Origin of the sequence: Streptomyces sp. GB4-14 (assembly GCF_022696125.1) — a bacterium.
Lineage (GTDB): Bacteria > Actinomycetota > Actinomycetes > Streptomycetales > Streptomycetaceae > Streptomyces > Streptomyces werraensis.
In genome coordinates this window covers 6,217,505-6,666,348 of record NZ_RZHO01000002.1, presented here as the reverse complement: position 1 = coordinate 6,666,348, position 448,844 = coordinate 6,217,505, and the positions used below count along the sequence as shown (strand labels likewise).

Here is a 448,844-nt window from a genome sequence, read left to right as displayed (position 1 = left end):
GGTGAAACCGGGACTGATGACCGTGACGCGGATGTCGCGGCTCTCCTGGCGCAGCCCTTCCGAGAGGGCCCGCACCGCGTACTTGGTGGCGCAGTACACCGCCGCGGTCGGGTCCACACGGTGACCGGCCACCGAGGCGATGTTGACGATGTGCCCGCCGCCCTGTTCACGCATCCTCGGCAGTACCGCGGCGATGCCGTACAGCGTGCCGCGCACATTGACGTCGATCATCCGGTCCCACTCATCGACGCGGAGATCCGCCATCGGTGCCAGCGGCATCACGCCGGCGTTGTTCACCAGCACGTCGATCCGGCCGTACCGGTCGAGTGCCGCGTCGACGAACGACTCGACACTGTCGCGCCGCGTGACATCGAGCGCACAGTGGTCCAGTGCGCCGTTCGCCCCGCGCACCTCCCGGGCCAGCTCCGCCAGCCGGTCCGTGCGACGTGCCCCGGCCATGACCTGATGGCCCGCGGCGGCCAGGTGACGGGCCGTGGCCTCGCCGATGCCGCTGCTGGCCCCGGTGATCAGGACGACCTTCTTCTCCAAGGGGGTGGACGCAAGCATGAGGGTGATCTCCTTCGTGTACACGAGGTGGCCCGCGATGACGGCCACCGGCACCAGTCCACCCGCCGGGCACGTGCTCAGGAAGGCCGCGGCAGCCTGGGTGCGAGGCACCCAGGCTGCCGCGTCCGCCGCGCAGTACGGTGGGCCTCATGCACCGTGCGTCCGTCCAGTCACTCGGAGACTTCCTCCGCGCGAGCCGCGCCCGCCTGGAGCCGTCCGACGTCGGGCTCCCCGCCGGCAGCGGCACGCGCAGGGTCAAGGGCCTGCGCAGGGAAGAGGTCGCCGTACTGGCCGGGGTGAGCGCCGACTACTACGTGCGGCTGGAACAGGGTCGGGAGACCAACCCCTCGCCGCAGGTCGTCGGCGCGCTGGGCAGGGCACTGCGGCTGGACGCCGACGCGCGCACCCACTTGCACCGGCTCGCAGGGTTGAGTCCCCGGGCCGAGCTCGGCAGCCCGCGCGACCAGGTGCACCCTGACCTGCTGCGTCTGATCGACGCCTTCCCCGACGCCGCGGCCTACGTTCTGGGACCCGCGTTCGACATCCTGGCCACCAACGTGATCGCCGACGCTCTCCTCGAGCCCTTCGACGGGGAGACCAACATGCCGCGGATCCTCTTCACCCACCCGCGGGCCCGCGACGTCTTCCCGGACCGGCGGCTGGTCACCAGCGCGACCGTGTACGCGCTACGCCTGAACGCGGCCCGCTTCAGCGGCGTCCCGGAGATCGACGAACTGGTCCAGGAACTGCTGGAGGCGTCGGCGGAGTTCCGCGCCCTGTGGGAGGACCAGAAAGCCGGTGGTCTCACCCGGGCGTTCAAGGTGTTCGTCCATCCCGAGGCCGGACGCATCGAGCTGACCTACGAGAGCTTCGACGTGCGGGCCGCGCCCGGCCAGGAACTGCTGGTGGGGTCGGCAGCGCCGGGCAGCCGCAGCGCGCAGGCCCTCACCTACCTCGCGTCCATGGCCGCGCCCCGCCGCTGACACGACCTGGCCGCTGCGTGCGGGACCGGCGCCCACCGCTCGCGTCGTGAAGCGACCGCAGAGCGGACGTGCGGGGCGATGCACGACGAGGTCACGGCTCGATGTCGACCACGACCTTTCCGTTGGCCGTGCCGTTCTCCACGGAGCGGTGGGCGTCCGCCACGTCGGCGAGGGTGTAGCGCGTCCCGTCCAGCAGGGGACGCAGCTTGCCGTCGTCCACCAGTGCCGCAGCTTCGCGCAGGATGTCGCCGTGGTGCTCGCGGCCCTGGCCCGTCAGCATCGGCAGCAGAGTGAAGACGCCCGAGTAGGTGGCTCCCCGGAACGACAGGGGTGCCAGCGCATGGGTGCCCCAGCCCAGCGCGCTCACGACATGGCCGGTGTAGGTGCGCACCGCCTCGAAGGAGGCGTCCAGGACCGGGCCGCCCACGGTGTCGTAGACGATGTCGAATCCGACACCGCCGGTGTGCTCCGCGACGTACCTCTCCACGGGAACCGAGGTGTAGTCGATCGGCACCGCCCCCAGCCGGCGGACCACCCGCATCCTGGCCGCGGACACGGTCGCGAACACCTCTGCGCCCTTGGCCGCCGCCACCTGGACCGCGACGCTCCCCACGCCACCGGCGCCGCCGTGCACCAGTACCTTGTGGCCGGCCCGTACGCCGGCCCGGTCCACCAGACCTTCCCACGCCGTGATCACGGCCAGAGGCAGTGCGGCTGCCTCGCGCATGGACAGCGTGGTCGGCTTGTGGGCCAGCAGGCGGGCGTCGACCGCCGCGAACTGTGCCAGCGAACCCTGCAGGTCGCCGACGCCTCCGGTCAGGCCGTACACCTCGTCCCCGGCAGCGAAACCGTTCACCCCGGCTCCCGTTTCCACCACCTGGCCGGCCAGGTCCATGCCCAGTACGGCCGGTGGCTGCACGCGGGCGTGGGCCGCCCGGCCTGCGCTGATCTTCGTGTCCAACGGGTTCACCCCGCTGGCGTGGATCCGTACCAGCACCTGTCCTTCTCCGGGCGTCGGCGGGTCGATCTCCCGCATCTCGAGCGGACCGGTGAACTCCTCCAACACCACCGCGCGCATCAGAGCACCCCTCTCTCATGACTCCCATGTCGGATGGACCGACTAATCGAACAGACTAGTCCGTCTTGTTAAGGGCGGCAAAGGGCCACTGGTGAGTAGCAGGGGACGGACTAGTCTGTCTTGCATGGCGACGCGCGTACGCAAGACGAACACCGAGCAGAAGATCCTCGATGCGGCGGCAGCTCTCTTCCACCGCTACGGACTGAGGGGAGTGGGGGTGGATCAGGTCATCGCGGATTCCGGAGTGGCGAAGTCCACCCTGTACGCACACTTCCGCACCAAGGACGATCTCGTCGCCGCCTACCTGCGGCGCACGGACGAGTCGTGGATGGGACGGTTGCAGGAGGCTGCCGACGCCGCGGGGCCCGACCCGGCCCAGCAGCTGGTGGGCCTCTTCGATGCGCTTCTGGCCTCCTTCGACCGCCACGGCTTCTTCGGCTGCCCCTTCGTCAGCGCCGCCGTCGAGGCCGAGCTCGATTCCAAGGCCCACGCGGCCACGGTCGCCCACACCCGGCGCCGCCAGGAGTGGCTGACCGGCCTTGCCGGAGCCGCAGGCGCCGCACAGCCGGCCCAATTGGCTGCACATCTCGGGCTGCTCATCGACGGAGCCCTGGCCTCCGGACGCCTGCTGCAGGACCGGGCGGTCGTCGACGCCGCCAAGGTGTCCGCCCGGGCAGCCATCCTCGCTCACACCACCCGCACGACGACCGCATGAGCATTCCGGGCAGGGGATGCCGGTCACCCGCTGACTTGGGCCGCACACACGGGCGGGCACCCTTCCGGCCTTTGTCAGCGTTGCGGCACCGTGATCCGTGCTCGCCCGTGCCCTGGCTGAGGCGTGTTCCCTGATCCCGCGCATGGGTGTGTTCTCCTGAGCGGACCCGCGACGGTCCTCGGTGGCCCCGTGAGGCCTGTCTATCCCCGCTTCCCCGCAACCGCACCTTCGGACGTCGTGGAGGTCCGCATCCGCCCCACGTGAAGGTGACCACGGTTCGGGCAGCAGGCAGGACGCGCCGGCACGGCAATCCCCACCTGTGACGTGGCCCGGCTGCGCGGGTCCTCCCCGCCGACACGGGGATGTTCCGTTCCAACGCGACAGTTCCGCGTCGCGTTGGACGTCCTTCCCGTCGACGCGGGGTGTCCGCACTCCCCTCCCGGCCACCCTCCAGGTCCTGGACGACGGCCTGCCTGCCTCCCCGATGACCCGCCCGCTGGCGACCTGACATCCTGATCCTGCCGGGCTACGCCTCTCGCTCGGCGACGAAGATGCAGAACGGGTGGCCTTGGGGGTCCCGGTAGACACGGAAGCGCTCCTCGTCGTCGGGATCCGGCTGGTCCCGGTTGCTGAGGAGACGGCCGCCGAGGGCGAGCACGCGCTCGTGCTGGTTCAGCAACTCCTCCAGCGAGGCGACGCTCAGGTCGAGGTGCATCTGCTGAGGCACCGGGCCGTCGGGCCAGTCCGGCTCCCGCAGGTGCTCCACCTGCTGGAAGGCGAGCTGCCGTCCGCCGCCGGGATCGCGCAGGACGAGCCAGTCCCTGCCGTGCTCGTCCGGTACGCCGGGCGGAGGCGGCTCGTCTCCTTCCGCGTATTCGAGACCCAGCAGGGACCGATAGAACTCGGCGAGTGTGCGGGCGTCGGTGCTGTCGAGCACGGTCTGCACCAGCCGGATACGGCTTGTGTCGTCGGTCATGGGCCCCGTCTGCCCGGTCCGGCCTCGCTCGAACGACCCGGCCGGGGACGCCTGCCGGGCCCCTCCAGCATCGGCAGCTGCACGCGAGTCCTTGCGGATGGACCTCCTTCAACACGTCAACCCGTCGACAGGGGGCCGAGCCTTGACCCCGGGGATCCGCCGACCAGTCGTCGGTGCATCCTGTGCGGGTCACTCAACATACTGACCGTCACATGCCGGGCGTCGGATCCATGTCCGGTTGCAGCCGCCCTGTGTCTGACCGCCGCCGTCCAGACCGTGCGCCGCCGGTGCCGACCCACGCCGGACGCCGCGCACGCGAGGAGATCAGGGCAGCGGGACGCCCGAGCGCCTTCACACGGTCGGCGGCGGGCCGTCTCCCGTCCGAACGACACCCCTAGCTCAGCTCCCAGCAGCGGCCTGACCCGGCCTTCGCGAGTCCTGCCGAACAGGCTCTCGCGGAATGCCCACCAGCAGACCGGCGGTGTCGGCCGTCAACCGGTGATCAGCCGAGGCTGCGGGCCCGTCCGAGCACGCACCGCGCCGGTCCACTGGACCGGACGGACTGCCACGGCCCGGCTCATGCTCAATCCCGCGGCCGGGTCCGGTTCTGCGTCTCGGTGAGCAGCACCGGCTGCACGGGGATCCGGCGTTGCTCCGCTTCTCTGATCAGAACCCGGCAGAAATGCCAGAACCGGGTCTCGTCCCCGACGGGTTCCCGGTCCGCGCGGATGTACAAGCGGCCCTGGTCAGCAGCGCAGAGGATCCAGCACCCCCTGACCGCGACGCCGCGCCTGTCCGCCTCGACGGCCCGGACGTCCTCCCACCGCGCGCTGGTGACGCGGCCGTTGACCGACTGGACGACTCCACCCGTGAACAGATGCGTACGCACCAACGATTTCGGCATGAACACAAGGATCATCCCGGCCAGGTAAGGACCGGCCAGGAACAGCACGCCGAAGATCAGCAGAAGGGATCCCGCTACTTCTTCGAGGCCTTCACCATCACCCACCAGCCAGGTCAGCCCGCCCATGAGGCCGACAACGGCGGCCACGACCAACGGGGCCATGACCAGCCAGAACAGCGGATTGCTCCCATGCAGTCCGTACAGGTGATCGCCGAAACCGAGCTCGGCTGCCGCTGCCCGTACACGAGGGGTCGGCCGCGGCAGCCGCTTCCGTTTCTGCCGGAGCCATCCGAACGGCGCGAACCCGACGACCGCGCCCGCGGCCCCCGCACCGAGCAGAAGGAAAGCCGTGCCCCATCCGCTCACCAGGAAGGCCACTAGACCGGCCAGCATCCCCGCGGCCCCCAAGACCCCCAGCAGCAGCGTGAGCGCCGAGACGACCACCCAGACCGACGGCTGGTCCGGGGCATCAGCCGGTACCGGCCGGCCGGGGGCACCCGCGTCCCGTGCCCGGCTCCCGGCGATCTCGACCACCTTGTCCCGAGCCAGGTTGACGAGGACGGCCGGCGCCACCACACCCACGAGCACAAGGCACCCTGTCTGCCAGCCGCGCAGGAAGAACGCGAGGACGGAGCAGACCACGGCCACCAGCGCGAACAGGGCGGAGAAGCCCAACAGGAAAAGCAGCCCCTGCCACGGGCTTTCATACCCCAGCGCGGCACCCGGCCGACGCACCGGATCCTCAGCCATCTTTCTCTCCCCCTCATCTCTCGACGCTGCCTGCCCGCTCACCGCCGCCGTCAGGCAACGGCACACTCCCTGCCGCAGCAGGAGTTGCTCGGAGTCGATCACGTCAGGGAACCGGTGCGACCAGGCACGCCTGCTTCTTCCCCCCGTCCCACAGCAGCGAAGTCATCCCCATCTTCGAGCGGGCTCCCCGGCGGGAGAAGAGTTTTCCTATACGTTGCCGGGCCGTATCGATAACCACCGGTGCATCGTCGCTCCCGGACTCCCTCGTCGGCGCCCGCCCGCCCCACGGCAGCCGTTCGACCGCCGAACCGACTGCGTCCGACAGCTCAAGCGGCGCGGTCGGCGGCGCAGCCGGTGCGGCCGGCGCGGCCCCTTCGAGTCATCCCCGACCGCTTCGCGCACCGGACCTCATGCGAGGAAGCACCGTTCTCCCACCCCGCCCCTCGCCCGATCGATAGCCTCGGATGTATGGAGCAGGTTCCGTCCGAAGAGCGACCCACCCCAGGGGCAACCGGCCGTCCGGAGACATCCGGCGATGACCACGACCCCACCACCCACCAGCTCAGACTCTTCCTCACGCTGGCGCGGGAACTGCACTTCGGACGGGCCGCGCAACGGCTGTACATGACCCAGCCCTCCCTGAGTCGGCAGATCCGCCTCCTGGAGAACCGGCTCGGGGTCACCCTGGTCGACCGCACGAGCAGATCCGTACGCCTGACCGAAGCGGGCCGGACCCTGCTGCCCGAGGCGGAGAACGTCCTCACCGCGATGTCCCGGCTGCGCAGCCGTGCCGCCGAGCAGTCCCGGCGCGTGCGGGGCCGCCTCGTATTGGGATTCGTCGCAGGTGAATCGGCCATGCCCTACACACACGCCATCCTCGACGAACTGACGCGCCGCCACCCGGCCGTCTCCGTCGAACTGCGCCTGCTGACGTTCGGCGACCAGTTCGAACGCCTCGCCGACGACGACGTCGACGCCGCCTTCCTCCGCCCCCCGCTCCCCCCGCCACTGCGCACGATGACCCTCGCCGTCGAACCCCGAGTCGCCTGCCTGCCGTCGTCGGACCCACTGGCAGACCCCGCCGTCGGCCGTCCACTCACCCTCACCGACCTCGCAGAACACCGCATGGTCGACATGCCCGCCAGCGTGTCCCGCACCTGGTGGGACGACTGGACCGTCAACCCCCGCCCCGACGGCACCCCCGTGCAGTACGGCCCCGTCGTCACAGACATCGAAGGCCTCCTGACCGAAGTCGCCCGCGGACGCGCCATCAGCTTCCTGCCCGAAGCCGCCCGCCGCCTGTACCCACGCCCCGGCATCCACTACGTCCACGTCACCGACGCACCCATGTCCAGTGCGGCGCTGGCCTGGCTGCCCGGCCGCCACGAACGACCCACCGTCGCAGCCCTCCTCGACGCAGCACGCGCGGTCGCTCCCACGTTCGCCGACGCCATGTCTTCGGGAAGGTCGAGGACCGTTTCGTACAGCGCCGAATCGTCTTCCGCCTACTCGAAGAACTTCAGGCTGTAGCCCGCATCGGTCGTGCTCCCGGGAACGTTGGCACGCCGGTAGGTGGTGTTGCTCCACCAGACCGCCGTACCGGAGTACCAGTAGCGGTTGGACCACGAGTACGGGGTGCCTTTGGCGACCGCGTGGTACAGGATGGGGAAGCGGTTTCCGGAGGGCGGAGCGGCGTTGACGTCGCCCCGGGGCAGGATGAACGAGTGGTGGCCGGGTCCGTTGACGTTCACGGTCGGAGTCCAGCCGGACATCATGGACGGCGTGTGCGAGCCGAAGAGGCAGCCGTTGCTCTTGTACCAGTCCCAGACGTACGTGGGGTCGCCGCCCGCCCGCAGCCGCAAGTCGGCGATGCAGTACTTGTCACTCCAACTGCCGTTCGCGGAGTAGACGACGTGCAGCCGCCCGGAGGGGTCGACGACAGGCTGGGGGGCCTCGTTGATGTACGGGTTGCCTACGACCCGCTCCCAGGGCTCGCGCGGCTGCGAGATCACGTACCGGTCGCCGGTGGCCGCGGTGGGGCTGCTCATCCGGGCGAGGTAGAGGTTCTGTTCGACGTTGGTGTCGCCGGACCACCCCGACCACACGAACCAGCGCTGCCCGTTGTAGGTGAAGGGCACCCCGTCGATGGCCCACTTGTCGCCGGGCAGGGACACCTTGACGGCCGCGGAGTAGCCGGACGTCGGGTTGGCTGACCCTATGTGGTACATCCGGTGGGCCGCGCCCCGGCCGGCGGCGAAGTAGATCCGGTACTGGCCGTCGTGGTGCACGATCTCCGGCGCCCACACCTCGCCCAGACCGGCGGTGTCCCGCCACACCTGGTGCTTGGGCGCTGTGGCCACGGCCTCCGGGGTGGCGGCCGTGCGCACCGCGATCCCGCCGTCCACGGCTTTGGCCGAGACATACAGGTCGCCCACCTTGATCAGGGTCGGGTCCGCCCCGCCCACCAAGGAGCGCCCCAGCGTCGAGGGCTGATCCGACACGGTCACTGCCCGCTTCGTCGCGTCTCTGTGCGTCTCCTGGGCGCGCCGGTCGGCAGGCCGCTCGTCCGGCTGGGCAGCGGTCGCGGCCTGCCCGAACACGAGGAGGCCGACGAGCCCCAGCGGAAGGGCGCCGGCGAGCCAACGCGAAGAGCGCATCACTTCTCCTCGTGTACATGACGTGAGTGAGAGCGCTCTCAACGGTTGCGTCGGCGGGTAGCCCTGTCAAGAGGGAAGGGCGAGGCTGATGCGCATCAACAGGTGCGGTGCCAATCACGTCCACTGCCGCGGACAGGCCGCCGCTCGGGCAGTCCCCGGCTCCTTCCACATACCACCGTGTCCCTGGCAAGCAGACCCCGGCAGGCGAAATGCCGGCTCCGACGGCGAAGGGGCGCCCAACTCAAGGGTCTGGGGTGACGATCGGCCGGCGGACCCACCCGCACGAGGGCCCTCCCGGCCGACAGCAGGGGTGTCGGCCGGGAGGGAGGGCTGCACGGCGTCGTGGGTGAACCATCGGCCTGGAGCGGGCCTGGTGTCACTGCAGGGACAGGTGGATCAGGCGGCCACCGCCCTCGTGTCCCGCGTCGGTCGCCAGGGCCACGTAGCGGGCGGTGATGTCCGTGCTGAGGTGCCGGTCGCGGCCACGGCCCGTGAGCTGACCGGCCTCGGTGTAGGTGAGGCCGTCACTGCTGAACTCGACGCGAAGTCCCGGTACATGGCCGTTCGTCCATTCCGTGCGGATGTCGCGGACACGGAGCAGGGCGCCGAGGTCGACGACCAGGCGGCCGTTCGGGCCGGGCGTCCACGCCGTCGCCGGATCGCCGTCGACAGCGGCGGACGGGTCCGACATGCCCGGAGGCAACGGGCTGGTCGGGAACACCGTGCAACCCAGTGCCAGATTACGCAGAGGATAGGCTGTGGCCCGCTTCACGGTGACCGTCGTGGTGCGGCCCGCCTTGACCACCGCCACCTCACTGCGTCCTTGGGCGGTCACCTGCACGCGGCAGGCCGGCCCCGTGAGTTCGACCGTCGTTCCGTCGACCACGCGCGCCCGCAGACCCGCCGGCAGAGGACGGCCGTTGAGCGGGCGTACGGTCAGCCGTGGCGGCAGCAGCCGGGCTTCCGCCGCGTCGAGTTCGGCGTCGTAGGCGGTGCCGCCGTCGGTCAGGGTCTGGAGCCCCTCGAACAGCAGCCTCGCGGGCCCGGTCTGCGGGACGTCGACGCGCGTCGTGACGGGCTCGTCCGACAGGTTGAACAGGCTGAGGTGATCGTCGGTGAGGGCGGCGCGGACGGCTTCGGCGTCCGTTCGTGGCGCGGGTGCCGCGGCCCGCTCGCGCAGGCCACGGGGCGAGGCGCCGGGGAATCCCTCGACCAGGAGGGGTGCGGCCGGGCCGTCGGCCAGGATGATCTCGTCCTGGTGGACCGTCAGGCCGGAGGCGGCGCCCCGCACCACCAGGCCCGCGCGTCCGTCGACGTCCAGCCATCCGCCCCTGCTGATGACGTCGGGCACCGGCCAGGAGGCGAGGTCCTCCCACTGGAGTCCGTCCGCCGACCCCTGCACCGTGTAGGCGCGCCCCGCGGCGGCCTCCCAGCGCAGGGTGACCCGGTCCACCGCGTGCGGAGCCCCGAGGTCGACGGCCAGCCAGCTGTCCGCCCGGGGGCGGTCGCCCCGTGATACCGCCCACCGGGTGGTCGTGCTGCCGTCCACCGCCAGCGCCGGCTCCTTGCCGCTGTCGTAGGAGGAGGCGGTGGCCGTACCGGTCCGGGCCAGATCCGCGCCGTCCGCGCCGTCGCGCGCTACGAACGCGAAGAGCGAGTATCCGTAGGTCGGGTCGGGCCGCACACCGAGCATGCGCAGATGCCGCACCTCGGTGCGCGCGAACGTCACCTCGTCGACGCGCGCGGCCGACGTGGGCGGCCGGGAGTCGGCCGAGGCCACCGTGGCGCTTCCCTCGGCGAAGCGGTAGGTCCGCGCGCCGGTCAGGCCGGGCATGCCCGGCATCGTCAGGTTGTGGATCTCCAGGTGCCCCTCCCCCGCGGCGACGCCCGACGTCGCGTACACGACGGCGCCGGTGGGAAGCGTGGTGAATCCGGCGTACCCGGAGCCCACCTGGAGCATCGTGGCGCTGCCGTCGAATCCGTCCCGGATCCTGCGGTACGTCCGCACCCGGCGCTGCGTCGCCTTGAGCGATGTCGTCGGCAGGAACATCGGCGTGGACCCGCTGAGCTTGAAGAGCCAGTCGTCGTGGCCGGGTTGCCAGGCGAACTTCACGAAGCCGGGCTTGGTCACGGCACCCGCCCATGCCCCGGGCGTCTGGTGCGACACCAGGCCGGGTCCGGGGCCGAAGTCGGTGACACCCGCGGCGTGTTCGAACATCTCGTCCGTGGAGAGGGGGCTGACCGTACGGCCCTGTTCGTTCGCCCACAGGTGCAGGAGGTAGCTGATGGCGACTTCCGCGCGGGCCTCCGGCTCGTACTTCGGTTCGCCCGAGAACTTTGCGATCCGGAATTCCGGCGGGTAACTCTGGTACGCCTCCAGTCGCTCCGCCAGGGCGACTTCCGCCCGGGCCGCAGCCCCGTCCCCCACCACCTGGGCGAGGAACGCGAGCGGGATGACGTCGCGGCCGTAGAGGTGCTCCCGGTCGTCGACCATCGGCATCAGCGGCTCACCGGCGTCACTCATCACACCGAGGAGGGTGCTCCACAGCTGATCGGCGTTCGGCTGGTTGGTGAGCACCTGGGGCAGCGGCCGGCCCGCGGCGATGAAGTGGGCGGCATTACGACCCGATGTGCGCCACAGTTCCTCCTGGTAGTGAGGGCCGAACGAGCCGTGGTTCTCGACGATGAAGGTGTCGTACAGGTTGCGGGCGGTGTTGTCCGAGACGGGAACCCCGTCCACGCGCGCCGGGTTCGCCAGGTCCGCCTGGGGCAGTCCGGCCTCGTTGCGCGACCACGCACCGAAGGCCGTGACCCAGTCACCGTGCCGTGGGTCGTCCACGGCCCAGGCCAGCCCCGGGGCCAGGGACTGCGCGTAGACACCCATCTCCTCGAGCTTGGTGTCTCCTTCGTGGCCGCCGAGCAGTCCCCGAGGGGTCCAGCTGCCCGAGGCCGGGTCGTTGCCCGTGCCCAACGCGGTGGTGTAGGCGGCCTGTTCACGGGCGATGGTGTCGACATGGACGCGAGTGGTCTCGTCGAGGTCGTCCCACAGCAGCCGCGCGGCGAGAACGAAGTACAGCTGGAACGTGGTGTCGAAAAACAGTCTCCGGCCCCATTGGGTGCCGCCCGTCAGTCTGTTGGACGCGGCGAAGTGCTTGATGGTCGCTATCGTCCGAGCCTTGAGGACCTGCTCCTCCGTCCCCGCTCGGACCTCGTCGTAGCTGCCGCGGGTGAGCAGGACCGCATGGCCGAGCACGACGGCGAAGCTGAAATCCTTGTCCGTGTAGTAGCCGCGGGCCGCGTCCCACTGGGTTTCCGTCCACCGGGTATGGTTCAGCAGGACGCGGTGGTAGATGTCCGCCACCGGGTCGGACGCCGTGTGGCTCCGCTGTTGTCCGTGGGCCTGAGCCGTGCCGCTGCCAAGGGCGAGAGGCAGGGAGGCCAGCGCACTCGTGGCGCCGAGAAGCTGGATGAAGCGGCGACGGTCCAAGGGGGATCTCGGCAGCACGTGCGGCACCTCTCAGTCAGACAACGTTGTCAGGCAATGGCGTGAATTCTTCGGTCCGCCAGTCGATACGTCAATAGCTCGGGTGCGCGGAAGCGAGAGACTGGGCGAACGGGGACCGGTCAGCAGTTGCCCCGCACACGGTGAGCGGGTTGCGCAGCACGCTCCTCCAGCGTCCGGAGGGTTGACAGGCGGCACTCGGCGGACCCAGCCTTTGGCAACGTTGTCATCCGGTCCCGCCGCACGGTGCGGAACCGGTCATCGCGCCCTGCGCTCCTGAGGGGACGTCACACACATGACCGATCGATCGGGTCCGTCGCGCCTGCCGTCGCGACGGGCCGTAGTCACCACGGGCCCCGTCCTGCTGGCCGGGTTCGGCCTCGGTGCCGCGCTGCCCGGGTCACCCGCCGCTGCCGCCCCCGCCGGCGCACGGGCCGCCGGCGGTGAGCTGGCCCGGTACCGTCCCGTCACGGCGTCCTCCACCGCCTACGCCGCCACGCCCGGGTCGTTCGTCGTCGACCGCCTCACGTCCCCGGGCGTCAAGGGCAGCGGATGGCGCGCCGAGGGCGGCGATCCGCAGTGGATCGCCGTCGACCTCCAGGCGATCGGCGAGGTCACGCGCATCCGTCTCACCTTCGAAGCCGACGCCTCCGACCCGGTCTACACGCCCCCCGTCGAAGGCAATGTGCACAGCGGCACCACCGGCGACGAGATCCAGTCGAGCTACTCCCTGGTGTTCGAGGTGGAGACCTCCCTCGACAACGAGTCCTGGACAGCCGTGTACCGCACCGCTCAGGGCACCGGCGGCGTGGTCGACATCCAGCTCCCGCGCCCCGCCCGCGCCCGCTGGGTGCGCCTGATGTCCCGGAAACGTTCCAGTCCCCTGCCCCTGGGTCTCAACGGTTTCGAGGTGTACGGCACCGTCGAGGGCCGTCGCCCCGCGGTGAGCGGCTGGACCGACTGGGGGACCCGTCCGGGCAAGCCGCCGAAGCTGACCGTCGCCGACGACGGGACCGTCCCCGTGGAGTCGGGCTGGCGGCTCACCCTGGACGACTGGGCCGGGGCGGACGGCGCCGCCTTGTCGACGACCTCCGTGGACACCGCCGGCTGGCTGCCCGCCACCGTCCCCGGCACCGTGCTCGGCTCCCTCGTGGAGCAGGGCCGGCTGCCCGACCCCGTGGTGGGCCTGAACAACCTGCGCGTCCCCGAGGCCCTGTCGCGCCACGCCTGGTGGTACAAACGGGATTTCGCGCTGCCGCGGGGTCTGCGCACAGGAGCCGGCCGACACGTCTGGCTGGAGTTCGACGGCATCAACCACAAGGCCGACGTCTGGCTCAACGGCAAGCAGGTCGGCCAGCTGACCCATCCGTTCGCCCGTGCCGCCCTGGACGTCGCCGAGCACCTCGCCGAGCACGGCGACAACGCGCTCGCCGTACGGATCTCGCCCATGCCGGTCCCCGGCAGCCCTGGTGACAAGGGCCCCGCGGGCGAGGCGTGGGTCGACGCCGGCGCACAGCAGATGAACCTCAACTCCCCGACGTACCTCGCCTCCTCCGGCTGGGACTGGATGCCCGCCGTACGTGACCGGGCTGCCGGCATCTGGAACCACGTCCGGTTGCGGTCGACCGGGCACGCCGTCATCGGCGACCCGCGCGTGGACACCACCCTGCCGAAGCTGCCGGACCTGTCGGTCGCGGAGGTGACCGTGGTCGTCCCGGTCCGTAACGCCGGCACCGACGACCTCCGCACCACGGTCACCGCGTCCTTCGACGGAGTACGCGTCTCCAGGACCGTCACCGTGAAGCCCGGCCGGAGCGTCGACGTCGTTTTCACCCCCGACACGTTCGCCCAGTTGAAGCTGCGCGACCCCGAACTCTGGTGGCCCAACGGGCTGGGCGAGCCACACCTGCACGACCTCACCCTGACGGCGTCCGTCGACGGCCGGGAGAGCGACCGTCGCACCGCGAAGTTCGGCATCCGCCAGTTCGGCTACGAGTACGACGTACCGCTGCCGTTCACCGCGTCCGGCGACGCCTGCACGCAGACCGTGACGTTCGAACGGCAGCAGGCCCGCTACGTCCGCATCAGATGCCTCACCCGGGCCACCTCCTGGGGAAGCTCCCTGTGGTCCCTCTCCGTCGGCGACAGCGCCCGACCCGGCATCGACCTCGCACTGCACGCGGCCGCTGAGGCCTCCAGCTCCGACCAGGACGACCACGGCCCCGCCAACGCCACCGACGGCGACGACACCACCCGCTGGTCCTCCAAGTTCGAGGACGACCAGTGGATACGCGTGGACCTGGGCTCGCTCCAGTCGTTCGACCGGGTCGACCTCACCTGGGAGCAGGCGTACGCCAAGACCTTCGTGGTCCAGGTGTCGGCGGACGACTCGGACTGGACCGATGTGAAATCCGTCGACAACGGGGCCGTACCGCTCCCCTTCGCCAACGGCAACGCCAGTCTCCAGGTCGAGGACTTCGAGCGGACCACCGCACGCTATGTCCGCCTGCAGTGCGGTCTGCGCAACACCAGCTGGGGCAACTCCCTGTGGAGCCTGAGCGTCGTCGACACCGACGACCCCGGCACCGACCTCGCACTGCGCCGGACGGCCACCGCCTCCACCGAGGAGCCCGACAAGCCGGCCTCCCACGCCACCGACGGCGATCCGAACACCCGTTGGTCGTCCGCGTACGAGGACCACCAGTGGATCCAGGTCGACCTCGGATCCCCGCGCTCCTTCGACCGCATCGCCGTCCTCTGGGAAACCGCCTACCCGAAGACCTACGTCGTCCAGGTGTCCGACGACGGTGACGACTGGACCGATGTCACCTCCGTGTCCAACACCCCCGACCCGCTGAAGATCAGCGTCAACGGGGTGCGGGTACTGGCCCGCGGCGGCAACTGGGGCTGGGACGAACTGCTGCGCCGCATGCCGGCGGAGCGCATGGACGCGGCCGTGCGCATGCACCGCGACATGAACTTCACCATGATCCGCAACTGGGTCGGCAGCAGCGACCGCGAGGAGTTCTTCGCCGCCTGCGACCGCCACGGCATCCTGGTGTGGAACGACTTCCCGAACGCGTGGGGGATGGACCCGCCGGACCGTGACGCCTTCATCTCGCTCGCCCGTGACACCGTGCTGCGCTACCGGATCCACCCCTGCGTGGCCGTCTGGTGCGGCGCCAACGAAGGCAACCCTCCCGCCGCCGTCGACAAGGGCATGCGGGAGGCGGTCACGGACCAGGCACCCGGCCTGCTCTACCAGAACAACTCGGCCGGAGGGATCGTCACCGGCGGTGGACCCTACGGCTGGGTGGAGCCGGAGAAGTACTTCGACCCGATGACGTACGGCAGCAAGGACTTCGGCTTCCACACCGAGATCGGCATGCCCGTCGTCTCCACCGCCGAGAGCATCCGCAACATGACCGGCGACGAACCGGAGTGGCCGATCGGCGGCGCCTGGTACCACCACGACTGGAGCGAGCGCGGGAACCAGGCACCGCAGCACTACAAGGCGGCCGTCGAAGCACGCCTCGGCGAGGCCGGAGACCTGGACGACTTCACCCGCAAGGCCCAGTTCGTCAACTACGAGAACACCCGCGCCATGTTCGAGGCGTGGAACGCCAACCTGTGGGACAACGCCTCCGGCCTGATGCTGTGGATGTCCCACCCCGCCTGGCACAGCACGGTCTGGCAGACCTACGACTACGACTTCGACGTCAACGGCACCTACTACGGGGCCCGCACCGCGTGCGAACCCCTGCACGTCCAGGCCGACCCGGTGAAGTGGCAGGTCGTCGCCGTGAACCACACCGCGGCCGATCTGCGCGGCGCCAGCGTCACCGCCGAGCTTTTCGATCTGGCCGGCCGGCGACTCGGCGCGACGCGGCGGACCCGGCTGGACATCGCCCGGTCGGCCACCGCCGAGGCCTTCACCTCGGCATGGACGGAGGACCTTCCCGACCTCCATCTCCTCCGGCTGACGCTGAAGGACGCCCGGGGCACGGAGGTGTCGCGGAACACGTACTGGCGCTACCGCGACCCCGCGTCCCTGCGCGATCTGAACAGGACCAGGCAGGTCAAGCTGACCGGAGGGATCACCGCGGTCTCGCGTTCGGGGGCCCGCCACTCACTGACGGCGACGGTCCACAACGGAGGGGCGGCGGTGGCCGCCATGGTCAGGCTGTCCCTGCTGGAGGACGCCGGGGGCCGCCGGGTGCTGCCGACGCTGTACAGCGACAACTACCTGTGGCTGCTGCCCGGCGAGTCCCGCACCGTCCGCCTGTCCTGGCCGGCAGGGGCGTGCGCGTCGAGGACCCCGGTCCTGACCGCGCAGGCCTACAACAGCCCGGTGGCGACACTCCGCGGCTGAGCGGCCGGCCCGTGCCGGTCCCGGCGGCCCCGCGCCGGGACCGGCACCTTCTCCGGTACGAGGATTCCCGCCGTACGCGCGGCGCGCGGCCGGAGGCCAGGACGGCAGCCGCGCGGGGCCGCTGTCACCGGGGCATGAGCCGAACCCTGGTCGGCGCGGGCCACCGAGACCTGCCCCTCACGGACGGAGGCCCGCCGGGAGCCCTGTGAACTCGCCGCACCCTTGCTCTCAGCATCAGTGGGCCCCGACGGTGCACCGCCTGCAGACTTGGGCGCTCACTCCGGTACGACGTAGCGAAGCCGAAGGACGCGGGGGTGCCGATCACGTAGGGCAGGACGTCGGGGAGAAGTTGTCCGGCGACGGTTCGTCCGTAGCCCGTCGGGGCGGCCGAGGTGCCGGTGGCCGCGACCACCTTGGCCACCTGGTCGGCGATCGTCCTGCCGAAGGCGGCGACGTCCGTTCTGCCGCCGCGGCCCTGCCACCCCTCCTGCGTGCGCTACTGCATCAGGTGGGTCATGGAACGGGCCCGTTCCCACATGCCGGGGATCTGCTCCACCGGGCGTTGCTGTTCGCCGTGCAGGGCGTTGAGCACGACCAGGCATCCGGTCAGGGCCGGCACCGCCCACTGGACGGCGGTCAGCTGCCGCCGTGCCTTGTCGAGGTCGATCGGGTGCTTCTCGGCCTGTTCGACGTCAGCGGGGTCGGTGGAGGAGGCCAGCTCGACCTTCTTGCCCAGGACACGCGCGTAGGCGGTCGCGGCCAGGGCCGCGGCGGTGACGACGGTCTTGGCCGCGGTGGAGGCGCCCACGCCCTGCTGGGTGGCTACACGGTGCGCGTTCACGGCGAGCAGCCCGCCGCCGCCGAACAGGTGGGCTCCGATCGCGGCGGCGTTGACCGGCGTCCACCTGGCCCAGCCCGAGGAGGAGATCCGGTCTCGGCTCGTCTCCGTGCTTCCTTCGTCCTGAGCCGCGCCGTTGAGGCCCACCGCTCCCATCAGCGAGCCCCCGAACCAGGCGGCCAGACCGACATCGTGCAGGCTGCGGATGACGGTGTTGCGTTCAGACATGGAAAAGCTCCCTCGGGATCGGCCGGAAGGGCTCGGCCTACGTGAACGGCGAAGCCCAGACCCACCGTCGCCGGACCGTGCAGCCACCGCCATCACGGCAGGCCAACCGGGTGAACGCCGCACAGGCTGTGTCACATCCGACCTGGCACCGGCACAGGGGGCAGGAACCGTCCCTACGGCGGGCAGCGCACAATGGGTCAGCAGTTGCCGGATCCTGACGTCGGCTGCCTCCCTCTGCGCCGAAGCGTCACGTCATATGAGCCGATCAACGGGATCGATCGGAACACCCTGGCTTTCACAGGCACGGCATCGAACGTGTCACACCCGCTCATTCAGCAGTTCCCCCGGCACCAAAAGCGAAGATCGGGATCCCGCGGCTCCTTCCGGCGGTTCCATGGGGGCACGGATGCAGGCCCGAACTCGTCGGGTCGCGGAAGACAGGTGACGCACATGCGAGATGAGGCCGCCAAGCGGGTCGAGCTGGTCTTCTCCCTCTTCGACGCCAACGGCAACGGAGTCCTCGACTCCGGCGACTTCGACCTGATGACGGGCCGCGTTCTGGAAGCGGCGGCCGCTTCGGACGACGGTGCCAAGGACGCCATCAGAGCCGCGTTCCGCCGCTACTGGACGACGCTGGCCACGGAACTGGACGCCAACGGCGACGGTGTCATCTCCGTGGACGAGTTCCGTCCCTTCGTGCTGGACCCCGAGCGTTTCGGCCCTGCGGTGGCCGAGTTCGCCGAGGCCCTCTCCGCACTCGGCGACCCCGACGGGGACGGCCTGATCGAGCGCCCCCTGTTCGTGTCGCTGATGAGGGCGATCGGCTTCGAGGAGGCGAACATCCACGCCCTCTTCGACGCCTTCGGTCCGGACGCCGACGACCGCATCACCGTGGCCACGTGGGCCGCCGGCATCGAGGACTACTACGCGCCGGACAAGGCGGGGATCCCCGGCGACCGGCTGGTGACGGCCCGCGCCGTCTGACCCGGCTCGCCAGGGGCCGTACCGCCGGCCGGCCGGTGCGGCCCCTGGCCGGACGTCCGCGTCGTCGGACCCGGGCGTCAGGGGGCGAGCTTGCGCGCGAACACCCAGCGGTTCCCCTCCAGCGCGTCGTTGGGTTCGGGGAGGGGGCCACGCCCGTGCCTCCTCGTGAACTCGAAAGGTGTGTGCATCGAGGTGGACCAGCCCCTGGCCGTCAGGGCGCTCGCCGAGTCGGGGCGTGGTCCCTTGTCGAAGAGGTCGAGCAGGTCGATGCCGATCAGCCGGCGCGTCGCCGTGTAGATCGAGCTGTCACGGTACGCCAGGAGATCCTTCTCCAGCTTGGCCTCGAAGGCCAGCGCACTGCCTGCGGCGGCCAGCCGGTCCACCGTGTCGACGAGATACGTCTCCGCGGGACCCGGCAGGTAGAAGAGGAGTCCCTCGGCCAGCCAGACGCTGGGTGCGGCGGGGTCGAAACCCACGGTGCCGAGCGCGCCGGCCCAGTCCTCACGCAGGTCGACCGGCACGGGAACGCGCTTCACCTCAGGAGCGGCCGACAGGCCCGTGAGCACCTGTTCCTTGAACGCCAGCACGCCCGCCCTGTCGATCTCGAAGACGACGCAGTCGGTCGGCAGGTCCAGGCGGAAGGCGCGCGTGTCCAACCCCGCCCCCAGGAGCACCACTTGGCGGGCACCCGCACCGGCCGACCGGAGGACGAAGTCGTCGAGCACCCTCGTCCGCAGGCCGAAGTAGCGGGCGAACCTCCCCCACAGCGGGTTGTCGTCCCCGTCCGGAACCTCCTCGATGCGCACCGGCCAGTGCGTGCAGGCGGGGGCCGCGCGCACGAAGTGCTCGGCGTAGGCGTCCTGGGCGAGACTGTCGTGGCGGTGGGTTTCGATGGCCCGTGACGCGGCGACCAGGAGGGCGGTCAGGCCCACTCCTCCGTCCACGCCTTCCGCGTCCGTGTGCCGGGGTGTCGTGCCTGCCATGCTGCCTCCGTCGGCGGGAGTAGGAACTGCGAGATGTCATGGGTCGGGCTGGATGGGCGCCCGGTGCCGCGGGCTCGGTCATTTGCTCGCCCTGTCCGGGAGCAGGACGGGTTTGACCGCACGGCCCGCGTCGCAGTCACGTTCGGCCTCGTTGATGTCGGACAGGGGGTAGGTGCGGATCAACTGCTCGAAAGGAAAGCGTCCCGCCCGCCACAGTCCGATCAGCCGGGGGATCAACAGCGCGGGCACGGCGTCCCCTTCGCAGATGTGGCGCACGCTGCGGCCTCGGTCGAGAGTGCCCGGTTCGAGGGTGAGCGGACCGTGGAGGCGCGCCACCAGTCCGAGGGTGCCGGTGGGACGCAGCGCGTGGAGCGCCTGGTTGATGAGCAGGGGTGAGGCGGTGGTGTCCAGCGCGTAGCGGGCGCCGCCGTCGGTCAGCCGCCGGATCCGCCCGGGCAGGTCGGGTGAGGCGGCGGGCAGTGGGATCGCGCCGAACCGCTCGGCCGCGGCGAGCCTCTCGGGATGCCGGTCGACTGCCACGGCAGGCGCGCCCGCGGCAGTCGCCGCCATGACCGCGGTCAGTCCGACGGCACCCGCGCCGAGGACGACGAGCGGGTCACCGGGACCGGCGCCGAAGGTGTTCAGCACGGCTCCGGCACCGGTGAGGGAGCCGCAGCCGAGGGGTCCGAGCAGTTCGAGCGGCAGTGCGGGATCGACCCGTACGGCGTTGCGAGCGGAGACGAGGGCGTATTCGGCGAACGAGGACTGCCCGAACCAGCGGGGTGCCAGCGCCTCGCCGGACGCGTCGGTGAGCCGGGCCGGCTCCTCCTCGCGTCCTCCGAAGAGGTTGAGGGAGGCGAAGGAGTCGCAGTAGGCGGGGGCCGCGCCGCGGCAGGTCGGGCAGTGCCCGCAGGAGTCGAAGCTGAGCACGACGTGGTCACCGACGCCGATCCCGTTGTCCGTGCCGCCTCCTGTGCGCACCACGACCCCGGCGCCCTCGTGGCCGAGGACGGCGGGCACCGGGCTCCGGCCGGCCGATCGCCGGACCGCGAGATCGGTCCGGCACATTCCGGTGCCCGCGATCTCGACCAGGATCTCGCCGACGGCCGGCTCGGTCCGCAGAACCACCTCCTCCATGGTGAACGGGGCGTCGTACGAGCGCAGTACGGCTGCCTGGAATCTCATGCGTCACGCCTCCCGCGGGCGGTGGACGACGAACGGCTGGAGGTTGCCGTACAACCCCCACGGCCCGCCCGCGACACCGACGCCGCTGTCCTTGACGCCCGCGAAGGGCTGGGCCAGGGACAGTTCCGCGTGGTGGTTGACCCAGGCGGTGCCGCAGTCGAGCCGCTCGGCCACCGCCTCGGCGCGGTCGAGATCGGTGCCCCACACGGAGCCGCCCAGACCGAAGCCGGTGCCGTTGGCGGCCTCGACGGCTTCGTCGAGACTCCGGTACGGAAGCACCGGCAGCACCGGTCCGAACTGTTCCCCGGTCACCACCGGGCTGTCGGGCGGCACGTCGACGAGGACGGTGGGTGCGAAGAAGTAGCCCGGCCCGTCCAGCCGGTGGCCGCCCGCCGCGGCCCGCGCGCCGTCCGCCAGTGCCTGCCGTGTGAACCCCTCGACGCGGGCCAACTGCGGGGCGTTGTTGACCGGGCCCAGCTCGGTCGCGGGGTCCAGGCCGGGCCCGACGGCGACGGTCTTCGCCCGCTGGGCGAGGGCTTCCACGACGTCGGCGTACAGCCGGGCGGGGACGTAGAGGCGTTTGACCGCCATGCAGACCTGTCCGCAGTTGCGGAACGCCGCCCAGAACAGCCGGTCGGCGATCCGTTCCACGTCGACGTCGTCGAGCAGGACGGCCGCGTCGTTGCCGCCCAGCTCCAGCGTCACCCGGGCGAGCGAGGCCGCCGCCGCCCGGGCGACCGCCCGCCCGGTGGACACCGATCCGGTGAAGGTGACATGGCGGAAGCCCGGATGGGACACGAGACGGGCACCCAAGGGTTCGCGGCCGGTGACGACGGTCAGGACGTCCTCGGGCAGGACTGCGGCGAGGACGGACCCCAGCATCCGGGTGGCCAGCGGGGTGAACGGAGAGGGTTTGAGGACGACGGTGTTGCCGGCGGCCAGGGCGGGCGCGAACTTCGACGCCGCGAGCTGCAGAGGAAAGTTCCACGGCACGATCGCGGCGACGGGTCCGAGCGACCGCCACCGGACCTCGCTGCGCACCGGCCGGCCGTCGTCGATCGGCCGGGTCCGGGGAGCGATGTCCGCGAAGTAACGCAGACGGGCCGCCGTACGGGCGACCTCCGCGTGCGACTCGGCCAGGGGCTTGCCCTGTTCCCGGGTGAGCGACCGGGCGAGGTCCTCGCCGGCCGCCTCCACCGCGTCGGCCGCCGCACGCAACGCGGTGGTGCGCGCGGCGGGGTCGGCCCGCCAGCCGCTCCAGGCCCGCTGCGCGCGGTCGATCACGGTGTCCAGTTCGCCCGGCTGCTGGTCGGGTGCCTCGTCGAACGCTTCGCCGGTGGCCGGGTCGACGACGGGGAAGCCGGCCGCCCCGGGGTCGGGCACGCGCTCGGGCTCGGTGGTCGGCATGGCCGCGGTCAGCGCGCTGCGGGAAGGCCGGCGGTGCGCTCCCGGTCGTACCGGTCCATCTCCGCCCGGAAGGCGGCCACCAGATGCGGCTGGATCCTGCCGGCGTTGCGGTCGCCGCCCTCGCAGACCGCCCCCCGTACGCCGACGATGTCCGTACCGATGCGGGTGAGTTCGCCGAGGTCGTCGTGCCGGACACTGCCCGCGAGGGCCGCGAGCCGGCTGGAACCGTGGGTCAGCCGGACGAACTCGGCGCAGACGTCGGGCGGAACATGGTCGAACAACCGCGTCCCGTCCTTCACTGCGGTGTCCAGCATGGCCGCGTCGGCGCCGGAGCGGGCCGCGATGTCGGGCACCGCGAGCGGGTTGACGCAGCCGATCCGGTGGGCGTCGGCATAGCCCGAGGCGACGACGAGTGCGTCCGGGTTGTGCTCCTTCACCGCCCGGACGACGGCGCGCATGACGTCGATGCCCTGGTCAGGGGTTGTGCATCCGTAGAGACCGACCTTGATGTACGTGGCTCCGGAGACGACCGCGCCGAGAGCGGCCTGAGCCACCGTGCCGGGCTTGTAGGGGACATCTCCCACGGTCGCGGACACCGGCTTGTCCGCCGGGACCGCTTCGCGTATCTCCCTGATGACCCAGGGGAAGTTCGCGCCGAGAGAGCCCTCGTCGGGCTTCTTGACGTCGACGATGTCGAGGTGTTGCGCCGCCTTGGCGCAGTCGAGCGCTTCCTCGACACCGTCCGGGGAGATGAGAAGCAACACCTGGCCTCCTTCGCCACGACCCGCCCGGTCGCTGACCGAGGGCCGTGGATCGCCTGGTTCCTGTGTGGTGCGCTCATCATTTCCGTCGCTCTTCGCACCAGAAAGGGCGCACAGAGTATTGATGGAGTGCTCAGGGGCGTGCCCTGCGCGCCGTGCGCACCGGAGTGAACGGGTCTGCGGCGGGGCCCGGTCATGCGGGCCGCCTCCATCTCGCCGACCGGATCGTCACTCGTCGGGACCGTCCTCGGTGCCCCGCGCGCGCACGCCGTGTCGTCAGGACCGTCCTCTTCCCCCGGAAGGGGCGCCTGCCGACTCCCTGTCGCCCGCGCCGGGCACCCATGGGCGATGCCGCCCGACTGCTCCGCCCGGAGCCGTGCCATGGCCGACGGCGAGCGCGACAGCGCACCCGGGCCCGCACCGGGTGGCGACGGCCCGGGCGAAGACGCGGAGGAGCCGGACGCCGTGCCGGTGACGCCGCACCACCGGTGAGGCCGCCCGACGCAAGCCGCACCGATGAGTTTCCGCTGCGGGGTCGGTCTGAAAGGGCATGAAGACGCACACTCTTGAGACAGTCGGCGCGGACCTCGTCTACGACGTGCGAGGGCCGCTGCCGGTCAGTGACGGACGTCCGCCCTTGATGATGATCGGGCAGCCCATGGACGCTTCCGGCTTCGTCACGCTCGCCTCGCGCTTCCCCGAGCGGACCGTCGTCACCTATGACCCGCGCGGCCTCGGCCGCAGTGTCCGCAAGGACGGACGAACCGACCACACACCGCGGACCCAGGCCGACGACGTGCACGCCGTCATCGAGGCGCTCGGGGCCGGGCCCGTCGAGATGTTCGCCAGCAGCGGCGGAGCGGTCACCGCGCTCGCGGTGGTCGAGAAGTACCCCTCGGACGTGACCACGCTGGTGGCGCACGAGCCGCCGCTCATCACCCTGACACCGGACGGCCCCGCAGCCGTGCGGGCGCGGGCCAGGGTTCGGGAAGCGTACGAGAAGCGGGGGTGGGGGGCCGGGATGGCGGCGTTCGTGGCCATGACCTCGTGGGCGGGCGAGTTCACCGACGCGTACTTCGCACAGCCCCCGGCCGACCCCGCCGCGTTCGGGATGCCCACCGAGGACGACGGCTCGCGCGACGATCCCCTGCTGTCGGACCGGTCGTGGGCGGTCAGCGGCTATCGGCCGGACGCCGACGCGATCACCGCCGCGCCGACCCGCGTGGTGATCGCGGTGGGTGAGGAGTCCGAGAACCTGCTGACGGCACGCACCTCCGCCGCGGCAGCTGAACTCCTCGGGCTGAAGGTGGTCGTGTTCCCGAGCCATCATGGCGGCTTCTGCGGTGGGGAGTTCGGATACCCGGGGAAGCCGGACGAGTTCGCGCTCCGTCTGCGCCAAGTCCTGGACGGTGACGCGTAAGACACCCCTTAGCGTTCGGCCCGCCCAGGTGGACCGGGCGCGCCGAACGCTCGAGGGTGCCCGTCGGCGACGTCGTTGTGCATACCTGGCGGCGTCCACCTCGGAATGCACCTGCGCCGGGGTCGTCCTCGACGAGCCCGGCGCTCACGGTGAGAACGGTCTCCCGGCCAGGCCTTCGTCGGCAGCGCCGCGCCCGCACCGACTACTGCCGACCCGCCAACCGGAAGACGGTCTCAGAGCAGCGCCCGCGAGCGGGCATGAATGGCTCCACTGATGATGCGCACTGCGTGGTCGACACTTCGCGCCGTGGCCTCGGAGGAAGGCTGCTCGGACTCGTAGACGAACGCCGTGGCACCACGCCGGCTGCCGCAGTAGTCGACGATTCCGTGCTCGATCTGCGTTCGCAGCGCTTCCTCGTACCCGTGGCGCTCATATGCGCCGGAGTCGCCGCCGGCGATGGGCAGAAGGTGGGTGGTGAGCCCCTGAAGCTTCGGTCGCAGACCCGAAGCCGGGGAGTGCTCGAAGGCCCAGCCGTTGACGAAGACGCGGTCTATCCAACCCTTCAGCAGCGCGGGCATCGACCACCAGTACACAGGGAAGATCAACACGAGATCGGTGGCCCGTTCGAGACGGCGGTGCTCTCTCACGATGTCGGCCGGATAGGTGCCGCTCCCCTGGTAGGCCCGTCGGTCCGCCAGGGTGAACGCGGGATCGAACCGCTCCCTGGCCAGGTCGGCGGCCTCGACGGACACGGGATGGAGTGCCGCCTCGAGCTTTTCCCTCACATGATGCGTGAGAGACGAAGGGTCGGGGTTCGCGACGACCAGCAGGGTGTGCATCGACAGCTTCTCTCCCTCGGAGACAACCTACTACTAGTAGCTTACTGGTAGTAGGTTACTCGTGGGTGAGAGAATGCCGGGCATGGCCGAGCGACGACTTTCCAGTGCCGAGCGGCGGGCGCAGCTCGTCGGCATTGCCCGCGACGTGATCGCCACCGAAGGTACGGACGCGCTCACGCTCGCGTACCTGGCGAGCAGAGCAGGGATCTCCAAGCCCGTCGTCTACGATCACTTCTCCTCGCGCTCGGCGCTTCTCCTCTCGCTGTACCAGGACTTCGACCAGCGGCACCTCGCCGACCTGCATGCTGCGCTGGCACACACGCCGCCGGATCTGCGGCAGCGGGTCGAAGCGATCGCGACGGCCCACGTCGCGTGCATCGTCTCCCAGGGCGTCGAGCTCAGCGGAGTGGCGGCCGCACTCGCCGGCACACCAGCCCTCGGCGAAGCCAAGCGGGAATCCGAACGCCGCTACGTGGACATCTGTCGGCACGCCATACGAAGCGCCGACGGCGGTGCGGACCTCAGCGAGGAAGCAGCCATCGCCTTCGTAGGCGCAGCGGACGCGCTCGGCTATGCGGCCGCCCGTGAAACGATCAGCCCGGAACTGGCTCGATCGACCATCACCACCGTGTTGCTCAGCCTCGTCGAAGCCTCTGGCTGAAGGACTCGGAGCCGTACAGCCGCTCCCGTGCCACCAACCTCGGGCGGTTGCGGCAGCTGACCGAGCGGCCGCTGGTCGTGCACTCACCGACCACTGCGGCCGTGGCCGGGACGCCCCCGGTCAGCCCGAGGTTGTCCCGCATGCGAGCCTTGTCGACCCGCCGCAGGCTCCCGAGAGCGTGCGTGGCCTGCTTCAGGCGGGTTCACGGTTGCCGCTGGGCGGCGACGACCTCGCCCGGCGAGCGCCCCACCCTCTGCTGGAGTCGAGGGGCCGGTCCGCGTGGAAACCGCTCAGTCCGAAGACGGCGGCGGGTCCTCGGTGTGGGGCCGGGCGAGGGTTTCGGTGGCGGCCTGTACGAAGTCGTGGACGAGGCGGGAGCGGCGGGCCGCCACCCAGGCGAGGGCCACCTGGTTGGGGCCGATGTCCTCCACGCGCAGCGGGATCACGTCCGGCCGCGTGTAGAAATTGGCGGTCGACAGCGGGAGCACGCAGACTCCCGCTCCGGCCGCCACCATTTCCAGCTTCTCCTCCACCTGGAGGATCACCGGGACCTCGGGGCGCCGCCCGCCCTGCGGTTCCTGTGCCACGTCGCGCCACTCGGGCACGGCGTCGGGATTCTGCAGCAGGTGCTCGGCGGCGAGGTCCTTGATACTCACCGAGGTCCTGCCGGCCAAGGGGTGCGCGGCCGGCACCATGACGACGCGGGGCTCCCGGAAGAGCGGACGCATCTGCAGACCTTTGCGGTCGACGGGCAAGCGCACGATGCTGACGTCGGCCCGGCCGTCCAGCAGCACCTCCACCTGGTCGTCCCACGTGGTGCGCAGCAGGCGCACGCTGACGTCCGGATGGTGCGCGGTGAAGGCGACCATGGCCGGGGTGACCGTGATGCCGGGCATGAAGCCGATGGTCAGCGCCTGGGTGCCCTGGGCCGCCGATCTGACGCGCCTCGTCAGTGCCTGGGCCGAGGCGAGCAAGGGAAGGGCGTCCTCCAGCAGTTGCTCTCCGGCCGGGGTGAGCAGCGTTCCGCGGCGGCCACGGTCGAACACCTCCGCTCCGAGGTCGTCCTCAAGGCTGCGGATCTGCCGGGACAGTACCGGTTGGGCGATGTGCAGCCGCTCCGCGGCCCGTCCGAAATGGAGTTCCTGCGCCACGGCCACGAAATAGCGCAGCTTCCGCAGATCAAGATCCATCCGGAATCACCGCCTGCTCTGTCGGAACGGCTCACCCGATCGGTCGGCCGCTGTGGACCCTGGCCGCCCTGGACGTCCTCCGGCACGGCCAGGGCAGTCGATCACCAATCTACCGGGCGGGCGCGCATCGCCGCCGAGACTGTCGAGGCAGCGATGCGCAGGTGTGCTCAGCCACGGGCGAGAACGGCCAACGGGTCGGTGTGCGCGGGAGTCCAGCCCAGTTCCTCCCTGGCCCGGGCCGGAGTGAACTGCTGGTCGAGCGCGAAGGCGTCGGCGATCGGGCCCATCTGTTCACGGGCCTGTTCTAAGCTGATCGAGGCGACCTTGCCCTCGATGCCCGCCGCCCGGCTGAGCGCCAGGGCGCACTCCTTTGCGGTGGGGTTGACACCACCGACACCGACGTACACCGAACCCGGCTCAGCCTTGAGCGCGGCGACGTACAGCTCGGCGATGTCGTCGACGTGCACCAGCGCCCAGCGGTTGGTCCCATCGCCGATGTAGGGGACGGCGCCGGCCTCCTTGCCCGGTGTGGTGAAGAAGATGTCGATCAGACGACTCTCGCCGCCGTACAGCAGTCCGGGCTGTACCACGACGGGGCGGCCACCGCGCTGAGCGCGTGCGAGGACGGCGTCCTCCACGGGCTTGCGCCAGGCGACCAGCGACGGCGGGTTCCACGGGGCGCTCTCGTCCGCCACGCCCTGGGTGTCGCCGTACACCCAGGTGCCGCCTGTGTGCACGTAGGGGCCGCTGCCGATGCCGTCCTGCATGGCGGCGGCGGCCTCCAGATCCTCGGCACCGGTTGCGGCCTGCGCCAGGTGGACGACGGCCTCCGCACGAGCAGCCGCGGCGTTCAGCTCGCCAAGGTCCTTGAGCCCGCCGCGTACCGGTGTCGCGCCGAGGGCACGGACGGTTTCGGCGGCGCGGTCGCTGCGGGCCAGGGCCTCCACGGTGTGTCCGTGCCGGATCAGTGCGCTGATGGCCGCCCTGCCGATGTATCCGGATCCGCCGGTGAGAAACACCCTCATGGTCTTGGCTCCTGTCAATGGCTCGATGTCCTTGCCCTCACAGCCTCCGTCCGGCAACGGCACCCCGTCCAAGACCTCTTTCGACTCCTCTGATACCCGTCAGGCATAACGCGGGCCAGTGGCCGAACGCACCCAAGCCGTTCGGCGTTGTCCGTGCCGCGCCTCAGGGTGCGGGGCATGGCCCGATCCTGGACTTGTCGTCGAGTTGAACATCGCTCCAGCGCCCGGCGGGCCGGCAGTCGACGGAGACAACCTGACCCTGTCAGCGGTTCCTGGGCGGACGGTTCCGGGACGGCCCGCAGCGTCTGCGCACCCTGGCACCTGGTGCCACACTTCCTGCCGATCCGTGCGTGCGAGGGCGGTGATACCCCCTGCTCCGAAGGGCCGGCAGACGATGCTGCACTCGGGAGACCCGCTGGGGCCCGACACCTGTGCTGCGGAGAGGAGGCACGGCTCTGGGCGTGGTGGACGGCGCCGCCCTCGGTCGCCCTGTGGAGAACGGCTCGTCCGGCGTCGTGTTGCGGGGTGTCTCCGCTTCTCAGTGGTGTCCGCTGCCGTCCGGCGTGTCGCCTGTACGAGGCTTCGCCTCGGAATGATCGTCCGTGTTCACCACAACCGCTGTCTCCAGAACATGTCGTTCCTCGATACGCGCGACGACACGCTCACGAGCCAGTTTACGGGCGGCACGTAGTTTGCCCTCTGCCGCGAACAGCGGAATCCACAACAGCCAGCCCCAGGCGCTGAAAGTGACCACTCCGGTGGTGACGAGCAGGCGGTTCACGCCGAGGGCAGCGGCACACGTGATCACATAGGCGGCAGTGCGGTGAGTCACCAAGTACCGCAGGGGTGCGTTCGCCCGGCCCTGCAACAGCTCGAGTGCTGCGGCCAGTTCCGCTTCCCGCATGTCTTCTCCCGCGGTCGCCGGAGAGGCCGCGTCAACGGTGCCGGCACGGAGCGCACCAGCCACCCGCTCGCTCAGTTCCGCCGACTCCGCCTGCTGCAGCTCGCCGCGGCCTGCGGCTGCGATCAGGTCGTCCCAATATCCGCGGCCCGCCCAGCTCAGGGCGTCGTCAACCCGCTGGCTCTCCGGCGATCCGGCAGGTGCCAGCTCATCGATGCGCGCCCGCAGCGTAGCCACCCGCCCCGCCCTGACCGGATAGTCGAAAGCGTCCGCGCGCAGACACAGCTCCAAGTAGCACACGAGCAGCCCCAGGTCGTCGGGAGCCAATGCCAGACCACTCCGGTAGGCGCGCTCCGCCTCGGCATCGTGATCATCCTCGTCCTCTGCGGCGTGCGCCTGGCCCAGCCATCGGTACAGCACCGCCGTCGGCCCCACCTGGTCAAGCCCTGCCTGTGCTGTCCGCCGCACGGCGGCAAATCCACCAGCCGCGTACAGCTCCGAGCACTGCTGCGCTACGTCCATGTCCCACCCCGGTCGTTCAGACCAGTACCTTCAACTACGGCAAGATCCACGTCAAGATCTGTATGACCGGTCTGCCACAGAAACTCGGTCAGAACCCACGGCCACCTGCCGCGCATCCCGTCGGCGCCCAAAGGGCATAGCCCCGCGGCGAGGGCGAACTCGGACGGCATCGCCCCGCCATTCGATGCCGTTGTCGAGGAGGTAGCGCGTCGATCATCTGCCGGTGGCAGTGGCCTTCGGACGGCCATCCCGGCCCGCCGGCCAACCCGGAACCGGCACCGGATCCCGCGCCCGACGCCCACTCGCATCATTGCCGCGTCAACCTTCGTGTTTTTGATCAGCCATGAAGCCGCGGATCACCGGGAAGCTGTGTGGTGGTGATCCTGGCGTTGATGTCGGCGTGGGACCACCTCATGCCACTGATCGGTGCGGAGGCAGTGATGCGCCGCCCCGTACCACCCGCCTTCCCCGTCGGCGACGGCCACCGTCGCGGAACTCTGCGCCGAGACGAACATCGGCCACCTCTCCCCCGGCGCCCGCCGGGCCAGATCCAGCAACGCAACGTGCGTGAATCCCGATCAGGCGGCCCCCGCCCGCCACCGTTGCCCGGGGCCTCCACCCGCCGAGTCCAGTGACAGCCCGTCCCCAGCTCCGCCGTCCGGGGTGACGGCCGTGCCGAAGGCGATGACCGGGCGGATCAGCCCGTCCTCGTCCACCGCGAACATCAGGTTCCGGCCGTTGCGGCCCTCCACCGAGTCGCACTCCCAGATCCCGACGCCCCGGTGCGTCGCTCCCCGGCTGTCGAGGCAGAAGTCGGGGTCGGCGGCCGACTGGAGCAACCCGCGGTCGTCGTCGACGCGCCATCGCTGGGTACGTGACGACGAACAGGAGGCCGTGATCACATCGGTTCCGTTGGTGAAGGCGCCGCTCACGTCGAGACACAGGCCCGACGCGACGTTCACCACCTGCGCGAACGAGCCGGAGAGCGGGCGCGTGGAGGAGGGCGGCGGCTTCGGGCTTGCCGTCTTCGTCGGTGAGGGACTCCTTGTCGGGGAGGGCGACTTCGAGGTCCGCGACGGCGAGGGTGACGGCGAGGCCGAGACCGACGGCGGCGTCCTGGACACCGTAGCCGTCACCGTCACCGCCACCGGTGGTGTACTCACCTGGGTGTTCGCCGAGCCCACCGGGTCGGGGGACGGCGATCCGCCCTGCGCCGCCAGGAACACCGCCACCGGCAGCAGGGCCGCCCCCAGCACCGCCGACACCAGCACGGTGCGCCGGCGATCCGGTGCCCGTTCCCGGTCCTCCGGCTCCCGCCCGGATCCGGCAGGGCCGGACCCGCTCCGCCACACGCCGGTGCCACCGGCCGCCCGCTCGCCCGGGTCACCCGCCGCGTACGCCGTGCCGCCCCACGGCAGCAGCCCCTCCGCCAGCGCTGTGCGCGGTGCGTCCCGCAAGGCCGCCAGCTCCTCGTAGGCCGTCGTGCAGTGCGGGCAATGCGTCATGTGGGCCTGCAGATCGGCGCTGTCACGAGGGCTGTCCGGCCGGATGGACTCCTCGATGAGGCGGCCGAAGTCGGGGCAGTCCGGGTCCTCGGAGGCGGTGAGACGGGCGCGCAGGCAGGCACGGGCCAGCTGCTGCAGCGCCGCGGCCGTACCGTAAGTGACGTCCTCCCGGGTCAGGCCGAGGAGGACGGCCGTCTTTTCCGTGGGTTCCCGTTCGACGATCCCGTACCAGATCAGGCCTTGAGTACGGGAGGACAAGGACTGGAACGCCGCGAGCATGGGGGGCACGGGACCGGAGGGGCCGACCGAGTTCAGGACGAGCAACAGCCCCGCGTCCAGGCCGGCCGCCCGGCCGTCCCCCGCCCAGGACCCGGCCGACCGGGCGACCAGCAGGAGGAGTTGATGGCGCCAGGGCAGTCCCGAGTCGATTCCGCGGGCGGTCCGACGGGCCGCCAGCGTGAACGCCTGGGCCGCCAGCTGCCGTGCCATGGACTCGTTGGGGGTGCACAGCCTGGCGTAGGCGAGGACGTGCGGATGATGGCGGGCGCGCAGTTCCTGGAGCGCCGGATACGCCGTGACCGTATCCGCGCGCAGCAGCTCGGCAAGCCGCGCGTCGGACGCGCCCTCGTGGATCCCGTGACCGGGCTCCGCACCGCCACGATCCCTGTCGCCGTCGGCCCGAGCCATCCCGCCGCCTCCCCTTGCAACCGTGCGACCCCGCGACCAGACCTGACGTACCGGCGGGTATGACGGCTCATGGTGGCGCAGGGCAAGTCGTGGGGAAAGGGTTTCCGTGGGTAACTCATGAGCTGCCGGCGAGAAGGCCTCGATGACGCAGTGGCCCTCCCTTGCGCGACGTCTGTCTGCGGCTGCCGGGGTGGTGGGCGCTCCGAGCCCGCTGCTGTCGGGAGAGAGCGAGAGCACCACGAGCAGCTCGTCGGGCGGCAACCGGGATCCGTCTTCGCACGAATCTTGCCGGGAGCAGCCCGCCGGCAGGACGTGGACTCTCTCGGAGCGGAGCGGTGGGAGAATCGCAAGAGTGATGGCAAGAACCAATGACATCGAGAAGGCGGCCGAGGTGCTGCGCGCCGGCGGCCTGGTGGCCCTCCCGACCGAGACCGTCTACGGTCTGGGAGCCAACGCCGAGGATCCCGCCGCTGTCTCACGCATCTTCCAGGTCAAGGGGCGTCCGCCCTCCCACCCCCTGATCGTCCACATCGGCGACGCGAATCACCTGGACGACTGGGTCGAGGACGTGCCCCCGGCGGCGCGCCTGCTGGCCGAACGCTTCTGGCCGGGACCGCTCACGCTGGTCCTGCGGCGCGGTCACCGCGTGCCCCTCGAAGCGACAGGTGGCCTGGAGACAGTGGCCGTTCGGGTACCCGACCATCCCGTCGCCCTCGCGCTGCTGTCGGCCTTCGGCGGCGGTGTCACGGCGCCGTCAGCCAACCGCTTCGGCTCGGTCAGCCCCACCACGGCGGACCATGTCCGTGCCGAGCTGGGTGATGCCGTTGACTTCGTGCTGGACGGCGGCCCTTGCGAGGTCGGCGTCGAGTCGACCATCGTCGACGCCACCGGCGAGACCCCGAGCATCCTGCGCCCCGGCGGCGTGACGCGCGAGGACCTCGAAGCGACGTTGGGGCGTCCGCTCGCGGTCCCCGCGACCAGTCACATCCGGGTGCCCGGTCAGCATCCCTCCCACTACGCACCGCGCGCCCGGGTCGTCCTCGTCGAGCCGGAGAAGGTCGTCGCCGAAGCCGAGCTCGCGCAGGAGTCGGGGCACCACGTCGGCGTCCTTCTTCCGCCCTCCCTCGCCGACGTCCCGGTGAAGGCGCACGCCATGGTGGCGGTCCCCGCCTCGATGGCCGCCTACGCGCGCGGGCTGTACGGGTTCCTGCGCGAACTCGACCAGCAGGGATGTGATCTCATCGTCGCCTCCCTGCCGGTGGAGGAGGGGCTGGGACTGGCGATCGCCAACCGGCTCCGCCGCGCCGCGGGGCCCCGGTCCATGGTGTGAGCAGCATGAACGCCATGCGAGAGACGTGGGCGGCTGTCACCTGAGGCTCGACGCAGGGGGGACGGCACGGGACAGGGGTTCCAGGTCGTCGTGCAGGGCAGCATGGAGTGCGGCGGCGAGTTCGCGGGCTCGTTCTTCGTCCCGCACGCCGTGCATCATGAAATAGACGGGTCCCGTGTAGGCGCCGAAATCGACCTCGCGGGCGTCAACCAGCCGGAGGATCGCAGTCCGGATGGCGTCGTTGACGGCATCGGTGACCCCGCGGCCGGGGCCGGCGGTGAGGGTGTCCGCCTTCACGGTCCAGTGCTGACCCTCGGCTTCGACGGCGACGAACACAGCGTTGTGCGCCATGGCGGTACGGTAGGCGTCGTGGAAGGCATTCGTACCGGTGGCGTCCGGGATGAGGTGAGCGGGGCAGGGGACCGGCAGTGGCTGCACCTGTGCATTCTTGCGCAGGGGTGCCGTCAGCGCGCCCCGCGACGCGACGGCACGTCCCGTTGAGCGGTCAGGACGCGGCGGTCTCCGCCGCTTCGAGCCCGTGGGAGGCGACGAGCTCCGCGGTGCCGTCGGCCAGGCGGTAGCGCAGGCCCACCACGGCGGTCCGGCCGGCGGCGACCTTGTCAGCCAGGACCCGGGAGCGGTCCAGCAACAGGTCGGCGGTGTGCCTTACGTGCTCGGCGAGGACCTCTTCCGGCTCGACCCGTCCGGCGGCCCGGGCGGCCAGCACGCTGGGGGTCACCCGCTCGACGACGTCCCGGACGTACCCGGCCGGCGTCATGCCGTCCTCCAGCGCAGCGCACGCCGCGCCGACCGCGCCGCACGAGTCGTGCCCGAGGATCACGACCAGCGGGCAGCCGAGCACCTCCACGCCGAACTCGATACTGCCCAGCACCTCAGGACCCATGACGTGGCCGGCGGTGCGCACCACGAACAGGTCGCCCAGCCCTCGGTCGAAGATGATCTCGGCGGCCAGCCGCGAGTCGGAACATCCGAACAGCACGGCGAAGGGCTGCTGGGACGGTGCGGTCTCGGCGCGGCGGGCGGCGTCCTGGTTCGGGTGCTCGGAGGTGCCGGCGACGAAGCGCTGGTTACCGGCCAGCAGCAGCTCGAAGGCGTCGCGGGGCGTCGGGGTCTGGATCTCACTCATGACGGCAGCTTACGAGTCGGCGCCAACCGTGACCGCACAGGCCCTCAGGTCATCGCCGGATCGGCTGAAACCGACCGCTCGGGCATCATCCCCAGGCTCCGGGCCTGGGCAGCCATGCCGCTTGAGCCCTGCGGCAACCCCCTGCACGATGCGGCTCTTTGCGCATACCTCATGCAGTCGTCATACCGCGGCGGCCCGTCGGCCCCTCCGGCACCACGCTTCGAAGCTCAGCGGGCAGGCAACTGACAGGAACTGCCCCGGTAGCGACCCGGCGTATCAGTCGGCGACGGCGGGCTCGGCCGGGGCGGCGGGGACGTCACGGACACCCAGGCGAAGGTGCTCGACGTGGTACAGGGCCTGGTCGAGGAGTTCGGCGACGTGGTTGTCGTGCAGGGCGTAGACGATCGAGCGTCCGTGACGCTCGCCGGTGACCAGTCCGAGGTTGCGCAGCAGGCGGAGCTGGTGGGAGCAGGCGGAGGCTTCCATTCCGACGGCCTCCGCGAGGTCGCTCACCGAGCAGGCGCCTTCCTGCAGACGGGCCAGGATGTAGAGCCGCGAGGGTGTGGCGAGGGCCTGGAGGGTGGCGGCGACGTCGGCGGCGCCGACGGCGTCGAGGCGCTCTCGGGTGGTGGCGCTGCTGGTGTCGGTTCCGTGGCCCATGCGGACATCATACCCATCACACCTGAAGACCTGTTCATACATTCCTGTATGGTGGACGTGTTGTCCCGTCCACCCGCGAAGGGTTGCTTTGTCATGCCTTCTGTCCTGGACCAGCGGCCCGCGCCGGCGGCGGCCGGGCCGCGCCCGGCTCCGCCCCCGCGGCGCACCCGGGTGCTGACACTGCCGGAGGTCCGGTGGGCGCTGGCCTCGCTGGTCCTGTTCCTGACCGCCCTCCCGCTCAACCTGCTCGGCGCCCCGGCCTGGTTGTGGGGCCCGCTGTTCGCCGCCACCTACGTCACAGGCGGCTGGGAGCCGGGTTGGGAAGGGCTGAAGGCTCTGAAGGACAGGACCTTGGACGTGGATCTGCTGATGGTGGTGGCCGCTCTCGGCGCCGCGGCCATCGGGCAGGTCCTGGACGGGGCGCTGCTGATCGTCATCTTCGCGACCTCCGGCGCCCTGGAGGCGGTGGCGACCGCCCGCACGGCGGACTCCGTGCGGGGGCTGCTCGACCTCGCGCCGACGACGGCGACCCGGCTGGTGCCCGGCGGCGAGGAAACCGTCGCCGCCGAGGACCTGGAGGTCGGCGACGTCATCCTGGTGCGGCCCGGCGAGCGGGTCGGCGCCGACGGTCAGATCCTGGACGGCGCGAGCGACGTCGACCAGGCCACCATCACCGGCGAGCCCCTGCCCGTCGCCAAGCAGGCCGGGGACGAGGTGTTCGCCGGCACCGTCAACGGCACCGGCGCCCTGCGCGTGCGCGTCGATCGGGATCCGGCGGACTCGGTCATCGCCCGGATCGTGAAGATGGTCGAGGAAGCCTCCGAGACCAAGGCCCCCACCCAGCTGTTCATCGAGAAGATCGAGCAGCGGTACTCGATCGGCATGGTCATCGCGACCCTCGCCGTGTTCGCGGTCCCGCTCGCCTTCGGCTCCGCCCTCCAGCCTGCCCTGCTCCGCGCGATGACGTTCATGATCGTGGCCTCGCCCTGCGCCGTCGTGCTCTCCACCATGCCGCCGCTGCTGTCCGCCATCGCCAACGCCGGCCGCCACGGCGTGCTGGCCAAGTCCGCCGTCGTGATGGAGCGCCTGGGACAGGTCGACGTGGTCGCCCTGGACAAGACCGGCACCTTGACCGAGGGCACACCCCGCGTCACCGACATCCGCCCCCTCCCCGGCTCCGGGCTGGACGAAGACGGTCTGCTCGCGCTGGCGGCCGCGGCCGAGCACCCCAGCGAGCACCCGCTCGCCCGCGCCGTGGTCGACGCCGCCCGCGAACGCTGCCTGCCGCTGCCCGAGGCGCTCGACTTCAGCTCCGCTCCCGGGCAGGGCGTGAGCGCCACCGTCGCGGGACGCACCGTCCAGGTCGGATCGCCCGCCCGTCTTCCGGACGCCACCGGGCCCGCGTCTGCGGCGGTGGCGGAGCTGGAGGAGACCGGGCGGACCGCGGTCCTCGTCCTGCGCGACGACAGCCCGGTCGGGGTGATCGGCATCGCCGACCGGCTGCGGCAGGACGCCGCCGCCACCGTCACCGCGCTCACCGAGCTGACCGGCCGAACCCCGGTCCTGCTGACCGGTGACAACGAACGCGCCGCCCGCCACCTCGCCGCACAGGTCGGCATCACGGACGTCCGCGCCGGACTCCTCCCGCAGGACAAGGCCGCCGCCGTACAGAAGTGGGAAGGCGAAGGCCGCAAGGTGCTGGTGGTCGGTGACGGCGTCAACGACGCGCCCGCCCTGGCCGCCGCGCACACCGGCATCGCCATGGGCAGGGCCGGCTCCGACCTCGCTCTGGAGACCGCCGACGCCGTCGTCGTCCGCGACGAACTCGCCGCCATCCCCACTGTCGTCGCCCTCTCGCGAACCGCCCGCCGCCTGGTCGTCCAGAACCTCGTCATCGCCGGCGTGTTCATCACCGCGCTGGTGATCTGGGACCTCATCGCCACCCTGCCGCTGCCGCTCGGCGTCGCCGGGCACGAGGGCTCCACCGTCGTCGTCGGTCTCAACGGCCTGCGTCTGCTGCGCGAAGCCGCCTGGACCAACCCGGCCCGACGAGGTGCCGAGTGAGCAAGCGCTCCCCCCGTCGCGTCCCCGCCCCCGGAGCCGGGGCGGGAGCAGAACGGCCCACGGTCGCGGTATGCCGCGGCTGCTGCTGCGGAACACCGAAGATCCCCGGACTCGTTCACGCCGCCCAACTGCGTGACCTGCGGCAGGCCGTGGGCGGGGCGGCAAGGGTGCGGGTGACCGACTGCCTCGACGCCTGCGAGCGGGCCAACGTCATCGTCATCCAGCCCTCCGCCACCGGCCGCAGGGCCGGCGGTCGGCCCGTCTGGCTCGGCCTGGTCAACGACCGGGACGCCACCGCCGACATCGCCGCCTGGGTCGCGAGCGGCGGCCCGGGCGTCACCGATCCGCCCGGCATTCTCGACCTCTACACCTTCAGCCCCTCGCGCCGAGTACGCGCCGAACTCGACGAGTAGGGCGCTTCGGGCCCTCGCGCCCGAGGATCCGCCGGCAGGGACAGGGCCATGAGCACATCGTAACGACATCCATTTTCATGTACTCTCCGTCTCGTTCACCGATCGCGTCCCGGAGGTCCTCATGGCCGTGCCCAAACGCAAGATGTCCCGCAGCAACACCCGGCACCGTCGCGCGCAGTGGAAGGCGGTGACGCCCCAGTTGGTCACCGTCACCGTGGACGGGGTGCCGTACCGCGTCCCCCAGCGGCTGGCCAAGGCGTACGAACGTGGCCTGCTGCGGCCCGAGGGCTGACACATCATGTCGCACACCCCCTCCGCGCGCCTGCCCGTCACCGTCCTCTCGGGATTCCTCGGTGCGGGCAAGACCACCCTGCTCAACCACATCCTCGGGAACAGGGAGGACCTCCGCGTCGCCGTCATCGTCAACGACATGAGCGAGGTCAACATCGACGCCGCCCTCGTGCGCGGCGGTGAGGCCGCACTGTCGCGCACCGAGGAACGCCTGGTCGAGATGACCAACGGGTGCATCTGCTGCACCCTGCGCGACGACCTGCTGGAGGAAGTGGACAGGCTGGCGCGCGAGGGGCGTTTCGACTACCTCCTCATCGAGTCCTCCGGTATCTCCGAGCCCATGCCGGTGGCCGCCACCTTCGCCTTCGCCCGCGACGACGGCGCCACCCTCGGCGACCTGGCCCGGCTGGACACGATGGTCACCGTCGTGGACGCCGCCAACTTCCTGCCGGAGCTGGCCGGCGGCGACGAACTGACCGAACGCGGCCTGGACCAGTACGAGGACGACGAACGCACGGTCAGCGACCTGCTGATGGACCAGATCGAGTTCGCCGACGTCATCGTCCTCAACAAGCTCGATCTCGTCGACGCCGCGTCCGCGGACCGGCTGCGGGCCACCCTCGCCCGCCTCAACCCCGCCGCCCGCGTGACGACGGCCGTGCGGGGCCGCGTACCGTTGGGCGAGGTCCTGGGCACCGGCCGCTTCGACCTGGAGCGGGCACAACAGGCACCGGGCTGGGTCAGGGAACTCAACGGCGACCATGTTCCCGAGACGGAGGAGTACGGCATCTCGTCGGCCGTCTTCCGCTCCTCAACGCCCTTCCACCCGGGGCGGCTTTGGACGTTCGTCACGGAGACACTGGACAGCGGCGCCTACGGGCAGGTCCTCCGGTCCAAGGGCTTCTTCACCCTCGCCAGCCGACCCCGTGTGACGGGACTGTGGTCTCAGGCCGGTTCGGTGGCCCGCTTCGAGCCCTCCTCCGCACGTGACGCCGACAGCCACTTCGCCCAGGAGCTCGTCTTCATCGGAACCCATCTGGACACTGAGTCGCTGCGGGCTGCTCTGACCGGCTGCCTTGTGCAGCAAGGCGAAGCCCTGCCCGCTTCGGACCCCTTCCCGGCCTGGGACACATACGGCTTCGACGAGAGCTGCGCGCACGAGCACGACCCCCTCACCACCATGACGGAGCGCTGAGACTCCGGGTCGGGCGGTGGTCGCGGCCACGGCACCGTCCGGCCCGGTACCACGCACGAAGTGAAGAAAGCAGCGCCTCTATCGACCGCGGCTTCGGACACTTCGACGGCCTCCCGAGTCTCACCGGTGCGTTGGCGCGCACCCTTCTCTTCGCCCGGCATGATCGACCTGCGTCGGCAGTTCTTCGCGGATGTCCCGCGACGGGCGGTGATCGCGGCCTCGGTGACGGACCGGGCGGAGCCGCGAAGGCGGTCTCTCACGCCGCCGGGCCGCACCTGATCGTCGCAGCGACCGCACTGCCCTCCCTGCACTAACCCGACGCGCGCGGGGTCCTCGGCCTCCCCGCCGACCACTCCCCGGACGCCCTGCCCGGAACCCGTGGTGGCTCAGTCTCCGCTCCTCCACCGGCAGTTGGCGTCCGCCGTCGCCGCGCAGCGGCTCCCCCACGCCGAGGGGTACCGGCTCAGCCCCTTGCACCTGCCTTGACATCCGCAGGCACGCTCGGCGACGGGCCCGGCCACGACTCCACCGAGTCACGGCCGGACCCGTCGCCCGTCGCACGGACGGAGCGATTACCAGGAGGACTTGGTGACCCCGGGCAGGAAGCCGGCGTGGGCCTGTTCCCGCACGCGGATGCGCGACAGGCCGAACTTCCGGAGGTGGCCGCGCGGCCGCCCGTCCACGCTGTCCCGGTTGCGCACCCGGGTCGCGCTCGCGTTGCGGGGCTGGCGCCGCAGTTCTTCCACCGCGGCCCGGCGTTCGGCGTCGGTGGAGGACGGCCTGCGGATGATCTCCTTCAGCTCCGCCCGGCGGGCCGCGTACCGCTCGACGGTCGCCTTGCGCTTCTCGTTCTGCGCGATCTTGCTCTTCTTGGCCATCAGACCTTCTCCCCCCGGGCGCGGATGCGGGCCACGGCGGCCTCGATGCCGATGCTGTCGACGGTCTTGATCGCCTTCGCGCTGAGCGTCAGCCGGACGTACCGCCCCTCGCTGGGCAGCCAGTAACGCTTGCGCTGGACGTTGGGGTCGAAGCGGCGCGAAGTGCGCCGATGCGAGTGGGAGATGGTGTTGCCGAAGCCCGGTCGGGCGCCGGTCAGTTGGCAGTGGGCGGACATGGTCGTACCTACCTCTCGTCGGGGACGGCTAGTTTTTGTTAATGAAAACCATTCCCATATAGTACCGCTCATGGCACGCAACGAGGTACGCCCGATCATCAAGCTCCGCTCCACCGCGGGAACCGGCTACACGTACGTCACCCGCAAGAACCGCCGCAACGACCCCGACCGCCTGGTACTGCGCAAGTACGACCCGATCGCCCGGCGTCACGTCGACTTCCGCGAGGAACGCTGACCTCCCGCCACACAGCCACCGGCCCCAGAACTCAAGGACGCCCCATGAAGCCCGGAATCCACCCTGCTTACGGTCCCGTCGTCTTCCGCGACCGTGCCGCGAACTACGCGTTCCTCACCCGCTCCACCATGACCAGCGACAAGACGATCGAGTGGGAGGACGGCAACACCTACCCGGTGGTCGACGTCGAGATCTCGCACGTCAGCCACCCCTTCTACACGGGGACCGCCCGGGTCCTGGACACCGCCGGGCGAGTCGAGCGCTTCGAGCGCCGGTACGGTCGACGCGGAGCCAACTGATGCGCGGCGGTACCGGACTCCCTGTCGTCATCGTCGCCGGGCTCCACTCCGAGGCGCGCCGCAAGGTCGTGGAGCGCCTCTTGCACCTGGTGCCCCACAGCGTCGCCCTCCATCACGACCTGTCCAGTGCGGCCGACGGCACCGTCCTGCGTCAGGTGCGCGATGCGTCGGGTGAGCTGTCCCGAGAGGAGGCCCCGCTGGTCAACGACTGCGCGTGCTGCGCGCTGCGCGAGGACCTGGTCCCCGAGTTGGAACGGCTCGCCGATGCCGGCATCACCCGGCTCGCCGTCGTCGAGCTGTGGGACTCCGTCGAACCCAGGGGAATGGCCGAGGTCGTCGTCCAGCACGGTGCCGACGCTGTCCGACTCACCAACGTGATCACGGCGGTCGATCCCGCTCTCGTCCTGCCCTGCCTCGCCAACGGCGACGACCTGGCCGAGGCGGGCCTCGCGGCCGCGGCCGGCGACCAGCGCACGGTCGGCGACACCTGGGCCAGGCAACTGGAGTACGCCCCCGTCCTCGCCGTCGTGGAGAGCGAGGACGCCGACGACGAGGACCGGGCGCTCCTCACCCAACTCCACCCCACCGCCCGTCGGGTGAGCACCGACTCCGAAGAGCTCGCCCGGCTGGCCTTCGCCGGTTTCGACGTGGAAGCGGCCGCCGCCGCCCAGCATCCGGCCTGTGCGCTGCTCCCCCAGGAGGCCGACGAGGCAGGCGTCACCACCTTCGTCTGGCGTCGGCACCGCCCGTTCCATCCCGAACGCCTCTACCAGGCGCTGGAAGACCTCTGCTGCGCCGCGGTCCGCAGCCGCGGAAGGTTCTGGCTCGCCGACCACCCGGACACCCTGCTCGCCTGGGACGCCGCCGGCGGAGCGCTGTGCGTGGAGAGCGCCGGTCCGTGGCTCGCCTCCCTGCCGGACGCCGCCTGGGAGATGGTCCCGCCCGTACGCCGAGCGGCCGCCGCACTGGACTGGCACCCCGAGCACGGCGACCGCTGCCAGCACCTCGTCTTCACCTCCCCCGGCCTGGACCGCGACGGACTCGCGCGGGTACTGGAGTCCTGCCTGCTCACCGACGCCGAGTACAGGGCGGGCCCCGAAGCCTGGAAGCAACTCCCGGCCGCATTCGACTCTCTCCTCGACCCCGTCACGTAGAACCGGCCCCAACCGCCCCGACACAGAAGGAGCACCATGGCCCCCCGCCAAGGCCCCCGCAAGCCGCTCAAGTCCCGCCCCAACCCGCTGGACGCGGCCGGGATCACCTACATCGACTACAAGAACACCGACCTGCTGCGAAAGTTCATCTCCGACCGCGGCAAGATCCGCAGCCGCCGCGTCACCCACGTCACGGCCCAGCAGCAACGACAGATCGCCACGGCGGTCAAGAACGCCCGGGAGATGGCGCTCCTTCCGTACTCGAGCCGGTGAGAAGCGACCGCCAACCCCCTGCGCAAGCGTTTCTGCACTAGATGCGGAAGCACCCGGAATGCACCCCTAGGAGCAGGGGTGCATTCTGCATACCGGTCCACACGAGGAGTTTTGTCAGGGGCTGCTCGGTCTGGTGCGTGCGGTGCTGACCGCGCGAGCGGCACGGTACGGGTCGGTTCGTACAGCGCGGCCCGCGAGGCTGCGCGGCAGACGCCACGACGACCAACGTGGAGATTCAAGGGCTTGACGCCCTGGAGAGCGACACATGGGTGACGGTGACGGGCACGTGGCGTCCTCGTGGCGAACTGGGTTTTCCCTCGGCCTAGCCCCCCGGTGCTGCGGGCCACGACCGTCGTACGGATCGCGGAGCCGTCGGACCCGTACGAAGAGCGCTGACAGGGCCGGCGGAGGGCGCACCCGGCGTCGCTCGTCCAGGTGCACCCGTGCCTCAGCGTCACTGGTCCGGTTGCCGGGGCGAACTGCCGCGCTCGGAAAGGGTGGTGGCGCTGAGGATGCGGTTGAGCGCGCTGTCGGGGCTGCTTGTGAGGTCCTCCCAGGTTCCCTCTTCCGTGATGAGGCCGTCCTCCAGGACTGCGATGCGGTCGGCGCGGCGGATGGTGGCCGGGCGGTGGGCGATGAAGATCGTCGTGCGGCTCTCCTGCCGCAGCGCGGTGGCGAGTTCGGCGTCGCCGGTGTTGTCCAGGTGGGCGGTGGTCTCGTCGAGCACGAGGACGCGCGGTCCGGCCAGCAACGCGCGGGCCAGGGCGATGCGGGCCCGCTGACCGCCGGAGAGCGTGGCGCCCCGCTCGCCGACGAGGGTGTCCAGGGGGGCGATCCGGTCGACGCCGCACAGCCGTGCCGCCTCGGCCAGCGCCCGGTCGTCGGCCTCGGGCGCGGCGAGCCGCAGGTTCTCGGCGAGGGTGCCGTGGAAGAGGGGGGTGTCCTGTCCCACGAGGACCACCGCCCGCCGCAGTTCTGCGTCGTTCACCTCCCTCACATCCACGGGATCGCCGTCGGCGGGCAGCAACTGGACCTCACCGGCGGAGGGGTCCCAGAAGCGGGCCAGCAGGTGGGCGCAGGTGGACTTGCCGGCTCCGGAGGCGCCGACGAGGGCGAGTGTCCGGCCGGGATGGACGGTGAGGTCGACGCCGTCCAGCACGGGGATGCCGCCGTAGTCGAACCTCACTCGGTTCAACCGGACGCCCAGTGGTCCGGGAGGCAGGGGGCGAGGTACGGCGGGTGGTGGTGCCAGGGCGGGGGCCTTGACGGCCGCGTCGACGCGGGCGGCGGCGGCGCGCAGGGCCACGGCCTGGCTCAGGGCGCGGGCGGACTCCGCGACCGGGCCGAGGACGGACAGGGCCAGCGCCATCGCGGCCGGGACCCAGGCACCGTGCAGCCGTCCGGAGGTCACGGACTGTGCCGCCGCAGCGACCACGCCGAGGACCGCGACCACGATGAGGAGGTCGCGGACGGCGGCGGCGACGGCCTCCCAGGTGGCCTCGGCGCGCTGGGCGTCGCCGACCTGCCGCCCCCGCTCCGCCAACTTACGGCGGCGTTCGTCCAGAGCGCCGAAGGCAAGCAGCTCGCGCAGCCCGTCGACGGTCTCCACCGTGTCGGCCGACAGAGCGGCCACCGCTGTGCGGGTGCGGCCGCCGCGCACCGTGCGCGCGCCTGCGTCGGCGAAGGGGGCCACGGCAAGCAGGGCAGCGACCGGCAGCACGGCCACCAGCATCCACGGCTCCACCAGGGTCAGAAGTACCGAACCGCCGGTGAAGACCGTTCCTGCCGCGAGCAGTTGGGCGGTGGTGTGCGCGTAGAAGAACTCCAGCGCTTCCACGTCGGCCATGGCGGTGGCGGCGAGGTCGCCGCTGCGGCGGCCTGCGACCCGGGCGGGCGCGCTGCGGGCCAGTCCGTCGAAGACGCGGACTCGCAGTGCGGCCAGCACCCGGTAGGCGAGGTCGTGGGAGAGGTCCATCTCCCGCCAGGTCATCAAGGCGCGTACGAGAACGAGGGCGACGAGCGCGGTGACGGTGATGGCCGTGGGAAAACGCCCTTCGATGACGGCGATGCCCACGGTGTGCGCGGCCAGGGTCACCAGCGTGACGAGAGAACCCTGTTCGAGGAGCGCGGCGGCACAGGTGCGAGCCGTCATGGCACGGTGTGCCGCGAGGGCCGGCAGCAGCGCGCGCAGCGCACCCCGCACGGGAAGGTCGGACCCGGTGGCGGTGGGACCGATGACGGTGCTCATGCGGCGAGTTCCCCTCGGTGGGCGCGGCCGGCCTCGACGAGCCGGGTGTAGACGCCGCCGGCCTCGACCAGACCGGTGTGGTCGCCGACGGCGTCCACACGTCCCGCGTCGAGGACGACGATCCGGTCGGCGGACCGGACGGCCGCGAGCCGGTGGGCGACCACCAGGACGGTCCGCCCACCGACCGCCTTCAGCAGCTCCCGGACGATGTCCGCCTCGCGTCGTTCGTCGACCGAGCTGGTCGCCTCGTCTAGAACGAGGACCGGGGCATCGGACAGCAGGGCCCGCGCGAGGGCGAGCCTCTGTCGCTGCCCCCCGGAGAGCGTGGCGCCCCGTTCTCCGAGGAGGGTGGCGTAGCCGTCCGGGAGGGCGGTGATCTCGTCGTGGATCCCGGCGGCGCGCGCCGCCCGGGTGAGCTCGTCGTCGGTGGCATCCGGCCGGGCCAGGCGCAGGTTGTCGGCGATGCTGGCGTGGAACAGGTACGTCTCCTGGGAGACGACGGCGATGCCCTGCCGCAGCGAGTCGAGCGCGTACTCGGTCGTCGGGCGGCCGTCGAGGGTGATCCGCCCTTCCTGCGGGTCGTGGTGGCGCAGGAGCAAGGCCAGGAGGGTCGACTTGCCGGCGCCGGACGGCCCGACGATCGCGGTGGTCCGTCCCGCCCGCGCGGTGAAGGAGACCCCGTCCAGTGCGGGTGCGGGAGCACCGTCGTAGGTGAACCGGACATGGTGAAAACCGAGTTCGGGCGGCGTGTGCCGGTGCGCGGACGCCGTCGCGGTGTCGGGGACCGCCGGCACGGACGTGCGCAAGGCTTCCAGCCCGTCGGCGGCCGACACCCCCAGGTATCCGGCGTGCCACTCCCGGGCATGGTCGCGGATCGGGCGGAAGCACTCGGAGGCCAGCAGCAGCACCAGATAGGTGCCGGCCGCAGTGGTGGATCCGGTGATGGCCGACCAGCATGCCAGGAGCGCTGCGGCGGCGGTGCCGCCCTGGATGGCGAGGTCGGTGATGCCGGTGTCGGCCAGGGACACCCGCAACTTGGCGACGGTCGCCCGGTGCAGGGCCGCGGACCTCTCCTCCAGGCGCGCCCGGGTGCGGCCGACCGCGCCCGCGGCGCGCAGGGCGGGCATGCCCTGGAGAGCCTCCAGGTAGTCGGCGCCCAGTCCTTCGTAGGTGTCCCAGTGTTCCTTACCGCGGGCGGCGAGGAGCCGGTCCCAGGCGCGCGGCCCCAGCAGGGCCAGGAGCAGGGCGGGGACGAGTCCGACAAGGGCCCGGGGTTCGACCACGGCGAGGACGGCGAGGACCAGGGGTGGTACCGAGAGGGTGACCAGGAGCTGGGGCAGGTAGCGGGAGACATAGGCGTCGACGCCCTCCACCCCGTCGACCAGGGTGGTGCGGACGGCCCCCGCCCGCGCTGTGGTCAGGTACGCGGGCCCCAGCCGGCCCAGATGGGCCAGGAGTTCGTCGCGCAGTGCCACCCTGACCCGGGCTCCGGCGCGCGTGGCGGTGCGCCGCTGCCACAGGGCGAGCGCGGCGCGGGCGGCGACGACGGCGAGCACGGCGGCCAGCAGCCATGGGAGCTGGCCGGTGCCACCGCGGGCCAGGCCGGCGAGCGCGAGGGCCAGCAGCACGGCCTGTGCCAGGTGCGTGAGGGTGACGGCTCCCTGCAAGAAGGTGGCCGCGAGCAGGGGACGCCGTGCGTGCCGTGCGGCGCGGCGCAGCTCGGGGTGGACGATCATGTCGGATTCTCCTCGTCGGCGTTGCGGGTGCCGAGGGCCAGGGCGTGTACGACCCAGTCACGGCCCGGCGCGGCTCCGAGGGCGGCGCCGAGATCCGCCTGCTGCCAGGAGCCGACGGGCCGGGCCGCCAGCCCGTGGCGCAGGGCTGTGACATGGGCCAGGTGGACGGCGAAGCCGGCTCGCAGGTGGGCACGGCGGATGTGCGCGGCGTCGGCGTCCGCGGGGCAGCCGTGGGCGAGCAGTATGGCGCCGGCGTCCGCAAGCCACGCCTGGCCCGCCGCCCAGGCCGCGAGCGTCGGACGGGCCTCGCCGAACGCGTAGGGCCGCAGGGTGGCGCCCTCGGGAGCCAGTTCCATGAGGCCGGGCCGAGGTGGGCCGACCGCGGCGCACCAGCGCAACAAGCGGCCGTCCCCGGCCCGTTCGGCGGTGGCCAGGATTGCCTGCAATGCCTCGCCGGGTGGGCTGCCCCGCAACGGTGGCGGGGTACTGCGGCGCGCCAGCAGGTCGGCCGGCGTCGGCCGGTCCTCGGGGTCCGCGAGGCGCTTCGGCCCCTGCCCGTCGGGCGGTGGGATGCGCACGACGGCCAGGGGGTTCTCGGTGCGCCCGTCCATCCGCACATCGCATCCTTCAACGCCCAGGACGCGGGCCGCGAGGAGCAGCGCCGCGGCGGCGTGCCCGGTGTCCAGCAGCAGGAGGGGCCAGGCCCGGTGGCTGTAGTGGGACACCGTGCGCTGCACGGTGACGGAGAGGGCGGCGGTCGCGCCGGGCGGCGTGCCCCCGACGGGAGGGCCGAGGTGGTGGACGCGATGGCGCAGGGGGTCGTAGCCGTAGCGGCCGGGCGGCAGGGAGCAGCCGGTGCCGACGACCAGTTCGGTGTCCACCGGGTGCAGCGCACCGGCGGAGGGGGTGGGCCTGAGGCGTCCGGAGGCGTCCGAGGCCGCCAGGGACAGACGCAGCAGGGTCCGCAGGTCGAGGTTCGCGGGGCCGGCCTCCGGGATCGGGCGCGGTGGCCCTGGCCAGTGGCGGACGGCTGTCCCGGCGGGGGTGTCGGGGCCGGGGCTCTCCGGGGAGCGGGCCCGGGCGAGGGCGGCGACCGGGTCCGTCGGCAGGTTCTCGCGGTGGTTCTCCACAGTGGCCCTCACATGTGCGGCGGAGGTGCCAGCGTGAAGTCCCGCGGCGCGCTCGGCGCGGTGGTGCGCCATCCGCGCGCCACGGCGGCCTCGGCCAGGCGCGGGCAGCCGAAGTACCCGAACGCGGCGGGCGCGTTGGGCAGCAGTCCTGATACGAGGACCCGGGCGACGCGCAGCGCGGTCTCCGCCACGTCCTCGGTGGTGAGATCAAAGGTCATGACGCGGTGGCCGCCGCCGCGCAGCGTTCTCCTCAGCCGCTCCCGGCTGCCTGGCTCGACCTCCGCAACCGACACCGTCCCGAGCGCAGGCTCGGTGAACCTCCGGGCCTCGACCGCCATCCGTTCGTCCAGCCACACCTGCACGTGTGCTCCCAGGTCTCGCACGTGCTCGAACTGCTCGCCGCACACGTCGAGGTAGCGGCCGTCGGCCCGGTGGTCCAGATAGAGCCCGCGGGCCAGCAGCCCGGCCTCGACGGCCTGGAACACCCAGCCGTCGGGACCGGTCAGGCCTTGGGTGAAGACCCAGGTGTGGACGGCTTCGAGGACGGCCTTGCGGGCTGCTTCGGCCGGATCGTACTTGCAGGCGAACCCGGCGGCGTACAGGCCGAGGCGCGGGTCGTGGACGAGCGCGGCCATGCAGGGGGCGAACTCCGAGTGCATCTCGACGATGTGAACCTCCAGCGCGGAACCGTCGAGGTCGTCGGTGAGGCCGGGCACGCTCGCCGGGTCGATGCCCCGGGCCGGGCCGTCCAGATGCCACCACAGTTCCAGGGCGTCGCGTTCGACGATTTCCAGCAGGCCGCGCTCGATCGCGTCGTCGAGGTTTTGTCCCGTGGCGATCCCGGCGTAGTTGAGGTGGTGGGTGCGGGGCAGCTCGCGCAAGTCGCCCTGGCGCCAGTTGAGGTGGGTGAGCGAGACGGGTGCCCAGACCTCGGCGGCGGTCCCGTCGGGCAGTCGTTCGGATCCTCGTGTCCACAGCGCGGGGGTGTCGGCGGTGAGCGGGCGGTAGGGGAACTTCTCACGGGCGTACTGCCAGGGTGCGTAGGCGGGCAGATCGGCCGGGCCGTACAGGCGCAGGCCCTTGTCCGCCAGTTCGGCGGCGGTGGCGCGCAGGGGTGCGTCCGGGTGGCCGGGCGGCGGCACACGGTTGCCGCAGTAGCGCTCAATCCCCTCGGCTATCGCGGCGACACGGGCCTGCTCCGGATCGCCGAAGGTGGTGCCGAGGGAGACCCGGTCGGCGGGCCACAGCCCGAGTCTGCGAGCGTCGGACACCTCGGCCGTGAGCGCGGTGTAGCGGGGCGGGGCGCCCGCGGGGTGCGCGACGGGCTTGACCTTGCGGATGATGCCGCAGAGGGGGTCGACGAGGGCTTCCAGCGGCAGAGTTGTCATCGCAAGATCTCCTCGGCAGGGTCGGTGGGGGCGGGAGGGGACGGGAGCACGGGCAGGTACAGCACCACGCTGTCCGGGTCGATCTGCCGCCGCGAGGCGAGCAGGTGTTCGGCCGTCATCGGGTCGTCACCGGTGTGGGGGTTACGTGCGTGGGCCGGGAAGTGGTGTCCGGCGATCTCCAGCCGCAGCCGGGTACCGGCCCGGAGCCGACGGGCGAGTCGGCCGAGCTCGACGGTGAACGTGCTTTCTCGGCCTGTTGGTTCGACACGCCGCACGATGCCGACGGCGAGCGGCTCGGCGGTCCCGTCGGGTGAGAGTGCGACGAGCCGGGCCACCCAGTCGGCGGACGGTGTGTGGGCGGTGGCCCGCAGTCGCACACTGGACGGTCCGACGAGGTCGAGCGGTCGCGGCGACGGCGGTGTGACCAGCAGGCAGCGGTCGGGCGGGCCATCCGCGGGCACGGTCAGGTCGTCGGAGCGAACGGGCCGTGCGGGGTCGGCGGTGAAGACGGAGCCGTGCAGCAGGCGCGTGCGGTGGGCGCGCGGTTGCCCCTCGGCGTTGGCCGGCAGCCATAGGCCGGCGGCACCGAGCGCCAGTGCGCCGTGGCGGCCGGGGGCGAGGTCGCCGGTCAGGGCGCGGCGGGCCCAGCGCACGTACAGTTTACCGAGCTCGAGCCGGTGGGCGGGTCCCGCGTCCGGCCACGGAGCAGCGGTCAGGGAGTGTCCCCAGGGGCCGAGCAGCAAACGCGCCGGAGCTCCTCCCCAGGCGCGCCACAGAGCGACGGTCTCCTCGGTGAAGTGGTCGTGGTGTCCGCCCACCGCGAGCAGGGGTTGCCCGGCGTGCGCCGCCCGCGCCACGAGCCGCCCGCGGTCGTGATGGCGCCACAAGCCCGCCCACGAGGGCAGGGCGCGTCCCATGCGCTCGGGCAGTGCGGTCAACGGCAGGTGGGCGAGCAGGCCGGGATCCTCGGCGAGGGCCTTGTTCAGCGCACTGTCGTCGGAGTCACGCCGGTCGCCGTGGGCGGCCCACCATCCGGCGCGGGAGAGCAGCCGTTCCACGCCGGACGCCTCGCGGGCGGTCTCAGCCAGGCCAAGGGCGGGCACGGCCGCGATGACGGCATCCGGCCGGGCATCCCCTGGGACGTCGAGGGCGAGGACGAGGGCGCAGTGGGCCGCGTAGGAGGCGCCGACGGCCACCAGCCGCCCGTCGTTCCACGGTTGCTGCCGGATCCAGCGGACGGCTGCTGTTCCGTCGGCGGCCTCGTGCGCGTACGGGTGCCACTCCCCTGGCGACGCGTAGCGGCCCCGGACGTCTTGTACCACGGCTGCGAACCCGCGGCGGGCCCAGCCGCGCGCCTCGGCCCGGTGGCGTGTCCGGTCGTAGGGGGTGCGGATCAGGACGGTCGGGAAGGGGCCGTCGCCGGCCGGGAGGCAGGTGTCGGTGGCGAGTTCGCCCACGGCGACCGTCCGGACCGCCGTCATTCACCCTTCCTCGGCGTCGGTGCGACGTCGGGTACCGGGAGGACGGCGTGCTCGGTGACGGTCAGCGTGCGCAGGTCCACATGCCGGAGCCGACGGCGTGCCGGGAGGCCGACCGGGTCGGGGGCGCCGGTGGCCCACCGGCTGAGATCGTCCGCGAGCAGCGCGGCGAGCAGCGTGGCGGCGGGCACAGTGAGCCGGACGGGCGTGCCCGAGGTCCGGGGGCCACTCCAGTACGCGGCCAGTTCCCGGTGGGCGGGTGTGGCGGCGAGCCGGCGGGACCGGACGTGCGCCGACGTGACGTCCCCGGGAGTGACGGCCACCGGCTCGATGTACGCCTGCCAGCCTTCGCGGTGGCAGCGCAGCCACGCAACACCGTGCTCCGGCAGGCGGTCGGCGGCGTCCCACAAGCCGTCCGGCACGGGCCCGTCCAGGCACCACACGACCGCGGAGGGGCTTCCGTCGAGCAGGTCCTCCATCCCCACCGGCGAGCTGCCGGAGGAGGTCCCCGCCGAAGTCGTACGGGGCCGCGCGCCCAAGGCGGTCAGTTGCACGGCGAGCGGTTCGGTCAGGACCGGGTCGCCGAGGATCCTGACGTCTTGGAGAGCGGCGGGCCACTCCTCCGGACCCAACGGGCCTTCCGCCAGATATCCGGCTTCCGCGAACGCCCGGATCACGCGATCCATCCCCTCGTCCACCGGGGCTGCGGTCCCCCCGGCAAGCAGGGAGAGCAAGGCGTCCTCGTCAGTGTCCCCTGTTCTGACGCTGAAGAACTCCCCCTCGGGGGTGCGGACGGCCAGCCCTCGCCCGGGCACGGCGACGACCTCGACACCGGGGACGAGTCGGCTACGGGACACGGTGTTCCTCCTGTCGACGGGAGCGGGGACGGGCGTGGGCCCGCCCGGAAGGCATCGGGCGGGCCCACGGTCGAGGGTGGCCAGGCCCTCGCTTACTCCTCGGTGTCCTCGAAGGGGTTCTCGACGAGCGCGTTGGAGTGAGAGGCCGAGTCGTGAGCCAGCTGACCCGGGTCGGCGATCGGGGCGAAGACCTGCTCGTTCTCCATGAACTCTCCTTCATCAGCAGGGAGATACAGCGTTCGGTTGAGCGCCGCGGCTTCACTCTAATGAATCTGATTTTCATATTCTAGATCTGCGATGGGGTGATCTGGGTAACACACGGGCCACCCACCTTCCGGATCCTCACCGACCCGGCCTGCCACCTGCAGCACCTCCGCCAGCAACCCCGGCGTGACGACCTGCTTCGGTGCTCCGTCGGCCACCACGCGGCCCTCCCGCAGGGCGACGATCCGCTCGGCGAACCGGGCTGCGTGGGCCAGGTCGTGCAGCACCATCACCACCGTGAGCCCGCGTTCCTCCCGCAGACGCACCACGGTCTGCAGTACGTCGAGCTGGTGGTGCAGATCCAGGTACGTCGTCGGTTCGTCGAGCAGCAGGACCCGGGTGTCCTGAGCGAGCGCCATCGCGAGCCTGACGCGTTGCCGCTCGCCGCCGGACAACGCGTCGACGTCACGTTCGGCCCACTCCTCCACCCCGACATCGCGCAGCGCCCGACGCACGACGGGGTCGTCGCCCTCGCGCAGCATGCCCAGCGGGCCGCGCGCCGCGTACCGCCCCTGCCGGACCAGGTGACGGACCGTCATTCCCGGGACCGCCGGAGCCGACTGGTGCAGCAAGGCCACCTTCCGGGCCGTGGCGCGTCTTGAAAGCCGCGTGACATCGTCCTCGCCGAGCAGCACGCGCCCTTCGCCGGGTTTCAGCAGCCCGGCGGCCACCCGCAGCAGGGTCGACTTGCCACAGCCGTTCAGGCCGATCAGGGCGGTCAGCTCGCCCGGCCGGACGGTCAGGTCCACGCCCTGCAGCACAGGCCGTCCGGGGTAGCCGAAGTGGACCCCCTCGAGGTGGATCCCCACGGACTCGATCATGCTCAGTCCTCAATTCGACGTCAGAACGTACGGCTCGGCGTGCGGCGCACGACGAGCAGCAGCAACGCGGCACCGAGACAGGCGGTGAGTGCCCCGACCGGCAACGTGAGCCGTCCGGAGTCCAGCGCCGTCGCCAGCAGCCGCGAGGACAGCTGCGCCGCCGCGTCCGCCCCGCACACCACAACAGCGCCTGTCAGGGCGGCGCCGGGAAGGCTCCGGCGCAGGTCCGCACCGAAGACGGCCACGGCCAGATGCGGGACGAGCAACCCGACGAAACCCAGCGCGCCGACGGCAGCCACGGCGCCAGCGGTCAGGGCCACCGCGCACAGCAGGGCCAGGGACCGGGCCCGGCGGACGGAGAGGCCGGCTGCGAGGGCGATGTCGTCCCCGCAGCGCAGCAGGGTCAACGGCCCCGCCAGCAGCCAGGCGGCGGCCAACCAGAGGAGCGCCCATGGCCACAGCAGGTGCCAGTGCTCCCACACCCGGCCCTCTGTGGTGCCCACCAGCCACTGCACGACGCTGCCGAGCTCGCCCGGCTCCACGAGCAGCACCATGGCGGTGAACCCGCCGAGCACCGCCGACACCAGCACCCCGTGAACGGCGGTCTGCGCGGGATCACCATGGCGGCGGCCGGCGAGCAACCACAGCAGTGCCGCTCCGGCGCACCCACCCGCGCACGCGGCGAGGACCACGGCCAGGGGCGAATCCCACCCGGCGAGCCCCAAGGCGGTCGCGGTGACGGCGCCGAGGACCGCCCCTGGGGTCACGCCCGTCACCTCCGGCCCGGCCAGGGGATTTCGCAGTGCGGACTGCAGGACCAGGCCTGCCACGGCCAGACAGGCGCCCGCGCCGAGGGCGACGAGCAGCCTCGGCAGACGCAGTTGGAACACGATGTGGCGCTCCGTCGCGTCACCGCCACCGTTGAGGACGTCCCAGACGTCCACCGGAGACATGCCGCGCCCGGCCACCACCTCCACCGCCGCGCACACGACGGCCAGTGCCGCAAGGGCCGTGAAACGCCGTGTCACCGTACGTCCTCCGTTCCGGCCGCCCCCGCAGGCGGCAAGGTCGGACTGCCGTGCCCGGGTTCGGTCCGGTGAGCGTGCGATGCTGCTCCGGTGGGAGGTACGTCGTCCGCCCCAGCCGGAGCCGTCTTCCGCAGCCCGGACAGCTGCTCGCGCGTACCGGCCGAAGCGGCCTGTCCGTGCCGGGCCGTCCGGCGGCGGCCGCTCGACCGCATCAGCGCGACGCCGGCCGGCACTCCCAGCAGGGCCGTCCACGCGCCGGCGGGGGTCTCCACGGGAGCCAGCGCCAGCCTGGCCGGGACATCGGCGACCGCCACGACGACCGCGCCCCAGGCCGCGGACCAGGGGAGCCAGCGCACCGCTCCGGCCGCGGGATTGAACCAACGGCTCAGGTGCGGGGCGAGAAACCCCACCCAGGCGACGGGCCCGCACACGGCCGTCACCGGGGCGATCAGCACCACGGCGATGGCCAGCGCTGCCAGCCGGGCGCGTTGAGCTCGCACACCGAGCGCCTGGGCGTCCTCGTCGCCCAGCCGCAGGACGGACAGCACCGGCGCGCACAGCACGAGCGCCGGCACCGCGACGAGCAGCCACGGCCACATGCCCGTCACGTCGTCCCACGTCCGGGCGGACAGGGAACCGAGCAGGTAGCGGTAGATCAGCTGGAGGTCCAACTGGTCGGCCATGACCATCAGCACGAGCAGCGCAGCCTGCAACGCGGCCGCCACCGCCGCACCGGTCAGCAGCACGGCGGAGGGGCTGCGGCCCATCCCGGCCACCAGCAACGTGAGCCCGCCACCGAGGGCGGCCCCGCCGATGGCCAGCAGAGGCTGAACCGCGGCGGGCAGGGAGAAGGCCAGCACCAGCGGAGCGGCCACCCCCAGCGCCGCCCCGGACGACACACCCAGCATCTCCGGAACCGCCAGAGGATTGCGCAACGCCTCCTGGAGCACCAGTCCGGCCGCCCCCAGACAGGCTCCGGCGACCAACGCCAGCAGCAGCCGGGGCACGCGGAGTTCACTCACGACGACCCCGGCGAGGGTGGTCTCCCCCTCCATCACAGCGGCGCCCAGCCGGTGCGGAGGGACGTAGGGGGTACCGAGGCTCAGCGCGCCGACCGAGGAGACTGCCAGCAACACGACCACAAGGAGCGGTTGCCTCCTCCGCGCACCGCGCGACGGCCGCTCCTCGCCCGCCGCGGCGCGATCGGCCACGGCGGGCACTGAAAGAAACGTCCTCACCGCAGCGCGGCCGTGGCTTCGTCGAGCACGATGCCCAGCGAACGGGTGCCGCGCCCCTTGGCCCACACCTCTGAGTTCACCTCGTGGACGTCACCGTTCTTCACTGCCGGGATCTTGCTCCAGAGCGGGTTCCCGGCGAGCTTCTCGGACAGCTTGCCCTCTGCGTCGCCGAAGCTCATCGTCTCGACGAACAGCACGTCGACGTCCTTGGCGAGGATCTCTTCGAGACTGTAACTGCCCTCCACGCCTCGGGACTTCCACGGGTAGTCGGCGATCCTGGGGAACAGGCTGGCGGCCACGTCACCTTCGGGCGTCGCCACGCCGAAGTTCTCGTCACTGCCGTAGATGATGAGCGCCGTCTTGTCGCTCGGGGTCTTCTCGGCGGCGGCGAGCTTCGTCCGGAACGTCCTCTCCGCCCTCTCCCCCTGGGCGGTGCGGCCGGTGAGGGCGGCGGTGTCGCGCAAGTAGCCCACGCTGTCCTGCCACGTCTCGGGCTGCATGGCCCAGAATGTGGTCGCTCCCTTCAGCGCTGGGGCGAGCTTGCCGTGCGTGTCCCCGAGGCCGATCACGAGGTCGGGCTTGTGGGAGAGGATCGCCTCCACCTCCGGGGCGATGAAGCCGCCGGGGATGGTGTCCACTTCCTTGGCCTTCTCCTCCCCCAGGAAGTCCGGGTGGGAGAGCACCGCGCTGTTGGTGGCCGTCGGCACGATGCCCAGTTCGGTCAGGATGTCGTCGCACAGGGCGAACAGGCAGACGATCCGTTCGGGCTTCTTCTTCAAGGAGATCTTGACGCCATTGGTGTCGGTCAACTCCGTCGTCGCCTTGATGGGTTCGACGGTCACCTCCGTCTTCGCCGCGGGCTCGGCCTTGCCGTTCGCGGGCTCTTCGGAGGACGAGCCGCAGCCGACCAGGAGCGAACCCACCGCCGCTGCGGTGAGCCAACTGCGGACGAATCTCGACGGTGAGCGCAGCATCGATGCCCTCGTTTCTTCTCAGGTACCGGGAACGCACTGAAGATACATGATAATCGTTTTCACAAAGCCGGTTCACTGGAGGACTCATGCCTGCTGCCGCTCCCGTCCTGCTCGTCTCCGATCACGTGGCCGGAGCCGTTCACCTGCTGACCGTGCCCGACGGTGCCGTAGCAGGAAGCCTGACCGGCCGTCACCTTTCGGAGCACGCCGGCTTTCTGGCGCTGCCGGGCGGTCGGGTGGCCTGCGTCGACGACCGCCGCGGGGAGCTGCTCGTGCTCGACCCCTACGCCGAGAAACTCGTGGAGCGCGCGGTTCCGGTCGCCGTGCCGGCCGAGCACCTCGCCTGCGACCCCTCCGGCCGCCGACTGGCCCTCACCACCGGCCTCGGCAAGAACAGCGAACCATGGTCGGACCTGCTGACGGTCCTCGACCTGGGCACCGGGGAGGCGGCACGGGTGCGAACGCGCATCGGCGAACCGGGCGTCACCGTGCTGGGCGAGACCGACCCTCTGGTCGTACTGCGGCACCGGGAGCCTGGTGCGCTTGCCGTCCACCGGTTCGCGGACCTCCTCGCGGCTCCGCCTGGCTGCCCCGTGGTCACCCCTCACGCGCTCCTGCCGCTGCCGGACGACGGACACGGGGACGCGCAGGCACCCGACTCGGAGCAGGTGTTCGCGGCCACGAGCCAGGGAGTACACCGGGCCCGCAGAAGGGGCGACATCCTCGTTGCCGAGGCGGTCATTCCGTGGGCGTCGCCGGCCCGAGGCTGGTACCTCCGGCTCGACACCCGGCGTCAGGGACTGTGGACCACACTGCGCGGCGGCGACCCGGACCCGCTGCGCTGGCCGGAGTGGACCAACCAGGCATGGCACCACGAGCTGGGAACCGGCCGCACGCTGCTCACGGACCTCGGTCCCGGGCTTGTGTTCCGGCTGGCCCTCGCCCGGTGCCACACCGCCTTCACCCGTGTCCATCCCGACGGCGACGAGCTGATCCTGCTCGACGCCGACGGCGCCGCCCGCCGCTTCGCCCTGCCCGGCATGGACGGGGCTCCACGCCGCGGCGGCACACCCTGGGAGGGCGTCCAACGCCGCGCGGTGGCCGCCTCACCGGGATGCGACTGGATCGCCGTCACCCGGGGCGGCCACGGCGAGGTGCACATCGTCGACGCGGAGACCGGCCACGAGGCGGCGCGTCCGCGGCTGAGCACACCGCTGCATCACGGCGGCCACCTGACACTGCGCGTCCGGAACGACGGTGCTGACGGTGATCCCGTGGGTCGGTGACGGGCCGAGGGCCGACGCGAGCTCTGCCGCGACGAACCCCTCGGCGAACGCGTACGCGTCGACGGCGAGGCAATCACCGCCCGTCGACGCGGCCTGGCGCGCTCGACCAACACGTGATCCATACCGGGACGGCAGCGTCGCCGCGAAGGGTGGCGGCTGCGGCGGGCGCGGCTCGACGTTTCGGGGCTCACCTGGCGAGTGGGCCTGCGCGTGGGCGACTGGAGCAGGCGCCGACGGACGCGAGGCGTCGGCACAGACCCGTATGCCCCGGTGCGGTCGCCGCGGGGTTGCTTGGGCGAGGCGGCCGGTGGGTGGGTCGGCCCGGCCCTGGGACGGGATCCGAGTTGCCCGAGCGGGTCCTGAGCGGGTGGTCAGGCTCTCGTTCCGGTGAGGAACGCGGTGAGTATGCGGCGCAGGCGCGGTTCCACCTCGACGACGGCGTGTCCGAGCCGGGGGTCGGTGGTGTAGAGCTCGCGGAGGCGGGGGCCCGGGGTGGCCATCTGCCACAGGGCGCCGGCCATGCCGGTGGCGGTGGACACCAGGTCGAGGGTCTGTTGTTCGTCGAGGCCCAGGAGGCGGTCCAGCTCGGCGCCGATGAGTGCGACCTCGTGGAGGGTGACGAGCTTGAAGTCGCGTACGGCTTCCAGCGAGACGTTGCGTTCGAGGTTGAGGGGGGCCTGGGCGAGGAGGTCGCAGAAGACAGGGCGTGCGGCGAGGGTGGTCGCAAAGGCGTCCGCGACGTCGGCGGGGTCGGCCGTGGGCCTGCTCCGCAGGCGGGTGCGGAGTGCGGTGGACCATTCGCGCCAGCCCTCGGCGGTGAGCTCGAGGAAGATCTGCTCCCTGGTCTCGAAGTAGCGCAACAGGGCGGATTTGTGCATGCCCACTTCGGCGGCGATGTCGGTGAGGGTGACGTCGCGGATGCCGCGTTCGCGGCCGAGACTTCGGGCTGCTTCCAGGATCGCTGTCTCGCGTGCCTGTTTGGCTTCCCGGCTGCGGGCCCGCTGGAAGGAGGCTGGCTGCGTCATGGAGTCATCATAGGAACACCTAACGCAACCCTGTTGCATTATTTGGAGAACAGTGTTTCGCTAACTCTATGAGTGAAAGTACAGACAACGCGCGCGGCGCGCAGCAGCGAGTTTGGTTCGTCACCGGCTCCTCCCGCGGGCTCGGGCGCGCCCTGATCACCGCCGTTCTCGAGGCGGGTGACCTCGTCGTCGCCACGGCCCGCCGCCCCGAGGCACTCGCCGCGGAGCTTGAGGATCACGGCGACCGAGTTCTCGCACTGCCGCTGGACGTCACCAGCGCGGATGCGGCCCGCGCGGCGATCGATGCCGCGCTCGAGCGCTTCGGCCGCCTCGACGTCGTGGTGAACAACGCCGGCTATGCGAACGTGGCACCGGTCGAGACCGCGGACGACGAGGACTTCCGCGCCCAGTTCGAGACCAACTTCTGGGGTGTCTACCACGTGACCAGGGCAGCGCTGCCCGTTCTGCGGCAGCAGGGGTCCGGGACCGTGGTGCAGATCTCGTCCGTCGGCGGCCGGGTCGGCGGCTCCCCAGGCATCGCCTCGTACCAGGCGGCGAAGTTCGCCGTCGACGGGTTCACCCGCTCGGTGGCGGCGGAGACCGCTCCGTTCGGGATTCAGTTCATGGTCGTCGAGCCGAGCGGCTTCGCCACCGACTGGGCCGGCTCCTCCATGACCGTCCACCCCGTCCCCGACGCATACGACGCCACCGTGGGCGCCATGAACCGCCGGGTGCGCCAGGGCACCGCCGGCAGCGCGGGCGACCCGGCGCGCGCCGCGGAGATCATCGTCCGCACCGTGCGGCGCGGCGAGGTCCCGACCCACCTGCTGCTCGGAGTGAACGCGGTGACCCTCGCGCTCGACTACTCCCGCCGCCAGCTGGACGAGGCGGGCGCGTGGGAGGCGGTGAGCCGCTCGGCGGACTTCGCCGAGCCCTACCCCGTCGAGCTGCCGCCGCTGACGAAGCGCTGACCGCTTCCTGCGGCCCGTCGGCCGGCTCCGGAAACCTCGCAGGGCCTTTCCCTGGTGTCTTGCCGCTTTGCCACCAGTCCTCGGCCGTACGGTCTGCTGCCCGGTGAGCGTCCAGGGCCGCAGCGCCTCCGCAGCTCGACCGGCGGTGTGCCACGCGGTCACCGCACGATCCAGTTCGCCGGCGGGACGGCTTCGGCCGACGCGCAGGCTTTACCGCAGACGGACCGGGGTGGTGGCCGCCAGACGCACCGTGTCCTGCGGGTGCCTTGGTTCCAGGCCCCGGCGGCGTCCGTCCGAGCCCCAGCCACCCTCAGCGGAGGCCCGGCGGCGCAGCACCGAACCGGTGCGAGCGGGCGAGGAGGTCACGAGCGCACAGGCACGCCTCGGTGACGGGCCGGTCCAGCGGGCCGGATGCGGTGCCGGTGAGCGGTTCATCGGGTGCGACGGGTGGCTCGGGCAGTGGGGGCGCGGCGGGCAGTGCGATGCGAGGGGCGTGGACGGCCCTCGCACCGCCACCGCCTGGACTGCGCTCCGGAGGCCGATCAGCGGCGGCAGGGGGCATCGCCGAGGAGCCAGACCCGCGAGCAACTCACTCCTCTCACGCCACCGGTCTCTCACCGCCCACCCCCGCCCCACCGTCGGCCACCTCGCCGCCTACGCCGGGCCCGCCCCCAGACCCGCAACACCAGCCGCGGCGCACGGCCGTCCGGACCGACCTGGTCCTCGGTCCTCGGTCCTCGGGGAGATCGCCGGATCGTTCGCCTAGCTGGCCAGGCGCCGCCGTGGTGCGATGGAAGGGGGCGGGAAGGAGAAGGTGATGATCCCACCAGCAGCCGAGCGCAGAAGTGGAGTGGCTCCGGTATCAGTCCGTCCGCTGGATGAGTCAGACCTGGATCGGGCCGATGAGATTTGCAGGATGGCCTTTGGGACGTTCCTCGGGGTCCGTGATCCTTTCGAAACCGTCGACTACGTGCACACCCGCTGGGCGGCAGATCCGCGGTCGGCGTTCGCGGCGACAGTCGGGGACGAGCTCGTCGGGTCGAACTTCGCCACCAACTGGGGCAGCATCGGTTATTTCGGCCCGTTGACCGTGCATCCGGACCTGTGGGACCAGGGTATCGGCCGGCGTTTGATGGAGCCGGTCATGGACTGCTTCGACGCGTGGGGGAACTCCCACCTCGGTCTGTTCACCTTCTCCCACAGCGCCAAGCATCTCGAGCTCTACCGCCGGTACGGTTTCTGGCCTCGATTCCTCACAGCCATCATGAAGAAGCAGGTCACGGCCGAAGCCCCAGTGCCCGGCAGAGCCCTCTACGGCGAACTGCCCGCCGCTGAGCGACCCGCCGCGCTGAACCTCTGCCGCTCACTGACAGGAGCCGTGCACAAGGGCCTGAACCTGGAACGCGAAATCGTGACCGCGCTCGCTCAGGGAGTCGGTGACACCATTCTGCTCCGTGGCGCCGGCTCCGAGTTGGACGGCCTGGCCGTCTGCCATTGCGGAGCCGGGTCAGAGGCCGGCGCGAACGTGTGCTACGTCAAGTTCGGCGCCGTACGTCCCGGTCCGGAGGCCGCCAACCGATTCGGCCAACTGCTCGACGCGTGCGAGCAGTTGGCCGCCGAGCGCGGACTGGGCGAGTTGGACGCCGGCACGAACCTGGGCCGCCCGGACGCATATCGGCGCATGATCGACCGCGGTTTCCGCACGTGGCTGCAGGGCGTGACCATGCACAGGCCCAACGAACCCGGATACAGCCACCCCGACGCGTATGTGATCGATGACTGGCGCTGAGCCACCGCCGCCACGCTCGGCCGGCTCGGGCATCAGCCGCTGGCCGGTCAGTCGGCGCGGCGCCGGCTCCCCAGTAGCGGTACAGCCGGGAGACGGCTCAACGACTGATGCTTTTGAAGGGCCCGTCCAATGCGGCCCATTGCAGGAGCATGATCGTCTTTGCGTCGGCGATCTCTCCCGAGCGGATCATGGCCAGGGCCGTAAGAAAGGGAAGTTCGAGGACCTCGATGTCCTCGCCCTCGTCGGCGAGTCCTCGCGTTTCGCCCGCCTGAGCGGTGGTGCTTTCATAAGGGGCGGCGAAGAAGTGCAGGCGCTCGGTGACCGAGCCGGGACTCATGTACACGTCGAAAACGTGCTCGACCTCGCCGACCCTCCTACCCGTTTCCTCCGCCGCCTCCCTGCGGATCGCCTCCTCGGCCGTGTCACCCTCCAGCAGGCCTGCCGCTGCCTCGATCAGCATCCCGTCGGGATGGCCGTTGACATAGGCAGGCAGCCGGAACTGACGGGTCAGCAGAACGGTGGAGCAGGGGACGTTGTGAAGCAGGAGAGTGGCTCCGTCTCCGCGATCGTAGGTCTCGCGCTGCTCGCGGCTCCAGTGCCCGTCACCGTGCCGGTAGTCGAAAGTCGTCTTGCGCAGGACGGACCAGTCGCACGACAGGACCTGCACGTCGACGATGCGCACCCGCGGGTTGCCGGTCAGCTCGCGGCCGTGCCGGTCGAGTCCGGTACGGCCGCGTCCGTCGGGTACGTCGATCCCCGCCGTCACCGGGCAGCCGGGATGTCGTCCAGGCTCGTGTAGACGTCCTTGCCCCAGGCTCGTGCTCGCGCAACCATCAGGTCCGCGCCCTCGGAGGGGCCACCGATGCGCAGGACCGCGTCGCAGCGGAAGAGGAGCTGCTCGGCGAGGGGGTGGAATATCTCCTCGTAGGCGGCGTCGCCGGGGCCGGTACTGCCAGCGGTCTCCAGCAGCGGGAGGGCGAGCGCCTCGCCGGTGACTCCGAGGTGGCCGGCACGGAAGAGCGCCAGGGCGGCCTCGTTCATGGCGCGGACGTTCGCCTCCATCTTGCGCGGGTCGTCACCGGTTCCCGACCGGTACGGTCCGGCGACGAGGATCATCAACGAATGCGGTTGGTGGTTCACAGGATGTCTCCTCCACGAGATCTGAAGCGGAAGCGGACTTTGACGGGGGAACTCGTCCCCGTAGCAGTCCGAGCCGACCGAAAGGGGTCAGGTTCCGTCGGGCGGCGTTGCCTCACACCGTTCTAACATGGAGACGTTCATTTGACCACTTCGATGTTTGATCACTGAGCCTTGCAGAATGACGTCCGCAGGGGCGGCGGTACAGGAAATCGCACGCCGACGCGACAGCGCGATCCACGCGGTCCAGCCATCTCCATGTTCATACGAACACGCCATGTGCGATTTGATGTTAGTGTGGCCGCGTTGACCGACAGTGCGCCCGTCGCGCCGCATCACGGGAGTGAAGGGTGCAGCCTCGCACCTTCCCTGCCGTCGCCGGCTTCGGCGTCGTTCGGTCACCCCGGCCGGCGCCGGCAGTACTTCTCGTTCACGTCCGCTCACCGCCTCCGGATGGCTGACGGGGACCCGGTATGGGACCGGTCGCGCGGCGAGGCGGAAGATGTGGGACACCCGGAGAGATTGAAGACGGTAGTTGATCATGAAGCAGTACGCAGGTGCCGGTGAAGCGGACATCCTCGTGCGCATGGAAGCCAACCTGGCAGAGCACGCGGCCCACCTGCACCGGAAGGTCGTCGGTGCGTCCGTGACCGAAACGGACGACCTGCTGATCGCCGACAGCGGGATCGACGACGACACGTTCAACATCGTGGCGGCGGCACGCTTCGCTCCCGGGCAGGCCGCGGCTCGCATCGAAGCGACGGTCCACACGCTGAAAGCCGCGGGACGCCCCTTCTCCTGGTGGGTCGGACCCACTTCCACGCCCTCGGACCTCTCCCGCCGCCTCGAGGCAGCCGGCCTCGAAGCCTCCGAGAGCGAGACGGCGATGTGGGCACCCCTCGACGCGCTCCCCTCCCGCCCACGCATCGCGGAGTTGGACATCCGTCAGGTGAGGAGCCCCGGACAGCTCGCCGACTATGCCGCTGTGCTGTCCGCGAACTGGGACCCGCCGGCCGCCACGGTGCGGGCCTTCTACCGCGACGCGGCCCGCTGGGCCCTCCGGCCCGACTGCCCCGCCCAGTACCTCATCGGGTACTACCGCGACCAGCCGGTCTGCTCGGCGGAAGTCTTCCACCACGCCGATGTGGCCGGCATCTACAACATCAGCACCCTCACCGGCCACCGCCGACGCGGCTACGGCGGCGCCATCACCGTGGCCGCGCTCCACGCCGCACGCGAACACGGCCGGTCCCGCGCGGTGCTCCAGGCGACATCGGACGGTGAACTGGTCTACCGACGCCTGGGGTTCACGGCGTGCGGCAGCTTCACGGAGCACGCTTTCCACCCGCAGGACGTCGCGTGACCCCGAAGTTCGTCTGCGGCAGCGTCCGGGGACGTGAGACGACGTGCGAGCCGCCCCGCCGGTCCCGCGCACGGCGCCGGCGGCCGTTACGCCAGGTGGACCTCGACCCCGGACTTCCTCAGGGCATGGAGGGTCTGGGGGCCGTTCGGATGGGTCTGCGCGTCCTCAGCCGCGGCATCAGTGACGAAGGCACCCGCCGCGCCCAGCGGAGCAACCCGGCTGAACGCCCGCACCCCGAGTTTGGTGGCGTCGGCGACCACGACGGTCCGTGCCGCCTGCGCAAGACCGACCTGCTTGACCGCCGCGTCGTCGAGGGAGAACTCCGTCCAGCCGCGCTCGGCGTGGACCCCGCCGATCGACATGACGAAGCAGTCGAAGCTCAGGGACTCCAGGGTGCGTAGCGCCAGGGGGCCCACCAGCGAGCGTTCACCCGGACGCGATCGCCCTCCCACCACAAGAAGTTCGATGCCCTGCTTGTCCGCCAGGACTTCGGCTGCCTGCAGGCTCAGTACGGCCACCGTGAGCGGAGCGCGCTCCACCAGGTGTTCCGCGACGTGAACCGTGGTGGTGCCCGCGTCCAGCAGCACCCTTGACCCAGGCTCGATCATCGCGGCGACCGCCGCCCCCAGCCGGTCCTTGGTAGTGGCCTGCCACTCGCGCCGGGCGAGGAAGCCTCCCCCCTCTTCCCGCGTACGCACGGGAACGGCGCCGCCGTGCACCCGGCGCAGCAGGCCCTGGCTCTCCAGCGCGTTCAGGTCCCGGCGAACGGTCATCTCCGAGACGCCGAGGCGTTCGGCCAGTTCCGACACGGACAGCTTGCCCGCGTTCTGGACGAGCCTCAGGGTCAGGTCAAGACGGTCTCCGGCACTCATGGCACTACTTCTAACACCGATCTGTTCGTTCGCACAAACGAGGCCCTGTCGCCGGCCACGCGCGCCGCAGCACAAGCGTGGTCGGTATGACACCCCTCGGCCGCCTCGGGCAGCCGTCCGACGTGGCCGACGCATCGCGTTCCCCGCAGTGCCGGGACGGCCGGTGGATCACGGCCGTCCCGGCACCGGAGAACCAACGGTTGGTCAGATGAGGGGGAGAACGCGGGGTATCCGGAAGGCGATGACGCTGTCCCGACTTCGTTTTCGAGGAGGTCTGCGCTGTGCTCTCGCTCAAGCGCTTACTCGACCGCAGTCTGACCGCACAGGCGGTCCTGGTGTTCCTCCTGGGACTGGGCATCACGGCCCTGTTCCGCAGAGACGAGCACCCAGCTGCCTGGGTGTTCCATAGCGCTCTGTACACCGGCATCGCCGTCGCGGTCCTGGCCGTGCAGCGCCGCCGGGCCGCCCGAGCCGTGGGCACCGACGCGGGCGGACTCGCGGATCTCAACCGGAAGATCCGTCACCACGAGGTGCCGCAGGAGCCCGAGGAACAGGCGGCCGTGCGACGGCTGGTGACCGAGCAGCTCGGCCAGATGGAAAGGGCCCGCAAGTGGCTGCCGTACTGGCTCGGCGCCATGGGCATCCTCACCATCGGCTTGGTCGTACTCGGTGCCGTCAGCGGGTCCCTCGTCCTCCCCCTTGTGTTCGCCGCAGGCATGGTCGCGCTGTGCTTCTGGGTTCTGTGGATGCGCCGCCGTTCCCTGGAGCGACTTCACTGGATGCGCCAGGCCTTGCAGCAGAAGTGAGCAGCCGGAAGGGGCGGGGACGGTGGGCGGGCCGGGAACCGGCGGCCTCGTCGGCCTGGGCCGCCGACGCGCATGCGAGGGACCACGTCGCCCGAGGCATGGCGACCGCCGTCCCTTGGGCGCATCCGCAGCGAACGTGGCGGTCCTCGCCGCACCGGCCCTCTTCCGCCGTCCCGCTGGGCTGACCAGCCGAACTGTGCTGCGGCCACGTTGGTGTCGAGAGCACCGGCGGACGCCGGCCGGACTTCGTGAGAAGGCCGGCGGCCCTTCTCTGCGACGCGTATCGCCGCCACCGGGCGTGGTGACGGCGAGGCGCACATCGTGAAGGTGGAGAGCGGCCACAGCGGCCCGCGGCGGGCCGCTGTGGCGAGGGCATGTCGCGCCGTCAGTGTCCGGCGACGACGCCCGACAGTTCGTTGGTGCTCTTCGGCAGGGTGACCGAGGTGATCTTCTTCCCCGTCTCCACGTCGACGGCGTGCAGCGCCTTCTTGCCGGGCTCGGAGACGTACGCGACGTGCCCGCGGACGAACAGGGTGGGCCGGGCCTGCTGCCAGTCCAGCGGCTCCTGCCACTCGCCCACGACCGGGATCTTCTTCTCGATCCTGCCGCTGTCCGGGTCGATGACGCGCAGGGCACCGTCGGTGCCCAGGACCAGGGCTTCCCCGTGCGGACCGCGGCCCAGTGAGCGGAAGGAGTAGCTCACGCCCAGGTCGACGAGGCGCAGCCGCTTCTTCTCGGTGTCGATGAGGGAGACACGGGTGGGCCGCTCCAGCTCGGCCTCCGGGTCGGTCTTGTAGTCGCCCAGCAGGACCGGCGAGGCGTCGCTGCCGGCCTGGTTGCCGATGCGGCCGTAGTCGTCGGGGGCGTCGATCTTGGTGAACCTGCCGTCCTTGTAGATCAGGATGCCGTCCTCGCAGCCGAGTCCGACGGCCTCGTTCCTGGCTGCCGCCTCGCCATGGACGCCGGGACAGTTCTCGTTGCGCGCGATCTCCTTGTTGTTCCCGTCCAGCACCAGCGCGCCGGTGCGCTTCTCCTCGGTGCCCAGGGTGGTGAGGAGTTCGCCGTTGGCCAGTTCGATGGCGACACCGTGGTGTGCTTCGGCGGAGGTGTAGGTGCGGCCTTCCGGCTTCTTGCCACTGCTCAGATCGGCGGGGTCGAAGACGTTGACCTCTCCGGTGCCGTCGGTGAAGAGCACGGTCTTTCCGGCGTGGCGTACCACGTGGCCGGGCTTGGGGCCCTGGTACTCGATATCGGTGAGGGCCTGGTCGGTGGCGTTCAGGACGCGGAACCCGCTGTCGGTGGACACGACGACGTGGTCCTGGTCGCCCGCGGGGTTGACCCGGTTGAAGCCGGGCAGGTCGATGGTCTTGGCGAGCTTGAGGCTCTTTCCGTCGAGGATGTACAGACCTCCGTCGAAGGTGGCGACCAGCGGATCCCTGACCGTCACCGCGGGCGTGGCGCTCGGGGTCCCGTCGGACGTGGTACGGGAGGCGGAGGAGCTCCCCCCGCCGCAGGCGGTCAGGACGGTGGTGACCGCCAGGGCCAGCGCCGTGCCCGTGAGCGCTCTGACGCGTATCGACTTGTTCATCGGTGTGTTCCTTTCTGCACCGCGCGACGGCGGCATGGAGGGGTGATGTGCCGGCGCCCATGGCCGGTGTGCCGGCTCGGAGGGGTCAGTGGCCGGTCAGGCCGGTGACCATGGCGGTGGTGTTGGCGCGCATCATCCGCAGGTAGGTGTCGGCGCCCCCGCCCTTGGCGGTCAAGGACTCCGAGTACAGCTGGACGACGCGAACCCCGCCGCCCAGCTCCGTCCGCAGTACCTCGGCGAGGCGCTGGGGCTGGGAGGAGTCGGCGAAGACCGTGCGTACGCCTGCCTTGTCCATCGCCTCGGTGAGGGAGCGCAGGTCGGAGGAGCTGGGTGAGGCCAGCGTGGTGCCGCTCGGGATGACCGCGCCGATCACGCGGAGGCCGAAGCGGTCGGCGAGGTAGCCGAAGACGTGGTGGTTGGTGACGAGGGCCCTCCGGTCCCCGGGGACGCGGTCGAACGACCTCTCCATCCAGGCGGTGAGCTCGGTGAGTTGCTTCGCATAGCGGTCGGCGTTGGCGCGCACGGTGTCGGCGTCGACGCCGTCGACGTGTTCGACGACCTGGTCGGCGAGCAGGGCGGTGACCTTGCGCATCCGGTCGGGGTCGGTCCAGAAGTGCGGGTCGGGCTGTCCTGCTTCGCCCTCGGGACCGCCGTCGCCGGCGGTGTGGAAGGTGAGCGGGCCGGCCGCCTCGCCGGCGGCGAAGGTGGCGACGCCGGACTCGCGTGCGGCGTCCACATGCCGCAGTACGTTCTCCTCGAGCCCCAGACCGTTGTGGACGATCAGGTCGGCGTGTTCCAGCTCGGCGGCCTGCACCGCCGACAGACCGAAGGAGTGCGGGTCGGCGTTGGGCTTCATCAGGACGGTGACGTCGGCTTCGCCACCGACGATCTCCCGGGTGACGTCGCCGAGGATGTTGGTGGTGACGACGATGTCGGGCCGGTCGTCGCCGGTGGTGCAGGCGGTGGCGGTAGCGGCTGTCACGAGGGCGAGAAGTCCCGCGATCAGGCGGCGCAGGCGGGCGATGCCCACCCGTACGTGCTGCTTCGCGCCGGTGCGGCTCATCGTCCGGTCTCCGCCATGAGGACGGGCCTGATGTCCAGGTCGAAGGAGCGCGCGATGCGCAGGCCGTCGTTGTAGTCGATCTCGAACACCTTCTTGCTTTCCGGGTCGTTGACGTAGGCGCGGCTGCGGTCGACTTCGATGACGGGGGCGCTGCCGTCGGTACGGGCCCATGTCCCTTCCGTCAGCAGCGACTTGGTTCGCGCCGTCCGTTCTCCGGTTGCGATGTCGTAGCCGTGCAGCGAGCCGTCGGTCTCCAGGACGAGCAACGGGGACCCCTCTCCGGCGGTGTTGACCGCGACGACCGGTCCGGTGTCCACCCGCGTCCAGGTCCGTTCGGCGACGTCGAGGACCCAGACGGCGTCGTCTCCGGCCGCGGCGGTGAGCGTGTCGCCGCCGGGCCGATGACGGAACACGGTGGCCCGTTCCGTCGCGGGGACATGTGTGCCGTAAGGGATCGCCTCGGCGGTGAAGGCACCGTTGTGTGCGCGGACGAGCAGGGCGCCGTCGGCGCAGCCGAAAATCACGCCGCGCCTGGTCACGGCGTCCCCTCGGGGCTCCGCGCACGTCACGCCCGGCGAGGCGACACGGTTTCCCCTGCGGTCGAGGACGACGAGTTCGGCGGTGCCGCTCCTGTTCCTGAAGGCGAGCAGGTGCTCCTCGTACGGGACGACGGCGCCGGTGTGGGTGCCCGGCAGCGTCACGGGAGATGTGATCTTCCCCTGCTCCAGTTCGCTGCGGTCGTACAGGAGGGTGCGCCCGCCCTCGTCGGTCACCGCGGTCACGGCGGCGTCGCTGCGTACCTGGGCGCGGCTTCCTGCGGGAAGCTCGCCCACGTCCCGTGTCGCCGCGCTGTAGTAGTGGACGTGGTCCCCGTGGTCCACCATCCAGACACCGCTGTCGAGGACGTGCGTGCCTCCGGGTGTGTGGAGGTAGCCGAACCTGCCGTCGGTCCCCAGCCGAACGGCGTCTTTCACCTGTGCCGTCGTGTGCACCTGGCCGGTGACGAGGTCGAGGATTCTGGTGTCGCCGTCGGCGGGGTCGTTGAGGAGGAGCCGGGACTGCTGCTCGGCGGCCTCCCGGGCTCCCTCGACGTGTCCGTGCGGGACGGCGGACGGGGAACTCGCTCCAGGTGATGCGGTGTTGCTGCCCGCGCCTCCACAACTCGTGGTGAGCAGCGCGGTGAGCACCAGTGCGGTCGATGCCCACAAGGTGACGTTTCTGCGTACGGTCATGGCGATCGCCTCTGACTTCTTTCAGTCGACTTCGAGTACGGGGGCCGGGGCGGGGGTGTGGCGCGCACGGCGGTCACGCAGGCCGGACACCATGTGGGAGAGGAAGAACAGGCTCACCGCGAGCGCCGCGACGGTCGCGCCGGCGGCGGTGCTCAAGTGCCAGGACAGAAGCAGCCCGCCGAACGTGGCGGTGGCGCCGAGCAGGGCGGCGAGCGCCATGACCCCGCGCACGCTGCGGGCCCAGGGCAGAGCGGCCGCCGGCGGTGCGATGAGCAGTCCGAGGACGAGCAGTGTTCCCACGATGTGGAACGAGGCCACGATCGCCAGACCGAGAAGGCCGAGCAGCACGGCGTGGGCCAGGCGCGGCCGCAGACCCAGGGTGTGAGCCTTGCGCTCGTCGAACGCCAGGGCCAGGAAGGCGCGGTGGCCGAGGACCGACACCACCAGCGCCGCGAGCAACGCCGCGGCGAGCACGAGGAGGTCCTGCTGCCGGACGGCGAGCACGTCACCGAAGAGGAAGCCGGTCAGGTCGACCGCGAAGGACTGCGAGCGCGAGACGATGATCACGCCGAGCGACAGCATGCCCACGAACAGCAGCCCGATGCCGGTGTCCTGGGACAGCCTCGGTGTACGGCCGAGCGCGGTGACGCCGGCCGTCATGACGAGGGCGCTGACCACCGCCCCCACCATCAGATTCCCGCCGAGCAGCGCGGCCAGCGCGACACCCGGCAGCAGCCCGTGGGACATGGCGTCACCGAGGAAGGCCATCCCCCTCAGCACCACCCAGGTGCCCGCCGACGCGCAGATCGCGGACACCAATATCCCGCCCCACAGGGCTCGTTGCACGAAGGTCACTTCGAAAGGGGCCGTCAGCCATTCCATGCGAGGGACACTACAATGAAAATCATGTTCACTAAAGCGCGCCCCTCCCCCTCCTCGCCCTCCGGGCGGACCGCCCATCTCTCCTTCTCCGGGTTGTGCGCCGGTTACCCAGGTCGCCCGGTGCTTCGTGAAATCAGCGCGGAGATACCGAAGTTGGCCACAACAGTGCTCGTGGGACCGAACGGCAGCGGCAAGTCGACCCTGCTCGGCGTGCTTGCCGGTGTGATCCATCCGACATCCGGTGATCTCCACCGCACCGGAGACCGGCCGCCCGCGTACGTACCGCAACGCGGAGCCGTCGGCGACACCCTGCCGCTCACCGTCCGGCAGACCGTGGAGATGGGGCGCTGGGGTGACCGGGGGCCGTGGCGCCGGCTGACCCGCCAGGACCACGCGGCCGTGGACGCGGCGCTCGACCGGCTCGAGATCCGGGACCTCGCCTCACGTCAGCTGGGCGAGCTGTCGGGTGGGCAGCGTCAACGCGCGCTCCTCGCGCAAGGATTGGCACAGGAGTCGGACCTTCTGCTCCTCGACGAGCCGACCACAGGTCTGGATCCTGAGGCGAGGGAGCGGATCGGGGCACTGGTGACGGCACTCGTCGCCGACGGGGTGACGGTCGTCCAGGCCACGCACGACCTGACGGTCGCACGCACGGCGGACGCCTGCCTCCTGCTCCAGGACGGCCGCCTCGCCGGACAGGGGCATCCTGACCAGGTTCTCACCACATCGGCACTGGCCCGCCTCTGGCAAACACTCTGAGGACCGGCAGCGCAGCCAAACCCTGCCGCCCCGCCGAGATCGCCGGCCGGGGGGGGAGGGCGGGCACTCGCCTGGTGCACGTCACGGGAACACTGAACGCACCGCCGACCCGGCTGCCGCTGTCCGTCTTCGAACGGGACTTTCCCGGAGCAGCCCCGGCCACCCGGCGGAAGGTGTCCGGACCGTTACGTGCGGCCGGCCATCTGCTGGAGGCGGAGGCGGCCCAGCTCGTCGCGAGCGACGCCGGAAGGGGCTCTGCGCCGGCGGTGGCGGGCACGTGACTGGGCGACCGATCAGGTCCTCTTCACCGAGGTGTGCGTCCGGGGCGGTGCCGGGCGGAGTCCAGCTCCCTCAGCCTGGTCACCAGCAGTCGGGCTTCCTCAGGGGCGGTGCGGATCCCGAAGACGTCGTCGATCAGCTCGGGCACCTCGTGCGGCCCGACGGCCCGCGTCACCCGGTCCCGGCCCGGGCGTTCCGTCGTCCAGACCAGGGCGTCGAGCGTGTCGTACCGGTCGATGCCCCGCCGCTGGATGAACGGGCGGGTGACGAACGGGGAGCGGTCATGGGTGGCGACGAAGTGGTTGCCGACCTCGTAGTCGACGGGGTACTGCGGGGTCTCGGTGAAAACCTGCCGCACCACCCAGCCGTCCGGTCCCTCCCTTCCGCCCCCGCGCTGGTGCACCGCCCAGCCTGGCGAGCCGTGAGTGATGTCCTGCCGGCGCAGCAGGAGCGGCCACGGGTCCGCTTCGCTGCGGCCGCCGTCGACCAGCTCGATGGGCTCCAGAGGGCCGTGGCCGAAGCCGACGTCGCTCAGCCACCGTGTGCCGTCCAGGTCCACGATCAACATCGCGTGCGTAGCCGGGCGGGGATCGGAGGAGTCCGCGCCGAGCTGTACCCGGCCGGAGACGGCGGTGAAGCGGAACCCGAGCTTCTCCAGCGCGGCGGCGAAGAGCACAACGTGCTCGTAGCAGTAGCCGCCCCGGCCCCGGCGCACCAGCTTGTCCTGGACCGAGGGCACGTCGAGCCGCACCTCGCGGTACAGGAAGCTGTCGAGGGTGTCCCAGCGCACGGTCAGCACATGCGCTCGCTGCAGGGCGCGCAGCGTCTCAAGAGTGGGCGTCCGGTCGCCCTCGTACCCGAGGAGGGTCAGGTAGGCGTCGAGACCGAGGTGTTCGCTGCTCCACATGTCCGGATCCGCCAGGAGAGCCACGCCCGTGACGCTCTGCGACGACTTCGGCATGGCTGGCCCCCTCTCGTCGGCTGCCCTGCGACCGTACGTGTCCACAGCATGCCCCCGGAGCGTCGCCGTCGCCACGTGACACGTCGGACCGGGCGGTGGGCGCTGTCGACGGCCTCCGCCGTTCACTGACATGCCGCCACCGCCCCGTCCGGCCTCGCGGGCAGCGCCTCGGGGAAGCACCCCCTTACGCGGGCGCTCCGCGACGCGGCGCTCACCGTCCACCCGGCTCCCCGGCAGCCGCCCTCCTGGGTCTGCCAGGGCATCGAGGTGATGCGCCGGCATCTCCGAGAACGCTGTGATCCTGGTGCCGGCACACGCGAGTGCGCGACGGCGGATCATGGGCATAGAATCAAATATATGTTCGATGACCTGCCGCCCGACCTCGACCGCCTGCACACTCTGCGGGTCTGGCACACCATGTGGCTGCAGCGCATCGACGCGAAGATCGCCGCGCTCACCAGACGGCGAACCGAAGAAGAACGCGGCCGCCGCAACCGGCCCGCGCCACCGGAGTGGATCGTCGAACTCGGCATCGGCGAGCGACGCCCGCCCCTGCGGGTCCACGCCGGCGACTGTCACATGGCCGGCAAGCGACACCGCCCCGTCGACCGGGACGAAGCCCGTCGCCTCCTCGCCACGGGACTCACCGCGTGCGGCCACTGCCGGCCCGACAGCCTGCTCGGCATCACGGACTTATCCCCGGCCCGCGTTCTGCGACCCGGTGGCCCGCCGACCGCTCTGCCGGCCGGTGTCAGCATGCCGACGGGACACGGAACGGCGATCGCTTCTCGCCGAGCGGTCCACCTCCCGCGACCTTTGTTCTGCCTCACGCCGATGCCACATACCGGGCCGCACCGGCAACGGCCTTGATCAGCGGCTCGGTACGGTTGCTCCTCAGCCAGGCGAGGCCGGCCGTGGAGGGAGGCAGGTCCGTGACCTCGACATAGCTGACGCCCGGGCGCGGGAAGAGGTCGCGGGCCGCAGCCGGCAGGAAACACATACCCTCGCCCCGCGCGACGAGATGAAGCAGCCCCTCCACGTCCGAGGCCACCGGTCCGTAGCGGACCGGTGTGTCGTCGGGCCGGGGGTCCACCGCCCAGAAGTCCCACCACACCCGCGGCACCTGGGGCGGTACGTCGATCACCGGACGGTCCGCCAGCTGCGCGAGGGTGATCCGTGCCCGCTCCGCGAGCGGATCGCTCGCCGGCAAACAGGCCAACCGGTCCTCCGTGGCCAGGTGTTGCACCTCTATGCCGTCGGGTACCGGTGGCCGCAGGAAGACAACATCGATGTCATGGCGGAACAAGGCGTCGAAGTGGTCTGCGAGGTGGAGGCTGCGCACGTCGATCTGGACCTGCGGGTGCCGCCTGTGCAGCAGGCTCAGGACGGCGCGGGTGTAGGGCATGGCCGCTTCGGCCCCGACGGTGCCCACCACGAGTCGGCCCGAGAGCCGGCGCGCCTGCGTCGAGGCGCTGTGGCTCAGCCGGTCCATGGCCGTCACCACGCCCCGCGCGTCCGCCAACAGCACCCTCCCCTGCGGCGTGAGAGTGACGGTCCGGCTGGAACGGTCGAACAGCTGCACACCGAGGCGCCGTTCGAGGTCCTTGATCTGCTGGCTCAGGGCCGACTGCGTGATGAAGAGGCGGGCGGCGGCACGGGAGAAGTGGAGTTCTTCCGCCAGGGCGACGAACAGCCGCAGCTGGTGGGCGCTCGGTGTCCGTGGATCGGGACCCATCGGTGCTCCCGCCCGGGAGACCGTTCCGCCGGCAACCATCATGAATCCCTCATGGATCAGTTCTCATCTCGCATGGACATGAGCAATGACATGCATCGAGTGGGAGTGGAAGGCTCGATCCGAAGCGACGCCCCGTGCAGCCCACCGGTTCCACGGGGTCTTCCGACCATCGCTGCGACCATCACTTTCTCGACAACCGGGGGCCCGCACATGTCCGTGAGAAGAGCGGTGGCGATACTCGCCGCCCTCCTGGCCGTACTCTTCAGCGCGGGCGCCGTTCAGGCGTCGACGCCGCAGGCCGACCGCACCATCCGTGCGACGCCGAGCGCGTCCCGCGGGGCCGATGCCGCGCCTCCCGCGCCCCAGGCATCGTGCACCGCCCGCAACGTCAGCCACTACGACGCCTGGACCGGGCGCACCTGGTCCCGGGACTGGGTGTGCGGCAACCGGGCCGGAGCTCCGCTGTACGGCTGCGCCAGCTTCATCGCGGCCTGCCCGGTGATCGGCTGGATCGACACCTCGTCGAGCTGGTTCGTGTGCTGGGGCCGGGGCGCCTGGCACAACGGCGGCAACAATGTCTGGTACTACACCATGGGGGACCGCGTCGCTCCCGGTCAGGACGTGCACCATGCCTGGGGATTCATCCCCGCCGTGGACGTGTGGACGTCGACCGATCCCTGGCCCGGCATGACGGAATGCAACATCCCGTAGGCCACACGGCAGCAGCCGCCAGGGCGCACCGTCCGGGGCCGCACGCGTCCGGCACGAAGGCTCCTCGACGGGGTGTCGCCGTGCCGGACAGCACGATGCCCGCCTCGGACGCTCCCCTCCCTCATCGCGTTTCCCGCATACACACCGAGGACCGTCACGACATGTTCCGTCTTGCACTCCGCTCCCCCACGCCCTCACACCGCACCCCGCCGCGCATGCTCGCCGCGGCCGCGGCTCTGCTCTCCCTCGCGTTCACCTGCGCGGCACTCCCGCACTCCGGTGCGGCAGCGGCGGAACCGAGGACTGCGGACGACACGCGGTCGGCCGCACCGCGAACCCCTCAGGTGCCCGCCGGTGTCACAGCCGGCGTAGCCGTGTTCGACCGGCAGACCGGCACCTTCACCGAGCAGCTCAACGCGTCGGCCACGTTCCGTTCCGCCTCTGTCGTCAAACTCCTGCTGGCTCTCGACTTCCTGTGGAACCGCAGCCCCGCCGACATCCCGGACGCCGACCGCGCCCGGCTGGACGCCATGCTCCGCAGCAGCCAGGACAGCGCGGCCAACCACTACTGGTCGACCTACGGCGGGCCCGCGATCGCCGACCGAATGATCACGCGTCTCGGTCTCGTCGACACCGCGCGGCCTCCGGCCGGATACGAGGGCTACTGGGGCTACACGGCCATCTCCGCCCGCGACACGGTGAAGATCTACCGCCACATCCTGGAAACGGCCCCGGCCGATGTGCGCGACTTCATCATGCAGCGTCTGCGCCAGTCGACCCGGTGCGCCTCCGACTCCTTCGACCAGCACTTCGGCATCGCCGCCGCCTTCAACCGGCCGTGGGCCGTCAAGCAGGGCTGGTCGGCCTTCTCCGCGAAAGGCACCTGCGGCACGGGCAGCAGCACCTCGGCCCGTGCGCAGGGCGGCTCCGCCGCTCCCGCCACGGGAGCCGCGGGCGTCGACCTGAGCCGGCCGGCGCTGCACACGACCGGCACCGTGGGGACCGGCGACCGCTCGATCGTCGCCGTCCTCACCCTGCACCCGGACGGCACCTCCTACGGCAAGGCCTACACCGACCTCGGCCGGCTGACCCGTTCCTTGAACGTTCCCGGCGGCACGGCGCCGACAGGCACGTGGTACGGAACGTGGGGGTCGGATGTGGCGGTCCGCAAGGACCCGGCGCTCGGAGACAACCTGCTGACCCGGCTCCCGGCCGGCGTGGAAGTGCTGGTGGGCTGCCAGAAGAAGGGCCAGGCGGTCTCCGTCCCGCCCTACACCAACGACTGGTGGGCGTACCTGCCGCAGTACGGGGGCTACGTCACCAACATCTACATCAGCCATCCGGACAACCAACTGCCCGACGTTCCGCTGTGCACAGAACAGCACTGATTCCGGGCGTCCCCGGAAAAGGAGTGACGATGTCGCGTACCGGTCGTTCCACCCTCGCAGTGGTCGGTGCCTTCCTGTGGGTACTGGCGTCCGCCTTCGCGTCGGCTCCGGCCCACGCAGCCCCGGACACGCCCCGCGAGAACGACAGCCACATCATGATCATGCCCCCGGCGCCCCAGGAGACCACCGCCTCCTCACGCGCCGTGGCAGCCGTCTCCCCCACGGTGTCCCCGGCGGCCGACTACGTCCACACGACGTCGGGCAACCCCGTCGAGTGCACCTCCGGCAACCTGTGCGCGGGCGTATGGGATCCCGCCGTGGGCAAGTACAAAGTCTTCTTCCTCTACCGGTGCGCCCAGTACTCCCTGTCGTACTGGAACGGCGTCGGCCAGGCCGTGAACAACCAAGTCGGGGCCGCCGCCTTCTTCTACGGCCAGAACGGACAGGTCCTGGACGTCGCCCTGCCGGAGAACAGGCCCTTCACGTACGACTGGACGCCGGTGTGGTCCATCCGCAACTGCTGAGGGACGCACGCCGGCCAGGACGGCGAACTTCGGCACCGGGTGCGTGGGATGCGGCGCGACCGTACTGAAGCACCCGGAGGGCCGGGCGCCCGCGCGGTCCGTCCCCGTCGCCATCCTCAGGGACGCGGCCATCCCCGCTCAGCTCGACGCACGGCCCCTGCCCCCGTCACGGGGCAGGGGCCGCTCTCCGGCGCCCGCTCGGCGACGTCACGTGGGAAGCCGTGGGAATCGCACAAAGGAGCCAAGGGTGGTGGCCACCCGCTTGGCCCGTCAGGTCTCTGTCGCCCTGTCAGACTCCAGGAGGGGACGCCCGGTGGGGCGTGGACGAGGCGCCTGGTGAGACGGGGTGGGTGTGACCGAGCGCAGTACGGCCGAGCGCGCCGTTCCGGAGGGGACGGGGCCGGCGACGGGAGGCAACGGCATCCCGTGCGCACGCGCGGCGACGGGGGACGGGCCGGGTGGGCGACAGTACGGAGACGGCCCCGGCGGACAGCGGCAAGGCGACCGGGCGGCGCGTGCGGTGCCACGGCACGTGGCCTGCGTGATGGACGGCAACGGCCGCTGGGCGCAGCGGCGTTCGCTTCCCCGCACGGCGGGGCACCAGGCCGCCGAGACCACTGTCATCGACATCATCGAGGCGGCCCGTGCAGCCGGCGTGGAGTGGCTCAGTCTGTATGCCTTCTCCACCGAGAACTGGAACCGCCCCGGGGCGGAGGTCGACTTCCTGATGGGTCTGGTCCGCCGGGTCGTGCGCAAGCACGCGCCTTTGCTGCTGGCCCGGGGCATCCGCTGTCGCTTCCTGGGGGTCGCCGACTCGCGTATCCCCCGTGAGCTGGCCGGGGATTTCGAGGACCTGGCGACGCTGACCGCCGACAACCGGGGGATGACGCTGACCGTGGCGTTCGACCACGGCGGGCGCCGGGACATCGTGGAGGCCGCCAGGTCGCTGATCCGCAGTGGGACACCCGCGGACGAGGTCACCGAGCGGCTCTTCGCAGACCACCTGCCGTTCCCCGACACTCCCGACGTCGACCTGGTCATCCGCACCTCCGGCGAGCAGCGCATCTCCAACTTCATGCTCTGGCAGGTCGCCTACGCCGAGTGGGTCTTCCCCGAGGTGCTCTGGCCGGACTTCCGGGCCCCCGACTTTCTTGCCTGCCTTCGTACCTACCGGCGCCGCGACCGCCGTTTCGGCGGTGTGCCGCCCCGCACGACGGGAGACCCTTCATGACCACCACGGGAACGGCCGACGAGAGGCCCTTGTTCGGCCCGGAATCACGCTTCAGCGGCTTCTTCGACGACCCGCGCTGGGCGCTGGCGATAATCCGTGCCACCGTGCTGGAGGCCGCGCACCCGCAGATCGGTGCAGCCCTCGTCGACAACTCCACGTTCGTCGCCCATCCGTGGCGCCGGCTGCGCAACACCTTCCTGAGCATGCGGCGCATGTTCGGTGCCGACCAGGCGGTTCGGGAGCGGGAGGCCGCACGGCTCAACAGGCTGCACGCCCGCATGAGCGGCTCCGATTCCCGCGGCCGTGCCTATGACGCGATGGACCGGGCGACCCGGGCCTGGGTGGTCGCCACTCTCTTCGAGAGCGCCGTCACCATGTGCCGGCTCAGCGGTCAGCCGCTCGACCAGGACACCATGGAGCGGATGTACGCCGAGTACCGGTCGTTCCTCGCCGCCCTCGACGGCGACGCCTCGGAACTCCCCGAGGACCTGGACGACTTCTGGCGGTACTTCGACCGGGTCGTCGAGGACGAACTGGAGAACACCGAGGCGGCCCGCGTCATCCTCTTCCGGCTCTTCGACCATCTGCCTGCCCCGGCGCTGCTGGACGGGGCGCCGACGCTGTGGGCGGCCGGCCGGGCTGTCGTCGGTCCGCTGCTGGGCGCGATCACCGTCGCCTCGCTTCCCGAGTCGTACCGGCGCCGGGCGGGTCTGCCCGAGATGCCCGGTGCCTCCACGCTCATGCAGGGCGCCTACTGCGCCGCCGGACTCGCCCGTTTCCTGCCCGAGGGCTGGGTCAATGCGGAAAGCATCATCGAGGCCCTCTCCCTGTCGCCCGACAGTGACGATCCTCGGGCACGGACCGTGGCCGCCCTGACCGCCCGCATGAAGCGGGCCTCGGCTCTGCTGCGTCTCCTCACACCGCTGAGCGGCGTCCCCCGGCCGGATCCGGCGCCCTCGGCGGGCACGGGAGAGAGCCGGCGTTCGGCGGAGGAGTTCTTCCGCACGGTGCTGGACCAGACCGGCGACGGCCATGTCGACTGGCCCGACCTCGCCGCCATGGCCCGTGAACTCTGCACCCGCCTCGACCTGGACGAACCCGAGGAGACCCGGCTCTACGACGCCTTCGCCGCCTGGTGGCGCGAGCTGCAGGCGGCCCTCGACACGGACGGCGACGGCCGCGTCAGCGCCGAGGAGTACGCCGCCGCCGTCCCCTCCCTCGCCGGACCCGCGCTCATCCGCGTCGCGGAGGTCCTCTTCGACGCCACCGACAAGGACGGCAACGGAAGCATCGACGCCGACGAGTACCGGACCCTTTTCCGCACCGCCTTCCACCGCGACCTGACCACCACCGACGGCGTCTACAGCCAGAGCGCCTTCGTGAGCGACTTCCTCTCCTTCATGTCGGGCCGCCGTACGAACACCGCGTACGACCCCCTTCTCGCCGACGCCTAGAGCAGGTCCCTCCTCGTCGGCGGCGTCAGAATGCGGCGCCGTCGACAGGGGGGCGAGCGCCGGATGCGCCCGTTCGCGGAGCGTAACCAGGCGCTGGCCACCGCCGGCGGCACGATCGTCACACCGACGACGCGTGCGCAGGTGGATGCCCGTAACGCGCTGCTCCGCGACCCGGAGGCGATGGCGAAGGAGCTGGCCACGGCGGAGGCCGAGGCACGACGGACGACGCACTCCTCCCTGACGCTGCCGGAGTACACGCCGGCGCCCTGAGCCGCCCTCTGACACAGAAGCCGGGCCCGAGCGCCGCCGGGCCGGGCTGCGTAGCCTCCTCGTAAAAGGAGCGAAGGGGATTCCGCATGACTCCGAAACAGCCCAGGACCGAGCTCGACGCTCGCTACAGTTCCGCGCTCAACCCGCGCCCGGGCGCGAAGGACGTCACCGCGACCGACTGGGCCGAGGCCGAACGCGAGCTGCGGACTGCCGAGGTCTTCTGGATCACCACGGTGCGACCGGACGGCCGGCTGCACGTCACGCCGCTGATCGCCGCCTGGCACGAGGGCGCGCTGCACTTCAGTACCGGGCCGGGAGAGCAGAAGGCGAAGAACCTGGCCGGCAATCCCCACTGCGCACTCACCACAGGGCACAACTCACTCTCCGAGGGCCTCGACATCGTGATCGAGGGAACGGCCGAGCGGGTGACGGATCCTGCGCGGCAGGACGAGGTCATCGCCGCGTTCGAGGCGCAGTACGGGGACCACGTCACCTCCCCGGAGGGACTCTTCTACGGCTTCGGCGACAGTATCCGTAAGGGCATCGACCTCCTGTTCGCGGTGGCACCCGGCACGGCGTACGGCTTCGGGCACGACGGCCAGGTTTTCAGCCACACCCGCTACACCTTCTAGCGGGCCTGGGTGCGACGAAGCCCGTATCCGACAGCTAGCCACACCGACCTGCCATGGGTGGCCCGCGGCTTCTGCTGTCCACGTCCTGGTCGCGCCTGGGGCCGGGCGGCCCGCCCTGCCCCCGTATGCCGTACTGGACGGGTGTCGGTTCACCGCTTGCGAAGCGACTCCCGCTGGATGAGCCTGGAGTCACGGGCAGCCGATGTGGTGGTTGCCCCTTGTCCACCCTTCGCAGGATGTCGAGGTGGCGGGCCCGTTCGGCGTACAGCCGCGCGCGACCGATGTCCTCGTCAGGGGATGGTCCGCATGGCCGCGCGGGGACGCCGACCGGGCCGGCTGGGTCCGCATGCTTGCGTGACCTTCGGGCGCGACCGGCCCTCGGATTCGCCGGCGGGCGAGCTGGGGCCCCGACGGCCGACCGCGGAAGGGGAGCACGAGGTGATGACACAACTCGGGCGGGCTCCCGGCCTACCGCGAGTCCAGCGGGGGCACGGCGCGACGAGGGGCCGCTGATGGGTTCGGTGAGGGCTCTCGACGTGAGGCTCTTCGACGAGACGGTGGCGGCGATCGCGTTGTTCGCGGGCTCTGAGCACCGGTTGGTCTACCAGAACGATGCGTGTGCCAGGCTGCTCGGAGCCCGGCCCGTCGGACTGCCCGCGAGGGAGGCGTTCCCCGAACCGGACGCGGAGGAGTTCCTGACGGTGTTGGACGAGGTGGTGACCACCGGACGGCCCCGCCGGCTCCCCGAAACGCGCGAGCCCGACCCCGGCGCCCCTGAGCAGGCGCGGTACTTCGTGTACTCCTGCACGCCGGTCACCACGGCGGAAGGCCGCGGCGCGATGGTCGTCGCGCTGGACACCACGGCCGAGACCGTCGCACTCGAGCGGTACGAGGCGGTCGTCTCGGCCGTCTCGCAGATGGTGTGGGTCCTGCGTGCGGACGGATCGGCGGAAGAGCTCGTTCCCGGCTGGCAGCAGCTGACCGGAAGTCCGGGGCACGGCCGGGTGGACGAACGGTGGGGTGCGTACATCCATCCGCGTGACAGGGCCAGGCTTCGGCTGGAGTGGGATGTCGCACTCGCTCAGGAGCCCCCGGGCGTGTTCGAGACGACCTTCCGGGTGCGGGCCGCTGACGGCTCGTACCGTCATGTGTCGACCCGGTGCGTGCCCATCCTGCGGAACGGCCGTGCGGACGAATGGATCGCTGCGAGCGACGACGTCGAAGACACGTGGAGCGCGACACTGCGGGAACGTCTCATCGCTCAGATCGCACAAGTGTCTGGAGGAGGGCTGGACGAGGCCTTCGCCGCGGTGGTGAAGGCGATCGTGCCGGAGCTCGCCGACGCGTGCGTGATCATGCTGCTGGACCAGGAGGAGTGGCCCCTGCCCGAGCACGCGCCCGTCACGGCCAGACGGGCCGCCTCTTCCACCCGCCACGGCCTGCCGGCACGACCTCCGCTGCGGCATCAGACGGTCGTCATCAGCGACACGGTCCGGGACATGCTGGAGAGACAGGCCCCCTGCACCTTCCACCTGCCCGTGGGAAAGGGAGTGCCGCCAGGCATCGTCCCGACGGTCACCGAGCACTGGCTCATGAGCTCGGAGGCCACCAGCGTGACCCTGTACCCGCTGGTGGCCGAGGACATCGTCCTCGGTTACGCCGTCACCAGCGCCAACGGTGACGCCCCAGCTCCCGACCCCGCCGACATCGAGCTGCTGCAGAGGATCTTCCGTTTCGCCGAACCGCCCATCCGTAAGGCTCTTGACCTGCAGCAAGCACGCCGCACTGCTCTGCGTCTCCAGCACGCTCATCTCACCAGCCCACCGGCCGTGCCCGGCGCGAGCCTGGCCGCCTGCTACGAGCCGGCCAGCTCCGCCAATGAGATCGGGGGCGACTGGTACGACGCCGTCGTCTACGCCGACGGCACCCTCGTTCTCGACATCGGAGACGTCGCCGGGCACGACCTCACCGCGGCCACGGTCATGGGACAGCTCCGCAGCATGCTCCGCGGCCTTGCCTGGAACAAGGGTCCGGAATGCATGCCCTCCACCGTCCTGACCATGCTCGAGAACGCCGCCGAAGGCCTCGACACCGCCTCCTTCACCACCGCCATCCACGCCCGCCTGCAACGTCACGTCGACGGCGCCTGGCACATGACCTGGTCGAACGCCGGACATCCGCCGCCCCTGCTCATGCCCGCCCAGGCTGAGCCGTACTTCCTCACAGGCACCGACGAGGACCCCCCGCTGTGCGTCGACCCCACCCTTCCCCGCACCAGTCACAGCCACATCCTCGCCCCCGGAGACACCCTCCTGCTCTACACCGACGGCCTCATCGAGACCCCCGCAGCATCCCTCGGCGAAGGCCAGCACAGACTTCTGACCGCGGCCGCGCACCAACGCGGCATGCCCCTGTCTGAACTCCTCGGTTCCCTGCAGGACAACCTTTCCGACAACCGAGACGACACTGCCCTGATCGCCTTCCGTGCCGATCCGCCTGACTGAGAAGCCGAAGACCCCGCGGACAGGTTCACCTCCTTCTCCAACCTCGGGTGCCGCCCTTCGCCGGCGCCGCGGTAGCCGCCGTCGGCGATCACGGTGGCGGTACCGGCGGCGTCCTTCGCTCGGGACAACTCCCGCCTTTCCACCCTGACATCTGTCAGGTACCCGCCCGGCAATGCCCCCTGGTAGGCATAGGACATGTCAAACAGAGCCAGGAAGGGAACCACCATGAGGAACAAGCTCCGCAACCTGCTGGCCATGGCCGCCGTCGCCGCTGCGACCGGCGCCACCGTGCTCACGGGCGCGACCGGCGCCTCCGCCGCCGCTCAGGACTGGGCCGGCTGCCCGGACGGCAACGTCTGCATCTACGCCGAGGGCCGCTACAGCAACATCGGCGCCGGAGACATCACCAACAAGTACTTCCGCTACGGCACCTACAACCTGTCGAACCAGGTCAACCAGCACTGGGTCCTGAACAACCAGAACGGCCCGTTCGAGGACGCCTACGTGAAGCTGTGCACCGGTTACAACGGCACCGGCGACTGCAGCAAAGTTCTGGGTCCGGGTTACGGGGAGTACCTGAACCTGACCCCGATCAACTCGATCGTCCTGTACCGGTAGTTCCCAGCGGTCCCGCGCTCTCCTCCGCCATCACCCGGCCCGCCTCGAACTCCAGCGTCTCGTCCTCCATGGCCTGGTCGGTGTCGAGGCGCTTGCCGATTTACTTCTGCGCGGCGGCAGTTGAGTGTGAGCCGGGCGGCTCGCGCAAGCCGCCCGGCTGATTCCACCAGCAACTGCACGCGGTGGAGACTTCGGCAGCTTCCACCCCCGCCGGTGGCCTCGTCGAAGGTCAGTTGCCCACGGGGTACCGGCTGGTGATCGCGACCCGGTTGAAGGCGTTCATCACGGTTGCCAGCCAGGCGACTGCCGAGATCTGGTCCGCGGTGAGTATGGCCGCGGCGGCCTTGAAGTCCTCGTCGCTCACGTGTCCGTCCGGCACGAGTGTGATCGCCTCGGTGAGGCGGAGGGCGGCGCGGTCGGTGTCGGAGAAGTAGCCGGTCTCCGCCCATGCGGGCAGCACCGCGATCCGGTCGGGATTCTCGCCCTTCTTGAGGGCGTCGTGGGTGTGCATGCGCAGGCAGAACGCGCAGCCGTTGATCTGGGAGGTGCGGATCCTCAGCAGTTCGACCAGAAGCGGGTCGAGGCCCGCTGCGGCGGCGGCCTTCGCCACCTCCGACGACAGGGCGATGAGGGTCTTGTAGGCGGCCGGGTGCTGCTCGCCGAGGTTGACGCGCTGGGGGTCGGTCATGGTTCCTCTACTTTCTTCGTGGGATCGCGCCGCGCTTGTCGGGCACGTCTTGGTGGTGGACGGGGCGCGCTCCCGCAGGGACGGAGCCGGCGACAGGTGTCGCCGCCCCGCTGCACGCCCCATGGCTGCGACCGGCTTGGTCCGGCCGGTGGTCTCGGTGAGGACGCGGTGGGCGTCTCGCGGGAGTACGCCTGTCAGGGGCGGACGCGATGGACGCGTTCACGCTCCGTCTTCGACGCCTGCGGCGTCCACTGCCTCGCTCGGGCCACCCGCCGTCGTGCCCGCCAGACGAGTCGCCGAGGACCCGGCCCGGAGACATCCAGCACCTCGGCGATCCGGCCGAATGCGGGACCGATGACATCGCGCAGGGCGAAGGCCATCCGCTCCGGCGGGCTGTCACGTTGCCTTTCATGGCGTTCTGATCAGCTCGGCCAGGGAGCGCCCAGCACGCGCTCGACCGTGGTGGTGCGGCGGAAGCCGGGAACGAAGTGCTCCAGCACATCGGAGTTCACCGTCCCGTTCGTGGTCTCGGGTCGGTGCTTCAGCCCGTCGACGTAGGCCCTCAGGAATTCCTTCTTGAAGTCGCCCCGGGGGTGGGCCGCGGTGATCTCGTCCACCTGGCTGCCGTCCAGCTCGTCCAGACCCAGACCGAGCACGTCGGTCAGAACACCGAGGTTCGTCATGGCGATCTCCGGGCCCATCCGGTCGGGAATCCCCGGGGTCGTGTGCAGCGCGATCGCCGTCCACACCACAGCGGCCGCCGTGGCCGGGAAACCGCGGTCGAGCATGAATTTCTGCGCGTGGTCCGCTCCGTCGACCTCGAAGCGCTGCTCCACGTCGGAAAACGGCGTCATGAGACCGGTGTCGTGGAACATCGCGGACAGGTAGAGAAGCTCCGGGTCGGGCTCCAGGCCCAGTCTGTGAGCATGAATGGCGCCGAAGACGAAAACGCGTCGGGAGTGGTGGTAAATGAGAGGGCTGGTCGTCTCCTGCACGCGGCGGGTGGCCTCCACGACCGCCGCCGTCTCAGGGATCTCCACCCCCGCGATGATCTCGCTCATGACCTGTGCTCCTTCGGATTTCGGTGTGTTACGAATGGACGGTGCGTCCGTTTTCCACAGTGCCAACCACCCGGCCACCGGCGCTCCCTCGGTCCGGCCACGAGTCACCCGAATCCGGACAGGCGGGCAGCGGGATCGTGGGCTCCGCCACGCATCAGGTCGCGATCCTCGTCTACGACGGGGTCAAACTCCTGGACGTCGTCGGCCCCGCGGAGGTGTTCGGAGAAGCGAACCGGCTCGGCGCCGACTACACGATCGTGCTGGTGTCACCGACCGGCGCCGATGTCACCTCCTCCATCGGGATCCGGATCGCGGTCGACGGCGCCGCCACGGAGCCCGCTCCTGACACGTTCCTGGTGGCCGGCGCGGACCTCTACCCGCGCACACCTGTGCCCCGTGATCTGATCGACGCCACGCGCACGCTGGCGGCCCGCGCCGGCCGTGTCGCGTCCATCTGCACCGGAGCCTTCGTCCTCGGCGCCGCCGGCCTCCTGGACGGCAAGCGGGCGACCACGCACTGGCAGGTCGCGCACGAGCTCGCCGCCCGCTGCCGGTCCAGTCACGTCGAACCCGACGCGATCTACGTCCGTGACGGCACCACTTACACCTCGGCCGGCGTGAGCGCCGGCATCGACCTGGCCCTGGCACTCGTCGAGGAGGATCACGGCCCTGATCTGACCCGCGACGTCGCCCGCGCCCTGGTGGTCTATGTGCAGCGTTCGGGCGGCCAGTCCCAGTTCTCCGCCCCACTGCAGGGACCGCCGCCCCGATCTCCGGCCCTCCGCAGGGTCACCGACGTGGTCACGGCGAACCCCGGGGGGAAACACTCACTCGGCGAACTCGCCAAGCACCTCAATGTGAGCCCCCGGCATCTCACGCGGCTCTTCCGCGAAGAGCTGTCCACCACGCCGGCCCGGTACGTGGAGATGATCCGGTTCGACATGGCGAAAGCCCTGCTCGACCAGGGGCATACCGCGACGCAGACGGCATCCCTCGCCGGATTCCCGAGCTACGAAAGCATGCGGAGAGTTTTCGTGAGGGAATTGTCGCTCAGCCCTGCCGCCTATCAGCGCCGCTTCAGGACAACGCGGTGACGGAACCGTGACGGGCGTGAGTCGACACGCGCCGGGCCGGTTCGTCTCAGGTTCCGTGGTGCGGGTGGTCAGCTTTCACTCTCCGGTGGCGGGCGCTCCCGTGGGCAGCGCGGGAGGGGGCGGGCAGGTGTCGGTGGGCGGCGCGGCTGCCGCCGGCCGCGTCGCCCCCTGGCCGGCTCGCGGGTCGCGTTGGAGGGCGGGCAGGGTGAGCTGCCACCAGTCGGAGAGGCGGACGGTGAGCGCATGGGACCCTTCCAGCGCCTCCGTGAGGGTGCAGAACCCGTAGAAGGCGCGGACCAGGGTGCGGGCAGTGGCAGCCGGGCGGACACCGGCGGCCAGGCATCCCCCGGCCCGGGCCTCGGCGAGCAGGCGTGTGACCGCGGTCGTCCAGAGGACGAAGGGGTCGGGGAGCTCCACGTTGATGGTGTGGCGCTCGGCCCACAGGCGGGCACCCGCGCGTGTCACGGAGTCCTCCGCGAGAGCGCGGGCGATGTCGTAGCTCAACGCGACGAGGCGTTCCAGGGGTGGCACGCTCGGGTCGTCGTACCGGGGGACGAGGCTCGGCCAGGTCGCGAAGCCTTCCCGGACGACCGCCTGGGCGATGCCTTCCTTGCTGGCGTAGTGGAAGTAGACGGATCCGCTGGTTCGTCCCGACCGGGCGCTTATGTCGTTGACGCTGGTGCCGGCGTAACCCTGCTGGGCGAAGAGACAGGCGGCTGCCTCCAGGAGTGATCTGCGGGTTGCTCTGGCCCGTTCCTGCAAGATCTTGCGCACCTCGTTCGGCTCCGTAGTGAACGGCCCACAATGTAGTGCGCCCGCGTACGCCCGGTGCAATGAACCGTCAGCCACACGGCGGGATTGCGGCATTTCTTTCGAATCTGAACACCTACGAGTGGAAATTGGCTTCAGGGTGCCGCTCCTGGTTCGCCGAATTCCCCTTTCATCGCACGCGGGGGCGTGACTCCTCGCCGCGAACAGATCCCGCAACTCGCCTTGCTCACAGCGGGGATGACGCCGCCCCGGGGGACCGGCAGACGGCGGGCCGGGCAACCGCTTACACCCTGATCACCTGCGAGGCGAGTACTCGAAACGGTGATTGCGCCGTATTTCGGAGGCTAAATATCGTAGCCGTTGCAATGTTTTCCCTTTGCGGCTGATGCCCCGAAAAGCGAGTCGTCCTTGCCGGTGGGTTCCCGAAGGGCACCGGCCGGCCGCGCTCCCTCGTCACGGGGCCCGCCGCCTCACCCCGCAGTCCCCGCGACTCGTGGTCCCGTTCCCGCCCTCTCCCCCAGGAGGCCTCATGACGCCGCCACTCCGAACCCTGTCGAACTGGTCGCCCGAGGCTGTCGTCTTCGACTGCGACGGCACGCTGATGGACACAGAACGTCACTGGCAGGACGCGCGGAACCGCGCCTTCCGTGAGTTCGGTCTGCGGCCTCCTCCGGGCTTCGCCGACCGCGCCAAAGGTGTGCATTACGTCGACTGCGGCCGCCTGATGGCGGAGGAGACGAACAAGCCCGAGCTGGCCGCGGACCTGACCACGGCGCTCCTCGCACACTTCATGTCCCTGGTGGCGGAGGACCCGCTGACCATGCCGGGTGCCGGTGAGATGGTGCGCCTGCTGTCCGGGCGGCTGCCGCTGGCCGTGGCCAGCAACTGCCCGCTGGAGGTGGTGGAGGAGAGCCTCGGCCGCGCAGGGCTGCGCCGTCACTTCCGCCACGTCGTCGTGCCCACGGGGCCGCCGGACGGTCGCGGGACCGCGCTCGGGATGGACGGCGAACGCGTGCAGGCGGTGCGCCCCAAGCCATGGCCGGATGTGTACACCACGGCGGCACGTCTGTGCGGAGTCCGCCCAGAAGCCGCGCTTGCCGTCGAGGACTCCCTCACGGGCGTCGAGTCGGCGTGGCGTGCCGGACTGCGGGTCCTCGGCGTGGGCCCGCTGCCTGACGAGGCGGACACCGGGCATGCCGACGCCTGGGTGGCGGCCCTGGACGATCCGGAAGTGCTGCGCTGGGTGCGTAACTGGCCGGAGGGCGACGGATCTCAGCCGTGAGAGTCCTCTCGACGGCCGGCAGGTGACCTCGTCAGCGCCGCGCGACGATGCCGGCCGTCGACGAGCCGGATGAGTGAGGTCGAGCGTCGGTACCTGACGAGGGGGTACTGGGGGAATCGCTGCCTACGTTCACTTCCCGGGCAGGGGCAGGTGGAGGCCCGCATGAGGCTGGAGATGTTCGATCCCGCTCCGATCGGTGTGGTGTTCACCCGAGGGCCGGAGCACCGGCTCGCGTACACCAACGCCGTCTACCGGAAGATCTTCGGTGACCGTCCGCTGGGCCGGCCCCTCCGACGCGTCTTTCCCGACCTCGCGCAGTCCGGCTATTTCGACATCTTCGACCGGGTTCTCGCCACCGGTGAGGCCGAGGTGCTCACGGCCGTTCCCATCGACCTCGACTTCGCGGACTCGCCGCAGGAGGAGACACGCTACTTCACGTTCAGCGTCTCCCGGGCCACGGTGAGTGACGGGAGCCGTGGCGTGCTGGGCGTGATCGTGGAAACGACTGAGCAGGTGACTGCCGCACGGCGGATCCGCGTCCTGTCCGAGGAGCGACGCCGCGCACTCCTGCGCTACCGGAGCCTGGTGCGCGCCGGGTCCGAGATGGTGTGGGTGACGGGCCCGGAAGGCGGTGTGACCGAGCCGAGCCCGGGCTGGCAGCGGGTCACCGGGCAGAGCTGGCAGGAGTTCCGCGACGACGGATGGATCGACGCGGTCCATCCCGACGACCGCGCCTCCGTCGTCGAGCGGTGGAGCCGCGCCCTGCGGGAGGTGCAGCCGCGTTTCACCCACACCTACCGGTTGCGGCTGGCCACGGGCGGCTACCGGCACTTCGCGGTCGACGCCGCGCCGGTCCGCGACGGTGACACGGTGATCGAGTGGATAGGCACGTGCCGGGACGTCGAACAGGAGTGGCAGGATGCCCGCCGGGAGAGGCTGCTGGCCCGGGCGACCGCCGTGACGGCGGACACCGCCCGGCCGGACGAGATGCTCGCCGCCCTCACCGCGGTGATCGTGCCCGAGCTGGCCGACAGCTGCACCTCCTACCTGCTTCCCCAGGCCCTGCACCGCACGCCGGGGACCGCCCTGACCGCCGAACGCGTCGCCGCCGTGACCCGCCAGGGCCCTGCCGTCCCGCCCCCGCACCACGCCGAGCATCTGGGCCCGGACAGCCCCCTCGTCCGCGCCGCCGACCTGCGCCGCCCGGTCCACGCCGTCTTCCCGCCCGGCTCCCCGCCGCCCGATATCGCCCCGACGGGCACCGCACCCTGGCTGGCGCCCGACGCCAACAGCGTCGTCCTGCTTCCGGTCGTCGTCGACGGCACCACCGCCGCCCTGGTCGTCGCCTGCGTCAACGGCGACCGCCCGTCCCTCGGTCAACCGGAGATCAGTCTGCTGCAGACGCTCCTGGAACGGGCCCACACCCCGTTGAGCAACGCCCTGGAGTACCAGCGAACCCGGCAGGTGGCGCTCGCCCTCCAGCACAGCCTGCTCACCGAGCCGCCGGACGTCCCCGGCCTCGACATCGCCGTCCGCTACCGGCCCAGCAGCTCGGCCGCCGAAGTCGGCGGCGACTGGTACGACTCTTTCGTGCTGCGCGACGGCGCCACCGTCCTCACCGTCGGTGACGTCGCAGGTCACGACCTGCCCGCCGCGGTCACCATGGGCCAGTTGCGCAACATGCTGCGCGGACTCACCCTCGACCGTGAGGAACCCACCGGCGACATCCTGCGGCGCCTGGACACATCCATGCAGACCCTGTACCTCGAGTGCACCGCCACCTGTGTCCTGGCCCGGATCGAACGCCCGGCGCCGGGCGGCTTGCAGCTCCACTACTCCGTAGCAGGACACCCCCCGCCCCTGCTCGTCGAGGCGGACGGCACCGCACACTTCCTGAACGAGGGCCGCTCCCCCATGCTCGGGCTGCTCCCGGATCCCCGCCACGGCACTGCCGTCCATCCTCTGCCCCCCGGTTCCACGCTGCTGCTGTACACCGACGGGCTGGTCGAACGCCGGAACGAAGATCTCACCGACGGACTGGACCGGCTGCGCCGCCACGCGTCGACCGCTGCCCGGCGCCCACTGGAATCCTTCTGTGACGAGTTGCTCGCCGGGATGCTGACCGCCGACAACGACGACGACACGGCGCTGGTGGCGCTGCGCCTGTCCGTGCCGTAGCACCCAGCCCGCCCCTCTCCGCCACGAGCAACAGGGGCGGGGAGAGCCCTGGGAAGCGGGTGATGCCGAGGCGGCCGACTGACGGCGACCTCGTCGCCGCCGCGGCCGCGTTGCTCATGGGACGTTCGGCGGCATATGTTGGCCGGATGAGTGAGCGTCCGTTGCAGGAGCCGAGTCTGTTGATCCTCACGGCCCTGGCCGACCGGCCCCGGCACGGGTACGCCGTCACGCAGGAGGTCAAGGCGTTGTCCGGAGGGCGCGTCGTGCTGCGGACCGGCACGCTCTACGGGGCCCTGGACCGTCTCCTCAAGGACGGGCTCATCGAGGTGCACCGTGAGGAGGTCGTCGACGGGCGCGCCCGCAAGGTGTACGCCCTCGCTCCGGCCGGGCGGGAGACCCTGTCCGCGGCGGCCGAGCGGATGGCGGCGACCGCCCGCGAGGCCACCCGCCGGCTCGGGCTCTCCGGCCGTCCCGCGACGCAGACGTGATCGGGCCGCTCCTGCGGCTGTATCCGCGGCGGTACCGGATCGAGGCCGGGGAGGAGATCCTCGCCGTCTATCGGGAGTCGGTGGACGGCGCCCGCGCCGTGGACCGGCTGCGGGAGGCCGCCGACATCGCCGGGCATGCCCTGAGGATGCGACTCGGGGTGACTTCCTCGAGTACGGCCGGACGGCTGCTCGCGGAGGCCGCGCCGCAGGTCGCCGGGGTCGCCGCCGCCTACTGCGGGGTGCACCTGAGCCGCTGGTACGTCGCGGGGGCCCTGTCCCCCGCCTTCCCGCCCCTCGACCCGGACAGCTGGACCGTACGGCTGTTCTCCTCCGCGCTGGTGGTGGTCGGTGCCGTCACCGCGCTCACCGGCCGGTGGCGTGCCGGGGTGTGGGCGGCCGTCGTCGGGCTGGTGGCCCTCGCGGTCGCCACCGTCGTCAGCGGCCCGGCCTTCGGTGATCCCGTCGTCACGCCCGTCATGGCGCTGCTCGCGGCCCTGACCCTGGCAGCCGCTCCGCCCGATCAGCCGCCGGGAGCGCGCGACCGTGTCGCCACCGGAGTGACGGCCGCGGCGGTGTGGGCGCCCGTCACCGCCTTGTACGCCGGCGTGCTGCCCGTTAGTACGGACCACGGCCTGTGGCCGCTGCTGGTGCTGGCGGCCTGCGGGGTCGCGCGTGCACTGCGGCAGCGGTCCCTCGCCGTCCTCCGGACGGCTGCGACGGTCGTGGCCTGTCCGTTGTATCTCGCCTTCGCCCATACCGTCGGACCCTGACGCGTCCGGCAGGAGTGCCGGGGCCTGACCGGGAGCCATAGTCAGTTCAACGACATATACTCTCGCTCGTCCTATCTTCGTCCGAGACACCCAGGTGGCCCCTCGATGCCGTTCACGCTCTCCCACCCGGCCGCCGTACTGCCGTTGCTGCGCCACCCGTTCACGCCGACCGCCCTGGTCTGCGGGGCCGTCGCGCCCGACATGCCGTACTTTCTCGGCGCGGCCGGCATACCCGTGAGCGCACAGTCCTGGTACGAGCCGTTTCTCAACGCCACCACGTCCCATCAGGCGTCCGGAATCGCCGTCCCGGCCGTGTTCGGGGCACTGTTGATGGCGGCGTACGCCGTGGTGCGGCGGCCTGTGGTCGCTCTCCTGCCGACCGGGCCCGCCCTCACCGACAGGCAGGGGCGGCGCCGCAGTCCCTTGCGGCGGGCGGCCTGGGTGCTGCTGTCCCTCGCCGTCGGCATCCTCACCCACCTCGTGTGGGACTCGTTCACGCACGCCGACGGGTATCTGGTGACGCGTCTCGGTGTTCTGCGGGCCCATGTGGCCGGGGGCCTCACCGTCGCCCGGGCCGTGCAGCACCTCAGTACGGCCGTGGGGCTCGTGGCCATCGGCGTCTTCCTGTGGCGCAGGCCGCGCAGCAGTACTCCTGTGGCGCCGGGCACCCTGAACGAGTTCCCGTCCAGGATCACCCGCCGGGTCGTCGTCGGCGCCCTCGCCGTCGCCGTCGTGGCCGGTGCCGTCGCCAACACCGCGCCGCTCACCGACTATCGGGGAGTCGGCGCGCGGGACGTCACGGAGGCGGTTCTGTCGGACTGGGTCACCGGTGGCGGCGCCGCTCTCGCCTGCGCCGTTCTGGCGTACGCCGGGGCGTGGTGGGCGCACGAGGCCGTCAGGTCGCGTCGCGCGTGAAGCTCGCCGTGGCGGCCCGGGTTCTGGTCGGCCTGCCGCTCGCTCACACGGCTGACGTCGCCCGACGTGCGGGTCTCACTTCCGCGCGTAGGTGAGGCAGTCCACTTGCTCGTGCTCGTAGCCCACGCTGATGGCGGGGGCGTGGCACTCGAGTCCGCTGTTGTGACGGCAGTCGGCCATCTTGCACGCACCGACCCTGCCGGTGGTCGACGGTTCACCGCCTTCGAGGTCGGCGCCCATGAACGTGTCGCAGACGGGACCGTCGAGGTCCCCCACGGTGATCGCCGCGGCGTGGCACGTGTGGTCGTGGTTGTAGGCGCAGCCCTCGGCCTCGCATTCGCTGATGACGGGCAGCTGCATGACGGGTGTGGCTGCCATGGCGGATCGCCCTTCTCGTGAGCTCGTGCGGCGCGTTCGGAGCTGTCGGTGCTTTCGGTGCTGTCGGAGCTTTCGGCGCGGCATCCGTCCGGGCCGGCCGCTCGCGGAACGCTCCTTCCTTCTCTTCCACTGTCCGCGACGGCGTCGGGCTGCGCATGTCCGCAGGGGGGACGGCGACCGGGAGCCCGCGGGCTACTTGCCGTGCAGGTGCGTGCTCAGGCGTGACAGCAGGGGCAGCGCCGCCTCGAGCGTCCTGCGTTCGTCGGCGTCCAGGACGTCGTTGATCGCGGCGCCGAGCCAGTCGGAGCGCCGACGGCGCTCCTCGGCCAGACGGTCACGTCCCGTCTGCGTGAGGTGGAGCAGAAGTTTGCGTCCGTCCCCGGGGTGAGCCTCGGCGCGCACGAAGTTCTGGGCCAGGAGGTCTTTGACCGTCTTGGCGGCCGACTGGTGAGTCACTCCGCGTCGGGCAGCGATCTCGGCGGTGGTCAGCGGGCCGCCGCGGTCCAGGTAGCCCAGGACGGCGGCTTCGCCGGGCGGCATCGTGTCGGCGGTGCGCACCGTCCGTACGAGTCGGCCGATGGTCAGGCGGAGCTCCTCGGCCAGTTGTTTGTCGTCCATGACCGTCACTTTACCTGTTTACGTCAATCGAGTTGTACAGTTTGGTTGTAGATATTTCCACAGCCTGGAAGGCCCCACCGTGCAGCTCACCAAGCACGCCCATGCATGCGTCACGCTCGAGAAGGACGGCACCCGGCTGGTCGTCGACCCCGGCACGTTCACCCCGGACGCGGCCGAAGCCGTCGCCCGGGCTCACGCCGTGCTGATCACCCACGAGCACTTCGACCACTTCGACGAACAGCTCGTCGCCGCCGCGCTCGAAACGCGGCCAGACCTGCACGTCTACGGCACCGCCGCCGTCGCGTCCGCCCTCGGCAGCCACGGCGGGCGCGTGCACACCGTCGCCGCGGGTGACACCTTCGGCGTGGGGTCGATCCCCGTCAGCGTCCACGGCGACCGGCATGCGCGGATCCACCCCGACATCCCGTGCCCCGACAACGTCGGCTACCTCCTCGACGACGGCGCCGTCCACCATCCGGGCGACGCCTACTGCGTGCCCGACGCCCCCGTGCGCACCCTGTTGCTGCCGACCAGCGGACCCTGGACGAAGCTCGGTGAAGCCGCCGACTACGTCCGCGCCGTCAAGCCCGAGCGTGTCATCGAGATCCACGAACTCATGCTCAGCGACCTCGGCCGGCAGTCCACGGCCAACCTGCTCGGCGAGAAGGGGCTGACCGGCATTCCGATCGAGCGCCTCGAGCCCGGTGCCGGCGTTGGGGTGTGAGACTCCCCGGCGCCTTCCGTCAGCACAGCCCGGCCGCGTGCCGGTCGCGCGACTCCGGCTTCGGGCGGTTGCCCCCGGGGACGGCCGCGCTGTGGCGGACGCCTCGCGCAGGGTGCCCCATCGGGCAGTTCACTCTGTCCTCGTGGCTGGTGCCGTGTCGATCACGGAGTGCGTAGCGTCTGCGGAGGAACCGGCGTATCCCGCCGTGTTCGCAGACAGGGAAGGCACCTCGGACCGCGTACGGCGAGGGCTGCCGCCGAGAGTGGGAGCATGCAGAACGTGCCCAAGGGTGACGACGCGGCACAGTCCGCATCGCCGACTTCCACCACCGTCACCGCCACTGCCGCCGCGCCGCGCCGCCGCCGGGGCCCGGGCGCCTGCTTGCTCGTGGTGCTGCCGGGCGTGGTGACGCTTGGCGCCGTCTTCGCGTTCGTCTCCTTGGTCGGCGACCAGACAGCCGTGCCGCAGGACCGGACGCCGGGTCAGGCGGAGTCGGCCGTCAGCAATGTGGATGGCTCCTACGTCCCTTGGCTGCGCAGGGCGACCGCTGACTGCGCGGGGGTCACGCCCGCGCTGCTCGCCGCCCACATCGACCAGCTGTCCGGCTGGCAGAGTGACGGCGCGAGCCTGTCCGAACAGGGCATCGCCCGTTTCTCCGGCGCCAGTTGGAAGAAGTGGGGCCGGGACGACGACGGCAACGGCACGTCCACGCCCCTCGACACGGTGGACGCGATCATGGCGCTGGGGCGGCAGGACTGCTCGTTGTCGAAGCAGATGACCGCGCTGCGCACCGAGGGCACCGTGAACGGAGATCTCGCCGACCTCACGCTCGCCGCGTACGCGGTGGGGTCGGACGAGGTGGCGGAGTCCGGCAAAGTCCCGTCCTCGGCGCTCCTGTTCGTGACCGAGGTGAAGCAGCGGCTGCCGCGGTACAGCGCTCTGGTCCGGCGCAACCCTGAGCAGGAGGGCGGCGTTCAGACCGCCGGCGCGCGACTGCAGCACCCCGTCGTCACCCTCTCCGTCACCTCGCCTTTCGGCTCGCGCAAGCACCCGCTGACGGGAGTGACCAAGCTGCACACGGGCGTCGACTTCCACGCGCCGCAGGGGGCGCAGGTGTCGGCGGCCTGGGGCGGGGTGGTGGAGTTCGCGGGCATGACGCCTGCGTACGGCTACCGGGTGGTGATCGATCACGGCACGATCGAGGGGAAGCGGCTGCAGACCACGTACAGCCACCTGTCGGCGCTTCAGGTGAGCGCGGGTCAGAGCCTCGCGGCGGGGCAGGCCGTGGGACTGGTGGGTTCGACGGGGCTGTCCACCGGCCCCCACCTCCACTTCGAGGTGCTCCTCGACGGCCAGTACACGGACCCGATGGCCTGGCTCACGGAAGGTGGTTGAGGGCGAGCGGTCAGGCGTCGGGGTCGACGTGCGGGTGAGTGAAGCGCACGGGCTTGTCCAGCGAGCGGGCGTAGGCGATCTCGGCGCGGGTGCTGTCTCCGATGTAGTCGCCGACCACGAGCACCTCGTCGGCGAGTCGGATCTTCGCCCGGTGCAGCGCGTCGAGCCGCGCCTTCAGTGCCTCGGCCTCCACGGGGTCGGCCCAGAGCGCGTGCGGCGACTTCAGGTCGCAACCCGGCTTGACGACGATCTTGCCGTCCTTGGTCTCCCGCAGGTCGGCCTCGGCCATCTCGGTCATGAAACGGGTCGAGCCGCAGATGGCGACGACGGGTGGAAGGCCCAGCCAGTCCTTGGCTGCGGCGAGGTGTTCCTCCGGGGTGAGCGGTTGCGACACTGCTTCTCCTGGTGGTGTGGTTCCGTCAGGCCTTCGAGGCACGAACGAGGACGTCACGGATCATGATGCACACGCGGAGGGAACCGTGGTGAAGGATGCGACGTTGAAGGACGCGACCGCCGTCGTCACTGGCGGGTCGAGGGGGATCGGACGGGCCATCGTCGAGCGGTTGTGCCGGGACGGGGCGGCCGTGGTGTTCAACTACGCCAGGGACGACGAGGCGGCGAAGGATGTCGTCCGTGCCGTCGAGGCTGACGGCGGCCACGTCAAGGCGGTGCGTCTCGACCTCGGCGAGGAGGACGGGCCCGAGCGGCTGATGGAAGCCGCCGAGGCTCAACTCGGCAGTCTCCGCATCCTCGTGAACAACGCCGCGATGTCCTTCACCCCGACCCCGCTCGCCTCGACCGACGTCGGCCTCTTCGACGAGGTCATGGCGGTGAACACGAGGTCCGTCTTCCTCACCATGCGTTACGCGGCCCGGAACATGCCCGACGGCGGACGGATCGTGAACATCTCCACCCTCAACACCGTACGGCCCGCCCCGGGTATCGCCCCCTATGCCGCCAGCAAGGGCGCGGTCGAGCAGCTGACCGCCGTCGCGGCGCGTGAGCTCGGCTCCCGCGGTATCACCGTCAACACGGTCTCCCCCGGCGCGACCGACACCGAGTTGCTGCGTACGACCAACCCGGCGGAAGCACTCGAAGCCGTCGCCGGCATGACTCCGCTCGGGCGTCTGGGGCAGCCGTCCGACGTGGCCGACGTCGTCGCGTTCCTCGTGGGACCGGACGGCCGGTGGATCACCGGCCAGAATCTGCGGGCGACCGGAGGGCTGGGCTGAGCACCGGACGAGTCGGCGTCACGCAGGCTTGCTTCGGTCCCGACCAGCAATGATCTGCCCCTGGGGGATGACGTGAGCGGTCGGCCGCCGATGTCTCGGGTGCCGGGTTCGAGGCCGACCGGCGACGCCTCAGTCCTCGGCGTCCTCCGCGTCGAGGGACTTCAGCCCTTCCTCCCAGCGGTGTCGGCGTTCCTCCTCCGACTGTTCCCACCACGGGGCGCCCCGTTCACCGAGTGCGATCTTGGCCCGGTTCACCCGGGACCGCGCCGCCCGCTCCGCCTGCTCGTCGTCCGCGGCCGTCGCGGAGCGCACTGCCCGGCGTGCCGACATGAGGTGGCGTCGTAGGCGGGCGGCCGCCTCCTCCGGCACGGAGGGGTCGGTCGCCCGCCATTTCCTGCCCCGGATGACGACGTGGTGTCCGTCGGGGGTTCGCTCCGGCGGCTGGTCCGCATGCACACCGACGAGGTGCCCCGTGCGGCTCCGGCCGAACCTGGAACGCCCCGCGTGTCAGTCCGTCGCGGTCAGGACCAGCTTGCCGCGCGTGTGGCCGGCCTCGCCGTGGACGTGGGCCGTGGCGGCCTCCGCGAGGGGGAAGGTCTTCGCCACCTCGACGCTCACCTCACCCGCGTCGATCAGGTCCGCGATCCGGGTCAGCGCCGGTCCGTCCGGCTCGACCAGGAAGCCGGTGGTCCGTACGCCCGCCGCGTCGGCGGCCGCCGCCAGGTCCGGGGAGACACCGCCGGGGACGGCGACCAGCAGGCCGCCCGGCGACAGGGTCTTCAGGGCCCGGGTGCTGGACCGGTCGGGCGCGTCGCCGACCAGATCGACGACCACGTCGACGTCGGCCGCGGCCTCCTCGAAGGGGGTGGTGGTGTAGTCGATCGTCTCGTCGGCGCCGAGGTCCTTCAGCCAGGGGTGTCGTGCGGCACTGGCCGTGGCGATCACGTGCGCGCCCAGGTGGCGGGCGAACTGGACGGCGAAGTGGCCCACGCCTCCGGCGGCGGCGGTGATCAGGACCCGCTGCCCCGGCTGCACATGCGCGGTGTCCACGAGGATCTGCCAGGCGGTCAGTGCCGCCAGCGGCACGGCGGCCGCGTGGACGTGGTCCACGGTGGACGGCTTACGGGCCCACTGGCGGGCCGGTGCGGTGACGTACTCGGCATAGGCGCCGCCGGCGCGCGGGAACCACGGCATGCCGTACACCTCGTCGCCCGGCTTGAGCGTGGTGACGCCGAAACCGACCTGTTCGACGACGCCGGAGACGTCCCAGCCGAGGATCAGCGGGAAGGTCTGCAGGCCCGCCATGCCCTGGCCCGCCCGGGTCTTCCAGTCCACCGGGTTGACGCCGGCCGCGTGGACGCGCACCAGCACCTCGGTCGGCAGGGGTTCGGGGCGGGCCACGTCCTCGGGGGTCAGGACCTCCGGGCCGCCGAACTCCTTGATCGTGACGGCGCGCATGGTGGGGCCGCTCATCGTGTCTCACTCCTGTTCGTCATGGGGTGGTGCGCCGGGGCGTACCCGGCAGAACCACCCTGCCGTGCCGGGGCGCGCGGGCGTGAGTGGCCCGAGGGACACCTGTCGTACTATTCCGGCCATGACGCACCGGGTTGCCGTTCTCGCCCTCGACGGGGTCCTGCCACTGGATCTGGGCATTCCCGCCCGCATCTTCAACGAGGCGCGGGCCAGGGACGGGAGTCGTCTGTACTCGGTGGGGACCTGCTCGATCGGGGGACGGCCGGTCCGTACGCACGAGGACTACCGGATCGTCGTGGAGCACGACGAGTCGCTGCTGTGGACCGCGGACACGGTGGTGATCGCCACCCAGGAGCCGACTCCTCAGCTGCTGGCGACGGGGACGCTGCCCGAGGACGTCACGGCGGTGCTGAAAGCGATCCGGCCGGAGACGCGCATCGTGAGTCTGTGCACCTCGGCCTTCCTGCTCGCGGCGGCGGGGCTGCTGGACGGGCTGCGGGCCACCACGCACTGGACGCTCTGCGAGGCCTTCGCGGAACTGTTCCCGGGGATCGAGGTCGATCCGAACGTCCTGTTCGTCGACAACGGCCGCATCCTCACGTCCGCCGGCGGCGCCGCGGGCATCGACCTGTGCCTGCACCTCGTACGGCGGGACCACGGGGCGAGTGTCGCCGCGGCCGCCGCCCGGCGGTGTGTCGCGGCGCCGTGGCGTGAGGGCGGGCAGGCGCAGTTCATCGAGCACGTGGTGCCTCAGGACGCCGGCCGTTCCACGTCGGCGACCCGGCAGTGGGCGCTGGAGCGGCTGGCCGAGCCGCTCACCCTGGAGGACATGGCGCGGCACGCGCACATGAGCGTGCGCACGTTCACGCGCCGTTTCCGGCAGGAGACCGGGCTCAGCCCGCTGAAGTGGCTGGCCCAGCGCCGGCTCGCGCACGCACGCCATCTTCTGGAGTCCACGACCCTGCCCGTCGCCCGCATCGCGAACGCCTGCGGTTTCAGCGACCCGGTCGCGCTGCGCCGGCAGTTCCACACGTACGTGGGCCTGTCACCGGCGGCGTACCGCCGCACACACGGCGCGCCGGAGGCGACGGCAGGGTGGTGATCCGTCGGCCCAGGGCCCTCAGCTGCCGACGGCGTTCGACCAGTTCTCCTCGAGGACGGCCTGTTCCCGGTCGGGTTCCGCGTCGGACATGCGATGCGTCAGAGTGCCGGGGACGGCAACCGTCATGCCCGCGAGGAGCATGGCCGCGCGATGGCCGGTCCCCGACGGTGCCGCTTCGGGTCGGCGACGGTGAAGTCGATGCAGACGTCGGGCATGTGCGCGAAGCTGTCGAGCACAGGCCGCCGCCGGCTCGGAGGCGGCCACGGTGGGGTGTGACGCGACGGGAGGCATGGTGGCCAAGGTCAGCATCAGTCTGGACGCCGAGCTGGTGGTGGAAGTGATGGTTCTGGCGGGCATCGGTTCGCCGCAGGACGCGGTCGAGGCGATCGTGCGGGACTACGTCGCCCGCGGGCACCGCACGGAGGCGCGTACCGGGCTCAAGGAGCAGGGGTTGCGCGAGGTCGACGTCAAGCCGCGGGAGCCGGAGGGCTGAGTCGCCTCTCCCGTGGCGCGACAGCGGTACGTCGTAGCGCGCATCCCCGCCCCCGCAGCGGGCACCCGGGCCGGGAACTCACTGGTCAGGGGCTGGAAGGGCGTACGGGATGGATGAGCGGGAGCGGGAGGCCGCGTTGCGTCGCGTGGCGCGCGAGCGGTTCGGGTGGACCGATCTGGGCGCTGAGCAGGCCGAGGCGATGCAGGGACTGCTGGACGGCCGTGACGTGCTGGTCGTCATGCCCACCGGTTCCGGGAAGTCGGCGATCTACCAGGTGCCGACCGTGCTGCTGGGCGGTCCCGCCGTGGTCGTGTCACCGTTGATCGCCCTGCAGCGTGACCAGGTCACGGGGCTGCGGGACAGCGAGGCTCCGGATGCCGTGGCCGTGAACTCCGCCCAGTCTCAGTCGGTGACCGACGAGGGCTGGCAGGCGGTGGAGGAAGGTGACGCCGAGTACCTGTTCCTCTCTCCCGAGCAGCTGGCAAGGAAGGACGTCCTGGAGCGGCTGCGTGAGCTGCGGCCGTCGCTGTTCGTCGTCGACGAGGCCCACTGTGTGTCCGTCTGGGGGCACGACTTCCGGCCGGACTACCTCACCCTCGGTGAGGCCGCCGAGCGGCTGGGCCGCCCGCCCGTGCTGGCGCTCACCGCGACCGCTGCGGCCCCCGTGCGGGAGGACATCGTCGAGCACCTGCACATGCGCGACCCCCAGCTCGTGACGACCGGCACGGACCGGCCCGCCATCCGGCTGACCGTGCACACGTACACCGACGACCCCTCCAAGCGCGAGGCCGTCTCCCGCTGGACGGCCTCGGCGCCCGCACCGGGCATCCTCTACACCGCCACCCGCAAGGACGCCGAGGCCTATGCGGAGCGTCTCCGTGAGGACGGGGTCGACGCCGAGGCGTATCACGCCGGGCTCAAGGCGGCCGAGCGGCGGCGGATCCAGGACGGGTTCATGGAGGGCTCTCCCGCCGTGGTCGTGGCCACCTCGGCGTTCGGGATGGGCATCGACAAGCCCGACGTACGGTTCGTCGCGCACGCCTCCGTGCCCGGGTCGCTCGACTCCTACTACCAGGAGATCGGGCGGGCCGGCCGGGACGGGGAGGCGGCCGAAGCCGTGCTGTTCTACCGGCCCGAGGATCTGGGGCTGCAGAAGTTCCTCACGTCCAGGTCGCTGGACACCGAGGCTCTGCGGCGGATCATGAGCACGCTGCTCGAGCAGGACGCGGCGCAGAGCCGCAGTCGTACGGCGGAGCTGTGCGGGCTGTCGCGCCGGAAGGCCGGCGATCTGTTGAACCTGTTGGAGGAGGCGGGCGCCGTGGTGGTCGAGGGGCGGCGCCGTGCGGTGCGTGCCGTGTCCGGACGGTCGGTGGAGGAAGCCGCGGAAGCGGCGGAGGAGGTGTTCGAGCGGGGGCGCCGTATCGACCGTTCGCGCATCGAGATGATGCGCGGCTACGCGGAGACGCCGAGCTGTCGCCGCCAGTACCTGCTCGGCTACTTCGGCGAGCAGCTCGAGGCTCCTTGCGGGCATTGCGACGTGTGCGAGCGTCTGGCCGACGAGCCCGGGCCGGTGGATGCCGGGCGGGCGGACGCCTCTCCCCCGGCCGGGGAGGCCGGGCCGTACGAGCCGAACGAGCGTGTGCGACACGCCGACTGGGGTGCGGGCACCGTGATGCACATGGAGGAGGACCGGGTCGTCGTGCTGTTCGAGCAGGTCGGCTACAAGACGCTGTCGTTGTCCGCCGTGGAGGAGGGTGACCTGTTGACCGGCGCCTGAGGCACGGCGCTCACCTCATGGACGCGGGCGGACGCGCACCCAGCGTGGGCGTGCGTCGCCGCCTCGGCGTCCGGCCACCGACGCGCAACGCGGGCACACCCGCTGCACCTTGTCGGCCGCGCCGCCCGACTCGGGGAACGTGTCGGGCCAGCTGACGTGCGAGAAGCGGGCGAGGCGCGAACGGCTGAGGGACAGGCCGCAGACGGTCTCGTTGCGGCCCGGCTCCCAGGCATGGACCTCCCCGGCGGGCAGCCTGCGGCGGCCGTCCTCCTCGTCGGTCCACTGACCGGAGGCGGCGACGGCGTACCGCTTGCCGCGCTTCATGGCCTGCGGCCGGGCTCGGCGGGACTGCTGCTGGTCACGAGGGCACCGTCCTCACCCTGGGCGGCTGTTCGTACACGGTCGCGGTGCCCCCGTAGCGGCGGGCGCCGCCCGCACCGGACGAGTGCCACGCGGGGCGCCGCCCATGCCCCCTCGGTCAGCCCCACTCGCAGCCGACGCCGTCACCGTCGCGGTCGAGGTGGCTGCCGTAGCCGGGGTCGCCGCGGTGTACCGGCGTCGCGCCATCCGCCCGGGCAGCGGCGCAGTTCTGGTAGTAGACGCTGCCGCCGCCGCCTCCGCTGTAGTCCTCCTCGACGGGCTCCGCGGTCACGGTCTCGGTGACCTTCACCTTCACCCTGGCCGTCTCCGTTTCCGTCACCGTCACGGTCGGGGCGGGTTCCGCTTCGACGGAGGGTGTGGCGGTCACCGTCGCGGTGACGGTCGCCGACGGCCGGGCCTCGGCCGCCAGAGGCTTCGCGTCGCCCTTGGCGCTGCTGTCCTCGCCGCCCGCTCCGACGCCTATGAGGAAGGCGAGGCCGAGCGCCGGCAGCACGTACCGCTTGCGCGCCCACTTCGGCGCGGTGCGGCCACCGGCCGCATACGGATTGGTCATCATGCCCCCCGGGCGCTAGTTGAAGAACAAACTGTAGCGGTTGTGTGAAGAAAATATGGACTCCGGGGGCGGAGTGCTGTCGTTTGCTCACCGTGGCCTCTGGCGCCCCGTCAGCGACCAGAGGCGGGAAGGCAGTCGAGGCCGGTGTCGCGCATGATGAGGTCGACGGTTTCGTGCAGCGCGCTCTCGGCGGTGACGACCGTTTCGAGGCCGCCGGGCAGGAGGTCGCGCGGCCGGTACCACTCGTGCAGGCAGCTTTCGTCGACGGTGTCGGCGATCGGCTTGGTGGCGTGGCGGGCGAGCGTCTCGTCGAGGGGGACGTCCAGGTAGTACGCGTGGCTGCGGCCACGGTGGTCGGCATGCAGCCGGGTGAGCATGGCGCCGTAGCGGTCGGCGTAGAGGATGCCTTCGACGACGACATGGAAGCCGGCGTCCAGGGCGTAGCGCGCGGTGAGGTCGATCAGGCCGATGTTGGCCGCGCCGGGGCGGTCGTGCTCCCGCAGGACGACACGGCGGAGGTTGTCCTGGGCGACCAGGGCGAGTCCACGGCCGAACCGCGTGCGCAGTTCCGCCGCGACGGACGACTTCCCCGAAGCGCTGTTGCCGCGCAGGATGACCAGCCTGGTGTGCTCGGTGCCCGTCCTCATGGCCTTCACGGTACGGGCGGAAAGCGGGGCCGCGAAGGCGGTCGGCGCACTGCGTCGCAGGCGATGCGGGTCGCCGCCGTCGTGAGGCGCACGCTCCGCCGCGTGGGCGTGTGAGGCACCCGGCCGCTGAAGAGGGGGGTGCCTCACACGCCCAGCACGGCGGGGGCGAGGCGCGGGGTCAGCACATCGGTCAGCGCCCCGGCCCGGACGACGGCCTCGGCAGCGGCGGACGGTCGCCGGTCGCAGTCATCGGTCACCTGCGCGGGGTCACCTGTAGAGCGCGACCGCGCCTCCCCAGAGGGCGCCGGGGTTCAGGCGGTCGGGGAAGCGTTCCAGCATGGCGTGGAAGAAGCCGAGCGGGTCGTCGTGCCGGGCGAGGAGGTCGTCGGCGGCGTCGAGGTAGGCGCGGGTCTCTGCGATCGCGCGGGTGGCGTCGTCGTCCAGCTCCTTGTTCTTGTGGCCGGTGACGATGTGGCGCGGGCGGAGGTTCTCCACGACGGTGATGGCCGCGCGCCAGGCGTCACGGCCGCCGTCGCCGGATTCGGCGAGGTACTGGTGGACGCCGTTGTAGATGACGTCCCCGGCCACGACGAGGTCGAGGTCCGGCACGTGCAGGACGCTGGTCTCGTCCGTGTCGCTGTGTCCGACCTCCACGATGCGCAGCTCGTGGCCCTCGAGGGTGAGGCGGTTGCCGGGCACGGGAACGGCGGTGACGGGGGCGTCAGGGATCTGCCCCGGGAAGAGCTTGTCCCAGAACTGCGGACGGATGGCCGCGTTGCGGTGCATCTCCTTGATCGTGCCCTCGGAGGCGACGACGGTCGCTCCGAAACGGTCCGCCAGGAGGCCGGCGGTGAACCAGTGGTCGCCGTGGCCGTGGGTCGCGACGATATGGGTCAGGTTCTTGCCGGAGGCCGCCACCCAGTCCTCCACCGCCTCCGCCTGGGCGGTGGTCAGCGGTGGATCGACCAGGACCGCGTCCCGCTCGCCGTGGACGAGGGTGACGGACAGGGGTGAGAACATCCGACGGTCGCCGTTGGGGACGGGTTCCGTGACGTTCTGCGGGATGGGGTCGGCCGTGAAGACGTCGTAGGCGAGGGTGCCGCTTGTGGGCATGGTGAGTTCCTAACTGGGTGGGTCCGCGCCGAGGTCACCGTCGGGCGACCGGCCGGCAGCGGCGAGGGCGGCGTGGTACACCGGGCCTCGGCTGATCGTGACGGCGTCCCGGTCGACCGGCTCGCCGTCCGGGTCACGGAATTCGAGGTGCACGGGGCGCTCCCCGTCGGCCGTGCAGACGACTCCCCGACCCGTCTCCTGCGGGCGGTGCCGGTCCCCCCACTCGCTGAGTGCGGCGAGGATCGGCAGGACGTCGCGGCCGGCGTCCGTGAGGACGTACTCCTCACGGCTGCGCTCGCCCTCCTCCCGATACGTCACGCGCTCCAGGAGGCCCGCGCCAACGAGGTCGTTCAGGCGCTGGCCCAGGGTCGCGTTGGGGATGCCGATGCGCTGGAACTCCGCGAAACGGGTGCGGCCGAGGAAGGCCTCGCGGAGCAGCAGGAGGTTCCACTTCTGCCCCAGCACCTCAAGGGTCCGAGCTATGGGGCAGTGGCGGTTGGCCGGCAGCGACATGGCGTCCATGAGCCCCATGGAAGCAGACTTCGAAAAATGAATCCAGGGCTTGGCGACAGAAAATGAAGTCAGGGGGTGTGACGCTCGGCACCGGTCAGAGTGGAACGCGTTCAACTGCTCCGCCAAGGCGCCGGCGACGAGGGCGATTCCGGCGGCGACGGCGAAGGCCACGAGGTAGCCGTGCAGGGTGGGCAGCAGGGAGTCCGTCGACAAGGCTGGTGTGGTGTACGAGGACACGAAAATGTGATGCGCCCAGGTCGGTTTTGGCGACACACTCGCGCCTATGACCGGTCAGATCACGCGCGTCAATCCGCCTCAGCTCCACGCGACCCCGGGTTACCACCACATCACCGTCGTCGAGGCGGGGCGGACCGCCCATCTGGCGGGACAGTGCCCACTCGACGCGGCCGGGGAGCTCGTGGGGCCCGGTGATCTCGACGCCCAGATCGACCAGGTGGCGGCCAACGCCCTCACCGCACTGACCACCGTGGGCGCCGGGCCGGAACACGTCGTCCGCTCCGTCATCTACGTGGTCAGCGACGACGGACCGGTTCTGGGCGCCGCCTGGCGACGCCTGACCTCATCGGTCATCGGACCGGCGTTCACCACCGCGAGCACACTGCTCGGCGTCGCCCAACTCGGTTTCTCCGGGCAACTCGTCGAGGTCGACCTGACTGCCGCCCTCCCCCGGTAAAACACAGCTCGGGCATGTACCGAAAGCGGATCACGGGTCGCCATGTAATGGTCACTGGGCGGGTTCGCTCATATACTGCGGCAGATGCAGTCCATAACGATCAGGCGCGCCGTTGCTCAGGACGCGGAGCACCTCACTGCGTTGATCCAGGCGTCCGGCGCGTATCGGGGCGAGTACGCCTCGATCATCTCCGGCTACCAGGTCACCGCCGGCTACGTCGCCCGGCACCGGGTCTTCGTCGCCATTGACGCGGCGGATCACCTGTTGGGCTTCTACGCCTTGGTGTTGGACCCTCCTGAACTGGACCTGGCGTTCGTGTCGGATGACGTCCAGGGAGTGGGTGTCGGCCGTCTGCTCATCGAGCACATGATCCGTCAGGCCGGGGAGGCCGGCCTGACGGAGGTGCGGGTCGTCGCCCATCCTCCGGCCGAGAGGTTCTATCTGCGCCTGGGTGCTGAGCGCGTGGGAACTGTTGCCCCCTCGCCGCCGAAGATCTCGTGGGAGCGTCCTGAGCTGCGCTTCACCATCGCCGGTCGGGGTGCCGCCGAACACCCGGAGGTCACAGCCACTCGTTGAGGGCCGCGACGAGGACTGGCGTGCTTGGTGGGCCCGACGTCAGCGCCCTGGCCGGTCAGGGCGCCACACGTATCGGACGTCCGGCTCCCGCTCCTCGTTGCCCAGACCGTCGGTCGACTCCTCCGGCACGAAACCGTGTCGCTCGTAGAAGCGACGCGCCACCTCGTTGACCTGGAACGTCCACAAGGTCAGCCCCGACGGACTGCGCTCCTTCGCCACGTCCACGAGGCGTCCGCCGATCCCCCTGCCCTGCCACGCCGGGTCGATGTAGAGCTGGTCCAGGTCGTTTCCTTCCCGCACCATCATCGCGACGACCGAGTCGTCCACCGTCGCCACCCACGTCTCCCGGCCGGGCACGACCACCTCACGGATCCAGGCCCGCACCTCGTCGTCCGTGTGCGCCCGGCGCACGCCAGGGAGCGCCGCCGTGAAGGAACGCAGCCACACCTCGGCCACCGCCGCCGCGTCGGAACCCGCCGCACGGCGAATGACGATGTCGTTGATCTCCACGGCCCGCATGCTCCCAGACCGGCAGCGCCGGCCGCACCCGAGTTCTCTCCCCCACTCCCCCGGCGCCCCTACGCGTACATCGACTCGATCACCGCCCGGGCAGGCGGTCGACCATGGACCTCGATGTGCCCGGCGCGCTGCCGACGATGGTGGGCCGGCCGCCGACCGTCAACGGCCGGCCCGGCACGGTGAGCGACCTCGACGGTGCGGGCCATGCCGGGAGTCACCGATGCCGCTCCGGTCCGCGTCCGCGGATCCGCGAGGCGGTCGGGTCGGCGGCCGGGAGGGTGTGGAGGGCAGCACGCTGACGCGGGCGGCTCCAGGGGACTCCGCTCATGAGGTCCTGGGGGCCCGGGGAGTCAGCACGTCCTGGAGAAGGGTGCCGTACCGCGACACCAGCTCCGTGCGGTCCATGCGGAGCAGTCCCTGGTCCCCGGCCACCCACAGGGCGTAGAGGAGACCTCCCGCCACGGCGGCCGCCATGCGCGCACGGACGTCGGCGTCGGGACCGGTGAGCCGGCGGCGCAGGGGCTCGACGAAGAGATGCTCGTGCGTATCCCTGAGCCGGTCGTGGATGTGCGGTTCGTTGCTGCCGTGAACCAGCGCGAGGAAGACGCCGCGTGCGGAGCCGCCGAGGTCGAGGAGGAGTTCGGCGAGGCGCTCGCCCAGGCGCTCCAGGGGCACGTCGAGCAGCGGTTCGTCGTCGAGCGTCAGGTGCATCGTCTCCAGGAACAGCAGTTCCTTGCTCTTGAAGTGACGGATCACCAGGGCGGGATCCGTGCCGGCCTCGGCGGCGATCTGGCGGACGGTGGTCCGTGAGTAGCCCCTGCTCCGGAAGAGCCGGGCGGCGGCCGAGTGGATGGACTCGCGGGTCGACACGCTGGAGCCGGTCTGCAGCATGCCGGTCAGGATAGGCGGCCATTGGCTTCGCGACTGCGCGTTCACACGTTCGGAGGAGCCGGACACAGATTGCGTGCGTGTTTCGAGAAGTTCGGTCAACAATGTTGACTCCGGCCCGGCGCGGCTGCACATTACTTCACGGTAGAACCAGTCGGTAACCGCTCGGCCAGGCACTCTTCCCCACCCTTGACCGCCCCGTCCTCTCCGTCGGCACGTCCTGCCGTCCGCCGCACCCGCAGCCCCGCCCTCCCCTCCGGAAAGGGATCACATGCAGAAGCATGTCTCGCGTCGAAATGTCATGGCCACATCATGTGCGCTCGCCGGTGCGCTCACTCTGAGCCTCACGGCCGGCGGCACGGCCCAGGCGTCCGACCCGCTGCAGTACGTCGCCCTCGGCGACAGCTACAGCGCGGGCTCCGGCGTCCTGCCCGTGGACACGAGTAACCTGCTGTGCCTGCGGTCCACCGCGAACTACCCCCACGTGATCGCGGACCGGACAGGCGCCCGCCTCAAGGACGTCACCTGTGGCGCGGCCCAGACGAAGGACTTCACCTCGTCGCAGTACCTGGGCGTCCCGCCTCAGGTGAACGCTCTCGGCGCCGACACGGATCTGGTCACGCTGACGATCGGCGGCAACGACAACGGCACCTTCATCAACGCCATCACGTCCTGTGGCAGCGCGGGTCTGCTGACCGGGGGCAAGGGCAGCCCGTGCAAGGACAAGTACGGTTCGGCCTTCGCCGACGAGATCAGGAACAGCACCTACCCGGCCCTGAAGAACGCCCTGGAGGCAGTGCGCGCCAAGGCGCCCAACGCCCGGGTGGCGGTGCTGGGTTACCCCTGGATCACCCCGGAGGAGGCCGACCCGTCCTGCTACCTGAAGCTGCCGATCGCCTCGGGTGACGTGCCGTACCTGCGCGACGTGCAGACCCACCTGAACGCGGCGGTCGAGCGCGCCAGCAGGGAGACGGGCGCGACCTTCGTCGACTTCGCCGAGGTCTCCGACGGCCACGACGCGTGCACGCCGCTCGGCACCCGCTGGATCGAACCGCTGCTGTTCGGCACGAGCCTCGTGCCCGTCCACCCGAACGCCCTGGGGGAACGACGGATGGCCGAGCACACGATGAAGGTTCTCGGGCTGAAGTGACGCCCATGCGCGACGCAGGGCTCCCATCGCCGCCTTCTGGGTGATCAGCGGTGTGAGCCAGGTGATGGGCAGGCGGAACGCGGCGGACGAGTTGCGCAGGAGCTCGGTGCCGGACACGCCGGGCGGACGGAGTTCGGTCCGTCCGCCGCCGCGGTCCTTCAGGGCGCTCGCTACGCGACCGCCGTGCCTTCGAGTTCCACCATCTGGCCGGGGACGGCGAGGCGGGTCACGCCGAGCATCGTGGTGGTCGGCGTGACGCCGGCCGCGCCGAGACGGCCCGCCAGCACGCCGTAGTGCTGGAACAGCAGGTCGACGTCGGTCGTGTAGACGTTCAGCCGGACGAGGTTCGCCAGCGACATGCCCGCCTCTGCGAGCACCGCCTCCATGTTGTCGACGCTGAGCGCCAGTTGGGCCGCCATGTCGCCGTCGTGTTCGGGCTTGCCGTCCTTGCTCATCGCGGTCTGGCCGGAGATGAAGAGGGTGCGGGAGTGCCCGGAGACGACCTCTCCCTGGTTGAAGCCCATCTCCACCGACCATGACACCGGGTTGACCGCGTTGCGTTCCATCACCGCATCTGCTCCATCCGTCAGCGTCTGGGCTGTCGTTGGTTCCTGATCCGTACGTCGGTGACCGACCGGGCCGGTCCGACCTGCTCCGACGTCGTGCGGTGAACCCTCGCAGGAAAACGTGACATCTCCGGTCACGTATTTCGTTAGGGTCTTTCCATGCGCGCCGACCGTCTGGTGTCCCTCGTGCTCCTGCTGCGTCAACGAGGCCGGATGACCGCGGAGGCACTCGCCCGCGAGCTGGAGGTGTCCACCCGGACCGTGCTGCGGGACATGGAGGCGCTGTCCGCGGCGGGCGTCCCGGTCTACGCCGAGCGCGGCCGGCACGGCGGGTTCGCGCTGCTGCCCGACTTCCGGACGGCGCTCACCGGACTGACGCACGACGAGGCGCTCGCCCTTCTCGTCGCCGGATCGCGGCGCGGGGCGCAGTTGTTCGGGCTTGGATCGGCGCTCGCCTCGGCGGTGCTGAAGGTGGTCGACGCGTTGCCCGAAGGGCTGCGGGAGACCGCCGCGGGCGCGGCGCAGCGACTGCTGGTGGACCCGGAGACGGATCTGCTGGCTCGTCCGGTGGCCCCGGAGGAAGTGCCCGACGCGGTGACGGCACAGGTGCGGCGGGCTGTGTTCGGCGGGCACCGGCTGCGCATCCACTACGCGGCGGTGAACCAGCCCCCGAAGTGGCGCACCGTGGACCCGATCGGCCTGGTCACCGTCAAGGACCAGGGCTATCTGCTGGCCCGGCGGGGGTCGGAGGACCGTACGTACCGGCTGTCCCGGCTGCTGGCGGCCGAGCAACTCGACGAACCGGCACGGCGATCCGACTCCGTCGACCTGGGCCGCGCCTGGCGGGAGCGCGAGGTGCGGTTCCGTACGGGCGGTGACACCACGGAAGTGCTGGTGCGGGTGGATCCGGGGCGTCGGGTGCGACTGGCCGCCACGGCCCTGGCGGTGAGGGACGAGGGGGCGGACGCGGATGGCCGGCTGCGGATGACGGTCGTCTTCCAGGACGCACGGCATGCGGAGTGGGCGCTGTGGGAGCACGCGCCCGGTGCGGAGGTGCTGGAGCCGGAGTGGTTGCGGGAGAGGCTGGGTGAGCGGGCGAGGCGGGTGGCGGTGTTGTACGGACAGCCGGGAAAGAGCGGGTAGTTGGACAGGGACCGTCCAGACCGCTCGGGTCACCGGGGTGCGTCGGCCTGACGCTGAGAACTCGCTGTCGTTTCGGCACGGCGCCGTGCCAAGATCGCCGCATGACTGTGCGCTATCCGGCTCCCCTGCGTCCCGGTGACCGTGTCGGTGTGACCTCGCCGTCGAGCGGAGTCCCGGAGGCGCTACGCGCGCGCCTGGAGGTGGCCGTCCGTGACATCCGCGCACGCGGGTACGAGGTCGTCGTCGGGAAGTGCATGGACGGGTCCGGACACGTCAGCGCCCCGGCCGCCGACCGTGCGAGCGAACTCATGGCGATGCTGACCGACCCCACTGTCAAGGCGGTCGTGCCGCCGTGGGGCGGGGAGACCGCGATCGACCTGATCCCGCTGCTCGACTGGGACCGGCTGCGTGAGGCGGAGCCGACCTGGGTCGTCGGGTACTCCGACATGTCGACCCTCATGACCCCGCTCACGCTGCTCACCGGCACGGCGACACTCCACGGCAACAACCTCATGGATACGCCGTACCGCGTGTCCGAGGGGCTGCTGTCGTGGTTCGACATCGTGGCCGCGCCGCCGGGCCGGTCCTTCACGCAGACGCCGCCCGGACGCCACCGGACCGTCGGCTTCGACGACTTCGCCGCGTACCCCGACGTACGGGAGTACACGCTGGACGCGGAGGGCGGCTGGACACGGCTGGACGGCGTGGGGGACGTGGAGGCCGAGGGGAGACTGATCGGCGGCTGCGTCGAGGTGCTGTGCAATGTCGCGGGGACGCCCTATCTCGACATGCCGGCATTCGCCCGCGACATGGCGCCCGACGGGCTGCTCGTGTACGTGGAGGTGTGCGACAGCGACGCCTTCACCGTCTGCCGCAATCTGCACGGCATGAGGCTCGCCGGGTTCTTCGAGGGTGCGAACGCGATCCTCGTCGGCCGGACCCTCGCTCCGGACAGCCCGTCCCTCACCCAGCACGAGGCGGTCCTCGACGCCCTCGGCTCCCTGAACGTGCCGATCATCGCCGACGTCGAATGCGGGCACGTGCCGCCGTACATGCCGATCGTCAACGGCGCGTACGGGCGTGTGGTGCACGCGGCGGGACGGAGTGAGCTGACCCAGACGCTGCGGTGACGGGGCGCCCGGCAGCGCGCCTCGGCCGCTCGGGGGGACGGTACCGTGGTGCACCGTTTCGCTCTCCATGATCGGGAGGCATGCGTGGAGTACGGTGGCCTGTCCCGCGGTACCCGCCTGGCCGCCCACGGTGCGGTTTCCACCTCGCTGGCCCTGTGCAGTAACCGCAGGTTGCGCGAACTCGTGGACGCCGGACGGCCGTTGGGGTCCGGCATCGGCGGAGAGCGGAGGCTGCTGGACATCGACGGGACGCCGGTCTTCGTCAAGCAGGTACGCCTGACCGATCTGGAGCGGCGGCCCGAGAATCTGCACTCCACGCGGAACCTTTTCGAGCTGCCGCTCTTCTGTCACTACGGGGTCGGCGCGATCGGCGGCCCGGGCTTCGGTGCATGGCGGGAGTTGGCTGTACACCACATGACGACGAACTGGGTGATCTCGGGGCAGTACGAGGGCTTCCCGATGTTGCACCACTGGCGGGTGCTGCCGGACATCGGCCGGCCGCTCCCCGAGGAACTGGCCGATGTGGCACGGGCCGTCGCGTACTGGGGCGGCGGGTCTGAAGTGCGGCACCGCATCGAGGCGCTGCAGCGGTCCTCGGAGAGTCTGCTCCTGTTCATGGAATACATCCCCCAAAACCTGCACGACTGGCTCGGTGAGCGGATGGGCGCCGACGGGCGGGCCGCCGAGCGGGCCTGCGTCATGGTGGACGACGAGCTGAGAGCGGGCATCGCGTTCATGAACGCCAACGGCGTTCTGCATTTCGACGCGCACTTCGAGAACATCCTCACCGACGGCCGCCGGCTCTTCTTCACCGACTTCGGGCTGGCATTCTCGTCCCGCTTCGACCTGGCCGAGGATGAAGTCGGCTTCTTCGAGCGCCACCGCATGTACGACCGGTGCTACGCCGTCACGCATCTCGTGAACTGGCTGACCGTGGCGCTGCTCGGACACGAGCCGGAGGAACGCAGAGCGTTCGTGCGGGCGTGGGCGGCAGGGGTCCGGCCAGGGCAGATGCCGGCTGTGATCGCCGATGTCGTCGCGCGGTACGCGCCGGTCGCGGATGTGATGGGGGATTTCGGTCAACGGTTCCGGACGGAGAGCCGGACAGTGCCTTTCCCGTTCGCTGCGGTCCGGCGGGCACTTGAGGAGTGTGATCAGTGAGGAGCCAAGGGGATTCCGTGGATTCGACCGTGCACGCGCCCGTCGAGGATCCACTGTTCGGCGCGGTGGAGGTCGAACTCGACCATGAGGGCGGCACGCTGCGCGTGAGCGGTGGCGGACTGCCGACGGTCGAGATCCGCCGCAGCCCGGACACCGAGGTGGAGACGCATGTGCCGATCGGCACGCGCGATCCCGACCGGCTCACCCTGCTCGTCGACGGCGTCGAGGAAACGCTCCGGCCCGCGAAGGGGTTCCTGTCCCGCAGGTCGTATCGGGTTGAGGTCGTCTCGGCGACCCGGGAATGTCGATATGTGCTGGTGCCGAACTCCGACGACACCAGCCGCCTGCTACGGGACAAGCGGCGGCTCGGCGTCTGCACCTCGACCGGCGACGGGAAGGTGTCGGTCGAGTGGGAGAGCGGTGAGGGCCGTGCTGCTTCTTCTGCGGAGCCGTATGACGCGGCCGTGGGCTACGCACTCGCCGCCGCCTTCGGGACCGGCGCGGATCCGATGTGGCACATGGCCTTGGACGCCGTACTCGACCTGTGGCCTTGAGGAGCAGTCGGCAATCGCGTGCCGGGGAGGACGCGTGAGCAGGTGGAACGGGCGATGAAGGCGAAGCCGTCGTCGTCCTCGGACGGAATCCATGGTGCCGTGGTGAAGCGGTACGTGAATCGCGGGACGCTCACGCGGTACCTGCGTTGCACACGAACCCTGTTCAGCCACACCCCCGGTGCTTCCCAGTCCCGTCCGCCCGCCGCGAAGACGTCCCCGCTTCCACCAGCGTGAGCTGCTGAGCGGTCGGTGCAGCGCCTGCGGGCGTTCTGCGTCGGCGGCTGCGGGTTCGGGGCGACGGCTGCCGGGCTGATCGCCCTCTGGTGGGTCCCGGCAGCCGTCCCTCCACGCGGGCTACGCGCGCGTACCGTCCGTCGGCGGGTGCTCCGCGCGGTTCGGAATCGTCTCGCCCGGGATGACCCGCGGAGGCGAATCCGTCGCCCGCTGTTCCTCCGCTTCCTTCATGGCGCGCGCCTCGGCCTTGAGGATGCGGGCGGACTTGCCCGCGTTGCGCGCCAGTTCCGGGCCCTTCCTGGCCAGCACGATCGCGATGACGACGATGAGGATGATGGCCAGTTCGCTCAGTCCGAACATGGTCTTCCGCTCTCCCTCTGTCTCTCCGGGTCAGACGTTCACGCCGAAATCGGCCGCGATCCCGGCCAAGCCGGAAGCGTAACCCTGTCCGACGGCGCGGAACTTCCATTCGGCGCCGTGACGGTACAGCTCGCCGAAGACCATCGCGGTCTCGGTGGACGCGTCCTCGGAAAGGTCGTAGCGGGCGATCTCCGCGCCGCCGTTCTGGTTGACGATCCGGATGAAGGCGTTGCGGACCTGCCCGAAGCTCTGGCCCCGGTTCTCCGCGTCGTGGATCGAGACGGGGAACACGATCCGGTCGACCTCGGCGGGCACGGCCGCGAGGTTCACCTTCACGCTCTCGTCGTCGCCCTCGCCCTCACCGGTGAGGTTGTCGCCGGTGTGCTCCACCGAACCGCCGGGGCTGCGCAGGTTGTTGTAGAAGACGAAGTGCTGGTCCGACAACACCTTGCCGGAGGCGTCGAGGAGCAGGGCGGACGCGTCGAGGTCGTAGTCGGTGCCGGTGGTCGTACGGACGTCCCAGCCGAGGCCGACCAGGACGGCGGTCAGACCCGGCGCCTCCTTGCTGAGCGAGACGTTGCCGCCCTTGGACAGGGAAACTCCCACGGTGTGCTCCTTCTCGGCGGGTGCGGTCGGGCCCGCGGCTCGGGTCCGGAGCTACGAATCTACATCACTGTAGAGATCATGCGGCAGGGCATGGGACCGTACGTTCCGGACCACGGCGCCGGCGCGCTCGCGCGGGGCGCACGGCCGGTCGGACCGCGGGCGTCTATACGATGTCCGCGCGGCGAACGCACGGCGGCTGGAGGGAGACAGGACGTGGGCGAGCAGCGGCAGCGTCCCCGGCGGCGGGGGCAGGGTGAGCTGGAGGCTCTGGTCCTGTCGGCGCTGCGGGAGGCCGACGGCCCGGCGACCGCCGGCTGGGTGCAGGAGCGCCTGGGCGGCGACCTCGCGTACACGACCGTGATCACCATCCTGACCCGGCTGCTGGCCAAGGGCGCCGTCACGCGGGAGCGGGCCGGGCGGTCGTTCGCCTGGACGTGCGCGCTGGACCAGGCGGGGCTGGCCGCCCGGCGGATGCGCAAGGTGCTGGACTCCGAGAGCGACCGTGAGGCCGTGCTGGCCAGCTTCGTGACCGGCCTCGGGCCGGACGACGAGCGGCTGCTGCGGGAGCTGCTGCGTCCCGCGCGGCACGACGGGGAAGACTGAAGCCTCATGGGCGTCTTCGTCTTCCTGCCGCTGGTGCTGCCGCTGACGGCGTGGCCGATCGCGCGCCTGGCCGAGCAGCATCTGCATCCGCGCACCGCGACGCGGCTGCTGACCGGGGTGGCCGCGGTGATGGCGGCGTGCAGCACGCTCTGCCTCGCCCTGGTGATGGTGGTGGGCACGGCCCAGCTGCCCGGCAATCCGCTGCCCGACGGCTGGTCGGACCCGGAGGTGCGGGCGGCGGTGCCGTACGACGAGGTGGCGGGCAAGGCGGCGATCCCGGCGCTGTTCGCCGTGCTGGTGGTGTGCGGCCGGACGTGGTGGCGGCATGTGCGGGTGCGCCGGCGGGCCCATCGGGCGCTGGCGGGGCTGCGGGACACGGAGGTGGCCGTCCTGCCGGACGGAGCGCCGTACGCGTACGCGCTGCCGGGCGGCGGCCGGCGGGACCGTGTGGTGGTCACGACGGGGCTGCTGGAGTGTCTGGAACCGGCCGAACGGCGTGCGCTGTTCGCCCATGAACGGGCACACCTGTCCGCCCGTCACCACCGCTTCCTGCTCGCGGTCCGGCTGGCCGCACAGGCCAATCCGTTCCTGCGTCCGCTGCGTACGGCGGTGTCGTACACGACGGAGCGGTGGGCGGACGAGGACGCGGCTCAGACGGTCGGCAGCCGCCGTACGGTGGCGCGTGCGATCGGCAAGGCGGCGCTGGTGTCGCGAGCCCCGGCCGCCACGCCGGCCGGTCTGGCGGGTCTGGCCGCGGCGGGCCCGGTGCCGCGCCGGGTGGCCGCGCTGCTCGGGCCCGCGCCGGCGGTGCGTACGTGGCCGTCGCTGTTCACGTCGGTGGGTGTCGCGGCGTGGGGTGCGGCCACGGGGGCCGTCGTGTCGGCCATGTCGTCCGCGAACTCCGCGGTGACGATGGTGCTCATCCTGCACGCGGCGACGCCGTTGTGACGGTGCGCGTGTGACATACGCGGAGGGCCGGCACCGTGACGGTGCCGGCCCTCCGCGCGTCACGGTCGGTCAGAGGTCGAACTCGTGGGGCGGCAGGTCCAGCGCGTAGCACGCCTCGCGGACCACGGCCTGCTCGTCCTTGTCGAAGTCGCCGTCGGCGCCACCGATGACGATGCCGATCTGGATCACGGCCCGCGCCTCCGCGGGCCTCTTCTTCGCCTTGGCGATCTCCTGGATGACGCTCACCTTGCCGAAGGCGAAGTCGGTGGTGAGCTTGTTCAGGTTGTCCTCGAAGCGGCGGCGCAGGTCGTCGGCGGGGAAGTTCTGCAGCACGTCGTTGGTGGCGATGAGCTGGGCGACCCGCCGGCGCTCCGACGGGTCGACGGTGCCGTCGGCGGCGGCGACGAGCGCGCACATCGCCATGCTCGCGTCCCGGAAGGCGCCGCTCTTCAGGTCGTTCTTCTTCGCCATGAGCTGGGTCTGCATCGACGATGCGGACTCCTTGAGGCGGTCCCACAGGGCCATGGAAGCTCCGTACGTGTCGGGCGGGAGCCCGGACGGAAGGGGGTCGTCCGGGCTCCCGATATTTCTACACTACTGTAGAAGTTATCAGCAGGGGGCGGATCACTCGATCCCGTGGGCCTCGATCAGGCCCCGATCAGCCCTCGTCCTCCTCGTCCCCTTCGAAGAAGTCGCCGACCTCGTCGACGACTTCGGCCGCGATCAGGCCGCCGGCGACACCGACGGCAAGGCCCGCGGCACCCGCCGCGACGGCGGTACCCATACCGGGGCCGCTCCGGTGGTGGCCGCCGTGGTCGTGGTGACCGTGGTGGTCGTGCACGGCGTACGGGCCGCCGTGACCGTGAGCACCACCGTGCCGTTCGGTCAACTGGCGGACCCACGCGTCCACTTCGGCGTTCCAGTCAGGGGAGTCGTCGTGGCCGACGGTGAAGCGGGTCAGCGCGTCGTGGCCGACGGAGAAGAGGCCGCCGTGCTTGTCGGCCTCCAGGACCACCTCGACGCCGCCCGGGTTCGCCAGGAAGGTCACCTCGATCTCGTTGACCTGGTGGGCGTAGCGGGGTGCCGGGGTGAGCTCGATCTCCTGGTAGAAGGGCAGTCGCTGGCCGGTGCCGGCGATGTGGCCGTATTCGAGGTCCGCCGACCTGAAGCCGAAGCCGAGTTGCCCGAACGCCTCGAGGATCGCCTCCTGGACGGGAAGCGGGGCGACGCTCAACTGGTCCAGGTCGCCCTTGTCCCGGGCGCCGGCCACCGCGAGTTCGGTGCGCACACCGAGGACGATGCCGAGGTGCTGGCCGTGCAGTTCGGTGACCGGCGTCTCCCACGGCAGCGTCACCGTGAAGGGGACGCTCTGCCGCTGCCCCGCGGCGAGGCGGAAACCGCCGCCGACGGTGAACCGTTCGAAGGTGACGACACCCTCGCTCTCCCCCTCGGCGTGCTCGGCCTCGACCCGGGCCACCAGCTCCAGAGTGATGTGCTCGATGTCGAAGTCGGCCTGCCCGCCCTCGAGATGGACCTGGCCGGTCAGAGCGCCACCGGGCCGGGCGGCACCCGGGTCGAGGACCGTGTCGACCGTGGGGCCGCCCACGCCGAGGGATCCGAGCAGTCGTTTGAACACCATGACGGCGTCCACTCCTTTGTGCGTACGTGCGTGCGTCAGGCCCGTCGCCCGACGACATGTTCTACAGACGCGTAGAAGCATAGGGCGCGGTCGGCCCGTGAACGGAGTGATCGGGGGTGGGCTCGCCGGAAACGGCCGAAAACGGGTTCTCCGCAGCGCGGGCGGCGGCGCGGCCGCGGGGCACCGGGCCGACGACGCGTCTCAGAGGTCGAGGATGACGTCCCCGTCGGGCCGCGAGCAGCAGATGAGGGCCGAGCTCGGCGGGGGCTGCTCCACCGGCTCCGTGGTGTAGTCGACCGCGCCGGACATCAGCGCCGTCTCGCAGGTGCGGCACACCCCCGTGCGGCAGGACCACCTGGTCGGCACGTCGCAGGCCTCGGCCAGCTCGAGGAGGCTGTCGTGGTCGCCGTTCCACGTCGCGCTCACCTGACTGCGCGCGAACTCGACCCGGGGGCCCGGGCCCGAGAACGGCAGGGAATGCGGACGGGGGCGCGCCCTGGCCGCGATGCCCGGTGTGGAGCCGGGGGTGGCCCCGAAAATCTCCGTGTGGATGTGGAGGGGGTCGATGCCGTGGTGCTGCAGGGCTTCGGTGACGCTCCGCATGAAGTGGTCCGGTCCGCACACGTACGCCTGAACGTCACGGGGAAGACCGAGTTCCGCCACGGCGTCGGCGGTCAGCCGGCCGGATGTGGTCCCGGCGTGGCGGGGGTCCCCGGGCCCGGGCCTGCTGTAGAACACGCGGAGCCGGGCGTCGGGGAGCCGGGACAGCAGCCCGCGGACCTCGCTGTCGAAGGCGTGGGTACGCGCGTTCCGCGTCGCGTGCAGCCACCAGACCCGACGCCGCGGGACGTCGGCGTCGTCGGCGAGGGCGTACAGCATGGCGAGGAGCGGGGTGACGCCGACCCCGGCGGAGACGAGCACCACCGGACGGGTGTCCTCCCGCAGGTCCTGCAGGACGAACGCACCCCGGGGAGCCGCCGCCTGGAGGTCGTCGCCGGCCCGCACGCCGGTGTGCAGCCACGTGCTGGCCCGCCCGTGCTCCTCCCGTTTCACGCTGATCCGGTAGCCGGGGGCGCCGGGCGGACCGGACAGGGAGTAGGACCGCACCGTCCCCGGTGTGTCGTCCGGCTGCCGGGTCCGCACGGTGAGGTACTGGCCCGGGCGCGCGGCGGGCAGCGGTGTCCCGTCGGGAGCGGTGAGCCAGAGGGAACGGACGTCCGGCGTCTCGTCGACGACGCGTTCGACACGCAGGGGCCGGAAGCCGTCCCACGCCGGACGGGTGACCGACACCGGGCTGAGTCCCGCATTGCCGGCGGCCCCGCCGCCGCGCGCCTGGTCGAGCAGGGCGCGGAACGACGCCTGCCAGCCCGGGCTGAGGGCGTCCACCCGCAGCGCCCGTTCGAGACGGTCGGCGGGGTGGGGCGGACGGTAGAGCAGGGCGTCGATCTCCGCGACGGTCATGCGTTCCGGCCCGTCGGCGACCTTGACGATCTCCTGGCCCGCTTCCACCTCGCCCTCGTCGACCACCCGCAGATAGAAGCCGGGACGGCCGTGCGAGACCAGCAGGGCGGGCAGGCGGGGCTCGCCCAGGCGCATGCCCACGCGGTAGCAGGTCACCCGCGGCTGGGTGACCTCGAAGACCGCCGTGCCGATCCGGTAGCGGTCCCCCACGCACACCTCGTCGTCGGCGAGCCCGTCGACGGTGAAGTTCTCGCCGAAGTTGCCGTGGACGAGGTCGTCCCGTCCGAGGTGTGCGGCCCAGTGGCGGTAGGAGTCGGCCTGGTAGACCAGCACGGCCCGCATCTCACCGCCATGACCGCGCAGGTCCCCCTGCCCGTCGCCCTCGATGTTGAGGCGCCGGACGCGGCGCGGGCCGGACACCGGGCTCTTGAAGACCCCGGTGTGCACCGTCTCGCCCCGCCAGGGCACATCCCGGGGCAGGCCGACGTTCACCGACAACAGCCGCGCCATCACCGCACCTCTCCGCAGCGGTCGCTACGGAAAAGGCTAGGCCCTCATGCCGGGATCAACGAGGCGGGCGCGGTCCGCCCGCTATCGGGCCGGCGGTACGGGCGTACGCCGTGTGGCGGCATACTCGTACGCCCGTCGACGAGAAGGAGCCCATCGCCGTGACGAGCGACAGCCGGGTCGGACCGCCCCTGTTCGGCAGCGAGCGCGAAATGCTGCGCGCCTGCCTCGACTACCACCGCGCGACGCTGGCCATGAAGTGCGAGGGGCTGAGCGACGAGGAGCTGCGGCAGCGGTCGATGCCGCCGTCCACGCTGTCGCTGCTCGGGCTCGTGCGGCACATGGCCGAGGTGGAACGCGCCTGGTTCCGCCGGGTGTTCCAGGACAACGAGGCGCCCATGGTCTGGTCGGACACGGTCGACTTCCAGGCCGCGTACGACGCCGACGCCTCGAGCAGGCGGGAGGCCTTCACGGCGTGGGAGGCGGAGGTGGAGAACTCGCGCCGGATCGAGCGGGAGGCGTCCTCCCTCGACCGGGCCGGGCACCAGCCGAGGTGGGGCGAGGACGTGTCGCTGCGGATGGTCATGCTGCACGTCCTGCTGGAGTACGCCCGCCACAACGGCCACGCCGACTTCCTGCGCGAGGGCGTCGACGGGACCGTGGGCGCCTGAAGGCCGGGCGCGTCCCGGGGCCCTGGTCAGCCGGGCTGTGACGCGTCCACGCCCGCGCGCTTCCCCGTACCCTCGTCCGTCCTTCGCGAGCGCCGCGCCGCGCCGATCGCGGCCAGCACCGCGCCGACCGCCACGATCGCCAGGCCGCGCAGCCACACCGCGGCCTCGATCTGCGTGGCGAGCAGGACGCACGACGCGATGCCCAGCACCGGCAGGACGACCGGAGTGCGGAAGTGGTCGGTCTCCCCCGGGTCGCGGCGCAGCACCAGGACCGCGGTGTTGACCATGAGGAAGACGATGAGGAGCAGCAGGACCAGGGTGGACGCCAGGGTGGCGACGCTGCCGGTGAGGGCGAGGAGCATCGCCAGCCCGGTGGTGACCGCGATGGCGGCCCACGGGGTGCGGCGGCCGGGCAGCACCTTCGTCAGTGTGCCGGGCAGGAGCCCGTCCTTCGCCATGCCGTAGGCGAGGCGGGAGGACATGATGCCGGTGAGCAGGGCGCCGTTCGCCACGGCGACGAGCGCGATGGCGCTGAACAGCTCGGGCGGCACACCGCCCGCCTCCTTCACCACCTCCAGCAGCGGCCCGCTGGATCCGGCCAGCTGCGCGGTCGGCACGGCGGCGGACGCGGCCAGGCCGACCAGCACGTACACGGCGCCGGCGGTGGCGAGCGCCCCGAACAGGGCGCGCGGGTAGGAGCGGCGCGGGTTCCGGGTCTCCTCGGCGACGTTCACCGAGGTCTCGAACCCGACGAAGGAGTAGTACGCCAGGACGGAGCCGCTGAGCACGGCGGCCGCCGCGCCCTTCTCCGGCGTGCCGAGATCGGTCAGGCGTCCGGGGTCGCCGTCTCCGCGCAGCAGCAGCCACGCGCCGAGCACGACGACGACGGCCAGGCCGCCCACCTCGACGACGGTGGCGACGACGTTGGCGCGGGTGGACTCCTTGATGCCGCGCGCGTTGACCAGCGCCAGCAGGCCCAGGAACACCACGGCGACGAGCCCCACCGGCAGGGTCACGAAGGCCGACAGGTAGTCGCCGCCGAAGCCGCGGGCGAGGGCCGCCACGGAGACGATGCCGGCGGCGAGCATGCAGAAGCCCGCGACGAAGCCGGCGAACGGCCCGAAGGCGCGCGTCGCGTAGTGGGAGGCGCCGCCGGCCCGCGGGTACTTCGTCGCCAGCTCGGCGTACGAGGCGGCGGTCAGCAGCGCCAGCAGCAGCGCGACGACGAGCGGTACCCACACCGCTCCCCCGGCGTCGGCGGCGACCTGTCCGACCAGGACGTACACACCGGCGCCGAGCACGTCGCCCAGGATGAAGAAGTACAGCAGCGGCGTCGTCAGCGCGCGCTTGAGGGCCGTCGGCTCCTGTGCCGTGCCCCGCGCCCGCGTCCCTGCCTCGTGACCCACTCGTCTTGCCATACCGCACCGTGTCCCCCGTCCCGGCGAAAACACGCTCGCCCCTGTGGCGGGGCGGGGATGGGCCGCGTCACACCAGCCGCGGGACGCGGCTCCGCGCCAGGGTGCCGGGGCCACCGGACGCCCCACCGGCCGGTAGGGTCACGCTCAGGCCGAGCGGGGAGGGCGCCGTGCATCTGAGGGATGTCGTGCCGGACGACGTGGACGCGTACGTTCGTATGCGGTGCGACCCGGTGATGATGGCCGACCTGGGCGGGCCGCTGCCGCGGGAGGGCATGGCGGACAAGGTGCGCCGGGACGCCCGGGACGCGGCCGCCGACGTCGCGTGGATCAAGATGATCGTGCCCGACCCGGCCGCCCCCGACGTGGTCGCCGGCACGGTGACCCTCTGGCCCCATGACTCCGGGGAGGGGCCTGTCTCGGAGATCGGCTGGATGGTCCTGCCGGAGTTCCAGGGTCGTGGCCTGGGCAAGCGCGCGACACGAGCCCTGCTCGAACGGGCCCGTGACGAGGACCGCTGGGGCGTCGTGCACGCGTTCCCCGCCACGGGCAACGGCGCCTCCAACGGCATCTGCCGCTCCCTCGGCTTCCGCTTCGTCGCCGAGCGTGAGGTGACGTTCGCGGGCCGGGTCCTGCGCGGCAACCACTGGGCGATCGATCCGCGCACCGACCTCACGCCGGCCTGACCGGCCGCCGGACGGCCCAGGTCGGACGGCCGGGACGCCGGTGGCCGGTTCCCCGGGCGACGGCGGCGCGGTCGTCCGGGGGGTCCGGCAGCCGCCCGCAGACGTCCGCGACGTCACCGGTACGTCCACCCGTGGACGGCCGGTGGGCCCGGAAGGGTGCTACGGGAAATCAGGAGTACTCAGACCGGCGGGACGGGGCATTCGGTAGGCGCCCAGTCCGCTCAACGTAAGGAGTGCAGTCCCATGCCCGAGACATCCGACGTCGTCGAGCTCATCCTCCAGGACCACCGGCGCATGGAGGATCTGTTCCGCCGGATGCGCAGTGTCGAGGACGACCGGGGCGCCGCGCTGCGCGAGTTCTCGGACCTGCTGATCGCGCACGCCCTGGCCGAGGAGTCCGAGGTCTACCCGGCGCTGAAGCGGTACAAGAACATCGAGGACGACGAGGTCGAGCACGGCGAGGAGGAGCACGACGAGGGCAACCAGGCCCTGCTGGCGCTGCTGGAGGTCGAGGAGATCGGCGGCGACGAGTGGGACGAGAAGCTGGAGGAGCTCGTCGAGGCCGTCACGCACCACGCCGACGAGGAGGAGCGCACGATCCTCAACGGCGCCCGGGAGAACGTCGCCATGGACCGGCGTGAGGAGCTGGGCAAGGCGTTCTGGGAGGAGCGGGAGCGGCAGCTGAAGTCCGGCTGCGGTTCGGTGGAGAACGTCCGCAGGATCGTCGAGTCCTGACGCACGTCCGGCACGCGTCCGGCCGTGGGCCACCCGAAAGGCCGGCCCTCCCGCGTCCGCGGGGAGGGCCGGCCTTCGTGCGTCCCGGGTCCCGTGTCAGTGGCCGGCGGCCGGGTCCTCCGGCCGGATACGGCCGTGCCAGCCGCCCCCGCTGCCGCCGTTCTCGACGTACTCCTTGAAGCGGTGCAGGTCCCCCTTGACCCGGCGGTCGATGACGCCGAGGGCGTCCGCGCCCTTCTCGGCCATGCCGGTCGGCTCGACGTCCATGGTGAGTTCCACGCGGGTGTGCGTGTCGTCCAGCGGCTCGAACCGCACCGACCCGCGCTGCTGCGTCTCGCCCCCGACGGTCCGCCAGGTGACCCGGTCGTCGACGAGCTGGTCCACGATCTCGGTGTCGAACTCGCGCTTCACACCCGCGATTTTGGTGGTCCAGTGGTTGTGCCGGTCGTCGAGCTGCGTCACCTCCTCGACGCCCTCCATGAAGCGCGGGAACTCCTCGAACTGCGTCCACTGGTCGTAGGCCCGGCGGACGGGGACGTTCACGTCGACCGTTTCCTTGACCGTGCTCATGCATCCTCCTTGGTTCTCTGCGCGAAGGGCCGGCGTACCGGGCACGTCGGCCTCCTGTACGGGTCGTCTCAGCGGCGGGTACCCGGCAGACCGCACCTGAAAGATCCGAGTTGCCGTCGGACTCAATCCGCGGGAAGCGCGTCGATCACGTCGGCGGTCAGCCGGTCGGCGTCGTCGAGCGCGGCCGTGAGACGGTCCGGGGACGCGTCGAGCGTGCCGAACAGGGACTGGGCGCGGGCGGTGAAGCCGGCGGGGGCGGCGGGCAGGACGCCTGCGGAGCGGACCGCGTCCTTCTCGTTGAGCACCCAGGTGCCGGCGTCGGCGTGCAGGGCGTGCACGAGAAGGCCGACCGCGCGACAGAGACAGCCGGCGACATGGAACGCGTCGCCCCGCGCAACGCCCTTGCGGGCGACGGACAGTGTGAACGGCGCCTCCCAACGTGCCTGTCCCACCAGGGCGTCGCGCAGTGGGCGGGGATACCCGGAGCGGATCTCGTCCCGCAAGGCGGTCAGTTCGCCGGTGGGGTCGGTGAGTACGCGGGCGAGGGCCACCTCACCGGCGTACGTGTGGGAGGAGAAGCCGTAGGGGTGGCCGGGCTGGAGGCCGGCCTCGACGTGTCCGTCCCTGCACTGCTGCCAGACGCGGCGGACACGGTCCAGGTCACGGTAGATCCAGTCGACGGGGGTTTTGCCGACGGTCAGCCAGGCGCCGCCGTTCACCCAGGGGCCCCAGCCGCCCGGTTCGGTCACCTCCGCCGTGGGTCCGGACAGCTCGGCGGCCAGACGCCGCAGGGCCGCGGTGTCGAGCGGCCCCCGGTAGTACAGGCCCAGATCGACGTCCGAGTCGGGGCGGTGCGTGCCACGGGCGCGGCTGCCGCCGAGGGCGACCGCGACGACTCCGTCGACCTGGTGCAGGAGGTGCGCGATGCGGGTGATCTCGTCCATCGGGTCGAGTGTGCCGAACGGGACGCGGGGCTGCTACGGCGTTTCCGTTCCGACACGGCCGTCGGTGGCGGCGCGGGTGTCAGCGGCCCCAGGCGTCGGCCACCTCGGCGACGGCCCGGAGGGCCTGCTCGTACCCCGCCCGTGCCGCGGCCGGTCCCCGTGCCGCGTCGGCCATGTTGCGTCCCATCGCGCGGCGGGCGTCCTCGTCCGGGCACAGCAGGACGACGCGAGCGCCGTCCTCCGTGAGCCGCGCGGCCTGGCCGGCGGCGCTCGGATGCGGCCCCACCGCCCGCGGGATCGGCACGATGGCCAGCACCCGTCGGCTGCCGTGCGCGAGCTGGAGGTTGGCGGTGGAGCGGCTGCCTCCGTCCATCCAGCGCCGGCCCGCGACGGTGACCGGGGGCCAGACGACGGGGACGGCGCAACTGGCCGCGGCCGCTTCGAGCAGCTTCACCCCGGAGCGCGCGTCGAACGACGCCACTTCCCCGGTCCGGGCGTCGACGGCCGTGATGCGCAGCTCACGATCCGGCCAGTCGCGCACCTCGCCGAGGAGCCGGCCGACCGTGTCGAACACGTCCGACTCGGGCCCGGTCCGGGCGCGCAGAGCCGTCCGCCCCAGCCGTGCGATCGAACGCTCGGGGTCACGGGAGCCGAGGGCCGCCCAGAGGAAGCGTGCCGTCCGGCGTGCCGTCACCGGCAGACGGACGGCGTCGGCGCCGGACAGCTGGCGCTCGTACAGCACCGACGCCGGGGTGCCGCAGCGCAGGCGTGCGCCGAAGACGGCGCCGGCGGAGGTGGCGATCAGGACGTCGGCGGCGTCGGGATCGACGCCCGCCTCGGTGAGACCGGCGAGCATCCCCGTCAGCCAGGCTCCGCCCACCGGCCCGCCGCCGCCCAGCACAAGGGCCTTGTCCGGCACGGCTCCTCCTCTCCCCTGCCCATGACAGACGTCAAACGGGGACCACTCCCCGATTCGCATGGGAGCGTACCAGCGAACCGGGGGGCACTCCCCATGAGCCCGCCCGGGGAGAGTCGTCACTCGCAGAACGCCGTGTCGACGGCGTCCATCACGGCCAGCGCCGCCTTCTCCTCGTCGCCGCCGAACGTCCCCGGCAGCGCGGTCACCGCCAGACCGACGGAGCGGCCGTCGTCCGTGGCGCCGCCGCGGGTCTCGTAGCCGTCGATGTCACCGCCGTGCCCCCAGTACACCCCGCCGCAGCTCAGCGGGACGCTGACGACGCCCAGTCCGTACCGCCATCCCGGCAGCACGGGGGCGGCGACCGTCCTCCGCATCTCCGCCAGTTGCTCGGGCGGCAGGAGCTCGCCGTCGAGCAGGGCGCGGGTGAAGCGGGCGAGGTCGCTCGGGGTGGAGATCAGCTGTCCGGCCGCACCTCCCCAGGAGGGGTCCATCTCGGTCGCGTCGACCACGCGGTCGTCGTCGAGACGCGCGAGGGCGTAGCCGTGCGGATGCGGTCCGCGGATGCCCTGGTCGCCGGGTCGGGGCCAGTAGGTGTGGCGCAGACGCGCTGTGCTGATGACGCGTTCGGTGATCTCCTCCTGCACGGGGCGTCCCGTCACCCGCTCGACGACCAGTCCCGCGAGCAGGTAATTGGTGTTGCTGTAATCCCACTTGGCGCCGGGGGCGGACTTCGCCGGGTGGGCCAGGGCCGCGGCGAGCAGATCGTGCGGGTGGAAGAACCGGTGCTGGACGTTCTCGAAGTGCTCCAGCCCTATGTGCTCGGTGTAGTTGGGCAGCCCGCTGGTGTGCTGGAGCAGGTGCCGGAGGGTGATCTTCCGTGCGTCGATGCCCTTGCCGCGCACGAGCCCGGGGAGGTACCGCTCGACGGGCGCGTCCAGGTGGACCTTGCCCTCGGCGACCAGTTGCAGCACCACGACGGCGGTGAAGGTCTTGGTGTTGCTGCCCGCGCGGACCTGGCCGTCGCGTGGGACAGGCGTCTTGCGGCCGAGCCGCGAGGAGCCCGCGACGAGTGAGGTGGTGCGGCCGTCCTTGCTGGTCCAGGCGAGCGCGGCCGGGAACTTCTCCGCTGTCACCAGCCGGTCGAGGCTCTGCTGGAGGGGCGAGCGCGAGGGCGGATCCGCCTTCGCGGCTCCCGTGACCGTGGTACTGAGCAGGCCCGCGGCCGCGACGACGAGCAGACTTCCGCGCAGGATGGACTTCTTGTTCCGTGGCACCGGTACTCCTTCTCCGTGGGTCGGCACCGGAAACGATGCCGGTGCCGGCCCCGGGGAGTCAGTCCCGCCAGCCCCCGGATCGCGGTACCCCCAGCGCTACCGACGAGGCCGCACGGAGGCCGGCTCAGCGCTCCAACGGCCCGCGGTCCTGTGCGAGTTGGGTACGGGAGGAGATGCGGGGCTTCCGGAGGACACGTCCGCGAGGAGACCGTCGACGGTCCGGCACTCGCGTTCGCGCCCGGCCAGGGCGGTATGGGCACGCCGCTGCATCGTGGGACTTCTGTGACAAGGGCCCGGCCGGGGGCCGTCAGGGACGCCCGGGATGCTGCTCCTGGCGGCCTGTCCCGGCGGGCGGACCCGTGAGGGTCCAGCCGGCCAGCAGGTCCAGGGCCCGCTGCGACGGTGAGCCCGCCTCGCAGGTGTAGACGAAGAGGGTGGTGTCCGGGTCGCCCGGCAGGGTGAGGGTCTCGTACTCGACGGTCAGGTCGCCGACGACCGGGTGGCGCAGGCGCTTGGAGCCGTGGGTGCGCTGGTGGACGCGGTGCTGTTCCCACCAGCGGTCGAAGTCGGGGCTGCGCTCGCGCAGTTCGGCGATCAGCTCGGTGGTGGCGCGGTCGTGGGGGTCGCGGCCCGCTTCGAGGCGCAGGCTCTCCACGGCGGTGCGGGCCTGGTCCTCCCAGTCGGTGAAGAGGTCGCGGGCCGCCTCGTCGAGGAACATCCAGCGCGCGTAGTTGCGCTCCGGGCGCGGCTTGCGCTCGAAGTCGGCGAAGAGGGCGCGCGCCATGCGGTTGGCGGCGAGGATGTCGGTGCGCCGGCCCAGGACCAGGGCCGGTTCGCCGTCGAGCGCGTCGATCAGCTGGTGCAGTCCGGGACGCAGCCGCTGCACGGCGGGCGGGCGGCGAGGGCCGCGCGCGGAGGCGGCGGTGAGGCCGAAGAGGTCCTGGAGGTGGGCCCGGCCGGCCTCGTCGAGGTCGAGGGCGCGTCCGAGGGCCTCGACCACGGCGGGTGACGGGGTGATACGGCGGCCCTGCTCGAGCCGGGTGTAGTAGTCGGTGGACACCCCGGCGAGCAGGGCGACCTCCTCACGGCGCAGGCCCGGCACACGGCGGACCCGGCTGTCCGGGGGGAGGCCGGCCCGCGAGGGGTCGACCTGAGCCCGCGCCCTGCGCAGGAAGTCGGCGAGTTCACGGTTCGTCTCGGCCACGTCCTCCAGTGTGGCTCATCCGGCTCCACGTCACCTGGCCCTCCGAGTCCTAGGCTGCCGCGTCCGGGTCCCCGCGGGGCCCGACAGGGCGGCCCACGGGGCGCTTGCGCGGCCCACTGTGGAGTCACCGGCCGCGAACAGCGGATCCGGATCCGCTCCCGACACAAGGACTGAGCATCATGGCCTACCCCACCGACCGGCCCGCCACCTGGTTCGTCACCGGCACCTCCCGCGGTCTGGGACTGGACCTGGTCAGGCAACTGCTGGAACGCGGCGACGCGGTCACCGCGACCACCCGGTCCACCGAGCGGCTGCTGGCGGCCCTCGGCGACGACGTCGACACCTCCCGGCTGCTGCCCCTCACCGTCGACCTGCGCGACGAGGAGCAGGTGTCGGCCGCCGTACGGAAGACCACCGAGCGCTTCGGCGGCCTGGACGTCGTCGTGAACAACGCCGGCTACGGCTACCTCGCCGCCGTCGAGGAGACCGGCGACCGGGACGTGCGCGACATGCTCGACGTGCAGGTCGTCGGCGTCTGGAACGTGCTGCGCGCCGCCCTGCCGGTGCTCCGCGCGCAGCGGTCCGGCCACATCGTGAACGTGTCGTCCGTCCTCGGCCTGACGGCCGTGCCCGGCTGGGCGCTGTACTGCGCGGGCAAGTTCGCCCTGGAGGGCCTCAGCGAGGCCCTCGCCGCGGAGGTCGCCGGCTTCGGCGTCGACGTCACGATCGTCGAACCGGGCTACTTCCGCACGGACTTCCTCACCCGTGACTCCCTGGCCCTGCCGCAGACCACGACCGAGCACTACCCGGCGATCCGCGACATGATCGCCCAGCACCTGGAGCTGCAGGGCAAGCAGCTCGGCGACCCGGTGAAGGGCGCCGCCGCCGTGATCGAGCGTGTCGTCTCCGGCGAGGGCCCGCTGCGCCAGCTGCTGGGCAGCGACTCGCACGCCTACGCCACCGCCAAGGTGCGGGCCCTGCAGGACAACCTGGACGCCATGGCCGCGACGGCACCGGCGACGGACCACCCCGCCGCCGCGTGACCCCCGGGACGGGGCGGGTCGCCGGCTGCGGCGGCCCGCCCCGTCCGTACGCCCTCGAACGCGCAGTCGCCGAGGGCGACCTGCCGCCCGGTGCCGACCCGGCACTGCTCGCCCGCTACGTCACGACCCTGGCCTTCGGCATCGCCGTCCAGGCGGCGAGCGGGATCGGCCGCGGCGAGCTCCAGGCCATGGCGGACGCGGCGCTGCGCACCTGGCCGCTCATCTGACGGGCCCACGGTGTCCGGTCAGTCGGATGCCGGCTCCCAAGGCTCCCGCACACCCGTCTCCAGGCGGTAGTGGACCGTGACGTCGCGGTAGTCCTCGTCCGGCTCGACCGTGCGGGGGAGGTTCGTGCGGTCGCTCCGGCTGAGCGATGTGCGCTCGCCCGAGCCCGGGAAGCGGACGGCGGTGCGGGGCGGGGCGGTGAAGCGGAGGCGGTCCGCGTGGACCGTGGAGTGGAAGGTGATGTCCTGCGGTTCGCCGTCCTGGACGTCACTCGTTCACGGCGGTTCCTCGGGTTCCTCCGCGGGCGCGCGCCGACGGGCCGGCCTCGGAGGCAGCTTCCCGTCCTCGCCGCGCGCCCGGCGTCCACGGGTGGCGCCCTCGGCGGCCGTGCGTTTCTTCGCGGCCGACCGGGTCGCCTTGCGGGCGGGCGCCGCTCGTCCCGCCGTGCCCGCGACCTGTCCCGCAGCCCCGGTGGCGGTCTCCCCCGCCCCCTCGACGACCTGACCGGCCTGCGCGCCGACACCCTCGACGGTACGTTTCACTCCCCCGCCGGCCTCTTCGACGGCCGCCCCGGCACCGCGTCCGACGTCCTCCGCGACACCGCCGACACCCTGCACGGCCTGCCCGGCCCCCGCGCCGACGCCCTGCACGGCCTCCCCTGCCCCCGCGCCGACCTCCTGCACGGCTTCGCCGGCACCGGCGCCGACATCCCGCACCGCGCCCCCGGCTCCCGCGCCCACGTCCCGCACCGCGCCTCCGGCGCCCCGGCCGACCTCCTCGACGGCTCCGCCCGCGCCGCGGCCCACGTCGCGGACCGCGCCGCCCGCGCCGGCGCCGACGTCCTGGACCGCCCGTCCGGCGCCCTGGCCCACCGCGCCGACGGCCTCGCGCGCTCCGCCGCCGACGTCCTGCACGGCGGCGCCCACGCCACGGGCCAGTTCGGTGAGGATCTCCGGGTTGCGGTCCACCGTGGTGAGCACCCGGTTGACGATCACGGCCACGTTGTCGAGGCGCACCCTGAGCTGCGCCCGGGCCTCCACCCCCGAGATGCCCAGGTGCACCCGGCCGAGGGAGACGTCCGCGCCGACGCTCAGTTTCAACAGGTCGAGCACCTCGGCCTGGAGCGACACATGCGCGCGGAGATCCTCGACGTCCAGGTCGATCTCGTCGACCTTGAGAAGCGGGACGTCGAGGAACACGTCCGTGTCCGTCGGGGTGGCCGGAGGCCGGGGCACGGTCTCCTCGTCAGGCGCCTCGTAGGCTCCCTCGACCTCGACCGCGCCTTTGCCGTTGCCGTCGGCCTCGACGTCGCCGTATTCCGAGTAGTCGTACGCGGAGTCGTCGTACTCGGAGTCGTCGTACGCGGTGTCGTCGCGCTCGATGTCGTCCGCGTTGTCGCCCATCACCGCACCTTCCGGGTCGCCGGCCCCCTTGTTCCCATCCTGCGGCGGCCCGCGCGCCGCCGCACGGTCAGCCGGGGACGGAGACCGGGGCCGGCCGGGGCGCGGGCTCCAGGCGGACGATCACGCTCTTCGAGGCGGGCTGGTTGCTGCCGTCGGCGACGCTGTCCAGGGGCACCAGGACATTGGTCTCCGGGTAGTAGGCAGCCGCCGTTCCGGTCTTCGTCGGGTACGCGACGACGGTGAAGCCGTCGGCGCGCCGCTCCACGCCGTCCTTCCACACTCCCACCAGGTCGACGCGGTCCCCGTCGGCGAGTCCCAGCTCGGTGAGGTCGTCGGGGTTGACGAGGACGACGCGCCTGCTGCCGTGGATGCCCCGGTAGCGGTCGTTGTCCGTGTAGGGCACGGTGTTCCACTGGTCGTGGGAGCGCAGCGTCTGCAGCAGCAGGTGGCCGTCCGGGACGCTGGGCGCCTCGTGCTCGTTGCGGGTGAACCGCGCCTTGCCGGCCTCGGTGTGGAACACGCCCTCGTTGACGGCGTTCGGCAGCCGGATGCCGCCGGGGCGCACCACGCGCCGGTTGAAGTCGTGCAGCCCCGGCACGACGTTGGCGATGCGGTCGCGGATCTCGCCGTAGTCCGATTCGAACACGCCCCAGGGGATGTCGGGGCCGCGCCCGGCGAGGGTGCGGTGGGCGAGGCGGCAGAGGATGGCGACCTCGCTGAGCAGCAGGGGGGAAGCCGGCTGGAGGCGTCCGCGCGAGGTGTGGACCTCGCTCATCGAGTTCTCCACGGTGACGAACTGCTCGCCGCCGGACTGCACGTCCCGTTCGGTCCGGCCGAGGGTCGGCAGGATCAGCGCGGTGCGGCCGCAGACGGTGTGCGTACGGTTGAGCTTGGTGGAGATGTGGGCGGTCAGCCGGCAGGCGCGCATGGCCTCCTCGGTGACCATGCTGTCGGGTGCGGCGCGGACGAAGTTGCCGGCGAGGGAGAGGAAGAACTTGACGCGGCCCTCGAGCATCGCGCGGATCGCGTTGACCGAGTCGTAGCCGTGGTGGCGCGGCGGGTCGAAGCCGAACTCCTTCTGCAGGTCGTCCAGGAAGGCGTCCGGCATCTTCTCCCAGATGCCCATGGTCCGGTCGCCCTGCACGTTGCTGTGGCCGCGCACGGGGCACGCTCCGGCGCCCGCGCGGCCCAGATTGCCGCGCAGCATGAGGAAGTTGACGAACTCGCGGATGGTGGGCACCGCGTGCTTGTGCTGGGTGATGCCCATCGCCCAGCAGACGATGACGCGTTCGGAGCGCAGCACCTCGTCGCGGACCTGCTCGATCTCCTGGCGGGTGAGACCGGTCGCCGCGACGACGTCGTCCCAGTCGACGGAGCGGATGTGCCGGGCGAACGCCTCGAACCCCTCGGTGTTGTTCCGGATGTAGTCGTGGTCGAGCACGGTGCCGGGGCGGGCGTCCTCGGCCTCCAGGAGCAGCCGGTTGAGACCCTGGAACAGGGCGAGGTCGCCGCCGACGCGGATCTGCAGGAAACGGTCGGCGATGGGAGTGCCGCGGCCGATGATGCCGCGCGGCTTCTGCGGGTTCTTGAAGCGCAGCAGCCCGGCCTCGGGCAGCGGGTTCACCGCGATGATGCGGGCGCCGTTGCGCTTGGCCTCCTCCAGGGCGGAGAGCTGGCGGGGGTGGTTGGAGCCGGGGTTCTGCCCCACGACGAAGATCAGGTCGGCGTGGTGCATGTCCTCCAGGCTGACCGTGCCCTTGCCGGTGCCGAGGGTCTCGTGGAGGGCGTAACCGCTGGACTCGTGACACAGGTTGCTGCAGTCGGGCAGGTTGTTGGTGCCGAAGGCGCGGGCGAACAGCTGGAGCACGAAGGCGGCTTCGTTGCTGGCGCGGCCCGAGGTGTAGAAGACGGCCTCGTCGGGCGAGTCCAGGGAGGTGAGTTCCCGGGCGAGCAGTCCGAAGGCGTCGTGCCAGCTGATCGGTTCGTAGTGGTCCGAGTCGGGCCGCTTGACCATGGGTTCGGTGAGCCGGCCCTGGTCGTTGAGCCACTTGTCGGAGCGGCGGGCGAGCTCGGACACCGGGTGCTCGCGGAAGAAGTCGCGGCTGATCCGACGGGTGGTCGCCTCGTCGTTGATGTGCTTGGCGCCGTTCTCGCAGTACTCGTTGCGGTGCCGTTGCCCCGGAGCCGGGTCGGCCCACGCGCAGCCGGGGCAGTCGATGCCGTCGACCTGGTTCATGGTCAGCAGCGTCTGCCCGGTGCGCACCGGGCTGGTCTGCTCGAGGGAGTACTGCAGCGCGTGCATCACCGCGGGCGCTCCCGTGGCCCATTGCTTGGGCGGTGTCACGGTGAGCCGCTCCTGGGAACCGTCGTCGGGCCGCTCGGGCATGGACTCTCCTTCACCGGACACGCGGACACCCTCCAGTCTCACGCTCCCGCCGGGGGGCGGCCACACGATCTTCCGCCGATGGGGTGGCCCCGGCCCTCGGGGGCGGCCGGGGGAAGCGCGGGGCTCGGGTTCCCCTTCGGCGGCCCAGGGAACATCACGATCTCCGCCCGTGTTGTCGGGCGTATGACAAAGAGCGCGTCGCGGCCCGAGGTGCTGCGTTACACCGCCTTCTCCAGCGACCCCGCGGGCGGCAACCCCGCCGGGGTGGTGCTGGACGCCAGTGCACTGGACGACGGGGAGATGCTGGCCGTCGCCGCCGAGCTCGGGTACTCGGAGTCCGCCTTCCTGACCGCCCCGCCGGAGGGGCTGGACGGCCCGGAGGGACGGACGTACCGGATCCGCTACTTCAGTCCCAGGGCCGAGGTGCCGTTCTGCGGGCACGCGACCGTGGCGGCCGCCGTCGCGCTCGCCGAGCGGCAGGGTCCGGGGCCGCTGCTGTTCGCGACGCAGGCCGGACCGGTGCCCGTCGATGTCACGGCGGCGGAGGACGGCACGCTGCGGGCCACGCTCACCAGCGTCGAGCCGCACATCGAGGAGGTCGCCGACGCCGACCTGACGGAGGCGCTCGCCGCGCTGGACTGGCCCTCCTCCGGCCTCGACCCGGCGTTCCCTCCGCGTATCGCGTACGCCGGCGCACGCCATCTGGTGCTGGCGGCGGCCACCCGCGCCCGTCTGGCCGATCTGGACTACGACTTCGCGCGTCTCGAAACGCTGATGCACCGTCTGGACCTGACCACCGTGCAGCTGGTGTGGCGGGAGTCGCCGACACTGTTCCACGTACGGGACCCGTTCCCCGTGGGCGGTGTCGTCGAGGACCCGGCGACGGGGGCGGCGGCCGCCGCGTTCGGCGGGTACGTCCGTGAGCTGGGTCTGGTGCCCGAGGACGCCGTCCTCCTGCTGCGTCAGGGCGAGGACCTGGGCCGTCCCGGTGAGCTCAGGGTGACGTTGCGCGCGGGCGACCCCCGGGTGCGGGTCAGCGGGGCGGGCGTGCGGATCGGCTGACGGCGGACGCGGCGGGCGGCCGCGCGGACACGCGTAGTAGCGGTGCGGCATGCGGGGCACACTGAGGAAGAAACCCGAACGACAGGTGGGGCCATGCCTGCAGCAGCCGCGCAGTCCGTCGAAGAGGCGATCGAGGTCGCCGTTCCCGTGCACACCGCCTACAACCAGTGGACCCAGTTCAAGACCTTCCCCCGCTTCATGCGCTGGGTGAGGGGCGTCGAACAGCTCCGCCCGAACCTCACCCGGTGGGAGATCGGCACCGGGTGGGTGTCCCGGACGTACATGGCGGAGGTCGTCGAACAGCATCCCGACGAGCTGATCGCGTGGCAGGGCCTCGGCCGCTGGGCCGGGCACCGGGGCGAGGTCGCGTTCCGCGCTCTCGCACCGAACCGCACGGAGATCGTGGTGCGCCTGCGGTCCCTGGCCCGGCCGACGCGACGGCACCTGCTGCACCGGACGCCGATGACGCCACGGCTGGTCCGGTCCGAGCTGGGCCGCTTCAAGCAGTTCATCGAAGGGGTGGGCCAGGAGTCCGGCGCCTGGCGCGGCGTCATCCGCAAGGGGCAGGTGCGGCCCCAGGAGGAGAAGCCGGCACGGAGCCGGGTCGCGGGCTGGCCGGTCGGCTGAACCTCCGCCCCGAGCAGCGGGAAATCCCGGGGAAAAACTCGGATTCGCCCTGCGCGGTCCCGCGCGTCCGGGGAACCCGGCACGCGGAACCGACCCGAGGAGCCCCCCATGAGCACCCCTGACGACAAGGACCTCACCCACCCGCTGGAGCAGGAGACGGGCGAGAAGGACGTCCACCCCGAGGAGGACGAGACCCGCGACCAGGAGACGCCCGGCGACGGGGACGGCCAGGACTCCGGCGGCGCGTCCGGAGGACAGCCGTGACCGCGCCCGCCGTGTCGATCTCCGAGCAGGACACCGATGCGCTCGGTGGTGACGACAGCATCCTGATGCGGCAGCGCCGGGACCACGCACGGCTCGACGCGATGATGAACCGTTACCAGGCCGAGGATCTCCCGCCCGGCGAACTCGACGGGCTCTGGCTGGACATCGTCCAGCTGGTGTTCAGTCACGCCTTCGCGGAGGAGACCGTGCTGTGGCCGCTGCTGCGGCGCGTCTCACCCGACGGGGAAACGCTCACCCGCCAGGTGGAGGAGGAGCACCAGGCGATCAACGAACTGATCGCCCGGATCGAGCACTCCCCCGACGATCCCCGGCGCGCGGAGTGGATCCAGCAGGCGTTCGCGCTGATCCGGGAGGACATCCGCGACGAGGAGGACGAGCTGCTGCCGCGGCTGCGGACGGCGTTCGACGACCGCAAGCTGCGGCGTATCGGGGCCGCCTGGGAAGCCGTACGGGCGACCGCCCCCACACGGCCGCACCCCGGCGTTCCCCGGCGTCCGCCGGGGAACGCGCTGCGCGGTGTCCCGCTCAGCGTCTTCGACCGGCTGCGGGACCTGGCGCCGGGCAGCGGCCCGGCCGTCCGCCGCGCCTCCCTGGCGGTGGCGGGTGCGCTCGCCGCGGGAGGCGCGGCGGTGCTGGCGGTGCGTGCCGCCCGCCGGCACCGCTGAGACAGCAACGGATCACGCGGCGCCGCGTCCGCGGCGGGAGCCGGCGTACGCGGCGTCGCGCAGCCGGTTCAGGCGCCCGGCCGGGCGCAGACCGGGGAGGCTGTGCGTGACGGGGTCGTACGACACCGTGGTCTGTGCGGGGGCCGGGTGCACCGCTTCGAGGGTGAGGGATGCGAACGGCCGCCAAGGCTCGTCGCTCGCGGCCGCGCACAGCCGGAACATGAGGGGGCGGCAGGCGAGTTCCTGCCACAGGGTCGGTCGCGGCGTGTGCGGCGGATCGAGCATCGGGAAGGCCGCGAGCACCCGCTCGCACTCCCCCGTCCGGTACGCCAGCAGCGTGGAGTACGGCCCGGTGAGGGCGTCGGGGCGGAGCAGCGGCACATGGCGGCCGAGGCGGCCCGCGCCGCTGGACGTGAACAGCAGGTCGAGCGGCCGGTCCGGTCCTCCCGCGTCCTCGACGCGGACGGCCAGGCCGAGCGCGTCCGGCAGCCGTCCGGGCGTGCCCAGGGCGTGGGACCAGCGCACGATCGCCGGATAGGAGGCGTGCCGGTCCAGCCAGGGCTCGCCCCACGGGCGGTCGCCGCGGCCTGCCACATGCAAGGTGCCGGAGCACAGCACCCCGGTGGGGTGGACGGCGGGCGCGTCCCGCCACCGGGCCACCCGTTCGGCGGCCCGGAGGGCGGTGTCGCGCACGCCTGCCACGGACGTCCCTCAGAGCCCGGGGCGGATGACCGCGCGGACGCAGCCGTCGGTCTTGTGCTTGAACATGTCGTACGCGGTGGGGGCGTCGTCGAGGGACACCGAGTGGGTGGCCAGGTGGGCGGTGGAGATCTCCCCTGCGGCGAGCCGGTCGAGGAGCATCGGGATGTAGCGCTGGCCGTGCATCTGCGCCCCGCGTACGGTGAGCCCCTTGTTGATCACCGCGCCGAGCGGGAACTTGTCGACGGCGCCCGCGAAGACCCCCAGGACGAACACGGTGCCGCCCTTGCGGCAGGCGTGGATGGCGTGGCGTACGGCGGTGGGGCGGTCCGTCTGGAGGCGGAGCTGCTGCTTCGCCTGGTCGTACAGGTGCATGGGGCCGTCACTGTGGGCCTCCATGCCGACCGCCTCGATGCACACGTCGGGGCCGCGCCCGCCGGTGCGTTCGCGCAGTTCCGCGGCCACATCGGTGGTGGTGTAGTCGATGGTCTCCGCACCGACGTACCGCTCGGTCATCTCCAGGCGTTCGGGGATGCGGTCGATGGAGATGACGCGTTCCGCACCCAGCAGGATCGCCGCCCGCGCCGCCATCTGCCCGACGGCTCCGCAGCCCCAGACGGCCACCACGTCGCCGGGCTTCACGCCGCCGAGGTCCGCCCCCATCCATCCGGTGGGCAGGGAGTCCGAGACGAACAAAGCGCTGGTGTCGTCGACGCCCTCGGGAACGGTGAAGGCGCCGTGGTCGGCGAACGGGACGCGCACGTACTCGGCGTGGCTGCCGCGCAGGCCGCCCATGGCGTGCGAGTAGCCGAAGATGCCGGCCGTCTCGTAGCCGAACAGCGCCTGCCCGACGCCGGGATTGGTGTTGGTGTTGTCGCACAGCGACCACAGGTCGTTGGCGCAGTACCAGCAGCGGCCGCAGCCGACGAACGAGGAGACGACGACCCGGTCGCCCACCTCGTGGCGGCGTACCGCGGACCCGGTCTCGACGACCTCGCCGACGAACTCGTGGCCGATGACGTCGCCGGCCCGCATGGCCGGGATGTACCCGCCGATGAGGTGCAGGTCGGAGCCGCAGGTGGTGCCCGCGACGAGCCGCACGACGATGTCCTGGTCGTTGCGCAGTTCCGGGTCGGGAACCTGCTCGACCGACAGCTTGTTGACGCCTTCCCAGCACAGGGCCTTCACAGCACTCCCTCCCCGCCGGAGCGGCGGCTGAACAGTCCGACGAGCCGGCCGCCCGGTGTGGGCCGGGTCGTCGGCGGCGTGTCGGGGAGCATGACCTCCCCGGTCTCCAGCAGGGCCTTCGCCTCGCGCAGCGCGCGCCGCACCTCCTGCCGCGGGTCCTGCCCGGCGAGACGTGCGGGCACGGAGGCCGAGGCGGGCGGGGTCGGCTCCTTGAGCCGGGCGGCCAGTTCCGTGCCGCGGTCACCCGGCGCGGGCCGCGTCCGTACGTCGACGCGGTCGGCGAGCCGTTCCAGTGGCCCGGGCAGCTTGCCGTCCTGGCGGACGTCCTCCTCGGGGAGGTTGACCGTCACCGTGAGCCATCGGTCGCCCTCCCGGTCGTCGCCCCCTGATGCCGCCGTCCCGGCCTTCCGGGCCGCCGCGACGCCGACGGCGGCGACCGGAACCATCCACAACGCCCTCTTCATGTACTGCCTCCTGCTCGAACAGGCCACATCGTGCGCGCCGGGCTTCCGCCGCGGGTGCGGTGAAACGGCGACGGGCCGACGTCGGCGACGGACCCGGACCGGGCCGGAGACCCTGGGCACGCACGGCCGTGGTCAGTCACCGGTCGTCCTGTCCACCAAGGCGCCGTACGTCAGTTGCAGCGCGTCCGCGCCCGCCAGTGCGGTCAGGGCCCCCATGGCGGTGCGGGTGGCGCGCGGCCACAGGAGCTGTCCCGCCGTGAGGCTGGAGGCGACCCAGACGCTCACGCAGAAGGGACAGGTCACCAGCTCGCCGACCGTGGCCCTGCGGTCGTCGGACCGCGCCTCCTCGTGCAGTTCCGCGGGCCCTTGCGGACCGACGAAGGTCGTGAAGGGGGCCCTCAGCGGGCTCGTCACCGACGCTTTGCTCAGCAGCCGGCTCAGCCGGAACGTGGCGACAGCGGTCAGTGCCACGTCCCACGGCACCGGCCGGTCCGGCAGCGGACGGCCACGCCGACGCACCAGCAGGGCCCAGCTCGTGGTGTAGGCGGCGAACGCCGACATGGCGACGAGATAACCGCGGATCGGACGCTCGCCGTCCTGCGCGTACGTGTGCTCGACGCGGCGCAGCATCCCCTTCACCCGGGACACGGCACCGCCCTCGGCCGTCCTGGTCACGACGTCCGTCCTCCGTCCGTCCCCGGCGTCGCCCCGGCCGTCGCCCGGCCGTCCACGGTGTCCGGTACGCCGTCGCCCGGCAGCCGCACCTCGACGTGCCCGTCGACCACCCGCGTGTCGAAGGCGGGCTGGGGCGCGGTGGCGGGGCCCTCCACGTTCCAGCCGTCGGAGAGCCGGAAGACGCTGCCGTGCCAGGGGCAGCGTACGCATCCGTCGGCGACCGTTCCCTCGGACAGCGGCCCCGCCAGGTGGCTGCAGCGTTCGGCGAGCGCGTGCACCTCTCCGCCGGTCTCCCGCACCACCAGCACGGGCACGTCGTCCACGACGCACCGCACGGGTTCCCCCGCCGGGAAGTCGTCGACGCCGCCGACGCGGTGCCAGCCGTCGCGCACGACGTGCGGCACCTCCTCGGCGTGGTTGACGCCCGCCGCCTGCCGGTACGCCAGATGGCCGCCGAGCAGGCCGCCGGCGCCGACCGCGGTCAGCCCGAGGTACCCGAGGACGCGTCCCTTGCCGCCCCGGCCGGTGAGGCGCAGCACGAGGGAGGCGCCGTAGAGGCCCACGGCGGCCGTGTTGGCCGCGGCGTGCACGAGGCCCACGCGCTGCTGCTCGCGGCGGAGTTCCGCCCAGTCGACGAGGCCCGACACGGCGGCGGGGACGGCCCCGGTCAGGCCGAGGGCCACCAGGAGGTCCGCCTGCCGGGACCGGCCGGGCTTGAGGTCCAGCACGGCGGCCGACATCCAGCTGCCGATGGGCAGGTGGATGGCCATGGGGTGTACGGGGTGGCCGAGCCACGTGCCGTGGAGCACGTCCCGGACGCGGCCGAGCGGCAGCGCGCGGACGCGTGCGCCGAGCGCGTCGATCAGCTGGTCGCGGCCGGGGTCGCGCTCCAGCGCGTCCAGCAGCCACAGCATACGGTTCTGTCCGAGGAGGCGACGTCCAGGCTTCTTGCTCATGGGCGCTGAGTTTCCCGGCGCGCGGCGGGCAAACAGCGGTCAGCGGACGTGCAGCCGCACGCGGGGCCAGGAGTTGGTGACGTACCCCTTGGGATTCCACACCGAGGCCGGGGACTCGGGCATGCCCGCGCCGGTGGAGTCCCACGCGCGGGCCAGGACGTGCACGTCACCGGCCGGCAGGCCGAGGGTGGTGCGCCACCGCTGCCACGCCCCCGGCCCCGCGGGTTCCTCGAGGGCCACGCGGGACCAGGCGCGTCCGCCGTCCAGGGACACCTCGACCCGGGCGACGGTGCGTCCTTCGCCCGCGAGCGCGTATCCGGTGACCTCGGCCGGACCGGACGGCAGCACGGCGCCGTCGGCGGGGGTCAGGACGGCGCAGTTCAGCGGAAGGGGGCCGAGGGCGACGCCCTCGGGGTCGCCGCCGGCCGGGGGGAGGCGGTAGGCGGTGGCCTGGAAGTAGCCGTCGGAGGGGGTGGTGCGCGCGGTGACACGGGTGAGCCACTTGACGCTGCGGGCGCCGATCCAGCCCGGCACGACCACCCGCAGGGGCGCGCCGTGAACAGGAGGCAGCGGGGCGCCGTTCATCGCCCAGGCGAGCAGCACGTCCGGCGCCAGCGCGCGGTCGCGCGGGACCGACACCTCGTACGGCTGGGGCGGGTCGGCGGACGCGGAGACGTCGGGGGCGTGGAAGGCGACGTGGGCAGCGTCCGGGGCGATGCCGGCGCGGTCGAGCACGTCGGCGAGGCGCGCCCCGCGGAACCTGGCGGTGGAGAGGGCGCCCGGCCCCCACGGGGTCTCCCCTGGGATGGCGCGCACGGAGGTCAGGTCGGTGCGCCGGTTGCCCGCGCACTGGAGGGTGACGGTCGCCTCAGTCGCGTCGAAGCGGGAGCGCAGGGCGTCCAGGGTCAGCCGCAGCGGGCGCGCCACCAGGCCGTCGACGGTGAGCCGCCAGCCGGCCGGGTCGAGTCGGGGCACCGGGCCGTGGTTGCGGCTGTAGAAGGCGTCGACGGGCGTGACCGCCTCGCCGGCCAGGGCCGCCGCGGGCGGCTCCGCGTTGAACGGCTCCCGGCCGTGGACCACCATGTCGTCCCGCTTGCCCCACATGCCCATGCCGCGATTGTCCGCCTGTGGCCGGGGACGCGCCCGGTCACGCGCGTCCCCGGCCCGCAACTCAGGCGTCCCCCATGACCAGCCCTTCGATCGTGTGCTTCTGCGTGATCGGCCGCAGCACGTCCACCACCTCGCAGTCCAGGTGGCGCCGCACCCGCTCCGGAAGGCTCTCCCAGTAGCCGCGGGTGACCGCCGCGTCGTGCCGCTCGCCGTTGGTCGCCTCGGGTCCGTCGACGCCCAGCACCAGCACGGGGCGGGACTTCGCGGAGTGGTTGCGGGTGCCGCGGTGGACGGTCAGGGCGGAGCGCGCCGAGATGTCGCCGCGCCGCGGGTACTTGCGCACCGCCCGTTCCTCGTAGCGCGGGTAGTGCGAGCGGGGCGGGAACATGCCGTGTCCGAACTCCGGGCTGTCGTCCCACTGGGTGCCGGGCGCGATCTCGAAGGGGCCCATGTCCTCCTCTGTGTCGACCGCGGTGACGTTGAACGCCAGCGAGGTCAGCCGCCGCTCGGCGCGGGTCTCCTCGGGCATCGGGAAGTCTCGGTGCCACGGCTGGTTGACGGCGCCCTCGAGCGGCACGTCGAAGCCGACCTCGACGATGCGGTAGTCGGGGCCGAGGACCGCCGTGCAGAGGGAGCGCACCCAGGGGTGGTCGGCGAGGTCGACGAAGCCGCGCAGCTGCTCGGGGTGGATCTCCACGTAGTAGCGGTGGGGGCCGCGGCCGACCGCGCCGCCCGGACGGCTCCGCGCCTCCTCGAAAGCGGCCTCGATGTCCTCGCGGAGCCGGTCGGCCCACTCGGGGGTGAACGCGCCCTTGCGTGCGGTGATGCCGTCCTCGTAGAGGGCCTCGACGTCGGCCGTGACGTCGAGGTCGAGCGCGTCCGGGGTGACGGCGGGGTGGGTGTGCGGGCTCATGGATGCCTCCTTGCAGTAACCGCTCGGCGGGCATGTGCCGGATGCCCGCCGAGGGCATCGTTGCATCGTTGATTTCAACGTGGCAATACCTCGGGGCGGATTGCGTCCGCGACCGGTCGTGGGTGCCTGGTCCCCTGGTGGGCGGCGCATGCCACGATGTGCGGGTGAGCAGCAGCCTGAAGGACGTGGCGGCGCGCGCGGGGGTGTCGGCGCGCACGGTGTCGAACGTGGTGAACGGGTCGGCCCGGGTGGCGCCGGAGACCCGCCGCCGGGTGCAGGAGGCGATCGACGAGCTGGGCTACCGCCCCAACCTGGCGGCGCGCAGCCTCAGGGCCGGCCGTACCGGCATCATCGGCCTGGCGATCCCGGAGCTGCACTCGCCCTACTTCGCCGAGCTGGCCGGGCTGCTGGTGGACGAGGCGCGCCGCCGGTCGTGGACGGTGGTCATCGACCAGACGCGGGGCGACGCCGAGGCCGAGCGGCGACTGCTGACCGGTGACGGCGGCCGGGTGATGGACGGTCTGATCATCAGCCCCTGGGCGCTGCCCGCCGAGGACATCACGGCGGCCGCCCGCCCGCTGCCCGTGGTGCTGCTCGGGGAGCGCAGTCCGCAGGGACTGGCGGACCGGGTCGCCGTGGACAACGTGGCCGCGGCCGAGGAGGCCACCGCGCATCTGCTGTCGCTGGGCCGCCGCCGTGTCGCCGCGATCGGTCTCCAGCCCCATCTGCGCAACGGCACGGCGGAGCTGCGCGCCGAGGGTTACCGCAGGGCGCTGCGGCGTGCCGGTGTCTCCCCGCGTCCCGAGTGGGAGCGCCCGGTGCCGGCGCTGCACCGGGCCGACGGCGCCCGGGCGATGGCCGAGCTGCTCGACGCCGGCGCCGAGCCGGACGCGGTGTTCGCCTTCAGCGACGAGCTGGCGCTGGGCGCCCTGCACACGGCGCACGTCCGGGGGCTGCGGGTGCCGGAGGACGTCGCCGTCGTGGGGTTCGACGACATCGAGGACGGGCGGTTCGGCCGGCCGACGCTCACCACCGTGTCCCCCGACAAGGGGCAGATCGCGGCGCGGGCCCTGCAGTGCCTGGCCGACCGCATCTACAGCCCGCGCAACGACGTGCAGGCCGCCGACCTCACGGTCCCGCACCGCCTGGTGGTGCGGGGAAGCACCGGAGGCTGATCGCGCGCCCGGAAGTGCGGGCACACCGATGGCCTTTTGCGGAATGCCGGGTGTGCGCCGGGCCCGGCCGGGGAACATGTTCGCCCTGTTCGGGCCGTGCGCCTCGTGGGAGGTGCGCCCTGTCGGGCCGTGCGAGAGGACTGCATGTGACAGCGTCGGCGTCAGGGTCGGGTGACCGGCAGCCCGGTGCCCAGGGGGACGCGTACGAGCCGGATCCGCGCCGGTGGCGGGCGCTGTGGGTGACGCTGGTCGCCGGGTTCATGAGCCTGCTGGACGTCACGATCGTGGCGGTCGCGCTGCCCACCGTGCAGAACGACCTGGGCGCCTCCCCCGCCGAGGTGCAGTGGGTGGTGTCCGGGTACGCGCTCACCTTCGCCCTCGCCCTCGTCACGGCGGGACGGCTCGGGGACGCGCTGGACCGGCGGAAGATCTTCCTGATCGCCCTGTGCGGCTTCGTGCTGTGCAGCGCGGCGTGCGGCGCCGCCCCCGGCATCACCCTGCTGGTCGTGGCGCGTCTCGCGCAGGGTCTGGCGGCGGGTTTCATGGCGCCGCAGAACTCGGCGCTGATCCAGCAGATGTTCCGCGGCGCCGAACGCGGCCGGGCGTTCGGCTACTTCGGCGCGACCGTCGGCATCTCCTCCGCCTCCGGACCGATCGTGGGCGGAGCGATTCTCGCCCTGGCCGACGGGATGCAGGGCTGGCGCTGGATCTTCTACGTCAACGTGCCCATCGGCGTCCTCGCCGTGCTGCTGGGCCGCCGCCTGCTGCCGCGGACCCGGAAGTCGGGGCGGGGCCATGTGGACGTGCCGGGTGTGCTGCTGCTCGGTCTGGGCGTGCTGGCGTTCATGTATCCGCTGGTGCAGGCGGAGTCGGGCGGTCTGAGCCGGCTGTGGTGGCTGTTCCCCGTCGGCGCGGCGGTGCTCGCCGTGTTCGTGCGGCGGCAGCGGAGGCTGCTGGCCCGGGGGACGACCCCGCTGCTCGACCCGCGTCTGTTCTCCACCGTGCGCGGGTACGCCATCGGCGCGGGCGTCGGCACCCTGTACTTCGTCGGCTTCAGCGGCGTCTGGCTCGTGTTCGCGCTGTTCTACCAGCACGGCCTGCACTACTCCCCGCTGGGGTCGGGCCTCGCCGTGACGCCGTTCGCCATCGGTTCGGCGGGGGCTGCCGTCGTCTCGGGGCGGCTCGTCGACCGGTTCGGGCGACTGCTGACCGTGTGGGGTCTCACCGGCGTGATCGCGGGTCTCGGCGCGGCTGCCCTGCTGCTGCGTTTCGCACCGCTGGACCACGCGCCCTGGCTCGCCGCGCCGGCGCTGTTCGTCGGCGGCATCGGCGGCGGGTTCGTCGTCTCGCCGAACATCACCATGACGCTGCGGGACGTGCCGGTGCGGATGGCGGGAGCGGCGGGCGGCGCCCTGCAGACGGGGCAGCGGCTCGGCGCGGCGGTGGGCACGGCGGCCCTGCCGGGCCTCTTCTACATGGTGCTCGGCCGCAGCGACGACTTCCAGGTGGCCCTGTTCGTGGCGCTGTGCGCGGCCCTGGCGACGATGTCGACGTCGCTGGCGCTGGCAGCGTACGACTGGTTGCGCGACCGGCGCAGGCGCGCGGCGCACGGGAAGTGCCCGGAGGAGGTCGCGAACAGCCCCGTGCACTCCCGGTCCCTCTGACTCCCCGGCCGGTCAGCGCGTCGCCGGTGTCCCCGGGTGCAGGACGATCTTGCCGATGTGCTTCCTGCGGGCGAGTTCCTCCTGTGCCTGCGCCGCCTGCTCCAGCGGGTACGCGGCGGCGACGACCGGTTCGACGGCGGCCCGCCGGGCCATGTCCATGAGCAGGCCGAAGTGGGCGGGCGTGTGCATCGCGGAGCCGATCACCTGGGCGTTGTGCAGATAGAGGCGGCGTACGTCCAGGGTCACCCGGTAGCCGCCGAGCGCCCCGGCGACCACCCAGCGTCCGCCCTCGCGCAGAAGTGGCACCGCCTCGCTCACCAGGTCCCCGGCGACGACGTCCAGCGCGACGTCGACGCCCTCGGGAGCGGCGGTGCGGATCCCCGCGACGACGTCCCCCGCCCGGTCGACGACGGCGTGCGCGCCCGCCCCGCGTACGGCGTCGGTCTTCGGGCCGCTGCTGACGGCGACCACGCGGGCGCCCCGGGCGCGTGCGATCTGCACCGCCGCGAGCCCGACGCCGCCGGACGCGCCCGTCACCAGGACGGTCTCCCCCTCGCGCACCCGGCCGCGTTCGATCATGCCGAGCGCCGTGCCGTAGGCCGTGGGCAGGGAGGCGAGCTGGTCGTCGGTGAGAGGGGAGCCGGTGACGTCGTGCAGGCGCTCCAGCGGGGCCACGACGAAATCCGCGTAGCCGCCGTCGCGTTCGCTGCCCATCAGGCCCACCGGGTGGGCGTCGGGGCCGTCGCCGTCGTAGAGCGCCGGGTCGACCACCACGCGGCGGCCGACGAGAGACGCGTCGCCGCCGGGGCCCACGGCCTCGACCCGGCCGGCCACGTCGGCGCCCTGGATACGGGGGAAGGCGACGGGGCCGCGCCAGCCCGAGCGGGCCTCCGGGTCGCCGGGCCGGCCGTAGGCGCCCTCACGGGTCCACAGGTCGGTGTTGTTGAGGGCCACCGCCGCGACCCGCACCAGCGCCTCGCCGGCTCCCGGGACGGGCACCGGCACCTCGGTCACCTCCAGCACCTCCGGTCCCCCGTGCCGTGTGATCCGTACCGCGCGCATGTGCTCGGACAAGGTCCTCACCTCCTCACGGGTATACTGATCTGTATACCTCTCGTCCCACCGTACACCGATCAGTGAAGGGCCGTGCGTATGGACAGCGGCAGTGACGCGCCTCCCCTGACGCCGGCCGGGCGTCGCGTCGTCGACGCGGCCGAGGAGCTGTTCTACGAGCGCGGCATCACGGCGGTCGGCGTGGACCTGATCGCCGAGCACTCCGGCGTGACGAAGCGGACGCTCTACAAACGCTTCGGCTCGAAGGACGGCCTCGTGGCGGCCTACCTCGCCGAGCGCGACCGGCGCTGGCGGTCGGAGGTCCGCGCCGCCGTGGACGCCGGCGGCAGTGCCGAGGAGGCGGTCACCGCGCCGTTCGAGGCGTTGCGGAGCTGGACGTCGAGGTACACCCGGGGCTGCGCTTTCCTCAACGCCCTGGCCGAGCTGCCCGACCCGCGGCACCCCGGGCACCGTGTCGCCGCGGAGCAGAAGCGGTGGCTGCTGAGCCTGTTCGAGGAGCTGGCCACTGCGGCAGGCTGCTGCGAACCCCCCACGCTCGCGACCCGGCTGTTCGTGCTGCACGAGGGCGCGGTGGCCACCGGACCCCTGGCCCCCGGGACGGTCGCGGCGGCCGCGGATCTGGCGCGGGAGCTGGTGCGGGCGGCCGTGCGCGGGTGATCCGGGGCGCTCAGACGTCCTCGCCGACGCCGGTGACGGTGTCCTCGCGGACCACGACGACCGGGCAGGCCGCGTGCTGCACGCAGTGCTGGGCGACCGAGCCGAGGAGCAGACCGGCGAAGCCGCCGAGGCCGCGGCTGCCGACCACCAGCAGGGACGCGTCACGGGCCGCGCGCAGCAGCACGCTCGCCGGCGTGCCGTACCGCACCTCCGTGCGGACCTCCACCGACCCGTGCGCGCCCAGCGTCTCCCCGACGCACCGGGTCAGGTCCTCGCGCGCCCTGGCCTCCAGGGCCTCCTCGTCACCGCTCGACGGCGGCAGCCAGCCGAGGGCGCCGTGGTACTGCGGATAGTCCCAGGAGGTCAGCGCCAGCACCGTCCCTCCGGTGAGCGCGGCCTGGCGGGCCGCCCAGCGCAGCGCCTCCCGCGACGACGGCGAACCGTCCACCCCGACCACGATGTGGTCCTGATCGTCCACGGTCCCTCCTCACACCCGACGGCCAGGGGCGGCCGACGCGCGCCCCGCCCGGTCCCAGCCTCCGGCAGGAAGCTCCGGATGCCGAGCCCGGAGGGTCCGGACGGGGCAGCGGGGCCTCACGGCGGACGGATCCGCCACGAGGCCCCGAGGGGTCAGAGTTCCTGCACGAAGTACGGCTCGAGGGTCATCCAGCCGTTGCCTCGCGCCCCGTACCGGGTGCCGCTGTCGGTGCGGGCGAGGGTGTACCAGGAGTCGACGTAGTCCGGGTCGTCCGTCCACCAGTCGTCCGGGATCGCGTCGAGCAGCGCGTTCACCAGCGGCGTGTAGGCGCCCTGGTCGGTCACGGTGAGCAGGACGGCGGCGATGGCCTTGGCGAGGTCGCGGTAGTTGGTGGAGCCGTCCTCCTCCATCATCACGGCGTCGGCCAGGTCGTACTTGTACGACGACCAGTTGACCAGGATCTGCTGGGGCCGGTAGACAGTGCCGTCGTTGTCGAGATACGGCATGTCGACCGGGTCGACCCGCACCTTGCCGTCGTGCCCGAAGCCAGTGACGAGGGTGTAGATCTCGGCGTCGCCCTTGATCCAGGGTTCCTGGTCGTCGGAGAGGGAGACCGCGGTGATGCGCGTGGTCCACAAGCCCGCGGCGGCGGCCCGGGAGCGTGCCTGCTCCGGCTCGGACGCCGGGCCGGCGGACCGCACGCCGCGGCGGGCGAGTTCCTCGTGGAGGACGTCCAGGCCGGCGGCCAGGGCCCGGGAGCCGTCGATGTCGACGACGTACACGGGACGCGCGGGGGCCTTGCGGGCGTCGAGCGTGTGGGTCCGGCCCTTGCCGTCGTACGCGGTGACGGGGCCGTCGTCCGAGGTGGCGGGGGCCACCCAGGGTTCCGTCCCCGCGGTGAGCGCGGCGCGCATCGACGGGTCGCCGAGCCGCAGCCGCAGCAGCGGTCCGACGTCGGGGGCGAGGCCCTTGGCGGCGGCGATCCGGCGGTCGGCCGCGGCGAGGGCCGTCCGCAGGGCGCCGTCGGCGAGGGCCGTGACGGCGACCTCGTCGGAGGCCAGGGCCGCCTTGCGGACACGGGCGCGCCAGCCCGGGTCGGCGAGCGCGCCGGCGATCGCCCGCGCGGCCGCGTCCTGGGCCGTGTGGACCTCGGACGCGGTCGAGGCGCGGACTTCCCGGCCGAGCGCAGGAACGGGGGCCGCGGCGGCCTGCGGGGCGGCGAGGGTCTGGCCGGCGCACAGGACGGCAAGAGTCGTCGCCGCGGCGGCGAGGGCGCCGCGGCGGCGGAGGTGACGGGGTCTCACGTGGATCGAGCCTCCTGGGACGAGTGGTCGACAGGGCACTGCGTGTGGAGCTCGTGAGCGTGACCGTGCGGGTGTCTATGCGGGTAGATACCCGCGAGTAGCGATGATGACGGTGCCATGACAGACGCGCAAGAGGGCCCGCGCACCCGACCCGGGCGCCGTCCGCCGCGGTCGGCCGGCCGGGCGGTCCCGCCGCGGACGCCGGTGCGGCCCGCGAGCGGCGTCGCACGGGGCCCGGCAGGATGGTGCGCCATGTGGCACCGGGGACACCCTGAGGGGCACGCGCGTTCCTGGCGGGCTCTGCTGCCGGCGCCGTCGTCACGGGCCGAGTCCGTGGGCGCGGCCCGGCGCGCGGTCCGCGTCACGGTCGCCGCCGTCGCCGGGTTCTACCCCGCGGTCCACCTGCTGGACCGGCCGGTGTTCGCCCTGTACACGCTGTTCGTCCCCGTCGCGTTCGGGCTGCTCTCGCCGCTCCCCGGCGCGGGGCGCCGCCGCGCCGGCACCGTGCTGCGTGCCGTGCCGGCCGCCGCCGCGCTGATCACGCTCGGCACGTATCTGGCGGCGACGACCTGGTCGGCGACGCTCGGCATGCTGCTCGTGGGCTTCGTGCTGGTGACGGGCGCCTCGATCGGGCCCCGGGCGACGGGTGTCGTGCCCGCGCTCCAGCTCTGTTACATCCTGGCCTGCTTCCCTCCGTACGCGCCCGGGACGCTGCCGGACCGGCTGGCCGGACTCGCCGTCGGCGCGACGCTGACGATCCTCTGCGAACGGCTGCTGCTGCCGGAGCCCCGGCGGCCGTCGTACCGCAGCCGGGTCGCCGAGGGCCTGGAGCTCGCCGCGCACGCGGTGCACGGCCTGCTACGGGACGGCGCCGACGGCCGGGAGACGGCCGAACGGCTGCGGGCGGCGGGCCGGGACCTGCGCTTCTCCCGGACGGCCGCAGGCTGCCGGCCCACCGGCGCGGGAGCGAGGGACCGCGCGCTGGCCCAGGCCGGCTACGCGACCCGCAGATTCCTCGACCTGCTCGCCGTCCTCGCCCCGATGCTGCGCGCGCCGCTCGACCTGCCGTCGGCCATGCTGCTGCGCGGTCTCGCCACCGCCTGCGCCGACGAGGCCGCCGCGCTGCGCGGCACCCGCCCGGCGCCGGGCCCTGAAGGGTTCGAGGAGATGATCGCGCGGTACGCGGCCGTGCGGGGCGTGCCTCCCGACCTGCGCGAGGACCCGCACCCGCTGCTGCGGCGGCAGTCGACTCTGCTGGCCGCCGCGGTGTCCGCCGTGACGGCGAGCGCGGCGGTCGCCCTGGCGACGGGACGGCGCCGGTCGATGCCCGGGCTGCCGCCGGAGCAGTTCTGGTACGCGGACGCGTCCACGCCCCGGCTGTGGTGGGTGCGGATCGCCGACCACCTCACTCCGCGCTCCGTCGTGTTCCAGAACGCGGTCCGTACGGCCTCCGGGCTGGCGCTGGCGCGGCTGGTGGCGGGGTCGCTGGACCTGTCGCACGGCTTCTGGGTGCTGCTGGGCATGCTGACGCTGGGCCGCACCACGGCGGGCGCCACCTGGTCGGCGGTGCGGTCGGCGGCGGTGGGGACGCTGGTCGGTTCGCTGGCGGCCGGAGCCCTGCTGATCTCGGCCGGGGACATGACCGAGGTCTACGCCGCGCTGCTGGTGCCGACGATGCTGGTGGCGTTCTCGGCGGGGCCCGTCGGCGGGCCCGCCTGGGGGCAGGGGCTGTTCACCCTGGTGGTGTCCACGGCGTTCGCGCAGATCGCTCCCGTGACGTGGGAGCTGGCGGAGGACCGGATCGTCGACGTGCTGACGGGCAGTGCGATCGGGCTGGTGTGCGGGGTGCTGGCCTGGCCCGCCGGCGCCCGGGGCGAGATGCGGCGCAGCGCGGGCGCCCTGCTCCGCGCCACCGCGCCGCTGGTCCGGGTCACCGTCGAGCGGGCGGTGACCGGGCGCTCCGCGCCCGTCACCCGCGCCGACGCGGCCGCGGAGCTGCGGCGGGCGCTGTGGTACTGGCGCATCGCCCACGCCTCGTACACGCAGTTGCGCACCGAGCCGCCGGCCCGGCGCGCGGCGGACGGCGGGGCCGACTGGCTGGCCGCGCTCAACTTCGGCTCCCACGTGCTGACCGGCGCCTACTGGCTGCCCTGGTCGCAGGGGACGGCGTGGCCGTCCGACGCGGCGTCCTGGGCGCGGGAGGCGACGGACGAGGTGGTGTCGGCGACGCTGCGGGCGGCACACTTCCCGGCCGACGGCGTGACGGCACGGCCGACGCCGCTGCCACCGGGGATCCTGGCGCGGCTTCCGGCACCGTCCGTGTCGCATCTGGTCGACGTGGAGGTGTGGCTGCACTCCCTCGCCTCCGACCTGACGGCGGCCGTCGGGCCGGGCAGCGCGGTGGAAGACGGCCCCCGGTGACGGCGGCGCGTCCGGTCACCCGTACGGCCTCACGCCGCCACCTCTCCTGCCTGCCGACTCCGGCCCTCGCGGCCCCGACAGCGCGCGGCGGCGGCCGTGTCCGGTGAGGATCGACCCAGGTGTCGCGTCGAGGCGTGCGGAGGGATGACCGTGGACGGGCAGGGGCAAGGGCGCGGGGCGGGACTGCACTGCCTGGTCACCGGGGCGTCGGGCTACATCGGCGGACGGCTGGTCCCGGACCTCCTCGAGGCCGGCCACCGGGTCCGCTGCCTGGCCCGCTCCCCCGACAAGCTGCGAGACCAGCCCTGGGCGCCGGACGCCGAGACGGTGCGCGGCGACGTCACCGACGCCGCGTCCGTCGCCCGGGCGATGAAGGGCGTCGACGTGGCGTACTACCTGGTGCACGCGCTCGGCAGCGGCGCGGACTTCGAGGAGACCGACCGTCGCGCGGCCCGCACGTTCGCCGAGCAGGCGCAGGCGGCCGGAGTGCGCCGGATCGTCTACCTGGGCGGGCTCACCCCGTACGGCGTGCCGGAGAAGACCCTCTCGCCGCATCTGCGGTCCCGCGCCGAGGTGGGCCGGATCCTCCTCGACTCGCCGGTGCCCGCGACCGTGCTGCGGGCCGCCGTCGTCATCGGCTCGGGATCGGCGTCGTTCGAGATGCTGCGCTATCTGACCGAGCGGCTGCCCGTGATGGTCACCCCGAGCTGGGTGCACACCCGCACCCAGCCGATCGCGGTGCGCGACGTGCTGCGCTACCTGGTCGCCTCGGCGACGATGCCGCCCGACGTCGACCGCTCCTTCGACATCGGCGGCCCGGACGTGCTGACCTACCGGGACATGATGCGCCGCTATGCCGAGATCGCCGGGCTGCGCCCGCGGGTCGTCGTGCCGGTGCCGGTGCTCACGCCCGGACTGTCGAGCCACTGGGTCGGGCTGGTCACGCCCGTGCCCGCAGGCATCGCCCGGCCGCTCACCGAGTCGCTGCGCCACGAGGTGGTGTGCCGCGAACACGACATCGCGCGGTACGTGCCCGACGCCCCCGGCCGGCCGCTGCCCTTCGACGAGGCGGTGCGGCTGGCGCTGGCGCGGGTGCGGGAGGCGCAGGTCGCCACCCGCTGGTCGTCCGCCTCCGTGCCGGGCGCGCCGAGCGATCCGCTGCCCACCGACCCCCGCTGGGCGGGCGGCAGCCTCTACCGCGACGAACGGGACCAGGTGGTGCCCGCGTCGCCGGAGGCGCTGTGGAAGGTGATCGAGGGCATCGGCGGCGAGCACGGCTGGTACTCCTTCCCGCTGGCGTGGGCGGTGCGCGGGCGGCTGGACCGGATCGTCGGCGGGGTGGGGCTGCGCCGTGGGCGGCGTGACCCGCACCGGCTGCGGGCCGGCGACTCGCTGGACTTCTGGCGGGTGGAGGCGATCGAGCCGGGGCGGCTGCTGCGGCTGCGCGCCGAGATGAGGCTGCCGGGTCTGGCGTGGCTGGAGCTGCGCGTGGACACGGACGACGTGGGCCGCACCTGGTACCGGCAACGCGCCCTGTTCCATCCGCGGGGTCTGCTGGGCCACGCGTACTGGTGGTCGGTGTCGCCCTTTCACGCCCTCGTGTTCGGCGGGATGGCCCGGAACATCGCCCTGGCGGCGGCCGAGGGCGCGGACGGGCCGGGCAGCCGGCGGACCCGCCGGCTGCGCAAGGGCGCCCGCCGCTGATGGCCGGGCCCGCGCCCGGGGCGCCCCGCGTACGCGTTCCCGCGACGGTCCGGGCCGGCGCGGGAACCGGGGAAGGTCATCCGGTTCTTTCACGGGTACCCGGTGGCGAGCGCGAGCGTGCGGGCGACGGACGACGTAAAGGGGCTGTGCATGCGTGAACCGCGGTCGGCGACGGAGGAACCGGCGGAACGGGCCGGTGGACCGCTCACCGCCGACGCCGCCACCAGGGCCGTGGGGCGGGTCCTGGGCGAGGTGCTGGACGAGCGGATGTCGAAGGCGTACGACCTCGACGCCGTCTTCGCCCGTGACGTGGCGGGCCGTGTCTCCGCGTTCGCCCGGCGCGGCGGGAAGCGGCTGCGCACGGCGTTCGCCTGGTGCGGCTGGCGCGCCGGGGGCGGCACGGGCGACCCCGCGCCGCTGCTGCGGACGGGCGCGGCGCTCGAGCTGGTGCAGACGTGCGCGCTCGTGCACGACGACGTGATGGACGGGTCCTGCTTGCGGCGCGGGGCGCCCTCGATGCACGTGGACCTGGCGCGGATGCACCGGGCGGAGGGCATGACGGGCGGCGCCGAGTCCTTCGGGCACTCGGTGGCGGTGCTCGCCGGCGACCTGGCCCTGGCCTGGGCGGACGACCTGATGACGGAGGTCGCTCTCGCCACGCCGCACGGGCCCCGGCTGTACCGGGAGTGGCGGGCGATGCGCGAGGAGATGGTGGCCGGGCAGTACCGCGACCTCCAGGCGCAGGCGGCAGGCGCGTCGGGTGTCGAGGAGGCGCTGACCATCGCGACGCTGAAGAGCGCGCTCTACACGGTGGAGCGGCCGCTGGCCCTGGGCGCGTCGCTGGCCGGGGCGGACGAGGCGGCGACGACGGCGCTGCGTGCGGCCGGCCGGTGCGCGGGACTCGCCTTCCAGCTGCGGGACGACCTGCTGGGCGCCTTCGGCGATCCGGCGCTGACCGGGAAGCCGGTGGGCGACGACCTGCGGGCCCGCAAACTCACCTATCTGCTGGCCGTCGCCCTGGAGATGGGCCGGGCGGCCGGCGACGAGGAGGCCGTGGCGCTCCTCTCCCCCGGCGGGCCCGCGCTGCCGGAGCGCGCCGTGGAGGGCGTGCGGGCCGCGCTGGAACGGACGGGCGCCCGGGACATGGTGGAGGCGAAGATCGCCGAGCTGGCGGACACGGCTCTGCGGCACTTCGGCGAGACGGACGCGGACGACATGGTGCGGGGGCACTTCGCCGCGCTGGTCGCCCGCGCGTCGGGCATCACGGCGCCGCAGGTGCGGGAAGCCGTGTGAGTCCGGCGGACCGCCACGGTCCGGACGGGAGCGTGGCGGGTCGCCTGCGCGCGTGCGCGGGTCAGGGCTGGCGGCGGGCCTGTTCGGCGGCCTGGCCCGCGGCGCCGGTCTCGGTGGTGGCGCCGCGCGTGCTCAGCTTGCCGCCGCTGGACTCCAGGTGGGCGCGGACGAACCACTGGAACAGTTCCAGGCCGCGCAGCTGCTCGATGAGCATGTCCTGGGTGACCGGGTCGGACTCCTCGGTCTCCCGCATCGCCTCCCGGTGGTCCTCGATGAGGTTCGTGTACACGAGGTCCAGCGCGCCCAGGTGCTCGATCGCCTCGGCCCGGCCGATGGAGTAGTCGTCCCAGGAGCGGGCGGTGACGAGCTCTCCGGGCGTGCCGTTCGGCTCGCCGCCTAGGGTGGAGATCCGCTCGGCGAGGTCGTCGGTCATCTCCCGCACCTTGTCGACCTGAGGGTCGATCATCTCGTGCACGGCGATGAAGTGCGGTCCGACGACGTTCCAGTGGACGTGTTTGAGGGTCAGATGGAGGTCGTTGAGGGCGTGGAGTCGCATCTGCAACAGCTCGATGATCCGTCCGCTGTCCTGGGTGCTCAGGCCCGGCACGGTGTACGAGGGGTCGGCAGGCTGTGACGGCACGAGAGGCTCCTTGCGATCGTCCGATGCTCGAACATCCAGATAAGCGGTTCATCGGCCCTTCACGCGGTTCACCCTCGCGCACCTCCGCGCGTCTCACCGGTCTGGAGCAGCGGACCGCGGTGCTCACGCCCGCGCGCATATTGCTTTGCCGCGCGAGGACGCCTGTGGTTGGCTCCCGCCCATGAGCTGGCTTCCGCGTGACTTCGTCCACCCCCTGCACGTCGACATCCCCGGCGGTGCGGGACATCGGCTGCGCCCGATCGCCGGTGCCGACGCGCCGCTGGACTACCCGGCGGTGATGGGGTCGCGCGAGCGGCTGTGGTCCCTCTTCGGCCCGGCCTGGGGCTGGCCCCCGGCCACCATGACGTACGAGGCGAATCTCGCCGATCTGGAGCGGCACGCGGCCGAGATCGAGGCGCACGAGTCGTTCAACTACACGATCGAGAACCCTGAGCGCACCGCGCTGCGCGGCTGCGTCTACATCGACCCGCCGGAGAAGGAGGGCGCGGACGCCGAGATCTCCTGGTGGGTGGTGGACGACGAGGTGGGCGGTCCCCTGGAGCGGGCGCTGGACGCGTTCGTCCCGCGGTGGATCGCCGAGGACTGGCCGTTCGAGCGGCCCCGCTTCATCGGCCGGGACCTCACCTGGGAGGAGTGGCTGAAGCTGCCGGACCTCGCCTGAAACGTCAGGGCGTCAGGGGCCCGCCGGGGCCCTGTCCGGTCTCGCCGAGGCGGGCCGCGTCACGGCTCGGGGCGCACCGAACAGGCGCCGGTACTCCCGGTTGAACCGGGAGGAGTTGTCGTAGCCGACGCGCCGTCCGACGGCGGTGACCTCGCCCAGGCGCGTGGCCGGCATCAGCCGGGCCTCCTGGAGCCGGATCTCCGTCCGGAACCGGATGGGGCTGATCGGCGTCGCCGCCTGGAAGGTGCGGTGGAGCACGGGGACGCTCATGCCGCTCAGCCGCGCCACGTCCTCCACCGGAAGGACTTCGCGTGGTTCTCGCGGATCCGGCGCACCGCCCGGGAGACGGGGCTGAGTCCGCTGTCGACGAACCCCGGCTGCCGTACGGCCGCGGTCAGCGGGTGAACAGCCAGAGCGCGCCGTTGATCCCGGTGGCGCAGGCCAGCAGGCCGGACGCCCAGGCCACGTGCCGTCTCAGGAGCGCGCCGCGCAGCTCGGCGTACCGCGCCTCGTACTCGTGGCGCAGTTCGTCGGCGCGGCGCACCGTGGTCCGGAGCATCTGCCGGGTGAGGTCGATGCGCCGGTCGACGTAGCGCCGTGTGAGGTCCTCGGCCTGACCGGTGGTCAGCCAGGGCAGGTCGGCGCAGAGCGCCTCGGCCTCCCGGCGCGCCTCGGCCATGTGGGAGCGCGCCATCACGATGCCCTCCGCCTCGGCCATGACGGCCGAGGCGTCGTGCGCGAGGGCGCGACGGGACCGCGACCGCGGCATCAGCGGTCGCCCTTGTGGCCGCCGGGGTCGATGACGTCGCGCCGCCCCGTGTTCTCCGCCTGGTCGACGCCGGCCAGGGCGGGATGGCGCAGGTCGAAGGCGGGCGACTCGGAGCGGATGCGGGGCAGGGTGACGAAGTTGTGCCGGGGCGGCGGGCAGGAGGTGGCCCACTCCAGCGAACGCCCGTACCCCCAGGGGTCGTCGACCTCGATCTTCTCGCCCTTCTGCGCGGTCTTCCAGACGTTGTAGAGGAAGGGCAGCGTCGACAGGCCGAGCAGGAAGGCGCCGATGGAGGACACCGTGTTGAGGGCGGTGAACCCGTCGGCGGCGAGGTAGTCGGCGTAGCGGCGGGGCATGCCCTCGGCGCCGAGCCAGTGCTGGAGGAGGAAGGTGGTGTGGAAGCCGACGAACAGCGTCCAGAAGTGCACCTTCTCCAGACGCTGATCGAGCATGGTGCCGGTCATCTTCGGCCACCAGAAGCTGAATCCGCCGAACATGGCGAACACGATCGTGCCGAACAGCACGTAGTGGAAGTGGGCGACGACGAAGTAGCTGTCGTGGACGTGGAAGTCCACCGGCGGGGACGCCAGGAGAACGCCCGTCAGACCGCCGAAGAGGAAGGTGACGAGGAAGCCGGTCGCCCACAGCATGGGTGGTTCGAAAGACAGGCTTCCCTTCCACATGGTGCCGATCCAGTTGAAGAACTTCACTCCTGTCGGGACGGCGATGAGGAAGCTCATGAAGGAGAAGAACGGCAGCAGCACCGCGCCCGTGGCGAACATGTGGTGCGCCCACACCGTGGCGGACAGGCCGGTGATGGTGATGGTCGCGCCGACGAGTCCCATGTATCCGAAGATCGGCTTGCGGGAGAACACCGGGATGATCTCGCTGACCACGCCGAAGAACGGCAGCGCCAGGATGTAGACCTCCGGGTGGCCGAAGAACCAGAAGAGGTGCTGCCACAGCAGCGCCCCGCCGTTCCCCGGGTCGAAGATCTGCGCGCCGAAGCGGCGGTCCGCCTCCAGGGCGAGCAGCGCCGCCGCCAGGACCGGGAACGCCAGCAGCACCAGGACGGAGGTGAGCAGCACGTTCCAGGTGAAGATCGGCATCCGGAACATCGTCATGCCGGGCGCGCGCATGCAGATGATCGTGGTGATGAAGTTGACGGCGCCGAGGATCGTGCCGAAGCCGGACAGCGCCAGACCCATGATCCACAGGTCGCCGCCCTCCGTCGGAGAGCGCTCGCCGCCGCTGAGCGGCGTGTACGCCGTCCATCCGTAGTCCGCCGCGCCCTGGGGCATGAAGAAGCTGGACATCACGATGAGTCCGCCGAAGGCGAACAGCCAGTAGGACAGCATGTTCAAGCGGGGGAACGCCACGTCCGGGGAGCCGATCTGCAGCGGCATGATCGCGTTGGCGAACCCGGCGAACGTGGGAGTCGCGAACAGCAGCAGCATGATCGTGCCGTGCATCGTGAACGACTGGTTGTACTGCTCCGACGACACGATCTGCAGCCCGGGCCGGGCCAGTTCCGCGCGGATCACCATGGCGAGCAGACCGCCCACCAGGAAGAAGGCGAACGAGGTGATCAGGTAAAGGTGCCCGATCTTCTTGTGGTCGGTCGTCGTCAGCCAGGAGACGACCACGCGCCCTCTCCCTCGTCGTCCCTCCGCCGCCGGCACCGGAGAAAGAGGTTCAGTCGTGTGTGTGGCCATCGAGGTCCTTCGGGTTCACAACGCGGAGATCGGCCGGGACGGTACGCACGCAGTTGCGGGCGCGACCGGCACGCGGGTGCCGGACCGACGCTATGTCAGGTAGCCCGGCGTCGGGTCCTGACACCCGCCGAGCGGACGGCGACTTCACCCGTCCGAGTGGCGCGGCTTCGTGAACGGCATGTGAACGGTTCCGGGGCGACGCCGTCCTCCTTGCCCGGCCCCGGCAACGTCGGCCCGGCATCCTCGTCCGGGAGCGTGCAGTGTGGGGCGGCCGGACGTCCGGTCAGGATGCGGGCATGACCGGACGGACGAACGCGCGGCGGAAGGGGTCCTCCCCTCCCTCCCCCGAGCCCTCGCAGAAGAACGACTCACCGCCTCCTGATGCCGTGGCGGAGGTGGTCACCCGGTTCGAGGCGTACGCGCGGGCCCGCGCGGCCCGGGACAGCCTGCTGCCGGGGGCGCGCACCGGCCCCTGGCACGAGCAGCACGCTTTCGACGACCTCCAGGCGGCCGTGGTCCGCCTCCGTGACAGCGCACGCCGCCCGGCGGGAGGGGCATAGTGCGGTGAAGGGTCAGGCGCGTCCCGGTCGAGGGCCGACCCGGACCGCGAGGAGGGCGACGTCGTCGTCGTTGTCGGCGGGGCGCGCCCGGTGGAGCAGTTCGTCGGTGAACTCCCCGACCGGGCGGTGGGCGAGCGCGGCGGCATGCCGGCGCAGCCGCTCCAGCCCGTCGTCGATGGTCTGGCTGGGGGCCTCGATCAGCCCGTCGGTGTAGAGGACGAGCGTGGAGCCCGGCGGCAGGACCGTCGATCCGTCGGCGCGGGGGCGGTCGGTATCGGTGCCCAGCAGCATCCCGCCGCCGTCCGTGAGGTAGCCGGCGACGCCCTCGCGGGTGACCAGCAGCGGGGGCGGGTGGCCGGCGTTGGTCCAGTGCAGGGCCCACCGCCCCTCCTCGTCCGTGCCGAGGAAGGCGAGCACCAGGGTGGCCATGGTGACGTCGGTGATGCGCAGCACGGCGCGGTCCACCCGCTCGACGACAGCGCCGGGCGGCTCGTTCCGGGAGGACCAGGCGTAGGAGCGCAGTACGTTGCGGAGCTGGGCCATGCCCGCGGCGGCGTCCAGGTCGTGCCCGGAGACGTCACCGATGACCAGTGCGGTGTCGCCGTCCCCGAGGGAGAAGGCGTCGTACCAGTCGCCGCCGACGTGGGAGGCGTCCGGCGCGGGCAGGTAGCGGGACGTCATCTCCAGGCCGGGGACACGCGGCAGCTGGGGCAGCAGATAACGCTGCATCGTCTCGGCGACCTTGCGCTGCCGCTGGTAGAGGCGGGCGTTGTCCAGGGCCAGCCCGGCGCGGCGGGTGATGTCCTCCAGCAGGGTGAGGTCGGCGGGGGTGAACGCGTCGGCCCGTTCGGACCGGCCGAGGGTCAGCGCGCCGAGGACCTCGCGCAGGCCCCGGATGGGCGCGATGACCGCCGAGTGCATGCCCGTGGCCTCGAACAGCCGGCGCTGCTCGACGGCGATGCCCGAGTCCGGGGACCGCTCGTACGTCTCGGGGCCGGCGATCGTCGAGGAGACGCCCCGCAGGGCGCGGGACAGCGGCATCGGGGACTCGGCGGGGACGGGCGCCATCGGCCCTTCGAGGTCGCGGCGGGAGACGGGGACGCCTCCCTTCACGTGCACCACCTTGGTGCGCCACACCTCGTCGCGTTCGCTGATCAGGTCGATCACCGCCCAGTCCGCGAGGCGCGGCAGGACCAGGGACACCAGCCGGCGCAGCGCCTCGTCGACGGAGAGGGTGGACGTCAGCTGCGTGGTCGTCTCCGCCAGGAGGGCGAGCCGCTCCAGCTCGTCGAGCGTCCCCTCGCGGGCGACGGCGGGGCCGGGCAGCGCGCCGGGAACCTCGCGCGGGTGGAAGAGGACGAGCATGCGGGTGTCGCCGGTTCCGGTGTCGTAGGGGGCGATGCTCCAGGCGACGGGGAGCAGCGTGCCGTCGCCCTTCTCGAACCATTCGGCCGCGTCCTGGGCCGGGCGCCCCGCGAGGAAGGCGGGCCGCATGCGGCACTGCGAGGTCGGCAGGGTCTCGCCGCGGGCGTTGCGGTGCAGCAGGTCGTGCGCGTCGGACCCGACGAGTTCGGCGGCGGGACGGTCCAGCATGCGCGCGGCCACGGCGTTGACGGCGAGGATCTTCCCCCGTCCGTCCACGACGTAGGCGCCGGTGCCGATCGGGGCGAGCGCAGCCCCGATCACGTCGGCGCCTTCGCCGCCGGGCCCCGCCCCTCCGTCCGCCGTCCCCATGTCCTCTCCTCGCCACCGGTCGATCCAGGAGCCGCCGGCGGCTCCTGGATTCCGAGTGCTCGCCGGATCTCGACGGGAGACCGGACGGCACGCGCGTCCCCACAGATCATCACACGTCCCGCACACGACCGGGGGCCCGCCCCCGGTCCGCGGACCACCGCATGGAGCCGACCGGGGCGGGTAGGCGGAGCGACGGCCCGGGGCGTGCACGAATCACCGGCCCGGACTTCGTAGGATTAACCGGCCGGACCGGGCACCGTGGGGACGGGCGGAGGTCGGGCTCACCCGCATGCGCCGAGCACCCCGCCGAGGAGATTTCGTGTCCGTACCGGACGAGACGTTCACCGTCACCCCCCGCCCGAGCGCCATGGGGCCCTATGTGCTGGAGGTGGCCGGGGAGCTCGACCATCACACGGCCCCGCTGCTGACGGAGGCCGTCAACGAGGCGCCGTTCGGTCCGTACGGTGTGGTGCTCGACCTGTCCGGACTGACCTTCTGCGACTCGTCGGGGATCACCGTGTTCGTGACGGCCCACCGGCGGTCGCGGGAGAAGGGATCGCAGCTCAGCCTGGCCGGGGTGGCCCCCGCCCAGATGCGGGTGCTGCGCATGGTGGGGCTGGACGAGGTGTTCACCTTCCACGCCGGCGTCGAGGAGGCGCTGCGCGCCGCCCGGCCGACCCGGCCCTGACCGCAGGACGCCGCCTCACCCGCACGGGTCGGGTGGGGCGGCGTCACGGTCTGCCCGGAAGGTCATCCGGCCGACCTACGAGGCGCTTGCCTGACAGATCCCTCTCAGGGAAGCGTCCACTTCTGGTTGGGGCCGGTGTGGCAGGTCCAAAGGTGGACCGGGGTGCGGTCCTCCCAGGTGCCCCCCGAGGCGTCCAGGCACTTGCCCGACTGGGGATTGCGGACCGTCCCGTCCGACTGCGCCGCCCACACCTGCGCACCGGTCCCGTTGCAGGTCCACAGCTGGATCCGCGTGCCGTCCAGGCTTCCGCCCCCGGACACGTCGAGGCACTTGCCGAGCGCCCGCAGCGTCCCGTCGTCCGGCACCGTCCACCGCTGGGCGGCGGAGGAGTTGCAGGCGTGGATCTGCACCCGCGTCCCGTCTGCCGTCCCCGCGTTGTCCACGTCGAGGCACTTGCCGTTGACGCCTCGGATCTCCCCGGTGCGAGGTCCCGGTGTGGCGCCGTTCTGCTGGAGGCGGATGTTGCGGAAGGACACCTCGTCGCCGTCGCCGTGGTTCTGCAGGCCGATGTGGCCGTCGCGCAGGCTGCGGGCGGGGTCGGTGTTGGTGAAGTCGTTGATCTTCCGGCCGTTGAGGAAGATCTCCAGCCGTTCGCCGGTGACGCGGAGTTCGTACGTATTCCACTCCCCCGGCGGGTTGAGGGCCGCGTCCCGGGCGGCGACGTCGGCGGACCGGAAGCCGTAGACGGCGCCGGTCGTGCGGTCGGCGGTGTCGGTGGCGTCGATCTGGATCTCGTAGCCGTGGTCGACGGCGGACCACGGGTCGTCGGAGGCGGGGAAACCCAGGAAGACGCCGGAGTTGTCGTCGCCGTGCAGCTTCCAGTCGAGCTTGAGGGAGTAGTCGCCGGTGATCTCCCGGTCGTACCAGAACAGCCCCATGCCGCCCTGGGAGGTGAGGGTGCCGTCGTTCAGCGTGAAGCCCCCGGGACCCGCCTGCTTCCAGCCGGTGGTGCCGGTGCCGTCGAACAGCGGCCTGTAGCCGGTCTCGGGGCGGCAGTCCGCCCGGGTGGTGCCGGCGGCCCAGCGGATGCCGCCGAGGAGATGGCGGCGGAAGGCCGGTTCGGCGTAGGACTCGGCCGTGTGGCCGCCCCCGGTGTAGAAGGCACGGCCGCCCGCGTAGTCCTTGCACCAGGCGATCGGATGGTCGCCGGACATCGATCCGCCGGAGTAGCTGGACTCGTCCAGGGAGGCGAGGACGTGGGCGGTGGTGCGGGGGTTGGTGCGGTAGTTGTACCACTCGTCGGTGCGCCGCCAGGCACTACCGAGGTGGGCGGTGGCGTCGTGCGCCCGGTCCTCGGCCCGCACGGTGGCGGGCTGGATCGCCGGGTGGGAATGGAACAGGGCGCCGGCCAGTCCCGCGTAGAAGGGCCAGTCGTACTCGGTGTCGGCCGCGGCGTGGACGCCGACGTAGCCGCCGCCCGCACCCATGTACTGCTCGAGGGCGGTCTCCTGGGCGGGGCCCAGGACGTCGCCGGTGGTGGAGAGGAAGACGACGGCCCGGTACTGGGCGAGGCTGTCCGTGGTGAAGGCGGCCGGGTCCTCGGTGGCGGTCACGGTGAAGTTGTTGGCCGCGCCCAATTCACGCAGGGCCGCGACGCCCTCGTCGATGGAGTCGTGGCGGAAGCCTGCCGTCCGGGAGAAGACGAGGATCCGGTACGCGGGGTCGGCCGCCGGTGCCGCCGCTCGGGGCGCGTCGGGCGCGGTGCCAGGGGTCGCGGCGGCCTGAGGGGTCAGGCAGAGCGCGGCGCCGGCGATCAGACCGAGTGCTGCTTTCCAGGGGGTGCGCATGGTGGGTCGCCTCCTTCCTACGGCAGGGTCCACTTCTGGTTGGGTCCGGTGTGGCAGGTCCACAGGTGGACCGGGGTGCGGTCCTCCCAGGTGCCGCCCGAGGCGTCCAGGCACTTGCCCGACTGGGGGTTGCGCACGGTCCCGTCGGACTGCGCGGCCCACACCTGCGAGCCCGTGCCGTTGCAGGTCCACAGCTGGACACGGGTGCCGTCCGCGGTGCCGCCCCCGGACACGTCGAGGCACTTGCCGAGCGCCCGCAGCGTCCCGTCGGCCGAGACGGTCCACCGCTGGGCGGCGGAGGAGTTGCAGGCGTGGATCTGCACCCGCGTCCCGTCCGCCGTCCCCGCGTTGTCCACGTCGAGGCACTTGTCGTTGACGCCGCGGATCTCCCCGGTGCGGGTGGACGCGGAGCCGGTGTCGAAGGAGAACTCGTCCACGTCGAACAGCGGTCCCGCCCCGCCCTTGAAGACGAGGTGCAGGGTGGTCGTTCCGGCCGGCTGACCGCTCAGGGGTGCTGTGACGTCGCGGAAGATGTCCCAGCCGCCGGTGACCGGGACGGTGGCCGTGCCGAGGAGGGTGCCGGTGGGGGAGCCCGCGCGGACCTCGATCGTGCCGCCGCTGCCCGCCGAGGAGACGCGGGCGGTGAAGCGGGAGGCGTCGGCGAGACTGTACGGGGCGAAGGAGATCCAGTCGCCGTTGTGGATCTCGCCGACGGTTCTGCCGCCGTGCGCGGACGCCTTGTCGATGATCTGGACGCCGGCGGAGTCGCCGTAGTGCTCGCCCTGACGGTGGCTGGGCTGGGTGATGTGCTGGTCGTGGGTGGTGAGGGCGGGCTGGCCGTTCGCGCCCCGGTCGGTGTACTCGGCGTCGATGACGCCGAAGATGTTGGCGTTCGGATCGTGCTCGCCGTCGGCCAGGGTGCGCAGGGTGCCGGTGCAGCCGGTGGCGGAGGTCTGCGGATGGCCGTGGCTGTCATGGCCGATGACGAAGGTGACCTTCACCCGGGAGCAGTCGACGGTGCCGTCCTCCGGGTCGGTCACGGTCACCGTGAAGGGGATGGCCGCGCCGAAGTCGTAGATGCGGCCGTCGGCGGGGGTGTCGATGCGCACGGTCGGGGCCGTGTTGCCGACGGTGATCCGCACGGACGCGGTGGCGGACTTGCCGGAGGGGTCGGTGACCTTGAGGGTCGCCGTGTACTGGCCGTTGGCCGTGTAGGTGTGCGAGGGATGGGCGGCGGTGGAGGTGGCGCCGTCACCGAAGGTCCAGGCGTAGGCGAGTGTGTCGCCGTCGGGGTCGGAGGTGCCGGCCGAGGAGAAGGCCACCGTGAGGGGCGCGATGCCCGAGGTCCTGCTCGCGGCGGCCTGGGCGACCGGGGCGCGTCCGCCGGTGACGTGCTCGATGCGGTACAGGGCGGAGTTGTGGTCACCGTTGAAGTAGCCGGTGCCGTAGTCGAGGACGTAGAGGGCGCCGTCCGGGCCGAAGGCCATGTCCATCACCTGCGTGCCGTTCCACGGGAACGCGTTGATGGTCTGCACGGTGCCGTCGCCGCCGGTCTCGATGCGTTTGATCCAGCGGCGGCCGAACTCCCCGGCGAAGAAGTCGCCGTCGTACTCCTCGGGGAACTTCACGTCGGAGGCGGAGTCCGCGTCGTAGCGGTAGACCGGTCCGCCCATGGGGGATTCGGAGCCGGTGCCGAACTCCGGTACGGAGCCGCCGTCGTAGGGGATCCAGGCGGGCTGGGCGGGTGGCAGGTCGGTCAGGCCGGTGTTGCGCGGCGAGGTGTTCCGCGGGGCGGAGCAGTCGAAGCGGGCGCCGGAGGATCCGGAGGCGAAGTCGTGGTCGACGTAGGCGTCGTTCCGGCCCGTGCAGTAGGGCCAGCCGTAGTTCCCGGCCCGGGTGACGCGGTTGAACTCGACCTGCCCGGCGGGGCCCCGGGAGGGGCTGGCCGTCCCCGCGTCCGGGCCGTAGTCGCCGACGTAGACCGTGCCGGTGGCCCGGTCGACGCTCATGCGGAACGGGTTGCGGAAGCCCATCGCGTAGATCTCGGGCCGGGTCCTGTCGGTGCCCGGCGGGAAGAGGTTGCCGGGCGGGATGCTGTAACTGCCGTCGGCCTGGACCTTGATGCGCAGGATCTTGCCGCGCAGGTCGTTGGTGTTGCCGGCCGAGCGCTGGGCGTCGTAGGCGGGGTTGCGGGAGGCGCGCTCGTCGATGGGGGTGTAGCCGTCGGAGGCGAAGGGGTTGGTGTCGTCGCCGGTCGACAGGTACAGGTTGCCGTCCGCGTCGAAGTCGATGTCGCCGCCGACGTGGCAGCACAGGCCCCGGGAGGCGGGCACGTCGAGGATCTTCCTCTCGCTCGCCGTGTCCAGGGTGCCGTCGGACCGCAGGACGAAGCGGGAGAGCCGGTTGACGCCGTCGAAGGGGGTGAAGTCGGCGGCGCTGCCGTCGGACGGGGCGTCCCCGGAGGGGGTGCTCAGCTTGGGCGCGTAGTACAGGTAGACGAAGCGGTTGGAGGCGAAGCCGGGGTCGACGGCGACGCCCTGCAGGCCCTCCTCGTCGTGGCTGTAGACGTCGAGTCTGCCCGCGACGGTGGTGGTGCCGGCCGCGTCCGTGCGGCGGAGGGTGCCGTCGCGGGAGGTGTGCAGCACCGAGCGGTCGGGCAGCACGGCCAGGGTCATGGGCTCGCCCGTCTCGGCCACGCCTTTGGCGAGGGTCACCTGCTGGAAGTCCTCGGCGGCGGCGTTCGCCCGGTCGACGGGGGCGGGGGCGGGGGCGGCGGTCGCCGCGGGGCCCACGGGGAGGGCCAGGGCGGCGGCGCAGGTCAGTGCGGTCAGAAGGGTGCGGACACGTCTGTGTCCGAGCGGTCTCGTGCGCACGGAGCTCTCCAGGGCGGTGGGGGGTGGCGGCAGGCCCCGGGCAGGGGGCTGCCGTGAAGGAGCACAGGCGCGCGCCGTCGCGCCGTGGAGCGCCGACCGGTCGGCCCGTGGAGGCCTCAAGACCGGTGTGTTGCAAGGAAGTTAGCGGTCAGAAGGCGAACGCGTAACCCCTTTCGCAGGGCTTCCCGCGTCTTCTTCCTCCGCTGGGACAAAGTGCCTCGGCACCCGGGCCGCCAGGGGTCGCGTTGCGGCCGTTCGGAGGCTGCCGGACACTGGCCGGGGACGGCGGCCGTCCCGGAGAGGGCCGGAACGCATGGGTGACTACGCGGACCTTCCCGGCGTCAGGACCTGGTACGAGACCGAGGGCTCCGGCGACGCGCTGGTGCTGCTGCACGGCGGGTTCTGCACCAACGACACCTGGGGCGCGCAGCGGCCCGAGCTCGCCGCCTCCTACCGCCTCTACCTCCCCGAGCGGCGGGCGCACGGCCACACCCCGGACGTCGAGGGCCCGCTGTCGTACACCGACATGGCCGGCGACACGGTGGCGTTCCTGGAGTCCGTGGTGGGCGGCCCGGCCCATCTGGTCGGGTGGAGCGACGGCGGCGTCGTGGCGCTGCTGACCGCCCTGGCCCGGCCCGACCTGGTCCGCCGGATGGTGCTGATCGGGGCGACCTTCCGGCCCGCGCCGGAGGCCTTCGTCGCGCCGGAGATGCTCGACGCGCTCACCCCGGACAGCGCCGAGATGGCCTTCTTCCGCGAGCTGTACGTGGCCGTGAGCCCGGACGGGCCGGACCACTGGCCGGCGGTGGCGACGCGGGTGATCGACATGTGGCGCACCCAGCCGGCGCTCGACGCCGGGGACCTGGCCGCGGTGCGGGCGCCCACCCTCGTCATGGCGGGCGACGACGACCTGATGACCCTGGAGCACACCGCGGCCCTCTACCGCGCGCTCCACGACGCCCGGCTCGCCGTTGTCCCCGGCGCGTCCCATCTGGTGCCGCTGGAGAAGCCCGCCGAGGTCGACCGGATGATCCTCGACCACCTCGCGGGTGCGGAGGCCGGGACGATGATGCCGGTGCTGCGTGCCCCGGCCCCGGCGCCCGGCCGGGACGCCACGGCCTGACCTGTGCCGTCCTGGTGCTGGATGCCTCGGTCACGGATTCGGCGTACTGTCCCGATATGGGAGCAGTTCGGGCGACGCCGGACGGGTCGGCGGCCTCGTCCCCGCCGCGACGGGCGGGTGGCTGATGGACACCGCCCTGGCCGACATCGTGCGGGCGACCCGCGCCTCCGGCGCGCTGCTCTACGTCCTCACCCCCGACCGCACGGCCCTCTGGCTGTCCCATGTGGCGGGTGCCCCGCGAGAGGTGGTCGCACCGTGGAGCCGGGTCGCTGTGGGCGATCCGATGCCGGTGGCCGACGCGGTGCGCGAGGAGCGCCTGGTGTGGGTGAACAGCCAGGTGGAGATGGCGCGCCGCTATCCCCGGCCGGCGGTGGTGCTCCCCTACGACTTCGCCCTGGCGGCCGTGCCGGTCGCGTCGGACTCCGGGGTGCGGGGCGGACTGGTGCTGCTGTGGCCCAGCGGGCACCCGCCGCAGCTCAGCCGCGCCGAGCACGACGCCGTCCGCGCGGGCTCCCGGCGCCTCGGGCATCTCTTCGAGCAGGCCGCCGGGCGCGGCGAGGCCATCGTCTCCCCCGGCCGGCCACGCATCCTTCCCCCGGAACCGGGACGCACCCCCACGGCCGAGGAGGCGTGGGCCGGCACGGCGCTCCTGGACCGGCTGCCCGGCGGGTACGTCGCCCTGAACCTGAACGGCCGGATCACCCTCGTCACCCCGGCCGCCGCCGACCTCGTGGGCGCCTCACCCGACCGGCTGCTGGGCGCCCTGCCGTGGGAGGCGCTGCCGTGGATGGACGTCCCCCATGTCGAGGACCGCTACCGCGCGGCGCTGATCAGCCGCACCCCGCAGACGTTCCGGGTGCTGCGCCCGCCCGGCACCTGGCTGTCGTTCGAGCTGTACCCGGACGCCTCGGGCATCAGCGTGCGCATCGACCGCGTCGGGGACGGGCAGGAGGCCGACCCGGTCGCGCAGACGGCGCACGGCCCGGGCCGGGCCACGGTGCTGTACCACCTGATGCACCTGGCGACCACGCTGACCGAGGCCGTCGGGGTGCAGGACGTCGTCGACCAGACCGCCGAACAGCTGCTGCCCGCCCTCGGCGCCCAGGCCATGGTGCTGATGACGGCGCAGGACGGCCGGCTGAGGATCCTGGGCCACCGCGGTTACAGCCCCGAGCTCCTCGCCCGGTTCGACGGGGCGCCGCTGAGCCGGGACATCCCGGGGGCGGCGGTCCTGGCCACCGGGGAGCCGGGCTTCTTCCCTTCGTTCGCCCAGATGGCGGCCGTGTACCCGAAGATGACGCACGAGGACGGCATGGCGGCGTGGGCGGTCCTGCCGCTGATCGCCTCCGGCCGCCCCATCGGCTCCGTGCTGCTCTCGTACGACCGGCCGCACTCCTTCCCGCCCAGCGAGCGCGCCGTCCTCACCTCCCTGGCCGGTCTCGTCGGCCAGGCCCTCGACCGGGCCCGCCTCTACGACAACAAGGACCGCCTCGCCCACCGGCTCCAGTCGGCGCTGCTCCCCCACAGCCTGCCGAGCATCCCCGGCCTGCGGGTCGTCGCCCGCTATCTGCCTGCCGCGCGCGGTCTGGGCATCGGCGGCGACTTCTACGACCTGATCCGGCTCGACGAGAACACGGCGGCGGCCGCCATCGGGGACGTGCAGGGCCACAACGTCGACGCGGCGGCGCTGATGGGGCAGGTCCGCACCGCCGTGCACGCCCACGCCACGGTCGGCGCTCCCCCGGACCACGTCCTCGGGGGCACCAACCGCCTCCTCACCGATCTGGATCCCGGTCTGTTCACCAGCTGCCTGTACGCGCATCTGGACCTCGGGAACGGACGTGCCTGCCTGGCCACCGCGGGGCATCCGCCGCCCCTGATGCGGCACTGCGACGGGCGCACCGAGCTGCTGGCCGTCCCGCCGGGGCTGCTCCTCGGCATCGACCCGACGGCCCGTTACCCGTCGCTGGAATGCTCCCTGCCGCCCGGCTGTGTGCTGGTGCTCTACACCGACGGGCTCGTCGAGGCGCCGGGCGTCGACCCCGACGACGCGACGGCCGCCCTCGCCGGTCTGGTGGAGCAGTCCGACCCGTGCGACCTGGAGGCCATGGCCGACACGCTGGTCCGGCACGCCCCGGCGCCCGGCGACGACATCGCCCTGCTGCTCCTCAGCCCCACCCCCGACCGCGGGTGACTGCCCGCCCGCTCACCCGAGGGCGTTGACCGCCGCCGCGAACAGCCGGGGCAGACGTGCGGCGGCGGGCACGATGTGCGGTGCGAGCGCGGGCCGTCGGCGCGCTCCGACCAGCAGTTCCGTCAGGACGCGGTAGCGGCGGGTGGCGCGCGCCCAGTCGGTGCCGTAGCGGCCGGGCGTGCCCCGGCGGAGGTTGGCGACGAGGGCGCGGGCGCCGGTGAGGGCGAGGCAGACGCCCTCACCGGTCAGCGCGTCGACGTACCCGGCGGCGTCGCCGACGAACAGGACCCTGCCGTGCACGCGGGTGCGGCAGCGCCTGCGGAGGGGTCCGGCGCCGCGGACCGGGGTGACCGCCGTGTGCGGAGGGAGGCGGGCGGCCAGCTCGGGGAAGCCGGCGAGCTGCGTGTCGTAGGGCGCGCGGCGGGAGGTCAGCAGGGCCACGCCGACCAGCCGGGGGCCGAGCGGGGTGACGTACGCCTCCGCGTCCGGACCCCAGTGCACCTCGACGTGCGACGTCCAGGGCGGTACGGCGTAATGACGGCGCAGTCCGTAGCGGGGCGCGGTCCGGGTCGGGCGGTCCAGGCCGAGGGAACGGCGCACGGGTGAGTGGAGGCCGTCGGCGGCGACGAGCCACCGGGCGCGCAGTTCCGCACCGGGGACGGTCACGCCGTCCGCGTCCTGCCGTACGGCGTCCACCCGCAGCGGGAGGACGGGCACGCCCGCGTCGAGGACCGCCCGGTGGAGCACGGTGTGCAGGGCGGTGCGGCGGACGCCGAGGCCCTCCCCGCGGCGGAACGCGGCCTCCACGCGGCACGGGCCCTGCACGTAGCGGATGCCGGTGAGGGGGTGGCCGGGGGCGTGCAGGCCGAGGGCGGTGAGGGCGCGGACGGCGCCGGGCATCAGGCCCTCGCCGCACGCCTTGTCGACGGGGGCCGGCCGGGGTTCCGCGACGACGGTGTCCAGGCCGGCGCGAGCGGCGTGCAGGGCGGTGGCGAGACCCGCGGGTCCGCCGCCGACGACGAGCAGGTCGGTGTGCCTCACGCGGGCACCGCTCGGGTGAGGGCGGCGTTCTCGCAGCGGATCCGCACGGTCAGCAGCACGGCGTCGGCCAGCGTGAACACGGTCGCCGTGATCCACGCCGAGTGCACCAGCGGCAGGGCGGCGCCCTCCACGACGACGGCGACGTAGTTGGGGTGGCGGAGGAAGCGGTAGGGGCCGGCGCCGACGAGGCGGGCGCCGGGGACGACGATCACACGGGTGTTCCAGTAAGGGCCCAGTGTGGTGATGCACCACCAGCGCAGGGCCTGGGCGAGCAGGGTGAGCGTCAGGGCGGGCCAGCCGAGGGCGGGGAGGAACGGGCGGTCCGCCAGAAGGGGTTCGAGGAGGCAGCCCGCGAGCAGGCCGGTGTGCAGGACGACCATGACGGGATAGTGACTCCGGCCGTGCTCCACCCCGTCCCGCGCGCGGGTCCAGACGGCGTTGCGGCGGGCCACGACGAGTTCGGCGAGGCGTTCGACGGCCACGGCGAGGACGAGCAGCGTGTACCAGGTCATGGCGCTCACCTCACCAGCGCAGCAGGACGAGTTCGGTGCAGAACCCCGGACCCATCGCCAGCACGAGCCCCCAGGTGCCCGGCTCGGGCCGGTGGGCCTCGGTGAAGCCCTGGAGGATGTGCAGGACGGAGGCGGAGGACAGGTTGCCCACGGCGGCGAGCGAACGCCGGGACGGGGTGAGGGCGTCGTCGGGCAGGGCGAGCGCGTCGGCCACGGCGTCCAGCACCTTCGGTCCGCCCGGGTGGCACACCCAGGCGCCGATGTCGCCGGTGTCGAGGCCGTGTTCGGCGAGGAAGCCGCGCACCTGGTCGCCCAGCTCGTGGCGGACCAGGGCGGGGACGGCGGGGTCGATCACCACGCGGAAGCCGCCGGCGCCGACGTCCCAGCCGAGGAGGTGCTCGGTGTCCGGGTGGAGGTGGCTGCGGGTGGCGACCACGGCGGGCCCGGCGGCCGGTTCCACTCCCCCTCCCGTGCCGGCGGCGCGGGCGACGAGGGCCGCCGCTCCGTCGCCGAAGAGGGCGCCGGCGACCAGGTTGGCGCGCGAGTCGTCGCCCTTCTGCAGGGTCAGCGAGCACAGTTCGACGGTGAGCAGCACGGCGGTCCCGCCCGGGTGTCCGCGCAGGTAGTCGTGCACGCGGGCGAGTCCGGCGGCGCCCGCGACGCAGCCCAGGCCGAACACCGGCAGCCGTTTGACGTCCGGCCGCAGGCCGATCCGTCCGGCCAGGCGGGCGTCGAGGGACGGGGCGGCGACGCCGGTGATGGACGCGCACACCAGCAGGTCGACGTCGGCCGGGGCGAGTCCGGCCTGTGCCAGCGCGGTGGTGAGCGCCCGTTCGGCCAGGTCCAGGCCCGCCGTCAGCCATGCCTCGTTGCTCTCGCGGAAGTCGCGCAGCGCGGCGTAACGCTCGATGGGCAGGGCGAGATGGCGGGTGCGCACCCCGGCGGACGCGTGCAGGCGGCGGAGCACGGCACGGTCGGCGCCAGGGACGAGGCACAGGTCGCCGATGGGCTCGGTGAGCCGGTCCTGGGGGTAACGGTGGGGCGGCAGCGCGGTGTGCACGGCGGCGAGGGTGGTCACCGGCGCCGTGACCGGGGGCGGAGGGGCGGAGGGCGCCGGTTCGGCGATGAGAGGGACACGCATGTCCGTAATGACTTCCTCGGCGTCGCCGCCCGGCTACCTTGCACCCGTGTCCCACCACCCGTCCGGGGTTGTTCCGCGTACGCCGCCGCGCCGTCTCCCGGCGTTGCTGCGCTGCTGCCATCCCGAGCCGGCGCTGGCCGTCACGGTGTTCGTGACCGCGCTGGCGGTCGCGGCGGGGCACGGCCCCGCGGGTGCGGCGGCGGTGGGCGCGGCGGTGCTGGCGGGTCAGTTCTCCGTCGGCTGGAGCAACGACGCGGCCGACGCGCGTCGCGACACGGTCTGCGGGCGCGCGGACAAGCCGGTGGCCGAGGGGCGGCTGCCGGCGCGTGCGGTGGCGGTGGCCGCCTGGACGGCCCTCGTGCTGTGCGTGCCGTTGTCGCTGCTGTCCGGGCCTGGCGCGGCGGCGGCGCATCTGACGGGTGTGGCGGCGGGCTGGGGCTACAACGTGCGGCTGAAGCACACGGTGCTGTCACCGCTGCCGTACGCGGTCGGGTTCGCCTCGCTGCCGGTGTTCGTCACGCTCGGGCTGCCGCGGCCGGTGTGGCCCGACTGGTGGGTGGTGGCGGCCGGGGTGCTGCTGGGCGTGGGGGCGCATCTGGTGAACGTGCTGCCGGACATCGAGGACGACCTGGCGACGGGCGTACGGGGGCTGCCGCAGCGGCTGGGCCGTACGGGCTGCCGGTGGCTGGCACCGCTGGTGATGCTGGCGGCCGTGGGCGTGGTCGTCGCGGGGCCGCCCGGCCCGGCGGGCGCGGGAGGGCTGTGCCTGGCCGTCGTGGCGGGCGCGGTGGCCGTGGCGGGTACGGCGACGGCGGCGGGGCGGCGCAGCCGGTGGCCGTTCCGGGCGGCGATGGCGGTGGCGGGGCTGGCGGTGACGCGGCTGCTGTGGTCAGGGGCGGAGCTGGTCTGACGCGGGTCACACCGTCCCGTCGGGCGGGGCGCCGGTGCGCAGCATGGTCAGCACGGCCCGCTCGGCGACGCCCTGCGTGGCCGGGATGCCGTGAGCGGCCTCATGGCCGAGGTGCGGCAGCGCGGACGCCACGGTCACGCCCTCCTCGTACAGCTCGATGACGCGCGGGTTGATGTAGGAGGCGCGGCAGACCGCGGGGGTGTTGCCGAGGTAGCCGGAGACCTCACGGGCGGCGCGGGCGATGGCCCGCCGGCGGGCGGTCTCGCTGCGGGCGGCCGGCACCGAGACGGCGAGGGCGACGGCCGCCATCACGGTGGCGTGCCAGGTGCGGAAGTCCTTCGCGGTGACCTCGAGCCCTGCCAGCTCCTTGAGGTACGCGTTGACGTCGGCGTTGCTCACGTCGTGCCAGGCGCGGCCCTCCCAGTACGCGAGAAGCCGGTCGCCGCCGCCCCTGCGGCGCAGCAGCGCGGTGAGGCTGCGGCAGGCGGCGGGATCGGCGACGGTCCGGATGATCTCCTTGCCGTGCTTGCCGGTGTAGCTGAACAGCACCGCGCCCGACCGGCAGCTGGAGTGCTCCTTCAGCAGCGTGGTGAGGCCGTAGCTGTTGTTGAGCTCGGCGTACCGGTCGCTGCCGATGCGGAAGAAGCCGAGGTCGAGCAGGCGGACCGCGGTGGCGAGGACGCGGGAGCGGGTCAGACCCCGGTCGCCGAGGTGCCCTTCGACGGCCTCCCTGATGGCGGGCAGCGTCTCGGCGACGTCGAGGACGTGCTCGTGCTTGGCGGCCTCCTGCTCGGCGCGGAACCGCGGGTGGTACAGGTACTGCCGGCGTCCGGCGGCGTCGGTGCCCACGGCCTGGAGGTGTCCGTTGGCGCGGGCGCAGATCCACACGTCGGTCCAGGCGGGCGGGACGACGAGCGCGCGGATGCGGGCCAGTTCGTCGCGGTCTCGCAGGGGTTCGCCCGTGACGTCGAGATAACGGAAGCCCCGTCCGTGACGCAGCCGGCGGTACCCGGCGTCGGTGGGACGGGAATGGCGGAGACGCAACCGGACCTCCCGGCGTGGGACCCGACCGTCGTACGCGGCGGGCGCGTGACCGGGAGGGTGACGAAGTGGAACCGCTGTGCGGGTACCCGCGATCGCGCGTCCGGCACGCACCGCCGCCCACCGGGTGTAGGACCGCTCCGTGGGGCCACCCGGAGCGTGCTCGGATGCCGCAGCCGACCGAGGGAGGTCGCCGTGGAGCGCACACCGCCCGCGGGCACAGTCGGGGTGCAGTTCATCGGCAACGCCACCCTGCTGATCCGTTACGGCAGCCTGACGCTGCTGACCGATCCGAACTTCCTGCACCGCGGGCAGCTCGCCCACCTCGGTTACGGTCTCGTGTCGCGCCGGCTGACCGAACCCGCCGTGGACGTCACCGATCTCCCCCATGCAGAGCTGGACGCGGTCGTGCTGTCGCATCTGCACGGCGACCACTTCGACCGGGTGGCCCGGCGCCATCTGGACCGGGGCCTGCCGTTCCTGACGACCCCGCACGCGTCCCGCGTCCTCCAAGGGCTGTTCGGCTTCCACCGCGCCATGGGCCTGCGCACATGGCAGAGCCACACCCTGCTGCGCGGCGACTCGCTGGTCCGTGTCACCGCGCTGCCCGGCCGGCACGCCCCGGGGCCGGCCCGGCGTCTGCTGCCGCCGGTGATGGGGAGCCTGCTGGAGTTCGGCGACCGCTCCGGACGGATCCGCCTGGTCATGTACGTCTCGGGCGACACCCTGATGTTCGACGGGCTGCGGGAGATCACCCGCCGGTGCCCCGACATCCATCTGGCGGTGCTGCATCTGGGCGGGACCACGCTGCCCGGCGGGCTGCTGGTCACCATGGACGGTGAGCAGGGCGCCGATCTGCTGGACCTGATCCGCCCGCACCGGGCGCTGCCCGTCCATCACGACGACTACGGCGTCTTCCGCTCCCCGCTCCCGGACTTCCTCGCCGAGGCGGCCCGGCGCGGACACGGCGGCCGGATCCTGCGCTGCCGGCCGGGCGAACGGGTGACGGTCGGCGGGGACACCCGCCTCTGACCCCTGCCGGGCGCCGGGCGCCGCGCCGGACGACCGTCGCGGGCGGCTGCCCGGCGGTCCCGCCGGGCCGGGCGAAGTGGCGGGCCCCCGCGCGGTCGCCGGATGATGAACGCGGCAAGCGGAGCGGTCGCCGTGCGGCGCCCCGGTCCGCCCCGGGCGTGGCACGAGACGGTCCGGTCCCGCCGCGCGTCACTTCGCGGCGCGTGCCCGAGCAGGCGAAGGAGGGGCACCGTGAGGCGATACCTCGGCGTGCTCCAGAACAGCTGGAGGTGGCTGGGCGCCCATGCCCTGATGGCGCAGGGCCGGGAGCTTGAGCTGATGCACCGGGCCATGGGCTTCGCCACCCTCGCGCTGGTGACCCTGGCGCCGCTGCTGATCGTGGTCGCCGCCGCGGACCCGCTGGGCCGGGGCGGCTTCGCCACCTGGCTGGCGGACGGCATGGGCCTGACCGGGCGGTCCGCACTGGTGCTCACGGAGATCTTCAGCCCGCCCCGCAAGGTGGTGGGCACGACCAGTGTGTGGGGCGGTCTGGCGCTCGCCGTGTTCGGCGTCGCCCTGGGCGGCAGCGTCCAGAACGGCTACGAACGGGTGTGGCGGCTGCCGCCCGGCCCTTGGCACCGGGTGTGGCGGCAGGCGCTGTGGCTGGCCGTGCTGACCGCGTTCCTCTACCAGGAGGTGCGGACGCGCACACTGCTGTACGGGCCGGAGCGGATCACCCTGTCGACGGCCGCCGGTGTGCTGTTCTTCTGGTGGAGCCAGCGCTTCCTGCTCGGCGGTCAGGTCCGCTGGCGTGACCTGTTCCCCGGCGCGGTCGCCACCATGGTGGGCCTGGTCGGCCTGCGGATCTTCTCGTACTACGTGTTCACCCCGCTGATCGTGGAGAACGCCCTGAGTTACGGCACGGTCGGCGTGGTCCTGGTCGTGGAGTCCTGGCTGATCGGGGTGGGCTTCGTCGTGTACGGCGGCGCGCTGTTCGGGCACTGGCTGCTCACCCATCACGGCTTCCTCCGCCACTTCGGTCACCGGCACCCCTATGAGGAGCGGGAGCGGGCCGGCGCGAAGTGAGAGCCCGCGGTCAGGGCGGCCGGGCTCACTCCTTGCCGGATGACGGTACGGCGGACCGGCCGGCGAGGGCGACGGCGCGCTCCATGACGTCGGCGCGGAAGACCGCGCGTCCGCGTGCCGCCCTCCGCTCGCGTTCCCCGGGGCCCTCCGTCACGAGCCGGTCCAGGACGTCGAGCAGGGCCGGGCCGTCGTCGGCGGCCTCGGAGAGGCCCAGTTCCGCCATCCGGCGGACCCCGTCGGCGCCGTGTCCGGGCAGCGGGCGGTGGCCGACGACGGGCAGTCCGGCGGCGAGCGCCTGCACGGCGGTCTGGCCCGCCGCGTTGTCCACCAGCGCCCGCACCGCGAGCAGCAGGCCCGGCATGTCCGTCACCCAGTCCAGGGCGAGCGCGCCCGGTACACGGGCGATGCGGGACCGCAGCGCCTGGTTGCGGCCGCACAGCACCACGGGGAGGTAACCGGCACCGGCCAGCAGCCGGGCGCTCTCGCCGAGGCCCGCGGCGGCCCCCCAGGCGCCCGCGGACAGCAGCACGGGCGGCCGTCCGGGGGCGTACCGTTCGAAGCGCTTCCGCCAGTCGTCGGCGCTGGGGGCGGGAGCGAAGAACCCGGGCGCCACGACCGGACCCGTGGTCTCGACGTGCGTGCCAGGGACGGCCCGGCGCACATCGGCGGCGGCCTGGTCGGTGAGACACAGGCAGGCGTCGTTGCCCGGGTGGAGCCACTGCCGGTGCACGGCGAAGTCGAGGACGAACACCGCGCTGGGCACGCGCAGCCGGCCCAGCGTCCTGAGGTGGCCGGTGAGCTGTGCGGCCAGGTGGAAGACGGGCACCACCACGTCCGCGCCGGTCCTCGTGACGAGCCGTTCCAGTCCGTCGGCGGCGAGCCGGGCGAGCGGGACGCCACTGGGGCGGGTGCGGTCGCCGGGGCGCAGGAACGCCCGGTAGAGACCGTCGTACACCCAGGGCGCGTGGCGTACCGACGTCCGGTAGAAGGCGCGCAGCCCGGCGCCCGTGCCGTACGGGAGGAGCCGCATGAGGTCGACGGTGTCCGCCTCGTGGCCCTGGGCACGGGCGCGGCGGACGAGTTCGCGGGCCACGGTGTCGTGGCCGGCGCCCATGCTCGCGCTGAGCACCAGCACGCGGCGGGCGCCGGCCCGGCGGGCGGCGCCCCGGTGGTGCGGGACCGGGGAGGACGAGAGCACGTCATGCTGAGTCACCGCCGGCACGCGGGTGAAACGCCCGCCGGGCGTTTCGGGCGACCCTGACCTGGATACTCCGGGCTCACCCCCTCCCGCACGACGGGAGTGGTCCAGCCGGCCGCTTCCGGTGTCCGCCCAGCAGCCGAGGTCAGCCCATGCCCCACGCACCCTCCCGCGCCGGTACGCCCGGCGCCTCCGACACCCGGACGCCGGCGCCGCTCCCCGACGTGCGGGAGCCTCCCGGCGCGGCGGCGCAGCGGCCGGGGACGGCCCTGGTGACCGGTGCCTCCTCGGGCATCGGCGCCGCCGTGGCGCGCAGGCTGTCCGCGGAGGGCTGGCGTCTGGTGCTGAACGGCCGGGACGCGGGGCGCCTGGCCGAGACGGCCGCGCACGCGGCCGCCGCGGTGTTCCCCGAGGACCTCACCCGCCCGGCCGCCGAGCGGCGCCTGACCCGGTTCGCGCTCGACGAGGTGGGGCACCTCGACCTGCTGGTCGCGTGCGCCGGGGTGGGCTGGGCCGGTGACTTCACCACGATGACACGGCGTGCCTTCGACGAGGTGATGGAGGTGAATCTGCTGACCACGCTGCGTCTGGTGCGGCAGGTGCTCCCCCACATGGTCGAGGCGGGATCCGGCCGGGTGGTGCTGGTCGGTTCGCTGGCGGGGGCCGTCGGGGTGCGGGGCGAGGCGGTCTACTCGGCGTCGAAGGCGGCGGTGGCGGTGTTCGCCGACGCGCTGCGCCACGAGCTGCGCGGCACGGGCGTGGGCGTGAGCCTCGTCGTGCCGGGGGTGGTGAACACGCCGTTCTTCGAGCGGCGCGGCGCGCCCTACGCGCGGACCCGGCCCCGGCCGGTGCCGCCCGAGCGGGTGGCCGACGCCGTGTGGCGTGCCGCCGTCCGGGGGCGGGACGAGGTCTACGTCCCGGCGTGGCTGCGTCTGCCGGTCAGGGTGCGCGGCGTGGCGCCGGGACTGTACCGGCGGCTGGCCGCCACATTCGGATGAGCGGTGCCGCGGCGTGCTGACCGTGGTCCTCGCGCTCCTCGCGGCGTTGGCGAACGCCGCGGCCTCCGTGCTGCAGCGGCGGGCCGCCGCCGACGAGCCGGAGGGCGGCAAGGGGCTGCGGCCGGCGCTGCACTGGCTGGGGCACGTCCTGCGGCGGCCGCACTGGGTGGCGGGCGCGGGGATGCTCGCCTTGTCGACGGTCCTCCAGGCGGCGGCGCTGGGCGTGGGCAGCCTCGCGCTGGTGCAGCCGCTGATGGCGGCCGAACTGCTGTTCACCCTGGCGGTGGGCAGCCTGGTCTTCCACCGCCGCCCGGACCTGAGAACCTGGCTGGCCTTCGTCGCCCTCGCGGCCGGCCTGTCCCTCTTCCTGACGGCGGCGGCGCCCACGTCAGGACGGTCCATGGCCATACCCGGGCACTGGTGGCCGGCGGGAGCGGTCCTGCTGGCGGTGGTGGCATCGCTGGTGGCGGTGTCCCGTACGGTGCGGGGCGCGCCGCGCGCCGCGCTGCTGGGGCTGGCGTCCGCCGTGTCGTTCTCGGCGACGGCCGCGCTGCTCAAGGAGGTCACCGGGCTGATCCCGGACGGCCCGGCCGCCGTCCTGTCCACCTGGCCGCTGTACGCCACCGCCGTAGTGGGCATCGTCGCGTTCCTGCTGCTGCAGGCCGCGTTCCGGGCGGGCACACTGGCCGCGTCCCAGCCCGCCCTGACCCTCGGCGACGCGCTCACCAGCGTCGCCCTCGGGTGGGCGCTGTTCGGCGAGCAGATCAGCCTCGGCGCGCGGGTGGTGCCGGAGCTGATCGGCGTCGCGCTGATGGGCGCGGGCAGCGTCGGCCTTGCGCGCGCCCCGTCGGTCGGAGGCGGCTGGGACCAGGCCAGGGCGCGGGAGGACCCCGGCTCCACGGCGCAGCACCAGGTGTCCCGCCCGCCGTGAGCCGTCCGCCGGAACCAGGGAGGTCACCGCCATGCCCGAATCCGCCGCCCGGGCCGCCGCGCGGCGCGCCGCGTCCGTCGGGCCGACGCTCGCCGCGGGCGCCCTGGCGCACGTCGGTCCCGCGGCCACCTGGCTGCCCGTGGTGCGCAGGCACCTGTCCCCCCGTCTCGCCGGCGCGGGGCACCCCCGTCATGTCGCGCTGACCTTCGACGACGGCCCCGACCCGCTCTCGACGACCCGTTTCCTCGACGTGCTGGACGGCCTCGGCGTGCGGGCCACGTTCTTCGTCCTCGGCGACGCGGTCGTACGGCATCCCGACGTGGTGCGGGAGACGGCGCGGCGGGGGCACGAGGTCGCCGTGCACGGCTGGAGCCACGACCGTCCGTGGCTGCCGGCGCCGGCGCGCGACGTCCGCTCCCTGCGCCGCGCGGTGGAGGCCGTGCGGGACGTCACGGGGGTGGCCCCCCAGTGGTACCGGCCGCCGTACGGGATTCTGACGTCCGGCCGGTGGGCGGCCGCCCGCGCGGCGGGGCTGCGTCCGGTGCTGTGGACGGCCTGGGGCAGGGACTGGACGGCCACGGCCACCCCCGAGTCGGTGCGCGCCACGGTCGAGGCGGATCTGCGGGGCGGCGGAACGGTCCTGCTCCACGACACCGACCGCACGGCGGCGCCGGGATGCTGGCGGGCCACGCTGGGCGCGCTGCCCGACCTGGTGGCCGCCTGGCGCACCGCGGGACTGACGGTCGGCCCGCTCTCGGAACACGGGACGGCGGAGGTGCACGCCACCGCTCCTCGGGTGCTGGGAAGGTCGGGCGCCGTGCCGCGCCGGCCGCTGGAGCACGGTCGGTCACGGCATGGGTGAGAGGGGTGTCGGTCCACGCCCTGGTGTGCCGACGGGCATGCCTGGCAGGGACCGTCTGTCCGCGGTGGCGCGACGGCACCGGCCCGCACCGCTCCCCCGGGCACTGGGCGGACCTCGGAGGTCTTTCCCCCAGCACTGCACCGGGCCGTCCACCGCACCCGCGACGGGGACCACCGTCCCCGGGCACAGCGACGCCACCAGCCCGCCCCACACCCCCGGGCACGGAGCGAACCCGGGCGGCCCCACGCCACGCCGCTCCCGCCTTCGGCAGGTCACCGCGGGCGAGGGGCCGGCCGTCCGGCACCGTGAGGGTGTCGCCGACTCCGCCCGGCTCGCGGACCGACCAATCCGGTCCCCGTCGCGCGCCGCCCGCGGGGCAGGACGCCGGTCGCCCGGTCCGGTGGACCGGGCCGCCGTCCCTTCGGTCAGGGCACGCGGGCGAGGACCGTCAGTCCTCCGCGATCTCCGTGGTGACCGGCGTGCCGAGTTCCACCGTGCGGCTTACCGTGCAGAGACGGTCGTGGGACGCCTTCACGGCGCGCGGGAGGATCGCGCGGGCACGGTCGGCGCCCTCCTCGTCCGGGAAGGCGACGTGGAAGGTGACCCGCAGACCGGTCATGCGGTTGCCCTGCTCGTCGCTGATCTTGTCGCCGCTCACCTCGACGGTGAACGCGGTGGGCTCCGCGTGCCGGCCGGTGGCGACGTCGACGTCGGCCGCCGAGCAGCCCCCGATGGCGGCGAGCAGCAGTTCGACGGGGGTGAAGGCCTCACCCCCGTCGGTGCCGAACCGTACGGTCCCGCCGCGCGGGTTGGTGGCGATGAACTGGCCGGTGCTCGTCCGCTCGACGACGACGGAACGCTTGGACGCTTCACTCATGCGTCGACAGTAGTCCCGAAAGCGACATCCACCCCGAGGGGAGAACGACATGCGGGAGTTTCTGGTGGAGCTCACCACCACCGTCCCGGACGGCACGGACCCGGCCGAGGTCGACCGGGTCCGTGCCCGTGAGGCCGTACGCGCGCGTGAACTCGCGGCCTCCGGACATCTGGCGCGCCTGTGGCGCCCCGTCAGGGAGAAGCGCAGCATCGGTCTGTGGCGTGCCGAGGACGAGGCGGCGCTGCGCGAGGAGGTGCTGGGCACCCTGCCCCTGTGGCCGTGGATGACCGCGGTCGTCACGGAGCTGGAGCCGCACCCCAACGACCCCTCCGTCTGACCCACGCCCCGCGGGGTCAGATGCTGAAGCGCTCCTTGGCCAGCAGCGGCTTGACGCGGGAGCGGAAGCCGCCCGTGCGGAACGGCCGCTGCAGCAGACCGGGGCGCAGCTGCTGGGCGAGGGCGGCGGCGACCATGCCCTGGTCGAGGGCGAGGACGAAGTCGCTCACCCGGCCGGTCGCGGTGTCCACCGAGTCGCGGAAGCCGTAGCGGTCGTCGTACGCGCCGAAGTCGCGGTCCAGCGCGGACAGGTTGGCGACGGCCGCGGCGGGTTCGTAGGGCAGGGCGAGGAAGGAGGCGTGCGGGGTGACCACGCCCTTGGAGTGGTAGCCCTCCTCCTGCATGCCGAGGGCGTCGACACCGTACTCGCTGTAGCCGCCGTCGGGGATGTTGGCGGGCGAGAAGCCCCAGTAGCCGTAGCCGGCCTCCTTGAGGCCGTGGTCGATCTGGCCGCGGACGTAGCGGTGGTGGGAGGTGCCCCAGGAGCGCGGGGACCACTCGGGCTCGGGCACGAACAGCGGCACCATGAGCGCCTCGAACATGGAACCGCCCCAGGTGGGGACGAGCTTGCGGCCCCGGTGGGTGTAGTGGCCCTGCCACACGCGGACACCGTCGATCGTGACCCAGGCGCCCTCTGGCTCCTGCTCCTGGCCCATGCCGGGCAGGAGGGTGCGGAAGACGTGCCAGTAGTGCTCCGGCGGGAGGGAGCCGTCGGCGATGCCGAGGTAGCTCGCCATGCGGGGCTCGGTGTTCAGGGCGCCGTAGTGGTGGCCCGTCGGCTCGCCCTTGCCGGGCTTGTCGGGCCAGTAGCCGCCGCGGAGCTGGCCGGGGCCGGCGACCGGGTCGGACGGGTCGTAGGGCGTGTAGAAGTACGACCAGTCGGCGTCCTGCAGCAGCCGGGCGACGCGGGGGCGCAGCGACGGTTCGGCGTCGGCGGCGATCATCAGGCCGGTGACCAGCCAGGCGTTGTCGACGCTGGAGAGGAACGGCCTCACCGGGTCTCCGGTCTCCGGCCAGGTCGTCAGCAGCGCGCCGTCGTGCGCGTCGTACCAGTTGAACCAGAATCCGTGGGCGCGCTCCAGCCGTTCGACGGCGGCGACGGTGCGGGTCAGGCGGCCGTGCAGGGTGCCGGAGTCGATGACGCCGAGTCCGGCGGCGGCGACGGTGGCCCACAGGCCGCAGCCGATGTTGGTGGGCGAGGTCTGCGCGGACAGAACGGGGGCGCCCGTGCCGCTGATGTCCATCTTGTCGGTGGTGAGGCCGAAGTCGGTGGTCATGGCCTCGAGGGAGCGGTGGGTCGCCTCGAACCAGGTGCGGAGCGGGGCGCGACCGGCTCCGGTACGGCCTCCCGCTGCTGCGGGTGCGGCGCCGGCGAGGCCGGTCACGGAGGCCGCGGCGGCGAGGGTGGCGGTGGTGAGGAACGTACGACGGTTCATGCGGCTCCTGCCTTCGGGGAAGGGCGGGGTGCGGCCGGGCGACGGGGGCGCCGGCCGTCGGGGCGTCGTGCGGTACGGGTGTGTCGCCGGCGGGAGCCGGTGGGTGTCAGGGGCCCACCGGCTCCCGGGTCGGGAGGCGGCGCGCTGCGGCGCCGCGGGGGTCAGCGTTCGGCGCGCGGGAGGTGCCGGGTGCGGCCCATCCCGCCGAGCCAGACGGCGGAGGGTTTGGCGGTGCGCTCGAAGGTGACCGGGTCGACGGCGATCAGGCCGAAGGTCGGCTCGTAGGAGCCCCACTCGTAGTTGTCGAGGGCGCTCCAGGCCAGGTAGCCGTGGACGTTCACACCGTCCTCGAGGGCGGCGGAGACGGCCTCCAGGGCGCCGGTGTAGTAGTCGACGCGGCGGGTGTCGTCGGCGGTGGCGATGCCGTTCTCGGTGACGATCAGCGGCATGCCGGGGCCGGCGATGTCGGCGGTGTGGCGCAGGGCGTGGCCGACGGCGGCCGGGTAGTACTCCCACCGGGTGAGGGTGCGCTCGGCGTCCTCCGGCGCGGGGACGGGGCCGTCGGCGCCGATCTTGGTGCGGGTGTAGGACTGCACGCCGATCCAGTCGTCGCCGCGCGCGGCCTCGATGAAGACGTCCTCACGGGGGTACCGGTAGGCGGCGGTGACGTCCTCGGCGCCGGGCAGCGCCTGGTACACCTGGTTGGCGATCGTCCAGCCGACCTGGATGCCGGCGTCCATCGCCCGTACGGCCTTGACGGCCGCGTGGTGGGCGGCGATGACGGCGTGGGTGGTCTCCTCGTCGGGGGTGGGCAGTCCCGCGGGCGGGAAGCCCTGGTTTCCCGCCTTGGCCGCGCCCGCCATGACGGCGATCATGTTGGGCTCGTTGATGGTGCATACGTGCCGGACGCCGTCGCCGATGATCGGGGCGCAGTGCTCGACGTAGCGGGCGAACAGGTCGGCCGCGCCGTCGGCGGTCCAGCCGCCGAGGTCTTCGAACCACTGCGGCACGGTGAAGTGGTGCAGCGTGACCATGGGCCGCAGACCGCGGGCCAGGGCGCCGTCGACCATGCGCCGGTAGTGCGCGATCTCGGCGTGCGAGAACGTCCCCCGCACCGGCTCGATGCGGGCCCACTCGACGCTGAACCGGTAGTCGGTGAAACCGAGTTCCGCGAGCAGGTCCATGTCCTGCCGCCAGCGGTGGTAGCTGTCGCAGGCGTCCAGGCTGGGTTCCGCGATGTTCGCCGCCGGGTCGTGTTCCTTCCGCCACCAGTCGCTGTTGACGTTGTTCCCCTCGATCTGGTGGGCGGCGGTGGAGGCCCCCCACAGGAAGCCGTCGGGGAAGGGCAGGGAGGTACGCGTCATCGTCCTGTTCTCTCTGGTGGGGGTGGGGCGGTGCCGGTGTGACGGGCCGGCGGATCCGGTCACTTGAGTCCGGCGGTCGCGATGCCCTGCGTGAAGTGGCGCTGGAGGACCACGAAGACGAGCAGCACCGGGAGGACGACGAGCAGGGAGCCCGCCATCAGCATGCCGTTGCCGCCGCCGACGGTCCGGTTGGGATCGTTGGCGAAGGTGGCCAGGGCGACCGGCAGGGTGTACTTGTCGGGGTCGTTGGTTGCGATGAGCGGCCAGACGAAGTTGTTCCACGAGCCGAGGAACGTGAAGATCGTCAGCGTGGCGAGGGCGGGCTTCACCAGCGGCAGCACGATGCGCCAGAAGATGTACCACTCGCCGGCGCCGTCGATCCGGGCCGCCTCCAGCAGCTCGTCGGGGATGGACTGCATGAACTGGCGCATCAGGAACACGCCGAACGCCCCCGCCGCGAAGGGCAGCACCAGACCGGCGTAGGTGTCGATGAGGCCGAGCCTGGTCATCAGCACGTACAGCGGCAGGATCAGCAGGTTGCCGGGGACCATGAGGGCTGCCAGCACGACGCCGAACACCTTGGACCGGCCGGTGAACTCCAGTTTGGCCAGCGCGTAGCCGAGCATGGAGCAGAACAGCAGGTTGCACAGGGTGACCAGCACGGCCACGATCAGGCTGTTCAGGAAGTACCGGGGCATGTCGAGCTGGTCGAGCAGGGCGCTGAAGTTGCTCAGCGTCCACTCGGAGGGGATCCACACCGGCGGGCTCGCGGTGAGGTCCCGGCGGGTCTTGAAGGCGGACAGCGCCATCCACAGGAACGGCGCGGACATCACCAGCAGACCGAGCGAGGCGAGGGTGTACAGCAGGGGGGTGCGGACGCGGCCCCGGCCGCGGGGGCGGGCCTGTGCGGGCACCGGGCGCGGAGTCGTGGTGGGGGCGCTCATCGGGTGTTGTCCTTCAGCAGTCGGAGCTGGAGCACCGTGATGCCCATGATGACCACGAACAGCACGTACGCCATGGCGCTCGCATAGCCCATGTGGAAGAAGTTGAAGCCCTCGCGGTACATGTCCAGCGACACGGTGAGCGTGGCGTCGGACGGGCCGCCCTGGGTCATCACGAACGGCTCCTCGAAGACGTTGAGGTAGCCGATGGTGGTGATGACGGTGGCGTAGAGCATGGTGGGGCGGAGCAGCGGCACGGTGATGCGGCGCATCTCCTGCCAGGCGCCCGCGCCGTCGAGCCGTGCGGCCTCCCGCACGTCGGCGGGGACGGCCTGGAGGCCGGCGATGAACAGCACCATGACGGTGCCGAGGTTGCGCCACACCGCCATGGCGATGAGCGACGGCATGGCCCAGGTCTCGGAGCCGAGGAAGTCCGGCGCGGTGATGCCCAGTTCGGCGGCGAGGCCGGCGATCAGACCGTCGGACGGGTCGAGGACGAACCGCCAGACGACGGCGACCGCGACGATGACGGTGACCACCGGGGCGTAGAAGCCGACCCTGAAGAAGGTGCGGGCGCGGTCGATGCCGTTGTTCAGCAGGATCGCCACGAGCAGTCCGAGCAGGATGGTCAGCGGCACGCCGACGACCACGAAGTACGCCGTGTTGAACAGGGCCTTCAGGAAGCGGTCGTCCTCGAAGAGCTCGGTGTAGTTCTCCAGGCCGACGAACTCCGCCTCCAGCGGGCGGGTGACGTGGCGGGCCCCGAAGTCGGTGAAACTCATCAGGAGCGTCGCGACGATCGGGAAGGCCATGAAGACGGCGAACAGCACCAGGAACGGCGTGGAGAACAGCCAGCCGTACAGGTTGTGCCGGCCGAGCGGGCGGCGCGGGCGCCGCCCGTCTCCCGGCGGCCCGTCCGGTCCGGTCCTGGTCTCTGGGGCCGCGGGGTCGTCGGCCGCCTTGGTCAGCAGGGGCATACCGGTTACTCCACGAGCCCTTCGATCTCGGCCTGCGCCTTGTCCAGGGCGGCCTTGGCGCCGGACTTGCCCTGGGTGACCGACTCGATGGCGGAGTCCACCTTGGAGGTGATCTCGGTCAGCCGGGGCTGGGAGGGCGTGGTCCTGGCGGTCTCCATCTGCTCGCGCCAGACCTTCAGCCTGGGGTCGGTGGCGAGCTCGCCGGACTTCCAGGCCTGCTGGTTGGCGGGCAGGTCACGGGTGCGCTCGTACCAGTCGGACTGGCCCTTGGCGTCGGTGAGGAAGGAGATGAACTCCTTCGCGGCGGCCTTGTGCTCGCTGTCCGCGGACACGGCGAGGCTGGAGCCGCCTGCCATGGACACGGACTCCTGGTCGGCGGGCACGGGGGCGACGGCCCACTTGCCCTTGACGTCCGGGTAGTTCTCGTCGAGCAGCGACATGATCCACGGGCCGCCGAAGAACATCGGTACCTCGCCGGTGTTGAAGTCCTTGGTCACGTCGTAGCCGGGACGGACCGCCTTCTCGCTGACACCCTTGGCGAAGAACTCGCCGTAGGTCTTCAGCGCCTTGACCGCCTCGGGGCTGTTGACGGCGGCCTTGCCGTCCTCGTCGATGATCTCGCCGCCGGCGGAGTACAGGAACGGGTAGAAGCTCTGCACGGTGTCGAGGCCGCCGGGCTGCAGGGACAGGCCCCACTTGGTCCTGGCCTTGTCCTGGTAAGCCTGGGCGGCCTTCAGCAGCTCGTCCATGGTGGCGGGCGGCTCGGTGAGACCGGCCTTGCGGGCGAGGTCGGTGCGGTAGAAGAGGACGCGGGTGTCGACGTACCAGGGCACGCCGTACGTCTCGCCGTTGTACGTGGCCTGCTCCCAGGCGGCGGGGAAGAAGTCGCCCTTCTTGACGGTCCTGGTGTCGACCGGTTCGAGGACGCCCATGTCGGCGAACTCGCCGAGGTAGGTCCCTCCCATCTGCATGACGTCGGGCAGCTTGCCCGCGGCGGCCGCGGCGACGAGCTTCTGGTGCGCCACGTCCCAGCCGACCGGGGTCACCTTGACGGTGATGTTCGGATGGGACTTCTCGTAGACGTCGGCGACCTCGGCGAGCTTCTCGCCCTCGGTGCCCATGGCCCAGACGGTGAGCGTCTGCTCGGCATCGGCGTCCACGTCCGCGCCACCGGAGCCGCCACAGGCGGTGAGGGTGAGCGCGGACGCCACAGTGAGGGCGATCGCGGCGGATGTGGCGCGGTGCATGGACTGCTCCTCCTCGAGCGTTCCTGATGTATGCGCATTCTGTAAGCGCATACATGACTCTGCGGGAGGGGCTTCGCCGTGACAAGGGGGAGCTGGGTCACACTCCGGTAACGGCTGCGATGCGCCCTGCCGGGGCGGTGAAAGGCGCGAAAAAAGGGGCGTTCACCTGCGCGCCGTACGGCGCGACAGGCGGACACCCCCGCGGCGGGCACAGGGCCCTGTCAGCAACCTAGGCGGGGGCTCGGGCGTACGGAAGCGGGTGTGAGATACGTCCCGTGGGGGTGTGGTGAGGGGGGTGTGACGGAACGGTTCGGGTGATTCCCGCAGGGCCGGAGCGGCCGGGCCCTCGCCTCGAGGCGTCCGGGCGCCGGGCAGTCAGGCCCCGACGGCGGTCGTCAGCTCCTCCGGCCCGCAGCCGCAGCTGGCGCGGCGGGCGACGGTGACGGGGAGCATCAGGGAGACGGGGTCGGCGCCGGGCGTGCCGCTGAGACGGCGTACGAGGAGCTCGACCGCCTCCTCACCCATCCGCAGCATGGGCTGGCGGACGGTGGTGAGGGTGGGGCGGACGAGCCGGCCGAGGGGGATGCCGTCGAACCCGGTGACGGCGACGTCGTCCGGCACGGTCAGGCCACGGCGCTCCAGTGCGTGCAGGGCACCGACGGCCATCTGGTCGTTGGCGCAGACAAGGGCTCGCGGGGGTCCGCCGCCGCGGTCGCAGAGGGCGTCGGCGGCGCGGGCGCCCTCCGCCTGGGTCATCATGGCGGCGCGTACGGCCGGTTCCTCGGGGGCATCGACGCCCGCGGCCCGGCAGGCGGCGAGGAAGCCCTGGAAGCGGGCCTCGACGTCCGGGGACTCCTCGGCGGAGCCGACGAAGGCGAGGCGGCGCAGGCCGTGGTCCTCGATGAGGTGGCGGGTCAGCTCCCGCTGCCCGTCGAAGTTGGCGACCTCGATGTGGTCGAGGTGGTCCAGGTGGTCGCCGTCCTCGCGGGGCCCGGCGAGCATGACGACGGGGCGGCGCCGGGAGATGCTCTCGAGTTCCTCCGTGGGCACCGTGCGGGCCATCACGGCGAAGCCGTCGACCCGTCCGGCGACCTTGGCGACGAGGCTCTCGGGGCCGCCCTTGAGGGAGGCGGCGATGAGGAGGGCGTACCCGTGCCGGCGGGCGGCGCGCTCCATGCCGCGGATGATCTGGTCGGAGTAGAGCATCGCCGCGTCGTCGTCCTCGGCATCGGTGTCCGGGTCGGCGTAGTCGGGGAAGCAGAGGCCGAGGACGCCGGTGGAGCGGCTGGCGAGCCCGCGCGCGTTGCCGCTGGGCACGTAGCCGAGGTCACGCGCGGCGGCGAGCACCCGCTCACGGGTCTGCGCCCGTACGGAGTCGGGGTTGCGGTAGACGCGGGAGACGGTGGCGATGGACACGCCGGAGCGTTCGGCCACGTCGTACACCGTGGGGGCGGTACTCATCGGGGGTCGTCCCTAGTCTGTGCGCGCGGGGCGGGTGCGGGTCGCGGTGACGGTGATGAAAGCGCATTCATCGTAGGGGTGGTGCAGGTCAGGGCACAAGGGAGGAGTTCGAGACAGGGATGGGCCGCGCGGGTGGCATCACGCCGTCGTGCCGCACCGCGGGCGTCGTCGTGGAGGTTCGGCATGGGGAGAGCGGGGCCGGGCACACGGACGGGGCGAGTGCACCTGACAACCCCTCACACTGATGGGAGCGCGGATGACTTCGACGCACGGACACCACGGGACGACGGGCCACGGACAGCCGATGGCCCACGGACAGCCGGCGGGCACGGGTGAACGGCGCAACGGCTTCGGCATCGCGGCACTGGTCCTGGGCATCGCGGCCGTCCTGCTGTTCTGGACCGCGTTCGGCGGCATCGTGCTGGGCCTGCTGGCCGTGATCTTCGGCGTGCTCGGCTTCCGGCGCGGCAGACGAGGCGTGGCGACGAACGGGACGATGGCGATCATCGGCGCGGTGCTGGGGGCGCTTGCGCTCGTGGTGTCGTCGGTGCTGCTGGCGATGGGCGTGGCCGTGATCAACAGCGACGAGTTCAAGAGCTACCAGGACTGCATCGAACAGGCGAACAGCCAGAGCGACCGGCAGGACTGCGCGCGGGACTTCGACCGGGAGGTCGACGAGCGATAGGGGTCGGTACGGGCGAGGTGGGGCGCGGCGGAGGTGCCGCGCCCCACCCGTTTTCGGACAGCTGGACGCAGCCACCGGAGCGGTGCTCCGCCGAGAGGGTCACGGCGTAGCCGCCTTCGTACGGTCGGACCGGTTCCGACAGCAGGAAGCCCTCGCCCACCTGGACCACGAGGGCGCCGGACTCGTCATGGTCGATCACACGATCGGACTAGAAGACGGAGCTGAGCGCCCGATGCCGGATCGGCTGCTACCTTCCGGCACATTCATGGTGTTGACGGTGCGTCGGCCCTCTGTGCGCGGCACCGCCCGCGGCGACACCTTGTCGTGGACCGCTCGATCAGGGGTAGAGGGGTGTCCACCGAAGTGGGACCACACGCCCTTGCAGGAGGTACCGACCATGACCGACGACGCCTACCTGGTGCTGTTCGACGACCCCGCCGTGTCGCTGGGGGTGCCGCTCGCCGCCGTGGAGGACGCGGCCTTCCTGGACACGCCTGCCGTGCGGGCGTGGCTGGAGGCGCAGGGCGTCACCGTGACGTCGCCGGGGCTGCGGCTGCTGCCGCCGGAGGAGACCTCGGCCATTCCGGAGGGCGCCGAGCGGCTGCCCGTCCCGCTGGGCGACGAGGAGCTGAGCCGTGTGCGGCAGCTCAACGCCCCCTACGACGTCGCACGGATGGAGGAGGAACTGCTCGCCTACCGCTCCTGCGCCGAGGGCCGCGAGGCGCTGCTCGCCCGTGCCGTGGCGGCCGGGGTGCCGGCTCACCGGATCGCGGAGCTGACCGGCGAGGACCTCACGGCCGTCAAGGCCCTCGTCCACTGAGGCATCACCGGATCAGGGCTGCGCCACCGGGCTCTCCGGCATGGCGAGGTGGGCCAGGTCGCCCGGCGGAGGGCTGCTCACCGGCCACAGGGGGGCGGGCGTGCCGTCGGCGACCGCCGCGGGCGCGTCGGTCAGGTTCATGCGCTCGCGGAGCCGGCCGTAGAAGTCCATCGGGCCGAGGCGTACGGCGCGCAGCCTGCGGGGGGACGCGTACACGCCGATCCAGTCGCCCGGTCCGATGACGCCGCGGACCTGGCCGTCGACGCTGACGGCCGCCCGCCCGGACCGCTCCAGTACGCGCAGTCCGACAGGTTCGTCGGGCGCCGCCACGACCGAGCGGTTGAACGTCATGTGCGGCGCGACCGGCGTGAACACCAGCACCTCCGCGCGTGGTGACACGACCGGCCCGCCGGCGGCGAAGCTGTACGCCGTCGAGCCGGTCGGGGTCGCCACCAGCAGCGCGTCGGCGGAGTACGAGGCGAGCAGCCGGCCGGAGATGTAGATGCCGACGGAGATCTGCCGGTCCCGGGCGAGCTTCTCCAGGACCACGTCGTTGAGGGCGGCCACGTCCAGCGGAACGCCCCACTCGCCGCCCGTCTCGCAGTCGGGGCGCACGCTGGTCGGCGGCAGCAGCGGGCCGCGTCCGTACCGCATGAGCGCCTCGATGTCGGCGGGGACCTCCAGGCGGCGGGAGGCCCGCATGGTCAGCAGCATCCGCTTCTCGACGTCGAGGCGGCCCTCGTACACCGCGTCCAGCGCGGAGCGCACCTCGGTCATGGGCACCTCGGTCAAGAAGCCCACCCGGCCGAGGTCGACGCCCAGGACGAGGGCGTCCGCGGCGGCGGCCAGCCGGGCGCCGCGCAGAAACGTGCCATCGCCGCCGAGGGTGACGACCAGGTCGGGGTCGCCCGCGGCGGCCACCTCCTGGCGGGCGCTGTGCCGGCCGCCGTCGTCCCACACGTCGACGTCCTTGCAGGCGATGCCGTGCTTCGCGCACCACTCACGGACGGTTCCGGCGGCCGCCACCGCCTCGGGGCGTCCGCCGTGCACCACCATGCCGACCCGCTTCACCGTCATCTCCGCCTCCCGGCTGCCGTGCGCCCCGCCGGGGCGGCATCACCCGCCCGGTCCCGCGACGTCCCTCCCATCCTGGCCGCGCGGCGGGGACCCCGCACGGCCGGGCGGTCGTGCGGGGACACGCCGACGGCCCGGCACCGCGCTGTGCGGTGCCGGGCCGTCCGGACGTCGTGGTGCCTGCGGCTCGTCAGCCCTGGCGGGCCTTGAAACGCGGGTCCTTCTTGTTGATCACGAAGGTCACGCCCCGGCGGCGCACCACCTGGGCGCCGGGCTTGGCCTTCAGCGAGCGCAGGGACTTGCGTACCTTCATCGCGTACTCCTGGTGGGAAAGACCTGGTGAGGGCCGGGGGCGCGTCAGCGGCCGGCCGGGGCGGCGCCGTAGCGCCGCTCGAAGCGCTCCACGCGTCCGGCGGTGTCGAGGACGCGTGCGGTGCCGGTGTAGAACGGGTGGCTCGCCGACGAGATCTCCACGTCGACGACCGGATACGTCGTGCCGTCCTCCCACTCGACCGTCCTGTCGGAGTCGAGGGTGGAGCGGGTCAGGAACTGGAACCCTGCCGCACGGTCACGGAAGACGACCGGACGGGAGACGGGGTGGATGCCGTGCCTCATGGATGTCCTTTCTGGCGGCCTCCGCCGCAGGGAGCGGCGGAGACGGGGTGTGTCGACGACCTCGCGTGGACGTGCCTGGCTCGGACGCGGGCTCGCGCGCGCGTTCCTCGCGTCAGCGCTCCCGCGTCAGCGCTCCTCGCGGAAGAGGACGTGCTGTCCGGCGACCGCGTCGTACTTGCGCAGGACCAGCCGGTCGGGGTCGTTCAGACGGTTCTTCCGCGTCACGTAGGTGACGCCGGTGCCGGCCGTGGACTTCAGCTTGACGACCGGGCGTGCCGTGCTGCGTGCCATGAGGTGCTCCTTCCGCCGTCACCGCCCGAGTCGAGTGACTCGCGCATGTCAGGCAGCAGGTGTAACAGCGACCCCCGGTCCCCTATTCCGCCGTTCGCGCCGGTGTCGTTCGGCGTGTTCCCCAGACCTTCGAGGCGGGCAGACGGCCGGCCCGCGAGGTGCCCTCCAGGGTGTCGTCGCGGACGTCCACGGCGAAGGCGAGGTTCAGCCGGAGGGGCTTGGTGACCGACTGCTTCCAGGTGACGCGGGAGCCGTCCACGGCGATGTCCCGCAGCGGTACGTCCTCGCCCGCGCCGGACGCGACGCCGGTGAGGGAGCCGTCCCGCAGGCGGAACTCGACGACGGCCTTGATACGGCCCACGGGGGTGGCGACGGTCAGGTCCCAGACGCCTTCGGGGGAGGCGGTCCGGTCGGTGTCGGCGGTCATGAGCGAACGTCTCCTGTGGTGAGGACGAGAAGAGGCGGAGGGCGTGTGTCACAGCGTCGCCGGGGCCGGGCCCGCGGCGCGCCAGACCGTGCCGCGGCGCTCGTGGGCGAAGAGGGTCTCGACGGCGTGCGCGATGCGCGGGCCCAGTTCCCGTTCCAGCAGATAGAGGCCCAGGTCGAGGCCGGACGTGACACCGGCGCCGCTGACCAGGTCGCCGTCGTCGACGACTCGGGCGCGCACCGCGTGGACGCCTGTCGCGTCGAGCATGTCGAGGCCCAGATGGTGGGTCGTGGCGTGGCGGCCCTCCAGCAGACCGGCCATGGCGGGCACCAGCGAACCTCCGCACACCGTGGCCACGGTCACCGCCGGGTCGTCCAGCGCCTCCTTGAGCAGCGTGGGCAACCGGGTGGTCAGGGCGCGGCCCAGCAGGACGGGGACGAACTCGTCCTGCCGCCACTCCGCCTCCCCCGCGTCGACGTCGGGCACCTCGCCGGGTTCGCCGACCCGGCCCGAGGCGCCCGGGACCACGATCAGGTCGGCCGCCCGGGGGTCGAGGGTGCCGGTGGCGCGCAGGGTGAGCGCGCCGGTGCCGCTCACCACCTCGCGCGGGCCCTCTGCGGTGACCAGCTCGACGGTGAGCGCCCCTCCGGACGCGGTGCCTCCCGCGTACAGGACCTCGTAGGGCGCGACGACGTCGAGCGGGTCGAAGCCGTCGAACAGGACGATCTGGGCATGCATACGCGGTCTTCCTCCGGTGGTCCTCCGGTCCCCTCGGACGCGGACGCCACCGAAGCTAACGAGCCGCGGCACGGGTTCCCATGGGCGCGAGGGCCAGGTCCCGACGGGTTCCCGCCACCCTCAGGAGCTCCCCTCACCCGCCGTCGGCGCCAGGCGCTGCACCCCGTGTACGTGTGGGGCGTCAGGGTTCTCGCGGCGTGCTCCGGCCGCCGCTCAGGGTTCGGGCACGCCCGCCCCGTGAGGGGTGTGCCGGACCTCGTGCCGGCGGGCCGCGGGGCGAAAACGAGTACCGCATTCGCTTCTTCCGGCGAAGACTCGGCACATGAGCGACATGAACGCGTTCCGGGACGCGGTGACCGCCTGGGCGGCCGGCGGGCCCGGTGATCCGGCGCGGGAACTGGCCGGGCGGTTGTCCGTCCGTACGGTCGTCCTGCTGGAGGGGCTCAGTGACGCCGCCGCGGTCGGTGCGCTCGCCGCACGCCACGGCCGGGACATGGCGACGGAGGGCGTCTGCGTGCTGCCGATGGGGGGCGCGATGAACGTCGGCCGCTTCTCCGCCGTCCTCGGCCCCCGTGGACTGGGCCTGCGTCTGACAGGGCTGTGCGACGAGAGGGAACGCGGCTATTACGCGCGGGGCTGGGAGCGGGCGGGTGCCGGAAGTGACGGCGTCTTCGTCTGCGCGGCGGATCTGGAGGACGAGCTGATCCGCGCCCTGGGCGTGGACCGGGTGACCGAACTGGTGCGGGAGCAGGGGGACTTCCGTGCCCTGAGCACCTTCCTCCGGCAGCCCGCGCAGCGGAGCCGGGCCCCTGAGCAGCAGCTCCGCCGCTTCCTCGGCACCAAGAAGGGCCGCAAGATCCACTACGGCCGGGTGCTGGTCGAGGCGCTGGGCCAGGAGCGGACGCCCGCGCCCCTGGACGGTCTGCTCTCCGCTCTCTGACCGTCGGCGCGGGCGGAACGGCTGTGGTGCCACGGGACCCGGGCCCGCCGCGTCACCGGGGACATGCGCCCCTGGGCGGGAAGGGCCCTGGGGGTGCTGTCGGCCGTTCAGGCTGGTGCAGTCCTACCGACGGTGGTGCGGCCGCGTCCACGGGGTCCGCGCCGGCCAGAGCGTTGGGCAACTGGACGGGTGCCGCGCACCCGCCCCTCACCGCCGTCGCCGGCCCGCCCGCGTCAGAACTTCGGGACCGGCGCCTGCGCGTGCACCATCTCCGCGGCCTCCTCCTCGGTCTGCACCGAGGGCGGGGACCCCTCCAGCGGCTGCTGCGCCGTCTCCTTCATGAAGGCCACGGCGATCACACCGACCAGGGCGGCCGCCATCGCGTAGTACGCGGGCATCATGTCCGAGCCGGTCGCGCCGATCAGCGCGGTGATCACCAGCGGCGTGGTGCCGCCGAACAGCGAGGCCGACAGGTTGTAGCCGACCGACAGGGAGCCGTAGCGCACGGACGTCGGGAACATGGCTGGCAGCGCGGCCGACATGGTGCCGAGCAGGCAGACCAGGGACAGGCCGAGCATCAGCATGCCCGCCGACACCGCGAGCAGGCTGCCCTGCCGCACCAGCACGAACGCCGGCGCGGACAGGACGAGGAAGCCCAGCATGCCGGCCATCAGCAGCGGCTTGCGTCCGTAGCGATCGTTGAGCTTGCCGACCTGGTTGATGATCAGCATCAGCACCACCATGGTGGCGACCAGGATCAGCAGCCCGTGCGACTCCTTGTAGTGCAGTTCGTCGGACAGGTACGTCGGCATGTACGACAGCAGCATGTAGTCGGTGATGTTGTAGGCGCCGACCAGGGCGATGCACAGCACCAGGGGCCGCCAGTGCTGCCGGAAGATCTTGGCGAGGTCGCCGCGGGCCGTGGTCTCGACCTGGTTCGCCGCCTCGGAGGCGCGGAGGTTGCCCTCCCCCAGCTTGAGGTAGGCGGGGGTGTCGTCCAGCTTCAGCCGCAGGTAGATGCCGACGATGCCCAGCGGTGCTGCGATCAGGAAGGGGATGCGCCAGCCCCAGGCGTCCATGGTGTCGGAGCCCAGCCAGGCGGTGAGCGCCACGACCAGGGTGGCCGCGCCGGTGTAGCCGGCGAGCGTGCCCAGCTCCAGGAAGCTGCCGAAGTAGCCGCGCCGCCGGTCGGGAGCGTACTCGGCGATGAAGGTGGAGGCGCCGCCGTACTCGCCGCCGGTGGAGAAGCCCTGGAGCAGCCGGAAGAGGATCAGCAGCAGCGGCGCCCAGAAGCCGACCGCCGCGTACGACGGCAGCATGCCGATCGCGGCCGTGCCGATCGCCATGAGGATCATCGTCAGGGCGAGGACCTTCTTACGGCCGATCTTGTCGCCCATCGGTCCGAAGACCATACCGCCCAGCGGACGCACCAGGAACGCCACGGCGAATGTGGCGAAGGACGACAGCAGCTGCACCGTCTCGTTCCCCGAGGGGAAGAAGACCCTGCCGATGGTGCCGGCCAGGTACGCGTAGATCCCGAAGTCGAACCATTCCATGGCGTTGCCGAGCGAGGCGGCCTTCACCGCGCGCTTCACCGCCCGCTCGTCCGTCACCGTGATGTCCGAACGCCGCAGCGGCGGGTTCCGCCGGCGGTGGATGGCACGGAACAGGGTCGGGTGGCGCCTGGCCGCCTCGGGAGGCGGAGTCGGGCCGTTGCCGGTGGGGGACGTGATGTCGTTCCTTTCCGGGACAGAACGGTGCAACGGGAACCTAACAGTGCTCCCGTGCGGGCGCCGTGGCGGGGGCGCCCGTTGGGGTCGTCACGGCCGCCGGTTCCGGTGTGTGTCCGGCCGGAGCCACGGGCCCGTGTTCCCGGGGCCCTCACCTGTATGCCTCCGCTGCGCTGGTCGCCCGGGCCGAGCGATGGTGCGGTGGGAGGCCGGGGGAGCAAGCGTGCCCGGTGCAGGTCGGCACCGGGCGGACCGTCCGTCCCACAGGAGGCACACGTGACCACCCCTCGCCCGCTCGTCCGGCCGGCCCGCGTCCTGGCCGCCGCCCTGGCCGCCGGCACGCTGTTCGCCACGGCGGCCTGTTCCGGCTCGGACGGCAGCGCCCCGCCCGAGTCGGACGCCTCGTCCACGGTCGCCGAGCGGGGCCTCGCCGCGCAGACCACCTCGCCCGCCGCGTCGTCGCCGGCCACGTCGGCGTCACCCTCGGACCTGAGCGAGGAGGGCGCCCGGAACGCGCTGATCACCCCGGCGGACATCGAGGACGACTGGACGCAGGTGCGGGACCCGCGCGAGTGGCGGGACACGCTGCTGGTGGGCAGCGTCGACGTGGCCGCGTTCGTCGACGGCCAGAGCGACGCGCAGGACTGCCAGCGCCTGGTCGACGCGCTGTTCGACGAAACGCTGCTGGGCAAGCCCACGGGGGCGTCCGCCGTCACCGGCTTCCAGCAGGGCGACTCCCGGCTGCTGTACCAGGTCGCCGCGTACGACAGGACGGAGCTCGACGACTCCATGCAGTGGCTGAGCGAGCTGCCCGACACCTGTGACCAGTTCACGCTGACCGGCGGTGACGCCGGGGAACGCACGGTGCAGGTCATCGAGACGTCGCTGCCGCAGGTCGGCGACAACCGGCAGGGCCTGACCGTGACGGTGAAGGGCGAGAGCGGCGGCGACCCCGTCACCCTGAGCCTGGACGTCGCGGCCGTGCAGATCGGCGCGGACGCGATCACCGTCACCAACGGCGGGCTCGACGGCGCCGACCACGACACCACGTCGGCCGCGGTGGAGCAGGGCACCCAGCGGCTGCAGGAAGTGCTCGCGGGGCGCACGCCGTCGCCGACGCCGAGCGGGATCAACTGACCGGGGCGGGCGGGTGACGGATCCGGCGGGTCTCCCGGACGGCGGGGCGGGTACCGGCGGCGGGCCGGGGGAGGACGGCGCGCCGTCCTCGGGCCCGGGTGACGACGCGCCCGGCGCGGGCGGCGGGCGGTACGGGCGGGAGCTCTTCCCGCCCGGGGACCCGCACGAGTCGGAGCGCATCGACGCCGCCGCCCTGGTCTACGACCCGGTCACCACCCGGCGGCTGAGCGAGCTGGGAGCGGGTCCGGGCATGCGGTGCCTGGAGGTCGGGGCGGGCACGGGAACCGTCGCGCGGTGGCTCCTGGAGGAGGCCGGGGTGGCGGAGGTCGTCGCACTCGACCGGGACACCCACGCCCTGACCGCCTGGGAGCTTCCGGGACTGCGGGTGCTCACCGCGGACGTCACCGACGAGGACCTGGACCCGGGCCGGTTCGACCTGGTGCACGCCCGGTTCGTGCTGATGCACCTGCCGGCGCGCCGAAGGCTCGTCCACCGTCTGGCAGGCCTGCTCCGTCCGGGCGGCGTGCTGGTGCTCGGCGACGCGGTGGACCTGCCCGACACCCTCGACCGCTCCTCCGCCTACCGGCGCACCATGGACGCCATGTGGGCGGCGCTGTGGGCGACGATCGGCACCGACATCACGGAGGTGCCGGCGTACCCGCGTTACCTCCGTGAGGAGGGCCTGCGCGACATCGGCGCGGAGGTGGTCTGCCCGCCCCTGGTCCCGGGCGGCCCGGCGGCCCACTTCTGGTCGGACACGTGGCGGCGCATGCGTCCGGAACTGGAGGCGACGGGGCTGGTGGACGCGCGCGTGGTGGACGAGGCACTGGCGTACCTGGAGTCGCCGGTGCTGGCGGAGGTGGGTCCGGGGATGGCGATGGTGTGGGGGCGCCGCGCGTATTAGAGGTCCGGGGACCCGTCTGCGAGGAGCCGGTCCACGGCGAGGGCGGGGACGGTGCGTCCGGCGTACCCGGTGGTCGTGGTGGCGGCGAGGAGGGAGTTCAGGACGGCCTCCTCCACGGCGTCGAGGACCGCCTCGAAGAGCGGGCTCAGGCCGGCGTCGGCGGGCGGGGACGCGGTGCCGGGCCGGGCGGTGGTGAAAGCCACGGCGTAGTCACCGCTGCCGTGGCTGTAGGCCGCGCCCGTCCGGGCGAGGGCGAACACGGCCCGGCGGGCGACGCGGGTGAGCTGCCGGGCGTCGAGCGGGGCGTCCGTCGCGACGACGATCATGCAGGACCCGGTCCCGGAGGCCGGTCCGGGGCCGTCGAGGGTGCGTCCGAGGACGCGCAGGGTGCCACCGAAGTTGGCCTGCACGAGGGCGCCGACGGTGAACCGGCGGTCCGCCACTTCCGGTGTGCGGGAGGACGTCCCGATGCCGGCCTTGAACCCGAGGGCGACGGTACCGGTTCCGGCACCGACACACCCCTCGGCCACGGGCCCGTCCGACGCCCGGTCCAGCGCGGCCCGCACATGCTCCTCACGCACGGGCCGACTGCGAATGTCGGACAGGTAACCGTCGTTGCACTCCCCGACGACGGGATTGAGACTCAGCACGCCCTCGCACCCGGGCTGTTCGAGCACCCACCCGACGAGCGCATCGGCGGCCCGGAACGCGGACAGGGTGGACGTGAGCAGCACGGGGGTCTCCAGCTCGCCGAGTTCGGCGAGCTGGGTGAAGCCGACGAGCTTCCCGTACCCGTTCCCGACGGACGCGCCCGCGGGAACCGCCGCTCCGGGCCGCACGCCGTCGGGCACGACGGCGGTCACCCCGCTGTGCACATCGGGCCGGGACCGAACGGTGGTGTGCCCGACACGGACTCCCGGCACGTCGGTGAGGGCGTTGAGAGGGCCGGTGGGGGTGGGGCCGATGACGATGCCGAGGTCACGGGCGCGGGGGCGGCGGGACGCATCCGGGTTCACAGGGCGAGACCGTACACAGGGTTCACCCACGTGTGGTACGCCTGGCTGCCGGGCGAGGGCTCACGACGTGTTGCGCAGGGCGTACATGTGGAGTTCGCTGCGGGCTTCCTCCGTGTCCACCCGCAGCCAGGAGCCGTCGCGGAAACGGATCAGCATGATCCGGGTCTCGAACTCGCCGCCGAAGGGGTCTTCCAGCGCGGCCTCCTCCGGGGAGAGCCGCGAGACGACCTGGGCGCGCTTGTCGCGTCCCAGGCCGACCCGCTGGGGCGGGGCCGCGAACGCGATCCCGTCCGGGCCGGCGAACAGCAGCCGCTCATGGTGGGTGGAGTGCCCGTACCAGCGCAGGAGGAACTGGCCGGCGGCGCCGTTCCAGTCACCGTCGAAGACGTTGTCCAGGCCGCCCCGCTCCACAGCCGCGTCCCTGCGCTTCTCGTCTTCCTTCCTGGCCCGGTGCCGCTCCTTCTCCTCCTTGGTGTCGAGGAAACGCTCCACCGCCTCCACCGCCCGGGCCAGAAGCATCAGCAGCCCCAGGAGCGGGAGGAACGGCGCGCCCAGAACGGTTCCCGCCAGGGCCAGCGGGGGTCGCCTGGCCGGGCGTGTCCGCGGATTGCCCGCGGCTTGCAGGATGTTCGCCGGGGGCTGCGGGATCTCCCCGATCCAGCACCATTCACCCGCCTCGGCTCGGACGCCGAGCCGGTTCGCGGTCTCGCTCTGCTTCGATCTGCGCGTCATGTCAGGGCTCCCTGGGTGTGCCGAGCGCGGGTGTGCATTCGGACATCGCGCGCTCAACCCAGCTTCGCCGACTGCGCCTTCACCACGGCCGGCGGCAGTTTCGCGTCCCGCCGTCCGGGTCGGGACGGCGGCACCGCTCATCGGCCTCGGCGTCGCCGGTGATGATAACGAACGGCGGTCACGCGGCCGGTCTCAGGGCGCGGGCGTCCCCGCGTCCGCCGCCGTCCCCCGCCCCGGCTGTTCCTTCTCCTCACTGGCCAGCCGGCGGGCCAGGGGCAGGCGCGACAGCGCCAGCACGCCCGCCGCGATCAGCGCGGCGCCCAGGATCTGCGGGATCAGCCACCAGCCGGTGCGGACGTACTCCGCGTAGACCGTGATCCCCAGCGCCAGGCTCACGCACGCGTCCCCCAGTGTCAGGGCCGGCTGGGAGGCGACCAGCGGGCCCGACTGCATCGCGTTCTCGAGGAAGAACAGCGCGCACACCCCGAACAGGGCGAAGCCGTAGGTCTGCCAGGTGGTGAAGAAGGCGGTGACGCCCCCGTCGTCGAGGGTGTGCATCGACGTCTTCATCAGCGCGGCCGTCATGGCGTACGAGATCGCCGTGGCGAGTCCGAAGCAGGCGGCCCGGCCGCGGCCCTCGGGGCGGCGGAGTGCGGCGACGACGAGCGCGGCGACGGCGGCGACGCACACGGCGACGGCCGGGATCCAGTGGGTCATCGGCACCTGCGTGCGGTTTCCCTCGGGCGAGGCCGCGAACAGGACGACACCGAGGCCCGCCACCACGGTGCCGACGGCCAGCCAGCCGGCGCGGGACAGCCGTCCTTGGAGCAGGGCGGCGGCGATGACGAGGGCGAGGGGCAGTTCAAGGACGAACAGGGGCTGGACGACGGTGATCGGGCCGGTCGCGAGCGCCACGGCCTGGCAGACACCGGCGGTGATCACGGCCACGATGCCGGCCAGCCAGACGGGCCGGCGCAGCAGGTCGAGGATCAGCCCGACGCGCAAACCCTCGGACTTGGGCACCGTCAGGGCGGCCTTGCGCTGGAGCACGGTCGCGAGCGCGTTGCTGAGCGCGGCGCCCAGCGCGAACAGGACCGGCAGCAACATGTCCACCCTCCACGACGAGTCGGTCCGCCCCCGGTCCCTGCCATGGTGACCGCCCCGCGGACGGCGCGCGAACGCGGGCGCGGGGCGGTCCGCCCGGTGTCATCCGGCGGAGCCCGCCGGAGTCGGCCCGTCGCGGCGCCGGGCGGCCCAGCGGTGGTACGCCTCCCGGGCGTCGGGGACGAACGCCTCGTCCCGCACCAGTTCCGCGAGCTGGGGCTCCGTCAGCCAGTCGTGCCAGGCGATCTCGTCCGGGTCGGGGGCGAACGGCCCGGTCACCACGGCCTCGTGCAGCCCGAGCCAGTACGGGCCGATCACCCCCGCGCACCGGAACTTGAGGACGAAGCGAGGCCGGGCCCGTACGCCCAGCTCCTCCGTCAGCTCCCGCGCGGCGGCCTCCTCGTAGGTCTCGCCGGGCTCGGCCGCTCCCCCGAGCATGAAGTTGACGCCGTGCGGGAAGCGGACGGCGTCACGCGGCCGGCGGTGCACGAGGATCCTCCCCCGCGTGTCCCGGCAGACGACCGTCGCGACGCGGTGCAGCCACCGCCTGCGGATCGCCTCGCCTCTGCCGACGACGCCGATCACCCGATCGTCGTCGTCCACCCGTTCGACCAGCTCCGTCATGATCACATGGTGGCCCGAGGGACCCTTTCCTGTCAGTCGTGCAGGCCGCGGGCCGCTGTCCAGGTGTCCGGACCGCCGCCGCGCCACTCGACGAGCGGGGAGTGCCGCAGCCAGTCGTCGTCGGTGTCCTCCATCCCGGCGAGCCGGAGGAACTCCACGACGTCCAGGAGGGTGTAGGCCATGCCCACGAAATGCGGCCCGGCGCGGACCCGGCGGCCGCCGTCACCGGCGGGCGGGTAGATCACCACGGTCTGCTGGTCGCTCGCCATGGGTCCAGCGTGCACGGGGCGGCAGGGGCGCGCATGGTGGCGCGGGCCCCCGTGAGAGCGGGGTCAGCCGATCACCAGGCCCGGCTCGGCAGCGGGCCGGCCTGGGAAGGAACGGTCGCCGAAGAGGATGCGCGCCGCCGCGGCGCGGCCGGGCGGGGTGCGCAGGAGAGTGAACGCCGCGGTGGTGGCGGCGGGGGTACGGAGGTGCGCGAGGCCGGTCCGCAGCGCCAGCCGGCCGCGGAAGCGGGAGCGCAGGGAGGCGCCGCTGTAGTGGGTCAGGGCGTGCCGGGTGCCGGTGCGCAGGGCGTCGTCGAGGACTTGGGCGGCCAGGTCGGACAGGCGCAGGCACGGGTCGAGGCCGCCGGCGGTGAGCGGGGACACCGCGCCGGCCGCGTCCCCGACGAGCAGGCCGTCCGCGCAGCCGATGCGGCGCAGCACACCGCCGACGGGTATCGGCCCGCCGCGCCGCTCCACCGTGTCGGGGCGGCGCGTGCCCTCCAGGCCGGGTGCGTGGGCGCTGAAGCGTTCCATGGCGCGGCGCAGGCCGTCGGGGAAGCGGTCGGCGTACCCGGCGACGCCGACATGGGCGTGCTCCCCGTCGTTGACCGCCCACGCCAGGTATCCCGGTGCGACCCGGGGGTCGAGGACGCAGTGGAAGGTGGGCGGCTCGCCGTTGGGGGCGACCGGGAAGACCTCTTCGGCCCCGACGAGCAGATGCCGGTTGCGGTCCAGGCCGAGGTCGCGGGCGACGCTCGACCTGGCGCCGTCGGCGCCGACGACGTACCGGGCGCGGACGCGGAACGGCCCCTCACGGCCGATCAGGTGGTACGTCCCTTCGTGACGGCCGGCGTAGCGGGTGCCCAGCGCGAGCCGTACGCCCGCCTCGACGGCGACCGCGGCCGACGTCTCGTACAGCCCGGCCATGTCTCCGACGCGGAACTCGTCCCGGTCGCTGACCAGGGCGACGGGGCGGCTCAGACCGGGCGGATAGAGCAGCATGCGCCGGATCGGCGGGCCGAGATGGCGTTCGGGCAGCGGGAAGTCGTCGAGCGTCTTGCGCACGAAGATCCCGGTGGTCCGGATCGCACCGGCCAGGGTGGTGCGCCGGTCCACGAGGAGGACGTCGTGACCCTGCCGGGCGAGCCGCGTGGCGACGTGCAGCCCGGCCAGTCCGGCGCCGACGACCAGCACGTCGGTACGGGTCGCGCCCCCGGGGTGCGGACGGGCGGCGGGTGCGGGGGCAGGGGTGACTGAGGACATGGGGCACTCCAGGGCTCGAGGCGTGGACAGGGGTGCGACGCCGAGGACAGCGCGCACACCTTCGCACCGATCGAATGACGATGGGAAGCTATCGAAATTCGATATGTGCGGCAAGTGCGGGTCCCCTTCGTGCGGGGCCATCAGGGTGGCCGCGGGCCGTGTCGGGCACCCGTCCCCCGAGGGCGCTGGCCATCCTGGGCCGTGCGGCGCCTTCCGGAGCGAACAAGGAGTACGGCATGTCCATGGACTCGGTCGAGCGTTTCCTCACGGCCCTGGACCCGGAGCACCGGGAGGCCGTCAGCGCGAAACCCCACGAGGAGCAGCAGCGACTCGCCGACGCCTGGGAGCGGGAGCTGGCGGACGACACGGAACTGGACACCCTGGACGAGCTCTCCCCGCCGGCCGCGGAGGCCGAGGCGGCCCGCCGCGTCCTCGGCCTGGAGACCGGGTGAGGGTCACCCCCGGTACCGGCGCCCCCTTCGGTCGCCGACGCCCCGGTGGGTCCCGGTCAGTTCCCCACGCCCAGCGTGGACATGAAGGCGGCCGGGTAGCGGTCCCCGCGTGCCGACCCCGGCGGCACCGCCTTCTCGATCTCCGCCAGGTCGTCCGCGGTGAGCTCCACGTCGAGCGCCGGCAGCGCCTCCGCCAGCCGCTCCCGCGTACGGGCGCCGACGAGCGGCACGATGTCCTCGCCCTGCGCCGCCACCCACGCGATGACCAGCTGGGCGACGGTGCAGCCCTTCGCCTCGGCCACCCCGCGCAGCGCCTCGACGAGGGCGAGGTTGTGCTCCACGTTCCCCGCGGTGAACCGGGGACCGGCCGCGCGGTGGTCGCCCGGCCGGCCGGCGCGGTCCGGCGACCAGTGCCCTGAGATCAGCCCGCGGGCGAGGACGCCGTACGCGGTCAGGCCGATGCCCAGCTCGCGCAGGGTGGGCAGGACCTCCGCCTCGACGGCGCGGGAGATCAGCGAGTACTCGATCTGCAGGTCGGCGACGGGATGCACCTCGTGCGCCCGCCGTACGGTCTCCGCGTCGACCTCGGAGAGGCCGAGGTGCCGTACGTAGCCGGCCTCGATCAGTTCCTTGACCGCGCCGACGGTCTCCTCGATCGGCACGTCGGGGTCGCGCCGGGCGGGCCGGTAGATGTCGATGTGGTCGGTGCCGAGGCGGGTCAGCGAGTGGGCGAGGAAGTTCTTCACCGCGGCCGGGCGGCCGTCGACCCCGCCGAACGTCGGGCTGGGACCGCTCAGCATCCCGAACTTCACGCTCAGCACGTAGCTGTCCCGGTCCCTGCCGCGCAGCGCCTCCGCGAGCAGCAGTTCGTTGTGGCCCATGCCGTAGAAGTCGCCCGTGTCGATCAGGGTGACTCCGGCGTCCAGAGCGGCGTGCACGGTCGCGATGCTCTCGGCGCGGTCGGCCTCGCCGTACGACCCCGACATGCTCATCGCGCCCAGGCCGAGCGCGGAGACCCGCGGTCCGGCGCTGCCCAGTGTGCGTGTGCGCATCATGTGCTCCCTAGTCGTCCTGTCGCCTTGCCGTAGGTCTGCAAGGACTGCCTCCACTGTGTTCCGGCGGCGAGGCGGGCGGGAGCGGAGCGTTCATCATGGGAGCGCCGCTCCCTGGATGGGAGTCCGGCCGCGCGGGACCATGAGGGCGTGGAACGAGAACAGCTCGCCGACTTCCTGCGCCGCCGCCGTCAGGCGATCCGCCCGGCCGAGGTGGGCATCGCCGACGGACCCCGGCGCCGCACGAGCGGACTGCGCCGCGAGGAGGTGGCGATGCTCGCCGGGATGTCGGTGGACTACGTGGTCCGTCTGGAGCAGGGCCGCAGCAGTCAGCCCTCGGCGCAGCTGCTGGTCGCGCTGGCCCGCGCGCTCCGGCTGTCCGACGACGAGCGCGACCACCTGTTCCATCTGGCGGGTCACCGGCCCCCGCCCGCGGACGGCACGGCCCGGCTGGCCCGCGCGGGGCTGGTGCGGATGCTCGACCTGCTCGGCGACACCCCGGCCGCGGTGCTGTCCGACCTCGGGGAGATGCTGGCGCAGAACCGCGCGTCCCTGTTGCTGGCGTCGGACCTCACCCGCTTCCGCGGCGACCGCCGCTACATGATCTACCGCTGGTTCACCGAGGCGGAGGCCCGCGCCGTCTGCCCGCCGGAGGACCGGGAGCTCAGTGGCCGCGGGCTGGTCGCCGACCTGCGGGCGGCCGCCGGACGCCGGGCGGGTGACCCGGTGGTGGCCGGGCTGGTCGAGCGGCTGGAGGCCGCCAGCCCCGAATTCCGCGCGCTGTGGGCCGAGCACGAGGTCGCGGTCCGGCGCGCGGACCGCAAGACACTGCTGCATCCCCGGGTCGGCCGGCTGCTGCTGGACTGCGAAACGCTGGTCACCCCCGACCAGGGGCAGGAACTGCTGGTGCTCACCCCGGCGGACGACGAGACCCGCGAGCGCATGGAGCTGCTGAGGGTGCTCGGCAGCGAGGAGTTCCCGGCGGGGACGGCGGACCGCGACGGCCGGTGACGTGCGCACGCGGAGGTGCGGCGCGATGCGAGCGCCGAGGAGGCGGTCGTCCGGGCCCGTGGGCAGCTCGCTGTTCCTCCGGTCCGGTCAGTCACGTGCGCGGTTCCGCGTGTGATCCGGTCCGACGGACGGTTCCGCGCGTCGCCCCGCGCGGTGCCGCAGGCACGACAGGACCACGACGAACGGCCACAGCGACTGCACGGCCGTCACCACGCGTTCGGCGACGCCCGCCATGCCGTGGCGGTGCATCTCGACGAGGAACCACACCGCTCCCGCGACCATCACGGTGGTCGCCGCGAAGGACGGCAGCGGCCGCAGGGCCCATGGCGTGGCGCTGCCCGCGGTCGCGGCGAGGACGGGCCACAGGGCGAGCAGCGTGAAGCCGACGGCGGCCACCGATCCATGCCTCAGTGAGCCTCCACTGCTCGGGGCGGGGACCATCGCCACGACCAGTGCGGCCACTCCCCCGCCGGCCAGCGCCACCCGGCCCGCCGCCGCGGCCGCCCGCAGTCCCCACGCGGTGAGCAGATGACAGACGCCCACGGCGAGGAACGCCCCGGTCATCACCCAGGAGCCCGAGGCGCCGTACGCCGCGAGGACGCTGATCGTCTGGGTCACCGGGTCGTAGCCCGACCCCTCCAGTGCCGCCGAGATCACCCAGCCCGCGATCAACAGCACCGGCGCGCACCCCGACGAGAACAGGACCCACCTGGGAACAAGCAGCATCGGACCACCTTATGCGGATCAATCCACCCGCACCGTCCCAATTCGACATCATCCGACTCATCCCGAGATGAGCGGTTCGTCTCATCGGCGTAAGGTGATTGCCGTGCATCCGGCCGTGGGTCCGAGCTGCGGCCGCAGTCCCTCCGGCCGGCCGGAATCCGCCCGCGCGCCCTGCCGCGCGCCGGCGGTCGCGTACCGGCCCGGCCGCCTCAGCCCCATCATGCGGAGGACCAACCATGGGCACGGTGACGACTTCTGACGGGACGGTCATCTTCTACAAGGACTGGGGTCCGCGCGACGGACAGCCCCTCGTCTTCCACCACGGCTGGCCGCTCAGCTCCGACGACTGGGACGCCCAGATGCTGTTCTTCCTGCAGCACGGCTACCGGGTGATCGCCCACGACCGGCGTGGCCACGGACGCTCCGACCAGACGGCCGACGGGCACGAGATGGACACGTACGCGGCCGACGTCGCGGCGCTGACCGACGCGCTCGACCTGCGCGACGCCGTGCACATCGGGCACTCCACCGGCGGCGGCGAGGTGGCGCGGTACGTGGCGCGCGCCAAGCCGGGCCGTGTCGCGAAGGCGGTGCTCGCGGGCGCGGTGCCGCCCGTCATGGTCAAGTCCGAGAGCAACCCGGGCGGCACGCCGATCGAGGTCTTCGACGGGTTCCGCAGCCAACTCGCCGCCAACCGCGCCCAGCTCTACATCGAGATCGCCTCCGGCCCGTTCTACGGCTTCAACCGGCCGGGCGCGGAGGTCTCCCAGGGGCTGATCGACAACTGGTGGCGGCAGGGGATGACGGGCGCGGCGAACGCCCACTACGAGTGCATCAAGGCCTTCTCGGAGACCGACTTCACCGAGGACCTGAAGAAGATCGAGGTTCCGGTGCTGGTCATGCACGGCACGGACGACCAGATCGTGCCGTACGACGACGCGGCGCCGCTGACGGTGAAGCTCCTGAAGAACGGCACGCTGAAGAGCTACGAGGACTATCCGCACGGCATGTTGTCGGTCTATCCCGACGAGCTGAACAACGACATCCTGGAGTGGCTCAAGTCGTAGCGGGCGGTGACCGGTCGGCCCCGCTCCGGCCCCTCACGGGCGCCGGGGCGGGGCCGCTGCTCACGGCCGGGCGCCCGGGCCGCGGAGGCGCCCCGGCCGTCAGCGGAGCGTGGAAGATCGCCGTGCGGGGAAGGGACTGTTCCGTACGCCGCCGGACGCGCCGTGAGCGTGCCTAGGGACGGCGGAACCGGGGAGGGCGGGAACACACCGAATTGCTGCAGCATCGTCATGTCGTCATCGTCATGTCGTCCCGCACCGCCCTTGCCCCCGTGACGCCCGGCCTTCCCGCAGTGGGCGGACGGACCGCGCGGGAGGCTCAACAGGTCACGCGGCGCGCCGCCCAGGCGGCCTCCTCGGTGTGAACGGGCGCAGCCCGCGGACGGAGGAGAATGCCGGTGACCAGGTTTCCCGGGTGCGGGCAGCCGTGAGCGGGTGTGCGAGGTGAGGGCGGATGGAGCGGCGGGAGCACCACGTCGGGGTGCTGGTCTTCGACGGGATGAAGATGCTGGACCTCTCCGGCCCCGCCGAGGTGTTCAGCGAGGCGAACCGGTTCGGCGCCGCCTACCGGCTGAGCATCGTCTCGGTCGGCGGGAAGCCGGCGCGGTCGTCGATCGGCGTGCCGGTGCCGGCCGACGCGGACGCGCTGGACGCCCCCGCCTTCGACACCTTCCTGGTGGTCGGCGGCGACGCGCTGCCCACCTCCCCCGTCGGCACCCAGCTCAGCTCCGCGGCGGCGGGGCTGGCCGCACGGGCGGGCAGGGTCGCGTCGATCTGCACGGGAGCCTTCGTGCTCGGCGCGGCCGGTTTGCTCGACGGCAGGCGGGCCACGACGCACTGGCAGCACACCGCGCTGCTGGCCCGCCGCCACCCGGCCGCCCGCGTGGAACCCGACGCGATCTTCGTCAGGGACGGCGACACGTACACCTCGGCCGGAGTCACCGCGGGCATCGACCTGGCACTGGCCCTGGTGGAGGACGACCACGGGCCCGATCTGACGCGCGGTGTCGCCCGCTCGCTGGTGGTGTACATGCAGCGCGCGGGCGGTCAGTCGCAGTTCTCCGCGTCGCTCCAGGGACCCGCCCCGCAGACACCCGTGCTGCGGCTCGTGCAGGACGCGGTGCAGGCGGATCCGACGGGCGACCACACGGTGGATTCCCTCGCGGCGCGCGTCGGGGTGAGCCCGCGCCATCTGACCCGGCTGTTCCGCGCGGAGCTGGACACCACGCCGATGAGGTACGTGGAGCTGATCCGCTTCGACATGGCGAAGGCCCTGCTGGACGCGGGGCACAACGCGACGGAGGCGGCGGCCCGTTCCGGTTTCCCCAGCTACGAGAGTCTGCGGCGGGCCTTCGCACGCCATCTGGGGGTGTCTCCTACGCGGTACCGGCAGCGGTTCGCCTCGACGAGGGCGGACGCGTCCTGACCGCTCGGGCCTCGGTGTCCGGTACGGGCGCCGGGCTTCGGTGTCCCGTGCGGCCGCGGGGCCCGGTGTCCGTTTCCGAGGGGTTGTCGGCCGTCCGTGAGCGGCAGCGGGCGGGCCCGTCGTCGCAGGCTGGAGGTGTTCCGGTCACCCACAACACCTTGGAGGCAGTCATGAGCGAGAAGATCGCCGGTGTCGCGATCCCGGACAGCACCCTGACGCGGGAGGCGACCGAGCTGATCCGCGACACCACCCCGCCGCTGATCTACCACCACTCCCGTCGGGTGTTCCTGTTCGGCAGCCTCCAGGCCGCCGCGCGCGGGCTCACCCCCGACCCCGAACTGCTCTACGTGGCCGCCCTGTTCCACGACACCGGCCTGGTGGAGCCGTACCGCTCCGACGACCAGCGGTTCGAGATGGACGGCGCCGACCAGGCCGGTGCCTTCCTGCTGAGCCACGGACTGTCCGAGGCCGACGCGAACACGGTGTGGACGGCCGTCGCCCTGCACACCACCCCGGAGGTGCCGTACAAGATGGCCCCCGAGGTCGCGGCCACGACCGCGGGCGTGGAGACGGACGTCCTGGGCCTGAACCTGGACAACATCACCCGCGCACAGATCGACGAGGTCACCGCCGCACACCCCCGGCCGGACTTCAAGCGCCAGATCCTCCAGGCGTTCACCGACGGCTTCAGGCACCGCCCCGGCACCACCTTCGGCACGGTCAACGCCGACGTCCTGGAGCACTTCGTCCCCGGTTTCCGCCGTATCGACTTCGTCGACGTCATCCAGAACTCGGCGTGGCCCGAGTAGCCGGGGCACGGGCCCCTGAGGTCACCTGCCGTACGCCTCGCCGCGGGGCAGCGGTCCGACACCGGGACGGCGGCCGGGGCGCAGAGCGGCGTGGCGCTGCCCGGGTCCGAGGCCGCTGCTCCGGCGGGCCAGGGCGTCGGCGACCACGCCGGTGACGAAGGCGTAGACGGTCTTGTGCAGGACGTCGACGGCCAGTTCCCTCCGCGGCCAGGTGGGCGGCGGCGCGCCGACCCCGGTGGCGTTCTCGAGAATCTGGTCGTTGGTGAGACGTACGACGGTGAACTTCGCCGAGGCGAGCGGTCCGCGCAGTCCCGCGTGGGCCATGACCGAGCGCAGCACGCCGAGAGCGGCGGCCTGGCCGAAGTGCATGGCCCAGTTGACGGGCAGCGGCTGCTTGCCGGGGTGCTCCGGCAGACCGGACAGGCGTTGCAGGACCCGGGCGGGCACGTGCGAGTCGGGTCGTCCGGTGACGGCCTGCTCGAGTTTCTCGCCGAGGGTCATCACGACGCCTCCGGCGGTGCCGGCGATCAGTCCCTGCCACAGCGCGCGCTTGAACATGCCGGTGCGGGTACCCACCGGACGCCCCTCGACGCGGCCCGCACGGCGATTCCCCCGGGCTGCGGTCCGGGTGGCCGACAGGTCCCCGTACGTGCCGTACGCCGAGGTGAGCGGGTCCGAGGCGGAGGCCGACGGGTGCGCGGGGCATGCTCGGGGTGGAGCGACACCGATCCCCCACGGTGCCGCTTCCCTTCCCCGCGCGTCACGGGGTGTGCCCGTCCGTCCCGTCCGTCCCGTCCGGCCCGTCCGGCCTTCCCGGCGACCGGGCGATCTCCTGCTGGGCCGCCTCGATGATCCGCAGCACGGCCGCCGCTGCGGCGTCCGGGTCACGGGCCTCGACGGCCCGGACGACGGCGCGGTGGCCAGGCAGCGAGGCCTCCGCCGCGCCAGGGGTCTGTGTGCTGATGTCGAAGCTGTGCTGCAACGCGATCTCCACGGCGCGGCCCAGGGAGCCGAGCAGCCGGTTGCCGCCGGCGTCCAGCAGGGCCCGGTGGAAGGCGATGTCGGCCTCGACGTAGCCGCCGCGCTCGGGTGACGCCGCCGCGGCCTCCATCGCGGCCAGGGCGTCGTTGAGGGCACGTACGTCGTCGGGGCCGGCCCGTTCGGCGGCCAGGCGGGCCGCCTCGGGTTCGACGATGCGGCGCAGTTCGCCCGTGTCGCGCAGCAGGGCCGCCGCGTCACCGGCCTGCTTCCAGCGCAGGACGTCCGGATCCAGGTGGTTCCAGTGGTCCGGGGGCAGCACACGCGTGCCGGTGCGTGGCCGCACGCGCAGCACGCCCTTGGCCACCAGCGACTTGACCGCCTCCCGCAGCACCCCGCGGCTCACGCCGATCTCCGACGCGAGGGCGTCCTCGACCGGCAGCGGATCGCCCGGCTGCCACACGCCGGCCACGATGCGCCGTCCGAGTTCGTCGGCCACGCGCTGTTGCATGGTCGGGAAGTTCGTGTCGATCTCCGCCCACCCCCTGGACGCCATTCATCGAATCATTTAATGATTGAGGTCCAGGGTAGCGGGGCCCGCGCCTCGGCCACGCCCCATCCGCACAGCGGACGACGCCGGAGCCACGGGAGTGTGCACATGACCGACCGTCGGAACTCGAACCGCCGCAGTCAGGCCTGGTTCGGCGCGCGAGGACGCAGCGGGATGCTGTACCGCTCGTGGATGCGCAACCAGGGCTTCGGGCACGAGGTGTTCGACGGACGTCCGGTCATCGGCATCGCGACCAGCGCGTCCGAACTCGCGCCGTGCAACGCGCACTTGACGCGTGTCGCGGAGGCCGTGAAGCGCGGGGTGTGGCAGGCGGGCGGCCTGCCCCTGCAGTTCCCCACCATGGCGACCGGCGAGACGCTGATGCGCCCGACGGCCATGCTGTACCGCAACCTCATGGCGATGGAGGTCGAGGAACTGATCCGCGCCAACCCGCTCGACGGGGTGGTGCTGCTGTCCGGCTGCGACAAGACCACCCCCGCCATGCTGATGGGCGCCGCGAGCGTCGACCTGCCCGCGGTGATGGTGACCGGCGGGCCGATGCTCAACGGCAAGTACCGCGGCCAGGACGTGGGTTCGGGCACCCATGTGTGGAAGTTCGAGGAGGACCTGAAGACCGGGCGGATGACCGAGGAGGAGTGCTTCTTCGCCGAGGGGTGCATGGCGCGCTCGAACGGTCACTGCATGACGATGGGCACGGCCTCGACGATGGCGTGCGTGGCCGAGGCGCTCGGCATGCAGCTGCCGGGCTCGGCGGCCTGGCCGGCGGTCGACTCGCGGCGGATGGAGACCGCGCAGGCGGCGGGGCGGCGCATCGTCGACATGGTGGAGGAGGAGCTGCGGCCCTCGAGGATCCTCACGCGGGAGGCGTTCGAGAACGCGATCCGGGTCAACGCGGCCATCGGCGGTTCCACCAACGCCGTCATCCATCTCACGGCGCTCGCCGGACGCGTGGGCGTCGAGCTCGGCCTGGACGACTTCGACCGGCTGGTCCGCGAGGTGCCGACGCTGGTGAACCTGATGCCGAGCGGCACGTACCTGATGGAGGACTTCTGTTACGCGGGCGGGCTGCCCGCCGTGATGGCCGAACTGCTCGGCGGCGGGCTGCTGCACGGCGGTCCGGTCACGGTCACCGGACGCACCGTCGCCGAGAACACCGCGCGGGCCGAACGCGTCGACTCCGACGTCATCACCCCGCTCGACGCGCCCTTCCAGCCGGCCGGCACGGGCATCGCCGTCCTGCGCGGCAACCTGTGCCCGGACGGAGCGGTCATCAAGCAGTCCGCCGCATCGCCGCACCTGCTCACCCACCGGGGACCGGCTCGCGTCTTCGACTCCCCCGAGGCGTACCACGCGGTCGCCGACGACCCCGGTCTGGATGTCGACGAGAACACCGTCATCGTCATCCGCAACGCCGGCCCCAAGGGCTACCCGGGCATGCCCGAGGTCTCCAACGTGCCGCTGCCCGCGAAGCTGCTGAAGGCCGGAGTCACCGACATGGTGCGCGTCTGCGACGGCCGGATGAGCGGTACCGGGTACGGCACGGTCGTCCTTCACGTGACGCCGGAGGCCGCCGTCGGCGGACCCCTCGCCCTGGTGCGCGACGGGGACCCCGTCGTCCTCGACGTCCCCGGCCGCACCCTGCGCCTGGACGTGGACGACGCCGAGCTCGCCCGGCGCAGGCAGGAGTGGACACCGCCCGCCGAGCGGTACACGAGCGGCTACACCTGGCTCTACACCCAGCACGTCGAACAGGCCGACCGGGGCGCCGACTTCGGATTCCTGCGCGGCGGACGCGGCCACGAGGTCCCCCGGGACTCCCACTGACTGACACCCGGGCCCCTTCTGTCGTGAGGAGAGCATCGACCGTGGAATCGGCAGCAGCGCGCCCCCGTCCGGTCCTCACCGCCGGCTCCGTCCTGCCGGAGGACGCCGGCCGGGCCGCCCTCGTCGCGCGCGTCCACGACCCGGAGGCGGGCGGACCGTGCGTGGCGGCCGTGCGGGGCGATCAGGTCGTCGATCTGACACCCGTCGCGCCCACCGTCTCCGCCCTGCTGGAACGCGATGACGCGGCGGAGGCGGTACGGGAGGCGGACGGCGGACGACGTTGGCGCCTGGACGACCTCCTGGCCGCCCGGCCCGGCCGATCTGACGTGCCGCACCTGCTGGCCCCCGTGGACCTCCAGGTCATCAAGGCGGCGGGAGTCACCTTCGCGCGGAGCCTGCTGGAACGCGTCATCGAGGAACGCACGGGTGGTGACCCGGCGCAGGCGGCGCGGGTTCGGGAGCGTGTGGTGCGGTTGGTGGGCGGCAGGCTCGACGACATCAGGCCCGGCTCGCCGGAGGCGGCGAAGGTCAAGGACCTGCTGGTCGCCGAGGGGCTGTGGTCGCAGTACCTGGAGGTCGGCATCGGACCGGACCCGGAGGTGTTCACCAAGGCGCCGGTACTGTCGGCCGTCGGTACGGGCGCGGACATCGGCGTGCTCCGCGCCTCCGTGTGGAACAACCCCGAACCGGAAGCGGTCCTCGTCGTGGACTCACACGGCCGGGTACGGGGCGCGACCCTCGGCAACGACGTCAACCTCCGCGACGTCGAGGGCCGGAGCGCCCTCCTCCTGTCCCGCGCCAAGGACAACAACGCGTCCTGCGCGATCGGCCCGTTCGTCCGCCTGCTCGACGACGGCTTCGGCATCGACGCGGTACGCGACCTCGACATCGGCCTGCGCATCGAGGGACCGGACGGCTACGTGCTGAGGGGCAGCAGTTCGCTGCGCGAGATCAGCCGCGACGTACTGGACCTGGTGTCCGCGACGTACGGCGCCCACCACCAGTACCCGGACGGCTTCGCCCTGTTCACGGGCACCCTGTTCGCCCCGACGGAGGACCGGAAGGCCCCGGGTGAGGGCTTCACCCACGAGTACGGCGACATCGTGCGCATCTCCAGCCCGCGGCTCGGCGCACTGGTCAACACGGTGGTGCCCAGCGAGGAGGCACCGCCGTGGAGGTTCGGAGTGGGGGCACTGATGCGGAGCCTTGCACGGCGAGGGCTGCTGTAGGCGACGGGACATGTCACGGGAAGTCGTCGATCAGCCCCGGGACCGTCACACGGGGTGCGCGGCCCCTGACGTGTGCCGCGCACCCCGCGGTTCAGGTGGTGGCCGGCTTCTGCACGAACGTGGCGTGCAGGCGTCGTGTGTGGTCGACGTGGCGTTCCGCGCCGGTCAGTACAACCCGGGCCGTCAGGCGGAGGTCGGCGCTGGAGGCCGCCAGCCTCAGTTCCAGCACGCCCGGTTCGATCACGCGCCTGCCGTCGCGGCCCGTGAACGACGCGAGGTCCGCCGGGACCGTGACCGTCAGCCGTCGCGTCTCCCCCGCGTCCAGGGTGACCCGGGTGTAGCCGATGAGGCGTTGCACCGGCTGGACTACGGAGGCGACCGGGTCGTGCAGATACAGCTGGACGACCTCCGTGCCCGAGCGGTCGCCCGTGTTACGGACCGTGAAGGCGAGCGTGAACTCGCCGTCCGTCGGCGCTTCGCGGGCGTCCGCCGTCAGGTCGTTCCAGTCGAACCGTGTGTAGGACAGACCGTGACCGAAGGGGAACGCGGGGGTCGGGTCCACGCTGGACGCCTCGTTGGCGTGAGCCAGCGGCGCTCCGAGGTAGCTGCCCGGCTGGGAGCCCGGTGCGCGGGGCACGCCGACCGGGAGGCGTCCGGAGGGGTTGACCCGGCCGCTCAGCACCCCGGCGATCGCGTGCGTCCCTTCCTCGCCCGGGAAGAACGACTGGACGATCGCCGCCGACTCCGTCACCGCGCGGCCGAGCGCGTACGGCCGTCCGGCCAGCAGCACGGTCACCACGGGCGTCCCCGCGTCGAGCAGCGCGTCGAGGAGCTGCTGCTGCGCGCCGGGCAGGTCCAGTGTCTCGGCGTCGCAGCCCTCGCCGCTGGTGCCGCGCCCGAAGAGGCCGGCCCGGTCGCCGAGCGCCACGAGGGTGACGTCGGCCTCGCGGGCCGCCCGTACCGCCTCCTCCAGGCCGGAGAGGTCGCCGTCGTCCACGCCGGTGCCGCGGACGTACGTGATGTCGGCGTCAGGGAACTCCGCGGCGAGGGTTTCGCGCAGGGTGGGCAGGCCGATGCCCAGCGGTGTTCCGGGGTGGCGGACGCCGATGTGCTGGGGGAAGGAGTAGCAGCCCAGCACGGCGGTGGGTTCGTCGGCGTTGGGACCGATCAGGGCGATGCGGCGGGGCCGGTCGAGCGGCAGGGTCCCGTCGTTGCCGAGCAGCACCACCGCTTCCTCGGCGAGCGTGCGCGCCAGGGCGCGGTTTCCGGGGCTGTCCAGATCGACGCGGCCGCGCAGGGCCTCCGGGTCGTCAGGGTCCGTGCCGGCTAGGGCCGCCGGCAGGGGGTCCCAGTCCGGGTCGAGCAGGCCGAGTGCGATCTTCTGGGTGAGGACCCGGCGCAGGGCGCGGTCGACCAGTTCCCCGGGGACACGGCCGTCGGCGACGGCCTCGGTGAGCGGGACGCCGTACGTCTTGACGTTGGGCAGTTCGACGTCGATGCCGGCGCGGAGCGCGGTGCCGGCGGCGTCCGCCCAGTCGGCCGCGACACCGTGCAGGATCTTCAGGAAGGCGACGGCGAAGTAGTCGGCGACGACCGTGCCGTCGAAGCCCCAGGCGCCCCTCAGCAGGCCGGTGAGGAGGTCCTCGTCGGCTGCCGAGGGCACGCCGTCGGTGTCGGTGTAGGCGTTCATCACCGACCGGGCGCCGCCCTCGCGGATCGCCATCTCGAACGGTGGCAGCACCACGTCGGCGCGCTCCCGCGGCCCCATCGAGGCGGGCGCGAGATTGCGTCCGGCGCGGGAGGCCGAGTACCCGGCGAAGTGCTTGAGGGTGGCGACGATCCCGGCGGACTCCAGGCCCTGGACGTAGGCGGTGCCGATGGTGCCGACGAGGTACGGGTCCTCGCCGATGGTCTCCTCGACGCGGCCCCAGCGGGCGTCGCGCACCACGTCCAGGACGGGCGCGAGTCCCTGGTGGACACCGACGGACCGCATGTCGCGGCCGATGGCGGCAGCCATGCGCCGTACCAGGCCGGGGTCGAACGCGGCGCCCCAGGACAGCGGGACGGGATAGGTGGTGGCGCCCCAGGCGGCGAAGCCGGCCAGGCACTCGTCGTGCGCGAGGGCGGGGATGCCGAAGCGGTTGGAGGCGGCGACACGTGCCTGGGTGCGGGCCAGGGACAGCGCGCCCAGGGCGGGGTCGACCGGGATGGTGCCGAAGGGGCGGGTCAGCTGGCCCAGTCCGGTGGGCAGGAGCGCTTCGAGGTCGACGGCCTCCTCCATGTCGTGCTGGTGCGGGGCGACCTCGCCGCCGTCGGCGGAGGCGCCCACCCACACCCCGAACAGCTGGGCGGTCTTCTCCTCGAGGGTCATGGCGGCGATCAGCGCGTCGACGCGTGCGTCGACGGGGACGGTCGGGTCGTTCCAGAGGGAGAGGGCGGAGGGGTTCTCCGCGGCCACGTCGGCGTTCACTTTCCTCCTCCGCCCGCCCGGCCCCGTACCGGGGGCGGGCGGGCGTACCGGTGGTCGAGTGGGAGTCGGGGCGGGGCGCAGGGTCTCGCCGAAGCCGGTGTCGGTCAGGCCGGATCACGTCAGGTCAGCGGCTGAACCCCGCGGTCAGGCCGCTGAGGAGCTGGCGGCGGCCGAAGGCGTACAGCACCAGGACGGGCAGGGTGGTGAGGACGACGGCGGCCAGCACGGCCGGGACATTGACCCCGTACTGGCCCTGGAAGGTCCACAGGGCCAGCGGCAGGGTTCTGCGGTCGGGGCTCTGGGTGAGGACCAGGGGCAGCAGGAAGCCGTTCCAGATGGTCAGGGCGTTGAAGATGGACACCGTGAGGATGGCGGGCCGGGTGAGCGGCGCCGCGAGCCGCCACAGCGTCGTCCACTCGGTGGCGCCGTCCACGCGCATCGAGTCGAAGAGTTCCTTCGGCACGTCGCGGATGAAGTTGGCGAGGACCAGCACGGACAGCGGGATGGCGAAGGCGATGGACGGGAGGATCAGGGCGGGCAGGCTGTCGTAGAGGTGCAGCTTGATGATGATGAGGTAGACCGGGATGACCGTCGCCTGCAGGGGGATGGCCAGTCCCATGAGGAACAGCCCGTTCATGGCGCGCAGCACGCGCATGCGCCAGCCGCGGACGATGGCGTACGCCGCCATGAAGGAGACGAGGACCGCCGGTATCACCGCTCCCGCGGTCACGACGACGCTGTTCACGAAGTACTGAAGGAAGTCGGACTCGACGACCATCCGGTAGTTGTCCAGGGTCGGATCGGCCGACGGCACCAGCGGGTTGCTCGCGTAGTAGCGGCTGCGGTCCTTGAGGCTGGTGATGAGGGTCCAGTAGAGGGGTACGGCGACGACGGCCAGCCAGAGCCAGCCGGCCAGTCCGCCGGGCCAGTTGCGCCGGCGGGCCTCCGGGCGGGAGCGGTGCGGGCCCTGGGGGCGGGTGGTCTTCCGGGGCCGTCGGGTCTTGGTGAGCGTGGTCGTCACGTCAGGAGGCCCCCTCGAGCTGGCTCGCTGCGGCGTCCCGGCCTCCGAGGCGGCGCAGCAGCAGGGCGAGGGCGAGACCGACGAGGACGAGGATGACCGCGATGGCGCTGGCGGGTCCCATCAGGCTGGCCTGGAACCCCCGCTTGTACATGTCCAGTGCGAGGACGCGGGTGGCGTCGCCGGGGCCGCCCTCGGTCAGGACGAAGATGAGGTCGAAGAAGGTCAGCGACCCGACGACCATCAGGGTGGACGAGGTGATGACGGTGTACTTCAGCTGGGGCAGCGTGATGCTGAAGAACTGCCTGACCCGTCCGGCCCCGTCCAGCTGGGCTGCTTCGTAGAGGGACTTCGGGATCTGCTGGACACCGCCCTGATAGATCAGGGAGTGGAACGGAACGAACTGCCAGGAGACGACGAAGATGACGACGCCGAACGCGAGGCCGGGCCGCCCAAGCCAGTCCTGGCTGAGCGCTTCGATCCCCAGTCCGGCGCCGAGCCCGAAGTTCGGGTCGAGCAGCGCCTCGTAGGCGATGGCGATGGCGGCGGAGCTGAGCATCAGCGGGATGAAGTACACGACGCCCAGCACCGCCCGGTACCGTTGGCGTCCCGCGAGGAACGTGCCGAGCAGGATGCTGAGCGGTGTCTGCACGGCCCAGGACACGGCCATCACCAGGAACGTCACCCAGAGGGCGTGCGGCAGCCCGGGATCGGTGAGCACCGCACGCCAGCTGGTCAGCCCGGTCAGACGGATGGAGCCGATGCCGTCCCAGGTGGTGAAGCTCAGCGCGAAGACGCCTACGAGCGGTACGACGGCGAAGCCGGTGAAGAGCAGCAGTGCGGGCGTCGCCAGCCAGGGCAGGATGCTGCGCTGCGGGCGACGGCCGCTCCGCTCGCCGGTGAGCGTGCTCATGCGGCGGTGACCGCGTTGAGGTTGGAGGCGAACTGCTGGGGTGTTATGGACAGTTGGAACAGCTTGACGATGTTGTCGAGCAGCGTCTCCGCGGCGGTCGGGCTGAGCGCCTGGTCCCAGGACTGCACGAACACCTTGGCCTTGCTGGCGATGTCGTAGGTGAACTGCAGGAACTCGGCGTTGTCGGAGGCGGCCAGCAGTTTCTCCGTGCCCAGCCGGATCGGCACCGACCCGTTGCCGATCCACTGTTTCACCTCCTCCTCCTGGAGGATGCCGGTGGCGAAGAAGTCCTTGGCGGTCCTCTTCTGCTCGGCGCTCGCCTTGGCGGAGACGGACAGGTACTGCGCGGGGTTGCCGACGGTGTTGCTCAGGTCGCCCTTGCCGCCCTCGACGGCCGGGAAGGTCATGAAGCCGAGCGAGTCGCTGGACACGAAGTCGCCGCCGTCGGCCTTCTGGATGCCGTACGACCAGGCGCCGTGCAGCATCATGGCGGCGCGGTCGGTGTACAGCAGGGCCTGGTCGGCGTTGGAGTCCGCGGTGATGGAGGAGAATCCCTTCACGAACCCGTCGGCCTTCACCAGGTCCTGGAGCGCGGTGAGCGCCTTGATGGCGTCGGGGTGCGACCAGGCGTTCCTCTCGCCCTCGATGGCAGCCTGGAACACCTCGGGCCCGCCGATGCGGTCGAACAGGAACTCCAGCCACATCATGTTGGTCCACCGGGACTGCCCGCCGAGCGCGAAGGGGGCGATGCCCTTCGCGTTGAACTTCGGGACCAGGGCCATGATGTCGTCCCAGGTCTCGGGCGGATCCGCCTTGACCCGGTCGAACACCCGCTTGTTGTAGTAGAGGATGATCGGCTGCACCGTCTCGCACGGCATCGCGTAGATCTTGCCGTCGACGGTCGCCGCGCCGAACGAGGACGGGAACAGCCCCTTCTTGACGTCAGGGTTCTCGTCGAACCACGGGGTGAGGTCCTCGACCTGCCCGGCCTCCGCGTAGGCGCGCAGGGTGCCGCCGCCCCAGCCCCAGATGACGGTGGGGGCCTGACCGGCGCCGATGGCTGTCTTGATCTTCGTCTTGTAGGCGTCGTTCTGGTAGGTCGTGTCCTCGATCTGCGTGTCCGGATGAGCCTTGTTGAAGGCATCGACGACGCCGGCCCTGACGCCTTCCTGCGGCTGTCCGTTCAGGTACCAGTAGGTGGCGGCACCGCCCTTGCCGGGGCCGGAGGAGCCGCCGCAGGCGGCGAGCGCCGCGGAGACGGGCACGGCGGCCGCGAGGCCGAGAAGGGTACGTCGGGAGAGCGCCATGATTTTCTCCGCACTCGAGAGCCGTCGGGCTTCTCGTGAGTTGTGGAAAGGTTTTCGAAAATCACTTCGTCTAGCTCTGTTCGAGCAAGCTAGGTTTCGCGCTGATGCGGTGTCAATATGCGTGCATCAGCCTTGTGATGGGGGCATGTTCTGTGTGGGACAAGGACTTTGAGCGGTCCGACGCCGTCCCGGCCAAGTCCCGAAACCGTTTCGAAAAGAGCCGGTGAAAGGCGGTGATGACGCAACGGCTGCGGGCTGTCACACTGTCGGTGCGTTCCGTGCCGGGCCGTCGGGTCCGGCGCGGCCCTGCTCGCCGGACGATCCCGGCGGCGGGACGGCGTTCACCGGTACGGTTGAGCGGATCAGTCCGCGTGACCGGCCGGACCGGCGGGGCGCCACCCCGACGGCCCTACTGCTGAGAGGAACCGATGCGACCGAACGCCCGGCGCACCACCTTGGCGGACATCGCCCGAGCGGCCGGGGTCTCCGTCGCCACCGTGTCCAAGGTGGTCAACGGCCGTGGCGACGTGGCGCCGCACACCCGCGTCCGGGTGCAGGAACTGCTGCACCGGCACGACTACCTGGCGCCGGTGTTCCGGCACACCGAGGCCGTCGAGAGCCCGACGATCGAGGTGCAGTTCAAGGGCAGCCTCAAGCCCTACGTCGCGGAGACGCTGGAGGGCATCGTGGACGCGGCCGCCGAGTCGGGGGCTTCGGTGGTGGTGAGCAAGGCGTCCAGCGCCCCGCACTGGGCGCGGGACCTGGTGTCGGCCGGCCGCCGCGCCGTCATCGCGGTCACCAGCGTCTACACCGCCGCGCACCTGAGCGAACTGGCGCGGTCGGGGCTGCCGTTGGTGGTGCTGGACCCCCTGCACCTGCCGGACAGCCGGGTGCACAGCGTGGGCGCGACCAACTTCGCCGGCGGCCTGTCCGCCACTCGGCACCTGCTGTCCCTGGGCCACCGCCGCATCGCCTACCTCGGCGGACCCGCCATGGCCGTCTGCAACCAGGCCCGCTTGCACGGCTACCGCGCCGCCATGGAGGCCGAGGGCGCCCCGGTGCCGGACGGGTACGTCCGGCCCGGGGAGTTCACGTACGAGACGGGCCTGACCGGCGCCGCGGCGCTGCTGGACCTGGACGAGCCGCCCACGGCTGTCTTCGCGGGCAACGACGAGATCGCCCTCGGCGTGGTCGAGACCGCCCGCGCCCGGGGCCTGCGCGTCCCCGAGGACCTGAGCGTGGTCGGCTTCGACGACACCGGTCTCGCCCAGATGGCCTCGCCGCCTCTCACCACCGTGCGCCAGCCCCTGCGGGAGATGGGGGCTGCCGCGCTGCGGACCGCCCTGCGGCTGGCGAACGGTGAGAAGGCGGAGTCGCATCACATCGAGCTGGCCACGGAACTGGTCGTGCGGGCGTCCACGTCGCCGCCTCCCGAGGAGCGGTGATCCCCTCCGGCCACGTCGTCCGGCGCCGGGGAGTGCGGCAGCCGTAGTTCGAAGCAGGCGCCGAGGGTGCGCGGGACGAGGGTGAGAGTGCCTCCGTGGCGCTCGGCGAGGTCACGGGCGATGGCGAGCCCGAGGCCGGTGCCTCCTTGGTCCCGGGAGCGGGCGTCGTCGAGCCGGACGAAGCGCTCGAAGATCCGCTCGGCGTCCTCGGCGGGCACACCCGGCCCGTCGTCGTGCACGGTGACGACGGCCCGCCCGTCCTCGCTCCGGACGGTCACCTGGACACGGTGCGCGGCATGGCGGGCGGCGTTGTCGAGGAGGTTGCGCAGCAGGCGTTCGAGCTGGTCACGGTTGCCGCGGACAGGGGCGGGGCCGGGGCTGTCGCAGGTGAGTTCCAGCTTGCGCGCGGAGAGGAGGTGCTGTTCGGCCATCTGGGACGCGAGGGCACTCAGGTCGACGGTCTCGGGATCGGCCGTGGGGGCGCCGGTGTCGAGGCGGGCGAGGAGGAGCAGATCCTCGGCGAGCGCCTGAAGACGGCGGGTCTGCCGGGCGGCGGTGGTCGCCGTGGCGGGCCAGTCGGCGCGTTCCGGGTAGGCGAGGGCGACCTCCAGGCTGGTCAGCAGCGTGGTGAGCGGGCTGCGCAGCTCGTGGGCGGCGTCGGCGACGAACCGGCGCTGCTGGGCGGCGGCGTGGTCGAGGCGTTGGAGGGTGGTGTTGATGGTGTCGGCGAGCGCGGTGATCTCGTGGGCGGTCGCGGGGACGGTGACGCGCTCGCGTGGATCGGTGACCGAGGCGGTGAGGCGCCGGACGGCTTCGACGGGGCGTAGTGCGATACGGACGGTGAAGTAGGCGACGGCGCCGATGAGGACCAGGCCGACGAGACCGGCTCGGAGCAGCATGTCGTCGATGGCGGCGGCGATGTCCTCCGAGGTGTCCGGGACCACCACCACGTAGGCTCGGAGGGTGGCGTCGGGGCGGACGCCGAGTGCGGCGGCCTGCTCACGGCTCAGCTGTCCGGCCCAGATGTCGTCGTACAGGATCTCGTACGTCCGGCCGGCCAGGCCGGGAACGCTGCTGCGGTCCGGGTCGTGGTCGGGGCGGTCCGGTATCCCGATGGGCCGGTACGCGTAGCCCCAGTCGGCGCCGCCCTCAGGGATCGGCTCGGTGAGCGGGGGAGGCTCGGGCAGCACATGTCCGGCACTGGGGTCGAAGGCGTCCATGCCCCCGCCTGCGGCCACGGCGGTGGGCCGGCCGGTCGCGACGACCTCGTACGGCACGGCGCGCCGTGGGCTGGGCACCTGGCCCTCCTTGAGCTGGTCGACGAGGGCGAAGAGATCCTTACGAGCCTGTTCATGGGCGACCGACAAGCTCTGCCGGTACACCTCCTGGTGCACCCACCAGCCGATGCCGGTCAGCACGATCGCCGCGGTCAGGGCTGCGGCGAGAGCCGCGCGGGCCCGTACCGAACGGGGCCGCCAACGACGGCGTCTCTCAAGCGCGTTCACGGTCGTCCACCAATCGATAGCCGGTGCCTCGTACGGTCTGCAGGGACTGCCGCCGGAACGCGGTGTCCACCTTTCTGCGGAGTGAACTGACGCGCACCTCGACCAAGTTGGGGTCGTAGGCCTCGTCGGGCCACGCGTGGTAGAGCAGGTCGCCCTTGGACACGGCCTGGCCCGCGTGGCGGGCCAGCAGTTCCAGTACGGCGAACTCCCTCGGGGTGAGGTCCACCCGGACTCCGCCCCGTCGGCACACCCGGCCCGCGACGTCCAACGACAGGTCGCCCACGGCGAGGACGGGCGGCGCGGTGGCCGCGGACCGCCGGACCAGGGCCCGCAACCGGGCGACGAGCACCATGTAGGAGAACGGCTTGGCCAGGTAGTCGTCGGCCCCCGTGTCCAGGGCCTCCGCCTGGTCCCGGTCCCCGTCCTTGGCGGTGAGCACCAGGACGGGCGTCGCGTTGCCCTCCCGGCGCAACTGGGCGCACACCTTGTAGCCGTTGAGACCGGGGAGCATCAAGTCCAGTACGACCAGGGCGTATGCGCCGGTCCGGGCCATCCAGAGTCCCTGCCGGCCGTCATGGGCGAGGTCGACTCTGTACCCCTCGGCGGTCAGACCGGTGCGCAGGGTGTGGGCGAGGTCGACCTCGTCTTCGACCACGAGTATCCGCATGCGCTGCAGCCTCGCACAGCACCTGCGCACCTTCCTGATCGTCCGGTCAGGTCGGATCAGCGGGCGATCGACGGGCGACCCGGGAGCAGGCCAAGACGCTCACGCTGCGGCGGCACTTCAGCGCGCGTGCGACGACGCACGTGAACGGGGCGCGCATCGTGCTCCACGTCCGCGACCGCCGACCGCCGCTGCGGGACGGCTCGTCGACGGTGAGGGTGCGTAACTCAAGCGCGTGCAGACCGCGTTGCCCGTGCATCGGGCGGGGCTGCTCCGAGCCCGGTCAGGCGATGAGCAGCCGGAGTCCGAGGTCGGCGGAGTCGAGGCCGGCGAGGCCGCCGTTGCGCTCGGCCCAGCGGCCGGAGGCGAGGTCGTCGCCGAGGTGGCGCACCGCGCGCCGCTCGGCGTCCGGCCCGACCCTCGTCCACACCGACATCGCACGGCGCACAGGCTCGCGCAGATACGCCTCAGGGCGGCGCCAGTACGCCTCGAAGAGCCCGTCGGCGCAGTCCCACGGGACGGGCACCGGCTCGGTACGGGCGCCGATCGCGCCGGCCATCCCGGCGAGCGACGGGAAGCCGTGGAGCACGTCGGCGAACTCGGGCAGGTAGTCGCGGGTGAGCCAGAACCGGTCCTGCCATCCAGGCTCGTCGGTGTCGAAGGTCAGCACGACGACGCTGCGGGCGACGCGCCGCATCTCGCGGAGCCCCGCCAGCGGGTCCCTCCAGTGGTGCACGGTGGACACGGCCATCGCGGCGTCGAAGGACCCGTCCGCGAACGGCAGGTGCTCCGCGTCGGCGGACACGCACGCCGCCGCATACGCCGGCCGCTGCCCCCGCATGACCGCCGACGGCTCCACCGCGGTCACCTCGCGGTCGGCGGGCTCGTAGGACCCGGTGCCGGCCCCGACGTTCACGACCGTCCGCGCGTCACCGAGGGCGTCCCAGATCCGCGCGGCGATCCGCGGATCCGTACGCCGCGTCGCGGGGTAGGCGCCGCCGATCGCGTCGTACAACCGCGCCCCGAGCAATCCCAGTTGCTCCTCCGGCGTCACCGTCAGCCCCCTCGCCCTCGCCTCGAGCTCCCTGTCGATGGCAGCGACCATCGCGTCGACGCGCTCGCGCCGCGCCAGCAACAGCCCACGCAGTCGGCCCAGGTGGGCGACGGCGTCGGCGCCGGGATCCCCCACCAGTTCCGCGATCTCCCGCAGCCCGAACCCCAGCCGCCGGTACGCCAGTACCTCCCGCAACCGCTCCACGTCGTCCGTCGAGTACGCCCGGTACCCGGCCGCGGTACGGCCCGACGGCCGGACGAGACCGATGTCGTCGTAGTGATGCAACGTACGGACACTCACCCCGGCCAACTCGGCGACGCGCCCCACGGTCCAGTGCTCCTCCATGCCCCCGACTGTGCGGCCTCACGCCACGTGAGGGTCAAGCACTCCGTCATGCCGCCGCGGCGACGCCGACACCGATCCCGATGAACAACCACCCGGTCGTCAGCTCCCAGCGGTGACGGAACCTCGGGCGCGCCAGCAGCACGCGCAGCCGGGCCGCGACGGTGACCAGCGCGAACCAGTATGCGACGCCGACGAGCACGTCCAGGACGCCGAGGAGGAAGATCTGCCGTGCCGGGGAGCCGTCGCCGTGGACGAACTGCGGCAGGACGCTGAGGAAGAAGAGGGCCGCCTTGGGGTTCAGCACGTTCGTGAGGAAACCCTGGGCGAAGCCTGACCGCCACCGGCCGGGGGACGTGCCGACCGTCACGTCACCTCCACCGCGTTGACGCTGCGCCACCCGCCGAGCGGCGAGCACTGCGCGGACCCCCAGGTGGACCAGATAGGCGGCGCCCAGGAACTTGATCGCGTCGTAGACCACCGGGGATCGGGCGGCCAGCACGGACAGCCCCACCGCCGCGGCCACCATGTGCACGCACAGCCCACTCTGCGCACCGAGCGCCGCAGCCCGCCCCTTGGCGGGGTGTTCGGCAGCCGATCTGACGACCACGAGGAAGTCAGGCCCCGGCACCACGTAAGCCACCAGCACCACCCCGAGAAACCCGATGAGGTCGACCGACATGCGCCGTCCTTCCGTTGGAAGCCCCAGCACTTGGTACCCTCCGTCGGCCCCGGCAGACGGACCACAACGGGTGGATCCCTGTCGCCGGTCTCGGATGCCGACGCGGTGGAGCACATCCGGTGTCGCCGCAGTGCCGGCCATCCCGTAGCCTGCCGCTCGTGCACCAGCCCCGAAGACGTGACCGGCGGCCGTCCCGCCGCGGGGCGTCCGCGCCGGTCCCGCTCCCGCCCTACCGGCTGCCCACCACCGGCGCCGACGTCGTCCTGGTCGGCTTCTTCTCCGCCAGGCAGAAGGACTTCGAGACGGTCATGGTGGAAGCCGCCGCACAACTCGCCGCGCACGGTGCCCGTGTCGTCGCGCGGATCGTGCAACGCCGCGGCGTCTCGGGCGGCGGGGTGCGGACGATGGGTCTGCCCTACTCCTCCCGGACACTGCTGAGTCACGGGAAGGCCCGGGAGGTGGCTCAGGTCGCCGACCAGGCCGATGCCGAGGCCGTGGTCTTCACCAACCCGCTGACGCAGCACCAGCGGTGCGCCCTGACGACCATGTTCGGGCGTCCCGCCGTAAGCATCACCGACATGCTGTTCGATCTTGACTAGGCTGGGGTCTGGACAGAACGACCACCCCTGCCCGGCCAGGCCCTCCAGTCCGCCACGGCTTCCAGACCTCCCTCGGCTTCGACGTGCCCTTCCTGCAGCGAAGCCGCGGCTCCAGCCGCTCGGTCCCGGGCGGGCTCAGCCCAGCCCCCGGTGGTCGGCCCACAGCGCCCCGGCTCGAGTGGCCGCTTTCGCGACCAGCGACGCCAGTTCCGGATCGTCCGGGACCGGGAACGAGACGTACGCGCCCCGGCCGCCGGCGACCGGGCGGCCGTACGCCTTCACGGCGAGGCGGCCGTCCGGGAGGAGGCGGACGTTGAGGGTGGTCAGCTGGAACTCCTGGCCGCGCCGTGTGTCCGTCCAGCGGAGGGCCTCCGGGATCGTGACGTTGACGGCCAGAGCACTCACTTCCGGATCTCCGCTCATGGAGCGATGCTCTCACGCGCGCGGTGCGGGCCTCCCCCGCGGCCGCAGCGGCACGTTCGGCAGTTCCGGTGCCGGCAGCGGATCCCCGCCGTAGCCCCGCACCTCGCCGAAACGGTCCCCCGTCCCCGCCTCCACCTCTGTCGTCCAGTCGCCCCGCGCCCGGACGATGTCCTCGTGCGTGCGGCCGATGAAGTTCCACCACATGATGATCTCCTCGCCGAAGGGCGGGCCGCCGAGGAGGATCAGGCGGGCGGGGGCCGTGCCCCGGTTGGTGAGGGTGAGACAGGTGCGGCCCGGTGCCGTGTAGGCGAGGGCGGCCCGTTCCACCGGGGTGTCCTCGACGAGGACGTCCCCCGCGTCGACGAGCACCCCGTGTTCGAAGACGGGGTCGACGTCCAGCACCAGCCGCGCACCCGGCGACACCGTGAGTTCCGCGCCCAGCAGCGGGGTGAAGGTGCGGACCGGTGACGTGGCGCCCGCGAGCGTGCCGAGGAAGACGCGGGCCTCGCCGCCGTTCAGGGCGACGGGGTGCGGGACGTGGTGCTGGAAGTCCCGTTCCGTGCCGCGGTGCTCGTCCGGCAGCGCCACCCACAGCTGCACGCCGTGCAGGATCGTCGTGTCCGGCGTCGAGACCTCCGAGTGGGCGATGCCGTGGCCGCCGGTCATCAGGTTCAGTTCGCCGGGGCGGACGTAGGCGTGGCTGCCCAGGCTGTCGCGGTGCTCGATCTCCCCGGTGAACAGCCAGCTCACCGTCTGCAGACCCGTGTGTGGATGCGGGGGCACGTTCATGCCGCCGGTGCCGGCGACGTCGTCGGGGCCGTAGTGGTCGGCGAAGCACCAGGCGCCGATCAGCGACCGGGCGCGCTGCGGCAGGGTGCGCCGTACCCGCATCGCGCGGGGGCCGCCGAGCGGCACGTCACGGGCCGTGAGGATCTCGACCTCGGCCGGGCGGTCGGCCTCGGTCTCGCCGCCGCACCGCATCTCCGCCGGTCGTGTCTCCGTGTTGCTCATGCCGGGTGCCTCCCACCGAGGACGTTCGACCTTCAAGGAAGTTCGATATTCAACATTCTTTGCACGGACGACTATAGGACGCCGGACGGCACCATGCGCGCCGAAAGGCCTCCCGGGCCGAGAACGCCCCTGCCGTTCACGCCTCCGCCTGCACCGGTCTGCGCAGCAGATAGCCCGCCGCCGAGATCACCAGCGCCGCCATGCACGCGATGAAGACCAGCCCCGCGTTCTCCAGGCCCAGCGGTTCCGTCAGCAGTCCCACCCCGATGACCGGGACCGAGATGCCCGCGTACGCCACGACGAACAGCGAGGAGATGACCGCCGCCCGCCGGTCCGGAGGCGACGCCCGGCTCACCGCGGTCAGCGCCCCGCGGAACGCCAGCCCCTGGCCCACGCCGCCGACGAGCGCGCTCGGCACCACAAGCGCCAGCGAGTCCCAGTGGAGCGCGCCCGCCAGCAGGGCGAGGCCCGCGAGCAGCCCGGCGCAGCCCAGTGGGAGGGACCGGCCCACCCCCACGCGGCCGACCGCCGTCTGTCCCGCGATCGACGCGAAGAACGCCGTCGCGACGACCGCGCCGCTCACCGCGTGGTCGGTCACGTCGAGATACCGCGCGAGGAACGCGGGGCTGACGGAGGTGAACACCCCGAACAGGGCGAAGCCCACGAACGCGGCCGTCGCCGCCGGGCCGAACACCGCCCGCACGTGCGGGGGCACGCCGGGGCGCTGCGGCCGTACGGTACGCAGCGGGCGCAGGTCCCTCACGGTCTCCGGCAGCCACAGCAGCACCGCCACCGAGCAGGCGACGAGGGTCAGGTGGACGGCGTACGGGAGGTGGAGGGGCCAGGGGGCGTACTCCGCGAGGATTCCGGCGAGCAGGGGGCCGCAGCCGAGGCCGCCCATGTTGACGGCCGTGGCGACGAACGCGGCGCGGGAGGTCCGGCCGGGCGGGGCCGATTCCATGACGTAGGCTGTCGCAGCTCCGGTGAACAGGCCGGCCGACAGGCCCGACAGGAGCCGTCCGGCGTAGAGCCAGGCGATCTCGGCGGCCGGCAGGAAGCAGGCCGCGCTCGCGGCCGCGCAGGCCAGGCCCCAGAGCAGGACCGGGCGTCTGCCGACGGCGTCGGAGGCGTTGCCCGCGAGCAGCAGGGCGCCGATGACCGCGAAGGCGTACACCGCGTACACGACGGTGACCGTCAGCTCGGAGAAGCCGAACTTCTGCTGGTAGAGCGGGTACAGCGGGGTCGGCAGCGTGGTGCCGGCCATGCACACCGCGAACACGGCGCCGCCGAGCAGGCACACGCGCCATCCGAACCGGTCACCGGTCATGACCCGACGCTAGCCGTGGAGCGGCCGGGCGCCCGCCTCAGTACGCCAACGGCGTGACCGCCCGGCCGCAGCCCATCGGCGGTGATTGCTCGAACTCAATTTTGCATGTCATGCACTTTTGCATAACATGCACATCATGACGGGGAAGGACGCCGTGGGCGGCGGTCTGCGGGAGCGCAAGAAGCGCGCCACACGCGCCGCGCTCGCGGAGGCGGCGGTGCGGCTGGCCGCCGAACGCGGAGCGGACCAGGTGACGGTCGAGGCGATCAGCGCCGCGGCCGGCGTGTCCGTGCGCACCTTCTTCAACTACTTCGACTCCCGCGACGACGCCTTCGTCGTCGTGGACGCGGACGCCGGCGAGCGCGTACGGCAGGCGTTCCTCGCCGCACCGCCGGAGCTCCCGCCGCTGGAGGCGCTGCGCGAGGCGCTCGCCGCCGAGCTGAGGGAGGCGGAGCGGCAGCACGAGCTGTGGAGCCTGCACGCCCGCGTGCTGCGATCCGCCCCGCACCTGCTGGTGCGCAACCTCTGCGCACAGATGGCCGACGAGTCGGGGCTCGCCGAGGCGATCGCCCGGCGGATCCGCGCCGGGAACGGCCCCGACGCCGCGGTGCCGTCCGGGGAGGACCCCGACCGCGAAGGCGCCCCGGACACGGCCACCGCCCCTCCCCGGGGCGACGCCGGCCGTGCGCTTCCGGGGCTGTACCCGCGACTGCTCGCCGCTGTCGCCGGCACGGCGGTCCGGGTGAGCGTGCAGCACTGGTGCGAACGGGCCGACGAGGTGTCGTTCGCCGACGTGTTCCGCGAGGTGTTCGACCTGATCGCCGCCGGACTGCCGGTTCCGGCCCGGTAGGCGCCGGACCGCCGGGGACGCCGGACCCGCGCCGGACCCCCACGGCACACCGGCCCCTCCCCTCCCCCTACCGCTTCCGCCCCTTCCGGGGCGTGATCCCGCTTTTCCCACCGATCCGTGAGAGAGACGACCGTGACCGCAACACAGGCGCCCGACGCGGCGCCGTCCACCGCCATGACCAACCGGCAGATACTCCAGGCCATGTCCGGGCTGATGGCCGGCATGTTCGTGGCGATCCTGGCGGGCACCGTCGTGGCCAACGCGCTGCCGACGATCATCGCCGACCTGGGGGCGAGCCAGTCCTCCTACACCTGGGTCGTCACCGCGGAACTGCTGGCCATGACGGCGACCGTGCCGCTCTGGGGCAAGCTGTCCGACCTGTTCAACAAGAAGCTGCTGCTCCAGCTGTCGCTGGGCATGTTCGTCGTGGGCTCGCTGCTCGCGGGCTTCTCCCACGGTGTCGAACTGCTCATCTTCAGCCGTGTCGTGCAGGGCATCGGCGCGGGCGGTCTGACCGCGCTGGCCCAGGTCGTCATGGCGGCGATCATCCCGCCCCGCCGGCTCGGCAAGTACGCCGGCATCTTCGGCGCCGTGTTCGCCATCGGCACCGTCGCCGGCCCCCTGGTCGGCGGTGTGCTGGTGGACACCTCGTGGCTGGGCTGGCGCTGGTGCTTCTTCATCGGCGTGCCGTTCGCACTGCTCGCCATCGCGCTGCTCCAGCGCACCCTGCGTCTGCCGACGGTGGCCCGCCGCGAGGCGAAGATCGACTTCCTGGGCGCGTTCCTGATCGTGGCGGGCGTCTGCGCCCTGCTGATCTGGGTCACCCTGGCCGGCAACGAGTTCGACTGGGCCTCCTGGCAGACGGCAGCGCTCACCGGCGCCGGTGCCGTGCTGCTGGCCGCCGCGGTGTTCGTCGAGGCGCGGACGGCCGAGCCGGTCATCCCGCTGGGCATCTTCCGCAACCGCACCGTCACCCTCACCACCGTGGCCAGCCTGCTGGTGGGTGTCGCCATGTTCGGCGGCACGGTGTTCCTCTCCCAGTACTTCCAGGTGTCCCTCGGCAAGTCCCCGACCGTGGCCGGTCTGATGAGCCTGCCGATGATCCTCGGCCTGCTGGTCTCGTCGACCGTCGCCGGCCAGGTCATCAGCAGGACGGGTGTGTGGAAGCGCTACCTGGTGGCGGGCGCGGTGATCATGACCGTCGGCCTCGGTCTGCTGTCCACCATCGACGCGGGCACCTCCTTCACCCTGCTCAGCGCCTACATGGCGGTGCTCGGCATCGGCGTCGGCATGCTGATGCAGAACCTGGTGCTGGCCGCGCAGAACGACGTCCCGGCCGGCGAGCTGGGCGCCGCGACCTCCGTGCTGTCCTTCTTCCGCAGCATGGGCGGCACCATCGGCACCAGCGTCCTGGGCGCCGTACTCGCCAACCGGGTCGCGTCCGAGATGACCAAGGGGCTGGACGCCGCGGGCATCCCCTCGGGCGGCGACGGCGGCGGTGGCAGCAGCGTCCCGGACATGAGCACCCTGCCCGAGCCGGTGCGGCAGATCGTCGAGCACGCCTACGGCGTCGCCACCGCCGACCTGTTCCTCATCGCCACGCCGTGCGCGCTGCTGGCGCTGCTCACCGTGGTGTTCATCAAGGAGAAGCCGCTGAAGACGACCAGCGGCATGGAGCGCCTCGCCGAGGAGGCCGGAGCCGCGGCCGAGACGGACAAGACCGTCGCCCGGAGCTGAAGCCCTCAGCGCGAAGGACGAGCGCCCCACGGCCGTGGGGCGCTCGTGCCGTTTTCGTGCCGTTTTCGGCCTCGTGCCGGGTCCGGGCTGGTGCCGTTCCGTGCGGGCGGCTCACTGACCGCCCAGGCCCGTCGTCGCCACCGACTTCACGATGTGACGCTGGAAGAAGACGAACACCAGCACCAGGGGCAGCGCGGCGAGCACCGAGGACGCCATCGTCTGGGCGTAGTTGACGCCGTAGGCGTCCTTCACCGCGGTGATGCCGACCGGCAGGGTCATCAGGGCCGGGTCGGAGGTGGACACGAACGGCCACAGGAAGTTGTTCCACGCCCCGATGAACACGAAGATCGACACCGCGGCGAGCATGGGACGCGACAGCGGCAGCATGACCGACCAGAAGATCCGCGCGTGGCCGGCGCCGTCGAGCCGGGCGGCCTCCTCCAGTTCGCGCGGGATGGTGTCGAAGTGCTTCTTCAGGATGAACACCATCACCGGGGCGACGGTCTGCGGCAGGATCACCGCCGCGTACGTGTCGACGAGGTTCAGCGTCAGCATCTGCTGGAACCACGGCACGATCAGCATCTGCGGCGGCACGAGAACCGACGCGATGGTGAGCGCGAACAGGGCGCGGCGCCCGCGGAACACCGTGCGGGAGAAGGCGTAGCCCGCCGCCGCCGACACGACGACCGTGACGAGGGTGACGGCCGCGGAGACGAAGAAGCTGTTCCACATCCACAGCGGCAGGTCACCGCGCTCGATCACCGTGCGGAAGCCGTCGAGGGTGAATCCGGCCTGCGGCCAGATCCAGTGCACCGGGTCACTGGCGTCCTGCTCGGACTTGAACGCCGTGAACACCGCCCACGCCATCGGCAGCAGCCAGATCACGGCCAGCACCGCGAGGGCGGCCAGGCCCAGCGTACGGGCCGTCCGGGTCGGGCCGAGGGTGAGGTTGGGGCCCCGCTGCGCGCCCGCACGGGCGCGGCGGGAGGCCGGGAGCGGGGAGACCGTGGGGCGCGCGGGCCGTGTCCGGAGGTCTGCGAAGGTCATGTCACTTCTCCCTGCGGCGGAAGGCGGCGAACTGCGCGGCGGAGACGAGGACGACGAGGGCGAAGAAGACGTAACTGATGGCGGAGGCGTAACCGAGCCGGTAGCCGGTGAAGCCGACGTCGTAGAGGTACTCGACGACGGGGCGGGTGGCGCCGTCGGGTCCGCCCTTGGTCAGCAGGTACACCTGGTCGAAGACCTTCAGCGAGGCGAGGATCTGCAGCACCGTGATCACGCCGGTGATACGGCGCAACTGGGGCAGGGTGACGTGCCGGAGCCGTCGCCAGGCGCCCGCCCCGTCCAGGGCCGCGGCCTCGTAGAGGTGGTCGGGGACGGCCTGGAGCGCGGCGAGGAACAACAGGAAGTTGAAGCCGACGGTCCACCACAGGGTGGCGATCACGATGGCGTAGAGGGCGACGTCCTTGTCGCTCAGCCAGGCGTAGCCGTCCAGGCCGGCCGCTTCGAGCAGGTGGTTGTACAGGCCGAGGTCCGGCTGGTAGAGCCAGCCCCACAGCAGGCCGACGACGCCGACGGGCAGCAGGTACGGGGCGAAGAACGCCAGGCGCCACACCCACTGTCCGGGCAGGCCGGTGTGCACCAGCAGCGCCATGGCGAGGGCGACGGCGACCAGGGGCACGGTGGACACCGCGGTGAACCAGACGGTGTTGCCGACCGCCTGCCACATGTCGGCGTCGCCGAGGGCCTCCGCGTAGTTGTCGAGTCCGACGAACGACGGCTCGTGCGCGGAGAGCGAGGTGTCGGTGAGGCTCATCCACGCGCCGTGGACCAGCGGCCACACCATGAACAGGGCGAACAGGACGAGGAACGGCAGGGCGAAGAGCAGGCCCGGCGGGACGAGCCGGCGCGCGGTCGCGCCGAGGCCCGTGGCCCTGTCGCCGGCGTGCGCCGGGTCCGGCGCTGCGAGTGGGGTGGACATCTGCTGCCTCCTTCGCGGCGGTCAGGCCGGACTGGGCTGGGACAGGGCGGTGTCGATGCGGTCGACCATGGCGCGGGCCGCCCGGTCGGGCGCCAGGCCGTCCAGCAGCGCCTGCTGGAGCACCTGCGACATGGTGTTCTGGAAGTCGGAGCCGGCCCCGGCGAACCACACGGGCGGGTCGAGGACGACGTGGTCGGCGGCCGTGACGTAGCGGGCCTGGGGTTCCAGGCGGGCGTACTCACGGGTGCGGGTCACCGGCTGGTACGCCGGGATGTGACCGGCCTTCGCCCAGGTCTGCCCGGCCTTGAGGATGGCGGCGACCGCCTGGTGGGTGCGCCTGCGCTGCGCCTCGTCGGGGTCGGGGCGGCGGGGCAGGACGAAGGAGTGCGCGTCGGCGTAGACGGCGGGGGTGCCGAACACCGTGGGGAAGGAGGCGGCGCCGAGCTGCGGGTCGGCGGCGCGGAAGGTGCCGAGCTCCCACTCGCCGGAGAGGATCATGCCGGTCTGCCCGTTGGTGAAGTTGGCCAGGGCGGCCGGGTAGTCGAGGCGGTGCGGGTTGGCGCGGCCGTCGACGAGCTTGGTCATGAAGGCGATGACCTCGGCCATGGCGTCGGTGTCGGCGGTGACGGTGCCGCCGACCGGCAGGTCGAAGTCGTTGCCGGTCTGCCGGTAGAGGCCGTAGAACAGCCGCCAGCACTGGGCGGTGTCGTTGACGTAGCCGAAGGCGATGCCCTGTTTCCCGGTGGCGCGGGCCAGTTCGCGGCCGGCCTCGAGGAAGCGGGCGGGGCTGGAGAAGGCGTCGAGGTCGAGGGCGCCGTCGCGGGTCAGCAGGCCGGCCTTGCGGACGGGGTCGGGGTGGAAGAAGACGATGAACGGGTGGGTGTCGAGGGGGACGGCGTACGCCTCGTCGCGGTACCGGGTGCGCTGCCACACCGCGTCGGCGAAGTCGGCCTCGCGGACGCCGAATTCGGCCAGGAGGTCCGTGTCCCAGGGGTCGAGCAGGCCGAGCGGGGCGTAGCCGGCCAGGCGTGACATGTGGCAGACGGCGACGTCCGGTCCGCGTCCGCCCGCCGAGGCCATGGCGAGCTTGGTGTAGTACGGGGTGCCCCATTCGAGGACGGTGCGTTCGACGTCGGTGCCGGGCATGTCCGGGGCCGCGATGTCGATCAGCTCGTCGAGCAGGGCGCCGTCGGCGCCGCTGAACAGGTCCCACATGCGCACGGTGTCGGGGTCCGCGGCCGCGGCGGCCCCGCAGCCGGCCAGGGCGCCGCCGCCCAGAAGGGCGGCGGCGGAGGCCAGGGAGGCGCGGAGCACACCGCGCCTGGACGGTGCCGCGCGGTGGTCCCCCGACCGGACGGAGGCGGCCCGAGGGCCTGGCAGGTCGGCCATGACACTACCTTTCTCTACATCGATGTACATCACCGGCGGACGCCGCGGCCGGCGGGCGGTGCGGGGGGGGCCGGCGGGAGGTGACGCCGCGGCCGGACGGGCCGGTGTCAGCCGGCGGTCTCGGAGGCCGCGGGGCGCTGCTGGACGCGGCGCAGCACGGCGGTGTCGAACTTGTCGGCGCGGTCGAAGCCGTAGACGCCGTTGCGTTCCTGGAAGACGTCGGTGAGCTGGGTGTAGCAGTAGCCGAACATGTCGGGGTCGTCGAGCAGGACGTCCACCAGGCCGGTGAAGCGCTCGAGGAACTCCTCGACGCTGCGAGGCCGTTCGCCGTAGCCCCAGGACGACTCGCTCTCGTCGCCCGCGGCGGTGGCGGCGGCTTCGGCGTCCCACCAGATGCCGCCGAACTCGCTGCAGAAGTACGGCTGGCCGCGGTACGGCACCGACCAGGGGCGGCCGTCGGGGCCGGTGTTGACGTACGGGCGGTCCTCGGCGAGACCGGCCATGGTCCTGGCGAAGACCTCAGGGTCCTGCTCGTAGCAGTGGGAGTCGTAGACGTCGGTCTCCGCCACGCGGTGGGCGTAGCCGGAGGCGTCGACGACGGGGCGGCTGGGGTCGGCCTGCTTGGTGGCGAGGAACATCGCCCGGGTGACGTCGTCGAGCTGGGTGATGCGGTCGTGCAGGTGCTGGTACGTCTCGTTGAGCGGGCACCAGCCGACGATCGACGGGTGGGAGTGGTCGCGTTCCAGGGCTTCGAGCCACTGGGCGACGTAGCTGGCGTCGGGGCGCTGGTTGTCGTCGCGTACGCCGGTCTCGCAGCCCCAGTCGCCGAACTCGCCCCACACCAGGTAGCCGAGCCGGTCGGCGTGGTAGAGGTAGCGCTCCTCGAACACCTTCTGGTGCAGCCGGGCGCCGTTGAAGCCGGCGCGCAGGCCGAGTTCGATGTCGCGGACCAGGTCCGCGTCGGTGGGGGCGGTCATCAGGCCGTCCGGGTAGTAGCCCTGGTCGAGGACGAGGCGCTGGAACACCGGTTCGCCGTTGATGAGCACCCGCTTGCCGTGCAGGGCGACCGACCGCATGCCCGCGTAGGAGGTGGCCTCGTCGACCACGGCGCCTTCGGCGTCCAGAAGTTGCAGGCGCAGGTCGTACAGGTGCGGGTCGGCCGGTGACCAGGTGCTCAGCCGCTCCTGGGGAACGGTCAGCACCAGGCGGGGGCACAGGTCCAGGTCGGCGCGGGCCGTGGCGGTCACCACCTCGCCCTCGGCGTCGCCGAGCACGGCGCGCACCCGGTGGCCGGGCAGGTTGGCGGTGACCGGGAGGTCGAGGTGGAAGGAGCCCGAGCCGAGGTCGGGGGTGATGCGGGGGCGCTTGAGGCGGGCGGCGGCGGGGACGGGCTCCATCCACACCGTCTGCCAGATGCCGGTGGTGCGGGTGTAGTGGCAGTGCGAGTTGGCGTACCAGGTGGCCTGCTTGCCGCGGGCCTGCGGGCCGTGCCGGGAGTCGCGGGCGCGGACCACGATCACGGCCTCCTCACCGGGGCCCGCGACGTCGCGCAGCTCGGCGGTGAAGGGGGTGAACCCGCCGCGGTGGCGGGCCACTTCGGTTCCGTTGACCCACACGGTGGCGTCGTGGTCGACGGCGCCGAAGTGCAGCAGTACGTCGTTGCCGGCCCACTCGGCCGGGACGGTGACCGTGCGGCGGTACCAGACGGCCTCCATGAAGTCGGTGTCTCCGATCCCGGACAGCTCGGACTCCGGGCAGAAGGGGACGACGATCTCCCCGGCGAGGTCGCGGTCGCGCAGTCCCCGCTCCAGTCCACTGTCACCGCGGTCGGTCTCGAACTGCCAGCGGCCGTTCAGGTTCAGCCACGCCTCGCGGACGAACTGGGGCCGGGGGTACTCGGGACGCGGGACGTCCGGGGGCAGGGGCGTGCTCATGCTGCTCCTCATCACTGCGGGTGCGCAGGTGCGCTGCGGACAGGGGCCATGCGACCATACGATTACATCGATGTAAATGGCACTGGCGAAAAGTTTTCGGCATGGCCCTCCGAGGCTCTCCCCTCCGCCGGCGGTTCCGCTCCAGGGAGCGGCCGTTACGATCCGGGAGGCGGCGAGAGGGGCGAGAAGGGAAGCATGGGCAGGCCCAGGATCAAGGACGTCGCGGAGTACGCGGGCGTCTCGGCGAAGACGGTGTCCAACGTTCTCAACGACTACGAGCACGTCTCCGAGCGGACCCGCACCGCGGTACGGGAGGCGATCGACGCCCTCGGCTACCGGGTCAACATCGCCGGCCGCCAGCTGCGCCGGGGCCGTACGGGCGTGATCGCGCTGGCGGTACCGGAGCTGGACATCGCCTACTTCGCCGAGCTGGCCAAGCACGTCATGGCCGAGGCGGAGCGCCGGGGCTGCACCACCCTGCTGCTGGAGACCGGCGGGCGCCGCGAGAAGGAACTCGCCGCCGTGCAGGGCTTCGACGCGCAGTTCACGGACGGGGTCATCCTCTCGCCGCTGGCCCTTCAGCCGCGCGACCTCCAGGACCGTGACACACGGCTGCCGCTGGTGCTGCTCGGTGAGTGCAACCTGCCCGGCAGCGCGGACCACGTCGCCATCGACAACGTGGCGGCGGCCCGTGAGGCGACCGCGCATCTGCTGGCGCGGGGGCGGCGGCGCATCGCGGTGGTGGGCGGTGATCTGCGGGGCGGGCTCAACACGGGCCGGCTGCGCACCGTCGGCTACGAGCAGGCACTGACCGAGGCGGGACTTGCCGTGTCCGAGGAGCTGGTCCTGCCGGTGCCGGCGTTCCACTGGGCCGACGGCGCCGCCGCCGCACGCGGTCTGATGCGGCTGCCGCGGCGACCGGACGCGCTGCTCTGTCTCAACGACCACCTGGCGCTCGGCGCGGTGCGCGCGCTGCACGAGGACGGCTGGTCGGTACCGGGGGACGTGGACGTGGTCGGCTTCGACGACATCGAGGCCACCAGGTACAGCATCCCGACGGTCACCTCGGTCGCGCCCGACAAGCCGGGCATCGCACGGCGGGCGGTGGAACTGCTGCTGGACCGGATAGAGGCGGGGGGCGACGGAGGTCCCGCGGTGGACGAGACGGCGGGGCACCGGCTGATCGTGCGGGAGAGTTCGGGCGGGTAGGCACGCCCCGGCCCGAGTGCGCCGGAGGCGCGGAGGGCGAGGGACAAGGCGTTCCGGAAGCCGCCTTCGGACCCCCGCCCGGAGCCTTGTCATCGCCCGGTCACGCCGTGTATAACGTTGTAAAACTTGAGCCCAGCGGCTCGGCACACGACTCTCGAGGTGACGGCTCCGCATCCGCACCCGCCTACCGGGTCGGGCCGCTCACGAAGGGATAGCCGTGCGGGTCAGCCTCAAGGACGTCGCCGCGCACGCGGGGGTCTCCATCAAGACCGTCTCGAACGTGGTGAACAACTACCAGCACGTCACACCTGCCATGCGCGAGCGGGTCCAGCGCTCCATCGACGCGCTCGGCTACCAGCCCAACCTCGCCGCACGGCACCTGCGCAAGGGCCGTACGGGCATCATCGCGCTCGCGCTGCCCGAGCTCGGCAACCCGTACTTCGCCGAGCTGACCGCCTCCGTCATCGACGCGGCCTCCCAGCACGACTACATCGTGCTGCTCGACCACACCGGAGGCTCGCGCGACCAGGAGCTGCTGGTGAGCCAGGGCTTCCGGGCCCGCGTCATCGACGGCCTGATCCTCAGCCCCATCGAGCTGCGGACCGAGGACCTGCGCGACCGCGAACAGGACGTACCCCTGGTGCTGCTCGGCGAGCGGGACTACGACCTGCCGTACGACCACATCGCCATCGACAACGTCGCCGCCGCGCGTGACGCCGTGCGGCACCTGATCGAACTGGGGCGCGGGGAGGTGGCGTTCATCGGCGCCCGCCGCGACCGCAGCGAGCCCGCGCAGCTCCGTGTCCGCGGCTGGCGCGAGGAGCTGACGGCGGCGGGGCTCCCGGCGGACGAGGGTCTGGTCGCGGCGGTCGACGGCTGGGGGCACGCCGACGGCGCGCGGGCGATGCGGCACATCCTCGACAGCGGCCGGCGGCCGGACGCGGTGTTCGCCTACAACGACCCGATGGCGATCGGCGCGATGAGGGTGCTGCACGAGCGGGGACTGCGGGTCCCCGAGGACGTCGCGGTGGTCGGCTTCGACGACGTGATCGAGGGCCGCTTCGGCGCGGTGACCCTCACGTCGATCTCCCCCGACAAGGCCGCGATCGGCCGCCTCGCGGTGGAGTCGGTCCTGGCCCGCCTGGGTGACAGCGCCCCGGAGCCCCGCCGTATCTGGGCCGACTACCAACTGGTGGAACGGGAGAGCACGTTGGGGCGTCCGGCTTCTCCCCCGGCCTCCTGACACGGCCGTCGTGCGCCCGGCCCGGCGCGGGGGGTCGTACGTCGCTCGGCCCCCGCGCCGGTCACGGAACCGGTCGGCTCACGTGATCGAGCTCTGACCGTCGCTGCACGAGTTCCAGTTGATCTGCTTCTTGGCCACGCTCGTCACCGAGCAGACCTGCCAGAAGAGGGAGCCGTACTCCTCGAAGCTCTTGTTGAGGTGGGTCCACCCCCTGGCCTTGCCGAGCGTGTCGTACGCGACGCCCTGACGCGAGCCGAAGTCGTCGCTGTACGACCACACCATGGCCACCGGCAGGTTGTCGGCGCTCAGGTCACGGACCCAGAACCACTCGCCATAGGGCTGGAAGCAGGCCTCGCCGCCGGCGAAGTCGTCACACTCGTAGGGGTGCTGTCCGAACGTGCTGTCGTCGGCGTCGGCCGTGGCCTGCCAGCCGTCCGCGGCGGAGGCGGGCGAGGCCGCCACCCCCAGCACCAGGGCCGCACCGGTCAGCACACTCGCGACAACTCGACTCGCCCGCATACGTCTTGTCCCTTCGTCTCACGGATGACCTCTGCGCGGCGCCTGAGCGGTCCACCGTCCGGCGCCGGCGGTGCCGATGCTGCGGGCGGGGGCGACCGGAGAACAAGGACGTCGCGGTGTCCCGGACGGCGCGAGGCTGTCCGGGCCGGTCACGGCGGTGTCCCGGACAGCTGTCCGACCATGGGCCGGGGGTCTTCGCACCAGGCCATGGCACGCGCTTACCGACATGCACGCCCCCACGCGCCCCTCAACTCCTGCGGCCGCGCCCGCGCGCACCTCCCCTCCCCACCTTGTGCGCGAGGGGTTTACAGCCCTCTTCCAACGATGTAAAACCTCCTTGGCGGCGCACCGGACGCCGTTGTGCACAGGGGGAGCAGCACCACCATGCGCGTCCTTCAGGCTCCCCAGTTCCCTTTCAGCGTCACCCGGATCGGGGTCACCATGCAGCGCACCACTCACCGTTCCCTTCTCCTCGCCCGTCCCGTGCTCGTGGCCTTGGCCGCCGCCGTGGCCCTCACCGCGACGTCCTGCGCCAAGTCGGAGGACGACGCGGCGGACGGCAAGAAGTCCACGGCCGCCGCCGACGCCGGCCAGAAGGTGGCCGAGCCGAAGCCGGGCAGCAAGACCTGCACCATCGACGCCTACGGCGGCAAGAAGATCGACCTGAAGGACGCCACGGTCGGCTTCTCCCAGTCGGAGAAGGAGGCCAACCCCTTCCGTATCGCCGAGACGCAGTCCATCAAGGACGAGGCCGCCAGGAGAGGCGTCAAGCTGCTGACGGCCAACGCGCAGTCGCAGTTCTCCAAGCAGATCAGCGACGTTCAGGACCTGCTCGCCAAGGGCGCCGACCTGCTGGTGATCGCCCCGTTGAACTCCGACGGCTGGGACCCGGTCCTCCAGGCCGCCGCGGCCAAGAAAGTCCCGATCGTCACCATCGACCGGAAGATCAACGCCACGGCCTGCAAGGACTACGTGTCCTTCATCGCCTCGGACTTCGTGGAGCAGGGCCGCCGCGCCGCGGACCAGATGATCGAGGCGACCGGCGGCAAGGGCGAGGTCGCCATCCTGCTGGGCTCCGCGGGCAACAACGTCACCACCGAGCGCACGAAGGGCTTCAAGGAGAGGGTCGCCGAGAAGGCCCCCGGCCTGAAGGTGGTCTTCGAGCAGACCGGTGACTTCACCCGCGAGAAGGGCCAGCAGGTCACCGAGCAGCTCATCCAGTCGAAGCCCGGCATCAAGGGCATCTACGCGGAGAACGACGAGATGGGCCTGGGCGCGGTCGCCGCGCTGAAGGGCGCGGGCAAGAAGGCCGGCGACGTCAAGATCGTCACGGTGGACGGCACCCGCAACGCCGTCCAGGGCGTCGTGGACGGCTGGATCAGCGGTGTCATCGAGTCCAACCCGCGGTTCGGCCCGCTGGCGTTCCAGACGCTGGACGACTTCACCCAGGGCAAGGAAGTCGCGCAGGACATCATCATCCAGGACGGCGCCTACGACGACGGCAACGCCGAGCAGGACCTCGGCAAGGCCTACTGATCCCGTCACGTCACGGGGGTCCGCGCCACGCCGGGCCCCCTGTCCGTCCGTCACCCATTCCCATCCTGGAGGCACAGGTGGCTCCCCCCGCCGAAGTCCTCGCCGTCCGCGGACTGAGCAAGACGTTCCCCGGCGTCCGGGCCCTGGACGACGTGGACCTGACCCTGCACGCCGGTGAGGTCCACGCCCTGATCGGCGAGAACGGCGCCGGCAAGTCGACGCTCATCAAGCTCCTCACCGGGGTGTACCGGCCCGACGCCGGTGACATCGTTTTCGAGGGCCGTCCGGTCTCCTTCGCCACCCCGCTGGAGGCGCAGAAGGCCGGCATCTCGACGATCTACCAAGAGGTCAACCTCATCCCGCTGCTCAGCGTGGCCCGCAACCTGTTCCTGGGCCGCGAGCCGCGGAACCGTTTCGGGCTGCTGGACTTCGCCCGTATGCACCGCGAGGCCGAGGAGACGCTGCGCGGCTACGGCGTCCGCGTCGACGTACGGCGGCCGCTGCGCAGCCTCGGTGTGGGCGCGCAGCAGATGGTCGCGCTGGCCCGGGCCGTGGCGAGCGAGGCGCGGATCGTCATCATGGACGAGCCTACGTCGTCGCTCGAACCGCGGGAGGTCGAGACGCTGTTCTCGGTCATCCGCCGGCTGCGCGACGAGGGCATCGCCGTCGTCTACGTCAGCCACCGCCTGGACGAGCTGTACGCCGTGTGCGACACGGTGACCGTGCTGCGCGACGGCCGCCGCGTCCACCACGGCAAGCTGGCCGACCTGGACCGGCTGTCCCTGGTGTCCACCATGCTGGGCCGGGAGCTGGGCGAGGTGCGGTCGGAGGGACTGACGAAGTTCACCGGCGAGCACCACGCCACGGACACCCGGCCGGTGCTGGAGGCCACGGACCTGACGGTCCCGCACCAGCTGCACGGCGTGTCGGTCAGCATCCGGCCCGGCGAGGTGGTCGGGCTCGGCGGGCTGCTCGGGTCCGGACGCACCGAGACGGCGAAGGCCATCTCCGGGGCGCTGCCCACAAGTTCGGGTCGCGTGGTCGTGGCCGGGGCGCCGCTGCGCGGGGGGTCCACGCCGGCCGCCATCCGCGCGGGCGTGAGTCTGCTGCCGGAGGACCGCAAGAGCGAGGGGATCGTGCCCGGCCTTTCGGTCCGGGAGAACATCTCCCTCGCCGTCCTCCCCCGTCTCTCCCGCTTCGGGCTGGTGTCCGAGGCGCGCGTCGACTCCATCGTGGACACGTTCATCGAGCGGCTGCGCATCAAGGCGTCCTCGCCGCAGCAGAAGGTCGGCGAACTGTCCGGCGGCAACCAGCAGAAGGTGCTGCTCGCCCGCTGGCTGGCGATGAACCCGAAGGTGCTGCTGCTCGACGAGCCCACCCGGGGCATCGACGTCGGCGCCAAGGCCGAGGTGCAGAAGCTCGTGGACGAACTGGCCGCGGACGGGCTGGGCGTCCTGCTCATCTCCTCCGACCTGGAGGAACTGATCGAAGGGTCCGACCGCGTGGTCGTACTGAAGGACGGTGCCGTCGTCGGCGAACTGACCGGCGACGAGGTCACCGAGGACAAGCTGATGCGGACCATCGCCGGGGACGCCCCGGCACGGGGCGCGGTCGGGGAGGAGGCGGCCACCGATGGCTGAAGCCGCTCTGAAGACCGTCCCGCTGGACAAGGCGCGCGCCCTGCAGTGGCTGCAGAGGTACGGCGTGTACGCCGGTGTGGCGCTGCTGCTCGCCGTCAACATCGTCATCACCCCGCACTTCCTGTCCGCGGAGAACTTCCGCACCCAGGCCGTGCAGGTGGCGCCCGTCATCATCGTCGCGCTGGGCATGGCCCTGGTCATCGGCACCGAGGGCGTCGACCTGTCGGTGGGCGCCGTGATGGCGCTGGCGGCCTCGGTGACCGCCCTCTACCTGGGGTACGGACTGGTGCCTGCGCTGCTCGTGGTGGCGCTGTTCGCCGCCGGCGTGGGCCTCGCCAACGGGGCGCTGGTGGCGCTGGTCGGGGTGCAGCCCATCGTGGCGACCCTCGCCCTCATGGTGGGCGGGCGGGGTCTGGCCCTGGTGCTGCTGCCGCAGCTCGAGGACCTGCGCAACCCGCAGCTCGCGTCGCTCGGTTCGGGTGACGTCCTGGGCATCCCGTACCTGATCCTGATCGCGGCCGTGCTGGCACTCCTCGTGGCGTTCACGGTGCGGCGCACCACCTTCGGACGGCAGCTCCTCGCCATCGGCGACAGCCGTCCCGCCGCGCAGCTCGCCGGCCTGCCGGTGCGGCGCGTGCTGATCGTGGTGTACGTGGTGTCCGCACTGCTCGCCGCCGTGGCGGGCGTGCTCGCCACGGCACGGCTTCAGGCCAGCGACCCGACGTCGCTGGGCAACCTGATGGAGCTGTCCGCCATCACCGCCGTCGTGGTCGGCGGCACGCCGCTCACCGGCGGCCGGGTCAACATCGCCGGGACGGTGGCGGGCGCGGTCCTCATCCAGCTGCTCACCGCCACCCTGATCAAGCACGATCTGCCGCCGTCGTGGACGCAGATCGCGCAGGCCGTAGTGATCGTGGCCGCGGTCTACGCGGCGCGGGGACGGGGGAAGCGATGACCGTCACGAAGACGCAGGCGCCGGTGGGCGTGGACGAGGGCAAGCGGGCGGCGGGCGCGGAGCCTGTCGGGCCTGCGCGCTCGGAGCGGCTGAGCGCCCTGGTGCAGCAGCACGGCGCGCTGGCCGTGCTCGTCATCGTCTCGCTGGTGGCGACGTTCAGCTTCGACTCGTTCGCGACCGGCGACAACGTCAGCAACATGGCGACGAGTTCGGCGTTCCTCGCGATCGTCGCGCTCGGCATGACGTTCGTGATCATCACCGGCGGCATCGACCTGTCGGTGGGCTCGCTGTTCGCTCTCGGCGGGGTGCTGGCGGCCTGGGGCTCCCGGCACGGGACGCTGGTGGCGCTGCTGCTGCCGCTGGCGGTGTGCGGGGCGGTCGGCGTGGTCAACGGGCTGCTGGTGGGCCGGTCGCGGCTGGCGCCGTTCATCGTCACCCTGGCGGCCATGCTGGGCGCCCGGGGTCTGATGCTGGCGATCACCGACGAGGGCGCGAACACCTACCTCATCGGCAAGGGCTCCTTCCTCGCCGAGCTGGGGCAGGGCACCACGCTCGGCCTGGGCAACCCCGTATGGATCATGCTGGCGCTCTTTGTCGCCGGGGCGGTCGTGCTGCGCCGCACCCGGTTCGGCCAGCACGTGTACGCGGTCGGCGGGAACGAGGACGCGGCGGCGCTGATGGGCGCCCCCGTGGCCCGCACCAAGATCCTCGTCTACACGCTGTCCGGGGTGCTGGCCGGCCTGGCCGGTGCGCTGAACGCCGCGTGGCTCGCCTCCGGGGTGACCATCCTCGGCAACGGCATGGAACTGGAGGCGATCTCCGCCGTGGTCATCGGCGGCACCTTGCTCACCGGCGGGCTCGGCTATGTCAGCGGGTCGCTGGTCGGGGTGCTGCTGCTGAAGGTGATCCAGAACGTCATCAACCAGATCGGCTCCCTGGACTCCTCCTACCAGCAGGTCGTCAGCGGCGCCTTCCTGGCCGTGGTGGTCGTCGCCCAGACGTGGCTGGGGCGACGGCGGCAACTGATGTAGACCCCGGACGCGGCGGCGGGCCTCCTGGCTCCCGCTGCCGCGTCCGGTACGGCGGCCGGTCACGCTCCTCGCACAGCCGGCCGCCCTGGCACGCGCACGTCTCCCACCCCCACTTCCCGAGGAGTGACGATGCGTAGAACACCCGCACCCGTCCCCCGTGCCGCCCGCCCGAGACGGCGGTGGACGGCGACCGTCCTGGCGGTGCTGGCCCTGCTGGCCGGCACCGCCCTCACCGTTCCCGGGGCCGCGACCGCGGCGCCGGCGGCGTGGACGCCGAAGCCCGCGCCGATGACCACGCCGTGGACAAACCAGGTCCCGGTCGACAACCCGCTGCCCGAGTATCCGCGCCCGCAGCTCACCCGCCCCGACTGGGCGAACCTCAACGGCATCTGGGACTTCGCCGTGACCTCGGCGAACGCCGGCCGTCCCGCCGCCTTCCCGGAGCAGATCCGGGTGCCGTTCGTCGCCGAGTCGGCGCTCTCCGGCATCCAGCGCCGCATCACCCAGAACGACAAGCTCTGGTACAAGCGCACCTTCACCGTCCCGTCCGGCTGGGACGGCCGGCGCGTCCAGCTCCACTTCGGCGCGAGCGACTGGCGCACCACCGTCTGGGTCAACGACCGGCAGGCGGGCGCCGTCCACGACGGCGGCTACGACTCCTTCTCCTACGACATCACCGACCTGCTGAACCGGGGCGGCGTCAACACGGTCGTCGTCTCCGTGTGGGACCCCACCCAGACGGGCAGCCAGGCGGTCGGCAAGCAGCGGCTGAACGACGTCCAGCCCCATCCGGGCGGCGGCATCTTCTACACGGCCGCCTCCGGTATCTGGCAGACGGTGTGGCTGGAGCCCACGTCGGCGGCCCACATCACCCGGCTCGACATGGTGCCCGACCTGACGAACAACCGGCTCAAGGTGACCGTGCGGGGCGCCGGGACGAGCGGGCATCAGGCCCGCGTGACCGTTTCCGCCGGCGGCGCCACGGTCGGCACGGCGACCGGCCCGGCCGGCACGGAGTTCACCGTCCCGGTGCCGAACGCCCGCCGGTGGACGCCCGACGACCCGTTCCTCTACGACGTGCGCGCCGACCTGCTGTCCGGCGCCACGCCGGTCGACTCCGTGGGCAGCTACACCGGCATGCGCACGGTCGGTCTCGCCCGGGTCGACGGTGTGCTGCGGCCCGTGCTGAACGGGCAGTTCGTGTTCCAGACCGGCACCCTGGACCAGGGCTACTGGCCCGACGGCATCTACACCGCGCCGACCGACGCCGCCCTGCGGTTCGACCTGCAGAAGCACAAGGACCTGGGCTTCAACATGGTGCGCAAGCACATCAAGGTGGAGCCGCAGCGCTGGTTCTACTGGGCCGACCGGCTCGGTCTGCTGGTGTGGCAGGACATGCCGTCCATGGAGCGCACGCCCGACGCGGCGGGGCGCGCCCAGTGGGAGGCCGAGTACCGGCGGATCATCGACCAGCACCGCAGCTCCCCCTCGCTGATCATGTGGGTGAACCAGAACGAGGGCTGGGGCCAGTACGACCAGGCGCGCATCGCGAACGAGGTGAAGGCGTACGACCCGTCGCGGCTGGTGGACAACATGAGCGGGGTGAACTGCTGCGGCGCCGTCGACGGCGGCAACGGCGACGTCGTCGACCACCACGTCTACGTAGGCCCGGGCACCACGGTGCCGGACGCCGGCCGGGCCGCGGTGCTCGGCGAGTACGGCGGTCTCGGCTTCAAGGTGGCCGGCCACGAGTGGTACCCGGGCGGCGGCTTCAGCTACGAGGACCAGCCGTCCCTCGCCCACCTCGACAACCGGCTCGTCGGGCTCCTGGACGGCATCCGCGAGGTGCGTCTCCCGCGGGGCCTGTCCGCGGCCGTCTACACGGAGATCACCGACGTGGAGAACGAGGCGAACGGACTGCTCACCTACGACCGCCAGGTGGTCAAGGTCGACCAGGCGCGGGTCCGGGCGGCCAACCGGGCGCTGATCGACGCCTCCCGCTCGCCGGCGGCCCCGGTGACGCTGCCCGCCGGACAGTTCCGTTCCCTGCGCGTCACCACCCCCGGCTACACGGACCGGTACATCCGGCACAAGGACGGCGCCGCGTTCACCGAGGTGGTGAACGGCGGCAGCGCGGCGCTGCTGAAGGCCGACGCCACCTGGCGGATCGTCCCCGGCCTGGCGGACGCCTCCTGCTACTCGTTCGAGTCGCGCAACTACCCGGGCGAGTATCTGCGGCACCGCAACTCCCGTGTGTACAAGGAGGGCGGCAGCGGCGACCTGTTCCGCGCGGACGCCACCTTCTGCCCGGTGCGGGGCGCGAACGGCGGCGTGAGGCTGTCCGCGTACAACTTCCCCGGGCAGTACCTGCGGCACTACGACGCCGAGTTGTGGCTGGCGATCCCCGGTGGCACACGAGCCTACGACTCCCCCGCCCTGTTCGCCGAGGACACCACGTGGGCGGTGGAGGCGCCCTGGACACCCTGAGCCGTAGGTGACGGGACCGCGAGAGGGGGCGGACGCCGTGGCGTCCGCCCCCTCGTCGTACCGGGTGTTACGGCTTCTGCGCCTCGTGGAGGGCGGTCACCTCCTCGGCGGTCAGCGCCTTGTCGTAGGCGTGGACCTCGTCGACGGAGCCGTTCCAGAAGTCGGTGTCGTCACCGTTCCACTTGGCGCGGCCGACCGCGAGGGGCCCGGAGCCGACGTAGTTGGGACCGCTCTTGACGGTCGCCGCCTTCACGCCGTCGACGTACAGGGTGATCTCGCCGGTGGCGCCGTCCCGCACGCCGACCAGGTGGTACCAGCGGCCCAGTTCGGGCCGGGTCTCCAGGCGCGCCCGCTGTCCGTCGGGCGTGCTGAAGGCGAACGCGCCCTGCCCGTACTGGAGGTAGAACGGGCTCGCCTGGCGCCGGCCGTCCTGGCTGACCGCGGTGGCGTAGTTGCCGGGCAGCGCGTCGAGGGTGACCCAGGCGGAGACGGTGTAGCTGCCGGTGGTGTCGAGGACCGGTCCGTCCGTCTGGGCGAACTGGGCCTGCCCGTCGAACTTCAGCGCGCTGCCGCTGACTCCGGTGGTCCAGGTGGCGCCCCCGGTGAGGGTCAGGGCCTTGCCGTTCGGGCCGCTGTCCTCGGCGGTGGTGCCGGCGCCCTCGTCGAGGGACCATCGGCCGCCGCCCTTCAACTGCTCGCGCTGACCGGCGGACGCGCCGGCCGCGAGCACCTCGAGGTTGATCTCCCGCACCGCCTTCGGGTCGACCTTGATCTCCCTGCGGTCGTACGTGTACAGGCCGTTGAGCTCGTTCTCCAGGTCGGTGATCTGCGTGTACACGGAGCCGGACAGCTCCGCGGCGGCCTGGTCGAGATAGAACTTCTCGGTGTTCTCCACGTACTTGCGGGTCAGCGCCTCCTTGCTGTCCACGCCGCTGTAGATGACGGTGGGCGGGCCGGGCCACATGTGCCCCGGGGTGCGGAGGGTGAAGCCGCCGTGCTCGCCGTCCATCGCCGCGCGGTGGTCCGGGAAGGGCGGGTCCTCGTTGTTGTAGTCGTGGTGGTCGATGATGTCGCCCGTGCCGGAGTCGCCCTTGCTGTTGCAGCAGTTGACGCCGCTGTGGGCGTTGACGACGCGGGACGGGTCGGCGGCCTTGACGGCCTCGGTGAGCTTGCCGGTCTCCGCCCGGTCCCACTCGCCCCAGCCCTCGTTGAAGACGATCCAGCCGATGACGGAGGGCGAGCTGTGGTGCTGGCGCATCATCTCCCGGCCCTGCTCGACGAACGCCTGCCGGCCGCTCGCGCTGGTGAGGTTGCCGGAGACGAAGTCCTGCCAGACCAGCAGGCCCAGCCGGTCCGCGTGGTAGAACCAGCGCGGCGACTCCACCTTGATGTGCTTGCGGACCGCGTTGAAGCCGAGCTGCTTGTGCGCCTTCAGGTCGAACGCCAGGGCGTCGTCGCTGGGCGCGGTGTAGAGCCCGTCGGGCCAGAAGCCCTGGTCCAGGGTGGCGAGGGAGAAGACGGGCTTCCCGTTGAGGACGAGCTTCTTGTAGCCGCCCACGTCCTCGATGCCGATCTTCCGCATGCCGAAGTAGCTGTCGACCGTGTCGGTGGACCGGCCGTCGTTCAGCGTGACGTCGAGGTCGTAGAGGTAGGGGTCGTCCGGGCTCCACAGGCGCTGGTTGGCCACAGGGAGCTTCAGCTGCTTGTTGGCGGGGCCGGTCACCTTGCCGACGACCTTGCCGCGGTGGTCGCGGGCCACGGCCTCGACACGTGCCCTGGCGGACGCGCCGGCGGACTCGACCGTCACGGCGAGGGTCCTGGTGTCGATGTCCGGCGTCGTGACGACGTTGTCAATGGACGTCTCGGCGACGGGCTCCATCCACACGGTCTGCCAGATGCCGGAGGACTGGGTGTACCAGATGCCGCCCGGGCTGGTGGACTGCTTGCCCACGGGCTGGTCGGGGCCGCCGGTGTCGGTGACCGCGACGACGATCTCCTGAGGCCCCTTGCTCTTCAGCGCGTCGGTGATGTCGGCGCTGAACGCGTTGTAGCCGCCGGTGTGTTCCGCGACCTTCCTGCCGTTGACCCAGACGCGGGCCTCGTAGTCGACGGCGCCGAAGTTCAGCTTGAGCCGGTTCTTGCCGCTCTTGCCGACCTTCCAGTTCTTCGGCACGTCCACGAGCTTGCGGTAGAACATGTGGTCCTCGTGCCGCTCGATCCCGGAGAGCAGTGACTCCGCCGGGAACGGCACGATGATCTTCTCGTTCAGGTCCTTGCCGAAGACGGGCTGCTCCCCCGCCTTCGCGCCGCTGAACTGCCAGGGGCCGTTGAGGTTCTTCCACTGCGTGCGGACCTGCTGGGGGCGCGGGTACTCGGGCAGCGGGTTGTTCTTGTCCACCTTGTCGCCCCACGGGGTGGTGAGGCGGTGGACGGAGGCGTTCCCGGCGTAGCGGGCGATGTGGGGCACGGCCTCGCCGCCGGCGGTGAGGCCGCCCTCGCCGTCGTAGACGACACGGACCGTCTGGGCCTTCTGGACCGCCTCGGCGAGGGTGACCTGGAGGGCGTTCCGGTCCCCGGGGGAGGTCCTCACCGACCTGATCGGCAGGGCAGTGGTGTCGGCCTCGACCTTGAGGTGCTCGGCCACGCGCCCGAGGCCGCCCACCGGGCCGTCGAAGCGGGCGCGGAGGGTGCGGCCGTCGCGGCCGACGGTCAGCTCGACCGGGTAGACCTCGAAGTCGGCGGGCGGGGTGAACGCCGTCATCGGCACGAGCTGCTTGGGAAGCGTCGGCGTGGACCAGCGCAGGTACATGTTGGATCCGCCGAAGTCCTGGAACATCTCCAGGCGGAAGTCGTACGTCCTGCCCGCGGTGAGCTTCACCGGGGTGCTGGTCTGCTCCCGGTCCCAGTCGGGCTCCCAGTGGTCGAGGACCGGCTCACCGTCGATGTAGAGACGGAAGCCGTTGTCGCCGATCGCGTAGAAGGTGTAGTCGTCGGTCGCCGGGACCTCGATCTGGCCCGTCCAGCGGGCGGTGGTGTGTTCCGTCCGCCCGGTCAGCTCCTCGAACGTGCTGGTGAGGCCGGCGAAGTTGATCTGCGGCTCGAGCTGGGTCCCGCCGAGTTCGGCGAAGTCCCGGGCGCCCGGTGCGGACATGCGGAAGTACTCGCCCTTCAGCCCGTGCACCGTGACGTCGGCGTCCGCGGCCCGGGCGGCGGAGGCGTCGACGGCCGCGGCCGGTGCGGCGGCCGTCGCGGCGGGCGCCAGGGCGCCCGTGGACAGGGTGAGCGCCGTCACGGTCAGCACGGCCCACCATCTGGATCTCGGGCGGGTGAGTTGTCTGGTCATCGAACCTTTCCTCGCGCTGGGTGCATGGGGCCACGGCGGAACGAGAGCACGGCCGTCAACTCCGCCGAATGTTCTTCCAACGTTGGAAATCCGTTGTGCAGCGGAATGACAACACGCGACGGGACGGCTGTCCAGGCTTTGCGCAGAGGTGACTGTGCGTCAACGACGGCTCGGTGGACGGACGGTGGCCGCCCCGGGGAAGAGGCGGCCACCGTCCGGGTCAGTCGACGGCGCCGGCGAACGGGCCGTCCGCCGCGAAGGCGTGGGCGGCGAACCGCTTCCCGATGAGCCGGTGGGCGGCCGCGTCCGGGTGCAGCCCGTCGGGCAGCGGGAGCTCGGCGTGGTCCTGCTCGCCGTACAGGGCGCGCCCGTCGAGGTAGGACAGGTTCGGGTCCTCCTTCGCGCGCGCCGCCACGATCTGCTCCAGCTCCTCGCGTACGGCGTTCAGCGTCAGCTTGCCCTCGGCGCGCTCCTCCGGGTCGCCGGAGGCGGTGAACGCCAGCTTCCCCTCGGCGAGCCGGCTGAAGTCGAAGGCCGTGGGGCCGGGCGTGTCCTCGTGCATGGGGCACAGGATCGGTGAGACGACCAGCAGCGGGGTGTCGGGGTGGCCGTCGCGGATGGTGTCGAGGAAGCCGTGCACGGCGGGGCCGAGCGCGCGCAGCCGCATCAGGTCGGTGTTGACGAGGTTGATGCCGATCTTGAGGCTGATCAGGTCGGCCGGCGTGTCGCGTATGGTGCGGGCGACGAACGGGTCCAGCAGGGCGCTGCCGCCGAAGCCGAGGTTCACCAGGTCCACGTCGCCCGCGGCCGCGGCGAGCGCGGGCCAGACGGTGGTCGGGCTCGCGGCGTCGGAGCCGTGGCTGATGGAGCTGCCGTGGTGCAGCCAGATGCGGCGGCCGGAGGCGGGCGCGGGCTCGACCGGGGCGTCGGTGCGCAGCGCGACGAGTGCGGTGATCTCGTTGTACGGCAGCCAGATCTCCACGGTCTTGCGGGTGCCGGGCAGCCCTTCGAAGCGGACGGCGCCGACGGGTCCGGAGCTCATCTCGGCCTGGCCGGTCGACATGTCGATGGTGACGGTGTTGCCGCCGGTCGCGGACGCCTGCCCGGCGGGCCGCCCGTCGACGAGCAGGTCGTACAGGCCCTCGGGGCGAGGCGGGGCGCCGACGTAAACGCGCTTGGTGGGGACGGTCTCCAGCTCGACGACGGTGGCGCGGGTGCGGAAGACCAGGCGGACGCCGGAGGGCTGGGACTCGGCCATGGCGAGCTGCCCGTCGGAGCACTGGGCGCGCGCCCACGCGGGCAGGCGGTGCGGCAGCAGTCCGTCGGGGGTCTCCTCCAGTTCGAGGGCGCCGCGTACGAGGTCGGGGGTGATGGGGGTGGTGACGAGCGCGGAAGGCATGTCGAAGTCCGTCTTTCGAGGGTGGGTGGACGTGAGGCCGGGGGGCGCGAGGTCAGGGCGCGGGCGGCCAGCTGCGCAGGAGGGCGTCCAGCGCGTCGAGGACGCGGGACCATGTCTCGTCCGTGTCCGGGGCGCTGTGGCTGAAGCCGCCGCCCATCTCGATGCTGACGTAGCCGTGGAAGACACTGCCGAGCAGGCGGACGGCGTGGGTCTGGTCCGGTTCGTCGAGCTCGTAGCCGCGCAGGAGGGCGCGGGTCATCTTCGCGTGCCGTACTCCGGCGCTGGCCGCGGCGGTCTCGGGGTCGAGCCGGAACTGCGCGGCCGCGTACCGGCCGGGGTGCTCGCGCGCGTAGTCGCGGTAGACGTTCGCCAGGGCGACGAGGGCGTCCTTCCCCGCCCGTCCGGCCAGCGCGTCGGCGGCGCGGTCGGCGAGTTCCTCCAGGGCCAGGAGGGCGATGCGGGTCTTGAGGTCGTGCGAGTTCCTCACATGGGAGTAGAGGCTCGCCACCTTGACGTCGAAGCGCCGGGCGAGCTCCGAGACGGTCACCTGGTCGAAGCCCACCTCGTCGGCGAGGGTCGCGCCTGCCTGGGTCAGGCGCTCGGCGGTGAGTCCTGCTCGCGGTGCCATCGTCGTCCTTTCGTTCAGCTACAGCGAGTATGCCTGAGCCTAAAGTCTTTAGGCAAACAGCAAAAGGGCGAAGCCGCTCACATGGCGAGTGCGGGCCGTCGGTGTCTGTTCGCGCAGTCCCCCGCGCCCCCTTCGGGCGTCCCAGCCGTCGGCGTTTCGGCCACCCGGTGCCGCTTGACCGGGCCCGGCGTTCAAGGACTCGTACCCCGGCCGCCGCTCGCCGCACGGAAAGGACGGCGTCCGAAACACGTGTGTTCGATACCGGCGCCCCTCTCGTTGAACCTCGTGCCGTCGCCTCACCCCTCTGACCAGCAGGGAGAAGCCGTGACCCCACCGACCGGCCGTGCCGTCCCGCCCCCGCCTCCCGCCGAGATCACCTTCTCCGGCCACCAGTCCGTGAACCCGCTCGGCCAGGCCGGCTTCCGTGCCCTGTGCTCACAGCTCCCCTCGGTGCTGCGGCGGATCTGCGTCATGGCGTGGCGCATCGACCGCCGCGCCGTGCTGCTGCTCCTCACCTGCCAGCTGGTGACCGGCGTGTCGGCGGCGGCCCTGCTCACCGCGACAGCACGCGCCATGGGCCCGCTGCTGGGGTCCGGCGCGGTCGGCGACCGGCTGCGCGACGCCCTGCCCGCGCTGGTCGTCGTCGCGGCGGCGAGCGCCCTCGCCCGCGCGTCGGTCGCGCTGGCCTCCTACGCCGAGCGGCGCATCACCCCGCGGCTGACCACGGAGACCGACTGCGCGCTGGTCGAGGCCGTGTGCCGCGTCGAGGCGGAGGCGTACGCCGTGGACGGTTTCGCCGACCGTCAGGAGGCCGCGGAGATGGGCGTGATGCGCACGCACGTGATGGTGATGGACGCCCAGCGCTTCATGGCCGCGCTCATCAGGATGGTCACCGCCTGCGGCGTCCTTTCGGTCCTCAACCCGCTGATGCTGCCGCTGCTCCTGCTGGCCGTCGCCCCGGCGGGCGCGGGCGCCGTCCTCACCGCACGCGTCGACTACGAGATCCACTACGCGAACATCGCCGACCGCGCCGTGCGCGGCATGACGCGCTGGTGGGCGACCACGCCGAAGTACGCCGACGAGGTCCGCGCCAACGGCATGACGGAGTACCTCCTGTACTGGTACCACGCCCTGTCCGAGCGGGTGGACAGGAGGTCGCTGTCGGCGGCCCCGCGGACCCTGCGGATCGCTCTGCTGTCGTCCCTCGCCGGCGGCGCGTTCCTGGTGCTGACCTGGGTGGCGCTCGCGTGGCTCACGGCCTCCGGGCGCATCGCCCCGAGCGTCGCCGCCACGGCCGTGATCGCCGTGCAGACCACCCTGGCCGCGCTGTCCCAGGTGGTGATGAACGGTGCGGCGGTGTTCCACACCAGCCTGTACCTCAGTGACATGCAGGCGTTCCTCGACGACGCCGCCGCGCGCGCTCCCCGGCGAGGGCCGGCGCAGGTCGCGTCGCCGGTGGAGGAGATCCGCCTCGAGGAGGTCGCCTACCGCTATCCGGGCAAGGAGAAGCCGGCCGTGGACGGCGTGTCGCTCACGCTGCGGCGCGGGGAGATTCTCGCCGTGGTCGGCGTGAACGGGTCGGGGAAGAGCACCCTGACCCGTCTGGTCACCGGCATCCACCTCGCGGACAAGGGCCGCGTCACCTGGGACGGCGTCGACCTCGCCGAAGCCGACCCGGCCTCGGTGTGGCGGTGCACGGGCCTGGTGCCGCAGATCTTCGCCCAGTGGCCGCTGCGCGTGCGGGAGAACGTGACGCTCGGGCAGCCGCGCAGCACGGGCGACGACGAGGTGTGGGAGGCGGTCGACGCGGTCGGGATGCGGGACGCCGTGGAGGGCCTGCCCGCCGGTCTCGACACGCTGCTCGCACGGGAGATCTTCGGCGGGGCGGAGCTGTCCGGCGGCCAGTGGCAGCGACTGGCCTGCTCCCGCGCGCTGTACCGGCGGCCGCCCCTGCTGATCCTCGACGAGCCGACCTCGCAGATGGACCCGCGCGGCGAGCACGGCATCTTCGAACGGATCAAGGCGATCGCGGGCGATCGCATCACCATCGTGGTCACCCACCGGCTGGAGAACACGAAGATCGCCGACCACATCGTCGTCCTGGAGCAGGGCCGCATCACCGAGCACGGCACGTTCGACGACCTGGTGCACGCGGGAGGCACCTTCGCCGATCTGCTGCGGCTGTCGCAGGACCGCTGAGCCCGGCCCCTCCCCCGTCAGGTGTCGCCCGCGTCCGTAGCCGGCGCCTCCTCGCGCAGGACCGGGGCGCTGCGGACGAGGCGTAGGGACGTGGTCAGGAGGAGGCCGCCGACCACGTTGCCGAGGACGGCCCAGCCGAGCCAGGCCAGCCAGTCGGCGTAACCGTAGGGGGTGTCGGCGGCGTGCAGGCCCGCGAAGGCGATGAGGGAGTCGAGGACCGAATGCCACAGGCCGAGTCCGGCCAGGACGAACGCGGCGGACACCGATGCGGCGATCTTCCCGGTCATGGACTCGGTGCCGTGGTGCATCCGCGTCATGAGGGTGATGACGCCGCCGCCCAGGACGGTGAGGCAGAACGTGCCCAGGGTGTACCCGCCGTCGACGAACCGCGCGCCCGCCTCGGCCGCCGTGGAGTGCAGCTCCGGGAAGGCCCGCATCACGATCCACATGAACACCCATCCGCCGACGAGGTTCATCACCAGGACCGTCACCCACAGGCGCAGCAGGTCGAGCCAGGTGGCGGCCCCGGCGATCACGGTGCTGACGGGTACGAGGAAGCCCTCGGTGAACAGTTCGCTGTGACCGAGCAGCAGGGCGATCAGCCCCACGGAGAAGGCCACTCCGGCCAGGAGGTCGCTGCCGGTCTCGTGCTTGACGAACAGCAGCGTCATGACGCCGACGCTCACGTCGATGCCGCCCAGCAGGGCGGTGGCCACCAGTGACGCCCAGGTGCGGTGCAGACGCGGCCGGCCTTCCACGACGATCCGTTCCGCCGCCTCGGCGACGCGCCGCTCCCCCGGGCCTCGCATGATCTGGTCGTCAGGCTCCATGGCAGCGCTCCGCGGCCGGGTCCCGGCGCGGGGAGTCGGCGAGGACATACGATGCGACCATGATCCACCCTTCGGATGATCTTCCGCGCCGGGCGATACTCAGCGGTTCGGAGTTCGAGGAGCGCATCGGCTACGCCCGTGCCGTGGTCGACGGCGACCGGGTGCACGTGTCCGGGACCACGGGCTTCGACTACACGACCATGACGATCTCCGACGACGTCGTGGAGCAGGCCGAGCAGTGCCTGCGCAACATCGGCTCCGCGCTGGCGGAGGCCGGCTGCACGTTCGCCGATGTGGTCCGGGTGCGCTACCTGCTGCCGTACCGGGCGGACTTCGAGCCCTGCTGGCCCGTGCTGCGCCGGTGCTTCGGGGAGGTGCGGCCAGCCGCGACGATGATGGTCTGCGGTCTCGCCGATCCCCGGATGAGGATCGAGATCGAGGTGGACGCCCGGCGGCCGGCCACCGCCGGCCGGCCCGCCTCTTCCGTCAGCCCTCCGTCGGAGTGAGCAGCACGAAGTCCGCCTTGAAGGGGTCGAGACACAGGGCCATCCGGCCGACGCCCTCGGCGTCCACCGGGCCCATCTGCACCGTGCCGCCGTTCCCGTTCACCTGGGCCACGGCCGCGTCGCAGTCGGGGACCGCGAAGACCGGGTGCCAGTAGGGCCGCCCGCCGGCCAGGGACAGGGCGTCCTCGCCGACCTCCAGCAGCCCGCCGTGCATCCGCTCCTCGGGCTGGCCCGCGGGAGTGATCAGGGTGTACGTGCCCTCGCCGCCCGGCATCGGCATGTCGCTGAACCGCCAGCCGAACACGTCGCCGTAGAACTGCCGCGCCCCGGCCGCGTCGCTGGTGTACAGCTCGGTCCAGCACAGGGAGCCGGGCGCGTCGACCAGGTCGACGCCCTTGCTCTCGCCGGGCTGCCACACGGCGAACTGACCGCCCAGCGGGTCGCTGTACTGGGCCATCCGGCCCCACTGCTCGATGTCCATGGGCGCCACGCGCACGGTGCCGCCGCCCGCCTCGACGGCCCGGGTGGCGGCGTCCGCGTCGGCGACCGTGTAGTAGATCATCCAGGCCGGGCGTGCGCCCTCCTCGGTGAGCTTGCCGAGGCCGGCGACCATCTTGCCGTCCTTGCGGAACATGCCGCCCTCGACCTCCTCGGCCATCGGCTCGTAGTCCCAGCCGAGGACCGCGCCGTAGAAGGACGCGGCGGCCGGGACGTCGGGGACCCCGACGTCGAGCATGCAGGGCGAGCCGGGGACGAAATCAGTGGTGATCACCGCGAGGTCCTTTCGGAGACTCCGTTCGGACTCAGCGTGCCACCGGGCAGCCCGGCGCGCCCCTCGGCTTCGCCGTCCGGGGGTTTCGGACGGCCGAGCGCCTCGTCCGCGGGCCACGCCTCCCGCTGCGCCGTGCGCGTGGTGAACGGCAGGACCAGCCGCGAGGGGTGCGCCGTGCCCTGGCCGGTCATCTCGGTGCGCTCGGTGAACGGCTCGGTGCTCCGGCTGAGGATCTCCACCTTGTGCCCGTCAGCGGCGCCTGGTGGAAGCCGTCGCCTGGTGTGCGGCGTCGCGGCGGCGGTGGCCGCGAGGCTCACCGCCGCCGGCATGATCGGCATCCGCGCCCGGGGCGGCTCCGCCGAGGCGGACTCCCCCGAACGCGGCGCCGTCCGGCCGGGCCTGCCGCACTGCGGCCCGCGGCGCGGTAGGTCCTGACAGGGGTGCGGCCGGGTTCCCGTGTCCCCGGCCACACCCGTGTTTCTCACCCGGTCGGCGTCAGCTCAGCGGCTCGATGCGGATGTTGCGGTACCGCACCGCGTTGCCGTGGTCCTGGAGCCGGATCGCCGCGGCTGCGGGTCCCTCGGGCGCGCCGCCGCCCGTGGGGCTGTCCACCGCCACGTCGTCGTGGACCTTCTTGCCGTTCCACACCACCGTGATCCGCGCGTCGGACGTCTTGTCGCCCTCGGCGTCGTAGCGCGCGGCACGGAACACGATGTCGTACGACTGCCAGGTCTCCGGCGGCCGGGCGGCGTTCACGTCGGGCGCCTTCTTCTGGTAGATCGCGCCCGCCTCGTCGGTGGCGAGGGTCGTGTCGCCGTAGGAGTCCAGGATCTGCACCTCGTAGCGGTCCTGGAGGTAGACGCCGCTGTTGGCGCGGTCCTGGCCGGTGACGTCCGGGGGCAGCTTCGGCAGCCAGTACTCGACGTGCAGGCGGAAGTCGTCGTAGCTGTCCTTGGTGCGGATGTCACCGCAGCAGACCTCCGCCGCCCCACCGTCCACGGGCCACTGCACGGGGCGTCCGTCGGTGTGCTGCCAGCGGTCGAGGTTCCGGCCGTCGAACAGGGCGACCGGGGCGCCGTGCCGGTCGACGGTGAGCAGGTCGAGGTTGACGTGCCCGGTGTCGCCCTCGTCGACCCGGTAGGCGACGGTGTTGTGCCCGGCGCGCAGCCGTACCGTCTCCCGCTGGGTGGACCAGGTGTCCCAGTCGCCGGTGGTCCGCAGCTCGGTCTGCCCGATCTTGCGTCCGTTGACGTGGAGGGAGAGGGACTTGGTGCCCTGGAAGGGGTTCGGGCCGTTGGAGTAGCGCAGGCCCACGTCGTACGAGCCGGCCCGGTCCACCGTGACGTCGAAGGTGGTGGTGGCGCCCTGGGTGCCGTACCGGTCGACGAAGCCGCTGCCCGAGTAGCCGCGGTGGTCGGTGTTGATGCCGGCCGCCCCGGTGAGGGTGGCCTCCTCCGCCTCGTACACCGGGCCGGGTGCCGGTTCTGCGCCCGGAAGGGCGTTGAGGGTGTACCAGGCCTCGGTGCTCCACAGGGTCTCGCCGGACGCGGAGCTGAACGGGCGCGGGGAGCGGACGTGCACCACGCGGCCGGGCTTGAGGCCGTCGATGGCCAGGGTGACCTTCTTGCGGTCGGCGGACAGCTTCGCGGAGGTCACCTCGAGGGTCTCCTCGGCGATCTTGGGGCCGCCGTAGTCACGGGTCGGGGTGTAGCGCCACTGCTGGGCCTCGTAGTGGCTCACCAGGTCCTCGGCGGTCTCCTGCGACAGGGGCTGGGTGTACTCCAGCTCGAAGCCGCCCTTGCGCACCCGCATGGCCTGGATGTCGAAGGTGTTGCCGCCGTTGGGCGTCAGCTTCTGCAGGCCGAACTTGAGCTTCCCCTCCTGGCCCCAGTTGCCGTCGGCGCCGAGGCCGCCCACGTAGATCGCGCCGTCGGGGCCCATGCTGATGCGGTTCACGCCCGCCTCGAGGCCCTGGGTGAAGCGGAACACCGCGCCCTGGTACTGGCCCTTGACCTTCTCCAGGTACGCGCGCTGGAGCCCGCCGTAGGTGACGTCGCCGAACAGCATCTGCCCCTTGAAGCGTCCCTTGGTCAGATAGAGGGGCGTGCTGGGCGAGTTGGCGATCTCGTTCTGCGGCAGCCACAGCACCGGCTGGGTCACCGGTTCCTTGTCGAAGGGGCCCGCGGGGTTGGTGTAGTGGTTGAAGAAGCGGTCCTGCTTGACGTGGACCAGCTTGGACGCGGGCAGCCAGCCGCCCTGGTTGTCGGTGACGAACATGCCGCCGCCGGGTCCGAAGCCGATGCCGTTGGGCGTGCGCAGCCCGCCGGCCAGGTAACTGACCTTCCCCGTCTTCTTGTTGACCTTGATGGTGACGCCACGGCCGGGTGCGGGCTGCGGGTCGGTGGTGGCGCCGCCGTAGTCGATGGCGACGGACAGGTTGAGGTAGAAGTAGCCCTTGTCGTACAGGAGCCCGAAGGCGAACTCGTGGAAGTTGCCGCCGTACGGCCAGGTGGCGACGGTGCGGGAGCGGTCGAGGGAGCCGTCGCCGTCGCTGTCGCGCAGCTCGGTCAGCTCGTGCTTCTGCGAGACGTAGACAGCGTTGTCAACGACCTTCAGTCCCATGGGCTCCTTGAGCCCGCCCGCGATCTTCGTGGCCGTGACCTTGTCCGGGCCGGTGTTCCCGGTGGCGTGGTCGAGGGCGTAGATCTCGCCAGCCGTGTTGTCGGTGCCGCCCCAGGTGCTCACCAGCAGCCGGCCGTCGGGGAGCCAGTCCATGCCCGTGACCTGCGGTTCGAAGCCCTCGGGACGCAGGTCGGTGAGCGTGTGGTCGGGGCGTACGGCGTTCAGCGGCAGGCCGTCGCCGGGCGAGTCGGTGATGCCCTCGCACTCCTTGCGGCCCGGCGCGGTCACCCGCACCACGCCGGCGTCGGTGCTCAGCGCCTCGTTCGGCACGGTCGTGAAACCCTCGGCGCCGGGCGGCTGCCAGGCCAGGGTGAGCTGCTCGCCGCCGCCGCGCTCGAAGTGGTCGATGCGCAGCGCGTGCATGCCCTCGGTGAGCTCGACGGCGCCGTCCTTGGGTTCGGCGCCGTGCAGCCCGTCGTGGTCGATCACCACCTGGTCGTCGATCAGCAGCCGTGAACCGTCGTCGCTGGTGAGCCGGAAGGTGTACGAACCGGCGGCCGGGACATGGATGTTGCCGGTGACCTGGCTGACGAAGTTGTCGGCGAACCCGCCGAAGTCGGCGGTCGAGGTGAAGTCGACGACCGGCGCCAGCCGGTCGACGTTGGGGGTCTGGCCGGGCTTGAGGGTGCAGATCTTCTCGAGCGGGACCTGTACGTCGAACACGCGGAGCGTGACGCCCGGTTCCTGGGGCGGTACGTCGGCCTGGAGGGCGGCGCCCGGACGGGCCGAGGCCGGCGGCGACCCCCATACGCCGCCGGCCAGGAAGGCGCCGACGAGCAGGCCGGTGAGTGATCTTCGGACATGCCGGTACAGCCGTACGTCCATGCTGCTGCCTCCTGCTGGGTCGACCGGAGGGCCGGACAACTCCGGTGCGGAATACGCGTTTTCCCGAGTACGCCAACGGTTGCGCCGACACGCTAGGAGACTTCTGCTCAGCTCGTCCATACTTTGTACTCGACGAGTTCAAAGTTCGTCGCCGGGACAACGAAAAGACGGGTCCCGGGAGTTACGGGACCCGCCTCGGTGCGTGAGAGGTCAGGGCTTGCGGGCCAGGCCGCCGTGCTCGGCGATGACCTGCGGCTCGGGCGCGTCCTCGTCCGGACGCCACTGCTGCACGGACACGACACCCGGCTCGACCAGCTCCAGCCCGTCGAAGAAGGAGGTGATCTCCTCCACCGTCCGCAGGTTGTACGGCACCGCGCCGCTGGAGTTGTACGCGTCCTGCGCGCGCTCGAAGACCGGGTCGATGCCGCGCGAGCCGTCGTTGACCGACAGGAAGCTGCCGGACGGCAGGGCCGCCATCAGTTGGTCGACGACGGAGCGCGCCTCGTCGTGGTCGGCGATGTGGCCGAGGATGTTGCTGAGGATCAGCGCGGTGGGACGCGTCAGGTCCAGGGTGTCACTCGCGGCCTTCAGAATGCGCTCCGGCTCCAGGACGTTCGCGTCGACGTACGCCGTGGCGCCCTCGGGCGTCGAGTAGAGCAGCGCGCGGGCGTGGGCCAGGACCATCGGGTCGTTGTCGACGTAGACGATCCGGGACTCCGGGGCGATCCGCTGGGCGACCTGGTGGGTGTTGTCGGCCGTCGGCAGGCCGGTGCCGATGTCGAGGAACTGGCGTATACCCTGCTCACCGGCCAGGTAGGTGATGTTGCGGCGCAGGAAGGCACGACTGCTGCGGGCGATGGTGACGATGCCGGGGAAGACGGCGGTGTAGGCGTCGCCGGCCTCTTCGTCGACGGGGTAGTTGTCCTTCCCTCCCAGCCAGTAGTTCCAGATGCGGGCCGAGTGCGGCACCGAGGTGTCGATCTTCTGCTGTGCTGATCCGGGTGCCGTCGCAGGGTCGGTCATGAGTGCCGTCCGTGGTGTTCCGAGAGCTGTTGTCGCCGCTCAATCTACGGTCCCACAGCTCACCCGCGCAGGCTTGTTCGAAGGCCTGCCGGATGTTCGTACGGGGTCGCCGTCACGCCGAACGGCGACCCCGTCGCAGGCATATGCCATGGGCATGGCCTGTCCGCTGATGAGCCTTCGGTCAGGCGAGTTCGACCAGGAGGTCGCCGCCCTCCACCTGCTGGATGCGGTTGATCGCGAGCCGGGACACCGTGCCGGACTTCGGGGCCGTGATGGCCGCCTCCATCTTCATCGCCTCGATGGTCGCCACTGTGGCGCCCGCCTCCACCTGGTCCCCCTCGGCGACCGCCAGGGTGACCACGCCGGCGAAGGGCGCCGCCACATGACCCGGGTCGGCGCGGTCGGCCTTCTCGGTGACCGGCACGTCGGTGGCCGCGGCCCGGTCGCGCACCTGGATCGGCCGCAGCTGGCCGTTGAGCGTGGCCATCACCGTGCGCATGCCGCGCTCGTCCGCGTCGCCGATCGCCTGCAGCTCGATCAGCAGCCGGACGCCCGGGTCCAGGTCGACGCCGTACTCCTTGCCCGGGCGCAGCCCGTAGAAGAAGTCCTTGCTGTCCAGGACGCTGGTGTCGCCGAACGACTGGCGGTGCGCCTCGAACTCGCGGGTCGGCCCGGGGAACAGCAGCCGGTTGAGGGTCGGGCGTCGGTCCTTGGCCAGGCCCTCGCGGTCCTCGGCGGACAGCTCCGGCGCGGGCTTGGGTTCCGCGCGTCCGCGCAGCGCCTTCGTGCGGAAGGGCTCCGGCCAGCCGCCGGGCGGGGTGCCCAGCTCGCCGCGCAGGAAGCCGACGACCGAGTCGGGGATGTCGAAGCGGTCCGGGTTCCCCTCGAACTCGCGCGGGTCCACGCCCGCGCCGACCAGGTGCAGGGCGAGGTCGCCGACCACCTTGGACGACGGGGTGACCTTCACCAGGCGGCCCAGCATGCGGTCGGCGGCCGCGTACATCGCCTCGATGTCCTCGAAGCGGTCGCCGAGTCCCAGCGCGATCGCCTGCGTGCGCAGGTTGGAGAGCTGGCCGCCGGGGATCTCGTGGTGGTAGACGCGCCCGGTCGGGGAGGCCAGGCCCGCCTCGAACGGCGCGTAGATCTTGCGGACGCTCTCCCAGTACGGCTCCAGGTCGCCGACCGCCTGGAGGTCCAGTCCTGTGGGCCGCTCGGAGTGGTCGGTGGCGGCGACCAGCGCCGACAGCGAGGGCTGCGAGGTGGTGCCGGCCATGGAGGCCACCGCGCCGTCCACCGCGTCCGCGCCCGCCTGGATCGCGGCGAGGTAGGTGGCGAGCTGACCACCCGCGGTGTCATGGGTGTGCAGGTGCACCGGCAGGTCGAACTCGCGGCGCAGCGCCGACACCAGCGCGGCCGCCGCGGGCGCCCGCAGCAGACCCGCCATGTCCTTCACGGCCAGGACGTGCGCGCCCGCCTCGACGATCTGCTCGGCCAGCCGCAGGTAGTAGTCCAGTGTGTAGAGCCGCTCGGACGGGTCGGACAGGTCGGCGGTGTAGCAGAGGGCGACCTCCGCCACGGACGTGCCGGTCGCGCGGACGGCGTCGATGGCGGGCCGCATCTGGGAGACGTCGTTGAGCGCGTCGAAGATCCGGAAGACGTCGACGCCGGTGGCCGCGGCCTCCTGCACGAACGCGTCGGTCACCTCCGTCGGGTACGGCGTGTAGCCGACGGTGTTGCGCCCGCGGAGCAGCATCTGGAGGCAGATGTTCGGCACGGCCTCGCGCAGGGCGGCGAGCCGCTCCCACGGGTCCTCGGCGAGGAAGCGCAGGGCGACGTCGTAGGTCGCGCCGCCCCAGCACTCCAGGGACAGCAGCTCGGGCAGGGTGTGCGCGACCACCGGGGCGACGGCGAGCAGGTCCTTGGTGCGCACCCGGGTGGCGAGCAGCGACTGGTGGGCGTCGCGGAAGGTGGTGTCGGTGACGCCGACGGCCGGCGACTCGCGCAGCCAGCGGGCGAAGCCCTCGGGGCCCAGCTCGGCGAGGCGCTGCCGGGAGCCGGCCGGCGGTTCCCCCGCGGGCGTCCCGGGCAGCTTGGTCAGCGGGTCGATCAGCTCCGGCCGCTCGCCGTGCGGCTTGTTCACGGTGACATCGGCGAGGTAGGTGAGCAGCTTGGTGCCACGGTCGGCGGAGTGGCGCGCGGTGAGCAGCTGCGGGCGCTGCTCGATGAACGAGGTGGTGACCCGCCCGGCCTGGAAGTCGGGATCGTCCAGCACCGCCTGCAGGAACGGGATGTTGGTGGCGACGCCGCGGATGCGGAACTCCGCGACCGCGCGCCGGGCGCGGCCCACGGCGGCGGCGAAATCGCGGCCCCGGCAGGTCAGTTTGACCAGCATGGAGTCGAAGTGGGCGCTGATCTCCGTGCCGGCGTGGGTGGTTCCGCCGTCGAGGCGGATGCCGGAGCCGCCGGGCGAGCGGTACGCGCTGATCCGGCCGGTGTCCGGGCGGAAGCCGTTGGCCGGGTCCTCGGTGGTGATGCGGCACTGCAGGGCCGCGCCGCGCAGAGTGATCGAATTCTGCGACAGTCCGAGGTCGGCGAGCGACTCTCCGGCGGCGATGCGCAGCTGCGCCTGCACCAGGTCGACGTCGGTGACCTCCTCGGTGACCGTGTGCTCGACCTGGATGCGCGGGTTCATCTCGATGAAGACGTGGTGGCCGTCGCGGTCGACGAGGAACTCCACGGTGCCGGCGTTGCGGTAGCCGATGTGCCGGGCGAACCTCACGGCGTCGGCGCAGATCCGGTCGCGCAGCTCCGGGTCGAGGTTGGGCGCGGGGGCGAGCTCGATCACCTTCTGGTGGCGGCGCTGGACGGAGCAGTCCCGCTCGAAGAGGTGGATGACCTCGCCCTGCCCGTCGGCGAGGATCTGCACCTCGATGTGGCGGGGCTCGACGACGGCCTTCTCCAGGAACACCGTGGGGTCGCCGAACGCGGAGGCGGCCTCCCGGGACGCGGCCTCGACGGCCTCCCGCAGCTGGGCGGGGTCCTCCACCCGGCGCATACCCCGGCCGCCGCCTCCCGCGACCGCCTTCACGAACACGGGGAAGCCGATCTCGTCGGCGGCGCGCACGAGTTCGCCGACGTCGGTGGAGGGCTGGGACGAGCCGAGGACGGGGACGCCCGCCTCGCGGGCCGCGGCCACGGCGCGCGCCTTGTTCCCGGTCAGCTCCAGGATGCGGGCGTCGGGGCCGACGAAGGTGATGCCCGCGTCCGCGCAGGCCTTCGCCAGCTCGGGGTTCTCCGACAGGAATCCGTAGCCCGGGTAGACGGCGTCGGCGCCGGCCCGGCGCGCCGCGCGCACGATCTCCTCGACGGACAGATAGGCCCGGACCGGGTGTCCCGGTTCGCCGATCTCGTAGGCCTCGTCGGCCTTCAGACGGTGCAGCGAGTTGCGGTCCTCGTACGGGAAGACGGCAACGGTGCGCGCACCGAGTTCGTAGCCCGCGCGGAACGCCCGGATCGCGATCTCGCCGCGGTTGGCGACGAGCACCTTGCGGAACATGGTCGGTCCCTTCAGCCTGCCGGTGACGATCACCATCGTGTCCGCGGCGGGGGCGGTACGCCATGTGAGCCGGGCCACTCGCTCCGGCGTGCCGGGGACAGGGGCCGTCAAACCGGGACGTACGAGGGCCACAGAGGAACCGTTTCCCCTGTGGCCCCGGCGCCCTGCGGGCGCGCGCGTGCGTGCCGTCCGCTACTCGGTGACCTTCAGCAGCTTGTTCGGCGTGCCGGTGCTCGGGTTGCCGATCACGTCGGCGGTGGCGCCGTCGGTCAGCGCCTTGGCGACGGCTGCCGGGTCGGCGTCGGGGTGGCCGGCCAGATGGACGGCGGCGGCGCCGGCCACGTGCGGGGAGGCCATCGAGGTGCCGGAGATGGTCCTGGTGCCGGTGTCGCTGTCGTTCCAGGCCGAGGTGATGTCGGAACCCGGCGCGTACAGGTCGACGGACCCGCCGAAGTTGGAGAAGTCCGACTGCGCGTCGTCCTGGGTGCTGGAGGCGACGGTGAGCGCCTCGGGCACGCGGGCGGGCGAGCCCTGTCCGGCGTCGGCGGACTCGTTGCCGGCGGCGACCGCGAAGGTGACGCCGGAGGCTATGGCCTTCTGCACGGCCGCGTCGAGGGCCGGGTCGGCGGCGCCGCCCAGGCTCATGTTGGCGACGGACGGGCCCTCGTGGTTCTCGGTGACCCAGTCGATGCCGGCGACGACCTGCTCGGTGGTGCCGGAGCCGTTGTCGTCGAGGACTCTCACGGCGACCACCTCGGCCTTCTTGGCCACGCCGTGGTCGGCGCCCGCGATGGTCGCGGCGACGTGTGTGCCGTGGCCGTTGCCGTCGTCGGCGCTGTCGTCGTTGTCGACGGCGTCGTAGCCGTGCCTGGCGCGGCCCTCGAAGTCCTCGTGCGTGACGCGCACGCCGGTGTCGATGACGTACGCGGTGACGCCCTCGCCCGCCTGGTCGGGGTAGGTGTACGTGCCGTCGCCCGCGGTGTCCCGCTGGTCGATGCGGTCCAGGCCCCAGGAGGGCGGGTCGTCCTGGGTCGCGGTGGTGCGGTAGGTGCGGTTGGCGACGACGGCGCCGACGGCCGGGTCGGCCGCGAGGCGCTTCGCCTCGGTCGCGCTGAGACCGTCGGCGGAGAAGCCCTCCAGGGCCGCGCCGTAGGACCGGTTGAGCTTGCCGCCGTACTCCTGGGCCAGTTCCTTCTTGTCGGCGGACGTCGTCTCCTCGTCGAGGAGGACGATGTAGCTGCCCTTGACGGCGCCCGCGGCGCCGAGACCGTGGACCGTGCCCTCGGCGGGCTGGGCCCGGGCGGACGAAGCGCCGAGCAGGGCTGCCGTGCTCGCGGCGGTCACCGCGCAGGCGGCGGCGGTGACTTTCAGTGCGACGGTGCGCATCCGTTGCGTCATGAAGAGGGGTCTCCTCGTCAGGGTGGTGTGGGGGGTTGGCCTCCGGCGTGACGAGACGCGGAAGCTGACGAGAAGACTGACCATGTGTCGCGTTCAGATCAATGGTGGCCGGGAGCGGCGGACGCCGTGGCGCGGCCGATCTCCACAACGTCCGCCCAAGTCCGGGCCAACCGATCCGCGAAACACGAGCTGAGCGGGGTGCTTGAACCCGCCGACCGGCGTGTGGGTGAGATTCGTGACCATCCCGTCACCCGATCCTCACGGACGGGCGCTTCGTACCCGTGGATCAGGAACGGTCCTGCGGCACCGTGGGTCAGCGGAACAGTTCGGCGTGACGGCGGGCCCAGTCGGCGAAGGCCCGCGGCGGACGGCCGAGGACGTCCTCGACGCCCAGGCCGGTGCGGAGTTCGTCCTCGGTGGGCTCGCCCAGGATGCCGAGCGTCGTGTCGACGACCTCCTCGGGCATGAACCGCAGCATCTGCTCCCGCGCCTCGGCCCGAGGCAGGTCGACGAACCGCACCGGCTCGCCGAGCGCTGCCCCGAGCGCGCCGGCCTGCTCGCGCGGAGTGACGAGGTCCGGGCCCGTCAGCTCGATCACCCGGCCGCCCGTTCCGGCGCCACGCAGGAGCGCGGCGGCGACCTCGGCGATGTCCGCCGGGTCGATCAGCGGCAGCCCCACGTCGCCGAACGGCGCGGCGACCGTCCGCGCGGAGCGCACCGCGCCCGCCCACGCCAGGGAGTTGGAGTGGAACCCTCCCGGACGCAGGATCGTCCAGTGCGCGTCCGACTCCCGCACGGCGTCCTCGACGGCCCGCGCCACCACGCCGTGCGAGGCCGAGCCCGGCCGGGTGGCGACACCCTGCGAGGACAGCAGCACGATGCGCGTGACGCCGGCGGCCTTGGCCGTGGCGACGATCTCCTGCGGGTCGATCAGATGCGCGGAGGCGCCCCCGCTCTGCAGGAACAGCGCGTCGGCGCCGTCGAACGCCTCGCGCAGACTGCCGGCGTCGGTCAGGTCGGCGCGCACCGGCCGTACGCCGTCCGGCACATGGTCCGCCGTGATCCCCCTCGAGGTCGCCGTCACCCGCGCGCCGTCCTCCGCGAGGGAACGCACCAGTTCCCGGCCGACGTTCCCCGTTGCCCCGGTCACCACGAACATGAACAACTCCCCTGTTGTCTCGGTGTGGTGAGGACGCTAACAACCTGCGTATAGTAGGTACCCAGAGGATAGTGACTTCCCCGGAGGGGTGCGCATGGCCGGAACGAAGCAGGCGGCGACCGCGGGGAGCGAGCCCCAATTCGCCTGCCCCGTCAGCCCGGTGGTGGACATCGTGTTCAGCCGCTGGACCACCCCGGTGCTGTGGGCGCTGCACACGTACGGACGGCAGCGGTTCGTCGAGCTGGAGCGGCGGATCGGCACCATCACGCCGAAGGTGCTGACCCAGCGCCTGCGGCAGCTGGAGCGGGACGGGCTGGTGGTGCGCACCTACCACCCCGAGGTGCCGCCCCGGGTCGAGTACGAGATCAGCGAGCTGGGGCGCAGCCTGGCGCCGCTCTTCGCGCACCTGACGGAGTGGGGTGCGGCCAACCTGGGCCGGGTCGAGGAGGCACGGCGGGCGTACGACGCGGACCCGGCCCGTCGGTGAGGCGTGCGTGAGGCGTCGGTGAGGCCCGCCCGGCGCGCCGTCAGGCCTGGCCGGTCTCGAAGCGGGAGATGCGGCCGTCGTCGTCGACGGTGAACGACCAGGTGGTGCGCATCTCGCCGTAGGTGTCGTTGCTGTAGCGGGCGATGAGGCGACGGCCGCCGTCGGACTCGTTCTCGACCTCCATGTGCCCGCGGGAGGAGAAGATCTCGCGGTCGGTCCAGTCGGCGAGGTCCCGCTCGGTGCCGTCGTCCGCCATGGTGGCGCCGGGCGCCAGCAGGGCCATGAAGCCCTCCCGGTCGTGGTTGTTGACGGCCGTGACGAAGGCGCGTACGGCCGGGTCGCTGAGGCGGGTGGTCTGAATGGTCATGCCTGCCAGGTTCGTACCGGTGCGGGACCCCCGCCACCCGCGTCACCCGTTCGGCGTCGGCGACGGGCCGGGCCCGCGGTGGCGGTGCGACGGTGGTCGGGCCAGACCACCGTTCACGGGGAGACGACGTGACCTGTTACGACCGACGCGACCTGGGACTGCTGCTGCTCCGGCTGGGAACCGGCGGGGTGCTCGCGGCGCACGGCACGCAGAAGCTCTTCGGCTGGTTCGGCGGTGGCGGCATCGAGGGAACCGGCCAGTTCATGGACTCCATCGGGTACGCGCCCGGCAAGGTCAGCGCCGCGGCGGCCGGTGTCGCGGAGACCGGCGGCGGGCTGCTGCTGGCGCTGGGCCTCGCCACACCGGCGGCGGGTGCGGCCGCCGCCGGGGCGATGGCGGGCGCGTCGGCGGTGCACGCGCCCAACGGGTTCTTCAACCAGGAGGGCGGGTTCGAGTACGCGGCGTCGCTGGGGCTGACAGCGGCGGGGCTGGCCGTCTCGGGCCCCGGACGGCTCTCCCTCGACCATCTGCTCGGCCATGCCGTCGACCGGGGGTGGATGGTCCCGGCGGCCCTCGGGGTGACGGCGGCGGTCACGGCGATGGCGGTGGGGGCGCGGAGCAGGCGGCTGCGGAAGGCTCGGGAGGGGCAGCAGGGGACGCTGTTCGAGTAGCGGGGGGTTCGAGCAGCGAGGGCTGTCAGTGGGCTGTGCGAGGCTCCTCGCTCATGAGCGAGCACGAGCATGTGGATCTCTGGGGGTCCGTCGAGGCGTTGTACGGATGGCTGGACGCGAACCGGGTCGGCGACGGGCCGGACGAGGTGCTGCTGCGGATCCTGAAGCTGTCGGAGGAGGTGGGCGAGGTCGCCCAGGCCGTCGTGGGGGCGACGGGGCGGAATCCGCGGAAGGGGGTCACGCATACGTGGGACGACGTGAGTGCGGAGTTGTGCGACGTCGCCGTCACCGCTCTTGTGGCGTTGCGGACGCTCACGCCTGAGGCGCGGGACGTTTTTGCGGGGCATCTTCGGCGGGTTCGGGAGCGGTCGCTTGGGGCGGGGTGACGCCCGTCGGGCGGGTGGGGGTCGTGTGTGGCTGGTCGCGCAGTTCCCCGCGCCCCCGAGGGCGTCGGCCCTGACGCCTCCTCACAAGTGCCGGCGCCCCGCCGACGGTCGCGCAGTTCCCCGCGCCCCTGGGCGGGTTGGCCGTGACGCCTGCTTGCAGGTGCCGGCGCCCCGCCCGACGGTCGCGCAGTTCCCCGCGCCCCTAAGGGGTCTGGCGGCGGGCGTTCTCGAGGAAGTGGAGGACTGCCGCCACGCGGCGGTCCGTGCGGTCGGTGGGCGGCAGGTCGAGCTTGGCGAAGATGCTGCGGATGTGCTTGTGCACGGCGCCGTCGCTGACCACGAGGCGTTCCGCGATGACCGCGTTGCCCAGGCCCTCCGCCATCAGCGCCAGCACGTCCCGCTCGCGGGGACTCAGCCGCTCCAGGCGGGCGTCCGGCCTGCTGCGGGTGAGCAGTTGGGCGACGACCTCCGGGTCGATGGCGGTGCCGCCCTCCGCCACCCGGTGCAAAGCCTCCAGGAACTCCTCGACCCGTCCCACCCGTTCCTTCAACAGATAGCCGAGCCGGGCGCTGCCCTGCGCGAGCAGGTCGGTGGCGAAGGCCTGCTCGACGTACGCGGACAGCACGAGCACCGCGAGGCCGGGCAGGCGCCGCCGTGCCTCCACGGCGGCGATGATGCCCTCGTCGGTGTGCGTGGGCGGCATCCGTACGTCGACGATGGCGACGTCCGGCCGCTCCGCGTCGACGGCGTCGAGGAACGCGGCGGCGTCCTCCGCCGTCGCCACCACGTCCAGGGACTCGGCGCGCAGCAGCAGCGCCAGCCCCTCGCGCAGCAGGGCGTCGTCCTCGGCGATCACGATCCGCATGGCAGGGTCACCTTCAGGGTGGTGGGGCCGCCGGGAGGGCTGGCCAGCTCCAGTGTTCCGTCGTGGGCCTCGACGCGGCGGCGGATGCCGGTGAGCCCGGTGCCGCCGTGCTCGTCGGCGCCGCCGTGGCCGTCGTCGCGGACCTCCACGTGCAGCAGCCCGCCGGCCGCGCGTACGGCGACCCGGGCCTCGCCCGCGCCGCTGTGCCGGGCGATGTTGGTGAGGCCCTCGGCGACCGCGAAGTACGCCGTCGCCTCGACCGCGGCCGGGCACCGCACGGGCATGTCGGCGTCGACGCGGCACGGCACCGGGCAGCCGGCCGCGAGCGCGGTGAGGGCGTCGGGCAGGCTGCGGTCCGCGAGGACCGGCGGGAGGATGCCGCGGACGACCGCCCGCAGTTCGGTGAGCGCCTGTTCGGCGGCGTCCTGGGCGCGGTCCAGGAGGGCCGCTGCCTCCTCCGGGTCACGGGCGAGGGCGCGCCGGGCGGCCCCGAGCAGGACGGTGACGGCGACGATGCGGTTCTGCGTGCCGTCGTGCAGCGCCCGCTCCACGCGGCGGAGTTCGGTGACGTGGGCGTCCAGGGCGGCGGCGCGGGTGGCGGTCAGCTCGGCGACCCGCAGGACGAGGTCGGTGCCCGCGTCGGGGCTGAGCAGACGGCGTCCGGGCCAGGCCTGGAGCCGGGCGAGGGCAGGCGCGCACAGCACGACGACGCCGATGAGGGCCACGCCGATGCCGCTGACCGCCATGGCCCCGGGCCAGTCGCGTACGGTCCACCAGCCCACGGAGGACGCGGCCTCGCTCTCCGGCAGGGCACTCCAGTACAGCGGGAACGTGACGTCGTGCGCCGCGCTCAGCGGCAGCGTCGCCCCGACCAGCCCGAGGAAGAGGCCGAGCAGCGCGTGTGTGACCACCCAGCGGACCTCGCGGCGGACGGCGCGGTCGCCGAGCATCGCCCGCAGCCCGTCCGGCGGCGGCGCCGGACCGACGATCTCCGGACCCCAGCGGGAGAGCCTGCCGCGCTCCCGGTCGGCGACCGCGCGCACCGCGTGCAGGGCGGACGGCAACAGCCGCAGGCCCACACCGAGAAGGCAGGACGCCGTGGTGAGGGCCAGCCAGAGCGTGGCGAGCAGGGCGAGCAGGGCGGTGCCCAGTCCCCCGATCAGATGCTCCAACGCGTCCAACGCGGTCCGGGCACGAACGGCCACGCCCTGACGCCGCCCCGGCCGTCCGTCCGCCGGGCGGTCATGGCTCACCACCATCCGCACCTCCCAGCCACGGAGGATAGAACGCGGGGCAGGCAACCTGCTCGCCCGCCCGCTGCAGGCGACTTCGGGGCCGGAGACGGGGGCGATGGGCCGGGTGCGGGCACGGGAGCGGGACCGGGCGGGCGCGCCCGCTCCGGCAGGCCTGCCGGAGCCGGCGGGCGCGCCGGAACCAGTTGAGGCGCGAGACCTGGCGAACGCGTCAGGGCCGACCGGCACGCGAGACACGGCAGGCGTGCCCGAGCCGGCGGGCGTGCGAGTGCCGGCAGGGGCGCCGGAAACGGCCGACGTACCGAGACCCGGGGGCACACGTGACTCACCGTCCGCGCCGGCACCGTCCGGCGCGCCGGAAGGGACAGGCGCCCCAGGTCCTGCGGACATGCCAGAGCCACCGGTCACGCGGGAACCGGCGTGCACCCCGAGACCGGCAGGCGTGCCGTGACCGGCCGGTGCGCGAGAACCGGCCGACGGCCCCGAGCCGGCGCACGCGCGAGAACGGGCGGACACACGGGAACGAGCGGGGTCACCGGAAGCGGCCGACAGGCCGGAGCCGGCGGACCCGCCGGAGCCCCTGGGCGCCTCGGAACCGGCCGACGTGCCGAAGCCGGCAGCCGCGGCAGGCCCGCCAGGACCGGCGGACGTCGCACATTCGGCGGACGCGCGGGAGACGGCGGGCGCCCCGGCGTCGTCGGCCCTCCTCACTCCCGCACGCCCATCCCCTCGACCGGCGCCGTCCGCAGGATGCGGGCCACCGGGAGCACCGTGGCCAGCAGCGCCAGTGCCGCCGTGCCGCCCAGGAGGGTCGCCCAGCCCGTGACCGGGACGTGGGGCACGGTCGCGCCCGTGACCGCCCGGACGATCGTCGTGAGGGTGACCGCGGCGATCGCCGCGCCGATCAGGAGGGCCACGCCGAGCAGGCCCGCCTGTTCGGCGTGAACCATGCGTTTCACCTGGCCGCGGGTGACGCCGACCAGGCGGAGCAGGGACAGCTCCCGGGTGCGGGCCAGCGCTGCCATGACCAGGGTGTCGGCGGCGGCCAGGACGGCGTAGCCGACCAGGACGGTGACGAGCATCTTGTTGAGCCACCCGCTCACCGCCACGTCCTCGGCGAGTTCGCCGGTGAGGCGGGCCGTGTCCATCACCTGACCGCCCGGATGGCGCCGGGCCAGTTCGGCGAGGGCGGCCTCGGCGTCGGCGTCGGGGGCCGTGCGGATCAGCACCCGGTCGTCGAGGCCGGTGACGGTGTGACCGTCGAGGGTGCGCCGGTGCAGGGTGACGTCGCCGAAGCCCCAGCCGCGCTCGTACAGCGCGACGACGCGCAGGGTGACCGGTGTGCCGTCGCCGAGCCACAGCCGGGCCCTGTCACCCAGCCGCCAGCCGGCCGCGTCCGCGCGGGCCGTGGAGACGGCGACGGTGTCCTCGCGCAGCGCGTCGAGGCCGCCGGAGCGGACCCGCAGGTCCAGGGTGCGGTCCGCGCCCAGGGGGTCGATGCCCTGCGCGGGGACGGTCTGCGGTTCGAGCCGGTCGGGTACGACGACGGAGGTGCGGCGCACGCCGGTCGCGGCGACCACCCCGGGGACGCGGCGGGCCTCGGCCACGGCGGAGGCCGGCAGTCCGGCGCCGGAGGTCAGCACGTACTGGGCGAGGACGCCCTCACGGCTCTGTACCACGGTCTGCCGCTCCAGGTTGTCCTGGAGGAACCACACGGTGCCGCCGAGCCCCACGGACAGCACGAGCGCGGTGAGGACGGCGACCGTCCCGCGGGCGTTGGCGCGCAGGTTGGCCGCGGCGAGGTAGCCGCTGTCGCCCCACACGGTACGCAGCACGGGCCCCAGCAGCCTGGCCGCGGCCTGGTTGATCCAGGGCGCGAGCAGGGCGACGCCCAGGACGAACAGGTAGAGCATCCCCATGGCCGCGCCCAGCGCGGTCTGCCCGTCGGTGGCGCCGGTCAGCACGGTCAGGGAGAGCGCTCCGGCCACGCAGGCCAGTCCGCAGACGAGACGCGCCCTGCCACCCGTGGCGCGTTCCACGGCCGCCTCGCCGAGCGCCTCGGTGGGCCGGATGCGGGTGACCCGCAGCGCGGCGATCCAGGCGGAGAGCGCAGCGACGACGGCGACGGTCACCACGACGGCCGCGGCGGACAGGGCGCCGCCCCGGACGGCGAAGTCGTCCGGGAGGAAGCCGCGGGTCACGAGCGCGTCCCGGACCTGGCGGGCGGCGAGCAGCCCGGCGGGGACGCCCACGGCGCCCGCGAGCAGGGCGAGCAGCCCGACCTCGGCGAGGAGCATCGCCCGCACCTGGCCGGGGGTGGCGGCGACGGCGCGCAGCAGGGCGAGGTCGCGGCGCCGGTGCCGTACGGACAGCCCGACGGTGCCGGCGACCACGAAGCCGACGATCGCCGCCGCGTAGCCGGCGAAGGCGGCTCCGGCGCCGAGGGCGAGGGAGCGGGCGGCGGCGCTCTCGGGTTCGGCGGCGAGTCCGCGGTCGTCGCCGGTGTGGGCGGCGGCGCCTGCGGTGTCCGCGATCCGGCGCACCTCCGCGAGGACGGCGTCCCGGTCGGCGCCCGGCGCGGTGAGCACGCCCACGGCGTCGTAGCGGCCGGGGCGCGGGTCGAGAGCGGCGGCGTGCGCGTCCGTGAAGAACAGCGCCGCCCGCCCGCTCGCCGTACCGTCCGCGTCGACCACGCCGCTCACCTCGTACGTGCGGCTCACCCCGCCGGTGACGATCTCGGCGGTGGCGCCGGGTGCGAGGCCCGTGGGCCCGGCGAGGCGGGCGTCGACGGCGATCTCCCCGTCGGAGCGCGGCGGTTGTCCGGACACGAGCCGGTACGGGACGAGGGCGGTGCTCGACCAGCCGTGGCCGGTGGTGGGCAGCTCGGGGGCCGCCGTCGTGGTGACGACGAGCCGCCGGTCACCCACGGCGCGGTCGACGCCGGGCACGTCGGCCAGGTCACCGGCCACCCTCTCGGGGACGCTGCCCCGCTCGGGCAGGACGACGGTGGTGCGCTCGGTCTCGCCGAGCACCGTCGGCCCGTCGACGGTGAGGTCGCGGTCGGCGACCACGGCCACGGCCGCGCCGTAGCGGTGCGGGTCGCCCTGGTGCCGCCACCCGGACTCGACGAGGAGGGCGCAGGTCGCCAGGACGGTGACGCCCCCGGCGAGTGCGACGAACGTGGCGAGGAAGCCGCCCGTGCGGTGGCGGAGCGTCTGCGCTGCGAGCCCGAGCACGCGTCAGCCCTCCCGGGTCGCGGCGGGGCGGCGGTGTCCCGGCCGGGCGAGCTGTTCGGCGATCCGCTCGGCGCCCGAGCGTTCCATGTCGCGGACGATCCGGCCGTCGGCGAGGACCAGGACGCGGTCGGCGCAGGACGCGGCGACCGGATCGTGGGTGACCATGACGACGGTCTGCCCGTAGGCGTCGACCGCGGACCGCAACAGGTCCAGGACGGCCGCCGCGGAACGGGCGTCGAGGGCGCCGGTGGGTTCGTCGCAGAAGATCACCTCGGGGCGGGTGACCAGCGCGCGGGCGATCGCGACGCGCTGCTGCTGGCCGCCGGAGAGCTGGGCGGGCCGGTGCCGCAGCCGGTCGCCGAGGCCGACGCGCCGGACGACCTCGTCGACCCAGGCGGGGTCGGGGCGCAGGCCCGCGAGCCGGGACGGCAGCAGGATGTTCTGCTCCACGTTCAGCGCGCCGACCAGGTTGAACGCCTGGAAGACGAAGCCGACGCGGGCTCGGCGGAGTTCGGTGAGCTTCTTCTCGGACAGCGACGACAGGTCGGTGGCGCCGATCCGCACCCGCCCGGAGTCCGGCCGGTCCAGTCCGGCCGCGCAGTGCAGCAGGGTGCTCTTCCCGGATCCGGAGGGTCCCGTCACGGCGGTCGCGGTGCCGCGCGGGAACACGGCGCTCACCTCGTCGAGCGCCACGACGGGCTGGACGCCGCCGTACGTCCTGCTCACGCGCTCGACGGCGACGGCGATGCCGTCCGGGATCAGGGACATGGGCGGGGGCCTTCCGGTGCGGTTCGTCGGGACGTTCCGACGCTAGGGCGGCGGCGGGCCGCCGCCCATGCAGCCAGTGACCGGTTCCAGGTGGTGCAGGCACTACCTTCCGGGGGCGTCGTTGATCGAGTGGTGGGCGGTGAGGGGCGCGCGTACGGTCGAACGGTGGACTCCCGGAAGGGCGACCCGATATGACCAGCAGTCCGCGACCGGCCGCCACACAGGAGGCCGCACGGGGCGGCCGCGGCGGCGGCAACGCGATGGCCCTGTTCGTCATCGCCTCGTGCCAGCTGATGGTGGTGCTGGACATCACCATCGTGAACATCGCGCTGCCGCACATCCAGCGCTCCCTCGACTTCTCGACCGCCAGTCTGTCCTGGGTGGTCAACGCCTACACCCTCACGTTCGGCGGGCTGTTGCTGCTGGGCGGCCGGGCCGGTGACATCCTCGGCAGGCGGCGGGTGTTCATCTTCGGTGTGCTGCTGTTCGTGCTGGCGTCCCTGCTCGGCGGGCTCGCGCAGAACGCGGGTCAGCTGCTCGCGGCGCGTGCGCTGCAGGGCGTGGGCGGCGCGATCGCCTCCCCGACGTCGCTGGCGCTGATCAGCACCACCTTCCGCGAAGGCCCGGAACGCAACCGCGCGTTCGGGGTGTTCGCGGCGGTGTCGGCGGGCGGAGGCGCGATCGGGCTGCTGGCCGGCGGCATCCTCGTGGAGTGGCTGAACTGGCGGTGGGTGCTGTTCGTCAACGTGCCCATCGGCCTGCTCATCGCCCTCGCCACGCCGCGTTACATCAAGGAGTCCGAGCGTCACCCGGGCCGCTTCGACGTGACCGGCGCGCTGACCTCCACGGCCGGCATGGTGCTGCTGGTCTACGGCTTCATCAGGGCCGCGCAGGACGGCTGGCGGGATCCGCTGACGCTGGCGTCGTTCGCGGCGGCGGTGGTCGTGCTGGTGGCGTTCGTGCTGCTGGAACGGCGGTCGCCGCAGCCGATCACACCGCTGCACATGTTCGCGGACCGCAACAGAGCGGGCACGTACGGGATCATGCTGTGCCTGGCCGCGGCGCTGTTCGGCATGTTCTTCTTCCTGACCCTGTTCGTGCAGAACGTGCTGGGCTTCAGCCCCCTCCAGGCGGGTCTCGCCTTCCTGCCGGTGAGCGCGGTCATCGCGATCGGCGCCGGACTGGCCTCGCGGTTCCTGCCGGTGTACGGGCCGAAACCGTTCATGGTGGCGGGCGGTCTCTTCGCGGCGGCGGGTCTGGCGTGGCTGACGCTGACCGATGTGCACTCCACCTACGCGGGCAGCGTGCTGGGTCCGATGCTGGTGTTCAGCTTCGGCATGGGCATGGAGTTCGTGTCGCTGACCCTGATGGCGCTGTCCAACGTGCCCGTGCAGGAGACCGGCGCCGCCTCCGGTCTGCTCAACGCCACGCAGCAGGTGGGCGGCTCGCTGGGCCTGTCCATCCTGGTCACCATGTACGGCACGGCCAGCAGGAACGAGGCGGAGGACGTGGTCCCGCGCTTCCTGCAGCAGGCGACCCCCGCCGAGCGGGCGGAGTTCCGGCGCACGGGGGAGCTGCCCGGGCACTGGGGGGCCGAGGTCCTCACCTCCGGGGTGTCCGCGGCGTTCATCACCGCCGCGATCTTCGCCGGGCTCGCCGCCCTGGTCGCGATGGTGGCGATCCAGGTCCGTCCGTCGGACCTGGAACGTCTCCAGGGCGGCGGTCCGGGTGTCCCGCCGGGGTGAGGACGCCGTTCAGCAGTCGTCCGGCGGCCGGTTCAGCGGTTCTTGCGGGGCAGCCGCAGGTCGGCGACGACCGGCCGGTGGTCCGACGCGTCGGCGGCGTGCGTACGGGCTCCGGTCACGGTGATCCCGTGCGACACGGTGATCAGATCGATGCGTTTCTGCGGTGCGATCGCCGGATAGGTGAGGCCGGCGTCCGGGGCGGCGTCGCGCAGGGTGTGCCACAGGGGCGCCAACTCGGGTGCGGACGGCTCGGCGTTGAAGTCGCCGACCAGGACGCTCGGTCCCCGGTCGTCGGCGAGGATGCCGAGCATGTCGTCGACCTGGGCGGCGCGGATCGACGGGTCGGCGCGGTAGTCCAGGTGCGTGGAGTAGATGTGCGTACGGACGCCTTTCACGCGGATCTCGATCTCGGCGAAGCCGGGCGCCGGGGCGGGCACCGGGTCGGGGGTCTGCGTGGACAGCCGGGTGATCTCGTGGTTCTCGGCGCGCAGCACGGGGTGGCGGCTGAGCACTGCCACACCGTACTGCCGGCGTTCGGCTCCCTCGGCGGCCGGGTCGAGGTCGTAGATCGGCGCGAAGAAGACCCGCATGTCGAGCTTCTCGGCGAGCGCGCGGGCCTCGTCGGTGAAGGCGCTGCGCTCGCCCCAGTGGACGTCGACCTCCTGCAGCCCGATGACGTCGGCGCGCAGGTCGCGCAGGGCGGCGGCGGTGCGGTCGAGGTCGAAGACCTGGTCCTCCCCCGCCCCCGCGTGGATGTTGTACGTCGCCACGCGGAGCGGCACGGCGGGGGCGCGGGAGCCGGGCGGGGCGGCGTCCTCCGCGGCCGTGGCCGGGGCCGCGGTGAGCGACAGGACGGCGGCGAGGAGCGCGGTGGCGACACGGGCGGTGCGGGCGGGACGTCCGGGTCCTTGCGGCATGCCTTCTCCTGTCTGCGGACGCGGTGTTGACGCACGGTCAGTGCGCCGACACCGCATGGAAGCACAGGCAGGGGCGGGTGCCGAGTGCCTTGGCCGTTCCTTTTCCCACCGGTTTCCTGCCGGCCACCTGGGCTCAGTGCGGCGCGTCGGCCGCGGTGACCGTACGGACGAGCGCCAGCACGGTGTCGGTGGTGTGCTCCAGGTGGCTGCGGCCGTCGGCCCGGTGGGAGTGCGGGCTGATGTAGCTGCGGCGGCCCAGGTGGGTGGCGGGGTCCATCCGGTGCACGGTGACCTTCCCCGCGCGGCGGGCCCGGTTCCAGCCGCTGCCGCGCAGCAGTCGCCACCGCTGCGGGAAGAGCCATGTGCCGACCCGTTCGATCCGGTCGTGGGCGCTGGTGAGCTGGTGCAGGTGCAGAGCGTGGGTGAGGTCGTTGGCGCCGTTGTGGAAGCCTCCGAGCGTGATCAGCAGCAGCGGCGCGTCCAGTTGGGCGTGGAGTTCCCGGACCGCGCCGGTGGCGACCTGGGCGCCGCCGCTGTAGCTGAGCAGCACGACCGGGATGCCGCTGTCCGGCCGGTAGCCGGCGCGTCGCAGCTGGCCGGCGATCTGGGCGCCGACGGCGCGGTTGTAGAGGGGGCGGTAGCGGCGGTCGGCGGCGACGAAGATCTGCATGACGTTGTGCAGGAACAGCAGCAGCCCGGCGTGCCGGCGGATCCGCACCCACACCGGCCGGTCGGCGAGCGGCGCGGCCAGCGGCGAGTACGGCTGCACCTGCCCCAGCACCCGCAGGTCGGGCGCGGCGGCGATGAGCGCCTTGACGAGCTGTCCGCCGTCGCGGGTGTCGGTGAAGCGGCGCTTGCCGATGCCGTCGAGGTAGACGAGGTAGGCGGCCGGCGGGCGGCCGGGGTCGGCTCCGCGGGCGTAGGGCACGCCGGGCGGGAGGTCGGCCGCTGGGGTGCGCCAGCCCGCGGTGTAGAGCATCACCTCGTAGCGGGCGAGCAGCGCCTCGACGAGGAGGACGGGGCCGAGGACCAGAGCGACGAGCGGGAACCACGTCATGCCGTGCGCCTCCGTGTCCCGGTCGTGCCGATCCGGCCGACGAGGCGTCGTACGGCTTCCACGGCGGCGGCGAGCCCGACGCCGGCGGCGGCCACGCAGGCCGCGGCGGTCCAGCCGCCCACACCGCTCGCGGCGGCGACCGGCCCGACCAGTTGGGCGCCGACCCCGGTCAGCAGCATCAGATGAAGGGCGGGGCCGAGCAGCGGGAACGCGATGACGGCGCCGAGCAGCATCGGGGCGACCTGTCCGGCGGTCCAGCCGGGCGCGGCTCCGGAGGCGGTGGCGTCCGGCAGCAGCCCGGCGAGAGTGAACGCGGTCAGCGGCCACAGGGCGACCACGGCGCTCTCGACGGCGGTGCCGGTGAGCAGCAGCCCGGCCACGACGGGCGGTGACACCCGGGGGCGGCGGGCGACCAGGGGCAGGATGCGCCCGGCGGCCTCGGACAGCCCGGCGAGCAGCACGAGGGCGACGACGACGGCGGACGGCACGGTCAGTCCTCCCTCTTCGCACGGGCGTGGTGCAGGAGGGCCTCGATCTCGTCGGCGGCGCGGAGGTGTCCGCCCGCCTGCCGCTGAGCGGTCCGGAGGGCGGCGGCCGCCTCGCGGAAGCGGGGCTCGGTGAGCAGTCGGCGGGCCAGGGCGTGCACGGCTGCCTCGGTGACGGCCTCGGGGCGGACGGTCAGCCCGGCGCCGAGTTCCGTGACCCTGCGCGCCACCTGGGGCTGGTCGGCGCCCTGCGGGACGACCAGGACGGGCACGCCCGCGTACAGCGCCTCGTTGACGCTGTTCATGCCCCCGTGCGTCACGAACAGCTCGGCACGCTCCAGCAGTTCGGGCTGCGGGACGAACCGGCGGGCGAGCACGTTGTCCGGGAGCGTGCCGAGCGCGGCGGGGTCGGTGCGTCCGGTGGCGACGACGACGGTGCCGCCGAGCGGCGCGAGGGCGGCGGCGAGGGACCGCAGCACCGACGGTCCGGCGTCGAACACCGTGCCCAGGGAGACGTACAGCACGGGCGGTCGGAGCGTGCCGAACGGGAACGTCGGGTCGCTCGGCCGGGCGCCGACGCCGGGGCCGACGAACCGGTACGCGCGGTCGAAGGATGCGGCCTCGGGCTGGAAGGCGCGGGAGGTGAAGACCAGGTTGAGCGCCTGACGCGCGTTCACCAGGTCGACCAGGGGCAGCCCTCCGGTGCGGTACCGGCGGGTGAGCAGCAGGCGGGCGCGGACGTAGCCGAGGAGGCTGCGGGGACGCGTGAGCGCCTCGGCCAGTAGCGTCCAGGAGGCGCGGGCGGGGCTGGGCACCCCCCGGCCGAACGCCATGGTGGTGAACAACGACACGGCGGGCACACCGAGTTCGGCCGCGGTGACCGGCCCCCAGGGGCACGCGGCGCCGTGCACGACCACGTCGGGCCGGGTGCGCCCGAGGTCGGACAGCACGGACGGCAGTGTCTCCAGGGCCGTGCGGGCCAGCTGTTCCAGCAGGGTGACGGGCGTCGGCGGGCCGGCGAGCGGCGGGCCGTCCCCGGGGTACCGGAACACGGTGGCGCCGGCGGCCTCCACGTCCGGCTCGAACGCGGTGGTCGTGTGGTAGGTGACGGTGTGGCCGCGGCGCGCCAGCTCGGCGACGACGGGCAGCGTCGGGTTGATGTGGCCGCGCAGGGCGACGTTGACGAACGCGACGGTGCTCACCGTACGGCCCCCGTGGGGCAGGCGGGGTGACCCCGCCGAGAGGCGGCCCCTGGTGGTGCTGTCACGGGCCGTGGGAGGTCGTGCGGACCCGAGCCACTCATCGTTCGTCCTCTCTCGTCACTCGGTCGACGCGGTCGCGTTACCCCACCGACCGGACAGCGCCCTGATCCGTGACAGCACGCGCCTTCGACGGCGCGGGGTGTGACGAGCGTCACTCACCGGCCTGTCACTGGGCTTGCGTCCGGCCCGGTCGTACGGGGGTGAGCCGCAAAGCGTCCCGGGCACGCCCGGGCGTGCCCGCGCCCTCCCCCACGCCGACGTGTGGTCGGTGACCTCCTGGAGGGAACCGCGGAGGGACGCGCCGGGGGCCGACGCGGCGCGGCCGCGCGGCGAGGAGCGCGTCCCGTACGTGACACCGGCGCTCGCGGGGGCGCCGGGTCCCGTGCCGGCCGTCGGCGACCGGATGCGCCAGGTCTTGGAGCAGACCGGCCGGTGCGTCGAGCAGGACCACACGTCCCTCGGGACGGACGGTTTCGGGCTGAGCGACACCCGCGAGGCGGTCCGGCGGCGCTTCGGCGTCGCCCCGGCGTCGATCGCGGCGACGGCCCTGGATCAGCCGGCCCGGACGGGGGCGGTGCCCCGGGAAACGGTCGCCGGGGCCCGTGCCCGGTACGGACAGGAGGGCTGACCAGGGGAGCCGGACGAAGCCGTTGTAGCGTGCGGGTACAGGGCCGTGGGCCCGTCCGGCTCCCGGACGCGCGTGGTGGAGGCGGCTTGTAGCATGGTGAGCGCGGAGCCGGAAGGGGCGACCATGGACGCTCGGGAGGCATCCGATTCCCTGGACCGGGCGACGGACGATTTCCTCGCGGCCCGTCCGCAGTTGTTCGGGATCGCGTACCGGGTTCTCGGCAGTGCCGCGGAGGCCGAGGACGTGCTCCAGGAGACCTGGGTGCGGTGGCAGAACACCGACCGCTCCGGTGTCAAGGAACCGGCCGCCTTCCTCACCACGATCGCCGCGCGCCTGGCCATCAACGTGGCGCAGTCCGCGCGCGTGCGGCGCGAGTCGTACGTCGGACCGTGGCTGCCCGAGCCGGTCGACACCCGGCACGACCCGCAACTGGGCGCGGAGCGCGCCGAGGCGCTGGAGATGGCGGTGCTGCTCCTGCTCGAGAAGCTGAACCCGGTGGAGCGGGCCGCGTACGTGCTGCGGGAGGCGTTCGACTACCCGTACAAGCAGGTCGCGGAGATACTCGAGACGAGCGAGCCGAACACCCGGCAGCTCGTGAGCCGCGCCCGCAAGCATCTGTCGGCCGAGCGGAAGGAGCCGGTCAGTCCGGCCGATCACCGGCGGCTGCTGGAGGTGTTCCTCGCGGCGGCGCAGACCGGCGACATGCGGGTGCTGGAGAACGTGCTGGCCGCCGACGTGGTCAGTTACGCCGACGGCGGCGGCATCCGCGGCGCCTCGCGCATCCCGGTGGTCGGGCGTCTGCGCGTCTCGAAGTACCTGGCCGCGTTCGCGCCGCGCTTCTGGCCGCCGGCCGAGACCCGGTGGGTGGAGGCGAACGGAAGCCCCGCCGTCCTCGTCACGGCCGGCGGGAACCCGGTGGCACTGCTGTCGGTCGACGCGTCCGAGGACGGCATCCACCGCATCATGTGGGTGATGAACCCGGAGAAGCTGTCGCCGTACGTGATGTCGCTGAGCGCCTGACACCCCGGGCCCGCAGCGGTGTGTCACAGCCGGGTGATCGTCGCGGCGCGGTCCGGGCCGCGCGGGCAGATCGTCGAGCACGTCCGGCCGGCCGGCGAGCTGGATCCGTCGCAGGCGGAGCGGCCGCCGCAGGTGCCGGCCCTGCCCGGTGCAGCGGCTGATCACGGGGGACGTGACGGTGACGACCGTGCCGACGGTGGTCACCACGGTGCGGAGGATCGCCGCGCCCGCCCCGCTGCCGGAGTGAGGGCCCGACCGTGCCCGTCGTCCGGTTGCCGGACGGCCGGTACCGCGGCGTCGGCGCCCGGTCGCCCGCCCCGCACGCGGGGCGCATGCTGGGGGGTACCCGCGCGGCGTCGAGGTGTCACAAACCCTGCGGCCGTCCGGTCGTGGTCGGTGAGTCACCTCGACGATCGGAGCAATCGTGGCTGCCACCGAACAACGCCTTTCCACCACGGTGCTGGTCATCGGCACCGGCGGGGCCGGCCTGCGGGCGTCCGTCGAACTGGCCGAGGCCGGTGTCGACGTCCTCGCGGTCGGCAAGCGCCCCAAGAACGACGCGCACACCTCCCTCGCCGCCGGCGGCATCAACGCGGCCCTGGCCACGATGGACCCCGAGGACAGCTGGCAGCAGCACGCGGCGGACACGCTCAAGGAGAGCTACCTGCTGGGCGACCCCCGCACCACCGAGATCGTCACCCGTGGCGCCGCCCGGGGCATCGACGACCTGGAGCGCTACGGCATGACCTTCGCGCGGGAGCAGGACGGCCGCATCTCGCAGCGTTTCTTCGGCGCGCACAAATTCCGCCGCACCGCCTTCGCGGGCGACTACACGGGCCTGGAGATCCAGCGCACCCTCGTCCGGCGCGCGGAGCAACTGCGGATACCGGTGCTGGAGGGCGTGTACATCACGCGGATCCTCACCCACGAGGGCGCGGTGTTCGGCGCATACGGCTTCGATCTGAAGGACGGCACGCGCTACCGGGTGCACGCGGACGCGGTGATCCTCGCGGCGGGCGGGCACACGCGGATCTGGCGGCGCACGTCGTCGCGACGGGACGAGAACACCGGGGACTCCTTCCGGCTCGCCGTGGAGGCGGGGGCACGGCTGCGCGACCCGGAGCTGGTGCAGTTCCACCCGTCCGGGATCATCGAGCCGGAGAACGCGGCCGGCACGCTCGTCAGCGAGGCCGCGCGCGGCGAGGGCGGCGTCCTGCGCAACGCGCTCGGCGAGCGGTACATGAGCCGCTACGACCCCGAGCGCATGGAACTGTCCACCCGCGACCGGGTCGCCCTGGCCTCCTACACGGAGATCAAGGAGGGCCGCGGCACGGAGAAGGGCGGGGTGTGGCTGGACGTCTCCCACCTGCCCCGGCAGACCGTCATGGACCGGCTCCCCCGGGTGTACCAGACGCTGCTGGACCTGCAGATGCTGGACATCACCCGCGACCCGATCGAGGTGGCGCCCACGGCGCACTACTCGATGGGCGGGGTGTGGGTGCGCCCGGAGGACCACAGCACCGACGTGCGCGGCCTGTACGCGATCGGCGAGGCGTCCAGCGGCCTGCACGGCGCCAACCGGCTCGGCGGCAACAGCCTCGTCGAGCTGCTGGTGTACGGCCGTATCACCGGCCGGGCGGCCGCCGCGTACTCCGAGTCGCTGTCCGCGCAGCCCCGTTCGGCCGCGGCCGTCGCCGAGGCGCGGGCGGAGGTGGACGGGCTGCTCGCGGCGGACGGCCCGGAGAACGTCCGCGCCCTGCAGCGCGCCGTCCGCAACACGATGACGGAACACGCGGGCGTCGTCCGCGACGAGGAGGGGCTGCGCACCGGGCTCGCCGAACTCGCCGCGATCGAGAAGCGGATGGAGGACGTCGGGGTCCATCCGGACATCGCCGGCTTCCAGGATCTCGCCCACGCCTTCGACCTCAAGGCGGCGGTGCTGGCCGCACGGGCCACGCTCGAGGCGGCGCTGGAACGGCGGGAGACGCGCGGCTGTCACAACCGCAGCGACTACCCGGACATGAATGAGGAACTGCGGGTCAACCTCGTGTGGTCGCCGGCGACCGGCATCACCCGGGAGAGCATCCCGCCGGTCCCCGAGGAGATCGCCTCCTTGATGGAGGAGGTGCCGACGGACGGCAAGTTGCAGGAGTGAGCGCCTGCCACTCCCCCATCCATCTGTTCATGCGAAGGGAATCAGTCATGAAGGTCGTAGTGATCGGCGGCACCGGGCTCATCGGCTCGAAGGTCGTCACCCAGCTCCGGGCCGAGGGCCACGAGGCGGTGCCGGCCGCACCGAACACCGGCGTCAACACCCTGACCGGTGAGGGCCTGGCCGAGGTCCTGGACGGCGCGTCGGTCGTCGTCGACGTGTCGAACTCGCCGTCGTTCGCGGACGACGCCGTGTTGGAGTTCTTCCGCACGTCGACCACCAATCTCCTCAAGGCGGAGTCGGACGCGGGAGTGGCGCACCATGTCGCCCTGTCCGTGGTCGGGACGGACCGGCTCCAGGAGAGCGGCTACTTCCGCGCCAAGCAGGTGCAGGAGGACCTGATCAGGGACTCCGGCCTGCCGTACTCCATCGTGCACGCCACGCAGTTCTTCGAGTTCATGAAGGGACTGGCGGACCTGTCGACGGTCGACGGCACGGTGCGGGTTCCCCCGGCGAAGTTCCAGCCGATGGCCTCGGACGACGTGGCCGCGGCGGTGTGCCGCGCGGCGGTCGCCTCCCCGCTCGACGGCATGGTCGAGGTCGGTGGCCCCGAGGCCCTCTTCCTGGCCGACCCCATCCGCACGGCGCTGTCCGCCGCGGGCGACCCGCGCGAGGTCGTGACCGACCCGGAGGCTGGGTACTCGGGCGCCCCGGTGGACGAGTCCACCCTTCTCCCGGGCCCGGACGCGGAACTGGCGACCACGCGCTACGCGGACTGGCTGGCGGCGCAGCGGCAGTGACGCGTGCCAGGCCGTGGCCCTCGCCTGCGGGCGGGGGCCACGGGGCATGTCCTGTGCCGTGGACGGGCGGCCTGGTCCTCCCGGAGTCGGGTGACCACGTGGTCCCGGGCGGCCTCGCGCTGCTGCACCTCGACCGGGAGCCGGACGAGGGCGGGTACCAGGAGCCGAACGTGTGGATGCGGCACTGCTGAGGCGGGTCGCACAGGGCAGCGGCCCGTACGGGTGAGGGACCACCCGTACGGGCCGCGCCGTGCTGTGCCGCGCTGTGCCGTGCGGCTCAGCCGAAGTCCACGTCGCTGCACATCAGGTAGGCCTGGTCGAGGTGCGAGGCCTGCCAGATGGTGAAGACGATGTGGTGTCCGGAGTAACCGGAGGTCTGCACCGGGAAGGTGATGTCCTTCGCCGGGGCGAAGCGGCCGGTCTGGGTGATGAAGTCCAGGTCGTCCCAGCCGAGGGCCTCGGTCTTCGGGTTGAAGCCCTGCTTGCTCACGTAGACCTTGAAGTAGTCCGCGCCGTGCGACGCCTGGTCGTACAGGTGGATGGTGAAGTTGTCACCGACGGGCGTCGTCTTCCACGGACCCGGCTTGTTCAGGCTCTCGAAGTTCGGGTGGTTGTTGCTGCAGAGCTTGCCGTTCGGGATGCGCGCCTCGAACTGGCCGCCGAGGCCGTCCTGGAGCATGCTCATCCAGTTCCACATGGTGTTGGGGTTGGCCTGGTAGGCCTGCCAACACATGGGGTCCTCCTGCGCCATGGCGGGGTTCATGTGGTCGTCGCCCCACTCCTCCCAGCAGTGGTAGGCGCGGGAGGCGGGTCCGACGACGGAACCGTGCGCCTGGGCTGTGCCGGAGAACGTCAGCGCGCCGGCCACCACGGCGAACAGCATCAGGAACGCCTGGAAGAGACGGCGCCCGGTCGGCCGGGAAGTACCGGCGGATAAACGCGAGTTGTGCATGGGGGGATGACTCCAATCCTGTGGGTCAAACGTGATGGGAGCGCTCCCAAAGGTAGAAGGTAGGCGTGCAGGTTTCGTGGAGCGAACGAAACGGTTTCGGGGAGACGTTCGGCCGTATTCGGCCGTTTACACGGCCGACATGGAGGACCTGCATACTGGGCGCCCGCATCATGCCTGCTCAGGCGGCAAGTTGAGGGCGCGACGAAGATCGAACAACCAATCAATTCGTCCCGGTAACCGTCATTGCGACGGCTTTGCCTCTTCGAAATCTTTCGACTCGGCGAATGAGTCCGACACGAGGTCCCATTCGTGAATATTCGTGAATCGCGTCCGCGAGAAGCAACTCGGTGACGCGTATCTCGGCAACCGTGCCGGATGCCTCCGACAACGACGCGCGGTGCCGCCGTCCCAGGGGCGGGTCGGCGGCACCGTACGCGCAGTGATCCGCTACTGCTCCACCGACGCAGCCGCCGCCGTCACGACGCTCGCGACCTCCCGCGGGTGCGAGACGCTCGCCGCGTGCGACGCCTCCAGCTCCGTCACCTGCGCACCGGCGCGCCTCGCCATGTGACGCTGCGCGGCTGCGGGGATGTTGAGGTCCTCCGTGGCGACCACGGCCCAGGACGGCAGCGTCCGCCAGCCCGGCTCGGGCGCCGGCTCCTCCAGTGCCGCTCCGGTCACCGGACGCTGGGTGACGGCCATCAACTGGGCCACGCCCTCCGGCACGTCCGCCGCGAACTGGTGCGGGAACCTCGCCTGGTCGATGGTGAACTCCATGCCGGGCGAACCGTCCGGCAGTGTGACCGGCACCGGCCGCAGAGCCTCGCCGAGGCTGCTGCCCGGGAAGCGTGCCGCCAGGTCGAGCGCGCTCTCGCCCTTGTCGGGGATGAACGCGGCGACGTACACCAGCGCCCGCACGTTGTCCGCCCCCACTGCCGCGGCCGTGATGACGGACCCGCCGTAGGAGTGACCGACCAGGACGACCGGCCCCTCGACGCCGGCGAGGACTTCACGGACGTACGCCGCGTCGCCGCTCAGCCCGCGCAGCGGGTTCGCGGCGGCCACCACGAGGTGGCCCTCGCGCCGCAGTTCGCGTGCCACGTCGTTCCAGCTGGTCGAGTCGGCGAAGGCGCCGTGGACGAGGACCACGGTGGGCTTGGGGGAGGGGGAACGGTTGACCATGGCTGGGCCTTTCGTCGGGAGGCGGTACCGCCGGGGTGGCGGAACGTCGTCGCCTTTCGCCTCGATGACCGGGCCGTGGACCCGTATGTGACAAAGGGGGCGAACGGAACGGCGTGTCACTGACGGTCCGGTCTGCCGGCGAGCGGCCCGTGGGCCCGTAAGGTCCGGGCGCGGGAACGGGAACGGCACCGGGCCGGGCCCCGCGAAGGGGCCGGCCCGGTGCCGTCCGTTCGGCCGGTCTCCCGGCCGGGAGGTCAGACCTTCTCCGCGACGCGCTCCTCCGCCGCGACCGGGGCGGGGGACGCCGGCGCCGGCTCGTCGGGCGCCGCGTTCAGCTCGGCAAGCATCGTCTTGGTGAAGCCGAACCAGTACGTCGCCACGAAACCCGCGATGTAGCCGACGAGCAGGCCGGCCGCGTAGACGGCGATCGTCCGGGCGAGACCGTGGTTGCCGTCGAGGAGGGGGAACAGCGCCCAGCCGGAGGGGCCGATCGCCGTGGAGCCGACGTCCGTGCCGAGCTGGTTGAACAGGCCGACGAACGCACCTCCGAAGGCGCCGCCCGCGCAGGCGGTGACGAACGGGCGGCCCAGGGGCAGGGAGACGCCGTAGATCAGCGGCTCGCCGACACCCAGGAAGCCCGGCCACAGCGCGGACTTGATCGTCGTGCGGACCGAGGTGTTGCGGGGCAGGCGGAGGTAGATCGCGAGGGCCGCGCCGACCTGGCCCGCGCCCGCCATGGCGAGGATCGGCAGCAGCACGGTGAAGCCGGAGCCCTCGATCAGCGTGGTGTGGATGGGGATGAGCGCCTGGTGCAGGCCCAGCATGACCAGCGGGAGGAACAGACCGCCGAGGAGGAAGCCGGCGCCCGCGCCGCCGTGGGCGAGCAGCCAGTCCGCGGCGTCGCCGATCCAGGCCGACACCTCGCCGGCGAGGAACATCAGCCCGAACAGGGTCGCGAGGCCGGAGACCAGCACGGTGACGGTGGGCGTGACCAGTACGTCGACGGACTCCGGGACCCAGCGCCTGCACCGCTTCTCGACGTACACGCCGAGGCAGGCCGCGGCGAGCGCGCCGAGCACGCCGCCCTGGCCGGGTGAGAGGTGCTGGCCGAACGCCTCGACGTCGGCCACCTTGGCGTAGACGACGATCGACGCGACGGCGCCGCCGAGGATCGGGGTACCGCCGAACTCCTTGGCCGTGTTGTAGCCGACGAAGACGGCGATCAGCGCCATGAAGCCGGAGGCGATGGCGGCCAGGGCCGGGGTGACGCCGGGCAGCCAGCCGAGGTTGACGAGCAGGCCGTTGAGGCCGGCGATGATGCCGCAGCCGATGAGCGCGGGGATGAGCGGTACGAAGATGTTCGCGATGCGGCGCAGGAACAGCTTGAACGGGGTGGCGTTCTTCGCCTTCCGCTCCGCGCGGAGCGCCGCGCCCTGCGCCGCCAGCTCTTCGGCGGTCACCGGGTCGGACCCGCCCGCGGGGGCGGCGGGAGCGACGGGCTCCCCCGGGGCGTCGGCCCGCCCCTCCTCGACCAGGGCCTCGAACTCAGGGGTGACCCGGGCGACGGTGCCGGGGCCCAGCACGATCTGGTAGGTGTCGTCCTCGACGACCCCCATGACCGCGGGCAGTGCCTTGAGTGCGTCCTCCTGGACGAGGGACCGGTCGCGCAGACCCAGCCGGAGCCGGGTCATGCAGTGGGCCACCGACGTCACGTTCGCCGCGCCTCCGACCAGGGGGAGGATGGCGGCAGCAGTGGCGCGATGCTTGTTCTCTTCGCTCATGGTGCGGTCATGCCTTGCTGTGAGGTGGGGCAGGCCGCGTCAGGCGGCTGCGGCTTCCGGTGCCTTCCGCTGGTGCCCGTGGGCGTCCTGCGGCAGGCGGGCTGCGGTCGGGGCGTCCACGGACGCCAGGAGGGTGAGGACGGCATTCCTGCCCTCGCCGTCGTTGCCGGCGGGGGCAGGGCCGTCCTCCACGGCGTCTGCGGCGGGCACGGGCGTCACTCTCCCGGGGTAGAAATTTACTTTCGGACGATCACTTGAGTCTGAAAGATATTTTCAGCCATGGTGCGCGTCAAGGGGCGTGAAGCAAAGGTCCGATCACGACTTCGCGCCGGCCCGCGGGTCTCGTGGGCCCTCCCCCGGAATGAGCCATGCCACCAATGCCGTCGCAATGCCCGCCGCCGCGCCGCCCGCCTCTCCGGCCCCGGAGCCGGTGACGTGCGTCACCTCCTACCGGGGCGGGCCCCTGGCCGTGTAGAAGGGACCGGTGAACAGCACCGGAGACCTCGCCGGGGAGCGCCCCGAGCGCGCCCGCCCCACGCCGCAGAGCCTGACGGGGGTCGGCGTCGCCGTCCTCGACGCCGACGGCCGCGTCCTGCTCGGACTCGGTCACGACGGCCGCTGGGAACTGCCGGGTGGCAAGGTCGACCCGGGCGAGGACTTCGAGACGGCGGCGGCGCGGGAGCTGGCGGAGGAGACCGGGCTGTCGGTACCGGCCACGGCCGTGCGGGTGCTGGCGGTCGTGCTGGACGGTCTGCGCGGACTGACCCGGGTGACGGCCGCCGCGGTGGCCGCGGGCGCGGAGGGCACTCCCGAGGTGACGGAACCGGACAAGATCGTGCGCTGGGAGTGGTTCGCACAGGACGCGGTGCCGTCCGCCCTGTTCGGGCCGTCGGCGTCGGTACTGGACTGCGTGTGGCCGGAGGCGGCGCCGCGAGGGGCGGCGGAGGCCCACCACTACCCGGTCCGACCGGCCGGGTGAGGGCAACGCCGTTTCCGCCACGCCGCGTTGAACGACGAGGCGCCGGGGCGTGGCTGCACTACGATGCAGACGTTGCCGCCCCGGCCTCGCGCGATTCCGCCGACTTCCTTGTCATGCAAGGGAGTTGAGGTGACCTCGGCCGCAGGCGCCTGTTCCTTCCCCACACTCAGGAAAGAAGCGGATGCGGATCAAGAACGTGAGCGTCGCGCTCGTCGGTTCCACCCTGGTCGTCACGCTGGCGGCGTCCCCCGCCCTCGCCGGCACCACCACGCCCTCGTTGCCGGCGCCCGACGTCGCCGCCGTGGCCGCGGTGCACCGGACGGCGCTGTCCCAGGGTGCGCCCGGCGCGCTGACCCGGATCGACGAGGGGCCGCGGAGCTACCACGTCGCCACCGGTGAGGCCGACACCGCCGCCCACACGCCGATGGACACCGGGCGGCGGTTCCGCGTGGGGAGCGTCAGCAAGACGTTCACCACGGTGGTGCTGCTGCAGCTCGTCGCCGAGGGCAAGGTGGACCTCGATGCGCCGGCCAACCGCTATCTGCCCGAGCCGCTGCCCGACGAGCGCATCACGGTCCGTCATCTCCTCAGCCACCGCAGCGGCTTGTACGACTACACCAACGACATGTTCCACAACACCGTCCCGGGCTTCGAGGCGGTGCGGAACAAGGTCTTCAGCTACCAGGAGCTGATCGACCTGTCGACGGCGAAGCCGCTCAACAACGCGCCGGGCGCCGCGTACAGCTACTCCAACACCAACTTCGTCGCGCTGGGCGCGATCATCGAGCACGTGACGGGCACGCCTGTCGCCACCCACTACCGGCAGCGCATCTTCACGCCCCTGCGGCTGAGGAACACCTCGTACGTCCACCCGCGGACGACGATCTCCGGCACGTACGCGCGCGGTTACCTCCGGCAGGACGACACCACGCTGCCGCTGGTGGACTCCACCGAGCAGACCGTCTCCTGGGCACAGTCCGCGGGCGCGGTCATCTCGAACGCCAGGGATCTCAACCGGTTCTTCTCCGCGCTGCTCTCGGGGAGGCTGCTGCCCGAGGAGCAACTGCGGGAGATGACCACCATGGTCCCCGTCACCGCCGACGGCAAGCAGTCGTACGGTCTGGGGCTGCGCGGGCGGACACTGTCCTGCGGCACCACGGTGTACGGGCACACCGGCACCGTGCAGGGCTACTACACGTACGCCTTCACCACGAGCGACGGCCGGCGCAGCATGGCGTCGCTCGCGAACACCTCCAACAACGGCACGGTGAACACCACGCTGGGCGCCACGCTGGACGCGTCCTTCTGCGGCACCGACCCGGCGACCGCGGTCCGGCGGGCCGCCGCCTCCACGGAGCGGTTCACGGAGGACATCGCGCCGCAGACCGCCCGCGACTGATACGCGCACTGCGCCGCCGCGGGTCCCGGCCGGGCGCCGTCCGGCCGGGACCCGCGGCCGTCAGTGGCCGTCGCCGGTGTGCCGCAGGCGGTCCCGGGCCTCGGTGGCGATCACCGCGGCCTGGATCCGGCGCTCCACGCCGAGCTTGGCGAGCAGGCGGGAGATGTGGTTCTTCACCGTCTTCTCCGCGAGGTAGAGCCGCGTGCCGATCTGGCGGTTGGTGAGCCCTTCGCCGATCAGCTCGAGGATCTCCCGCTCCCGCTCGGTGAGGCCGGGCAGGACGTCCGGTTCCTCCTGCTCCTTCTGCCGGCCGCCGCGCAGGCGCTCCATCAGCCTGGTGGTGGCGCTCGGGTCGAGCAGCGACTGGCCGCGTGCGACCGTGCGGACGGCCTCCACGAGGTCGGAGCCGCGGATCTGCTTCAGGACGTAACCGGAGGCGCCGGCCATGATCGAGTCCAGCAGGGCCTCCTCGTCGTCGAACGAGGTGAGCATCAGACACGCCAGGTCCGGCATCCGGGAGCGCAGTTCACGGCACACGGTCACACCGTCGCCGTCGGGCAGCCGGACGTCGAGGACCGCGACACACGGGCGCAGGGCGGGGACGCGCACCAGGGCCTGCTCGACGGTGGCGGCCTCGCCGACCACCGTGATGTCCGGCTCGTCGTCCAGCAGGTCGTGCACCCCGCGGCGGACCACCTCGTGGTCGTCCAGGAGGAAGACCCGGATCGGGTCGCCGGGTCCGGGCTGCGCGCCGTCCGCCATCGAAAGCTCCTTGCTGTGCGCGTTGGCGTGTTCCACCAGGATCCTCACGCGTCCAGGGCCGGACGGCCAGGGCCGTTCGGCCCTGATCACCCTCGAGGCGGGACGCCCCGGCCCGCCCCCCTCCAGGGTGTGCTCCGCGGCCCGCGGGCGGCGCACCCCGTCCCACCGGCCCGCACCCCCGCCGCACACCCCCTCACAACCACCCCCGTCGGGCCGCCTGCCAGGCGAGTTGCATGCGGGTCGTCGCGCCCGCCAGTTCCATCAGGCGTTGGATGCGGCGTTGGACCGTTCGGCGGCTGAGGCCCATCTGGGTGGCCACCGCCTTGTCCGCGACGCCGGCGACCAGGAGGGCGAGGAGGCGGCGGTCGGTGGCGCCGAGGGGGTCGGGGGGCCCGGCCGCGTCCGTGCCGGCGACGGCGCCCGTGTCGTCGACGTCGAGCGGGACCGCGTCCTCCCAGTACCGCTCGAAGAGCGCGACCAGGGCGGCCAGCAGGTTGCTGTCGCGGACCAGTGCGGAGGTGGGTTCCTCGGGGCTGCCGTCGGGGCCGCCCGGTACCAGCGGGCAGATCGCGATGGCGCGGTCCGCGACCGCGAGGCGCAGCGGGAGATGCGGCACGGCGCGGGCCATCTCGCCCGCCCTGACACCCTCGACAACGTTATCGACGGCCCCCTCGTCGTCGAAGAACGCCTTCTCGTACAGCACCCGGTACCGCACGCCCCGGGCCAGCGCGTCGAACTCGGCGCGGTTGCTGCCGGACGGCATGGCCACGTACTGCGCCTTGCAGAACCACAGCATCTCGTCCCGGGCGCCGTCCTGGATCTGGCGCAGGTGCTGGCGCAGCGCCTCCGCGCCGGTGATGACCTCGATGAGCTGGCCGAGGTCCTGACGGCGCAGGGTCTCCCGGTAGGACTCCAGCAGCGCGGTCGCCTCCGCGCGGGCCAGGTCGAGCGCGTCGGCGCGGCGCTTGAGCCGTGGCAGCAGGGCCACGTCGGGCGGGGTGGGACGGTACTGGCGGGGCAGTCCGTCGCTCTGGCTGACCAGGTTCTTCGCGGCCAGCGCGTCCAGTACGTGCCGGGTGTGCTCGGGCTCCAGCCCGGACCGGTCGGCGACCTCGCGGGCGGTGGCCCGGCCCATCGTCACCAGCAGGCGGTAGACGGTCTCCTCGGTGCCGGTGACCCCGGCGGCCTCCAACGTCACGGCGCCCTCCCCCGCACGACAATATTCAAACGCCTGAACGGTTGAATACCGTACAACAGTCGGCGGGGGAGCGGGCGGCCGTGCCCCGCTCCCCCGCCGTCCTGCTCAGCCGCGGTGCCCGTACGCCCGGATCACGGTCTGCCGGACCGAGGCGCCGGACGCGTCCCGCGCGGTGACGCGCAGGGTCACGCGGGCGTCGCCGCGGACCCCGGCCGGCCGGGTGACGGTGGCCGTGAAGGTGTTGCCCTTCCCGGCGCGCACCGGCGCCTGGACGAAGTGCCGGCCGTCGTCGTAGGAGACCTCCACCGTGATGCGCACCCCGCGCGGCGCGGCGAGCCCGTCCTGGTGGCGGACCGTCAGCCGGAGGGTGTGGGTGCGGCCGGGTCCGACGGTGTTGCGCAGGTCGGCCGGTACCTCGGGGTCGACCTGGAGCAACGGCAGCCGTGTCCGGCCCTCGACCGTGCCGGACGGGAACGTCCAGGTCGTGTCGGTCGCCGTGGCGTACGCCCACTCCGCGGAGTCGCGGGTGGTGCGCAGGCGGAGCCGGTACTCGGCGTCGCCGCCGGGCACCTCGACGTCGCGCCAGGCGTCGGCGAGGTCGGCCACCTTACGGCCGTCGCGGTACAGCTGCGCCTCGGCCGTCTCCGGCGCCGGCGCCCGTACGCCGATACCCGTGTCGCCGCCGGGGGCGAGGCGGGACCAGTGACCGGGTGCCGAGTCGGTGAACTCGGGGATCCGCAGGCGCAGTACGTCGCCCTCGCGGACGCCGGCGGGCACGCCCCCACGCGGGATCCCGGGCCGGACCACGGCGCCCTGCCACCGCTCGCGGACCCGCTCACCGGCGCGGTAGGTGCGGGGCGTGTCCCGGAGCCCGGTGTTCAGCGGCGAGTCGACGTCACCCACCGTCCGGTGGTTCACGATGTGCTCCCACTCGGTGGTGCCGGAGGTGACGTACTCGGTGCGGGCGAACGCGGTGGGGACGTGGCGGGTGTACTGGAGCCAGGTGAACTCCTGGTACGGGCGGCGGGCGAACCGCTGCTCGGCGGCCCACTCCACGCCGCCGTTGTCCGGGTACTCGGACCGCACCACGGCGCTGTTGCGCTCCGACACCGTGTGCACCACACGGTCGGGGACGCGTCCCTCGCTGATCTGCATGACGTCGTACAGGTAGGGGCTGCGGGCGGTGCCGCCGAAGGCGACGGTGGTGGTGCGCCGGGCGACGCGCTTCAGCAGGTCGGCGCCCTCGTCGGAGCCGACGCGCACGACGGGCACCTTCCAGCGGTCGCCGTGGGGCGTCCAGCGGGTCCAGCCGCTGGTGGCGAAGTTGACGACCAGCACGGCGCGGACGCCGGCCCGGGCGGCGCGTACGGCGAGCTCCGGCCCGGCGATGCCCTGTTCGTCGGTGACGACGGCGAGCCGGCCGCGCGCCCCACGGAAGTCGGGTGCGTCCGCGGCGCCCGCGTTCACGGCCTGGAGCCGCTCGCCCCGCTGGTCGAACAGGGGCGACTCGGGCATGTAGTAGGCGTCGAGGTCCGGGCCGCCGGTCACGCCGGCTTCGAGCAGCGGGGCGACCATCTGCCAGCGGGACGCGAACTCGAAGGTTCCGTCGGTGACGCGGGGCGTGGGGCTGACGTAGAGGGCGACGGCGCTGTCGAAGTACATCGTGCCGTCGATCCAGGCGTGCCCGTCGATCTTCCGGTACGTCTGGTAGCTGAGGACGCCGCTCTGTTCGGCGGGCCGGGGTGTGCGGATCTCGACCCTCACCGTCCTGCGCGGGTCGACCACGACGGTGGTGTCCTCGGTGACCTTGATCTCGGGCAGGACGACCTGACGGAGCACCTCACCGCGGTCCGTCCGCTCGATGCCGCCGGAGGTGAGCTGGTAGGTGCCCTCCTCGACCTCGGCCACGGCGTTCTCCCGGTCGGTGTAGCCGACGAAGCCCTCGGCGCCCCAGATCGTCGGCAGGCTGTCGACGCGGTTGCCGTCGTTGTCGTAGGAGACGACCTTGAGCCGGTGCACGGGGCCGCGGACGACCAGGCCGAGCGTGGTGTGCACGGCGACCGCGCCGTCGGCGGCCGTGGCCGTCACATGGCCGTAGTAGGCGCCCCGTTCCGCGCGGGCCGGGTCGACGGTGAGCGGCAGGTCGGCGGTGCCGCCGGCGGGGACGGTGACGGTCCGCGCGGCGGGGACCAGCGCCCCCGCGGCGATCTCCCGGCCGCCGCTGGTGGCCAGCGCCGTCCGCACGTCGAGGGTGACGTCCCGGTCGGAGACGTTGGTGTAACGGACGGTGCGTGTGCGGGTACCGGTGTCGTCGGCGGTGTACGTGCCGAGGGAGAGGCCGGCGGTGGCGAGGACCGGGGTGCGGCTCGCCGCGGCGACGTCGATGCGGCCGCCGCCCTGTTCGGTGACGCGCTGCCCCTCGATCAGGCGAGCGGTGCTGGTCAGGGCGTCCTTGAGGCGGCTCGCGGTCCAGTCCGGGTGCTGCTGCGCGAGCAGCGCGGCGGCTCCCGCCACGTGCGGGGCGGCCATGGACGTGCCGGAGGCGGCCACGTGCGAGGCGTCGACGACCTGACCCATCGTCGTACCGGCGGCGCGCGCGGCGACGATGCCCACGCCGGGCGCGGTCACGTCGGGCTTGACGGCGTCGTCGCCGGCCCGGGGGCCGCGGCTGGAGAAGTCGGCGAGGGAGTCGTCGCGGTCCACCGCGCCGACCGTGAGGGCCGCGTCCGCCGCGGCGGGTGACCCGATCGTGCCCTGGGCCGGTCCCGCGTTGCCCGCGGCGACGACGAACAACGCTCCGGAGGACGCGGAGAGTTCGTTCAGTGCGCGGCTCATCGGGTCGGTGCCGTCGCTCGGGGCGTCGGAGCCCAGCGACATGTTGACCACGTCGGCGCCGCGCGCGACGGCCCACTCCATGCCGTCGATGACCTGCGACTCGGTGCCGAAGCCGTCGTCGCCGAGGACCTTGCCGATCAGCAGGTCGGCGCCGGGCGCCACGCCCTTGCGGGCGCCGCCGGAGGCCGCGCCGGAACCGCCGACGATCGAGGCGACATGGGTGCCGTGCCCGAAGGCGTCGCCGGTGCCGGAGCTGCCGGAGAAGTCCTCGGCCTCGCTGATGCGCCCGGCCAGGTCGGGGTGGGAGGCGTCGGCGCCGGTGTCCAGCACGGCGACCTTGACGTCCTCGCCCCGGTGGCCGCCCTTCCAGACCTCCGGGGCGCCGATCTGGGCGGTGCTGCGGTCCAGCGCCGCCCGCACCCGGCCGTCCAGCCAGACGCGGGGCACGACGGCGGCGCGGGCCGCACCGTCGGCGGCGGGGGCGAGGCGCTTCCAGAACGTGCCGAGGTCACCCGCGGAAACGCGGACGGCGTCGGCGTCGATGGTCTCCAGGCGGCGGACCTCCGTGCCCTCGGCGGCCAGGCCGGTGAGGCGGCGCAGCGAGATGTCCGGCACGCCCGCGCCGTCGGCGACGATCAGCGGCAGGGTGTCGGTGTGCGCCTCGTCGTAGGCCTGGGCGATGAGCGCGGTCACGTCGAACAGGCCACGGTCCAGGCGCCCCGCGGTGACGAGTCCGGCCGCGTCGGACGGCAGGACGGTGAGGTGACCGTCCTCCTCGACGGTGCGGAAGAGAAGGTGACGCCGGCCCTCCCCCGGTGTCACCGAGGCGGTGCGGCGGCCGTTCACGTCCGTGCGGACGGTGACCCTGTCGCCGGTGATCAGGCGCACGGTGGCGCCGCTGCCGGCCGCCGGTGCGGCGGCCCGTGCCGGGGCGCCGGGCCCGCCCGGTCCTGCCGCGACCGGTGTCACGGCGCCCGCGGACAGGGTCAGCCCTGCCGCGACGGCTGCCGCGATACGCATTCGTCGTCTCACTCCTGTGCCCTTCGTCGTACGCGTCGTGCGACGCGTCGCGTCGTCCTGCTGTTCAGGCGGCCCGCGGTGCCGTCGGTGCTGCACAGGTTCGGCCGCCGGTGCGGGCCGTGTCACCGTTTGGCCGTGGCACAGGTGGGACATGTCGCAACGGCGACACCGGAGGCGTCACCTGCGCGGCAACGCGAGGGCGAGGGCGCGAGGTTCGCGGGCGCGGCGCGCGTCACCGGCCGTGTGAACGTCTCGTAAGTGTTGTCAAGTGCCACCGGCACCAGGCGCGTTGCCGCCCGGAGACTGATACGATCAACGAACTTTCAGCAGGCTGGCGACGCGTCATGAACGCGTACGGGGGACAGTCTCTAAGGCCCCGTCGCTGAGGAGTTGAGGCTTTGTCCCGCCGTGGGTCCGCGCTGCTCGACGGCCCGGACCGGATGTCCGCGTGCGCCGGCATTCTCGTGCTCCCGACGCGATGCGACTTGAAGAGAGTCTCATGACGTCATTGATCAAGGATCCGCTGCTGTGGATCCTGCTGGTGGTGCTCGCCGCTGCGGTCCTCGCAGTGCTGCGGGCCCGGAGAACCAATCTGGCGCTCCGAAGAACGAGGAAGGATCTGGAGGCCGGCCTGGGCCAGGCCCAGGGACGGATCGGGCAACTGGAAGCCCACATCGACACGCTGGAGACCCGGCACCGGGGTGCGCTGGCGGATGTGCGGGCGGACGCCGAGTCGGCGACCAAGGCCGTGCTCAAGTCGGCCATGGGCACGCTCCAGTCGCTCGCCGAGGAGCAGCAACTGCTCCTGGACCAACTGCTGAAGAAGTACGGCAACGACAGCGAGGTGCTGGCCGACCTGATGTCGGTGGACCACACCGGCAGCCAGTTCAGCCGCCGGGCCAAGGGCATCTCGGTGCTGTGCGGCGGCTGGCTGGGCCGCCGCGACGGGGCGGCGACCGTCTACGACGTCGCCCGCAGCGCCCAGGGCCGCATCAAGGACTTCAACCGGGTCGCCATCCACGCCCAGGTCAGCGTGGCCGTCGCCGGCAAGGCCGTCGAGCCGGTGGCCGTGGTGCTGGCGGAACTGCTGGACAACGCCACGACCTACAGCGCGCCGGGCACCCCGGTGGAGGTCAACATCCAGGCCGTGCCCACGGGTGTGGTCTTCATCGTGGACGACGCCGGTCTCGGCATGGACCAGGAGACCAAGGACCGTGCGGCGGCCCTGCTGTCCGCGGACGGCCCGGTCGACATCACCGGTCTCGGCGACCCGCCCCGCTTCGGCTTCGCGGTGTGCGGCATGCTCGCGAACCGCTACGGCTTCCACGTCTCCGTCGGCTCGGTCTCCCCGTACGGCGGTGTGCGGGCGGTGATCCGGGTTCCGGAGAGCCTCCTCTCGGCCGACGTGATCGCACCCGCCGAGCCGGAGCAGGAGCCCGCCGAGGAGGGGCAGGAGGACACTCCGCAGCGCCTGGCGCCGGTGCCCGTGGGCCCGTCGCGCGTGGTGGGCACGACGTCCGGCGGGCTGCCCAAGCGGCGGCGCCGTCAGGGCCCCATCGCGGTGGTGCCGCCCCCGCCGGACACGGCCGCCCTCGACGAGGAGACCTCCGAGTCGTCCGGCGAGGTCACCGCGTCGCGCCTGGGGGCGTTCGCACGCGGCACCCAGCTCGGACGGACCACGAACACCACGGAAGGACCTGACCACCAGTGAAGACCGACCTGTCGTGGGTGCTGAACGACGTGCTCGAGGTGCGCGGCGCCCGCCACGCCATCCTCGTCTCGGGCGACGGCCTGCTGCTCCAGCGTTCGGACGACATCTCGCGCGACGACGCGGAGACCAACGCGGCCGCGATGAGCTCCATGCAGTCGCTGAGCCGGGCGGTCGCCGGTTTCGTCGGCGCCGGGCACGGCATCTGGAAGCAGACGCTGCTGGAGTACGACGGCGGCTGGATCTTCCTCATCGCGGCCGGACAGGGCTCCTACCTGGCGGTCTCGGCGGCGGTGGACGTCGACATGGAGGCCATGTCGTTCCGTATGCAGAAGACGGTGACGGCGCTGAACAAGGCCATGAGCGTGGCTCCCCGCTCCGACAACGGTGTCGGCTGATGACGGGTCCCGCCGAGGAAACACCCGTCACCAGTGACTTCGTCCGCTCCTACGTCATCACCGGCGGCCGGAGCCTGCCGTCCTCGGACGAACTGGCGTTGCACACCCTCGTCACGCTGGCCCCCGACCGGACGCTGCCGCTCGGGGCCGGCCCCGAGGTGAGGGCGATCTGGGAGCTGTGCTCGGGTGGCTACCTGTCGGTCGCCGAGGTGGCCGGCCACCTCGGTCTTCCGGTCGGGGTGGCCCGGCTGCTGCTCACCGATTTATCGGAACAGGGGCATCTGCTCCGCCGGGCCGAGCCGCCCCGGGCCCAGAACGTTGACAGAGCGACCCTCGAGAAGGTTCTGAATGGACTCCAATCCCTCATCGGCTGAGACGGCCCAGAAGTCCATCTACGTCTCCAGCGCGGTGACCAACGCCGCAAAGATCCTCGTCGTCGGGCACTTCGCCGTGGGCAAGACGACCTTCATCGGCTCGCTCTCGGAGATCACACCGCTGCGCACCGAGGAGAAGATGACCCAGGCGTCGGCGCACGTCGACGACCTCAGGGGCGTCACCGGCAAGACCACCACCACGGTCGCCCTGGACTTCGGCCGTCTCACCCTCAGCGACGACCTGGTGCTGTACCTCTTCGGCACTCCGGGACAGCAGCGGTTCATGCAGCTGTGGGAGGACATGGCGCGCGGGGCGCTGGGGGCGCTGCTGCTGGTCGACCCCGCGCGGCTGGAGGAGACCTTCCCGGTCATCGACCTCATCGAGGGCTACGGCCTGGAGTACGCCATCGCCGTCAACTGCTTCGACTCCGCCCCCGTGTACGAGGAGGCGGAGGTGCGTGAGGCGCTCGACCTGCTGCCGGACACCCCGGTCGTCCACTGCGACGCCCGGGATCAGCAGTCGTCCGCGAAGGCGCTGATCGCGCTGGTGCGGCACCTGCTCGACCGCACGTCCTGACCTCATCGCGTCCGCCCGGTCCGGGGACCGGAGGGCTTCGGCCTTCCGGCCCCCGGTTTCCGGTCACCGGCTCACGGTCCACGGTTGTTTCACTAAGGAAGACTTCATGGAAGCTCACTCCCCGTCCGCGTCGGGTGCGGGCAGATGCCCCATGCACGACGCCGGTTTCGCCGCCGATCCGCATCAGGTCTACGACCGGCTGCGGGAGCACGCCCCGGCCGGTCCGGTGGAGCTCGCCCCCGGTGTGGACGCCACGCTGGTCGTCGGGCACGAGATGGCACTGCGGGTGCTGCAGAACACGGAGCTGTTCGCCCGTGACGCCCGCCGCTGGAAGGACCTCAACGAGGGCCGAATCGCCCTCGACAACCCGGTGCTGCCGATGATGGCGTACCGGCCGAGCTGTCTGTTCACCGACGGCGCGGTGCACCTGCGGCTGCGCAAGGCCGTGGTGGACAGTCTGGCGCGGCTCAACACCACGCGGATCCGGCGTGACGTGGAGCCGATCGCCGACTACCTGATCGACCGGTTCAGCGAGCTGGGCCGGGCCGACCTGCTGGGTGACTACGCCAAACTGCTGCCGCTGCTGCTCTTCAACAAGCTCTTCGGCTGCCCGGCGGAGATCGGCGACACCGTCACCGCGGCCGTGTCGGCGATCTTCGACGGCAAGGACGCGGTGCGCGCCAACGAGGAACTGACCGCGTCCCTCATGGAGCTGATCGCGCTCAAGCGCCGCAGCCCCGACGACGACGTCACGTCGTGGCTGATCCAGCACCCCGCCGGGCTGACCGACGAGGAACTCAAGGACCAGCTGGTGCTGTTGATGGGCGCCGGCATCGAGCCGGAGCGCAACCTCATCGGCAGTTCGCTGATGCTGCTGCTGTCCGGGGCTGGTGTCCGGGAGAGCGGCATGCTGATCGAGGAGGCGCTGGACCACGTGCTGTGGAACCAGACGCCGATCGCCAACTACGCCACGCACTACCCGGTGCGGGACGTGGACCTGGGCGGCCATGTGGCCGAGGCGAACACCCCGGTGGTCATCTCCTTCGCGGGCGCCAACGCCGACCCGGCGCTGGAGGAGGCCCGCCGCGTGCACAGCAAGGGCGCCCATCTGGCCTGGGGCGCGGGGCCGCACGCCTGCCCGGCCAAGGACCCGGCGCAGGTCATCGCGACCACCGCGATCGAGCGGCTGCTCAACGCGCTGCCCGATCTGGAGCTCGCCGTGCCGGAGAAGGAACTGGAGTGGCGGCCCGGGCCGTTCCACCGCGCGCTGGTGTCGCTGCCCGTGACGTTCAGCCCCACGCCGGCCACCCGGACGGCCACCGCCATGCGCGAGCGGGTCGCCGCGATGCCCGAGGCGGAGCGGCCGGTGTCCGGTCCGTCGTCCCAGCCGGCCCGTCAGGCCCCGACGCGCAGGAAGGGGTTCTGGAGCAGCTTCCTGGACGTCTTCCGTGTCTGACCCAACCCAGGCTGACGGAACGGCAGTTGGCAAGGGTCCGGCATGTGACAGGTGCAACACTCAACGACACATGACATACATGGCCGGAAGGGTAGGTTCCGTCGGTAACGGTAGCGTCCAGCCGAAGGAGCACCACGTGACCGCCGTTGGCGACATAAGCGGCCCCGCCATCAGTGACCGCCGAGCCGTCGTTTCCCTTCTCCGTCACCTTCGTTCGCCGGAGGGGCAGGCCGACCCCCTGCCCGTCTGGGAAGGGCTGCGCTCCATGGGGGACGTGGTGCGCGCCCCCTGGGGCGCCTACTTCGTCACCTCGTTCGAGGCATGCAGCCAGGTCCTGCGGTCCAGGAACTGGCTGGTGCCGGACTTCGCCTGGCAGGAGCGCCAGCCCGACCCGCGCCGCTGGCAGGAACTCGCCACCCAGGAGCTCACCGGCACCCTGTCCCGTATCAACGCCCCGTCGCACACCTGCCAGCGCCGCGCGCTCGGCAACCCCTTCGACCGCTCCACCCTGGAGGGCCTGCGTCCGGCGATCGCGCGGATCGTCACCGGTCTGCTGGACGACCTGGACGAGCGCCTGCGGGCCGACGGGGAGGCCGACTTCGTGCAGACGGTCGCCGAACTCCTCCCCGTCCGCACGGTCGGCGAGTGGCTGGGCATCCCCGAGGAGCACCACGCGCACATCCTGGACTTCGCGCACCGGCAGGCGTACGCGCAGGAACTCTTCCCCACCAAGGAGCAGTTGGCGCAGGCGGGGCAGGCCACGCTGGAGATGCGCGCCTTCTTCGGCGAGCTGATCCGCGAGCGTCGGGCGCGCCCTGGCAACGATGTCCTCACCGGCTGGATCCATTACTGGGACGCGCACTTCGCGGACGACCCGGAGGCCGCGGCACGGGTGATCTACCACCTGACCATGTTCATCACCATCGCCTCGCTGGAGACCAGCGCGGTGCTGCTGACCAACGCGGTGCGCTTCGCGACGGAGGAACCCGCCCGCGCGGAGTGGCTGCGGACGCACCCCGAGCACATCGACGACCTGATCGAGGAGACGCTCCGCTACGACCCACCGGTGTGGCTCAACTCCCATGTGGCGGCCGACGACACGATCCTGGCCGGCACCCCGCTCGCCAAGGACACCACCGTGCACATCCTGTACGGGGCGGCGGCCCACGACCCGCGGCGCAACCCGGACCCGCACGTCTTCGACATCCTGCGCGACGGCGGCCACATCACGTTCGGCAGCGGTCCCCACTACTGCCTCGGCGCTCCCCTCGCCCGGTTCGAGGCGCGGGAGGCGATCGCGCGGATCCTGGAACGCTTCCCCACGCTCCGCCCGGCCGGGCCGCCCTCCTACGACAACTCCCGTCTCGTCTTCCGCCGCATCACGTCCCTGAAGGTGACCGTATGACCGCATCGCCCCTCGCCGGACTCCCCGCCGAACAGGTGCTCAAGACCGTCCGCACCTACCGGCAGGGGCCCCTGCTCACGGTCGAACTGCACCTGCCCGAGGAGGGGAACGCGGTCGGCGACGCCATGCTGGACGACCTCCTCACCGTCCTGGACCACCAGGACCCCGGCGTGCGGGTCCTGGTGCTGTCGGCGGCGGGGGACGCCTTCTGCCTGGGCGGCGACCGGCGTGAGTTCCCGCGGCACCTGGACGCCGATCCCACCGGTGACGGCATTCGCGTCTCCGGGAAGAAGGCTCTGCGGGTGTGCGAGGCCCTCACCGGCAACCCCGCCGTCACCATCGCCCGGGTCCAGGGCAGGGCGGTCGGCGCGGGCGTGGGTCTGCTGCTCGCCTGCGACCTCAGGGTGGGCGTGGACACGGCCACGTTCCGGCTGCCCGAACTGGCCCTGGGGGTGCCGCCCGCGTGGGGCGGGCTGCTCCCCCGGCTGATCAGCGAGGTGGGGGTGGCGCGGGTGCGGGAGCTGATCCTCACCGCGCGGGTCTTCGACGCCCAGGAGGCCCTGGGCCTGTCGGTGCTGCACAAGGTGGTGCCGGAGGACGCGCTCGACGACGCGGTCATGGCGTGGGCGAAGCCCGTGCTGCGGCGTCCGGCGTCGGCGGTGCGGGTCACCAAGGCGATGCTCAACGCCCTCGCCTCCCCGACCCGGCTCGCCGACGTCTCGCAGTTCGACCCGGAGCTGCTGACGGCGGTCCTCACCGGCCAGCGCGCGGCGGGCACGGCCCGCTGACCCGGTGACGCACGGACGGCGGCGCCCTCTTCGCAGGGTGCCGCCGTAGCCGTACCCGGCGGCGAAAAACGGTTGCGCAGGGCGGGCCGCCGCCCGACGCTTGGTGCCCATGCCCACCTCGATACGGCCGGCGACCCCGGCCGACGCCGTCGCCGTCACCGCCCTGATGAACGCGGTCGACGAGCTGGAGATCGGCCGACCCGAGACCGATCTGCACACCGTGCTCGGCGACCTGGAGCACCCCGACACCGACCTGGAGCGGGACTCCTGGCTGGTGCCGGACGGCGAACGGCTCGTGGCCTTCGGCCTGTTGTGGGACCCGTCGGGCGGTGAACGCATCGATGTGGACCTCTACGCGCTGCCCTCCCACCGGGCGGAGACGGACCGGATCCTGGCGGCCATGGAGGCCAGGGCGCTGGAGAAGGCCCGGGTGAACGGGGCGGCGCGGGCCGTGGTGCATCTGCACCTCAACGCCACGCCCACGCTCGACACCGGGCTGCTGACGGAGCGGGGCTGGCGGATCGTCCGCCGTTACCACGTGCTGCACCGCCCCCTCGATCCCGCGCGGGACCCGCTGCCTGTGCCTCCTGCCGGCGTCCGCGTGCGCGGCTGCGCGTCCGAGGAGGACCGGGTCAGGGTGCACGCGCTGTACCAGGAGTCGTTCGCCGGGCACTTCGACTTCCAGCCGCGGCCCTACGGGACGTGGCTGCACGATCTCGGCGCCCGGCAGCTCGACTGGAACCTGGTGTGGATCGTCACCGCCGACGACCTGGGCGACTGCGGTTTCCTCATCGCGCGCGACGACCGCGAGGCGATGGGGTGGATCCGCAGCGTCGGCGTGGTGCCCGCCGCCCGCGGCCGGGGCGTCGGCGGTTTCCTGCTGCGGCACGCGTTCGGCGTCTTCGCCGCGCGCGGCCGGGACAGGGTGGGGCTCGGCGTGGACACGCGCAACGCCACCGGGGCGCCCCGTCTGTACGAGCGGCACGGGCTCACCCTCCACTACGCGGTGGACACCTGGGAGACGGTGGTGAGGTGAGCACCCGCCGCTGAGGCCGGTCAGGCCACCGCGAGTCCCTCGACGGGGCCGGACAGCGCGGCCTTGAAGTGCCGGGTCACCTCGTCGGCGAGCACTTCGCTCTCACCCTTGAGGAGCGCCTCCACGACCTGGACGGCGACATCACGCGGATCGTTCTTCGGCACGTCCAGGGCGCGCACCATGTCGGTGTCGGTGTAGCCGAGGTGGACGCCGACGACCTGGGTGCCCTGGCTCGCGAGCTCGTGGCGCAGGGAGTTGGTGAGCGACCACAGGGCGGCCTTGCTCACGCCGTACGCGCCCGCGCCGGAGGCCCACGACAGCACGGAGTGCACGTTCACCACCGCTCCCCCGCCCCTGCGGGCGAGCACCGGGGCGAAGGCCTGCGTGACGCGCAGTGCGCCCAGGACGTTGACGTCCAAGAGGTGCGCGACCTCGGCGACGTCGTTGCCCAGCAGGCCGTTGGGGATCGTCGCGCCCGCGTTGTTGACCACGATGTCCACGTCGGGCACCTGCTCCGCCAGCCGGGCCACGGACGCGTCGTCGCCGACCTCCAGGGCCAGCGGCACCAGACGCGGGTCCGTCTCCGGCCGGGGGCGGCGGGCGGTGACGTACACCGTCTCGGCTCCGGCTTCCAGCAGCGCGGCGGCGAAGGCCTTGCCCAGCCCTCGCTGTCCGCCGGTCACCAGCACCCGGGCTCCCTTGATCTCGGTCATGATTCCTGCTCCTCGTATGGGTGCGACACGATGCCGCGACGCAAGTGAAAGCATTTTGCTTATGTCATCAGAGTGCGCCGCGAGCGCGACAGAGTCAAGTACGATTGACTTATGTCTTGGACGTCGACCGAGCGCTACCGCATCCGTCCCGCACCGGGCGGCCTGGCTCTGGTGCAGGAGCTCCTCAACACCCGCGCCATCCCGCCGTACGGCGGGGACGTGCTCGGCGACGGGGAGAGCGGCAGCCGGTGGCTGCGGGACGTGACCGCCGCGTGGGCCGGGGAACAGGGCTGGCCGGGTCCCTCCGGGGAGCCGCGGACCGGGGACCTGGAGCGGGTGAGGGCGCTGCGGGAGCGGCTCGCCGCGCTGGTGACCGGTGAGGCCGAGCCGGTCAGGACGCCCAGTGACGTCTCACTGCGGCCGGGCCTGGACGAGGAGGGGCGAGTGGCCCTGGTTCCGGTCGGGAGCCCCGGCGAGTGGCTGGAGGCTGCCGTGTGGGCGCAGGTGCTCCTCGCGCAGACGGACGGCACCTGGCAGCGGCTCAAACTGTGCCGGGAGCCGGCCTGCCGGTCCGCGTTCTACGACCGCTCCCGCAACAACAGCGGCGTCTGGCACGACGTCCGCCGGTGCGGGAACGCCGCGAACCTGCGCGCGTCCCGGGCCCGGCGGAAGCAGCGGGCGGCCGAGGTGCCGGCCGGGGAGTGACCGGGCGGGGACGATCACGTCGTCTGCCAGAATGGGCGGCGTCCAGGGCACCGTGTGCCCGTCGTCGGCCCAGGAGCGTTCACGGTGTCGCCACAGCACGGAACCCCTTCGCCCGCGCGCGGCGGCGGACGGCCCCGGCGCCATGAGCGGACGAAGCCCCGCCCGGACCGCGGGTCCTCCGTCGTGAACCGTGAGGATCTGCGCGCCGACTGCTCGGCCTGCTTCGGCCTGTGCTGCGTCGCCCTGCCGTTCGCCCGCTCCGCCGACTTCCCCCGGGACAAACCCGCCGGGCGGGCCTGCGGCCATCTGCGGGACGACTTCGGCTGCGGCATCCACGCCCGGCTGCGCGACGAGGGCTACCGGGGCTGCACCGTCTTCGACTGCTTCGGCGCCGGGCAGAAGGTCTCGCAGGTCACCTTCGGCGGCATCGACTGGCGGCGGTCCCCGGAATCGGCGTCGTCAATGTTCGGGGTGTTCCCGGTCATGCGGCAGCTCCACGAGCTGCTCGCGTACACCGCCGAGGCGCTGGAGCTCCCGGCGGCCCGTCCCGTGCACCGCGAGCTGCGCGGGGCGCTGGCACGGATCGAGGAGCTGACCCGGGGCGACGCCGGGTCGGTCGTCGCGCTCGACGTCGACGCGCTGCGCGGGGAGGTCAACCCGCTGCTGCTGCGGGCCAGTGAGCTGACGCGGGCCCGGGTGCCGGGCCGCAGGAAGGACCACCGCGGCGCCGACCTGATGGGCGCGCGCCTGGCCCGGGCGGATCTGCGCGGGGCGAGCCTGCGCGGCGCGCTCCTGGTCGGCGCCGACCTCACAGGGGCGGACCTGCGCGACGCGGACCTGATCGGCGCCGATCTGCGCGGCGCGGACCTGTCGGGCGCCGACCTCACCGGCGCCCTGTTCCTCACCCAGGCACAGCTCAACGCGGCGCGGGGCGACACGGCGACGACGCTCCCGCCCTCACTCGAACGCCCCGCGCACTGGGCGCGTGAGGCATCAGCCGGCGGCGTTGTCGACGCGTAGCCGGACCTGCCGCTCCAGCCGCCGCAGGCTGTCGTCGAGAGCGCCGGTCACCTGCTCCTCGCCGGGGTCGTGGCCGGCGTCGAAGAAGGAAAGGTGCACGGTCACCTCGCTGGCACCGCTGTCGATGCCCGCGACCTGGAGCCATCCGGCGTAGCCGCCCCGCTCCCGTGTGCCCCACTCGATGCGCATCTGGTCCCGCTGGGCCCGCAGCAGGGCGGAGGTGTCCTCGTCGGTGCGGTCCTCGTGCACGGTCACGGCGGGCAGCTCCTCGGCGCGCACATGCAGCTCCCCGGGCAGCCAGTCACCCATCTGGCCGACGTTCGCCGCCTGGTCGAAGACCTGCTCGGGCGGGGCCGGCATGGTGTGCGAGCGCTCGTACTCGGTCATCGGTGCACCGTCCTCGGTCGGTGACGGACGTCGGGGGCCGCCCCACGGGCGGGCGGCCCCGGCGCGTGGGTCATTCGTTGCCGAAGACGGCCTTCTGCACCTCGTTGGGACCGTCGAACCGCTTGGTCCCGGTCTCCGACAGCTTCTTCACGAGGCTGTCGTCGGCGCCGTTGCTCCTCGCCACCGAGACGAGATCGTCCTTGGCGGCGGGATAGTCGGCGCCCTTGAGTGCCTTCTGCAGGTCGATCGGGCTGAGGTCGGCCATGGCGGGCCTCCCGTGGTGCTTCCGGCGCGGCCGTTCCGCGCGAGGACAGGCCGGGTACCCGGCGCCCTGCGAGCCGATTCAGCTCTCCGCGCGGCCCTTCGGTGTGCGCGCACCGATGAGTTTCCGCCTGCGCCCCCGTCCACCTCACACACGCCCCGACGGGGCCCGACACGGAAGACGAGGACCGCGCCATGAGTGACGGCTGCTCCTACACCCTGACCCGCACCCTGAACGCCCCCGCCGCCATGGTCTACCGGGCCTGGACCACGCCCGACGCCTACGCCCGCTGGGCGTACGCCGCGCCCGGCTCGGTCGAGATGGACGTACGGCCGGGAGGCTCCTGGAAGGCCACCATGGTCACGCCCGACGGCACGGAGGTGCCCCTCACCGGGTCGTACCTGGACGTCGACGAGAACCGGTCGCTGGTCGTCGGCATGGACGTGCCCGGGCGCGCCGAGCCCTCCGTGATGGCGGTGGAGCTGGACGAGGACGGGCCGACGACCCGGATCGAGCTGCGGCAGACCTGCGACACGGTGGAGGAGCGGGACATGGCCGAGCAGGGCAGCGCCATGCTGCTGGACAGCCTGACCCGGTTCCTCGAGGAGGGTCCCACGGGCTGAGTGACTCGCGTGGTCGCGGACGCCCGCCGGTGCGACGCTGGGGTGGTCAGGTTCCGGACGAACAGCCTGGAGGGAGACCGATGGGACGGGACGTCCCGGCACTCACCTTCACCCGCGAGGACCGCCGCCGCTACCGGATCAAGATGCAGCAGTGCCTCGACGCGCTCGCGCAGATGCTGCGCGAGTCGCGTTTCGAGGCCGAGCGTCCCCAGGTGGGTCTGGAGATCGAGCTGAACCTGGTCGACGACCGGGCCGAGCCCGCGATGCGCAACACCGACGCCCTGGAGGCGATCGCGGACCCGGCCTGGGACACCGAGCTGGGCCGGTTCAACCTCGAGATCAACATCGCGCCCCGGCGGCTCACCGAGGGCGGTCCCGACGCATGGGAGTCCGAGATCCGCTCCGCCCTGAACCACGCGGAGGAGCGCGCCCGTTCCATCGGCACGCGCCTCATCATGACGGGCATCCTCCCCACCCTGCGCCACGAGGACGTCGGGGAGGGCGCCCTGTCGGAGAACCCGCGCTACCGGCTGCTCAACGACCAGATCTTCGCGGCGCGCGGCGAGGACCTGCACATCGAGGTGACCGGCGTCGACCGGCTGCGCACCTACGCCGACACCATCACCCCGGAGGCCGCCTGCACCAGCACGCAGTTCCACCTCCAGGTCGATCCGGAGGACTTCGCGGCGTACTGGAACGCGGCGCAGGCGATCGCCGGGGTACAGGTGGCCCTCGCGGCCAACTCGCCCTTCCTGTTCGGCAAGGAACTCTGGCACGAGACGCGGATCCCGCTGTTCGAGCAGGCCACCGACACCCGCCCCGAGGAGATCAAGGTGCAGGGGGTGCGGCCCCGGGTGTGGTTCGGTGAGCGGTGGATCACCAGCGTGTTCGACCTCTTCGAGGAGAACCTGCGCTACTTCCCCGCCCTGCTGCCCCTGTGCGACGACCAGGACCCGGCGGAGACCCTGCTGCGCGGCGACATCCCCGACCTCGGCGAGCTGACGCTGCACAACGGCACCATCTACCGCTGGAACCGCCCGGTGTACGCCGTCTCCCGCGACAAGCCGCACGTGCGCGTGGAGAACCGGGTGCTGCCCGCCGGTCCCACCGTCGCCGACACGCTCGCCAACGGCGCCTTCTACTACGGACTCACCCGCGGCCTGGTGGAGGAGGAGCGGCCGGTGTGGTCGCGGATGTCCTTCTCAGCCGCCGAGGACAACCTGCGCACGGCGGCCCGGTACGGCATCGACGCGCGGCTGTACTGGCCCGGCATGGGCGAGGTACCGGCGGCGGAGCTGGTCCTGCGGCGGCTGCTGCCGCTGGCGCACCGGGGTCTGGAGCTCTCCGGCATGGACGACGCCTGGCGGGAGCCGCTGCTCGGCATCATCGAGCAGCGCTGTGTGACGGGGCGCAACGGGGCGGTGTGGCAGAAGGAGATGTTCCACCACATCGACGCGACCGCGCACTGCGGGCGGCACGAGGCGCTGCGCCGCATGACGCAGCAGTACATCGACTACATGCACCTGAACGCGCCCGTGCACACCTGGCCCGTCGAGTGAGGCGGAGGTCGCGTGGGCTCAGGCGTCGGCGCGTCCCAGGACGTCCGCCACCTCCCGGCGCACCACGTCCCGTGCCTCCCCGGGCAGGCCGCCCAGGGCCGTGCCCTCCAGGGCGTCGAGCACCCGGCCCGCGTCCGCCGTCGCGGGGACGCTGCCGCTGACGACCTCGCCGCCGTCCCGTACGGCGGTGAGCAGCCGCCGTCCGCCGTCCTCCTCGGCGTGCACGGCGGTGGCGACCACCAGCGGCGGCGGGCCGCCCGCCTCGCCGGGCGCCTTGTAGTAGCCGCTGACGAGAGGGCTTCGCCAGCGGATGTCCAGCATCAGGGGGCGCTTGGCCACCACCTCCGCCAGTTCGGCCTCGTACGGGCCGTCCCCGTCCATGACGGTCGCCCGCGCGTCCAGGACCAGCGCCGGGGGCAGCAGACAGCGCAGGGTGCTGCCGACGATGTTGCCGCCGACGGTGGCCGTCCGGCGCACGGCTCCGGTGCCGATGGAAGCGGCGGCGCGGCGCAGCACCTCCGGCACCCGTTCGTCGACCTGGTGCAGCAGCACGGCCGCGCCCAGGGTCTGCGCGTCCACCACGGTGGCCTCGGGCAGCCGGCGCAGGGACACCGCCTGTTCCGGGAAGCCGTCGCGCTGCCACTGGGCCCACACGAGCGTGGCCCCGCCTACGGGCACCGCGCCGTCGGCCAGACACCGCCGGGCTTCGGACAGGGAGGTGGGAAGGCGCAGCAACACGGCGATCGACCTGCTTTCCTCTGTGGAGGGTCCAACAGGGGTGGTGCGCACGGCACTTGACGGGAAGGCGAGGACCGGCACCGCATTCTCCGCAGCGAACCGGGGGCGCGTACAGGGCTCACGCGGACCGGGTGTGCTCCGATCCGGGACACCTTGCGCTCGGCCGTGTGTTTGCCCCATGGTTGACGCGCGTCACACGGCTCGTCGCTCATCCCGATCTCTCGTACCCGAAGCGGAGACCGCATGTTGAAACGCGCACTGAGACTCGTCCTGTCTATTGTCATGCTCATGGCTGGGCTGGCGGCGGGGTCCCTGGCGACCGCCGGCACCGCGCACGCCGACGGCTGCTACACCTGGAACCGCACCCTGTCCCAGGGCGCGTCCGGCGCCGACGTCACGCAGCTCCAGATCCGGCTGAGCGGCTACCCCGGCTACGGCGCCGTGCTGGCCGTCGACGGCCAGTTCGGACCGGCCACCGCCGCCGCCCTCAAGCGCTTCCAGTCCGCCTACGGCCTCTCCGCCGACGGTGTGGCCGGACCCAACACCTTCAGCAAGCTGTACTCCCTCCAGGACGACGACTGCACGCCGGTCCACTTCGACTACTCCGAGCTGAACCGCTGCAACTCGACCTGGTCGGGCGGCGCGGTGAGCGCCGCGACGGCGAAGTCCAACGCCCTGCGCACCATGTGGAAGCTGGAGGCGCTGCGGCACGCGCTCGGCGACCAGCCGATCCGGGTCACCAGCGGCTTCCGCTCCCAGTCCTGCAACAGCGCGGTGGGCGGCGCGAGCAACAGCCGCCACCTGTACGGCGACGCCGCCGACCTCGGCGCGGGACCGCACTCCCTGTGCACGCTGGCCAAGCAGGCCCGCAACCACGGCTTCAACGGGATCCTCGGCCCCGGCTACCCGGGCCACAACGACCACACGCACGTCGATCACCGCGGCAGCCGCTTCTGGTCGGCCTCGACCTGCGGCATCTGACGTCCGCGCGCACGCCGGGGAGACGACGAGGGGGGCCCGGTTCGGGCCCCCCTCACCTTCACGTGCGCGAGGTTCAGGCGCGACCGGACCCGGCCCGCCGTTCCCGCCGCAGGGCCACGCCCGTCGCGACGGACCCCAGGCCCTCCCAGGCCGCGACGCCGAGGAACGCCTCCGGCGCCCTGCCGGTGACCACGGCGACCGTGAACACCGTGCAGGTCAGCAGCCGGAACGGCACCGTCCAGCGGAAGAACGCCCGCCAGTCGGCGAGCGCGGCCAGGACGTAGTACACGCCCATGTTCAGCGCCGCCATCGACGACGCCGTCACGAACGCGGACGTGTGGTCACCGCTCCCCCGCTCGCCCGGCGCCGTCAGCCCCAGCAGCGACAGCTGGGCGTCCGGCGAGACCAGTCCCACGGTGCCGAGCGCGGCGGCGAGCACGCCGAACACGGCCATGGTCCAGCCCGAGGGCGAGCGGGGCGGGGTCACGGGGTCAGCCCACCGTCCACTTCTGGTTCGCGGTGCCCGCGCAGGTCCAGATCTGCAGCCGGGTGCCGTTGGCGGAGTTGTTGCCGGTCACGTCAAGGCACTTGTCGGCCTGGGGGTTGACGATGTCACGGGCGGCGGTGACCACCCATCGCTGGGCGGCGGTGCCGTTGCAGTCCCACAGCTGCACGGGCGTGCCGTCGGCCGTGCCGCCCGAGGCCACGTCCAGGCACTTGCCCAGCGCCCGGATCGTACCGTCGGAACCGACCGTCCAGCGCTGCGCGGCGGTGCCGTTGCAGTCGTAGAGCTGGACGGGGGTGCCGTTGGCGGTGTTGGCCCCGGCGACGTCCACGCACTTGCCGGCGAGGCCGCGGATGGCGCCGCCGATCGAGGTGTCGCCGGTCGTCACCGTGACGTGGTCGACGAGGAGTTGCTGCGGGAAGACGGTGGAGCCGTCCGGGTCGCCGGGCCAGTAGCCGCCGACCGCCAGGTTGAGGATGAGGAAGAACGGCTTGTTGAACACCCACTGCCGGCCGCCCAGGTCGGCGGGGGTGCGGGTCTGGTAGACGTTCCCGTCCACGGACCAGGTGATGCGGTCGGGCGCCCAGTCGACGGCGAAGGTGTGGAAGGCGTCCGCGAAGGCCTGTCCGCCGGGCAGCGTGTAGCCGGCGCCGATGCCGCCGGACCCGAAGTAGCCGGGACCGTGGATCGTGCCGTGCACGGTGGACGGCTCGAAGCCGACGTTCTCCATGATGTCGATCTCGCCCGAGTCCGGCCAGTTGACCGGCGTGCCGAGCATCCAGAACGCGGGCCACATGCCCTGTCCGCGCGGCATCTTCATCCGCGCCTCGACGTGCCCGTACTGCGCGGTGAACCTGCCGGAGGTGTTGAGCCGGGCCGAGGTGTACTGGCAGGTGCCGTACCAGCACTGGTAGTTGGCCGGGTTCTCCTTGCGGGCGGTGATGACCAGGTGGCCCTGGCCGTCGAGCGCCGCGTTGTTGTTGCCCGCCGTGTAGTACTGCCGTTCGTGGTTGTTGACGTTGTCGCCGGTCTCGATGTTCCACTTCGATCCGTCGACAGCCGCCCCTGCGGGGCCGTCGAAGGTGTCCGAGAAGACGACGGCCGCCGCGGAGACGTCCGAGGCCGGTGCGGCGGAGCGGGCGGGCTCCGCCTGCGCGGTCGTGCCGGCCACGCCGGAGGCGAGGAGCGCGGCGGACAGGGCGGCGACCAGCCATCTGCGGCGCGTGCGCGGAGAGGACATGGCTCTCCCTTCCGTACGGCGACCCGTGGGGACGGGTGCGCCGACCGTGGTGGGGGGTGAAGGTTCAACCACTTGATTCAAGATGTGAGATAAGAAGGCGTCAACCCCCTGGTACGGACCAGGAATTCACATCCGGCCGAACCCGGCCCCCGCGGGGGCGGTCAGGCCGTGGTCCCCCAGGAGGTGCGGTGGGCGCAGTTCGGGTCGTGCTCGGTCGCGCACGACGTCCACCAGCGCTCGCAGCACGCCGCCTCCACCTCGGCCCGGGCCACGGCCGCGGCGGCCGCGTCCCGCCACGCCGCCCGGCGCCCCTCACGCTCACGCAGCACGGCGACGGCGCGCCGCTCGTCGGCGATGACGGTCTCGCGGACCACGCCCAGGACGGGCGCGAGGGAGGCGGCGGCCATGGCCAGAGTGGTCCAGGCGGGCACCGCACCCCAGGTGCGCACGGTGCAGTAGGCGAGCCAGAGGGCGACGGCGATGTATATGACGGTGAGAACCCGGCTGCCCCTGCTCATGCTCGTCTCCCCTTCGGTCCGCCGGTCCGACGGAGATCTCATGCCCCGGAAGCGCCCATGCATGACACCCGGTCGCGAGACGCCCCGGCCCTTCTCCACGTTCGGTTCTCCGTGGGTTTCGCGGTGTTGACGGGGACGCGGGCCGGTCCGGCCGGGACGTGCGCTAGATTTTGCTCGCCCTTGACCGCGATCACTCACGATCCCTCACGCTTCGGAGCCGGCGCACCCATGAACGACATCGTCAACGGACTCGGCCGGGCCGGCGCCTACAGCGCCCTCGGTCTCGTCCTGCTGGTCCTCGGCATCTTCCTGGTCGACCTGCTGCTGCCCGGCAGACTCGGCCGGCAGATCTGGCAGGAACGCAACCGGAACGCCGCCGTGGTGCTCAGCTCCTCGCTGCTCGGCATCGGCGGCATCGTGTTCACCTCCATCTGGACGACCTACGACGACTTCGGGAAGGGCCTGGTCTCCACGGCGGTGTTCGGCGTGCTGGGCCTGGTGACGATGGCCGTGGCGTTCTTCCTGATCGATCTGGTCACACCCGGACGGCTGGGCGCCACACTGGTGGAGGCGGAGCCCCACCCGGCGGTCTGGGTGACCGCGTCCTGCAACATCGCCGTGTCGGCCGTCATCTCGGCCTCCATAGCCTGAACCGGCCCTGCCCTTCCGTCCGCGCTTCACCGCCCGGCCACACGCGCGGCGATGCGCGGCGGCCGGGCGGTTGCACGCCGGGCCGGCCGGGGGGCGGGAACGCTTTCCCGCCAGGAACCCTCCAGGGACATGACAACGACACGGACGCGGGGCCGGTGAGGTTGTCTCTTTCGAAGCGTTACCGGAGAGTACGGAGCGCCGTCGGCCTGCGCAGACGTGCGCGGCCGGACGTAGGAACGGCACGTCCGGACCGGCGTGGAGGATCGGAACTTCCGCCTGCTTTCCGTACATGACTGCCGATCATGTCGGACAGCCGAAGGGAACCGGCCAGTGTGCCGGGACGGCCGTCAGGCCACCCGGCGCCGCTCCGGGGCGACCGCCGGGCGGGCGGGCGCCTGGGGGACGCGGGCGGCCGTACGGACGCGGTACGTCGTGCGGTTGGGGTCGACGACCGGCTCGCCGAGGGTGATCCGGCCGCTCGCCTGCAGCTCGTCGCACTCGGCGGTGGGCAGCGCCGCGTAGCACCCGCCGGCACCGGTGGCCGGGTCGATCGGACGCCAGTAGCTGTACCGCCGGCGGCCGTTGGCGAACACCGTGACGTAGGTCGGGGTGCGCGGGTCCGCGATGACGCGCAGCACGTCGGCCGTCGTCGCGGGCGACACCGGCGCGGCGGCCCGGGACGGGACGGCGGCCGCCCTGGCCCGCCGTCGGCGGACGGTCGGCAGGTCGACGAGGGTGGTCGAGCGGTCGACGGTGGCAAGCATCTGAAGGACCTTTCCGGAGCCGGACACGAGACCGTCTACCCAGCACCGCGCCGGAGTTGATCTCCTTTTCCGATCATTGTGCAACCTCACACCGACAACGTGCGACGGTTTTCGGACGTTCCCGGTCGACGTGTCGACATGACGACCGTGACGGGCCGTCAGTCGTCGGCCAGGGGGTCGTGGCCCCAGTTCATCAGTGAGTGCCGCCAGCGCGTGTCGGTGACGTCGCCGGAGGGGCGCTGTGCGAGGTGGCGGTTGATGTAGCCGACGACCTTGCGCATGTGGGCGTGGTCGTCCTCGGTGAGGTCGCCCCGCTCGGCGCGGAGGATCTCCACGATGCGCCGTCCCGAGGCGTGCCCGGTCGACTCGCCGCCGTCCTTGTGCTGGCCCGCGCTCCGCGACTCGTCGGTCCCGAGCCACTTCTCCAGGTCACCGGGGGTCATGTTGACCAGCTTCCGGAACTCGTTCCAGGTCTCCTCGTCGTCCGCGGCCACGGCGCTCACTTCTTCTTCTTGAGCGAGGACGGCTTGTGCACCGCGGTCTTCCCGGACTTGTCGCTGCGCACCTCGTACTGCGGCTCCTCCTCGGAGGCCGCGACGGTGCGTCCGGCCGCCTCGGTCCGTTCGGTGATCTTCTGCTCGACCTCGCCCGTCGTCTCGCTGCCGTGGCTGCTCCAGGCGACGTGGTCGCCCTTGTGCAGGTCCTTCCCGGACTTCTTGTCCTTCGCCATGTCCCGGCGCCTCCTTCGTGTCGGCCGTGGGGCCGCTCTCCACCCTGGCGGCAGCGGCGGCCGCGCGCATCTCGGGCGGACAGCCGTCCGGGCCGGCCCCCGTGGAGGGGACCGGCCCGGACGGATGGTCAGCGCACCGGAGGGACCGGGCGGGCGGTGCGGATCAGACGAGGTCGAACCGGTCGAGGTTCATGACCTTGTCCCACGCCTTGACGAAGTCCTGGACGAACTTCTCCTTGGCGTCGTCGCTCGCGTAGACCTCGGCGAGGGCGCGCAGCTCGGAGTTCGAGCCGAACACCAGGTCGGCCCGGGAGCCGGTCCACCTGACCTCGCCGGTGGCGGCGTCGCGGCCCTCGAACGCGGTCTGGTCCTCGGACGTCGACTTCCAGGTGATGCCCAGGTCGAGCAGGTTCACGAAGAAGTCGTTGGTGAGGACGCCCGGCGTCTCGGTGAGCACGCCCTGCGAGGTCTGCTGGTGGGTGGCGCCGAGGGCGCGCAGGCCGCCGACGAGCACCGTCATCTCGGGGGCGCTCAGGTCGAGCAGGTTGGCCTTGTCGACCAGCAGGTACTCGGCCTGGAGCCGGTTGCCCTTGCCCAGGTAGTTGCGGAAGCCGTCGGCGGTCGGCTCGAGCGCGGCGAACGACTCGACGTCCGTCTGCTCCTGCGTCGCGTCGACGCGGCCCGGGGTGAAGGGCACCTCGATGTCGAAGCCCGCGTCCTTGGCGGCCTTCTCCACGGCGGCGACACCGCCGAGCACCACCAGGTCGGCGAAGGAGACCTGCTTGCCGCCGGTCTGAGCGGCGTTGAACGCCTCCTGGACGCCCTCCAGGGCGCGGATGACGCCGGCGAGGCGGTCGGGTTCGTTGATCTCCCAGCCGCGCTGCGGCTCCAGGCGGATGCGGCCGCCGTTGGCGCCGCCGCGCTTGTCGCTGGCGCGGAAGGAGGAGGCCGCGGCCCACGCCGTCGACACCAGGTCGGACACGGACACGCCGGTGGCGAGGATGCGCTCCTTGAGGGAGGCGATGTCGGCGGCGTCGACGAGCTCGTGGGTGCGCTCCGGCAGCGGGTCCTGCCACAGCAGCGTCTCCTCCGGGACCTCGGGGCCGAGGTAGAGGGACTTCGGGCCCATGTCGCGGTGGGTGAGCTTGTACCAGGCGCGGGCGAAGGCGTCGGCGAACTCGTCCGGGTTCTCGTAGAACCGGCGGGAGATCTGCTCGTAGATCGGGTCGAAGCGCAGCGCCAGGTCGGTGGTGAGCATCGTCGGCAGGTGCTTCTTCGACGGGTCGTGCGCGTCGGGGATGATCGCCTCGGCGTTCTTGGCGACCCACTGCTTGGCGCCGGCCGGGGACTCCGTCAGCTCGTACTCGTACTCGAACAGGTTCTTGAAGAACCCGTTGCTCCACCGGGTCGGCGTGGCGGTCCAGGTGACCTCCAGGCCGGAGGTGATGGTGTCGCCGCCCTTGCCGGTGCCGTAGGTGTTCCGCCAGCCGAGGCCCTGCTCCTCCATGGTGGCGGCCTCGGGGTCGGGGCCGACGTTGTCGGCGGGGCCGGCGCCGTGGGTCTTGCCGAAGGTGTGGCCGCCGGCGATCAGCGCGACGGTCTCCTCGTCGTTCATCGCCATCCGGCGGAACGTCTCACGGATGTCGCGGGCCGCGGCGACCGGGTCCGGGTTCCCGTTGGGGCCCTCGGGGTTGACATAGATGAGGCCCATCTGGACGGCGCCGAGCGGGTTCTCCAGATCACGGTCGCCGGAGTAGCGCTTGTCGTCCAGCCAGGTGGTCTCGGGACCCCAGTAGACGTCCTCCTCCGGCTCCCACACGTCCTCACGGCCGCCGCCGAAGCCGAAGGGCTCGAAGCCCATCGTCTCCAGGGCGACGTTGCCCGCGAGGATCATCAGGTCGGCCCAGGACAGGCTCTGGCCGTACTTCTTCTTCACCGGCCACAGCAGGCGGCGGGCCTTGTCGAGGTTGGCGTTGTCCGGCCAGCTGTTGAGCGGGGCGAACCGCTGCTGGCCGGCGCCGGCGCCGCCGCGGCCGTCGCTGATGCGGTAGGTGCCGGCGCTGTGCCAGGCCATGCGGATGATCAGCGGGCCGTAGTGGCCGAAGTCGGCGGGCCACCAGTCCTGGGAGGTGGTGAGGACCTCGGCGATGTCCCGCTTCACCGCCGGAAGGTCGAGGGACTGGAACGCCGCCGCGTAGTCGAAGTCCTCACCGAGGGGGTTCGCGGCCGGGGGGTTCTTCGCGAGGATCTTCAGGTTCAGACGGTCGGGCCACCACTGACGGTTGCCGCCGCCCTGGGTGGGGTGCGGCGCGCGATCGTGCGCCACCGGGCAACCGCCTGCCCCCTCCGCCTTGGGTTCGGTGACGATCGCGTCATGGTTCTCGGTCATGGGAGTCCTTCCGGGCGAAAAATGTTCGCGCAGTTCAGGCACTGCGGGAGGTGGAACATCCGGGGCACAGGCCCCAGTAGACGACTTCGGCCTCGTCGACCTCGAAGCCGTGGCCGTCGGACGCGGTCAGGCAGGGCGCCTCGCCGACCGCGCAGTCGACGTCGGCCACGGCGCCGCAGGAACGGCACACCAGATGGTGGTGGTTGTCCCCGACGCGCCCCTCGTAGAGGGCGGCGCTGCCCGCCGGTTCGATGCGCCGGACCAGGCCCGCGGCGCTCAGCGCGTTCAGTCCCTCGTACACCGCCTGCAGGGACACATGCCCTATGCGCCGGCGCACCTCGGCGGCGACGGTCTCGACGCCGAGATGGCCGCCCTGGCGGACGGTGTCGAGGAGCGCGACGCGGGCGGCGGTCACGCGGAGCCCCGCACTGCGCAACTCCTCGGCGGTGGTCGACGGCCGGGATGCGGTCATGGAGCCGAACTTACCGCCGAAGACGCGAACAATTCCAGAGAACGAACGGATCCATTCTTGGGGCGTGTCCGGTAACGGCGGGTGGCTCCCGGGTTGCGCACGGCACCGGGCACGGAACGCCGGCCGTCCGCCCGATCCGTCCCGTGACCAGGGGCTCAGTACAGGACGTCGAGCGCCCCCGGGAGGATTCTCGCCGTGACGGGCAGTGTCGCGTCGACCTCGCCGTCCGTGCCGTACGGGACCGCCCGGTCGGCCTCGATGCGTATCTCCTTGCCGCGCAGGACGCGCACCTGCGGGCGGTGCACGTGGGCGCCGGTGCGCAGTTCTTTCATCAGGGCGAAGAACAGCAGGCGGGGCGCGTGGCGGATCATGACGACGTCGAGGAGGCCGTCGTCCAGTCGGGCGTCCGGGGCGATGAGACGGCCGGATCCGTACGTGCCCGAGTTGGCGGCGACCACGGTGTAACCCGTGTGGGTGTGTTCCTCGCCGTCCACGGTGACCGTGTAGCGGGCCGGGCGCCAGGTGGTGACGGCCCGCAGGCCGCCCGCGTAGTAGGACGCCGAACCCCGCAGCAGGCGGGAGCGGTTGGCGTGCCGGTTGGCGAGGGCGTCCACCCCGGCGTAGACGCTGCCGAGCACGACGACGCGGTCGTGAGCGGCCGAGGTGACCTCGACGGTGTCGACGGGCCGGGGCTCGGCGTGCAGCAGGATGCCGGCCAGCGCCTCCGGGTCCCGCGGCAGGCCGAGGGCCCGGGCGAAGTCGTTGCCCCGGCCGGCCGGTACCAGGCCGAGCGTGGCGCCGGTGCCGCTGAGGGCGCCGCCGACGCAGCCGGCCATGCCGTCCCCGCCGACGGCCAGCACGGTGCGGCCCGCCGCTTGGGCGGTGACCGCGAGTTCCCTGGCGTGCGCGAGGCTCCGGCTGTACTCGGTCACCAGCTCCGCGCCCGCCTCGCGCAGATGCCGGGCGACGGCGAGCAACGCGGCGGCGGAACCGGCCGCGCCCGCGGTGGGGTTGACGACGGCGGTGAACTGTCGCATCGGGATGCCTCCGGGGATGGGCCGACGGGGTGGGTTGTGCCGGGGTGCTGGATGGCCGGGCGGGCGCGGTGAGGGGTGAGGTGTGGCGGGCCGTCGCCCGGGGTGCGGCGGGGCTGGTGCGGGGTGGGCGGTGCGGCGGGGCTGGTGCGGGGTGGGCGGTGCGGCCGCGCGGGACGGGGCGGTGCGGGCGGTGGCTCCAGCGGCGCGGCCGGGCCGCGCCCTGGCCGGCTCATCGGCCCGGACATGGTGACAGGGCGGAGGAGCGACACCGGGGCGGACCCTGCGGCCCGCGAGCGGCAGCGGCCGGGGGACGGCCGGCCCAGCGGGTGGCCGGCCCCACCCGGTGGCCGGCATACGCGTCGGCGCGGGCCGGCCGGTACCGCCGGCGGCGGTGCCCCGCTCGTGACGACCGGGGGCGGGCGCCGGACCGGCAGGACGCCCCGAGACCGACGTACCGCTCGGCGTGCGGCACTTCGGCCGCCGGACCGGCGCCACGTCCACCCCGGGCGTAGCCTTCGCCGACCGGCGTGCCGGCCCCGCACCGCGGCCGGGCACGTCAGTCGGCGGGCAGCAGCACGCCCGGGTTCAGCATCCCCTGGGGGTCCAGCCGCCGCTTCACCGCGCGGAGCGCCTCGGCCCCGAGAGGACCGATCTCGCGGACGTACCAGTCGCGGTGGTCCGTGCCCACGCCGTGGTGGTGGCTGATGGTGCCGCCCGCGGCGAGGATCGCCTCGTTCGCGGCGTGCTTCGCGCGCGTCCAGTGGGCCACGGGGTCCTCGCCCTGCGCGGAGACGACCGTGAAGTACAGGGAGGCGCCGTTCTCGTAGACGTGGGAGATGTGGCACATCACCAGCGGCGGGGTGCCGGCCTCGGTGAGGGTGGTGGTGAGCGCGTCGCGGACGGCGGTGTACAGGCCGGGGAGGCCGGACCAGAACGCCGCCGTCTCGAGCGTCTCCGCGAACGCCCCGGCGTCGAGGAGGGCGTCCCTCAGGTAGGGCGCCGCGTAGCGGCCGTGGGCCCAGCGCCGGCCGGGCTCCTCCCCGAGGGGGGTGCCGCCGCACTCCCGCAGGACGGCGGCGGCCCGCTCGCGCCGGTAGGCCGTGTCCTCCTCCGTGCCTTCGTATCCGGCGACGGCGGTGCAGCCGCTCGCCTTGAGCTCGCCGGAGCCGATCGCCTCGGGGTTGGCGAGGCCGACGAGGGTCTCGGTCTCGTCGGACAGGCGCAGCACGGTGGGCCGCGGCCCGTCCTGGGCGAGCCGGCGCAGGGCGGCGGCGCCCGCTTCGAAGGAGGGGAAGCCCCAGCCCTCGTGGACACGGGTCTGCGGCACGGGCCGGACCCGCACCGTCACCGAGGTGATGACGCCGAAGGCGCCCTCCGAGCCGAGGAGGAGCTGGCGCAGGTCGGGGCCGGCGGCGGAGCGCGGGGCGCGGCCGGTCTCGAGGGTGCCCTCGGGGGTGGCCAGAGTGAGGGAGAGGACCATCTCGTCGAAGCGCCCGTACCCCGCGGAGGCCTGGCCGCTGGAGCGGGTCGCGGCGAAGCCGCCGATGGTGGCCCACTCGTAGGACTGCGGGAAGTGCCCCAGGGTGAAGCCGTGTTCGGCCAGGAGCGCCTCGGCCTGCGGGGCCCGCAGACCGGGCTGCAGGGTGGCGGTGCGGGAGACCGGGTCGAGGTCGAGCAGGCGGTTCATGCGCCGCAGGTCGAGGGCGACGAACGTGCCGCGCGCCTCGGGTGCGAGACCGCCGACGACGGAGGTGCCGCCGCCGAACGGGACCACCGCCAGCCCGTGTTCGGCGCACAGGCGGAGCACGGCCCGCACCTCGTCGTGCGTGGCGGGCAGCAGCACGGCGGCGGGGAGCGCGGCCGCGAGGTCGCCGTCGCGCATGCGCAGCAGGTCCGGGGTGGACTTGCCGCGGGTGTGCCGTACGCGGGTCCCGGCGTCGGTGCGGACGTGTGCCTCGTCGCCCAGCGCGGCGGCCAGGGCTCGGTGGGCGTCGGGGGCGAGCGGGGTCGCGGGGACCTCCAGGTCCTCGAGGGCGACGGTCGCCGTCTCGCGCGGCTTGACGCCGAGCAGGTCGCGCAGCAGCCCGGTCACCGCGTCGGGCAGCGGGGCCGCCCGCTCGGGGTCGCCCCAGCCGCTCCAGAGCATGTCCATGTCTGTCGTCCTCACGGGTCCGTCCTGACGGGTCGGGAAAGAGGGATGCCGTCGCCCGACGGCCTCACGTGGCGTTACACTGTGACACATGACGCCTATTCGTCACAACGGCTCGGCAGGTTCGGACAACGACGCGGTGCTCGACGCGGTGCGCGACTGCGTGCTCGCCGTCGGGGTCCGCCGCACCACGCTCACCGACGTGGCCCGCCGCGCCGGTGTCTCCCGCATGACGCTCTACCGGCGCTGGCCGGACGTGCGGTCGCTGGTCGGCGACCTGATGACGCGGGAGTGGATCGCGGTGGCCACCGGGGCCATGCCCGAGCACAGAGCGGACATGACCGCGCGGGAGCTGCTCACGCGGGGACTCGTGGACGCGGTGCGGGACTTCGTCGCCCACCCGCTCTTCCGCAAGATCCTCGACGTCGACCCCGAACTGCTCCTCCCCTATGTGCTGGACCGCCTCGGCGCGAGCCAGGAGGCCCTCCTCGAGCTGCTGGCCGGCGTGCTGCGCGAGGGGCACGCCGACGGCTCGGTGCGCCGCGCGCCCGTCGAACGGCAGGCGCGTTCGGTGCTGTTGATCGTGCAGTCCTTCACCCTGTCCCTGCGGACCGTGACCGACGAGGACGCACCCGAGCTGTCCGCCGAGGCGTTCCTCGGCGAGCTGCGCGGCATTCTGGAGAGGACCCTCACGCCATGACCCCCCTCAGCGGCTCGTCCCTGTCCGCCGCCCGGCGCGCCCGCGACCTGACCGGCTCGGTGAACGGCGACACCGTGGACGTGCTGGTCGTCGGCCTGGGCGTGACCGGCGCGGGCGCCGCCCTGGACGCCGCGGCGCGCGGACTGCGCGTGGTGGCGGTCGACGCCCACGACCTGGCGTTCGGCACCTCCCGCTTCAGCAGCAAGCTGGTCCACGGCGGGCTGCGCTACCTGGCCTCCGGCCGGCTCGACGTCGCCCACGAGAGCGCGGTGGAGCGCGGCATCCTGATGGAGCGCACGGCGCCCCATCTGGTGCACGCCCAGCCGTTCGTCCTGCCGCTCACCCCGCTGGTGTCGCGCGGGCAGGCCGCGCTGGCGCGGGCCGGGTTCCACGCCGGGGACACGCTGCGGCTGGCGGCGCGCACCGCCCGCGCCACCCTCCCGGCGCCCCGCCGCCTCTCCGTCGTGGAGACCCGCCATCTCGCACCGGCGCTCCGGCTCGACGGGCTGCGCGGCGGTCTGCTGTCGTGGGACGGCCGGCTCACCGACGACGCCCGGCTGGTGACCGCCCTGGCCCGTACGGCGGGTGCGCACGGCGCGCGGGTCCTCACCCGGGTCCGGGCGCTGGAGCTGACCGCGACGGGCGCGCGGGTCCGCGACGAACTCACCGGCCAGGAGGGCGAGATCCGCGCCCGCGCGGTGATCAACGCCGCCGGGGTGTGGGCGGGCGGCCTCGTCGACGGAGTCCGCATCCGTCCCTCCCGCGGCACGCACCTGGTGCTGCGCCCGGAGAGCCTCGGCCCGCTCACCGCCGGACTGCACATCCCCGTGCCCGGGGAGACCAACCGCTTCGTCCTGGTCCTCCCCCAGGACGACGGCCGGGTCTACGTCGGCCTCACCGACGAACCCGTGGACGGCGACATCCCCGACGTCACCGAGCCCCCGGAGACGGACATCGGCTTCCTGCTGGACGTCCTCTGCTCGGTCCTGCACGTGCCGGTCCACCGGGACGACGTGGTGGGCGCGTTCGCCGGGCTGCGGCCCCTGCTGGACACCACGCCGGACGACGCGGACGCCCCGCCGAGGACCGCCGACATCTCCCGGCGGCACGCCGTGCTGACCTCGTCGGAGGGCGTCGTCACGGTGGTCGGCGGCAAGCTGACCACGTACCGGCGGATGGCCGAGGACGCGGTGGACGCGGCGGTACGGCTCCGGGGCCTGGCCGCCGGCCCCTCCCGCACCGCGTCGCTGCCCCTGGTGGGCGCGGCGGCGCCGCACGTCCTCGCCGCACTGCCCGCGCCCCGGCGCCTGGTGCGCCGCCACGGCACCGAGGCCCCGGCGGTCCTGGCGCTCGCCGAGCGGGACCCCCGCCTCGCCGAGCCGGTCCTGCCCGGGTATCCGGTCACGGCCGCCGAGGCACTATGGGCGGTGCGCCACGAGGGCGCGCTGGACGAGGAGGACGTCCTGGACCGCCGCACCCGCATCGGCCTGGTCCCCTCCGACCGGACGGCGGCGCTGGAGGCGGTGCGGGCCCTGCTGGCCGACGCGGCGAGGGGCTGACGCGGTCAGCGCGCGTGGACGCCGACCTCGTGCAGCGAATAGCCGTACCTGGTCCCGCGTCCCAGGCCGACGACGCGCACCTGCCGTGCCTCGACCGGCGTGAACACCGCCGTGTCCAGCCCGCCGTCGCCCGCTGTCGTGGACCACACCGTGCGCCAGTCCGTGCCGTCGGGCGACACGTCGATCCGGTACGAACTCCCGTACGCGCGTTCCCAGTCGAGGGTGACGCGGCCGATCCGGTGGACGGCGCCGAGGTCGAGGCGCAGCCACTGGCCGTCGCTCCAGTCGCTGGACCACCGGGTGCCCTGGTCGCCGTCGACGGCACGGGCGGGGGCGTAGCTGGTGAACGGGTTCCACTCGGCGGAGGAGGCCGTCGCCTCCGCGCCCCGGGCGAGGTTCGCCGCCGGGCGGTGGCGTTCGGTCGCGCCCCAGGTGGTGAGGTAGGACTCGGCGCCGCGGAAGAGGTCGTCCACGACGTGCTGTCCGCCGACGCGCCGGATGTCCTCGATCCAGTCGGGCACCAGCCCGTAGTGCGCGGCGCCGTCGGTGTTCAGGTCCCAGGTGCGCTGCCCGGTGGTCTGCCGGTCGAGGACGGAGCCGCCGTCGACGCTGCGGTAGGGGTAGGTGACCGGGTTCGGCGCGTCCTTGCCGCGCGGGGCGGGCCAGCCGCCGACGCCGTTCATGTCGGTGCCGAAGCCGTAGCCGACGCCGTAGGCGTCCCGCAGCCGTTCGGTGCGGCCGGCCTCTGTGACGAACCGCTCGGAGCCGTTCATGTACTGGGCGGTGAACCCGCCGAGCCGGTAGACGCGTTCGGTCCAGTTCAGGTCCATCCAGCTGTGCGAGGAGAGGACGCCCGGGTAGGACGCGGACTCGAAGAGGTCGAGGACCCGGCCGGCGGCCTTGACGCTCATGTGGTCGATCTCGAGCATCATGCCGCGCTTCATCATGCCGCGCACGGCGTACTCGCCCAGCCCGGTCAGCCCGCGCACGTTGCACCGGGCGTCCGCGTCGTACGAGGGGACCTCGACGCCCTCGGGGAGGTGCTTCTCGGCGGCGGGCGCGGAGGCGAGGCCGATGGGGTTGTCGTGCTGCGGGCCGGTGCAGGGCTCGGTCCGCCAGAAGGTGCCGGTGGACAGGAACTGCCCGACGTTGATGGCGGTGCCGAGCGCACCGGAGTCGAAGCGCACGCCGCACAGCGCGTTGTCGAACTTGTGGCACAGGAACATGCTGCGCACGCCCAGGCCGTACAGCTCGTCGAGGCCCGCGTCGATGTCGTCCCGGTCGCACTGGGCGATGTCCAGGATCATCTTGCAGCCGAACGGCTCCGAGGTCTCCACGCCCAGCACGACGGCCAGTTTGCCCTGCTCGATCACCTCACGCGCCTGCGCGCTGTCGGTGACGACGCGGAACCATCCCTTGCCCGGCCCGCCGTACATGGCGTCGACGTAGTCCTGCATCCGGTAGGTGAGCCGGGCCTGCAGGCGGATGGAGGTCATCTCGTCGCAGCTGCGGTCCTTGAAGAAGTACACCGAGCAGATCACGCCGTTGGTGACGAGGTCGTTGACCAGCACCCGCTGCCCGCCGCGCCAGGCTCGCTCGATCCAGGCGTAGTAGTTCTGCTGGTGGGTCAGCGAGTCGTGGGCGGGCCAGTCGGCGAAGGTGGGCCAGCCGTCCGGGTCGTGGCGGCCGTCGCCACCGCCTGTGATGAAGTCGAAGACGGCGAGGGAGCCGTCGGGATAGTGCTCGGGACAGTCCTTGAGCGCGTCGGCGATGCCCTTCTCGGAGAACGCCTTGCCGCAGATGAGCCGGCCGCCGAAGGCCTCGTTGGACATGATGTGGTTGTGCGCGTCGACGAATCCGCGCACCCGCCCGGCGGAGTCGGTGCCCTTGAACGGCTCCCCGGTGACGCCGATCCGCGAGTCCGGCACGGGCCGGGCGACCGGGTCCCACCAGTCGCCGCCGGCGGCCGAGCTGGACGTGGGTGTGAGCGCGGCGGCCAGGACGAGCAGGAGCAGCGTGACGATCCCGGCGTGGCGTCCGGCGCGAGAGGTGGTCACCGGCGGGTCCCTCCGTCGACGGAGCCGCCATGACAGGAGTTGTCATGGCCTCAGCAAACCCTCTCGGGGAGCATCGCTACTCGCGCGTACGCCGTCAAGACAGCGCGCACGCCCACGTCGGCCGGCGGGACGGCCCACGGACACCCCTGGACCGTCCCGCCCCCCCCGCTACGGCACGAGCCGCGCGTCCGCCCAGTCGGCGTGGTCGGAGTCCACCCCGTCCCCGCCGTCCAGCACGCGCAGGGTCAACCGCCGTACGCCGGTGACGTCCACGTCGACGGGGAAGGCCGGGCCGGAGCCGTCGAGCAACCCGGTGGTCAGCAGGGTCGTGCCGTCGCCGAGCACCTCGAAGGCCACCGTGCCCTTGGCGCCGACCTCGTCGTCCACGCCGACCTCGGCCGTGAACCGCCGGTACCCGCCGGCGAGTTCGACGACGACCTCACCCGCCGCGTGCATCCCGAGGCCCTTGTCGTGCACCGCGCCCTCCAGCGTGAGCGGGCCTCCGTCGGCGGGGTCGCGCTCGCCGTTGGACATGTCCCGCTCGACCGGCCCCCACCCGTTGCGCTCGGACGTGAACGGCAGGTCGCTCACATAGGTGACACCCGGTTCCGGCACGAACACCCGCACCGGGCGCTCGACCCGCAGCACCCCGGAGCCCGGCCGGTCCGGTGCGCGGTACTCCGCGCGCACGGTCAGGTCGTAGCCCCCGGGGCGGACGCCGGACGGCACCCGCACGGTCCAGTCGGCCGACAGCGCCTCCCCCGTGGGCAGTTCGGCGGCCCCGGCGTCGTCGCCGTCGACGGTCCAGCCGTCGGGGACGCCGAGCGTCAGCCGGACGTCCGTCGCCGGCCCCGACTCCTCCACCGCGAACCGGCCGGTGACGCCGACGGAGCCGCCCGGGTCCGTCTCGGCGCGTGCCGGGTCGGCGGTGAGCGTGGTGAGCGGCAGCCTGGTCACCGGCCGGTCGCAGGTGTCGCGCCCGGGCGTGAACCGGCAGATCTGCCCGGCGAACCCGCCGTGTTCGGCCGTCTGCACCTCCAGGGCGTCCCGGCGGGTGACGACGTGCCGTTCGCGCAGCAGCCCGCCGTCCTCGCCGTCCCGGACGACCTCCGCCAGCCAGCGTCCGCCGCCCAGGAAGTCCAGCGGCACGCGCTGCGTCCCGGCCTCACCGGCGTGGACGCTGCCGAGGAACCATCGTTCGCCGTGGCGCCGGGCGAACGTCGCGCTCTCGCCGGGGAGTCCCGACAGCAGCCGCGACTCGTCCCACACCGTCGGCACCTGCTCGAGGAAGCGGGCCAGCTCCGGCCGCTCGCGGTAGGCGGCGACCGAGCCCGCGAAGTTCTGGAAGCCGGACTCGAACACCACGGACAGCGCCAGTTCGGCCGCGTCGGAGACGGTACGGGTGCCGAACTGGAAGCCCATCGGCGTGTAGTCCATCGAACCGACCGCGTTGCGCGTGTACGGCAGCGCCGTCAGCCCCGCCGCGGGCACGGTGCCCTGCTCGGCGCCGTACACCGCCTCCAGGGTCATCACGTGCGGCCAGGTCCGCTGGACGCCCTTCGGGAGGGTCGCGCCGTGGAAGTTGACGAGCAGCCGGTACCGGGCGGTGTCCCGGAGGACGTCGTCGTACCAGCGGAAGCGCTCCTGGGAGTCGGAGTCCATGAAGTCGATCTTGAGTCCGGCCGCGCCCCACCGCTTCACCCGGGGCAGGAACTCGGCGCGCTCGGCCGCCGTGTCGAGATCGGAGTAATGCACCCACAGCAGGACGTCGACGCCCCGCTGCCGGGCATAGGCGATCAGCTCGGGCATCCAGTCGGTGGTCTTCCAGCCGTCGTCGACCAGGGTGTACGGCCAGCCGCGGGCCGCGGCGAGGTCGACGAAGCGCTGCTGGGCTGCGAGGTCGCGCTGGGCGGCGCCGAAACCGTCCAGCCAGGACCAGGCGACCTTGCCGGGCCGGATCCACGAGGTGTCCGCGAGGCGCGAGGGCGGAGCGAGGTCGTCGACGAGGGTGGACTCCGTGACGGTGGCGAGGTCGCCGACGACAGCGGTGCGCCAGGGGGTGGCCAGCGGCCCCTCGGAGGTGACCTCGGGGTCCGCCAGACGCACCGTGTAGCGTCCGTCGCCCTCGTGGACCAGCCGGCTCGCGTCGTAGCGGCCGTCCACGTCCGACTCGGTGAGCAGGGCGTAGGTGCCCCCGACCCGGAACAGCGCCGGGTAGGCGTACGCGCCGGGGGCCGCGCCCGCCGCGGTGGTCGGGGCGTACAGACGCTCGTAGTTGACCGAGTACGGCGTGAGCCAGGCCCGCGCGGCGGCGGGCGGCCGGAACGCGGACGCCTCCCGTTCGACGGTGACCGTGCCGGGGCCCGGGAGGACGTAGCGGTAGGCGACGCCGTCGTCGGCGACGCGGACCACGAGTCCGAGGCGGGCGCCGTCCCTGCCGCTGAAGGTGAAGCGGGTCTCCGTCATCCGCACGGTGCGGCGGAGCTGCTTGCCGGTGGTCATGGAGTACCGCTCGGTCACCTGCCGGGTGTGCCGGGAGTCGGCGCGCAGCCCCGAGGTGAGGTCGGCGGCGGAGGTGACGATGCCGAGCGGCGCCGGTTCGAGCACCGTCGTGCCGCCCTTGCGGGCGGTGAGGGTGAGGGTGCCGTCCGCGGGGTCGAGGCGGACGACGGCCGTGACGCCGTCCCGCGGCGCCCCGGGCTGGTGCACGGTCCAGGCGCCGCCGGGTTCCGCCGCCCGCGCGGGGGCGCCGAGCGTGGTGAGGGCGAGCGCGGCGGAGAGCAGCAGGGTGAGCAGGGCGGGGAGGGGTGTTCGGCGCGGGCCGCCTGGCGACGTGCGCGGCGATCTGGGCACGGGGGTCTCCGTCCAAGAGGTGACATCGTTGTCTGTCTTGGTTCCGGGACATCCCTTCCCGCTCGTCCGTTCCTCAACCACCGCGCGTCACACGGTGGTTGAGTTCAGCTCAGGATTCGCCCCGCTCGTAGTGGAGCGCGATGGAGCGCAGGACGTCGGCGGACGACACGTCGGTGCGGCCCTCGTCGTGGATCTCGGCGAGTTGGACGAAGGCGAAGGTGAGGGCGGAGGTGATCTGCACGATGGCCGGCCCGAGCTTCCCGGTGACGATCTCCGCCACCTCGCGCGCACTGGCGTCGGCGGGGAGCTGGATACGCGGCAGCATGTCCTCCAGCAGCCCGGCGACCGCACTTCCGGCGGTCACGTCGGCCTCCGGGTCGGCGCGCAGCCGGCGCCTCATCTCCAGGGCCTCCGTGAGGATGCCGACGCTCCGCTGCATGATCTCGCGCTGCTCCATGCGGCCAGCCTTCACACCGACTGGCCCGGCCAAACGCGTTCTGTCTATCATCCTGGTGAATGTTGCTTTCATATGGTTTGTCCCTGCCGGGGGCGGACCCGGAGTGCCCGTCCCGAGTGAGTGATCCATGTCCCGCACCGGCTCCAAGGACCACGGCGACGAGTTGCTGACCAGGCTCGGGACGCTGACCGCCCAGGCGCGTGCGGCGGCCGAGGTGCAGCGCTCGCGGGTGGAACTGGCCGTCGCGCTGCAGCGCGGGATGCTGCCGAGGGGACTGCCGACCGGTGACGGCGTACGGCTCGCGGTGCGGTACGTGCCCGCCAACCAGGGCCTCAACGTGGGCGGCGACTGGTACGACGCGTTCACCATGCCCGACGGCCGGATCGGCCTGTCGATCGGCGACGTGCAGGGGCACACCATCGAGGCGGCCGCCTTCATGGGACAGGTGCGGGTCGGGCTGCGGGCGCTCGCCTCCGTGGACAGCGACCCGGGCGAGCTGCTGGCGCGGACGAACGAGCTGCTGCTGACGCTGGGCGCGGACCTGTTCGCGACCTGCACCTTCATGCGGCTCGACCCGGAGACCCGGCTGCTGGAGAGCGCCCGCGCCGGTCATCTGCCGTGCGTGTGGGCCACGGCGGACGGGCGGTCCGGCGTGACGGAGGACGAGGGCGGTCCGCCGCTGGGCGTGCAGTCCGGGGCGGTGTACCCGGTGACGCGGTACCGGCTGGACTCCGGCGGGGTGTTCGTGATGGTCACCGACGGCGTCGTGGAGGGCCCGTCGATGCGTCTGGACGAGGGTCTTGAGCAGGTGTCGCGGCTCGCGGGCATCGCGGCGGTCGCACGTATGGACGCGGACGCGCTCGCCGCCGCCGTGATCAAGGGGGCGGCCGAGGTGGGGCACGACGACGACGCGGCGGTCCTCGTGATCGGGCACGAGCCCGCCGGTCAGCCGTAGGGCCGACAGCGGCGCGCCTCCCACCTCGCCGTGGAAGCCGCCTCGGTGTGTGATGACAGGTGTGGTGGCTCGCGAGGATCTCCGTACACCGGCCGTCTACGTGCTGCAGACGCTGGCCGTCGCCGCCTGCTACTACGCCGGGGGCCGGCTCGGACTGCTGTACGAACTGCGGGTCGACGGCTCGGTCGTGTCCCCCGTCTGGCCGCCGACCGGGATCGCCGTCGCGTCCCTGCTGATCCTCGGGCCGCGCGTCTGGCCGGGCATCGCCCTCGGCGCACTGCTGGTGATCGTCCACCTCACGCCCCCGGGCCCGGTCTCACCGGGCCTGCTGTTCGCCGGCACCGCCGCGCCTCTGTGCGCCTACTGGCTGTTGCGCAGGGCCGGGTTCCGCACCGACCTCGGCCGATTACGGGACTGCCTCAGCCTGGTGTTCCTCGGCGGCTTCGCCGCGATGCTGGTCAGCTCCACGGTCGCCGCCGGGCTGCTCGTCGTCTCCGGCGACCTGCCGGCCGGGTCCTTCTGGTCGGCGTGGCTGCCCTGGTGGGTGGGTGACGCGATGGGGGTGCTGCTGATCGCCCCGGTGCTGCTGATCCTGCCCCGGGTGCGGTCACCCGTGCAGTGGTCGCGCTGGCGGGAGGCGACGGCTCTGGTGGTGACCGCGGCGGTCCTCGTGCCGGTCGTCACGCACGCCCAGGGCAGTCTGCTGTTCGTCGTCTATCCGCTGCTGATCTGGGCGGCGCTGCGGTTCGAGCTGCCCGGCAGCACGCTGTGCGCCCTGTTCGCCTCCTTTCTGGCGACGGATGCCGCGACCGAAAGGACGGGGCCGTTCGATCAGCTGTCGGACGTGCACATCATGATCACTCTGCACGCCTTCAACGCTGCGGCCGCCCTCACCTCGCTGCTGCTGTCCGCGGTGATCACCGAGCAGCACAACACCCGCCGCTCGGTGGAGGACGCGTGCAAGGAACTGGTGGAGGTGCTGGAGCATCTGACGGCGGGCGAGTCCGCCCCGCACGGACGGCCGCAGCGGGGGGAGGGCCCCCGCGCGGGCTGAACGTCGGGGTAACCGTCCGCGCCCGCGGACCCGTTGCGGCAGAACAGTATGAACGCAACCGCTCCGCCCGTGGTGTCCGGCGGCCGGCGTTCCTAGCATCGCCGCCCGTGCGCAGCAACGCGCCGCCGAACCAGGAGCCGCACCGTGAACAGATTCCGTCATGCCCTCCGTCTCCCCCGCTCCCCGCGCTCCCGCCGGCGCACGGCGGGTCTGCTGCTCGCCGGGACGCTGGCCGGCGTCCTCGTCCCGGCGCCGGCCGCGCAGGCCCGGGACACCGGGCCCCGGCCGGCCGCCTGTCCGGAAGGGCTGCCGGACGGCGCCACGTGCTACACCGGCACGGACGCGAACGGCGCGCACTACGCGATCGCGATACCCGAGCGGTGGAACGGCGGGCTCGTCGTGCACGCCCACGGCGGCCCCGACCTGGGCGACGCGTCGGACCCGGGGCGCGGCGTCGAGGACCTCGGGCGCTGGCGGGTGGTGGTGGACCAGGGGTACGCCTGGGCCGGCTCGTCGTACCGCAGGGGCGGCTACGGCACCCGGATGGCCGCCGCGGACACCGAGAACGTCCGGCGGCTCTTCGTCGAGCGGTTCGGCGCGCCGCGGCGGACGTACGTGCACGGCCAGTCGTGGGGCGGGAACGTGGCCGCCAAGGTCGTCGAGACCTACGCAGGGAGCAGCGGCCCCTACGACGGGGCGTTGCTCACCAACGGCGTGCTGGGCGGCGGTTCCCGGGGCTACGACCACCGCGTCGACCTGCGTGTGGTGTACCAGTACTACTGCGCCAACCTGCCCCGGCCCGAGGAGGAGCAGTACCCGCTGTGGCAGGGGCTGCGCCGCGGCTCGACGCTGACCACGGCCGGGCTGCGCGCCCGGCTCCAGGAGTGCACCGGGTACGCGTCGGCGCCCGGGGAGCGCACCGCCCTCCAGCAGCGGAACCTGGACGACATCCTGAACGTCACCGGGATCCCGGAGCGGACGCTGGAGTCGCATCTGCGCTTCTCGGTGTTCACCTTCCGGGACATCGTGCACGAGCGGCTGGGCGGCCGTAACCCGTTCTCCAACCGCGGGGTGCGCTACTCCGGTTCGCACGACGACAAGGCGCTCAACGCGGGCGTGGAGCGGTTCGCCGCCGACCCGGCGGCCGTGCGCGACCTGTCGTACGACAGCGACCTCACCGGGCGGGTGGCGATCCCCGTGCTGACGCTGCACGCCAAGGACGACCCGACCGCGTTCGTGGAGCACGAGGCGGCCTACCGGGACACGCTGCGGGGCGCGCACCGCGACCGGTGGCTGGTGCAGACGTTCACCGGTGAGCACGAGCACTCCGCGCTGAGCGACGCCGAGTACGCCACGTCGCTGGCGGCGCTGGACCGCTGGGTGCGCACCGGACAGCGGCCGACGCCGTCGTCGGCCGCCGCGTCCTGCCCGGCGTTCGACCGGGTGTACGCCACCGGCTGCTTCTACGACCCCGGATTCCGCCCGGCCTCGTACGCCTCGCGGGTGCTTCCGCGGCCGGGCGGCACGTCCTGGCCGGCGATGACGGCCGCGCAGGAGAGGGCGTGGAGCCGCGTCCCCGGGGTCGGCATCGCGCCCTGACCCGGCGGGGCGGCGGTCACTCGCGCAGGGACGCGGCGTCGCCCATGACGACCACCGGGTGCAGCGCGGGGTCGAGGGCGAGCAGCAGGTCGCGCATGTGCTGCTCCTTCAGGCTCACGCAGCCCTGGGTGGGGCCGTCGTGATCGACGTGCAGCCAGATGCCGCCGCCCCGGTCGGCGCCCAGCGGCCGGGTCAGGTCCAGCGGGGACGTGCCGGGTTCGCGGTTGTAGTCGATGGCGACGACGTAGTCGAAGGACCCCTCCAGCGGCTCGCCTTCGAATCCGGTGCCGCTGACGGCGAAGCCGTCCGAGCGGTCGTAGGGCAGCCGGGTCCCGGGGTCGGGGAGCAGTCCGCCGGCGTCGGTGAGGCTGTAGACGCCGATGGGCGAGCGCAGGTCGCCGGCCCAGTGGTCGTCCGTCCAGCCGCGGAGCGCGTTGCGGGCGGGCCATGCCGGTCCTGCCTGCCAGCCGGTGCCGGTGTGCCGGTGGAGCACGGCCTGGGAGTGGTTGGCGTTCCGGTCGCGTCCGGTGACCACGACCACCTGGCGGGCGTCACCCGGGATCCACGCCCGGGTACGGGGGCCGAGGCCGGGGATCACCGCGGGCGCCTCGGTGGCGGGGCGGCCCTGTGCGGTGCCGGCCGCTCCGGGCACGAGGGCGGTCGCGGACGGGTGCTCGCGCGCGGTGGTGCCGGTGGCGGCGGGGTCGTCCCGGGCGCGGGTGCCGCTGCCCGCCCCGCACCCGGTGAGGGCGGCGAGGACGACGAGGGCGACGGCCCGCAGCCACACCCCGGTACGGAGGCGGACGGGCCCGGCGGACGGCCGCCGGGCGGCGCCGGACGCGGCGCGGGGCGCACGGTCCGGGCAGTCGGTCGATGAAGCCATGGACTCAGCCTGACTTCGTCTTCCCGTAATCGCCTCGGCTCCCCGCGCGCGTCCGCGCGAAGTCCCCCGTCTGCGCCGCCCGCGGGGGGTGGCGCCCGCTGCGGGGCGCCTTCCGGCGCGGGGCCGTGCGGGTGACGGGCCCGCACCCTCGCGTGGGGTGCGGGCCCGCCGGACGGAGCAATCGGCGTGTGAACGCCTACCGGTTGATCACGAAGGTGGAGCCGGGTTCGATCAGCACGTCGCCTTCCGCCGATCCGGTGATGGTGACGTTCGTCAGGGTGGCGCTGCCCCGGGCCCCGCCCATGGCGAGGATGCCGGAGCCGTTGTTGGACTTGCTGATGGTCACGTCCGAGATCCGCACGTCCGGCATGGCGCCGCCGCCGGTCTTGAACTGGATGCCGTCGTACGTCGAGTCGTGGATGTCGGTGTCGCGGATGACCACGCCGGGGATGTCGGGGCCCTGGGCGAACAGGGTGATGGCGCCGAACTCCTGGTCCTCGTTCCAGAAGGCGCCGCCGGTGCGGTACAGCCCGTTGCCGGCGATCAGGGTCTGCCCGGAGAACGGCGTGGGGTCGTGGTCGGTGGCCAGCATGATGCCCGGGTAGTTCATGGTGTCGTACACGAGGTTGTTCTCGACCGTGTTGCCGTGGCCGCCGTAGATCGCGATGCCGTTGGCGCGCCAGGGCAGTTGGACGGTGTTGTTGCGGAAGTGGTTGTCGTGGCCGATGTCGGTCGCCGGGTTCCTGACGTGCTTGCTGGACCACACGGCGAGGGCGTCGTCGCCGGTGTTGCGGAACGACGAGTTCGTCACGGTGGAGTCGTGGCTGCCGTTGGTGAGGTTGATGCCGTCCGCGTAGGTGTTGCGGATCCGCATGCCGGTGAACTCCAGTCCGTCGGCCGGGTTCCACAGGTCCGGGATGTCGGAGTAGTCGCGGCCCACCCAGACGCCGACGTTGGCGTGCTCGATCCACACGTTGCTGATGCGGGTGTTCTTGCCGAAGCGCCCGTTCAGGCCGACGCCTCCCTCGGCGCCACCGTCGCCGCCCCGGATGGTGCCGGAGCCGAAGATGGCGAGGTCGGAGATCTTCGTGTTGTCGTCGATGTCGAAGCCGAAGTTGCCCTCGTGCGGGTGGTTGATGCCGCCGGCCTGGTGCGGGGGCGTCAGGGTGTACAGCTGGGAGTGCCACATGCCGGCGCCGCGGACGGTGACGTCGCGGATGCCGACCTGGTTGAACGCGCCGCGGTCCAGCGGGTCGTCGGTGAGGATCTTCTGCTCCTGGCGCCACTGCCCGGCCGGGATCCACACGCAGCCGATCTCGCCCCGCTGGTCGGCGGTGACGGCGCGCTGGATGGCGGTGGTGTCGTCGATGCCGTCGTTGGGGACGGCGCCGTACTCGGTGATCGACACGCACCCGGCGGGCCTCTCGGCGGGCGGGGCCACCTGCTCCAGGTCGATCAGGTCGACGACGTAGAAGGCGGCGCGGTCGTCGGCGTCGCGCTGGAGCCGGAACACGGTCCCCGCCGGGTAGGTGTCGGAGAGCAGCGCGTGGGACTCGTCGAAGAGGCGGCGTGCGTCGGCCTGAGGAGTGTTGGTGAGCCCCTCGGGCTGGTCGGTGGTGCCGTAGAGCCAGCTGTGCTTGGAGCTGAGGCCGAGCTTCCGCACGAACGTCCCGTCGGCGTAGAGGCTGAGGGTGGCCTCGGTGCCGCCTCCGCCCGGGGCGTCGGGGATGGAGTGGCGCACGACGATCGAGTTGGTGGCGCCGGTGGAGGTGAACTCGACGTACTGGCCGGTGGAGTCGAGGCGGACGGACTGACGGCCGGAGGACTCGGTGGCGAAGTTGGTGTGGCCGAAGGTGCGCTTGGCGTCGGCGGTCAGCAGGGTGCCCCGGTAGGCGCCGCCCTCCGCCTCGTACTCGGTGTACGGGACGGCGGCGCCGCGGCCGACGACGATCGAGCGGCTGAGGACGTTGTTGTTCTCGTCGGTCTCGGCGACCGTGCCGGTGGCGTCCGCGGCGGCGGTGAGGACGGCGGGGCCCGCGGTGGCGGTCCAGGTGCCGGCGACGGCGACCTCGGCGGTGGCGCCGGCGGCGATCGCCCCGGTGGTCCCGTCGAGGGTGCGTCCGGCCACGGTGAGCCGGGTGACCGAGCCGGCGGGGACGGGTGAGGTGCCCCGGTTGTGCACGGAGACGGTGAACGACACCGGCGCGCCGACGGCGGGTGTGGCCGGGCTGGTGCGGATGCCGGTGACCTCCAGGTCGGGGCCGGGACTCTGCGCGACGGTCAGCCGGTCCGTCGCGGTCCGGCTGTTGTTCGTCTCGTCCAGCTCGGGGACGGTGTCCGTGGGGTCGGCCACGGCGGACACCGTGTAACTGCCCCTGACGCGGGTGCCCGCATCGACGGACACGGTGAGGGAGGCGCCCGGGGCGAGCGCGGAGACGGGGGCGCTGCCCACGACCGTGCCCTCCAGGCTGACGTTCAGCGTCGCGGCGGCGGACTGGGCGGTGCCGGCGTTGCGCACGGTCGCGCGGACGGTGACCGGGTCCGTCTCGGTGGGGGCGGCGGGGGTCCAGTCGAGGGCGGTGACGGTCAGGTCGGGGTTGGGTGCGGCCGTGCCCCGGACCTCCAGCTCGGCGACCTGGGCGCCGTAACCCGCCGAGTTGTGGCCGAACGTGAGCTGGATGTCGGCGACGCGTGCGGTGACGGGGATGGTGACGCCGTTGCCGTTGCCTGCCGGGTCGAAGGTGTGGTCGGCGCGGGCCTTGAGCGTGGTGTACGCGCCGGACGAGCGGTCACGTCCGAGGACCTCGATGCTCTGGGTGCGCCGCTCCCACGTCATTGCCGGGTTCAGCCTCACGACGACGGCGGTGACGTCGGCCTCGGCGCCGAGGTGGACGGTGAGCGTGGCGGGGTGACCGGCCGACTCCCAGTAGGTGTCGACGCGCCCGTCGTTGGCGTTGGCTGCCACGAAGGAGTGAATCGTGGAGGACGCCTCCACCGGTTTGCCCAGCGCAAGATCGGTGCCGTCGGCCGGTGGCTGACCCGGTCCCCCTCCCCCGTCCTCGCCGTACACCTCGAGCGCGGACAGCTGCGCGGCGTTCCAGCCGGTGTTGGCGGTGACGCGGACGCGGAGATGGCGTACGTCGCGGGCCGGGAAGGTGAGCGTGACGGTGTTGGCGCGGTCGGGGTCGAAGCGGTGTGCCGCCGAGGCGGACAGCGCGGTGAACGACGAGCCGTCGGTGCTGCCCTCCACGGAGAGGGTCTGGGTGCGCGCCTCCCAGGCGGCCGGCAGCTTCAGCACGACCTCGTCGACGCGGACCGTGCCGCCCAGATCGAGGCGGACGGACTGCGGGAAGGAACCCAAGGGGCCTTCCCAGTAAGTGAGTTGTCTTCCGTCGGTCAGGTTGGTCGCGGGGTACTCGGGATGGGACCCGGTGGCCGTGACGCTCCTGCCGAGCGCCAGGTCGGGTCCGCGGACCGCCTTCGCGGCGGCGCCGGCCGTTCCGGGTGAGAGACCGGCGGCGACCAGGCCGGCCAGGAGCAGGCCGGTGATCGTACGCAGGCCGAAACGCGTGCGTCTCATGAAGTCCTCGTTCCACGGCGGGTGCTGAGGGCGCGCGGCCACCCGGGCAGCCCGATGCCCCTGCCGAGGATTGCCGACGCCCGATGCGATATTTGCGGGACGTCGTTCATTTCTTGCGGCTCTCGCATTGAAGTTTCCGGTTGGCGCATCACTTGTCAATGGCGTGGACACAGCGTCCGGCAGAGAACCGGGGCACCTCGCGCGTCACGGGCGTCAACCGCGCACCTCTCCGGGAGTCCGCGGAGGAGAAACGGTCAACCCCGCCCGGCCGTACCATGACTGGCCACCGGCAGACCACACGACGAAAGGACACCTTCATGTCCGACCACTCCACCGTCGCCACCGATCTCACGTCGCAGTACGTCGCCCAGGTCGCGAGCGACCTCGAGCGCAACGCCAAGGAGCAGGAGCGCGTCGGCGCCCAGATCGCCGAGCTGCAGCAGCAGTTGGCCGCGCTTCGACGGGACCACGCGCTGCTGGTGAAGATGCAGCAGGCGCTGGATCTGGCGGCGGGGTCCGCAGGATCCGCGGCGGACGCCGTTGCTGCGGCGGAGGGCTCCGGGGACACTGCGGTCGCCTCCGGGGACACCGGGGTCGCCGCGCCCGCCGTGGTCACCGAGCCCTCGACGGAGGAGTCCGCCGGGTCGTCGGAGGACACCGCCGTGTCCGGGGGCGCGACCGTGCCGGCGCCGCGCAGGCGCAGTGGTGTGAAGCCCGGGGCGGAGAAGCCGAAGCGGGAGCGGAAGAAGGTGCCGGCGGGCGGCGCCGGCAGGAGCACCTCGTCGCCGAAGACGGGCGGCTCGGCGAAGGCCGGTGCCGCCAGGACCGCGGGTGCCGCCAAGTCCGGTGGCCCGGCGAAGGCCGGCGCGTCGAAGCCCGCCGGATCGGCGAGGTCCACCGGAGCCAGGGCCTCGCGCAAGCCCGCCACCCCCGAGCCCGCCGGGAAGACGTCCGCGGTGAAGGGGCCGCGCAAGGCTCCGGCGAAGGCCGCGGAGTCCGCCCGGGGCGACGCGCCGAAGCTGGTCGACCTGGTCCGCCGGCACCTGGACGAGCAGAAGGAGCCCCGCTCGGCGGCGGAGATCGCCACGGCGCTGGGCCAGGCGCATCCCGGACGCACCATCAAGGTCACGGTGGTCCGCTCCACCCTGGAGGGCCTGGTCGCGCGCAACCAGGCCCAGCGCAGCAAGCAGGGCACCTCGGTGTTCTACACCGCGCCCGACGGCTCCACGCCGGCCCCGGAGCGTGCGTCCGACGCACAGTCCTGAGGCCGGCCGGCCGCTTTCACGGACGCGTGTGGCTCACCTCCGGCGGCCCGAACGAGACGCGGGTGCGGAAGCCGTCCGCCGCCCAGGTCACCTCGACGGTCCCGTCGTCGACGCGCACGTCGGTCACCGCGTCCGCCGGAGACGGCGCGTCGTGACCGGCGGTGAGGGACGCCAGGGCGAGGTGCACCGTGGTGCCCCCGCAGCCTCCGGTGAGGCGGGGCACGCGGGCCCAGGGGGTCCAGGCGGTGCCCTGTGGCGCGGGGACCGTCTCCGGAGCCGGGTCGTCCCAGCCGAACAGGCCGTGCAGGGCGGAGACCGTCGGCTCCTCGGGGCCGGTGGCCCAGCCGGTGAGGGTGACCCGTGATCCGGGCGGCGCTCCCGTCACCCGGTGCGCCCGCAGCTCCAGGCCGCCGTGCGCGACGGTGACGCTCTCGACCGTCAGGCCCGGCACCATCGGCGGGCCCGCGACGAACACGGGCCGGTGCCAGGATGCGGCCCAGCCCCAGCCGTCGCCGTGCCCCGCGCCCAGGGGGTGGACGCGGCGGCGCACACTGGGCCGCCCGGCCACCTCCACCGACAGATGGTTGTCGGCGACGTTCGCCGGGGCCGTGGGCCCGGTGCGGGTGGAGTACGCCAGGCGGCCGTAGTGCGGGTCGTCGTCGGCCGCGGACTCGCCCTCGTGCGGCCGCACATGGTCGCTGCCGTGGTTGTGCAGCCGTACGGTGCCGTCGGCGCGGGTGGACTGCAGCAGCAGGCCGGGTCCGGGCAGGGACAGCACCCGGTCGGCCTCCTCCACCGGGGCGGGCTCCTCCGTGTCCGTCCACAGCGCGTGGCCGGCGGGGGCGAGCAGCGCGACGAACGCCTTCGACGCCCAGTACGGCGACGCGGGACCGGAGTACTCCTGGAGGCTCGCCTCGTGCGGGCCGTACCAGCCGAGGGACAGCAGCCCGTCAGGGGTGAGCGCGCCCCGGTCGAGGAAATGGCGCAGGCTGCCGCTCGCGATGCGGCGCGAGGCGCCCGGCGTCAGCGGGGTGTGTCCCGTGACGGCGCCCAGCGACACGGCCGCGGAGGCGGCGAAGCGGTACGTCAGGGAGCGGCCGTGGTGCAGCGGGGCGCCGTCCGCGCCGAACATCAGGGAGAAGCCGTCGAGGTGGGCGCGGAGGCGTCCGCCGTGACGGGCGAGGGCGTCGGCGTCGCCCGAGAGGTGGGCGTCGAGGACCGGGTAGAGGTGCAGGGCCCAGCCGTTGTAGTGGTCGAAGGCACGTCCGTCGCCGTCGGCGTACCAGCCGTCGCCCCGGTACCAGCTCTCCAGCAGGTCCAGCGCCCGCTCCCGGGCGGCCGCGGTCTCGGCGTCGCCCCGGCCGACGGACTCCAGGAACCCGGCGACGGTGTACGGGAAGAGGTACCAGTTGTTGGGCGCGGGGGTGTGCCGCAGCGCACCGCGCAGCCACTCCTCGGCGCGGTCCCGCACGTCGGTGTCGAGCTCGTCCCACAGCCAGGGCGCGGTCAGCCGCAGGCCGAGGGCGACGGACGCGGACTCGACCATGGGCTGGCCCTGGACGTCGAAGTCGAGGATCTCGGGCCAGGACTCGGTGTCGTCGCGGCCGGGAGTGCGGGTGCCGGCGGCGAGTCCGTCGGCGTACCGCTCCAGCAGGTGGTGGGGGTCGCCGCCGCCGGCGCCCGCCACGCGGAAGGCGGCGGCGAGGAACGTCCGGGCGTAGCCCTCCAGACCGTCGGAGCGCACGCCCGACCGGGAAGGGCGGCCGGGCAGGTGGAGCAGGGCACTGCCGGGGGTGGCCCAGCGCCAGGCGGCCGTGAGCAGCCCGTCCGCCACCGCCTCCCAGTGGGCCCGGGTGTACCCGGTGCGGGGACTGAGGCCGTGGTCGTCGGCGGGCAGGTCGAACGGGATGCTCATGCGAGGAAGGCCAGCCTTTCGCGTCGGACGGGGTGCAGGAAGCCCTTTCCGGAGGCCCAGCGGGCGATCTCGGAGACCGCGGTGTCGGCGAGCCGGCGCCACTCGTTGCCCTGCGAGCCGGCGAGGTGCGGGGTGATGAGGACGTGTTCACAGTCCCACAAGGGGTGGTCGGGCGGCAGGACTTCGGGGTCGGTCACGTCGAGCACGGCGCGGATGTGGCCGGCGAGGGCGGCGTCGGTGAGCGCGTCCTGGTCGAGGACCGCGCCGCGCGCGGTGTTGATGAGCACGGCGCCGGGCCGCATCGAGCCGATCAGGTCCCGGGAGACAAGTCCGCGGGTCTCGGGCAGCAGCGGGGTGTGGACGCTGACGGTGTCGCTGAGCCGGAACAGCTCCGTGAGTCCGACGCTTCGCACCCCCAGCCGGGCGGCCTCGGCCTCGTCGACGTACGGGTCGTGCAGCAGTACGTCGATGTCGTGCGGGCGGAGCAGGTCGATCACGCGGCGGCCGACGAGGGACGCGGAGAGGATGCCGACGGTGCGGCGGTGGTTGCCGACCGTGCGGGGAGTGCGCAGCCAGTCGGCGCGGGTGCGGGAGGCGCGGTACTCGCGGGCGCTCTCCAGGACCCGCTTCCCGGTGAGGAGGATCATCGCGAGGGTGTACTCGGCGACGGGGACGGCGTTGGCCGCGGCGGCGGAGGACACCTCGACCCCGCGGTCCCAGCAGGCGTCGGTGACATGGCCGCGGACACTGCCGGCGGTGTGCACGACCGCCCTCAGCCGGGGCGCGGCCTGCAGCACGGCGTCGTCCAGCGGCGGGCAGCCCCAGCCGGTGATCAGCAGGTCGACTTCGGCGAGCACGGCGCGGGCGGCGGGGGTGGTGAAGTCCTCCAGCACCGCCGGGGCGAGGCGGCACAGGGCGTCGAGGGCGGCACGCGACTCGGGGTCGAGGACGGCGGACGCGACGTCCGGCGACATGGCGAGGGCGGCGCGGGGACGGGGGCCGGGCATGGGCTCGGTCATGTGGTGCGGCAACTCCTTGCGTGGGCGTTCACTTCACGGCACCTGCGGTCAGACCGCTGCGCCAGAAGCGCTGGAGCAGGACGAAGGCGAGGATCAGCGGCACCACGGCGAGCAGCGATCCCATGATGACCACGGGGTAGTACTCCGGTGACACCGACGCGGAGCTGTTCCACGCGTACAGGCCGAGGCTGACGGGGTACAGGTCCTGGTCGGAGAGCATCACCATGGGCAGGAAGAAGTTGTTCCAGATGGCGGTGAGCTGGAAGAGGAACACGGTGACCAGACCGGGTCCGAGCATCCTCAGCGCGACCCGCGCGTACATGGTGAGTTCGCCGGCGCCGTCGATGCGGGCGGCCTCCAGCACCTCGTCGGGGACGTAGCCCTGGCTGAAGATGCGGCCGAGGTAGACGCCGAACGGGTTGAAGAGGACGGGGACGAACACCGCCCAGAAGGTGTTGACCAGCCCGGCCTCGGAGGCCATCAGGTACAGCGGCAGGGCGAGCACGGTCTGCGGCACCATGACGGCGGCGAGGACCAGGCCGAACAGCTTCTCCTTGTGCCGGAAGCGGTACTTGTCGAAGGCGTAGCCGCAGGCGACGCTCACCAGCGCGCCGACGGCGGCGCCGAGCACCGCGTACAGCAGGCTGTTGACGTACCAGCGTCCGTAGAGACCGCCGTCCATGGCGAACAGGTCGGTGAGGTTCTGGGCGAAGGAGAAGCCGCTGAGGGAGAGCAGGTCGCTGCCGAAGAGGGCGTCGCGGTTCTTGGCCGCGGCGAGCACCAGCCACAGCACGGGCAGCAGGGTGTAGAGGACGGAGATCGCGACGACGGCGTTGACGGTGGCGCGGCCCAGCAGGCGGGGGCGCAGCGCGGTGGAGCCGGTGGCGCTCATCGGGCCTCCTCGGCGGTGGAGTTGCGGCTGGTGAGGCGGGTGACACCGTAGGACAGGGCGATGGTGCACAGCAGCAGGACGACGGAGGCGGCCGCGGCGAGGCTGTAGTTGTTGCGGGTGAACGCCGCGTCGTAGATGTACATGCTGGGCGAGAAACGGGAGTTGATCATCGGGGAGGACTGGCTGAGCAGCATCGGCTCCGTGAACAGCTGGAGCGCCCAGATGAGGGTGAACATGGCGACCATCACGACGGAGGCCCGCACGAGCGGCGTCTTCACCTGGAGCGCGGTGCGCACGGGGCCCGCCCCGTCGACGACGGCGGCCTCGATCACCTCGCGGGGCACGGCCTGGAGTGCGGCGTAGAAGACCACCATGTTGTAGCCGAGGTTGCTCCACAGGGCGATGTTGACGATGGACGGCAGCACGGTGTGCACGCCGAGGAAGTCGACGGTGATGTCGGCGCGGGCGAACAGGTCGATGACCGGGCTGATGCCGGGGGTGTAGAGGTACAGCCAGATGAGGGCGGCGATGATGCCGGGCACCGCGTGCGGCAGGAACAGCCCGAGCTGGGCGAAGGCGCGCAGGCGTACGACGCCGGAGTCGAGCAGCAGGGCCAGCAGGAGCGCGCCGGCCACCATGAGCGGGATGTAGATGAGGCAGTAGAGGGCGACGGTGCCGAGTCCGCCGAGGAAGGTGGGGTCGGTGAGGACGGCGGCGTAGCTGCGCAGTCCGACGAAGACGGTGCGTTCGGGGCCGAAGCCGAGTCCTGGCTGGTCGTCGCTGTAGAAGCTGAGGTAGGCGGCGGTGCCGACGGGGATCAGGAAGACGGTGGTCAGCAGCAGGAAGAAGGGGGCCATCAGCACGCCGGCGGCGCCCAGCCTGCGGCGCCGGGCGGTGCGGCGGGTGCGGGCGGAGGGGGCGGCGGCGCGCGGGGCGGGGACCCGCACGGTGTGCTCGGTCGTCGCGGTCATGAGGGGTGTCACCTGCCTTTCGGGCGGCTCAGGTGCTGTGCTGGGTGGTCGACAGGCCGAGGGCCCTGAGGTCGGGCATGGTGCCGTCCTGGGCGGCGCGTACCGCGTCGACGATCGTGCCGCGGCCCGCCGGGACCCGGGCGAAGGAGTCCTGCATGACCCGGCCGGTGGCGGTCATCCGCGGGCCCCAGACCCAGCCGTCGCGGATCTTCTCCGCCTCCTGCTCGAAGAGGGTGTAGATGTCCTGGCCGCCGTAGTAGGAGCGGTCGAAGGCCTCCCGGCCGACCGCCACGAGGGCGGAGGCCGCCGGGTACTGGCTGCTGGTGCCGCTGGACAGTCGGGCGCGCAGGGCGTCCGGGTGGGAGACCTGCCAGGCGATGAACTCCATCGCGGCCTCGGGGTTCGCGCTGTCCTTGGTGACGGCGAAGGTGGAGCCGCCGTGGGTGCCGACGGCGGGGCGGGCGGTGTCCCACTGGGGCAGCGGGGCGATGCGCCACTGCCCCTTCTGGCCGGGGCGGGCGTTCATCTGCGCACCGGCGTCCCAGGCGCCGCTGAGCCGGGTGAGGACGAGCCCGTTGCCGATCTGGGCGTCGGACTGCCGGCTCTCCACGGCGTTCATGAAGACGTCGTCGCGGTCGATCAGGTCCTGCCAGTACGCGGCGACGCGGCGCGTGGGGGCATCGGCGAGGGAGACGTTCCAGGCGCCGTCGCGGGTGTCGAACCACTGGGCGCCCGCCTGCCAGGAGTAGGCGGCGAACTGGGTGGCGCCGTCGGTGGGGAACAGCACGAGCCGCCGCTCGGGCGCCTTGCGCCGCACGACGCGGGCGAGGTCGGCGAACTCGTCCCAGGTGCGCGGCACGTGGAGGCCGTAGCGGTCGAACAGGTCGGCGCGGTAGTGCATCACCATCGGCTCGACGTCGAGGGGAACGCTGAACACCCGTCCCTGGAAGGTGGTCAGGCCGAACGCCTGCGGCAGCAGTCTCGCCCGCAGCCGGTCGTCGACCAGGTCGGTGATGTCGCGGGCGACGCCGTCGATGGCGAACCCCGGCACCTGCGGGTACTCGATCGTGGCGACGTCGGGGGCGTTGCCCGCGCGGGCGGCGTTGCTGAGCTTCGCGTAACCGCCCTGGCCTCCTGAGGGGATCTGCTGGAAGTCGACCTGGATGCGGTCGTGGGTGCGGTTGAAGGCGTCGACCACTTCCTGGCTGCCGCGCAGTGCGGACCAGAAGGTGACGCGTACGGGCTTCTTCGCACCGGTTCTGCTGCTGCCTGATGGGGCGTCGTCCGCACCCCCGTTGCAGGCGCCGAGGGCTCCTGCAAGCGGCGCGGCGGCCATCGCGGCGAGCACGGACCGACGGCGGTGTCGACCGGGCATGGCGCCTCCCGCGGCTCCTGGCGTGTCTGGGACACGGCTGTTCGGGGACACGGGAATCGTCGGGGCTCGACCGACAGACGGTCAATAGATCGATCAGAAGAAAATGAAACGTTCAAACGCTCATTCTTCTCGAGGCGTCGGTCGGAGCGGTCGAACCGCGGACGGACAGGGAGGGCAGCAGCTCCACCCGGCGCACGGGGGTGCGCCCGGCCGTCTCCGAGTCCAGCCGCTCCAGCAGGAGTTCGGCGGCCGCCCGGCCGACGTCCGCCTTCGGCGGGGCAACGGCGGTGAGCGGGGTCGTACCCAGTCCGGCGACCACGTCGTCGTAGGCGACGACGGAGCAGTCCTCCGGGACCCGCACCCCGTGGTCCGCGAGCCGCTGCACCAGCATCAGCGCGTCGACGTCGCCGTGCAGCACCGCCGCCGTGGCGCCCGTCTTCCGCAGCACCTCGTGCAGTTCGGCGGTCTCCTCCGTGGCGTACGGGCCCTCCTGGCCGGCCTCGGGCGCGCTCAGCGTCCACGCCCACGCCTCGACGAGCGGGTGCGCCTCGGCGATCCGCGCGCACGCCGACCGCAGGGTGCGCGCGGTGGGGCTGTCGTCGCGGGTGGCGAAGACGATCCGCCGGTGCCCGAGGCCCACCAGGTGCTCCACGGCCAGGTGGGCGCCGTGGACGTGGTCGGAGCAGACGGAGTCCATGGCGTGCAGCGCGGTGCCCGCCCCGGGGCGCCGCTCCATCAGCACGGCGGGCACCTCGAGGGCGGCGAGCCAAGGGTGGTCGGCCTCCTCGTCGGCGAGGGTGCGCCAGCGCGGGGCGAGCAGCAGCCCGGCGGCGCCGTCCTCCAACGCGCGCTCCACGAGGGGGCGTTCGGCGCCGGCGACCTGGGGCGCGATGTGCAGCGCGATGCGCCTGCCGGACGCCTCCAGCACCGAGCGGGCGCCGTGCAGGGACTCGTACAGGTAGTGGTGGCGCTCGGGCACGACGACGGCCACGGTGTCGCCGTCCGGCGGGCGAGGCGCGGGGATGTCGCGGGCGGCGAGGGTGGAGCGCACCACCCCGTGCCCGCGGCGCAGCCTCCCCTCCTGGGCCAGCTCCTCCACGTCCCGCCGCACCGTCACCACGGACACCTCGAGTTCGGCGGCGAGATCACTCACCCGCGCGGACCCCCGGGACTCCACGGCAGCGAGGATCCGCTGCCTCCTCACCTCGACCGGCTCGCGCATGAGGCCCCTCCCCGCGACGGGATGTTCGTTTGAACGATGCGGGCATCATAACGATCGCCTTGGCGTGCGTCCCGGGTCGACGTGGTCACTCCAGCACGAGGAGGTACTCACCGGCACGTCCGCCCCCACGTCGCATGCTCTTCGACGCGGGTGTCCCCCAAGGCCCGGGTACGGACGCTCACGTATCACGCGTGCGGATCGTCATCCCTGGCCGACGGCGGTGGACCGTGAGGTACGTGAGGCCGTCGGGGCCCGCCGCGAGGGAGCGGGTGGAGCCGTGAGGGAGCCAGGTCAAGGTGCCGGGGGGCAGGGGGTGGTCGCCGTCCGGGGCGGTCAGGGTGCCGTCGCCGGCGAGGACCAGCAGGAGGACGTCGAGGTCGGGCTCGCGGTGGGTGTCCACGCGGTGGCCGGGCGGGAGACGGACGACGTTGGCGTCGAGCTGGCGCCCGGACTCGGCGAGCCGCCACAGCGCGCCGGCGGTTCCTTCGCCCGCGGCGGCCAGGGCGGCCGTGTCGCAGAGGATGCGGGGCAGGGGTGCTGCCTCGTCGTCCGGTGTGCCGGTGTGCTCCGACGTCATGGTCGCCGCCGTCCGTCCCCGAGAGCCCGGCCGCGCCGGGTGTCACGCGCTCGCTGTCGTGCGGGAACCTAACACGCGGCCGCGGGCAGGGCGGCCAGCCAGTCCGTGAGCAGGCGGTTGGTCTCCTCGGGCCGCTCCTGCTGCACCCAGTGCCCGCAGCCCTTCAGGATGTGGGAGGAGACCAGGCCGGGCAGGGTGACCGGGAAGGCGTCGATCGCGTCGGCCATCCAGGTGGTGGACGCGTCGAGTTCCCCGCCGATGAACAGGGACGGCTGGGTGACCGGTGCCCCGTCGTACGCGGCGAGGTCCTCCCAGTCCCGGTCCACGGCGCGATAGCGGGCCAGCGCCCCGCTCATCCCGGTGCGCTCGAACTCGCCCGCGAAGACGTCGAGTTCGGCGTCCGTGAGCCACGCGGGGCGCCGGTCCGCCGGGAACCGTTCGCGCAGGGTCCCGCCCGGTCCGGTGAAGTACGGCGAGGGCGCTCCGTGGCCGGGCATGGTGTCGGCGGACAGGGCCGCGTAGAACCCGGCGAGCCAGCCGCGTACGTCCGGCTCGATCTCGGCCTCGGCGCTGCCCGGCTCCTGGAAGTACGACACGTAGAACTCCTCGTCGCCGCCCATCGACGCGAAGACCGTGCTGGGGCGCGGTCCGCCGCGCGGGGCGTAGGGGACACCGAGCATCGCCACCGCGCGGAAGACGTCCGGCCGGAGCAGGGCGGCGTTCGAGGCGACGGACGAACCCCAGTCGTGGCCGGCGACGACGGCGGTCCGCTCCCCCAGCGCCTCGACCACCGCGACGGCGTCGTCCACGAGTTCCCGTACGCGGTACGCGTCCGGGTCGGCGGGCCGGGAGGAGCGGCCGTAGCCGCGCACGTCGACGGCAACCGCCCGGTAGCCGGCCGCGGCGAGGGCGGGCAGCTGGTGCCGCCAGCAGTACCAGCCCTCGGGAAAGCCGTGCACGAGCAGCACCAGCGGGCCGCTGCCCTGCTCCACCAGGTGCACGCGGCCGGCGGGGGCGGGGACGACACGGTGGACGAGCGGTGATGTCGGTACCGGCACGGCTGCTCCAGAGTCACTCGGGGGCCCGGGGCGCCGGCGCGGCTCCCGAGGGCCCTGTGTCGTACGGCGAGCATGCGCCGTCGCACAACGGAGGGCGAGTGATGTTGCCGGTTCCGCAAACGCCGGCCGTGATGCTGCCCACGGTCGTCCTCGTCGTACGGCCGGTGCCGGCCGGCGGCGGCTTGTCGCGCAGTCCCCCGCGCCCATCGAGGGTGCCGGCCGAACAACCCGCCCAGGGGCGCGGGGAACTGCGCGAACGGACCCCACCGGCCCGCAGCCGCATCTGATTCCGCACCGTGTGCCGAGTCACCGTTTCGCGGTTTCCGCGCTGTGCGATGATCCTGGCGGGCCCGGGCGTGCGCGTGCGCCGTGATGTCGCCGACGGGCTCCGGGACGCGAGAGGAATGGACGGACGTGACCGCGCAGGGACCGGACGACGGCGGAACGCCGCGGCATCGGGAGGACGGCGTGCCGTCTCTGTCCGACGACGTCTGGCAGCGGTTCCTCATGGACAGCGAGCAGGCCATCCGCACATCCGCCCCCAAGGAGCCCTCAGCGGTGCAGCGGGCCGCGGGACGGCCCCCGCACTTCCCGCCGCCCGCACCGGCGAAGCCTCCCCGCCACGACGCCCCGGACGTCGTCGGCGACCTGTGGCAGCCGGACGACCCGTGGGAGGGTCCTGCCTGGCGGGACCTCGACGCGCGGGCGCGGCTGCGCCGGATCGCGCGAGTCGTGGGGACGGCCGCCGCGATCGCCCTGGCCCTGGGCGCCTGGTCCCAGCTGTCCACGGGCGCCGGCACCCCGGCGGAGGGGCCCGGCGGCACCGTGCTCCAGCAGTCCGAGGAGGCCCCGGTGACGCTGCCCCCGGGGACCTCCGTGCCGGCCGGGCTCACCACCCCGTCCGCCACGGAGATCCGGACCGGCTGACGGGCCGGCCGACAGGGCGGTCGACGGCCCGGGCAGCGGCGTCCGTTCAGCCGCCCAGCGCCGCCAGCACGACCCCCTTCGCCTCCTCCTGCACCCGGCGCAGATGCTCCGGACCCTGGAACGACTCGGCGTAGATCTTGTACACGTCCTCCGTGCCCGACGGGCGGGCCGCGAACCAGGCGCTCTCCGTGGTCACCTTGATGCCGCCGATGGACGCGCCGTTGCCGGGCGCCTCCGTGAGCACGGCGGTGACCGGCTCCCCCGCCAGGGTGTCCGCGGTGACCTGGGCCGGGGAGAGCTTCGCCAGGCGCGCCTTCTCCTCGCGGGTGGCGGGGGCGTCGATGCGCTCGTAGGCGGGTTCGCCGAAGCGCGCGGTCAGCTCGGCGTAGTGCTGGGACGGCGTCCTCCCGGTGACCGCGGTGATCTCGGACGCGAGCAGCGCCAGGATGATGCCGTCCTTGTCGGTGGTCCACACCGAGCCGTCGCGGCGCAGGAAGGACGCCCCGGCCGACTCCTCGCCGCCGAAGCCGAGAGCGCCGTCGACCAGTCCGTCCACGAACCACTTGAAGCCGACCGGCACTTCGACCAGTTCACGCTTCAGGTCGGCGGCGACCCGGTCGATCATCGCCGACGAGACGAGGGTCTTGCCGACGCCCGCCGCCGACGGCCACTGCCCGCGGTGCGCGTACAGGTAGCCGATCGCGACGGCGAGGTAGTGGTTGGGGTTCATCAGGCCGGCGTCGGGGGTGACGATGCCGTGCCGGTCGGCGTCGGCGTCGTTGCCGGTCGCGATGTCGAAGCGGTCGCGCTGCCCGATGAGGGACGCCATCGCGTACGGGGAGGAGCAGTCCATGCGGATCTTGCCGTCCCAGTCGAGCGTCATGAACCGCCAGGTGGGGTCGGTCAGCGGGTTGACGACCGTGAGGTCCAGGCGGTGCTCCTCGGCGATGCGGCCCCAGTAGGCGACGGACGCCCCGCCCAGCGGATCGGCGCCGATGCGGACGCCGGCGGCGCGGATCGCGTCCAGGTCCAGCACGCTCGGCAGGTCCGCGACGTATGTGCCGAGGAAGTCGTAGCGGCCGGTGTTCGGCGCGGCGAGGGCGCGGGCGTACGGGATGCGGCGGACGTCCTTGAGGCCGCCGCGGATGATCTCGTTGGCGCGCTCCTGGATCCAGCCGGTGGCGTCCGAGCCTGCGGGGCCGCCGCTGGGCGGGTTGTACTTGAACCCGCCGTCGGCGGGCGGGTTGTGCGACGGGGTCACGACGACGCCGTCGGCGAGTCCCGTGCCGCGGCCCCGGTTGTGGGTGAGCACGGCGTGCGAGACGGCGGGGGTGGGCGTGTACCCGTCGGCGTTGTCGATGAGCACCGTCACGCCGTTGGCGGCGAACACCTCCAGGGCGGTGACCCGCGCCGGCTCGGAGAGGGCGTGGGTGTCCGCGCCGAGGAAGAGCGGTCCGTCCGTGCCCTGCGCGGCGCGGTACTCGCAGATGGCCTGGCTGGTCGCGGCGATGTGGTCCTCGTTGAACGCGGCGGCCAGTGACGAGCCGCGGTGCCCCGAGGTGCCGAAGGCGACGCGCTGCCCCGGGTCGTCCAGGTCGGGGTGGAGCGCGTAGTACGCCGTGACCAGCCGAGCGACGTCGACGAGATCCTCGGGACCGGCCGGACCGCCCGCTCGCTCGTGCTGCATGTGCCCACTCCTCCGCAAAAGGTCGGTTGTCACGCTTGCGGAGACATCTTTCCCCGCCGGGGCGTCGCCGCGCGAGTGGGCTCGGTCCGCCCCGGCCCCTCCGGCGTCAGATACGTCCGCCGGTCATCCGGGTCAGGGGCCCGTGGGTGTGCCGTTCGGCGCGGCGGCCCACCGCGTAGGAGGCGGCGGTCAGCGCGGTCAGTCCGGCGGCCGCGCCCGCGGCGACCAGCCGGCGGTTGGCGATGACCGTCCAGGCGGTCTTGGCGCCCGCGGCGACCTGCCCGGAGGCGGTGACGACGGCGCGGCGGCCTGCCTCCACGCCCTTGACGGCGGACTGGGCGGCGCCGTTCGCCGCGCGGGCGGCGCGCTCGGTGCCGGACGCGGCGGCCGACGCGGCGTCAGTCGCCTTGGCGGCCACGCCGTTGGCGGCGCTCTTCGTGGACTCGGTCGCCTTGCCGGTGGCCTTGTCCGCGGTCGAGGCGGCCTTGGACGCCGCCGTGGACCCGGTGGTCGAGGTCTTCCGGTTCGCGTTCTTGTTCTGTTCGGTCATGGACACCGGTTTGCCGCAGGACCGGTCGGCAAACACATCCGGTCACGAGGCGCTGCTCACGGTTGTGGGGCGTCAGCCGGCCGGTGAGGGTGCGGACTTGAGATTCCCGGCCGGGACCGGGCTGTGCCGGGGTTCCGGGGGTAGAAGAAGGACGGCACGCACAAACCGACGCCTACCGAGAGGAGTCGCCATGCCCGGCATGGTGGAGCGCATCAAGCAGTTCGCCCGGAGCCCGCAGGGGCGCCGCACGGCCGAGCAGGTACGACGGGCCGCGGCCGACCCCCGGCGGCGGGCGCAGGCCCAGCGGCTGCTGGGACGGCTGCGCGGCGGCCGGCGCTGACCCGGCCCCGGGGCCTGACGTTTCCTCGCGCATCCGCGCGTGCCGTAGGCCGATGAACCGGAAAGGACTCCATGAACGAATCGTCGGTCCGCACCGTGGGCTGGGCCCGCTCCCTGCCGATGGGGCAGGGGGTGAAGGCGGCCCGTGACTGGGCGCGGGAGCACCTCGCCTCCCTCGGGTGGGACGAGACCGCGCCCGAGACGGTCCATTCCGTGCTGCTCACGGTGTCGGAACTGGTCACCAACGCGCATGTGCACGCCGGAACCGACGCGCAACTGGTGATGGCCTGGGACACCCGCTGCCTGCACATCTCCGTGCACGACGGGTCCGCCTCCCTGCCCACACCGCGCGAACCGAGCGAGGAGCGGGTCGGGGGGCGCGGCATGATGCTGGTCGACGTCCTCGCCGACACCTGGGAGGCCCGGCCCTGCCCGCACGGCAAGACGGTCACCGCCTGCTTCCGTGCCCCGGAGGCCGCCAGCGCGGTGTGATCACCCCGGCGCGGTTCGCGGACCCGGCCCGGCCTACGATGGCGGGCCGACCCCCGCAAGGGCCGCCCCGCAGGGGTCGCCCCCCGCAAGGAGCCCCGCACGGTGACCGCCGTTCTGCCCCCGCACCCCGCCACGCCCGTCCTGCGGGCCCCGCGCCGGCTTTCCCGCACCGAGGACGGTGAACGGCTGCACGCCCTGCTGTGGACGGCGGGTCGCGGGCGGCGTGCGATCAGCAGCGCGGTGCTGGGCGGCGGCATCGGCGAGCGGGCGTGGATCCTCAACGCACAGGTGGCGCACGGCTACCGGCGCACCGATCCCGAGCGGCATCTCGCCTCCCTCGCCGCTGACGCGGGCCTGAGCGGGGCCGGGGTGGGGCTCATGACGGCGGCCGACGTGTCGGCGTACGCGCACGCGTGCGACGCGGGCGTGGAGGCGTTCGTCACGGCGGGCGTGGACGTGCGCGGCTGGGCGGCGCGGCCCGGCGAGGGCGCGCAGGGCGCCCCGGAGCCGGGCACGATCAATGTCGTGGTGGCCGTGCCGGCCGCGCTGACCGACGCGGCGCTGGTGAACGCGGTGGCCACCGCGACGGAGGCGAAGGTGCAGGCGCTGGTGGAGAGCGGCCACGACTGCTCCGGCACCCCGACCGACGCGGTGTGCGTCGTCGCCGGCGCCCCGGTCCCCGGCCAGGAGGCGCACGCGTTCGCCGGGCCCCGGTCGCTGTGGGGGGCGCGGCTGGCGCGCGCCGTGCACCGGGCCGTGCGGGACGCCGTGGCCGACGCCGGTCAGGGCCGTCCCGGCACGGCCGATGTGACGCATGAAACACCTGTTCCGGGGTACTGAGCGCCCCATGGACCGCCTCGCCGCCCAGGCAGGTTGCTTCGAGGGCACGGATGGGGGACCGTTGCCGCCGTACCTGCTGACGCCGACGAGAGAGGGGGTGGGTGCGCGGCGCGCACCTCGTTCGTGATCTCTTCCCCCGGTTCCAGCGCCGATCCCTGCGACGCGCGCGACGGAACCGTCCCCACGTGGGACGACGCCCCATGCCCTGTCCTGGTGCTGGACCCGCACGGCCGGATCGCCGGCCGCAACCGTGCCGCCCGCCGCCTCACCACGTCCTCCTCCGCCTCCGACGTCCCGCCGTCGTGGCTGGGCGAGGCGCACCTGCGCCATGTCGCCGGAACACTCGACCCGACGGCCGGCATGCCGGCCGGGACCTTCGGCAGCCGCTCCTACGAGGCCCGGCCCTCCCCCACCCGGGACGGCCGGGTGGCCTGGTGGCTGTTCGACCGCACCGGTCTCGTGGAGGCCCACGAGACCGCGCGGGAGACCCGTGAGCGGGCCGACGCCATCTCCGGCGTCTTCAGCACCCTGCTGTCCTCCCTGAACGTGCCGCGCTGCGCGGAGGTCGCCGCCCGGACGGCCACCGACCACCTCGCCGAGGCCGCCGTGCTGATCACCCCGCCGACCGGGCACCGGTACGCCGTCACCCACGCCCTGCGGGGGCGGCGCGTGGTGCAGGAGACCCGGCAGATCGACCCGCTCACCGTCCCCGGGCTCGACGAGGCCCTGCGCGGCTTCCCGCCCGTCCCGGCCCGCTGGATCAACCCGGACGCCATACCGGACTGGGTGATGCCCGAAGGCTTCTCCGGGCCGCTCGGTTCCGTGCTGGTGACGCCGCTGCCCGGGCACGGGGTGCCCGCGGGCGCGCTGATCCTGCTGCGCTCGGACGCCGAGAAGGGGTTCTCTCCCGAGGAGGAGGTGTTCGCCCGGCTGTTCGCGTCCCGCGCGGGCACCGCCCTGTCGGCGGCGCGCCTGTACAGCGAGCAGACCGCCGTCACCGGCACCCTGATGCGGGAGCTGCTGCCGCCGTCGCTGAGCCGTGTGCACGGCGTCGACTACGCGGGCCGTTACCGCACCGCCATGGACCACGAGCGGGTCGGCGGCGACTTCTACGACGTCCACCCCGGCCCCGACGAGTCCGCCGAGACGTTCGTGGCGCTGGGCGACGTGGCCGGCAAGGGACTGGACGCGGCGGTCCTCACCGGGAAGATCCGCAACACGCTGCACGCGCTGCTGCCGCTCGCCTCCGACCACCTCCGGGTGCTGCGCATGCTCAACGACGCGCTGCTCACCTCCCACCACGCCCGGTTCGCCACCCTGGTGCTGGCGTCGGTGAAGCGGCAGGACGACGGCACCGTGGGGCTGCGGCTCACCAGCGCCGGGCATCTGCCGCCGCTGGTGGTGCGCGCGGACGGCCGGGTCGAGGAGATGCCCACGCAGGGCACCCTCGTGGGCGCGCTGCCCCGGGTGACCGCGCGCACCGTGGAGACGGTCCTCGCCCCGGGCGACACCTGTCTGCTCTACACCGACGGCATCACCGAGGCCCGCGGCGGCCCGCTGGGCGACGAGCTGTTCGGCGAGGACCGGCTGCGGGCCGCCCTGGAGGGATGCGGCGGCATGCCGGGCGAGGCGATGGTGGAGCACGTACAGATGCTGGCAGCGCAGTGGCTGGAGCCGGGGAGCCGCCACGACGACATGGCCGTGGTGGCCGTCGGTGCCCCGCGCGGCGGCTCGACGGCGGGCGGCCGCGCGCCGGCCGGGGCCGGCGGATGAGCACGGAGGACAGCACGGGCGGCCCGCGGGCCTCGGTCGGCGAACTCGGCGAGGCGCTGTGGAAGGCGGTGATCGACGGCGACGAGTACGACGCCGTCGACGTCGTCCGCGGCGCCCTGGCGGAGGGCCTGCAGGAGGAGGACCTGCTGCTGGACGTGGTCGCGGCGGTGCAGGCGCGGATCGGCCTGGAGTGGGCCGCCGACCGCATCACCGTCGCCCAGGAGCACGCGGCGACCGCGATCAACGAGCGGGTGATCACCGCCCTGGCGTACCACGGCTCCGGCACCCGCCCCGAGACCGTCCGCGGCCGGGTCACGGTGAGCTGCGTCGACGGCGAGTGGCACGCGTTCCCCGCGCGGCTGGTCGCCGAGACGCTGCGGCTGCGCGGCTGGCAGGTCGACTACCTCGGCGCGCAGACACCGACCCCGCATCTGGTGGCGCACCAGCACCACACCAACTCCGACGCCGTGCTGCTCTCCGGTTCGATCCCCACGCATCTGCCGCGGGCGCACACCGCCATCACCGCCTGCCGGTCCGTGGGCGTGCCCGTGGTGGCGGGCGGCCGGGCGTTCGGCGTGGACGGGCGGTACGCGCGCGCCCTGGGCGCCGACGCATGGGCCCCGGACGCGCGGGGCGCCGCGGCCGTGCTGGAGGCCGGGCTCGCGAGACCGACGAACGTCCGGCAGCCCGTCGACGACCTGCCGCACCTGGCCGACCAGGAGTACAACATGGTCGCCCAGTCACGCGGCCGACTGGTCAAGGAGACGCTGACCGAGCTGGAGCGGCGCTTCCCGCCGATGCGGGAGTACGGCGACGCGCAGCGCGAGCGCACGGCCGAGGACCTGGCGCACGTCGTCGACTTCCTGGCGACCGCCCTCTACGTCGACGCCGTCGAGGTGTTCACCGAGTTCCTGGGCTGGACGGCCGACGTGCTGTCCGCGCGGAACGTGCCACCGCACTCCCTGGTGACCGGCCTGGACATCCTCTCCGACCGTCTGCACGACTTCCCGCGCGCCCTGTCCCTCGTCCGCGCCGGCGCCGCCCATCTGACGGACAGGACCGACCCGGCGGTCACGGACACGGTGGTCTGACCGAGGGGGAGCCCCTTGCTCCCCCCCCGCTTCACGTCATCCGCGGCGCTCCACGGCCCCCGCCAGTGCGCGCAGCACCGCGCTGCGGCCGCGGTCCGGGACCGTCCAGAGGGGCTGGCCCCGGACGCCCCAGCGCTCCAGCAGGGCGTTGGCGGCGAGGAAGCCGGTGGTCGCCGCGCGTTCCATCAGGGCGACCGGCAGGGACGTACGGACCAGGTCGCCCGCCACCATCAGGCCCGGGTCGGGCGTGCGGACCGTGGGGCGGTCCTCGTAGCCGCCCACGGGGAAGAGCGGGCAGTCGGTGCCCCACTCGTGGCGGGCGTCGACGATCCCCGCCTCGCGCGTCTCCGGGTAGATCTTGTGCAACTGGTCGAGCAGCCGCTTCTGTTCGACCTCCGGGGAGGCCTCGGGGGGCAGGGCGTAGGCGTGCAGTTCGACGACGGAGCCGCCGGTGCGGGCGGCCCAGCGGGCGGCCTCGTCCTCGTACCGTTCGAGGACGCTGACGTTGTCGAGGGTGCCGTAGCCGCTGGTGCCGAGGAAACCGGGCCGGCCGGGGGCGACCGGGCGGTCCAGCCAGAGGCGCGAGACCAGGAACGGCGGGGCGTTGCGCAGCCGGGCGATCCGCTCCCGCCAGGGGGTGTCGCCGAGCCGGAGGGAGCGGTCGACGAGGGCGCGCAGTCCGACGGCGTCCAGGGCGAGCACCACGGTGTCGTGGCGCCGCTCGTCCCGGTCGGTGGCGATCTCGTACCCGCCGTCGTCCAAGGGTTCGACGTGTTCGACGGGGGTGGAGGTGCGTAGGGTCGCGCCGTGCCGTTCGAGCAGGGCGGCGAGCGGCTCCCACAGTGCCGTGGGGAAGGGCGCGGTGGGCACGTCGAACAGCAGGCCCTCGGAGGAGCCGAGGAAGTAGATGTGGAACATCAGCGCCATCTCGGCCGCCGACAGCAGGCGGGGGTCGGCGAAGAAGCTGCGGGAGAACACCTCGAAGGCCAGGTGCCGGGCGCTCTCCGGGAAGCGGACCGCGTCGAGGAAGTCGTGCGCGCTGACCGCGTCGAGGCGTTCGTAGACCTCGGGCACGCGGACGTCGAGCAGGGGCAGCGCGGCCGCCGCGTTGATCCGGGGCAGGTCGCGCAGCGGGAACGACGGGCTCAGCGCGGCGAAGCCGAGCGCGCTCCACGGCGGGGTGCGGGGCACGTGCCGGAAGCTGTCGTGCGTGCCGTCCCCGTGCCGCAGCGGGTAGTCCGGCAGCGGGGTGAGGCGTTCCAGCGCGGGGTCGGTACGGCGGAGCAGGCCGCGCAGGTTGTAGTACTGCCGGAAGAAGGCGTGGAAGCCGCGGCTCATCGTCGCGGGCGTGCCGTCCTTCAGGTCGACGGGCCAGCCGCCGACGCGTCCGCCGAGGTAGGGGCGGGCCTCGTAGAGGGTGACGTCGACGCCGCGTTCGGCGAGGGCGGTGGCGGCGGCCAGTCCGGCGATGCCGCCCCCGACGACCGCGGTGCCGGGCCTGCGGTCGCCGTGGACGCGGGGCGCGCCGGGCGCGGGCATGAGGACGCGGGCGCGGCGGTCACGGCCGCGGCGGGCGGCGGGCGGGCGAGGCGGTCGGGTCATCGCGCGGTCTCCGTCGTGGTGGGGCGGCGCCCGGTGAAGGTGTGGGTGATGCCGGTCTGCCAGCCGGGCAGCGGCAGACGGCGCACACGGTCGAAGCCGTTGGCCCGCAGCCGGTCCGCGAACCGGTCGGCGGTGTCGAACTCGACGACGCTGCGCCACAGATGGCGGTACAGGTCGCCGTCGCCGAGCAGGGTCGCCACCGGCTGTACGACGCCCCGGCAGACCAGCGTCCACACGGCGCGGTCGGTGCGGCGGCCGCCGAGGGTGTACTCGTGCACGGCGAGGCGTCCGCCGGGCGCGAGCAGGCCGTGCACGGTGCGCAGCACGGCGTCGGGGTCGGTGACGTTGCGGAACAGGTAAGCGGCGAACACGGCGTCGAAGGGGCCGGTCACCCCTGCCTCGGCGAGCCGTTCGGCGGGCGCGTGGACGAAGGTGACGTTCGGCGGCCAGGTCTTGGCGGCGGCCCGCTCCAGCATGCCGGCGGAGGCGTCCACGGCGGTGATGTCGGCGCTCGGCAGCACCTCGGCGAGCGCGCCGGTGGAGGCGCCGGTGCCGCAGCCGAGGTCGAGCACGCGCAGCCCCTCGCCGCCGCGGGGCAGGCCGAGACGGCGTGCGGAGCGGCGCAGATGGGCGTGGTAGCCGGGGTTGGCGGCGACGAGGGTGTCGTAGCTGCGGGCGGCGTGGTCGAAGGCGGCGGCGAGGTGCTCGTCGCGCAGGAGGGTCATGGGGTCTCCGGGGTGCGGGGGCCGGGGCACATCAGGGGCACATCAACGGATTCAGGGGCCTTCATAGGGGCGGCGGGGCAGGCCGGGCAGTTCCAGCGCGGAGCGGAGCATCGGGCCGACCGGGGCGTGCAGGCCGACGGCGAGGTCCTCGTGGAGGCGGGTGTCGCCGTCGAGGAACCGCAGCAGCCGCCGCATGGGGACGCGTTCGAACAGGCGGCAGAACAGGGCGGGTCCGTCGGCGCGCCCGCCGGCCAGGGCGCGCAGCAGCACGGCGTCCATGGCGCGGGAACGGGCCGAGTGGGCGGGCGGGGGCACCGGGCGGCGGCCCTCGCCGAGGGCGGCGGCGACGGCGCGGGTCTGGCGCTGGAGGCCGGCGAAGGTGTAGCCGGTGGAGGGGCGGGTGGCGCCGCCCGCCGCGCCGATGCGGAACACGGACTGCCCGGTCCGGCGGGGCATCACCGCGTCGGTCATCGGGATGACGCCCGTCTCGGCGGACAGCACCTCGAGGTCGCCCAGCCGGAGCACGTCGTCGGTGTAGTGGCGTACGGCGGCCTCGTAGGCGTCGGGGGTGAGCGGGCGGGGGGAGAACTCGGTGTACTCCACCAGGGCGTCGTGCCGGCCGAGGGGCAGGACGTAGCCGAAGGACAGGCCGTCGGCGGGCTGCGGGGTGCGGAAGTCCATGAGCTCGGCGGTGCCGGGGGCGAAGGCGGGCCGGGCGGTGCGCACGAACCAGCCGTGGAAGTGCTGGAGCAGCGTGGTGCGGGCGGCGGGCAGGCTGCCGGGCGGGCGTGAGTCGAACACCCAGCGGGCGCGCACGACGCGGGGGTTGCCGTCGCGGTCGCGCAGCCGCACCAGCGCTCCCCCGGGCACGTCCTCCACGGTGTCGACGGTGCCCTCGACGCGCCGTACCCGGTCGTGGCCCGCCAGGTCGCGGGCGACGAGGTGCTCGAAGTCGTCGGAGCGGATCATCTTGTAGCGCAGCGGCGCGATGTCCCCGTGGATGGGGCGGCCCGCCCGGTCGCGGACCCGCAGGCGCCGCCAGGACGCGGTGACGGCGGCGTCGAAGCGGCCGGGGCCGGCCTCCCAGAAGCACCAGGTGCGGCGGGGCGGCCGCAGCGGTCCGGGCGGCGCCTCCAGCAGGGTCACGGACGGAGCCCGGCGTCCGCTCCCGGAGCCGGCCAGCCGGTGGGCGAGGGACAGTCCGGCCGCCCCCGCCCCGACGATCGCGACGTCCGCCTCCAGCACGCCTGCACCACCCTCCTGGTTACGACTCCGTGCGGATCCGCACGGCCGGTTGTTCCGTCCGTGTGCCCGCGTGGATCCGGGTCACTCGGGCGTGAGACGACGGGCGCGACCGGGAAGGCATGCGCCGGTCGTCCGGCGTACCGGAACGATGCGCGTGCCGACGAGAGGAAGACACCGGATGCTCCCGACTGGGGCCAAGAGACACCGCGCGACGATGCGGTCGCGCGCGCCGCGCCCGGCCCGTCCACCCGGACCCACCGTCCGGGTGCGGTCCGTCCGGGTGCCGTCCGTCCGCGTGACGGCCGACACCGTGTGCGGATGTGCGGCAGGAGCGGGGGCCGGGCGGTGACCCGCACCGTGCGGGGACGCACGGACCACGTGGTCGTCGTGGGGGCCGGGCTGGCAGGTCTGTCGGCGGCGCTGCACCTGCTCGGCGCGGGCCGGCGCGTCACCGTCGTCGAGCGGGACGGACTGCCGGGCGGGCGCGCCGGGCGGCTGGACCTCGACGGGTACCGGATCGACACCGGGCCGACCGTGCTGACCATGCCCGACCTGGCGGACGAGCCGTTCGCCGCGGTCGGGGACAGTCTGCGCAAGCGGGTGGAGCTGGTGCCGCTGCACCCCGCCTACCGGGCGCGGTTCGCCGACGGCAGCACCCTGGACGTGCACACCCGGGCCGAGAGGATGACCGCCGAGGTGGAGCGGTTCGCCGGGGCCCGGGAGGCGGCAGGCTACCTGCGGATGCGGGACTGGCTGGAGCGGCTGTACCGGGCGCAGATGCGCCGGTTCATCGACGCGAACTTCGACTCGCCGCTCGGCCTTCTCCACCCGGACCTGGTGCGGCTGGCGGCGCTGGGCGGCTTCGGGCGGCTGGACGCCCGCATCGGCAGCTTCCTGCACGACGAGCGGCTGCGCCGGGTGTTCTCCTTCCAGGCCCTGTACGCGGGCGTCCCCCCGGCGCGGGCGCTGGCCGCGTACGCGGTGATCGCCTACATGGACACGGTCGCCGGGGTGTACTTCCCGCGCGGCGGCATGCACGCGCTGCCGCGGGCGATGGCGGACGCCGCCGCCGACGCGGGCGCGGACCTGCGGTTCGGGCAGGAGGTGACCCGGCTGGAGCGTTCCGGCGGGCGGGTGACGGCGGTGGTCGCGGGTGACGAGCGGATCGCCTGCGACGCGGTCGTGCTCACGCCCGACCTGCCCGTCGCCTACCGGCTGCTGGGCTCGGCGCCCCGCCGTCCGGTGCGGCTGCGGCACTCGCCGTCGGCGGTGGTGCTGCATCTGGGCACCGGCCGGACCTGGCCCGGTCTGGCGCACCACACGATCTCCTTCGGTGCGGCGTGGCGCGGCACGTTCGACGAGCTGACCCGGGCCGGGCGGCTGATGAGCGACCCGTCGCTGCTGATCACCCGGCCCACCGCCACCGACCCGTCGCTCGCGCCGCCGGGTCGCCATCTGCACTACGTCCTGGCGCCCTGCCCGAACACCGACATCGGTCCGGGCGCCGCCGAATGGACGGACCTGGCGCCGCGCTACCGGGACTCGGTGCTGCGGACGCTGGAGGAACGGGGCCTGACCGGGCTGGCCTCCGCGATCGAGACGGAGTGCGTGGTCACGCCCGCCGACTGGGCCGCGCAGGGGCACGCGGCCGGTACGCCGTTCGCCACCGCCCACACCTTCGCCCAGACGGGACCGTTCCGGCCCCGCAACCTGGTGCGCTCCGCCGAGAACGCGGTGCTGGCCGGCTGCGGCACCACCCCCGGCGTCGGCGTGCCGACCGTGCTGCTGTCCGGGAAGCTGGCAGCGGCGCGCATCACCGGCGCCGGCGGCCCCGTCGGACGCGCGTCCACGTCGTTCTCCGCCCTGGAGGCCCTGCATGACCGAGCGTGAACTGGACGCGGCGGGCATCACCGATCCGGCGCTCCGCGAGGCGTACCGCCACTGCCGGCGGCTCAACGCCCGGCACGGCCGGACGTACTTCCTCGCCACCCGGCTGCTGCCCGTGGAGCGGCGGCCCGCCGTGCACGCCCTGTACGGCTTCGCCCGCTGGGCGGACGACATCGTCGACGCGCTCGGCACCGGCGCGGACACGGCCCGCCGGGACGCCGAACTGGCGGCGCTGGAGCGGGAGCTGGTCAAGGGGCTGCGGGACGGTGAGAGCGCCGAGCCGGTGGTGCGGGCCCTCGCCGACACGGCGCGGCGCCACCGCATCGACCACGCCCACTTCGCCGACTTCATGACCGCCATGCGGTCCGACCTGGTGGTCACCGACTACGCCGACTACGCGGCCCTGCGGCGGTACATGCACGGGTCGGCGGCGGTGATCGGGCTGCAGATGCTGCCCGTCCTCGGCACGGTCACCGACCGCGAGACGGCCGCCCCGCACGCGGCGGCCCTCGGGATCGCCTTCCAGCTGACCAACTTCCTGCGGGACGTGGGCGAGGACCTGGACCGGGGGCGGGTGTACCTGCCGGCCGACCTGCTCGCCGCGCACGGTGTGGACCGGGAGCGGCTGCGGTGGAGCCGGGACACCGGCCGCCGCGACCCGCGCATCACCTCGGCGCTGCGCGCGTTCGAACGGCTGACGCGGGGGGTGTACCGGCAGGCGGCCCCGGGCCTCGCGATGCTCGAACCGGTGTCCCGCCCCTGTATCCGCACCGCGTTCGTGCTGTACGGCGGAATCCTGGACGCGGTCGCCGAGGACGGGTACGCGGTGCTGCACCGGCGGTCGGTGGTGCCGCGCAGGCGGCGCGCGGTGGTGGCCGCGGACGGGCTGGCCCGGGTGGCCGCGGCCCGGCTGCGCGCCAGGCAGGACGCCGCCCGGCGACCGGACGGGGTTCCGCTGCCGGGTACGGGGCCGGTGGAACCCCGGATGGTCGAGGAGGTCGCGTGATGGCGAGTGACGGACGACGTCGCCGGCGGCTGCCGCTCTCCCTGCGCCGCGACGCCGTGGCGTGGGAACGGCAGCGCCCCACCTGGCGGGACGCCAAGCCCGCCCTGATCGCCGGCGCGCTGAAGCGGGCACAGGCACGCCCGTCGGGCAACTGGTACGTCGTGGGCGCCTCCCGCGACGTCGGCGGCGACCGCCCGCTGGGCCGGACGGTCGCGGGACAGGAAGTGGTGGTCTGGCGCGACACGGGCGGCCGCGTGGTCGCGGGGCCGGGCGTCTGCCCGCACCTGGGGGCGCCGCTGCGGGACAGCCCGGTGCGCTGCGGGACGCTCGTCTGCCACTGGCACGGACTGTCCCTGAACGGCGGGCCGTTCGCCGGCTGGGAGCCGTTCCCCGCCCATGACGACGGGGTGCTGGTGTGGGTGCGGCTGGACGCGGTGGGCGGCGAGGAGCCGCTCGACGCGCCGGTGGTGCCGCGCCGCCCGGCCCCCGCGCGCGCCCTGTCGGCGGTGTACGCGGGAGCCGGCGTCTGCGAGCCGGAGGACGTGGTGGCGAACCGGCTGGACCCCTGGCACGGGGCCTGGTTCCACCCGTACTCGTTCGTGGACCTCACGGTGGCGGACACGCCGGAGAGCGCGGGCGAGGACGCGTTCGCCGTGGACGTGTCGTTCAAGGTGGCGGGCCGTCTGGTGGTGCCGGTCCGGGCGGTGTTCACGGCTCCCGAGCCGCGCACGGTCGTCATGCACATCGCCGAGGGTGAGGGGGTGGGCTCCGTGGTCGAGACCCACGCCACTCCCCTGGGCCCGGACGCCTCGGGCCGGCCGCGCACGGCGGTGATCGAGGCGGTGGTCGCGGCGTCGGACCGCCGCGGCTTCGCCCTGGCACGGGCCGCGGCGCCCGTCCTCCGCCCCCTGGTCCGCGCCGCCTCCGGCCGTCTCTGGCGGGACGACCTCGCCTACGCGGAACGCCGCTGGGCGCTCCGCTCGACGGGGCGGTTCCCGGGGGCGTGACGGTCGGCCCGGCCGGTGCGACGACCGGCCGGGCCGAGGCGTGGCGAGGGCCTCTCTGTTCCTCGGAACGGCGTCTCAGCCCGGCCCCGCCGCCCGTGCGTCCGCCGTGCCGCCTCCGCCCAGGAGGTCGGTGTGGGTCAGGGAAGAACGCGCCTCGACGCGCGGGAGGTAGTGACGGGCCGCCGTGGTGACCACAGCCGGCAGGGCGGCCCTCACCGGCTGGGCGAGGCGGAGCCAGCGGGGGTAGTAGACCGCTGTGCTGCGGCGTTCGACCGCCTGGGCGAGGCGGGCCGCCGCGCGGTCCGGCGGGTACACGTCCCGCACCGGCCACGGCATGTGCCCGCGCAGTTCCCGCATCACCGTGTGACGGTCGGCGTCCTCGATCAGATCGGTGCGGATCCAGGTGAGGTAGCCGAGGCCGACGGCCACGCCGAGGTGGGCGACCTCCGCGCGCAGGGAGTGGGCGAAGGCCTCCACGCCCGCCTTCGAGGCGCAGTACGCGCTCATCATCGGGGCGGCGCCGATGGCGGCGAGGGAGGCGACCTGGAGGTGGTAGCCCTTGGTCGCCGTGAGGTCGGGCAGGAACGTGCGGGCGGTGTTCGCGCTGCCGGTGAGGTTGACGTCGACGATGCGCCGCCACCGCGCCGGGTCGGAGTCGGCGAACAGCCCGGCGTCCGCCACGGCCGCGTTGGCGACGACGACGGACGGCGTGCCGAGCCCGGTCCTGACCGCGTCCGCCGCCGGCTCCAGCGCCGCGTCGTCCGTGACGTCGACCTCGTGGGCGAGGGCGGGGACGGGCAGTTCGTCGGCGAGCTGTCGCAGCCGGTCGCCCTCGTGGCCGAGCAGCGCCACCCGCATGCCCCGTCCGGCGAGTTCCCGGGCGAGGGCGGCGCCGATGCCGCGCGCGGCCCCGGTGACCACGGCGGTGCGTCCGCCCAGCGGGCCGCCGCTCATCCCCCGTCCCCGCCGGTGATCTGCGGGTCGACGTCCGGGCGGGCGGTGTGGTGCGGGTGGCCCGCGGTCCTGCGGGCCTCCTTCATCTCCGCCTCGTAGAGGTGGTCACGCCCGTCGGCCAGCTCCTCCACCGCGGTCTGCTCCAGCTCCCGGAACGGCCGGTAGTACGTGTCGTCGTACGCCTCGACGATCTGGAACGTCCAGTGGCCGGGGATGACGTTGCGGCCCAGCACCTGGGTGCGCACGGCCTCCGCCCAGTCGGGGTGTCCGGCCTTGTGCAGCAGTTCCACGGCCCGGTCGAGCTCGAGGTCGGCGGTGCCGGTGAGCTGGTGGAAGCTGTAGAGGTGGCCGCGGGCCCGTTCGGTGGTCTCCAGTGCCTTCGACAGGGATCCCAGCGCCTCGACCGTCTCGTCGCTGACGCCTTCGGGCCGTCGGTGCCGGCGGTCGGGGCCGTCGTCGGGCTGTCCGTTCCGTGAGCTCATCGTCTCGCCTCCTTCTGTGGTCGGTCGTCCGTCCGGAGGGTGACCAGGGACGGGGTCATGCGGAGCGCCCGCCCCGGTCGGGCTGCCGGTGTCCGGTGCGGTCGCGGTGGGCGAGCAGCCGCTGGGCGGCGGCCAGGCCGGGCGCGAAGGACGGGCGCAGCGCGGCCCGCGCGGCGTTGGCGCCGGGCGCGCCGTGCACGCCGCCGCCGGGGTGGGCGCCGGCGGAGGCCAGGTACAGGCCCTTGACGGGGGTCTCGGGGCGTCCTGTGCCGGGGGCGGGCCGGAAGAACAGCTGCTGGTGCATGGCGGTGGTGCCGCCGTTGATGGCGCCGCCGTGCAGGTTGCGGTCGAGGGACTGCAGCGTGGGCGGGGCGAGGATCCGCCGCGCCCGGACGCGGTCGCGGAAGCCGGGCGCGAAGCGCTCCACGTGGGCCTCGACGCGGTCGGCCATGCGTTCCTGCTCGTCCTCGTCCCAGGAGCCGGTGAGCCCGTCGTCACCCGCGTCCCCGACGACCCGGTGCGGGACGTGCGTGTAGGCCCAGGCGGACTCGGTGCCTTCCGGGGAGCGGGTCGGGTCGGAGGTGGTCATCTGCCCGAACAGGGAGAACGGGCGGTCGGGCACCCGTCCCATGGCGAGCTGGGCGGCGAAGCGGGTGAGTTCGTCGAGCCCGTCGGCGAGGTGCACGGTCCCGGCTCCGGCGGCCTGCTCGCACTGCCACGGAACGGGCCCGTCCAGCGCCCAGTCGACCTTGAAGGTGGCGAAGTCCCACTGGAAGCGCTCCAGGTCGGACAGCAGCTGCCGGGGCAGGTCCTCGGGGGCGACGAGCTCGCCGTAGAGGGCGGGGACGGACACGTCGGCGAGGACGGCGCGCCGGGCGGGGACGGTCTCCCCGTCGGCGAGGCGTACGGCGACGGCGCGCCCGTCGCGCACGACGACGCGTTCCACGCGCCGCCCGCACCGCACCGCTCCCCCGCGTGACTCCAGGCGCCGCACGAGGGCGTCGGTGAGCGCGCCCGCTCCGCCGACCGGCACGGGGAAGCCGTACGTCTGTCCGAGCATGGACATCAGCCAGCCGAAGCCGCCGCTGCCGGCGGCCTCGGGCGCGAGGTCGGCGTGCAGGGCGTTGCCCGCGAGCAGCAGTCCGCCGCCCTCGCCGCGGAACTCCTCCTCCGCCATGCGCCGCACCGGCAGCACGAGGGTGCGCGCCATGCGAAGCCCCCCGGTGCCGCGCAGCCGTACGGCGAGCCGCAGTCCGGAGCGGACCGGCGGGAACGGCGTGAACAGGGCGTCAAGGAGGTCGGGGCGGAGCCTGTCCCACATGTCGTGGAGGCGGCGCCAGGCGTCGCCGTCCCCGGGCGCGAAGGCGTCGAGGGAGTCCGCGGTGACGTCGACGTCGCGGTCCAGGACGGCGCAGCGGCCGTCGCTCCGTGGATGGGCGACCACGTGCGGGGCGTGACTCCAGCGCAGCCCGTGCTCCTCCAGGCCGAGCCCGGAGACGACCGGCGAGGCGGCGGCGAGCGGGTAGAAGGAGCTGAACAGGTCGCTGGAGAAGTCGGGGTGGACGCCGTGATCGTGGCGCACGGCGCCGCCGGGTTCGGGCTGTTCCTCCAGGACCGTGACGCTCCAGCCGGCGTCGGCGAGCAGGTTCGCCGCGACCAGGCCGTTGGGTCCGGCGCCGATGACGACGGCGTCAGCCACGGGCGCCTCCCGCGTCGGGCTCCGGCACGACCCCGCCGAGCGGCCTGCGCTCCTCCGCCTCGGCCGCCTCGCTCTCGACGAGGTGCGCGAGCCGGGCGAGCATGGCCCGGTGGCGGATCTGGATGATCGCCTCGACGGCCACGTTGTGCACCATGCCGCCCGCGCCTCTCAGGGGGTGTTCGTCCACCTTGACGAGGCAATGGTCGCCCCAGGGCCGCACCTCGATGGCGATGCGCGCGGTGCCCAGCGGCCCGGCCTTCGCCTCGAGTTCCAGCAGCTCGCCGGGGACGACGCGCCGGACGACGGACTCGTTGTGCAGCGTCAGCGGGCCGACGCGCACCTCGTACCCGATCGCGGAGCCGAGCTGCGGCCAGTGGCCGCGCACCGGCTTGGAGGAGGACGTGCCCACCACCCAGTCCGCGTAGCGGGTGCCGTCCTCCAGCACGGCCCACACGGACCGCGGGTCGGTGCGGATCAAGTGATGACGAACCGCCACTGTTGCCTCCTGTGTCCCTGAGCGCCACCGGTCAGCTCTGAGTGCCCCGTCTGACGGCCGTCAACCAGGAGGCGCCGCCGGACGGGTCAGGCGGCGGGGCGGGTGGGGGCCAGCGCCCAGCGGATGCCGGCGGTGACGGCGGCGCCGAGCGGGCGCACGCACAGGCCCTCGGCGGGCATGCGGGGCACCCGCAGTTCACGGGACGCCCAGGGCGGGAGCAGGGACACGGCGTTCGCGGCGAGGACGCCGTAGGGCAGCCGGGCGAGCAGGGGGACGGGCGGGTCGAGCAGCAGGAACCGCGCGGTGGCCAGGGCGTCCGGGGTGGCGTGCAGCTCGTCGCGGTAGGCGGCCAGCCGCTCGGCGAGCTGGGCGCGGTCGACGGGCGGGTCGGGGACGCCGAGGGCGGTGGCGATGCGCGCCATGCCGGCGACGTACCCGTCGCAGCCGGCGTCGTCCAGCGGGCCGGCGCCGTAGCGCTGGTGGGCGCGCAGGAACATGTCCACCTCGGCGACGTGCACCCAGCACAGCAGGTGGGGGTCGGAGGCGCGGTACTCCCGGCCGTCGGGCGCGGTGCCGCGGACCGTGTCGTGGACGGCGCGCACCCGGTCGACGGCCCGCTGGGCGCTGTCGGCGGTGCCGTACGTGGTGACGGCGAGGAAGGTGCTGGTCCGCTGGAGCCGGCCCCAGGGGTCGCCGCGGAAGCCGGAGTGGGCGGCGACGGCGGCCATGGCGAGCGGGTGGAGCGACTGGAGCAGCAGGGCGGAGAGACCGCCGATGAACATCGACGCGTCGCCGTGCACCCGGCGGACCGGGCTCTCGGGGGCGAACCAGCGGGGGCCCGGGGTGCCGTGGATGCGGGCGCGGTTGTCCGGGCCGTCGGGTCCGGCGACCCGCGAGAAGATGGCGTGACCGATGCGGCCGCGCAGCGCCGAGGCGGGTTCGGCGATCCGTTTCATGGTGCGCCGCACCTCCCTCGGCGGTGACGTCCTACCGCTACGTCTGCCCCGGCCGCCGCGCCCCTACCCCCGCGCGGGATTTCGGTCAGGGGACGTCGCCCCGCCACGTGTACACCCGGTCGTCTGCCGTGCGGGGCGCGTAGACCGCGCGGCCGCCGGGCCCGTAGCGGCCTATCTCGGTGGGCAGACCCACGCCGTGCCGCTGCTCCGCCGGGCCGTGGTCGGTGACGTCCAGCAGCAGTCCGTCCAGCGGTCCGCCGGACAGCTCCGCGTACACCCGTCCCTCGCGCGGCCCCGGATCGTCGTGGTCCGCCCCGTACACCCGGCCGCGCATGAACTCCGTCTCGTCCATAACGGCAGGGTGGCATCCCCCACTGACAACGGCCCTCCCCGCGTCCGAAGAAGCACGGGGAACCACGCGACCAACCACGACGCAGCCGCCGACACGGACCGGGCGCAGGCCCCCTACGCGGTTTCCTCCCGCGCCCCCGCCCACGGCGCCGCCGCCCGCCCCTGGCTCCACGCCAGCAGCCCGTCCCCGTCGACGCAGACGATCCCGCACCGCTCCGCGTACTCCAGCGCCGGCACGGTGAACTCACCGGTGGTGACGACGACGGCGACGTCGGCCTCGTGCACCGTGAAGCAGGTGCCGCCGAACCGCTGGAGATCCTGCGACCCGACCTTGTTGTCCTCCCCGTACCGCTTGCACTGGACGACGAGCCGGCGCCCGTCCGGCGTCAGGGCCGTCACGTCGGCGCCGAGATCGCCCGCGCCGCCCACCACCTGGACCTCGGTGCAGCCGTCCCGCGCACACAGCTCGGCCGTGGCGGCCTCGAACTCGTCCGGCGTCAGGGCCTCGTGGTCGATGCCCTGCGCCACGGGCAGCGGCGAGGTGACCTCGTCCACCGGACCCGCCTGGGCGGGGATGACGAGCGGAGCCGGCGCCGGCGCGTCCAGCTCGTCGAGCGCGGTGGACGTCCCCCGGGCGAACGCGCGCCCGGCCTGCCGGGCTATCCCCGCCGCCGACAGCCGCCGCCTGCGGCGGCCCCGCGCCACGGCGACGGCGAGGACCAGGCAGAGCAGCACGACGGCCCACACCGGGCGCCGTTGCATCACCCCGGCCAGCGCGCGGACCGCGAGGCCCCCGATCACCAGCGCCGCGGCGAGCAGACCGAAGAACATGGCGGTGGAGCGCAGGTCGAAGCGCCGGCCGGGGCGCAGCGCACGGGTACGACGCTCGGGCATGGTCACCGTGGTGACTCCTCTCTCTGGACGGCCGGACACCGGCGCCCGGGACACCGGGCACGCCGAAGATCACAAACGCCGTCTGCCCCCGATCGGCTCGCTCACCAAATACGGGGCGAGCGGCCTGTTTCCGTCTTCGGCGGGAATGAGGCGACCGTGAGGAGATGCCACGATGGTCGGGAGCACGGCCGGACGGATGGGGAAGCGGACATGGACTGGCGGCTTTTCGCCCAGCGCATGGCGTCGATGGCCAGGGACCTGCTCGCGGAGCACACGCTCGACGCGACGCTGGAGCAGATCTCGCGCTCGGCGGTGGAGCTCGTGGACGGCTGCGACGCCTCGGGCATCCTCGTCCTGAGCGAGGGCCGGGTGCGGTCGCTGGCGCCGACGGACCCGTTCGTCGCCGACAGCGACAGGCTGCAGGGCGAGCTGCGCGAGGGGCCCTGCTTCGACGCGGCACGGCCCGATCGCCCGGAGCGGGTCTTCCGCATCCCCGACCTGACGGCTGCTCCCCCGGAGCGCTGGCCGCACTTCGTGCCCCGCGCCCGGGAGCTCGGGGTGGGCAGCATGATGGGCTTCCTCCTCTACACACGGGAGGAGGAGCTGGGCGCCCTCAACATGTACTCGCGCAAGCCGGGGATGTTCACCGAGGACAGCGAGACGGCGGGCTGGCTGCTGGCGTCGCACGCGGCGGTCGCCTTCGCCACCGCCCGCTCCGACGAGCAGATGCAGGAGGCCATCGCCACGCGCCATCTGATCGGCGAGGCGATGGGCATCCTGATGGGCCGGCACCACGTCACGGAGGACCAGGCGTTCGATCTGCTGCGCACCCGGTCGCAGCGCACCAACACCAAGCTGCGGGACGTGGCGCGGGAGATCTGCGAGTCGGGCGGCCCGGAGCGCTGACCGCCCGGCTCGTCGTACGGCGCGCGCTCAGCGGGCGGCGGTCCAGTTGTGGGCGACGTCGATCACGAGACGTCCGTCGAGCTGCAGCACGCGGAACGGCAGCCGTCCGCGCACCCCGAGACCGAGCTGGGTGTCGCCCTCGAAGCTGCCGGCGAACCGCGCGTCACGGAACGTGCGGTACCCGGTGAGGTCGACGCCCGGCAGGGGGTGCCCGGAGCGCGCGGGATAGGTGGCCGCGCCCGTCCCGGGGTCGTACGCGGGTGCGGTGACGCGGACCTCGAGGATCGCGCCTCCGGAGACGGGGATGTGCCGTCCGGACCCGTCCTGGTGCAGCCGGTCGACGTAGCGGACGGAGTAGCCGAGGTCGCCGCGGGCGGCGCCGGGCACGTCTACGACCATGCGGTCGTAGCAGTCGTTCCTGCCGGTGCGGACGTTTCGCACGGACTCGGAGGTGGCGGCGGTGGCCGCCTTGTCGGTGGAGCCCCAGCCGGTGGGGCAGACCGTGGCCGCGGCGGGCGCCGCCGCCGACGCCGCCACGGCCGGACCCGCCGCCGTCACCAGCGTGGCGCCGAGGAGCACCGCCGCCGCACAGATTGTTCTTGCTTGAAGCATTTTCGGCCCCCTGGGACTACAACGTTCTGATATCGGGTGAGACGAGCGGGATGACCCGATGGTTGCGGTCGTTCGGCCGGTCGCCGTACCGGCGCGCATGGCACATGCTGGTGGGGAGCGGACGAACGTCCCGTTCCGTGTGCACCGGGAGGGCGTCACATGGGTGGTGCAGCCGCCGCACCGCGCGGGAAGCGGCCGGCGGGCTCGCCCGTGCCCGACGAGGCGAGGAGCCGGACCGCGCGCGGCGAGGCCCGCATCGAGGACGCACTCGCGGACGCCTTGGTGGCGGCCGTGCGGGACACCGGAAGTTACGGCGGGGCGGTGTACCTGCGGTCGCGCGACCGCAGGTCACTGGTGCTGTGCGTGATGTCCGGCGTGCCCCGCTCGCTGCTGAAGCCGTGGTGGCGGATCCCGGTGAGCGGCACGCTGCCGATGTGCGAGGCGTTCCGCAGCGGCGAGATGCAGTACCTGCCCGACGACCGGGCGACGATGGTGCGCTTCCCCCAGTTCACGGCCGCCCTGCCGTACTCGTTCGCGCACGCCTACCTTCCGGTGCGGGTGGGCGGCGAGACGGTGGGCGTCCTGGCGGTGCTGCACTCCTCGTCCCGGGAGCCGGCCGCCGAGGAGGAGGTGCGGGAGGGGCTGCGCCGGGCCGGGCGGGAGACGGAGGAGCGCCTCGCCGAGTACGCGCACGGTCTGCCGGGCCGCAGGGACGCGGACGCGGTGGCGTACGGCATCGAGTACGACGACCAGCCGGTGAGCGTGCGCCTGCCGACGCCGCCTGCCCAGGTGGTGGCGGTCGGCATGGTCGAGTGGGATCTGGACGGTGACACCTGGACGGGGGACGACGACGCGCTGGCACTGCTGGGGGTGTCCCGGGAGGAGTTCGACGGCACCATGGCCGCGGTCGAGGAGCGGGTGTCACCGGACGATCTGTACGAGCTGCGGGCGGCGCGGCGGGAGGCCGAGGACAGCGGGCAGGTCCGGGGCCGCCACTTCCGGGTGCTGGACGAGTCGCGGGACGACGGGGAGACGGTCGACTACCGGCCGGTGGAGCTGTGGGGCCACGTGGTCCGCGCCGGGGACACGGGCCGGCTGCTGGTGGGCGCCCTGGTCGACGTGGCGGGCGGCGTCACCGCCGCGGAGGCGGCCGAGCGGCTGCCCGACGGGTTGTTCTCCCTGGACCAGGACGGCCGGGTCATCTACGCCAACCGCCGCTGCCAGGACCTGCTCGGCTGCGACCTGGAGCGGCTGCTCGGGCACCACCCCTGGCAGGTGCTGACCTGGCTGCGCGACCCGGCGTACGAGGACCGCTACCGGGCGGCGATGCTGACGCAGCAGCCGGTGTCGTACCTGGTGCGCGACCCGGACGGCGTTTGGCTGGGCTTCGTGCTCTACCCGGGCGTGCACGGGCTGACCGGCCGGGTCTTCCGCACCGCCGCCCCACCGGGCGCGGAGCCGGGACGGCCGCTGGAGGCGTCCTCGGAGTCGGTGGCCCCGCCGACCGGGCTGGTCACCGCCGCCCGCGCGGGGGCGCTGTACCACGTGGTGCAGATGGCCAGCGTGCTCACCGAGTCGGTCACCGTGCGGGACGTGTGCCGGGCCGTGTCCGAGCAGCTGCTGCCGGCGTTCGGGGCGCAGGAGGTCGCCCTGTACACGGTGCGCGACGGGCGGATGTACCTGCTGTGGGAGAACGGGTATCCGCAGCACTTCCTCGACCCGTTCGAGGGGGTGCCGCTGGAGGCGGACCTGCCCGGGGTGCACGCGCTGACCGCGCGCCTGCCGCTGTTCTTCGAGTCGCCGGAGGAGCTGGTCGGCGCGTACCCGAGGCTGACGCTGGACCCCATGACGTCCTGGGCGTTCCTGCCGCTGATCGCCTCCGGCCACCCGATCGGCTCCTGCATCCTCGGCTGGAACACCCCGCACCGGTTCACCGCCGAGGAGCGCAGCGCGCTGACCGCGCTGGCCGGTCTCGCGGCGCAGGCGATGGAGCGGGCCCGGCTGTACGACGCCGAGTCGGCCGTGGCGCGCGGGCTGCAGGAGGGGCTGCTGCCGCACCGGCTGCCCGCCATCGACCGGCTGCGCATCACCGCCCGCTATCTGCCCGGCACCAAGGGCATGGACATCGGCGGCGACTGGTACGACGTCATCCGGACGGGGCGGGGGGTGGCGCTGGTCATCGGGGACGTGGAGGGGCACAGCGTGGGCGCGGCGGCCGTGATGGGGCAGCTGCGCAGCGCGGTGCACGCGTTCGCCGCGAGCGGGCGGCCCCCGCAGGAGGTCATCACGCACACCAACCAGCTGCTCGCCGAGCTGGAGACGGACGTCTTCGCCACCTGCTGCTACATCGAGCTGGACCCGGCGACCGGGCGCGCCCTCGCCGTGCGGGCCGGCCATCCGCCACCGCTGCTGCGGCATCCCGACGGGAGCGCGGAACCCCTGGAGCTGCCGGGCGGCGTGCTCCTGGGCGTGCAGCCCGAGGCCGACTACCCGGTCACCGAGCTCACCCTGGAGCCCGGCAGCGTCCTGGCGCTCTACACGGACGGGCTGATCGAGGTGCCCGGCAGCGACATCGCGACCGGCATCGAGACGGTCCGCACATGCCTGGCCGCCTCCCGGACCGACTCCATGGAGGAGCTGGCCGACCGGTTGCTCGGCGCGGCCCGCCGCGCGGAGGACCGGCCGGACGACGTGGCGCTGCTGCTCACGGCGTACGACCGGGCCGACGCGGGCTGACACCCGCGCGGCGGACGGGCACGCTCAGGCGCAGTAGCGGACGAGCCATTCGTCGGGGTTGTAGGCGAAGCGGGCCGGGTCCGGTGCGACGGCCGGCTTCTCCTCGACCAGATCCTCCACCCGGACGGGCTCCGGCAGGCTCCCGAAACGGGCCTGGCGGGCCTGCGCGGCCACGTCGTCGTCCTCGTGTGCGCGTACGCTCTCCCGGCTCACGGCGCTTCCCCTCTCCGGCGGCCGGCGCTCCCCCCTCGGACAGCGCCGCGGCCTCGTGCGATCAAGTGTCACACACGGACGGCGTAACGGACGGGGCTGTGCACGGTCCGCGGTCCGGCGGGCGGACGTTCTCGCCCTCCGAGCGGTGGGCCCTCTCATGGGCAGCAGGTGCCGGGATCCGCCCGGCCTGGCGGAGGAGAGCACGTCGATGCCGTCGACACGCGGTGGGGCGGGCGCCGGACCCCGGGCGGGTGTGCTGCGCCGGCTGGGCGAGTGGTGCACTCGCCACTTCGTGATGGTGATCGTCGCCCGGCTGGTCGCCCTGGTGGTGTGGCAGGTCGTCAGCCGGGCCGTCGCCGGGGGTCCGCCCCGGCACGCACGAGGGCGGCAGGGCCCCGGAGGGTCCTGCCGCCCGCTGTGCGTGGGGTGCGGTCGTCAGGCGTTGCGCCGCACGCTCCGCAGCACGAAGAAGCCGAAGATCACCAGCACTCCGCCGATGGCGGCCGGCCACAGCTGCGCGCCGGTCTCGGCGAGGCTGCCACCGGCGCCCTGGGCCTGGGTGTTGTCCTCGAGCTCGGGGAGGCTGCCGGGCACCTGGGCGGCCTGGGCCGCCTGGCCGCCGTCGTCGTTGCCGCCCTGGCCGGTGTCCGCGCCGCCCTGGGCGACGTCCTCGCCGCCGGCGTCGGCCGGGTCGGAGACCTTCACGTCGGGCTGGGCCGTGGCCTTGTCGTCCGCGGGCTTCTCGGTCGCCGCGGGCGGCTCCTGGCCGTCCTGGCCGTCCTGGTCGCCGCCCTGACCGCCGTCGTCCTGACCATCGCCCTGGTCGCCGTCGTCCTGACCGCCGCCGTTGCCCTGGCCCGGGTCGTCGGGCGTGGCGGTGGGCTGCTCGGCGCCGTTGTCACCGCCACCGTTGTCGCCGCCGTTGTCGCCACCGGCGTTGCCGTCGTCACCGCCGCCGTTGTCACCGCCACCGTTGTCGCCGCCGTTGTCGCCACCGGCGTTGCCGTCGTCACCGCCGCCGTTGTCACCGCCACCGTTGTCGCCGCCGGCGCCGGCGCCGCAGGTGCGGCCCTCGTTGATGCAGGCGACCATCTCGTTCATCAGGTCTTCCTCGAAGACGTTGATGAAGTCGCCGTGGTCGGTGATCGGCTTGTGCAGCTGCTCGGGGAAGGAGTCCACCGCGAACAGCGGGACCGTCCTGCCGCCGTCCTCCAGGCTCGGCGCGTCGACGTCGTACACGATGCGCTGGACGAGCTGCGGGATCGGCTGGAAGCCTGCCGGGCAGTTGCCCTCGGCGTCCATGAACGCCATGTGCGTACGGTGGTTGGCGCTGTCGATGTTGCGGCCGTCCCAGCAGCTCTGGAAGGCGAACGAGCGGACCACGTCGCTGCCCTCGGGGCACAGCGGGTACTTGTCCTTCAGCTGCCGGTCCTCGAATCCGGTGCAGCTCCAGGAGGCGTTGGCGTTGGCCGGACCGTTGACGAAGGACTTGGCGTCGCCGGTGATGATGCGCAGCAGCCGGGGCATGGCCGTGACCTTGGCCTTCGGGTTGCCGACGAAGGTCAGCGTGACGTCCTTCGGGGTGACGATCTCACCGGCGTTGCCCTCGATGCCGCCGCCCGGGGACTGGGCGTCGCGCTCCTCGGTGCCGTTCTGCAGGCGCAGCACCGGCCAGTAGTAGGAGGACTTGTCGCGCTGGTCCTCGCAGCTGGTCTCGGCGCGGGCAAGCTCGTCGTCGCTGACGAAGGCGTTGGTGGCCTGGTTGCCGATGTAGTCGTGGAAGTGGTGGGCGCCGTTGCTCACGCCGGGCGCGGCGATGACGTTGTCCGAGTTGAACACGCCGTTGGCGTTGACGCCGCACTCGCTGGTGAAGGTGCCGGTGGAGGCGTTGCCCGACGGCTCGGGGGTGTTGACGTTGGGCTGGACACTCTCGATGGGGACGTAGTCGCCGGGCACCGGGCCGTTGCCGGCCTGGCCGCCGTTGCCGCCGCCCTGGTCCTGGCCGCCCTCCTGGCCGCCCTCGTCCTGGCCACCCTGGTCCTGACCGCCGCCGTCCTGCTGGCCGTCGCCGTCCTGCTGGCCGTCGCCGTTCTGCTGGTCCTGGCCGTCGCCGGTCTGCTCTCCGCCGTCGCCGCCCTCCTCGGGGGCGGGGGCGTTGCCCGAGTCGCGCACCGCGCAGGCCGCGAGGTCGTCGAGGCCCTGCGGCCGTTCGGCGCCGGCCTTCTCGATGGCCGCCCCGATACGGGCGAGCACGGCCGCGCGCTTGTCCTTCAGCGGTCCGGCGACGGCGTTCTCGGCGAAGCCGGGGTCCTGGCGGATCGCGTCACCCGACTCGCCGAGCCGCTTGTAGGCCTCGGCGATCTGGGCGTCCAGGTTGGCGAGTTCCTTGTCCACCTCCGCGCGGGCCTGGTCGGGCACCTCGGTCAACTGGGTGGCCACATCGGGGCAGTCGATGGTGGCGGCTCCCGACAGCACCTGCGCGTCCGTCGTCCCGCCGTCCGTCGCGGAAGCGTAGACGTTGGCCGCCATCATGCCGCCGCCGCCCAGGATCAAGGCGAAAGCGGCGAGCGTCGCGCGCTGTTTGGGGCGTCTGCGTGTGTTGCGTGCCAAGGCAGTACTCCTACGCTTCTGTCGCGGGGGACGGGCATTCGATTCCCACGCCCCATACGCAGGCGGACCGCATCGTGTTCAACCGCCTCAGGATTTCTTCCGGAAATCTCAGCGACCGCAGGCCACTTGGGACCCTCGGCCCCCGCCGGACGAGGTGCGTCCGGCGGGGGCCGAGAGGGTCAGAACGTCACGTCCTGCCTGGTCAGGTGAAGTTCACGTCGCTGCACAGGAAGTACGTCTGGTCCGAGTGCGAGGCCTGCCAGATCGTGTAGACGACGTGGTGGCCGCTCAGGCCGGAGGTGCTCACCGGGATCGCGTAGTTGTTGCCCGGGGCGTAGGAGCCGGTACGGGTCAGCAACTGGAGGTCGTCCCAGCGCAGCCGCTGGGTCTTGGGGTCGAAGCCCTGCTTGGTGACGTAGACGAGGAAGTAGTCCGCGCCGTGGCTCGCCTGGTCGTACAGCTTGACGGTGAAGTTCCTCCCGACGTTCGTGGTCCTCCAGGCGCCGGGCGTGTCCATGGAGCGGTAGCGGCCGTTCTCGGTGTTGCCGCCGCTGCAGAGCGTGCCGTCGGGGACGACCGCGCGGAAGTTGCCGCGCGAGCCGTCGCGGTAGAGGCCGTTCCAGTTCCACATGGCGTTGGTGTTGTCCTGCCAGGCCTGCCAGCACATCGGGTCCTGCTGGGCCATCGCCGGGTTCTGGAAGTCGCTCCCCCACCGCAGCCAGCAGCCGTAGTTGCGGGACGCGGGGTCCACGACCGAGCCGTGGGCGTGGGCCGTGCCGCTCCAGGGGACCAGACACAGCAGCGCGGCGACGACGGTGCCCAGGACGAGCGTGAGCCGGGGCAGGCCCCGCGACGCATCACGCGTCAACAAGTCATGTACATGCCAATTCATGGTTGCCTCTTCTCCCGCCGTGAGGGTCATGGAGTGCGGGTGCGCGCAACCCGCCGCGCGCACCCGGTGGGAGCGCTCCCAGAATCAATCTGCGCCCAGGCGGCGGAAGGGGCAACCCTCCGTTCTCGCCACTTCCGTCCCCCGGTGGCGCGTTCGACACTTTCGACGGCGCGGCGCGCGGCGCCCGCCGTCAGAGCCGGTCGAGATCCGCCGTCGTACGGCCGAGGCAGACGACCGAGTCGTCCATCGGCACACCGTCGATCTCCTCGAAACCCATGCGGTCGTAGAAGGCGCGGGCGGGCTTGTTGGCGACCGCCATCACGAGGTGCACGGCCGGGACCCCGCGCTCCGCCAGGGACGCGAGCAGGGTGCGCATCAGCCGGCGCCCGTACCCCCGGCCCTGCCACTCGGGCAGCAGGTCGATGTGCAGATGGGCCGGCCAGGCGGCGAGCTCCGGCACGACCATCCGCTCGGGGTGGTGCAGCAGCCAGGCGATCGTCTCGTCGGGGGTGGCCGGCGGGCCGGGCGGGGCGGGATGGCGTGCGGCGACCAGCGGGAGCCACTCGGCGCGGAACCGCTCGGCGAACCGGACGGTGTCGGCGGCCCCGACGACATAGCCGACCGCGTTCCCCCGCCCGTCGTCCAGCACGAAGGCGAGCTCCGGCTCCAGATGGGCATAGGGGGCGGCGAAGGCGGCGGTGAAGACGGACGGGTCGGCGTAATGGGGGCGGGCGTCCTGGCCGTTGTGCGCGGTGCGGACGCAGATGTCGTCGAGGGCGTCGCGGTCCTCGGGGCGGTACGGACGGACGGCGGGAGTTCTGGTCATGACGGCATCCTGCCTGCGATGGGAGCGCTCCCACAAGTGCTTCACGGAAGGCCGGGTCACCCGTGCGCCCGGGCGTGACATGGCGGACCGTGGGCACCCGGTGGCCATGAAGCTGCATATCCCGGGCCGGGGCGACCGGTCGGCACACCATGACGCGCCGGACGAGTCCGCGTCCACGCGGAAGGCCGGGCAGCCTGCTGATGAGCCGGGCCCGAGCGACGAGGTGGAACGGGCGGCGCCGGACACCCCGACGAAGCTGCCCAAGGGCGCGTGGAAAGGCGCGCTCAAGGGCAGCGTGCGCGAGTTCAAGGACGACGAACTCACCGACCGCGCCGCCGCCCTGACGTACTACGGCGTGCTGGCGCTGTTCCCGGCGCTGCTGGCCCTGGTGTCGATCCTCGGCCTCACCGGGAAGTCCACGACGGACAAGGTGCTGGAGAACGTCCAGGAGCTCACCGCCCCCGGCGCGGCGCGGGACATCATCACGCAGGCGATCGAACAGCTGCAGGGCAACGCGGGCGTCGGGTCGCTGGTGGCGGTCATCAGTCTGCTGCTCGCCGTCTGGTCGGCGTCCGGCTACGTGGCGGCGTTCATGCGCTCGGCGAACGCGGTGTACGACATGCCCGAGGGCCGCCCGGTGTGGAAGGTGCTGCCTGTCCGGGTGGGCGTAACGGTCGCGCTGCTGCTGATGGCCGCGGTCAGCGCGCTGATCGTGGTCTTCACCGGCGGGCTGGCCCGGCAGGCGGGCGATCTGCTGGGGCTGGGCGACACGGCCCTCACGGTGTGGTCGATCGCCAAGTGGCCGGTGCTCGTCCTGCTGGTGACCGTCATGATCGCACTGCTGTACTGGGCCGCGCCAAACGCGAAGGTGAAGGGGTTCCGCTGGATCACCCCGGGAAGTTTCCTGGCGCTGCTGATCTGGCTGGCCGCCTCCGCCGGCTTCGCGCTCTACGTCGCCAACTTCGGCTCCTACAACAAGACGTACGGCACGATGGCCGGTGTCATCGTGTTCCTGATCTGGCTGTGGATCACCAATCTGGCGATCCTGCTGGGCCTCGAGTTCGACGCGGAGATCGCCCGGCAGCGGGCCATCGCCGGCGGTCACCCTCCGGAGGAGGAGCCGTACACGCAGCCGCGCGACACCCGCGCCTGGGACGAGCAGGACCGGGAGAAGATGGACGGCGCCTGACCCCGCGGGGTCCGGGCGTGCGGCGGGGCCCGGCGGGCGTCAGTCCGCCAGCCCCGCCGCGATCGTGGCACCCAGCTCCCAGCAGCGCTCCAGGGCCGCTTTGTCGGGTTCGCCCGTGACGGTCACCGCCTCGGCGGCGCGGCGCCAGCCGAGGCCGGTGGTGACCGACTCGATGCCGCGCACGGCGCCGGTGACGTCGTTGCCGCCGTGCACGTAGTACCCGAAGGGGCGGCCCTGCGTGGTGTCCAGGCAGGGGTAGTAGATCTGGTCGAAGAAGTGCTTGAGCGCGCCCGACATGTAGCCGAGGTTGGCGGGGGTGCCGAGCAGAAAGCCGTCGGCGTCGAGGACGTCGGCGGCGGTCGCGGACAGCGCGGGACGGCGCACCACCCGGACCCCTTCGATCTCCGGGGCGGTGGCGCCGGAGACGACGGCTTCGAACATCGCCTGACAGTTCGGCGAGGGCGTGTGGTGGACGATCAGCAGGGTCGGCACATCCCCGACCCTGCCGTGCCGGGCGCCGCGTCCGCAAACCGGGCCCCGGCGAGGTGCCGTTGTGACGGGGGCTCGCGAGTGGCACGATGCCCGGCATCGGCGAGGGAAGCGAGGTGGGTCGTGGGCGGCGAGGTGCACGGGTCCCCGGCGGCGGCGGTGTTCGACGCGCTGGGCAGTGACTACGAGAAGGCGTTCGCGTCCTCCGCGGCCCACCGGGCGTCGCTCACCTGGCTGCTCGAACGGCTCTCCCCCGGCAGCACCGTGCTGGACGTCGGCAGCGGCACCGGACGGCCCACGGCCGCCACGCTGGCCGGAGCGGGACACAAGGTGCTCGGCGTCGACGTGTCGCCGGTGATGGTGGAGATCGCCTCCCGGCAGGTGCCCGAGGCCGAGTTCCGGTGCGACGACGTCCTGCGGATGCCGCTCCCGGAGGGCTCGTACGACGCGGTCTGCGTGTACTTCTCGCTGCTGCAGATGACGCGGGCGGAGCAGCGGGATCTGGTGCGCCGGCTGACGGCCGCGCTCAGGCCGGGCGGTCTGCTGGTGCTGGCCACGGTGCCGCTGGACGTGGAGGAGTTCGACGGGGCGTTCATGGGTCAGCCGGTGCGGGTCACCAGCTTCGCCGCGCAGGACGTCATCGGCATGGTGCGGGAAGCGGGCCTGACGGTGGAGCGGGAGGAGAGCACGATGTTCACCCCGAGCCATCCGGAAGCGCGCCCGGAGCCGCATCTGTTCCTGCACTGCCGGCGCGGCGACGCCTGACGCCGGCCGCCCGCGCCGTCACGACACGGGCCGGTCCCCTCTGCGTGGCCTGGAGGTCGCGAGGGAGTTGGGCCCGGCCGGCGAGGACGCCGGACAGCATGCAGATCACGAAGGTGCAGCGGGGCGGTGCGCGGTGCACGCGGCGCCCTGGGGGCGGTATGCCGTACGGCACGGGCATCAGCCGGTCATGCGCTTGCGCCAGGCCGGTTCGACCTGCCTCCACTCGGCCTCCCAGAGGTCCAGGCGGCGCAGCCGCAGCCGGGCGCGGGCGATCCATCCGCAGAGCAGCACCATGCCCCCGGTGACGAAGGCCACGGTGAGACCGGCCATCGCGACCTGGAAGCCCGCCTCGGCGCCCTCGGGCGGCGCGGACACGAGGCGGCCGTCCCCGTCGTTGTAGACGGTGACCTGGTCGCCCTTCTCGCCGTCCGCGGGGACCTGGGCCCGCCCGGTGTGGCGGGTGCCGTCGGGAGCGGTCCAGCGCACCTCGGCCCAGACGCCGCCGTCGCCGTTCTCGGACACGGGCACGGGGGCCGCGTCGCGCGCGTTCTCGGCCAGCACGGCCGCAACCGGGCGGGTGCGCTCGCGGCGGTCGTCGAGGGACGCGTCGACGGCGCCGGCCGCCGCGATCCCGGCGAACCCCGAGAGGACGAGCGCGAGGACGGCCGTGGCGATCAGCAGCCAGGCCTCGGCGACGTCGCTGCGGCGGCACAGCGGATTGCTCCGCCATCGCCACCAGGGCACCTTGGGCCTCGCACCATGCGTCGTCGCCATGGGAGGTCACCTCCTCGCGCGGGTGCCGATCGCGCCGTCACCTCCAGGGTGGCCCGTTCTCCCCCGGCCCGCACGGGCGGAACGGGCCTTTCCGTGAACGGGTCCGCCCGTCCGTCCCGGACCGGTGCGGCAGGAGGGCGGGACGGCCGGGTCCCGCCGCTCCGTCCGGCGGTCAGATCGTCGGGTGCACCGGGACGACCTCGTGCTGCGGGACGCCGAGGACGACCTTGAGCGCGCCCGTCTCGGCGGCGTTGGCGAACACGTCGTACGCCTCCTGCATCTGGTCCAGGGGGAAGGTGTGGGAGACCAGACGCCGGGTGGGCAGCCGGCCGGACGCGGCCATCCGCAGCAGGGCGGGCGTGGAGTGCGTGTCGACGAGGCCGGTGGTGATGGTGACGTTCTTGATCCAGAGGTCCTCGAGGTGCAGCGTGGCGGGCGTGCCGTGCACGCCGACGTTGGCGACGTGCCCGCCGGGGCGCACCACCCGGGTGCACAGTTCGAAGGTCTCCGGGACGCCGACCGCCTCGATCACCACGTCCGCGCCGAGCTCCCCGGTGAGGTCCTCGACCAGCTGCTCGGGGCCCTCGCTCGCGTCGGCCACCGCGTCGGCGCCGAACTCCTTCGCCGCCTGGAGCCGGGACGCCGCCAGGTCCACCGCGACCACGCGCTCGGGGCCGAACAGCCGGGCCGTGGCGATGGCGGCCAGCCCGACCGGTCCGGCGCCGACCACGACGACCGTGTCGCCGGGCCGCACGCGCCCGTTGAGCACGCCCACCTCGTAGGCCGTGGGGAAGATGTCCGCCAGCAGCACCGCGTCCTCGTTGGCGAGGGCGCCGGGCAGCGGGTACACCGACAGGTCGGCGAACGGCACCCGTACGTACTCGGCCTGCGTGCCGTCGACGAGATGCCCGAGGATCCAGCCTCCGCCGCCCCGGCACTGCCCGTACATGCCCTCGCGGCAGAAGCGGCAGCGGCCGCACGCGGTGATGCAGGAGACCAGGACCCGGTCACCGGGCCGTACGGTACGGACGTCGGCGCCGGCCTCGACCACCTCGCCGACCGCCTCGTGTCCGAGGACGGTCCCGGGACGCACCTCGGGCACGTCGCCCTTGAGGATGTGCAGGTCCGTCCCGCAGATGGTGACGGCGTCGACGCGGACGATGACGTCGCCGGGCTCCCGGATCTCCGGATCGGGAACCTCCTCCCAGGCGGACTGCCCGGGGCCGTGGAAGACGTAACCCTTCATGCCGATCCTCACCCTTCACGCTGAGCGGCGGGCCTCGGCGCGGGGCGCACGCACCCGCCTGCGTCGGCGGAGCCGGGGTGTCCGGAACCGCCCTGCACTTCCAGTGTGTGCGCGGTTCGCCCGTTCTGCCGACACGGGCCTCTTGCCGCCGAGGCCGGGGGCCGCCGGCGGACGCCGGGTCGGACGACCCGGTTCAGGCGACCGGGCGGGCCATGCCGGTGTGGAGGGCGTGCCGGGTGTGGCGGGCCGAGTCCGTCAGGCGTTGGGTGAGACGGGCCGCCAGGGCGTACAGGTGGCGTACCGCGGCCAGGTGTTCCAGGCGGGGGGCCAGGGCGGAGAGGGTGATGGCGAGGGCGACGCCCGTCCAGGCGACCGGACCCAGGGGGACGCAGCCGAAGAAGTGGCTGACGCCGGGCGTCTGCACCAGCGCGGCGAGGACCGCGGCGGAGCCCAGCGCGGTCACCCACACCAGAGTGCTGTGGCGGCGTCCGGAGAGGGTCTGCACCAGCTGTGCGCCGACCACCCCGCACAGCGCCATGGTGGTGGAGCGGCGTTCGGTGCCGGGGGTGAACCGGCCGATCAGGTACGCCGTGACCGCGCCCAGGCAGGTGGTGACGCCGCGCCGCCGGATGGAGCGCAGCAGCGGCGTGCCGAGCACGTCGAGGCCCATCGGACCGGTCGCTGCGTGCGCCTCCGTGGACGGGTCGTTGCTCGGCGTCACCGCCACGGCCATGGCCGGGAACATGTCGGTGAGCAGGTTCACCAGCAGCAGCTGGCGGGTGGACAGCGGCGAGGAGCCGGCGAGCAGGGTGCCGAGCACGCTGAAGCCGACCTCGCCGGCGTTGCCGCCGATGAGGATGCTCACCGCGTCGGCCACGCTGCGCCACAGCGCCCGGCCCTCGGCGAAGGCGTCCACCAGGACGGACAGGTCGCCGCCGGTGAGGACGATGTCGGCGGCGTTGCGTGCGGCGGCGGAGCCGCGGGCCTCGATGCCGACGCCCACGTCGGCCGCGCGGATGGCGGCGGCGTCGTTGGCGCCGTCGCCGGCCATCGCCACCACCCGCCCGGCCTGCTGGAGGGCCTCCACGACGTGCAGCTTCTGCTCGGGCGCGACACGGGCGACGACCCCGGCGCCGTGCAGGGCCCGGACCCGTTCGGCGCGGCCCATGGCGACCAGGTCGTCGCCGGTGACCACCTCGGTCTCCTCGGGCCAGCCCAGTTGCAGGGCGATGGCGCGGGCGGTCTCCGGGTGGTCGCCGGTGAGCATGACGGGCACGATGCCGGACTTCCGCAGGGCGGTGAGGAGTTCCCGGGAGGTGTCGCGGGGCACGTCCGCGAGGGCGACGAAGCCGACGAGCTCCAGGCCGGAGAGGCCGGCCTGCACCTCCGCCTCCGGGTCGGCGCCCTCGTACCGGCGGCGGGCGACGGCGAGGACGCGCAGTCCCTGCCCGGCGAGGGTGTGGGCGGCGCCGGCCGCCCCCTCCGGCAGGTCCGCGCACGCGGGCAGCACCGTCTCGGGGGCGCCCTTGACGACGAGGTACGCGCCGTCCTCGCCGTCCCGCCCCACGGCCGCCGCGTAACCACGGCTGGCCTCGAAGGCCAGTTCGCCGGCCGGGGCCCAGTCCTCGTCGGGCGGCGCGGCGTCCAGCACGGCCTCGTCGGTGGCGTGCGCGACCTTGCGGCCCTCGGCGGTCTCCTCCTGGGGGCAGGCACGCGCGGCCATCCGTACGACCGGTACGGCCCGTTCGTCGTCCGGGGCCAGGACGGCGCCGTCGGCGGTGGCGGCCCGCACCAGACGGAGGCGGTTCTCGGTGAGGGTGCCGGTCTTGTCGAAGCACATGGTGTCGACCCGGCCCAGCGCCTCCAGGGTGCGCGGGGTGCGCACCAGCACGCCCCGGCGGGACAGGCGGCGGGCGGCGGCCATCTGTGCGACGGTCGCGACCAGCGGCAGCCCCTCGGGCACGGCGGCGACGGCCACCGCGACCCCGCCGCTGACGGCGCGCCGCAGCGGGCTGCCGCGCAGCAGGGACAGGCCGGTCACCAGCGCTCCGCCGGTGAGGGTGACGGGCAGCGCCTTGCGGGTCAGTTCCTGCAGCCGGGCCTGCACACCGGCGGGCGGCGGTGTGCGGGAGGCGAGGGCGACGGCGCGGCCCGCCTCGGTGTGGTCGCCGGTGTCCACCACGAGCGCCTCGGCCCGTCCCGCCACCACGGTGGTGCCCTCGAAGACCATGCAGGTCCGCCGTGCCACCGGTGCGCCCGGCGTCGCCTCGACGTTCTTGGCCACGGGCAGTGACTCGCCGGTGAGCGACGACTCGTCGACCTCCAGCCCGTCGGCGCTCAGCAGCCGCGCGTCCGCCGGCACGACGTCGCCAGCCGCGAGGTCGATGTGGTCGCCCGGCCGCAGTCGGGTGGCGTCGACGGTGACCGTCCGGTGGTCGGTGAGGTGGCGCCGCGCCCGGGGCTGCTGACGGGCGGCGAGCCGGGCGAGGGCGCGTTCGGCGCGCAGCCGCTGGAGGCCGCCCGCGACCGCGTTGAGGTCCATCGCGCCGACCACCAGCAGCGCGTCCACCAGTGAGCCGAGCAGCGCCGAGGCGACCGCGCCGGTGGCGAGGACCGGGGTGAGCGGGTCGTCCAGCTCACGGCGGACCGCGCCGGCCGCCTCCCAGGTCCAGCGGGCGGGCGCGGCGGCGCCGGTCCGGGCCAGGCGCGCGGCCCGCTGCCGCACGCGGTCGCCGAGCAGGTCGAGCCCGACCGGTTCGGCCTCGGTACGGGCGTGCCGCAGGAGGGTGCGCGCCTCGTGCGGTTCGAGGGCGTGCCAGGGCACGTGCAGCCGGGGTTCGGGCGGCGCGGCGCGAGCCACGCGGACGGCCTCGGTCCAGCCGGTGAGAAGGGCGCCGGCCGCGGCGACGTTCACCGGGGCGTGGCGGGTGAGCCGCTGCCACACGCGACCGCCGGGGGTTCCGCCACGGGCCACCAGCAGCCCGGAGAGGGCGGCGCCCGCGCGGGCCAGGGTCTGCGAGCGGCGGCCGACGCGGCGGGCCGCCGGGATCGCGGTGAGCAGCCGCCACACGTCCGCGAGTCCGCCGGGGGCGAGGGCGTCGGCCCCCCACGGGACCGCCGAGCTGCCGTCGGTGAGCGCGATCGCCACGTCCCCCGCGGGCAGCCCGTCCGCGATGTCCCGGTCCCCGCCGACGGGCACCCTGGCCACGCTGACGACGATGTGCCCGTCCTGCTGGAGGGCACGGACGGCGTCGCCGAACGGCAGGTCGGCGGGGGCGACCTCGTCGGCGAGGCGGGTGATGTCCTTCAGCTCCGAGCCGCCGGTGACGACGACGTGCAGCCCGGCCCTGCGGGCCGCGTCGAGCACCGCCTCAGCCCAGGGGTGGACGGGGTCGTGGTACGGCGCGGGCTCCTCGTCCTCGGCCGGGGGCAGGCTGCGCAGGGCGTCGGCGTGCAGCACCAGCGAGTCGGCGATCTCCAGCTGGCGCAGCCGGTCGCCGCCGCGCACCAGCACGCCCGTGCGGGCGAGTTCGGTGCCCAGCACGGAGTTGAAGGCGGCGGGGCCGTAGCGCGCGGCCTTCGGCGAGCCCGCCAGTACGGCCTCGGCCGCCTCGCCGGTGTCGTGGGTGACGAGGAGGGTGGCGGCGGCCCCGGCCACGCTGCCGGTGCCGGCGTTCGCCGCGTACGCCTGCGCCGGGGTCACGCGCAGGGGCGGGCGGACACCGGGCACGGGCGGCACGCTGGTGCGCCGCTCCCGGCACACGTCGTCGTGGAGCGCCTCGAAGGCGGCCGCACGGGCCGTCGCCTCGGTGAGCTGCCCGGCGCGCAGCAGCCCGTCGAGCAGCAGCGACACCGGGGACTGGGCGGCGCCGTGCGCGGCGGCGTTCGCGGCGGCGAGCAGCAGCTCCATGCCGCTGCCGCCGAGCCGCTCGCGCAGCCGGGCGCGGAAGCGGGGATTCTCGCGGAGCAGGGTGACGAGGGCGGTGACCCCCTTGGGGCTGCGCGGCAGCCCCAGCGACCGGCCCGCGAGGGCGCCGGCCGCACCGGCGGCGTCCAGCAGCAGCGCGGCGGCGGCGACCCGCACCTCGCGCGGGTCACCGGGGTGCGTGGTCCCGGCCTCCGGCCCGGGGCCGGCGTCCTCGGTGAGCCCGAGGCGCCCGGCGACGGCGACGGCCCGCTCGGCGACGCGGTCGCCGGCCGCGTCGGTCACGGCCGTCACCACGAGCCGGGCCAGCCCCTCGTCCCAGTACGCGGTGACGACGTCGGGGTGTTCCAGCAGCTCGGCGGCGGCCTCGCGGGCGAGGGGGCCGACGGCCGCGTCGGGGTGCCGCAGCGCGAGGTGCACGCGGTGGCCGGCCCGCCAGTGGCGGTCGGCGCCGAGGGCGTTGCGGGCGACGTGCGTCAGCCGGCGGGTGGTGTCGTGGAGGGACGTCACGCCGTGGACGGTGCCGCGGGCCATTCCGGCGGCGGCGCCCGCCACGGCGCCGGCGAAGGGGGCTACGTCGAGCAGTGCGAACATGCGGGATCCCGTCCCCGGCTCAGTCGGAGCGCCGGGTGTGGCCCGGCCGCCCGGAGGAGTCGTCGTGTCCGGTCGCCGCGGCCACCTTCTTCAGCGCGGACGCGGTGCCTTCGTCGCCGACCTTGGCGGGCTGGACGCGCGGGGCGGGGTGGTGGCGGGTGGGGGTGAGACGGTCGCCGGGGCCGGTGTCGCGGTCCGGGTGCATGTCGCCGCGGCCGGGGGCGCCGCCCTCGGGGACCACACCCTCGCGGGTCGCTGCGGCCCACGCCTCCTCATCGGCGTGGGTGCGCGGCGTTCCGTCGGCGGTTTTCTGTTCGTCCCGCGGCTTGGTGAGCCAGGCGACCGCCGCGCCGGTGAGGGCGACGGGCCACTCCACCAGGCCGGCGACGCCCAGGACGCCCGCGCCGGTGTAGACGGCGATGCGGCGGCCGCGGGGGGACACCGCGCCGAGGGTGTCGAGGGCGGCTCCGGCCGCCCGGCCGACGTGGCCCGCGCCCGGCAGGCGGCTCAGGTGCGAGGCGACGGCCCGCAGGGGTTGCGGAAGTTCCGACGCGCGCGGCGTTTCCTGCTCCATGTCGACCTCCAGCACCGGACACGCGTGTCCGCTTCTTTTGTGGACCTTGGGCCCATCGTCGGGCGGGAGCGGGGGGCGCGCCGCTCGGGTACGGCCGAAGCGGTTGGTCGCGGGGTGCCCGCGGCTGTCTCGGGGGGCGCGGTGGGCAGGGCGGTGGGGGCTGGGCGCGCAGTTCCCCGCGCCCCTACGGGGGCGTGTGCCGGGACCGGTGCGTCGGCGGCCGCGGACCGTGGGGGCTGGGCGCGCAGTTCCCCGCGCCCCTGCCGAGGCGTGTGCCAGGGCCGGTGCGTCGGCGGCCGTGGGGGGCTGGGCGCGCCGTTCCCCGCGCCCCTGCAGGCGCCCCGTGTCGAAGTGGGGGTGTCGGGTACCAGGAACTGGCGTAGCCGGTGTGGTGGAAGGAGTGGTCATGGCGGAGAACGGCGAGGACGCCGTCCGGACGTGGCGGCCGGGGGCGCCTGAGCTCCGTCTGGCCTCCGAGGGCCCCGGGGAGGCGCTACCGGTCCAGCCCGTCGACGAGGCGGACCTGCCGCGCGACCGCAACCAGGCCATCCTGGAGGCGGCCAAGCAGGTGGGCGCGGTGCTGAAGCGGGGCGGGCATCTCTTCGCGCTTGCGGGCAGCGTCGCCGTGCACGCCCATGGCGGCAGCGGCAACCTCCAGCACGACGTCGACTTCTGCGTCCGCCCGGAGGACGCGGGCCCGGTCGCCGCCACGCTGCGGGACGCCGGGCTGACCGTCTACAGCCCGCCCGAGGACTGGCTGATCAAGGCGACCTGCTTCGGGCAGGACGTCGACGTCATCTTCGAGCTGGCGCACCGCCCGGTCTCGGAGGAGATGCTGCGCCGCGCGGAGGAGCTCCCCGTGGAGTCGGTGCGGATGCCGGTCCTCGCGCCGACCGACCTGCTCACCGGTCTGATCGCCGCGTTCTCCGAGCACCATTGCGACTTCGGCGCCGTGCTGCCCATCGCCCGCGCCCTGCGCGAGAAGGTCGACTGGGAGCAGGTGCGCCGCGACTGCGGCGACGCGCCCATGCCCGCCGCCTTCTTCTTCCTGCTGGAACGCCTGAACGTCATCTGACCCGCCCGTGGAAGGGAACCCCCATGAACACCCACGACGCCGGTCCGGCGGGCGGCGCCCCGCCCGCGGGTCCCGAGTACCGCGTCGCCCACTTCCAGGACCGCCTCGCCTCGGGCGAGCTGGGCGAGCTCGGTGTGCACGCCGAGGTCCGCGGCCAGGCCGTCCTGGTCACCGGGACCGTGCCGTCGGCCCGCTGCCGGGACGACGTCCTGGAGGTGGTGCGCGAGGAGCTCGGCGGGCTCGACGTGCACTGCGATCTCGTCGTGAGCGAGTCCTCGTCCCCCGACCACGCGGAGGAGCTGTCATGATCAGGGTCGCCGCCGTCGGGGACATCCACATGGGGCCCGACACCCGGGGCGTGCTGCGCCCCGCCTTCGACACCCTGCCCGACTGCGCGGACGTGCTGCTGCTGGCCGGGGACCTCACCCGGCACGGCACCACGGACGAGGCGCGGGTGGTCGCCGACGAGATCCGCGGCCTCGGGGTGCCGGTGGTGGCGGTGCTGGGCAACCACGACCATCACGACGACCGCCAGGACGAGGTGTCCGAGCTGCTGCGGGACGCGGGCGCGCACGTCCTGGAGGGCGAGGCGACGGTCCTGACGATCGGGGACGCGCGGGTCGGGGTGGCCGGCACGAAGGGCTTCGGCGGCGGGTTCGTCGGGGCGAGCGCCGGGGAGTTCGGGGAGCCGGTGATGAAGGAGTTCGTACGGGTCTCCCGCCGCTGCGCGGACGGTCTGCGGACCGCGCTGGAGCGGCTGGCGGAGGAGGACTGCGACGTGCGGATCGCCCTCACCCACTACTCCCCCGTGCCGGAGACGCTCGCGGGGGAGCCGCCGGAGATCTATCCGTTCCTGGGGAGCTACCTGCTGGCCGAGGCGATCGACACGGCCGGCGCCGACCTCGCCGTGCACGGGCACGCGCACGCCGGCAGCGAGCACGGCATGACCACGGGCGGCGTCAAGGTGCGCAACGTCGCCCAGCCGGTGATCGGACGGGCCTTCCACGTGTACCACCTGCCGCTGCGCGAGCGGGTGGGCGCGGACGCCGTCTGATCCCCCGAGGTTCCTGAAGCGCCGTCGGTCATGCCGACGGCGCTTTCATGTGTGCCCCTCCCCCGTACCGCCTGTGGTGTGAACGCCCCGCACGGCACACGTCCGGCATGCATCTGACGAGCATTTCGTCTGCTTAGCATGCAGATCTTCGTGTCCGCGGCCCCGCCCGCCTGCGGCTCCCGTTCACCCCGCCCCGTACGAGAGGACCCCGCATGGCGCTGCCGGGCCGCACCGGACGACCTGCCTCCGCGCTCACCCCCACACCTCACGACGTCGAACTGCGCACCGCCGCCCGCCATGTGTCACGCCGTCGCTTCCTGACCCTCACCGGCGCGGCCGCCGCCCTCGCCTTCTCCAGCAACCTCCCCGCACGCGGCGCGTTCGCCGCGCCCCGGCTCGAGACGGCCCGCATCACCGAGGACCCGTTCACCCTCGGCGTCGCGTCCGGCGACCCGCTGCCGGACTCGGTGCTGATCTGGACGCGGCTCGCCCCGGCGCCCTTCACGCCGGACGGCGGTCTGGGGCAGCAGCAGGTGGAGGTGGCCTGGGAGCTCGCGCTCGACGAGTCCTTCGCCCTGGTCGTGCGCTCCGGCACCGCCCTCGCCCACCCCGAGTACGCGCACAGCGTCCGCGTCGACCTACGGGGTCTCGACCCGGCGACGACGTACCACTACCGCTTCCGCACCGGCGCCTGGATCAGCCCCGCGGGCCGCACCCGCACCGCGCCCGCCGCCGGCGACGACGTCACACGGCTGCGGCTGGCCGCGGTCGCCTGCCAGGCGTACCACGACGGCTACTACACCGCGCACCGGCACCTGGCGCGCGAGGACGTCGACGTGGTGTTCCACCTCGGCGACTACCTCTACGAGTACGCCGTCAACTCCGCGGGCGGCGCCCGTAACTACACGGACCGGGTGCTGCCGTCCGTGTTCAACCGGGAGACGACGACCCTCGCGGACTACCGGATGCGGTACGCGCTCTACAGAAGCGACCCGGACCTGCGGGCGGCGCACGCCGCGCACCCGTTCGTCGTCACCTGGGACGACCACGAGACGGAGAACAACTACGCGGCGGAGCACGACGAGAACGGCAGCGACCCGGCGCTGTTCCTGGCGCGGCGGGCCGCCGCCTACCGCGCCTACTGGGAGAACCAGCCGCTGCGCGCGGGACAGCTCCCCGACGGGCCGGACGCCCGGCTGTACCGCAGGCTGCACTGGGGCACCCTCGCCCAGTTCGACGTCCTCGACACCCGCCAGTACCGCTCCGACCAGGCCTACGACGACGTCCCGCACGTGCCGGGACCGGAGTCGGACGACCCGGCGCGCACCCTCACCGGGGACGCCCAGGAGCGCTGGCTGCTCGACGGGTGGGCGTCCTCCGCCGCGCTGTGGAACGTGATGCCGCAGCAGGTGTGCTTCTCGCAGCGCCGGCTGGACCTCGAGGCGGAGGCCAAGCTGTCCATGGACGCCTGGGACGGCTACCGCGCGAGCCGCGGCCGGCTCGTCGCCGGGGCGAAGCGGGCCGGCGTCGACAACTGGCTGGTGCTCACCGGCGACGTCCACGTGGCGTACGCCTTCGACGTCAAGGACGACTTCGACGACCCCGCCTCCGTCACCGTCGGCACGGAGCTCACCTGCACCTCCGTCACCAGCGGCCGCGACGGGACGCAGCGTCCGGCCAACTGGGACACCTACATGAGGGCCAACCCGCACCTGCGCTTCTACGACGGGCGGCGCGGCTACCTGCGGGTGGAGCTGAACCGGGAGAACGCCCGCGCCGACTTCCGCACCGTGCCCGCCGTGACCACACCGGGCGCGGCCGTCTCCACCGCGGCCTCCTTCGTCACCGAGGCCGGCGCGCCCGGCCTGACGCCCGTGTGACGTCACCCGTCCGATACCCCCGCGTACTGCACACGGGGCCCGTCGCCGTACCGAACGTGCGAATTCCGGCGTGTCCTGACATCCCGTCGGGCGCACCGGGCAGGGAAACGGTCTCCGCGACAGCTACGCCGCCCCAACGAATGGAGACGTACCGAATGGTCCTCAGACACGCCCGGACCGCGCGCCGCTCGGCGCTCGTGGCACTCGGCGCCCTCGTCCTCGCCGGACTCCCCCACGCCGCGGCGGCCGACGCCTCCCCCGCCGGGGGGCCCGCGCCCGGGGCGGCCCAGACCCTCGGCGCCGACCGGCCCTCCCCGCACCTGCTCAGCGCCCTCCAGCGCGACCTGAAGCTCAACGAGGAGCAGGCGTCCGAGCGTCTGGTCAACGAGGCCGAGGCGGGCACCCGCGCCGGCCGGCTGCGCAACTCCCTGGGCGAGCGGTACGCGGGCGCCTGGCTGCGGGGCGCGACCGCCGACGAGCTGACGGTCGCCACCACGGACGCCAAGGACGTGGCGGCCATCAAGGCCGAGGGCGCCACGGCGCATGTGGTCGAGCGGCCGCTGGCGGCGCTGCAGGCGGCGAAGGAGAAGCTGGACGCGGCGGCCGGCCGCGTCTCCACCGTCGACACGCCCGTCTGGTACGTCGACGTGGTGAGGAACCAGGTCGTGGTGCAGGCCGTCGACCAGGCCGCGGGCACCGCCTTCGTGGAGGCCGCGGGCGTGGCGGGCGAGGACGTCGGCATCCGCCTTGCCCCCGAACGGCCCCGGCTGCTGCAGGACATCACCGGCGGCGACGCGTACTACATCAACGACTCGGCCCGCTGCTCCGTCGGCTTCTCCGTCACCCAGGGCAGCCAGGGCGGATTCGTGACGGCCGGGCACTGCGGCCGGGCGGGCGCGACCACCACCGGCTACGACCGCACCGCACAGGGCACCTTCCAGGCGTCCGAGTTCCCCGGGCGGGACATGGCGTGGGTGGCCGCCCAGAGCCAGTGGACGCCCACGCCCGACGTGAAGGCGGCGGACGGCCAGGAGGTCCAGGTCACCGGCTCGGCGCAGGCGCTCGTCGGAGCGTCGGTGTGCCGTTCGGGCTCCACCACGGGCTGGCACTGCGGGGTGATCGAGCAGCACGACGCGAGCGTCCGCTACCCGGAGGGCACGGTCAACGGGCTGACCCGGACGACGGTGTGCGCGGAACCGGGCGACTCCGGCGGCCCGTACGTCGCGGGCGCACAGGCGCAGGGGGTCACCTCCGGCGGCTCCGGCAACTGCGCCAGCGGCGGCACGACGTTCTTCCAGCCGGTCAACCCGATCCTCTCCGAGTACGGACTGACGCTGGTCACGGCGTCCGCGCAGGCCGCGCCCGGGGAGCAGGAGACCGGTGCGCAGGCGTGGACCGCCGGCCGGGTCTACGAGGCGGGCGCCACCGTCACGCGTGACGGGGTGACGTACCAGTGCCTGCAGACCCACCAGGCGCAGGGCGCGTGGGCGCCCGCCGGGACGCCGGCGCTCTGGCAGCGCGTCTGACACGGCGGGCGGAAACGGCGTCGGCGGCGGTCCGAGGACCGCCGCCGACGCCGTTTCCGCCTTCTAGTGCTCCTCGGCGAGCAGCGCGTAAGCAGCGGACACGAACGGGTCGCCGGAGCGGAAGCGGCGGGTGCAGACGGCGGCGAGCGCGGTGCCCGTGTCGGGCCGGAAGCCCAGGAACGCCTGCTGGCCGAGGGTGGCCCCGCTGTGGAAGTACAGCGGCCCGCCGTCCGTGGGGTGCCGGAACCAGGCGACCGTGTGCACGTGCCGGTGCCCGAACCCCCGGCGCAGCACCGGGGTGCGGACGGCGCGGAGGGCGCCCGTCAGCGGCGGGAACCGGTCGGGGTCGAGGTGGGCCTCCAGGAAGGTGAGCAGGTCGTGCGGGGTGGCGCGGACCGCTCCGGCCGCCCGGAAGCCTCCCGCGTCGAAGGCGGGCAGCGCGCCCGTGCCGTCCTTGCCATGACCGACGGCGTCGAGCCCGTCGCCGTCCGAGGGGCGCGTGGCGGTGTCGCGGAGGGCGAGGGGGGCGAGCAGGCGGTCGGCGAGCAGGTCCTGCCAGTCGGTTCCGGTGGCCGCGCCGAGGGCGTGGCCGAGGACGGCGACGCCGAAGTTGGAGTAGCGCCAGCGGGTGCCGGGGCGGTGGCGGGGGCGGTGACGCAGGAAGGCGTCGACGACGCGGGCGTCGGGGTAACGGGCGTAGGGGTTGGTGCGCCAGGCGGGCAGCGCGCGCGGGTAGAAGTCGGCGGGGAGCGCGGGCAGTCCGGCCGTGTGGGTCACCAGGTGGGCGAGCGTGACGGGGGCGCGGCCGGGCGGGCGGCGGGCACCGAGCAGGGCGGCTGCCGGCTCGCCTCCGGTGAGGAGGCCGCTGTCCACCAGATGCGCCAGCAGCAGTCCGGTGAACGCCTTGGTGGCCGAGCCGATCTCGTAGCGCAGCCGGTCGCGGGGGCGTCCGGGCGATCCGCCGGTCCCGCCGGTGACGACCGTGCGGCGGCCGTGGCGGGAGAGCGCGAAGACGGTGTCGGGGGCGTCGGCCGCGGTGACGGCTCCGGCCAGCCGCTCCGGCCAGCCGGCTCCACCGTCCCCGGGGTTCCGGGAGGGCTGGTCCTCCCGGCCGGCCGGCGGGCCCGGCCAGGAGGTGCGGTACCCCGTCGTCATGAGGCGGCGCCGGCCAGCTCGGTCAGGGCGCGGGAGGTGGCCAGGACCGAGGCGAACGCGGCGACCAGGGTCGAGTGGTAGACGACGTCGAAGACGGCCTCCTCGTCGCCCTCGGGCATGTCGCGGATGGCGGGCATGGCGCCGTCGGGCTGCTGGGCGGCGGCGAAGGCCCGCCAGGCCGTCTCGTCGAGGGTGGGGCGGGGCAGGCAGGCGTCCACCACGAGGAGTTCGCCGAGCAGGTCCCAGCGGCGCAGGTCCAGCCAGTCGTCGATCCACGCGGGCAGCCAGGTCGCCAGGTACTCGGCGATGTCCGGGGGCAGTCCGCCGGGGTTCTCGCCCCAGTCGGTCAGATGGAACACGCAGTGCGTGATGTCGTAGGCGATGTGCCCCTCGACGGTCCACGGTTCGGGGGCGCGGGCCAGCCAGGTGGAGCGCAGGGCCTCGGCCTCCGAGGGGCGCGGGGTGAGGCCGAAGCGCCGCTGGAACGCGGACAGTCCGAGCCGCCGGGTGGGGGAGATCTCGAGGGCGGACCAGCTGTCGAGGCGGTTGTTCAGCACGACGTGGCGCTCCAGCTCGGGATGGCTGTAGCCGAGTTCGTGGAACGGCAGGTACACCTCGAAGGGGACCGGGGAGGCCGGCTCGGTGCGCTGACCGCGCACCAGCATGGTGCCGCCGTCCAGGGTCTCTCGCCAGACGTGGTCGAGCAGACGGCGGGCCAGTTCCGCCTGCCGGGAGCCCGCCACGCCCTCGCGGAAGAGCACCTTGCAGACGAGGGCGAGTTCTCCGACCGGCTTGAAGCGTTCCAGGAAGCCCACTTCCGGGTCCACGTCAGGCTCCAGCCGGAAGCCGTCGCGGTGTGCCCACAGCCATTCCATGGCGCCGACACCGACGGTGTGGACGAGACGGGTGTCGGTCATGCCGGCGCTCCTTGTCCGCCGTACCGGTGCCCCGCCGCGGCTCGCGCGGGCGGGGAGTCCGGGCGGGCACCTGCCAGGACCGCGGCGAAGGCGGCCATGAGGGTGGAGTGGTAGTGGTGCAGGAAGTAGCGTTCGCCGTCGGCGTCCCCGGGTCCTGCGGCGAGGTCGCCGAGGTCCCGGTCGTCCAGAGGGACCTCGCCGGCCGGGCCCCGGGCCGCGACCAGGCGCTGCCAGGCGTCGGCGGGCGGGTCCTCGCCGGTCGTCCGGGCCACGACGGCGGCCACGGCCAGGAGTTCGCCACCGAGGTCCCACATGCCCGCCTCCAGACAGGTGTCGAGCCAGGGCGGCAGCCAGTCCGTCAGGTAGGCGACGAGGACCGGCGGCACGGCGGCCGCGTCGCACCCCCAGTCGCTGCAGTGGAAGACGACGTGGGTGAGGGCGTATCCGGCGTCGCGGCCGAAGGTCCATGGCTCGGGCAGTCCGCCGAGCCAGGTCTGCTCCAGGCCCGGCGGTGCCTGGCCGAGCGAGTGGACGCCGCAGCGTTCCTCGGCGCGCAGGACGCCGAGCCGTCGCGTCGGATCCTGTTCGGTGAGCCGCCAGCCCCGGGTGCGCGCCACCACGGCGGCCGCCTGTTCGAAGGCCGGGTGCCGCAGTCCGGCCGAGGCCAGCGCGGCGTACACCTCCAGCGGGTAGGTGGCGAACGGCTCCAGGCGCTGCAGCCGCAGGAACAACTCGCCCTCGTGCGTCTCCTGCCAGGCGAAGTCCAGCAGTCCGCGGGCTCGGGCGTGCAGCGGGTCGGCGGGTTCGGTGAGCCGGGTGACGGTCGCGCAGACCTGGGCGAGCTCGCCGAGCGGCTTCCAGCTCAGGTCGACCTCGCCGTCGACGGCGAGCGCGTCCTCGCCGAGGGCGAAGCCGGCGCGGTGGGCATCCACCCAGGCCAGCGCGCCGTCGGCGACGGTGCGGAGGTCCTCGGCGAGCGCGGTCACCCGCGTGCTCCCATCCGCATCCGGCGGGCGGCCTGCACCTGGAGGGCGACGAGCGGGTCCTGTCCGCCCATCAGCTCCACGAAGTCCAGTCCGGACTCCAGGCCGACGGTGTCCGGTACGCCGGGCAGCAGGGTCAGCCAGCGTCCCGCGCCCGCGGCCTGCCGCCAGTCCCTGCGGCGCACCGCGCGGACGAAGCCGCGGGCGACGTCCACGGGGCGGTGCTGGGCGAGGCGGTGCACCGCGCAGTCCTCCCCGGGCAGCGCGAGGGGCGCCAGGACGGCGAGTTGGTGGGTGAGGACCTGCCAGGTGGCGCCGTCCAGCCACGCGGTGTCCGGCTCGGCCGGCGGTTCCGCCGAGGAGGGATCGGCGCGGCGGAGGGTACGGGCCATCGCCCAGTGGCTCCAGCGCACGGTGGGCGCGGCGTCCGGGCGGGGCGGGTACGCCTCGACCGCCTTGCGGAAGACGGCCAGCTCTGCCGGATCGGGCGGAGTGCGTGACAGCAGGCCCGGCAGCAACGCGTCCGCTCCCAGGACGCGTACTGCGGCCAGTGCGAGGTCCCCCGCTTCCCCGTCGGTCCCCGCGGGGGGAACCACGTGAGCGTGGTCCCCGCCCCTGAGGGCGGAGACCACACCGGAAGCGAGGTCCTGCACCGCGGCCTGCAAGCGGGTCGAGGTGCCTGACTGCTCCATTCGACTACTCCCGTCGATCCGTTCAGCCCTTCTTCGGGCGCGGGGTCGGCGGCGACAGCAGCAGCTTGCCGCCGCCGGAGAGGAGCGCCAGGCCGGCGCACTGACGGCTGTCGCGGTAGACGCCGTCGGCCTCGACCGGGTCGAGAGCCGCTTCGATGTCGGCGGCCTGGATCCCGGTGACTCGCTGGACGACCTTCTCGTCGGTACGCATGACACCATCTCCCTGAGGTGTAGCGAAGTACCTTTCACATCCAGAATCACCCGAATCGGACAAATCACGCCACTTTTCTCGTACTTACTTACGTCACTTCTTCAACATGCGGCGGGGGTACGGGTGCAGTGCGCGGGGACGGCTGAAGGGCGGCCCGCCCTATGTCCGTAAGGACGACACCGCTGTGCGGGAGGGTGGGGACGCGGTGCAGGGGGATGGCCAGATTCTGGTCCGGGACCGTGTACTCCATACGGGCTAGTTGCCCGGCGAGGGTCTCCAACACGCCGACCGTGAGCCCCTCTCCGGGGCAGCGGTGGCCCGTCGCCGGGTCGCCGCCTCCCTGCGGGACCAGCTCGTCGCGCCCGACGGCCCGTTCGAGGAAGCGGCGCGGGCGGAAGGCGTACGGGTCGCCCCACAGCGTTTCGTCGTGGTTCTGGCCGTAGACGTCGAGCACCACCAGGCCGCCCTCGGGGACCCAGACGCCGCGCCAGAACAGGTCGCGGGCCGCGAGGCCGCCGAGGAAGGGCACGAACGGGTAGAAGCGGCGCACCTCGTGCGCGAACGCCGTCCGGTACGCGGCGTCCCCGGCCGCGAGCGGCGTGCGGTTCTCCGGCCAGCGGTGCAGGGCGTGCGCGGCGAAGGCGACGAACCAGGCGAGGGCGGTGGTCGGGCGCAGCACGTTGAGCAGTTCGACGGCGGCGGTCTTCTCGTCCAGCGGCTCGCCGTCCGCGTCCTTGTGCGCGCAGACCCGCTCCAGCACCGAGCCGGCGGGCGCGGTGACCGTTCCGGTGCGGACGTCGCGGACCAGGCGGGCCAGCCGCTCCTCCTGGCGGCCGCGGGCGCGGCGGGCCCGCAGATGGCGCGGTCCCGCGGAGGCGAAGCCGTCCACCATCGCGGTCATGTCCCGCGCGGCCGCCCCCGCTCCGGCGTCGTCCAGCGGTACGCCCGCCCAGCGGTGGACGCCGCGGGTGAGTACGGTGGCCGCCTCGTCGAAGAGCACGATCGAGTCGCGGCGGCCCCATTCCGGTACGGCCGCGTCCCAGGCGTCGGAGACATGCTCGGCTAGTCCCGCCACGGAGGTGGGTTGCAGCAGCGGCAGGAACAGCTCCTTGCGGGCGCGGTGGGCCGCGCCGTCCAGGGTGTGCACGGCCTCGTGCCCGAAGAGGGTGCCGAGAACGGGCTCGGGGATCGCCCGGTGCCGGTGCACGTTCCGTTCGTCGTAGAAGAAGCGGACCGCCTCCGGTCCGCGCAGGGCGAGGGCGGGGCGGCCCATGATCCGGGTGCGGACCACCGAGCCGGACGCGTCGCGCATCCGGTTGGGGAGCCAGGCGTATCCCTCGGCGAGGAGCGGCAGGGTGCGGTCGATCAAAGGGCGGCTGAGTACGTCCATGGCGGGCGGGTGCCCGCTGGCCCTCACCGGACACTCCGCGGAACGGGGGTCACACCCGCCCGGGCGTGGCGCAGACCACGCGCGGATCGAGACCCGGGTCACGTCGGGGCGGACGGGGCGTGGATTACGGTGCCGGCGTCCTCATCCTTTTCCTCCAGGTTCGGACGGACCCGCAGTGCCAGCCCACCTCTCCCCCATGACAGCGGCCACCGCGCAGTGGCTGACCCGTTCCTTCCCCGCGTCCGGCGGCGCGCTGTCCGCCGCTCTGTGCGAGATCCAGGCCCGCCAGGCGGTGACCGTCGCGGCCCGGCTCCGCTACCCCACCCCGATGGACGCGGAACTCATGGGCCTCGTCGGCCCCGGAGGCGCGGCCCGCCTCGACGGGATCACCGGCGCGGCGGGTCTCGCCACGGAGCCGTGGCGCACGTGGGTCGACGAGGTCGTGGCGAGCTGGGCGGCCTGCCTGCTGGCCGACCCGGCCCTTGCCGCCCGGGCGGTCGCCGCCCTCCCCCCGGGCCCCGCCGAGTACCACCGCCTCCTCTCCCCGGACCCGACGGACACCAGCTCAGCGACGCTCCTCCGTCACCCGGACCTCCTGTCGCCGGTGGCCCGCCTCCACCAGGAGTCGTTGCTGGCGCGTCTGGGACAGCTGTCCACGCCGGCGGCGTGACCGCAGCCCGCCGCGCCTGAGCGCGGCTCCCCCCCCGAACCCGCCGCCCGACAGCCGCGCGAGACCCCACCCGGGCCATCACTCCACGGCGCGCGGCGCCTCACCGCGCCCATCACTCCAGGGCGGGCCGAAGCGTCGCCCCTCCCGCCCCGGCGACCCGCCGGTACCGGCGTGTTCACCCTCCGTAGTTCACTCGACCGCACCAAGCTACCGTGCCGTCCGCCGCTGTGCGGGTGACGCTGTGGGGCATGAGTAGCCCCATATCCCGGAAGTGGGAGCACGCCGTCGTGACCGGCGGCGCCGGATTCGTCGGCTCCCATCTGTGCAAGGCCCTGCTCGACGCGGGCGCGGCCGTGACCTGCGTGGACGATCTCAGCACCGGACGGCCCGAGAACGTCGCCCCGCTGCTCGACCGGCCGGGGTTCACCCTCGTGCAGGCGAACGTGGCGGAGGAGCTGCCGGTGCGCCGCCGGCCCGACCTGGTGCTGCACTTCGCCTCCCCCGCCTCCCCCGCGGACTATCTGCGGCTGCCGCTGCACACCATGCAGACGGGCAGCGCCGGCACCAGCAACGCCCTGACCCTCGCCCATGAGTCCGAGGCGCGGTTCGTGCTGGCGTCGACGTCGGAGGTGTACGGCGACCCGCAGCAGAACCCGCAGGACGAGCGGTACTGGGGCAACGTGAACCCGGTCGGCCCGCGCAGCGTGTACGACGAGGCGAAGCGGTTCGGCGAGGCCCTGACCACCGCGCACGCGGAGACGTACGGCACGGACACCTGCATCGTGCGGCTGTTCAACACGTACGGCCCCGGCATGCGCGGCCACGACGGCCGGGCGGTGCCCACGTTCGTGCGGCAGGCGCTCGCCGGCGAGCCGCTCACCGTGACCGGCGACGGCCGCCAGACGCGTTCGCTGTGCTACGTCGACGACACCGTCGCCGGCATCCTCGCGGCGGCCGCCCACGGTCTGCGCGGTCCCGTCAACATCGGCAACCCCTCCGAGATCAGCATGCTCGCGCTGGCCCGCCTGGTGGTGGCCCTCGCCGGTTCCTCCTCCGAGGTGCGCTACATCGAGCGCCCCGTGGACGACCCGGCCGTGCGCTGCCCCGACATCACACTGGCCCGCGACAAGCTCGGCTGGGAGCCGCGGGTGGGCGCCGAGGAAGGCCTGCGCCGCACGATCGACTGGTTCCGCGCCGAAGCGGCCCGCGACTGAGCCGTCGGCCCGAAGGACCGGGCGGCCGATCCGGCCGCCGCCCTCACGCGAAAGGTCCGTCCGCCATGCGCATCCTCGGCATCAACGCCCTGTTCCACGACCCCGCGGCCGCCCTGGTGATCGACGGCCGTACCGTCGCCGCCGCGGAGGAGGAGCGGTTCTCCCGGCGCAAGCACGGCAAGCGACCGCTGCCCTTCTCCGCCTGGGAACTGCCCGAACAGGCCGCCGCCTGGTGCCTGAAGCGGGCCGGGCTGCGCCCCCAGGACCTCGACGCGGTCGCGTACTCCTTCGACCCGGCGCTGGCCCGCCCCGCCGACGCGATGGGCCTCGACGACCCCTGGGACCATCTGCGCCTCACCTACGCGCGGGAGGCGCCGAACTTCCTGCGGACCGCGCTGCCCGGACTCGACCCGGAGACGGTGCGCTTCGTCCCGCACCACATGGCGCACGCCGCGTCCGGCGCCTACGCCGCCCCCGACGTCGACACCTGCTCCGTGCTGGTGCTGGACGGTCGCGGCGAGCGCGCCTCCCACCTGGCCGCGCGCCGCGTCGGCGGCCGGCTCGAACCGCTGCGCGCCCAGGACCTCCCCCACTCGCTGGGCCTCGTCTACGAGGAGCTGACCGAACACCTCGGCTTCCTGCGCTCCTCCGACGAGTTCAAGGTGATGGCGCTCGCCTCCCACGGCACCCCGCGCATGCTGCCCGAGCTGCGCCGGTACGTGTATCCGACGGGCGACGGCGGCTTCCACGCCAGCGGGGTGCCGTGGGCGGAACTGTGCGCGCCGCGCGGTCCGGACGAGCCGTGGACGCAGGACCACGCCGACGTCGCCGCGAGCGCCCAGGCCGTGCTGGAGGAGACGCTGCTCGATCTGGTCCGCTGGGTGCACGGCCGTACCCACGACTCGGTGCTCACCCTCGCCGGAGGCGTGGCGCTGAACTGCGTCGCCAACTCCCGCATCGCCCGGGAGGGCCCGTTCTCCCGGGTGTGGGTGCAGCCCGCGGCCGGCGACGCGGGGACGGCGCTCGGCGGCGCCCTGCTGCTGTCCGCCGGGGCCGGGGACGCGCCCGAGCCGATGAACGGCGCCGACCTGGGCCGGGACTGGTCCGACGCGGAGCTGGGCGCGTGGCTGAAGACGGCCGCCGTGCCCTGCGAGAAGCCGGAGGACATCGCCGTCACCGTGGCCCGGGCGCTGGCCGGCAACGGCATCGTGGCCTGGTTCCAGGGGCGCAGCGAGTACGGGCCCCGGGCGCTCGGCCACCGGTCCCTGCTCGCCCACCCCGGGCACGCGGGGAACCTGGAGCGGCTCAACGACGTGAAGGGCCGCGAGCAGTTCCGGCCGGTCGCGCCGATGGTGCTCGCCGACCGGGCGGCGGAGATCTTCGACGGGCCGCTGCCCAGCCCGTACATGCTGTTCGTGCACGACGTGGCGCCCGCCTGGCGGGACCGCGTGCCCGCCGTGGTGCACGTCGACGGCACCGCCCGCATCCAGACGGTCGACCCGGCGCGCGAGCCGCTGCTGGCGCGGATGCTGCGCGAGTTCGAACGGCTGACCGGGCTGCCCGTCGTCGTCAACACCAGCCTGAACACGGCGGGCCGCCCCATGGTGGACGATCCGCGCGACGCCCTGGAGTGCTTCGGCTCCTCCCCGGTGGACCTGCTGGCCATCGGCCCGTACGCGGTACGGCGCGGCGCGCTGTTCCGCACCGGTGACGGCGGCGAGGAGGCGGCGCGATGACCGGGCCGGCCGCTCCCGCCGGGGAGTACGCGGTGGTGGTGCCCACCCTGGGCCGCCCGTCGCTCGCGGCGTGCCTGCGGGCCCTGGCCGAGTCGGAGGGTCCGCGTCCGACGCGGGTCGTGCTGGTGGACGACCGCCGGGACCCGGCCGTGCCGCTCACCGCGTCCGTGCCGCCCGCCCTGCGGTCCAGGACCGTCGTGGTGCGCGGCGGGGCGCGCGGGCCGGCCGCCGCCCGCAACGCCGGCCGGCTGGCCGCCGGGGACGCGCCGTGGATCGTGTTCCTCGACGACGACGTGGTGCCGGGCCCCACCTGGGCCGACGACCTCGCGCTCGACCTCGCCGGGGCGAGCTCGGCGACCGCCGGGATCACCGCGCGCGTCGAGGTGCCGCTGCCTGTGGACCGGGCGCCCACCGACTGGGAACGCAACGTCGCCGGACTCGCCGGGGCGCGCTGGATCACCGCCGACATGGCGTACCGGCGCAAGGCGCTGGAGGCGGTCGGGGGCTTCGACGAACGGTTCCGCCGGGCGTTCCGGGAGGACGCGGACCTGGCGCTGCGGGTGCTCGACGCCGGCTGGACGCTGGCGGAGGGGCGCCGTACGACCACGCACCCGGTGCGGCCGGCGGACCGGTGGGTCTCCGTGCGGCTCCAGGCGGGCAACGCGGACGACGTGCTGATGACCCGGCTGCACGGGCGGGACTGGTGGCGGCGGGCCGAGGCTCCCCGGGGCCGCCTCCCGCTGCACCTGGCGGTGACGTCGGCCGGGCTCGCGGCGGCGGTGTGCGCGCTGACCGGGCGCCCGCGCGCGGCCACGGCGTGCGGCGCCGGATGGCTCGCCGGGACCGCCGAGTTCGCCCTGGCCCGGATCCTCCCGGGTCCGCGCACCCGGGACGAGATCGTCACCATGGTCCTCACCAGCGCGCTCGTCCCGCCGGCCGCTGCCTGGCACTGGTTGCGCGGACAGGTGCGGCACCGGGCCACGCCCGCCCACCGTCACCGGGCCGTGCCCCCGTCGCCCTCCGCGGCGCCGGCCGGCGAACGGATGCCGACATGACCCGCCGGCCCTGCCCGCCCCCGGCCCCCGACGGGCCCCGGCGGGCGCCCCGGGCACGCTCCCGGCCGCAGCCGCGGCCGGAACCCGATCCGCGGGCGGCGGTGTCCGCACCCCGGCCGCGACCGATCACGGAGGTGAGCCCATGACCGCGGACCTCGCCCCTGTCCCCCCTGGCGTGCTGTCGATCGCGCTCGTCTCGGAACACGCCAGTCCCCTCGCCGCGCTCGGCGGGGTGGACGCCGGAGGCCAGAACGTCCACGTCGCCGCCCTGGCCAGGGCGCTCGCCGACCGCGGACACCGCGTCACGGTGCACACCCGCCGCGACGCGCCCGATCTGCCGGACCGGGTGCGGCTGGGCGAGCGCGTGGAGGTGCATCACGTCACCGCCGGGCCCGCCGAGCCGGTGCCCAAGGACCGGCTGCTGCCGTACATGGACGCCTTCGCGCGCGTCCTCGTCCGGGAGTGGCGGGCCCGCACCCCGGACGTGGTGCACTCCCACTACTGGATGTCCGGGCTGGCCTCGCTGGGCGCGGCCCGGGAGGTGGGGCTGCCGCTGCTGCACACGTATCACGCGCTGGGCACGGTGAAGCGCCGTCACCAGGGCGACGCCGACACCAGCCCGCCGGAGCGGATCGGCTGCGAGATCGAGGTGGGCACCGGCTGCGACCGGGTCGTCGCCACCTGCCGTGACGAGGTCGCCGAGCTGGTCCGGATGGGCGTGCCCGCGGACCGGATCGGCGTCGTGCCGTGCGGCGTGGACACCGAACGCTTCACGCCGCTCGGCCCGCGGTGGGCGCGCGGCCCGCACCGCCACCGGCTGGTGCAGCTGGGGCGGCTGGTGCCGCGCAAGGGCGCCGCCGTGTCGGTGGCCGCGCTGGCCCTGCTGCCCGGGACCGAACTGCTGGTGGCCGGCGGGCCCCCCGCGGAGCGCCTCGACGACGACCCGGAGGTGCGCCGGCTGCGCGCGGTCGCGCGGGACGCGGGGGTCGCCGACCGGGTGCGGTTCCTCGGCGGGGTGGACGCCGAACGCGTGCCGGCACTGCTGCGCTCCGCCGACGTGGTGCTCTGCCCCGCCGACTACGAGCCCTTCGGCATCGTCCCGCTGGAGGCCATGGCCTGCGGCCGTCCCGTGGTGGCCAGCGCGGTCGGCGGCCAGCTCGACACGGTCGCCGACCCGGCCACCGGACGGCTCGTGCCGCCCGGCGACCCCGAGGCGCTGGCCGCCGCCGTCGCGAGCCTGCTCGCCGACCCGGCCGGCCGCGAGGCCTGCGGGGTGGCGGGCCGCCGCCGGGTGCTCGCCCGCTACGGGTGGGCGAGGATCGCCGCCGCCACGGAGGCGGCCTACTGCGAGGTCCTCGACAGCGAGCCGGCCGTGACCAGGATGACCAAAGCCGGCTGACACGACCAGGACCGGCCCAGCCCAGGCCCGACCGGGCCGCAGACGTCCGACGTTGGAAGGAGGTGCGGGCGCCGTCGCCGTCCCCGGAGGGCGGCGCGCCCGACACACCATGACCGAACACCCCGCGCTCGACGCCGCCCGTCTGCACTGCCGGTCCCTCCAGGACGCCCTCGACGGGCTCGGCCGGCACGGTCTGCCCCGGATCGCCGACTGGGGCGGCCGGCTCGCCTCCGTCCTCACCGGCGGCGGCCGGCTGCTGGCCGCGGGCAACGGCGGCAGCGCCGCCCAGGCCCAGCACCTCACCGCCGAGCTGGTCGGCCGCTACCGCAGCGAGCGGCCCGCCTACTCGGCGCTCGCCCTGCACGCGGAGACCTCCAGCGTCACCGCCATCGGCAACGACTACGGCTTCGACCACGTCTACGCCCGTCAGGTCGCCGCGCACGGACGTCCCGGCGACGTGCTGATGCTGCTGTCCACCTCGGGGCGCAGCGCCAACCTCATCGCCGCCGCGGTGGCGGCCAGGCGGGCCGGGCTCGCGGTGTGGGCGCTGACCGGACCCGGCCCCAACCCGCTGATGGAGGCCGCCGACGAGAGCCTGTGCGTGGCGGCGGCCTCGACCGCGACCGTGCAGGAGGTCCATCTGGTCGCCGTGCACCTGCTCTGCGAGTGTTTCGACGCCGCCGTGGCCGCGCCTGCGGCGCGGACCGTGGCGGCCGTTCCCGGGAGGCTGACATGACCGGTCCCGAACCGCTGGTGGTGGTGGGCGACGTCCTGCTCGACGAGGACATCGAGGGGGTCGCCACCCGGCTGGCCCCCGACGCGCCCGCCCCGGTCATCGACGTCACCGGGGACCACAGGCACCCGGGCGGCGCCGGGCTGGCCGCCGCCCTTGCCGCGCGCGGGGGCCGGGACGTGGTCCTGGTGACCGCGCTCGGCGACGACCCCGCGAGCGAGGCCGTGCGCCAGCAGCTCGGCGGGCGGGTACGGCTGCTGGAGCTTCCGCTGCACGGCACCCTGCCGGTGAAGACGCGCGTCCTCGCGGGCGGGCGGCCGCTGGTGCGCATCGACCGGGGCGGCGGGACGCCGGGCGAGCCGGACGAGGCGGTGCGTAACGCGCTGGCCGACGCGCACGCCGTCCTCGTCGCCGACTACGGCCGGCACACCGCCGGCGCGGTCCGCCCGCATCTGGAGGAGGCCGCCCGGCGCACCCCCGTGGTGTGGGATCCCCACCCGCGTGGCGAGACGCCGGTGGCGGGGGCCCGCCTCGTCACGCCCAACGCGGGTGAGGCGGTCGCGCTGTGCGCGGGCAAGCCCGGCGTGTCGGGCGACTCGCTGGGCGCCTTCGCCGAGCGCGGCACCGAACTCGCCGAGCGCTGGCGGGCGGCGGGCGTCGCCGTGACGCTCGGCGAGCGGGGTGTGCTGCTGACCCGGCCGGGCGGCGGCACGCCGATGCTGATCCCGGCGCCGTTCCACGCGGACGGCGACACCTGCGGCGCGGGCGACTGCTTCGCCGCGACGACGGTCGCCGGGCTGGCGGACGGGCTGCTGCCGGAGGAGGCGCTGCAGCGGGCGGTGGCCGAGGCCGCCGCGTTCGTCGCGGCGGGCGGCGCGGGCAACCCGGACCTCTGGCACACGCCGGTCGCCCCGGACCCCGCCCTGGATCCGGCCGCCGACGCGTTCGAACTGGCGCGGGAGGTACGGGCACGGGGCGGCACCGTCGTCGCCACGGGCGGCTGCTTCGACCTGGTGCACGCCGGTCACGTGGGCCTGCTGGAGAGCGCCCGGCGGATCGGCGACTGCCTGATCGTCTGCCTGAACTCCGACGCCTCCGTCACCCGCCGCAAGGGCCCGGGCCGCCCCCTGACCCCGGCCACGGACCGGGCGAAGGTGCTGGCCGCGCTGGGCAGTGTGGACGCGGTGGTGATCTTCGAGGAGGACACGCCGGAGAGGGTGCTGGAGCGGCTGCGGCCCGATGTGTGGGTCAAGGGCGGGGACTACTCCGTGCAGGACCTGCCTGAGGCGGCCGCACTCCGGGCGTGGGGTGGGCAGGCGGTGGTACTGCCGTACCTGGACGGCCACTCGACGACGCTGCTGGCGCAGAGGGCCGCGGATGCGGTTTCGGTGGCTCTGAGGCCGACGGAGGGATGAACGCCCCTCCAAGGCGCGGGGTGGTGGCACGCCCTCCAGGGGCGCGGGGAGCTGCGCGGACGGGGGTCCGGGGGCGGAGCCCCCGGAACGGTGTGTCAGCGCCCCGTTCCTCGGAAGTTCCGTTCGTCGGACTTCTGTCCGCGCAGTTCCTCGCGCCCCTTAGGGTGTATCGGCACCGCGGGCCGGAAGGGGGGCGGGTCACGCCGCCGTTTGCAGGGCCGGCAGGGGCACCGCGTCCTTCGAGGACAGCGTGACCGAGGTCGCGAGCGTGCGCCGGCGGTGCAGGACGTGCCCCGACGCGATGGACGCGGCGATGATCACGCCGCCCGTGATCAGCGCACCCCGCGGCCCCGCCGTCTCCATGAGGAGCCCGAGGGCCGGAGGCCCGCCCAGGCTCCAGACCGTGCCGACCGAACCCCACACCCCCAGCACACGCCCCCGCAGATGGGCGGGCGGATCGGTCTGCAGGACCGCCGTACCCGCCGTGTCGGAGACGGACTCGACCACGGCCATCGGGAGGACCAGCACCAGCAGCACCGCCAGCGAGGGCGACAGACCGGCGACGATCTGCAGCAGCGCCCCGCCGGCGGCGAGCGCGCCGACCAGCCGCACGGACGGACGGCGCAGACGTGCGCCGAGCACCGCGCCGACGATCCCGCCGGCCGCGAGGACGGTCGAGACCGTGCCGAAGGCGCCCGCGCCGCCCGCGAGCGGGCCGGTGACGAGGACGGCGAGGGTGAGGCCGTAGTTGCGGCCGAAGACCGCGCTGATGCCGGTCACCCCCGCGAGCGCGAGCAGCCGCGGCCTGCGGGCGAAGAAGGCCAGCCCCTCACGCACGCTCATGTCGGACTTCGACCGCCGGGCCGCGGGCCCGGTGACCTGTCGTACCGCTCCCGCCGCCGGGCGCAGGAACGGGATGACCGCCGTCACGAACAGGAAGGAGAAGCCGTTGGCGAAGTAGGCCGCCGCCGTGCCGAGGAGGCCGACGGTCACGCCGGTCAGAGCCGCGCCCGCGAGCCGCCCCGCGTTGAAGACGAGGGCGCCCACGCCGATGGCGGAGGGCACGTCCTCGGCGGGGACGAGGTCGTTGCCGAGCAGGGCGCAGGCCGGGTTGTCGACCGTGGCGACCATGCCGGTGACGGCGGCCAGCACCATCAGGGTGGTCAGGTCGAGCCGGTCCAGCGCCACCAGGCCGGCCGTGGTGAAGGCGATGACGGCGAGCAGGGCCTGGCTGACGGCGGCGGTCAGCTTGCGCGGCCAGCGGTCGACGGCCGCGCCCCCGAGGACGCTCATCAGCAGGGCCGGGGCCGCCTGGACGGACATGGACAGACCGGTGGCCGCGGCGGACCCGGTGATCTGGAGGACCAGCAGGTTCTGCACGGTCAGCTGCATCCACGTACCGGCGTTGGACACGAAGTTCGCGACGGACCACCAGCGCATGCTGCGGTGCCGGAGGGAGCGCCAGGGCGACCGGGACCCGGCCGGGGCGTGGGAGGGTGTGGAAGACACGGTGCGCTACTCGGGGAGGAGCCCTTGGGGGCTCGGCTGAGTGGGCGCGGGAAGGAGGACGCCGGCTGCGCTGCGCGGCGGTTCCCGTCGCCGGATCGGGCGCGCACCATCGTGGCAGAAGGGACCCCCGAGTCCCTTCCACCGCACAAGCGCCGTGGACGGACACGGGGGTCAAACACCCGCACCCGCACGGCACTTGGCCGCGGGAGTGCGGTTGCTCACAGGGAGGTTTGCGGAACGGGAACGTGGGAAGCCCTCGCCTCCGCCGCCGGTCAGCGGGACAGCTTGGCGCGGGCGCGTCCCGCCGCCGCGGCGGGTCCGGCGCCGGCCTTGAAGGCGCGCCGGGCGATGTGCGCCTCGCGGCGCAGGTCGTGCGCGGCGTGCCGGCTGCGCCACAGCACCGAGGGCCGGGCCCCGGTGTCGTCCGCCGCGATCAGCAGCCCGCCGAGCAGGCCGAGGTTCTTGAGGAAGTGGATCCGGTGCTGGGACTTGTCCCCGGAGTCCTCCTCCTCCCAGAAACGGTGCGCGGCGAGGGTGGTGGGCACGAGGGTGGCGGCGATCGCGAGGGCGGCCGGGCGGGACATCCGTCCGGTGGCCAGCAGCAGGCCGGCGGCGACCTGGACGGCGCCGTTCAGCCGCACAGAGTCCTCGGTGCGGTCCGGCAGTGCGCGAAAGCGGTCGGTGACCGGCCGCACCACGGGCTCGGCCAGCCCGGCGACGCGGTGGGGGTGGCGGAGGGTGTCCAGTCCGCCCGCGATGAAGATCGACGCCAGCATCGGCCGGCCGAGGACGCGCAACAGGCTCATGTCCTTCTCCTGGAGTGTGGAGGGTGCGGTGCGCCGGGTTCCCCGCCGGGCGGGGAGCATGCGGCGGGGGCGGGCGGCGGGGCCGTCACCAGAAGCGGGTGGTGAGTGCGGGCCGGCGGACCGCCTCGACGGCGTCGCGCAGGCACAGGGCGACGCCGATGGTGGCACGCAGCACCGAGGGCCGTACGCTCTGCGCGGTCTCGGTGGCCAGGACCAGCAGGCAGCCCGCCGCCTGTTCGACCACGGAGACCGGGAGGGTGCAGTCGCCGTCGGCGGCCGCGCGGAACGCCTTCAGCGGCACCCCCGCTCCGTCGACCGTCCGCCGGGCGGCCTGTTCCAGGTACGGGACGGCCTGTTCGCAGAGGGTGGCGGGCAGGGTGAGGGTGCGCTGGAACGATGAACTGGTCATGTTCACAGTGCTCCCACGGCGTGGCGGGCCCGCACCGGCGGAAGCGGGTTTTTCACCGTCCCGCGTGAGCGTCCGCCGCGCCCGCGCCGGGCTCGTACGCTGGGCGGACCGCGAGAGCCGGAGCACACCGCGAAGCCGAGGAGGCCGCCGATGACCCTGCCGTCCCCCGCGTCCGGCGACGGGAGCCCCGCCGCGGTGGCGGCGCGGCTGACCGGGCGGGCGGTGACCCGGGTGAGGCCGCTGTCCGGTGCGCTTGCCGAGGCCGCCCTGGACGACGGCCGCACGGTGGTGGTGAAGCGCGCCGCGGAGGCGGAGGCGGCGCGCGCGGAGGCGGCCGGACTGCGCTGGCTGGCGGAGGCAGGCGTGCCTCCGGTGCCGCGGGTGCACGGCCGGGAGGGGGTGTGGCTGGTCCTCGACCGGGTGGCGGAAGGACGCCCTGACCGGGAGGCGGCGCTGCGGTTCGGGCGTGAGCTTGCCGGTCTGCACGCGGCCGGCGCGCCCGCGTTCGGGGCGCCGCCGCCGGGCGGGCCGGCGGAGGCGTTCATCGGACTCGCCCCGATGCGCAACGTGACCGGTGACGACTGGCCGGCCTGGTACACGGAGCACCGAGTGCTGCCGTATCTGCGCCGGGCGGTCGACGAGGGCACGATGGACGCCGGCGAGGCGGCGGTGGTCGAGCGGGTCTGCGCGCGGCTGCCGGAGCTGGCGGGGCCCGCGGAGCCGCCCGCGCGGCTGCACGGGGACCTGTGGAGCGGCAACGTGCTGTGGGGCGCCGACGGGAGGGTCCATGTGATCGACCCGGCCGCGCACGGCGGGCACCGGGAGACGGACCTGGCGATGCTGGCGCTGTTCGGCTGCCCGCTGCTGGACGCGGTGGTGGAGGGCTACCAGGAGGTGGCGCCGCTCGCCGGGGGCTGGCGGGAACGCGTCGGCGTGCACCAGCTGTTCCCTCTGCTGGTGCACGCCGTGCTGTTCGGCCGGGGCTACGCCGGGCAGGTGCTCGGCGTGGCCCGGTCCGCGCCGGCCCTCTGACGCGTCAGCGGGTCACCACGTGCCGCTCGTCGGGCACGCAGTGGGTCATGGTCAGCCCCGTCACGTCGCGCGAGGGGTTGTCGCCGAGGTTGGCGAGCCGCTTGCGGTCCTCCTCGGTGAGGGTCTGGCCCTCCAGCGGCTCCAGGTGGGCGACGTCCTCCGGCATGATGCCGAGGCCCTCGCCGACCCGGCGGCCGAGGTCGTTCTCGACGAGCAGGAAGTGCCACACCATGCGCTCCTGCACCGGCCGGTCGCACTGGGAGAGCAGGTCGGTGAAGTTCTTCACCAGGTCGTCGCGCTCCCAGTCCTCCAGCAGCATGTAGCGCTGGCCGGCCTGGAGGTAGTCGTTGGTGCGCTCGATCCGCTTGCGGGTGAGCCGGCCGCGGATCTCCGGGCCCTGCTCGTCGTGCGTCGGGTAGTGCGCCTCCCGCAGTCCGCCTGTGATGGACGGCTCGTAGTTCACGTGGGAGTTGTCCCCGCCGTCCACGTGATAGGCCATCTGGCCGTCGCGCTGGTTGGTGCGCACCTGGGCGTGCTTGGGCTGGTTGACCGGCAGTTGGAGGTAGTTGGGGCCGACCCGGTAGCGCTGGGTGTCGCTGTAGGAGAAGGTCCGGCCGACGAGCATCTTGTCGTCGGAGAAGTCCAGGCCGTCGACGAGGACGCCGGTGCCGAAGGAGATCTGCTCGTTCTCCGCGAAGAAGTTGGCCGGCATCCGGTTGAGCACCATCTTGCCCACGGGCTTCGGCGGGAAGTCCTGCTCGGGCCAGGTCTTGGTGTCGTCCAGGGGGTCGAAGTCCAGCTCCGGGTGCTCGTGGTCGTCCATCATCTGGACGAGCAGCTCCCACTCCGGGTAGTCACCGCGCTCGACGGCCTCGTAGAGGTCCTTGGTGGCGTGGCCGAGTCCCTGCGCCTGGACGTTGGCCGCGTCCTCCTCGGTCATGGAGCGCACACCCTGCTTGGGCATCCAGTGGTACTTGACCAGCTTGGTGTTGCCCTCGGAGTCGACCCACTTGTAGGTGTTCACGCCGAAGCCCTGCATGTGCCGGTAGTCCGCCGGGATGCCGCGCGGGCTGAACAGGTTGACCAGCATGTGCATGCTCTCAGGCGTCTGCGACATGAAGTCGAAGATGCGGCGCGGCTGCTGCTCGAAGGTGACCGGGTCGGGTTTGAGGGCGTGGATGACGTCGGGGAACTTGATGGCGTCGCGGATGAAGAAGACGCCGAGGTTGTTGCCGACGAGGTCCCAGTTGCCGTCCTCGGTGTAGAACTTCACGGCGAAGCCGCGCGGGTCGCGGGCGGCCTCGGAGGAGTCGCGGCCGCCGATGACGGTGGAGAAGCGGACGGCGAGGTCGGTGCGCTTTCCCGCCTCCTGGAACAGCTTGGCGCGCGTGTAGCGGGAGATCGGCTCGTCCCCCCACTTGCCGTACGCCTCGAAGTAGCCGTACGCGGTGACGCCGCGGGCGTGCACGACGCGCTCGGGGATGCGCTCCCGGTCGAAATGGCTGATCTTCTCCAGGAACTGGTAGTTCTCCAGCGTGGCCGGGCCGCGTGAGCCGACGGTGCGCTGGTTCTGGTTGTCGTAGACCGGGTGGCCCTGCCGGTTGGTGAGTACCTTGCGGTCGTCGCCGGTAGCGGGGCCCTGACTCGAGGTGTCCGTCATGATTCGCTGGGCTCCTTGCGCTGCTGCTTCTGGCCGGTGACGGGCCGGGGCGTGGCTGCTCCGGGCCGTCGGCCGGTTCCTGGCGGGCGGCCCGGGTACCCGGAGCCGCGGCGTCATGCACGCGTTCGCGGCCCGTTCACGGCGAAGGCCGGGCGCGCGGGCGCCCGGCCGCGGTCACATCCCGTCGGCGGCGTGCGTATGAGGCCCATGCTGCCCCCGATCGGGACGGGCGGCGACCGGAGCGCTGCGGAGCGTGACGGCACGCCCGGGGCGGCGCATGCCGCACGGACGGACGGGCGGGACACGGCGAGGCCCGGTCACCTGGTCGTGAGCACGGTGACCGGACCTGGTGACGCGCCGTGCTCAGCCGCCGTTCAGGCGGGCCGCCAGCAGCTTCTTGCCCAGTTCGGCGCCCTTGCGGCTGTCCGCCTGGGCCTTGCGGAACAGATCGGCGACCTCGCTGTCGTCGGCCCGCTCGGCGTCCTGGATGTAGTTCTCCAGGCGCAGGGCGTTGCTCAGGCACGCCTCGACGTACCAGACGAGGTTGTAGTCCTTGTCCTTCGTGCCGGTGACGCCGCCGGTCTCCGTGTCGCTGGTCATCCGGGTCTCCCCTCGTGGTGCTCGTCCCTCGCCCGCCCCCGGACCGCCGGGCCGGGGGACGGGCTCACAGCGGCGGCCGGGTACCCGGCCAGGGGGCGGGCACACCGAAAGGCGGGAGCGCGACCGGTCCCCCGTTCCGGTCGTGCCCCCGCCGTGGCTCGAAACTATGCAGGACGAGGCTTGTCTGTGTACCGCGCCGGTGCCCGATGCACGGGTCCACGGCACTCACCTGTGCACAGGTGAGTCCGAATCGCCCGGTTCACTCCCCCGCGAAGAGCGGCTGCTCCAGGTCGCCGACCGCCAGATGGGCCAGGGCGACCTCGTAGAGATCGGTCCCGGCGGCCAGGAGCTGCCGTTCCAGGACCGGTTCGGCGCTGCGGACGTGCTCGCGCACGGTCTGGGCGTGCATGCCGAGGGCCTGCGCCGCCCGCTCTGCGTTGGCCCCCTCGGCGATCCAGGTGCGCAGGGTGCGGCGCACGTTGCGCGGGTCGGCGTCGAGGCGGCCCAGCAGCTGCTGCGCCCAGGAGGCGACGGCCGGTCCCGACAGCAGCTCGGTCAGGCATCGCGCGCTCGCGGCGGAGTCGGCGGGCCCCTGACCGTCCAGCAGGTTGATCTGGGTGTGCAGCGCCAGATGCACGACGGCCCGCACGGTCACGTCGTCGAAGTCGACGCCGAGCATGGACTCCACGCGGTCCATGCGGGCGCGCACGGTGTTGCGGCTGACGCCGAGGATCTTGGCGGTGGCGACGGCGGTGAACTCCAGGCCGAGCCGGGTGGTGGCGAGCAGTTCGGCGCGGGTGTGATGGGACAGCGTGTCGAGCGGGCGCAGCACCCGCGCCGCCCAGGTGCGCAGCGCCGCCGGGTCCATCAGCCGCTCGGGGTGGGTGCGCTCGGCGTACACCGCCGCCTTGTCCGGCCGGAACCGTGCCACGGCCAGCGCGCTGACGGCCTGTCCGTAGGCGGTGGCGGTGCGCGCCAGGCTCTGCCAGACGCTGCCGCCGACGAAGGTGTCGGGGTGACGCTCCACCAGGGAGCGCAGGTCGGCGGCGGTGGCCTCGCGCGGGCTGAGGACGATCACATGGCCGTCGACGGCCGGGCAGCGCACCACCAGCGCCTCCTCCCGGGTGCGTTCGATGCACTCGGCGGCCAGCCGGTCGCGCAGGGAGGGGTCGGACTCCAGGACGTAGACGCAGGCGGTCTCGGCGTCGAGCAGGCCCGGCCAGAGTCCGGCGGCGACCCGGCGCGCGGAGACGGTGTCCTCGACCATCAGCAGCTGGAGGATCGCCAGCCGCAGGTCCGCGGTGGCACGTCGGAGCCGGACACCGGCCGCCTGCGTCTCGTGGGCGGTGAGGAGCAGTTCGATCACCTGGGCGGTGTGCGTGACGACGTCCGAGGCGTGCCGGTCGAAGGGCGTCCGGCGGGAGACGGCCAGCACGCAGGCGCCCGTGGGGTGTCCGAAGCGCACCAGTCGCAGATGGCGTCCGTCCCCGTCCCACGCGGCGGACGCGATCCGTCCGGAGGCGACGTCCGCGGCGAGCGCCTCGTCCAGCGGCAGCGGCGTACCGGCGAGCAGGTCGCCCGCGCCGTCACGGAGGGCGACCTCCGCGTCCACCGCGCCGGCCAGCCAGTCCACGACCCGGCGGACGTCACGCCCGCCCGGCCGCAGATGCTCCAGCAGTTCACGCGCCCAGCCCGAGCGCCCCGCCGCCTCCGTCGCCGCCCCGTGCGCCGTGTCCTTTCCGCCCGTCACCCCGGCCTTCCCCTCGTCTCTCGCCCTGTGGCCCGGACGGGGGACGTTACCCCACGGTCCGGCGCCGCTCACCCCGGCGCCACGGGCCCGCCCCTCCCCTGCGGGTGACGCGGGACCGGTGTGCCGCGGCGCGGGGCGCGGGCGGCATAAGCTCGGTGAATGGCCAAGTACTTCGACGTGCACCCCGACAACCCCCAGCCGCGCACCATCGGCCAGATCGCCGCCGCCATCCGCGACGACGCGCTGATCGCGTACCCCACGGACTCCTGCTACGCGCTCGGCTGCCGTCTGGGCAGCCGCACCGGCATCGACCGGATCCGCACCATCCGCAAGCTGGACGACCGGCACCACTTCACCCTGGTGTGCCGCGACTTCGCACAGCTCGGCCAGTTCGTACGGATCGACAACGACGTCTTCCGCGCGGTGAAGGCGTCCACCCCGGGCCGCTACACGTTCATCCTGCCCGCGACCAAGGAGGTGCCGCGCATGCTGCAGCACCCCAAGAAGAAGACCGTCGGCGTGCGCATCCCCGACCACGTGGTCACCCAGGCCCTGCTGGAGGAGCTGGGCGAGCCGCTGCTGTCCAGCACCCTGCTGCTGCCCGGGGAGGACGAGCCGATGACCCAGGGCTGGGAGATCAAGGACCGGCTCGACCACGAGGTGGACGCGGTGCTGGACTCCGGCGACTGCGGCACCGAGCCGACCACGGTGATCGACTTCTCCGGCGGCGAGCCGGAGATCGTACGGGTGGGCGCGGGCGACGTCTCGCGCTTCGAGTGACGGAAGGCTCGAGTGACGGGAGGACGGCGCGACATGACGGACGTGCGGGGGACCGAGGTGCGTGTCCCCACCGAGGACGGGACGGCGGACGCGTATATGGCGCGCCCGGCGGACGGCTCGCCCCGCCCGGCGGTGCTCTGCTTCACCGACGCCTTCGGGGTGCGCCCGACGGTGCGGGAGGCCGCCGACCGGGTGGCGCGGGCCGGGTACACCGTGCTGGTGCCCAACCTCTTCCACCGGCGCGGGCCGGCCCCGGTGGTCGAACTGCCCGGCTTCATCGACGCGAAGGCGCGCGGGGAGTTCTTCACCCGGCTCCGTCCGGCGCTGCGGGAGCTGACGCCGCAGCGGGCGACGGCCGACGCGGGAGCGTATCTGCGGTGGCTCGCGGAGCGGCCGGAGGCGGCGGAGGGGCCGGTGGCGCTGGTCGGCTACTGCATGGGCGCCGGCCTGGCGCTGCGCACGGCCGGCGCCTTCCCGGACCGGGTGGCGGCGGTGGCCGGGTTCCACGGCGGCCGGCTGGCGACGGACGACCCCCACAGCCCGCACCTGGCGGCGCCCCGGATCACGGCGGAGGTGTATCTCGGGCACGCCGACGAGGACCCGTCGCTGCCGCCGGAGCAGATCGAGCGGCTGGAGAGGGCCCTGACGGACGCGGGCGTCCGGCACCGCTGCGAGGTGTACCCGGGGGCCGCGCACGGCTTCACCCAGTCCGACACGGCGTCGTACGACGAGAAGGCCGACGAACGCCACTGGGCGGCGCTGCTGGACCTGTTGGACCGCACCTTCCGGCCCGGCACGTCGACGTGACGGCGGAACGGCCAGGTCGACGCGGCCCCGCCCATCGTCCGTACGGGGCACCGTTGTTACGGTGCACGCGTGTCCGAATCCTCACGCGACACCGCCGAGGGCGCCGGCTGGGGCGTCGTCGAACGCGGTGAGTACCTGCGGCTGGTGCCGCGCCAGACGGAGAAGATCTCCTGGCTGGACCCGAGACATCTGTGGGCCGCCCGCAACGGCGTCCTGGCCTCCTGGCTGGGCGACCCCACCGGGGAGATCAGATCGCGCTGGGCGGCCCGGCGGGCGGCGGCCGGGGCGCCCGCCGACCGCGTGATCCGGCGGGACGACCCGGACCGCTTCTCGTTCCTGGTGATCGGTGACACCGGCGAGGGCGGCGAGCCGCAGTACGCGGTCGTCCCCGGCCTGCTGAAGGAGGGCGGCGACACCGCCTTCGCCGTGCTCGCCAGCGACGTCATCTACCCGGTGGGCGCCGCCGACGACTACGGCCCCAAGTTCTTCCGTCCGTACCAGGACTACCAGGCGCCGGTCTACGCGATACCCGGCAACCACGACTGGTACGAGGACCTGGCCGGCTTCATGCGGGTCTTCTGCGACGAGACCGCGCCGCTGCCGCCCGCCCCCGCGCCGCGCCCCCTCACCCGCGCCTGGCTGCGGGCCCTGCTGTGGCACCGGCCCCGCCCCGGTGACGGCGAACGCCTCGACGAGGCCCGCAAGTCGCGCTCCTCCCCCGCCCAGCAGGCCGTGCAGCCGGGTCCGTACTGGGCGATCGACGCCGGGCCGATACGGGTCGTCGGCATCGACACCGGGCTGCTCGGCACCGTCGACGCCGAGCAGGGCGCGTGGCTGCACGAGGTGTCCCGCGACCCGCGCCCGAAGATCCTGGTGACCGGCTCGCCCCTCTACGTGGACGGCGAGCACCACCCGTGTCCGATCGAGGGCGGCGGCACCGTCGACGACATCGTCCGCGATCCCGCGCACCGCTATGTGGCCGCGATAGGCGGCGACATCCACAACTACCAGCGCTACCCGGTGCGTCTGGGCGACGGCCGCACCCTGCAGTACGTGGTGGCGGGCGGCGGCGGGGCGTTCACGCACGCCACCCACACCATTCCCCGGGTGGACGTCGCCGGGGTCACCGAGGCGGACTTCCGCTGCTACCCGCTGCGCGGCGACTCCCTCGCCTTCTACAGCGGGCTGTACGGGCGGCGGACGCGGCTGCGCCGGTTCTTCTCGCTGACCGAGGCGGAGGCGGCCGCGGTGGTCGCCGAGCGCCTGGGCATCGGTCCGACCCGCGCGCCGGGCGCGCCGGCCCGGGTGACCCGCCGGATGCGGCTGGTCGCGGGGCTGCTGGGCACCGGACGCCGGCCGGACCGGGGGAAGCGGTTCCGGCTGCCGGTGCGCAAGGCGTACCAGTCGCTGTTCTCGCCCGGTTCGGCCACGTACAGCCCGCCGTTCTTCAAGTCCTTCCTGCGGATCGACGTGACCCCCGAGGCGCTGCGGCTGCGCTGCTTCGCGGCGACCGGGCAGCGGGCGCAGGAGGTCGCCCCGCCCGTGGAGGACGAGGTGACCGTCCCGCTGGCCTAGGGCGGCCGGCTACCAGCGGCCTGGGGCGGTGCCGGTGAGGGGCCGGGAGGGCGTGCCGTCCACACCCACGGGGACGTCACCGGCGAGCATCACACGGTGCATGATCCGCGGATGGTCCAGGTGGGCCGTGTCCGCGGGCGCGAGGTGGATGGTGGCCCTGTTGTCCCAGAACGCCACGGTGCCCGGCTCCCAGCGCAGCCGCACGGTGTACTCGGGCCGGGTGGCCTGCTCCAGCAGCATGTCCAGGACCGCTCTGCTCTCGGGGCGGGACAGTCCCGTGATCTGTTCGACGTAGTAGCCGTTGACGAACAGGATCCGCTCCCCGGTCTCGGGGTGGACACGCACCAGTGGGTGCTCGCTGGCGGTCTGGTGGTCCAGCAGGTGGCGTACGTAGGCGTCGTCGCCGGGCCGGGGCTGGTAGCCCACGCCGAGGCGGTGCTCGGCCCGCAGCCGGTCGGCGAACTCCCGCACCGGGGCCGACAGTCCGGCGTAGGCGGCGGCCAGATTGGCCCAGGTGGTGTCGCCGCCGTAGGGCGGCACGGTCTCGGCGCGCAGGATGGTCGCGGCGGGCGGGTCGACGCGGGCGCCGTGGTCGCAGTGCCAGCCGCGCAGCAGGGTGTGGCGGCGCCGCCGCAGCCACTCGTCGTGGTCCATGCCGTACCGGCCGCCCAGTTCCAGGCGGTCGGCGGTGGTCTCGACCTCGGGGAAGTCCGCCGGTGAGGCGGAGCCCCGGCGGGGCAGGACGACCGGTTCACCGAAGCGCCGGGCCAGCGCCACATGTCCGGCGTGGTCCAGGCGCTGGCCGCGGAAGAAGACCACCTTCCAGCGCAGCACCGCCGCCCTGATCGCGGCGACCGTCCCCTCGTCGAGCTCCGCGGCGAGGTCCACGCCCGTGATGTCGGCGCCGATGTGCCCGGCCGCGGGGCGCACCTCGGCCTTCCCCGTGTGCTCCCGGTCCGTCCCGACGCGGCTGTCCGTCGTCATGCGTCCCACTCCGTCGCTCGTACCCGCCGGCCCCGGACGGTCCGGCTCCCGGGGAGATCGTGGCAGGGGAAGCGGTCCCTGGCGACAGGGCGCCGGGCCGTCCGGTTGATCACCGCCCCCGTCGTGGCCGACGCTGGGAGGGACGACACCGCGACCGGAGGGCCCTCCCGTGACGAGCATCCCGCAGCACACCCTCAACGACGGCACCACGATCCCCGCCCTGGGCCTGGGCACCTGGCCGATGGACGACGCCGAGGCGGAACGGGCGGTGACCTCGGCCCTCCACGCCGGGTACCGCCTGATCGACACGGCGGCCAACTACCGCAACGAGACCGGCGTGGGCCGGGCCGTGGCCGGCGCGGGCGTCCCGCGCGAGGAGATCGTCGTGACGACGAAGCTCCCCGGCCGCCACCACGGCTACGAGGAGACCCTCGCCTCCTTCGAGGAGTCCCGCGCCCGCCTCGGCCTGGAGTACGTCGACCTGTACCTGATCCACTGGCCGCTCCCCCGCGTCGACAGGTACGTCGACTCCTGGAAGGCCATGATCAAGCTCCGCGAGGACGGTCTGGTCCGCTCGATCGGCGTCTCCAACTTCACGCCCGCCCACATCGAACGCCTGGAGAAGGAGACCGGGGTGCTGCCCTCGGTCAACCAGATCGAGCTGCACCCGTTCTTCCCGCAGGAGGAACTGCGCGCCTACCACGCGGACAAGGGCGTGCTCACCGAGAGCTGGAGCCCGCTGGGCCGCGGTTCGCGGCTGCTGGACGACCTGGCGGTCGCGGCCGTCGCCGACGCGCACGGCGTCACCCCGGCGCAGGCGGTGCTGCGCTGGCACGTCCAGCTGGGCGCGCTGCCGGTGCCGAAGTCGTCCGGTCCCGAGCGGCAGCGCGCGAACCTCGACGTGTTCGGGTTCGAGCTGGACGAGGCGCAGATGCGGACCGTCTCCGACCGGGCGCACCGGCGGATCGGCGGGGACCCGGAGGTGCACGAGGAGTTCTGACCGGGTACCCGGGGTCAGCTCGTACGGAAGGCGGACGGACCGGAGGGAGCAACGCGGTGGACGGGGCGGACCGGCTGCGGGACTACCACGGCAAGCGGCACTTCGAGCGGACCGCGGAGCCGCGCGGCGGCGGGCGGGAGGCGCAGGACGCCCGGCCCCGGTTCGTCGTGCAGATCCACGACGCCCGCCGGATGCACTTCGACTTCCGGCTCCAGGTGGGCGACGTGCTCAAGTCGTGGTCGGTGCCGAAGGGACCGTCCGCCGACCCGCGGGACAAGCGGCTGGCCGTGCCGACGGAGGACCACCCGCTGGAGTACGAGGAGTTCGAGGGCGTCATCCCGCACGGCGAGTACGGCGGGGGCACGGTGATCGTCTGGGACCACGGCACGTACGAGCCGCTGAGCCACGACCGGCGGGGCCGCCCCGTCGACTTCGCCGCGTCGCTGGAGCGCGGCCACGCCACGTTCCGCCTGCACGGCGCGAAGCTGCGCGGCGAGTACGCCCTGACCCGCTTCCGGAGCGGGGACGACGGGGAGGAGGCGTGGCTGCTGGTGCGGGCCGCGAAGGGCGGCTCCGGCGGCCGGGGCGCGCCCGATCCCCGGCGGGCGCGTTCCGCCCGGACGGGCCGCACGCTCGCGCAGGTGGCTCAGGAGGACGGCTGAGTCCTCGGGGGCGGCGCGTCAGCGGCGCGGGAGGGCCTGCTCCGCCCAGATGGTCTTGCCGCCGTCGGCCTGCCGGCTCCCCCAGCGCTGGGTGAGCTGGGCGACCAGCAGCAGCCCCCTGCCGCCCTCGTCGAAGGCGTGCGCCCGGCGCAGATGGGGCGAGGTGGAACTGGAGTCGCTCACCTCGCAGATGAGGGTGCGGTCGCGGATCAGCCGCACCCCGATCGGGGGCTCCCCGTAGCGGATGGCGTTGGTGACCAGCTCGCTGACCACCAGCTCGGTGACGAAGGAGATGTCGTCCAGGCCCCAGGCGGACAGCAGGTCGAGCGCCCACTTCCGGACCGCGGCGACCTCCTCGGGGTCCTGTGCCACGTCCCGCGCGGCGACCTGCCCGGCGCCCAGGGCGCGGGTGCGGGCGAGCAGCAGCGCGACGTCGTCGGCGGGCTCCTCGGGCAGGACGTGCTTCAGCACGACGTCGCACAGGTCGTCCAGCGACTCCGCGGGCGCCGTCAGGGCGCGGCACAGCTCCTGGGTGGTGTGGTCGACGTCGCGGCTGCGGCCGTCGACGAGCCCGTCGGTGTAGAAGGCGACGACGCTGCCCTCCGGCAGTTCCAGCTCCGTCGCCTCGAAAGGCAGGCCGCCGACGCCCAGCGGCGGTCCCGCGTTCAGCGGCACCAGCCGGCAGGTGCCGTCGGGCAGCAGCAGGGCGGGCGGGGGGTGTCCGGCGGCGGCCACCGTCAGCATGCGGGAGACGGGGTCGTAGACGGCGTACAGGCAGGTGGCGCCGAGTTCCGGGACGTCGTCGCGCTCGTCGTCGGTGAGGTGGGTGACCAGGTCGTCGAGGTGGGTGAGCAGCTCCTCGGGCGGCAGGTCGACGTCCGCCAGGGTGCGCACGGCCGTGCAGAGCCGGCCCATCGTGGCCGTGGAGGGGATGCCGTGTCCGACGACGTCCCCCACGACCAGGGCGACCCGGGTTCCGGACAGCGGGATGACGTCGAACCAGTCGCCGCCGATGCCCGCGGCGGACGCGGTGGGCAGGTAGCGGTGGGCGACCTCGACGGCCGCCTGCCCGGGCCGCACCTTGGGCAGCAGGCTGTTCTGGAGGGTCATGGCGATGGCGCGTTCCCGGGCGAAGCGGCGGGCGTTGTCCACGCAGACGGCGGCCCGCCCGGCGATCTCCTCGGTCAGGACGGCGTCGTCGTCCTCGAACTCCTCGGGGCGGAGATTGCGCAGGGCGATCGCGACGCCGAGCGTGGTGCCGCGGGCGAGCAGCGGTACGGCGAGTTCCGCGTGGGGGCGGGAGGCCCGTGCCGCCTCCGTGCGGAGGGACCGCGGCTCGCGCTCGGCCTTCCAGCGGTCGAAGTCCGGCTCGCCCGCCCGTGCGAGCACGGCTCTGCGCTCGCGCAGAGCCCGCGCGGGCGGCGAGTAGGGCGGGTAGACGTCGGTACGGCCGCGTTGGACGATCGTGGCGGGCGCGTCCGGGCCCGCGGAGGCGTGCGCCACGCGGCGCATGACGACGTCGGGACGGTCGTCCCGCGGGGGCGCCTCCGCGTCGAGCACCCAGTCGAGCAGGTCGACGGCGGCGAAGTCCGCGAAGTCCGGCACCAGCAGCGCCACGAACTCCTCGGCGGTCCGGACGACGTCGAGGGTGGTGCCCAGGGCGGTCGTGGCCTGGTCGATCAGGGCCAGCCGGCGCCGGGCGCGGTGCTGCTCGGTGCTGTCCAGGCCGGCCAGCGCGGTGCCGATCACCCGGCCGGTGGTGTCGCGCAGCGGCCACATCTCCACGCCCCAGGCCTGCTGGTCCGGGGCGGCGCCGGCCTGGCTGTAGGTCCCGTCGCGCATCGGACGGCCGGTACCGGCGACCCTGCGCATGTTCCGGTCGATGGAGCGGGTGCCCTCGCTCCGGCCCGCGGCGTCGAGGAAGGTCCGGCCGAGCAGGGTCTCCTCGGACCCGCCCATCGCCTCGCAGGCGGCGGCGTTGAGCCGCACGAAGCGGTGCTCGGTGTCGAAGACGGAGATGGGCAGGGACGACTGCTCGAAGACACGGCCGGCCAGCGACGTCTCCCGCGCGCCGGCGGGCGCGGCGGTGATCACGTACCCGGTGGTCTCGTCCCCTGGCCCGTCGAGGGGGGACACCGCGATCCGTAGCGTCAGCGCGTGCCCGTCGCGGTGACGCGCCGTGACGGCTCCCGCGGGCAGGGGCGCACCGCCGGGCGGGGTCTCGCCGCTGCCTGGCTCCTCGGCCAGCACGTCCCGCACGGGACGGCCCACGGCCTCGTCGGCGGAGAACCCGGTCAGCCGCCGGGCTCCCTCGCTCCACCCCGTCACGACGCCGCGGGCATCGACAACAAGAGCGGCGGAGGCGTCGTCCATTGGTCCAGGATCGACCCGCGGCCGTCACCTCTCAACCGCGGCGGGTGCTTCCGGTGCCGGGCCGCCTCAGGCGCGGTGTGCGCGCAGGGCGGCGAGCGCCTTGTCCGCGTGGGCGTTCATGCGCAGCTCGCTGCGCACGACCTCCAGCACGGTCCGGTCCTGGCCGATGACGAAGGTGGCCCGCTTGGTGGGCGCCACGGAGATGCCCCGCTTCACGCCGAACATCTCGCGGATCGCTCCGTCGGCGTCGGAAAGGAGCGGCATGCCGAGGGTGTGCCGTCCGGCGAACTCGGCCTGGCGCTCCACCGGGTCCCCGCTGACGCCGACCGGGCGGGCGCCCGCCTCCGCGAACTCGGCGGCGAGGTCGCGGAAGTGGCAGGCCTGCGCGGTGCAGCCGGGGCTCAGGGCGGCGGGGTAGAAGAACAGCACCACCGGGCCGTCGTCGAGCAGCTCGGACAGCCGGCGGACGGTGCCGGTCTCGTCGGGCGCGGCGAAGTCCTCGACCGTGTCGCCCTTCTCGAGGCGCGCGCTCATGCCGTCCCCTCCGCGTTCTTGGCGACGCCGCGCGCCCACAGCACCAGCGGCACCTGAAGCGGCAGCCGGCCGAAGGCGGCGGCGCGCAGCGGGGCGGGGCGGTGGCGCCAGTCGACGGCCATCTTCACGTTGGCGGGGAACACGCCGACGAAGAACGCCGCCGCGGCCAGGGCGGCGGCCTTGCGGGTACGGGGCAGGGCCACCCCGGCGGCCAGCGCCAGCTCGGCGGCGCCGCTGGCGTACGTCCAGGTGCGGGGTGAGCCGGGCAGGGAGCGCGGGACGATGTGGTCGAACTGGCGGGGCGCGGCGAAGTGCGCGGTGCCGGCGGCGGCCAGCAGGCCGGCGAGCAGCAGGGGTGAGCGTGCGGAGCGTGACACGGTTCCTCCTCCGGTGACTGCCGCGCACGTTACCGGACGGTAGGACAGCGGCCGCGCGGGAGGGCCGGGGGTCAGTCCGCCGGGGACCCGGCGTCCGTCTCGGCCGCGTGGGCGAGGAAGTCGTCGACCATGCGGTGGAACAGCGTGGCCAGCTCGCGCAGGTCCTCCTCGGACCAGTGGGCGAGGGCGGCCTGCATGCCGCGCACCCCGGTCTCGCGGATCCGGGCGATCGCCTCGCGGCCGGCGTCGGTGAGTTCGATGCGCTGGGCGCGGCGGTCGTCCGGGTCGGGCACACGGACGACGTGACCGGACCTTTCCAGGTGCTGCACCGTGCGCGTGACGTGCGAGGCCTCCACCCCGAGCCGCGCCGCCAGCTCCCCCGGCCGCATCGGCTCCTCGTCGGCCATCTTCCGCAGCAGCGCCGCCGCTGCCCGGTCCAGCGGCACGCCCGCCGCGGCCATCAGCCGCTCGTGCTGCCGGGCGCGCGAGCTGAGGTAGGTGATGCGGTACAGCGCGCGCTCGATCTCGACCACCTCCGGGGAGGCGGAGGCGTCGGAAGGCGGGGGTGTGGACATGGGCGCACTGTACCATCTCATTGCGTAACTCAATCAAATGAGCGGTGAGGAACGGAATTCTCCCTTCACCCCCCGCACGCGCCACCCCCGGCCGCGCTCCGCCCGCCCCCCGGCCGCCGTTCGGGCGAAACACCGAGGCCGGACGCGTGGGGCCGGGCGGCGGCGTCCACACCTCACCCGTGACCCTCCCGCTGATCCCGCCCATGCTCGCCACGCCCGGCCGGCTGCCGCCTCCCTCGGCGGACGCGCGCTGGGCGTACGAGACCAAGCAGGACGGGCAGCGGGCGGTGGTCTACCTCCCGGGCGACGGGACCGTCGTGCTGCGCGCGCGGTCCGGCCAGGAGATCACCGGCGCGTATCCCGAGCTGCGCCCGCTCGCGACCGCGCTCGGGTCCCGTCCCGCCGTGCTGGACGGCGAGGTCCTCGCCCTCGACGCGGAGGGCCGGGCCAGCTTCCAGCTGCTCCAGTCGCGGATGGGGCTGGCCCATTCCCCCGCCCGCGCGGCCCGCCGGGCGGAGACCGTGCCGGTGCATCTGATCCTGTTCGACGTGATGCACCTGGACGGCCGCTCACTGCTCCGTGAGCCGTACGTCCGCCGCCGTGAGGAGCTGCTGGACCTCGGGCTCGACGGGCCGTTCTGGTCCACCCCGGCCGCGATCGTGGGCCATGGCGCTCAGGCGCTGCGGGCCACCGTCGAGCACAGCCTGGAGGGGCTGGTGTGCAAGAGGCTGGACTCGGTGTACGAGCCGGGGGTCCGCTCCCGCGCCTGGATCAAGATCCGCAACATGCGCAGCGAGGACGTGCTGGTCGGCGGCTGGCTGCCGGGCAAGGGCCGGCTGACCGGGCTGCCGGGCGCCGTCCTGGTCGGGCAGCGGGCGGGGGACCGGCTGCGCTACGTGGGCGGCGTGGGCACCGGCTGGAGCGAGGCCGAACGCACCGAGCTGGCCGCGCTGCTGAAGGCCGCGGCGACCGACGTCTGCCCCTTCGACCCGCCGCCCTCCGTCCCGGGCGCCCGCTGGGTGGTGCCCCGGCTGGTCGGCGAGGTGCGCTACAGCACCCGCACCCGGGAGGGCATGCTGCGCCAGCCGTCCTGGCTGCGGCTCCGGCCGGACCTCGCGCCCGAGGACGCGGCGGCCGACCTCCCCGACGACCTGGCGTGACCCGAGGGCGGCCCGGTACCGCCAGGTCCACCCTTCCCCGTTGCCACCCGCCCCCCTCTTGGCATGGGCACGTCCGACCGGGATGCTGTGAACTCCCCAGCCCCCCACAGCCGTTGGGCTGCGCCTGTCCCGAGGAGGACGCAGTGTCGCCGAGCACGTCCCGTACGCACGCCAGGAGATGGCTGACCGGCCTGGCCGGAGCGGCCGCCCTGGTCGTCGCCTTCCCCGCCACGGCCTTCGCCGCTCCCCCGCCCGCGCTCCCCGCGAACGCCGACGCCCTGGAGAGCACCTACCAGCCGGCCTACGACTACGACACCGACGGCTGCTACTCCTCCGCGGCGATCGGACCGGACGGCACCGTCAACCCCGGGCTGAACCCCACCGGCGCCCTCAACGGCAACTGCCGTGACGCCTCAGACCTGGACAACACCAACGGCTACGCGCGCGCCAAGTGCAACAACGGCTGGTGCGCCGTGGTCTACGCGCTCTACTTCGAGAAGGACCAGGCCCTCCCCGGCGTCAGCCTCGGCGGCCACCGCCACGACTGGGAGCACGTCGTGGTGTGGGTGCAGAACGACACCGTGCAGTACGTGGCGACGTCCAACCACGGCTCGTTCACGGTCCACCCCCGCTCGTCCGTCCGCTTCGAGGGCACGCACCCGAAGATCGTCTATCACAAGGACGGCATCAGCACCCACTGCTTCCGCCTGGCCGGCACGGGCGACGAACCGCCGGAGAACCACAAGGGAGCCTGGCAGTACCCGCCGCTGGTCGGCTGGAACGGCTATCCGCCAGGGCTGCGCGAGAAGCTCGTCGCCCACGACTTCGGCAGCGCCCACTTCGGCCTGAAGGACGGCAGCTTCGCCTCACACCTCGCCAAGGCCAAGCCGTCCGGCATCCCCTTCGACCCGAACGGATGAGAGGCATGGGCGAGTTGACGCCTGGGATTCGACGCCGTGTCCCGGGCGCCGAGGGGCGACGGGGGTCTATCGTGACGCCATGGCCGTCCCGGAACTGATCCGTATCGTCTCCCGCGACTCGCCCATGGCGCTCGCCCAGGTGGAGCGCGTCCGCGCCGAGCTGACCGCGGCCCACCCCGGGGTGCGCACCGAGGTCGTCCCGGTGCGCACGACCGGGGACATGTGGCTGGGCGACCTGTCACAGGTGGAGGGCAAGGGCGCGTTCACCAAGGAGGTGGACGCCGCGCTGCTGGCCGGCGAGGCCGACCTCGCGGTGCACTGCGTGAAGGACGTGCCCGCCGACCGGCCGCTCCCTGCGGGCACGGTGTTCGCGGCGTTCCTGGAGCGGGACGACGTCCGCGACGCGCTGGTCCACCCGGACGGTCTCACCCTGGACGAGCTGCCGCCCGGCACGCGGATCGGCACGTCGTCGGTGCGCCGGGTCGCCCAGCTCGCCGCCACCCATCCGCAGTTGCGGTGCGTGCCGCTGCGCGGGAACGCCAACCGGCGGCTGGCGAAGCTGGCGGAGGGCGAGGTGGACGCGCTGCTGCTCGCGGCGGCCGGTCTGGAGCGGATCGGCCGGGCCGACGTGATCAGCGAGGTGCTGTCGCCCGACGTGATGCTGCCGCCGGTCGGCGCGGGCGTCCTGGCCCTTCAGTGCCGGGAGGGCGACACGGGTCTGATCGAGGCGGCCGCCGTCCTCAACCATCCCGACACGCACCGCGAGACGACCGCCGAGCGGATGCTGCTGCACGTCCTCCAGGGGCACTGCAACAGCCCGATCGCCGGACTCGCCCGCGTGGACCGCAGCGGCGAACTGTCCTTGCGCGCCTGCGTGTTCACCCCGGACGGCAAGACCCGGCTGAACGCCCACGAGTGGGCGGGGCGACTGGACCCGGCGACGCTCGGCACGTCGGTCGCCGTGGCGCTGCTGCGTCAGGGCGCCCGCGAGGTCATCGACGGCATCCCGCACTGAACCTCCCGGCGCGGGCGGATCAGGCGGTGCCCTCCTCCGCCTGCTCCTGGAGGAACAGGCTCACCTGCTGGGCGAGGCTCTCGCGGGCCGCCCCGGCCGTCGCCCCCGCGGAGGGTTCGAGCACGCCGACGCCGCCCGTCCACAGCCGGCGTCCGGCCCACTCCTCGTCGGCGCGCACCTGCACCTGGACGTCGACCTGCGCCAGGGACGCCTCGGGCGCCGCCGCGTAGAGCACGGCGGTGGCCCGGCGCAGCGGAAAGACGTCGAATCCCTCGATGAATTGCGAGTTGCGCCAGTCGATGAATGCGCTCTCGCCGTCGGGGCCGGTGCGCACGTCGATCTGACCGTCCTCGAGATGAATGCACACAGGGCGCTCGCCCCGGTTTTCCACGGTCACCCGGACCCGGAAGTACGACAGCCCTTCGGCGGCGTCGTCACGCCCGCGCGGCGGGTCGCCCGCTTCCAGACGATGGACGCGGACCCGCAGACCGGCATGCTCGTCGTACTCCTGCCAGTCCCCGACCACGTTCGGCTCGTACACAGTGCACCTCTCGACTTCTGTCCGCTGCTTCCTATCTGTGGTCTCAGCGCACTGTCAAATGAGCGGAATGCGCCGTGGTCAGGCAGTTCGCCCGATCTGATCGCCGATCAAGCGCTGCCCAGGAAAAATCGCCCGACCGGACCACCGGGCGCGCCGACGAGGCGTGCCGTACATCACGTCCGGCGCGGCGGTCACCCCGCACCGGCGGCGCCCGGCCCCCTTCCCCGCCGTAACGGCCCCGCCCGCGCGCCCCGGCCTGCCGCTTTTCACACCCTGAATTCCCCCGGTTCCACAGCGTGCGTATTTCCAGAATTCAACGGACCGCGATCCCGCACCGTTTTCCCGCAGCCGTTTTGAAATCGCGGCGGACCGGGAAAGGAATTCTCAGTGCTTCGGACAGGAGGCACGTCCGTGTTCTGTCCATCCGGCACCCGCTCAGGGAGGTGCGCGCGTGATGCGTACCGTCGGTCCCAGGAAGCCCCACTCCCATGACGACGCCCCCGAGACGGCGCGTGACTTCGAGCGTCTGGCCGGTCTGCCCGACGGGCCGGAGCGCCGGAGACTGCGCGACGACCTGGTCACGGCGTGGCTGCCGATGGCCGAGCGCATCGCCGTCCGGTTCCGGGGCCGCGGAGAAGCCCTGGAGGACCTGTACCAGGTGGCGGCCCTGGGTCTGGTGAAGGCCGTCGACCACTACGACCCGGCGCGCGGCAACGCCTTCGAGGCGTACGCGGTACCGACCGTCACCGGCGAGATCAAACGCCACTTCCGCGACCACATGTGGACGTTGCACGTGCCGCGCCGGGTGCAGGACCTGCGCAACCGGGTGCGCACCGCGGCGAAGGAGCTGTCGCAGACCACGCCCGGGCGGCCTCCCACGGTCGCCGAGATCGCCGCGCACGCCCGGCTGACGGAGGACGAGGTGCGCACCGGCATGGAGGCCCTGGAGTGCTTCTCCGCGCTCTCGCTGGAGGCGGAGATGCCGGGCACCGACGGGTACGCACTCGGCGACTCGATCGGCGGCCCGGACCCGGCGTACGACGCCGTCGTGGACCGGGTGGCGGTACGGCCGTGCCTGGAGGCGCTCCCGGAGCGCGAGCGCCTCATCCTCTATCTGCGCTTCTTCAAGGGGATGACGCAGAGCGGCATCGCCGACCAGCTGGGCATCTCGCAGATGCACGTCTCCCGCCTGCTGAGCAGCTGCTTCGCGCAGGTGCGCGAGGAGCTGGCGTCGGCCGACGCCGGCTGAGGGCTCAGGACTCCGGGGGGACGTCCGGGAGGCGGGTGGGTCCGAGACGGTCGAGGGTCTCCTCGAGGACCGTGCGGACCTCGGCGGGCAGCGCGCCCGTGCGGCCCCAGACGAGGATCATGTCGGCGATGCTGCGGAGCTTGATGTTGGTCCGCTGGGACACCTCCTTCAGCACCGCCCAGCCCTGGTCGGGCGAGACCCGCCCGAGCGCGACGATCATGCCGATGGCCTGGTCCACCACCGCGTGCGAGACGACCGCGTCCTTCAGCTGCTGGACCTCTTCCTCCAGCTGCAGGATCCGGTCCGCGCCCCCGTCCGTGGGCATGGTCACCTCCGGTTCCGGTGTGCCGCTCCCGCGGCGCCTTCGCCAAGTGCTTGAGTGCCTTCACCCGGTGTCCGATCCCTCCATGGTCGCCACACGGACCACCCCGTGCCACCGGGGTGGCCCACGGGTGGCCGGGGTCACCGTTTCGGGGCCGCCGCCGGGGTACTCGGCAGGCGCCCGGGCCGGTGCCCCGCGGACACTGGTGCCAGCCGGGTGGCTGCCGGGCCGACGAAGATCAGGACACGACCGCTATGAACCACGACATGACCTCCTCCGCCGGCTCGACGGGCGTCGTCTCGACGCACGCCGTCTACGGGGCGCCCTGCTGGGTGAGTCTGACCAGCCGTGATCTGCAGAGCACCGAGGACTTCTACAGCGCCGTGCTCGGCTGGGAGTGGCGCCCCATGCGGCTGGGCGACCAGTTCCGCGTCGCCCTGGCGGACGGCCGGCCGGTGGCGGGGATCGCCGCAGTGGCCGGCATGTGGCAGATGGCGGTGGCGTGGACGCCGTACTTCGCGGTGCGCAGCGCCGACGAGGCGGCCGCGCGGGTGCAGGAGCGCGGCGGGACCGCGGCGGTGGGCCCGATCTCGCTGCCGCCGGGCCGTGCCGCGCTGCTCGCCGACCGGGACGGGGCGACGTTCGGGGTGTGGGAGGGCGAGCTGTTCAGCGACTGGCCCACGTGGCGCCGGGCGCAGCTGGCGTTCATCCGGCTGCACACCCGGGACGCCTTCGACGCGGCGATCTTCTACGGCGAGGTCTTCGACTGGGCGTCCGGCCGGCCCGGCGGCTGCGAGGTGCACTACGAGGGCGAGGAAGTGGTGCTGCGCAGCGAGGGCGACGTGGTGGCGCGCATCGAGTCGGGTGCGCTGGGATCGGCGCCCGATCCGCGGATCCGGCCGCACTGGCAGGTCCACTTCACCGTGCCGGACGTGGCCGCCTGCGCCCGCGCCGCCGAGGAACACGGGGGCAGCGTGCTGTCCCTGGGCCCCGAGGAGGCGGTGCTGAGCGACAACGAGGGCGCCCGTTTCACGGTCACCTCGCGCCGCGAGCACTGAGCCCTCCGCGGGGCCGCCCGGTCACCGTGAGGTGCGGGACGGACGGGACAGCAGCACCAGGCTGCGGGCGTCCACGGTCAGCCGGGTGCCCGCCTTGCGCTCCGCCTCGTCGGGGGTGCCGTCCGGGTCGGCGGTGTCGATCAGGGCCGTCCACCGTTCGCCGTAGGAGGCGTCCGGCAGCCGGAAGCCGACCGGCTCCCAGTGGCTGTTGAGCAGCAGCAGGAACGAGTCGTCGACGACGGGCCGGCCGCGCGGGTCCGGTTCGGCGATGGCGTCGCCGTTGAGGAACACTCCGACCGAGTGGGCGTCGGAGCGCAGCCAGTCGTCGTCGGTCATCTCCCGCGCGTCCGGCGCCAGCCACACCAGGTCGGGCAGCGGCTGGTCCGCGTTCCGCGGGGTCTCGCCCCGGAAGAACCGGCGCCGGCGCAGCACCGGGTGTTCCCGGCGCAGCGCGATCAGCCGGCGCGTGAAGTCCACCAGCCCGCGCTGCTCGTCGCCGAGACGCCAGTCGATCCAGCTGATCTCGTTGTCCTGGCAGTAGGCGTTGTTGTTGCCGCGCTGGGTGCGGCCCAGTTCGTCGCCGTGCGAGAGCATCGGGATGCCCTGCGACAGCAGCAGCGTGGCCAGGAAGTTGCGCTGCTGGCGGGCGCGCAGTTCCCGCACGGCCGGGTCGCGGGTCGGGCCCTCCGCGCCGCAGTTCCAGGAGCGGTTGTCGTTCTCGCCGTCCTGGTTGTCCTCGCCGTTGGCCTCGTTGTGCTTGTCGTTGTAGGAGACCAGGTCGCGCAGGGTGAAACCGTCGTGCGCGGTGACGAAGTTGACGCTGGCGCGCGGCCGGCGCCGGTGGTGGGCGTACAGGTCGGAGGAGCCGGTCAGCCGGGAGGCGAACTCGCCGAGGGTGTGGTCCTCGCCGCGCCAGAAGTCCCGTACGGCGTCACGGTACTTGCCGTTCCACTCGGACCACAGGGGCGGGAAGTTGCCGACCTGGTAGCCGCCTTCGCCGACGTCCCAGGGTTCCGCGATGAGTTTGACGCGGCTGATCACCGGGTCCTGCTGGATCAGGTCGAAGAACGCCGACAGCCGGTCCACCTCGTGGAACTGCCGTGCCAGCGTGGCCGCGAGGTCGAAGCGGAAGCCGTCGACGTGCATCTCGGTGACCCAGTAGCGCAGCGAGTCCATGATGAGCTGCAGCACGTAGGGGTGGCGCATCAGCAGGCTGTTGCCGGTGCCGGTGGTGTCGTAGTAGTGCCGCCAGTCGCCGTCCACCAGGCGGTAGTACGAGGAGTTGTCGATGCCCCGGAAGGAGAGGGTGGGGCCCTTCTCGTTGCCCTCGGCGGTGTGGTTGTAGACGACGTCGAGGATCACCTCGAGCCCGGCCGCGTGGAGCGCCTTCACCATCTCCTTGAACTCCGTGACCTGCCCTCCGCGGGTGCCGTGGGCGGCGTAGGCGTTGTGCGGGGCGAAGAAGCCGATGGTGTTGTAGCCCCAGTAGTTGGCGAGGCCCCGGCCCTGGAGCACGCCGTCCTGGACGAACTGGTGCACCGGCATCAGCTCCACCGCGGTGACGCCGAGCGAGGTGAGGTGCTCGATCACCGAGGGGTGCGCCAGTCCGGCGTAGGTGCCGCGCAGTTCGGGCGGGATGTCGGGGTGGGTGCGGGTCAGCCCCTTGACATGGGCCTCGTAGATCACGGTGTCGGAGTACGGGCGGCCGGGCCGGGTGTCGTCGCCCCAGTCGAAGGCGGGGTCGGTCACCACGCCGAGCATGGTGTGGCCCGCGCTGTCCGCCGGGTCGGGCCCGTGCGGGTTCCGCTCGTACAGCGAGGGGTGGTTGTCGATCTGGCCGTCGACGGCGGTGGCGTAGGGGTCGAGGAGCAGCTTCGCCGGGTTGCAGCGGTGGCCGGCCGAGGGGGCCCAGGGGCCGTGCACCCGGTAGCCGTAGCGCCGGCCGGGGCCGACGCCCGGCAGGTAGCCGTGCCACACGAAGCCGTCGACCTCGGTGAGCGGCACGGTGCGGTGCCGGCCGTCGTCGTCCACCAGGACCAGGTCGACACGTTCCGCGACCTCGCTGAACAGCGCGAAGTTGGTGCCCTCGCCGTCGTAGGACGCGCCCAGCGGGTAGGGGCGCCCGCTCCAGGCGGGCGCCCCTTTCCGGTTGTCCCGCCGGGTCACCGGACCTCCTCCAGGAGGCCGCCGGGCGTTCGGACGCGGGCGGTGGCCGTGGAGACGCTCACCTCGCGGGGCAGGTCCAGGCCCTCGCTCTCGCGCGGGTCGGGCGTGGTGGGGACGAGGGGCACGCGTTCCCCGGCGCGGGCGCGCTGCGAGAACCAGATGACCTTGCTGCCGGTCTCGGTGGCGCAGCAGCCCCATCCGTCGCTGCTGGCGGCGAGGTGCTCGAGGCAGCCGCGCAGCTCCTGGTCGGGGCGCAGGGCGCGGTCGTTGTCCGCGATGGCCGTGATGAGGTGCTGCCCGTTCCACCACATCTCGATGGAGGTGTTCTTGTCGGTGGCGTGCTCGTCGATGGCGCGGAGCAGCATCTCGGTGCCGCCGCAGACGGGCTCCATGAGGTTCTCCAGGTCCCAGAACCGGAGGTGAGCGGCCAGTATCCGGCTGACCTGTCCCACCCTCTCCGGGCTGACTTCCACGTCGAGGTGGTAGTAGCAGGGCACTGCGGTCTTCATCGTCGTGGCTCCTCACCGCGAAGCTTGCGCTCCTCCCGTCCGGCGGACGGGCCCCCGCACACGGAACGTGAGCGGGTGTCGCTTCTGAGTCACCTTCAGACTGAGGGGGTTGGTCCATTCGTGCAACACGAGCGCACGGATGAGACGGATGGGACCGCATTCGAGCGGACCGGAACCGCCTGACCTGCGACGCTCACCGTGAACCGTTGGTTGAAATTCCAACAAGACGTGGGGTCACTGTCCGTGCACCATGAGTGAAGACCTCGATCGCCGTTACGGGTCCGTGCATCGGTGCGCACGGCTCCGCCCGACCGTCGGGACAACGCGCTCCCATCGAGCCCCGGAAAGGTGAACGGCGCATGCTGCTACCCGCAAAAGCCGAAGTTGCCCGGCAGTTGCGTCGCTACCGGGCCTGGGAACGCGTGATGCTGGCCGCCCCCACCGACCACACGGTGCGGGCGACCTTCGAGGACTCCGGCTACACCCTCTGCGTGCTGATGGGGAAGCGCTGCGCGCGAGAGGCGGCCGACGCCGCGGAACGGTACCTGCGCACCACCCTCGTCACCTATCTGCAGGAACAGAACGACCGGCCACGTCCGGCCGCCACGGTCCGGCGCGGCGCGCCCGCCGTCGAGCGGCGGTCCCCGGCGGGAAGGCAATGACCTTCCCGCCTCCATGTGGTCCCCCGCCCGGGCGCCTGCCCGGGCATCACGAGCGGCGGAGGTGCACAGGCCCATGAAGACGACCCCGACCATCGGTCGTGTCCCGGTACGGGACGTCCGGCCGTGCGTCGACCGCGGCAGGCGGCCGGCGAAGGCCGTCGTCGGCGAGGCGTTCGAGGTGACGGCGACCGTGTTCCGTGAGGGGCACGACGCGGTGGCGGCCAACGTGGTGCTGAAGGATCCGGAGGGGCGTCCGGGCCCGTTCACGCCGATGCGGGAGCTGGCGCCGGGCTCGGACCGGTGGGGCGCGGAGGTGGCCGCGGACGCGCCCGGCCACTGGACCTACCGCGTCGAGGCCTGGGGCGACCCCGTGACGACCTGGCGGCACATCGCCACCGTCAAGGTTCCGGCGGGCATCGACGCCGGGCTGGTCCTGGAGGAGGGCGCCGACCTCTTAGCGCGCGCCGCGGCCGGGGTGCCGCGCGACGCCGGGCAGGACGTGATCCTGGAGGCGGCCGCGACCCTGCGCGACGACACCCTGCCCTGTGCCACCCGGCTGGCGGCGGCGCTGACGCCGGAGGTGGACGCGGTGCTGGCGAGGCACCCGCTGCGGGAGCTGGTCACCAGCAGCGAGCCGCTTCCCCTGCTGGTGGAGCGGGAACGCGCCCTGTTCGGGTCCTGGTACGAGTTCTTCCCCCGCTCCGAGGGCACCCCCGAGCAGCCGCACGGCACCTTCGACACCGCCGCGCGCCGGCTGCCCGCGATCGCCGCGATGGGCTTCGACGTCGTCTACCTGCCCCCGATCCATCCGATCGGCACCACGTTCCGCAAGGGCCCGAACAACACCCTCGACGCCGGCCCCGACGACGTCGGCGTGCCGTGGGCGATCGGCTCCCCCGAGGGCGGCCACGACGCCGTCCACCCGCGGCTGGGCACACTGGAGGACTTCACCCGCTTCGTCGCCCGCGCCCGCGACCTGGGCATGGAGGTCGCCCTCGACTTCGCCCTGCAGTGCTCCCCGGACCACCCCTGGGTGCACAAGCACCCCGAGTGGTTCCACCACCGCCCCGACGGGTCCATCGCCTACGCGGAGAACCCGCCCAAGAAGTACCAGGACATCTACCCCGTCGCCTTCGACGCCGACATGGACGGCCTGGTCACCGAGACCTGCCGGATCCTGCGGCACTGGATGGACGCCGGGGTGCGGATCTTCCGCGTGGACAACCCGCACACCAAGCCCGTCGTGTTCTGGGAGCGGGTGATCGCCGACATCAACGGCACCGACCCGGACGTCATCTTCCTGGCGGAGGCCTTCACCCGCCCGGCGATGATGCACACCCTCGCCCAGATCGGCTTCCAGCAGTCCTACACGTACTTCACCTGGCGGAACACCAAGCAGGAGCTGACGGAGTACCTCACCGAACTGTCGGGGGAGGCCGCCTCCTACATGCGGCCCAACTTCTTCGCCAACACCCCCGACATCCTGCACGCCTACCTCCAGCACGGCGGCCGGCCCGCCTTCGAGGTCCGCGCCGTCCTCGCCGCCACCCTCTCCCCCGCCTGGGGCATCTACAGCGGCTACGAACTGTGCGAGAACACCCCGCTGCGCGAGGGCAGCGAGGAGTACCTCGACAGCGAGAAGTACCAGCTCAAACCCCGCGACTGGGAAGCCGCCGCACGCGAGGGCCGCACCATCGCCCCCCTCATCACCCGCCTCAACACCGTCCGGCGGGACCACCCCGCGCTGCACCGGCTGCGCAATCTCCGCTTCCACCGCACCGACAACGACTCCGTCCTGGCGTACAGCAAGCGCAGCGGCTCCGACGTCGTGCTCGTGGTGGTCAACCTCGACCCCCATCACGTCCAGGAGGCGACGGTCTCGCTGGACATGCCGCAACTCGGCCTGGACTGGCACGAGTCGGTGCCGGTGCGCGACGAGCTCACCGGCGAGACCTACCACTGGGGCAGCACCAACTACGTGCGGCTGGAGCCGGGGCGGGCTCCCGCGCATGTCCTGCACGTCCAGCGACCGCCCGCCGCACAGCGAAACGGAGGGCCAGGAACGCCATGACCGTGAACGAGCCAGTGCCGGACACGTTCGAGGACACACCCGCCAAGGACCGGGACCCCGACTGGTTCAAACGCGCCGTCTTCTACGAGGTCCTCGTCCGCTCCTTCCAGGACAGCAACGGGGACGGCATCGGCGATCTCAAAGGCCTGACCTCCAAGCTGGACTATCTGCAGTGGCTGGGCGTCGACTGCCTGTGGCTGCCGCCGTTCTTCAAGTCGCCGCTGCGCGACGGCGGGTACGACGTGGCCGACTACACCGCCGTGCTCCCCGAGTTCGGCGACCTGGCCGACTTCGTGGAGTTCGTCGACTCCGCGCACCAGCACGGCATGCGCGTGATCATCGACTTCGTCATGAACCACACCAGCGACCAGCACCCGTGGTTCCAGGAGTCCCGCAAGGACCCGGACGGCCCCTACGGCGACTTCTACGTCTGGGCCGACGACGACACCGGCTACCCGGACGCGCGCATCATCTTCGTCGACACCGAGGCGTCCAACTGGACGTACGACCCGGTGCGCAAGCAGTACTACTTCCACCGGTTCTTCTCCCACCAGCCGGACCTCAACTACGAGAACCCGCGGGTGCAGGAGGAGATGCTGGCGGGCCTGCGGTTCTGGCTCGACCTGGGCATCGACGGGTTCCGGCTGGACGCCGTCCCCTATCTGTACGCGGCCGAGGGGACGAACTGCGAGAACCTTCCGGCGACGCACGCGTTCCTCAAGCGGGTGCGCAAGGAGATCGACACCCAGTACCCGGACACCGTGCTGCTCGCCGAGGCCAACCAGTGGCCCGAGGACGTCGTCGACTACTTCGGCGACTACGCCGCCGGCGGCGACGAATGCCACATGGCCTTCCACTTCCCGGTCATGCCCCGCATCTTCATGGCCGTCCGCCGCGAGTCCCGCTACCCCGTCTCCGAGATCCTCGCCAAGACCCCCGCCATCCCCTCCGGCTGCCAGTGGGGCATCTTCCTGCGCAACCACGACGAGCTGACCCTGGAAATGGTCACCGACGAGGAACGCGACTACATGTGGGCCGAGTACGCCAAAGACCCCCGCATGCGCGCCAACATCGGCATCCGCCGGCGCCTCGCCCCCCTCCTCGACAACGACCGCAACCAGATCGAACTCTTCACCGCCCTGCTGCTGTCCCTGCCCGGATCACCGATCATCTACTACGGCGACGAGATCGGCATGGGCGACAACATCTGGCTCGGCGACCGCGACGCCGTCCGCACGCCGATGCAGTGGACGCCCGACCGCAACGCCGGCTTCTCGTCCTCGGACCCCGGCCGCCTCTACCTTCCGACGATCATGGACCCGGTCTACGGCTACCAGGTCACCAACGTCGAGGCCTCCATGGCCTCACCCTCCAGCCTGCTCCACTGGACCCGGCGCATGATCGAGATCCGCAAGCAGAACCCCGCGTTCGGCCTCGGCTCCTACACCGAACTGCCCTCCTCCAACCCCGCCGTCCTCGCCTTCCTCCGCGAGTACGAGGACGACCTGGTCCTGTGCGTCAACAACTTCTCCCGCTTCTCCCAGCCCACCGAGCTCGACCTGCGCGAGTTCGACGGCCGGCACCCGGTGGAGCTGTTCGGCGGGGTGCGGTTCCCGGCCATCGGCGAACTGCCGTACCTGCTGACCCTCGGGGGCCACGGCTTCTACTGGTTCCGGCTCACCCGAGTCGCATCCCGCATCGGCCGACGCCTGTGAGCGTGTGCCGGCGAGAGGAGGCGTCACGATGACGAAGACCGCATTCCTGCGCCCGCGGAGCGCGCCCGCCGAGTCCCTGGAGTCGCTCGCCGGGCTGCTGCGGGAGTGGCTGCCGTTGCAACGCTGGTTCGCGGGCAAGGACCGACCCGTCACCGATCTCGGCGTGCTGTCCACGACGGAGTTGTTCCCGGGCTGTCTGCACGTGCTGGTGCACGCCGCGCACGGCGGGGTGCCCGCGCCCGGGGGCGCCACCCCCGCCGGCGACTGCTACCAGCTGCTGCTCGGGGTGCGCGAACGGCCCTCGCCCCGCCTGGGCAAGGCGCTCATCGGCACCGTGCGGGACGGCCTGCTGGCCGGGCTGACGGTCTACGACGCCCTCCAGGACCCGCGCGCCGCCCAGTTGCTGCTGGAGCGGCTGCGCCGGCCGGGTACCGCGGGCCCGCTGCACTTCGAGGGCGACCCCGCCCAGGAGATCCCCTCGGGTCTGGTGCCGCGGCTGCTGAACGCCGAGCAGTCCAACTCCTCGCTGGTGTACGGCGACGAGTACATCCTGAAGGTCTTCCGGCGCATCCAGCCCGGCGTCAACCCTGACCTGGAGGTGCCCGGGGCGCTGGCCCGGCAGGGCTGCCACCGGGTGCCCGCGCCGGTGGCCTGGCTGCGCACCACGGACCCGTTCAAGGCGACGCTCGGCGTGCTCCAGCCGTATCTGCGCAACGCCGCCGACGGCTGGACGCTGGCCCTCGACGCGCTCGCCTCGGGGGACGACTTCACCGCGCAGGCGCACGCCCTCGGCCGCGCCACGGCCGACGTGCATCTGGCGCTGTCCTCCGCGTTCCCCGTCGGCGCGCCCGGCGAGAACGGGCGGACGGCGGCGGCGATGACCGAGCGGCTGACCGCGGCCGCGCACGCCGTGCCCGCGCTCCAGCCGTACGTGCCGGGGCTGCGGAGCGCCTTCGCGGCGCTCGCCACCTGCGACGCAGGGCCGCCCGCCCAGCGCATCCACGGTGACCTGCACCTGGGCCAGGTGCTGCGGGCGGGACGCGAGTGGTTCGTGATCGACTTCGAGGGCGAGCCGTCCCGGCCGCTCTCCGAACGGCGCAGCGCCCACTCCCCCGTGCGGGACATCGCCGGGATGCTGCGCTCCTTCGACTACGCCGCCCGTCAGCGCCGTCCCTGGCGCCCGGAGTGGGCGCGGCGCTGCCGCGAGGCCTACTGCGCGGGCTACGCGGCCCGCGCCGGCTGGGACCCGCGCAAGAAGCACGGCCTGCTCCGCGCCTACGAGACGGACCGGGCCGTGTACGAGGTGCTGTACGAGGCCCGGCACCGACCCGACTGGCTGCCCGTACCCATGGCGGCGATCGAGCGCCTCGCCGTGAGAGGAGACTGAAGCCGTGGCCCTGCACGACACGCCGCTGTCCGGACCGGGCGGGTCCGCCCCGTCCGCCGCCGACGGGGCGGCCGCCCCCGCCCTCGACCCGCACGACCGGGGCCGCCTGCTGGCGGGCGCCCACCACGACCCGCACGCCCTGCTGGGCGCCCACCCGGTGCCCGGGGGCATCGCCTTCCGGGCGCTGCGCCCCTTCGCCCGCGAGGTGAGCGTGGTCGTCGACGGCGCCCGCACCCCGCTGGTGTCCGACGGCGACGGGCTGTTCTCCGCCGTGCTGCCCCTGGACGAGGTCCCCGAGTACACCCTGGCGGTCGCGTACGGGGACGACGAACCGGTGGAGACGCACGACCCGTACCGGTTCCTGCCCGCGCTCGGCGACTTCGACCTGCACCTGATCCGCGAGGGCCGGCACGAGGAGCTGTGGACGGCGCTCGGCGCGCACCCCATGACCCACCAGGGCGTGGACGGCACCCGCTTCACGGTGTGGGCGCCCAACGCGCTCGGGGTGCGGCTCGCCGCGGACTTCACGTACTGGGACGGGACGGCGTTCCCGATGCGGTCGCTGGGATCGTCCGGCGTGTGGGAGCTGTTCCTGCCGGGCGTCGGCGAGGGCACCCGGTACAAGTTCGAGATCCACTCGCGCCACGGCCACCGGTTCCTCAAGGCGGACCCGATGGCGCGCCGCACCGAGGCGCCGCCGAACACGGCGTCGGTGGTCACCGCCTCGCACCACGAGTGGGGCGACGCGGAGTGGATGGCGCGGCGCGGGGACACGCCGGTGCACGAGGCGCCGTTCTCGGTGTACGAGGTGCACCTGCCGTCGTGGCGGCCGGGGCTCACCTACCGCGAACTGGCCGAGGTGCTGCCCGCCTACGTCAAGGACATGGGGTTCACCCACGTCGAGCTGATGCCGGTCGCCGAACACCCGTACGGGCCTTCCTGGGGCTACCAGGTCACCGGCTTCTACGCGCCGACCGCGCGGCTCGGCACCCCGGACGACTTCAGGTACCTGGTGGACGCCCTGCACCGGGCCGGCATCGGCGTGATCATGGACTGGGTGCCCGCGCACTTCCCGCGCGACGACTGGGCGCTGGCCCGGTTCGACGGGGAGCCGCTGTACGAGCCCGGCGACTCGCGGCGCGCCGACCACCCCGACTGGGGGACGTTCACCTTCGACTACGCCCGCACCGAGGTACGCAACTTCCTTGTCGCGAACGCCGTGTACTGGTGCCAGGAGTTCCACATCGACGGGCTGCGGGTCGACGCGGTCGCCTCGATGCTCTACCTCGACTACTCGCGCGAGGAGGGCGGCTGGGAGCCGAACATCCATGGCGGCCGGGAGGACCTTGCGGCCATGGCGTTCCTCCAGGAGATGAACGCCACCGTGTACCGGCGCTGCCCCGGCGTGGTGACCATCGCCGAGGAGTCCACGGCGTGGGGCGGGGTGACCCGGCCCACCGACACCGGCGGGCTCGGGTTCGGGCTGAAGTGGAACATGGGCTGGATGCACGACTCGCTGGAGTACGTCTCCCACGAGCCGGTGCACCGCAAGTACCACCACCACGAGATGACCTTCGCGATGGTGTACGCCTACAGCGAGAACTACGTGCTGCCGATCTCCCACGACGAGGTGGTGCACGGCAAGCAGGCGCTGGTGTCGAAGATGCCGGGCGACTGGTGGCAGCGGCGGGCCAACGTCCGCGCCTACCTGGGCTTCATGTGGGCCCACCCCGGCAAGCAACTCCTCTTCATGGGCCAGGAGTTCGCGCAGGGCGCCGAGTGGTCCGAGAAGGCGGGTCCCGAGTGGTGGCTGCTGGACGAGGGCTACCACTCGGCGGGCGACCACCGCGGGGTGCAGGACCTGGTGCGCGACCTCAACGCGCACTACCGGCGGCTTCCGTCGCTGTGGCAGCGCGACACCGACCCCTCCGGCTTCCGCTGGGTCGCGGTGGACGCGGCCGACGACAACGTCTTCGCGTTCCTGCGGTACGACGCGGAGGGCCGGCCGCTGCTCGCGGTGTCGAACTTCTCCCCCGTGGTCCGGCACGACTACCGGCTCGCCGTCGGCGACGACGTGGTCGCCTGGGAGGAGATCCTCAACACCGACGCCGCCCGCTACGGCGGCGGCGACGTCGTGAACCCGGACCCGGTCAAGCCCGAGGACGGGCACGTCCGGCTCACCCTGCCCCCGCTCGCGACGGTCTGGCTGGCGCCCACGCCGCTGTGAGGCCGTGCTCCGGCCCCCGGCTGCCCTCCGCCGACGACACCAGGTGTCCCGCGCCCCGCGCGGGGCATGCGGGTCGTACGGCCGAGGGCTGCTCGGCGTCGACGCGGCAGGCAGAAGGGCGAGGCATCAGGTGCGCACCGTGGGAGTGGAGGAGGAACTCCTCCTGGTCGATCCGGAGACAGGCGAACCGCGGGCGATGTCCGCGGCGGTGCTCGCCCGCGCCGAGCGGGAGGACTCGGGGCAGGACGTCTTCGAGAAGGAACTGCACGAGCAGATGGTGGAGTTCGCCACCCATCCGCAGTCGTCCATGGAGCGCCTGCTCGCGGAGATAGCCCGCTGCCGCAAGGAGGCCGCGGGCCACGCCGAGGAGATCGGCTGCACGGTCGCCGCGCTGGCCACGTCGCCGCTGCCGGTGAGCCCGGCGGTCGGCGTCAACGAGCGGTACCGGTGGATGGAGCAGCAGTACGGCATCGCCACCCGTGAGCAGCTCGTCATGGGCTGTCACGTGCACGTGTCGGTGGAGTCCGACGAGGAGGGCGTCGCCGTCCTCGACCGTCTACGGCCGTGGCTGGCGGTGCTGACCGCGCTCAGCGCGAACTCGCCGTTCTGGCAGGGCAAGGACTCGGGATACTCCAGCTATCGCAGCCGGGTGTGGCAGCGGTGGCCGTCGGCGGGGCCGACCGAGCCGTTCGGGTCGCCGGAGCGGTACCACCGGCGGGTGGCGGACATGGTGGCGACCGGCGCGATCCTCGACGAGGGAATGATCTACTTCGACGCCCGCCTGTCCGAGCGTTACCCGACGGTGGAGGTACGGGTGTCGGACGTCGCGCTGCACGCCGAGACGGCGGGCCTGGTGGCCACGCTGACGCGGGCGCTGGTGGAGACGGCGGCGCGCGAGTGGCGCGAGGGCCGCGAGCCGGTCGACCCGGGGGTCTCCCTGCTCCGGCTGTCCGCGTGGCAGGCGGCGCGCTCCGGCCTCACCGGCGAACTGCTGCACCCGGAGACGATGCGGAGGATGCCCGCCGAGGCGGTCGTCCGCGCCCTCCTCGACCACACCGCGGACGCCCTCTCCGATCACGGCGACCTGGACCGCGCCCGCGAGGGCTGCGAGCGGCTCCTCCGCGACGGCAACGGCGCGATGATCCAGCGCGCCCTCCTGGAACGCACGGAGAGCCTCCGGGACGTGGTCACGGAGTGCGTCCGTCATACGCAGGCGTAGCCGGACGACGCTCGCGCGGGCGGGGGGAGGCCGGCCCCCCCCGGTTCCCCGCGCCACCTTCGGGGCGCGGGGAACGGAGTGCGCCCGCGGGGCGCGGAGAACCGGGCGCCACGGCGTACGACTGCGCCGAGGAGCCGGAGAAGCGGCACCGCCGCCGGGCGGCGGGCCGTGCGGGACCCGGCCGCCCGCAAGGGGGTGCCGGCGGCTGTCACGGGCGCGGCTCAGATGAGCAGGATGATCGCGTAGACCAGGAAGAACGCCGCGATGAAGGCGACCACGGCGAGGATCGCGGTCAGGGGGCCCTTGGCCCAGCCCTTGGCGGGGTTGTACGACAGCTCGTACGGGCCCGCCTCCGGCATGCTGCTCTCCGCGGGCGGGGTCTCGCCCGGCGGGACGCCGCCGCCCGCCTCGAGGCCGGTGGTGCGGTCCGGATCGGGATCGGGATTGACGTAGGTCATGGACACCGGGTCCCCAGAAAGCGGCCGGATCATCAGTGCGGACACACTTGACGTGATCCCGGCCCAGGGCACGGCCCGCTGGACTACATTCAGGCACCGCCACCCCCCGTCACCGTGAGGAGCAGTGCATGCGCGACCTCGCTCTCGCTCCGCCGTCCGCCCCGCCCCTGACCGGAGGCCTCGCCGACAGCCTGTTCGCGAGGGCGGCCGAGAGCCCGGCCATGCCGGTACTGGCCCGCCGCACCGGGGCCTCCGCCACCTGGGAGGAGGTCAGCGCCGTCGAGTTCCGCGACGAGGTGGTCGATCTGGCCAAGGGCCTGATCGCGTCCGGCATCTCGCCGGGCACCCGTGTCGCGATCATGGCCCGCACCCGCTACGAGTGGACCGTCCTGTGCCACGCCCTGTGGACGGTGGGCGCCGAGGTCGTGCCGGTCTACCCCACCTCCTCGCGGGAGCAGGTCGAGTGGATCCTGCGCGACTCCGGCTGTGTGGCCGTGCTGGTCGAGGACGAGCAGAGCGTGATGACCGTGGGCTCGGTGTGCGCCCAGCTGCCCCGGCTGCGGCACGTGTGGCAGCTCGACGCGGGCGCGCTGGACCAGCTGGTGGCGCGCGGTGAGGCCATCCCGGCCCCCACGGTCGACTCCATGCGCCGGATCGTGCTGCCGGACGCCACGGCCGTGGTGGCCTACACCTCCGGCACCTCGGGGCACGCCATGGGCTGCGCCATCAGCCACCGCGGGCTGGCGTTCATCTGCGACACGCTGCTGGCGGGCTGGGGACATGTCGCGGCGCCGCCCGGCGAACAGGGGTCCGTGCTGGCGTTCCTGCCGTTCTCGCACGTGTACGGGCTGATGGTCCAGAGCCTGTGCATCCGCGGCGGCCTGCTGATGGGGCACGAGCCGGACCTGGGCGCGGACGCGCTGTCCACGTCGCTGCGCTCGTTCCGGCCCACGTATCTGTACGCGGTGCCGTCCCTGCTGGAGAAGATCTACAAGAACTTCCTGCGCGCCTCGCAGCTGTCGGGGCGCGGGGCGCTGTTCGAGCGGGCCGCCGGCACCGCCCGGGACTTCGCGGCGGCGACGGAGCGGCAGCGGCTCGGACGCGGTCCGGGCCCCGGCTTCGACCTGCGGATGCAGCACGCGCTCTACGAGCGGACCGTGTACCGCAAGCTGCGGGCGACGCTCGGCGGCCGGGTGCTGCGGGCCACGTCCGGCGGCTCCCCGCTCTCCCGCGACCTGTCCCTCTTCTACGAGGGCATCGGCATCTACGTGCACGACGGGTACGGTCTCACCGAGACCAGCGGCGGCATCACCATGCAGCCCTACGGCCGGGAGAAGTCGGGGACGGTCGGGCAGCCGCTTCCGGGCACCGCGATCAAGGTGGCCGAGGACGGGGAGATCCTGGTGCGCGGCCCGTCGGTGTTCCAGGGGTACATCGGCGACCCGGCCGCCACCCGGGCCGCCCTGCGGGACGGCTGGCTGGCCACCGGCGACCTGGGCCGGCTGGACGGCGAGGGCTATCTCACGATCACCGGCCGCAAGAAGGACATCATCATCACCAGCAGCGGCAAGAGCGTGGCCCCGGCCGCCCTGGAGCAGCGGCTGCGCATGCACCCCCTCGTCCACCAGGCCGTGGTGGTGGGCGACAACCGGCCGTGCGTGGGCGCCCTGATCACGCTGGACCCGGACTTCCTGGCGGACTGGCGGGCGGCGCTGTCGCTGCAGGGCGACGCCCCGGCGCGGGAGGCGCGGGAGGAGAACGCGCTGCGGGAGGAGATCGGGCGGGCGGTCGCCGCGGCCAACAGCAGCGTGTCCCCCTCGGAGTCGATCCGGGTGTTCCGGGTGCTGCCGGAGCCGTTCGACGTGTCCAACGGCCTGCTGACGCCGTCGATGAAGCTGCGCCGGGACGAGATCGTGCGCCGCTACGCGCTGGAGATCGACGCGATGTACCAGTCCCGCACGCGCCCGGCTCGCCCCGCGGCGCCGGCCGACGCGTCGGTGTGGGACGAGGACAACGTGTTCCGCTGACCATGCCCGCGACGCGGTGCGGGGTTTGTCACCCCGCACCGTCGGGCAGGCGGGCGCGTAGGCTCCGCCCGCACGGGAACCCACAGATCGGGGAACGCAACAGCAGCGACGACCGCCCCGGCAGCGGCCGGGGCCTGGAAGGCGACATGGCACCCGAGTCGCGTAGGGACAGGACACTGGCCGGCGAGGAGATCACGAGCCGCATCGCCAGCTTCCCGGGGGAGCTGCACGATGTGACGGACGCACGTCTGGTCGCGGAGGAATTCCTCTTCGACCTGGCCCGCGCGTCGGCGCCGACGGCGCCGGAGCACTGGGACGACATACTCCTGGTGGTCACCGAACTGGCCGCCAACGCGGTGCAGTACGCCCCCGGACCGTTCGAGCTGCGGCTGCGCCGCACGTTCGACGGGGTGCACGTGGTGATGCACGACACCAGCAGCACCGAACCGGCCCCGCGCCCGTTCCATCCGCACAGCGGCGGGGGCGGCATCGGGTGGCATCTGATCCACACGCTCTGCGACCAGGTGAGCGTCGTGACGCACGAGCAGGGCAAGGACATCCACGTCTTCCTGCCGTGGTGAGCGCCCCGGCGGCGGGACGGCCGGGGCCCGCGCTCATCCGGTGGGCCGCTCCTCGCGGGGCAGATCGCGGTAGTAGTCGCCGACGGCGGTGAGATAGCCGCGGTCCATGGTCTCGCTGTCGGTGCGGAAGCGCGGCGCGGCCTTCAGCTCGGCCCGCGTGCAGGACACCGTCAGCTTCCGCTCCGCGGTGTCGACGGAGGTGATCACCCCTACGGGGACCAGGAGGCTGCGGCCGAACACCCACACGCCGGTGTCCACGACGAGGTGCGGCATGCCGTGGTGGCCGGCCTGACGGTCCACGTGGCCTGCGGTTCCGTCGCTCGCGACGACGGTGTAGCCCGTGAGGTCCGCCCCGCGGACGTGGTCCAGGTCCGGCGCGTACGACCAGATGCTGTCGGTGGGCACTGCTTCCGGCCTCCCCGAGAAACGACTGCTCCCCATGAACTGCTCCCCCTTCACAGAAGCGGGGCCGGAACTCCGCCCCTCTCCACCGAGCAGATACCCCTCCGACGGGCACACATTCGAACGGTGCCCGCCGAATGCGGCCAACCTGGCCGGGCGGACGTGAAATGAGGTCAGGTACCCCGCTCTCGCGGGAACATGCATGCCGGAAGCCGTGATTCTCATCCGGACCGGAAAGCCCGCCACCCGCTTTGTCGCGCGCCCGCGAGGTGGGTTAACCTGCGGCGTATTTCTCGCCGCGCGACTCCGCTGATCTGCGGAAATGCGCACTGAATGGGGCCGGAACGAGGGTGCGCATGACCAGGGGAAGCACCGAGGGGACCGACACGGTGCCGGGGGACAAGGAGCTGAGGCAGCTCCTCGCGGGACTGACGGCCGTACGGGACGGGGACTTCGGGACCCGGCTGCCCGGTGACGCCGACGGGCTCATGGGGGACATCGCCAAGGTCTTCAACGGGATGGTCGACCAGCTGTCGCTGTTCACCTCCGAAGTCACCCGCGTCGCCCGCGAGGTGGGCACGGAGGGGACGCTCGGCGGTCAGGCGCAGGTGCCGGGGGTCTCGGGCACCTGGGCCGACCTCACCGACTCGGTGAACGCCATGGCGGGCAACCTCACGGCGCAGGTGCGCAACGTCGCCCAGGTGACGACGGCCGTGGCGAAGGGCGACCTGTCGCAGAAGATCACCGTCGACGCCCGCGGCGAGATCCTCGAACTCAAGAACACCATCAACACGATGGTCGACCAGCTCTCCGCCTTCGCCGACGAGGTCACCCGCGTCGCCCGCGAGGTCGGCACCGAAGGACGCCTCGGCGGACAGGCCGACGTGCAGGGGGTCAGGGGCACCTGGCGCGACCTGACCGACTCGGTGAACTTCATGGCCGGCAACCTCACCGGCCAGGTGCGCAACATCGCGCTGGTGGCGACGGCGGTCGCGCAGGGTGACCTGTCGCAGAAGATCACCGTCGACGCCCGCGGCGAGATCCTCGAACTCAAGAACACCATCAACACGATGGTCGACCAGCTCTCCGCCTTCGCCGACGAGGTCACCCGCGTCGCCCGCGAGGTCGGCACGGAGGGACGCCTCGGCGGACAGGCCCAGGTGCGGGGGGTGTCGGGCACCTGGAAGGACCTCACGGACAACGTCAACGTGATGGCGTCCAACCTGACGAGCCAGGTGCGTTCCATCGCCCAGGTCGCTTCCGCGGTGGGCCGGGGCGACCTGTCGCAGCGGATCCGCGTCGAGGCGGCCGGCGAGGTCGCGGCCCTCGCCGACGTCATCAACACGATGGTGGACACGCTGTCCGCGTTCGCCGACGAGGTCACCCGCGTCGCCCGCGAGGTCGGCACCGAAGGACGCCTCGGCGGACAGGCGCACGTGCCCGGTGTCGCGGGCACCTGGAAGGACCTCACCGACAACGTCAACTCCATGGCCAACAACCTCACCGGCCAGGTGCGCAACATCGCGCTGGTGACGACCGCCGTGGCCAAGGGCGACCTGTCGAAGAAGATCGACGTCGACGCGCGCGGCGAAATCCTGGAGCTGAAGACGACCATCAACACGATGGTCGACCAGCTCTCCGCGTTCGCCCAGGAGGTCACCCGCGTCGCCCGCGAGGTCGGCACCGAGGGCCGGCTCGGCGGACAGGCGGAGGTCGAGGGCGTCTCCGGCACCTGGAAGCGGCTCACCGAGAACGTCAACGAGCTGGCCGGGAACCTCACCCGGCAGGTCCGCGCCATCGCCGAGGTGACCAGCGCGGTCGCCGAGGGCGACCTGACCCGCTCGGTGAACGTGGAGGCGTCCGGGGAGGTCGCCGAGCTCAAGGACAACATCAACGCGATGGTGGAGTCCCTGCGCGAGACGACCCGGGCCAACCAGGAGCAGGACTGGCTCAAGACCAACCTCGCCCGGGTGTCCGGGCTGATGCAGGGCCACCGCGACCTGCCCGTGGTCGCGGAGCTGATCATGGACGAGCTGGTCCCGCTGGTGTCCGCCCAGTACGGCGCGTTCTACCTCGCGGAGGACGGCGAGAGCGGTCCCGAGCTGCGCCTCGTCGGCTCGTACGGCTACCCGGACGACAGCGAACGGCCGACGCGCATCCCCTTCGGCAAGACCCTGGTCGGGCAGGCCGCGCGCAGCCGGCGCACCATCATGGTGGACCAGCTGCCGCCGGACTACGTGACCATCTCCTCCGGACTCGGCCAGGTGGTGCCGACCGCGCTGGTGCTGCTGCCGATCGTCTTCGAGGGCCAGGTGCTCGGCGTGATCGAGCTGGCGTCGGTGACCCCGTTCACCCAGATCCACCAGGACTTCCTGGAACAGCTGATGGAGACCATCGGCGTCAACGTCAACACCATCGTGGCGAACGCCCGCACCGACGAGCTGCTGGTGGAGTCGCAGCGGCTCACCGCAGAACTGCAGGAGCGGTCCGCGGAGCTGCAGACCCAGCAGGAGGAACTGCAGCGCTCCAACGCCGAGCTGGAGGACAAGGCGGCGCTGCTGGCCTCGCAGAACCGTGACATCGAGGCGAAGAACCTCCAGATCGAGCAGGCAAGGCAGGAACTCGAGGCCCGGGCACAGCAGTTGTCGCTCGCCTCGAAGTACAAGTCGGAGTTCCTGGCGAACATGAGCCACGAGCTGCGCACCCCGCTCAACAGCTTGCTGATCCTGGCCCAGTTGCTCGCCCAGAACCCCTCGCGCAACCTCTCCCCCAAGCAGGTGGAGTACGCGCAGATCATCCACTCGGCGGGCTCGGACCTGCTGCAGCTGATCAACGACATCCTCGACCTGTCGAAGGTCGAGGCGGGCAAGATGGACGTCAGCCCGGAGCGGGTGGAGCTGCGCCGTCTGGTCGAGTACGTCGAGGCGACGTTCCGGCCGATGACCATGCAGAAGAGCCTGGACTTCACGGTGACGACCGCGCCGGGCGCGCCCGCGGACCTGCTCACCGACGACTCGCGGCTGCGTCAGGTGCTGCGCAACCTGCTGTCCAACGCGGTGAAGTTCACCGAGCGCGGCCAGGTGGAGCTGCGGATCGAGCCGGCCCCGGACGACGAGGTGCCCCAGGAGGTGCTGCGGGGCGGTCCCGTGGTCGCCTTCCGGGTGCGGGACACCGGGGTGGGCATCCCGGAGCAGCACCTGGAGTCGATCTTCGGTGCCTTCCAGCAGGCCGACGGCACCACCAGCCGCAAGTACGGCGGCACCGGCCTCGGGCTGTCCATCACCCGGGAGATCGCGCACCTGCTGGGCGGCGCGGTCACCGTGGACAGCGTCGCGGGCCAGGGCTCGACGTTCACGCTGTTCCTGCCGGTGGCACGGCCCGACTTCGAGCAGCAGCTGCGGCCCGCCCCGGCCGTGGAGGGCGAGCAGGCCGGGGAGGAGGTGCCACAGGCCGCGTCCGGCCGGACGCCCGCGATCGAGGCGGCCCCCGCCCAGCAGGGCCGGCGTCCGCGCCGCCTGCTGGTGGTGGAGGAGCGGCCCCGGGGCCTGCTCACCCTGGTCGCGGAGAGCGTGGTGCAGGACGTCGCGCACGCCGGCGGCGGCTCCCGTCCGGCGGTCGACATCATCACCGCCGTCGGCGCCCAGGAGGCGGCCGGCGCGCTGGCCGCCGACCCCTGCCACTGCGTGGTGCTGGAGCTGGGCATGGCGGAGGAGGAGGTGACCCGCTTCCTGGAGGCGCTGCGCGGCGACTCCGCGCTGGCGAGCGTGCCCGTCCTGGTGCACAGCGGACACCGCGCCGACGCCGAGGTGGAGGCGAACCTGCGCTCCCACGCCTCTGGCACGGCGCTGGAGTTCCTGTCCAGCCTGGACGAGCTGCGGGAGCGGATCGCGCTGCACCTGTCGGCGGAGGAGCCCGGCGACGTGCTGTCGCTGGTGCGCCCGGACGAGGCGCAGCGGACCGCTCCTGAGGCCGTGGTGGACGGCTCGTTCGCGGGCCGGACCGTGCTGGTCGTCGACGACGACGCGCGCAACCTCTTCGCGCTCAGCGGCATCCTGGAGCTGCACGGCTTCCGGGTGCTGCACGCCGAGGACGGCCGCAAGGGCATCCAGAGACTGGTGGACAACCCGGACGTGGGGCTGGTCCTGATGGACGTGATGATGCCAGAGATGGACGGGTACGCCGCCACGGCCGAGATCCGGTCGATGCCGCAGTACGCGGACCTGCCGATCATCGCGGTGACCGCGAAGGCGATGCC

The 448,844-nt window shown here is 72.8% G+C and carries 411 protein-coding genes and 3 pseudogenes (2 of these 414 running past the window's edge); 181 read left to right on the top strand and 233 right to left on the bottom strand.

The window, feature by feature from the left end; translation table 11 throughout:
* Positions 1-567: the 5' portion of an SDR family oxidoreductase gene (locus tag ELQ39_RS32065; RefSeq protein ID WP_225643771.1), read on the bottom strand. Its footprint begins 177 nt before the window's first position; the window shows 567 of its 744 coding nt (coding positions 1-567); its start codon is at positions 565-567; the stop codon falls past the left edge of the window.
* A 149-nt stretch (positions 568-716) separates the two neighbouring features.
* Between ELQ39_RS32065 and ELQ39_RS32060 the strand changes: the two genes are divergently transcribed.
* Positions 717-1,550, top strand: a complete 834-nt coding sequence (locus tag ELQ39_RS32060) for a helix-turn-helix transcriptional regulator (protein ID WP_242595458.1) — start codon at positions 717-719, stop codon at positions 1,548-1,550.
* A gap of 91 nt (positions 1,551-1,641) precedes the next feature.
* On the opposite strand, the gene ELQ39_RS32055 is transcribed toward ELQ39_RS32060, so the two are convergent.
* The gene (locus ELQ39_RS32055; protein ID WP_242595456.1) at positions 1,642-2,628 is read right to left on the bottom strand and encodes a zinc-dependent alcohol dehydrogenase family protein; all 987 of its coding nucleotides are present in this window, start codon (positions 2,626-2,628) and stop codon (positions 1,642-1,644) included.
* Between the two features lie 124 nt (positions 2,629-2,752).
* On the opposite strand from ELQ39_RS32055, the gene ELQ39_RS32050 reads away from it, so the two are divergent.
* Positions 2,753-3,343, top strand: coding sequence for a TetR/AcrR family transcriptional regulator (locus ELQ39_RS32050; RefSeq protein ID WP_225625243.1), 591 nt, complete (start codon positions 2,753-2,755; stop codon positions 3,341-3,343).
* Positions 3,344-3,869: 526 nt separating this feature from the next.
* On the opposite strand, the gene ELQ39_RS32045 is transcribed toward ELQ39_RS32050, so the two are convergent.
* Together ELQ39_RS32045 and ELQ39_RS32040 are read right to left on the bottom strand one after the other, a co-directional pair.
* Positions 3,870-4,319, bottom strand: coding sequence for a VOC family protein (locus tag ELQ39_RS32045; protein ID WP_225643734.1), 450 nt, complete (start codon positions 4,317-4,319; stop codon positions 3,870-3,872).
* 583 nt (positions 4,320-4,902) lie between these two features.
* Positions 4,903-5,973 (bottom strand): hypothetical protein, encoded by a 1,071-nt coding sequence (locus ELQ39_RS32040; protein WP_242595455.1) that lies wholly within the window; start codon positions 5,971-5,973, stop codon positions 4,903-4,905.
* A gap of 468 nt (positions 5,974-6,441) precedes the next feature.
* On the opposite strand from ELQ39_RS32040, the gene ELQ39_RS32035 reads away from it, so the two are divergent.
* Entirely contained in the window at positions 6,442-7,503 is a 1,062-nt protein-coding gene (locus ELQ39_RS32035; protein WP_242595453.1) for a LysR family transcriptional regulator, read from the top strand.
* On the opposite strand, the gene ELQ39_RS32030 is transcribed toward ELQ39_RS32035, so the two are convergent.
* Positions 7,479-8,438, bottom strand: coding sequence for a glycoside hydrolase family 43 protein (locus tag ELQ39_RS32030; RefSeq protein WP_443334365.1), 960 nt, complete (start codon positions 8,436-8,438; stop codon positions 7,479-7,481). The two genes, ELQ39_RS32035 and ELQ39_RS32030, sit on opposite strands and share 25 nt — an antisense overlap.
* Before the next feature lie 568 nt (positions 8,439-9,006).
* A complete protein-coding gene (locus ELQ39_RS32025) occupies positions 9,007-12,135 on the bottom strand; it encodes a discoidin domain-containing protein (RefSeq protein WP_242595449.1) in 3,129 nt (1,042 codons plus the stop codon).
* Positions 12,136-12,427: 292 nt separating this feature from the next.
* Between ELQ39_RS32025 and ELQ39_RS32020 the strand changes: the two genes are divergently transcribed.
* The gene (locus ELQ39_RS32020; protein ID WP_242595447.1) at positions 12,428-16,504 is read left to right on the top strand and encodes a discoidin domain-containing protein; all 4,077 of its coding nucleotides are present in this window, start codon (positions 12,428-12,430) and stop codon (positions 16,502-16,504) included.
* A gap of 496 nt (positions 16,505-17,000) precedes the next feature.
* On the opposite strand, the gene ELQ39_RS32015 is transcribed toward ELQ39_RS32020, so the two are convergent.
* Positions 17,001-17,570, bottom strand: coding sequence for a hypothetical protein (locus tag ELQ39_RS32015; RefSeq protein WP_190003462.1), 570 nt, complete (start codon positions 17,568-17,570; stop codon positions 17,001-17,003).
* 450 nt (positions 17,571-18,020) lie between these two features.
* On the opposite strand from ELQ39_RS32015, the gene ELQ39_RS32010 reads away from it, so the two are divergent.
* Positions 18,021-18,554: an EF-hand domain-containing protein gene (locus ELQ39_RS32010; protein WP_225643723.1), complete on the top strand. Its 534-nt coding sequence runs from the start codon at positions 18,021-18,023 to the stop codon at positions 18,552-18,554.
* Positions 18,555-18,631: 77 nt separating this feature from the next.
* Here ELQ39_RS32010 and ELQ39_RS32005 read toward each other — a convergent pair whose 3' ends face one another.
* The 4 genes from ELQ39_RS32005 to ELQ39_RS31990 all read right to left on the bottom strand — a co-directional run bounded on the left by ELQ39_RS32005 (position 18,632) and on the right by ELQ39_RS31990 (position 22,893).
* Positions 18,632-19,537, bottom strand: coding sequence for a class I SAM-dependent methyltransferase (locus ELQ39_RS32005; RefSeq protein ID WP_242595445.1), 906 nt, complete (start codon positions 19,535-19,537; stop codon positions 18,632-18,634).
* A 78-nt stretch (positions 19,538-19,615) separates the two neighbouring features.
* Entirely contained in the window at positions 19,616-20,722 is a 1,107-nt protein-coding gene (locus tag ELQ39_RS32000; RefSeq protein ID WP_242595443.1) for an NAD(P)-dependent alcohol dehydrogenase, read from the bottom strand.
* A gap of 3 nt (positions 20,723-20,725) precedes the next feature.
* Positions 20,726-22,129 carry an aldehyde dehydrogenase family protein gene (locus tag ELQ39_RS31995; protein WP_242595441.1) on the bottom strand — a complete coding sequence of 468 codons (1,404 nt, stop codon included), beginning with the start codon at positions 22,127-22,129 and terminating at the stop codon, positions 20,726-20,728.
* 8 nt (positions 22,130-22,137) lie between these two features.
* Complete coding sequence (locus ELQ39_RS31990; protein ID WP_242595439.1) at positions 22,138-22,893, bottom strand: (5-formylfuran-3-yl)methyl phosphate synthase; 756 nt, start codon at positions 22,891-22,893, stop codon at positions 22,138-22,140.
* A gap of 547 nt (positions 22,894-23,440) precedes the next feature.
* Between ELQ39_RS31990 and ELQ39_RS31985 the strand changes: the two genes are divergently transcribed.
* Positions 23,441-24,310: an alpha/beta fold hydrolase gene (locus ELQ39_RS31985; RefSeq protein ID WP_242595438.1), complete on the top strand. Its 870-nt coding sequence runs from the start codon at positions 23,441-23,443 to the stop codon at positions 24,308-24,310.
* 233 nt (positions 24,311-24,543) lie between these two features.
* Here the strand turns inward: ELQ39_RS31985 and ELQ39_RS31980 are convergent, their stop codons facing one another.
* Positions 24,544-25,149, bottom strand: coding sequence for an NAD(P)H-dependent oxidoreductase (locus tag ELQ39_RS31980; protein WP_242595435.1), 606 nt, complete (start codon positions 25,147-25,149; stop codon positions 24,544-24,546).
* 82 nt (positions 25,150-25,231) lie between these two features.
* Here ELQ39_RS31980 and ELQ39_RS31975 point away from each other — a divergent pair, with 82 nt between their 5' ends.
* Positions 25,232-25,810 carry a TetR/AcrR family transcriptional regulator gene (locus ELQ39_RS31975; protein WP_242595433.1) on the top strand — a complete coding sequence of 193 codons (579 nt, stop codon included), beginning with the start codon at positions 25,232-25,234 and terminating at the stop codon, positions 25,808-25,810.
* A gap of 290 nt (positions 25,811-26,100) precedes the next feature.
* Here the strand turns inward: ELQ39_RS31975 and ELQ39_RS31970 are convergent, their stop codons facing one another.
* The 4 genes from ELQ39_RS31970 to ELQ39_RS31955 form a co-directional block, all read right to left on the bottom strand.
* Positions 26,101-27,000, bottom strand: coding sequence for a LysR family transcriptional regulator (locus tag ELQ39_RS31970; RefSeq protein WP_242595431.1), 900 nt, complete (start codon positions 26,998-27,000; stop codon positions 26,101-26,103).
* Positions 27,001-27,167: 167 nt separating this feature from the next.
* Positions 27,168-28,025, bottom strand: a complete 858-nt coding sequence (locus ELQ39_RS31965) for an NAD-dependent epimerase/dehydratase family protein (RefSeq protein ID WP_242595429.1) — start codon at positions 28,023-28,025, stop codon at positions 27,168-27,170.
* Between the two features lie 538 nt (positions 28,026-28,563).
* The gene (locus tag ELQ39_RS31960; protein WP_242595427.1) at positions 28,564-29,448 is read right to left on the bottom strand and encodes a hypothetical protein; all 885 of its coding nucleotides are present in this window, start codon (positions 29,446-29,448) and stop codon (positions 28,564-28,566) included.
* 578 nt (positions 29,449-30,026) lie between these two features.
* On the bottom strand, positions 30,027-31,640 hold the full coding sequence (locus ELQ39_RS31955) for a ricin-type beta-trefoil lectin domain protein (protein WP_242595425.1): 1,614 nt from the start codon (positions 31,638-31,640) through the stop codon (positions 30,027-30,029).
* A 355-nt stretch (positions 31,641-31,995) separates the two neighbouring features.
* Here ELQ39_RS31955 and ELQ39_RS31950 point away from each other — a divergent pair, with 355 nt between their 5' ends.
* Positions 31,996-32,970: an L-threonylcarbamoyladenylate synthase gene (locus tag ELQ39_RS31950; RefSeq protein ID WP_242595423.1), complete on the top strand. Its 975-nt coding sequence runs from the start codon at positions 31,996-31,998 to the stop codon at positions 32,968-32,970.
* Positions 32,971-33,006: 36 nt separating this feature from the next.
* Here the strand turns inward: ELQ39_RS31950 and ELQ39_RS31945 are convergent, their stop codons facing one another.
* From ELQ39_RS31945 to ELQ39_RS31935, 3 genes are all read right to left on the bottom strand, one after another.
* Positions 33,007-33,321, bottom strand: coding sequence for a hypothetical protein (locus tag ELQ39_RS31945; RefSeq protein WP_242595421.1), 315 nt, complete (start codon positions 33,319-33,321; stop codon positions 33,007-33,009).
* 154 nt (positions 33,322-33,475) lie between these two features.
* Positions 33,476-34,117: a carbonic anhydrase gene (locus ELQ39_RS31940; RefSeq protein ID WP_242595419.1), complete on the bottom strand. Its 642-nt coding sequence runs from the start codon at positions 34,115-34,117 to the stop codon at positions 33,476-33,478.
* Between the two features lie 276 nt (positions 34,118-34,393).
* Entirely contained in the window at positions 34,394-34,777 is a 384-nt protein-coding gene (locus ELQ39_RS31935) for an ArsR/SmtB family transcription factor (protein WP_190003447.1), read from the bottom strand.
* Positions 34,778-34,870: 93 nt separating this feature from the next.
* On the opposite strand from ELQ39_RS31935, the gene ELQ39_RS31930 reads away from it, so the two are divergent.
* The 4 genes from ELQ39_RS31930 to ELQ39_RS31915 all read left to right on the top strand — a co-directional run bounded on the left by ELQ39_RS31930 (position 34,871) and on the right by ELQ39_RS31915 (position 38,740).
* Positions 34,871-36,841: a heavy metal translocating P-type ATPase gene (locus ELQ39_RS31930; protein ID WP_242595418.1), complete on the top strand. Its 1,971-nt coding sequence runs from the start codon at positions 34,871-34,873 to the stop codon at positions 36,839-36,841.
* Positions 36,838-37,254 (top strand): (2Fe-2S) ferredoxin domain-containing protein, encoded by a 417-nt coding sequence (locus ELQ39_RS31925; RefSeq protein ID WP_242595417.1) that lies wholly within the window; start codon positions 36,838-36,840, stop codon positions 37,252-37,254. The genes ELQ39_RS31930 and ELQ39_RS31925 overlap by 4 nt, the downstream gene beginning before the upstream one ends.
* 121 nt (positions 37,255-37,375) lie before the next feature.
* The gene (gene rpmF, locus ELQ39_RS31920; protein ID WP_027733907.1) at positions 37,376-37,546 is read left to right on the top strand and encodes a 50S ribosomal protein L32; all 171 of its coding nucleotides are present in this window, start codon (positions 37,376-37,378) and stop codon (positions 37,544-37,546) included.
* Positions 37,547-37,552: 6 nt separating this feature from the next.
* Complete coding sequence (locus ELQ39_RS31915; protein ID WP_242595416.1) at positions 37,553-38,740, top strand: GTP-binding protein; 1,188 nt, start codon at positions 37,553-37,555, stop codon at positions 38,738-38,740.
* Positions 38,741-39,312: 572 nt separating this feature from the next.
* On the opposite strand, the gene rpsN is transcribed toward ELQ39_RS31915, so the two are convergent.
* Together rpsN and rpmB are read right to left on the bottom strand one after the other, a co-directional pair.
* On the bottom strand, positions 39,313-39,618 hold the full coding sequence (rpsN, locus tag ELQ39_RS31910) for a 30S ribosomal protein S14 (RefSeq protein ID WP_190003443.1): 306 nt from the start codon (positions 39,616-39,618) through the stop codon (positions 39,313-39,315).
* Positions 39,618-39,854 carry a 50S ribosomal protein L28 gene (gene rpmB / locus ELQ39_RS31905; RefSeq protein WP_190003442.1) on the bottom strand — a complete coding sequence of 79 codons (237 nt, stop codon included), beginning with the start codon at positions 39,852-39,854 and terminating at the stop codon, positions 39,618-39,620. Before rpmB ends, rpsN begins: the two co-directional genes overlap by 1 nt.
* A gap of 70 nt (positions 39,855-39,924) precedes the next feature.
* Here rpmB and rpmG (ELQ39_RS31900) point away from each other — a divergent pair, with 70 nt between their 5' ends.
* The 4 genes from rpmG (ELQ39_RS31900) to rpsR are packed head-to-tail and all read left to right on the top strand — an operon-like array spanning position 39,925 to position 41,815.
* Positions 39,925-40,089 carry a 50S ribosomal protein L33 gene (rpmG, locus tag ELQ39_RS31900; protein ID WP_033274214.1) on the top strand — a complete coding sequence of 55 codons (165 nt, stop codon included), beginning with the start codon at positions 39,925-39,927 and terminating at the stop codon, positions 40,087-40,089.
* A gap of 44 nt (positions 40,090-40,133) precedes the next feature.
* Positions 40,134-40,388, top strand: coding sequence for a type B 50S ribosomal protein L31 (locus ELQ39_RS31895; protein ID WP_093766409.1), 255 nt, complete (start codon positions 40,134-40,136; stop codon positions 40,386-40,388).
* Positions 40,388-41,542 carry a CobW family GTP-binding protein gene (locus ELQ39_RS31890; RefSeq protein WP_242595415.1) on the top strand — a complete coding sequence of 385 codons (1,155 nt, stop codon included), beginning with the start codon at positions 40,388-40,390 and terminating at the stop codon, positions 41,540-41,542. Before ELQ39_RS31895 ends, ELQ39_RS31890 begins: the two co-directional genes overlap by 1 nt.
* Before the next feature lie 36 nt (positions 41,543-41,578).
* A complete protein-coding gene (gene rpsR / locus ELQ39_RS31885; protein WP_225625267.1) occupies positions 41,579-41,815 on the top strand; it encodes a 30S ribosomal protein S18 in 237 nt (78 codons plus the stop codon).
* Positions 41,816-42,269: 454 nt separating this feature from the next.
* Here rpsR and ELQ39_RS31880 read toward each other — a convergent pair whose 3' ends face one another.
* The 11 genes from ELQ39_RS31880 to ELQ39_RS31830 form a co-directional block, all read right to left on the bottom strand.
* On the bottom strand, positions 42,270-44,063 hold the full coding sequence (locus tag ELQ39_RS31880; protein ID WP_242595414.1) for an ABC transporter ATP-binding protein: 1,794 nt from the start codon (positions 44,061-44,063) through the stop codon (positions 42,270-42,272).
* Positions 44,060-45,799 carry an ABC transporter ATP-binding protein/permease gene (locus tag ELQ39_RS31875; protein ID WP_242595413.1) on the bottom strand — a complete coding sequence of 580 codons (1,740 nt, stop codon included), beginning with the start codon at positions 45,797-45,799 and terminating at the stop codon, positions 44,060-44,062. Before ELQ39_RS31875 ends, ELQ39_RS31880 begins: the two co-directional genes overlap by 4 nt.
* A complete protein-coding gene (locus ELQ39_RS31870) occupies positions 45,796-46,929 on the bottom strand; it encodes a SagB/ThcOx family dehydrogenase (RefSeq protein WP_242595412.1) in 1,134 nt (377 codons plus the stop codon). The genes ELQ39_RS31875 and ELQ39_RS31870 overlap by 4 nt, the downstream gene beginning before the upstream one ends.
* 8 nt (positions 46,930-46,937) lie before the next feature.
* On the bottom strand, positions 46,938-48,317 hold the full coding sequence (locus ELQ39_RS31865; protein WP_242595411.1) for a YcaO-like family protein: 1,380 nt from the start codon (positions 48,315-48,317) through the stop codon (positions 46,938-46,940).
* On the bottom strand, positions 48,314-49,798 hold the full coding sequence (locus ELQ39_RS31860; RefSeq protein WP_242595409.1) for a CocE/NonD family hydrolase: 1,485 nt from the start codon (positions 49,796-49,798) through the stop codon (positions 48,314-48,316). Before ELQ39_RS31860 ends, ELQ39_RS31865 begins: the two co-directional genes overlap by 4 nt.
* A complete protein-coding gene (locus ELQ39_RS31855) occupies positions 49,795-50,652 on the bottom strand; it encodes a hypothetical protein (RefSeq protein WP_242595407.1) in 858 nt (285 codons plus the stop codon). The genes ELQ39_RS31860 and ELQ39_RS31855 overlap by 4 nt, the downstream gene beginning before the upstream one ends.
* Positions 50,653-50,744: 92 nt before the next feature.
* A complete protein-coding gene (gene amiA / locus ELQ39_RS31850; protein ID WP_240449383.1) occupies positions 50,745-50,858 on the bottom strand; it encodes a streptamidine family RiPP in 114 nt (37 codons plus the stop codon).
* A gap of 57 nt (positions 50,859-50,915) precedes the next feature.
* A complete protein-coding gene (locus ELQ39_RS31845) occupies positions 50,916-51,737 on the bottom strand; it encodes an ABC transporter ATP-binding protein (protein WP_242595405.1) in 822 nt (273 codons plus the stop codon).
* 20 nt (positions 51,738-51,757) lie between these two features.
* Positions 51,758-52,765: a FecCD family ABC transporter permease gene (locus tag ELQ39_RS31840; protein WP_242595403.1), complete on the bottom strand. Its 1,008-nt coding sequence runs from the start codon at positions 52,763-52,765 to the stop codon at positions 51,758-51,760.
* Positions 52,762-53,907 carry an iron ABC transporter permease gene (locus ELQ39_RS31835; RefSeq protein ID WP_242595700.1) on the bottom strand — a complete coding sequence of 382 codons (1,146 nt, stop codon included), beginning with the start codon at positions 53,905-53,907 and terminating at the stop codon, positions 52,762-52,764. Before ELQ39_RS31835 ends, ELQ39_RS31840 begins: the two co-directional genes overlap by 4 nt.
* 92 nt (positions 53,908-53,999) lie before the next feature.
* Entirely contained in the window at positions 54,000-54,977 is a 978-nt protein-coding gene (locus tag ELQ39_RS31830) for an ABC transporter substrate-binding protein (RefSeq protein ID WP_225625275.1), read from the bottom strand.
* A gap of 86 nt (positions 54,978-55,063) precedes the next feature.
* On the opposite strand from ELQ39_RS31830, the gene ELQ39_RS31825 reads away from it, so the two are divergent.
* Entirely contained in the window at positions 55,064-56,263 is a 1,200-nt protein-coding gene (locus ELQ39_RS31825; RefSeq protein WP_242595401.1) for a hypothetical protein, read from the top strand.
* 371 nt (positions 56,264-56,634) lie between these two features.
* Here the strand turns inward: ELQ39_RS31825 and ELQ39_RS31820 are convergent, their stop codons facing one another.
* Positions 56,635-57,288 (bottom strand): TetR/AcrR family transcriptional regulator, encoded by a 654-nt coding sequence (locus tag ELQ39_RS31820; protein WP_242595399.1) that lies wholly within the window; start codon positions 57,286-57,288, stop codon positions 56,635-56,637.
* Positions 57,289-57,356: 68 nt separating this feature from the next.
* Here ELQ39_RS31820 and ELQ39_RS31815 point away from each other — a divergent pair, with 68 nt between their 5' ends.
* On the top strand, positions 57,357-58,259 hold the full coding sequence (locus ELQ39_RS31815) for an SDR family NAD(P)-dependent oxidoreductase (protein WP_242595397.1): 903 nt from the start codon (positions 57,357-57,359) through the stop codon (positions 58,257-58,259).
* Between the two features lie 916 nt (positions 58,260-59,175).
* The gene (locus ELQ39_RS31810) at positions 59,176-60,048 is read left to right on the top strand and encodes a GNAT family N-acetyltransferase (protein WP_242595396.1); all 873 of its coding nucleotides are present in this window, start codon (positions 59,176-59,178) and stop codon (positions 60,046-60,048) included.
* A 97-nt stretch (positions 60,049-60,145) separates the two neighbouring features.
* Here ELQ39_RS31810 and ELQ39_RS31805 read toward each other — a convergent pair whose 3' ends face one another.
* Positions 60,146-60,814 carry an NUDIX domain-containing protein gene (locus tag ELQ39_RS31805; protein WP_242595395.1) on the bottom strand — a complete coding sequence of 223 codons (669 nt, stop codon included), beginning with the start codon at positions 60,812-60,814 and terminating at the stop codon, positions 60,146-60,148.
* Positions 60,811-61,164, bottom strand: a complete 354-nt coding sequence (locus ELQ39_RS31800) for a DUF4406 domain-containing protein (protein ID WP_190003544.1) — start codon at positions 61,162-61,164, stop codon at positions 60,811-60,813. The genes ELQ39_RS31805 and ELQ39_RS31800 overlap by 4 nt, the downstream gene beginning before the upstream one ends.
* Positions 61,165-61,771: 607 nt before the next feature.
* Here ELQ39_RS31800 and ELQ39_RS31795 point away from each other — a divergent pair.
* On the top strand, positions 61,772-62,548 hold the full coding sequence (locus ELQ39_RS31795; protein ID WP_242595394.1) for a GNAT family N-acetyltransferase: 777 nt from the start codon (positions 61,772-61,774) through the stop codon (positions 62,546-62,548).
* 86 nt (positions 62,549-62,634) lie between these two features.
* Here the strand turns inward: ELQ39_RS31795 and ELQ39_RS31790 are convergent, their stop codons facing one another.
* Positions 62,635-63,420, bottom strand: a complete 786-nt coding sequence (locus ELQ39_RS31790) for a DeoR/GlpR family DNA-binding transcription regulator (protein ID WP_242595393.1) — start codon at positions 63,418-63,420, stop codon at positions 62,635-62,637.
* A 281-nt stretch (positions 63,421-63,701) separates the two neighbouring features.
* Here ELQ39_RS31790 and ELQ39_RS31785 point away from each other — a divergent pair, with 281 nt between their 5' ends.
* A complete protein-coding gene (locus tag ELQ39_RS31785; RefSeq protein ID WP_242595392.1) occupies positions 63,702-64,226 on the top strand; it encodes a hypothetical protein in 525 nt (174 codons plus the stop codon).
* A 385-nt stretch (positions 64,227-64,611) separates the two neighbouring features.
* On the opposite strand, the gene aztD is transcribed toward ELQ39_RS31785, so the two are convergent.
* The 4 genes from aztD to aztB all read right to left on the bottom strand — a co-directional run bounded on the left by aztD (position 64,612) and on the right by aztB (position 68,991).
* Complete coding sequence (aztD, locus tag ELQ39_RS31780) at positions 64,612-65,814, bottom strand: zinc metallochaperone AztD (RefSeq protein ID WP_242595391.1); 1,203 nt, start codon at positions 65,812-65,814, stop codon at positions 64,612-64,614.
* An 85-nt stretch (positions 65,815-65,899) separates the two neighbouring features.
* Positions 65,900-66,877 carry a zinc ABC transporter substrate-binding protein AztC gene (gene aztC / locus ELQ39_RS31775; RefSeq protein ID WP_242595390.1) on the bottom strand — a complete coding sequence of 326 codons (978 nt, stop codon included), beginning with the start codon at positions 66,875-66,877 and terminating at the stop codon, positions 65,900-65,902.
* Positions 66,874-68,109, bottom strand: a complete 1,236-nt coding sequence (locus ELQ39_RS31770) for a hypothetical protein (RefSeq protein WP_242595389.1) — start codon at positions 68,107-68,109, stop codon at positions 66,874-66,876. The genes aztC and ELQ39_RS31770 overlap by 4 nt, the downstream gene beginning before the upstream one ends.
* Positions 68,110-68,130: 21 nt before the next feature.
* Entirely contained in the window at positions 68,131-68,991 is an 861-nt protein-coding gene (aztB, locus tag ELQ39_RS31765; RefSeq protein ID WP_242595387.1) for a zinc ABC transporter permease AztB, read from the bottom strand.
* A 15-nt stretch (positions 68,992-69,006) separates the two neighbouring features.
* On the opposite strand from aztB, the gene aztA reads away from it, so the two are divergent.
* Positions 69,007-69,750 carry a zinc ABC transporter ATP-binding protein AztA gene (gene aztA / locus ELQ39_RS31760; RefSeq protein ID WP_242595385.1) on the top strand — a complete coding sequence of 248 codons (744 nt, stop codon included), beginning with the start codon at positions 69,007-69,009 and terminating at the stop codon, positions 69,748-69,750.
* A 304-nt stretch (positions 69,751-70,054) separates the two neighbouring features.
* Here the strand turns inward: aztA and ELQ39_RS31755 are convergent, their stop codons facing one another.
* Positions 70,055-70,990, bottom strand: a complete 936-nt coding sequence (locus ELQ39_RS31755; RefSeq protein ID WP_225644297.1) for an arylamine N-acetyltransferase family protein — start codon at positions 70,988-70,990, stop codon at positions 70,055-70,057.
* A 357-nt stretch (positions 70,991-71,347) separates the two neighbouring features.
* Between ELQ39_RS31755 and ELQ39_RS31750 the strand changes: the two genes are divergently transcribed.
* Complete coding sequence (locus ELQ39_RS31750; RefSeq protein ID WP_242595383.1) at positions 71,348-71,860, top strand: DUF6233 domain-containing protein; 513 nt, start codon at positions 71,348-71,350, stop codon at positions 71,858-71,860.
* On the opposite strand, the gene ELQ39_RS31745 is transcribed toward ELQ39_RS31750, so the two are convergent.
* Complete coding sequence (locus tag ELQ39_RS31745; RefSeq protein WP_190003412.1) at positions 71,817-72,725, bottom strand: LysR substrate-binding domain-containing protein; 909 nt, start codon at positions 72,723-72,725, stop codon at positions 71,817-71,819. The genes ELQ39_RS31750 and ELQ39_RS31745 overlap by 44 nt on opposite strands.
* Before the next feature lie 210 nt (positions 72,726-72,935).
* On the opposite strand from ELQ39_RS31745, the gene ELQ39_RS31740 reads away from it, so the two are divergent.
* From ELQ39_RS31740 to ELQ39_RS31700, 9 genes are all read left to right on the top strand, one after another.
* Positions 72,936-73,436 (top strand): hypothetical protein, encoded by a 501-nt coding sequence (locus ELQ39_RS31740; protein ID WP_190003411.1) that lies wholly within the window; start codon positions 72,936-72,938, stop codon positions 73,434-73,436.
* Between the two features lie 161 nt (positions 73,437-73,597).
* Positions 73,598-74,824 carry a class A beta-lactamase-related serine hydrolase gene (locus ELQ39_RS31735; RefSeq protein ID WP_242595381.1) on the top strand — a complete coding sequence of 409 codons (1,227 nt, stop codon included), beginning with the start codon at positions 73,598-73,600 and terminating at the stop codon, positions 74,822-74,824.
* A 29-nt stretch (positions 74,825-74,853) separates the two neighbouring features.
* Positions 74,854-75,348, top strand: coding sequence for a hypothetical protein (locus tag ELQ39_RS31730; protein WP_225625290.1), 495 nt, complete (start codon positions 74,854-74,856; stop codon positions 75,346-75,348).
* Positions 75,349-75,868: 520 nt separating this feature from the next.
* On the top strand, positions 75,869-76,579 hold the full coding sequence (gene uppS / locus ELQ39_RS31725; protein WP_337663033.1) for a polyprenyl diphosphate synthase: 711 nt from the start codon (positions 75,869-75,871) through the stop codon (positions 76,577-76,579).
* Positions 76,576-78,033, top strand: a complete 1,458-nt coding sequence (locus ELQ39_RS31720; RefSeq protein ID WP_242595379.1) for an oxygenase MpaB family protein — start codon at positions 76,576-76,578, stop codon at positions 78,031-78,033. The genes uppS and ELQ39_RS31720 overlap by 4 nt, the downstream gene beginning before the upstream one ends.
* Before the next feature lie 63 nt (positions 78,034-78,096).
* Positions 78,097-78,303, top strand: a complete 207-nt coding sequence (locus ELQ39_RS31715) for a hypothetical protein (RefSeq protein ID WP_242595377.1) — start codon at positions 78,097-78,099, stop codon at positions 78,301-78,303.
* A gap of 86 nt (positions 78,304-78,389) precedes the next feature.
* Positions 78,390-78,935, top strand: coding sequence for a pyridoxamine 5'-phosphate oxidase family protein (locus ELQ39_RS31710; RefSeq protein ID WP_225625294.1), 546 nt, complete (start codon positions 78,390-78,392; stop codon positions 78,933-78,935).
* Between the two features lie 512 nt (positions 78,936-79,447).
* Positions 79,448-81,439 (top strand): SpoIIE family protein phosphatase, encoded by a 1,992-nt coding sequence (locus ELQ39_RS31705; RefSeq protein ID WP_242595375.1) that lies wholly within the window; start codon positions 79,448-79,450, stop codon positions 81,437-81,439.
* Positions 81,440-81,664: 225 nt separating this feature from the next.
* Positions 81,665-82,057, top strand: coding sequence for a hypothetical protein (locus ELQ39_RS31700; RefSeq protein ID WP_242595373.1), 393 nt, complete (start codon positions 81,665-81,667; stop codon positions 82,055-82,057).
* Here the strand turns inward: ELQ39_RS31700 and ELQ39_RS31695 are convergent.
* From ELQ39_RS31695 to ELQ39_RS31685, 3 genes and pseudogenes are all read right to left on the bottom strand, one after another.
* Positions 82,032-82,145 (bottom strand): annotated as a pseudogene (locus ELQ39_RS31695) (DUF5063 domain-containing protein); the annotation flags it as partial. The gene ELQ39_RS31700 and the pseudogene ELQ39_RS31695 overlap by 26 nt on opposite strands.
* A gap of 141 nt (positions 82,146-82,286) precedes the next feature.
* Positions 82,287-82,745, bottom strand: a complete 459-nt coding sequence (locus tag ELQ39_RS31690) for a carboxymuconolactone decarboxylase family protein (RefSeq protein WP_242595371.1) — start codon at positions 82,743-82,745, stop codon at positions 82,287-82,289.
* A 422-nt stretch (positions 82,746-83,167) separates the two neighbouring features.
* Positions 83,168-83,806 carry an HD domain-containing protein gene (locus tag ELQ39_RS31685; RefSeq protein WP_242595369.1) on the bottom strand — a complete coding sequence of 213 codons (639 nt, stop codon included), beginning with the start codon at positions 83,804-83,806 and terminating at the stop codon, positions 83,168-83,170.
* Between the two features lie 137 nt (positions 83,807-83,943).
* Here ELQ39_RS31685 and ELQ39_RS31680 point away from each other — a divergent pair, with 137 nt between their 5' ends.
* The gene (locus ELQ39_RS31680; RefSeq protein ID WP_242595367.1) at positions 83,944-84,900 is read left to right on the top strand and encodes a GlxA family transcriptional regulator; all 957 of its coding nucleotides are present in this window, start codon (positions 83,944-83,946) and stop codon (positions 84,898-84,900) included.
* A gap of 75 nt (positions 84,901-84,975) precedes the next feature.
* On the opposite strand, the gene ELQ39_RS31675 is transcribed toward ELQ39_RS31680, so the two are convergent.
* Positions 84,976-85,674: a ScbR family autoregulator-binding transcription factor gene (locus tag ELQ39_RS31675; RefSeq protein WP_242595365.1), complete on the bottom strand. Its 699-nt coding sequence runs from the start codon at positions 85,672-85,674 to the stop codon at positions 84,976-84,978.
* A gap of 526 nt (positions 85,675-86,200) precedes the next feature.
* On the opposite strand from ELQ39_RS31675, the gene ELQ39_RS31670 reads away from it, so the two are divergent.
* From ELQ39_RS31670 to ELQ39_RS31650, 5 genes are all read left to right on the top strand, one after another.
* Positions 86,201-86,953, top strand: a complete 753-nt coding sequence (locus tag ELQ39_RS31670) for an HAD family hydrolase (protein ID WP_242595363.1) — start codon at positions 86,201-86,203, stop codon at positions 86,951-86,953.
* A 162-nt stretch (positions 86,954-87,115) separates the two neighbouring features.
* Complete coding sequence (locus ELQ39_RS31665) at positions 87,116-89,131, top strand: SpoIIE family protein phosphatase (protein WP_242595361.1); 2,016 nt, start codon at positions 87,116-87,118, stop codon at positions 89,129-89,131.
* Positions 89,132-89,277: 146 nt separating this feature from the next.
* A complete protein-coding gene (locus tag ELQ39_RS31660; protein ID WP_190003397.1) occupies positions 89,278-89,619 on the top strand; it encodes a helix-turn-helix transcriptional regulator in 342 nt (113 codons plus the stop codon).
* Positions 89,616-90,389 (top strand): hypothetical protein, encoded by a 774-nt coding sequence (locus ELQ39_RS31655; protein WP_242595359.1) that lies wholly within the window; start codon positions 89,616-89,618, stop codon positions 90,387-90,389. Before ELQ39_RS31660 ends, ELQ39_RS31655 begins: the two co-directional genes overlap by 4 nt.
* A gap of 105 nt (positions 90,390-90,494) precedes the next feature.
* On the top strand, positions 90,495-91,304 hold the full coding sequence (locus tag ELQ39_RS31650) for a DUF4184 family protein (protein ID WP_242595357.1): 810 nt from the start codon (positions 90,495-90,497) through the stop codon (positions 91,302-91,304).
* Between the two features lie 75 nt (positions 91,305-91,379).
* On the opposite strand, the gene ELQ39_RS31645 is transcribed toward ELQ39_RS31650, so the two are convergent.
* Both ELQ39_RS31645 and ELQ39_RS31640 read right to left on the bottom strand, forming a co-directional pair.
* Positions 91,380-91,682: a DUF1540 domain-containing protein gene (locus ELQ39_RS31645; RefSeq protein ID WP_198427590.1), complete on the bottom strand. Its 303-nt coding sequence runs from the start codon at positions 91,680-91,682 to the stop codon at positions 91,380-91,382.
* Positions 91,683-91,874: 192 nt separating this feature from the next.
* Positions 91,875-92,300, bottom strand: a complete 426-nt coding sequence (locus ELQ39_RS31640) for a MarR family winged helix-turn-helix transcriptional regulator (RefSeq protein ID WP_242595356.1) — start codon at positions 92,298-92,300, stop codon at positions 91,875-91,877.
* A 79-nt stretch (positions 92,301-92,379) separates the two neighbouring features.
* Between ELQ39_RS31640 and ELQ39_RS31635 the strand changes: the two genes are divergently transcribed.
* Both ELQ39_RS31635 and ELQ39_RS31630 read left to right on the top strand, forming a co-directional pair.
* Complete coding sequence (locus ELQ39_RS31635) at positions 92,380-93,024, top strand: MBL fold metallo-hydrolase (protein ID WP_391667867.1); 645 nt, start codon at positions 92,380-92,382, stop codon at positions 93,022-93,024.
* A 270-nt stretch (positions 93,025-93,294) separates the two neighbouring features.
* A complete protein-coding gene (locus ELQ39_RS31630) occupies positions 93,295-94,419 on the top strand; it encodes a M23 family metallopeptidase (RefSeq protein WP_277994761.1) in 1,125 nt (374 codons plus the stop codon).
* A 10-nt stretch (positions 94,420-94,429) separates the two neighbouring features.
* Here ELQ39_RS31630 and ELQ39_RS31625 read toward each other — a convergent pair whose 3' ends face one another.
* Entirely contained in the window at positions 94,430-94,813 is a 384-nt protein-coding gene (locus tag ELQ39_RS31625) for a hypothetical protein (RefSeq protein ID WP_242595352.1), read from the bottom strand.
* A gap of 103 nt (positions 94,814-94,916) precedes the next feature.
* Between ELQ39_RS31625 and ELQ39_RS31620 the strand changes: the two genes are divergently transcribed.
* Positions 94,917-95,651: an SDR family oxidoreductase gene (locus ELQ39_RS31620; protein WP_242595351.1), complete on the top strand. Its 735-nt coding sequence runs from the start codon at positions 94,917-94,919 to the stop codon at positions 95,649-95,651.
* A gap of 129 nt (positions 95,652-95,780) precedes the next feature.
* Here the strand turns inward: ELQ39_RS31620 and ELQ39_RS31615 are convergent, their stop codons facing one another.
* The gene (locus ELQ39_RS31615) at positions 95,781-96,107 is read right to left on the bottom strand and encodes a hypothetical protein (RefSeq protein WP_242595350.1); all 327 of its coding nucleotides are present in this window, start codon (positions 96,105-96,107) and stop codon (positions 95,781-95,783) included.
* A 51-nt stretch (positions 96,108-96,158) separates the two neighbouring features.
* Positions 96,159-97,124, bottom strand: a complete 966-nt coding sequence (locus tag ELQ39_RS31610) for an NADP-dependent oxidoreductase (RefSeq protein ID WP_242595349.1) — start codon at positions 97,122-97,124, stop codon at positions 96,159-96,161.
* A 121-nt stretch (positions 97,125-97,245) separates the two neighbouring features.
* Here ELQ39_RS31610 and ELQ39_RS31605 point away from each other — a divergent pair, with 121 nt between their 5' ends.
* From ELQ39_RS31605 to ELQ39_RS31595, 3 genes are all read left to right on the top strand, one after another.
* A complete protein-coding gene (locus ELQ39_RS31605) occupies positions 97,246-98,226 on the top strand; it encodes a GlxA family transcriptional regulator (protein WP_242595348.1) in 981 nt (326 codons plus the stop codon).
* A gap of 292 nt (positions 98,227-98,518) precedes the next feature.
* Positions 98,519-98,719 (top strand): DUF2191 domain-containing protein, encoded by a 201-nt coding sequence (locus tag ELQ39_RS31600; RefSeq protein ID WP_093769908.1) that lies wholly within the window; start codon positions 98,519-98,521, stop codon positions 98,717-98,719.
* A 109-nt stretch (positions 98,720-98,828) separates the two neighbouring features.
* Positions 98,829-100,496, top strand: a complete 1,668-nt coding sequence (locus ELQ39_RS31595) for a RecQ family ATP-dependent DNA helicase (protein ID WP_242595347.1) — start codon at positions 98,829-98,831, stop codon at positions 100,494-100,496.
* A 15-nt stretch (positions 100,497-100,511) separates the two neighbouring features.
* Here ELQ39_RS31595 and ELQ39_RS31590 read toward each other — a convergent pair whose 3' ends face one another.
* The 5 genes from ELQ39_RS31590 to ELQ39_RS31570 form a co-directional block, all read right to left on the bottom strand.
* Positions 100,512-100,820 carry a hypothetical protein gene (locus ELQ39_RS31590; RefSeq protein WP_190003386.1) on the bottom strand — a complete coding sequence of 103 codons (309 nt, stop codon included), beginning with the start codon at positions 100,818-100,820 and terminating at the stop codon, positions 100,512-100,514.
* A gap of 154 nt (positions 100,821-100,974) precedes the next feature.
* On the bottom strand, positions 100,975-101,430 hold the full coding sequence (locus ELQ39_RS31585) for an excalibur calcium-binding domain-containing protein (protein WP_242595346.1): 456 nt from the start codon (positions 101,428-101,430) through the stop codon (positions 100,975-100,977).
* 110 nt (positions 101,431-101,540) lie between these two features.
* Complete coding sequence (locus ELQ39_RS31580; RefSeq protein ID WP_225625312.1) at positions 101,541-102,077, bottom strand: AAA family ATPase; 537 nt, start codon at positions 102,075-102,077, stop codon at positions 101,541-101,543.
* 267 nt (positions 102,078-102,344) lie between these two features.
* On the bottom strand, positions 102,345-103,190 hold the full coding sequence (locus ELQ39_RS31575; protein WP_242595345.1) for an MBL fold metallo-hydrolase: 846 nt from the start codon (positions 103,188-103,190) through the stop codon (positions 102,345-102,347).
* Between the two features lie 9 nt (positions 103,191-103,199).
* Positions 103,200-103,721 (bottom strand): winged helix-turn-helix transcriptional regulator, encoded by a 522-nt coding sequence (locus tag ELQ39_RS31570; protein WP_242595344.1) that lies wholly within the window; start codon positions 103,719-103,721, stop codon positions 103,200-103,202.
* Between the two features lie 265 nt (positions 103,722-103,986).
* On the opposite strand from ELQ39_RS31570, the gene ELQ39_RS31565 reads away from it, so the two are divergent.
* The gene (locus ELQ39_RS31565; RefSeq protein ID WP_190003382.1) at positions 103,987-104,397 is read left to right on the top strand and encodes a RidA family protein; all 411 of its coding nucleotides are present in this window, start codon (positions 103,987-103,989) and stop codon (positions 104,395-104,397) included.
* Between the two features lie 84 nt (positions 104,398-104,481).
* Complete coding sequence (locus ELQ39_RS31560) at positions 104,482-104,973, top strand: GNAT family N-acetyltransferase (RefSeq protein ID WP_242595342.1); 492 nt, start codon at positions 104,482-104,484, stop codon at positions 104,971-104,973.
* A gap of 39 nt (positions 104,974-105,012) precedes the next feature.
* On the opposite strand, the gene ELQ39_RS31555 is transcribed toward ELQ39_RS31560, so the two are convergent.
* Together ELQ39_RS31555 and ELQ39_RS31550 are read right to left on the bottom strand one after the other, a co-directional pair.
* Entirely contained in the window at positions 105,013-105,492 is a 480-nt protein-coding gene (locus tag ELQ39_RS31555) for a GNAT family N-acetyltransferase (RefSeq protein ID WP_242595341.1), read from the bottom strand.
* A 324-nt stretch (positions 105,493-105,816) separates the two neighbouring features.
* Entirely contained in the window at positions 105,817-106,383 is a 567-nt protein-coding gene (locus tag ELQ39_RS31550; RefSeq protein ID WP_225625316.1) for a TetR/AcrR family transcriptional regulator, read from the bottom strand.
* 268 nt (positions 106,384-106,651) lie between these two features.
* On the opposite strand from ELQ39_RS31550, the gene ELQ39_RS31545 reads away from it, so the two are divergent.
* Positions 106,652-107,530, top strand: a complete 879-nt coding sequence (locus ELQ39_RS31545; protein ID WP_242595340.1) for an SGNH/GDSL hydrolase family protein — start codon at positions 106,652-106,654, stop codon at positions 107,528-107,530.
* A gap of 170 nt (positions 107,531-107,700) precedes the next feature.
* On the opposite strand, the gene ELQ39_RS31540 is transcribed toward ELQ39_RS31545, so the two are convergent.
* Positions 107,701-108,096: a RidA family protein gene (locus ELQ39_RS31540; RefSeq protein WP_242595339.1), complete on the bottom strand. Its 396-nt coding sequence runs from the start codon at positions 108,094-108,096 to the stop codon at positions 107,701-107,703.
* A gap of 159 nt (positions 108,097-108,255) precedes the next feature.
* Here ELQ39_RS31540 and ELQ39_RS31535 point away from each other — a divergent pair, with 159 nt between their 5' ends.
* From ELQ39_RS31535 to ELQ39_RS31520, 4 genes are all read left to right on the top strand, one after another.
* Positions 108,256-109,239: a helix-turn-helix transcriptional regulator gene (locus ELQ39_RS31535; protein WP_242595338.1), complete on the top strand. Its 984-nt coding sequence runs from the start codon at positions 108,256-108,258 to the stop codon at positions 109,237-109,239.
* A 101-nt stretch (positions 109,240-109,340) separates the two neighbouring features.
* Entirely contained in the window at positions 109,341-110,369 is a 1,029-nt protein-coding gene (locus ELQ39_RS31530; protein WP_242595337.1) for a S66 family peptidase, read from the top strand.
* A gap of 84 nt (positions 110,370-110,453) precedes the next feature.
* On the top strand, positions 110,454-111,530 hold the full coding sequence (locus ELQ39_RS31525) for a protein kinase family protein (protein WP_242595336.1): 1,077 nt from the start codon (positions 110,454-110,456) through the stop codon (positions 111,528-111,530).
* Positions 111,531-111,547: 17 nt separating this feature from the next.
* Positions 111,548-112,084 (top strand): hypothetical protein, encoded by a 537-nt coding sequence (locus tag ELQ39_RS31520; RefSeq protein ID WP_242595335.1) that lies wholly within the window; start codon positions 111,548-111,550, stop codon positions 112,082-112,084.
* 354 nt (positions 112,085-112,438) lie between these two features.
* Here ELQ39_RS31520 and ELQ39_RS31515 read toward each other — a convergent pair whose 3' ends face one another.
* Together ELQ39_RS31515 and ELQ39_RS31510 are read right to left on the bottom strand one after the other, a co-directional pair.
* Positions 112,439-112,678 carry a twin-arginine translocase TatA/TatE family subunit gene (locus ELQ39_RS31515; protein ID WP_242595334.1) on the bottom strand — a complete coding sequence of 80 codons (240 nt, stop codon included), beginning with the start codon at positions 112,676-112,678 and terminating at the stop codon, positions 112,439-112,441.
* A gap of 30 nt (positions 112,679-112,708) precedes the next feature.
* Positions 112,709-113,284, bottom strand: coding sequence for a TerD family protein (locus ELQ39_RS31510; protein WP_242595333.1), 576 nt, complete (start codon positions 113,282-113,284; stop codon positions 112,709-112,711).
* 213 nt (positions 113,285-113,497) lie between these two features.
* Here ELQ39_RS31510 and ELQ39_RS31505 point away from each other — a divergent pair, with 213 nt between their 5' ends.
* The gene (locus tag ELQ39_RS31505; RefSeq protein ID WP_242595331.1) at positions 113,498-113,887 is read left to right on the top strand and encodes a BlaI/MecI/CopY family transcriptional regulator; all 390 of its coding nucleotides are present in this window, start codon (positions 113,498-113,500) and stop codon (positions 113,885-113,887) included.
* A 6-nt stretch (positions 113,888-113,893) separates the two neighbouring features.
* Positions 113,894-114,835: a M56 family metallopeptidase gene (locus ELQ39_RS31500; protein WP_242595329.1), complete on the top strand. Its 942-nt coding sequence runs from the start codon at positions 113,894-113,896 to the stop codon at positions 114,833-114,835.
* Between the two features lie 69 nt (positions 114,836-114,904).
* Here the strand turns inward: ELQ39_RS31500 and ELQ39_RS31495 are convergent, their stop codons facing one another.
* The 3 genes from ELQ39_RS31495 to ELQ39_RS31485 form a co-directional block, all read right to left on the bottom strand.
* Positions 114,905-115,360 (bottom strand): tellurite resistance TerB family protein, encoded by a 456-nt coding sequence (locus ELQ39_RS31495; protein WP_242595327.1) that lies wholly within the window; start codon positions 115,358-115,360, stop codon positions 114,905-114,907.
* Between the two features lie 133 nt (positions 115,361-115,493).
* Positions 115,494-116,474, bottom strand: a complete 981-nt coding sequence (locus tag ELQ39_RS31490) for a sporulation protein (RefSeq protein ID WP_242595325.1) — start codon at positions 116,472-116,474, stop codon at positions 115,494-115,496.
* Between the two features lie 201 nt (positions 116,475-116,675).
* Complete coding sequence (locus tag ELQ39_RS31485) at positions 116,676-118,445, bottom strand: MOSC domain-containing protein (RefSeq protein WP_242595323.1); 1,770 nt, start codon at positions 118,443-118,445, stop codon at positions 116,676-116,678.
* 158 nt (positions 118,446-118,603) lie between these two features.
* Between ELQ39_RS31485 and ELQ39_RS31480 the strand changes: the two genes are divergently transcribed.
* A complete protein-coding gene (locus tag ELQ39_RS31480) occupies positions 118,604-119,113 on the top strand; it encodes a DinB family protein (RefSeq protein ID WP_242595321.1) in 510 nt (169 codons plus the stop codon).
* A gap of 26 nt (positions 119,114-119,139) precedes the next feature.
* On the opposite strand, the gene ELQ39_RS31475 is transcribed toward ELQ39_RS31480, so the two are convergent.
* Positions 119,140-120,531, bottom strand: coding sequence for an APC family permease (locus ELQ39_RS31475; protein ID WP_225625328.1), 1,392 nt, complete (start codon positions 120,529-120,531; stop codon positions 119,140-119,142).
* A 167-nt stretch (positions 120,532-120,698) separates the two neighbouring features.
* Here ELQ39_RS31475 and ELQ39_RS31470 point away from each other — a divergent pair, with 167 nt between their 5' ends.
* Together ELQ39_RS31470 and ELQ39_RS31465 are read left to right on the top strand one after the other, a co-directional pair.
* A complete protein-coding gene (locus ELQ39_RS31470; RefSeq protein WP_225625329.1) occupies positions 120,699-121,214 on the top strand; it encodes a GNAT family N-acetyltransferase in 516 nt (171 codons plus the stop codon).
* A 243-nt stretch (positions 121,215-121,457) separates the two neighbouring features.
* On the top strand, positions 121,458-121,949 hold the full coding sequence (locus tag ELQ39_RS31465) for a hemerythrin domain-containing protein (protein ID WP_190003366.1): 492 nt from the start codon (positions 121,458-121,460) through the stop codon (positions 121,947-121,949).
* A gap of 96 nt (positions 121,950-122,045) precedes the next feature.
* Here ELQ39_RS31465 and ELQ39_RS31460 read toward each other — a convergent pair whose 3' ends face one another.
* The 5 genes from ELQ39_RS31460 to ELQ39_RS31440 form a co-directional block, all read right to left on the bottom strand.
* A complete protein-coding gene (locus ELQ39_RS31460; protein ID WP_122213358.1) occupies positions 122,046-122,519 on the bottom strand; it encodes an SRPBCC family protein in 474 nt (157 codons plus the stop codon).
* A 122-nt stretch (positions 122,520-122,641) separates the two neighbouring features.
* Complete coding sequence (locus ELQ39_RS31455; RefSeq protein WP_242595319.1) at positions 122,642-123,463, bottom strand: nucleotidyltransferase domain-containing protein; 822 nt, start codon at positions 123,461-123,463, stop codon at positions 122,642-122,644.
* 79 nt (positions 123,464-123,542) lie between these two features.
* The gene (locus ELQ39_RS31450) at positions 123,543-124,382 is read right to left on the bottom strand and encodes a patatin-like phospholipase family protein (RefSeq protein ID WP_242595317.1); all 840 of its coding nucleotides are present in this window, start codon (positions 124,380-124,382) and stop codon (positions 123,543-123,545) included.
* A gap of 116 nt (positions 124,383-124,498) precedes the next feature.
* Positions 124,499-125,656, bottom strand: coding sequence for a serine hydrolase domain-containing protein (locus ELQ39_RS31445; protein ID WP_242595315.1), 1,158 nt, complete (start codon positions 125,654-125,656; stop codon positions 124,499-124,501).
* 307 nt (positions 125,657-125,963) lie between these two features.
* The gene (locus tag ELQ39_RS31440) at positions 125,964-126,860 is read right to left on the bottom strand and encodes a helix-turn-helix transcriptional regulator (RefSeq protein WP_242595313.1); all 897 of its coding nucleotides are present in this window, start codon (positions 126,858-126,860) and stop codon (positions 125,964-125,966) included.
* A 179-nt stretch (positions 126,861-127,039) separates the two neighbouring features.
* Between ELQ39_RS31440 and ELQ39_RS31435 the strand changes: the two genes are divergently transcribed.
* Entirely contained in the window at positions 127,040-127,903 is an 864-nt protein-coding gene (locus tag ELQ39_RS31435) for an SDR family NAD(P)-dependent oxidoreductase (protein WP_225625335.1), read from the top strand.
* 59 nt (positions 127,904-127,962) lie between these two features.
* Positions 127,963-128,130, top strand: a pseudogene (locus ELQ39_RS31430) (TetR/AcrR family transcriptional regulator); the annotation flags it as partial.
* Positions 128,131-128,403: 273 nt separating this feature from the next.
* Here the strand turns inward: ELQ39_RS31430 and ELQ39_RS31425 are convergent.
* Positions 128,404-129,531: a hypothetical protein gene (locus tag ELQ39_RS31425; protein ID WP_242595311.1), complete on the bottom strand. Its 1,128-nt coding sequence runs from the start codon at positions 129,529-129,531 to the stop codon at positions 128,404-128,406.
* A gap of 67 nt (positions 129,532-129,598) precedes the next feature.
* On the bottom strand, positions 129,599-131,917 hold the full coding sequence (locus ELQ39_RS31420; RefSeq protein WP_242595309.1) for an FdhF/YdeP family oxidoreductase: 2,319 nt from the start codon (positions 131,915-131,917) through the stop codon (positions 129,599-129,601).
* Between the two features lie 183 nt (positions 131,918-132,100).
* On the opposite strand from ELQ39_RS31420, the gene ELQ39_RS31415 reads away from it, so the two are divergent.
* The 4 genes from ELQ39_RS31415 to ELQ39_RS31400 all read left to right on the top strand — a co-directional run bounded on the left by ELQ39_RS31415 (position 132,101) and on the right by ELQ39_RS31400 (position 134,556).
* Positions 132,101-132,979, top strand: a complete 879-nt coding sequence (locus ELQ39_RS31415) for a PhzF family phenazine biosynthesis isomerase (protein WP_225625337.1) — start codon at positions 132,101-132,103, stop codon at positions 132,977-132,979.
* A gap of 93 nt (positions 132,980-133,072) precedes the next feature.
* Positions 133,073-133,606 (top strand): SRPBCC family protein, encoded by a 534-nt coding sequence (locus ELQ39_RS31410; RefSeq protein ID WP_225625338.1) that lies wholly within the window; start codon positions 133,073-133,075, stop codon positions 133,604-133,606.
* A gap of 108 nt (positions 133,607-133,714) precedes the next feature.
* Positions 133,715-133,870 carry a hypothetical protein gene (locus tag ELQ39_RS31405; RefSeq protein ID WP_242595307.1) on the top strand — a complete coding sequence of 52 codons (156 nt, stop codon included), beginning with the start codon at positions 133,715-133,717 and terminating at the stop codon, positions 133,868-133,870.
* Positions 133,867-134,556: a hemerythrin domain-containing protein gene (locus ELQ39_RS31400; protein WP_242595305.1), complete on the top strand. Its 690-nt coding sequence runs from the start codon at positions 133,867-133,869 to the stop codon at positions 134,554-134,556. The genes ELQ39_RS31405 and ELQ39_RS31400 overlap by 4 nt, the downstream gene beginning before the upstream one ends.
* 12 nt (positions 134,557-134,568) lie before the next feature.
* Here ELQ39_RS31400 and ELQ39_RS31395 read toward each other — a convergent pair whose 3' ends face one another.
* The 7 genes from ELQ39_RS31395 to ELQ39_RS31365 form a co-directional block, all read right to left on the bottom strand.
* Entirely contained in the window at positions 134,569-135,258 is a 690-nt protein-coding gene (locus ELQ39_RS31395) for a phosphodiesterase (RefSeq protein ID WP_242595303.1), read from the bottom strand.
* A gap of 9 nt (positions 135,259-135,267) precedes the next feature.
* Positions 135,268-136,443 carry a zinc-dependent alcohol dehydrogenase gene (locus tag ELQ39_RS32605; RefSeq protein WP_242595301.1) on the bottom strand — a complete coding sequence of 392 codons (1,176 nt, stop codon included), beginning with the start codon at positions 136,441-136,443 and terminating at the stop codon, positions 135,268-135,270.
* Complete coding sequence (locus ELQ39_RS31385; RefSeq protein ID WP_242595299.1) at positions 136,440-136,907, bottom strand: hypothetical protein; 468 nt, start codon at positions 136,905-136,907, stop codon at positions 136,440-136,442. The genes ELQ39_RS32605 and ELQ39_RS31385 overlap by 4 nt, the downstream gene beginning before the upstream one ends.
* Positions 136,908-137,039: 132 nt before the next feature.
* Positions 137,040-137,582 carry a DUF1360 domain-containing protein gene (locus tag ELQ39_RS31380; protein ID WP_225625342.1) on the bottom strand — a complete coding sequence of 181 codons (543 nt, stop codon included), beginning with the start codon at positions 137,580-137,582 and terminating at the stop codon, positions 137,040-137,042.
* On the bottom strand, positions 137,579-138,538 hold the full coding sequence (locus ELQ39_RS31375) for a Rieske 2Fe-2S domain-containing protein (protein ID WP_242595298.1): 960 nt from the start codon (positions 138,536-138,538) through the stop codon (positions 137,579-137,581). Before ELQ39_RS31375 ends, ELQ39_RS31380 begins: the two co-directional genes overlap by 4 nt.
* A gap of 39 nt (positions 138,539-138,577) precedes the next feature.
* Positions 138,578-139,648: a sulfite oxidase gene (locus tag ELQ39_RS31370; RefSeq protein WP_242595297.1), complete on the bottom strand. Its 1,071-nt coding sequence runs from the start codon at positions 139,646-139,648 to the stop codon at positions 138,578-138,580.
* A 61-nt stretch (positions 139,649-139,709) separates the two neighbouring features.
* Entirely contained in the window at positions 139,710-140,561 is an 852-nt protein-coding gene (locus ELQ39_RS31365; protein WP_225644314.1) for a phytanoyl-CoA dioxygenase family protein, read from the bottom strand.
* Between the two features lie 164 nt (positions 140,562-140,725).
* Here ELQ39_RS31365 and ELQ39_RS31360 point away from each other — a divergent pair, with 164 nt between their 5' ends.
* Entirely contained in the window at positions 140,726-141,736 is a 1,011-nt protein-coding gene (locus ELQ39_RS31360; protein WP_190003348.1) for a LacI family DNA-binding transcriptional regulator, read from the top strand.
* Between the two features lie 146 nt (positions 141,737-141,882).
* Positions 141,883-143,400, top strand: coding sequence for an MFS transporter (locus tag ELQ39_RS31355; RefSeq protein ID WP_242595296.1), 1,518 nt, complete (start codon positions 141,883-141,885; stop codon positions 143,398-143,400).
* A gap of 12 nt (positions 143,401-143,412) precedes the next feature.
* Here ELQ39_RS31355 and ELQ39_RS31350 read toward each other — a convergent pair whose 3' ends face one another.
* Complete coding sequence (locus tag ELQ39_RS31350; protein WP_242595698.1) at positions 143,413-144,462, bottom strand: zinc-binding dehydrogenase; 1,050 nt, start codon at positions 144,460-144,462, stop codon at positions 143,413-143,415.
* A gap of 90 nt (positions 144,463-144,552) precedes the next feature.
* On the opposite strand from ELQ39_RS31350, the gene ELQ39_RS31345 reads away from it, so the two are divergent.
* Positions 144,553-145,131: a TetR/AcrR family transcriptional regulator gene (locus ELQ39_RS31345; RefSeq protein ID WP_242595295.1), complete on the top strand. Its 579-nt coding sequence runs from the start codon at positions 144,553-144,555 to the stop codon at positions 145,129-145,131.
* A gap of 10 nt (positions 145,132-145,141) precedes the next feature.
* Here ELQ39_RS31345 and ELQ39_RS31340 read toward each other — a convergent pair whose 3' ends face one another.
* Together ELQ39_RS31340 and ELQ39_RS31335 are read right to left on the bottom strand one after the other, a co-directional pair.
* Positions 145,142-145,609: a universal stress protein gene (locus ELQ39_RS31340; protein WP_190003345.1), complete on the bottom strand. Its 468-nt coding sequence runs from the start codon at positions 145,607-145,609 to the stop codon at positions 145,142-145,144.
* 152 nt (positions 145,610-145,761) lie between these two features.
* Complete coding sequence (locus ELQ39_RS31335; protein WP_242595294.1) at positions 145,762-146,913, bottom strand: DUF3103 family protein; 1,152 nt, start codon at positions 146,911-146,913, stop codon at positions 145,762-145,764.
* Between the two features lie 252 nt (positions 146,914-147,165).
* On the opposite strand from ELQ39_RS31335, the gene ELQ39_RS31330 reads away from it, so the two are divergent.
* The 3 genes from ELQ39_RS31330 to ELQ39_RS31320 all read left to right on the top strand — a co-directional run bounded on the left by ELQ39_RS31330 (position 147,166) and on the right by ELQ39_RS31320 (position 152,331).
* The gene (locus tag ELQ39_RS31330) at positions 147,166-149,334 is read left to right on the top strand and encodes an FUSC family protein (RefSeq protein WP_242595293.1); all 2,169 of its coding nucleotides are present in this window, start codon (positions 147,166-147,168) and stop codon (positions 149,332-149,334) included.
* A 144-nt stretch (positions 149,335-149,478) separates the two neighbouring features.
* Entirely contained in the window at positions 149,479-151,038 is a 1,560-nt protein-coding gene (locus ELQ39_RS31325; protein WP_242595292.1) for an SDR family oxidoreductase, read from the top strand.
* 150 nt (positions 151,039-151,188) lie between these two features.
* Positions 151,189-152,331: a polyprenyl synthetase family protein gene (locus ELQ39_RS31320; protein WP_242595291.1), complete on the top strand. Its 1,143-nt coding sequence runs from the start codon at positions 151,189-151,191 to the stop codon at positions 152,329-152,331.
* A gap of 61 nt (positions 152,332-152,392) precedes the next feature.
* On the opposite strand, the gene ELQ39_RS31315 is transcribed toward ELQ39_RS31320, so the two are convergent.
* Positions 152,393-152,971 carry a Dps family protein gene (locus tag ELQ39_RS31315; RefSeq protein WP_242595288.1) on the bottom strand — a complete coding sequence of 193 codons (579 nt, stop codon included), beginning with the start codon at positions 152,969-152,971 and terminating at the stop codon, positions 152,393-152,395.
* Between the two features lie 181 nt (positions 152,972-153,152).
* Here ELQ39_RS31315 and ELQ39_RS31310 point away from each other — a divergent pair, with 181 nt between their 5' ends.
* The gene (locus ELQ39_RS31310; protein WP_225625353.1) at positions 153,153-153,653 is read left to right on the top strand and encodes an N-acetyltransferase; all 501 of its coding nucleotides are present in this window, start codon (positions 153,153-153,155) and stop codon (positions 153,651-153,653) included.
* A 12-nt stretch (positions 153,654-153,665) separates the two neighbouring features.
* Here the strand turns inward: ELQ39_RS31310 and ELQ39_RS31305 are convergent, their stop codons facing one another.
* From ELQ39_RS31305 to ctaD, 3 genes are all read right to left on the bottom strand, one after another.
* Positions 153,666-153,941, bottom strand: a complete 276-nt coding sequence (locus ELQ39_RS31305) for a helix-turn-helix domain-containing protein (RefSeq protein ID WP_337663032.1) — start codon at positions 153,939-153,941, stop codon at positions 153,666-153,668.
* Positions 153,942-154,047: 106 nt separating this feature from the next.
* Entirely contained in the window at positions 154,048-154,422 is a 375-nt protein-coding gene (locus tag ELQ39_RS31300; protein WP_190003338.1) for a hypothetical protein, read from the bottom strand.
* Entirely contained in the window at positions 154,422-156,137 is a 1,716-nt protein-coding gene (ctaD, locus tag ELQ39_RS31295; RefSeq protein WP_242595286.1) for an aa3-type cytochrome oxidase subunit I, read from the bottom strand. The genes ELQ39_RS31300 and ctaD overlap by 1 nt, the downstream gene beginning before the upstream one ends.
* Before the next feature lie 296 nt (positions 156,138-156,433).
* On the opposite strand from ctaD, the gene ELQ39_RS31290 reads away from it, so the two are divergent.
* Complete coding sequence (locus ELQ39_RS31290) at positions 156,434-156,697, top strand: hypothetical protein (protein WP_225625356.1); 264 nt, start codon at positions 156,434-156,436, stop codon at positions 156,695-156,697.
* Positions 156,698-156,709: 12 nt separating this feature from the next.
* Here the strand turns inward: ELQ39_RS31290 and ELQ39_RS31285 are convergent, their stop codons facing one another.
* Positions 156,710-158,431, bottom strand: coding sequence for a SpoIIE family protein phosphatase (locus ELQ39_RS31285; protein WP_242595284.1), 1,722 nt, complete (start codon positions 158,429-158,431; stop codon positions 156,710-156,712).
* A gap of 319 nt (positions 158,432-158,750) precedes the next feature.
* Between ELQ39_RS31285 and ELQ39_RS31280 the strand changes: the two genes are divergently transcribed.
* Positions 158,751-159,119: an STAS domain-containing protein gene (locus ELQ39_RS31280; RefSeq protein ID WP_225644334.1), complete on the top strand. Its 369-nt coding sequence runs from the start codon at positions 158,751-158,753 to the stop codon at positions 159,117-159,119.
* Between the two features lie 104 nt (positions 159,120-159,223).
* Here the strand turns inward: ELQ39_RS31280 and ELQ39_RS31275 are convergent, their stop codons facing one another.
* Together ELQ39_RS31275 and ELQ39_RS31270 are read right to left on the bottom strand one after the other, a co-directional pair.
* Positions 159,224-160,966, bottom strand: coding sequence for a ThuA domain-containing protein (locus ELQ39_RS31275; protein ID WP_242595282.1), 1,743 nt, complete (start codon positions 160,964-160,966; stop codon positions 159,224-159,226).
* Positions 160,967-160,983: 17 nt separating this feature from the next.
* Positions 160,984-163,839 carry a lectin gene (locus ELQ39_RS31270; protein ID WP_242595280.1) on the bottom strand — a complete coding sequence of 952 codons (2,856 nt, stop codon included), beginning with the start codon at positions 163,837-163,839 and terminating at the stop codon, positions 160,984-160,986.
* 313 nt (positions 163,840-164,152) lie between these two features.
* Between ELQ39_RS31270 and ELQ39_RS31265 the strand changes: the two genes are divergently transcribed.
* Together ELQ39_RS31265 and ELQ39_RS31260 are read left to right on the top strand one after the other, a co-directional pair.
* Positions 164,153-164,962, top strand: a complete 810-nt coding sequence (locus ELQ39_RS31265; RefSeq protein ID WP_242595278.1) for an alpha/beta fold hydrolase — start codon at positions 164,153-164,155, stop codon at positions 164,960-164,962.
* A 124-nt stretch (positions 164,963-165,086) separates the two neighbouring features.
* Positions 165,087-167,156 (top strand): SpoIIE family protein phosphatase, encoded by a 2,070-nt coding sequence (locus ELQ39_RS31260; RefSeq protein ID WP_242595276.1) that lies wholly within the window; start codon positions 165,087-165,089, stop codon positions 167,154-167,156.
* Positions 167,157-167,168: 12 nt separating this feature from the next.
* On the opposite strand, the gene ELQ39_RS31255 is transcribed toward ELQ39_RS31260, so the two are convergent.
* Genes ELQ39_RS31255 through ELQ39_RS31245 form a run of 3 tightly spaced genes read right to left on the bottom strand, consistent with a single transcriptional unit; the run spans position 167,169 to position 169,787 of the window.
* Positions 167,169-168,197: an NAD(P)/FAD-dependent oxidoreductase gene (locus ELQ39_RS31255; RefSeq protein ID WP_242595274.1), complete on the bottom strand. Its 1,029-nt coding sequence runs from the start codon at positions 168,195-168,197 to the stop codon at positions 167,169-167,171.
* Positions 168,194-168,709: an isoprenylcysteine carboxyl methyltransferase family protein gene (locus tag ELQ39_RS31250; RefSeq protein WP_242595273.1), complete on the bottom strand. Its 516-nt coding sequence runs from the start codon at positions 168,707-168,709 to the stop codon at positions 168,194-168,196. Before ELQ39_RS31250 ends, ELQ39_RS31255 begins: the two co-directional genes overlap by 4 nt.
* Before the next feature lie 10 nt (positions 168,710-168,719).
* Positions 168,720-169,787, bottom strand: a complete 1,068-nt coding sequence (locus ELQ39_RS31245; protein WP_242595697.1) for a type III polyketide synthase — start codon at positions 169,785-169,787, stop codon at positions 168,720-168,722.
* A gap of 70 nt (positions 169,788-169,857) precedes the next feature.
* Here ELQ39_RS31245 and ELQ39_RS31240 point away from each other — a divergent pair, with 70 nt between their 5' ends.
* Complete coding sequence (locus ELQ39_RS31240) at positions 169,858-170,760, top strand: UbiA family prenyltransferase (RefSeq protein ID WP_190003531.1); 903 nt, start codon at positions 169,858-169,860, stop codon at positions 170,758-170,760.
* A 6-nt stretch (positions 170,761-170,766) separates the two neighbouring features.
* Here ELQ39_RS31240 and ELQ39_RS31235 read toward each other — a convergent pair whose 3' ends face one another.
* A complete protein-coding gene (locus ELQ39_RS31235; protein ID WP_242595271.1) occupies positions 170,767-171,804 on the bottom strand; it encodes a DNA topoisomerase IB in 1,038 nt (345 codons plus the stop codon).
* Between the two features lie 192 nt (positions 171,805-171,996).
* On the opposite strand from ELQ39_RS31235, the gene ELQ39_RS31230 reads away from it, so the two are divergent.
* Both ELQ39_RS31230 and ELQ39_RS31225 read left to right on the top strand, forming a co-directional pair.
* Positions 171,997-172,833, top strand: a complete 837-nt coding sequence (locus ELQ39_RS31230; RefSeq protein WP_242595269.1) for an MBL fold metallo-hydrolase — start codon at positions 171,997-171,999, stop codon at positions 172,831-172,833.
* A gap of 291 nt (positions 172,834-173,124) precedes the next feature.
* Positions 173,125-173,898, top strand: a complete 774-nt coding sequence (locus tag ELQ39_RS31225) for a ribonuclease BN (protein WP_242595696.1) — start codon at positions 173,125-173,127, stop codon at positions 173,896-173,898.
* A 25-nt stretch (positions 173,899-173,923) separates the two neighbouring features.
* Here the strand turns inward: ELQ39_RS31225 and ELQ39_RS31220 are convergent, their stop codons facing one another.
* On the bottom strand, positions 173,924-175,012 hold the full coding sequence (locus ELQ39_RS31220; protein ID WP_242595695.1) for an MGDG synthase family glycosyltransferase: 1,089 nt from the start codon (positions 175,010-175,012) through the stop codon (positions 173,924-173,926).
* A 236-nt stretch (positions 175,013-175,248) separates the two neighbouring features.
* On the opposite strand from ELQ39_RS31220, the gene ELQ39_RS31215 reads away from it, so the two are divergent.
* The 3 genes from ELQ39_RS31215 to ELQ39_RS31205 are packed head-to-tail and all read left to right on the top strand — an operon-like array spanning position 175,249 to position 177,887.
* Positions 175,249-176,094, top strand: a complete 846-nt coding sequence (locus ELQ39_RS31215; protein ID WP_242595268.1) for an SDR family NAD(P)-dependent oxidoreductase — start codon at positions 175,249-175,251, stop codon at positions 176,092-176,094.
* 13 nt (positions 176,095-176,107) lie between these two features.
* A complete protein-coding gene (locus ELQ39_RS31210) occupies positions 176,108-177,025 on the top strand; it encodes a DMT family transporter (protein WP_242595267.1) in 918 nt (305 codons plus the stop codon).
* 31 nt (positions 177,026-177,056) lie between these two features.
* Positions 177,057-177,887 (top strand): polysaccharide deacetylase family protein, encoded by an 831-nt coding sequence (locus ELQ39_RS31205; protein ID WP_242595266.1) that lies wholly within the window; start codon positions 177,057-177,059, stop codon positions 177,885-177,887.
* A 448-nt stretch (positions 177,888-178,335) separates the two neighbouring features.
* Here ELQ39_RS31205 and ELQ39_RS31200 read toward each other — a convergent pair whose 3' ends face one another.
* Positions 178,336-178,764, bottom strand: a complete 429-nt coding sequence (locus ELQ39_RS31200; RefSeq protein WP_190003323.1) for an OsmC family protein — start codon at positions 178,762-178,764, stop codon at positions 178,336-178,338.
* 49 nt (positions 178,765-178,813) lie between these two features.
* Here ELQ39_RS31200 and ELQ39_RS31195 point away from each other — a divergent pair, with 49 nt between their 5' ends.
* A complete protein-coding gene (locus ELQ39_RS31195) occupies positions 178,814-179,101 on the top strand; it encodes a muconolactone Delta-isomerase family protein (protein WP_242595265.1) in 288 nt (95 codons plus the stop codon).
* Between the two features lie 16 nt (positions 179,102-179,117).
* Here ELQ39_RS31195 and ELQ39_RS31190 read toward each other — a convergent pair whose 3' ends face one another.
* From ELQ39_RS31190 to ELQ39_RS31165, 6 genes are all read right to left on the bottom strand, one after another.
* Positions 179,118-180,536 (bottom strand): glucoamylase family protein, encoded by a 1,419-nt coding sequence (locus ELQ39_RS31190; RefSeq protein ID WP_242595264.1) that lies wholly within the window; start codon positions 180,534-180,536, stop codon positions 179,118-179,120.
* A gap of 161 nt (positions 180,537-180,697) precedes the next feature.
* Positions 180,698-181,900, bottom strand: coding sequence for a glycoside hydrolase family 1 protein (locus ELQ39_RS31185; RefSeq protein ID WP_225625371.1), 1,203 nt, complete (start codon positions 181,898-181,900; stop codon positions 180,698-180,700).
* A 59-nt stretch (positions 181,901-181,959) separates the two neighbouring features.
* Positions 181,960-182,844, bottom strand: a complete 885-nt coding sequence (locus ELQ39_RS31180) for a carbohydrate ABC transporter permease (protein WP_225625372.1) — start codon at positions 182,842-182,844, stop codon at positions 181,960-181,962.
* Complete coding sequence (locus ELQ39_RS31175) at positions 182,841-183,818, bottom strand: carbohydrate ABC transporter permease (protein WP_242595263.1); 978 nt, start codon at positions 183,816-183,818, stop codon at positions 182,841-182,843. Before ELQ39_RS31175 ends, ELQ39_RS31180 begins: the two co-directional genes overlap by 4 nt.
* A 5-nt stretch (positions 183,819-183,823) precedes the next feature.
* Complete coding sequence (locus ELQ39_RS31170) at positions 183,824-185,065, bottom strand: sugar ABC transporter substrate-binding protein (RefSeq protein WP_242595262.1); 1,242 nt, start codon at positions 185,063-185,065, stop codon at positions 183,824-183,826.
* A 375-nt stretch (positions 185,066-185,440) separates the two neighbouring features.
* Positions 185,441-186,526: a LacI family DNA-binding transcriptional regulator gene (locus ELQ39_RS31165; protein ID WP_242595261.1), complete on the bottom strand. Its 1,086-nt coding sequence runs from the start codon at positions 186,524-186,526 to the stop codon at positions 185,441-185,443.
* Between the two features lie 256 nt (positions 186,527-186,782).
* Here ELQ39_RS31165 and ELQ39_RS31160 point away from each other — a divergent pair, with 256 nt between their 5' ends.
* On the top strand, positions 186,783-187,211 hold the full coding sequence (locus ELQ39_RS31160; protein ID WP_190003316.1) for a DUF4190 domain-containing protein: 429 nt from the start codon (positions 186,783-186,785) through the stop codon (positions 187,209-187,211).
* A gap of 397 nt (positions 187,212-187,608) precedes the next feature.
* On the top strand, positions 187,609-188,031 hold the full coding sequence (locus ELQ39_RS31155; RefSeq protein ID WP_114872729.1) for a DUF6003 family protein: 423 nt from the start codon (positions 187,609-187,611) through the stop codon (positions 188,029-188,031).
* Positions 188,032-188,043: 12 nt separating this feature from the next.
* On the opposite strand, the gene ELQ39_RS31150 is transcribed toward ELQ39_RS31155, so the two are convergent.
* From ELQ39_RS31150 to ELQ39_RS31125, 6 genes are all read right to left on the bottom strand, one after another.
* Complete coding sequence (locus ELQ39_RS31150) at positions 188,044-189,108, bottom strand: NAD(+)/NADH kinase (protein ID WP_190003310.1); 1,065 nt, start codon at positions 189,106-189,108, stop codon at positions 188,044-188,046.
* Positions 189,109-189,295: 187 nt separating this feature from the next.
* Positions 189,296-189,418: a type B 50S ribosomal protein L36 gene (gene ykgO / locus ELQ39_RS31145; RefSeq protein WP_006130958.1), complete on the bottom strand. Its 123-nt coding sequence runs from the start codon at positions 189,416-189,418 to the stop codon at positions 189,296-189,298.
* Positions 189,419-189,462: 44 nt separating this feature from the next.
* Entirely contained in the window at positions 189,463-189,720 is a 258-nt protein-coding gene (locus ELQ39_RS31140) for a type B 50S ribosomal protein L31 (protein ID WP_225625381.1), read from the bottom strand.
* A gap of 126 nt (positions 189,721-189,846) precedes the next feature.
* Positions 189,847-190,011, bottom strand: coding sequence for a 50S ribosomal protein L33 (gene rpmG / locus ELQ39_RS31135; RefSeq protein ID WP_006130960.1), 165 nt, complete (start codon positions 190,009-190,011; stop codon positions 189,847-189,849).
* A gap of 82 nt (positions 190,012-190,093) precedes the next feature.
* Positions 190,094-190,438 carry a hypothetical protein gene (locus ELQ39_RS31130; protein ID WP_242595260.1) on the bottom strand — a complete coding sequence of 115 codons (345 nt, stop codon included), beginning with the start codon at positions 190,436-190,438 and terminating at the stop codon, positions 190,094-190,096.
* A gap of 48 nt (positions 190,439-190,486) precedes the next feature.
* Positions 190,487-191,176 carry a DJ-1/PfpI family protein gene (locus tag ELQ39_RS31125; protein ID WP_242595259.1) on the bottom strand — a complete coding sequence of 230 codons (690 nt, stop codon included), beginning with the start codon at positions 191,174-191,176 and terminating at the stop codon, positions 190,487-190,489.
* 322 nt (positions 191,177-191,498) lie between these two features.
* On the opposite strand from ELQ39_RS31125, the gene ELQ39_RS31120 reads away from it, so the two are divergent.
* Positions 191,499-192,116, top strand: coding sequence for a TOPRIM nucleotidyl transferase/hydrolase domain-containing protein (locus tag ELQ39_RS31120; RefSeq protein ID WP_242595258.1), 618 nt, complete (start codon positions 191,499-191,501; stop codon positions 192,114-192,116).
* 233 nt (positions 192,117-192,349) lie between these two features.
* Here ELQ39_RS31120 and proP read toward each other — a convergent pair whose 3' ends face one another.
* On the bottom strand, positions 192,350-193,849 hold the full coding sequence (gene proP / locus ELQ39_RS31115; protein ID WP_242595694.1) for a glycine betaine/L-proline transporter ProP: 1,500 nt from the start codon (positions 193,847-193,849) through the stop codon (positions 192,350-192,352).
* Positions 193,850-194,122: 273 nt separating this feature from the next.
* On the opposite strand from proP, the gene ELQ39_RS31110 reads away from it, so the two are divergent.
* Together ELQ39_RS31110 and ELQ39_RS31105 are read left to right on the top strand one after the other, a co-directional pair.
* The gene (locus tag ELQ39_RS31110; protein ID WP_242595256.1) at positions 194,123-194,983 is read left to right on the top strand and encodes a hypothetical protein; all 861 of its coding nucleotides are present in this window, start codon (positions 194,123-194,125) and stop codon (positions 194,981-194,983) included.
* Between the two features lie 13 nt (positions 194,984-194,996).
* Entirely contained in the window at positions 194,997-195,887 is an 891-nt protein-coding gene (locus ELQ39_RS31105; RefSeq protein ID WP_242595254.1) for a class I SAM-dependent methyltransferase, read from the top strand.
* Here the strand turns inward: ELQ39_RS31105 and ELQ39_RS31100 are convergent.
* The 6 genes from ELQ39_RS31100 to ELQ39_RS31075 all read right to left on the bottom strand — a co-directional run bounded on the left by ELQ39_RS31100 (position 195,884) and on the right by ELQ39_RS31075 (position 200,892).
* A complete protein-coding gene (locus ELQ39_RS31100) occupies positions 195,884-196,903 on the bottom strand; it encodes a P1 family peptidase (protein WP_242595252.1) in 1,020 nt (339 codons plus the stop codon). The two genes, ELQ39_RS31105 and ELQ39_RS31100, sit on opposite strands and share 4 nt — an antisense overlap.
* Positions 196,904-196,963: 60 nt before the next feature.
* Complete coding sequence (locus ELQ39_RS31095) at positions 196,964-197,635, bottom strand: hypothetical protein (protein ID WP_242595250.1); 672 nt, start codon at positions 197,633-197,635, stop codon at positions 196,964-196,966.
* Positions 197,636-197,827: 192 nt separating this feature from the next.
* On the bottom strand, positions 197,828-198,742 hold the full coding sequence (locus ELQ39_RS31090) for a DMT family transporter (protein ID WP_242595248.1): 915 nt from the start codon (positions 198,740-198,742) through the stop codon (positions 197,828-197,830).
* A 99-nt stretch (positions 198,743-198,841) separates the two neighbouring features.
* Entirely contained in the window at positions 198,842-199,363 is a 522-nt protein-coding gene (locus ELQ39_RS31085; protein ID WP_242595246.1) for an NUDIX hydrolase, read from the bottom strand.
* A gap of 32 nt (positions 199,364-199,395) precedes the next feature.
* Positions 199,396-199,632 carry a hypothetical protein gene (locus ELQ39_RS31080; RefSeq protein WP_242595244.1) on the bottom strand — a complete coding sequence of 79 codons (237 nt, stop codon included), beginning with the start codon at positions 199,630-199,632 and terminating at the stop codon, positions 199,396-199,398.
* Positions 199,633-199,695: 63 nt separating this feature from the next.
* On the bottom strand, positions 199,696-200,892 hold the full coding sequence (locus tag ELQ39_RS31075; protein ID WP_242595243.1) for an FAD-dependent oxidoreductase: 1,197 nt from the start codon (positions 200,890-200,892) through the stop codon (positions 199,696-199,698).
* A 236-nt stretch (positions 200,893-201,128) separates the two neighbouring features.
* Here ELQ39_RS31075 and ELQ39_RS31070 point away from each other — a divergent pair, with 236 nt between their 5' ends.
* Positions 201,129-201,344 (top strand): hypothetical protein, encoded by a 216-nt coding sequence (locus ELQ39_RS31070; RefSeq protein WP_190003299.1) that lies wholly within the window; start codon positions 201,129-201,131, stop codon positions 201,342-201,344.
* A 56-nt stretch (positions 201,345-201,400) separates the two neighbouring features.
* Here ELQ39_RS31070 and ELQ39_RS31065 read toward each other — a convergent pair whose 3' ends face one another.
* Positions 201,401-202,396: an aldo/keto reductase gene (locus ELQ39_RS31065; RefSeq protein ID WP_242595240.1), complete on the bottom strand. Its 996-nt coding sequence runs from the start codon at positions 202,394-202,396 to the stop codon at positions 201,401-201,403.
* A gap of 150 nt (positions 202,397-202,546) precedes the next feature.
* On the opposite strand from ELQ39_RS31065, the gene ELQ39_RS31060 reads away from it, so the two are divergent.
* Positions 202,547-203,407: a helix-turn-helix domain-containing protein gene (locus tag ELQ39_RS31060; RefSeq protein WP_242595238.1), complete on the top strand. Its 861-nt coding sequence runs from the start codon at positions 202,547-202,549 to the stop codon at positions 203,405-203,407.
* A gap of 87 nt (positions 203,408-203,494) precedes the next feature.
* Here the strand turns inward: ELQ39_RS31060 and ELQ39_RS31055 are convergent, their stop codons facing one another.
* Positions 203,495-204,133, bottom strand: a complete 639-nt coding sequence (locus ELQ39_RS31055; RefSeq protein ID WP_225640420.1) for a DUF998 domain-containing protein — start codon at positions 204,131-204,133, stop codon at positions 203,495-203,497.
* 236 nt (positions 204,134-204,369) lie between these two features.
* On the opposite strand from ELQ39_RS31055, the gene ELQ39_RS31050 reads away from it, so the two are divergent.
* The 3 genes from ELQ39_RS31050 to ELQ39_RS31040 all read left to right on the top strand — a co-directional run bounded on the left by ELQ39_RS31050 (position 204,370) and on the right by ELQ39_RS31040 (position 207,432).
* The gene (locus ELQ39_RS31050; protein WP_242595236.1) at positions 204,370-205,200 is read left to right on the top strand and encodes an alpha/beta fold hydrolase; all 831 of its coding nucleotides are present in this window, start codon (positions 204,370-204,372) and stop codon (positions 205,198-205,200) included.
* Positions 205,201-205,651: 451 nt separating this feature from the next.
* The gene (locus tag ELQ39_RS31045) at positions 205,652-206,623 is read left to right on the top strand and encodes a GlxA family transcriptional regulator (RefSeq protein WP_242595234.1); all 972 of its coding nucleotides are present in this window, start codon (positions 205,652-205,654) and stop codon (positions 206,621-206,623) included.
* A gap of 170 nt (positions 206,624-206,793) precedes the next feature.
* On the top strand, positions 206,794-207,432 hold the full coding sequence (locus tag ELQ39_RS31040; protein WP_242595232.1) for an HD domain-containing protein: 639 nt from the start codon (positions 206,794-206,796) through the stop codon (positions 207,430-207,432).
* 21 nt (positions 207,433-207,453) lie between these two features.
* Here the strand turns inward: ELQ39_RS31040 and ELQ39_RS31035 are convergent, their stop codons facing one another.
* Both ELQ39_RS31035 and ELQ39_RS31030 read right to left on the bottom strand, forming a co-directional pair.
* Positions 207,454-207,990: a hypothetical protein gene (locus tag ELQ39_RS31035; RefSeq protein ID WP_242595693.1), complete on the bottom strand. Its 537-nt coding sequence runs from the start codon at positions 207,988-207,990 to the stop codon at positions 207,454-207,456.
* 202 nt (positions 207,991-208,192) lie between these two features.
* Positions 208,193-208,966, bottom strand: coding sequence for a FadR/GntR family transcriptional regulator (locus ELQ39_RS31030; protein ID WP_242595230.1), 774 nt, complete (start codon positions 208,964-208,966; stop codon positions 208,193-208,195).
* A 102-nt stretch (positions 208,967-209,068) separates the two neighbouring features.
* On the opposite strand from ELQ39_RS31030, the gene ELQ39_RS31025 reads away from it, so the two are divergent.
* Positions 209,069-210,805 (top strand): IlvD/Edd family dehydratase, encoded by a 1,737-nt coding sequence (locus ELQ39_RS31025; protein ID WP_242595228.1) that lies wholly within the window; start codon positions 209,069-209,071, stop codon positions 210,803-210,805.
* A gap of 41 nt (positions 210,806-210,846) precedes the next feature.
* Entirely contained in the window at positions 210,847-212,034 is a 1,188-nt protein-coding gene (locus ELQ39_RS31020) for a fumarylacetoacetate hydrolase family protein (protein WP_242595227.1), read from the top strand.
* A gap of 91 nt (positions 212,035-212,125) precedes the next feature.
* On the opposite strand, the gene ELQ39_RS31015 is transcribed toward ELQ39_RS31020, so the two are convergent.
* The 4 genes from ELQ39_RS31015 to ELQ39_RS31000 form a co-directional block, all read right to left on the bottom strand.
* Positions 212,126-214,504 carry a glycoside hydrolase family 3 N-terminal domain-containing protein gene (locus tag ELQ39_RS31015; protein WP_242595225.1) on the bottom strand — a complete coding sequence of 793 codons (2,379 nt, stop codon included), beginning with the start codon at positions 214,502-214,504 and terminating at the stop codon, positions 212,126-212,128.
* Positions 214,505-214,628: 124 nt separating this feature from the next.
* Complete coding sequence (locus ELQ39_RS31010) at positions 214,629-215,525, bottom strand: carbohydrate ABC transporter permease (protein WP_242595222.1); 897 nt, start codon at positions 215,523-215,525, stop codon at positions 214,629-214,631.
* A gap of 1 nt (position 215,526) precedes the next feature.
* On the bottom strand, positions 215,527-216,435 hold the full coding sequence (locus tag ELQ39_RS31005; protein WP_190003287.1) for a carbohydrate ABC transporter permease: 909 nt from the start codon (positions 216,433-216,435) through the stop codon (positions 215,527-215,529).
* Positions 216,432-217,742: an extracellular solute-binding protein gene (locus tag ELQ39_RS31000; protein ID WP_242595220.1), complete on the bottom strand. Its 1,311-nt coding sequence runs from the start codon at positions 217,740-217,742 to the stop codon at positions 216,432-216,434. The genes ELQ39_RS31005 and ELQ39_RS31000 overlap by 4 nt, the downstream gene beginning before the upstream one ends.
* 428 nt (positions 217,743-218,170) lie before the next feature.
* On the opposite strand from ELQ39_RS31000, the gene ELQ39_RS30995 reads away from it, so the two are divergent.
* A complete protein-coding gene (locus ELQ39_RS30995; RefSeq protein WP_242595218.1) occupies positions 218,171-219,187 on the top strand; it encodes a LacI family DNA-binding transcriptional regulator in 1,017 nt (338 codons plus the stop codon).
* On the opposite strand, the gene ELQ39_RS30990 is transcribed toward ELQ39_RS30995, so the two are convergent.
* The 4 genes from ELQ39_RS30990 to ELQ39_RS30975 all read right to left on the bottom strand — a co-directional run bounded on the left by ELQ39_RS30990 (position 219,121) and on the right by ELQ39_RS30975 (position 223,434).
* Positions 219,121-220,692 carry a sensor histidine kinase gene (locus tag ELQ39_RS30990; RefSeq protein WP_242595216.1) on the bottom strand — a complete coding sequence of 524 codons (1,572 nt, stop codon included), beginning with the start codon at positions 220,690-220,692 and terminating at the stop codon, positions 219,121-219,123. The two genes, ELQ39_RS30995 and ELQ39_RS30990, sit on opposite strands and share 67 nt — an antisense overlap.
* Positions 220,679-221,359, bottom strand: coding sequence for a response regulator transcription factor (locus tag ELQ39_RS30985; RefSeq protein WP_242595214.1), 681 nt, complete (start codon positions 221,357-221,359; stop codon positions 220,679-220,681). The genes ELQ39_RS30990 and ELQ39_RS30985 overlap by 14 nt, the downstream gene beginning before the upstream one ends.
* A 280-nt stretch (positions 221,360-221,639) precedes the next feature.
* Positions 221,640-222,737, bottom strand: coding sequence for a MerR family transcriptional regulator (locus ELQ39_RS30980; protein ID WP_242595692.1), 1,098 nt, complete (start codon positions 222,735-222,737; stop codon positions 221,640-221,642).
* Between the two features lie 64 nt (positions 222,738-222,801).
* On the bottom strand, positions 222,802-223,434 hold the full coding sequence (locus ELQ39_RS30975) for a LysE family translocator (protein WP_242595212.1): 633 nt from the start codon (positions 223,432-223,434) through the stop codon (positions 222,802-222,804).
* A gap of 158 nt (positions 223,435-223,592) precedes the next feature.
* Between ELQ39_RS30975 and ELQ39_RS30970 the strand changes: the two genes are divergently transcribed.
* Positions 223,593-224,033: a hypothetical protein gene (locus tag ELQ39_RS30970; protein ID WP_242595210.1), complete on the top strand. Its 441-nt coding sequence runs from the start codon at positions 223,593-223,595 to the stop codon at positions 224,031-224,033.
* A gap of 135 nt (positions 224,034-224,168) precedes the next feature.
* Here ELQ39_RS30970 and ELQ39_RS30965 read toward each other — a convergent pair whose 3' ends face one another.
* From ELQ39_RS30965 to ELQ39_RS30955, 3 genes are all read right to left on the bottom strand, one after another.
* A complete protein-coding gene (locus ELQ39_RS30965; RefSeq protein ID WP_242595208.1) occupies positions 224,169-224,456 on the bottom strand; it encodes a hypothetical protein in 288 nt (95 codons plus the stop codon).
* Between the two features lie 12 nt (positions 224,457-224,468).
* On the bottom strand, positions 224,469-225,467 hold the full coding sequence (locus ELQ39_RS30960) for a pirin family protein (protein ID WP_242595206.1): 999 nt from the start codon (positions 225,465-225,467) through the stop codon (positions 224,469-224,471).
* A 136-nt stretch (positions 225,468-225,603) separates the two neighbouring features.
* Entirely contained in the window at positions 225,604-226,794 is a 1,191-nt protein-coding gene (locus ELQ39_RS30955) for an MFS transporter (RefSeq protein WP_242595204.1), read from the bottom strand.
* A 127-nt stretch (positions 226,795-226,921) separates the two neighbouring features.
* Here ELQ39_RS30955 and ELQ39_RS30950 point away from each other — a divergent pair, with 127 nt between their 5' ends.
* The gene (locus ELQ39_RS30950; RefSeq protein ID WP_242595203.1) at positions 226,922-227,644 is read left to right on the top strand and encodes a TetR family transcriptional regulator; all 723 of its coding nucleotides are present in this window, start codon (positions 226,922-226,924) and stop codon (positions 227,642-227,644) included.
* A gap of 174 nt (positions 227,645-227,818) precedes the next feature.
* Positions 227,819-229,381: an MDR family MFS transporter gene (locus ELQ39_RS30945; protein WP_228754868.1), complete on the top strand. Its 1,563-nt coding sequence runs from the start codon at positions 227,819-227,821 to the stop codon at positions 229,379-229,381.
* A 111-nt stretch (positions 229,382-229,492) separates the two neighbouring features.
* Here ELQ39_RS30945 and ELQ39_RS30940 read toward each other — a convergent pair whose 3' ends face one another.
* The 4 genes from ELQ39_RS30940 to ELQ39_RS30925 all read right to left on the bottom strand — a co-directional run bounded on the left by ELQ39_RS30940 (position 229,493) and on the right by ELQ39_RS30925 (position 234,685).
* Positions 229,493-230,428 carry a carbohydrate ABC transporter permease gene (locus ELQ39_RS30940; protein WP_190003275.1) on the bottom strand — a complete coding sequence of 312 codons (936 nt, stop codon included), beginning with the start codon at positions 230,426-230,428 and terminating at the stop codon, positions 229,493-229,495.
* A 1-nt stretch (position 230,429) separates the two neighbouring features.
* A complete protein-coding gene (locus tag ELQ39_RS30935; protein WP_190003274.1) occupies positions 230,430-231,362 on the bottom strand; it encodes a carbohydrate ABC transporter permease in 933 nt (310 codons plus the stop codon).
* A 21-nt stretch (positions 231,363-231,383) separates the two neighbouring features.
* Complete coding sequence (locus ELQ39_RS30930; RefSeq protein ID WP_242595199.1) at positions 231,384-232,751, bottom strand: extracellular solute-binding protein; 1,368 nt, start codon at positions 232,749-232,751, stop codon at positions 231,384-231,386.
* 107 nt (positions 232,752-232,858) lie between these two features.
* A complete protein-coding gene (locus ELQ39_RS30925; protein ID WP_242595198.1) occupies positions 232,859-234,685 on the bottom strand; it encodes a glycoside hydrolase family 2 protein in 1,827 nt (608 codons plus the stop codon).
* Positions 234,686-234,880: 195 nt separating this feature from the next.
* Here ELQ39_RS30925 and ELQ39_RS30920 point away from each other — a divergent pair, with 195 nt between their 5' ends.
* Positions 234,881-235,894 (top strand): LacI family DNA-binding transcriptional regulator, encoded by a 1,014-nt coding sequence (locus ELQ39_RS30920; RefSeq protein WP_225640438.1) that lies wholly within the window; start codon positions 234,881-234,883, stop codon positions 235,892-235,894.
* 217 nt (positions 235,895-236,111) lie between these two features.
* On the top strand, positions 236,112-237,137 hold the full coding sequence (locus tag ELQ39_RS30915; protein WP_225625409.1) for a LacI family DNA-binding transcriptional regulator: 1,026 nt from the start codon (positions 236,112-236,114) through the stop codon (positions 237,135-237,137).
* Between the two features lie 78 nt (positions 237,138-237,215).
* Here the strand turns inward: ELQ39_RS30915 and ELQ39_RS30910 are convergent, their stop codons facing one another.
* A complete protein-coding gene (locus ELQ39_RS30910) occupies positions 237,216-237,656 on the bottom strand; it encodes a hypothetical protein (protein ID WP_225625410.1) in 441 nt (146 codons plus the stop codon).
* A gap of 441 nt (positions 237,657-238,097) precedes the next feature.
* On the opposite strand from ELQ39_RS30910, the gene ELQ39_RS30905 reads away from it, so the two are divergent.
* From ELQ39_RS30905 to ELQ39_RS30885, 5 genes are all read left to right on the top strand, one after another.
* Positions 238,098-239,192: an ABC transporter substrate-binding protein gene (locus tag ELQ39_RS30905; RefSeq protein WP_225625411.1), complete on the top strand. Its 1,095-nt coding sequence runs from the start codon at positions 238,098-238,100 to the stop codon at positions 239,190-239,192.
* A 77-nt stretch (positions 239,193-239,269) separates the two neighbouring features.
* Entirely contained in the window at positions 239,270-240,832 is a 1,563-nt protein-coding gene (locus tag ELQ39_RS30900; RefSeq protein ID WP_242595197.1) for a sugar ABC transporter ATP-binding protein, read from the top strand.
* Positions 240,825-241,787: an ABC transporter permease gene (locus ELQ39_RS30895; protein ID WP_242595196.1), complete on the top strand. Its 963-nt coding sequence runs from the start codon at positions 240,825-240,827 to the stop codon at positions 241,785-241,787. Before ELQ39_RS30900 ends, ELQ39_RS30895 begins: the two co-directional genes overlap by 8 nt.
* The gene (locus ELQ39_RS30890; protein WP_242595195.1) at positions 241,784-242,818 is read left to right on the top strand and encodes an ABC transporter permease; all 1,035 of its coding nucleotides are present in this window, start codon (positions 241,784-241,786) and stop codon (positions 242,816-242,818) included. Before ELQ39_RS30895 ends, ELQ39_RS30890 begins: the two co-directional genes overlap by 4 nt.
* A 129-nt stretch (positions 242,819-242,947) precedes the next feature.
* Positions 242,948-245,305 (top strand): AbfB domain-containing protein, encoded by a 2,358-nt coding sequence (locus ELQ39_RS30885; RefSeq protein ID WP_242595194.1) that lies wholly within the window; start codon positions 242,948-242,950, stop codon positions 245,303-245,305.
* Between the two features lie 67 nt (positions 245,306-245,372).
* Here the strand turns inward: ELQ39_RS30885 and ELQ39_RS30880 are convergent, their stop codons facing one another.
* The 3 genes from ELQ39_RS30880 to ELQ39_RS30870 form a co-directional block, all read right to left on the bottom strand.
* Entirely contained in the window at positions 245,373-248,648 is a 3,276-nt protein-coding gene (locus ELQ39_RS30880; protein ID WP_242595193.1) for a LamG-like jellyroll fold domain-containing protein, read from the bottom strand.
* Positions 248,649-248,868: 220 nt separating this feature from the next.
* The gene (locus ELQ39_RS30875) at positions 248,869-250,047 is read right to left on the bottom strand and encodes a GDSL-type esterase/lipase family protein (protein ID WP_242595192.1); all 1,179 of its coding nucleotides are present in this window, start codon (positions 250,045-250,047) and stop codon (positions 248,869-248,871) included.
* 52 nt (positions 250,048-250,099) lie between these two features.
* Positions 250,100-250,675: a TetR/AcrR family transcriptional regulator gene (locus ELQ39_RS30870; RefSeq protein ID WP_242595191.1), complete on the bottom strand. Its 576-nt coding sequence runs from the start codon at positions 250,673-250,675 to the stop codon at positions 250,100-250,102.
* Between the two features lie 324 nt (positions 250,676-250,999).
* Here ELQ39_RS30870 and ELQ39_RS30865 point away from each other — a divergent pair, with 324 nt between their 5' ends.
* Positions 251,000-252,874: an ABC transporter ATP-binding protein gene (locus ELQ39_RS30865; protein WP_242595190.1), complete on the top strand. Its 1,875-nt coding sequence runs from the start codon at positions 251,000-251,002 to the stop codon at positions 252,872-252,874.
* Positions 252,875-252,891: 17 nt separating this feature from the next.
* Here ELQ39_RS30865 and ELQ39_RS30860 read toward each other — a convergent pair whose 3' ends face one another.
* Positions 252,892-253,704, bottom strand: a complete 813-nt coding sequence (locus tag ELQ39_RS30860; RefSeq protein WP_242595189.1) for a formate/nitrite transporter family protein — start codon at positions 253,702-253,704, stop codon at positions 252,892-252,894.
* Positions 253,705-253,763: 59 nt separating this feature from the next.
* Here ELQ39_RS30860 and ELQ39_RS30855 point away from each other — a divergent pair, with 59 nt between their 5' ends.
* Complete coding sequence (locus ELQ39_RS30855; protein WP_242595188.1) at positions 253,764-254,210, top strand: RidA family protein; 447 nt, start codon at positions 253,764-253,766, stop codon at positions 254,208-254,210.
* Here the strand turns inward: ELQ39_RS30855 and ELQ39_RS30850 are convergent.
* The 7 genes from ELQ39_RS30850 to ELQ39_RS30820 all read right to left on the bottom strand — a co-directional run bounded on the left by ELQ39_RS30850 (position 254,191) and on the right by ELQ39_RS30820 (position 265,625).
* Positions 254,191-254,982, bottom strand: a complete 792-nt coding sequence (locus ELQ39_RS30850; RefSeq protein WP_190003258.1) for a VOC family protein — start codon at positions 254,980-254,982, stop codon at positions 254,191-254,193. The genes ELQ39_RS30855 and ELQ39_RS30850 overlap by 20 nt on opposite strands.
* A complete protein-coding gene (locus ELQ39_RS30845; protein WP_242595187.1) occupies positions 254,979-255,311 on the bottom strand; it encodes a hypothetical protein in 333 nt (110 codons plus the stop codon). Before ELQ39_RS30845 ends, ELQ39_RS30850 begins: the two co-directional genes overlap by 4 nt.
* Before the next feature lie 166 nt (positions 255,312-255,477).
* Positions 255,478-258,489, bottom strand: coding sequence for a family 16 glycoside hydrolase (locus ELQ39_RS30840; protein ID WP_242595186.1), 3,012 nt, complete (start codon positions 258,487-258,489; stop codon positions 255,478-255,480).
* Between the two features lie 210 nt (positions 258,490-258,699).
* Entirely contained in the window at positions 258,700-259,512 is an 813-nt protein-coding gene (locus tag ELQ39_RS30835) for an SAM-dependent methyltransferase (RefSeq protein ID WP_242595185.1), read from the bottom strand.
* A 181-nt stretch (positions 259,513-259,693) separates the two neighbouring features.
* Complete coding sequence (locus ELQ39_RS30830) at positions 259,694-263,068, bottom strand: pyruvate carboxylase (protein WP_242595691.1); 3,375 nt, start codon at positions 263,066-263,068, stop codon at positions 259,694-259,696.
* A gap of 192 nt (positions 263,069-263,260) precedes the next feature.
* Positions 263,261-264,466 carry a S8 family peptidase gene (locus ELQ39_RS30825; RefSeq protein ID WP_242595184.1) on the bottom strand — a complete coding sequence of 402 codons (1,206 nt, stop codon included), beginning with the start codon at positions 264,464-264,466 and terminating at the stop codon, positions 263,261-263,263.
* 313 nt (positions 264,467-264,779) lie between these two features.
* On the bottom strand, positions 264,780-265,625 hold the full coding sequence (locus ELQ39_RS30820; protein ID WP_242595183.1) for an SDR family oxidoreductase: 846 nt from the start codon (positions 265,623-265,625) through the stop codon (positions 264,780-264,782).
* A 94-nt stretch (positions 265,626-265,719) separates the two neighbouring features.
* Between ELQ39_RS30820 and ELQ39_RS30815 the strand changes: the two genes are divergently transcribed.
* On the top strand, positions 265,720-266,112 hold the full coding sequence (locus ELQ39_RS30815) for a winged helix-turn-helix transcriptional regulator (protein ID WP_242595181.1): 393 nt from the start codon (positions 265,720-265,722) through the stop codon (positions 266,110-266,112).
* A 40-nt stretch (positions 266,113-266,152) separates the two neighbouring features.
* On the opposite strand, the gene ELQ39_RS30810 is transcribed toward ELQ39_RS30815, so the two are convergent.
* A complete protein-coding gene (locus ELQ39_RS30810) occupies positions 266,153-266,479 on the bottom strand; it encodes a nuclear transport factor 2 family protein (protein WP_225640447.1) in 327 nt (108 codons plus the stop codon).
* A 128-nt stretch (positions 266,480-266,607) separates the two neighbouring features.
* Here ELQ39_RS30810 and ELQ39_RS30805 point away from each other — a divergent pair, with 128 nt between their 5' ends.
* Both ELQ39_RS30805 and ELQ39_RS30800 read left to right on the top strand, forming a co-directional pair.
* On the top strand, positions 266,608-267,150 hold the full coding sequence (locus tag ELQ39_RS30805) for a DoxX family protein (RefSeq protein ID WP_242595179.1): 543 nt from the start codon (positions 266,608-266,610) through the stop codon (positions 267,148-267,150).
* Positions 267,151-267,203: 53 nt separating this feature from the next.
* Positions 267,204-267,536, top strand: coding sequence for a MazG-like family protein (locus ELQ39_RS30800; protein ID WP_242595177.1), 333 nt, complete (start codon positions 267,204-267,206; stop codon positions 267,534-267,536).
* 202 nt (positions 267,537-267,738) lie between these two features.
* Here the strand turns inward: ELQ39_RS30800 and ELQ39_RS30795 are convergent, their stop codons facing one another.
* The 4 genes from ELQ39_RS30795 to ELQ39_RS30780 form a co-directional block, all read right to left on the bottom strand.
* The gene (locus tag ELQ39_RS30795) at positions 267,739-268,401 is read right to left on the bottom strand and encodes a response regulator (protein WP_242595175.1); all 663 of its coding nucleotides are present in this window, start codon (positions 268,399-268,401) and stop codon (positions 267,739-267,741) included.
* A complete protein-coding gene (locus ELQ39_RS30790) occupies positions 268,389-269,660 on the bottom strand; it encodes a sensor histidine kinase (protein ID WP_242595173.1) in 1,272 nt (423 codons plus the stop codon). The genes ELQ39_RS30795 and ELQ39_RS30790 overlap by 13 nt, the downstream gene beginning before the upstream one ends.
* Positions 269,661-270,361: 701 nt before the next feature.
* Positions 270,362-272,890, bottom strand: a complete 2,529-nt coding sequence (locus tag ELQ39_RS30785) for an ABC transporter permease (RefSeq protein ID WP_242595171.1) — start codon at positions 272,888-272,890, stop codon at positions 270,362-270,364.
* A 3-nt stretch (positions 272,891-272,893) separates the two neighbouring features.
* Positions 272,894-273,658, bottom strand: coding sequence for an ABC transporter ATP-binding protein (locus tag ELQ39_RS30780; protein WP_242595169.1), 765 nt, complete (start codon positions 273,656-273,658; stop codon positions 272,894-272,896).
* A 260-nt stretch (positions 273,659-273,918) separates the two neighbouring features.
* Here ELQ39_RS30780 and ELQ39_RS30775 point away from each other — a divergent pair, with 260 nt between their 5' ends.
* Entirely contained in the window at positions 273,919-275,403 is a 1,485-nt protein-coding gene (locus tag ELQ39_RS30775; protein WP_391690514.1) for an MFS transporter, read from the top strand.
* A gap of 32 nt (positions 275,404-275,435) precedes the next feature.
* Here the strand turns inward: ELQ39_RS30775 and ELQ39_RS30770 are convergent, their stop codons facing one another.
* From ELQ39_RS30770 to ELQ39_RS30755, 4 genes are all read right to left on the bottom strand, one after another.
* Complete coding sequence (locus ELQ39_RS30770; RefSeq protein WP_225640450.1) at positions 275,436-276,320, bottom strand: endonuclease/exonuclease/phosphatase family protein; 885 nt, start codon at positions 276,318-276,320, stop codon at positions 275,436-275,438.
* A 133-nt stretch (positions 276,321-276,453) separates the two neighbouring features.
* A complete protein-coding gene (locus ELQ39_RS30765) occupies positions 276,454-277,377 on the bottom strand; it encodes a hypothetical protein (RefSeq protein WP_242595167.1) in 924 nt (307 codons plus the stop codon).
* Positions 277,374-277,865 carry a hypothetical protein gene (locus ELQ39_RS30760; protein ID WP_198427587.1) on the bottom strand — a complete coding sequence of 164 codons (492 nt, stop codon included), beginning with the start codon at positions 277,863-277,865 and terminating at the stop codon, positions 277,374-277,376. Before ELQ39_RS30760 ends, ELQ39_RS30765 begins: the two co-directional genes overlap by 4 nt.
* A 2-nt stretch (positions 277,866-277,867) precedes the next feature.
* Positions 277,868-279,064, bottom strand: a complete 1,197-nt coding sequence (locus tag ELQ39_RS30755; protein WP_242595165.1) for a macrolide family glycosyltransferase — start codon at positions 279,062-279,064, stop codon at positions 277,868-277,870.
* A 313-nt stretch (positions 279,065-279,377) separates the two neighbouring features.
* Here ELQ39_RS30755 and ELQ39_RS30750 point away from each other — a divergent pair.
* The 5 genes and pseudogenes from ELQ39_RS30750 to ELQ39_RS30730 form a co-directional block, all read left to right on the top strand.
* Positions 279,378-279,752 (top strand): annotated as a pseudogene (locus ELQ39_RS30750) (transketolase-like TK C-terminal-containing protein); the annotation flags it as partial.
* A 123-nt stretch (positions 279,753-279,875) separates the two neighbouring features.
* Positions 279,876-280,772, top strand: a complete 897-nt coding sequence (locus ELQ39_RS30745; protein WP_242595163.1) for an RNA polymerase sigma-70 factor — start codon at positions 279,876-279,878, stop codon at positions 280,770-280,772.
* Between the two features lie 424 nt (positions 280,773-281,196).
* Entirely contained in the window at positions 281,197-282,927 is a 1,731-nt protein-coding gene (locus ELQ39_RS30740; RefSeq protein WP_242595161.1) for an L-aspartate oxidase, read from the top strand.
* Between the two features lie 47 nt (positions 282,928-282,974).
* Positions 282,975-283,724: an SDR family oxidoreductase gene (locus tag ELQ39_RS30735; protein ID WP_190003239.1), complete on the top strand. Its 750-nt coding sequence runs from the start codon at positions 282,975-282,977 to the stop codon at positions 283,722-283,724.
* A 53-nt stretch (positions 283,725-283,777) separates the two neighbouring features.
* The gene (locus ELQ39_RS30730; RefSeq protein WP_242595159.1) at positions 283,778-283,915 is read left to right on the top strand and encodes a hypothetical protein; all 138 of its coding nucleotides are present in this window, start codon (positions 283,778-283,780) and stop codon (positions 283,913-283,915) included.
* Positions 283,916-284,001: 86 nt separating this feature from the next.
* Here the strand turns inward: ELQ39_RS30730 and ELQ39_RS30725 are convergent, their stop codons facing one another.
* From ELQ39_RS30725 to ELQ39_RS30710, 4 genes are all read right to left on the bottom strand, one after another.
* Positions 284,002-284,607, bottom strand: coding sequence for a lytic polysaccharide monooxygenase (locus tag ELQ39_RS30725; protein WP_190003517.1), 606 nt, complete (start codon positions 284,605-284,607; stop codon positions 284,002-284,004).
* Between the two features lie 516 nt (positions 284,608-285,123).
* On the bottom strand, positions 285,124-285,858 hold the full coding sequence (locus ELQ39_RS30720) for an alpha/beta fold hydrolase (protein WP_242595157.1): 735 nt from the start codon (positions 285,856-285,858) through the stop codon (positions 285,124-285,126).
* A 254-nt stretch (positions 285,859-286,112) separates the two neighbouring features.
* The gene (locus tag ELQ39_RS30715) at positions 286,113-287,639 is read right to left on the bottom strand and encodes a PTS transporter subunit EIIC (RefSeq protein ID WP_242595155.1); all 1,527 of its coding nucleotides are present in this window, start codon (positions 287,637-287,639) and stop codon (positions 286,113-286,115) included.
* 39 nt (positions 287,640-287,678) lie between these two features.
* Entirely contained in the window at positions 287,679-287,849 is a 171-nt protein-coding gene (locus tag ELQ39_RS30710; protein WP_337663031.1) for a hypothetical protein, read from the bottom strand.
* 274 nt (positions 287,850-288,123) lie between these two features.
* On the opposite strand from ELQ39_RS30710, the gene ELQ39_RS30705 reads away from it, so the two are divergent.
* Positions 288,124-288,618, top strand: coding sequence for a nucleotide triphosphate diphosphatase NUDT15 (locus tag ELQ39_RS30705; RefSeq protein WP_242595153.1), 495 nt, complete (start codon positions 288,124-288,126; stop codon positions 288,616-288,618).
* Positions 288,619-288,799: 181 nt separating this feature from the next.
* Positions 288,800-290,017 carry a serine hydrolase domain-containing protein gene (locus ELQ39_RS30700; RefSeq protein ID WP_242595151.1) on the top strand — a complete coding sequence of 406 codons (1,218 nt, stop codon included), beginning with the start codon at positions 288,800-288,802 and terminating at the stop codon, positions 290,015-290,017.
* Between the two features lie 60 nt (positions 290,018-290,077).
* Here ELQ39_RS30700 and ELQ39_RS30695 read toward each other — a convergent pair whose 3' ends face one another.
* The 3 genes from ELQ39_RS30695 to ELQ39_RS30685 all read right to left on the bottom strand — a co-directional run bounded on the left by ELQ39_RS30695 (position 290,078) and on the right by ELQ39_RS30685 (position 295,832).
* The gene (locus tag ELQ39_RS30695; RefSeq protein WP_242595690.1) at positions 290,078-290,779 is read right to left on the bottom strand and encodes a response regulator; all 702 of its coding nucleotides are present in this window, start codon (positions 290,777-290,779) and stop codon (positions 290,078-290,080) included.
* A 193-nt stretch (positions 290,780-290,972) separates the two neighbouring features.
* Positions 290,973-291,977 carry a helix-turn-helix domain-containing protein gene (locus ELQ39_RS30690; RefSeq protein WP_190003233.1) on the bottom strand — a complete coding sequence of 335 codons (1,005 nt, stop codon included), beginning with the start codon at positions 291,975-291,977 and terminating at the stop codon, positions 290,973-290,975.
* A gap of 105 nt (positions 291,978-292,082) precedes the next feature.
* Complete coding sequence (locus ELQ39_RS30685; RefSeq protein WP_242595149.1) at positions 292,083-295,832, bottom strand: S8 family serine peptidase; 3,750 nt, start codon at positions 295,830-295,832, stop codon at positions 292,083-292,085.
* A 499-nt stretch (positions 295,833-296,331) separates the two neighbouring features.
* Here ELQ39_RS30685 and ELQ39_RS30680 point away from each other — a divergent pair, with 499 nt between their 5' ends.
* From ELQ39_RS30680 to ELQ39_RS30645, 8 genes are all read left to right on the top strand, one after another.
* Positions 296,332-297,543 (top strand): sensor histidine kinase, encoded by a 1,212-nt coding sequence (locus ELQ39_RS30680; protein ID WP_190003231.1) that lies wholly within the window; start codon positions 296,332-296,334, stop codon positions 297,541-297,543.
* Entirely contained in the window at positions 297,540-297,938 is a 399-nt protein-coding gene (locus ELQ39_RS30675) for a roadblock/LC7 domain-containing protein (RefSeq protein WP_019525692.1), read from the top strand. The genes ELQ39_RS30680 and ELQ39_RS30675 overlap by 4 nt, the downstream gene beginning before the upstream one ends.
* Positions 297,938-298,312: a DUF742 domain-containing protein gene (locus ELQ39_RS30670; protein WP_190003230.1), complete on the top strand. Its 375-nt coding sequence runs from the start codon at positions 297,938-297,940 to the stop codon at positions 298,310-298,312. The genes ELQ39_RS30675 and ELQ39_RS30670 overlap by 1 nt, the downstream gene beginning before the upstream one ends.
* Entirely contained in the window at positions 298,287-298,889 is a 603-nt protein-coding gene (locus ELQ39_RS30665; RefSeq protein ID WP_033274477.1) for a GTP-binding protein, read from the top strand. Before ELQ39_RS30670 ends, ELQ39_RS30665 begins: the two co-directional genes overlap by 26 nt.
* Before the next feature lie 106 nt (positions 298,890-298,995).
* Positions 298,996-300,345 (top strand): cytochrome P450, encoded by a 1,350-nt coding sequence (locus tag ELQ39_RS30660; RefSeq protein ID WP_190003229.1) that lies wholly within the window; start codon positions 298,996-298,998, stop codon positions 300,343-300,345.
* A 136-nt stretch (positions 300,346-300,481) separates the two neighbouring features.
* The gene (locus ELQ39_RS30655) at positions 300,482-301,750 is read left to right on the top strand and encodes a cytochrome P450 (RefSeq protein WP_242595147.1); all 1,269 of its coding nucleotides are present in this window, start codon (positions 300,482-300,484) and stop codon (positions 301,748-301,750) included.
* Positions 301,747-302,538 (top strand): enoyl-CoA hydratase/isomerase family protein, encoded by a 792-nt coding sequence (locus tag ELQ39_RS30650; protein ID WP_190003227.1) that lies wholly within the window; start codon positions 301,747-301,749, stop codon positions 302,536-302,538. The genes ELQ39_RS30655 and ELQ39_RS30650 overlap by 4 nt, the downstream gene beginning before the upstream one ends.
* 109 nt (positions 302,539-302,647) lie before the next feature.
* The gene (locus ELQ39_RS30645; RefSeq protein WP_242595145.1) at positions 302,648-303,574 is read left to right on the top strand and encodes a GNAT family N-acetyltransferase; all 927 of its coding nucleotides are present in this window, start codon (positions 302,648-302,650) and stop codon (positions 303,572-303,574) included.
* Positions 303,575-303,594: 20 nt separating this feature from the next.
* On the opposite strand, the gene ELQ39_RS30640 is transcribed toward ELQ39_RS30645, so the two are convergent.
* On the bottom strand, positions 303,595-304,287 hold the full coding sequence (locus tag ELQ39_RS30640) for an SDR family oxidoreductase (RefSeq protein WP_242595143.1): 693 nt from the start codon (positions 304,285-304,287) through the stop codon (positions 303,595-303,597).
* Between the two features lie 111 nt (positions 304,288-304,398).
* On the opposite strand from ELQ39_RS30640, the gene ELQ39_RS30635 reads away from it, so the two are divergent.
* Both ELQ39_RS30635 and ELQ39_RS32485 read left to right on the top strand, forming a co-directional pair.
* Positions 304,399-304,992 (top strand): CGNR zinc finger domain-containing protein, encoded by a 594-nt coding sequence (locus tag ELQ39_RS30635; RefSeq protein ID WP_242595141.1) that lies wholly within the window; start codon positions 304,399-304,401, stop codon positions 304,990-304,992.
* Between the two features lie 183 nt (positions 304,993-305,175).
* Positions 305,176-306,012: a pentapeptide repeat-containing protein gene (locus tag ELQ39_RS32485; protein ID WP_337663030.1), complete on the top strand. Its 837-nt coding sequence runs from the start codon at positions 305,176-305,178 to the stop codon at positions 306,010-306,012.
* Here ELQ39_RS32485 and ELQ39_RS30620 read toward each other — a convergent pair.
* Positions 305,986-306,399, bottom strand: coding sequence for an SRPBCC family protein (locus tag ELQ39_RS30620; RefSeq protein WP_190003222.1), 414 nt, complete (start codon positions 306,397-306,399; stop codon positions 305,986-305,988). The genes ELQ39_RS32485 and ELQ39_RS30620 overlap by 27 nt on opposite strands.
* A 70-nt stretch (positions 306,400-306,469) precedes the next feature.
* Positions 306,470-306,664 carry a DUF2795 domain-containing protein gene (locus ELQ39_RS30615; protein ID WP_006131106.1) on the bottom strand — a complete coding sequence of 65 codons (195 nt, stop codon included), beginning with the start codon at positions 306,662-306,664 and terminating at the stop codon, positions 306,470-306,472.
* A gap of 191 nt (positions 306,665-306,855) precedes the next feature.
* On the opposite strand from ELQ39_RS30615, the gene ELQ39_RS30610 reads away from it, so the two are divergent.
* Together ELQ39_RS30610 and ELQ39_RS30605 are read left to right on the top strand one after the other, a co-directional pair.
* Positions 306,856-307,284, top strand: a complete 429-nt coding sequence (locus tag ELQ39_RS30610; RefSeq protein WP_242595139.1) for an SRPBCC family protein — start codon at positions 306,856-306,858, stop codon at positions 307,282-307,284.
* 80 nt (positions 307,285-307,364) lie between these two features.
* Positions 307,365-308,843 (top strand): glutamate-cysteine ligase family protein, encoded by a 1,479-nt coding sequence (locus ELQ39_RS30605; protein ID WP_190003220.1) that lies wholly within the window; start codon positions 307,365-307,367, stop codon positions 308,841-308,843.
* 18 nt (positions 308,844-308,861) lie between these two features.
* Here the strand turns inward: ELQ39_RS30605 and ELQ39_RS30600 are convergent, their stop codons facing one another.
* A complete protein-coding gene (locus ELQ39_RS30600; protein WP_242595137.1) occupies positions 308,862-309,581 on the bottom strand; it encodes an FAD binding domain-containing protein in 720 nt (239 codons plus the stop codon).
* A 243-nt stretch (positions 309,582-309,824) separates the two neighbouring features.
* On the opposite strand from ELQ39_RS30600, the gene ELQ39_RS30595 reads away from it, so the two are divergent.
* Positions 309,825-310,562, top strand: a complete 738-nt coding sequence (locus tag ELQ39_RS30595; protein WP_242595134.1) for a D-Ala-D-Ala carboxypeptidase family metallohydrolase — start codon at positions 309,825-309,827, stop codon at positions 310,560-310,562.
* 73 nt (positions 310,563-310,635) lie between these two features.
* Here ELQ39_RS30595 and ELQ39_RS30590 read toward each other — a convergent pair whose 3' ends face one another.
* The 3 genes from ELQ39_RS30590 to ELQ39_RS30580 all read right to left on the bottom strand — a co-directional run bounded on the left by ELQ39_RS30590 (position 310,636) and on the right by ELQ39_RS30580 (position 312,825).
* Positions 310,636-311,016 carry a hypothetical protein gene (locus tag ELQ39_RS30590; RefSeq protein ID WP_242595688.1) on the bottom strand — a complete coding sequence of 127 codons (381 nt, stop codon included), beginning with the start codon at positions 311,014-311,016 and terminating at the stop codon, positions 310,636-310,638.
* 37 nt (positions 311,017-311,053) lie between these two features.
* The gene (locus ELQ39_RS30585) at positions 311,054-312,307 is read right to left on the bottom strand and encodes a lectin (protein WP_242595132.1); all 1,254 of its coding nucleotides are present in this window, start codon (positions 312,305-312,307) and stop codon (positions 311,054-311,056) included.
* Between the two features lie 161 nt (positions 312,308-312,468).
* A complete protein-coding gene (locus tag ELQ39_RS30580) occupies positions 312,469-312,825 on the bottom strand; it encodes a hypothetical protein (protein ID WP_190003216.1) in 357 nt (118 codons plus the stop codon).
* A 228-nt stretch (positions 312,826-313,053) separates the two neighbouring features.
* Between ELQ39_RS30580 and ELQ39_RS30575 the strand changes: the two genes are divergently transcribed.
* Positions 313,054-313,476 (top strand): DUF350 domain-containing protein, encoded by a 423-nt coding sequence (locus ELQ39_RS30575; protein ID WP_190003215.1) that lies wholly within the window; start codon positions 313,054-313,056, stop codon positions 313,474-313,476.
* Positions 313,477-313,823: 347 nt separating this feature from the next.
* Here ELQ39_RS30575 and ELQ39_RS30570 read toward each other — a convergent pair whose 3' ends face one another.
* The 7 genes from ELQ39_RS30570 to ELQ39_RS30540 form a co-directional block, all read right to left on the bottom strand.
* Positions 313,824-314,240: a hypothetical protein gene (locus tag ELQ39_RS30570; protein ID WP_190003214.1), complete on the bottom strand. Its 417-nt coding sequence runs from the start codon at positions 314,238-314,240 to the stop codon at positions 313,824-313,826.
* 158 nt (positions 314,241-314,398) lie between these two features.
* The gene (locus ELQ39_RS30565) at positions 314,399-314,743 is read right to left on the bottom strand and encodes a DUF3140 domain-containing protein (RefSeq protein WP_337663029.1); all 345 of its coding nucleotides are present in this window, start codon (positions 314,741-314,743) and stop codon (positions 314,399-314,401) included.
* Positions 314,740-314,970, bottom strand: coding sequence for a DUF2945 domain-containing protein (locus tag ELQ39_RS30560; protein ID WP_242595130.1), 231 nt, complete (start codon positions 314,968-314,970; stop codon positions 314,740-314,742). Before ELQ39_RS30560 ends, ELQ39_RS30565 begins: the two co-directional genes overlap by 4 nt.
* A 163-nt stretch (positions 314,971-315,133) precedes the next feature.
* Entirely contained in the window at positions 315,134-317,359 is a 2,226-nt protein-coding gene (katG, locus tag ELQ39_RS30555; protein WP_242595128.1) for a catalase/peroxidase HPI, read from the bottom strand.
* A 34-nt stretch (positions 317,360-317,393) separates the two neighbouring features.
* Positions 317,394-317,831: a Fur family transcriptional regulator gene (locus ELQ39_RS30550; protein WP_225625457.1), complete on the bottom strand. Its 438-nt coding sequence runs from the start codon at positions 317,829-317,831 to the stop codon at positions 317,394-317,396.
* A 155-nt stretch (positions 317,832-317,986) separates the two neighbouring features.
* The gene (locus tag ELQ39_RS30545) at positions 317,987-318,868 is read right to left on the bottom strand and encodes a diacylglycerol/lipid kinase family protein (RefSeq protein ID WP_242595686.1); all 882 of its coding nucleotides are present in this window, start codon (positions 318,866-318,868) and stop codon (positions 317,987-317,989) included.
* Positions 318,869-319,424: 556 nt separating this feature from the next.
* The gene (locus ELQ39_RS30540; RefSeq protein ID WP_242595685.1) at positions 319,425-321,020 is read right to left on the bottom strand and encodes an FAD-binding oxidoreductase; all 1,596 of its coding nucleotides are present in this window, start codon (positions 321,018-321,020) and stop codon (positions 319,425-319,427) included.
* Positions 321,021-321,108: 88 nt separating this feature from the next.
* On the opposite strand from ELQ39_RS30540, the gene ELQ39_RS30535 reads away from it, so the two are divergent.
* The gene (locus ELQ39_RS30535) at positions 321,109-321,717 is read left to right on the top strand and encodes a TetR/AcrR family transcriptional regulator (RefSeq protein WP_242595126.1); all 609 of its coding nucleotides are present in this window, start codon (positions 321,109-321,111) and stop codon (positions 321,715-321,717) included.
* On the top strand, positions 321,714-323,276 hold the full coding sequence (locus ELQ39_RS30530) for a glycerol-3-phosphate dehydrogenase/oxidase (RefSeq protein ID WP_242595124.1): 1,563 nt from the start codon (positions 321,714-321,716) through the stop codon (positions 323,274-323,276). Before ELQ39_RS30535 ends, ELQ39_RS30530 begins: the two co-directional genes overlap by 4 nt.
* A 5-nt stretch (positions 323,277-323,281) precedes the next feature.
* Here ELQ39_RS30530 and ELQ39_RS30525 read toward each other — a convergent pair whose 3' ends face one another.
* The 3 genes from ELQ39_RS30525 to ELQ39_RS30515 form a co-directional block, all read right to left on the bottom strand.
* Complete coding sequence (locus ELQ39_RS30525) at positions 323,282-325,333, bottom strand: discoidin domain-containing protein (RefSeq protein ID WP_242595122.1); 2,052 nt, start codon at positions 325,331-325,333, stop codon at positions 323,282-323,284.
* A 168-nt stretch (positions 325,334-325,501) separates the two neighbouring features.
* Positions 325,502-328,186, bottom strand: a complete 2,685-nt coding sequence (locus ELQ39_RS30520; protein WP_242595120.1) for a glycoside hydrolase family 97 catalytic domain-containing protein — start codon at positions 328,184-328,186, stop codon at positions 325,502-325,504.
* A 109-nt stretch (positions 328,187-328,295) separates the two neighbouring features.
* Positions 328,296-328,643, bottom strand: a complete 348-nt coding sequence (locus ELQ39_RS30515) for a hypothetical protein (protein ID WP_190003204.1) — start codon at positions 328,641-328,643, stop codon at positions 328,296-328,298.
* 127 nt (positions 328,644-328,770) lie between these two features.
* On the opposite strand from ELQ39_RS30515, the gene ELQ39_RS30510 reads away from it, so the two are divergent.
* The 3 genes from ELQ39_RS30510 to ELQ39_RS30500 all read left to right on the top strand — a co-directional run bounded on the left by ELQ39_RS30510 (position 328,771) and on the right by ELQ39_RS30500 (position 332,251).
* The gene (locus ELQ39_RS30510) at positions 328,771-329,598 is read left to right on the top strand and encodes a PP2C family protein-serine/threonine phosphatase (RefSeq protein WP_190003203.1); all 828 of its coding nucleotides are present in this window, start codon (positions 328,771-328,773) and stop codon (positions 329,596-329,598) included.
* A gap of 61 nt (positions 329,599-329,659) precedes the next feature.
* Positions 329,660-330,652, top strand: coding sequence for an MASE1 domain-containing protein (locus ELQ39_RS30505; RefSeq protein WP_242595118.1), 993 nt, complete (start codon positions 329,660-329,662; stop codon positions 330,650-330,652).
* A gap of 144 nt (positions 330,653-330,796) precedes the next feature.
* Entirely contained in the window at positions 330,797-332,251 is a 1,455-nt protein-coding gene (locus ELQ39_RS30500) for a hypothetical protein (protein ID WP_242595116.1), read from the top strand.
* A gap of 16 nt (positions 332,252-332,267) precedes the next feature.
* On the opposite strand, the gene ELQ39_RS30495 is transcribed toward ELQ39_RS30500, so the two are convergent.
* Positions 332,268-333,134, bottom strand: coding sequence for a hypothetical protein (locus ELQ39_RS30495; RefSeq protein ID WP_242595114.1), 867 nt, complete (start codon positions 333,132-333,134; stop codon positions 332,268-332,270).
* Between the two features lie 196 nt (positions 333,135-333,330).
* Positions 333,331-336,714: a CARDB domain-containing protein gene (locus ELQ39_RS30490; RefSeq protein ID WP_242595112.1), complete on the bottom strand. Its 3,384-nt coding sequence runs from the start codon at positions 336,712-336,714 to the stop codon at positions 333,331-333,333.
* Between the two features lie 317 nt (positions 336,715-337,031).
* Between ELQ39_RS30490 and ELQ39_RS30485 the strand changes: the two genes are divergently transcribed.
* On the top strand, positions 337,032-337,979 hold the full coding sequence (locus ELQ39_RS30485) for a hypothetical protein (protein ID WP_242595110.1): 948 nt from the start codon (positions 337,032-337,034) through the stop codon (positions 337,977-337,979).
* A 16-nt stretch (positions 337,980-337,995) separates the two neighbouring features.
* Here the strand turns inward: ELQ39_RS30485 and ELQ39_RS30480 are convergent, their stop codons facing one another.
* The 8 genes from ELQ39_RS30480 to ELQ39_RS30445 form a co-directional block, all read right to left on the bottom strand.
* Positions 337,996-339,894: a DUF2264 domain-containing protein gene (locus ELQ39_RS30480; RefSeq protein WP_242595108.1), complete on the bottom strand. Its 1,899-nt coding sequence runs from the start codon at positions 339,892-339,894 to the stop codon at positions 337,996-337,998.
* A complete protein-coding gene (locus ELQ39_RS30475) occupies positions 339,891-340,913 on the bottom strand; it encodes a hydroxyacid dehydrogenase (protein WP_242595106.1) in 1,023 nt (340 codons plus the stop codon). Before ELQ39_RS30475 ends, ELQ39_RS30480 begins: the two co-directional genes overlap by 4 nt.
* 28 nt (positions 340,914-340,941) lie before the next feature.
* Positions 340,942-341,805 carry a carbohydrate ABC transporter permease gene (locus tag ELQ39_RS30470; protein ID WP_190003197.1) on the bottom strand — a complete coding sequence of 288 codons (864 nt, stop codon included), beginning with the start codon at positions 341,803-341,805 and terminating at the stop codon, positions 340,942-340,944.
* On the bottom strand, positions 341,802-342,776 hold the full coding sequence (locus ELQ39_RS30465) for a carbohydrate ABC transporter permease (RefSeq protein ID WP_190003196.1): 975 nt from the start codon (positions 342,774-342,776) through the stop codon (positions 341,802-341,804). Before ELQ39_RS30465 ends, ELQ39_RS30470 begins: the two co-directional genes overlap by 4 nt.
* Before the next feature lie 28 nt (positions 342,777-342,804).
* Positions 342,805-344,151 carry an ABC transporter substrate-binding protein gene (locus tag ELQ39_RS30460; protein WP_242595104.1) on the bottom strand — a complete coding sequence of 449 codons (1,347 nt, stop codon included), beginning with the start codon at positions 344,149-344,151 and terminating at the stop codon, positions 342,805-342,807.
* A gap of 112 nt (positions 344,152-344,263) precedes the next feature.
* On the bottom strand, positions 344,264-345,373 hold the full coding sequence (locus ELQ39_RS30455; RefSeq protein WP_242595102.1) for a substrate-binding domain-containing protein: 1,110 nt from the start codon (positions 345,371-345,373) through the stop codon (positions 344,264-344,266).
* Positions 345,374-345,551: 178 nt separating this feature from the next.
* Positions 345,552-345,950 (bottom strand): AraC family ligand binding domain-containing protein, encoded by a 399-nt coding sequence (locus tag ELQ39_RS30450; RefSeq protein ID WP_242595100.1) that lies wholly within the window; start codon positions 345,948-345,950, stop codon positions 345,552-345,554.
* Between the two features lie 68 nt (positions 345,951-346,018).
* Positions 346,019-347,008 carry an alpha/beta fold hydrolase gene (locus tag ELQ39_RS30445; protein WP_242595098.1) on the bottom strand — a complete coding sequence of 330 codons (990 nt, stop codon included), beginning with the start codon at positions 347,006-347,008 and terminating at the stop codon, positions 346,019-346,021.
* A 468-nt stretch (positions 347,009-347,476) separates the two neighbouring features.
* On the opposite strand from ELQ39_RS30445, the gene ELQ39_RS30440 reads away from it, so the two are divergent.
* Positions 347,477-347,935 (top strand): hypothetical protein, encoded by a 459-nt coding sequence (locus ELQ39_RS30440; protein WP_443334354.1) that lies wholly within the window; start codon positions 347,477-347,479, stop codon positions 347,933-347,935.
* Between the two features lie 46 nt (positions 347,936-347,981).
* On the opposite strand, the gene pgm is transcribed toward ELQ39_RS30440, so the two are convergent.
* Both pgm and ELQ39_RS30430 read right to left on the bottom strand, forming a co-directional pair.
* A complete protein-coding gene (pgm, locus tag ELQ39_RS30435) occupies positions 347,982-349,622 on the bottom strand; it encodes a phosphoglucomutase (alpha-D-glucose-1,6-bisphosphate-dependent) (protein ID WP_242595095.1) in 1,641 nt (546 codons plus the stop codon).
* A 106-nt stretch (positions 349,623-349,728) separates the two neighbouring features.
* Positions 349,729-350,172 (bottom strand): hypothetical protein, encoded by a 444-nt coding sequence (locus ELQ39_RS30430; protein ID WP_225628993.1) that lies wholly within the window; start codon positions 350,170-350,172, stop codon positions 349,729-349,731.
* Positions 350,173-350,362: 190 nt separating this feature from the next.
* On the opposite strand from ELQ39_RS30430, the gene ELQ39_RS30425 reads away from it, so the two are divergent.
* The 5 genes from ELQ39_RS30425 to ELQ39_RS30405 all read left to right on the top strand — a co-directional run bounded on the left by ELQ39_RS30425 (position 350,363) and on the right by ELQ39_RS30405 (position 354,707).
* A complete protein-coding gene (locus ELQ39_RS30425) occupies positions 350,363-350,512 on the top strand; it encodes a hypothetical protein (protein ID WP_019525643.1) in 150 nt (49 codons plus the stop codon).
* 71 nt (positions 350,513-350,583) lie between these two features.
* Entirely contained in the window at positions 350,584-351,003 is a 420-nt protein-coding gene (locus tag ELQ39_RS30420) for an ATP-binding protein (protein WP_242595094.1), read from the top strand.
* Positions 351,004-351,105: 102 nt separating this feature from the next.
* Positions 351,106-351,843, top strand: coding sequence for an adenosylcobinamide amidohydrolase (locus tag ELQ39_RS30415; RefSeq protein WP_242595093.1), 738 nt, complete (start codon positions 351,106-351,108; stop codon positions 351,841-351,843).
* Between the two features lie 213 nt (positions 351,844-352,056).
* On the top strand, positions 352,057-353,616 hold the full coding sequence (locus ELQ39_RS30410; RefSeq protein WP_225628992.1) for a PP2C family protein-serine/threonine phosphatase: 1,560 nt from the start codon (positions 352,057-352,059) through the stop codon (positions 353,614-353,616).
* A complete protein-coding gene (locus ELQ39_RS30405) occupies positions 353,613-354,707 on the top strand; it encodes a cobalamin B12-binding domain-containing protein (RefSeq protein WP_242595092.1) in 1,095 nt (364 codons plus the stop codon). The genes ELQ39_RS30410 and ELQ39_RS30405 overlap by 4 nt, the downstream gene beginning before the upstream one ends.
* Before the next feature lie 36 nt (positions 354,708-354,743).
* On the opposite strand, the gene ELQ39_RS30400 is transcribed toward ELQ39_RS30405, so the two are convergent.
* From ELQ39_RS30400 to ELQ39_RS30390, 3 genes are read right to left on the bottom strand one after another with little or no spacing between them, the layout of a single operon-like run.
* The gene (locus ELQ39_RS30400; RefSeq protein ID WP_277994755.1) at positions 354,744-356,309 is read right to left on the bottom strand and encodes an FAD-dependent oxidoreductase; all 1,566 of its coding nucleotides are present in this window, start codon (positions 356,307-356,309) and stop codon (positions 354,744-354,746) included.
* The gene (locus ELQ39_RS30395) at positions 356,306-357,034 is read right to left on the bottom strand and encodes a class I SAM-dependent methyltransferase (protein WP_190003184.1); all 729 of its coding nucleotides are present in this window, start codon (positions 357,032-357,034) and stop codon (positions 356,306-356,308) included. The genes ELQ39_RS30400 and ELQ39_RS30395 overlap by 4 nt, the downstream gene beginning before the upstream one ends.
* Positions 357,035-357,085: 51 nt before the next feature.
* A complete protein-coding gene (locus ELQ39_RS30390) occupies positions 357,086-358,279 on the bottom strand; it encodes a lycopene cyclase family protein (protein WP_242595091.1) in 1,194 nt (397 codons plus the stop codon).
* A 345-nt stretch (positions 358,280-358,624) separates the two neighbouring features.
* Between ELQ39_RS30390 and ELQ39_RS30385 the strand changes: the two genes are divergently transcribed.
* Genes ELQ39_RS30385 through ELQ39_RS30375 form a run of 3 tightly spaced genes read left to right on the top strand, consistent with a single transcriptional unit; the run spans position 358,625 to position 362,179 of the window.
* Positions 358,625-360,169: a phytoene desaturase gene (locus ELQ39_RS30385; protein ID WP_242595090.1), complete on the top strand. Its 1,545-nt coding sequence runs from the start codon at positions 358,625-358,627 to the stop codon at positions 360,167-360,169.
* Positions 360,156-361,172: a phytoene/squalene synthase family protein gene (locus tag ELQ39_RS30380; RefSeq protein WP_242595089.1), complete on the top strand. Its 1,017-nt coding sequence runs from the start codon at positions 360,156-360,158 to the stop codon at positions 361,170-361,172. The genes ELQ39_RS30385 and ELQ39_RS30380 overlap by 14 nt, the downstream gene beginning before the upstream one ends.
* The gene (locus tag ELQ39_RS30375) at positions 361,172-362,179 is read left to right on the top strand and encodes a DUF5914 domain-containing protein (protein WP_242595088.1); all 1,008 of its coding nucleotides are present in this window, start codon (positions 361,172-361,174) and stop codon (positions 362,177-362,179) included. The genes ELQ39_RS30380 and ELQ39_RS30375 overlap by 1 nt, the downstream gene beginning before the upstream one ends.
* Positions 362,180-362,254: 75 nt before the next feature.
* On the opposite strand, the gene ELQ39_RS30370 is transcribed toward ELQ39_RS30375, so the two are convergent.
* The 7 genes from ELQ39_RS30370 to ELQ39_RS30340 form a co-directional block, all read right to left on the bottom strand.
* Positions 362,255-363,133 carry an SDR family oxidoreductase gene (locus ELQ39_RS30370; RefSeq protein WP_190003179.1) on the bottom strand — a complete coding sequence of 293 codons (879 nt, stop codon included), beginning with the start codon at positions 363,131-363,133 and terminating at the stop codon, positions 362,255-362,257.
* On the bottom strand, positions 363,130-363,615 hold the full coding sequence (locus ELQ39_RS30365) for a hypothetical protein (protein ID WP_190003178.1): 486 nt from the start codon (positions 363,613-363,615) through the stop codon (positions 363,130-363,132). The genes ELQ39_RS30370 and ELQ39_RS30365 overlap by 4 nt, the downstream gene beginning before the upstream one ends.
* Positions 363,616-363,670: 55 nt before the next feature.
* On the bottom strand, positions 363,671-365,314 hold the full coding sequence (locus ELQ39_RS30360) for a phytoene desaturase family protein (protein WP_242595087.1): 1,644 nt from the start codon (positions 365,312-365,314) through the stop codon (positions 363,671-363,673).
* Entirely contained in the window at positions 365,307-365,810 is a 504-nt protein-coding gene (locus ELQ39_RS30355; RefSeq protein ID WP_225628983.1) for an SRPBCC family protein, read from the bottom strand. Before ELQ39_RS30355 ends, ELQ39_RS30360 begins: the two co-directional genes overlap by 8 nt.
* Positions 365,811-365,896: 86 nt before the next feature.
* Positions 365,897-366,766, bottom strand: a complete 870-nt coding sequence (locus tag ELQ39_RS30350; protein WP_190003176.1) for an oxygenase MpaB family protein — start codon at positions 366,764-366,766, stop codon at positions 365,897-365,899.
* A gap of 85 nt (positions 366,767-366,851) precedes the next feature.
* Positions 366,852-367,118 carry a hypothetical protein gene (locus ELQ39_RS30345; RefSeq protein ID WP_242595086.1) on the bottom strand — a complete coding sequence of 89 codons (267 nt, stop codon included), beginning with the start codon at positions 367,116-367,118 and terminating at the stop codon, positions 366,852-366,854.
* 113 nt (positions 367,119-367,231) lie between these two features.
* Positions 367,232-368,017, bottom strand: coding sequence for a restriction endonuclease (locus ELQ39_RS30340; RefSeq protein WP_225640495.1), 786 nt, complete (start codon positions 368,015-368,017; stop codon positions 367,232-367,234).
* Positions 368,018-368,221: 204 nt separating this feature from the next.
* Here ELQ39_RS30340 and ELQ39_RS30335 point away from each other — a divergent pair, with 204 nt between their 5' ends.
* Complete coding sequence (locus ELQ39_RS30335) at positions 368,222-368,917, top strand: GAF and ANTAR domain-containing protein (protein WP_242595084.1); 696 nt, start codon at positions 368,222-368,224, stop codon at positions 368,915-368,917.
* Between the two features lie 27 nt (positions 368,918-368,944).
* Here ELQ39_RS30335 and ELQ39_RS30330 read toward each other — a convergent pair whose 3' ends face one another.
* Positions 368,945-369,529 carry an AMIN-like domain-containing (lipo)protein gene (locus ELQ39_RS30330; RefSeq protein ID WP_242595082.1) on the bottom strand — a complete coding sequence of 195 codons (585 nt, stop codon included), beginning with the start codon at positions 369,527-369,529 and terminating at the stop codon, positions 368,945-368,947.
* Positions 369,530-369,688: 159 nt separating this feature from the next.
* Between ELQ39_RS30330 and ELQ39_RS30325 the strand changes: the two genes are divergently transcribed.
* Entirely contained in the window at positions 369,689-372,265 is a 2,577-nt protein-coding gene (locus tag ELQ39_RS30325) for a SpoIIE family protein phosphatase (protein WP_242595080.1), read from the top strand.
* Between the two features lie 24 nt (positions 372,266-372,289).
* On the opposite strand, the gene ELQ39_RS30320 is transcribed toward ELQ39_RS30325, so the two are convergent.
* The 4 genes from ELQ39_RS30320 to ELQ39_RS30305 form a co-directional block, all read right to left on the bottom strand.
* Positions 372,290-372,478: a hypothetical protein gene (locus tag ELQ39_RS30320; protein WP_190003172.1), complete on the bottom strand. Its 189-nt coding sequence runs from the start codon at positions 372,476-372,478 to the stop codon at positions 372,290-372,292.
* Positions 372,479-372,913: 435 nt separating this feature from the next.
* On the bottom strand, positions 372,914-375,007 hold the full coding sequence (locus ELQ39_RS30315) for a DUF1996 domain-containing protein (RefSeq protein ID WP_242595684.1): 2,094 nt from the start codon (positions 375,005-375,007) through the stop codon (positions 372,914-372,916).
* 283 nt (positions 375,008-375,290) lie between these two features.
* Complete coding sequence (locus ELQ39_RS30310; protein WP_242595078.1) at positions 375,291-375,980, bottom strand: lytic polysaccharide monooxygenase auxiliary activity family 9 protein; 690 nt, start codon at positions 375,978-375,980, stop codon at positions 375,291-375,293.
* A gap of 190 nt (positions 375,981-376,170) precedes the next feature.
* Positions 376,171-376,806 (bottom strand): GNAT family N-acetyltransferase, encoded by a 636-nt coding sequence (locus ELQ39_RS30305; protein WP_242595076.1) that lies wholly within the window; start codon positions 376,804-376,806, stop codon positions 376,171-376,173.
* A gap of 106 nt (positions 376,807-376,912) precedes the next feature.
* Between ELQ39_RS30305 and ELQ39_RS30300 the strand changes: the two genes are divergently transcribed.
* On the top strand, positions 376,913-377,995 hold the full coding sequence (locus ELQ39_RS30300; RefSeq protein ID WP_242595074.1) for a YihY/virulence factor BrkB family protein: 1,083 nt from the start codon (positions 376,913-376,915) through the stop codon (positions 377,993-377,995).
* A gap of 39 nt (positions 377,996-378,034) precedes the next feature.
* Here the strand turns inward: ELQ39_RS30300 and ELQ39_RS30295 are convergent, their stop codons facing one another.
* Positions 378,035-378,487 carry a flavodoxin family protein gene (locus ELQ39_RS30295; protein WP_242595072.1) on the bottom strand — a complete coding sequence of 151 codons (453 nt, stop codon included), beginning with the start codon at positions 378,485-378,487 and terminating at the stop codon, positions 378,035-378,037.
* Positions 378,488-378,607: 120 nt separating this feature from the next.
* Between ELQ39_RS30295 and ELQ39_RS30290 the strand changes: the two genes are divergently transcribed.
* Complete coding sequence (locus ELQ39_RS30290) at positions 378,608-379,249, top strand: class I SAM-dependent methyltransferase (protein ID WP_242595070.1); 642 nt, start codon at positions 378,608-378,610, stop codon at positions 379,247-379,249.
* 177 nt (positions 379,250-379,426) lie between these two features.
* Here the strand turns inward: ELQ39_RS30290 and ELQ39_RS30285 are convergent, their stop codons facing one another.
* The 4 genes from ELQ39_RS30285 to ELQ39_RS30270 form a co-directional block, all read right to left on the bottom strand.
* The gene (locus ELQ39_RS30285; protein ID WP_242595068.1) at positions 379,427-380,023 is read right to left on the bottom strand and encodes an Rv1733c family protein; all 597 of its coding nucleotides are present in this window, start codon (positions 380,021-380,023) and stop codon (positions 379,427-379,429) included.
* A gap of 172 nt (positions 380,024-380,195) precedes the next feature.
* Positions 380,196-381,269, bottom strand: a complete 1,074-nt coding sequence (locus ELQ39_RS30280) for a zinc-dependent alcohol dehydrogenase family protein (RefSeq protein WP_225640499.1) — start codon at positions 381,267-381,269, stop codon at positions 380,196-380,198.
* A 193-nt stretch (positions 381,270-381,462) separates the two neighbouring features.
* Positions 381,463-385,788 (bottom strand): cation-translocating P-type ATPase, encoded by a 4,326-nt coding sequence (locus ELQ39_RS30275; RefSeq protein WP_242595067.1) that lies wholly within the window; start codon positions 385,786-385,788, stop codon positions 381,463-381,465.
* A gap of 19 nt (positions 385,789-385,807) precedes the next feature.
* A complete protein-coding gene (locus tag ELQ39_RS30270) occupies positions 385,808-386,362 on the bottom strand; it encodes a hypothetical protein (RefSeq protein ID WP_242595066.1) in 555 nt (184 codons plus the stop codon).
* 406 nt (positions 386,363-386,768) lie between these two features.
* Between ELQ39_RS30270 and ELQ39_RS30265 the strand changes: the two genes are divergently transcribed.
* The 5 genes from ELQ39_RS30265 to ELQ39_RS30245 all read left to right on the top strand — a co-directional run bounded on the left by ELQ39_RS30265 (position 386,769) and on the right by ELQ39_RS30245 (position 391,897).
* The gene (locus ELQ39_RS30265; RefSeq protein WP_242595065.1) at positions 386,769-387,437 is read left to right on the top strand and encodes a nucleotidyltransferase family protein; all 669 of its coding nucleotides are present in this window, start codon (positions 386,769-386,771) and stop codon (positions 387,435-387,437) included.
* 23 nt (positions 387,438-387,460) lie between these two features.
* A complete protein-coding gene (locus ELQ39_RS30260; RefSeq protein WP_190003160.1) occupies positions 387,461-387,745 on the top strand; it encodes a BON domain-containing protein in 285 nt (94 codons plus the stop codon).
* A complete protein-coding gene (locus ELQ39_RS30255; protein WP_242595064.1) occupies positions 387,742-388,491 on the top strand; it encodes a metallophosphoesterase family protein in 750 nt (249 codons plus the stop codon). Before ELQ39_RS30260 ends, ELQ39_RS30255 begins: the two co-directional genes overlap by 4 nt.
* A 212-nt stretch (positions 388,492-388,703) precedes the next feature.
* Positions 388,704-390,371, top strand: a complete 1,668-nt coding sequence (locus tag ELQ39_RS30250) for an alkaline phosphatase D family protein (RefSeq protein ID WP_225628410.1) — start codon at positions 388,704-388,706, stop codon at positions 390,369-390,371.
* A 155-nt stretch (positions 390,372-390,526) separates the two neighbouring features.
* Positions 390,527-391,897 carry a trypsin-like serine protease gene (locus ELQ39_RS30245; protein ID WP_242595063.1) on the top strand — a complete coding sequence of 457 codons (1,371 nt, stop codon included), beginning with the start codon at positions 390,527-390,529 and terminating at the stop codon, positions 391,895-391,897.
* Between the two features lie 63 nt (positions 391,898-391,960).
* On the opposite strand, the gene ELQ39_RS30240 is transcribed toward ELQ39_RS30245, so the two are convergent.
* The 6 genes from ELQ39_RS30240 to ELQ39_RS30215 form a co-directional block, all read right to left on the bottom strand.
* Positions 391,961-393,052, bottom strand: a complete 1,092-nt coding sequence (locus ELQ39_RS30240) for a serine hydrolase domain-containing protein (RefSeq protein WP_242595062.1) — start codon at positions 393,050-393,052, stop codon at positions 391,961-391,963.
* On the bottom strand, positions 393,049-393,969 hold the full coding sequence (locus ELQ39_RS30235) for a DUF6895 family protein (RefSeq protein ID WP_190003155.1): 921 nt from the start codon (positions 393,967-393,969) through the stop codon (positions 393,049-393,051). The genes ELQ39_RS30240 and ELQ39_RS30235 overlap by 4 nt, the downstream gene beginning before the upstream one ends.
* Positions 393,966-394,955 carry a DUF6895 family protein gene (locus ELQ39_RS30230; protein ID WP_190003154.1) on the bottom strand — a complete coding sequence of 330 codons (990 nt, stop codon included), beginning with the start codon at positions 394,953-394,955 and terminating at the stop codon, positions 393,966-393,968. Before ELQ39_RS30230 ends, ELQ39_RS30235 begins: the two co-directional genes overlap by 4 nt.
* The gene (locus tag ELQ39_RS30225) at positions 394,952-395,644 is read right to left on the bottom strand and encodes a hypothetical protein (RefSeq protein WP_225640507.1); all 693 of its coding nucleotides are present in this window, start codon (positions 395,642-395,644) and stop codon (positions 394,952-394,954) included. The genes ELQ39_RS30230 and ELQ39_RS30225 overlap by 4 nt, the downstream gene beginning before the upstream one ends.
* A 22-nt stretch (positions 395,645-395,666) precedes the next feature.
* Positions 395,667-395,855: a hypothetical protein gene (locus tag ELQ39_RS30220; protein ID WP_242595061.1), complete on the bottom strand. Its 189-nt coding sequence runs from the start codon at positions 395,853-395,855 to the stop codon at positions 395,667-395,669.
* Between the two features lie 88 nt (positions 395,856-395,943).
* Complete coding sequence (locus ELQ39_RS30215) at positions 395,944-397,245, bottom strand: cytochrome P450 (RefSeq protein ID WP_242595059.1); 1,302 nt, start codon at positions 397,243-397,245, stop codon at positions 395,944-395,946.
* A gap of 196 nt (positions 397,246-397,441) precedes the next feature.
* Here ELQ39_RS30215 and ELQ39_RS30210 point away from each other — a divergent pair, with 196 nt between their 5' ends.
* The 7 genes from ELQ39_RS30210 (at position 397,442) to rfaE2 (ending at position 405,467) form a co-directional block, all read left to right on the top strand.
* Positions 397,442-397,915 carry a hypothetical protein gene (locus tag ELQ39_RS30210; protein WP_277994753.1) on the top strand — a complete coding sequence of 158 codons (474 nt, stop codon included), beginning with the start codon at positions 397,442-397,444 and terminating at the stop codon, positions 397,913-397,915.
* A 248-nt stretch (positions 397,916-398,163) separates the two neighbouring features.
* Entirely contained in the window at positions 398,164-399,129 is a 966-nt protein-coding gene (locus ELQ39_RS30205; protein WP_190003149.1) for an NAD-dependent epimerase/dehydratase family protein, read from the top strand.
* A gap of 65 nt (positions 399,130-399,194) precedes the next feature.
* Positions 399,195-400,865 carry a carbamoyltransferase family protein gene (locus tag ELQ39_RS30200; protein WP_242595054.1) on the top strand — a complete coding sequence of 557 codons (1,671 nt, stop codon included), beginning with the start codon at positions 399,195-399,197 and terminating at the stop codon, positions 400,863-400,865.
* Positions 400,862-401,920, top strand: a complete 1,059-nt coding sequence (locus ELQ39_RS30195) for a glycosyltransferase family 2 protein (RefSeq protein ID WP_242595052.1) — start codon at positions 400,862-400,864, stop codon at positions 401,918-401,920. The genes ELQ39_RS30200 and ELQ39_RS30195 overlap by 4 nt, the downstream gene beginning before the upstream one ends.
* A gap of 142 nt (positions 401,921-402,062) precedes the next feature.
* Complete coding sequence (locus tag ELQ39_RS30190; RefSeq protein ID WP_225628422.1) at positions 402,063-403,319, top strand: glycosyltransferase; 1,257 nt, start codon at positions 402,063-402,065, stop codon at positions 403,317-403,319.
* Positions 403,320-403,428: 109 nt separating this feature from the next.
* Complete coding sequence (locus ELQ39_RS30185) at positions 403,429-404,055, top strand: D-sedoheptulose-7-phosphate isomerase (protein ID WP_225628424.1); 627 nt, start codon at positions 403,429-403,431, stop codon at positions 404,053-404,055.
* Positions 404,052-405,467 (top strand): D-glycero-beta-D-manno-heptose 1-phosphate adenylyltransferase, encoded by a 1,416-nt coding sequence (rfaE2, locus tag ELQ39_RS30180; protein ID WP_242595050.1) that lies wholly within the window; start codon positions 404,052-404,054, stop codon positions 405,465-405,467. The genes ELQ39_RS30185 and rfaE2 overlap by 4 nt, the downstream gene beginning before the upstream one ends.
* Before the next feature lie 198 nt (positions 405,468-405,665).
* Here the strand turns inward: rfaE2 and ELQ39_RS30175 are convergent, their stop codons facing one another.
* The 3 genes from ELQ39_RS30175 to ELQ39_RS30165 all read right to left on the bottom strand — a co-directional run bounded on the left by ELQ39_RS30175 (position 405,666) and on the right by ELQ39_RS30165 (position 408,191).
* Positions 405,666-406,907, bottom strand: a complete 1,242-nt coding sequence (locus ELQ39_RS30175; protein ID WP_242595683.1) for an MFS transporter — start codon at positions 406,905-406,907, stop codon at positions 405,666-405,668.
* Positions 406,908-407,248: 341 nt separating this feature from the next.
* Complete coding sequence (locus ELQ39_RS30170) at positions 407,249-407,782, bottom strand: DoxX family protein (RefSeq protein ID WP_225628430.1); 534 nt, start codon at positions 407,780-407,782, stop codon at positions 407,249-407,251.
* Positions 407,783-407,867: 85 nt separating this feature from the next.
* Positions 407,868-408,191 (bottom strand): hypothetical protein, encoded by a 324-nt coding sequence (locus ELQ39_RS30165; RefSeq protein WP_019525588.1) that lies wholly within the window; start codon positions 408,189-408,191, stop codon positions 407,868-407,870.
* Between the two features lie 150 nt (positions 408,192-408,341).
* Here ELQ39_RS30165 and ELQ39_RS30160 point away from each other — a divergent pair, with 150 nt between their 5' ends.
* Positions 408,342-409,223, top strand: a complete 882-nt coding sequence (locus ELQ39_RS30160) for a fructosamine kinase family protein (RefSeq protein WP_242595048.1) — start codon at positions 408,342-408,344, stop codon at positions 409,221-409,223.
* A gap of 4 nt (positions 409,224-409,227) precedes the next feature.
* On the opposite strand, the gene ELQ39_RS30155 is transcribed toward ELQ39_RS30160, so the two are convergent.
* The 3 genes from ELQ39_RS30155 to ELQ39_RS30145 form a co-directional block, all read right to left on the bottom strand.
* Complete coding sequence (locus tag ELQ39_RS30155; protein WP_242595046.1) at positions 409,228-410,883, bottom strand: catalase; 1,656 nt, start codon at positions 410,881-410,883, stop codon at positions 409,228-409,230.
* A 363-nt stretch (positions 410,884-411,246) separates the two neighbouring features.
* Positions 411,247-411,483, bottom strand: coding sequence for a hypothetical protein (locus ELQ39_RS30150; RefSeq protein WP_190003140.1), 237 nt, complete (start codon positions 411,481-411,483; stop codon positions 411,247-411,249).
* Positions 411,484-411,742: 259 nt separating this feature from the next.
* A complete protein-coding gene (locus ELQ39_RS30145) occupies positions 411,743-413,233 on the bottom strand; it encodes a helix-turn-helix domain-containing protein (protein WP_225640513.1) in 1,491 nt (496 codons plus the stop codon).
* A gap of 159 nt (positions 413,234-413,392) precedes the next feature.
* Here ELQ39_RS30145 and ELQ39_RS30140 point away from each other — a divergent pair, with 159 nt between their 5' ends.
* The 3 genes from ELQ39_RS30140 (at position 413,393) to ELQ39_RS30130 (ending at position 416,395) form a co-directional block, all read left to right on the top strand.
* Positions 413,393-414,013 carry an L-threonylcarbamoyladenylate synthase gene (locus ELQ39_RS30140; RefSeq protein ID WP_189899764.1) on the top strand — a complete coding sequence of 207 codons (621 nt, stop codon included), beginning with the start codon at positions 413,393-413,395 and terminating at the stop codon, positions 414,011-414,013.
* 33 nt (positions 414,014-414,046) lie between these two features.
* Complete coding sequence (locus ELQ39_RS30135) at positions 414,047-414,820, top strand: dienelactone hydrolase family protein (RefSeq protein WP_242595044.1); 774 nt, start codon at positions 414,047-414,049, stop codon at positions 414,818-414,820.
* Between the two features lie 69 nt (positions 414,821-414,889).
* Positions 414,890-416,395 (top strand): metallophosphoesterase family protein, encoded by a 1,506-nt coding sequence (locus ELQ39_RS30130; RefSeq protein ID WP_242595042.1) that lies wholly within the window; start codon positions 414,890-414,892, stop codon positions 416,393-416,395.
* Between the two features lie 9 nt (positions 416,396-416,404).
* Here ELQ39_RS30130 and ELQ39_RS30125 read toward each other — a convergent pair whose 3' ends face one another.
* Positions 416,405-417,379, bottom strand: coding sequence for a TauD/TfdA dioxygenase family protein (locus tag ELQ39_RS30125; RefSeq protein WP_242595040.1), 975 nt, complete (start codon positions 417,377-417,379; stop codon positions 416,405-416,407).
* Positions 417,380-417,548: 169 nt separating this feature from the next.
* Here ELQ39_RS30125 and ELQ39_RS30120 point away from each other — a divergent pair, with 169 nt between their 5' ends.
* On the top strand, positions 417,549-418,379 hold the full coding sequence (locus ELQ39_RS30120) for an aldo/keto reductase (RefSeq protein WP_242595038.1): 831 nt from the start codon (positions 417,549-417,551) through the stop codon (positions 418,377-418,379).
* A gap of 56 nt (positions 418,380-418,435) precedes the next feature.
* Positions 418,436-419,041 carry a DNA polymerase ligase N-terminal domain-containing protein gene (locus ELQ39_RS30115; RefSeq protein WP_242595036.1) on the top strand — a complete coding sequence of 202 codons (606 nt, stop codon included), beginning with the start codon at positions 418,436-418,438 and terminating at the stop codon, positions 419,039-419,041.
* Positions 419,042-419,059: 18 nt separating this feature from the next.
* Here ELQ39_RS30115 and ELQ39_RS30110 read toward each other — a convergent pair whose 3' ends face one another.
* The 4 genes from ELQ39_RS30110 to ELQ39_RS30095 all read right to left on the bottom strand — a co-directional run bounded on the left by ELQ39_RS30110 (position 419,060) and on the right by ELQ39_RS30095 (position 422,900).
* Positions 419,060-421,414 (bottom strand): ATP-binding SpoIIE family protein phosphatase, encoded by a 2,355-nt coding sequence (locus ELQ39_RS30110; RefSeq protein WP_242595035.1) that lies wholly within the window; start codon positions 421,412-421,414, stop codon positions 419,060-419,062.
* A 66-nt stretch (positions 421,415-421,480) separates the two neighbouring features.
* Entirely contained in the window at positions 421,481-421,948 is a 468-nt protein-coding gene (locus ELQ39_RS30105) for a peroxiredoxin (protein ID WP_190003132.1), read from the bottom strand.
* Entirely contained in the window at positions 421,945-422,325 is a 381-nt protein-coding gene (locus tag ELQ39_RS30100; protein WP_190003131.1) for a MauE/DoxX family redox-associated membrane protein, read from the bottom strand. The genes ELQ39_RS30105 and ELQ39_RS30100 overlap by 4 nt, the downstream gene beginning before the upstream one ends.
* A gap of 71 nt (positions 422,326-422,396) precedes the next feature.
* Entirely contained in the window at positions 422,397-422,900 is a 504-nt protein-coding gene (locus ELQ39_RS30095) for a MarR family winged helix-turn-helix transcriptional regulator (protein ID WP_225628458.1), read from the bottom strand.
* 179 nt (positions 422,901-423,079) lie between these two features.
* Between ELQ39_RS30095 and ELQ39_RS30090 the strand changes: the two genes are divergently transcribed.
* From ELQ39_RS30090 to hemC, 3 genes are all read left to right on the top strand, one after another.
* Positions 423,080-424,060, top strand: a complete 981-nt coding sequence (locus tag ELQ39_RS30090; protein ID WP_242595034.1) for an ATP-dependent DNA ligase — start codon at positions 423,080-423,082, stop codon at positions 424,058-424,060.
* Positions 424,061-424,203: 143 nt separating this feature from the next.
* Entirely contained in the window at positions 424,204-424,980 is a 777-nt protein-coding gene (locus tag ELQ39_RS30085) for an NPP1 family protein (RefSeq protein WP_225628461.1), read from the top strand.
* A 79-nt stretch (positions 424,981-425,059) separates the two neighbouring features.
* Entirely contained in the window at positions 425,060-425,995 is a 936-nt protein-coding gene (hemC, locus tag ELQ39_RS30080; RefSeq protein WP_225628462.1) for a hydroxymethylbilane synthase, read from the top strand.
* Between the two features lie 19 nt (positions 425,996-426,014).
* Here the strand turns inward: hemC and ELQ39_RS30075 are convergent, their stop codons facing one another.
* Entirely contained in the window at positions 426,015-426,536 is a 522-nt protein-coding gene (locus ELQ39_RS30075; protein ID WP_225628463.1) for a hypothetical protein, read from the bottom strand.
* A gap of 454 nt (positions 426,537-426,990) precedes the next feature.
* Between ELQ39_RS30075 and ELQ39_RS30070 the strand changes: the two genes are divergently transcribed.
* Positions 426,991-427,785, top strand: coding sequence for a SigB/SigF/SigG family RNA polymerase sigma factor (locus ELQ39_RS30070; protein WP_190003125.1), 795 nt, complete (start codon positions 426,991-426,993; stop codon positions 427,783-427,785).
* Between the two features lie 4 nt (positions 427,786-427,789).
* Here the strand turns inward: ELQ39_RS30070 and ELQ39_RS30065 are convergent, their stop codons facing one another.
* Positions 427,790-428,110, bottom strand: a complete 321-nt coding sequence (locus ELQ39_RS30065; protein WP_228755840.1) for an ANTAR domain-containing protein — start codon at positions 428,108-428,110, stop codon at positions 427,790-427,792.
* A 251-nt stretch (positions 428,111-428,361) separates the two neighbouring features.
* Between ELQ39_RS30065 and ELQ39_RS30060 the strand changes: the two genes are divergently transcribed.
* Entirely contained in the window at positions 428,362-429,165 is an 804-nt protein-coding gene (locus ELQ39_RS30060; protein ID WP_190003123.1) for a VOC family protein, read from the top strand.
* Between the two features lie 21 nt (positions 429,166-429,186).
* Here the strand turns inward: ELQ39_RS30060 and glgX are convergent, their stop codons facing one another.
* Complete coding sequence (gene glgX, locus ELQ39_RS30055; RefSeq protein ID WP_242595033.1) at positions 429,187-431,331, bottom strand: glycogen debranching protein GlgX; 2,145 nt, start codon at positions 431,329-431,331, stop codon at positions 429,187-429,189.
* Complete coding sequence (locus ELQ39_RS30050) at positions 431,328-431,840, bottom strand: pep a2 (RefSeq protein WP_190003121.1); 513 nt, start codon at positions 431,838-431,840, stop codon at positions 431,328-431,330. Before ELQ39_RS30050 ends, glgX begins: the two co-directional genes overlap by 4 nt.
* A 359-nt stretch (positions 431,841-432,199) precedes the next feature.
* Between ELQ39_RS30050 and ELQ39_RS30045 the strand changes: the two genes are divergently transcribed.
* The 6 genes from ELQ39_RS30045 (at position 432,200) to ELQ39_RS30020 (ending at position 441,121) form a co-directional block, all read left to right on the top strand.
* On the top strand, positions 432,200-432,502 hold the full coding sequence (locus ELQ39_RS30045; RefSeq protein WP_225628465.1) for a DUF5133 domain-containing protein: 303 nt from the start codon (positions 432,200-432,202) through the stop codon (positions 432,500-432,502).
* Positions 432,503-432,575: 73 nt separating this feature from the next.
* Positions 432,576-434,573, top strand: coding sequence for an alpha-1,4-glucan--maltose-1-phosphate maltosyltransferase (locus ELQ39_RS30040; protein WP_242595032.1), 1,998 nt, complete (start codon positions 432,576-432,578; stop codon positions 434,571-434,573).
* Positions 434,570-436,288: a maltose alpha-D-glucosyltransferase gene (gene treS / locus ELQ39_RS30035; RefSeq protein ID WP_225640524.1), complete on the top strand. Its 1,719-nt coding sequence runs from the start codon at positions 434,570-434,572 to the stop codon at positions 436,286-436,288. Before ELQ39_RS30040 ends, treS begins: the two co-directional genes overlap by 4 nt.
* Positions 436,289-436,316: 28 nt before the next feature.
* Positions 436,317-437,675, top strand: a complete 1,359-nt coding sequence (locus ELQ39_RS30030) for a maltokinase N-terminal cap-like domain-containing protein (protein ID WP_242595031.1) — start codon at positions 436,317-436,319, stop codon at positions 437,673-437,675.
* 4 nt (positions 437,676-437,679) lie between these two features.
* Positions 437,680-439,902, top strand: coding sequence for a 1,4-alpha-glucan branching enzyme (gene glgB, locus ELQ39_RS30025; protein ID WP_242595030.1), 2,223 nt, complete (start codon positions 437,680-437,682; stop codon positions 439,900-439,902).
* A gap of 130 nt (positions 439,903-440,032) precedes the next feature.
* Positions 440,033-441,121 carry a glutamate--cysteine ligase 2 gene (locus ELQ39_RS30020; RefSeq protein ID WP_190003953.1) on the top strand — a complete coding sequence of 363 codons (1,089 nt, stop codon included), beginning with the start codon at positions 440,033-440,035 and terminating at the stop codon, positions 441,119-441,121.
* A gap of 221 nt (positions 441,122-441,342) precedes the next feature.
* Here the strand turns inward: ELQ39_RS30020 and ELQ39_RS30015 are convergent, their stop codons facing one another.
* Positions 441,343-441,579: a DUF6480 family protein gene (locus ELQ39_RS30015; RefSeq protein WP_190003952.1), complete on the bottom strand. Its 237-nt coding sequence runs from the start codon at positions 441,577-441,579 to the stop codon at positions 441,343-441,345.
* A 128-nt stretch (positions 441,580-441,707) separates the two neighbouring features.
* Between ELQ39_RS30015 and ELQ39_RS30010 the strand changes: the two genes are divergently transcribed.
* Positions 441,708-443,606 carry an AMP-dependent synthetase/ligase gene (locus ELQ39_RS30010; RefSeq protein WP_242595029.1) on the top strand — a complete coding sequence of 633 codons (1,899 nt, stop codon included), beginning with the start codon at positions 441,708-441,710 and terminating at the stop codon, positions 443,604-443,606.
* A gap of 146 nt (positions 443,607-443,752) precedes the next feature.
* On the top strand, positions 443,753-444,187 hold the full coding sequence (locus ELQ39_RS30005; RefSeq protein WP_190003950.1) for an ATP-binding protein: 435 nt from the start codon (positions 443,753-443,755) through the stop codon (positions 444,185-444,187).
* 33 nt (positions 444,188-444,220) lie between these two features.
* On the opposite strand, the gene ELQ39_RS30000 is transcribed toward ELQ39_RS30005, so the two are convergent.
* Positions 444,221-444,592: a PRC-barrel domain containing protein gene (locus ELQ39_RS30000; RefSeq protein WP_242595028.1), complete on the bottom strand. Its 372-nt coding sequence runs from the start codon at positions 444,590-444,592 to the stop codon at positions 444,221-444,223.
* Between the two features lie 353 nt (positions 444,593-444,945).
* On the opposite strand from ELQ39_RS30000, the gene ELQ39_RS29995 reads away from it, so the two are divergent.
* Positions 444,946-448,844 carry the 5' portion of a HAMP domain-containing protein gene (locus tag ELQ39_RS29995; protein ID WP_242595024.1) on the top strand. 106 nt of this gene lie beyond the right edge of the window, so 3,899 of the gene's 4,005 nt are visible here — the first part of the coding sequence; the start codon lies at positions 444,946-444,948; its stop codon lies beyond the right edge, outside the window.

Bases quoted from the DNA above. Each gene is read 5' to 3' on its own strand.
- ELQ39_RS32060 (WP_242595458.1), top strand. From the start codon at position 717: ATGCACCGTGCGTCCGTCCAGTCACTCGGAGACTTCCTCCGCGCGAGC.
- ELQ39_RS32055 (WP_242595456.1), bottom strand. From the start codon at position 2,628: ATGCGCGCGGTGGTGTTGGAGGAGTTCACCGGTCCGCTCGAGATGCGG.
- ELQ39_RS32050 (WP_225625243.1), top strand. From the start codon at position 2,753: ATGGCGACGCGCGTACGCAAGACGAACACCGAGCAGAAGATCCTCGAT.
- ELQ39_RS32045 (WP_225643734.1), bottom strand. From the start codon at position 4,319: ATGACCGACGACACAAGCCGTATCCGGCTGGTGCAGACCGTGCTCGAC.
- ELQ39_RS32040 (WP_242595455.1), bottom strand. From the start codon at position 5,973: ATGGCTGAGGATCCGGTGCGTCGGCCGGGTGCCGCGCTGGGGTATGAA.
- ELQ39_RS32035 (WP_242595453.1), top strand. From the start codon at position 6,442: ATGGAGCAGGTTCCGTCCGAAGAGCGACCCACCCCAGGGGCAACCGGC.
- ELQ39_RS32020 (WP_242595447.1), top strand. From the start codon at position 12,428: ATGACCGATCGATCGGGTCCGTCGCGCCTGCCGTCGCGACGGGCCGTA.
- ELQ39_RS32015 (WP_190003462.1), bottom strand. From the start codon at position 17,570: ATGTCTGAACGCAACACCGTCATCCGCAGCCTGCACGATGTCGGTCTG.
- ELQ39_RS32010 (WP_225643723.1), top strand. From the start codon at position 18,021: ATGCGAGATGAGGCCGCCAAGCGGGTCGAGCTGGTCTTCTCCCTCTTC.
- ELQ39_RS32005 (WP_242595445.1), bottom strand. From the start codon at position 19,537: ATGGCAGGCACGACACCCCGGCACACGGACGCGGAAGGCGTGGACGGA.
- ELQ39_RS32000 (WP_242595443.1), bottom strand. From the start codon at position 20,722: ATGAGATTCCAGGCAGCCGTACTGCGCTCGTACGACGCCCCGTTCACC.
- ELQ39_RS31995 (WP_242595441.1), bottom strand. From the start codon at position 22,129: ATGCCGACCACCGAGCCCGAGCGCGTGCCCGACCCCGGGGCGGCCGGC.
- ELQ39_RS31985 (WP_242595438.1), top strand. From the start codon at position 23,441: ATGAAGACGCACACTCTTGAGACAGTCGGCGCGGACCTCGTCTACGAC.
- ELQ39_RS31980 (WP_242595435.1), bottom strand. From the start codon at position 25,149: ATGCACACCCTGCTGGTCGTCGCGAACCCCGACCCTTCGTCTCTCACG.
- ELQ39_RS31975 (WP_242595433.1), top strand. From the start codon at position 25,232: ATGGCCGAGCGACGACTTTCCAGTGCCGAGCGGCGGGCGCAGCTCGTC.
- ELQ39_RS31970 (WP_242595431.1), bottom strand. From the start codon at position 27,000: ATGGATCTTGATCTGCGGAAGCTGCGCTATTTCGTGGCCGTGGCGCAG.
- ELQ39_RS31965 (WP_242595429.1), bottom strand. From the start codon at position 28,025: ATGAGGGTGTTTCTCACCGGCGGATCCGGATACATCGGCAGGGCGGCC.
- ELQ39_RS31960 (WP_242595427.1), bottom strand. From the start codon at position 29,448: ATGGACGTAGCGCAGCAGTGCTCGGAGCTGTACGCGGCTGGTGGATTT.
- ELQ39_RS31955 (WP_242595425.1), bottom strand. From the start codon at position 31,640: ATGGCTCGGGCCGACGGCGACAGGGATCGTGGCGGTGCGGAGCCCGGT.
- ELQ39_RS31950 (WP_242595423.1), top strand. From the start codon at position 31,996: ATGGCAAGAACCAATGACATCGAGAAGGCGGCCGAGGTGCTGCGCGCC.
- ELQ39_RS31945 (WP_242595421.1), bottom strand. From the start codon at position 33,321: ATGGCGCACAACGCTGTGTTCGTCGCCGTCGAAGCCGAGGGTCAGCAC.
- ELQ39_RS31940 (WP_242595419.1), bottom strand. From the start codon at position 34,117: ATGAGTGAGATCCAGACCCCGACGCCCCGCGACGCCTTCGAGCTGCTG.
- ELQ39_RS31935 (WP_190003447.1), bottom strand. From the start codon at position 34,777: ATGGGCCACGGAACCGACACCAGCAGCGCCACCACCCGAGAGCGCCTC.
- ELQ39_RS31930 (WP_242595418.1), top strand. From the start codon at position 34,871: ATGCCTTCTGTCCTGGACCAGCGGCCCGCGCCGGCGGCGGCCGGGCCG.
- rpmF (WP_027733907.1), top strand. From the start codon at position 37,376: ATGGCCGTGCCCAAACGCAAGATGTCCCGCAGCAACACCCGGCACCGT.
- ELQ39_RS31915 (WP_242595416.1), top strand. From the start codon at position 37,553: ATGTCGCACACCCCCTCCGCGCGCCTGCCCGTCACCGTCCTCTCGGGA.
- rpsN (WP_190003443.1), bottom strand. From the start codon at position 39,618: ATGGCCAAGAAGAGCAAGATCGCGCAGAACGAGAAGCGCAAGGCGACC.
- rpmB (WP_190003442.1), bottom strand. From the start codon at position 39,854: ATGTCCGCCCACTGCCAACTGACCGGCGCCCGACCGGGCTTCGGCAAC.
- rpmG (WP_033274214.1), top strand. From the start codon at position 39,925: ATGGCACGCAACGAGGTACGCCCGATCATCAAGCTCCGCTCCACCGCG.
- ELQ39_RS31895 (WP_093766409.1), top strand. From the start codon at position 40,134: ATGAAGCCCGGAATCCACCCTGCTTACGGTCCCGTCGTCTTCCGCGAC.
- ELQ39_RS31890 (WP_242595415.1), top strand. From the start codon at position 40,388: ATGCGCGGCGGTACCGGACTCCCTGTCGTCATCGTCGCCGGGCTCCAC.
- rpsR (WP_225625267.1), top strand. From the start codon at position 41,579: ATGGCCCCCCGCCAAGGCCCCCGCAAGCCGCTCAAGTCCCGCCCCAAC.
- ELQ39_RS31880 (WP_242595414.1), bottom strand. From the start codon at position 44,063: ATGAGCACCGTCATCGGTCCCACCGCCACCGGGTCCGACCTTCCCGTG.
- ELQ39_RS31875 (WP_242595413.1), bottom strand. From the start codon at position 45,799: ATGATCGTCCACCCCGAGCTGCGCCGCGCCGCACGGCACGCACGGCGT.
- ELQ39_RS31865 (WP_242595411.1), bottom strand. From the start codon at position 48,317: ATGACAACTCTGCCGCTGGAAGCCCTCGTCGACCCCCTCTGCGGCATC.
- ELQ39_RS31860 (WP_242595409.1), bottom strand. From the start codon at position 49,798: ATGACGGCGGTCCGGACGGTCGCCGTGGGCGAACTCGCCACCGACACC.
- amiA (WP_240449383.1), bottom strand. From the start codon at position 50,858: ATGGAGAACGAGCAGGTCTTCGCCCCGATCGCCGACCCGGGTCAGCTG.
- ELQ39_RS31845 (WP_242595405.1), bottom strand. From the start codon at position 51,737: ATGATCGAGTCCGTGGGGATCCACCTCGAGGGGGTCCACTTCGGCTAC.
- ELQ39_RS31830 (WP_225625275.1), bottom strand. From the start codon at position 54,977: ATGCTGCGCTCACCGTCGAGATTCGTCCGCAGTTGGCTCACCGCAGCG.
- ELQ39_RS31825 (WP_242595401.1), top strand. From the start codon at position 55,064: ATGCCTGCTGCCGCTCCCGTCCTGCTCGTCTCCGATCACGTGGCCGGA.
- ELQ39_RS31820 (WP_242595399.1), bottom strand. From the start codon at position 57,288: ATGACGCAGCCAGCCTCCTTCCAGCGGGCCCGCAGCCGGGAAGCCAAA.
- ELQ39_RS31815 (WP_242595397.1), top strand. From the start codon at position 57,357: ATGAGTGAAAGTACAGACAACGCGCGCGGCGCGCAGCAGCGAGTTTGG.
- ELQ39_RS31810 (WP_242595396.1), top strand. From the start codon at position 59,176: ATGGCCTTTGGGACGTTCCTCGGGGTCCGTGATCCTTTCGAAACCGTC.
- ELQ39_RS31800 (WP_190003544.1), bottom strand. From the start codon at position 61,164: ATGATCCTCGTCGCCGGACCGTACCGGTCGGGAACCGGTGACGACCCG.
- ELQ39_RS31795 (WP_242595394.1), top strand. From the start codon at position 61,772: ATGGAAGCCAACCTGGCAGAGCACGCGGCCCACCTGCACCGGAAGGTC.
- ELQ39_RS31790 (WP_242595393.1), bottom strand. From the start codon at position 63,420: ATGAGTGCCGGAGACCGTCTTGACCTGACCCTGAGGCTCGTCCAGAAC.
- aztD (WP_242595391.1), bottom strand. From the start codon at position 65,814: ATGAACAAGTCGATACGCGTCAGAGCGCTCACGGGCACGGCGCTGGCC.
- aztC (WP_242595390.1), bottom strand. From the start codon at position 66,877: ATGAGCCGCACCGGCGCGAAGCAGCACGTACGGGTGGGCATCGCCCGC.
- ELQ39_RS31770 (WP_242595389.1), bottom strand. From the start codon at position 68,109: ATGACCGTACGCAGAAACGTCACCTTGTGGGCATCGACCGCACTGGTG.
- aztB (WP_242595387.1), bottom strand. From the start codon at position 68,991: ATGGAATGGCTGACGGCCCCTTTCGAAGTGACCTTCGTGCAACGAGCC.
- aztA (WP_242595385.1), top strand. From the start codon at position 69,007: ATGAAAATCATGTTCACTAAAGCGCGCCCCTCCCCCTCCTCGCCCTCC.
- ELQ39_RS31755 (WP_225644297.1), bottom strand. From the start codon at position 70,990: ATGCCGAAGTCGTCGCAGAGCGTCACGGGCGTGGCTCTCCTGGCGGAT.
- ELQ39_RS31750 (WP_242595383.1), top strand. From the start codon at position 71,348: ATGTTCGATGACCTGCCGCCCGACCTCGACCGCCTGCACACTCTGCGG.
- ELQ39_RS31745 (WP_190003412.1), bottom strand. From the start codon at position 72,725: ATGGGTCCCGATCCACGGACACCGAGCGCCCACCAGCTGCGGCTGTTC.
- ELQ39_RS31740 (WP_190003411.1), top strand. From the start codon at position 72,936: ATGTCCGTGAGAAGAGCGGTGGCGATACTCGCCGCCCTCCTGGCCGTA.
- ELQ39_RS31735 (WP_242595381.1), top strand. From the start codon at position 73,598: ATGTTCCGTCTTGCACTCCGCTCCCCCACGCCCTCACACCGCACCCCG.
- ELQ39_RS31730 (WP_225625290.1), top strand. From the start codon at position 74,854: ATGTCGCGTACCGGTCGTTCCACCCTCGCAGTGGTCGGTGCCTTCCTG.
- ELQ39_RS31720 (WP_242595379.1), top strand. From the start codon at position 76,576: ATGACCACCACGGGAACGGCCGACGAGAGGCCCTTGTTCGGCCCGGAA.
- ELQ39_RS31715 (WP_242595377.1), top strand. From the start codon at position 78,097: ATGCGCCCGTTCGCGGAGCGTAACCAGGCGCTGGCCACCGCCGGCGGC.
- ELQ39_RS31710 (WP_225625294.1), top strand. From the start codon at position 78,390: ATGACTCCGAAACAGCCCAGGACCGAGCTCGACGCTCGCTACAGTTCC.
- ELQ39_RS31705 (WP_242595375.1), top strand. From the start codon at position 79,448: ATGGGTTCGGTGAGGGCTCTCGACGTGAGGCTCTTCGACGAGACGGTG.
- ELQ39_RS31700 (WP_242595373.1), top strand. From the start codon at position 81,665: ATGAGGAACAAGCTCCGCAACCTGCTGGCCATGGCCGCCGTCGCCGCT.
- ELQ39_RS31690 (WP_242595371.1), bottom strand. From the start codon at position 82,745: ATGACCGACCCCCAGCGCGTCAACCTCGGCGAGCAGCACCCGGCCGCC.
- ELQ39_RS31685 (WP_242595369.1), bottom strand. From the start codon at position 83,806: ATGAGCGAGATCATCGCGGGGGTGGAGATCCCTGAGACGGCGGCGGTC.
- ELQ39_RS31670 (WP_242595363.1), top strand. From the start codon at position 86,201: ATGACGCCGCCACTCCGAACCCTGTCGAACTGGTCGCCCGAGGCTGTC.
- ELQ39_RS31665 (WP_242595361.1), top strand. From the start codon at position 87,116: ATGAGGCTGGAGATGTTCGATCCCGCTCCGATCGGTGTGGTGTTCACC.
- ELQ39_RS31660 (WP_190003397.1), top strand. From the start codon at position 89,278: ATGAGTGAGCGTCCGTTGCAGGAGCCGAGTCTGTTGATCCTCACGGCC.
- ELQ39_RS31650 (WP_242595357.1), top strand. From the start codon at position 90,495: ATGCCGTTCACGCTCTCCCACCCGGCCGCCGTACTGCCGTTGCTGCGC.
- ELQ39_RS31645 (WP_198427590.1), bottom strand. From the start codon at position 91,682: ATGGCAGCCACACCCGTCATGCAGCTGCCCGTCATCAGCGAATGCGAG.
- ELQ39_RS31640 (WP_242595356.1), bottom strand. From the start codon at position 92,300: ATGGACGACAAACAACTGGCCGAGGAGCTCCGCCTGACCATCGGCCGA.
- ELQ39_RS31630 (WP_277994761.1), top strand. From the start codon at position 93,295: ATGCAGAACGTGCCCAAGGGTGACGACGCGGCACAGTCCGCATCGCCG.
- ELQ39_RS31610 (WP_242595349.1), bottom strand. From the start codon at position 97,124: ATGAGCGGCCCCACCATGCGCGCCGTCACGATCAAGGAGTTCGGCGGC.
- ELQ39_RS31605 (WP_242595348.1), top strand. From the start codon at position 97,246: ATGACGCACCGGGTTGCCGTTCTCGCCCTCGACGGGGTCCTGCCACTG.
- ELQ39_RS31595 (WP_242595347.1), top strand. From the start codon at position 98,829: ATGGATGAGCGGGAGCGGGAGGCCGCGTTGCGTCGCGTGGCGCGCGAG.
- ELQ39_RS31590 (WP_190003386.1), bottom strand. From the start codon at position 100,820: ATGAAGCGCGGCAAGCGGTACGCCGTCGCCGCCTCCGGTCAGTGGACC.
- ELQ39_RS31585 (WP_242595346.1), bottom strand. From the start codon at position 101,430: ATGACCAATCCGTATGCGGCCGGTGGCCGCACCGCGCCGAAGTGGGCG.
- ELQ39_RS31580 (WP_225625312.1), bottom strand. From the start codon at position 102,077: ATGAGGACGGGCACCGAGCACACCAGGCTGGTCATCCTGCGCGGCAAC.
- ELQ39_RS31575 (WP_242595345.1), bottom strand. From the start codon at position 103,190: ATGCCCACAAGCGGCACCCTCGCCTACGACGTCTTCACGGCCGACCCC.
- ELQ39_RS31570 (WP_242595344.1), bottom strand. From the start codon at position 103,721: ATGGGGCTCATGGACGCCATGTCGCTGCCGGCCAACCGCCACTGCCCC.
- ELQ39_RS31565 (WP_190003382.1), top strand. From the start codon at position 103,987: ATGACCGGTCAGATCACGCGCGTCAATCCGCCTCAGCTCCACGCGACC.
- ELQ39_RS31560 (WP_242595342.1), top strand. From the start codon at position 104,482: ATGCAGTCCATAACGATCAGGCGCGCCGTTGCTCAGGACGCGGAGCAC.
- ELQ39_RS31555 (WP_242595341.1), bottom strand. From the start codon at position 105,492: ATGCGGGCCGTGGAGATCAACGACATCGTCATTCGCCGTGCGGCGGGT.
- ELQ39_RS31550 (WP_225625316.1), bottom strand. From the start codon at position 106,383: ATGCTGCAGACCGGCTCCAGCGTGTCGACCCGCGAGTCCATCCACTCG.
- ELQ39_RS31545 (WP_242595340.1), top strand. From the start codon at position 106,652: ATGCAGAAGCATGTCTCGCGTCGAAATGTCATGGCCACATCATGTGCG.
- ELQ39_RS31540 (WP_242595339.1), bottom strand. From the start codon at position 108,096: ATGGAACGCAACGCGGTCAACCCGGTGTCATGGTCGGTGGAGATGGGC.
- ELQ39_RS31535 (WP_242595338.1), top strand. From the start codon at position 108,256: ATGCGCGCCGACCGTCTGGTGTCCCTCGTGCTCCTGCTGCGTCAACGA.
- ELQ39_RS31530 (WP_242595337.1), top strand. From the start codon at position 109,341: ATGACTGTGCGCTATCCGGCTCCCCTGCGTCCCGGTGACCGTGTCGGT.
- ELQ39_RS31515 (WP_242595334.1), bottom strand. From the start codon at position 112,678: ATGTTCGGACTGAGCGAACTGGCCATCATCCTCATCGTCGTCATCGCG.
- ELQ39_RS31500 (WP_242595329.1), top strand. From the start codon at position 113,894: ATGGGCGTCTTCGTCTTCCTGCCGCTGGTGCTGCCGCTGACGGCGTGG.
- ELQ39_RS31495 (WP_242595327.1), bottom strand. From the start codon at position 115,360: ATGGCCCTGTGGGACCGCCTCAAGGAGTCCGCATCGTCGATGCAGACC.
- ELQ39_RS31490 (WP_242595325.1), bottom strand. From the start codon at position 116,474: ATGGTGTTCAAACGACTGCTCGGATCCCTCGGCGTGGGCGGCCCCACG.
- ELQ39_RS31485 (WP_242595323.1), bottom strand. From the start codon at position 118,445: ATGGCGCGGCTGTTGTCGGTGAACGTCGGCCTGCCCCGGGATGTGCCC.
- ELQ39_RS31475 (WP_225625328.1), bottom strand. From the start codon at position 120,531: ATGGCAAGACGAGTGGGTCACGAGGCAGGGACGCGGGCGCGGGGCACG.
- ELQ39_RS31465 (WP_190003366.1), top strand. From the start codon at position 121,458: ATGCCCGAGACATCCGACGTCGTCGAGCTCATCCTCCAGGACCACCGG.
- ELQ39_RS31460 (WP_122213358.1), bottom strand. From the start codon at position 122,519: ATGAGCACGGTCAAGGAAACGGTCGACGTGAACGTCCCCGTCCGCCGG.
- ELQ39_RS31455 (WP_242595319.1), bottom strand. From the start codon at position 123,463: ATGGACGAGATCACCCGCATCGCGCACCTCCTGCACCAGGTCGACGGA.
- ELQ39_RS31435 (WP_225625335.1), top strand. From the start codon at position 127,040: ATGGCCTACCCCACCGACCGGCCCGCCACCTGGTTCGTCACCGGCACC.
- ELQ39_RS31425 (WP_242595311.1), bottom strand. From the start codon at position 129,531: ATGGGCGACAACGCGGACGACATCGAGCGCGACGACACCGCGTACGAC.
- ELQ39_RS31420 (WP_242595309.1), bottom strand. From the start codon at position 131,917: ATGCCCGAGCGGCCCGACGACGGTTCCCAGGAGCGGCTCACCGTGACA.
- ELQ39_RS31415 (WP_225625337.1), top strand. From the start codon at position 132,101: ATGACAAAGAGCGCGTCGCGGCCCGAGGTGCTGCGTTACACCGCCTTC.
- ELQ39_RS31410 (WP_225625338.1), top strand. From the start codon at position 133,073: ATGCCTGCAGCAGCCGCGCAGTCCGTCGAAGAGGCGATCGAGGTCGCC.
- ELQ39_RS31405 (WP_242595307.1), top strand. From the start codon at position 133,715: ATGAGCACCCCTGACGACAAGGACCTCACCCACCCGCTGGAGCAGGAG.
- ELQ39_RS31385 (WP_242595299.1), bottom strand. From the start codon at position 136,907: ATGAAGAGGGCGTTGTGGATGGTTCCGGTCGCCGCCGTCGGCGTCGCG.
- ELQ39_RS31375 (WP_242595298.1), bottom strand. From the start codon at position 138,538: ATGAGCAAGAAGCCTGGACGTCGCCTCCTCGGACAGAACCGTATGCTG.
- ELQ39_RS31370 (WP_242595297.1), bottom strand. From the start codon at position 139,648: ATGGGCATGTGGGGCAAGCGGGACGACATGGTGGTCCACGGCCGGGAG.
- ELQ39_RS31365 (WP_225644314.1), bottom strand. From the start codon at position 140,561: ATGAGCCCGCACACCCACCCCGCCGTCACCCCGGACGCGCTCGACCTC.
- ELQ39_RS31350 (WP_242595698.1), bottom strand. From the start codon at position 144,462: ATGCGCGCGGTACGGATCACACGGCACGGGGGACCGGAGGTGCTGGAG.
- ELQ39_RS31345 (WP_242595295.1), top strand. From the start codon at position 144,553: ATGGACAGCGGCAGTGACGCGCCTCCCCTGACGCCGGCCGGGCGTCGC.
- ELQ39_RS31330 (WP_242595293.1), top strand. From the start codon at position 147,166: ATGTGGCACCGGGGACACCCTGAGGGGCACGCGCGTTCCTGGCGGGCT.
- ELQ39_RS31325 (WP_242595292.1), top strand. From the start codon at position 149,479: ATGACCGTGGACGGGCAGGGGCAAGGGCGCGGGGCGGGACTGCACTGC.
- ELQ39_RS31320 (WP_242595291.1), top strand. From the start codon at position 151,189: ATGCGTGAACCGCGGTCGGCGACGGAGGAACCGGCGGAACGGGCCGGT.
- ELQ39_RS31310 (WP_225625353.1), top strand. From the start codon at position 153,153: ATGAGCTGGCTTCCGCGTGACTTCGTCCACCCCCTGCACGTCGACATC.
- ELQ39_RS31300 (WP_190003338.1), bottom strand. From the start codon at position 154,422: ATGCCGCGGTCGCGGTCCCGTCGCGCCCTCGCGCACGACGCCTCGGCC.
- ctaD (WP_242595286.1), bottom strand. From the start codon at position 156,137: ATGGCCACACACACGACTGAACCTCTTTCTCCGGTGCCGGCGGCGGAG.
- ELQ39_RS31290 (WP_225625356.1), top strand. From the start codon at position 156,434: ATGACCGGACGGACGAACGCGCGGCGGAAGGGGTCCTCCCCTCCCTCC.
- ELQ39_RS31285 (WP_242595284.1), bottom strand. From the start codon at position 158,431: ATGGGGACGGCGGACGGAGGGGCGGGGCCCGGCGGCGAAGGCGCCGAC.
- ELQ39_RS31275 (WP_242595282.1), bottom strand. From the start codon at position 160,966: ATGCGCACCCCCTGGAAAGCAGCACTCGGTCTGATCGCCGGCGCCGCG.
- ELQ39_RS31265 (WP_242595278.1), top strand. From the start codon at position 164,153: ATGGGTGACTACGCGGACCTTCCCGGCGTCAGGACCTGGTACGAGACC.
- ELQ39_RS31260 (WP_242595276.1), top strand. From the start codon at position 165,087: ATGGACACCGCCCTGGCCGACATCGTGCGGGCGACCCGCGCCTCCGGC.
- ELQ39_RS31250 (WP_242595273.1), bottom strand. From the start codon at position 168,709: ATGACCTGGTACACGCTGCTCGTCCTCGCCGTGGCCGTCGAACGCCTC.
- ELQ39_RS31240 (WP_190003531.1), top strand. From the start codon at position 169,858: ATGACTTCCTCGGCGTCGCCGCCCGGCTACCTTGCACCCGTGTCCCAC.
- ELQ39_RS31225 (WP_242595696.1), top strand. From the start codon at position 173,125: ATGGCGCAGGGCCGGGAGCTTGAGCTGATGCACCGGGCCATGGGCTTC.
- ELQ39_RS31220 (WP_242595695.1), bottom strand. From the start codon at position 175,012: ATGGGCGCCGGCCACGACACCGTGGCCCGCGAACTCGTCCGCCGCGCC.
- ELQ39_RS31215 (WP_242595268.1), top strand. From the start codon at position 175,249: ATGCCCCACGCACCCTCCCGCGCCGGTACGCCCGGCGCCTCCGACACC.
- ELQ39_RS31205 (WP_242595266.1), top strand. From the start codon at position 177,057: ATGCCCGAATCCGCCGCCCGGGCCGCCGCGCGGCGCGCCGCGTCCGTC.
- ELQ39_RS31200 (WP_190003323.1), bottom strand. From the start codon at position 178,764: ATGAGTGAAGCGTCCAAGCGTTCCGTCGTCGTCGAGCGGACGAGCACC.
- ELQ39_RS31195 (WP_242595265.1), top strand. From the start codon at position 178,814: ATGCGGGAGTTTCTGGTGGAGCTCACCACCACCGTCCCGGACGGCACG.
- ELQ39_RS31190 (WP_242595264.1), bottom strand. From the start codon at position 180,536: ATGAACCGTCGTACGTTCCTCACCACCGCCACCCTCGCCGCCGCGGCC.
- ELQ39_RS31185 (WP_225625371.1), bottom strand. From the start codon at position 181,900: ATGACGCGTACCTCCCTGCCCTTCCCCGACGGCTTCCTGTGGGGGGCC.
- ELQ39_RS31180 (WP_225625372.1), bottom strand. From the start codon at position 182,844: ATGAGCGCCCCCACCACGACTCCGCGCCCGGTGCCCGCACAGGCCCGC.
- ELQ39_RS31175 (WP_242595263.1), bottom strand. From the start codon at position 183,818: ATGCCCCTGCTGACCAAGGCGGCCGACGACCCCGCGGCCCCAGAGACC.
- ELQ39_RS31170 (WP_242595262.1), bottom strand. From the start codon at position 185,065: ATGCACCGCGCCACATCCGCCGCGATCGCCCTCACTGTGGCGTCCGCG.
- ELQ39_RS31165 (WP_242595261.1), bottom strand. From the start codon at position 186,526: ATGAGTACCGCCCCCACGGTGTACGACGTGGCCGAACGCTCCGGCGTG.
- ELQ39_RS31160 (WP_190003316.1), top strand. From the start codon at position 186,783: ATGACTTCGACGCACGGACACCACGGGACGACGGGCCACGGACAGCCG.
- ELQ39_RS31155 (WP_114872729.1), top strand. From the start codon at position 187,609: ATGACCGACGACGCCTACCTGGTGCTGTTCGACGACCCCGCCGTGTCG.
- ELQ39_RS31150 (WP_190003310.1), bottom strand. From the start codon at position 189,108: ATGACGGTGAAGCGGGTCGGCATGGTGGTGCACGGCGGACGCCCCGAG.
- ykgO (WP_006130958.1), bottom strand. From the start codon at position 189,418: ATGAAGGTACGCAAGTCCCTGCGCTCGCTGAAGGCCAAGCCCGGCGCC.
- ELQ39_RS31140 (WP_225625381.1), bottom strand. From the start codon at position 189,720: ATGAGGCACGGCATCCACCCCGTCTCCCGTCCGGTCGTCTTCCGTGAC.
- rpmG (WP_006130960.1), bottom strand. From the start codon at position 190,011: ATGGCACGCAGCACGGCACGCCCGGTCGTCAAGCTGAAGTCCACGGCC.
- ELQ39_RS31130 (WP_242595260.1), bottom strand. From the start codon at position 190,438: ATGACCGCCGACACCGACCGGACCGCCTCCCCCGAAGGCGTCTGGGAC.
- ELQ39_RS31125 (WP_242595259.1), bottom strand. From the start codon at position 191,176: ATGCATGCCCAGATCGTCCTGTTCGACGGCTTCGACCCGCTCGACGTC.
- ELQ39_RS31120 (WP_242595258.1), top strand. From the start codon at position 191,499: ATGAGCGACATGAACGCGTTCCGGGACGCGGTGACCGCCTGGGCGGCC.
- ELQ39_RS31095 (WP_242595250.1), bottom strand. From the start codon at position 197,635: ATGACGCGCAGATCGAAGCAGAGCGAGACCGCGAACCGGCTCGGCGTC.
- ELQ39_RS31090 (WP_242595248.1), bottom strand. From the start codon at position 198,742: ATGTTGCTGCCGGTCCTGTTCGCGCTGGGCGCCGCGCTCAGCAACGCG.
- ELQ39_RS31085 (WP_242595246.1), bottom strand. From the start codon at position 199,363: ATGACGGAGCTGGTCGAACGGGTGGACGACGACGATCGGGTGATCGGC.
- ELQ39_RS31080 (WP_242595244.1), bottom strand. From the start codon at position 199,632: ATGGCGAGCGACCAGCAGACCGTGGTGATCTACCCGCCCGCCGGTGAC.
- ELQ39_RS31075 (WP_242595243.1), bottom strand. From the start codon at position 200,892: ATGTCCTCAGTCACCCCTGCCCCCGCACCCGCCGCCCGTCCGCACCCC.
- ELQ39_RS31070 (WP_190003299.1), top strand. From the start codon at position 201,129: ATGTCCATGGACTCGGTCGAGCGTTTCCTCACGGCCCTGGACCCGGAG.
- ELQ39_RS31065 (WP_242595240.1), bottom strand. From the start codon at position 202,396: ATGCGCACACGCACACTGGGCAGCGCCGGACCGCGGGTCTCCGCGCTC.
- ELQ39_RS31055 (WP_225640420.1), bottom strand. From the start codon at position 204,133: ATGCTGCTTGTTCCCAGGTGGGTCCTGTTCTCGTCGGGGTGCGCGCCG.
- ELQ39_RS31050 (WP_242595236.1), top strand. From the start codon at position 204,370: ATGGGCACGGTGACGACTTCTGACGGGACGGTCATCTTCTACAAGGAC.
- ELQ39_RS31045 (WP_242595234.1), top strand. From the start codon at position 205,652: ATGGAGCGGCGGGAGCACCACGTCGGGGTGCTGGTCTTCGACGGGATG.
- ELQ39_RS31040 (WP_242595232.1), top strand. From the start codon at position 206,794: ATGAGCGAGAAGATCGCCGGTGTCGCGATCCCGGACAGCACCCTGACG.
- ELQ39_RS31035 (WP_242595693.1), bottom strand. From the start codon at position 207,990: ATGTTCAAGCGCGCGCTGTGGCAGGGACTGATCGCCGGCACCGCCGGA.
- ELQ39_RS31030 (WP_242595230.1), bottom strand. From the start codon at position 208,966: ATGGCGTCCAGGGGGTGGGCGGAGATCGACACGAACTTCCCGACCATG.
- ELQ39_RS31025 (WP_242595228.1), top strand. From the start codon at position 209,069: ATGACCGACCGTCGGAACTCGAACCGCCGCAGTCAGGCCTGGTTCGGC.
- ELQ39_RS31005 (WP_190003287.1), bottom strand. From the start codon at position 216,435: ATGAGCACGCTCACCGGCGAGCGGAGCGGCCGTCGCCCGCAGCGCAGC.
- ELQ39_RS31000 (WP_242595220.1), bottom strand. From the start codon at position 217,742: ATGGCGCTCTCCCGACGTACCCTTCTCGGCCTCGCGGCCGCCGTGCCC.
- ELQ39_RS30995 (WP_242595218.1), top strand. From the start codon at position 218,171: ATGCGACCGAACGCCCGGCGCACCACCTTGGCGGACATCGCCCGAGCG.
- ELQ39_RS30985 (WP_242595214.1), bottom strand. From the start codon at position 221,359: ATGCGGATACTCGTGGTCGAAGACGAGGTCGACCTCGCCCACACCCTG.
- ELQ39_RS30975 (WP_242595212.1), bottom strand. From the start codon at position 223,434: ATGTCGGTCGACCTCATCGGGTTTCTCGGGGTGGTGCTGGTGGCTTAC.
- ELQ39_RS30965 (WP_242595208.1), bottom strand. From the start codon at position 224,456: ATGAGCGGAGATCCGGAAGTGAGTGCTCTGGCCGTCAACGTCACGATC.
- ELQ39_RS30960 (WP_242595206.1), bottom strand. From the start codon at position 225,467: ATGAGCAACACGGAGACACGACCGGCGGAGATGCGGTGCGGCGGCGAG.
- ELQ39_RS30955 (WP_242595204.1), bottom strand. From the start codon at position 226,794: ATGACCGGTGACCGGTTCGGATGGCGCGTGTGCCTGCTCGGCGGCGCC.
- ELQ39_RS30950 (WP_242595203.1), top strand. From the start codon at position 226,922: ATGCACATCATGACGGGGAAGGACGCCGTGGGCGGCGGTCTGCGGGAG.
- ELQ39_RS30945 (WP_228754868.1), top strand. From the start codon at position 227,819: ATGACCAACCGGCAGATACTCCAGGCCATGTCCGGGCTGATGGCCGGC.
- ELQ39_RS30940 (WP_190003275.1), bottom strand. From the start codon at position 230,428: ATGACCTTCGCAGACCTCCGGACACGGCCCGCGCGCCCCACGGTCTCC.
- ELQ39_RS30935 (WP_190003274.1), bottom strand. From the start codon at position 231,362: ATGTCCACCCCACTCGCAGCGCCGGACCCGGCGCACGCCGGCGACAGG.
- ELQ39_RS30930 (WP_242595199.1), bottom strand. From the start codon at position 232,751: ATGGCCGACCTGCCAGGCCCTCGGGCCGCCTCCGTCCGGTCGGGGGAC.
- ELQ39_RS30925 (WP_242595198.1), bottom strand. From the start codon at position 234,685: ATGAGCACGCCCCTGCCCCCGGACGTCCCGCGTCCCGAGTACCCCCGG.
- ELQ39_RS30920 (WP_225640438.1), top strand. From the start codon at position 234,881: ATGGGCAGGCCCAGGATCAAGGACGTCGCGGAGTACGCGGGCGTCTCG.
- ELQ39_RS30910 (WP_225625410.1), bottom strand. From the start codon at position 237,656: ATGCGGGCGAGTCGAGTTGTCGCGAGTGTGCTGACCGGTGCGGCCCTG.
- ELQ39_RS30905 (WP_225625411.1), top strand. From the start codon at position 238,098: ATGCAGCGCACCACTCACCGTTCCCTTCTCCTCGCCCGTCCCGTGCTC.
- ELQ39_RS30895 (WP_242595196.1), top strand. From the start codon at position 240,825: ATGGCTGAAGCCGCTCTGAAGACCGTCCCGCTGGACAAGGCGCGCGCC.
- ELQ39_RS30890 (WP_242595195.1), top strand. From the start codon at position 241,784: ATGACCGTCACGAAGACGCAGGCGCCGGTGGGCGTGGACGAGGGCAAG.
- ELQ39_RS30885 (WP_242595194.1), top strand. From the start codon at position 242,948: ATGCGTAGAACACCCGCACCCGTCCCCCGTGCCGCCCGCCCGAGACGG.
- ELQ39_RS30880 (WP_242595193.1), bottom strand. From the start codon at position 248,648: ATGACCAGACAACTCACCCGCCCGAGATCCAGATGGTGGGCCGTGCTG.
- ELQ39_RS30875 (WP_242595192.1), bottom strand. From the start codon at position 250,047: ATGCCTTCCGCGCTCGTCACCACCCCCATCACCCCCGACCTCGTACGC.
- ELQ39_RS30870 (WP_242595191.1), bottom strand. From the start codon at position 250,675: ATGGCACCGCGAGCAGGACTCACCGCCGAGCGCCTGACCCAGGCAGGC.
- ELQ39_RS30860 (WP_242595189.1), bottom strand. From the start codon at position 253,704: ATGGAGCCTGACGACCAGATCATGCGAGGCCCGGGGGAGCGGCGCGTC.
- ELQ39_RS30855 (WP_242595188.1), top strand. From the start codon at position 253,764: ATGATCCACCCTTCGGATGATCTTCCGCGCCGGGCGATACTCAGCGGT.
- ELQ39_RS30845 (WP_242595187.1), bottom strand. From the start codon at position 255,311: ATGCCGGCGGCGGTGAGCCTCGCGGCCACCGCCGCCGCGACGCCGCAC.
- ELQ39_RS30840 (WP_242595186.1), bottom strand. From the start codon at position 258,489: ATGGACGTACGGCTGTACCGGCATGTCCGAAGATCACTCACCGGCCTG.
- ELQ39_RS30835 (WP_242595185.1), bottom strand. From the start codon at position 259,512: ATGACCGACCCTGCGACGGCACCCGGATCAGCACAGCAGAAGATCGAC.
- ELQ39_RS30830 (WP_242595691.1), bottom strand. From the start codon at position 263,068: ATGTTCCGCAAGGTGCTCGTCGCCAACCGCGGCGAGATCGCGATCCGG.
- ELQ39_RS30825 (WP_242595184.1), bottom strand. From the start codon at position 264,466: ATGACGCAACGGATGCGCACCGTCGCACTGAAAGTCACCGCCGCCGCC.
- ELQ39_RS30820 (WP_242595183.1), bottom strand. From the start codon at position 265,625: ATGTTCGTGGTGACCGGGGCAACGGGGAACGTCGGCCGGGAACTGGTG.
- ELQ39_RS30815 (WP_242595181.1), top strand. From the start codon at position 265,720: ATGGCCGGAACGAAGCAGGCGGCGACCGCGGGGAGCGAGCCCCAATTC.
- ELQ39_RS30810 (WP_225640447.1), bottom strand. From the start codon at position 266,479: ATGACCATTCAGACCACCCGCCTCAGCGACCCGGCCGTACGCGCCTTC.
- ELQ39_RS30800 (WP_242595177.1), top strand. From the start codon at position 267,204: ATGAGCGAGCACGAGCATGTGGATCTCTGGGGGTCCGTCGAGGCGTTG.
- ELQ39_RS30795 (WP_242595175.1), bottom strand. From the start codon at position 268,401: ATGCGGATCGTGATCGCCGAGGACGACGCCCTGCTGCGCGAGGGGCTG.
- ELQ39_RS30790 (WP_242595173.1), bottom strand. From the start codon at position 269,660: ATGGTGGTGAGCCATGACCGCCCGGCGGACGGACGGCCGGGGCGGCGT.
- ELQ39_RS30780 (WP_242595169.1), bottom strand. From the start codon at position 273,658: ATGTCCCTGATCCCGGACGGCATCGCCGTCGCCGTCGAGCGCGTGAGC.
- ELQ39_RS30775 (WP_391690514.1), top strand. From the start codon at position 273,919: ATGGCCCTGTTCGTCATCGCCTCGTGCCAGCTGATGGTGGTGCTGGAC.
- ELQ39_RS30770 (WP_225640450.1), bottom strand. From the start codon at position 276,320: ATGCCGCAAGGACCCGGACGTCCCGCCCGCACCGCCCGTGTCGCCACC.
- ELQ39_RS30765 (WP_242595167.1), bottom strand. From the start codon at position 277,377: ATGACGTGGTTCCCGCTCGTCGCTCTGGTCCTCGGCCCCGTCCTCCTC.
- ELQ39_RS30745 (WP_242595163.1), top strand. From the start codon at position 279,876: ATGGACGCTCGGGAGGCATCCGATTCCCTGGACCGGGCGACGGACGAT.
- ELQ39_RS30735 (WP_190003239.1), top strand. From the start codon at position 282,975: ATGAAGGTCGTAGTGATCGGCGGCACCGGGCTCATCGGCTCGAAGGTC.
- ELQ39_RS30725 (WP_190003517.1), bottom strand. From the start codon at position 284,607: ATGCTGTTCGCCGTGGTGGCCGGCGCGCTGACGTTCTCCGGCACAGCC.
- ELQ39_RS30720 (WP_242595157.1), bottom strand. From the start codon at position 285,858: ATGGTCAACCGTTCCCCCTCCCCCAAGCCCACCGTGGTCCTCGTCCAC.
- ELQ39_RS30715 (WP_242595155.1), bottom strand. From the start codon at position 287,639: ATGAGCGAAGAGAACAAGCATCGCGCCACTGCTGCCGCCATCCTCCCC.
- ELQ39_RS30700 (WP_242595151.1), top strand. From the start codon at position 288,800: ATGCGGATCAAGAACGTGAGCGTCGCGCTCGTCGGTTCCACCCTGGTC.
- ELQ39_RS30695 (WP_242595690.1), bottom strand. From the start codon at position 290,779: ATGGCGGACGGCGCGCAGCCCGGACCCGGCGACCCGATCCGGGTCTTC.
- ELQ39_RS30685 (WP_242595149.1), bottom strand. From the start codon at position 295,832: ATGCGTATCGCGGCAGCCGTCGCGGCAGGGCTGACCCTGTCCGCGGGC.
- ELQ39_RS30680 (WP_190003231.1), top strand. From the start codon at position 296,332: ATGACGTCATTGATCAAGGATCCGCTGCTGTGGATCCTGCTGGTGGTG.
- ELQ39_RS30670 (WP_190003230.1), top strand. From the start codon at position 297,938: ATGACGGGTCCCGCCGAGGAAACACCCGTCACCAGTGACTTCGTCCGC.
- ELQ39_RS30665 (WP_033274477.1), top strand. From the start codon at position 298,287: ATGGACTCCAATCCCTCATCGGCTGAGACGGCCCAGAAGTCCATCTAC.
- ELQ39_RS30660 (WP_190003229.1), top strand. From the start codon at position 298,996: ATGGAAGCTCACTCCCCGTCCGCGTCGGGTGCGGGCAGATGCCCCATG.
- ELQ39_RS30650 (WP_190003227.1), top strand. From the start codon at position 301,747: ATGACCGCATCGCCCCTCGCCGGACTCCCCGCCGAACAGGTGCTCAAG.
- ELQ39_RS30645 (WP_242595145.1), top strand. From the start codon at position 302,648: ATGCCCACCTCGATACGGCCGGCGACCCCGGCCGACGCCGTCGCCGTC.
- ELQ39_RS30640 (WP_242595143.1), bottom strand. From the start codon at position 304,287: ATGACCGAGATCAAGGGAGCCCGGGTGCTGGTGACCGGCGGACAGCGA.
- ELQ39_RS30635 (WP_242595141.1), top strand. From the start codon at position 304,399: ATGTCTTGGACGTCGACCGAGCGCTACCGCATCCGTCCCGCACCGGGC.
- ELQ39_RS30620 (WP_190003222.1), bottom strand. From the start codon at position 306,399: ATGACCGAGTACGAGCGCTCGCACACCATGCCGGCCCCGCCCGAGCAG.
- ELQ39_RS30615 (WP_006131106.1), bottom strand. From the start codon at position 306,664: ATGGCCGACCTCAGCCCGATCGACCTGCAGAAGGCACTCAAGGGCGCC.
- ELQ39_RS30610 (WP_242595139.1), top strand. From the start codon at position 306,856: ATGAGTGACGGCTGCTCCTACACCCTGACCCGCACCCTGAACGCCCCC.
- ELQ39_RS30605 (WP_190003220.1), top strand. From the start codon at position 307,365: ATGGGACGGGACGTCCCGGCACTCACCTTCACCCGCGAGGACCGCCGC.
- ELQ39_RS30595 (WP_242595134.1), top strand. From the start codon at position 309,825: ATGTTGAAACGCGCACTGAGACTCGTCCTGTCTATTGTCATGCTCATG.
- ELQ39_RS30590 (WP_242595688.1), bottom strand. From the start codon at position 311,016: ATGGCCGTGTTCGGCGTGCTCGCCGCCGCGCTCGGCACCGTGGGACTG.
- ELQ39_RS30585 (WP_242595132.1), bottom strand. From the start codon at position 312,307: ATGTCCTCTCCGCGCACGCGCCGCAGATGGCTGGTCGCCGCCCTGTCC.
- ELQ39_RS30580 (WP_190003216.1), bottom strand. From the start codon at position 312,825: ATGAGCAGGGGCAGCCGGGTTCTCACCGTCATATACATCGCCGTCGCC.
- ELQ39_RS30575 (WP_190003215.1), top strand. From the start codon at position 313,054: ATGAACGACATCGTCAACGGACTCGGCCGGGCCGGCGCCTACAGCGCC.
- ELQ39_RS30570 (WP_190003214.1), bottom strand. From the start codon at position 314,240: ATGCTTGCCACCGTCGACCGCTCGACCACCCTCGTCGACCTGCCGACC.
- ELQ39_RS30560 (WP_242595130.1), bottom strand. From the start codon at position 314,970: ATGGCGAAGGACAAGAAGTCCGGGAAGGACCTGCACAAGGGCGACCAC.
- katG (WP_242595128.1), bottom strand. From the start codon at position 317,359: ATGACCGAGAACCATGACGCGATCGTCACCGAACCCAAGGCGGAGGGG.
- ELQ39_RS30550 (WP_225625457.1), bottom strand. From the start codon at position 317,831: ATGACCGCATCCCGGCCGTCGACCACCGCCGAGGAGTTGCGCAGTGCG.
- ELQ39_RS30545 (WP_242595686.1), bottom strand. From the start codon at position 318,868: ATGCGACAGTTCACCGCCGTCGTCAACCCCACCGCGGGCGCGGCCGGT.
- ELQ39_RS30540 (WP_242595685.1), bottom strand. From the start codon at position 321,020: ATGGACATGCTCTGGAGCGGCTGGGGCGACCCCGAGCGGGCGGCCCCG.
- ELQ39_RS30535 (WP_242595126.1), top strand. From the start codon at position 321,109: ATGACGCCTATTCGTCACAACGGCTCGGCAGGTTCGGACAACGACGCG.
- ELQ39_RS30530 (WP_242595124.1), top strand. From the start codon at position 321,714: ATGACCCCCCTCAGCGGCTCGTCCCTGTCCGCCGCCCGGCGCGCCCGC.
- ELQ39_RS30515 (WP_190003204.1), bottom strand. From the start codon at position 328,643: ATGGAGCAGCGCGAGATCATGCAGCGGAGCGTCGGCATCCTCACGGAG.
- ELQ39_RS30510 (WP_190003203.1), top strand. From the start codon at position 328,771: ATGTCCCGCACCGGCTCCAAGGACCACGGCGACGAGTTGCTGACCAGG.
- ELQ39_RS30495 (WP_242595114.1), bottom strand. From the start codon at position 333,134: ATGGCTTCATCGACCGACTGCCCGGACCGTGCGCCCCGCGCCGCGTCC.
- ELQ39_RS30490 (WP_242595112.1), bottom strand. From the start codon at position 336,714: ATGAGACGCACGCGTTTCGGCCTGCGTACGATCACCGGCCTGCTCCTG.
- ELQ39_RS30485 (WP_242595110.1), top strand. From the start codon at position 337,032: ATGTCCGACCACTCCACCGTCGCCACCGATCTCACGTCGCAGTACGTC.
- ELQ39_RS30480 (WP_242595108.1), bottom strand. From the start codon at position 339,894: ATGAGCATCCCGTTCGACCTGCCCGCCGACGACCACGGCCTCAGTCCC.
- ELQ39_RS30475 (WP_242595106.1), bottom strand. From the start codon at position 340,913: ATGACCGAGCCCATGCCCGGCCCCCGTCCCCGCGCCGCCCTCGCCATG.
- ELQ39_RS30470 (WP_190003197.1), bottom strand. From the start codon at position 341,805: ATGAGCGCCACCGGCTCCACCGCGCTGCGCCCCCGCCTGCTGGGCCGC.
- ELQ39_RS30465 (WP_190003196.1), bottom strand. From the start codon at position 342,776: ATGACCGCGACGACCGAGCACACCGTGCGGGTCCCCGCCCCGCGCGCC.
- ELQ39_RS30460 (WP_242595104.1), bottom strand. From the start codon at position 344,151: ATGCCCGGTCGACACCGCCGTCGGTCCGTGCTCGCCGCGATGGCCGCC.
- ELQ39_RS30455 (WP_242595102.1), bottom strand. From the start codon at position 345,373: ATGCGCGAGCCGGTCGAGGTGAGGAGGCAGCGGATCCTCGCTGCCGTG.
- ELQ39_RS30450 (WP_242595100.1), bottom strand. From the start codon at position 345,950: ATGACGTCGGAGCACACCGGCACACCGGACGACGAGGCAGCACCCCTG.
- pgm (WP_242595095.1), bottom strand. From the start codon at position 349,622: ATGCAGCACGAGCGAGCGGGCGGTCCGGCCGGTCCCGAGGATCTCGTC.
- ELQ39_RS30430 (WP_225628993.1), bottom strand. From the start codon at position 350,172: ATGACCGAACAGAACAAGAACGCGAACCGGAAGACCTCGACCACCGGG.
- ELQ39_RS30425 (WP_019525643.1), top strand. From the start codon at position 350,363: ATGCCCGGCATGGTGGAGCGCATCAAGCAGTTCGCCCGGAGCCCGCAG.
- ELQ39_RS30420 (WP_242595094.1), top strand. From the start codon at position 350,584: ATGAACGAATCGTCGGTCCGCACCGTGGGCTGGGCCCGCTCCCTGCCG.
- ELQ39_RS30405 (WP_242595092.1), top strand. From the start codon at position 353,613: ATGAGCACGGAGGACAGCACGGGCGGCCCGCGGGCCTCGGTCGGCGAA.
- ELQ39_RS30400 (WP_277994755.1), bottom strand. From the start codon at position 356,309: ATGACCCGACCGCCTCGCCCGCCCGCCGCCCGCCGCGGCCGTGACCGC.
- ELQ39_RS30395 (WP_190003184.1), bottom strand. From the start codon at position 357,034: ATGACCCTCCTGCGCGACGAGCACCTCGCCGCCGCCTTCGACCACGCC.
- ELQ39_RS30380 (WP_242595089.1), top strand. From the start codon at position 360,156: ATGACCGAGCGTGAACTGGACGCGGCGGGCATCACCGATCCGGCGCTC.
- ELQ39_RS30375 (WP_242595088.1), top strand. From the start codon at position 361,172: ATGGCGAGTGACGGACGACGTCGCCGGCGGCTGCCGCTCTCCCTGCGC.
- ELQ39_RS30370 (WP_190003179.1), bottom strand. From the start codon at position 363,133: ATGAGCGGCGGCCCGCTGGGCGGACGCACCGCCGTGGTCACCGGGGCC.
- ELQ39_RS30365 (WP_190003178.1), bottom strand. From the start codon at position 363,615: ATGAGCTCACGGAACGGACAGCCCGACGACGGCCCCGACCGCCGGCAC.
- ELQ39_RS30350 (WP_190003176.1), bottom strand. From the start codon at position 366,766: ATGAAACGGATCGCCGAACCCGCCTCGGCGCTGCGCGGCCGCATCGGT.
- ELQ39_RS30345 (WP_242595086.1), bottom strand. From the start codon at position 367,118: ATGGACGAGACGGAGTTCATGCGCGGCCGGGTGTACGGGGCGGACCAC.
- ELQ39_RS30335 (WP_242595084.1), top strand. From the start codon at position 368,222: ATGGACTGGCGGCTTTTCGCCCAGCGCATGGCGTCGATGGCCAGGGAC.
- ELQ39_RS30330 (WP_242595082.1), bottom strand. From the start codon at position 369,529: ATGCTTCAAGCAAGAACAATCTGTGCGGCGGCGGTGCTCCTCGGCGCC.
- ELQ39_RS30325 (WP_242595080.1), top strand. From the start codon at position 369,689: ATGGGTGGTGCAGCCGCCGCACCGCGCGGGAAGCGGCCGGCGGGCTCG.
- ELQ39_RS30315 (WP_242595684.1), bottom strand. From the start codon at position 375,007: ATGGCGGCCAACGTCTACGCTTCCGCGACGGACGGCGGGACGACGGAC.
- ELQ39_RS30310 (WP_242595078.1), bottom strand. From the start codon at position 375,980: ATGAATTGGCATGTACATGACTTGTTGACGCGTGATGCGTCGCGGGGC.
- ELQ39_RS30305 (WP_242595076.1), bottom strand. From the start codon at position 376,806: ATGACCAGAACTCCCGCCGTCCGTCCGTACCGCCCCGAGGACCGCGAC.
- ELQ39_RS30300 (WP_242595074.1), top strand. From the start codon at position 376,913: ATGAAGCTGCATATCCCGGGCCGGGGCGACCGGTCGGCACACCATGAC.
- ELQ39_RS30285 (WP_242595068.1), bottom strand. From the start codon at position 380,023: ATGGCGACGACGCATGGTGCGAGGCCCAAGGTGCCCTGGTGGCGATGG.
- ELQ39_RS30280 (WP_225640499.1), bottom strand. From the start codon at position 381,269: ATGAAGGGTTACGTCTTCCACGGCCCCGGGCAGTCCGCCTGGGAGGAG.
- ELQ39_RS30275 (WP_242595067.1), bottom strand. From the start codon at position 385,788: ATGTTCGCACTGCTCGACGTAGCCCCCTTCGCCGGCGCCGTGGCGGGC.
- ELQ39_RS30270 (WP_242595066.1), bottom strand. From the start codon at position 386,362: ATGGAGCAGGAAACGCCGCGCGCGTCGGAACTTCCGCAACCCCTGCGG.
- ELQ39_RS30265 (WP_242595065.1), top strand. From the start codon at position 386,769: ATGGCGGAGAACGGCGAGGACGCCGTCCGGACGTGGCGGCCGGGGGCG.
- ELQ39_RS30260 (WP_190003160.1), top strand. From the start codon at position 387,461: ATGAACACCCACGACGCCGGTCCGGCGGGCGGCGCCCCGCCCGCGGGT.
- ELQ39_RS30255 (WP_242595064.1), top strand. From the start codon at position 387,742: ATGATCAGGGTCGCCGCCGTCGGGGACATCCACATGGGGCCCGACACC.
- ELQ39_RS30250 (WP_225628410.1), top strand. From the start codon at position 388,704: ATGGCGCTGCCGGGCCGCACCGGACGACCTGCCTCCGCGCTCACCCCC.
- ELQ39_RS30245 (WP_242595063.1), top strand. From the start codon at position 390,527: ATGGTCCTCAGACACGCCCGGACCGCGCGCCGCTCGGCGCTCGTGGCA.
- ELQ39_RS30240 (WP_242595062.1), bottom strand. From the start codon at position 393,052: ATGACGACGGGGTACCGCACCTCCTGGCCGGGCCCGCCGGCCGGCCGG.
- ELQ39_RS30235 (WP_190003155.1), bottom strand. From the start codon at position 393,969: ATGACCGACACCCGTCTCGTCCACACCGTCGGTGTCGGCGCCATGGAA.
- ELQ39_RS30225 (WP_225640507.1), bottom strand. From the start codon at position 395,644: ATGGAGCAGTCAGGCACCTCGACCCGCTTGCAGGCCGCGGTGCAGGAC.
- ELQ39_RS30220 (WP_242595061.1), bottom strand. From the start codon at position 395,855: ATGCGTACCGACGAGAAGGTCGTCCAGCGAGTCACCGGGATCCAGGCC.
- ELQ39_RS30215 (WP_242595059.1), bottom strand. From the start codon at position 397,245: ATGGACGTACTCAGCCGCCCTTTGATCGACCGCACCCTGCCGCTCCTC.
- ELQ39_RS30210 (WP_277994753.1), top strand. From the start codon at position 397,442: ATGACAGCGGCCACCGCGCAGTGGCTGACCCGTTCCTTCCCCGCGTCC.
- ELQ39_RS30205 (WP_190003149.1), top strand. From the start codon at position 398,164: ATGAGTAGCCCCATATCCCGGAAGTGGGAGCACGCCGTCGTGACCGGC.
- ELQ39_RS30200 (WP_242595054.1), top strand. From the start codon at position 399,195: ATGCGCATCCTCGGCATCAACGCCCTGTTCCACGACCCCGCGGCCGCC.
- ELQ39_RS30195 (WP_242595052.1), top strand. From the start codon at position 400,862: ATGACCGGGCCGGCCGCTCCCGCCGGGGAGTACGCGGTGGTGGTGCCC.
- ELQ39_RS30190 (WP_225628422.1), top strand. From the start codon at position 402,063: ATGACCGCGGACCTCGCCCCTGTCCCCCCTGGCGTGCTGTCGATCGCG.
- ELQ39_RS30185 (WP_225628424.1), top strand. From the start codon at position 403,429: ATGACCGAACACCCCGCGCTCGACGCCGCCCGTCTGCACTGCCGGTCC.
- rfaE2 (WP_242595050.1), top strand. From the start codon at position 404,052: ATGACCGGTCCCGAACCGCTGGTGGTGGTGGGCGACGTCCTGCTCGAC.
- ELQ39_RS30175 (WP_242595683.1), bottom strand. From the start codon at position 406,907: ATGCGCTGGTGGTCCGTCGCGAACTTCGTGTCCAACGCCGGTACGTGG.
- ELQ39_RS30170 (WP_225628430.1), bottom strand. From the start codon at position 407,782: ATGAGCCTGTTGCGCGTCCTCGGCCGGCCGATGCTGGCGTCGATCTTC.
- ELQ39_RS30165 (WP_019525588.1), bottom strand. From the start codon at position 408,191: ATGACCAGTTCATCGTTCCAGCGCACCCTCACCCTGCCCGCCACCCTC.
- ELQ39_RS30160 (WP_242595048.1), top strand. From the start codon at position 408,342: ATGACCCTGCCGTCCCCCGCGTCCGGCGACGGGAGCCCCGCCGCGGTG.
- ELQ39_RS30155 (WP_242595046.1), bottom strand. From the start codon at position 410,883: ATGACGGACACCTCGAGTCAGGGCCCCGCTACCGGCGACGACCGCAAG.
- ELQ39_RS30150 (WP_190003140.1), bottom strand. From the start codon at position 411,483: ATGACCAGCGACACGGAGACCGGCGGCGTCACCGGCACGAAGGACAAG.
- ELQ39_RS30140 (WP_189899764.1), top strand. From the start codon at position 413,393: ATGGCCAAGTACTTCGACGTGCACCCCGACAACCCCCAGCCGCGCACC.
- ELQ39_RS30135 (WP_242595044.1), top strand. From the start codon at position 414,047: ATGACGGACGTGCGGGGGACCGAGGTGCGTGTCCCCACCGAGGACGGG.
- ELQ39_RS30125 (WP_242595040.1), bottom strand. From the start codon at position 417,379: ATGACGACGGACAGCCGCGTCGGGACGGACCGGGAGCACACGGGGAAG.
- ELQ39_RS30110 (WP_242595035.1), bottom strand. From the start codon at position 421,414: ATGGACGACGCCTCCGCCGCTCTTGTTGTCGATGCCCGCGGCGTCGTG.
- ELQ39_RS30105 (WP_190003132.1), bottom strand. From the start codon at position 421,948: ATGAGCGCGCGCCTCGAGAAGGGCGACACGGTCGAGGACTTCGCCGCG.
- ELQ39_RS30095 (WP_225628458.1), bottom strand. From the start codon at position 422,900: ATGTCCACACCCCCGCCTTCCGACGCCTCCGCCTCCCCGGAGGTGGTC.
- hemC (WP_225628462.1), top strand. From the start codon at position 425,060: ATGGCCGTCCCGGAACTGATCCGTATCGTCTCCCGCGACTCGCCCATG.
- ELQ39_RS30070 (WP_190003125.1), top strand. From the start codon at position 426,991: ATGCGTACCGTCGGTCCCAGGAAGCCCCACTCCCATGACGACGCCCCC.
- ELQ39_RS30065 (WP_228755840.1), bottom strand. From the start codon at position 428,110: ATGCCCACGGACGGGGGCGCGGACCGGATCCTGCAGCTGGAGGAAGAG.
- ELQ39_RS30060 (WP_190003123.1), top strand. From the start codon at position 428,362: ATGAACCACGACATGACCTCCTCCGCCGGCTCGACGGGCGTCGTCTCG.
- ELQ39_RS30050 (WP_190003121.1), bottom strand. From the start codon at position 431,840: ATGAAGACCGCAGTGCCCTGCTACTACCACCTCGACGTGGAAGTCAGC.
- ELQ39_RS30045 (WP_225628465.1), top strand. From the start codon at position 432,200: ATGCTGCTACCCGCAAAAGCCGAAGTTGCCCGGCAGTTGCGTCGCTAC.
- ELQ39_RS30040 (WP_242595032.1), top strand. From the start codon at position 432,576: ATGAAGACGACCCCGACCATCGGTCGTGTCCCGGTACGGGACGTCCGG.
- treS (WP_225640524.1), top strand. From the start codon at position 434,570: ATGACCGTGAACGAGCCAGTGCCGGACACGTTCGAGGACACACCCGCC.
- ELQ39_RS30030 (WP_242595031.1), top strand. From the start codon at position 436,317: ATGACGAAGACCGCATTCCTGCGCCCGCGGAGCGCGCCCGCCGAGTCC.
- ELQ39_RS30015 (WP_190003952.1), bottom strand. From the start codon at position 441,579: ATGACCTACGTCAATCCCGATCCCGATCCGGACCGCACCACCGGCCTC.
- ELQ39_RS30010 (WP_242595029.1), top strand. From the start codon at position 441,708: ATGCGCGACCTCGCTCTCGCTCCGCCGTCCGCCCCGCCCCTGACCGGA.
- ELQ39_RS30005 (WP_190003950.1), top strand. From the start codon at position 443,753: ATGGCACCCGAGTCGCGTAGGGACAGGACACTGGCCGGCGAGGAGATC.